Consider the following 461,373-nt stretch of genomic DNA (forward strand, 5'->3'; position numbering starts at 1 on the left):
GGAAGATTATAAAGAAGCTTTAGCGTTTTTAAAGCAGGAAAGGGAATAAAGAATGGAAGAAGAAAAACAGGTTGCAGTTGTCACAGGAGCCGGGCGTGGAATTGGCAGAGCCATCTGCATCGAATTAGCCAGACGTGGATTTCATGTGGTAGTCAATTATGGACACCAGAAAGAAGCGGCAGAAGAGGTCGTACAAAAATGCAGACAGTTTGGCGTGCAGGCAGTGGCTGTAAAAGCAGATATGTCCCAAAAAGCGGACTGTGACTTTTTGATGAAAGAAGCTTTAAAGCTTACCGGAAAGGTTCAGGTCTGGGTGAATAACGCAGGGATTACAAGAGACAATCTGCTGCTTCGTATGTCAGAAGAAGAATTTCAAAAAGTCATTGATTTAAATCTGACCGGAGCATTTTATGGAATGAAGGCAGCGGTATCGGTCATGATCAGACAGCGTTATGGAAGAATCGTTACCATTTCCAGTATTGCAGGGGTCAGAGGAAATGCGGGACAGGTGAATTACAGCGCCAGCAAGGCAGGCGTGATTGGAATGACCAAATCCCTTGCAAAAGAAGTGGCAAGCCGGAACATTACAGTAAATGCGATTGCACCAGGAATGATTGCAACGGAGATGGTAGATGCAATACCGGATAAGACAAGAGAAGAGATGGTGAAGTCAATTCCGATGCGGCGAATGGGGGAACCAAAGGATGTGGCGAATGCGGTTGCCTTTTTGGCAGGCGAGGATGCCGGATACATTACGGGACAGGTGTTATGTGTAGACGGAGGAATGGCAGTATGAGTTTGAAAAAAAGAGTAGTAGTAACCGGAATGGGAATGGTAAGCCCAATCGGAAATAACGTAGAAGAATCCTGGAATGCAGCAAAAAAGGGGGAATGTGGAATCGATGAGATTACACAGTTTGATGCGTCTATGACGGCAGTATCCCTCGCAGCAGAGGTAAAAGATTTTCATCCAGAAGAGCATCTAGAAAAGAAGTCTTTACGAAAAATGGATCGTTTTGTCCAGTTTGCGATGGTAGCGGCAGATGAGGCGCTTGCCCAGGCAGGAGAATTCCCGGATAAGTCCAAGGTGGGAACGATTGTTTCGTCTGGAATTGGCGGACTTCGCGTGATTGAAAAAGAACAGGATCACGGAAGAGAGGCTGGGTTTAAACGAATCTCACCGTACTTTATTCCGATGGCAATTTCCAATATGGCAGCAGGACAGATTGCGATTGCGCATGGTCTGACAGGACTTAGTACCTGTGTCGTGACCGCTTGCGCAAGTGGAACCAACGCAATTGGCGAAGCATTTTTAAAAATTCGGGATGGCTATTTATCCGCATGTGTTTGTGGAGGAACGGAAGCATCTATTACACCGCTTGCGCTTGGTGGGTTTGCTTCCATGAAGGCATTATGTACAGGTACAGACAAAGAGCGTGCCAGCATTCCATTCGACAAAGAACGTCATGGTTTCGTGATGGGAGAAGGTGCAGGAATCCTTGTTTTGGAAGAGTACGAGCATGCAAAGGCACGTGGCGCCCATATTTTAGGAGAAATGGTTGGATATGGCACAAACTGTGACGCTTATCATATTACAGCTCCATTGCCGGATGGAAGCGGTGCGGCAGAATGTATGAAACTTGCAATTTCAGATGCCGGTATCACACCGGAAAACATAGGATATATCAATGCACATGGCACAAGTACACCACTGAATGACCTTGGAGAGACAAAGGCAGTCAAACTGGTGTTCGGTGAAGAGACGAAGGTGCCAATCAGCTCTACCAAATCCATGACCGGACATTTGTTAGGTGCAAGCGGTGCGGTCGAAGCAATCTTCTGTCTAAAAGCGTTGGAGGATCAATATCTTCCTGCAACCATTCATTATAAGGTGCCGGATGAGGAATGTAATCTTGATGTCATTCCAAACCAGGGAAGAGAGGCAGATGTTACGTATGCATTGTCCAATTCCTTAGGATTTGGTGGTCATAATGCAACTTTAATCATGAAACGCTGGGAGGAGGATGGCAATGCAGTTAGATAACGAACAGATTCAAAAAATTTTGCCACACCGCTATCCATTTTTGCTGGTAGATAAAATTACGGAACTAGAAGAAGGTGTCTATGCAAAGGGCATCAAATGTGTCTCCGCAAATGAGATGCAGTTTTTAGGTCATTTTCCGGGGCAGCCGGTTATGCCAGGCGTTTTAATTATTGAAGCCCTGGCACAGTGCGGTGCAATTGCAATTCTTTCCGAGGAAGAAAACAAAGGAAAGCTGGCTTTTTTTGGTGGAATCAAGAATGCAAGATTTAAACAGAAGGTAGTTCCGGGAGATGTTTTGGAATTGGAATGCAAGATTATTGCAAGAAGAGGACCTGTCGGTATGGGAAAAGCCGTTGCAACCGTGGATGGCAAAGTGGCGGCAACCGCAGAAATTTCCTTTGCAATTGGAGCCTGAACTTGCTATACTGTCTCTTGAAGAAAAAAAGGGGAGAGTAAACAAATGAAGCTAGAGGATGCATTTTACGGTGTTTATTCCAAATTTAAGTTACATTTTTATCAGGAAGTGTTTGGACATTTTTCAGCAAGGGAAGCAACATTGACAACGGTAGAATCTTTTTGTATGGAGACCATCTATGCAATGAAGGAACCAACGATTAATGAATTCGCATCCTTTTTGAAGATTTCCTCTCCAAATGCGGCATATAAAGTAAATAACCTGATTAAAAAGGGGTATGTAGAGAAAGTACAGTCCGAGACGGATCGAAGAGAGTACCATCTTCGGGCTACACAAAAATACATTGATTACTATAATATCAGCTATCATTATGTAGAGGAAGTGGTTGCCCGTCTTGAAAATAATTTAGATGAGGCGGATAAAGAAAAGCTAAGAAGCATTTTAGAGACGATGTACAAGGAATTTATGCCAGAAGTACCAAACTACGATTTAGAAGAAAAAGAAGAGTAGTTCATAGAAAAGGTCTGTATTGCCGGTTTTCCGGTATTTACAGACCTTTTCTCTATTTTATAATATAGCGTTCTTAAAGAAACAGACGTAGTTTTTATCGATAAAACCGTTCCAGGGAATCCATTTTTGCGCTCATATTTGCAAACAATGCATCTACAATTGTAATTGCAGCCATGGATTCTACCACAACAACGGCGCGTGGCACGATAATCGGGTCATGACGTCCTTTGATCTGGATTTCAATTTCATCGCCCTGCTTATTTACCGTATGCTGCGTAGCGGATACGGAAGGGGTAGGTTTGATGGCGGCGCGTAAGATAATATCACTTCCATCACTCATTCCACCAAGGATTCCACCGGCATGGTTTGTGCATTTGCCAATTGAGCCATCTTCCATTTTACAAAAGGCATCGTTGTTGGCGCGGCCGGTTGCGCGTGCAGCTTCAAAACCGTCGCCAATCTCAAAGCCTTTGACAGCGCCGATGGACATGATGGCTTTTGCAAGGTTGGCATCTAATTTTTCAAAGACAGGGTCACCAATACCGACCGGCATTCCGGATACGACACATTCTACGATGCCGCCGGAAGAATTCTGCTCTGCCATGCAGGCATCTAAATAGCCGCTTGCATTGTCGGCAGCATCAGCGTCCGGCATATAGAGCGGATTTCTAGAAATCTCGTTTGCATCAAAATGATGTGGGTCAATCTGGATAGGTCCGATGGCTTTGGTGTAAGTCAAAAAGGAGATACCAAGCTGATTTAAAATTTTAACGGCAATGGCACCGGCAGCCACACGTCCGATGGTTTCCCGCCCGGAGGAACGTCCGCCACCGCGGTAATCCCGGAATCCATATTTTAAATCAAAGGTATAATCGGCATGCCCCGGACGATAGTAGGATGCAATTTCACTGTAATCTTTTGATTTTTGATTTTGATTAAAAACGACAAGTGAGATTGGAGTACCGGTTGTTTTTCCTTCGAATACACCGGAAAGAATCTCGACAGAATCGTCCTCTTTTCTTGGAGTGGAATAGTGGGACTGACCTGGTTTTCTGCGGTTTAGAAAAATCTGGATATCCTCCTCACATAAAGAAAGACCAGCCGGGCATCCATCGACGACAACGCCGACGCCTTTTCCGTGGGATTCCCCCCATGTTGTAATTTTAAAAATATTTCCGAATGTGGAACCTGCCATAAGAACCTCCTAAGTATATAAATAAAACTAATAGATAAAAATAAACTTTTTATGTATAATTATAAATAACATATTTTTTCTGGAAAATCCAGAATGGATCTGAAAAATATGGTTGTCTTTTAGTTATTATAGGAGATTTGTCTTTCCGTGACAACAAGTTTATGGTAAGATATTAAAGCAGTTTAAAAAAAGTAAGTTGGAGATGAAAATGGATACAATTTATCGGGTAAAAACCTGTAAGAAGCCAGTCGACTGGGAAGTGGAGGTTCCGGGTTCTAAGAGTATGACAAACCGGGCACTTTTAATGGCGGCAATTGCAAGTGGAAGGACAAAATTAAAGGGAGTCTTGTTTAGCGACGATTCCAGATATTTTTTGAGTTCTCTGCAATCGCTTGGCTTTCAGGTAGAAATAGACGAAGCGGCAAAGACAGTTACGGTGGAAGGATGTGGCGGTGTGCTTCCGGTCACAGAGGGAGAAATCTATGTGGGAAGTGCAGGAACTGCGGCACGTTTCTTAACCGCAATGCTTTCGCTTTCGAAGGGAACATTTGTAATTCAGGCATCCGAGCAGATGAAAAAGCGTCCGATGAAGCCACTGTTTGATGTTTTGACCGGACTGGGTGCTAAGATTTTATATTTAGAGGAAGAAGGATTCCTACCAATCCAGATTACAGGAATTGGGGAACAGATTTCAAAAGAAAAAGAAGTAACGGTAGCGCTTGATATCAGTAAGAGTACACAGTTTTTAAGTGCCTTGCTTTTGACCTCACCGATGATAGCAGCTGGAATCCGTATTTTGATTACGAGTGAGAAAACAGATGGAGCCTACATCCGTATCACAAGAAAAATGATGGAACAGTTTGGCGTAATGGTCTCCTTTGATGGCAGAAATTATGTTGTAAAAGGTGGACAACAGTACCAAATTGCAGAATACCAGATTGAACCGGATGTGTCTGCGGCCTGTTATTTTTATGGAGCGGCAGCAATCACGGGCGGAAGAGCACTTGTGAAAAATGTAACAAAGTCTTGTATGCAGGGAGATTTGAAGTTCCTTACCGCGTTAGAGCAGATTGGCTGTAAAGTTACGGAGGATGCAGATGGTCAGATTGTGGTGCTAGGACCAGCGAATGGAGCAATAGATGGTATTACCGTTGATATGAATGATTTTTCCGATCAGACCATGACACTTGCGGCGATGGCACCTTTTGCAAAAGGAAAGGTTCGAATTGAGCATATTGGTCATATCAGATTACAGGAATCCGACCGGATTCATGCCATTGCAACCGAATTAAACCGGTTGGGAATTGACTGCACGGAGGAAGAGGATGCATTGACCATTTTACCGGGTACGCCAAAGCCAGGCGGGGTTACAACCTATGAGGATCACAGAATGGCAATGGCATTTTCATTGATTGGTCTTAGGACAGAAGGAATTGTCATCAAAGATCCGGATTGTTGCAGAAAAACGTTTGAACAGTATTTTTCCGTGTTAGACCGATTGTGTGAACAGAACAATGAAGGTTAACATAATTGCAAAACCGGAAAGGGAATCTAGTTAGAATGAGGTGGAAATATGTATGAATTATTAAAACAGGAGGGGCGTGCAAAACGAGGTGTGTTACACACTGTCCACGGAGATATCCAGACGCCTGTCTTTATGAATGTAGGAACGGTTGCTGCCATTAAGGGTGCAGTATCGACCGAGGACTTAGAGGAAATCAAATGTCAGGTAGAGTTATCCAATACCTATCATTTGCATGTCCGTACCGGTGATAAATTAATCAAAGAGGTTGGCGGACTTCACAAATTCATGTCCTGGAACCGTCCAATTCTTACAGATTCCGGCGGATTTCAGGTATTCTCACTGGCTGGACTCCGTAAAATCAAAGAGGAGGGTGTTTATTTTCATTCCCACATTGATGGCGCTAAGATTTTCATGGGACCAGAGGAGAGTATGCAGATTCAGTCGAATCTAGGCTCTACCATTGCGATGGCATTTGATGAATGTCCGCCGGCATTGGCAGAACGCAAGTATGTAGAAGATTCTGTGGCACGTACGACACGTTGGTTAGAGCGCTGTAAAAAAGAGATGGACCGCTTAAACTCCTTAGAGGATACCGTAAATAAGAAACAAATGCTGTTTGGTATTAATCAGGGTGCTATCATGCCGGATATCCGTATTGACCATGCGAAAAGAATTTCCGAGATGGATTTGGATGGTTATGCGGTAGGAGGTCTTGCAGTCGGCGAGACACACGAGCAGATGTATCACATTTTAGAGGAGACCGTTCCGTATCTTCCGGTGAATAAGCCAACTTATCTGATGGGGGTTGGAACGCCGGCAAATATTTTAGAAGGTGTGGAACGCGGTATTGATTTCTTTGACTGCGTTTATCCATCCAGAAACGGACGTCACGGTCATGTGTATACGAACCTTGGTAAGATTAATCTGTTCAACCAGAAGTACGAAAAAGATATGCGTCCGATTGAGGAAGGATGTCAGTGTCCTGCATGCCGCCGTTACAGCAGAGCATACATCCGTCATCTGTTAAAGGCAAAAGAGATGCTTGGCATGCGTCTTTGCGTGCTTCACAACCTCTATTTCTACAATACAATGATGGAAGAAATCAGGGATGCCCTCGATGCAGGCAATTTTAAATCCTACAAGGAAGAAAAACTTTACCGTATGGGTCAGATTAACCGTGAAAAGGAAAATAATTTATAAAATTACTATTAATTCAAGGGAAAGACTTGCCGAATCTTCGGCTTTTGTGTAAAATGAGTAATAGTTCATTTTGAATAGAAATTTTAGGAGGACATCAAGATGTTATCAATTTTAGCAACAGCTTCATCTGCAGCAGCAGGCTGGGGTGGAATGATTATCTGGTTAGTGATTTTATTCGCATTCATGTATTTCTTCATGATTCGTCCACAGCAGAAAGAGACAAAGAAGAAGAATCTCATGATGGCAGAATTAGCAGTAGGAGATACAGTATTGACAACAAGTGGTTTCTATGGTACCGTAATCGACATTTCAGATGATACAGTCATTGTTGAATTTGGAAGCAACAAGAACTGCCGTATTCCAATGCAGAAAGCAGCAATTTCCGCAGTTGAGAAGCCAGAAGAAGCAGCAGAATAATCAAACTACAAATGATTTTAAGAAAAGCTTAAGAGAACTGTCAGGAAATGACAGTTCTTTTTTGGTATCAGAATGCTATAATAATAGTACAAGTTTTGGAAAACAAAAGAAGATTTTGGGAAGAGATAGAGGAAGATTATGAGAAGAAATCAACGTTTGAGAGAACAAAGACAAAGATTATGGATTGCCGGAATTGGAATTTTGGCTGCCCTGGCGGCATTGTATCTTGCAGTCGCAGTGTTTTATCGGAACCACTATATGCCAAAAACCTGTATGAATGGCATTTCGATTGGAAATCTAAGCTTAACAAAGGCAGAGAAAAAATTAAGCAGGGAGATTTCCTGCTATACGTTAACGATTACAGACCGGGATGGAAAAACGTATAAGATACTCGGACCGGATTTTGATTATTCGTTTGAGTCAAATGGGGAGGCAGATTCTCTTTTAAAGAAACAGGGAAGCTTTGCATGGATTGCAAAAATTGCAAAGGACAAAGAATACCAGTTATCTGTTTCCATCACTTATGATAAAGACAAATTGCAGCAACTGATAGACGGATTAGACTGTTTTGATACAGAAAATCTGGTGGAACCGGAGGATGCAGCGTTAGAAAAGACTGACGATGGTTATGAGATTGTTCCACAGGTGATGGGAAATAAGTTAAAGCAGGATGAAGTAAAAGCAAAGATTTCGGATGCGGTAGTAAAGGGTGAGACGGAACTTACTTTGATGGATGAGGACTATGAAAACCCGGCTGTCTATGAGGATGATGCTTCTTTGGTGGAGCAGTTAGATGCCGTCAATAAATACCTTTCAACTACCATTTACTATGATGTGGGCGATGATGGGGAGGTATTAGACCGTTCTACCATAAAAGATTTGATACAGGTGAATGAGAACGGACAGGTATCTTTAGATGATGATGCCATTACCAAGTACGTGCAATCCTTGGCAAGCAAATACAATACATATGGGGATGTCCGTAAATTCCAGACTTCCGTAGGCGATACTGTTGAAATTGGAGGTGGAGATTACGGCTGGGTCATTGATAAAAAGGCGGAAAAAGAAGAGTTGATTTCTGACTTAGAACAAGGTGGAACTTTTCAAAGAGAGCCGGTATTTGAACAGACAGCAAAAGTAAAAAGCATTACAAATGATATCGGAGATACCTATATTGAGATTGATTATACCAACCAGCATTTATACTATTATGAAGAAGGACAACTCCTTTATCAGACGGATATTGTATCTGGAAATATCACAAGAGGAAACGGTTCCCCGGATGGAATTTTTAAGATTGTATACAAGCAGAGTCCTGCCACATTAGTGGGTGAGGATTACGAGTCGAACGTACAGTACTTTATGCCATTTGCCTATAACGTAGGAATCCATGATGCGAGCTGGCGAAAAGGTGTGTTTGGTGGTGAAATCTATAAGACCTCCGGCTCCCATGGCTGCATCAATGTGCTGCCAGAGGCGGCAGAAACCCTATATGGAATGATACAAAAAGATACGCCGGTCGTAGCTTATTACCGTGAACCGGTAGAGCTGACTGCGGAAAATGCGAAGATTTCAAATGCCTTTTCCTATGTTGATCCGGATAAAGAAAAAGATGCGGATGCACAGGTGACCGCGACAACAGAAAATACGACAACCGAGTAAAAGGGTGGAGCTTTTAGTGCTCCACCATTTTTATAACTATAATTTATAATAAACATGAAAAACTACAATAGCAAGTTATATTGAATTCTAGGCAAGCTTCCATTATGATAAATAGTAACAATAGAAAGGAAGAGGTAGTGTAGAATGAAATGTCAGATTGGTGTAATTTCAGGGGATGGAATTGGTCCGGAGATTGTAACAGAGGCAAAAAAAGTTTTAGATAAAATTGGGGAAGTATTTGGTCATCAGTTCTGTTATCAGGAGATTCTGATGGGAGGCTGTTCCATTGATGCAACCGGTGTACCATTAACAGATGAGGCAATTGAAGCTGCAAAAGCATCCGATGCCGTTTTGATGGGATCGATTGGAGGAAACACTTCCACATCTCCATGGTACAAACTTGCGCCGGAACTTCGCCCGGAAGCAGGTCTTTTAAAATTAAGAAAGTCCTTAAACCTTTTTGCAAATTTAAGACCGGCATATTTATATGAAGAATTAAAGGAGGCTTGCCCGCTTCGGGAGGACATCATTGGGGACGGATTCGATATGATGATTATGCGAGAGCTGACAGGCGGTCTTTATTTTGGAGAACGTAAGACAGAAGAGGTAAACGGACTTATTCAGGCGACCGATGTTTTGACATACAACGAAGAAGAGATTCGCAGAATTGCAAAACGAGGATTTGACATTGCAAGAAAAAGAAGAAAGAAAGTGACAAGTGTCGATAAGGCAAACGTGCTTGATTCTTCCAGATTATGGAGAAAAATCGTAGAAGAAGTGGCAAAAGACTATGAGGATGTTACCTACGAACATATGTTGGTAGATAACTGTGCGATGCAGTTAGTCAAAGATCCAAAACAGTTCGATGTTATTTTAACTGAGAATATGTTTGGTGATATTTTGTCTGATGAGGCAAGTATGGTGACTGGTTCCATTGGAATGCTTTCTTCTGCGAGCCTGAATGACACCAAATTCGGACTTTACGAGCCAAGCGGCGGTTCAGCACCGGATATTGCAGGAAAAGGAATTGCCAATCCAATTGCAACTATTTTAAGTGCAGCAATGATGCTTCGTTATACGTTTGACTTAGATACAGAGGCAGATGCAGTGGAACGTGCAGTGAAGGAAGTGCTAAAAGCCGGATATCGCACGATTGATATTATGCCGCAGGAAGATGCAAAAAAAGCGCTGGTAAACCAGGTCGGAACCAAGGAGATGGGAGATCTCATCTGTAATTTCCTTGAAAAATAAAAATAAGTTTTGCATTTTAACGTGAAAAAGTATATAGTAGAGATATTATAACTTACATATAGAAAGAGGATTGGATTATGAAGAGTGATAACGTAAAGACAGGAATGCAGCAGGCACCTCATCGAAGCCTGTTCAATGCTTTGGGATTTACTGAGGAAGAGATGAAAAAACCAATGGTCGGAATCGTAAGTTCCTATAACGAGATTGTACCGGGTCATATGAATCTGGATAAAATTGTAAATGCCGTAAAGCTTGGAGTTGCGGAAGCCGGTGGCGTACCGGTTGTATTTCCGGCAATTGCTGTCTGTGACGGTATCGCAATGGGACACATCGGCATGAAGTATTCTCTGGTAACAAGAGATTTGATTGCAGATTCCACAGAATGTATGGCACTCGCACATCAGTTCGATGCACTTGTTATGGTTCCAAACTGTGACAAGAACGTTCCTGGACTTTTGATGGCGGCAGCTCGTATTAATGTACCTACGGTGTTCGTCTCAGGCGGACCAATGCTTGCAGGTCATGTACACGGTAAGAAGAGAAGTCTTTCTTCCATGTTTGAGGCGGTTGGCTCCTATGCAGCCGGAACCATGACAGAGGAAGAGGTAAGAGAATACGAAGAAAAGGTATGTCCTACCTGTGGTTCCTGTTCTGGAATGTATACAGCGAACTCCATGAACTGTTTAACAGAAGCACTTGGTATGGGACTTCGCGGAAACGGTACGATTCCTGCTGTATATTCCGAGCGTATCAAGCTTGCAAAACATGCAGGTATGGCAGTTATGGATATGTATCGCAAGAATATCAGACCAAGAGATATCATGACAAAAGATGCTATTTTAAATGCACTGACCGTAGATATGGCACTTGGATGTTCGACAAACAGTATGCTTCATCTGCCGGCAATCGCACATGAAGTTGGATTTGATTTTGACATTTCATTTGCAAATCCAATCAGTGAGAAGACACCGAACCTTTGCCATCTTGCACCGGCAGGCCCTACTTATATGGAAGATTTGAATGAAGCCGGCGGTGTTTACGCAGTAATGAAAGAGTTAGCAGACATCGGATTGTTACATACAGACTGCATGACCGTTACCGGAAAGACAGTCGGAGAAAACATTGCAAATGCAGTAAACCGCAATCCGGAAGTTATCAGAACGACCGATAACCCATATAGTAAGACAGGAGGCCTTGCTGTATTAAAAGGAAATCTCGCACCGGATGGTGGTGTTGTCAAACGTTCTGCCGTTGTCGATGAGATGATGGTTCATGAGGGACCAGCCAGAGTCTTTGACTGTGAAGAAGATGCGATTGCTGCAATCAAAGGTGGAAAGATTGTTGCCGGTGATGTTGTTGTCATTCGTTATGAAGGACCAAAGGGTGGTCCTGGTATGAGAGAAATGCTAAATCCGACTTCAGCCATCGCAGGAATGGGACTTGGCTCCTCGGTAGCGTTAATCACAGACGGTCGTTTCTCCGGCGCAAGCCGTGGTGCTTCCATCGGACACGTTTCACCGGAGGCAGCAGTTGGTGGTCCGATTGCACTTGTAGAAGAGGGTGACATCATTAAGATTAATATTCCGCAGATGACACTTGACATTGCTGTTTCTGACGAAGAGATGGCAAGAAGAAAAGCAAACTGGCAGCCAAGAAAGCCTAAGGTTACAACGGGATATCTGGCACGTTACGCTTCCATGGTAACATCTGGAAACAGAGGTGCAATTTTACAGATTCCGGGAAAAAAAGAAGAATAGAAAGTGAGGAGTCTGCCATGCAGTTAACGGGTGCGCAGATTGTTATGGAATGTCTGAAAGAACAGGGCGTTGATACTGTTTTCGGATATCCTGGTGGCGCAATCTTAAATGTTTATGATGAATTATATAAAAATAAAGATGCTATCCGTCATGTGTTGACTTCACACGAACAGGGAGCAGCACATGCAGCGGATGGATATGCAAGAAGTACAGGAAAAGTAGGAGTCTGTTTTGCAACCAGTGGTCCTGGAGCAACCAACCTTGTGACGGGAATTGCGACAGCATACATGGATTCGGTTCCAGTTGTGGCAATTACATGTAATGTCACAGTACCTTTGCTTGGAAAAGACAGTTTCCAGGAGATTGATATTGCGGGAATTACAATGCCAATCACAAAACACAATTTCATTGTGAAAGATGTAACAAAGTTGGCAGATACCATCCGCAGAGCCTTTACAATTGCAAAGAAGGGGCGTCCGGGTCCAGTGCTTGTCGATATTCCAAAAGATGTGACAGCATTGAAGACAGAGTATGAGCCGAAGAAACCGGAACCGATTGCAAGAATATCAGAAACAATCACAGACGAAGATTTAGAGGTAGCTCTTGAAATGTTACAAAAGGCAGAGAAACCATACATCTTTGTGGGTGGCGGTGCTGTTATTTCCGGTGCAAGCGAGGAATTAAAAGAATTTGTACATAAAATGGATGCTCCGGTCTGTGATACTCTGATGGGAAAAGGTGCATTTGACGGAACAAACGATTTGTATACAGGCATGCTTGGAATGCATGGAACGAAGACGTCGAACTTGGGCGTGAGCGACTGCGACCTTCTGGTTGCCATCGGAGTGCGGTTCTCGGACCGTGTGCTTGGAAATGCAAGCAAGTTTGCAAAGCAGGCCAAGATTTTACAGTTTGATGTAGATCCGGCTGAGATTAACAAAAATATCAGAGTGGACGCCTGTGTGATTGGGGACGTGAAAGAGATTTTAACCAGAGTGAACGAAAGGTTACCTCAGCAAAATCACAACGCATGGATTTCACATGTATTAGATTACAAAGTAAAATTCCCATTAAAATATGCAGAGCAAGGAATCTCCGGTCCTTATATTATGGAGGAGATTTATCGCAAGACAAACGGGGATGCAGTCATCGTGACAGAAGTCGGGCAGCATCAGATGTGGGCAGCGCAATATTATAAATACAAGAATCCGAGAACATTTTTAACATCCGGAGGTCTTGGTACGATGGGATATGGACTCGGTGCAGCGATTGGTGCGCAGATTGCCAACCCAGACAAACAGGTTATCAATATTGCCGGTGATGGATGTTTTCGAATGAATATGAATGAGCTGGCAACAGCGGTTCGTGAGCAACTGCCACTGATTGAGGTGATTGTCAATAACCACGTATTAGGAATGGTTCGCCAGTGGCAGAATCTTTTCTATGAAAAACGTTATTCCGCTACCGTTTTAGATGACGGAGTTGATTTTGTAAAACTTGCCGAGGCGATGGGCGCAGCCGGATACCGCGCAACATCCAGGGAAGAGTTTGAAACAGTATTCCAAAAAGCATTGGAATCCAAAACACCGGTCTTAATCGATTGTATCATTGATTCAGACGATAAAGTATGGCCAATGGTGGCACCAGGAGAAGCAATCAGTTCTTCATTTACCGATGAGGATATGAAATAAAAGGTTTTAAAAATAGGAGGAAGTTATAAAATGAGCAGAGTTTACAATTTTTCGGCAGGACCAGCAGTTTTGCCAGAAGAGGTCTTAAAAGAGGCTGCAGACGAAATGTTAGACTACAAAGGAAGCGGCATGTCCGTTATGGAGATGAGTCATCGTTCTAAAGTATACGATAACATTATCAAAGAAGCAGAAGCAGATTTAAGAGAATTGATGAACATTCCAGACAATTACAAGGTATTATTCCTGCAGGGAGGAGCTTCCCAGTTTTTCGCTGAGGTTCCAATGAACCTGATGAAAAACCGCAAGGCAGGTTATATCTTAACCGGTCAGTGGGCAAAGAAAGCGTTCCAGGAAGCAAAACTTTTTGGTGAGGCTGTAGAACTTGCATCATCTGCGGATGAGACATTTACCTATATTCCAGATTGCTCTGATTTACCAATTACAGACGATATGGACTATGTTTATATCTGCGAAAACAATACCATTTACGGAACAAAGTACAAAAAGCTTCCAAATACAAAAGGTAAGATTTTAGTATCCGATATTTCCTCCTGCTTTTTATCAGAACCGATTGATGTAACAAAATATGGAGTTGTTTACGGTGGCGTTCAGAAAAACGTAGGACCAGCAGGTGTTGTAATTGCGATTATCCGTGAAGATTTAATTACAGACGAGGTACTTCCGGGAACACCTACCATGTTAAAATGGAAGACACAGGCAGACAACGATTCCTTATACAACACACCTCCATGTTACAATATCTACATTTGCGGTAAAGTCTTTAAATGGTTAAAGAAGATGGGGGGGTTATCCGTCATGAAAGAACGCAATGAAGAGAAAGCGAAGATTTTATATGATTATTTAGATCAGAGCAAGTTATTCAAAGGAACCGTAAGAAAAGAAGACCGTTCTTTGATGAATGTCCCATTTGTAACAGGTGATAAAGACTTAGATGCCAAATTTGTAAAAGAAGCAGAGGCTGCCGGACTTGTGAACTTAAAAGGTCACCGTACCGTTGGTGGAATGAGAGCATCTATCTACAATGCAATGCCAAAAGAAGGTGTTGTGAAGTTAGTAGAATTCATGAAGAAGTTTGAGGAGGAAAATGCGTAATGTATCAGTATCATTGTTTAAATCCGATTGCAGGTGTTGGTTTAAATCTTTTTTCCGAAGATTATAAAAAAGTAGAAGAGTTAAATGACGCAGATGCAGTCTTAGTGCGTAGTGCAGCAATGCATGACATGGACCTCCCGGATAGTCTGCTTGCAGTAGCCCGTGCCGGAGCTGGTGTCAACAACATTCCTTTAGACAAATGTGCAGATCAGGGTATTGTCGTATTTAACACACCAGGTGCGAATGCAAACGGTGTAAAAGAGCTTGTGTTTGCAGGCATGCTTTATGCATCCCGTGATTTGATTGGCGGAATGGAATGGTTAAATGCCAACAAAGGCGAAGAAAACATTGCCAAGATGGCAGAAAAAGAGAAAAAGAATTTTGCCGGTCATGAGATTTCCGGCAAGAAATTAGGTGTCATTGGTCTTGGCGCCATCGGTGTGTTAGTGGCAAATGCTGCAACACATATGGGAATGGATGTCTATGGATATGACCCATATATTTCGGTCAATGCAGCATGGAACTTATCTAGAAGTGTAAAACACATCAGCAATGTAGAGGAAATCTACAAAGAATGTGATTTTATTACCATCCACGTACCACTTTTAGATTCTACTAAGAAAATGATTAGTGCAGAAGCAATTGCAATGATGAAACCAACTACAATTGTACTTAACTTTGCGAGAGACCTTCTGGTAGATGAAGAAGCAATGGTAGACGCACTTGCACAGGGAAAAGTTGCAAAATACGTTTCAGACTTCCCGAACCCAACAACAGTAGGAGCAAAAGGATGTCTTGTAACACCTCATCTTGGAGCCTCCACATCGGAGTCTGAAGATAACTGTGCCATCATGGCAGTTCGTGAGATTCGTGATTACTTAGAGAATGGTAACATTGTTCATTCTGTAAACTTCCCGGATTGTTCCATGGGAGCATGTACGGTTGCAGGCCGTGTCGGTATCTTGCATAAGAACGAAAAAGGTATGATCAGCCAGTATACAACTGTCTTAGGAGATGCTGGAATCAATATCGCAGACATGACCAATAAATCAAAGGGAGATTACGCATATGCATTAATCGATGTAGATGCACCTTTGACAGATGAAGTAATGAAAAAACTGGCAGCAATTCCAGGCGTACTTCGTGCACGGAAAGTAAAATAAAAGTAATTAGAATTAGAGAAAAAGGGAGTAAAATCCCCTGACAGAAAAATCGCCAAGACCGTGAGGTTAATGGGATTAAGTTAAGAATGAGGAAGAGAAGTTAGTATCGTAATTGATAGTAACTTCTCTTTTTTTGATAGATTTTTGCGCCGGAATCCGTAATAATAAGTGTAATTACAAAACATCCCAGATGCATCACGGGAAACCACCGGCATGGACCAACGGTGGAATGTGGTTATCCTCTTGCGAACCCATTTTATTCATAGTATAATTTAGAAAAAAGAGGGGATGGTGTAAAATACGGGGGAACAAAAGTTAAAACCTGATATTATTTTAAAGAATTACTGGCGTAACAATGAGCAGTTCGCTGATTTCTTTAATGCAGTATTATTTGGAGGGGAACAAATTATACATTCGGATGAATTAGAGGATATGGATACGGAAGAATCCTCTGTACTTGAGCACAAACAGTATGCAGAGAGTATTGGTGCATCAGGAGACAATGTCAAGGTAAGAAAAAAGTCGACGGTATATGATGTCGAATTTGTCATGCTAGGACTCGAGGGACAGGAGCGAATCCATTATGCAATGCCGATGAGGGTCATGGGATATGATTATGGTACTTATAAGAAACAGTATGAAGATAATGCTGCCAAATATAAAAATGCAAAAGGTATGACAGAAGATGAATTCTTATCTAAAATGAAGAAAACGGATAAGTTGATACCGGTCATAACCATCGTAGTTTATTATGGTGAAAAACCGTGGGATGGTGCAATTTCGCTTCATGGAATGTTAAATAATCCAATGGAAATGCTACCATTTGTAAATGATTATAAGATGCACTTGGTTGAGGCTAGAAAAAATGATTTGAAGCTTCATAATGTGAATAACAAAGATTTATTTAATCTTCTTGAATCTTCTTGAAATCTTGCTGGATAAAAACAATAAATTAAGCGTGACGCGTGAAAAAGCAATTAATTATGCAAGAGAACATAAGGTAGAAAAGTCGGTTATCATGACAGTTGCAGGAGCGGCAAATTGTAAGATGGACTATAATAGAATGTTGAAGAAGGGAGATGCTGATATGTGCACTGTATTTGAGGAAACAAGAAAAGAAGGAGTGGCTCAGGGAGTAACGCAAGGAAGAGCAGAGGAAATCATTGAAACAGGCTATGAGTTTGGGCTTTCAGAAGATGATATTTTAGCAAGACTTCAGAAAAAATTAAATGTGTCCTTACAGAAAGCACAGGAGTATCTTGCGATGTTTGGAAAAAAGACAGTATAGAAAAATCAGAACAAGAGGAACAGTAATTTATGAATATATTAGCAACAATCGACTCCACAGAAATCGTGGATACCCTGACCAATGCGCAGGAAAATATGCAACAGAATGTAGAAGAGGTGGCAAAAAATCCTGGAATTATCCGGACTTATTTTGAAAATTTGGTTCCAGATTTGATTAGTTTTGGCTTACAGGTTGTCATTGCAATTTTAATCTATGTTGTTGGAGCAAAGATAATCAAGGCAATTTTAAAAATGATGAACCGTTCGATGGAACGCGCAGGTACTGATATCGGTGTCAAACAGTTTTTATCTACGGTGATAAAATATGCACTTTACATCATTTTGATTATGATTATCCTAAATTTGTTCGGTATCGCAACGACGTCCGTAGTTGCATTGATTGGTTCCGCAGGAGTGGCAGTCGGTCTTGCATTGCAGGGAAGCCTTGCAAATATTGCAGGTGGTGTTTTGATTCTGTTTTTAAAACCGTTTCGTGTGGGTGATTATATTATTGAAGATACCAATAAGAATGAAGGAACCGTTGCTGAAATCTCGGTATTTTATACAAAATTATTAACGATTGACAATAAGGTGGTCATGATTCCAAACGGAATTTTAGCGAATGCGAGTCTGACAAATGTATCCCATATGGATAAAAGACGTGTGGATCTTGTTGTCGGCGTTTCTTATGAGGCTGATATCAAGAAGACAAAAGAAGTATTACAAAAAGTAATAGAAGAAGAACCAGCCAGATTAAAAGACGAAGAAATGCAGGTTTTTGTGTCAGAATTGGCAGACAGTTCCGTCAATATGGGTGTCCGCGTCTGGGTGAAGGCAGAGGAATACTGGCCAGCCAAGTGGAGAATCACAGAGAATGTCAAATTAGCATTAGATAAAAATGGAATTTCGATTCCATATCCACAACTTGATGTGCAAATTAGACAATAGAACTACATTTGTCTTGACAAAAAAAGACGAATATGCTAAATTTATACTTGTCAGATAAAACTGATGCATGCAATTTTAACAGAAGAGATTGCAGAATAACAAAGCGACTTAGATAAAAGTTCGCATTTATGTATTAGGAGGATTTAGTGATGCAGCAGGGAACTGTAAAATGGTTTAACGCAAAAAAAGGTTATGGATTTATCTCAGATGAACAGGGAAATGACGTATTTGTTCATTTTTCAGCATTGAATATGGATGGATTCAAAGAATTAAAAGATGGAGAATCTGTTGAATTTGACGTTGTTGACGGAGAGAAAGGACCTCAGGCAGCAAACGTAATTCGCATGAATTAATTCTGATAGAGGAAGTTAGACAGTACGTTGTTGATAGTATGCTGTCATGTTTTTCGAAAATCTTATAAGAATAACCAGGAAGAGGAGTGCTCGAAAAGAGTGCTCCTCTTTTTCTGAAAAAACGATTTCTAGTTTATACTTTTTAATCGTGGGGAAAAATGGTATAATAAGTAACATGAGTTTATTTGGCCTTTGAGAGACCAAGGGAAAGGTATGGTTTAGAAAATGAAACTATCAGATTTAACAGCATATGAAGTGCTTGAGGAAAGACGATTAGAAGATTTAAATGCAATCGGATATATTATAAGACATAAAAAGAGCGGTGCAAGAATTGCCGCAATTTCAAATGATGACGAGAATAAGGTATTTTATATCGGATTTCGTACACCACCGGAAAACTCCACCGGAGTGCCGCACATTATCGAGCATACAGTACTTTGTGGCTCTGACAAATATCCGGTAAAAGATCCCTTCGTGGAATTGGTAAAAGGGTCTCTAAATACGTTTTTAAATGCGATGACTTATCCGGAGAAGACAGTATATCCAATTGCAAGCTGCAATGAGAAGGATTTCCAGAATCTGATGGATGTCTACATGGATGCCGTGTTCCATCCAAATATTTACAAGCATGAAGAGATTTTTAAGCAGGAAGGCTGGCATTATGAGCTAGAGGAAAAAGATGCGCCGGTCACAATCAATGGTGTTGTATACAATGAGATGAAGGGGGCATTTTCCTCCCCGGATGATGTTTTACAAAGAGAGATTTTAAACTCTTTATTTCCAGAGAATGCGTACCATCATGAATCTGGCGGAGACCCGCTTCATATTCCAGAGTTGACTTATGAGGAATACCTTGATTTCCACCGCAAATATTATCATCCATGCAATTCCTATATTTATTTATATGGTGATATGGACCTTGTAGAAAAGTTAAAGTGGATGGACGAAGAATATCTTGGAAAATATGATAAGATTGAACTGGATTCTACCATTGCCCTGCAGAAACCATTTGAAAAACCAATTGAGGTGAACAAGGCATATTCTATTTCATCAACGGAGTCAGAGGAAGATAACACTTATCTTTCCTACAATGTTGCAATTGAAACCGTTTTAGATAAGAAATTATATCAGGCGTTTGATATCTTAGATTATGCGCTTGTCAGTGCACCGGGCGCACCGTTAAAGAAAGCACTTCTAGATGCAGGAATCGGTAAAGATATTTTAGGTTCTTTTGACAATGGAATTTTACAGCCGGTATTTTCAATCGTAGCAAAGAATACGAACAAGTCAGAAAAAGAGCACTTTTTATCGGTGATTCGAGAGACATTAGAGGGTGTTGTCAAAAATGGCTTGAATAAAAAAGCACTTCTCGCTGGAATCAACAGTGCGGAATTCCGTTTCCGTGAAGCGGATTTTGGACAGTTCCCGAAGGGACTTTTATATGGACTTCAGTGCTTAGACAGCTGGATGTTTGATGATATGCAGCCATTTATGCATTTAGAGGCGATTGAGACTTACCAGTTTTTGAAAGAGCAGGTAGAGACCGACTATTTTGAAAAACTGATTGAGCGTTATCTGTTACAGAACACACACGCTTCTGTCGTAGTGATTGAGCCGAAGAAAGGCTTAAATGCAAAGAATGAAGAAGCGTTAGCAGAAAAATTAAAAGCGTACAAGGAGTCCTTAAGTGAGGCGGAGTTAGAACAGCTCATTGCGGATACCAGACACTTAAAACAGTATCAGGAGGAACCATCGCCAAAAGAGGACTTAGAGAAAATTCCAATGTTAAAGCGTTCTGATATGAAAAAAGAGGCAGCACCGCTTTACAATGAAGAACTTACAATGGATAAAACTCCGGTTGTATTTCATGAAATGTTCTCCAATGGAATCGATTATCTGTCCTTCTTGTTTGAGGCAGGAGATGTCAAAGAGGAAGACCTTCCATACCTTGGAATTTTAAGATATGTTTTAGGCTATGTGGATACCAAGAGTTATTCTTATGCAGATTTTGCAAATGAGGTAAACATTCACACCGGTGGCGTTTCTTGTTCCGTTGGAATTTATCCGGATGCCAAAGAGGAAGATATGGTTCAGGTGAAGTTTGCAGTGCAGACAAAGGCTTTGTATGAAAAATTGCCAAATGCCATGCATTTAATCAAGGAGATGGTTGCAACTTCTGATTATTCGGATGAAAAACGTCTCTATGAAGTGATGGCACAGTTGAAATCAAGATTACAGGTAAGCATGAGCAGTTCCGGACATTCCGTTTCTTCCATGCGTGCGATGTCTTATTTTTCCAAGAACGCAGCATACCAGGATTCGACAAGCGGTATTGCGTTCTATGAGAAAGTAAAAGAGATTGAAGAACATTTTGAAGAGAAGAAAGAGGAATTAATTACAAAATTAGTTGCATTGACCAAACAGATTTTCACACCAAACCGTATGTTAGTCAGCGTGACCGCAACCAAAGAGGGAATTGCCGGTTTAGAACAGGAAATCAAAGATTTTAAGAAGGTATTATTTGAGGATAAGGTAATTGGTGAAGCGGCTAAGCTTACATTAGAGAAGAAAAACGAAGGATTTATGGATGCTTCGCAGGTACAGTATGTGGCACGTGCCGGAAACTACCGGAAATTAGGCTATTCCTACACAGGAGCCCTTCGTATTTTAAAAGTCATCATGGGATACGATTATCTTTGGATTAACGTTCGTGTCAAAGGTGGTGCTTACGGATGCATGAACGGATACCTTCGCAATGGAGACACTTATTTTGTATCTTACCGTGATCCAAACCTTGCAAAGACAAATGAGGTTTACAATCAGATACCAGAATATGTAAAGGCATTTGAGGCAGATGAGCGTGATATGACAAAATATGTCATCGGAACGATCAGTGATATGGATACACCGATGAATCCGTACGCAAAGGGAGCACGCTCTATGAGTGCTTATTTACAGCATATCACAATCGACGATTTACAAAGAGAGCGTGACGAGGTAATTCATGCGTCGCAGGAAGATATCCGTAATCTGGAGGGCTTGCTTAGCGCAGTCTTAGAGCAGGATAATCTTTGTGTCATCGGAAATGAAGATGCTATTTTAGAAGAAAAAGATATGTTTTTACAAGTGAAAAATCTAAATGAAACCGGAAAGGATAAAGAATGAACGAAAGCTTTAAATCAGGATTTGTAACCATTATCGGAAGACCAAATGTGGGGAAATCCACATTGATGAACCATTTGATTGGACAAAAAATTGCCATTACATCCAAAAAACCACAGACAACCAGAAATAAAATTCAGACGGTCTATACCGATATGAACCGTGGTCAGATTGTGTTTTTGGATACCCCAGGTATTCACCAGGCAAAAAACAAACTTGGTGAATACATGGTGAATGTTGCAGAGCGTACCTTAAATGAAGTAGACGTCATTTTATGGTTAGTAGAGCCATCTACTTTTATCGGAGCAGGGGAGCAGCACATTGCGGAGCAGTTAAAAAAGACCAATACGCCTGTTATTCTGGTAATCAACAAAGTGGATACCGTGGACAAGGAAAAGATTTTAGAATATATCGATTGTTATCGTAAAATTTACGATTTTGCAGAGATTATTCCAGTGTCTGCACTTCGAAATATCAACTTAAATGATGTCATTGACATGATTTACAAATATCTGCCATACGGACCACAGTTTTATGATGAGGATACGGTGACAGATCAGCCGGAGCGCGCAATCGTGGCAGAAATCATCCGTGAGAAGGCACTTCATGCATTAGACGAGGAGATTCCGCACGGAATTGCAGTTTCCATCGATCAGATGAAGCAAAGAAAAGGGCAGAACTTTTTTGATATTGATGCTACGATTGTTTGTGAGAAAGATTCCCATAAAGGAATCATCATCGGAAAAGGCGGCTCGATGTTAAAAAAAATCGGAAGTAATGCCCGCTATGAGATTGAGCGTATGTTAGACGCGAAAGTGAATTTAAAGTTATGGGTAAAGGTAAAGAAAGACTGGCGTGACAGCGATTTCTTAATGAAGAACTTTGGCTATGACAAAAAGGAAATTTAAATTTGCCTATTTTTTACTGGTATAGAACGTCAATCCATCGGAGATTCTAAAAGTGATAAGGAGGGACTGCGATGGATGAAGCCTGGAGAATGTTTGAGACAACAGGAAAAGTGACAGATTATCTAAATTATTGCAGACAGGAAAAGGGCGAAAACCTGTCTGCTAAGAGAAATACGGATTGTGTGTCTGGCACAGTCAAAGAGAGTAAGGAAAGAGAAGCCGGATGGGACAGACAGTCGTTTTGACCGGAATGGTCTTGAATGTGATGCCAATTGGCGATTATGACAAAAGAATAACAATATTGACCATGGAAAGAGGAAAGATTACAGCTTTTGCGCGTGGCGCCAGAAGACCCAACAGCCAACTGTTAGCTGCAACCAATCCTTTTTCTTTTGGTGAATTTGAACTGTTTGAGGGCAGAAGCTCCTACACGGTCGCAAAAGCAGCCATTAGCAATTATTTCCGGGAACTGACCAATGATTTTGATGTTGCATATTACGGATTCTATTTTCTGGAATTTGCAGACTATTATTGTCAGGAAAATAACGATGAAAAAGAAATGCTAAAGCTTTTGTATCAGTCGCTTCGCGCACTAGAAAGTCCTTCTTTTGACAATCGTTTAGTCCGTCTGATTTTCGAGTTAAAGGCAATGTCAATCAATGGCGAGGGACCAAACGTCTTTTCCTGCCTGGCTTGCCGGAAAAAAGAAAACCTGCACTATTTTTCCATAGAGCGTGGTGGTACGGTGTGCGACGATTGTGCAAGGAAGGAACAGGCAATACATATCGAGGAATCGACCTGCTATACGATGCAATATATTATTTCTGCAAAGATTAGCAAGTTGTACACATTTGCCGTGACAGAGCAGGTTTTAATGCAACTGCAAATGATTATGAAAAAGTATATCAAACGCTATCTTTCTCATACGTTTAAATCCTTAAAAATTATCGAGGAGTCCGAAAGTTTCCTGGAAAAGTAGAGTGCGTTTCCCATAGTTTGAGGTTGAAATCAGAAACGAATAATTGTATAATAGCATGGATTATTATTTTTGAGGAAATGGAAAGGCATGGACATGAGTATGAGAAGAAAAATAGGGATAACACTTTCCATGTTGCTTGGCTTAAGCCTGCTTTGTGGGTGCGGGAACAAGCTTGATGTGGAGGAAAGTACCGTTTATGTACAAAAAAACGGCAGCGTGATTTCGACAGATATAGAAGATTTTAGCGCAGACTATTATGATGAAGATGAATTGAAAGATTATATCGGGGATGAGATTTCATCCTATACATCAGAAAATGGAAAGAAATCGGTCAGTTTAGAAAGCGTTTCTGTAAAAGATTCGGTGGCGAAGCTTACGATGAAATATAAAACAGCAGAGGACTACACCAATTTTAACGGAGTAGAGCTTTATACAGGAACAATTGTAAAGGCAATGGCAGCCGGTTACGACTTTGGAGTGGATTTTGTTTCTGTAAAAGATGGTGCTGTAACAGGTACGGCAACGAAAGATGAGATTGTAGACCACGATGATTATAAGGTAGCAGTCATCAAGGCAAATACGGACGTAAAAGTAGATGGAACAATTGTTTATGTATCCAGCCAGAATGTGAAGGTAACAGGAAAGAATACTGTTTCCATCCGTGAAGGTTATCTTGCAGCGGACACTACAAACGTAGTTGGTTCAACCGAGACTGTGGCTGAAACAGAAGCAGAGGAAGCAAACCAGACAGAAGCTGTTCTTGAAGATGAGTTTGCAAGTGAATCAGATGTTTACACATATGTAATTTTTAAATAAGAAATGTGAGGGTAAAAGAATGGAAAAGACAATGGACAAAATTGTAGCCTTAGCAAAGGCAAGAGGATTCGTATATCCAGGTTCAGAAATTTATGGTGGATTGGCAAACACCTGGGATTACGGTAATTTAGGTGTTGAGTTAAAGAACAACGTAAAAAGAGCATGGTGGCAGAAATTTATTCAGGAAAATCCATACAACGTAGGTGTTGACTGTGCGATTTTGATGAATCCACAGACATGGGTAGCTTCCGGACATCTTGGCGGTTTCTCAGATCCTTTGATGGATTGTAAAGAGTGCCACGAGCGTTTCAGAGCAGATAAAATCATCGAAGATTTTGCGGAGGAAAACGGAATTGAATTAGGCGGTTCCGTAGATGGATGGACACAGGAACAGATGAAAAACTTCATCGAGGAACACAATGTGCCATGTCCTTCTTGTGGAAAACACAATTTTACAGATATCAGACAGTTTAATTTAATGTTTAAGACATTCCAGGGTGTTACAGAAGATGCGAAGAACACTGTTTATTTAAGACCAGAGACTGCGCAGGGTATCTTTGTAAACTTTAAAAATGTACAGAGAACTTCCAGAAAGAAAATCCCATTTGGTATTGGACAGATTGGTAAATCTTTCCGTAACGAGATTACACCAGGTAACTTTACATTCCGTACCAGAGAGTTTGAACAGATGGAATTAGAATTCTTCTGTGAGCCAGGAACAGATATGGAATGGTTCCAGTACTGGAGAGCATTCTGCCGTGACTGGTTACTTGCACTTGGAATTAAAGAGGATGAGATGCGTCTTCGTGATCATTCCGCAGAAGAACTTTGCTTTTATAGTAAAGGTACTACCGATATCGAATACAAGTTCCCATTCGGATGGGGTGAGTTATGGGGCATCGCAGACAGAACAGACTATGACTTGACACAGCATCAGAATACATCCGGACAGGATTTGACTTACTTCGATGATACTAAGAATGAAAAATACATACCATATGTTATCGAGCCATCTCTTGGTGCTGACCGTGTGGTACTGGCATTCTTATGTGCAGCATATGATGAAGAAAACATTGGAACAGAAGAAAAACCGGATATGAGAACAGTTCTTCATTTCCATCCGGCATTGGCACCTGTAAAAATCGGTGTGCTGCCATTGTCTAAGAAATTAAACGAAGGTGCAGAAAAAGTTTATGCACAGTTATCAAAGAAATACAATTGTGAGTTCGATGACAGAGGAAATATCGGAAAACGTTACAGAAGATTAGATGAAATCGGAACACCATTCTGTGTAACTTACGATTTTGAATCTGAGACAGACGGAGCAGTAACTGTTCGTGATCGTGATACGATGGAACAGGAAAGAATTAAAATTGAAGATTTAGACGCTTACTTCGCAAAGAAATTTGAGTGGTAAGAAGAATACAAGTAAATAAAATAGCAGAAGAGACATTTCCCGGAAAAGGGAGATGTCTTTTTGGTTTTAATTAGGAAATTTCTCACATAAAGAAAGAACCTGTACCATAACATGAAATAGAGAATGCGTTTTTTCAAAAAACAAATTCTTGAATACAACTACATATGTTTTTTAAAGGAGAAGGAAAATGGCAAACAAATGGGTTTACATGTTTGGTGAAGGCGACATGACAATGCGTAATCTTCTCGGTGGTAAAGGTGCGAACCTTGCTGAGATGACAAGTATCGGACTTCCGGTACCACAGGGGTTTACAATCACAACAGAGGCTTGTACACAGTATTATGAGGATGGACGCAAGATTAATGATGAGATTATGGCTCAGGTGATGGAAGGCATTCGGAAAATGGAAGAGATGAACGGCAAGAAATTCGGCAATTTGAGGAATCCGCTGTTAGTTTCGGTTCGCTCCGGAGCAAGAGCTTCCATGCCGGGGATGATGGATACCATTTTAAACCTTGGTTTAAACGATGAAGTAGTCGCAGCGATGATTGCAGGTAATCCAGATTCGAAATTTGAACGTTTTGTATATGATTCCTATCGACGATTTATTCAGATGTTCTCAGATGTTGTGATGGGAGTCGGCAAAAAGTATTTCGAGCAGCTTATGGATAAGATGAAAGAGGAGAAAGGTGTTTTGTATGATATTGAACTGACAGCTTCTGATTTAAAGACATTAGCAGAGCAGTTCAAAGCGGAATACAAGAATCAGTTAGGAGAAGAGTTCCCTGCCGACCCGGTTACGCAGCTTAAATCAGCGATTGAAGCAGTATTTTGTTCCTGGGATAACCCACGTGCGAATGTTTATCGAAGAGATCATGATATCCCTTATTCCTGGGGGACTGCAGTTAACGTAATGCCTATGGTATTTGGCAACTTAAATGAGAAATCCGGTACAGGTGTTGCATTTACACGTGACCCTGCAACAGGTGAGAAGAAGCTTATGGGCGAGTTCCTTAAGAATGCACAGGGTGAGGATGTTGTAGCGGGTGTCCGTACTCCAATGCCAATCATAAAGATGAAACAGGAATTCCCGGAAGCTTACAAAGAATTTCTCAAAGTTTGTGAGACTCTTGAGAATCATTACCATGATATGCAGGATATGGAGTTCACAGTTGAGAACAGAAAGCTTTATATGTTACAGTGCCGTAATGGCAAGAGAACTGCCCAGGCTGCCTTACAGATTGCATGTGACCTTGTAGAGGAAGGGCACAAGACAGAGGAAGAAGCTGTTGCCATGATTGACCCTCGTAACCTAGATACTTTATTACATCCACAGTTTGATGCAGCTGCATTAAAAGCTGCAATACCAATCGGAAAAGGACTGGGTGCTTCCCCAGGTGCTGCCTGCGGTAAAATTGTATTTACAGCGGAGGATGCGAAAGAGTGGAGCAAGAGAGGAGAGAATGTTATATTGGTACGTCTTGAGACATCTCCGGAAGATATCACAGGAATGAAAGTATCCCAGGGTATTCTGACCGTTCGTGGTGGTATGACATCCCATGCAGCAGTCGTTGCACGTGGCATGGGTACATGCTGTGTATCTGGATGTGGCGACATTGCGATAGATGAAGACAATAAGAGATTTACATTAGCTGGAAAAGAATTTAAGGAAGGAGATGATATCTCTATCGATGGCACAACCGGTAATATTTATGATGGCGCTATCAAGACCGTGGATGCTACAATTGCCGGAACATTCGGACGTGTTATGGCATGGGCTGATAAATACAGAACGTTAAAAGTCCGCACCAATGCAGATACACCACAAGATGCAAAGAAAGCCTGTGAACTTGGTGCAGAAGGTATCGGACTTTGCCGTACAGAGCATATGTTCTTTGAGGAGGACAGAATCGCTGCATTTCGTGAGATGATTTGTTCTGATACCGTAGAAGAAAGAGAAGCAGCATTAGAGAAGATTCTTCCATATCAGCAGAGGGACTTCGAAGCGTTGTATGAAGCATTGGAGGGTAACCCAGTCACCATTCGTTTCCTGGATCCACCTCTTCATGAGTTTGTTCCTACGGAGGAAGCAGACATTGAGAAGCTTGCAAAAGCACAGGGCAAATCAGTAGAGACCATCAAGACCATCATTGCTTCTTTACATGAGTTTAACCCTATGATGGGACATAGAGGATGCCGTCTTGCTGTTACCTATCCGGAAATTGCCAAGATGCAGACAAGAGCCGTTATCCGTGCTGCCATCAATGTACAGAAGAAACATCCAGACTGGATTGTGAAACCGGAAATTATGATTCCACTTGTATGCGAAGTGAAAGAATTAAAATATGTAAAGAAAGTAGTAGCCAAGACTGCAGATGCTGAAATCACAGCAGCAGGTGTGAAATTAGGGTACGAAGTAGGTACGATGATTGAAATCCCAAGAGCTGCCCTTACTGCAGATGAGATTGCAACGGAAGCTGATTTCTTCTGCTTCGGAACAAACGATTTGACACAGATGACATTTGGCTTCTCACGTGATGATGCCGGTAAATTCTTGAATGCTTACTATGACACCAAGATTTTTGAGAATGATCCATTTGCAAAACTTGACCAGAATGGTGTCGGTAAATTGATGGAGACAGCAATCAAACTTGGCAAATCTGTCAATCCAAAACTTCATGTTGGTATCTGTGGCGAGCACGGTGGAGATCCTTCCTCCGTAGAATTCTGTCATAGAATTGGTTTAGACTACGTTTCCTGTTCGCCGTTTCGTGTTCCTGTTGCAAAACTTGCGGCTGCACAGGCTGCTATCAGCGAGGCACGTTAATTGAGCCAACATGTTTTTTAGGAACATTTGAGATCCCAAAGGATTTCATGAGGAAGAGCGGAAAGCTATATTATGGCGAACACCGTGCCTTCCGGTTCCCGGAAAAGCTTGAATTTAAGCTATTTCTAGTATAGGGAGTCTGTTAAAGACTCCCTATATTTTTTTATCAAAGAATATAAGGCGCTATAAACGGATTAGTATATCTGAATCTGTTGTTTGCATTTTTTTGAAGCGTTCGAGGCAAAAGCGGAAACATGTTTCCGGTTGAAGGAGGTTTAAAAAATGTCGAGTTTTGCAGCAAAAATGATAAAAGAGGCAAGGATTAATGCTAATCTGTCACAAGAAGAAGCAGCAAAAGCGTTAGGTATTACAGACCGAACTTTAAGGTCATTTGAAAACAATCAGCATCCGGTTTCGGTTGATGATTTATTGAATATGGCTAAACTTTATAAAACGGACGTAAGGGAGCTCATCCTAGAAAACTATGTTGAGGAAAAAGAAGAGCAGATTCTATGTAATCGGTATGGTTCTTTCCTAAAATTATTTGATCAGCTATCGGATAGAGACAAGGAAGATGTAGTTTGGGTAATCAAGCAAAGAATCAATGGCACAATATAAATATATGCTAAAAGCATATACCGAAATGTGATAGAATAAGCATATGCATTACGCATATGCTTATTTGTTATATACGAGATTATATGCTGAGTGTATGCTTATATCAAGCAAGTGATATGGAGGTGTCTTACGATGTATAGAACAGAGGAAAGCAGCAAAATAGGTGAATATATTGGAAAGCTGATTGCTAGAAAGTATGGTGCGGATCGTCAGTTTGCAATTGAGTATATAAAGTTAAGAGATGGGATAGATGAAGAGCCAGCCTCGGACGAAATTCAACGTGTAGCAAACAAAATATGTCAGATGAAAAAAATCGGAAAGGGAATACAGATTAATGACTTGCCAATTCTCTCAGAGTTATTAGAGGTATCCGTTGATAGTATCCTCAGTGCCGGAAAGGTAGCCAAGCCAGCACCTACTAGGACGACAAATTATTCTGTAGCTTTTTCCAATGATAAAAAGATTTGGAAGGAATATATTGAGAGACCGGATAAACTAATTCTAAATGAGGATGAGTACGGAAAGACTGTTATTGATTATGCGATTGAGTTTGGTAATTATGGTTTCCTTAAGTATTTGATTGATAATGGTTATATTTATTTAATAGATGAGGATCAGCAGAAGTATTGGGGTTCTTTTGGTTCCGGAACAACAATAGAAGGAAGGCCGCCTTTTGACTATGATTTGCTCGAATATAAGATGAAGCAAAATGATAGTTTGAGAACAAACATAATAGCTTTGGCTTTAGAGAATAAAGATTATAAGATTCTTGATGAAGCAAAGGCAAGAGAAATTCCTTCACTATATGAAGCTTCTTATTTTTATGGCACAGCTTTGGATGTTAAGAAGTATTACAATCAGCAGTTTATGGATCAGGTTGCCAGGGCTTCGGATGAGGTATTGGTATACTTTTCTTCGGAATTTGAGATAGAGACTAATAGGAAAGCTTTGTGTAGATTGACTTTCCCTTATTTAGGAAAGCTGCTTGATATGGCAGTTAAGGCCGATAGAAAAGCTACGGCAACTATGTTAAAGAATGCTTTAAAACATAACCAAGATGTTTTAAAGGAACTAAAAAAGATTGGCAAAGCTGCTGAAGATTCATTTTCTAGTATTCGACAGTATATGGATGAAAAAACTATTATGGAAGGAATAATGCAGGATTTTCATTTTTACGAAGAGAATGATACAGTGTGCTTTCATTCGGGGATAAATTCAGCAGGGAACTTCCAGGGAATATTTTCGACTGTTGTACGAGTAAGTGCTTCATCTAAGGATGAATATATTAAATCTTTGATTGAAGATGTTAACCGTTCATATAACCAGGTTAAGAATTTTGTTTACAAGGAGGTTTGATTTATGTGTAAGAGCTTTATGGATATGGAAGACGGAGATCTTTGTTTTACTACATCTGACAATATGGCAATGGACTCTGAGGGGCATATGATGATGCGTATGGGTGATAACATGGCTATGGACATGGACTCGGGTGAATTACATATGGTTTCTTCATGGGGTGACGATGATGATGAATAGGTGATTCCTTTTGCATTTTCGTTGACGTATACGGAATCCGTGTATATAATAAAGGTGGGTATATACGAAATCCGTATACAGGAGGTGCAAGATGAAAGACTTAGAGTATATAGTAAACGGAATCATTGTTGAAGATGAGAGTAAGGCAGAGCAAGATGAAGCCAGAAAGAAGAGAATGCTTGCATCTGCTTTTGTAATGGTAAGAAACAAGACCGGTATGAATCGAAAAGAGTTCGCTGCATGGCTCGGAATACCTTATCGAACGATGCAGGATTGGGAACTCGGTAATTCTCAGGTCCCTGAATATGTTCTTAGACTCGTTGCCTATAAGGTAATGATTGAAAAGGAAAGGGGGAACATATAATGAGAACACTTAAAGCGATTTTGAGGGCACCGGTAAGAGTAATCGTATTTTTTATCCAGATTGTATTAACGTTGGGTGTAGTTATATTTGGCGCAGCAGGGGGTATTGTCACAAAGGCTGGAGAAATAGTGGGTGGGCTCTTAATCTTAGGAAGCCTTCTTTGTGTTGCAACCGGACAGATTTCTGGAGATATCTTTTTAAAGATGTTCTTGGGCGGCGTTGCATTTGGTGCAGTTCCTGCTGTAATAACTAAGCTTGGGGAGGAAGGAATACTCTTTGTAAAAGGAGCGCTTAGTAGGATATAAGAATAAATATGGATAAGAAAAAGCAAGTTGAAGAGATACTGCTAATGCCAATAAACGTAATTGGTTATAGTGGTATGACTGGTGTAAAGATAAAAAAAGCAGGAAAAGGTATAGAAACCACTCAGAGTTATTATCCTTATAAGAATTAACCTATCGGTCTTGATCCTGATATGTCCGATTTTGCAATTGGCTTTTATGAAATTCTGTATAATGACTTTTTGAGCAATCCAATACTCAACGGAGCAGAAGCTCTTTCTAATAATGAGTTTGCTGGCGATACTATGAATTGTTTTAATACGATTGCTAACAAAGTGCTTGAGGCTGGGAAGAGTAATAAACAACGAACGAAAATATCGGAATGGCCTAATTACTTACAAGAGTATTACTATCAATATCATTGTCTTGCAAATTTTTGGATTTTACCTATGGTTGTTGGCCGGAAGTTGGATGATGAATATTGTAAAGGGTATTGTGATTGGTTTTCATCAGATGGTGGAATGCAGGATTATATGGATCGATTCCTCAAAACAGTCAATGACTCTTTTTCATTATATAAAAAAATGTATGCGACTTATTTTGGAAAGATAGATATTTTTGAAGATTTCCTAAACCTTCACTTTCTTAATGATGTTTATGTTAGAGATCGAAAGCTTAACTGAGTTTATTAAGATGCAGGCCTTTGATCCTAGGGCAAAGATACCCGAGACAATGATTGATGTATTTGTCGATAGGATTGTTTATGATAAAGGAGTTTTCTCCTGGTATCTGAATCCTAAGCTTGGAAATGAGACGTTCAAAGTCGATACTACCGATTGGAAGAAGAGCATGTTGAAATCTCAAAAAAACGTTACCCGCGCATAACAGCGCAGGCAGCTATTGCCCAGAAATGAAAAATGGGAATGAAAAACTTTCGTCCGAACGATTGAATATTCTTCGAAAAGATGGTATAACTATAAGGTGTTTTTTTGAAAAAAATCTACTTATTAGCAGTACTTCTAAATACGATAAGTAGAGGATATGATACAAGAGGAGGAGTATATCGATGAAGAAAATCGAAGAATATGTCAGAACCATTCCAGACTTTCCAGAACCAGGTATTATGTTTCGTGATGTGACAAGCGTAATTCAGGATCCGGACGGATTAAAGCTTGCAATTGATTCTATGATTCGGTTGTTAGATGGAATTGATTTTGATGTTGTAGTTGGAGCAGAATCCAGAGGATTTATCTTTGGAGCACCAATTGCATACGCATTAGGAAAGGCATTTGTACCGATTCGTAAGAAGGGAAAACTTCCTTGCGAGACAATCTCAGCAGATTACGAATTAGAATACGGCCATGCAACCATTGAGATTCACAAAGATGCAATTTTACCGGGACAGAAGGTTGTCGTTGTGGATGATTTGATTGCAACAGGCGGAACCATCGAAGCTGGTTGTAAATTAGTGGAAGAGCTTGGCGGTGAAGTTGTAAAAATACTGTTCTTGATGGAACTTGCAGGATTAAAAGGAAGAGAGAAGCTTGCAAAATATGATGTTGCTTCTGTCATTACCTATGAGGGAAAATAATTCCAAGATAAAACGACAATTGTAGTTATATCACTTTGGAACAATTCGAAAAGAGAGAATAAAATACGAGAGAGTAGGTTTATTGAAATGTTAGAAAAGTTATTTCATTTAAAAGAAAATAATACAACGGTAAAAACCGAAGTATTAGCGGGTATTACCACATTTATGACAATGGCATATATTCTTGCCGTAAATCCAACCATGCTTTCCGCTTCCGGTATGGATGCAACAGCAGTACTGATTGCAACCTGTCTTGCATCTTTTGTAGGAACACTTGCAATGGCACTCATGGCAAATTATCCATTTGCATTAGCACCAGGTATGGGATTGAACGCATATTTTGCATATACCGTATGTCTTGGTATGGGTTATGACTGGCGTGTTGCCTTGATGGCAGTATTTGTAGAAGGTCTGATTTTTATCGTGCTTTCCCTTACCAATGTACGTGAAGCAATCTTCAATGCAATTCCAAGCAACCTGAAAAAAGGTGTCAGTGCCGGAATTGGTATTTTCATTGCATTTATTGGTTTACAGGGAGCTCACCTTGTTGTAAACAATGATTCTACATTGTTAACACATGTTGATTTCGCAGGAAACTGGCATACAGAAGGAATCTGTGCTGTACTGGCTTTGATAGGTCTTGTTATCACTGTCGTATTATATGTAAAAGGATTCAAGGGTGCAATTTTGATTGGTATTCTTGCAACCTGGGTACTTGGTATGATTTGCCAGGCAGCCGGAATTTATCAGATTGATGCCAAGAATGGTTTCTATTCTTTGTATCCAACACTTTCCATGACAGATTTTTCCTCTTTTGGAAAGACATTTGGACAGTGTTTTAAAGCTGATTTTTCCAATGTAAACATTTTCAATTTTATTGCAATCTTATTATCTTTCTTATTTGTGGATATGTTTGATACCATCGGAACTTTGATCGGTGTTGCAACAAAAGCAGATATGTTAGATGAAGAAGAAAAGTTACCAAGAATCAAACCTGCATTGCTTGCAGATGCAGTTGCAACCTCTGTTGGTGCAGTCTTTGGTACCTCAACTACAACTACATTTGTAGAGAGCTCTGCAGGTGTTGGCGCAGGCGCAAGAACAGGACTTTCCTCTGTTGTAACCGGATTTTTATTCCTTCTTGCAATTTTCTTTGCACCAATCTTTACTGCAATTCCAGGATTTGCAACAGCACCGGCATTGATTTTCGTTGGATTCTTAATGGTATCTGCAATCTTAAACATTGATTTTAATGATTTGACAGAGGCAATTCCAGCATATCTTTGTATTCTTGCAATGCCACTGATGTACAGCATTTCAGAAGGTATCGCAATCGGCGTTATCTCTTACGTTGTCATCAATGTAATCTGCGGAAAAGCAAAGAAAATCACACCACTGATGTATGTGTTAGCCGTGATTTTTGTCTGCAAATATATTTTCTTATAGAATGAAATTATATTAGAGTATACGAAAAGAATGCCAGGGATGTTTGATTCCTGGCATTTTTTGTGTACCGGATTCAAAAGATAGCTTACCGCTTTCTTATTGGAAAATGACAAAAAGTTAAGTTTGATGTGAGAAAGGATAAACGCATGCTAGAAAGATTAAGTATAACAGACTTTGAAGAATTTTATCGCATTCTGGAAGAAAGTTTTCCGGTTGATGAGAGAAGAGAGAAAGAAGAACAAAAAGCGCTTTGGGATAAAAAGGAGTACGTTGTTTATGGACTAAAAAAAGAGGAAAGACTTTTAGGATTTCTTGCGGTGTGGAAGCTGGAAAACTGCTGTTTCTTAGAGCATTTTGCAATCGACAAACGTGCCAGAAATGCAGGATATGGTTCTAAGATGCTGAGAGAATTATGTAAACTGGAACAAAACCTTGTACTTGAGGTGGAACTCCCGGAAACGGAGCTGGCAAAGCGTCGAATTGCCTTTTATAAAAGAAATGCGTTCTGCTATCACGAGTACGAATATATGCAGCCGGCGCTTTCAAAAGGAAGAAAACCGATTCCGCTTCATATCATGACTTACCCAAAGGCTTTGTCAAAAGAAGAGTTTGAGAAGATAAAAAGAGAGATTTACAAAGAAGTGTATTGCATAAAAGTACCTGCCATTACATGAATGACAGGTACTCTTTTTTTATCTCTTTTTTTCGTTCGTGCTCTAATTGGGCTTCAAATCCAAGTTCTGCATCAAAACGTTCCTCTGCAACAAAACGTAAGCAGTCACAACAGTAGTTCCCAAAATTGATTCTGGTACCACAGGTTTTACAGTGGCGGTTTTCTGTCGACAGCTTATTTTCTTTGTAATCAACGCGTCCCTGTCGAATCCATTTTTTGACAAGGCGGATTGGAATTCGAAAATAGTTTGCAACCTCAAACTCCGTCACCTCGTTCTCACGGATGTATTTCTTGACCTGGGAGAAAAGAACTTCCTCATAGCAAGAATTGCAGATAGGGCGGGAATGTCTGGAAAGAAAAACAGATCCGCAGTTTTTGCAAATGCGGTCTGGACTTGCCCCGTTGGTGTCTAGTTCTATAATTTTAATATTTTTTTCGCTTTCGCTCATCTTTTTTCCTCTGTTTTTGAAACGAATTTATAGTATCAAATTATTTCTTGTATTATGAATGGTACAATAGTAACACGTATGGAGAGGAAATACAATAGTTTTGCCGAAATAGTCATAAAGTATCCAAAAACGGTTTTAATTATGCAGAAAATGTGAAAAATTATAAATGCTTTTTTGGAAAAACTGTGCTATACTCTTTTTTACGAAACGAAATGAGGAAAAAGATATGAAGAAAAACAAAGCAATTTGGATGGTGGTTATCCTGACAATAGGACTTCTTGTCGCAGTATCAGGATGTAAATCATCAAAATCCCAAAAAGGAGAGGAACAAAACAAGATTACGTCATTGGATGATCTTGCAGGTAAGAAAATCGGGGTTCAGCTTGGAACAACCGGAGATTTATATGTGACCGATTCGTATGGTTCGGATAAAAAGACTGGAATTGAACGCTACAATAAGGGCGCAGATGGAATCCAGGCGCTGCTTCAGGGAAAGATTGACTGTGTCATCATTGATGAACAGCCTGCCAAAGAATTCATAAAGCAAAACCCAGGATTGAAGTTTTTAGAGGAAGATTTTGCGTTAGAGGATTACGCATTTTGTATTGCCAAGGAGAATACAGACCTTCTTGAAAAAGTCAATCAGGCATTGGAAGAGTTAAAGGACGAGGGCGTTTTAGATGAGATTACAAACGCTTATCTGAATGCAGATGAAAATGCACCTGCATACGAGAGCGATAATACGGATTACGAAAACGGTGTGCTTACCGTTGCAACCAATGCCGAATTCCCACCTTATGAATATTATGAAGATGGGGAAATTACCGGTATTGACATTGACATTATGAGGGCCGTTGGTGACAAGCTTGGAATGGAGCTTGCAGTCGAGGATATGTCATTTGATTCGATTATTTCAGCGGTGTCAAGTGGAAAGGCTGATATCGGCGCGTCTGGATTTACCGTGACAGAGGAGCGTAAGAAAAACATCAACTTTACGGATACCTATGCAACATCCAGACAGGTCGTGATTGTAAAAGACAGTGAAAGTGCGAAGAACACAAGTTTTTCGGAAAAGTTATACGATAATTTTGTCAAAGAGGGACGTTATCAGTATCTGCTGAAAGGTTTGGCACATACGCTTGTGATTACCTTCTTTGCTGTTTTGATAGGTATTTTATTTGGATTTTTGATTGCAATTGTAAGAACCAGTCATGACCGCAACGGTGGGCTTCCTATCTTAAATGCAATCTGTCAGGTATATCTTGCAGTTGTGCGTGGAACACCTGTGATGATTCAGCTTTTGATTATTTATTATGTTATTTTTGCAAACATCAATGCAAGCAAAATTTTTGTGGCTGTGATTGCATTTGGATTAAACTCCGCGGCCTATGTGGCTGAAATTGTTCGCTCAGGAATTATGGCGGTCGATGTGGGTCAGTTTGAGGCGGGCAGAAGTCTTGGATTAAATTACAGACAGATCATGGTTGCGATTGTGCTTCCACAGGCAGTGAAAAATATTTTGCCGGCGCTTTGTAACGAATTTATCAGCCTGATGAAGGAGACTTCCATCAGTGGATATATTGGTCTGATGGATTTGACAAAGGGAGGCGATATCATCCGAAGCACAACATACGAGGCATTTTTGCCATTGATTGCGGTTGCACTTATTTATTTTGTGCTTGTGATGCTGCTTAGCAGACTGGTGAACCTGTTAGAAAGGAAACTAAGAAATAATGAACGATAATGTAATTTTAGAGGTAAAAGATCTTCATAAGTCTTATGGAAACCATGAAGTTTTAAAAGGGATTTCCACAACGATTGCAAAAGGGGATGTTGTTGCGTTGATTGGTCCGTCCGGATGCGGAAAGTCTACCTTTTTACGCTCGCTGAATTTGTTGGAGCTGCCGACAAAGGGGCATGTTGTTTTTGAGGGAACGGATTTGACAGATAAATCGGTGGACATCAATCTTGTCAGACAAAAAATCGGAATGGTGTTCCAGCAGTTTAATCTTTTCCCGAATATGACGGTGAAAGAAAATATTATGTTAGCTCCGATAAAATTAGGGAAAATGACAAAGGAAGAGGCGTTCAAAAGGGCAGACGAGCTGCTTGGCCGAATTGGCCTGCTTGACAAGGCAGATATGTATCCATCAAAATTGTCAGGTGGACAGAAACAGCGAATTGCAATTGTCCGCACTCTTGCCATGAACCCGGATATTATTTTGTTTGATGAACCGACGAGTGCACTTGACCCGGAGATGGTCGGGGAGGTATTGTCTCTTATGAAAGACCTTGCAAAAGAAGGGATGACGATGGTGGTAGTCACACACGAGATGGGATTTGCAAGGGAAGTGGCAAACCGTGTGATGTTTATTCATGAGGGTGTGATTGCGGAGGAAAATACACCGGAGGGAATTTTTGAACATCCGAAGAGTCAGCGATTGCAGGATTTTTTGTCAAAAGTGTTATAAAAGCATTTTCCCACAAAAAGTGTTAAATATTTGGAATCAAATTATAAAATGATAGGATTGTACTATAAAATATCATATTTTTACTAGAAAGTAACCTCTTGCCGTATTATAATGCAAATAGAAACAGCATATATGGCAGGAGGTTTTTTCTATGGAATTGGGATTATTAGCGCATCGCGCGGCATTAAATGATTGTTATGCATTAAATGAAACACAGCTTGAAATATCAGTAAAAACAGGATATGAAGTCGATCATGTCTATCTATGTTATGGGGACCCGTTTTCCGCCGGTATCATGGGTGGTAATGAAAAATGGAGTGGGGAACGGATTGAGATTACAGAGTGCAGATATTTGGCATATCAGAAAAGATGGACGGTCATGATTGAGCCGCCATATCGAAGATGCAAATATTATTTTGAGGTACATGCAGGGGACGAGGTGGTCTTCTTTTTCGAGGACGGATGCTATACGAAGGAGCGTATGGCAATTCCGGGAAGAAAAGAACAGTGCTTCTTTTTCCCATGGATGAACCCGTCTGATGTCAATGAGACACCAAAATGGGTAGAGGATACGGTCTGGTATCAGATTTTCCCGGACCGTTTCTGTAACGGGGACCCGTCATTAGACCCTTCTTATGTGAAAGAATGGAAATGCGAAAAAGTAGATTATATGGATGTCTATGGTGGAGATTTAAGGGGAATCCGAAACAAGATTCCATATTTAAAAGATATTGGAATTACAGGACTTTATTTGACCCCGATTTTTGAGTCGAATTCCAATCACAAATATAACACCACAGACTATTATAAGATTGATAAAAGTTTTGGTGATGAGGAAGAGTTAAAGGCGCTTGTAAAAGAGGCGCATGAGGCAGGAATCCGTGTGATGTTAGATGCAGTATTTAATCATTGCGGAAATGAGTTTGCTCCATGGCAGGATGTCTTAAAGAATGGACCAGAGTCACCGTATTACGATTGGTTTTTCATTCAGAAGTGGCCATTTAATAAGTCGGATTACAGTACACGTGACGGAAAATTCTTCTCTTTCGCGTTTTACGGTGAAATGCCAAAGTTAAATACTAACAATCCACAGGTAATCGAGTACTTTACGAAGTTGTGTTCCAAGTGGTTAAGAGACTGGGATATTGATGGTATCCGGTTTGACGTAGGAAATGAGGTTTCCCATACGTTTTTAAAGGAACTTCGAAAAGAAGTAAAGGCAATCAAACCGGATGTATTTTTACTTGGGGAAATCTGGCATGACTCCATCCTCTGGCTTCAGGGAGATGAGTATGATTCGGTGATGAACTATCCGCTGGTAGAAAGCATCAACGATTTTTTCATTGATGAAAACCGGTGCGGATTTGATTTTGAGTGCAGCATGAACCGTTGTTATTCCTTATACACCAAGCAGACGAACCGGGTGCTTTTTAACCTGCTGGATTCCCACGATACCGAACGCTTGTATACAAGAACCGGAAATCTTGGAAAATTTTATCAGCAGCTTGCGATTTTATTTACCATGCAAGGAAGTCCATGTATCTATTATGGAACCGAGATTGCCATGCAGGGTGCCCACGACCCGGATTGCAGAAGATGTATGCCATGGGATGAAATTGAGGCAGGAAAATACAAAGACAGAATCGATGCGATAAAGCAGCTGATTTCCATAAGAAAAGCGTATGCTGCATGTAAAAGCGATCAGATTGTCTGGGATAATCATAAAGACCGCGTCATTCATTACCGGAAGTTAGAAAAAGAGAGTGAGACGATTGGTGTTTTGGTGAACGCATCTGAAAAAGAGATTGCGATTCCGGCACATAAGAAGGTTTTATTCTCTTATGGATGTAAGAAAGACAGCGTTTTAAAAGATGGTGTTTGTATCTATATCAGTGAAAATTAAGAAAAAAGGCAGAGATAATGGAAATCTCTGCCTTTTTAGGTGAAACTTAGGCGAAAACGGAATGCAATTTTGACTTAAATTTGATACAATAAGAAAGAACGTTATAAATTAGGGTACGTGCAATTAAATTTGAGCCTGCAGATGCAGACGGCAGAAAGGCATGGTTGATAAAATGAAGGACACAATAGAGAGACTGAGAGAGTGGGGATGTGACATGGATGGAGCCATGGAGCGTTTTTTAAATGATGAAGATTTATACAGAGACTGTTTAAATGCAGTGATAGAGGACGAGGCATTTGACGGATTAAAGACGGCGTTAGATGCACATAATGCACAGGAAGCGTTTGGCTATGCCCATACGTTAAAGGGTGTGCTTGCCAATATGGGACTTACCCCGATGTTTGATATTATCACATTGCTTGTGGAGCCACTGCGCGCAGGTAATTGCGAAAATCTGATGCCACAGTATGAGAAATTAATTGAGAGCCGTGAAAAATTAAAAAGCCTGATGTAGGAAAGTACGGTTTTATCATGCAAAAACGGGACAGCTTGAAATAGAAGGACAGCGGAAAACATGAGAATTTTTTGTGCAGGAATTGAGGAACTTACCAAAGAAGTCTATGAAGAAAAAAAACATCTTCTGACGAAAGAACGAATCGAGCGGATAGAAAGATTCCGTCATGAGGGAGATAAAAGGAGAAGTTTTGGTGCGGGACTTCTTTTAGAATATGGCCTCCGTCTTTACGGATATACGCAAAGAGAACTTTCCTTAAAGAAAAATGAAGCAGGAAAATATCAGGTGCCGATAGCATTGGGTCTGCATTTTAATCTAAGCCATTCAGGAGACCGCGTTGTGGCTGCATTTGATGAGCAGGAGATTGGAATTGACGTAGAGCGGCAAAGAGAGACAAAACTTCAGGTCGCAAGGCGTTTTTTTACGGAGGAGGAATACCGGTTAATCAGACAGCAGAATTCCAGAGAAGAACAGGAGAAAATGTTTACCAGAATCTGGACAAGAAAAGAAAGTTATGTGAAAGCAATCGGGCTTGGTCTAAGAATCGATTTAAGAAGCTTTGATACGATTGCAGATGAACTTGGACAGACCGGATATTTTTTTCATACTTATGAAGAAAAGGATTCCTACACCATATCAGGGTGCGCTAAGAATCGGAATTTCCCGGAAAAAATTGAATATGTGGACCTTAGGTGTGTTTGACATGAAAAATGAAATTGGCTATAATTTAATTCTATATGAGTAGAATTTTTTATAGCTTTTTTATGTAATAGGAATTTGGTTTTACATCAGAAAGACGGGTGTGAATGTTTGTTTCGCATAAGAAGGAGAAGCTAGAAGGAGAGGAATTTTCATGTACGACGAGTTGACCGAACAGGATATAAGGAAAATGGAAGAAGAGATTGAGTACCGGAAACTGGTAGTCAGAAAACAGGCGCTTGAAGCGGTAAAAGAAGCGAGAGCGCAAGGAGACCTCAGCGAGAATTTTGAGTATCACGCTGCCAAAAAAGATAAGAATCAGAATGAGAGCCGGATTCGCTATCTGGAAAAGATGATTAAGACGGCGCGGGTGATTTCGAGTGATTCCGCCGAAGATGAAGTCGGAATGAACAATACGGTGGAAGTTTACTTTGAGGAAGATGATATGGTGGAGACTTACCGCATCGTCACGACGATAAGAGGAAATTCCTTAAAAAATCTTATCAGCAATGAGTCACCACTTGGCAAAGCTCTGCTGGGTCATAAAGTGGGAGACCGCGTGGAAGTAAAAGTAAATGAGAATTATTCCTATTTTGTTGAAATCCGAAAAATCGAGAATACATCGGATGAACAAAACGATAAGATAAGAAGTTTCTAAAAGAATAGGGATATCGCAAAAATAGATTTTACGCAAGAATGGAGAAAAAGATGAGACTGACAGAATTATTACAAAAAGAAGAAGTGACAATTTCCTGTGAATTGTTCCCACCAAAGTTAGGAACACAGCTGGAAAATTACAAAAACATTGTAAAGCAGATGGCGGAATTAAAGCCTGCATATATGAGTGTCACTTATGGCGCAACAGGTGGAACGTCAGATTATACGGTAGAACTTGCCAATGAAGTTTTGAATGTGAATCATATTCCGGCATTGGCGCACTTAACCTGTGCATCTTCCACGAAGGAGAAAGTTGCTTCTGTGATTGAGGAATTAAAGGAAAAGAAAATTGAGAATATCCTGGCGCTGCGTGGTGACATTCCACAGAATGTAGATTTCCCACTGCCGAATCAGTATAAACATGCCAGTGAACTGATTGCGGATATCAAAGCACAGGGTGATTTTTGTATTGGTGGCGCATGTTATCCGGAAGGACATCCAGAGGCAGATACGATTTACGATGATTTAGCACATTTAAAGGAAAAAGTGGATGCCGGATGTGAATTTTTGACAACACAGATGTTTTTTGATAATAATATCTTATACAATTTCATGTACAAAGCATTGAAGATGGGCATTGATGTTCCGGTTGTAGCAGGTATTATGCCGGTTACCAATGCGAATCAGGTAAAACGTATCATGTCATTATCCGGAAATATGGTTCCGCCTAGATTTCTTGCAATTGTAGATCGTTTTGGCGCAGATCCGGATGCTATGAAACAGGCTGGTATTGCGTATGCAACCGAACAGATTATTGATTTGATTGCAAATGGAGTCAACCATGTACATATTTACACAATGAATAAACCGGATATTGCGGGCGCAATTTTAGATAATCTTTCTTATATTTATAAACGTGATGAAAAATAGTGGGTCAATCAGTTTGAGATAGTGATGGGAAGGTATGATAGATAAGATGGAAGAACAAAAGAAGGGCGTTGTCATGCAAGAGGAACAGGATAAGAAACAGGGAACAGAAAAGAAGAAAAAGAAAAAGAAAAAGCCAGACACCATGACTTTCATTTGTATGGTGGTTGGAATTTTATTGATTGTGTTTGCATTAAGCCAGCTGATACCGGTTTTGTACCATTATATAACAGAGGAAAATGCATATGAGGATATGCGGGAAGAATATGTTTCGGTAGATGACGCTAAGAAAAAGAATGGAGAAACAGAGGCAGATAAGAACTGGTGGTATGAGAATATTTCTGTTGATCTTGAAGCGTTACAAAAAGAGAACAAAGAGGCAGTCGCATGGATTCGTTTTGATTCGATGGATTTAAGTTATCCTGTGATGTATTCCGGCGATAATGAAAAATATCTGCACCGTGATCTGGACGGAAAAGACAGCAAGGCGGGAAGCCTTTTTATCGATGAAAAGAATTCACCGGATTTTTCAGACCGGGATACCATTATCTATGGACATAATATGAAGAATCTGAGCATGTTCGGCCGGTTGAAAAAGTACAAAAAAGATGGATTTTACGACGATAATCAGTATTTTACAATCTATACGACTACAAAAGCTTACCGTTATCATATCTTTTCTTATTTTGATATTGATGAGACAAACGATTTCTTCTTTACAAGTTATGAATCGGATGATGCAATGGCGAGTCTGATTTCGACGATGAAGAAAAAGTCTTATACCAACACCGGTGTTGAGGTATCAAAGGAGGATAAGGTTGTGACATTATCGACCTGTTCCGCGGAAGGATACCGTTTCCTGGTGAATGCGGTATTAGAGGAGGAACATGATATGACAACGCAGGATAAGACGACACAGGAGGAAGAATAAGAATGAGACCGGAAGAGTTAAATCATAAACTGACTGAGATGATACAGGCGACAAAGGAAGGAAAAATTCACTGGAACGTACAGGTACAGTCAACGGAATCCAACGATATTTCAGACAAGCCAAAAGTAGAAGAGGATGGATTGACCTGGACGGTGGATGAGTTTTATGTATCCTACTATTGTAAATATAAAAATCAGGATTTTTTGCTTACCACCTATGAGATGATTAAGAAATCAGATGGTAGGACCAGAACCTCAAACATGATTTTTCTGCCACCACTTGGGAACCGTTTTTTCAATTTGCATACGCTGCTTCCATATAGTGTGGAGGCATCTGCAGTCCTGGTCAGCCAGTGCTGCAATCTTTGGAAACTCCTTTTAGATATGTATAAAATCGACCATTCCAGCGTATATTTAGAGGTAAATCCAGGGAAATTAGAGATTGAAGAAGAATGAAACATACAAAATTTGACAATAACCTTGAAAAATTATAAAAAAAGTGTTAAAATTTTAACATCTGGTAATACCAGAGGAAAACATAATAGTATAAATAATTTTTTCAAGGGAGGAGAATTATTATGTTGTTTCAAATTTATGGAGATAACTCCATGTGGCAGCTTTTAGGCTGGGTATTAGTATTTGCTAGTTTAGTAATTGCTAATGAAATTGCTCGTCGTACAAAAGTCGGTGGACTTCTTTGCTTCGTAGCATTACCACTTGTATTAACCGTTTACTTTATTGCAATTTATGTTTCTGCAGCAGCAGGAGCAGAATGGGCACTCAACAATGACACATATGTACATATGACAAGTTGGTTCCATTATGCAAAATTATATGCAGCAACAGCTGGATGTATCGGCTTCATGATGATCAAATACAAATGGGGAGTTGGTAAAACTCACTGGTTCAAGGCATTCCCATTTGTTATCGTTGCTATCAACATCTTAATCGCTGTATGCAGCGATTTCGAATCTGCAATCAGAGGTGCTCATGCATTAGCTGAAACGGGTTCCAGATGGTGGTTATCTAGCGAGGGCGTATGGCTCTATGGTGGATGGTGGAACGTTGTAAATGGTATCGCCGGAATCCTTAACATCTTCTGTATGACAGGATGGTGGGGAGTTTACTCATCCAAGAAGAAAGACGATATGTTATGGCCAGATATGACTGTATTCTTCATCGTTGCATATGATCTTTGGAACTTTGAGTATACATACAACAACCTGCCTACACATGCTTGGTATTGTGGTCTTGCGTTATTACTTGCCCCTACATTTGCAAATGCATTCTGGAACAAAGGTGGCTGGATTCAGAACCGTGCTAACACACTTGCATTATGGTGTATGTTCGCTCAGGTATTCCCATTATTCCAGGATCAGGGTAAATTCGCAGTTATCACAAGACTTTACTCCGATGGATTCATGGACAAAGCAACACATCCTACAACAGCAGATCCTACTGCACAGGGCGTTGTTTCAATCATCGCACTTGTTGCTAACGTAATCGTTCTTACTATTATCATCAAACGTTCTATCGAACAGAAGAAGAACCCTTACAAAGAAGAAATCTTCAAAGGAACAAAAGACTTTGAACTTGCTATGGCAAGAGTAGAAGACTAATAGCAAATTGCAAAAAAATTCAGACGAAAATTTAGTAAATTTTCGTAGTACCATTTCTCTAATGGGAGGAATGATAAAGGAAGAAACCGTGAAAATATCCAATTTTTCACGGTTTCTTTTTGCGTTATTGCACATTGAGAAACCTTTGAAAAAGAAATATAATTAAATTACGAAAAAATGCGAAAAAATTTGGGGAGGTTTTACAAATCAAAAAAGTCGGAAAATGGGAGAAAAAAGGACTATTTTTGTAGGAGAGGTACCTAAAGAAGTATTTTTTCGAAAAAAGAAGGAGAAGGGTGAAAAAGATGAAAAGGTTTTTCAAGAGAGCAGTCAGTATGGGGCTGATTGCTACACTGGTGGCAACATTACTGCCATCTTCATTTGGATGGTCTCTGACAGCAAAAGCTGCAGAAAATACGGTTGTCGTTTCGGACCTTATGCAGGTTAAAATTGGTGAAACAGTAACCGATATGCAACTTTATCGAAATGGCGTCTATGAGGCAGCATGTAATCTTACCGCAGGTACCTATGAGGCAAATCTGTTGGTAAATGGCGAGACAGTAGGAGATGCGGATAGCGTTACAGTATCCGCAGATGAGACGGTATATTTCCGTTACCGGGATGGGGTGTTCCAGGATTCTGTCAGTGATAACACATTAGTACATAGCGCTGCGATTGTTGGTAATTTTATGGGCATAGAGTTCTTGAGTGATTCAGAGGATGAAACTTCCCGGTATGACATTGCTAGCTGGAATCCGGAAGATACCAATGCCGAGCTTGCATACATTGGCGGTGGACTGTATGAAAGAACATACTATTTCAAAGAGTTAACAGAAGATGTGGAACTTGCAGACGGTGGATATAAGGTAGCATTTGATGATGCATGGGGCAGTGATTTTGGAAATGGAAGCAGCAATATTGCACTGACTATTCCGGCAGGAAGCACATCGCTTACCGTACTTTGTGATGAAATTAACAGAGTTGTTTATGATTCCATCCGTACACCGGATTTTGTCATCAAACAAAACAGTGGTGATGTAAATGCAAATGCTTTTCACACAACCGTTTCCTTAATTGGAACAGCAAGATGTGATGAGGCAGCAAACTGGTCAGCAGGTGCAACTGGATATGAGTTCTCCCAGATATCCGACACGTTATTTCTTTATCAGAAGGTGTTTGCAGCTGGCAATTATGAATACAAATGTGTATTCAATTACAGCAATTGGTATGAGGCAGAGGGTGGAAATAAAAAATTAGCCATTGAAGCGGATAATACCAATGTCATATTTTTATATGATACGACAACAGGACTTTTGAAAGATTCCTTGAACAATGCAAGTGAAGTAGCACAGGCTCTTGGCATGGAGGCTGAACCAGAGGCACCGGCTGAGGCAAAAGTAGAAGATTTAGCAAATGGTAAGACAAGATTTACCATGCCGGTTCCACAGGGTAGTTCCGTAGAGCTTTACTATGCCGCAAAAGCAGACGTAGAAAAAGATGGTGCGTCGGCGTTTGAAAAGCTTGCACTGAATAAAACAAAAACAGAAGAAGAGACAGGAAATGATGTTTACCAGACACAAGATTTATTCTTAGGTGACAACGCAATTGATGCTGTATACTACTACATGGTAGATGGAAATAAGCAGTTGGATTCTTCGAATGATACAGTGACCGTTAATGGGGAAAACTATTCTTCCTATACGAGAGATGCATTTAAAGGACGTCTTGTCAATGTGCCGGGTACATTCCCTGGTCCAAGCTGGGACGCAGCTTCCAATAAGATGACTTATGTTGGAAATGGTATTTACCAATATACATTTAAAGATGTTCCTGCAGCAAATTATCAGTTTAAGATTTCGTTTGGTTCCTGGGACGAGAACTATGGTGTTGCCGGAAAGCCAGGCGGAGACAATTATAGCCTTACCGTACCGGAAAAACAGGATGTAACGGTTTATTATAGTGATTTCAGTCATCTTGCAGTGACAAGCATTGATTATGTATTTGCAGATATTTCCTTATTGGGAACCGGTATTCCTGCAGATACCAAATTGACAGACGAAGGTCTAACCGGTATCTATTCGGTAACGGTTCCAATGAAAAAAGGAACTTATACAGACTTGAAATTACACGATAACAAAGAAAACGTTTCCTATGAATTTGGAACTGTAAAAGTAGACGAGGATAAGGATGTCACCTTCTATTACGATCCAAGTTCTGAGGTATTCTACTGTGATGCCTCCAATGAACCGATTGAAGAGGAACATATTTATTACAACACAAAATCCAGCGACTGCAAGAGCGTGTATGGAGCAGTTGCAACCGGGGAGGATGTTACGTTTACCATTCAGACCGGAACGGATATCAAAAATGTACGTCTTGTGGTAAAGGGTGTTGAAAAGAAAGTATTACCACTCGAAAAAACAGGAGACGTTACAGACGGCGTACAAAAATGGAGCGTTACAACCAACTTTTCCAAAATCGGTGAAGTACAGTATTATTTTGTATTATCAAATGGTTCTGCAGTAAAAATTTATTCAGATGATGACGGATATTATGGAGAGGGAATGGTTACCGATTTAACCAATATCAAACCATACGATTTGGTTGTTTATCAGGATGGATTCAAGACACCGGACTGGATGAAGAATGCGGTAATCTATCAGATTTTCCCAGAACGTTTCTTTGACGGTGATGTCTCAAATGATTTTGCACAGACATCTGCACGTGGCGAGACGGATTATGAATACATTACAGACTGGGATACATTACCGGAGAATCCAGAGCAGGAGACAAAATTAGACGAAGATACTTATAAGTCAACCGGAGCATACTATGGCGATGGCAATTGGAGTAATGAGATTTACGGTGGAGATTTAGCCGGTATCACAGACAAAATTGATTACTTAAAGGCACTTGGTGTCAATGTTATTTACATCAATCCGGTATTTTCTTCTATTTCCAGCCACCGTTATGACACCAGTGATTATGAGATGATTGATCCAATCTTAGGCGATTTAGGTGACTTTAAGGAACTTGTAAAGACAGCAGAAGAAAATGATATGCACATCGTATTAGACGGTGTATTCAACCATGTTTCTGATGATTCAAAATATTTTGACCGTTATTACAAATATTTAGAGGCTGGAACAACAGCAGTCGGTGCATACCCATATTGGGCTTATGTTTATGATAAAATGGCTGCTTCTGGCATTGACCAGGCAACAGCTGAAAAAGACGCAAAAGAATACTTTAAGACAAATTATGGAATTACAGACTTTTCTTATACAGAATGGTTTGCAGTTTCAAATGACAGCTACATTACAGATGACAACAAAGAGGTTGTCAAAGATAACGTTGGACTTCGTGCCGGAAAACCAGTGTACAGCTACGAAGGATGGTGGGGTTATGACAGCATGCCTGTTATTAAGTCTACCAATGGTTCGGAATATCAGTCTGGAAACTGGGGCGAAAAGATTATTGGAAATGAAGATGGCACAAGTGTAACCCAGTACTGGCTGAGCGAAGGCTCTAACGGATGGAGATTGGACGTAGCAAACGAGGTTTCCGATGAAACCTGGCAGAAATTCCGTGAATCGGTAAAAGCATTGGACAGCGATGCAGTGATTATCGGAGAAATCTGGGATGACGCAACCGAGTATCTGTTGGGAGATATGTATGATTCTGTTATGAACTATGTCTTCCGTAATGCAGTTCTCTCTTATGCAAAAGGTGGTTCCAAAGAGGATATGGAAAAGACCTTGGAAAAAATCAGAGAGCGTTATCCAAAAGAAGCATTTTACGCCATGATGAACCTGGTTGGTTCTCATGATACATCACGAGTTCTTTCTTACTTAGATGGAATCGATGACGACAGAAAAGATACCTCAATTGGGGCAGCATTCCCAACTTATGAGAAAACATCCGATCTTGCAAAACAAAGACAGTATCTGGTAGCATTTTTACAGTTTACGTATGCAGGTGCTCCAACCATCTATTATGGAGACGAAATTGGTATGGTTGGTGCAGATGACCCGGATGACAGACGTGCATTTACCTGGGGAGAAGGAAATAAAGAGCTTGTTACCTGGTATGCAACATTAGCAGACATCAGATCGAACTACGCAGCACTTCGTACCGGAGATGTCACAGTCTTTGACGCAAAAGCAGAGGATGGTACAACATGTGACAGCATTGTTTCTTATGTAAGAAGTGATGATAAAGATACTTTGGTCGTTCTTGCAAACAATGCACAGGAAGAAAAGACAGTTGTAGTTGATTTGAATGAATTAGGTGTAAATGAGACAGCTTTGACAGATTTGATTAGTGGAAGCGTAGTAAATGCGGCAGGTGGAAAAGTAACCGTTACGGTACCTGCACTTAGCGGCATGATTTTAACAGCAGATGCAAAACAGACAACTGTTGATGAGGCTGCATTAGCACCAGCTTATGACCCGGCTTACAAAGTAGCACAAAGAGTGGTTGCAACAGATGTAACATTAGCAAAAGACAAGATTACTTTAGACAGCGGTAAGACAGAAAGCTTAAAGGCAGTTGTGACACCAGACAACGCGACACAGGGTGGAGCTGTTGTATGGTCATCCAGCGATGAAAAAGTAGCTTCCGTTGATGCAAACGGCGTGGTAACAGCAGTAGGTGCAGGAAAAGCTGTGATTACGGCAACCGCAAAATACAGTGTAAATCAGGTATCTGCGTCCTGTGATGTTACCGTAAATGTGAAGAAGGATGATTCCGGCAAGGGCGATGATTCCAAGAAAGATGACGATTCTAAGAAAGACGATGATTCCAAGAAGGATGATTCCAAGAAAGATGATGATACGAAGAAGGATGAATCCAAGGCAGAAGGCAAGGTTGTAAGCTATACGATTACAAGCAGTGCAGACTGGACAAAACTTGCGGATGAACTTGGAACCTTATCAGAGGATGCAGTTGTTGAGGTAACAGCAACCAAAGATACAGAGACAATTCCAAGTGGTGTGTTGTCAAAACTTGCAGGAACGAAGATTGTCATGAAAGTGAAACTTGAGAATGGCATTACCTGGAAGATAGATGGAAGCAAACTTACAGCAGGAAAAACATATGCGGATGTCAATTTAGGCGTTACAAAGAATACCGCAAACATTCCAGCAGGTTTGATTCAGGCAATTCCAGATACCAAAGCAACCGTTCAGATTTCACTTGCCCACAGTGGAGAATTCGGTTTTGAAATGACCATGAACGTTCCACTTGGAAGTGAGTACAAGGGCTTGTATGCAAACCTTTATTATTACAATCCAAGCACCGGTAAATTAGAATTCGTGCAGGCAGTAACAATTGGCGAAGATGGCTCTGCAGATTTGAAGTTTACACATGCAAGTGATTATGTAATCGCAATCAGCGAGAAAAATCTGGAACATGCAAATGTAACACCGGCAGTTGATACAGGAGACCATGCGCCAATGGCAATGCTGTTTGTCGTATTGCTTGGCATGGGATGTGTAGGAGCAGGTGTTTACCGAAACAGAAGACAAAAGAGAGCATAGACAGCAAAGGTAAGACATTTTATAGAACTGAAAAAGTAAAAAAAGTCCCCCGAAGGGAATCTCAATATTACATTAGATTTCAAATCTAATAAAAGGAGAAACCTTCAGGGGATTTCTTATTTTATAAAATTTGGGTGCCGACAGGCAACTTATAGTTTTCTTGCGTTAATGTTATAAAAGCTAAGAGTTCCTGATTTCCCGATATACGTCTTCTAGAGAAACGTTATGGGTTTTTGCGGCTTTTTTAACATCGTCATATTCTGGTTTCTGATGCTTGATGTTTGAACCTACACTTTCCTTTATCCGAATGTCGCCGTAAGGCGTCGAAACGGTGGAGGATGAGGAGATTAGTTTGGTGCGCTCATAAGATTGATAGCGCATGCCACGTGTCGTTGTGTGGGTAAAAATCAAATCGGTAAAGCGGTCTTTGTCCTTAGGGCTGCAAAGGCAGACGAAAAGAATGCCAGGCCGGTTCTTTTTCATTTGGATGGGTACGGTATATACGTCAAGAGCGCCCTGTTCCATCAGAAGTTCTGTTGCAAATCCGATTGCCTCTCCGGTCATATCATCCAAATTGCAGGAGATTTCCAGAACCTGATCTTTGTTAGCGGAAGGAGTGTTTTCGCCCCAAAAAGCGCGCACACAGTTGAGGGTTTTAAATTCTTTGTGACCCATACCATATCCAATCGCCTGAATATCAAAAACAGGCATAGAACAAAATTCATGCACGAAATGTTTTAAAATTGCGGCGCCGGTAGGGGTACACAGTTCGGAGACAATCTCTCCGCTGTAAGATGGAATCCCTTTTAAAATCTGTGCGGTTGCAGGAGCCGGAACCGGCAATATGCCATGCGCACACTTGACAAAACCACTTCCGACATGGATAGGAGAACAAAGAATTTGTTCCGGTGCAATCAGGTAAATGAGGTAGGAACAGCCTACGATATCAACGAGTGCATCCAGGGTTCCAACTTCGTGAAAGTGAATCTGTTCTATGGTAGTGCCATGAACCGCTGCCTCTGCATCGCCAATCAGCTGGTAGATGGCGGCTGCATTCTCTTTTACAACAGAAGGAAGGTCGAGCGTTTTTATTTTGGCTAAGATATCCGAATAGCTGGCATGGTGATGATGGTGGTGTTCTTTTGTATGTTTTTTCTCAGGAAAATCATAGACCCCTTCTTCTTCGCCATGGATTAACACCTGCATCTGTGTTCCCATGATACCGTTTTTGGATACCTTAAGAGGAGTCAGCTTTACTTCAGGAGAAAACAACTGATTCATGGTGGTAAGAAAGAGTTCTTTCTTTTCGCAGAGCTCAAAGAGAGACGACATTAACATATCACCTGCGGCACCCATATTGCATTCAAAATATAATGTTTTCATTGAGATTATCCTCCTAAACGAAATGTTGGTTTCATTATACAAAATGAATCCGGGGATTGTAAAATAGTTTTTAGTACATTTTGCCAAAAACAGGAAACTAAATTTGGTAATTTAGTTTCTTGTCAAAGAAAAAAGCAGATGTTACAATATAGGAAACTAGAAAACTAAAAACAGTTTCCAAGTGTCCACCGACATGCGGAACTAAGAAAAAAAGGCGGAGATGAGGAATGGTACTGCGAGAAACGATATTAGATGGAACCATGCAGGTGTTCAATCGAAAAGGGTTAAAATTTACAATGGACGATGTTGCAAGTGAATTAGGGATGAGCAAAAAGACAATTTACACCGTCTTTCGGGACAAAGAAACCCTGTTTTTAGAAATGGTTGATTACTGTTTTGACTCTATCAAAGAGAGTGAAAAAAGGGTGCTGGAGGATGAAAGTTTAGACACGGTAGGAAAGATTCGTGCAATCCTTGGCGTTTTGCCGGAAAGTTATCGCGACATTGATTTTCGTCAGTTATATTCGTTAAAAGATAAGTTTCCGAAGATTTATAAGAAAGTGGAAGAACGTTTAGAGACAGGATGGGAGACGACAATCCGTCTGATTGAGGAAGGAATTGAAGAAGGTTCGGTTCGTCCCATTTGCGTTCCGGTTTTAAAAACGATGTTAGAAGCGACGTTAGAGCAGTTTTTCCAGAGAGATGTTTTGATTCAGAATCAGATTTCTTATGGGGAAGCGTTAGATGAGGTTGTGAAAATCTTAGTTGATGGAATTATCATTCATGAAAAGAAATAAGAGGAACATATATGGAAAAACGAATTTACTTAAATGACCATTGGAGATTTTGCGAAACATTCCGGGAAGAAATGTTAAAAAAAGAGTTTGATGCATCACAGCTAGAAGAGGTGCGTCTGCCACACACATGCAAAGAGGTTCCTTATCACTACTTTGATGAACACATCTATCAGATGGTGAGTGGATATGTGCGTACCATAGAGGCGAAAGAAGAATGGAGGGGAAAAGAAATTCTTCTTACGATTGACGGTGCAGCACATTACAGCGAAGTTTTTCTAAACGGAGAAAAAGTCGGGGAACATCATTGCGGGTACACTGCTTTTACGATTCGTCTGACGGAAAAACTGCTTTATGGACAGAAAAATACGCTCGTCGTAAAAGTGGACAGCAGAGAAAACTTAAATATCCCGCCATTTGGATATGTAATTGACTATATGACCTACGGTGGAATTTACCGTGATGTCTATCTGGATATCAAGAATGAAAGTTATCTGTCAGATGTGTTTGTGAAGCCGGAAGTCTTCCTGACAAAAGAAAAAAAGGCAGCAACCGCTAAGGCAAGACTTGCTTCTGAAATCAGCCTGAATCAGATGAAACCACAGTTGTATGCAAGGCAGAGCTTAAGAAAGCGCGGACTACTTGTGCTAGAGCAGCAGGGAGAAAAGGAACCATTTCAACTGCTCGGGGAAGCAGAACTTTGCGAAGGTGGAAATGAACTTTCTTTTGAACTGGATGAGGTCGAACTTTGGAGTACGGATGTACCGGTTTTATATGAACTAAAGACAGAACTTTTAGAAGACGGAACGGTTATCGATGAAAAGGTTGTAAGATTTGGTTTCCGTAAAGCAGAGTTTCGGACAGATGGTTTTTACCTAAACGGAGAAAAATTTAAAATCCGCGGATTGAACCGTCACCAGAGTTATCCATATGTTGGTTATGCAATGCCAGAATCGATGCAGAAATGGGATGCAGATTTGTTAAAAAGAGAGCTTGGTTTAAATGCAGTCCGAACTTCCCATTACCCGCAGTCCCATTATTTTTTGAACCGGTGTGATGAGATTGGACTCTTGGTATTCACAGAGATTCCGGGATGGCAGCATATCGGAGATGCAGCATGGAAAGACCAGGCGGTTGAGAATGTAAAAGATATGGTGCTGCAATACCGCAACCATACCTCGATTATCCTTTGGGGTGTCCGAATCAATGAGTCGCAGGACGATGATGATTTTTACAAGCGGACCAATGAGATGGCACACAGATTAGACGATACCAGACCAACCGGTGGTGTTAGGGCCCACAAAAAGAGCAGCCTGCTAGAAGATGTATATACTTACAATGACTTTGTGCATGCGGGAAATAATATGGGATGTGAGCCAAAGAAAAATGTGACATCCGATATGAGCAAACCATATCTCATCAGTGAGTATAACGGGCATATGTATCCGACCAAGACATTTGACTGGGAAGAACACCGCGTAGAACATGCAATGCGTCATGCAAATGTCTTAAACGCAGTGATGGGCGAAACAGATATCGCGGGAAGTTTTGGCTGGTGTATGTTTGATTACAATACACACAAAGACTTCGGAAGTGGTGACAGAATCTGTTATCACGGTGTCATGGATATGTTCCGGAATCCAAAGCTTGCGGCAATCATTTATCAGTGCCAGCAGGAAAAAGAATCGGTGTTAGAACTTAGTTCCACGATGGATATTGGCGAACATCCGGGATGTAATCGAGGAAGCACTTACATTTTTACCAATGCAGATTCCGTGCGCATGTATAAAAATGACCGCTTTATTAAGGAATATACCAAAGAACATTCTCCATATCCAAACCTTTTGCATGGTCCGATATTGATTGATGACTTTATTGGAAATGCGATTGAAGAAGGGGAGAAGTTCACGAAGAAACAGGCGGAGACTGTGAAAAAGATTATGAATGCCACCGCAAGATATGGGCTTTCAAATCTTCCAAAATCCATCTATCTGATGGGACTTCATCTGATTTTACGTTATCATATGAAACCGACAGAGGCGGTTGTCTTATACAACAAATACATAGGTGACTGGGGAGGAACCTCCACAACTTATCGTTTTGAGGCAATCAAAGATGGAAAAGTGGTCAAAACCATTGTGAAGGAGCCGATGACTTCTTTACAGATTGTAGCGGAGACAGACCATCAGTTTTTGAAAGAAAAAACTTCTTACGATGTTGCGGCAGTCCGAATCAAGGCAGTGGATGAGAACCAGAACCTTTTGAGCTTCTTTGAAGAGCCGGTATGTTTCAAGACGGAAGGCCCGATTGAACTGATTGGCCCGTCTGTTACCACACTCCGGGGCGGCATGGGTGGTACTTATGTCAAGACAACCGGAGAGAGTGGAAAAGCCCGTTTGTTTATAAAAAATGAACAGGCAGAGGAACTCGTCATAGAATTCAACTGCGAATGTAATTAGAAAGGTAATATAGAAAGATGAAAGATAAGTCAAGTATTATTTTTGGAAATAAAATCAGTGATTCTGCATATAAAAAGGCAGTAAAATCCAAAAAGAAATATGCAAAAAAATTTGGAGATGATTCCAATGTAAAATATCCTGCTGTTGTGCAGAAGAATCCATACATTGGAGATTCTTTGGGGGTACAGAATATTCTGGTTGGAGATTTAAAGCAGAACGTTCACTACAATGAGAAAGAGGGAACAACCGATACTTTTGATGTAGAAAAGGGAATTATCGTTGGAAATATCCGCATGGGATTTGGACATTATAGAATCTCTATGGCAATTGCGTCCGCTGCAAAATCCATGGGATATACCCCATATTGGATGGACTTAAATTCCTACAAAGAGACAACCTGTACCAAAGTAATTGGTGCACAGAATGATTTGTACTCGATGGGGTCAAGACTTTCCGGAAAGAGTAAGTTATTCAACAAATTTGTATGGGAGCCAATGAACTATGAAGGATTCCGCAAATTAACCTACAATGCAGCGGACCAGAAAAATGCAGAACTGATGGCACCTGTTTATGCGAATGTACCAAAGGAGATGCCGGTCGTTGCAACTCATGTATGGCCTGCACAGGCAGCAATCCATGCAGGAATGAAATATGTCGTAAATGCAATTCCGGACAACTGGCCAATGGCACTTCATTTTGCAGAGGGAAGCCTTCATACGATTCAGACCCACAATGCATACCAGGGATACCGCATTTTAAATGGAATGCAGGGAAAAGATGTCTTAAAGGCAATGCCAGAAGCAGACCTTGCATACACAGGCCATTATATCGACCATGAATTGGTAAGCAACATTGAAGCAGACTGTGAAGCCAGAATGAGAAGAAAAGCAGAAGGAAAACCGATGCGTTTCTTATTAACCATCGGTGGAGCCGGAGCACAGAAAGAAATTTTTGCAGCGATTATTAAAAATTTACTCCCGGCAATTAAAAGCAAAAAAGCAGCACTATATGTAAACGTTGGTGATTATAAAAATGTCTGGGATGAACTTTTAACAGAGATTCCAGAGATGAAAGCGTTAGCCGCCGAGCATTTTGACTCCTGGAGTGAGACCGAAAAATTTGCGAATGATGCCTTAACAGGTGACGTAGAAGGAATTCACGGATTCTGGCATCAAAATATTTTTGAAGCAGTTTACTGCACCAATCTTTTGATGAGAAGCTGCGACGTATTAGTTACAAAACCAAGTGAACTTGCATTCTATCCTGTGCCAAAACTCTTTATCAAACGAGTTGGCGGACATGAGCAGTGGGGAGCCATTCATTCCGCTGAAATTGGTGATGGAACATTAGAGTGCAGAGACATTCCACATACCTTACAGATGATAGACTTGTTCTTAGAAGATGCGGGTGTTTTAAATGACATGTGCGGATGCATCATGAGCAACAAAAAAGCGGGTATTTACGATGGCGCCTATAAAGTTGTAGAGTTAGCATTTGGTTTAAAAGAAAAATAAAATGAGAAAGCCGTTTTGAGCGGAGGAGAGAAAGATGGAGACAAAGAAAAAATTAAGTGGCAAAGAAAAATTTGCCTACGGTATTGGGGCAGTCGGAAAAGACATGGTATACATGTTATCCGCATCTTACATTACAATTTATTTTGTAGATGTTATGGGAATCAGCGCAGCAGCAATCGCGGTATTGCTTATGGCTGCACGTGTATTTGATGCTTTTAATGACCCGATTATGGGTGTTTTGGTTGCAAAGACAAAGACAAGATGGGGAAAATTCCGTCCTTGGCTTTTGATTGGTACTGTGACAAACGCAGTGATGTTATATTTGATGTTTTCGATTCCACCAACCATGAATGCAAGTGGCATGCTGCTTTATGCATCTGTTACCTATATTTTATGGGGTGTTACCTATACCATGATGGATATTCCGTATTGGTCTATGGTTCCGGCGTTTACAGAGAGTGGAAAAGAGCGTGAGTCTCTTTCTGCATTTGCCCGTTCCTGCGCAGGTGTTGGTAGTGCCTTGATTTCGATTATCACGGTAAAAGTTGTCATTGCACTTGGAACAAAATTAGGTGGTGATACAGAAACAGAAATCAACCGTATCGGATATAGTAAATTTGCATTGATTATTGCAGTACTTTTCGTTGTATTTACTTTAATTACATGTTTATGCATCAAAGAAAAATCATCGGTTGATATGCAGACAGCCTCTGTAAAAGATATGATTAAGGCCTTGGTTTCAAATAGTCAGGCAATGACAGTTGTAGTTGCAATTGTTATGATTAATACAGCACTTTATATCACTCAGACATTGGTTTACTTTTTCTTAAAATATGATTTTAGTCCTGCAAACTACGCAAATGACTTTACGTTATTTAACATTGTTGGTGGTGGGTTCCAGATTTTATCCATGATGATCTTTTTCCCATTACTTCGTAAGGTGATGGATACGTTAAAGATTTTCTACACCTGTTTTTTCATGGCAGTGATTGGCTATGCGATGATTTTAATCGAATCCGTGGCAGGAGCAAATGATATTAAGTTATTGCTGATTCCGGCAGCTATCATTATGTCCGCTGTTGGTATGTTAAATGTTATCATTACCATTTTCCTTGCAAATACAGTAGACTTTGGTGAGTGGAAGAACCATCGCCGTGATGAATCTGTTATCTTTTCCATGCAGACCTTCGTCGTAAAATTAGCATCCGGATTTGCAGCATTTATTTCCAATATGATTCTTGCTATTTTTGCAATCAGCAGCGACAAGGATGCCGTAGTGGTAGAACCGATTTCGGATGTTGCAAGAATGGGACTTCGTGGAAGTATGACGATTATTCCAATGATTGTGCTTTGTATCGGATTTATTGTATTCAAGAAAAAATATATCTTAACAGACGCAAAATTAGAGGAAATTACTGCAGATTTACACAAAAGAAAAGAAGCAGCCACAAAGTAATTGACAAATGAAAAAGAACAAAATAAGATGAAGAAAAAGGGATAGGGACATGTTTGACATGCCCCTATTTCTGCCAAAGAAAGAGAGGCATTACAGACATGATAAAAGTAGAAAATCAGGTATTTTTGTTATCAACCAAACATACGACTTATGCGTTTCGGGTAACGGAAACAAAACATTTGGAACACCTTTATTATGGAAGAAAGATTACCGTGAAAAATCCAGAGGCATTGATCGAAAAACATGCGTTTGCGCCTGGAAATACGAATACTTATGACCAGGAACATATGAATTTTTCCCTGGAGGATATGAGCCTTGAAATGTCGTCCTACGGAAAAGGGGATATCTGGGAACCATTTGTGGAAGTTGTTCACGCGGATGGAAGTTTTTCGTCTGATTTTCTGTTTGAGAAGGCAGAGGTGCTTGATGGAAAAGAAGAGTTTGAGACGCTTCCGGGTTCTTATGGAATCCCGGCATCTAAGGCAGAAGATGAGAATGCAAAAGGTGTTGTGGAACATTTATGTGTGACGTTAAAAGATAAGAATTACGGCTTGAAATTAGAACTGCATTATTATGTTTATGCTGACTGTGATGTGATTTGCAGAAGCAGCAAACTTTTCAATGAGAGTGAGAAAGAAATCCGCGTAAATCGTCTGATGAGCACGCAGCTTGATTTTGATACGGCAGATTTTACCTTTACTTCTTTTAATGGAGCATGGGCGCGTGAGATGAAGCGTACCGATACAAAAGTCCGTGCCGGAAAAGTGGTGAACGCATCCTATACCGGAACATCTTCGAGCCGTGCAAATCCATTTGTCATGTTAAGTAAAGAAGAGACAACCGAAGACTTTGGCGACTGCTATGGGTTAAATTTAATTTACAGCGGAAATCATTACGAGGCTGCACAGGTGACTACTTACGGAAAGACAAGGGTTGTAACGGGAATTAATCCACAGTCATTTACATATGTAGTTGAACCGGGTGAAGTGTTAGAAGCACCTGAGGCTGTTATGGCATATTCAAACGAAGGTTTTAACGGAATGAGCCAGTGTATGCATGCGTTTGTGCGCAACCACATTGTGCGTGGTGAGTGGCAGTATAAAGAGAGACCGGTGTTGTTGAACAGCTGGGAGGCTGCATACTTTGACATCAATGAAAAGAAGCTGTTAAATCTTGCAAAAGCGGGAAAGGAAGTCGGAATCGAACTTTTCGTGATGGATGACGGCTGGTTTGGAGAGCGAAATGATGACAAACATTCACTTGGTGACTGGTATGTAAACAAAAAGAAACTTCCAAATGGCGTGAAGGGACTTTGTGATAAAATTAACGCACTTGGACTTGATTTTGGTATCTGGGTTGAGCCGGAGATGGTGAATGTGAATAGCGAACTTTACCAAAAACATCCAGAGTGGGTACTTGAGATTCCGGGCGTTGCACATTCCGAGGGAAGAAACCAGCGAATTCTGGACCTGACCAATCCAGAGGTTCAGGATTTTATCATTGCTTCCATGAGCGAGGTGTTTTCCTCTGCCAATATTGCATATGTGAAATGGGATATGAACCGCACTTTCACGGATTATTTTTCCAAGAGTCTGCCGGCAGACAGACAGGGAGAGGTTGCACACCGCTATGTGATTGGGTTATATCGCACCATGAAAGTGTTGACCGAGAAGTTTCCGCACATTTTATTTGAAGGATGCTGTGCAGGAGGAAACCGTTTCGACCTTGGTATCATGAGCTACTTTCCACAGATTTGGGCAAGTGATGATACCGACGCTGTTTGCAGAGCGCTAATACAGACCGGATGCAGTTACGGATATCCGATGTCAGTTGTGGGCGCACATGTTTCTTCCTGCCCAAATCATCAGACACTTCGCACTACACCGATTGAGACAAGATTCCATGTGGCAAGTTTTGGTGTATGTGGCTATGAATGTAATCTTTGCGATATGAAGAGTGAAGATGTTGCTGCGATTAAGGCACAGATTGAACTTTACAAAAAGTGGAGAAGTGTGTTGCAGTTCGGTTCTTTTTATCGTGGAAGAAGTTTTTATACAGGAGATCAGGTCAGCCATATAGATGGTTCTGCCGGCAACATAACAGAGTGGACCTGCGTTGCACCAGATAAGAGTAAGGCAGTTGGAATGCTGATGCAAAAGTTAGTTGAGCCTAACACGATGTATGCGTACTATAAAGCAAAAGGGTTAGATCCAGAGAAAGAATATCATTTCTATAATCGTATTTTAAAATATAGCGTGAAAAACTTTGGTGACCTTGTAAATACCGCAGCACCAATTCACGTGAAACCGGATTCCCTGCTTCACAATGTGATTGCAAAATTTGTTAAAATGGATGGCGAGACAGAAGACTGTGATGTTTACGGAGATACCCTGATGTATCATGGTGTGAAATTAAAACAGGCGTTTGCTGCAACCGGATACAATGAAGAGACCAGATATTTCCCGGATTTCGGCTCAAGAATGTATTTTATGGAAGAAAAATAAAAAATTTATAGGGTGTCGCTTGCGTATGCTTTGCAGTTTTTATATAATGACTGCAAAGCATATTTTCTTTTTTGCAAATCCCCACTATATGCCTTCTAAGAAAATTTTGAAACATGCGGAGGCAGTTTTAAAGTTATTAGAAGTATTTACAGGTGATGAACGGTATCGTGCAATTGAAGAAGAAATAATCGAGCGAGTGGAAGAGGGAGGTGAATCATCAATGTGTGAATTTGCAGAACGTATGGAAAAACGTGGAATAGAGCAGGGAATAGAACAAGGAAAAGAACAAGGAAAAGAACAAGGAATAGAGCGTGGGATAGAGGCATTCATTCTGGATAACCTTGAGGAGCAGAAATCCAGGGAACAAATTCTAGAAAAGTTGAAAAAGAGATTTCAGTTAACAGAGGATCAGGCGAATATGTATTTGGAGCGTTATGCTGGAAAATAAGGCAGGATTCTTTTTTTATAAAATCTTAAAATTTGGAATGTATATTGTTCCTTCCGCATTCGGATGATATAATAATCTTGGGAGAGTGGAAGGAGCCTGAATGGCAAAAAAATATGAGTAGTTGAATTTTACAGACGATTTCATGTTTTGTAAAGTTCTGACGAACAATCCACAGTTGTGTCACGAATTACTGGAACTTATAATCGGAAAGAAGGTTGGAAAGTTTCTAACTTTGGATAAACAAAAACCGATTGAGATTACAGCAGATGGAAAAGGAATTCGATTCGACGTGTATAGCGAGGATGACCAAAATGTTGTTTATGACTGTGAGATGCAGGCGGCAGACAATACGAATCTGCCGAAAAGAACGAGATATTATCAAGGAATGGTAGATTTGAATCTGATTGAGCGTGGGGCGGATTACAGTGAACTAAAAAAGAGCTATCTTATTTTCATTTGTCCATTTGATGCGTTTGGACAGGGATTGCACAAGTACACATTTAAAAATTATTGTGAAGAGTTGCTAAAGCTTGCATTAGGGGATGAATCCATAAAAATTTTTCTGTGTGCAGAAGGAAATACAGATGATGTTTCCTTAGAAATGAGAGAATTTTTGAATTGGATGACAAGTGGACAAACGGGAAGCAGTAATCTTGTTAAGAATCTGGAGCGGGCGGTACAAAAAGCCAGAAATCATGAGGAATGGAGGACTGAGTATATGACATTACTTATGAGAGACAATAAAATGCGGGAAGAAGGTCGAGAGAAAGAAATTTTCCTAAGTGTACAGGAAGGAGACTATGGAACAAAGCGAGGCGCAGAAAAGATGGGAATTACGGAGAAAGAATTCGTTAAACGGATGGAAGCAGCCGGATATAAAATTACAGAGAAGATATAGATAAGAGTTGAAATGTGCTGATACACTCAGACTAAAACAAGTGATTTTTCTTAGAAAAATCACTTGTTTTATGTTACAATAAAATTTGTCTGTGTAACTTCAGACAAAAAATAAGAAAGGTTTTCAACACTAAGATGAATCAGAAAAAATGGAAAAAACAGATTGCATTGCTGCTTTGTGTGACGGCACTTTTTTTCACAGGATGCACAGAAAGCAGCCAGGAGCAGAGCAATCAAAATATATCAGGTACAGAGAAGGATACAGAGGCTGTACAGCAAGCGGATATCATGCAACAGGAAGAGACAAATCAACAGGAGATGTCAAGCCAGCAGGGAACAGAGGTATCAAATCAGACAGAGGGAGATTTGACGGTAACATTTCTTGATGTAGGACAGGGAAATGCGGTATTGGTTCAAAGTGATGGACTTGCCATGCTTATAGATGGCGGAGACAGGGATAAATCATCTTATGTGGTTCGTTATTTAAAGGAACAGGGAATTGACGAGCTTGCCTATGTGATTTCATCGCATTATGATGCAGATCATCTGAATGGTGTGATAGGAGCACTGAATGTCTTTACCTGTGATGAAGTATTGTCCGCAGATTATAAGACGGATACCAAAGTGTATGATTCCTTTTGGAATACAGTATCTGAAAAAGAGATACCTCAGATTTTCCCTAAAATAGGAGAAAATTATGAGTTTGGAGATGCTTATTTTACTATCGTGTGTCCGGATAAATACGGATATTCGGAGGATAATGACAATTCGATTGGAATTCGTCTTGTATATGGAGAAAATAGTTTCCTGATTTTAGGAGATGCAAGCAGTGAGATGGAACAGGTGATGATAAACAGTGGAGAAAATCTTGCTTCGGATGTTTATCTGGCAAGTCATCATGGAAGTGACACGGCTTCGTCATCGGCATTTTTAGAAAAAGTTTCGCCGCAGGTAATTGTCATTAGTTGTGGAGAGGGCAATTCGTATGGACATCCGGCAAAAGAAACAATGGAGCGGATTCAAAATACAGGTGCCAGTTTGTACAGGACGGATATTCAAGGAAACATTATTGTAACAAGCGACGGAACAAACTTAACCTGGAATGTGGAGCCATGCCAGGACTATCGAAGTGGGGATGAAATCCAGGCTGTTGCCTTAAAACAAAATCAAAATCAGGAAGAGACACAACAAGAAGAAACATATGTGCTAAACCAGAACACCAAGAAATTTCATCGACCGGATTGCAAAAGTGTTTCCACAATAAAAGAAGAGAATAAGGCAAACTTTACGGGGAGCAGACAGGAACTTCTTAATGCCGGATATTCGCCGTGTAAGAATTGTAATCCATAAAATTAAAACAAGATTTAATAAAGACACAAAGCACAGCCTTGCACAGAAAAAGTGGGAGGGTGTAGAATAGAAAAAGAAATAGAAAAAGAGGAGAGACGGCCATGATACGTTTTGACAGTGATTATACAGAAGGATGTCATCCTTCTATTTTGAAAAGATTAGAAGAGACAAATATGGTTCAGACACCAGGATATGGAGAAGATGAATACTGCAAGAGGGCAGCTGCATTGATTAAGCAGGCGGCGGGTGCCCCAGAGGCAGATGTGCATTTTCTGGTGGGCGGAACACAGACGAATGTAACGGTCATTTCCGCTGCATTAAAGCACTATCAGGGAGCAATTACAGCGACAACCGGACACATCAATGTGCATGAGACAGGTGCTCTAGAAGCGTGTGGTCATAAGTGCCTGAACCTGGATACTCCAGATGGAAAACTGACCGCAAAGCAGGTAGAAGATTATGTAGAAGCACATTTTGCAGATGAGAGTTTTGAACATATGGTACAGCCAAAACTTGTGTACATTTCAAATCCGACAGAAATTGGTACCATTTATTCCAAGGAAGAATTAAAAGCACTTTACGATGTCTGCAGAAAAAGAAATCTGTATCTTTTCTTAGATGGAGCCAGATTAGGTTATGCTTTGATGTGCAAAGAAAACGACATGACATTATCGGATATCGCAAAATATACAGATGTATTCTACATCGGTGGAACAAAGGTGGGAGCGTTATTTGGAGAGGCTGTCGTCATCACCAATGACGAGTTGAAACAGGATTTCCGTTATAATATCAAACAGCGAGGAGGCATGCTGGCAAAAGGACGTCTTCTTGGAATTCAGTTTGAAATGCTGTTTGAGGAAAATCGATACTTCGAGATTTCCGCACATGCAGCACGCATGGTAGAAAAATTAAAAGAAGATTTAACAAATATGGGCGTAACATTTTACATTGATTCGCCGACCAATCAGCAGTTCCCGATTTTGCCGGATACTGTTTTGGAAGAATTGAAAAAGAAATACAGTTTTTCTTATTGGAATCGCATGGATGAAAAACACAGTGCGGTTCGAATTTGTACATCCTGGGCAACGAAAGAAGAAAATGTGGATGAACTACTTGCAGATGTCCGTAAACTGTTAAAGGCATAAGAAGGATGGATTTGTCAAAAAAATACATACGTGAAAAAGTTTGAAAAAGAAGAAAGAGGACTGATATGAAAAAAGTATTGTTGATTGCAACGGGTGGGACGATTGCATCTAAAAAATCGGACAATGGTTTAAAACCACAGATTACGCCGGAAGAGCTGCTAGAATATATTCCGCAGGTAAAAAATATCTGCGAAGTAAATGCAATCCAGTTACTGAATCTTGACAGCTCCAACATGGAGCCGTCTCATTGGAAAATGATGGTGCATTGTATTCGTGAAAATTATGACAAATACGATGGATTTGTCATTGCACACGGAACCGATACGATGGCATACACTGCGGCAGCACTTTCTTATATGATTCAAAATTCCACAAAGCCGATTGTCATTACCGGAGCACAAAAGCCGATTGATTTGGAAATCACGGATGCAAAATCGAATCTGTTGGACAGTTTTTTGTACGCATCCGATGAAAAGTCACAGGGCGTATCCATTGTATTTGATGGAAAGGTCATTGCAGGAACAAGAGCCAAAAAAGTGCGTTCAAAAAGCTACAATGCATTTTCTTCCATCGATTTTCCATGTCTGGCAGTGATTCAGGATTTAAACATTATGCGTTATATTCCGATGCTTCCGTTTGAAAAGCCGGTTGAGTTTTATGAGAATATGGACGAAAATATTTTCCTGATGAAGTTGATTCCTGGAATTAAACCGCTTGTCTTAGAGGCAATTTTTGAACACTATGACTGCATCATTGTAGAAAGTTTTGGCGTTGGCGGAATCCCGCAGTCACTTGCAAAAGATTTTTATAAGCTATGTCAGGAGCATCCGGAAAAGCTTGTTATTATGGCGACACAGGTTGCGCACGAAGGCAGCGATATGACAGTTTATGAGGTGGGGCATGATATGAAAAAATACTGCCGTTTCTTAGAATCCTACGATATGACATTAGAGTCTGTCATTGCAAAAACAATGTGGCTTCTTGGAAATACAGATGTTACCAAAGAAAACATCGAAGATGTCTTTTACAAAAGTGTCAATTATGACGTTATTTTTGGAAAAAACCGCAAATGTTAACTGTGATAAAATAAAAGGTTGACAATTGAGAGCGAGTTGCTTATGATAAAACTTGTGAGACGTGTGGTTATGAGTGCGCAGCATATCCATAAGGGCAGGATTGCCTGTCTCCTATATTTTACGACAGAAAAAGGATGGGTTTTATCATGAAAGTTTCAACAAAGACAATTGTGACAGTAGGGATGTTTACAGCAGTGTTAGCAGTATTGTCAATTCTGACAATTCCGATGCCAAGTGGTGTTCCGGTAACATTGCAGACTTTTGCAATGGCATTATGCGGCTATGTATTAGGTGCAAAAAAAGGTACGCTTTCCACCGTATTATATGTTGTAATCGGTGCAATCGGTGTTCCGGTTTACGCTGGCATGTCAGGCGGAGTCGGTGCCTTGTTTGGCTACACAGGCGGTTTTATATTTGGATTTATTTTTATGACACTGTTATGCGGATTAGGTCTTAGCATGAAAAATAAGGTGCTCCAGGTGGTATTTGGTCTGTTAGGATTGGTGGTATGCCATTTGTTCGGTGTTATCTGGTTCTCCGTTGTTGCAGCAAGTACATTTGTAAATTCATTTTTGGTGGTATCAGTTCCATATCTGTTAAAAGATGTGACTTCGGTTGTCGCAGCTTATTTTGTTGCAATCGCAATTCGTAAAGCATTATATGCATCAAAATTAATGGAAGCAAAAGCATAAAAAATGCTTCGCAAGGATCGCACTGCGGCGGAGTTGAACAATGTCGCAAATGCGATCCGCCGCAGGCGGAGAATCCCGCAAGCAGGATTCTTTTTGCTTTGATTTTGAATGTGTTGGAAAGGTATGGGTATCAGGATGAATGAATTTCGGGTGCATCACATTTTGTGTACCCCTTTATATGAAGGAAAAGGGTATAGTGGCGCCTTTTGCGAAAACATGACAAGAATCGTAGAAAAGCTACGTGCCTGTCCGAGCCAGCCGGTTTATCTTGTGTCACATCCGGATATGATTTGTAAAAATTGTCCGAATCTGACGCAGGAGGGAAGATGCAGGCAGGATCAGGACCATGTGGTGGCAAAGGATGAGGCACTGCGTGAAGTGTTACAGCTAGAGAGTGGAAAATGTTATACCTATCGGGAATTGCTTGAAAGTGCACAATGTTATGTCACAGAGCAGGAGTTTGAAAAGACCTGCCACAATTGCAAGTGGTATCAGACGGGAATCTGTACTTATGAAAAATTGCAGGAAGGGCTTGAAAGGAGCCTTCTTGGAGTCAAAGAAGCGATTTTATGATTGTGATTCGAAAAGGCAGATATTAAAAAATCCAACTTTGTTTTTATTTCGATTTAAGAAGAAATAAATGCAAGGTTGGATTTTTTGTTGCCCTATATAAAACTACAACTGTAATTAAATACCAAAACGCCTTTAATGAGTCTTGCGGTTAATGTAGTTTGTTTTATATTTCGAATAAATAATTTTCTGGCTGCTGTAAAGTCCATAATATCCCGACAGCATATAGCTAAAGGAGATTGCTAAAAGAAAATAAGGCATTCCGTCATAGCCGAATAATTCAAAGCTGATAAGCAATGAGGTGATCGGACAGTTTGTGACGCCACAGAAAACGGCAGTCATACCGACAGCGGTACAAAGTGTCGGTGAGAAACCAAGCAGATTTCCAAAAAGACAGCCAAAAGCAGCGCCAATAAAGAAAGATGGGACAATTTCGCCACCTTTATATCCGGCACCAAGGGTAAGGGCAGTAAACAGCATTTTTAGGAAAAAAGCTTCCGGCCGGACACTTCCGTCAATGCACTGCGCGATAATGTTGATTCCGGTACCGTTGTAGCTTTGGTTGCCAACAAGCAGTGTCAAAATAATGATAAGGCATCCACCGACAATAACGCGAAGATATGGATTCGGGAAAAACCGTTTGTAAAAATGTTCAGACTGATGGAGCATCATGCAAAAAAGAATGCTGATTACGGCACATAAAATCGCCAAAAAAGAAATTTTTATGGCATTTACCGGATTGAATGCAGGAATGACGTCAATCAAAAAAAGTTCCGGGGAGATGCCAAATGAGGAGGCAATTCCGTGTGCAATCAAAGCGGAGATGACACATGGAACCAAAGCAGCATAATACATAATGCCGACGCTTACCACTTCCATGGAAAAGATGGCGGCTGCCATCGGTGTGCCAAACAGCGCGGAAAACGCTGCACTCATGCCGCACATAATCATGATGTGTTTGTCTTTTTCATCAAAGCGGAACAGCTTTCCAAGGGCATTTCCAATACTTCCACCAAGCTGGAGAGCGGCTCCCTCACGTCCGGCAGAACCACCGAACAGGTGCGTGATTAAGGTTGAGATATAAATCAAAGGTGCCATGCGAAGCGGCAGATTTTCGTCCGAGTGAATCGCGGAGAGAACCAGGTTGGTTCCGGTATCTTTTTCATCATGAAGCAGCCGGTAAAAGGCGACAATCATGATACCTCCGATTGGAAGCAAAAAGATGAGCCACGGATTTTTCTGGCGAAGCAGCGTGACAAAGGACATCGAAAAATAAAAAGATGTTCCAACCGCACCCACGATAAGTCCGGATAAGATGGAAAAAACAACCCATTTGACAGAGGTTTGTAATCGATGCCAGTTATGTTTTAGTTTATGCTTTTGTGTCTCGTTTAACATGAGAAAAGTACCTTTCTTTCTAATAAAAGTTATCGAAGTGATGCCTTGTATACAGTATCTACAAAAATAGTAACATCTTGTTTCTACTTTTACAAGGGATGCTTTGGCAGGAGTTCTCGGTAATTTGCATAAAAACCAAAAGATAAAATTGTGAGAAAGTCCAAAAATACAAGCAGAATCTTGCGAAAATGAAAAAAGGAGAGTAAGATAAAATCATGTCTGGTAACGTTACCGAAAACGTTTTTACCATTTTCAGAGAACATTTTGAAAAATTTACGAAAAAAAACGAAAAAATAGTAGACAGGAAAGAAAAATATGGTTACGATAAAAGACATAGCCAGGGAATCGGGTTATTCCGTAAGTACAGTTTCCCGTGTGCTGAATCACCGGAGTGATGTCAGTCCGGATGCAAAACAAAAAATCGAAGAGATTGTAGAAAAATATCACTTTGTGCCAAACAACAATGCCAAGCATTTGAAACAAAATGCGACGCAGACGATTGCTGTTTTGACAAAGGGAACGTCAAACACGCTGTTTGCCAATATTTTAGAAGAGATTCAAAGAATTATGGAGAAGAGCAGCTATTCAGTTGTGGTTTCTTATCTGGATGAAGAGGCGAACGAAGTGGAACAGGCGGTGCAGATTTTAAAAGAACGAAAACCGATGGGAATTCTGTTTTTAGGTGGAAATCCGGATTTTTTCAAAGAAGGATTTGCAAAGATTGATATTCCATGCGTTCTGGTGACGACCTGTGTCCCTTTTTTACAATTTCCGAATTTATCAAGCGTTGGAATCGACGATGTCGCAGCGGCAAAATGCGCAGTGGATGCATTGATGGAGGCTGGACATGAGAAGGTTGGAATTATCGGTGGTGACATTCATAATTCCTATACGTCACAGCTTCGTTATCAGGGGTGCAGACAAAGCTTTTTGGAACACCATCATACGTTTGAGGAAGCATATTATTCTAAGGCAAGATTTTCGTTTGAGGATGCATACCGTGCGACAAAGCGGTTGATGAAGCAGTCACCGGATCTGACGGCAATTTTTGCAATGTCAGATGTGATGGCGATAGGAGCAATACGGGCATTGATTGACTTGAACTATAAAGTCCCGGGTGATCTATCAGTTATTGGGTTTGATGGAACAGCATTAGCGGAATATTACAATCCGAAGTTAGCAACAATCAAGCAGCAATACCAGACACTTGCGATGAGAAGCGTGGAACTTTTGTTCGGACAGTTAGAATTAAAACGGAGTCCGGTACATGAGATGGTTCCATTTGAATTTGTAAGTGGTGAAAGTATACGAAACATATAGAATAAGAGTAGGAGGAACTTCGTTATGAGAAGTAGTGGTGTTTTAATGCACATTTCATCTTTGCCATCTCCTTATGGAATTGGTACGATGGGAAAAGAAGCAAGAAAATTTGTTGACTTTTTGGAAAAGGGAGGTCAGAAATACTGGCAGATTCTCCCAATCTGTCCGACAAGTTATGGAGATTCTCCATACCAGTCATTTTCCAGTTTCGCAGGAAATCCATATTTTATTGACTTAGAGTATCTTTGCAAGGACAAATTGCTTACCAAGAAAGAATGTGAGTCCTTCGACTGGGGCGGAAGTGTCCGTTATGTAGATTATGGTACCATGTATGAATCCAGATATGCATTATTAAAGAAAGCATATGCAAGATTTTTGAAAAATGAACCGGCAGATTTTGCAGAGTTTTGTAAAAAAGAAGCGGACTGGTTAGAAGATTACGCATTGTTTATGGCACTCAAGGATGCAAACGATGGTGTTGCATGGTTTGAGTGGGATGAGAAGTTAAAACTTCGCGATGCAAAAGCAATCGAAGAAGCAAGAAAAGAATATGCAGAGGATATTAATTTCTATCGCATGCTTCAGTATTTCTTCTTCAAACAGTGGTGGGATTTAAAAGAGTATGCAAATGAGCGCGGAATCGAAATCATCGGTGATGTTCCAATTTACGTTGCCGGAGACAGCGCAGATGTATGGGCAAATCCAAAACAGTTCTATTTAGATGAAGAGTTAAATCCAATCGATGTTGCAGGATGCCCTCCAGATGCATTTTCTGAGGACGGTCAGCTTTGGGGCAACCCATTATTCCGCTGGGATGTCATGAAAAAAGATGGCTATACCTGGTGGACAAAGCGTATCGGCGCAATGTCAAAACTTTACGATATCGTCCGTATCGACCATTTCCGTGGATTTGATTCTTACTATGCAATTCCAGCAAAAGATGATACCGCAAAAAATGGTGAGTGGAGAAAAGGTCCTGGAATGGATTTGTTCAACACCTTAGAGAAAAAACTTGGAAAATTATCCATTATCGTAGAAGACTTGGGATTCTTGACACCATCCGTTATCAAATTAGTAGAAGATTCCGGATTCCCAGGTATGCGTGTGGTACAGTTTGCGTTTGACAGCAGAGATGACAGCAATTATCTGCCACATAACTACTGTGAGCACAGTGTTGTATACACAGGAACACATGATAACGACACCATTATGGGATGGTTTAAGACAGCTCCAAAGGCAAGTGTCAAATTTGCAAAAGAGTACTTAAATCTGACCAAAGAAGAAGGCTACAACTGGGGTATGATGCGTGGCGCATGGTCAAGTGTCAGCGAACTTGCCATCGTTCCAATGCAGGATTTAATTGGAGCTGGCTCTGAGGCGCGTATGAACACACCTTCTACCTTAGGAAATAACTGGAAATGGCGTGCAACATCCGACCAGATTACCAATGCCCTTGCAAAACGTCTCGACAAATATATGCAGATGTATGGCCGTTCTTACCATTTGAAAGACGAAAAAGCAAAAGAAGCTGCCACAAAAGAGGCAGAAACCAAATAAATTGAATTAAGCATACATAATGAGTACCTCATTCTCATATAGATAGAACAAACAGGAATCAGGATGACAGCTGATACATAAAGTTTGATCCATCAGAGAATGAGGTATTTTTATGGAAAAAATAAGTGAAAACAGAGAATTCAATCTCTATCAGGATATGAAAGAGAGAACCAACGGAGAACTCTATATCGGGGTGGTAGGTCCGGTCCGAACCGGAAAATCGACGTTTATCAAAAGGTTTATGGATTTGATGGTGCTCCCTTTTATGGAAGATGAGGCGATGAAGGAGCGAACCATGGATGAACTGCCACAGTCTGCGGCGGGCAAGACGATTATGACAACAGAGCCAAAGTTTATACCACAGGAGGCGGCACAGATTCGCTTAAACGATGAAAATACGATAAAGGTTCGCCTCGTGGACAGTGTTGGTTTTATGGTAAATGGTGCATCCGGTCATATGGAGGGAAATGGAAACCGTATGGTAAAAACGCCTTGGTCAGAGGAGGAAATTCCATTTGTGGAGGCAGCGCAGATTGGAACCGAAAAAGTGATTAAGGACCATGCGACGATTGGCATTGTCATCACAACGGACGGAACGATTGGTGAAATTGAGAGGGAAGCCTATGTGGAGCCGGAACTTAAAGCAGTGTCACAGCTTAGCCAGATTGGAAAACCATTTGTAGTTGTATTGAATTCCAAGAAGCCTTACAGTGATGAGACGATAAAACTGGCACAATCGCTGCAGGAAGAATATGTAACGCCTGTCATTCCGGTAAACTGTGAACAGCTTCGAAAAGAGGATGTCAACCGGATTTTAGAAAGCATGTTATACGAATTCCCAATCAGCCGGGTAGAATTTAAAATCCCAAAATGGACGGAGATGCTGCCACAGGATCACCGCATGAAACAGGCCATGATAGCGAAGGCAAAAGAAATTTTATCTTCCATGCGAAAAGCAAGAGATGTTGCGAAAAAATACGAAAATCCAGAGGAATATATCAGCAATATTATCTTAGAAGAACTTGACCTTTCCAATGGCTGTGTAAAAATCCGGATGGATCTTTTTGAAAAATATTATTACGAGAATATGAGCGAACTTACCGGTGTGCCAATTCAGGGAGAATACCAGTTGATAGCAATGGTAAAAGAGATGGCAGAACGGAAAGAATCCTATGAAAAAATTGCGGACGCCTACGAGGCGGTTCAGATGAAAGGGTATGGCGTGATTCGCCCACAGTTATCGGACATTTCCCTAGAGGAGCCGGTATTGATTCGCCATGGAAACAAATTTGGGGTAAAGATGAAAGCGACATCCCCTTCGGTACATATGATTAAGGCGAATATTGAGACAGAGATTGCGCCGATTGTCGGAAATGAAGAGCAGGCAAACGATTTGATTGCTTATATCAAGCAAGGGGCGCAGAGCGATGAGGGTGTCTGGGAGACGAGTATTTTTGGAAAATCATTAGGAGAACTGATGGAAGACGGCATCCGCAATAAGATTATGTTAATGGATGATGAATGCCAGATGAAGCTGCAGGATACCATGCAAAAAATCGTCAATGACAGCAACGGAGGACTTGTCTGCATTATCATTTAAATATGTGGAAAAAAGCAGGGAAATTTGTTATACTAATAACAGGTAAAATCGAATGAAAAAGAGACAGAGGAGGAGAAAAATGAATCCAGTATACGAAAAATTATTAAAATGTTTTGAAAGTTATCAAAAGAAAATTGATTTTAAGCCAGAGGTGGCATTGATTCTTGGCTCAGGACTTGGCGATTACGCAGATGATATAAAAGTAGTGGATACGTTAGATTATCACGATATCGAGGGATTTCCGGTATCTACCGTTCCAGGCCACAAAGGAAGATTTATTTTTGGATATGTTGGGGATGTTCCGGTTGTCTGTATGCAGGGACGTGTGCATTATTATGAAGGATATGAGATGTCCGACGTTGTGCTTCCAACCAGATTGATGAAGATGATGGGCGCTAAAGTATTGTTTTTGACAAATGCTGCAGGCGGTATCAAACAGGGATTCCAGGCGGGAGATTTCATGCTGATTACCGGTCAGATTTCCAGCTTTGTTCCATCCCCGCTTCGCGGAGCAAACATCGATGAATTAGGAACCAGATTCCCGGATATGAGTCATATTTACGATGAGGATTTGCAGACCATTGTAAAGAAAACAGCGTTAAACCTTAACATTCCATTAAAAGAGGGCGTTTACGTTCAGTTTTCCGGTCCGGCATACGAATCCCCGGAGGAGATTACAATGGCACGCATGATTGGAGCGGATGCAGCCGGCATGAGTACGGCATGTGAGGCAGTTGCTGCAAACCATATGGGAATGAAGATTGTAGGAATTTCCTGTATTTCCAATATGGCATCCGGAATCTCACCGGTTCCTCTGACACATACAGAGATTCAGGAGACCGCAGACCGTGTTGCTCCGATGTTTAAACAGCTTGTGACAGAGGCCATCAAGAACATCAGCAAAAGTCTTGCTTAAATAAAAAGATAAACAGTGTGAAAAATTTCACAATTGTTTCAGACAGAAAGAGAAACGAGGAGAAGATGAAAGTCGAATTTTTACATCATAGCAGTTTCTTGATTGAGGTTGACGATAAGGTTCTTATTTTCGATTATTTCCAGGGAGACAGAGTAAAGAATTATCATTTTACAGGCGTATTGCCGGAATATGAAAGCGATACGCCAATCTACCTGTTTGCCAGCCACAAGCATCAGGATCATTTTGACTTGGACAACCTTAGATTGGCAGAAAAGTATTCGAATATCCATTTTATTTTTTCAAAGGATACCAAAAGCAGTCCGAATTTTTTGAAAAGACATGGAATCAACCCGGACGTCACAAAAAAGATTTGTTATGTCGGACCAAATGCAAAATACAAGGTAGAGGATTTAAACATCGAGACGTATCGCTCCACGGATGCGGGTGTTGCTTTTTATGTGGAGACGAACGGCGCTGCCTTTTTCCATGCAGGGGATTTGAACGACTGGAAGTGGGAAGGTGCAGGAGACCTTGTCAATGGCATGATGGAATCGAATTACAAGGCACAGATTCGCAAGCTTGCGAATAAACCGATCAATCTTGCTTTTGTTCCGATGGATCCGCGCATGGGAAAATACCAGGATGCGGGAATCGATTATTTTTTGCGTCACACGGATGCTGAGTATGTGTTTCCAATGCATATGTGGCAGGACTATTCCGGGATAGAACGGTATTGTAAAAAGCTTTCGAATGCACAGATGGCACAAAGAATTGTTCCAATTGTACATGAAAATCAGATTTTTGATATTTTAGAGAAAAAATGAGAGCAGGTAGTTGTTGAATTCAGGGACTATATGAGCTATAATAAAATGGTGTAGGACTTTGAATAGGCAAAGTCTGCTTTGGTATCAATTACGAAAGGATTGGTAGAGTATATGACATTATTAGGATGGTTTTTGCAGTATTTTATTATTTTTGTGATTTTAGTTGCAATTGCAGTACTTGGTGTGTTCTGTGGTAAGAAATTACGTGAGAACAAAGACAGAAAAGAAGCCGCAGATGCAATGATTCATTCTGATTCACAGGATGTAAAATAAATAAAAACGCACCCTTTGGTGTGGACAAGGGTACCGGAGTCGTTTTGGAACACAAAACGACTCATTAAAATGTGCCCAAATACAGTTTTTGGAGGAAGTTTAAAAGTGAAGAAGTTTTACGGAGAAAACGAACTGCGTAGAATGTACCTTGACTTTTTTGAGAGCAAGGGACATCTTAAGATGAACAGTTTTTCATTAGTACCACATAATGATAACAGTTTATTATTGATCAATGCCGGAATGGCACCATTAAAACCATATTTTACAGGACAGGAGATTCCACCAAGAAGAAGAGTGACAACCTGTCAGAAATGTATTCGTACCGGCGATATTGAAAACGTTGGTAAGACAGCAAGACATCTGACATTCTTCGAAATGTTGGGTAACTTTTCTTTTGGTGATTATTTTAAACATGAAGCAATTGCCTGGAGTTGGGAATTCTTAACCAAAGTATTAGGCTTGGAAGAAGACAGACTTTATCCTTCCATTTACGGAGAGGATGATGAGGCTTTTGATATCTGGACCAAAGAAGTGGGTGTTGCACCGGAACGTATCACAAGATTTTACCGTGATCCGGAGACCGGAGAGTGCGATAACTTCTGGGAACACGGCGCAGGACCATGTGGACCATGTTCTGAGATTTATTATGACCGTGGAGAAAAATACGGTTGTGGCAGCCCTGACTGTAAAGTTGGCTGTGACTGTGACCGTTTCATGGAAGTTTGGAACAACGTATTTACCCAGTTTGAGGGAGATGGCAAGGGCGGTTATACAGAACTTGCCCAGAAGAACATTGATACCGGTATGGGATTAGAGAGACTTGCAGTTGTAATGCAGGATGTAGATTCTGTTTTTGACATTGATACAATGAAAGCAATCCGTGATAAAGTCTGTGAAATCTCCGGCAAGACATATCAGACAGATGCAATGGATGATGTATCCATTCGTCTGATTACAGACCATATCCGTTCTTCAACTTTCATGGTATCCGATGGAATTATGCCTTCCAATGAAGGACGCGGTTATGTGCTCCGCCGTATCATCCGTCGTGCAGCACGTCATGGAAAGATGTTAGGAATTCAAGGCAATTTCTTAGACAAGATCGCAATGGTTGTCATCAACGAAAGTAAAGACGGCTATCCGGAATTAGAAGAGAAGAAAGATTTCATTTTGAAAGTCTTAACGCAGGAAGAAGAAAAATTTGCAAAGACAATCGATCAGGGTCTTGCAATTTTAGATGAGATGGAGAAGAAAATGCAGGAGAAAGGACAGAAGGTACTGTCCGGTGACGATGCATTTAAGCTTTATGATACTTATGGATTCCCAATGGATTTGACACAGGAAATCTTAGAGGAAAAAGGCTTCACCATTGACGAGGAAGGCTTTCAGAAGGCAATGGATGTGCAGAGAGAGACTGCAAGAAAGAATCGTAAGACAACAAACTATATTGGTGCAGATGCAACCGTATATGATGAGATTGATCCAGCCATCACATCTGAATTTGTTGGCTATGACAATCTGAGTGTTACATCAAAAGTATCGGTTCTTACCACAGAGACAGAGCTTGTAGAAGCATTGTCGGAAGGTGAAGTGGGAACTATTATCGTAGAAAAGACACCATTTTATGCTACCATGGGTGGCCAGCAGGGCGATAAAGGTGTGATTCGTACTGCAAACGGTGAATTCAAGGTCGAAGATACCATCAAATTATTAGGTGGAAAAGTAGGTCATATCGGTAAAATGGTAAGCGGTATGATTCAAAATGGCGAGGAAGTGGAGCTTGTTGTTGACGCAGCACTTCGTGCAAAGACATGTAAGAACCATTCTGCAACCCACCTGTTACAGAAAGCACTCCGTGAAGTACTTGGTACACATGTAGAACAGGCAGGTTCTTATCAGGATGCAGACAGAACACGTTTTGACTTTTCACATTTCCAGGCTATGACACCAGAGGAAATTGCAAAAGTAGAACAGATTGTCAACGAGAAGATTGCAGATGCTCTTCCGGTTGTGACAGAAGTAATGTCTGTGGAAGATGCGAAAAAGACAGGTGCAATGGCACTCTTTGGTGAAAAATATGGCGAAAAAGTACGTGTCGTATCCATGGGAGATTTCTCAAAGGAATTCTGTGGTGGTACCCACGTAAAGAATACCGCAGAGATTACAACTTTCAAGATTATATCTGAGAGTGGTGTTGCTGCTGGTGTACGCCGTATTGAGGCAATCACAGGCGAGAATGTTTTTGCATATTATAAAAATATGGAGGATGAGCTTGAGAAGGCTGCAAAAGCTGCAAAAGCAACTCCGGCAACTTTGGTAGAAAAGATTGAACACATGATGACAGAAATCAAGAGCCTTAACAGCGAGTTAGAGTCTTTAAAGAGCAAGGCTGCAAAAGAAGCACTTGGTGATGTTATGGATCAGGTTGTGGATGTAAAAGGCGTTAAACTTCTTGCAACAAGTGTTCAGGGCGTTGATATGAACGGTCTTCGAGATTTAGGAGATCAGTTGAAAGGCAAGCTTGGCGAAGGCGTTGTTGTTTTAGCATCCGAGTCAGACGGTAAAGTGAACTTAGTTGCAATGGCAACAGAGGAAGCAATGAAGAGCGGAGCTCATGCTGGAAATCTGATTAAGGCAATCGCCGGAAAAGTTGGCGGTGGCGGCGGCGGCCGTCCAAACATGGCACAGGCAGGAGGAAAAAATCCTGCTGGTATTCCAGATGCAATTGCAGAGGCAAAGACAGCTTTGGAGAGTCAGGTAAAATAGAAAAGAGGCTGTCACATAGTAAAAGTGTGACAGCTTTTTTACAATAAAAGGATTCTTATGAAATATTATGTATTGAAATATCGGCTACCGATGAGCCACAGCAGTACCATGCAAAAAGAAAACAGTCATCATCATGTCATCGAAATAACGGTGCAGGCGGAATACGACCAGCAGACATTTATTGAATTCCAGGATATGGAAAAGGTGCTAAATCAATGTCTGAACCCATATAAGAATCAATATCTCAATGAGATGGAAGAGTTTCATGAGGATACCAGTATCGAGAATATCACAGAAGTATTTTATGAGAAATTATCACAGGCATTTGCAAATGAGGGGTGGAACCTTACCAAGATAGAAGTTGGCGAGAATCCGCTAAGGGTCTACATCATACAAACCAATCATGTTTAAGGGAGGAAGGAAAAGTGAGTCTGAAAAAATTACTAGGAACGTCGTTGCTATGTTTTTCATTGGTGTTGTCGAATGTGACAGCATTAGCAGCAGATCAAAACAATGTGTCAGACAATAAGGAACTGACATCGGAAACACAGGAACAAACAGATACTATGCAGGAAGTACAGACACAGTCAGAATCTCAAGAAAATGAAGATGGTTCTGCGACTCCAGAACAGAGCGAAGAAAACCCGGATGCACAGGATACAAATGAGAATGGCAGGGGGGAGCAGACCACAGAAGGACAGAACGAAGAAATACAAAATACAGAGTCTGAGGAAGCGGGTGTGGAAACGCAAAGCGCAGATGGAGTTTCCCTGGAACAATATGCAGGGGGCAGAACGATTCAGGTAGATGGAGATCCAAAAGAGTGGGATGGAATTCCTTCTTATACTTCAAATGATGGCAGTGTTGCAAAATGGTCTGTTGCACAGAATGATGAGTATGTGTATTTTTATGTGCAGGAAAATGGCGGAAACAAGTGGGGATTACCAATCACGAATACAAAAGCCGCGATTTCCTACGCATCAGGACTTTCTAACAGTAATTTGAATGGAATCGGATTCGCATTTGAAAACAGCAGTCTTGTTTTAAAAGATGGCTGGTATGGAAACATCAATGGAACACTGTCTGGTTTTTCACCGAGCCAGGAGCAGGATAAATATGAGATTGAGTTTGCAGTGCCACAAAGTTATTTCGCAGAACCTGATTATACACTTACATATTGCGGTACGAGCATTGCATCAGGTGATATTCCCGTACTAAATACATTCCCGGAATACGAAGAAGAAAAACCGGTCTATAACGGAATTACAATCGATGGTAACTTCTCTGACTGGAATGCGGTAGAAAAGACGTCTGTCGACGATGGCAGCATTATCGATGCAGCAATGGTATTTGATGGAGACTGGATTTATATTTACTTAAAGGATACTGGAAACGGTGCGGCATTCCATGCAGGTGAAAGAAGTCATGGTACCTATGAACTTTTAACGGATACCGGAAGAAGAACCAGTTTTGTATTAAGAGAAAATGGGATTGAAGGAGTAAAGGATGCTAAGGTGAAGTATTCAAACGATCAATATGAGATTGCAATCCCGGCTTCAAACCTAAAAAAATACCGCTCTACGATTTCATTTGGATATGCGCAGGCAAAGACACCAATGATAAGCGGTGTATCGAATCTGCAGGGCGGCGGTAACATCGACGGCTCATTTTCGGGAATTACAATTGATGGTAATTTTGATGACTGGGCAGATTATAACCATCAATTGATTGAATATTCTACGAATGGTGATTATGGAGATGATGCGGACGGTGCCTTATATCTGAGTGATCATACCCTATATGGTCATGTGAAAACATATCGTCTGAGAAATAACAATCCATATTATCAGGTGGAACTGCGCTTTAATGAGGTTGACAGTCAAAACATTTACTTTCAGTTTATTACAGTAGACGATAGCGGTAACATCAACTGGAATCCGCAGATGGATTATGACGGAACGACAAAAGAGTACTATATGATTGATATGAGAGGCTGGCATGGGGCATCTACTTTGACAGAACTCGAAGACGAAGGATATGGAAATAAGATTTTAGGTCATGCTTATATTCGAATGGGCAGCAGTGATGATACAGAGTTAGAATATGAGATTGATTTGGAAAAACTGTCTTCTTACATTTCAACAAGCAACAGTACGCCTTATGAAATGTCTGTAACAGATATGAAGACGATTCAGGCAAAATACCAGAATATCGGTGACCAATGGGTAACCATTGCAGGTACTTCATCAGGTCCGGTTGTCGGTGTTGTGTTATGTATCTCCACCGTTGCATGTGTATTGGCATATCGAAGAAGAAAACAAAAAGGAATTGCATAAATGAAGTATCTCATAGGTCTGATTCTTGGAATCATTTGGTTATATGTATTACACGTATTAAAGAAAAGTAAATTGAATTTCTGGCACTTCGCAGTGGGAAGTGCCGGACTTTTCATTTTTATGATGGTATATTTGCGTCCGGTGCTTACACAGCCGTCGGCTAGAATTATTGCGGCGATTGCCGGAATTCCAGGAAATCTGTTTCACTTATATACCGCGTATTTTAAATATGGAATTATCTTTGTACAGTCAAAACAGGGAGCCATTTCTTTGATGATAGACTTTGAGTGTTCTGGAATCATCGAAATCATGGCATTTCTTTCACTGCTTTTGTTTTACAATGTGTATACAAGGGTGGAAAAAGTCATTGTCGGGCTGTCCGGAATCAGTGCGCTTGTGGTTGCAAATGCAATCCGCATTACAATTATCTGCGTCATCATTCATTTTATGGGGGTGTCAGCATATTATGTGGCGCATGCATTTATCGGACGAATCGTTTTTTATGCATTTTCCGTTGCCTTGTATTTCTATGTTTTCACAAAACCACAGATTATCAAGCAAAGGGTAGGTGGCTTCCGCTATGCAAATCATAAATAATTTTGTGAATTCGTTTGTCTTTTGGGCGGCGTGGATTATTATTCCTGTGATTATGGAGATTGTTCCGGCGTTTGGAAGCATTTATGTTTTAATCAAAAAGCATATCAAAAAGAAGGTTTACGAAGACCCGATTATGTACCCGGAGATTACTCTGATTATCCCGGTCTACAATTCGCAGGACTCGTTAGAAGAGTGCATTCGCTCCATTCATGAGAGCGATTATCCGAATGACAAAATCAAAATTTATCTGGTGAACAATCAGGGGCAGGATAATAGTTTTGAGGTTTTCCATGAATGTCAGGAAAAATATCCAAATCTTATGATGCAATGGATGAACGCGATGCAGGGAAAATCCAAAGCATTAAACCTTGCACTGTTTAACAGTGACGGAAAGTACATCATTCACATTGACAGCGATGGACAACTTGAAAAGAATGCCCTAAAAAATATGGTAAAAAAATTTGAGGCGGATTCGTCGGTTGACTGTATGACAGGAGCAATTTTGACAGAGCCTTCCATGATTGAGCAGTATCACGGAATCTTTGCAAAGCTGCTTCGAAAGTTAGAGTTTATGGAGTATGCACAGGCGTTTTTGGCAGGAAGAAACTATGCGTCTGAAACGAACAATATTTATACGTTATCAGGGGCTTTTTCTGCGTTTCGAAAATCAGCCGTGTTAAAATCACAGCTTTATAACACGGACACCATTTGCGAGGATACCCAGATTACGTTCCAGATGCGCTATATCCAGAAGAAAAAGGTACATATCTGTGAAAATGCGATTTTCTTTGTAGACCCGATTGAGGACATGAACAAATTGTATACACAAAGACAACGTTGGCAGCGCGGCAGTCTTGAGGTGTCGCATCAGTTTTTAAAGAAGGAGCTTCATCCATACAAATTATTTACCAATGTAACGGTTCGTACGCTCATGTATGACCATACGTTCGCATTCCCTAGAATGATCTGGTATCTGGCGTTGCTTTGCCTGCTTTGTATGAATTATTCGTTTTCTTTGATTATTTATTCGACGTTGTTTATTTTCTTTTTGTATATTGTGATTGGCTATTTTTACTTTGCCTCGACAATCGGGTTTTTATCTGAGTTTAAAGAACTCCGCAGCTATTATAAAAAACAGTGGTACGTGGTTGCATTATTGCCGCTTTTTAATTTTCTGGTCTTTTTCATCCGTTTTGCAGGGGTAATCAATAGCATTAACACAGACAGTGCATGGAAAACAAGAAATTTAACCGAGGAAAAACAGGCGTTTATGGATACGGTAAAGGATGATGTAAAAGGAATATCCGGTTTTTATCAGAAAATAAAGGACTGGGTAAACGCGCAGTAGCAGGAGAGCGTGAAAATGGCACAGGAATGGAGATTTTATGGACACAAAGCATAAAAAGTATTTTATGAGAGTTACCGTGGTTGTGTTTGTGATTGCGGTGCTGATTGGAGTATTTGGTTACTACGAAGTAAGACAGTATGACGAGAGTATTTTAGAGATATATGCAGAACAGCAGGATTCTTATGTAAAACTGGTATTAGATCAGATTAATCTCCAAAAAGACAGAACAGATGATGAGATGATTGATGATATTTTAAATTCTTTGGTTGCCTCAGATAAAAGATATTGGACGCTTACAAAAGACCAGGATATTTTGTATGTGAAAGATGTTTCCGAGACAAATCGATACAAAGGATTTACCTCGGACAGTTATTATCTTTCAACCGGCGGAAAAGCGTTTGTAGACAGCTTAGAGACAGACCGTATTATTCACGATATGATTGAGATTGATCAGGAGAGATATGTCGCATCCGGCACGAAATTTTCCTACTTAGGCAATGAGTATAAAATCTGTCTTTTGACTTATGAAAAGGTTATTTTAGATAACAATAAGCTGTTACAAACCAGAATTATGATTTGTATCGTATTATTTGAGTTACTTCTTATTTTAATTCTTGCAATAATGGCTGGAACACAGCTGATTGACAAGAAAAACGAGAAGATAGAAAAGCTTAGCCAAAGGGTTGTTACGCTGAACAAAGAAGTAGAAGGCTTGGAAGATAAGCTGGCAATGGAGTTTTCTTATAATGCCGGAAACAGTATTTTCCATGAGAGTGTACTGACGCAATTCCTTGAAAAATTGGAAAAACGCAAAGTTGCACCGCTCACACTGGCGATGTTTCAAAGAGACAAAAAGGCAGATATCAGAGAGTTTTTTAAGAAAGTTGACAAAAGTGCAGGAAAAAAATATCTGAAATTTGAAATCGGGTCAGACCGGCTGCTGTTACTTTTTTTTAGTATGAAAGATGTGGAATTAGAGCCGAAACTTCAAAAGATAGAGCAGGAAGGAATCACGTATCTTTGTGAATTTACGATAGAGGATGATTACCAGACCTATCAGAGCCAATATGAAAAGTTTTTAAAGAAAAATAGTTTGTAAGAAAAGTTTGATAAAAGGATGCAAAAAGAATGATTGAAAAACAGTTATTTCGTGAATACCGTTTTAAATTTTATCTGAATATGAACCATTATATTATTATCAATGGAGCAGAGGGACAGCTTCATCCGCATACCTGGGAGTTTACCTTCCTTGTTATCAAAGAAAAAAGCGATTTTGTGCAGTTTAATGTATTTGAACGGTTGATAGAGGATTACCTTGAAACATACCAGGGAAAGATTTTAAATGAGATGGACCCGTTCCAGACCATTGTTCCTACCTTAGAAAATGTGACGGACTGCTTTAGTGAGGATATTCGAAAGATTTTAAAAGAGCATGGCGGTGAACTGATTTCGACAGAAAGCAGTGAGACACCGACACGAAGCTACATTATCAATTATGAGAAGGAGCCTGACTTTTTAAAACAGATGGAACGGATTAAGCAGGACCGGATGGATGAAATTATTGATGAAGTGTTAGACAGTGTTTTAGAGTCATAAGGAGCAGGAAAATTGCGCAAAAAGTTACAGTTCATAGGTTGTATTGCGATATATGGAATTTTAGCAGCGGGACTTGTATGGTTGCTTTATGAAAAAAATGTTTTCCCGATGGGGGAACATATATGGGAGTCTTTGTACAAGGCTGACTATCTGTTAGATGGAATAAAAAGTGGAAATGGCATTTTATATTATGATTCCTTTAGCGGAAACGGTTCCGAATTCGTTCGTTTCGCAGAGCCGCTTCCGTGTATTCTGCTAACCTTTTTTGCATTCCTTGGAAACCAGAATGCAGTAGTAACGTATGCTTTATTTGTGGGCACCGTTTTTTTCTTGTCTGCAAGCAGTATTTTTTGGATCGGAAGAAAAGAAAACAGAAGTTTTATGGGATTCTTGCTTGGACTGGCATATTTTTTCATGCCGGCAAACCTTCATATGCTCTTTTCTAAGGGAAATGTAGGAGAAAGTATTGTACTGGCATTTTTACCACTGTTCTTCTGGCAGTGCTATCGTTTTGTAGAAGAAAAAAGCTTAAAAGCAGTTGTGGCGGTTTCGATTCTTTCCGTTCTTTTTGTGATGTGCAGCGTTTCTTATACCATAATGGTAGTAACGGCAGCTGTTTGTTACCTGTTATTGGATGGAATCATAAATGGAACCTTTCGAAATGGCTTAAAACTTGTTCCGGCGTTCCTGCTTGCCTTTTTGTGGAATGGCATCTGGTTATGTGCCTATTTAAAAAAATATGGCACAATTCCAAAAACGAGTGCAGAAAAAGCATCTTTTTATCAGGCACTTTTGGATTCATTAAACCCAATGCAGGCAATGAGAGAGGGTACACAGTTTTGGTATCTGGGAGTGTCCGTTTTCGTCTTATTATTGTTTGGAATTTTATTTAGTAAACGGAAAACAAGTTCCTTTTTTGCGGCAGGGATTTTGTTTGTGATTTTTTCGACAACGGCATTATCCGGTGTGATAAAAAGCCTGCCGGGCTTTAAAAATATGGACATGGCTGCATTTTTCCCAATGGTGACAGCTTTCGTTTTGGTGGGATTTTTGTTATGGAAGACACTTAGAAAAGAACTGGTGTTCATCTGTGCAATCGGATTGTTTTTCGATCTTATGGTGGCAGTATCCGGCTATGCGCCAACCCTGTTATCACAGGATATAAACGGTCAGTTACAGAAGGAAGCAGATACGATGTTTATCGAAGAAGCAGGAAGCCTTACGCAGCAAAGAGTTGCAATTTTTGCAGAGCAAAAGGAACGTTCCATTGCAAAATACCTGCTTTCAAAAAGCGGAAAAGAACTTTCGGTGACACAAGGATGTGAGTATGAAGCGGCAAGTATTCCAAATTACCTGGGACAGTTAGAACAGGCATTATCAGATGGAAAATATCTCTATCTGTTTGACCGCTGTCTGGAACTTGGGGATGATACAGTTATTGTTGAAAAAGAGAAACTCTGGAATGGAGACGATGATGTTAAAAAATTAACAAACTGTGCAGAGCAGGTCGGATACGTGAAAAAAGAGGAGAACAATAAATACCTGATGTTCCATATTAAGACAGACGGAACGTTTGGAGTTAAGAGTGAATACCAGGCGATTGGAATCGGAAGCAGCGCCGGTATGATGGCATTGCAATATCCAAACATGCAAGAGACCTCCTCTACGAATCTAAATGACTATACCTATGAACAACTGTCAAAGTATCAGTGTATTTATTTGAATGGATTTACCTATGATGATAAGGCGGCGGCAGAGCAGCTTATTACAAAACTAGGAGAAAACGGTGTAAAGGTCGTAATTGAGGCGAGTGGAATACCGGCTGATATTGTTTCAAAGAATCGGGAATTCTTAGGCGTGACATGCAATGATATTTCTTTTGAAAAAGGTTATCCCATTCTTTATACGGAGTCTGCAACGTATGACTGTAACCTGTTCGCAGATGGCTATGAGGACTGGAGGACGGTCTATGTGATAGGACTTACAAAAGAGCTTGGCTATTTTTATGAGAATCAGGATAAAATTGATTTTATAGGAACCGCTGGAAACGATAATATTATCGTCATCGGGCTAAACTTAGGTTACCATGGAGCGTTGACAGGCGATCCGATGGTGGAAGAAATCTATGACGGATTGTTTGGGGTAGACCAGGATGTGCTGCCAGAGAGGGAACTTGTTCCGGTTCAGATTACTTACCGGGGAAATTCACTCTCCATCAAGGCAGACTCGGCTGTGAATACAACACTTGCTTACCATGATACTTTTACCTGTGACAAGGAAGTGACGGAGCAAAACCAGTTACTTTATGTAAAAAAAGGAACAACGGACATCTCCATAAAGCCAGCCTATATAGGCGCAGGAGCATTTTTGATTTTTGTAGGATTTGCATTTGCAGTTCCGTATTATGATTATCTGATTGAGACCTCAAAGGGAAGGAAACAAAAAAATGAAAGGTGAGAGAAGAAAAAAAGTGTTTTTGATGGGCGCACTGCTTTTTTGTGCGCTTTTGCTTGTGGGTTGTAACGGGAAAAGTGAAAATCCACAGGAACCGGCAGATACCAAGGCAAGCCAGGCACAACAGTCTAAGGAAAAGAAAGAATATTATTTTAAAACAGAGGACAGCTATTTTGCAGTTTATAATGGAAAAACTTATGAAAAAACCTATTTAAACGGCGTAAACTTAGGGTCTGGAAAGCCGGGATGTTTTCCGGGGGAACTTGGAATTACAAAGGAAGAGTACCTTCGCTGGTTTCAAGAGATTTCACAGATGAATTGTAATACCATCCGTGTCTATACAGTAATGATGCCATGTTTTTACGAAGCACTTTATGAGTACAACGAGGCGGCAGAAAATAAACTGTATCTGTTTCAGGGAGTGTGGTATGACGAAGACCAGATTGTGAAGACGGAGGATGCCTACGATATCTATGATGAGGCATTGTCAGATGCTTATGATTTGGTTGATATTATCCATGGCGATGCCGACCTAAAGCAAAAAGCAGGAAAAGCTTATGGAAAATACCAGTATGATGTCTCGGAATATGTGATTGGCTGGATTTTAGGGATTGAGTCGGATGCAGAGTTCGTGGGCGGAACAAATGAAAAGCATGCAGCGGAGTGCAGTTACCAGGGAGATTATCTTGGTACCACGGAGGATGCAAATCCGTTTGAAACTTTTATGTGTAAACTCGGTGACCAGACACTTTCCTATGAGATGAAAAAATATCAGATGCAGCGTCCCATCAGCTGGAGCAACTGGCCGACGGCTGATATGCTTTCTCATCCGAATGAACCGGGGGCAGATCATGAAGATGCGGTGACCATCAATGTAGAACATATAAAAGCGACAGATGCATTTGAGGCAGGTGTTTTTGCATCGTATCACGTTTATCCATATTATCCAGAGTTTATCATGTATGATACGAAATATGCATCTTACCAGAAAGAGGACGGAACACCGGATAATTATAAGGCATACCTGGAGGATTTGATTGCACAGCACACAGTTCCGGTTCTTGTGGCAGAGTATGGCGTTCCATCTTCTAGAGGCTGTACCCATGAGAATCCGCTGACAGGATTTAACCAGGGCAATCTGTCGGAAAAGCAGCAGGGCGAGATGCTTGCGTCCATGGCGACGGATATCTATGACAGTGGTTATTGTGGTGGAATTGCTTTTACTTGGCAGGATGAGTGGTTTAAGAGAACCTGGAACACGATGGATTACTCAGATTCGGAGCGGAGAGCATATTGGAGTGATGTGCAGACCAGCGAGCAAAATTTTGGCTTGCTTGCATTTGATCCTGGAAAAGAGGAAACCGTGGCAAACGTGGATGGAGACTTATCCGAATGGGAAGAAAGTGATGTGGTAGCCGGCGATGATTCCCTATCCATCTCGCTAAAGCAGGATGCGAGATACCTTTACATGCTGGTGCAGGGAAAAGACTTAAATCCGGAAAATCAAAGGATTTTAATTCCGCTCGATATTACACCGCAGTCCGGTTCAACAAAGTATGACACATTCGCATTTTCCCGTGCTGTGGATTTTGTGATAGATTTAAATGGAAAAGAAGACAGTTCCGTAAAAGTGCAGCATTATTACGACCGCTATACGTTTAGCTATCAACAGCTGGATAAGAGCCTGGATTTGACCGGATATGAGGATAAACAGGCGGATTCTTTTGTCCCGGTCTATCTGTGCTTAAACAAAGAGCTGGTTTTCCCGGAAACAAAGCAGGTATTGGAATTTTCCAAATATGATACCGGAAAACTGCAATACGGAAATGGCAATCCGGATGCGGCAGATTATGACTCGTTATCGGACTTTTGTTATGGAGACCATGCAGTGGAACTTCGGATTCCGTGGTCCATGTTAAACTTTAGAGATCCTTCCACAAAAGAAATCGAGGCAGATTTCCATGGAACAGGTGAATTAAGCGGATACCAGATTGATGAGATTTATGCGGGTGTATGCACGGAAAATCAGTCTGTGGAGATGCAATCTTATACTTGGGATAACTGGGACCAGGTGATTTATCATGAGAGATTAAAACAGTCCTATGACATTTTAAAGGATTGCTATGCAAACCTTAAGGTGCATTAAATGTGTGAATTGTCTGAATTTTTCTAAATATAAGAAAAACTATTGACGTATATATTTTTTCTGTTATAATAATATACAGTGCAGTAAAATATATGACCCAAACAGTTGAATATGCACAATACGCAACTGGAGGGAGGTTAGGTGTGAGATAATGTCTAGTGTAATAGTAAAAGAGAACGAGACTTTAGATAGCGCTTTACGTCGTTTCAAGAGAAACTGTGCAAAAGCAGGTATCCAGCAGGAAATTCGTAAAAGAGAACATTACGAAAAACCAAGCGTAAAACGTAAAAAGAAATCTGAAGCTGCAAGAAAAAGAAAATATAACTAATACGCACTTGAAGCTGTCGCATATGCGACAGCTTCTTTTTATGTAATAGGAAATTTCGTTCCTATTACATAAAAAAATGCTCCGCAGGGATCGCACTGCGGTGGAGTTGAACAATGTCGCAAATGCGACCCGCCGCAGGCGGAGAATCCTGCAAGCAGGCTTCTTTTTTATGTAAAACTTCGTTTAGATTAGTAAAATATTCTATCAAAAAAGTGTGCGTGGGGACGCACACTTAATGTTTTAATATCCGAAATCCTGTCCAATCAAGATAACCTTGATTCGTCCGGGCTGACCGCTTCGTTTTGTTATGACAGCCTGGTTACAGATGCAGTTCGGTGACAGACAGCTTGAACAGACGCAGGTGGTAGCACAAGGGGTCTTTATGCCAAGCCGGATGCAGTTCTTTGGAACAGCAATCTGATGGATACGATGGAAAGCATCGTCTACCGTAGCAACAATTTTATTCATACCAGCCATGACAATGACCTGTTTTGGGCCATAGATAAGGGCGGCAACACGATTGCCGGTACCATCGATGTTGACAAGTTCACCAGCCTCGGTGATGGCATTGCTGCTCATAAAAAAGGTATCGCAGGAGAGTGCCTCGTGATACAGTTTATCCCGTTCTTCCTGTGTTTTTGTATTTGCACGATCCAGTAACGTAAAATCAGAATCATAGCGGAGGGCAGTCATCATACCACATTCTTCTAAAGTCATAGAACCGCCATAGGAAACGGTTTCCCCTTTTTGAATGAAAGAGAGGGCTTTTTCCACTGCATCCATTGCAGTTTCACAATAATAACCTTCCATATTTCTTTTTTTTAGATTCTCAATGACCGTCTGGGCAAGATGTTCGTTATAAATTTTTTGTGTACTCATAGTAATCACCATATCCTTCCGTGAATGTGTAAATTTTTACACAATATTATCTTTTTCATCTTCACTATTTCAAGTTAAGTCTAATACTTTTGATTTCAGAATACAATGACTTGTTTCGCAGAAATTAGAATGAAAAATGGATATCTTCTTCTTGCTTTTTTCAACTGGAATGATAGAATAGAAAAATATGGCATTTTAAGGAGGAAAGTGATGAAACAGAATTTGAAAAAAATGTTATCGTACTATAAAAAGCACCAGAAGATGTTTTGGGCAGATATGTTTTTTGCAGCGTTATCAGCGGCGATTGCATTAGCGCTGCCACTTGTCATTCGTTATGTGACATCTACGCTTATCTATGAGGATGTAGCGGTTTTGACTAAACGGATTGCAATCATTGCAGTGGTGCTTCTTGTGATGGTTGCGATAGATTGTTATAGTAAATTTTTTATTTCCTATTATGGGCATATCATGGGAGCAGAGATTGAGTATGAAATGAGAGCGGAGATTTTTGAGCATTATCAAAAACTTTCCTTTTCTTTTTTTGATAATCAAAAAGTAGGGCAGCTAATGTCAAGAATTACGGCTGATTTGTTTGATATCAGTGAGTTGATGCACCATGGACCGGAAAATCTGATTCTTTCTATTTTTAAGATTGTAGGTGCGTTTGTGATTCTAATGAACATCAGTCCTGCACTTGCAGTGGCAGCGTTTGCAATTCTGCCGGTGATGATTTTTTATGCATTCCATTTGAATGTCAGGATGGGAAAAGCATTCAAGCGGAATCGTGTCGAGATTGCTGAGATTAATGCACAGATTGAGGACAATCTTTCGGGTATCCGTGTGGTGAAATCTTTTGCAAATGAGGAAATTGAGAAGAAAAAGTTCCAAAAGGGAAATGATGGCTTTTTAAGTGCAAAACGAAACAGCTATTTTTATATGGGAAGTTTCCATGCAGGCCTCGGTTCCTTTACCACATTGATTCAGATTAATGTTATTGTGGTGGGGGCACTTTTGATTGCAAAGGGAAGTTTAAATGTGACGGATTTGCTTACTTTTTTGCTTTATATCAGTGTCTTTACAGACCCTGTCCGTACTTTGATTGATTTTACGGAGCAGTTTCAAAATGGTTACTCAGGGTTTGAACGTTTTCAGGAAATCATGGCAGTGGAGCCGGATATCAAGGACAAAAAAGATGCCGTGGAACTGACCAATGTAAAAGGCGATATCGAATTTAAAGATGTCTCGTTCCAGTACGAAGAAAATACAGAAAAAGTATTGAATCATATTAATTTAAAAGTGGAGGCAGGGGCTTATATGGCATTGGTTGGTTCATCCGGTGCGGGAAAAAGTACGCTTTGTTCCCTGATTCCACGTTTTTACGATGTGACAGATGGAGCCGTTCTTATCGATGGAAAAGATATCCGTGACCTAAAATTAAAGAGTTTGCGTGACCACATCGGAATTGTACAGCAGGACGTGTATCTGTTCGTCGGTACCGTTTACGATAATATCCGCTATGGAAAGCCGGATGCAACGAGGGAAGAAGTGATAGAGGCAGCAAAAAATGCCAATGCCCACGATTTTATCATGTCGCTGCCAAACGGATATGAGACGGATATCGGACAAAGAGGAATTAAACTTTCCGGTGGACAAAAACAGCGTCTTTCCATCGCACGTGTCTTTTTAAAGAATCCTCCGATTCTGATTTTTGATGAGGCGACATCGGCGCTTGACAATGAGAGTGAGAAGGTGGTGCAGGAATCACTCGAAAAACTGGCAAAAAACAGAACTACATTTGTAATTGCACACCGTTTGTCTACGATTAAAAATGCACAGAAAATTCTTGTATTGTCAGATGTTGGAATTGAAGAGCAGGGAACACATGAAGAATTGATGCAAAAGGGCGGTATTTATGAGAATTTGTATCAAATGCAGTTCTCCAAATAGAAAAATATGATTTTTTTCTAAAACTTTTGCATATTGTTTGCAAAATGGGAAAAAATCGAGTAAAATACAACTGTTTGCAGAAAAAATGAGCAGACAGAAATGTGTGAGAATAATGTAATGGAAAGAAGGAAATAGACATGACAAAAATTGATATTATATCAGGATTTTTGGGAGCTGGAAAGACAACCTTCATCAAAAAGATGATTGATGAAGTATTTCAGGGAGAAAAGATTGCCTTGATTGAAAATGAATTTGGGGAAGTCGGAATCGATGGAGGATTTTTAAAGGATTCCGGTGTTCAGATTACAGAGATGAATTCCGGTTGTATCTGCTGTTCTTTGGTAGGTGATTTTGGAAAGAACTTAAATGAAGTAATTACCAAATATCATCCAGACCGTATTATCATCGAGCCATCCGGTGTAGGAAAGCTTTCCGATGTTATGAAGTCTGTGATTGATGTTGAAAAAGAACAGGATGTCAAATTAAATGGTTTAATTACAGTTGTAAATGCATTAAAAGCCAGCAAACAGATGAAAGCATTTGGCGAATTTTTCAACAACCAGATTGAATACGCAACTACGGTTGTACTTAGCAGAAGTCAGAATGCAACACCGGAGCAGTTAGAGCTTTGTGTAAAACAGATTCAGGGATTGAATCCAAAGGCTGCAATTATTACAACTGCATGGAATCAGATTAAGGGCGAGCAGATTTTAAAAGTAATCGAAGGACAGGATTCTTTGGAAGTGAAACTGATGGCAGAGGAACATGCAAAAGAGGAGCACGAACACCATCATCATGACCATGACGAACATGAGCACCATCACGACCATGAAGAGCATGACCACGACCATCACGATCATGACGAAAACTGCACTTGCGGCTGCCATGACCACGACCATGACGAACATGAACATCACCATGACCATGAGGAGCATCATCATGACCACGAGCACCATCATGACCATGACGAGAATTGTACCTGTGGCTGCCATGACCACGATCATGACCACCATCATGCAGATGATGTATTCACAAGCTGGGGAAAAGAGACACCTCACAAGTTCACAAGAGAAAAGATTGAGGAAGTCTTAAAGACACTTAGTGAGACAGATGCATACGGAACCATCCTTCGTGCAAAAGGTATGGTAGAAGATGTCAATGGTTCCTGGATTTACTTCGATATGGTTCCAGGTGAGTACGAGTTACGTGACGGAGAGCCGGATTATACAGGAAGACTTTGCGTAATCGGTACTGATATTGAAGAGCACAGATTAGAAGAATTATTTGGAATCGCCTAAGAATTTTAGGTATAGAAAGGTATAAAAAGTATGGATGAAGTAGGAGTATATCTGTTTACCGGATTTATGGACAGCGGTAAGACATCCCTGATTAAGGATACGTTGATTGAAAACGGATTTGCAGAGCAGGGAAACAGTCTTATCATCTGTTGTGAGGACGGAGACGTAGAATACGAAAAAGAAGAACTCGATAAAATCAATACACAGATTGTTTATATTGAAAAAGAAGAAGAGTTCACCGAAGAAAAATTAAACGAGTGGAATAACGAATATCATCCAGACCAGGTTTTCATTGAGTACAATGGAACCTGGGGAATGGACACCATCTTAGAGATGAAGCTTCCAAAAGAATGGGTGATTGTGCAGTCTCTTGCAACGGTAGATGCCACCACTTTTGATATGTATCTTGGCAACATGAGAGCTATGATTTTAGAGCAGCTTTTCTCAGCTGATGTCGTGATTTTCAACCGCTGTGATGACAATACAGACAGAGGAAAATACCGTCGTACTGTAAAGGCTAACAATCGGAAAGCCCAGATTGTCTATGAGAGAAAAGATGGTACTATCGATGAAAGACCGGAAGAACTTCCGTTCGATTTAAACCAGGATGTCATTGAAATCACAGATGCCGATTATGCCATCTGGTATATGGATGCATTGGATAATCCAAAGAAATATCAAGGGAAAAAAGTAAAATTCCTTGCACTTGTCTACAATCCGGACAAGCTGAAAAAAGGTATTTTTGTTCCAGGCCGTTTTGCGATGACCTGTTGCATCGAGGATGTTACCTTTATTGGATTTAAGTGTAAATATAAAGAGGAAGATCAGATTCCACATAAATCATGGATTCATATTACCGCAGAAGTGCAGGTAGAATTTGCAAAAGAATACAAAGGAAAAGGACCGGTTCTTTATCCGGTATCCATCGAGCCGGCAGAAAAACCGGAAGATGAACTTGTATATTTTTCTTAAAAAAGAATGGCGTACCAAATGGTTCGCCATTCTTTTTGGATATGGATGCACACCCTGAATTTCAAATCATCTTTCCATAAACAACTTAATTCAAAGAAGCTGCATATTCCCCAATTTTTTTATCCATTTTTAAAATATGTACAATAAGCCAGTTCAGCAAAAAGTCAACCAGTTCTTCTAGGTAAGCCTGCTGATTGTCGTCCATCTCATCCAGATTAATCTCATTTAACTTGTCACAGAAAGAAGTGTGTGCATACTGCTGTGCAACCAATCCCGGATAGCCGATTTTCTTCATATAAGCTTCCTCGTGCTGGAAATGTTTAACGGTGTAATCTTTTAGTTTGGAAAGAACAGCCATAATAGCATCGTATTTATCGTGAAGCAAATCCGCATGAATCAAATCATTGGCTTCCTTGATGATGGCAAACAGCTGTCTGTGTTCTGTATCAATCTGTTCCACTCCGGTCAGATATTCATTGGTAAAGGAAAATGGAGACTGGAATTTCCCAATCATAATATCGCTTCCTAAAATATGACCGAACAGCCAGTGAACCAGGTAGTTTAAAAGGTCAAGCAATGCATAACGGAGCGCAGAATCTGAAAAACCGGATAAGTCGGTCTGGTTGATTCTTGCGACAAAGGCAGCATGTTCCTCTTTCTGGCGTGCTAATTCCGGGTCATGGATGCTTTCCATATAAGCCTCCTCGTTGGAAAAATGTTTGATGGTATAGTCCACTAATTTTTTTAGTACGGATGCGGATAAGGTACGCAGTTGACTGGAATCAGCTTTATCTAAAATATCCTGCAGTTCATTTACCAGTTGGAACAGCTGTCTGTGTTCCTCATCTATTTCTGGAATTCCGATCATACAATCGTCTGTAAATTGATAATGCATAAACAATGCCTCCTGTCTTTTGAAATGATGTAGGCAAATGCATAAATTAAAAAATTGCCTCTCTTTATGATAACACAAAAAGACAACGGGGGAGGGACTGATTCAGGCAAAGTTAGGGTTGAAAATGTATATTTCAAAAATTGTGTTGACAAAAACAATTTAAAGTCGTAAAGTGTTGATATAAGAAAAACCGATGAGAAAGAGTAGTAAGTAGTTCATCGAAGTTACAGAGAGTCGCAGATGGTGGAATTGCGATACGAAGAGGATTACAGAATGGACTTTTGAGGGCGGCCTGAACATACAGTAGGAGTCGCCGGGATCCAAACCCGTTATCAAGTTGGCATGTATAGTTGTACATGATAGAGTGGACATTTTGTCAAGATGAGTGGTACCGCGATAATAAGAATTTATTACCGTCTCAAGCGTTAGCTTGGGGCGGTTTTTGTTTTATAAGAAAGCAGCCTTTCTTATAAAACAAAATGTTTCGCAAAGATATGACCCAGGTTTTTCTAAAGAATAAAATGAGGTATGCCAATAGGCAGGAATGGAGGAAATTATGAAAAAGAAAATGATGGCAGTAATGATGGTATTGGCAATGGCTTCGGTATCCATGATGGGATGTGGAACAGGCGCATCAGGTGATGCAGCGGCATCAGCCAAGACAGCATCAACAGAAAATGGAAGTGCAAAAGAAGGAGACGTATATAAAGTTGGAATTGTGCAGTATGTTGACGATGCATCCTTGAATCAGATTGAAGCAGCAATCGAGGAAGAACTTGCAGCAAAGGGGGCAGAACTTGGGGTTACTTTTGATTTCGCAGATTATAAATATAATGGTCAGGCAGATTCGACTAATCTGAATCAGATTGCAACGGATTTGGTTGCAAAAGATGTGGATGTGATTATTCCAATTGCGACACCTGCAGCAATGATTATGCAAAATGCGACAGAAGATAATCAGATTCCGGTTGTATTTTCCGCAGTTTCAGATCCAGTAGGTGCAGGACTGGTAGAAAGTATGGATGCACCGGGAGCAAATATTACCGGAACATCGGATGCTCTTGACACCAATGCTATTATGGAACTGATGCTTGCAGCAAATCCAGATTTGAAGACATTAGGTTTACTTTATGATAAGAGCCAGGACGGTTCCATCGGTGCGATTGAGGATGCAAAGGCTTTTTGTGACGAACATGACATTGCTTATGTAGAAAAAACAGGAACAAATAACGGAGAGATTTCCTTAGCGGCAGATGCACTTGTGGCAGCCGGAGTAGACGCAGTCTTTACCCCAACCGACAATACCGTTATGACAGCAGAACTTGCAATCTATGAGAAATTTGTGGATGCAAAGATTCCACATTATACAGGAGCAGATTCCTTTGCATTAAACGGAGCATTCTGCGGATACGGTGTCAACTATGCAGAACTTGGAACGGCAACTGCGGATATGGTAGCAGACATTTTGGTAAATGGAGCAAAACCAGAGACAACACCGGTTAAAACCTTGGATAACGGAATTGTGACGGTCAACACAGAGACAGCCAAGGCAATTGGACTGGATTATACCATGTTTGCCGATATGGCAGAAGCACTGGTTGAGACAAAGACAGCAGAGGAATTCCAGTAAGATAAACGGAATAAAATTTAGAAATAAGGGGCGGAGAAGAAGATGGGTTCTATTTTTTCAATTACGATTATACAAAGTGCATTAGAGCTTGGATTTATATATTCCTTAGTAGCGTTAGCACTGTTTATTTCTTTTTCCATTTTAAATATTGCAGATTTATCGACAGACGGCTGTTTTACATTAGGATGTGCGGTCTGCGCAACGGTGACACTGGCAGGTCATCCAATCCTTGGCCTTTTTGCAGCGATGGGAGCGGGCATCTGTTCCGGCTTTATCACAGCCTTTTTACAGACCAAAATGGGAATTGAATCTATTTTAGCTGGTATCATTGTAAACACTGGATTGTATACCATCAATATTGCGGTGATGGGATTTGCGTCCAACATCAATCTGTTTAGCTGTGATTCAGTGTTCAGTTATGCAAAAAATCTGATTGGAGGAACCTGGTATAAGCTGATTGTCGTAGCAATTGTCGTTGTTGTGATAGGAGTTCTTCTCGCATTTTTCTTAAATACAAGGCTTGGTCTTTCGGTAAGGGCAACCGGGGATAATCCGGATATGGTAAGGGCATCGAGCATTAACACAAGTTTTATGATTACCATCGGACTTTGTGTTGCAAATGCCTTGACCGGTCTTTCCGGTGGACTTTTGGCGCAGTATCAGAAATCCTGTGATATTAACCTTGGAACCGGAATGGTAACCATTGCGTTGGCGAGTCTGATTATCGGAGAAACGATTTTTGGAAAAGGCGGCATGGTAAGACGTGTGATTGGTGTTGTGGTCGGCAGCTGCCTGTATCGTTTTATGGTGGCGGTTGCCTTATCGCTTAGTATTCCGGCAGAATGTCTAAAACTGGTTTCAGCCCTGATTGTAGCGGTGGCAATTGCACTTCCATACATAAAAAAGCAGGCGGGATTCTACAAACAGAAACGCTTAGCAAAAGAGCAGAACCATGTCTACTATGAAGAGATTGTGGCAAAACAAAATGAAGAGGGAGGAAACGCATCATGTTAATTATGAAAAATATCAGTAAAACCTTCCATCCGGGCACGGTCAATGAGAAAAAGGCATTACAGAACCTGAATTTAGAATTAAAAGATGGAGATTTTGCAACAATTATAGGAAGTAACGGAGCAGGAAAATCGACACTGTTCAACGCTATTACGGGTTCTTTTTTCGTGGATGAAGGGCTTATTTTATTGGATGGGGAAGATATTACCTACCAGAAAGAACATGTCAGAAGTAAAGTGATTGGCCACCTGTTTCAGGATCCATTAAAGGGAACGGCACCTCATATGACAATAGAAGAAAATATGGCACTTGCGTATCTTCGTTCCAAAACGGCAAAAAATGCTTATTTTAGCAGAATCAGACAAAGCGATAAAAAGATGTTCCGTGAGTATCTCGAACGCTTGCATATGGGCTTAGAGGACCGCATGAAAGAGCCGGTAGGACTGTTATCCGGAGGACAAAGACAGGCACTTACGCTTTTGATGGCGACGATGGTTACTCCAAAAATCTTACTTTTGGATGAGCATACGGCAGCACTTGACCCTGCCACGGCGCAAAAGGTATTAGCGCTGACGAAGGAAATCATATCGGATCGGAACATAAGCTGTCTGATGGTCACACACAACATGCACCAGGCATTGGAACTTGGAAACAGGACCTTAATGATGGATTCTGGAAAAATTGTGTTAGATGTATCGGGAGAAGAGCGTGAACGTATGAATGTGGATGATTTGTTAGAACAATTTTCCATCCATGCCGGGAAAAAACTGGATAATGATCGTATTTTGTTTTCAAAAGTAGAAGAATAAAAAATATTTGTCAATTTTATCAGAAAAGTCGTTGCTATTTTGCGGCTTTTCCTTTATTATGGTAAAGTGTGAGTGTATATACAAAAAGATTTAGGAGGAAGAAAATGTATCCAATCGTTAGAAGAGAAAAACTTGCAGATAAAATTTATCTGATGGATGTAAAAGCACCTCGTGTGGCAAAACATTGCCAGCCAGGTCAGTTCGTTATCGTAAAAATCGATGAGGAAGGAGAACGTATTCCATTAACCATCTGTGATTATGATAGAGAAGCAGGTACGATTACCATCGTGTTCCAGACTGTCGGAGCATCAACAGAGCGTATGGTTTCCTTACAGGAAGGGGATGCATTCCAGGATTTTGTCGGACCGTTAGGCTGTCCGTCTGATTTGATTGAAGAAGATGTGGAAGAGTTAAAGAAGAAAAAGATTGTCTTTGTTGCCGGTGGTGTAGGAACAGCTCCTGTATATCCACAGGTAAAATGGCTTCATGAACATGGCGTTGACTGTGATGTTATCATGGGTTCTAAGACAAAAGATCTTTTGATTTTAGTAGAAGAAATGAGAAAAGTTGCAACAAATTTATATGTTACAACAGATGATGGTACTTATGGATTCCATGGTATGGGAACCAACCAGTTACAGGAACTTTGGGATAAAGGTATCCGTTATGATCATTGTGTTGCAATCGGACCAATGATTATGATGAAATTTGTCTGCAAACTGACAAAAGAATTAGGAATTCCAACCGTTGTTTCCATGAACCCGATTATGGTAGATGGAACTGGTATGTGTGGAGCCTGTCGTCTTGTTGTAGGCGATGAGGTGAAGTTTGCCTGTGTAGACGGACCAGAGTTTGATGGACATAAAGTAGATTTTGATCAGGCCATGAGAAGACAGGCGCAGTATAAGACAGAGGAAGGCCGTGCAATGTTAAAATTACAGGAGGGTGATACCCATCACGGTGGATGTGGAAACTGTCAGTAAAGTTTGCGTTTTTAAATCGAAGAATATGTAAGAAAAAGGAGAATTTTCATGGACGTTTTAAATAGAGTACCAGTTCGCGAGCAGGAACCACTTGTTCGTGCAGAGAATTTTGAAGAGGTATGTTTAGGATATAATGAAGAAGAAGCAATGGCAGAGGCAGCTAGATGTTTAAACTGTAAGAATGCACAGTGTATGAAAGGCTGTCCTGTTTCCATCAATATCCCAGGTTTTATCGCAGAGGTAAAAGAGGGCAATTTTGAGGCTGCATATCAGATTATCAGCGAGTCCTCCGCACTCCCAGCAGTCTGTGGACGTGTTTGCCCACAGGAGAACCAGTGTGAGGGTAAATGTATCCGTGGAATCAAAGGAGAAGCGGTTGCAATCGGAAAATTAGAGCGTTTTGTTGCAGACTGGGCAAGAGAGCATGGAATCAAGCCAAAAAAAGCAGAGAAAATGAATGGACATAAGGTTGCTGTCATTGGTTCTGGCCCTGCCGGACTTACCTGTGCGGGTGATCTTGCAAAACTTGGCTATGATGTTACAATTTTTGAAGCATTACATGAAGCAGGTGGTGTTTTGGTATATGGTATTCCAGAATTCCGTCTTCCAAAAGATAAAGTGGTAGCTGCTGAGGTAGAGAATGTAAGATCCCTTGGTGTTAAGATTGAGACAAACGTTGTCATCGGTAAATCAACAACAATTGATCAGTTGATGGAGGAGGAAGGATTTGAGGCTGTCTTTATCGGTTCCGGTGCAGGACTTCCAAGATTTATGGGAATCCCGGGTGAACAGGCAATGGGTGTATTCTCTGCAAATGAGTTCCTGACCAGAAACAACCTGATGAAAGCATTTAAAGACGGTTATGATACACCAATTAAGGCTGGAAAGAAAGTCATTGTTGTCGGCGGTGGTAACGTTGCCATGGATGCTGCAAGAACCGCAAAGAGATTAGGAGCTGAGGTTCATATTGTATACCGTCGTGGTGAAGAAGAACTTCCGGCACGTAAGGAAGAAGTTCATCATGCAAAAGAAGAGGGTATCATCTTTGATCTTCTTCAGAATCCAACCGAGTTGTTGGTAGATGAGAATGGCTGTGTAAGAGCAGCAAAAGTAATCAAGATGGAATTAGGAGAGCCAGATGCATCCGGAAGAAGAAGTCCGGTTGAAATTCCAGGTTCTGAATATGAGATTGAGGCAGACACTGTTATCATGTCTCTTGGTACCTCTCCAAACCCATTGATTTCCTCTACCACCAAAGGACTTGAGACAAACAGAAGAAAATGTATCGTTGCAGAAGAAGAAAATGGTGCAACTTCAAAACCAGGCGTATTTGCAGGTGGTGATGCCGTAACAGGTGCTGCAACCGTTATCCTTGCAATGGGAGCCGGTAAAGCTGCTGCCAAGGGTATTCATGAATACTTAAGCAATAAATAAGAAAGACGAATGTAGTTAAATTACAAAATAGAAAAAAGATATCCGCATGATACGTGGATATCTTTTTTGTTTTAGAAATGGAAATCATTCTGAAACTTTTCTTAAAATATCATAAAAATGCAGTTACACCTGCCGAAAAAGGTTATACTATGGATAGGATAGGAGTTCAAGAGGAAAGGCGTGATCATTTCGATGGAACAGGAGAAGAAGGAAGAAGAACATCTGGTACAAAGAGTTTTGGCAAACCCGCAGTTTGGCTTAAGTTTTGAGCAGGTCAAAGAGCGTGAGGAAGTAAATGCGACAAATCAGGCGGTAGATTCTGCAACAAAATCGGTGCGTGAGATTATAAAGTCAAATGTATTTACTTACTTTAATCTTATTTTTGCAATTTTAGCGGTTCTGCTGATTGCGGTTGGCGCTTTCCGTGACCTTACTTTTTTGCCGATTATCGTGGCAAATACCTGCATCGGTATTATTCAAGAAGTCCGATCGAAAAAGGTGCTGGACGATTTGTCACTTTTGCATACACCAAAAGCAGTGGTAATCCGGGAGGGACAGAAAAAGGAGATGCCGGCAGAGCAGCTGGTTTTAGATGATATTGTACTTTTAGGGGCCGGGGATCAGATACCGGCGGATGCAACGGTATTAGAAGGTGAGGTTCAGGTAAATGAATCGTTACTGACAGGGGAAGCGGATGAGATTAAAAAGTCAAAGGACGATGGCCTTCTTTCTGGAAGCTTTGTGGTGTCTGGAAATTGCGTCGCCCGATTAGAAAAGGTAGGAGCTGACTCTTATTTATCCCAATTGACACTGCAGGCAACCAAGTCCAAAGAAGGGGAACAGTCGGAAATGATACGTTCCTTGGACAAGCTAGTAAAGGCAGTCGGAATTGTGATTATTCCAATCGGAATTACGTTGTTTGTGCAGCAATATATCTATTCTGGTGCAACGCTAAAGGAGAGTGTAACAAGTATGGTTGCGGCAGTGATTGGCATGATTCCGGAAGGACTCTATTTGCTGGCAAGCGTTGCAATGGTTGTAAGCGCAATGCGTCTGGCAAAGCAAAAGGTGTTGCTGCATGATATGAAATGCATTGAGACACTTGCAAGGGTAGATGTATTGTGCGTCGATAAAACAGGAACCATTACCGTGCCGAAGATGGAAGTGGCAGAGCTTGTCCTTCCAGATGGGCAGGAGACGAATACAGAGCGTATTACAAAAATCAGTCAGCTTATCACAGATTTTGCCGGAAATATGACGGCTGATAATGAGACCATGCGTGCCATCAAGGACTACTTTAATGGAAATGTAAAAAGAAAGGCAGACCAGATTTTTTCTTTTTCATCGGAATACAAATATAGTGCCGTGCAGTTTGAAAAGGAACGGTATGTGTTAGGAGCACCGGAATTTGTGCTGCGTGACGCTTATTTGGAATATGCGAATCAGATTGAAACATATAGCAGCCAGGGCTATCGTGTGCTGGTATTTGCAGAATATGAAGGAAAGCTGACCGGCGAACGGTTGTGTGATGCTGCAAAGCCGCTTTCTTTTCTTTTACTAAACAATGCGATTCGAAAAGGTGCCGTGGAAACGTTTTCTTATTTTGGAAAACGAGGCGTGGAGATAAAGGTTATTTCCGGGGATAATCCAAAGACGGTATCCCAGATTGCAAAAAAGGCAGGAATCGCAAAGGCAGAGCGCTATGTGGATGCGTCAACCTTAAAGTCCAAGGAGGCAATCGAGCGTGCGGCAGGTCTTTATACCGTGTTTGGCCGTGTGACACCACAGCAGAAGAGGATGCTTGTCGGAGCATTAAAGAAAAAAGGAAAAACAGTTGCGATGACGGGAGACGGTGTCAATGATGTTTTGGCATTAAAAGACGCGGACTGCAGTATTGCGATGGCATCTGGAAGTGATGCGGCGTCCCAGGTAGCGCAGCTTGTCCTTTTAGATTCTGATTTTTCCAGAATGCCTTCCGTTGTGATGGAGGGCAGACGTGTTGTAAATAATATTCAAAGAACTGCAAGCCTTTATCTGGTGAAAAATATTTTCTCGATGTTGTTAGCCGTCTTTTCGATGATTCTGATGTTAGATTATCCATTAGAACCGTCACAGGTTTCTTTGATTAGTATGTTTACCATTGGAATTCCGTCCTTTGTACTTGCCTTAGAACCAAACAAAGAGCGGATTCAGGGACATTTTTTAAGCAATGTTCTCCTAAAAGCATTGCCGGCGGGACTTACAGATTTTCTTGTGGTAAGTGGACTTGTTATTTTCTGTAGGGAGTTTGGGGTAGATAAAGATTGTGTTTCTACCTCTTGTACGATTATTGTCGCAATTGTTGGTTTTATGATTTTACACCGGATTGCGCAACCAATGACAAGAGGCCACAAAGTGTTGATGATAGGTGTGATTGCAGGCTGGCTCTTTTGTATGCTTTTCATTCGCCCTCTGTTCGCAATTCAGGGAATCTCAAAACAGTGCGCGATGTTGCTGGTACTGTTTGCAATTATTACAGAGCCACTTTTAAGATACTTATCCCTTTTGGTGGAGTACCTAAGAAAGCTTGTGTTACATGAAAGAAAAGCATTGTCTGCAAAAAAGAATGCTGGTATGTGAAAAACCTTACTTTCTGGTAAGACATTCTAATAATCTGTCATTATCTTCTGGATTCATGATACAGAAACGGATGTATTTGTTGTCTAAAAATGGGAAAGTAGAGCAGTCACGAATCATCATTTTCTCACGGATGGCGCGGTCAAACAATTCAGATGAAGTCAGGTCATCCCGTAAAATGCGGACTAAAATAAAGTTTCCATTTGGCTTGTACACTTTAAAATCTGGATTTTTTGACAGTGCATCGTACATTCTGTCGCGCTCGGAGGAAATGAGCTTTCTTGTCTTGTTGATGTAGTCTTGATCCATAAACATGGTTTCACCGGCAACAACGGCAAGAGAGTTGATGGTCCATGGATTTTTTCTGGTGTTGATGGACTTGATCAAATCACGGTTTCCGGTGATGGCATAGCCAAGACGAAGTCCAGGTGCCGCAAAAAACTTGGAAGTACCGCGCAGGATAACAATGTTATTGTAATAGTTTGTGAGCGGTACGGCAGAGATTTCATCCATGTTGTCTGCAAATTCAACGTATGTCTCATCGACCATGACATAGATGTCGTGCTCTTTACAGGCATCTAAAATCTGTCGCATTTGTTTTCTCTTAATACAGGAGGATGTCGGGTTGTTTGGGTTGCAGATGACAAGAAGGTCAATGCTTTCATTTAAGTGTGTCAGAAAATCATCGACATCAAGCGCAAAGTCATCTTTTTCTTTTAACGGATAGTAAAGTGTCGTTCCACCACCGAGTGCAATTTCACGTTCATATTCCGAATAGGTTGGTCCAATTACCATTGCTTTCTTAGGGTGTTCAATCTGGATGAATAAGGAAATCAATTCTGTGGAACCGTTTCCGACGATTACATTCTCAACGTCAGTGCCACAGTAAGAGGCAATACATTTGCGAAGAGAGACATATTCGCGGTCCGGGTAGCTTGTGATAGCATCGATTTTTTCTGCAAGTGTAGTGCGCAAAAGAGGTGAGACACCTAAGGGATTCACATTAGCAGAAAAACTGACAATCTCTTCCTTTTTAATTCCATAAATTTCTTCTATTTTCTCTAGGTCACTTCCGTGAAAATGGTCTTTGTGTTTTATCATTGATAACTCCTCCAATTTAGTTTATAATCTATTATAGTCATTGTGAATAAAAAAGCAATAATAGTTTGGCAGAAAAGCAGGTGTCATTTTGCGTAAACGGATACAACAGTTAGCGAACGGACAATTCGAATACGCGGAGCCTATTCTTTCACTTTCGACAGACAAGGTTGTAATAGAGGTATTAGAGGGAAGAGATTTTACCGGTGATTTTGTAATCACAAGTCAGAATCATGTTAAAATACGTGGAATGGTCTATTCCTCGAATCCGAGGATGGAGTGCCTGACACCTCAGTTTGAAGGTGAGGAAGTAAGGATTCGTTATCAATTTCATAGTGAAGGTTTGATGGAAGGTGATATTCAAAAAGGTGAATTTTTCATTATTTGCAATCAGGGAGAATATAACCTTTCTTTTGTTGCGTCCATTTCTAAGCTATATGCGACAACCTCGGTGGGTGAGATACGTTCTTTGGACGATTTCGTGATGCTGGCGAAAGAAAGCTGGGACGAAGCATACCGGCTTTTCTATTCGAACTACTTTTGTAATTTGATAAAACCGAAGGAGAGCGCACAGGCACTTCTTTATGAGGGACTTGGAAAAGGTGTGGCATCCAGTCAGAATCTGGAAGAATTTCTGATTGGAATTCACAAGAAGAAAAAAATAAATTTTTCCCTAAACCCTGGCAGAACTTCCTTTTATGAGGTAACAGAATCGAGAAAAGAACGGATTGAGGTTCGGAAAGACCAGTGGGGATATGTTTCCATCAAGGTTTCGAGTGACGCTCCTTTTTTAATTCCGGACAAAGAACATTTATCAAATGACGACTTCTTTGGAAGCGTGTGTCCATTTGAGTATTATATCCGGGAAGAGGCACTACACGATGGTAAAAATTATGGCAGACTTACGTTTGAGAATGCATATCAAAAGGAAAGTGTGGAAATCTGTGTCAGCAGGCAAGAGGAGAAGGAACCGGAATTAAAAAGTGTACACAGACAGGTAAAGGAGGCAAAGCTTGTGCTTATGCAGCTTTATCTTTCCTATCGTTTCAAGCAGATTGTGACCGGTACATGGGCGACAGGGTCGGTGGAACTTTTGAATCATCTGATGGCGTTACAGCCGGAAAATCCAATGTACGAGCTGATGAAGGCACAGGCACTTTTGATTAATAAACAGACACAGGAGGCAAGCTGGATTTTAGAACGGTTCAAAAGAGAGTATGAATTCCGCGATACACCGGTGTATGGCTATTATCTGTACCTTTGCACGCTGGCAGAGAGGGAAGAATCCTATGTGAATCGTCTGACGAATGAGATTGAGTCTATTTTCCGAAAACATCCGAAAAGTGATTTGCTGTTCTGGATTTTGCTGTTTTTAAAGGACGGGTATTACAACAACAATGCGAGGAAACTCCGTGCCATTTCAGAATGGATGGCAGATGGACGGGTATCTCCATATTTTTATATAGAGGCATATTATTTTATCTGGCAGGAGCCATATTTGCTGCACAGTTTAGATGAGTTTGAAATCCGCTTATTAACCTGGGCAAAAAGATATGTAAAGATGACAAAAGATGTGGCTCGCCAGGTGATTGCCTTAGCGGAAAAAAAGCGCGAATATGACGAGAGACTGGTTACACTTTTGATTTCCTGCTATCAGGTTTTAGAGGATGATGAGAGTCTTTTTGCAATATGCAGTTATCTGATAAAAGGGAATTGCTACAAGGAGATGTACCATAAGTGGTACCGTGCCGGTATAGAGGAAAATTTACGCATTACTGGGTTGTATGAGGCGTATTTGATGTCGATGGAACAAAGAGGTGTCACGGAACTGCCATCCATTTTGAAGCGATATTTTCAGTACCGGTGCAATCTTCCTTACCAGTATCAGGCAGTGTTGTATGTGAATATTATTGCCGGAAAAGAAAGACAGCCGGATGTCTACTGGAATTATCGTAAGGTGATGGAACATTTTGCGATGGAACAGATTGAACTGGGACACATCGACGATAATCTGGCAGTTATCTATGAAGAAATGATTGGAACAGGGGTCTTAAACGAAGAATTAGCATCCTGCCTTTCCAAGATTCTTTTTACACATAAAATTACCTGTTTTGACGAACGTGCCAAAAGAGTTATTATCTATCAGAAACCGCTTAAGGAGCCACAGATTGTCACGTTGAATAAAGGCGTTGCATATTTTGCACTTTATTCGAATGAATATGTGATTCTTTTAGAGGACGCCAATCAGAACCGTTATGGAATGAGTTTTTCCTATCAGTTAGAGCGGTTGATGAAGGCGAGTGCCTATATTCGAAAATGTTTTGAATTAGCACCAGGGGAGCTCCCGTATCTGATTTACCATCTTGAAAATCATGCGGTGTACCAGCAGATTTCCAACGAGGACTGGTTGTATTTTGGCTTCCTGCTTGAACATAACGCAGTGCGGGAAGAATATAAGCAAAAAATTGGTTCCAAGATGGTTGCTCTTTGCCAGAACGACGATTGTAGTTATAACGAAGCACTAGAAACTTATATCCAAAGAGCAGATTATGAAAAACTTTTGCCAGAGGAAAGAAATCAGATTTTGTTACTTTTGATTAAGATGCGCCGTTATGGAGAAGTGTATGAACGGATGCAGCAGTATGGCTATGAACAGATGGATGCGTCGGCACGCGTTGCGGTTTGCAGTTATGAGATTACCGAATTAGAATACGAGGAGGATGATTTCCTGCTCACGCTGGTGGCAGATACTTATCAAAAGGGAAAATTCAATGATATCATGATGATTTATCTTTCGAAGTACTACAATGGACCGACGAAGCAGATGGAGCGCCTTTATCTGGATGCCTGCGAATTTGAGATTGACACGTTTGATTTGGAGGAGCGCATTTTAACGCAGATGCTCTACACGGCAGGTTACATAGAAAATGCTGCAAAAATATTTGACGCATATGAGGCGGCAGGCGGTAGTGAACTGGTATGCATGGCATATTTGAGTTATTTTTCCTATCAGTATTTTGTAAAAGGAATGGTAATTCCCGACAATGTTTTCCCGCAGATAGAACAGCGGCTAAGAAGAGAGGATGAGGTGACGGCAGCATGCCGTCTGGCATTGCTGCTGCATTATTCAGAAATTACCTTAACGGGAGAACAATCTGGTTATGCAGAACAACTATTGTCTGAATTTATGAAAAAGAATATGTTGTTTGCATTTTATAAAAAATTCGACCAAAGGGTCATTCAAAAATACCAGTTATATGATAAGGTGATTTTTGAATACCGGAGCAAACCAAAGCGGCGTGTTACGATTCATTTTCGGATGGAGGACAGTAAAAACCAATTTACAACAGAGCCAATAAAAGAAGTCTATGAAGGCATTTATGTAAAGGAATTTATTGTATTCTTTGGGGAGCATCTTCAGTATTATGTGACAGAGGAATGGGATGGAAAAAGCGAAATCACCGAGAGCGGCACGATTGTAAATAAGGATATCATGTCAGAAAAGACGCACGGACGGTATCATATGCTAAATGAAATGATGATGCTAGAGGCGTTTGGCGATGATGAAAAACTTTTGAAACAGATGCAGGAATATCAACAGATGGACAGAATGACGGAAACATTCTTTACATTATTGTAAGACGTCTTGATGTGAAAAGAAAGGAGGATAGGCATGGCAGACAGCAAAAGAGCGTATGATATTGGAATCGATTTCAGCCAGGACGTGGCAATGATTAGTTACTGGAGAGAAGGCGAGGAAGAGCCGGTCACAATGAGTACGGTTGCAGGAAGCGAGGCCTATCAGATTCCAATACTCCTGGCAAAAAAAAGAGGGATTGGACAATGGTTTTTCGGGGATGAAGCAAAAAATGTGGTGGGCTTGGACACCAGTTTGTGCGTGGACAATCTTTTGTTACGGGCAAAACGCAGGGAGAAGGTTTTAATTGAAGACATGGAGTATGATGCGTTGGATTTGTTTGCGCTGTTTGTACAAAAAGTGATGCAGCTTCCAGGAAAACTTGGAAATCCAATGATACCGGACAGGCTTGTGATTGTCTTAAAAGAGGTGGAGGAGGAGACGGTCTCTTTATTTTTATCCATTCTGCCACAGCTTGGAATGAAACAAAGTCAGCTGCTTGTGATTGACCAGAAGGAAAGTTTTTATTATTTTGCCTTTCATCAAAGAAAGGAGTTATGGTTTCATGATGTCTGCCTGTTCGACTGTGAACAGGGAAAAATCAAAACCTATTATGCGACGAGAAACCAAAAGACAGATCCGCAGATGATTGAAATCACAGAGGATGAGATGTTATTTTCAGATTCTGATAAGGATGGACAGTTTTATCATTATGCGCTTGGCCTTTTTCAAAAAAAGATGATATCAAGTGTCTACCTGATAGGGGACGGATTTGATGGAAACTGGATGAAACAGTCACTTGCTTTTTTGTGTAAGGGAAGAAGGGTTTTCCTTGGAAAAAATCTGTACTCAAAGGGCGCCTGTTACGCAGCGATTTGCAAGCAGCAGGAGACAGACTGGCCGTTTGTCTATATGGGCGATAATGAGATGAAGGTGAATGTCAGCCTTAAGGTAAGAGATGGCGGCGAAACTAGATTTTTCACCCTCATTACGGCAGGCGAAAACTGGTATGAGACAAACGGAAGCTGCGAAGTAATTCTGGATGGAACAAAAGAGATTCAGTTTTGGTTACAGCTTCCAAACAGCAGAGAGGCTAAAATAGAGACATTAGAACTTTCCGATTTGCCCAAAAGGCCAAATAAAACGACGAGGCTTCGCATTTTTGCAAAACCGTTATCCGATGAAACAGTGAGCATCCGTATTACAGACCTGGGATTTGGGGACTGGTTTGAAAGCTCACAAAAGACGTGGGGATATACAATGACATTGTAAGATAAAGGGGAAACATATGGGAGAATTATTATTATGTAAAAGCCAGATAGCGGAACATCCTTTTTATATCGAAAGCGGTGCCTGTAACGTTTATTCCATGGAAGAATTGTGCTATTTCATGGAACAATACACGTACCTTTTAGACAATGACTTTATGAGCGCAGCATTGTGTAACTGGATTGAACAGGAACAAGGGTTAGAGGCGCTTGCAAATAAACTGCGCATGATTCGAACAGAAAATGGCAGTTTAGAGGATTTTGTGTTTGCAATTGAACAGGAAGTCTCCTATGCGTCACCGCAGGTTTTAGCAGAGATGAAGCAGGAATTCTTACGGTTTGAGGAAAAGCCGGATTTAGAACGCAAAAAGCTTCGGATTGATCAGATGGTTCAAAAGAAAAAATATTGTGCCGCTATCGAGGCATATCATCAGTTGCTTCTCTCGCAGGAGGAATTAGACGGGATACTCCTTGGAAGTATCTGGCACAACTTAGGAACAGCGTATGCGAGAATGTTTTTGTTTCAGGAAGCATCCCTTTGTTATCGGACTGCGTACGAATGGAATCAGAAGGAAATATCCAAAAAAGAATACCTGCTGTCGGTCTGGTGTATGCAGAGTGAGCCGCGATTTAAGCAGGCAACGCAGGCATACTGTATGAGCCAGGAAGAAGAAAATGAGCTGTTAAGGCAGATTGCAATCGTAAAGCAAGAGGATGAAATCCTAAACTTCAAACAGCAGTTAGAAGCACTATTTCAGCTAAAAAAGCAAGGCAGGATGCAGGCGTTTGAACAGGACTATTCGGAAATGATAGCCAAATGGAAAAGTGAGTACAGAAGAATCTGCAAGAAATAAAAGGGGAAGAACATGTTATTTTTTAAAAAGAGAAGAAAAAAACAAACAGAAGAAACCTTCGAGGAACTTGAAAGCGAAGGCACCGAAAAGAAAGCAACAGCGAAAAAAAGCATCGAACATATTGCCATTGAAAACTGCGAGCAATTGATAGAACTTTCCGGGGAACTTGAGGATGCCAAAAATGAATACCGCGTGATAACGTCTTATTTAGGAGATGTTGAATTGTTGGAAAATCTCCCACCGGATGAGGCGAAGATGGTTGCAGATATTGCGCAGAATGTGGTACAGCTTAATAACGCACGGGATGAGTTTTTGCAGACATCCAAGAAGATTTCAGATGCACATTTCATCCAGATGCAGCAGGAGGAGGCAAATATGCCGGCTGCAATCAAAAGATTACAGTCGAATGAACTTTACCAGATGACGGTAAAACGTGATATGACTTACTTAGAAGGCAAAAAACATCAGTGGGCATATCACAAAGAGGAGATGATCCGCCAGAAGAAAATTATGAAAAATGCGGCATACGCACTTCTTGGTGTCTTTGTGATTGCGGCGATTGTTCTAACTACACTTACAGTTGGATTTGACGCAGATACAAAGGTTGCGTGGACGATTTTGCTGTTTGCTGCAACTGTCTGCGGTATCTACATTTTTTATAAAATGCAGGATGCTGCTTTTGAAATCAAACAGTCGGATGTCAACATCAACGGTGCAATTACACTGTTAAATAAAGTGAAAATCAAATATGTCAATATCACAAACGCCGTAGACTATGCGTGTGAGAAATTTCATGTAAAAAATGCCTACGAATTAAATTACGTGTGGGAACAGTACATGGAAACGGTAAAGGAAAAAGAAAAATATGAAAGAACCAATGAGGATTTGGAATATTTCAACGGAAGACTGATTCGTGTACTAGAACAGTACCATCTGTATGATTCTAAAGTATGGGTGGCACAGGCAAATGCCCTGACGGATAAAAAAGAGATGGTGGAAGTAAAACACGAACTTTTAGTGAGAAGACAAAACGCACGTGACCAGATTGCATTTTACTTAAAAGAAATGAAAAAGGAACGCAGGGACGTGAAACGCATGATGAAAAAAATGGGTTCCCATACGGAAAAAGTACAGGAAATCCTAGATGCGATAGATCGTATGAGCGGGTTAGAAAAGTAGTGTCTTAAGATGCACCTTTTTTGAAATGTTTCATACGTTATGGTGTAGGAACATCAAGGGAGGGAAAGAGCATGAGAAATTGCATGATGCAGGATTCCATGGAAACGTCTTGCCGAGAAAATAGCAGGGAAAACGTTTCCGGTAAATCCGTTGCGATGGCATACGTTCCGTGGCAATATTTTCAGAATGTATATGAACCGGAAAAAGCGCTAGAGGTTGGAACAATTTTTCCAGAGTTAGATAAACCGTTTCTTGGAACAGACCAGGTATTTCGTTCAAGAAGGGGGATGATGCATTGATGAATTACAATTGTCAGACACTCAATCAGGGACAGCTGCTGCATTATATCAATGTGGTAAGCTTCGCTGCGTTAGACGCTGCACTTTATCTGGATACGCATCCAAAGGATGAGGCTGCGCTTTCGTATTTTAACCAGTATGAGGATTTAAGACGCACTGCACTGAAAACTTATGCAGAACATTTTGGACCACTTACCTTAGATACAACAAATCCGGACTGTAACTGGAGCTGGGGAGAACAGCCATTGCCATGGGAAGGAGGTTGTATGTAATGTGGAATTATGAGAAGCGTTTACAGTATCCAATTAATATTACGAGACCGAATGCGAAGATTGCACAGATTGTGATTAGTCAATATGGCGGTCTGTATTGCAATAACAGATAATATAAAAATTCCTACAACACTAGCTTTAAATGAAAATCAAGGCTGGTGTTTTTTCTGTCAAAGACAATGCATTCAACAACGCTTCTAATAGCGTTCGCCTTTTCCTCATTCTCTGCCTTTTCATCCTTCAATACATTTAATGCATCAGTTATGTTTTTAAACATCATTTGGTCGAGTTCGCTAGTGTCATATTTCTTTTTGACATTCAATTTATCAAGTTCTTGCTGTAATTTTTTACGCTCATTTTCGATTCTTTTTTTATTTTCCTTATATTCTTCCAGGGAATCAATTTCGTTAATGTAGGCGTCTTTTGCCCGTTTTTCCTTTGTATCTAGTTTTTTTAATTTTCGCTCAATATCAATAGTTTTCGAGTCGGATAAATCAACGTGATTTATTATCTCATATTGAAGTTTATCTTGGTGAAGCAGATTGTCAAGGCCTTCAATTACGAATTTTTCAATAAGATTTACCCTGATATAATGAGATTCGTCGCACTGTCCTTTTGCATAGCTCCAGCAGTTATAACCAGGCACTCCATTTCGATTTTGAAACGCAAGTGACTTTCCACACCTTGAGCACCTCATGATACTCATTAGCCAATGATTTGCGTAGGCTGAATCACGTTTTGATTTTCTGCCAGTATTTGCGTTTCGAAGCCGTGTTGCTTCAACTTTTGCTGCCATTTTTTTATAATCATCATATGACCATAGTGGTTCCCAATTTCCATCGGAGTAAATGACTTCGGAAGGGTCTTTTAAACGTCTGCCCCTTTCTGAAAGATTCCATCTGTTCTTTCCAGCATAAAATGGATTTACTAAAATATATATAACTCCGCGCGCATCAAATAAATTTCCACGCTTCGTTTTATAACCGCAGGCATTTAAATACTGTGCAATGGACCTAGGAGATTTATTATCCTCAAGGAACATCTTTCGACATGTGAGAGGAATGATTGCGGTCTCCGTGTCGATAACAGGTGGCTGCTTTGAACCTACTGATTTATATCCCACAGGAGCAGGGGCTTGGTAATTTCCACGTAAAGCATTTTCGGACATTCCTCTCATGACTTCGCCGGAAAGACGAATAGAGTAGTACTCATCCATCCACTCAATGATTCTTTCGATGAGCGAACCAAAAGGACCGTCGACAAGTGGCTCTGAAATTGAAATTACATCGACATTATTCTTTTTCAATAGAGATTTATAAACGATTGACTCCTCTTGATTTCTTGCAAAACGTGAAAACTTCCACACAAGGATTACATCGACCGGATGATCCTTGGATTTTGCAAGACCAATCATCTTCTGAAACTCCGGTCTTTTATCCGCATGTCGACCGGAGATACCATTTTCGATAAATATATATTGCATTGGCACGTCAATGTTGTTTGCCTTAGCATAATCAATCAGTAAACGCTTTTGCGCATCAGGAGAGAGTTCCTCCTGTTTATCAGTCGAGACACGAATATAAATTGCGCCAATTTTAGAATTTAATATTAAAGATTCTTTTCCCATACTATCCCTCTATTATCAATTATTTTGCATTGATTTTCTGAATTAAGGCTTCTTGGAGCACTTGTGAGAAGTTTAATCCAAGAGCAATGGCTTCCTCATTCAGCCATTCCGGAATACTAAGAGTTTTTTTCACAGCTTTAGAGTTTGTACGTTTTTTATACGCGAGCATATCAAACTCAATAACAACACAATATTCGTTTTCATTTAAAGTAATCTGGCTTAATTCAGATGCAGTCGGAATTTCTTGTTTTTCCTGTTCACGGCTGGTGAGAGCGAGACCCAAAGCATCGACAGCCATTTTATAAGCTTCCTGCATATCGTCTCCCTGTGTCATACATTCAGGCAAATCCGGAAAAGTAATCCAAAAACCTCCTTCTTCTGCTACATGGAAAATTGCCGGGTAAAATAATTTATTCATAGAAAACCTCCTATTTTTAGGGGCTGGGTTATTTCAACCCAGCCTGTTTCAATATTGCCTGCTCCATACCTTTTTTCAGGTCTTTGCAGTGATAAGGAACGATTACAGTATTCCCAGTCTGTGAATTAAACATTTTTACATGTGAACCATTCTGACTGATGACTTTGAAACCGTTTTTCTTGAGATGTGCAATCATCTCTTTTGACGTCATTGGCATCTTTTGTAGCTCCTTTCCTTATCTGACTTCATTATAATACGTAAGTATACGTATGTCAATGGAAAATATGTATAATTACGTATAAATATATAAAAAGAGTCCTGGAATTTTATCCAAGACTCTTTTCGTATCGTAATTATTTCATTTTTTCAACTTCACCCGTGGAAACCGTAATTTGATATTCGTCGAGTTCAGTTCCAGTAAACAAATTTTTTGCATCCTTTTCTTCATTTGTTACATAGTCATAAACAGTGACGTATAACAAATCATCTGATATAGCATTTATACGTGTGGTCGTATTAAATTTTTTGTTAATAATGGCATGAATTTCAGCATTATCGGAAAAAAGTGTTTGATAATATTCAACCGCATATTCTGTCACATCACAAGCGGTATCGGTCGTGGCTAAACGCCAGTTCCCGGTCACATCATTAGGAACTTCGTCGTTAAATACGAATGTACTGTCGGCAATCTTATAAGTGCCGTTTTTAATTTCTCCGGTTTCATCACTAGAGTTTGAACCGCATCCGGATAGTGCAATGGTCAAAATGGTAACAAATAATAACAAAATCTTTTTCATAACGTCATTTCCTTTCGTAAAAAAATTTTTTATGTGTTTAAATAAAAATTATAACATATAAATTTTTTTAAAACCATATCGTTTGACGTAAGTTGGTGAAAAAAGTGTTTGCCATTCTGAACAATTTTTATGAGATAATATGCACATGGAAAAATTTACCAGTAAAAAAATCCATAACACCATTGTATAATTTGATTTATGAATAACAGGCTGCAAGAAATTAGATGGAAAAAGGGATGGTCATTAGAACGGCTGGCGAGAGAGAGCAGTGTGAGTAAGACGACAATCTGCACGATTGAGAATAAGACAAATTTAAATCCTTCGGTTGAAGTCGCATTTAAACTTGCAGATGCGCTGGAAGTAGATGTGAGGGAACTGTTTTACTGGTGAGGATTCCAACACAAAAGAAGGGGGAGCACCATGTGGAGAAAACAAAAGATAATTGAGATGGTCGAGGGGCTGAATCTCGAACAGTTGAAAATACTGTATCTGTGTTTGATGAAATTGAAGAAGGAGTAACAAAAAGAGAACCGGGGATGAATCCTGGTTCTCTTTTTGAGTTAATGCGCTTTTTTATGTGCGAGCATATCGAACTCAACAATAACACAATATTTTTAATATCTCCTTTCATTTAGCAAGGGCGGGGGCTACAGGAATATAACCGCTACGACCTAGCCTTAATGAGCTGCACCAGTGCGCTAATTTCTTACTTTCTGCGTCATGGAAAGCAGAGCATCTTGAAGAATCTTTGAAAAATTCAGATGATTCTTTTCTCCATAAGCATTCAGCCAGGCGGGAATTGTAATGTTCTTTCGGACAGCCTTAGAGCCGTACTTTTCTGCATAACTTTCCATATCAAGAACAAGAAGATTTACAAAGGAATCTGCTGTGTCCGGTGTAATGTCTTTATATTCGGATGCCGCCGGAATATCATTACCATCTTCTAATTCGCCAAGAATCCATCCGCTGGCAGCATCGACACCCATATCAATGGCATCCGCTAAAGAGTCGCCCTCAGAGACACATCCAGGGAGATCCGGAACAACAACCGTGTAACCTTCTTTTTCTTTACATGGAGTAAAGATTGCTGGATAAACTAATTTCATATCAACACCTCTTTCTTTATTTGAAATCCAGGAGGGCTATTTCAGCCCTGCCTGTTTTAATATGGATTCTGCGGTACCTTTGTCGAGGTCGCCGGAGTGGAAAGGAATTGTGACCTTTCCGGGTTTGGTGGGGTGCTTGTATTGCCGGTGAGAACCAACTTGTTTTACAAAGTACCAACCATCTTTTAAAAGTATTTTTTCTGTTTCTCTGGCTCGCATCTCGTGTACCTCCTTACAATTATATTATACACACTATGCGTATAAATGTCAATGTAAAATACACATAATGCGCATAAAAATATTACAAAAAAAGAACCGGGAATTAATCCTGGTTCCTTTTTTTTGTCCTTTTCTCGATGATGCTGTTACAGATGCCCTCAAGTACCTTCCAGTCGTTTAAATCCAGTTCCGAAAATGCTTCAATGAACTGCTTCCGGAAAGAATCATCTTCGTCCTTTAAAATGTCAGTTAAAAACACAGCGATTTTCTCCGACCGGGACAGCTCTTTAAACATCTCACCTTCGCCGGTGCGCAGCCATTCCTCGCGGACGTCAAACTCACGGCAGATGTCTTTAAACATGCGCTCGGTCAGATTTCTATTTCCGTTTTCAATATTGGATATTGAGGATTTACTGACACCGATAATCTCGCCGAACCGCTCCATTGTTAAGTCGAGGGTTTTTCTCAATTCTTTAATTCTCTCGCCCATGAAATGCCTCCTTCCAGTTTAAAGTAGCACGTTTATTTTGAATCGTCAATAAAAAAGTATTCAAACGAAACAAAAAAGTGTTGACAAAGTTTTCAAAGAGAATTAGAATGTATTCAAACGAAACAATCAACGGCAACACACGAGGAGGTGAGAAGGATGTCAGATGAAACGAATTTAAAAGAGAAAGAAGCAAGCAGTACCAGTGTAACTATTAAAGTAAATGGGTACAAAAAGGCAATAAAAAAAGTTAGGAAGATAAGAAAAGAATTAAAACAGCTCAACAAAGTCATGAAAGAAAATGTTGAGCTGAAGAGAAAATTATTCTGATTCGATTTCAATGTCAATATTGCAATGTGGGCATTTAATTACTTTTCCCATATCACTTAGCGATATTTCCAAAGGGGAATTACATTCAGGACAATCAATATTAAATGTATTTAATTCGTCCAGAAAATCATCGAGGTCAGAAAAATCAATATCAAGTTGCATAAAAATCTCCTTTCTCCAATTACTCGGCTTTGGCAGAAGCCTGTAAGAAAAGAATAACATTGGAGAATTTGGAAAACAAGAAAAATGATGTGGAGGTGAGAGAACATGAGAAGAGAAGATGAGGAGCAGAGAGTGATGGAGAACATCGCAATGGCGATTCCGCTGATGAGCGACTTTGAGAAAGGTTACATTTTGGGAATGGTTGAAGCCAAACGCAGGGAGAAGGAGCAGGAGAAGAAAAAAAGGTGCCAGCCGGCATAGTGCCCGGCTGACACACGAGGAGGTAAAAAAGTGAGCTTTAGAGACATGATTGGAATGTACAGAGTGGCAATCATGAGATGCATCAATGCGATAGCTTTTCAAGAAGATGGGACCTGTATAGAGTCGGTAATTCGAGTAATAGATGGAGTCATCACAACAATGGGCGCTAATGCATCTATTTACGATTCCCCTAATTTATTTACGAAAGAGCAAAAAGAAACTCTTCTAAGATTCCATCAGATTCTTTGTGAAATGCGAGATTTTGTTGTGAAAATTGAAAACTGTGAAATCCCAGAAGAGGAGTTGGAGCAGACAACCGATTTATTTACGTCAGTTGTTTAAGAATCAGCAACTTGGAAAAGCCTGTTGAATAAAATTTAAAGAAAGGAGTGAGGACAGATGCCACGATATCCAGAGAAACCAACATTTTACTATCACATTTTTGATTCTAAAAAGGGTGAATGGGTGGATTTTACGAAACTTCCAGAGGAAGTTCAGACAGAAATCAAGATTAAAAATTATCAGAATTTTTTAAAGGCGCTGGGAGCTGTTCCAGTACAAAAAAATGCATCAACCCCATAGTTTTGACCGACTTAGGTTGATGCAACTTTCAGAGAAAATTCCCTTCTTTCACATTGTAAACGGTTTTTAAGTGAATGTAAAGGAAAAATGATGTTAACACAGGAAGAAATCATCAAAAAATTATATGAACAGCCAAATAAATTCTATAAAGAGTTTTTTCAAAAGCGCTATGGAGCTGCCTCAATGACCGCCTTTGCTGCAAGAATTGTTGCAAGTTTTATAGAATTGGACGAGGAAAGGATGATTGAGTTGTTTGGAACGAGGCAGGCGGACAAGCCTATCGAGGGAATGATAAGAGAAGATGATGCCATCATGGCAGACTGGAAAACTGTGTTGTATCACAAGACTTTGCAGGAGCAGACTTACGAGGAGAAAAGGGAAAGGGAAGAGGCATGGAGAAAGTCAAATCTGAAAAAATGACCGCAAAGAAGTATTTATCACGACTTCGTGAAATGGACGATTTAGTGAACTTGAAAGCTAAGGAACTGCTGGAGCAGCAAATGATGATTACATCGCTCGGTTCCAATAGCGATATCAAGGTTCAAAGTTCGAACACTTCCAACAAGACGCAGGACATGGCGATTAAACTTGCGATGCTGCAACAAGAGGCGGTCGCTCAATGCTTTGAATTGGTTCAGTTTCGAACCAAAGTTATGAAAATGATTTCCAAGATGAAATTTGACTACCAGGTCATTGTTTACGACTACTATATTCAGAATAACACGTTCGAAAAGGTAGCCTGCGACATGAAAATCTCGACCGTTTGGGTTCAAAATCTTCATACTAAAATGCTTGCCGAGTTTCAAAAAATCATGGACGAGCAGGGAATCACGGAATAGGTTTTTGCGGATTTACCGTTAATATATCACGAAAATTGAAAGCCATGATCCCGGTACTATCACAGTGCCGGGGGAAAGGAGTTATCAACGAAGTGTGTAAAATCACGGTATATCTTAATTAATCAGAGTTAATCAGAGTAAATAAAAGTAAATCAGATTTGATAAGAACATATAAAAGTAAATCAGAAAAGGAGTGACACGTCATGAATCGACTAGGTTTTCTAGTCTTATCCATCTTGCAGCACTCCGGTGCAACAAGCAGGACAAACGCAATGACCGTCGGCGAAATCATGGAGGAAGAAGTTCTCCAGTGTGAGAGTAACACGGTTTATAAAAAAATCAGAGAGTTTCAAAAACTTAACTATATAGACACAGGATTAAAAGATGGCAGAGCTTTCACATTTTTCATAACGCAAGCTGGCGAGAAGGCTCTGGAAAGGGAAAAGGAGGAAGAACATGCGAAATAAAATTGCTTTTATCGCAATCGGACAGGCAGGTGGTAACATTGGCCGTGAATTTGAGAAGAAAGGGTTCCAGGTGCTTTACCTGAACACTTCCAAAGAGGATTTAGACACATTAAAGGAGGCGAAGCACAAGTATCACATCAAAGGCGGTGAGGGCTGCAACAAGGTTAGAAAGAAAGCAAAGATGCTTCTTTCCGAAGATTTCGAATCCATTTTTGAAGAAATTCAGCAGAAGTTACACGCAGAAATGTATTTTGTTATATTTTCGTCCGGTGGTGGAACGGGTTCCGGTGCTGGTCCGATGTTAATTGATTTACTGTCTGACGAAGGCAAGACGGTTGGCGCTGTCACAATTCTGCCAAGCAAGAGTGACAGTCTGAAAGCACACATCAACTCTTATGAGTGCTTCAACGAACTGACTGCTATTGAACAGATGGCATCCTGCTTCATCATCGACAACGAAGTGACGGACAAAATGACTTCCAATCGAATCTTTGCAGATTCTTTTGATAGATTCGTGAGCATCCCGGAGAAGTTCCATAGCGAACTTGGAAATATTGACACGGCAGAAATCATGGAGACATTGCGGACACGTGGAGTTGCGAAAGTGATAGCCAGACCGCAGGTCGGCGAAAACTATCTTGACGCTTTAAAAGACAATGTATTTGCACCAAACGAGGAAAGAGCCGTAAAGTACATTGCAGCCGTATTGCCGGAAGCTGCAAAGATGGAAGATATCGTCAAGGAAGTTGGAACGCCAGTTGACATTTTTCAGACACCAGGCAAATCGGAGTTTATCTGCTGTGTCGCAGGTCTTTCCTATCCACAGGCACGCTTAGATGGTATATACAATTTCGTTGAGAAGAACAAAGACGATGTATTAAAAAATCTATCTTCATCCAGTAAGATTCAAATGAAATCAGACGTGAATTTCATTGATGATTTTGAAAAAGATACGGTCAAAAGTACTGATGATAGCAAGCCAAAATCAAAGAGGGACTTGATGAAAAAATACCTGTAAGGAGAGACAGCATGGATAAAAAGGACACATTTGTGCTACACGCAAAGTATCTCACGCAGGTCGAAAAACTAGATATTGGTCAAAGGGGGATGCTTTTCACTGCAATTTTATCTTTTGCATCTGGTAAAGAAATTCCCCAAATGGACCCAGTCACGGAAATGCTTTACTGCGTCATAGAAGAGCAGTTAAAAGAAGATTTTGAGAAATATCAAAAGACCTGTGAGGCTAGAAAAAATGCGGGAAAACGTGGTGGAATTGCTAAAAATGAAAAGCAAAATGTAGCAAAACTAGCAAATGCTAGCAAAGCTAAGCAAAGTTTAGCAAATCTACATGATAGTGATAGTGAATGTGATAATGATATTAATAAAAAAACTATGTGCAAAGCTGACGCTGATGCACTGTTTGAAAAATTGTGGAAACTGTACCCAAATAAACGAGGTAAAGGACAGGTTTCTGATGCTGACAAGAGGCATTTACTTGATATCGGATTCGACGAAATGAACAGAGTAATTGAACGATACAAGGCGGACTTAGCGTTGGAGGATTGGAGAAAACCTCAAAATGGAAGCACCTTTTTTCACAAGGGCTATATCGACTATCTTGACAGCAATTATACACCACCAGAACCGAAGAAGGCGAAGAAAGCGAACACAACGAAGTTCAATAACTTTACACAAAGAGATTATGATTATGACGAACTTGAGCGCCAATTGCTCAATTCAAACCCAGCACATTAGGAGGATTGGAAGATGGAAAACGTAATGGAAAAGAAATTCCCGGTGATTAAGAATTTTGACGATGCCTGGAATGAGGCTTGTGAACCGTTCAGGACAAGAGTTGAGTGGTGCAAGGAAGGTGGAAGAATATTAGGAATGCGAAAGAAGGTGAGGGTAAATGGATCAAAACGGAGCAATTAGAATATTAAACAAATTTGGCTATGAGGCACAAGTGATTGACGGAGTTTTAACAGTTGAAATTCCGAGTGGAAATGCTGCAGCTTTTCAACAAGAGTTTTTACGAGCACGGTTCATTTTGGAAAAAGGCGGATTCAAGGGAAAAGTCGCAGCACAGGAGAAGTAAATGGAGGTAGCATCATGAAAAAAGTATTTGCAGTTGGAATTGTTATATTCTTAACGCTTTTTCTAGGAACAGTAACAGCAAACGCATCTGACCAGTACGGAGCTGTGACGAACGGAGGAAATGCAATTCGGCTGGACGACGGTACAATTGTTCAAACCACCTATACGGTCAAAAATATACCGGATGGTGTCCGGGTGGGTGTCACTTTTAACAGTTTCGGAAAATGCAATGGGGTTTCATATTGTGCATCCTGCGAACAGGCAAAGAGAGATGGTGTCGATATGAGCAACGCTGTCGTGATCCAGGGAAGATTGGAGTAAATGAGAGCCATGTACAAAAAGCTTGGGAAAAAGAAAATGCTTGAAATTTTGAAAAGTAAAATTGAGATTTCAGACAGAAAGTATACAGAGTACATATCCTGTAAGTCGATGGAAAGTCTTTTTTACGGAAGCGTCGGATGGTCAGACAGTGCATTTTGTGCATATGGAGATTGCAAATAGACGACAGTTTTTTTACATCGAGAAAAAGGGAAAGACGATGGTTAAGTGGGAGGAATGAGAACAGGTGATTGTAAAGGAATTAATTGAACTCAATTACAATATCACAGATTTGCAAATTGACGTCAGGGATGATGGAATACTTCTCAAGACGTATCATATTGGACCAGTAGAAGGAAAAGTTGGAAAGTGCCCCCAAAAGTACGATGTTTATATCGAAAAGAGCATAAATGCATGGGATGATGGCGCCGGTTATCATGGCGTAAAACCAAATAGAATACCGAAGAATTTATTAAATTTAGAGGTAAAGTCATTTCAGCGAGGATTAACGTATAGGGATGGTGACCTTAGCGGTTGTGAAAGTCTTATCATAACTGTGTACCCAGATGGATATTGCGAAAAAGAGGTGCAAAAACAAACTGGTTCACAGAAAAGTGAAGAGGATTTAGAAGGGCAGATGAAAATAACAGATTATCCGGAGGTAATGTCATGAGAGTAGCGAATTTAGAGAGTTTTGTTGATGGATTAACAAAGAAAATCAGTGATGCAGGTGGATGTGACGGTGGTTGTGAGTACGACACCGGATGGGATGCTGCAATCACGGAAGCAATTAGATTGTGCAAAGAATTTTTCAGAGAGTACATTGATGGCATCCAGGAGAGCGATGTTAGATGGATAGATATAGAAAGTCAGCTTCCGCGCGACGATAAATATATCTTGATTTCGCTTGAAAACTTCTCAATTCCGATGATTGGCAGATATGAGCAGGACGAAGATGGGAATGGAAGTTTTTACATCGGAGACGAGACGGAGCCATGCAGCAATCAGAATTTATTCGTCAACGCCTGGATGTATTTGCCGGAAAAATACAAAGGTTAATGAAGGGAGGTAAATGTCATGACGGAGAATGAAGCAATCGGCACGCCGGAAGAATGCTTGCAAAATTAGATTTTATGGAGGTAGAGACGATGTGCAATTGTATGAGCGAAAAAACTGAAAAGCTAAAAGAATCAAAAGGATTCGAGTACGTAATTCCACCGATTGAGTTTATATCGGGCAGAGCAATATTGACGTTTACTGTGAAAGAGCCAGGTAAGAAAAGAGAAAGAAAACTTCCAATGCTTTTGTCAAAATGCCCATTTTGCGGAGAGCCTTACGAAGAAAATCAGATGAAAGCTTTGGATTAAATTATAATATTAGAATTTATTTTGCGGTCACAAGATATGATGATCGCATTTATATGACAGAGCAGGAAAAAGAAAAGTCTCAAAGCCGTTTTGCAGATATAGTTGACGATATTGGTGACTTAAAAAATGAGCTTGATTGGAGTGAACTTGATGAAATTCATCAGCCAAAAGAAGTAGGGTGTTATCAAGCAGTTATTGAGTATCGGAAAACAGCAGAAGATGATTATTCGCTTGTTGTTATTTCATGCACTCCAGTATGTTTGATTTAATAATTTAAAATAATAGTTTTTCGTATGGAAATCAAGGAAGGAGATAATTATGGTTAGACCAGATGGAACTAAAAGTGCAAAAGTAATTCAGGTAATTGAAACAAAGGCAAAAAGAGGGCTTGGAACAGAAAAAGACCCAGTACGTGATGTTGTTCAGTACTGGGATCTTGAAGGAAATTTCCTCGCTGAAATGGATACACAACTTTGCCTTTCTACGATTGAACACGAGGCAAAGACGGTAGAAGAATCTATTTTGGCTCCATAGTTGCCGCATCCTCTGTGATAAGAATCATGCTAATGAAGTATACAGTTGCTTGGATAAATGATTTCATATCACTTACATCGCGATCTTCTTGTTTGCGGATATAGTGAGCTTCGTCATTGCCTATCCAAGCAGACCGAGTAGCTAATGTTTTTATATTAGGAGAATCCATAAAGCTTTTGATACAAGCTGCAAGTGGCATAGATTTGATTTTTGCTTCATCATTCGGATTTTCATGTATTGCAAAATCCTTTATTAAAAATTCAAGGGATTTCCTATATCCAAGACCGGCAATTTCGTCAAGACCGGATGTTTCAGCAGCAAGAGCCTGATTATATATTTTGTCAAATAGTGGTGAAAGTTCAATGATTTTTTTATCAAAAACTATTTTGGTAAATTTTACTGGTTCAATATAACGAAATTTAGCCGAGTTGTAGATAATGGAATTGCTGTATTCAGATACATTTGAAGCATAATAATGAGCAAAAAATGGAGAAGTGCAGTGCCTGCAAAAATAAACAACACTAGCACATTTGCTTGAAGCAGATGACTCGTAAACACAAGCAAAAAGTGGAAGCGGAGCAATGGATTTGTGGCACAAAGGACATTCAGTGATATTTTTATCATCAACTTTGATTGTGCAATTTTTCGAATTAATCATATTTTGTGCATTTATAGAATGTAACATAAAACCCCTCCTTTTTGACAATATTTTACATCAATCAAAAAGGAATAACAAGTAAAAGAAAGGATCTGGAACCTCTCCGGATAAAAGACGCGCCGGGTTCCTGTAAGAAAAATGAAGAATGGTGAATTAAAAGAATACATAAACGGTTTTTCAAATGCTGTACCAGTAAGTATCATCTGTGCGAATCCAAGAAAAAGAAAACTGTACAAGCTGGAAGATGTGATGTGGGTGACAGACCAAGGACAGCCATTAATCCTCAAAAATGAGGAGTCGGATTTGGATGCAGAAATGGTAGCAGCTTGCGAAGAAGATGAAAACGGAATGTGAGGAGTGCATTCCGATTGGTTGTTAAATTAAACTTTAGCGGAGGTAAAGATGGAAGAGAAAATTAAAGAAGCAATAGAATTATTAAGAAGTAATGATTATTTTATAACAAAAATTCCAAAGAATTTGTGCGAGACAGCAGAAGAATGTTGTGAAACAGGTACAGGAGAGTGCATGGATTGCAGTTGCTTTGTTTGTATTATTGGGAATGATTATTAAACTGAAATTTATAAAAGACGTAATGGAAGACGCAATGGATGTAATTGTGATAGCCGCAAGCTATTTTCTGATGTTTATTGGCGCGCTAGTATTAGAGATATTTCTAATTATAACTTTTCCACTGTGGATCATACCTTATATGATTCACGGTTGTAGGAAATCAAAATAGTGAGGTAGATTATGAATGAGTGGATTGAGGTAAACAATGGAAAAATGGATGTTGTACCAGATAAGGATTGTGAAATTTGGATTGCAAGGTGCGGTATGGGGGAGGGATGGCTGCAAAAGATTGTTTATTGCACAAAACAAAATGGCTACATCGGCTGGGATGGAACAGTCGCTTATCAAATTGCAGTGCCTGGGGTAAAACCAAAGCCATATATAAAGCATTATGCAAATAAAGAAATTTTTTGCAAAAAAATTTACTAATTGAATTTAATACTTATTAAATTACGGAGACAGAAAATGAAAAGCGATGTAGAAATTTTAAATGAATATGTAGATAAATATGAAAAAGACTTCTATGAACGGTTATCCATTCCAGAACAAATTCTATACAAATGCCAGGTAAGAGATACATATGGCTTTAATGGCTATCTTTTGAAGTATAAAATAACTGAATTTTGCGAGAAATTCATAGATAGTCTGAAAAAAACTATAAAAAAGGTAAGAAAAATCATGGATTCATGGAGGCAGTAATTTCAACCAATCCTGCTATAAAAAATAGCATCTATTTTCTGGGGAGAATATGTCTCCCCAGAATTTAAAGACAAATCTTTAAAGTTCTAAAATTCTTATTTTTCAATCTAAAAAACATATCAAAGGGGATAAAAATGAAGGGTAAAAATGATATCATCAATGAGGTAATCGTGAGCATGCAGGATTATATCAATTCAGAGGCAAGTGAGGTATTGAAAAATGTCCTGATTGTGAAATTACATGGAATAGAATTTACGGCATCTGAAACATTGCCATCAACAGAAGTCTGCGACAATGAATGGGCGATAAAAAGATTCAGTATTGATATGATGGCTGCAGGTAGAAGAAAGTCCACAATTGAGCAGTATATGAGAACTGTGAAAAACTTTTTCGACAAAACCGGATTAAATTACACAAATACAACAGGTCAGGATGTCACGGACTATCTAGCCATTCGCCAGTACAAGGACAAGATTTCAAATAGTTATAAATCCACGCTTATGAAGTATATTGGGGCATTTTTTAAGTGGGCTTACCGGAAGCACTACATTAATGAGGACGTCATGCGTGATGTAGATCGTGTGAATTTTAAACATAAGAAAAAAGAGCGTCTTACAGATGAAGAGATTGAAAAATGTCGGTATATCGTGCATGGGGACGCGGAGAAGACAGCACTCTTGGAGCTCATGCTTAACACCGGAATGAGAGTGGGGGAGATTGAAAAATTGGAAGTTTCAGATATTAATTTTGAAGAAAACACGATTCGAATATACGCAGAAAAGACAGATACTGTTCGATATGGCATTTTAGTGCCAAGATTAAAAGTTGCTTTGAAAGCATATTTAAAAGGTCGCACCAGTGGAGCTGTATTTCAAAGAAGAAACGGAAAAATGAGCAAGAACACGATTGAAGTGATTGCGAAGAAAATTGCGCACGCTGCAGGATGCCACTGTAAGGCAACGGTTCATATTTACCGAAAGACATTTGCAAGCGTATTGTACCGGAAAACAAATGATGTGTTATTAGTCTCAAAAATGCTAGGGCATGCCAGCACAGAGGTGACAATCAAGTACTATCTTGTAGATGATATTGACGATATCAAGTATCGTGTAAAGAAAGCGGCATAATTTGCGTAAAATCGAATGGCAATTTAGAAAAAAATTTGAGATATTAAAAAGGAAATAAATATGGAGGCATATATGGAAATTAGAGACTACGAAAGATTAATCATGATTCACGATAAGATGGATGGAATTGAAAAGGTGGAAAAAACTCTGTTTGGGGAGGCGTGCGCGATTGGATTTGAAGATGGGTTATTTGGTCGGTTGACGTACATCGAAGAAATTTTGAAAGATAATATCGCGGAAAAATTTCGCCATGATGAAAGAAAAGATTTTTTCCAAAGAGAGTGGTACGGCATCTTGTGCGATAAGTCAAAGACTGCGAGAGAAAGAGCAGAGATCCTTTTAGGAATAGAAAAGACTTTATAGAAGTTTATAAACTAGATGTGATATATATTAAATGTAAATATATGAGCAGATTGCAGAGATGCGGTCTGCTCTTTTTATAAGGAGGTGAGAAGAGAGCATGAACACAGTTGAACCTATCAGAGATATCGGTAAGGTGTGGGATATTGCAGATTATTTAAAAGAGCAGAGTGAACGTGATTATGTAATGTTTCTGTTTGGAATTTATGTCGGACTTCGCATATCGGACATTTTAAAATTGCAGGTGCGGGATGTGAAGGACAGAAACCATGTGATTATCCGGGAGCAGAAAACGGGAAAAGAAAAGTCGTTTCCAATTAACGATGAGTTGCGTCCGATTCTAAACCGCTACATAAGAGGAAAGTCGGAATATGAATGGCTGTTTCCGTCCAGGAATGGCAAAGGACACATCACACGCCAACGTGCATATCAGGTATTGAGTGATGCCGGAAAAAAGTTTGGATTAGAGGAAATTGGAACACACACGCTCCGAAAAACATTCGGATATCACTTTTACCAGCAGACAAAGGATATCGCAACATTAAAAGAGATCTTGAATCATTCAGATATATCTGTGACATTTCGGTACATTGGAATCACGCAGGATATAAAGGATGACAAAATGAGAAAGCTATCGTTCAGGCGATAGTTATTTTTTTTAGAGATGGCATTTTACAAAATGAGTTGAATGTTAAACTAACTCCTATAAAAATACGTTTCTTCTATTAAAAGAGAAATAAAAGCGGAATTTAACAAAATTTATAGATATGACAAGTAAAGGAGATGAGAGCAGATGAACAAGGAAAAGTATTCAGACCCAACCGCGGATGAAGCAATAGGTCATGTGATGCGAGAAGAAAGAAAGCATGAAGATGTGCGTATTCATATCGTGATTAAAATCATTAAGCTGGTGTTGGAGCTGGCGGGCATGGAACTAGAGGACCGGGTAAGGATTCGAGATAAGCACACAGGTAAGATATGGATTTGAAAAAAATTTAAAAGACTTTATAGAAGTTTATAAAACATGTGTGATATAGTGTATCCAGTTAAAGCGTAGCCGGATGAGGTTGCGCTTTAATTATACTACCCCTTTTACCCCATTTTTAGGCTGGTTGAAATACACCAGCCAATCCTTGAATAATGACAGACAAAGAAGCAAAAGCGTTTTACAACTCGAAAGCTTGGAAAGACCCAGCCACAGGAAAGAGGATAGAGATATTAAAGCGAGACCATTTTGAGTGCCAGGATTGTAGGAGACGAATCGCAGACGCAAAAGCAAATGGAATCAAGTTGATTGGCGAAGACTTGAAGATAAGAAGAGCCGAGGAGGTTCATCATATCGAAGAGTTGAAGGAACATCCAGAGCTTGCCTTGGATGACAACAACTTGATATCGCTCTGTACGCAGTGTCATAACAAGCGACATGGAAGATATCAGTTTAGATTCATTAAAAAGAAGAAAAGATTAACAGAGGAGCGTTGGTAAATCCCCCCGGTCGATTCTCGTGTGATTTTCTTTTTACGGAGAACGGGTATGTGGCCTTAACTCTGGAGAAAAAATAAAATCTCACATGAAAAAGGCAAGGGGTATCGGAGAAGATGAAAAAAGAAGGTCGATTTTGAAAAATTACTTTAAGTAAAATTTTTTTTCAAAGCCTCATGCAAAAATGAAAAATCACGAAGAAAAATGCTCTATTTCCGTTTGGAAAAAGTGCAAAAAAATATAAATTTTTTGACATTTTGAGAAAGAAAGGTGGTGGGTGTATGACGCAAAAAGAGATAAAAGAGTCTTTAATTAACCAGCTTAAGTTGCAGGGCAAGACAGACCAGTTTTATCTTGATTTGGTTGACGACTACATGGACTATGTGAAGATTCGAAAGCAGTTAAAAGCTGATATCAAAAAAAGAGGATTGAGGTACACGACAATCAATGGGAATGGTGTTTCGACGGAAAAACCAAATGAATCTGTTGTGAATTTGCAGAAAACATCCGTGACCATGTTGAAGATTTTATCGGATTTGAATTTAAAAAATCCAATTCCTCCAAAGGCAGATCCTAAAGATGGTTACTGTTAAGGAGATTGATGCTTATCTCGAATATGTCAAAAAACATCCAAACTGGATAAACAAGAAAAGAAAACTTTTAATCAAAAACATCGTAAAACCGTTATTGAAACGGAACGATGTTTTTTTTGACGAAAAAACTTTCAGAAATTGTATTGCATATTGCGAAGCGAATTTCTATCCGCTTTTCCCATATCAGAAATTTATCTACGCATTTGTGTTTATGTACGATAAATTAGGACTTCCGATTTTTCCAAAAATAATCATCATGATGGGTCGAGGAAATGGAAAAGACGGTTTCATGGTTCCACTGGCGAACTTTTTACAGACACCGCTTTATGGAGTCGACGATTATAATGTCGAACTCGTGGCAAATTCAGAAGCGCAGATAAAAGACACGTTCAAAGTTGCTTATAACGTTTGTATACGTGAAAAGTTCAAAGGAAAGTTTCGGTGTACCAAAGAAGAGATTGAGAATCTCGCGACTCATTCAGTCATGAGATACAACACCTCGAACGCTGGTACAAAGGACGGTAAGCGTCCTGGTTGTATTTTTTTCAACGAACTTCATGCCTATGAAGATTATGAGCAGATTAATGTATTCGAATCTGCTTTAGGTAAAATTAAACATGCGAGGGAATTCATCATCACAACTAATGGATATGTCAGAGATGGCCCACTGGATGAAATCTTGACGGCTTGCAATCAAATCCTTGAGAGTGGAGAAAATCCTCTTGGATATTTTCCATTCCTTTGCGAGATTGATTCAGAAAATGAAGTGGATGTGCCGGAGGCATGGCATAAAGCAAATCCATCTATGGAGTACTTGCCTATATTGGCACACCAAATTGAGGTCGATTATCATGAGATGAAAATGATTTCAAGTAAGAGACCAGAATTTTTGACAAAAAGAATGAATCTTCCATCGAGGTTGGAGGAACAGACGGTGACTTCCTGGAACAATATCTTGCGATGCTGCTATGACGACATTGAAAAAAAGACACCAAGGGAAGTGCCGGACACAAGAAATCAAAATGCAATAATTGGAATTGATTACGCAGACGTTCGAGATTTTGCATCCGCAGGTGTATTGACAAAAAGCGGTGAGGATTACATTTGGATGCAGCACACTTGGATTTGTGCAGATTCGCCATTCATAAATAGTATCAAGTTCCCAATTGCAAATCAGGGAATGGAAGAGTTTAGCGATTTTGAAATTGTTCCAGGACCTGTCATCGATGTAAACATCATAATTGACTGGTGCATGAGAAAAATGGCAGATTATACAGTTAAAAAAATTGCAATGGATACCTACCGATATCTGCTCTTTAAGACAGGATTTTTAGAAAGAGGAATTTCGATTGAAAGTAAAGATGAACCAGACGGAATCGTGCGCCTGGTAAGAAAAATTACATCTGCAACGGGAATCATTGCACCGTTCATACAAAAAGCATTTGCGGAGGGGCATGTCATTTATGGTCCGTCGGCAATCATGAGGTGGTATACAAACAACACATCGGTCATTGAAGACAAGTTCGGGAACAAGACCTTTGGAAAAATTGAACCAAAGCTTCGGAAAAACGATGGATTCATGGCTTTTGATGTGGCAATGTTCTGCAATGATTTATTAAACGAAACCGTCATTTATATTTGACGAGAGAGAGGTACAGGAATGTTTGAATTTTTCACGCAGGGAAGAAATAAAGAGATGCAGTCGCTATTTGATATAGTTACGGCTGACCTTGAAAAAGTAAATCTGTCAAAATTTGCAATAAACAAGGCTGTCGGGATGATTGCAAATGCAATCGCCCGCTCTGAAATTGTCTTAGTGGATAAAAACGGAAAAAGGCAGGACAAATATTACTTTAGATTAAATGTCAGACCGAATGACAATGAGACGGGAACAGACTTTTGGAGAAATGTTGTGGAAAAGATGTTACTTGAGTCAGAATGTTTAATCGTCAGAATTGGAGAAAAATACTATATCGCAAATAGCTATTCGGAATCTGATAATGTCATGACAGGAAGAGTATACACGAACGTCAATATCGTTTGCGCAGGAAAACAGTTTTCACTAAGAAGGTCATTCTTAGAGGATGATGTAATGCGTTTGCGGTATGACAATGCAGATATCACAAGACATTTAAAATCTGTTGTGGAGCAGTACGATAAAACGCTTGATGCGATAAATCAGATGATTCGGATTGCCAATAAGCCCCGTTTTTTACTGAAAATGGATACAAGTATCAAGCTTGTCGAACAATCGAAAGAGGAAGGAAAACCGGATAAAATGGTCACAAAAGACCAGTATGCGGAGAAACTGAAAGGAATTTTAGAATCGGACGATTTATCCATTTTAACACTGGCAAAAGGAATTGATTTTTCTCAATTCAAGATTGAATGCAGTGCAAAATCAGAGGATTTGACAAAAATCAGCAAGGAAGTTTTAAGTGCCTGCGCAATGGCTTTTGATATTCCAGAAGCTGTTTTTTTTGGAAATATCACGGAAAAATCGGATGCGACAAACGAATTAATCACTTATGCAGTAAGCCCGATTGTTGAAATTATAAACGATTCATTAAATGCAAAGCTTGTTGGTGAAGAAAGCTTTGTAAATGGTGAAAAAATCTTCATTTGGGTAAGCAGGTTCAAACACGTTGACGTGATTGACAGTGCTGCAAACTTAGACAAGTTAAGAGGAATCGGATTTAGCTATGACGAAATCCGTGAAATGGTAGGATATCAGGCTCTTAACACGAATTTCAGTACACAAAGAGCTTTAACAAAGAACTATGCAAGTGCAGAGGAGGTAAACAAGGATGAAACATCACAAGACGATTAATGCTGATTAAGAAGGAGGTGATCCACAATCTCGGAGTTATCCGTTAAATAACAAATATTTAGAAGGGAAAAGATGATATGAAGCAGGAAAAAGTAATCTACAGACACCAGCAGATTGAAAATGTGCATAAGATTTATCTTTATGACGAAATTCGAAAGTATGGCGATTTCAACTGGGAAACATGGGATTATGACGATTCAGAAACATCCGCAAAGCATTTTCAAGAGATTCTTTCTGGAATCCCGGAGACAGATAAGATTGAGATTTACTTCAATTCGAACGGTGGAAGCGTAGACCAGGGAACAGCAATTTACAACATGCTTCAGGAGCATGGAGCTTATAAGACCGGAATAGTCATGGGATGCTGTCACTCAATTGCATTCACAATTTTACAAGCATGCGACAAACGAGTCATGGGATATGGCACAACAGCCATCATTCATGATATGTGGGAGACGTTTACAGGAAATGCAAGCGATTTCAGAGCAGAGGCAGACAATCTCGATGTTGCAATGGATAGTTGTGTTGCACTTTTTATGAAAAGAGCAACCATCCCGGAAGAGGAACTTCGAGATATGATGCACAAAGAAACGACGCTTTCACCACAGCTTGCATTGCAGTACGGACTAATTGATGAAATCGGTGTCGAATTCAAATCAGATCAGACGGATGCAGATACATTGCAGGAAGTTTTGAAAGAAAATGAAAAGCTTAGACAGCAGATTGTCAACAGGACAATGCACCAGGAACAGTTAATAAAGTTTTATCAATTAACACATGGTAGTTCCAAACCGGAACAAACCGTTGTTCCAGAACAGAAAAACGAGCCGGAACAAGAAAGCACCGATTGGGGTGTTTTTTTTAATTTAAACAAAACCACGGAGGTATAAGAATGAGAATTGAGAATTTATCACAGGAAGTAAAAGATGAAGTTAAGCAGCTGTTAGAAAGTGCACCTGCAGACCAGAAAGCGGATGCCATCATGCAGTCAATCGAAATGATTAATGAAGCTGTAAATGCAGACCTTATCAATCAGGTTGTTGCTGAAAGTGAAAGAGCATCCAGGGATGCTGATTACAAGAAAACACTCGGTCTTCGCAACCTGTCCGAGAATGAAAAGAAGTTCTATGCAGGATTCAAAGATTTGAAGCAGTCAATCACGGCAGCACAGATTGATATTATTCCAACCGAAATCATCGACCGGACACTGGATGATGTGAGAAAAGCCAGCCCAATTTTAAAACTTGTTAATATGGCACCAGCGAATGTGAAGAAATGGCTTGTTGCAAGTCATTCAGGTGCAGCAGTATGGGGGCAGATTACAGATGCCATTAAGGGCGAGTTGTCCGCAAGCATTTCATCTTTAAACATCGAGCTTCACATGCTGTCCGCTTATCTTGTGATTCCAAAAGCAATCGCTGAATTGTCAATGGAATTTGTCGACAAATACTTCATGGCTATCTTATCAGAGGCAATGCAGGACGGTCTTGTAAAAGGTTTCTTAGACGGAGACGGTAAGACAGGACCAATCGGTATCATGAGACAGATTAATGCCACGAACTCCGACGGCACAAACAAAGCAAAAACTGTCAAAAATGACATTACAAAATTCAGCCCAAAAGGCTTGGCTGCAACAAGAGTCACATTGACTGACAATGGAAAGCGTACCGTCGATAAACTCTATCTGCTTTGCAATCCGGCAGATGAAGCACAGTATGTTGACCCGTGCATGTATGGCGAGGCTTTAACAGGTGGATATGTGAACAAATCATTTGTTGATATTGAAAAAATCCCAGATGCAAACGTTCCACAGGGAAAAGGAATCTTTACAATTGCCGGATATTACACAATGGGAACAACGGGTGTAAGAGTTACACAGTACGACCAGACAAAAGCAATGGAAAACGCTGATCTAATCATTGCAAACTGCTATGCAAACGGCAGAGCCGTTGATGACAATACAGCAGTTGTATTTGATATTACAAAACTGGAAGAATATGTGCTTCCGGTCAACCAGGTGACGACACCGAAGGCATCTGAATAAAACTTTGAAAGGATAGGTGGAATCATGGAGCAAGGTGTATTAAAAAATCTTGTAATCGAAATCAGGGAAGACTTTCAGATTCCACCGTACTTCCCTGATGCATCGCTAGAACGTTTTGCGAAAGAGGGAGAAGCCTATCTTGGCGCTCTAAACGTTGAGTGTGATATTGAGACCGATTTAACATACCGAAGTTTGTTAAAAAATTACACATACTATGCGCTTCACCATCGGATTGATGAATTTGAGCACAATTATTCGAGTATGATTTTGTCGTGGCAGATGAATACAGAGATTCCAGTTCAAGAAGAGGATGGTGTATCAGATGAGTAAGATTAATATTCCAGAGTATGTAGATGGATTCATCGAAATATTCAAAATAAAAACGGAAGAAAAAGCCAGCTTTCCAGAAGAACACATTGAAAGCACAGGGGTGAAAATCTGGTATCGAGAACTTTCGGTGTTCGATAGAACACGGTACGAACTTAGTCAGGGAAACGTGGAGGTCACTTCTAAAATCCGAATTCCACAGTACAAGGGAATTGATAGTCATTGCGTTGTTATTATGAATGGCGAAAATGAACAACATGAGGTTTACAATGCGACACATGTATCAGACAAGAATGGATTTCGGGAGACTGAAATCACATTGAAAAAGCCTGATTCAAAAAGAAAAATCAAGGAGGTTGCGAAGAATGACAAAGCAGGAACTTGACAAACTTCTTCATTCCGTAGTCGACGAGGATGGAGAAAAAATCGCGGTAAATGAGGGTGTGACAAGCATTGATAACGAGGGAGCTTATCCCAGGATAGTTTATTGGGATTATATTTTACAAGACCGCACAGCCTCAGGCAAAGGATATGAGGCTCAAGTCACATATCAGATTAGTCACTTCTCAAAAAGACCGCGAGATTCTTCACTTGAAGATTTGAGAAGAAAACTTCGAGAGCAAGGACTTTTCCCGCAAATATATGGTGAATACGTGAAAGAAGACCGTGTATTCCATTCCTATTTCTCTTTAGAAGTCACAGAGCAGATAGAAGAGGATTAATATGAGTAGACACGATGAAGAAATCTCATTTTTTGACTCTGGATTAGATGATTTTCAAAAAATGATTGAAGAATATTCTAAGACAGTATCAGAAGAAAAAGCGCTTGAGGTAATTCAGACGGGGGCAGAGGAATTTGTACAAGACCTTTTGGCATTGCCAAAGCCTAAAAGCAAGATTCACGCACCTGGATACACACATCTAGTAAGCACTTTTGCATGGAGAAAAAACGGCTCTGAAATTGAAGTTGGTTGGGGCAAGCATTACGGCCCAATGGTGGAACGCGGAACAAAAAACATGTCTGCACATGCTCATTTAGCCCCATTATTCAACACAAATAAAGAGAAGTATTACAAATTAATGATTCATAAATTAAAGTTCGATTAAGGAGGAAAATCATGAGCATTTCAACAAAAAAACCTGCAATCAAAGAAACGGTTGGGGCACAATATGTGTGCTTCAACAAAATGGATGAAAACAACGATTTTACAACCACATTTGAAGATAGTGTGGAAAAAACAGAGGTTGTAAAATCTGTAAAAATCACGGAGAATGCCGAAACTTCAAATACATACGCATCTGGAAAAGTGTATGATTCCGACACCGCAACATCAACCATCGACATCGAGACAGAAGTCATCGCTTTCCCGGATGATACATTGGCAAAAATGCGAGGAGATAATGTCAATGAGGGTGGTTTAATTTTATCAGGTGGAAACCGGGTAAGACCATTTTTCGCATATGGAAAAGTCGTTAAGTTAAAAGGCGGAAAAGTACGGTACGACTGGTACCCAAAATGCAAGCTTTCTGAAAATTCGGATGATACTTCTACTAAGGAAGATAAAGCGTCAGAGCAGACAGATACCATTAAAATCACCGCATATCCATTTAATTCGGATGGGGATATTGTTGCAAAGGTATCTTCTGACGTAAACTTCCCGGAAAATCTTACAGAGGACAAGTTCTTTGGTCAGGTCATCATGACACAGGCAGATTTAACGAAAGTTACAACACCCTAGCAAGACTCCTGTAGAGCAGGAGCCAACAGAAAGCGAGGAATAAGAGAATGGACGAAAAAGCAATACACCTGACAGATGGAACAGTCCTTGATGTTAAGGTAAACTTCGCCACTTTATATTACATGAATAAGATGAAATTACAAAATTTCATTGAAAAAGAGGACATGACAGATGATGAAAACATGGAAGTTGCAGCCAGACTCATCTATGTCATCCTGCGCTCAAACGGCAGAAATGTGACAATGGATGAGGCAATGATCCTCACACCAATGGATATTGACGACATAAAAGAGGTTTTTGATGAATTTGGCGAGAAGGTCAAAACTCTTAAAAAAAAACAGCAAGCCAAACAGGATATGAAGAAGATGATGAAATAGACATTGATTGGGCTTCTTATATGGTTGCTGCTAGAAAAATGGGGATGAGTGAAGAAGAATTTTGGAGCTCATGCCCTGTTTTTTTTAATGAATGTTTAGAAAAATATATGGAAATTGAAAAGAGGGGAGGTATCCGGATTGGCTGACGATGGAATGAAAAGGGTTGGTCTTGTTTTTAAAACAGATGGAACCGTTGACTTTAAAAAGTCTTTATCGGATGTCAACAACTCAATCAATGAGAATAGGACAGCATTTAAATTAGCGCAATCTGAATGGGATAAAAATACGTCTGCGCTAAAAAAGATGCAGGATAGACAAGAGTATCTGACGAACCAGACGGATTCATATTCAGAAAAAGTTAGACAATTAAATGAAATCCTTGCAGCGCAGGAAAGCGCAGAGAATAAAGATGAGGCTGCTATTTCAAAAACAAAACAGGCATTAAACAGTGCGCAGGCGTCGTTAAATTACTATCAAAAAGGCTTGGAGGAAGTTACCAAACAGATTAATAGTGGTGCAGCACAACTAGAGGAGTACTCCAAAAAGCTTGATAAGGTAAGTGAGGTTTCAAAAAAAGTAGGCGGAACACTTTCCAAAACACTTACAGCAGGAATTACTGCAACCGCTGCGGCTGCAGGTGCAGCATGGGTTGAACTCGATAATGCTTATGATGGAATCGCTGCAGGAACTGGAGCAGTTGGTGACGCTCTAAATGATCTGCAAGACAGTTTTGATAATGTTTATGGTAACTTTCCCGAAAGCGCTGCCAATGTATCGACTTCAATTGCGGATATCAATACCAGATTTGGATTCACAGGACAGACACTTGAAGATTGCTCTAAGAAGTTCCTTGAGTTCTCACAAGTAAACAACACGGATGTATCGTCTGCAATTCAAAATGTGTCAAGATACATGGGCGATGCAGGAATAAAGTCATCTGAATACTCGTCAGTTCTTGATTCCTTAACGGCAGCATCACAGGGAAGTGGAATTGCAATTGACAATTTAACAGAGTTGTTGACAAAGTACGGAGCACCAATGCGAGCATTGGGATTTGAAACTCAAGAGAGCATTGCAATGTTTTCACAATGGGAAAAGGCTGGTGTTAATACCGAGATTGCTTTTTCCGGTATGAAAAAGGCTATCTCGAACTGGTCTGCTGCTGGGAAAGATGCGAAAGTCGAATTTAAAAATACTTTGGATGAGATTGCAAAATGTCCTGATATCGCATCAGCGACAACTTTAGCAATTGAAACTTTTGGTGCAAAGGCGGGACCTGACCTAGCGGACGCTATTCAAGGTGGTCGATTCAGCATTGAAGAATTCATGAATGTTGTAGAAAATTCCGGAGGAACTCTTGATGCAACCTGGGGAGCAATGCAAGATGGGCCAGACAAAGTTAAGGCATCTATTAATGAATTGAAAATTGTCGGGTCTGATTTGGCAGATACTGCCTTATCATCGTTAGCACCAATCATCGATGATTTTTGCAGTAGCATTAAATCTTTAAAAGAATGGTTTGATGGGCTTTCAGAGTCACAGAAGGAGATGATTTTAAAAATAGCCTTGTTTATAGCAGCAATAGGACCAGTAATCATGATTGTAGGACAGATTTGTGGCGGAGCATCAAAGATTCTGCTATTAATGTCGCAGCTCCCCGGAATGCTTTTAAAAGTACAATCTGCAATTTCGGTTGCAAAAGGTGCATTTGCTGCATTTAATGGTGTGCTTATGGCAAACCCTATCATTTTAATTATTGCAGCCATCGCAGCATTAGTTGCAGGATTTATTTATTTATGGAACAACTGCGAAGGATTCCGGCAGTTCTGGATAAATTTATGGGAAATAGTTTCCTCCTGGTTTGCCGAAAAAATCGAAAAACTCAAAGAAGGGTTCGAAGTCATTCACGGATTTTTTAACGATTTACCTGGAAATATCGAGGGTGGAATCGAATCTTTTAAAGAAAAAGTTGCATCTGGTGTAGAAAATGTGAAAGAGAATATAGAGGGGAAATTCACTGAAACTTACAACAACGTCGATTCTATCACAAATGGCGGATTATCCGCAGCACTTTCATCCGCAAAGCAAAATCTTTCAAATATGAAATCTGCATACGACGAGGCAGGTGGAGGCATGAAGGGAATCATGGCAGGAGCAATTGAAGGTATTAAGGGTTCTTTTCAAACCGGTTTTACATTCGTTGACACTTTTTCAGGTGGAAAGCTTAGCAATATGGTTTCAAATGTGTCAGGGAAGATGGATGAGGCACACGAAGCTTGCCGCAATGCAATTGAACGTATAAAAAAAATTTTCGATTTCGACTGGCATTTTCCAAAACTCAAGCTGCCACATTTCAGTGCCACAGGTTCGTTTAGTTTAAATCCACTGAAAGTGCCAACGATTGATGTCGACTGGTATGCGAACGGAGGTATCTTGAACAAACCGACTATATTTGGTGCAAATGGCAATTCACTTTTAGGTGGTGGAGAGGCCGGCAAGGAAGTTGTCGCACCATTAACAGACTTGAAAGCCTACATGCGTGAAGTGAATGCGCAATCAAATGTCGAGCTTATACAGGCTCTTAAAGATGGACTTGGGGATGTATTTTACAATGCATTTATAAAAGCCCTAAGAACTGTAAATCCATCCGTAGTCCTTGATGACGAAAAAGTCGGTGAATTTGTCCTTGACCTTTTAAGAAAAGAGGTATTTACATAGTGTTTATTTTCAATGGGAAAAGCAGTGATTCGATGGGTGTCGTTTTAAACGACGAGCTCATTTTTCCAAAATCTGCGATAAATCATGAGAGTGTGGAGATTGATGGAATGGACGGTTCCATCATGACGCCGCTCAATCGAAAAAATATAGAAATGACAGTGAAAGCGACACTTCTTCGGAAGAACAATTTTGACAATGTGAAGGCTTGGCTGGATGGCGAGGGAATCTTTGAGTATGAGGGAAGATACAGAAAGGCTTATATTTTTTCTGACATTGATTTTGAGCGTCACGGTCCATTTAAATATCAATTTGAAATCACGTTCATTTTTGAACCATATTGGCACAGGAAAGATGCTTACATGCAAGTCACAGACACCGTTTTAAATGCCGGAAATGTTGAATCAAAACCATTGATAAAGCTTGTCGGCACGGGAACTGTTGATTTGACTGTTAATGATGTGCGATTTGCTGTCACATTTGATTCTGACGGTGAGATTGAAATTGACTGTGAGAAGATGGAAGAGACAAAGCCGAAGTGTATTTACATTGGGTTTGAATACCCGACACTCCATCCAGGAGTGAATAGCATTACTTTTCACAGTGGAAAGGCAAAAGTCTTTATAAAGAAGAAAGACAGGTGGATTTGATGATTAAAATTTTTGATTCCACAGAAAAAGAATTCAGGACAAACGGTCTCGGTACAATTAGACCGTTGAGCTGTGTTGAGACCAAGAAAATCTCTCTGAACGGATGGTCGGTCAGCATAGAAGTTTCAACGGAATATGCAGATTTAATCGTGAAAGACAGAATCGTGCTTGTTGAGACAAAAGAAAAAGGACCGCAGCCATTTCGTATCGGAGATCCGGAAAAGAAAGACAGGAAAATTTCGTTTACAGCAAATCATGTCTTGTTTGATGCAGAGCGTTACATGCTTGCCGATGTCAGACCTACTGACTTGGGACCTGTCGCATTCGTTCAGTGGTGTAACGACAGGACAGACATAAAAAGCCCTTTTAAAATCAGTGGAACAGCAAAAGGAGTTGCAACTCGTTACTTCATTCGAAAGAATCTTTTAGAAGCTTTTGAAGGAGCGCAGGAAGAATTTGACATTCTATTTGATGTAGAGGGGTTTAATATCAGAGTTTTGTCACCTGAAAAGGTTGGTGGAGACAATGGATTCTCTATTGTATATGGAAAAAATTCGCAGGGCGTCAAAGTGGTTGAATCCTGGTCGGAAGTCTGTACGAAAATCCTTCCGGTTGGAAGTAACGAGTTGCTTCTCCCAGAACTATACTTGACGTCAGATATTTCGTATCCGATTCCATACACCAGGACGGTATCGTTTGATGTGCCGGAGCAGGACGAAAATGATAACGAGTATACGTTGGAACAGAGGCAGGAGACATTGAGAACTCTTGCGAAAAAATATCTGGACGAACACAAATATCCGCAAATTTCATATGAAATCAAAGCGGATGTTCCGCAGGAGCTTTGTATTAATGATGTAATCCGTATAAAGCATCCTCTTTGTTCAATCGATGCGAATGTGCAGTCGTACACATACAATTGCATTTCAAAGAAGGTAAAGACGATAACGTTTGGAAATTATAACACAGATGTGAAAACGATTTTTAAAAGTGCTCTGTCAGCATCCAGGGAAGAGACAAATCGGAACACGGATATTAAGATATCCGCTTACGATGAGTCCGTTCAGAAGATAGCAGGACTCATCGAAAACAGTTTAGGTGTTTTCTACACAAAGAAGGTTTCTGAAAACGGGAGTTATAAGTACTATCTGCATAACAAGCCTAAATTGGAAGAATCCTCTACGGTTTGGACTATCGTCAATGATGCCCTTGCCGTCTCCACGGATGGAGGAAAGACGTGGAATGCCGGAATAGATTCGTCAGGAAATGCGGTTGTGAATGTATTAAATGCAATCGGTATTAATGCAGACTGGATTAATGCCGGAACCATCACAGGAATTCGTTTTAATAATGGAAATGGCAAGTTTATTGTTGATGCGGATGGGAATCTCTACGCGAGCAATGCAGATATCACAGGGGCAATCACATCATCGTCTGCGAAGATTACAGGTGGCAGCATTGTGATAGATCCTGGAACCGACGATGTAACGAAAAACCCATGCAATTTGATGGTGCAGAAGGGCGATGGAACATTTACAAGAGTTGGTGCAGGTGGCATTTTTTACTATCAAAAATCAGGTGATATATATGGTGAGTCGTCAGCTTATTTGACCAGATGTCGAAAAGTATGGGCTGGAAAAGGATATACATCAAAAGTCCTTGGAGAAATTATCGTAGACGGAAAGGAATACTCTGGAAAATTTGGAGAGTATGTTCAAATGCAGAATCTTGAAGTACTAGGCTCGTTAACCTGCACTGGTACAAAATCAAGGCTTGCTGCAACAGAGAATTACAACGACCGCTTGATGTATTGCTATGAACTCCCCTCACCGTTATTTGGTGATGTCGGAGAGGGCGATATGGACGAGAGCGGAGAGTGCATCGTTTATCTCGACAGCATTTTCGCAGAGACTGTAAATACTTCAAAATGTCATTACAGTGTTTTCCTAACCAAATATGGTGAAGGCGATATTTGGGTTGAAAATCGCTCGCCAGAGCATTTTACCGTCAAAGGAACACCTGGTTTGAAATTTTCATGGGAAATCAAGGCAAAGCAGTTGAATTTTGAAGATTTGAGGCTTGAAGAGGACAGGAACATCGGTGTAGAAGATTCGGATATTGAAAATGAAGTTTTTTCATTTTTAGAGAGAGAACAGGAGGATTTAATAGATTATGAGTAAAAAAGTCACGAGCATTGCACTTTTAAATGTGAATGGTATGCAGAAAATCTGTATCACACATTCAGAGATTGACGAAAAGGGCGTCATCACAGAGGATAACAAGCGAACAAGCCGTGTTGTCGTGGATGATGATGTAAACAGTTTAATCACAAAGCTATATGATTTCGCACAGGAAATCGTCGATTCAGAGTAGGAGGTATCATGAGCGATATTAATATTTCAAATACGGATATCGTGCTTGATTTGTACAATAACAACTTCGTAGAGGTCACTTCGAAGCAGTACGATAAGTCAACCAGGACAATATCAGCCCTTATATCAGAGTATGGAAAAGTGATTCAAATTCCAAACGGTGTCACGGCACAGGTTCGAATGAAGAAACCGGATGGAAAAGGAATCATCAAAGATTGTACAATTTCAAACAACAAGATTGTCATTGTGGAAGACGAGCAGATGCTTTTATTCGCTGGAAGGCACAAAGTGGATGTAGTACTTTTTACTGACACACAGAGAGTATCAACACTATCATTTATTTTAGTTGTCGAAAGCGCTGCAGTGTCAGATGAGGATGTTTTATCGTCGAACGAGTACAGTGCATTGGATAAGGCATTGAAAGATTGCAGAGATACAGTCGCAGACATTAACAGAAGACTTGAGGCAGGGGAATTTAATGGAGGTCCGCCAGGAACACGAGGAAGCCAGTGGACGCAGGGAACTTCAATCACAGGAACTGACACTTCACCGACTGTATTTAATGCTTCTGGAATCTCCGATGCACTTGTCAATGATTGCTATTTCAACACGGCGACCGGGAACACTTACAGATGTGTAAGTGCCGGTGATGCCAGCCAAGCGAAATGGGTGTATACGGGATGCCTGAAGAGCATCAGTAACAGTAGTGCGATAACGGAAGAGGGGCAGTATTCAATCGATGCTGTACAGGCAAATCCGAGTATAGAAGGCACACTTGCAAATAAGCAGGAGAGGATAAACGAAAGTTTAACGCAATTAAACACCAATTTAGCATTAAAGCAAGATGCTTCTACCGCTATAAACACAAGTAATATTGGTTCTCAATCTGTTAATTATGCTACATCTGCTGGAAATGCTGGAACTGTTGGTGGATACAGCATTGCAGACATTCAAACAGATGCACAGTCAAGAGCTGACGCTAAACAAGAAAAACTTATAATGGAGCTATACACTGCATCTACTGATGGAAATTACGCTATAGTAAATAAGTCAGGCTATACTTTAATTAGTGCTCACACTGTCCGTGACGATTCAGGCTACTTTGTTAAAGGTATAAATAAGCGTAATGACGGTAGATATACACTCATTATTGATGGACTTACAAGTAGTGCAACAATGAGTTTTTGGCTCACATGGGCTAAAGAATAATCTACATCGTAATAAATGCAGTTACTTGGAATGTCAAATTACCAGACGTAAGCACTGTTCCATCATAATTTCTGATAAAAGCATATATATTCGTTCCGCTTTGCCATTTTCTACAAATCATGTGGTCATTGGAGCTGAATATATCAACTATAGAATCGACATAGTTAGATACTGCAATGTCTTCACTTATTGCAGAAAATGGAATAGTTGCTATACCATTCGATACAGCAACAGTAACATTCTTTGTCCTTGCCTTAACTGCTGATAGAGCTGTTGTATTTGCAGCATTAGCAGCATTTGCCACTTGGGTGACGGATGTTGCAACTTCAGCGATTGAAGCAGCCAACTTGACATCTTCTGCATTACGGTCAACAGCTTCTTGGTTTACAGAAGCAGAAACGTTACTTAAACTTTCGTTTAGCCAAAACGAACACACAAATTATAAAAAGCATCCTCACCATCCGGTGTGGGTGCTTTTTACATAAAAAAATAAAAGAAAGAAGGAAAAAATATGAAAGAAATTGTTTTAATCGCCTCTGACAAGTTAGAGGCAGAAGTTACACCAGATATTAATTCGATATCTGTCACGGTTGAAAATGGCGAGATTTCGACCATGGTTGAAAAATATCGGAATGAGACTTCATTAAAAGTCTCCGAAAAAGAGGATTCAGAGCCCTATGGAATTTATGAAAATTTGACTTTTAAATCTGCAAATGTGGATTCAGAAGGAAACGTCACGCTGCAATTTGCAATTCAGACAGATATTGAACAGCGTATTGTAAAGCTTGAAAAAACACAGTTAGAGCAGGACGATGCCATTTCAGAAATCATGTTCGGAGGTGAAGACGATGAGTAAAGCTGTAAAAAACATCATGATCCGTGTTATTAAGAACCGAATGGAAAACGGGGAGACTTTGGAAGAAATCTTTACAAGTTACCCTCGTTTATCAGAAAAAGAAAAAGAAGAGCTTCGAGAGGCCATTGAGGGCTAGAAGCCGGAAGGAGATTTATGGAAAAACTTTTTAATCACATCAGTATTTATGTAGGAATCGTCGGCGGAGTCATTGCAGGCTTTCTCGGTGGCTGGGACATGCTATTAAAAACCCTTGTGTTTATGGCATGTGCAGACTATTCAACAGGGGTAATCCGTGGAATTTACACGAAAACGTTAAGTTCTGAAATCGGGTTCAAAGGACTGTTGAAAAAAATCGTGATGTTTATCGTGATTGCGGTTGCTTATGAGATTCAGCTTTTGTTAAAAAATACTATTCCATTAAGGGAAGTTGTGAGCACATTTTATATTTGCAATGAGGCATTGAGCATTTTGGAAAATGCTGCAATGTTTATTCCAATTCCACAAAAATTAAAAGATGTCCTTTTACAGTTGCGGGACAGTGGGAGTGTCGAAAATGAGGAGGACGGACAAAATGAATAAATCGATTCAATACGTTAAAGAAAGTGAGGAAAATTAATATGAGAAAAGGAATTGATGTAGCAAAATGGCAGGGTGCGATTGACTGGTTGAAAGTCAAGGCAGCAGGTATTACATTTGCAATTTTAAAAGTGACGAACAAGAGCAACCAGGTAGAGGGTGCATTCGAACAGAACTATGCCGGAGCATCCGCAGCCGGATTAATCATCGGCGTGTATCGTTACGTCTATGCAAAGACCATTGAAGCGGCTGTGGCAGAAGCGAACGCAATCGTAGCTGTACTAAGCGGTCGTAAAGTGCCGTATCGAGTATGGCTTGACATGGAAGATGCTTCGATTCGTGGTGTCGGTCGTGAAATGTTAACGCAGATTATCCGAGCCGAAGCGAATGTACTTATTAATGCCGGGTACTCGGTTGGAATCTATTGTAATAAAGACTGGTACGACAATGTATTAAATGTGGCGGAGCTGCAGGACTTCCCGTTCTGGATTGCTCGGTATGGTTCAAATAATGGTCAGATGCCGGCAGACGAGTACAGCCCAGTTAATCTCAATGGTGTGAAAGCATGGCAGTATACTTCGACTGGTTCCGTAGATGGTGTAAATGGAAATGTGGATTTGGACGTGTCCTTTGAAGATTTGACGGTTGGCGGTGCTGCACCAGATGCATCCGATGTACCGACTTATGAAGTGGGAAAGACATACACGTTACAGGTTGAATTGAAAGTCAGAACCGGCGCTGGGACAAAGTATCCAGCAAAGACACGTAGCCAGATTTCAGCAGATGCGAAAAACCATGATGCGGACAAGGACGGTGCGCCGGACAAAGGAACGGTTGTCACTTGTAAAGAAGTGGCTCGTGTTGGCAATGACATCTGGATTAGAACACCTTCCGGCTGGATGGCTGCATACTACCAGGGAAATGTTTACATAAAATAAGGGAGAAAAGATGAAAGAACCGGAGCATATCGCCCCGGTTCTTTTTTATGTGTAAAAATTTAAAAAATAATATGAAAACGTATTGACATTAATACGAAAACGTATTATTATGTTATCAACAAAGAGATAAGCAATCCACACGGAGGTAGGAACCATGAAAGTTAGAAAAACATTAAAAAACAAGAATACACAGAAAAACGCAGTAGTTTACGAGCACGACAGCAAAGTGATTGTCGATATAAGTGATTATGGAGTTGTTATTGACAACACAGCAATCGAGAAAAAAGAGTTCGATTCAATTTCGGAATACGAAAAGTTTGAAAAAGAGTTCGCCCCTACATCGGTCACAGTGACGGGAGCATTTAAGAAGGTACGAAAATAGGCCAGTGATAAACACTAGCCTTTGAATTAAATATACCAAGCATTAACAGGGACCCAACAACTACTCAGCATAATACGTTCGTTCCAATATTAGCACAAAAATTTAACTATGTAAAGGAGATTAAAAATAAGGTATGGAGAAAAAGATAGACGATGGAATCACTAACGCCGACTTATATGTGACATTGAATGTATTGAAAAAGTACAAAGAGATTTTCGACGGTTGGCAAGCTGAACGAGCCGATGCACTAGCTAAGGCGTATGACATCATCGAGACAGAATTGGAGTATGAGATAGATCAGGAGATTCATTCGGAATTTACGATTGAGCAAGAGACTGGCGAAGTGATTGGAAGAGAGATTCCGTTGTCAGAGTGGGCGCGAAAAAACCACGTCGCCCCTGACAATGCGAGACAAAGAGCAACAAGAGGAACACTCCCGGCGCATAAAGTCGGAAGTATTTGGATGATTAATGAACTTGTTCCAAACGAGGACAAAAGAGTAAAGAAGAAATCATAATGTCCGCAAAATGTCCACGAATTGTGTTCAAGTTCCTATAAATAAAGGAAAGACATCTTGACTTTTAATCAAGTTCTCCGGGAGCGAATTCCCCGATGGAAATAAACAAAGATAGTGCATGTACGCTAATCTTGTTTATTACAATATAGTTGTCTGTATTGTATTAACCTTTCGATTACACTGAAAAAAGTGTAAAAATGTATTGACAATACACTGATAAAGGTGTATTATAATATTAGAAACAAGGAAGGCAATACACAGAAAGCTGAGGTAAAAGATATGAGATATAACAGAGCGGAGATTATGAAAAAAGCATGGGAAGTTTACAAATCACAGAATTTTAACTATAAAAAAAATCTTTGGAGTTTTGCAAAATGTTTAAAAGAAGCTTGGAAAGTAGCAAAAGAAGAAGTTAGAAGAAATTCTTCATCCGTAGAAAAAAAAGAAACTTCAAAAGAGATTAAAGCCGTTGCAGATTGGTTTTTAAAAAAGAACTTCGACCAGAACGAAAGATATGTCATTTCATTAGCAGATATGAAGGCTATAAAAGAAACCGCAAAAGCATACTTTATCAATGCTGTATCAGATTTTGGAACAATCTCATTTTGGTGCCCGAAGAGTGTTTGCTGTTAAGAAAGAGTTAAAGGAGAAAAAAAGCATGATTATTTACAAAGATATTTTGAAAAAACTCTCAAAATCCGGATATAATACAACTCGGTTAAGACGTGAAAAAATCCTCCCAGAATCAGTAATCACGAGGATTAGACACAATGAATCAATTTCAATTGATTCTCTAAACACAATTTGTAAACTCACAAAACTGCCAGTAAAGGATTTGATTGTATATAAGGAGGATGCCACAATGAAAAAATTTGAACTTATAAAGAAAACAGTAGAAATTTCATATAAAAATAGAAAAGAGATTCAACCAGGGTGCGCCGAGGCTGACACTGATCCGGAGCTTCTCCAATCATTCGACAGTTTAAAAGATGCTAAGGCAGCATTAAAAAAATACAAAACAGATATTAAAAAAATGAGCGGATATTATCTCGTGACAGAGTACTCTGTCGAAGAAAATGAGTATGACGAAGATGGTGAATTTGTATCAGGTACAGACATTTGGTGCTATTCGGAAATGGATAGAAGTGATATAGAGAAATAGATGTTTATACAAGAAAAGGCTAGTGAACTTACTAGCTTTTTCTTGTATTATCTGTTACTGCAATTAGGTGGTCCAGATGGAGAAATGGGTGCGTCTATGCGTTACCTGTCGCAGCGGTATAGTATGTCGAACCGGAAAGTGGCAGGGTTGTTGACGGATATTGCCACCGAAGAACTCGGCCACCTCGAAATGGTCGCCACCATCGTACGACAGCTTACCAAGGGTCTTAGCGCGGAAGAGTTAGAGGCAGCCGGATTTGCCCCTTATTATGTGGACCATACGGCTGGCATCTGGCCACAGGCAGCAGGCGGTGTTCCGTTTAATGCATGCGAGTTCCAGTCAAAAGGCGATTCGATTACGGATTTGTTCGAGGATATGGCAGCAGAGCAGAAAGCGAGAACTACCTATGACAATATTTTGCGTCTGGTAAAAGATCCGGAGGTTTGTGACCCGATTCGTTTCTTGCGGGCACGTGAGGTGGTTCATTTTCAGCGTTTTGGTGAAGGACTTCGCATGGTTCAGGATGATTTGGACAGCAGAAACTATTATGTCTGCAATCCTGACTTTGACAGCCCGTGTTTTAACTGCAAATAGCACAATACAATCGAATTTGAGAAAGATTATCAAAAAGATGCCCAATATCAAATTATTGGAGCATCTTTTTTTGTGAAAAAGAACGGTGTTATTTTAATTGACAGAAAAAATTGAGGGCGATATACTACTATTAGTTAGTTGAGAATAACTCTCAATAACAAACAGAAGAAGGAAAGTAAATAGTATGACATTGAATAATTTGCCAATTGGTGATGAGGCTATCATAACAAAAGTCGGAGGCGAAGGCGCACTAAGGTGCCGTCTGCTCGACATGGGAATTATTCCCGAAACAAAGGTAAAGGTGCAGAAAGTGGCTCCGATGGGAGATCCGATTGAGATTCGGTTAAGGGGATATGAGCTTACCATTCGAAAAGAGGATGCCGAGAAAATAGAGGTAGAGGCGGAGGAGACGTTATGATTTTTGCATTAGCAGGAAACCAGAATTGCGGTAAGACAACGCTGTTTAATCAGTTAACCGGATCTAACCAGCATGTAGGAAATTTCCCAGGGGTAACCGTGGATCAGAAAATGGGAGAAATCCGTTCTGTAAAAAATTGTACAGTTGTGGATCTTCCGGGTATTTATTCCATCCGTCCCTACACGAACGAAGAGATTGTGACAAGGGATTTTATCTTAAACGAGAAGCCGGATGGAATCATCAACATTGTGGATGCAACAAATATTGAACGAAATCTTTATCTGACACTTCAGCTGTTAGAGATGCATATCCCAATGGTTTTAGCACTCAATATGATGGATGAGGTGCGAGGAAACGGAGGTTCCATTGATTATGACCAAATGTCGGAGCTGTTAGGAATTCCAGTAATTCCAATCAGTGCGGCAAAAGATGAAGGAATCGAAGATTTGATTCAGGCAATCGTTTCCGTTTCGAAAAAGAAGATTTATCCGAAAGTGCTTGATTTTTGTGAGCAGGGTCCTGTGCACCGTTGTATTCACGCAGTGTCTCATCAGGTGGAAGACCATGCAATCAAAAGCGGAATGTCACCTCGTTTTGCGGCAACCAAAATTGTAGAAAACGACACGCAAATCATTGAAAAACTGGAATTAAGCCAGAACGAGCTTGAGATGATGGAACACAGCATCGAGGAGATGGAAAAGGATCATTGCATGGACCGAAATGCTGCGTTAGCAGATATGCGTTATACCTTTATTGAAAAAGTCTGCTCAAAGACTGTAAAAAAATGTCATGAGAGTAAAGAACATAGACGAAGCGTAAAGATTGACAGTGTTTTAACAAATAAATATCTTGCAATTCCAATGTTTTTAGCAATTATGTTTTTGGTGTTCTTTTTAACCTTTAACGTGATTGGAGCAGGACTTAGCGATTTGCTTGCGCTAGGTATTGATGCATTGACAAGGGTATGTGATAATGCCCTGACGGCATATGGAATGAATCCGGTGGTACATAGTCTTTTGATTGATGGTGTTTTTGCGGGAGTCGGAAGCGTGTTAAGTTTCCTTCCAATTATCGTGGTGCTGTTTTTCTTCCTGTCGATTTTAGAGGATTCCGGTTACATGGCGCGTGTTGCATTTGTGATGGACAAATCCTTGCGAAAAATCGGGTTATCGGGCAGAAGTTTTGTCCCGATGTTAATCGGGTTTGGTTGTACGGTTCCTGCCGTTATGGCAAGCAGAACGTTATCCTCAGAACGTGACCGTAAAATGACCATCATGCTGACTCCGTTTATCAGCTGCTCGGCAAAGATTCCAATTTATGCCGTATTTTCAGCGGCTTTCTTCCCGGGACATGAGGCACTTGTCATGATAGGGCTTTATGTGACAGGAATCGTGGTTGGTATTCTTGCCGCACTGATTTTGAACCGGACAATTTTCCGTGGAAATCCAATTCCATTTGTGATGGAGCTTCCGAATTATCGTTTTCCGTCCCTAAAGAGCGTCGGACAGTTGATGTGGGATAAGGCAAAAGATTTCATTGAACGTGCATTTACTGTTATTTTTGTCGCGACAATTATCATCTGGTTTTTGCAGACGTTCGACACAAGATTAAATGTTGTGTCTGACAGTTCAAAGAGTCTGCTGGCTTTGATTGGGCAGTGGATTGCGCCGGTATTTCGTCCGTTAGGCTTCGCAGACTGGAGAGTTTCCACTGCGCTGATTACCGGATTTACGGCAAAAGAGGCAGTGGTTAGTACCATGAGCGTTTTGACAGGAACTGCGACATCACAGCTTAGTACAACACTTGGTGGCATGTTTACACCGCTTTCTGCGGTCAGTTTCCTGCTGTTTACCTTACTCTATACGCCATGTGTTGCCGCAATTGCTGCAATCAGGCGTGAGATGGGAAAAACATGGCAGGCAGTTTTGATTGTCTGCTTACAATGTACGGTTGCATGGTTTATTGCATTCTTGTTTTATCAAATAGGAGGCTTGTTTTAAAGAATGAAGTGGCTGGACTGGTTTGTGCTTCTTTTTCTGCTTTTTTGGCTGATACTTGTCATCCGATATAGCTGGAAAAAGAGAAAAAATGGGGGATGTATGGACTGTGGTCATTGTAGCGGACAATGCTCCTCTTGCGGACAACATAAAAAATAAAATCAGAAACTGGTATAAAAGAAAAGGCTTTGGGCTTTCTTTCTATCATGGCATAGAGAGAAAGCACCATAGCTTTTTTCGTTGTATTAGTGCAAAATCTGTCAAAAGTATGAAACGAAACTTGTCGAAAGTACTATTTGTAGTTATAATTATAATAAAATTTATCGATAATTTCGAAAGGAAATGGTATAGTATGAAAAAGAAAATTATTTTTTTGACGGCGATGTTATGCTTAGGGTTAACCGCATGCGGGAAGACGGAGAAAACAGAGTCTGTCAATCCACAGGATTCCACAGAGCAGATGTCGCAGGAAAGTGACTCTGGGACAGTTTCTTTAACCGTATGGGGAGCTGAGGAAGACCAAGATCTTTTGAATAAGATGGTACAGAGTTTTGAAGAGGAATACAAAGGAGTGGCAAAATTTGATATTACGGTTGCGGCACAGAGTGAGTCAACCTGTAAGGATAGTTTGCTTGGAGATGTCCAGTCAGGGGCAGATGTATTTACCTTTGCAGATGACCAGTTAAAGACAATGGTTGCGGCAGGTGTGTTACAGCCGGTTGAGGATGATGATACAGTAAAATCTGAGAATCTTGAGGCTGCAGTTGAGGCATCTACCGTAAATGATACGTTATATGCATATCCAATGACGGCGGACAACGGATATTTTATGTATTACAATAAAGATTATTTTACAGATGAAGATGTGCAGACACTTGATCAGATGTTAAATGTTGCAGCAGCAAATGGCAAGAAGGTTGCAATGGACTGGACATCCGGCTGGTATTTGTATTCCTTCTTTGGCAATACTGGTATGGAACTGGGATTAAATGATGATGGAATTTCAAATTACTGTACCTGGAATGCAACAGATGGACAGATTAAGGGTGTGGATGTTGCAAATGCCATGCTTACGATTGCAGCCAATCCGGGATTTGGTAATATGACAGATTCAGATTTCATCGAAGGTGTCAAGAACGGAAGTGTAATCGCAGGCGTGAGCGGTGTCTGGGATGCGAATGGGTTAAAAGAAGTGTGGGGAGACAGTATGGGAGCTACCAAACTTCCAACTTACACCTGCGCAGGACAGCAGGTTCAGATGTCTTCTTTCTCCGGTTATAAGATAGTTGGTGTGAATGCATATTCCAAACATGTAGACTGGGCATCCAAGCTTGCAGAGTGGATTACAAATGAACAGAATCAGACCTTACGTTTCGAAGAGCGTGGACAGGGTCCATCCAATAAAAAAGCTTCTGAATCGGATGCAGTCAAACAGGCACCTGCCATTCAGGCAGTAATGCAGCAGGCAGAGTTCTCCAGTTTGCAGCGTATCGGAGAGGCTTATTGGAATCCGGTAACGGATTTTGGAACGACAATGGCTTCGTTAAATCCATCCGGTATGGATTTACAGGAATACATGGATAAAATGGTAAAAGAAATTACAGCATCATATGCAAAATAAGGGGGTGGCATCATGAAAAAGAAAAGAAGCATTCGCAACATGATTTTAATACCGGTTGCGGTATTGGGGCTCGTTGCGATTTTATCAAATCTGCTTTCGTTGACAAATATTCAAAAAGTAAATAAGAATGCGTCTGCAATTGCAGATGATTACATGGTCAGTATTGCAGAACTTAGCACTATACAAAGACAAGCTCAGGATATTCATAAATTGGCATTGTCTCATATCATTGCAACAGATTTTGATACCATGATTGGGATTGTAGATGATATCAATGAGCAGGAAAAAGTTTTAGACGGTTATCTGGATTCTTATCAGAAACATGTGTCTGGTAAGACGGAAGAGAATTATAACAATCTATTAGATAACTATGAGAACTTTAAATTAACCATCCGACAGCTTATGGCGTACAGTGCTAATAATAAGACGTCGGATGCATATGCCCTTGCAAATAATGACCTTGCAAACTATGGAAAAGCGATTGAGGAGAATATTACGACTATCCAAGAAGAAATCAATGCCGAGGCTGATGAAGGAAGAACATCGTTAGCAATGGTATATCATGCTTCTATTGTGGCAAGCATTCTCAATATTTTGGTTAGTGCTGCATCTGTGGCGGTTGCAGTTCTTATCGTTATTCGAAAAGTAGTGAAACCAATTAAGAAAACAGAAAAAGAACTTACGGATATTATTCATGAAATTGATCAAAGGCAAGGAGATCTTACCAGACGAGTTCCGATTGTATCCAATGACGAGATTGCGGAGCTTGGAACAGGTATCAACTTATTTATTGAGAAATTACAGCATATTTTCCGACTCTTAGGAAGTAATACCACAGAGATGAACACTGTTGTGACGGAAGTTCGTGAGAATGTCAGAACTTCAAACGACAGCGCTTCTGATTTGTCAGCTGCAACAGAGGAGCTTTCTGCAACAATGGAAGAAGTGGCAAGCAATGCAACGGTAATCAATGAGAATACAGAATCCGTCCGTGTTGAAGTAAATCTGATTTCGGACAAATCATCTGAGATGAATGCATATTCCAAAGAGATGCGTGCCCGTGCAGATCAGATGGGCAATGCAGCAAAAGAAAATATGGCTGTGACAAGTGAAAAAGTAAATCAGATTATGTCTGTATTGAATCAGGCGATTGAAGACAGTAAGAGTGTAGACCAGGTTGATAATTTAACAAACGATATTTTAAATATTTCCGGACAGACAAACCTTCTTGCTTTAAATGCGTCCATTGAGGCAGCAAGGGCAGGGGAGGCAGGAAAAGGATTTGCCGTTGTCGCAGAGGAGATTGGAGAACTTGCAAATTCAAGCCGTGAGACTGCAAACCGTATTCAGGAAATCAACAGTGTAGTAACGTCAGCTGTACATAATCTTGCAGACCACGCACAGAGTCTGGTAGCTTACATGAATGAAAGTATTTTGCCAGAGTTTGAGAACTTCGTTACTGCAGGTGGACAGTATAAAGATGACGCAACCCATGTTGAGACGGTCATGAATGAATTTGCGGATAAGACCGATGCCTTAAGAAATTCAATGAATGAAATTGCAGATTCTATTCAGACAATCACAACAGCGATTGACGAAGGTGTTGAAGGTGTAACCGGAGCGGCAAACAGTACGCAGGTATTGGTAACAGACCTTGATAATATCTTAAAGAACATGGATCGCAACCATGAGATTGTAACAACACTTCATGATGAGACCACAATCTTTACCAATTTATAATGGTATGCAAATTGTAAAAAAATTGCATAGAGCAGACAATTGCGAAAGGGGCTGATTTTTCAGCCCCTTTTTCTTCCACATAAAATATTTTAAGTGGGCAAAGGTTTCTGTGGACTTCCTATCTTGTCAGATGATAAGAATTGTTATATAATATCGTAAGGTTTTGTATACAAAGAGGAAGAGGCGTCAGAAAGCTGCGTCCTTTGAAAAAGTTAGGAGAATAGATATGAGTAAAGTAAGAACAAGATTTGCACCAAGTCCAACCGGTAGAATGCATGTAGGAAATTTGCGTTCTGCATTATATGAATATTTAATTGCAAAACATGCAGGCGGAGACTTTATGCTTCGTATTGAAGATACAGATCAGGAGCGTTTCGTGGAAGGTGCGGTTGATATTATTTATCGTACGATGGAGAAAACAGGTTTGGTTCATGATGAGGGACCAGATAAAGATGGTGGAGTAGGCCCTTATGTACAGAGTGAGCGTATGAAAACCGGAATCTACATGAAATACGCAAAAGAGTTAGTAGAAAAAGGCGAAGCGTATTATTGTTTCTGTGATAAAGAGCGTTTAGACTCCTTAAAAACAGAGGTTGTCGATGGAAAAGAGATTATGATTTATGACAAACATTGTCTGTCTTTATCCAAAGAAGAGGTAGAGGCAAACCTTGCAGCCGGAAAGCCTTTTGTCATCAGACAGAATATTCCAAATGAAGGAACCACAACGTTCCATGATGAACTTTATGGAGATATTACAGTAGAAAATTCTGAGTTAGACGATATGATTTTAATCAAATCCGATGGATATCCAACCTATAACTTTGCAAACGTTGTAGATGATCATACCATGAACATTACACACGTGGTAAGAGGAAATGAATACCTTTCTTCCTCTCCAAAATATCAGCGTTTATACGATGCATTTGGATGGGAATCACCGGTATACATTCATTTGCCACTGATTACCGATGAAAATCACAAGAAGCTTTCTAAGAGATGTGGTCATTCTTCTTTTGAAGATTTATTAGATCAGGGATTTTTGACAGAGGCAATTGTAAACTACATCGCACTCTTAGGATGGAGCCCGGAAGATAACCGTGAGATTTTCTCATTAGAAGAGCTTGTAAAAGAATTCGATTATCACAGAATCAGCAAATCACCGGCTGTATTTGATTACACAAAATTAAAATGGATGAATGGTGAGTACATCAAAGCGATGGATTTTGATAAATTCTATGAGATGGCACTTCCATACATCAAAGAAGTCATCACAAAAGATATGGACTTTAAGAAGATTGCAGCAATGGTAAAAACAAGAATCGAGGTATTCCCGGAAATCAAAGATCATATTGATTTCTTAGAGGAACTTCCAGAGTATGATGTTGCTATGTATACACATAAGAAGATGAAGACCAATGCAGAGACTTCTTTACAGGTGTTAACAGAGGTTCTTCCAATCTTAGAGGCACAGGAAGATTACTGCAACGATGCTTTGTATGCAACACTTTGCGACTATGTAAAAGAAAAAGAGGTAAAGAACGGCTATGTAATGTGGCCAATCCGTACTGCTGTTTCCGGTAAACAGATGACACCGGGAGGTGCAACAGAGTTGATGGAATTGCTTGGAAAAGAAGAATCCATTCGCAGAATCAAAAAAGGTATTGAACTTTTAAGCAATGCAAATTAAGTATTTTAAATAGAAAGTGCAGTCTGCACTTTCTATTTCTTTCTTAGAAGGAGAACAATATTCAATGAGTTTTAACAAGTCTCAGGAAGAGGCCATTCATCATAAGGATGGTCCTTGTCTTACATTAGCCGGTCCCGGATCGGGCAAAACTCTTGTCATCACAGAACGAACCAAATATCTGATTACAGAATATGGAATCGACCCTTCCCACATTTTAGTCATCACATTTACGAAAGCGGCTGCACTTGAAATGAAGGCGCGTTTTTTAAAACTGATGGGAACCGATTCTTGTCAGGTCACGTTTGGAACCTTTCACGCAGTGTATTTTAGCGTCCTAAAACACGCCTATCATTATTCTGCGTCCAATATTATAAGGGAAGACCAAAAGTATCAGTTCATGCGTGAAATCATCCAGAGACAGTATTTGGAATATGAGGATGAGACGGAATTTATCACCTCTATTTTGGGAGAAATCAGTACCGTCAAAAATTCTGGGATTGATCTGGCACATTATTATGCAAAAAACTGCGCAGAAGAAGTGTTTCGTAAGATTTACCGTCTCTATGAAGAAAGGCTTCACCAGGGAAGGCTGATTGATTTTGACGATATGCTAGTCTATACCTATGAGTTGTTCAAGGAGCGCAAGGATTATCTGAATGCCTGGCAGAAAAAGTATCAATATATCTTAATTGATGAGTTTCAGGATATCAATAAAATCCAGTTTGATGTCATCAAAATGATTGCCCAGCCGAAGAACAACCTTTTCATTGTGGGAGATGACGACCAGTCCATCTATCGTTTCCGTGGTGCAAAGCCGGAGATTATGCTTCATTTTAAAGACGATTTCCCGGATGCAAAAGAGATTTTACTAGATACCAATTACCGCTCGCAGGCAAATGTGGTAAAACAATCCATCAATCTGATTAGCTATAACAAAGAACGGTATCAGAAAGAAATCCAGGCATTCCAGGAACCGATGGATGAAGTGCGATACGCAGTGTTTAAAAGCCAGAAGGAGGAGAATTCCAAGATTATCTGGGAGATACAAGAACAGATAGAAAAGGGAGCATCATACTCTGATTTTGCGATTCTGTTTCGGACGAACACACAGCCAAGACTTTTGATGGAGCAGTTGATGGAGTATAATATTCCGTTTCGGACGAAGGACAATATCCCAAACCTTTATGAACACTGGATTGCAAAAGATATTTTTGCCTATATCCGCATTGCAAAAGGAAGCAGACTGCGCCGTGATTTTTTGCAGATTATGAACCGCCCGAAACGTTATATCAGCAGAGATTCTTTGGATGAAGAGACGGTTGCATTTGATGTCTGGGAATGGTTTTACGAGGAGCAGCCATGGATTCGGGAACGGATTGAACGGTTGGAATACGATATCAAAATGCTTTCCGGGATGAGTCCGTATGCAGCGATTAACTATATCAGGCGAGGAATTGGGTATGACGATTTCTGCGCAGAATATGCAGATTACCGTCGTATCAACCCAGATGATTTGTACGAAGTGTTAGAAGAACTTTTAGCCGGTGCAAAGGAATACAAGACGTATGATGACTGGTTTAATCACATTGAAGAATATGGAAAAGAATTAGAGCGTCTTAGCAGAATACAAAATCAAAATGAAAACAGTGTTTCCCTTGCAACCTTACATAGTTCAAAAGGGTTAGAATATCCAACGGTTTACATTGTGGACGTCAATGAAGGACTGATGCCATACAAAAAGGCGGTGTTAGACCAGGATATTGAGGAGGAGCGCCGCATGTTTTATGTTGGTATGACCAGAGCAAAAAAAGAACTAAATATTTTTTCTGTGCAGAATCTCAATAACAAGGAGATGGAGATTTCCAGATTTGTAAAAGAGTCGAAGATAGCAAATGCTAAAAAAGTGGAGTAGGAAGCTTTGCATTTTTCAAATCATAATGCAGCAAACAATGTTTTTGCAGCTGATAAAAAAAGATGCCACAAATGGAAAAAAATCCATCCGGCATCTTTTTGTTATAGGAAAAACCTATTCATCATCGTCGGCTAATTTTTCGTAATCAGCCTCGTCTAACAATTCGTCAAAACGATCGGAAACAGCCTCGTATTCCTCATCATCCTGAATGTTTTCTAAGTTCGGATTGCCTTCGGAATCCTCGGAGTAACGGTAGATGAAAACTTCACCTTCCTCGTTTGGTTCTCCCTTCTCATCCAGTGGAAGCAGTGCAATATAATCCTGTTCTCCAACATCAAAAATCGTTAAAATCTCGCATTCTACCTGAGTTCCATCATCCAAATCCAGGGTAACGCAGATATCGGCGTCATCGTCTGTGTTTAAGTTCTTCTGAAGATCTTCTTTACTTGCCATTTGGGCACCTCTCATTCTATCATTTGGAATGTGTTCCATTTTGTAGTTCTATTATAAAAAGCCATCCCCAAAAAGTCAATCACACAAAAAACATTTGCAAAATGATGTACAAAAATGCCCAGAAACGGTATAATAAACAAAGTTTAAGGAAAAAGACGGTTTCGCTGGAAAGGTAAGGCATCTGGTATATATGAATTTTACGATAAAAGAAGGCAATTATAAGGAATTAGGCGCTGTGGCAGAAAAGAAAACTGTGACATTTACGTTTTGTGCGAAAAAAGACGAAGAATGTGCTATTCTTTTATATGAGAAAGAAGAACAAAAACAGCATCGCATTTTAATTCCAAAGGAATACAGGATTGGTTCACTCTGTTCCGTTTGCGTCGAACCGATTGCATGGAAAAATATAGTCTATCAGTATGAAATCAATGGTGTGATACAGGTAGACCCTTATGCAAAAGAAATTATTGGAAGAGAAGCGTGGAATCCGGTTTGTGAAAAAAAGGAAGTGCGTGAGGTTTTTGCTGGCATAACGGGAAACTGCGACTTTACACACAAAGAGAGGAGAGAGCCTGTTACAAAAGACCAGATGATTCTTTATAAACTTCATGTCAGAGGATTTTCCATGGAGGATACGTCGGTCAGAGGACAAAAGAAGGGAACGTTTCCTGCGGTCACGGCAAAAATTCCATACTTAAAAGAACTTGGCATCACAACATTAGAACTGATGCCAGTCTACGAGTTTGAGGAGGCGGACCCAAGGGAAGCGTTAAATTTCTGGGGATATACAAAAGGCAATTATTTTGCAGTAAAATCATCTTATGGGAAAAAGGATGCAAGGAAGGAATTCAGACAGCTTGTGGACACGCTACATGCGCATCACATGGAGGCTGTCATGGAGATTTACTTTGAGGAAAAAGAAAGCCACAGCCTTATTTTAGATGCCCTGCGTTATTGGGTGATGGAGTATCAGGTAGATGGTTTTCATCTTCTTGGAAATCATTTGCCGGTTACTGCGATTGTGCAAGATCCGCTGTTGCAGGAGACGAAGTTTTTCTATACCGGTTTTGCGCCGGAACTTTTAGAAGATGGAGAGACTAATTCGAGACTGTTTGTCTATAACGATAATTATTTATACCCGGTTCGGAAAATGTTAAACCACTTAGGCGGAAATATGGTGGAATTTGCGGGACAGCAGCGAAAACAGGATGTTGCGCAAGGATTTGTCAATTATATTTCAAGCAACAATGGTTTTACATTAGCGGATCTCTTTTCTTATGAGCAAAAACATAATGAAAAAAATGGTGAGGATAACCGGGATGGAAATAACTGGAATTTCAGCTCCAATTGTGGTGCGGAAGGCCCTACCAGAAAAAAACAGATTCGGGAAATGAGAGAACTTAGAATCCGGAATGCATTTGCCTGCCTGCTGCTTGCGCAGGGGGTTCCGCTTTTATGGTCGGGGGACGAGTTCGCCAACTCACAGGATGGAAATAACAACGCTTATTGCCAGGATAATGAGATCGGCTGGATTAACTGGAAACAGGCGAAAAAAGAACAGTGGCTTACGGATTATGTAAAAGAATTAATCCGCTTTCGAAAGGAACATCCGGTTGTCTCAAGCGCTGTGCCAATGAGGCTTTGCGATTATGCGCAAAAAGGAATGCCGGACTTATCTTATCATGAGAAAAGTGCCTGGATGCTGGAATTTTTGCCGGAACAGCAAGATATCGGCATGATGTACTGTGGCGGATATGCAAAAGATACAAATTCACAGGAGGATGTCTACATTGCCTACAATTTTCATGTGGGGAATGGTGCGCTTGCATTGCCAAAATTGCAAGAAAATAAGAAGTGGCACCTTGTCATGGATACCTCACTTGGGAAAACACCGTTTTTGGAAAAGGCAGCATTGTTAAAAAATCAACAAACTTATGCGATAAGTGGACAAACGGTTGCAATTCTGATATCACGAAAAGTGCCAAAGGCAGTGGCAGAAGAAAAAACGCAAAAAAAGACAAAAAATGAAAGTAAGAGATGGGAATAGAACATGAAAGCATGGAAACATTTTTGTACAATCAATCATCATAAAAATCTGGTTATGAAGGGATGCTTTCAGGTAGGCTTATACAAGCAAGGGCTGTTACATGACCTTTCGAAGTATACGCCGACGGAATTTTTGGTTGGCTGTAAGTATTATCAGGGGACGATGAGTCCGAATAATGCAGAGCGGAAGGAACGTGGTTATTCCACAGCCTGGCTGCACCACAAAGGCAGAAATAAGCATCATTTAGAGTACTGGATTGACTATGGAGTGCCGGATCAGGAAGGACCGGAAAAGGGAAAACCAAAGGGTCTTATGGGAATGAAGATGCCAATCCGCTATGTGGTGGAGATGTACATTGACCGTGTGGCAGCGTCAAAAAATTATCAAAAAGAAAAATACCGCAATGACAGTGCGTTAAAATATTATAACAATGGAAAAGAAGTTCACATTCTTCATGATGACACCAGAGCTCTTTTGGAGCTGTTGCTTGAAATGGTGGCATTAAAGGGAGAAAAGGAGACAAATCATTTTATCAAATATGAACTGCTAAAAGGAAAAATTCCTTACGAAAAAGAATGGCTGCAGGAATATCTTCGTAAAATGAAGCAGTAAGCGCAGATTGCGCAAAAGCAAAAATGTTGTCCTAAAAAAGTTTTTTTGGAAAAAAGAAGGGGAAAAGCACGGAAAACATGGCCGAAACATAGAATGTATCAAATAGGCTTTTAAGGTGCGTTTTGAAAACATTTTTGACTCCATTATCACCAGATGAGGAAGCTTCCTGCTTGCAGAAGTTAAAAAAAGGCGACCTTGAGGCGAGAAATGAACTTGTGGAACGAAATATGCGTCTGGTTGCCCATGTCGCAAAAAAATACCAGAACACAGAGGAAGACATGGAAGATTTGATTTCCATCGGAACCATCGGGTTAATCAAGGCGGTTTCTACCTACAAGGAAAATCACGGGAGCAGACTGGCAACTTACGCAGCACGCTGCATTGACAATGAACTTTTGATGTATTTTCGAATGCGTAAGAAAAATGCCAAAGATGTTTCCCTGTATGAACCGATTGGAACAGATAAAGAGGGAAACCAGATTCATCTTTTGGATATCGTCGAATCCGAGCAGGTGGACGTTGTCGAAGAGATGGAAAAAAACAGAAAGATTCAAAGGATGATGCAGATTTTACCCGAGGTTTTAAATGAAAGGGAACAGGAAATCATCATAAACCGGTATGGCCTTTTTCAAAAAAAGACGATGACGCAGCGTGAACTTGCCGCAAGAATGGGAATCTCAAGATCCTATGTTTCAAGGATTGAAAAAAGAGCGCTAGACAAACTAAAGTTAAATTTTTAAAAAATATAGTAATTATTCTTTGAAAAAGATGAAATCTATGCTATGATGATTTCATCTTTTTTATCTATAACGTCAATTGGCATTCAGCCAGAATTTCCAAAATTTAAAAGAAAACAGAATAGGAGTGATTATTTGTATAGTATCGTTTCCACTGCAATTGTGCATGGAATTGAAAGTATTCCAATTACGGTAGAAGCAGACATCAGTGAAGGACTGCCTGTTTTTGAGATGGTAGGATTTTTGTCTGCTGAAGTAAAGGAGGCAAAAGAACGTGTCAGGACGGCACTGAAAAATTCAGGCTTTTTATTGCCGGCCAAGAGGATTACCGTAAATTTTTCTCCGGCAAATATCAGAAAAACGGGGTCTGGATTTGATTTACCGGTTGCGCTTGCAATTCTTTGTGCGCTTGGTATGATTCCAGAAGATTCCCTAAAGGATAGTATTGTAATAGGAGAACTTGGGTTAAACGGGAAAATACAAGGTGTGACAGGCGTTCTTCCGATTGTCGCAATGGCGAAAAAGAATGGAAAGAAGGCATGCCTGATACCGGAATGTAACAGAAAAGAAGCGGGACTTGTATCTGGCATGGCGGTATATGGAATGTCAGATTTGAAAGAGGCGATTTCTTTTTTAAATGGCGGTGCTTATGTCGAAAAAACAGATATTAATATAGAAGAGATTCCGCTCAAGGAACGAACCTATGATTTTGCTGACATAAATGGTCAGAAAATGTTAAAACGGGCCTGTGAGGTGGCAGTTTCCGGGATGCATAATCTTTTGATGATTGGGCCGCCGGGGGCAGGAAAGACCATGACAGCGATGCGGATTCCGTCCATTCTTCCACCGTTAGATGAGGAAGAGCAAATGGAGCTTTCGAAAATATACAGTGTGTGCGGTTTGCTGGAACAAAGTGAGACGCTTTTAAAAGAGCGTCCGTTTCGAAATCCGCATCACACGATTACGCCGCAGGGGTTATCTGGAGGAGGCACTTACCCGAAACCGGGGGAGATATCACTGGCACATAAGGGCGTCCTGTTTTTGGATGAACTTCCCGAATTTCAAAAGACGACACTTGAGATTTTAAGGCAGCCGATGGAAGAAAAGAAGGTTCACCTCGTCCGTGCGTATGGAAACTATGTGTTCCCGGCGGATTTTATCTTAGTGGCGGCGATGAATCCGTGTTCCTGTGGCTACTATCCGGATATGCAAAGATGCAGGTGTTCGCAGACGGCAATCGAGCGCTATCTGAACAAAATCAGCCAGCCGCTTTTAGACCGGATTGACATCAGCATAGAGGCGTCAAAAATCAGTTATGACGAATTAAATGAAGAGATGGAAAATGAGACTTCAGAACAGATTCGACAAAGGGTTGTCCGGGCAATGGAAGTACAAAAAATAAGATATCAAGAAGAAGCATTTTGCTATAACAGCCAGATTCCATCCTCCAAAATAAAAGAGTATTGTGCGCTAACACCAGAGTTAGAAGACTATATGAGACAGATGTTTCAAAAATTAAATTTAACAGCAAGGTCATATCATAAAATCTTAAAGGTGTCGAGAACGCTTGCTGATATGGAGTCCTCCGAAAGGATACGGAAAAAGCATCTGGAGGAAGCAATCTGTTACCGGAGTCTCGAACGGAAATTTTTTCAAAGAGGAGGTGTCAGGTGAAAAAGTATCAATACTGGCTTTCGAACATTCCGGGAATAGGAAATCGCACGATTCATCACCTGATACAGATATATGGTGATGCGAGGGAAGTTTATTTTTCGAAGGAATCTAGACTTCAGGCGGTTCCAAAACTTTCGAAAATACAACAGGAAAGCATTTTAGAGTCTAAAAAGACATGGAATTTAGAAAGACAGGAGGAAAAATTACAGGAAAGCGGAATTTCTTTCTTTTGCATCGAAAATGATGATTTCCCCGAAAAAATACGAAATATTTATGATGCACCATACAGTTTTTATTGCAAGGGGAAACTTCCGGATCCCAAGGAGAAAAGCATTGCCATCGTAGGGGCACGCAGATGCAGCGAATATGGGCGTGCTGTGGCGTTAGAGCTGGGAGAAAAATTTGCAAAAGAAAATGTGAGTGTGATAAGCGGCATGGCACTTGGCATTGATGCGTTTGGACATTGGGGTGCCATCCGTGGAAAAGGAAAGACCTATGCCGTATTAGGATGCGGTGTGGATGTCTGTTATCCGCCCACAAACCGTTCTCTATATGAAAAAATTTTACAGACTGGTGGCATCATTAGTGAATACCCCATTGGAACGCAGCCAGTGGCGAAACTTTTTCCAGCGAGAAACCGTCTGATTTCGGCATTCTCAGATGCCGTGATTGTTGTGGAGGCAAGAAGAAAGAGTGGCTCTTTGATCACGGCTGATTTTGCACTTGAACAGGGAAAGGATATTTATGCGGTTCCGGGCGGAATTTACGATGATTTAAGCCTTGGATGCAACGATTTAATCCGCCAGGGAGCAGGCATTGTAACAGGTACAAATGCCCTTTTAACAGACCTTAATTTCACATCATCCGATGACATGGAACAACTGACCCTTGAAAAAATATTACTTGAAAAACATGAATCGTTGGTGTATAGTTGTGTAGATTTACGACCGAGAAGTATCGATGAACTTTTGAGAAAAACCGGTCTTTCTGTACAAAAGCTGATTCCCGCAGTAACAGCTTTACAGGAAAAGAATCTCATTGAAGAATCATTTAAAAATTATTATATAAGACGAAATTAGGGGATATCAAAGGAGATGGATGAATGGCAAAATATCTTGTGATCGTGGAATCACCGGCAAAGGTAAAAACAATCAAGAAATTTTTAGGCAAGAATTATGAAGTGGTGGCATCAAATGGACATGTGCGTGATTTGCCGAAGAGTACTTTAGGAATTGACATAGAACATGATTATGAGCCAAAGTATATTACAATACGTGGAAAAGGCGATATTCTTGCAAAGCTAAGAAAAGAAGTCAAAAAAGCAGATAAAGTTTATCTCGCAACCGACCCGGACCGTGAGGGAGAAGCAATTTCCTGGCACTTAAGCCAGAGCTTAAAGTTAGCAGATAAAAAAGTTTACCGAATTAGCTTTAACGAAATTACACAGAATGCGGTAAAGACTTCGTTAAAAGAGCCACGGGAGATTGACATGGATCTTGTCAATGCCCAGCAGGCAAGAAGAATGTTGGATCGTATGGTAGGATACCGGATTAGTCCGCTCCTTTGGGCAAAAGTAAAACGTGGATTAAGTGCAGGACGTGTGCAGTCGGTTGCCCTTCGTATTATCTGTGACAGAGAAGAGGAGATTAATGCGTTTATTCCGGAAGAATACTGGACACTTGATGCATCGTTACAGATTCCTGGAGAAAAGAAACCACTGGTAGCGAAGTTCTATGGAGATGAGAAAAGCAAGATGACAATTTCATCTGAAACAGAGATGAAAAAAGTCATGGATGAAATCAGACAGGAAGAATTCCAGGTTTTAGACGTTAAAAAAGGAGAGCGTGTGAAAAAAGCACCGCTTCCGTTTACGACAAGTACCATGCAGCAGGAAGCATCAAAGAACTTGAACTTTGCAATTTCAAAAACGATGCGAATTGCACAGCAGCTTTATGAAGGTGTTGATATTAAAGGACAAGGTACGGTCGGTTTGATTACCTACCTAAGAACAGACTCTGTCCGTATCTCAGAAGAGGCAGATGAGCAGGCGAGAACATTTATTACAGAGCAGTATGGTGAGAATTATGTTGCAACCACATCGACAGAAAAGAAAAATTCTGCCAAAATTCAGGATGCACATGAGGCAATCAGACCTTCCGACATCAACCGTACACCGGCTATGGTAAAGGATTCGTTGTCGAGAGATCAGTTCCGTCTGTATCAGTTAATCTGGAAACGTTTTGCAGCAAGCAGAATGGCTCCGGCTGTTTATGAGACAACAACCGTAAAAATTGGAGCTGGAAAATACCGTTTTAATGTGGCTGCTTCTAAGATTTCCTTTGACGGCTTCATGTCTGTGTATACAAGTGAAGATGATGAGAAGGCACAGGGAAATGTATTGTTAAAATCCATCGACGAATCTACACAGCTCGAATTGATTGATTTTGAGGATAAACAGCATTTCACACAGCCACCGGCACATTACACGGAAGCATCGCTGGTTAAGACGTTAGAGGAACTTGGAATCGGAAGACCAAGTACGTATTCCCCAACCATCACAACCATTCTTGCAAGAAGATATATTGTAAAAGAGGCAAAGAACCTTTATGTGACAGAGCTTGGTGAAGTGGTCAACTCCATTATGAAAGAGTCGTTCCCGTCTATCGTTGACGAACATTTTACCGCAAATATGGAATCACTTCTGGACGGTGTGGAAGAGGGGAAAATTGCCTGGAAGACGGTTGTAGAGAATTTCTATCCGGATTTGGAAGAAGCGGTTGAAAAAGCAGAAAAGGAACTGGAAAAGGTAAAAATTGAGGATGAGGTAACGGATGTAATCTGCGAATCATGTGGACGTAACATGGTTGTAAAATATGGTCCTCACGGAAAATTCTTAGCGTGCCCGGGCTTCCCAGAATGCCGGAATACAAAGCCATACTTAGAAAAAATTGGCGTGAAATGTCCGGTCTGTGGAAAAGATGTAGTGTTAAAGAAGACCAAAAAGGGAAGAAAATATTACGGATGTGAAAATAATCCAGAGTGTGAGTTCATGAGCTGGTCGATGCCGGTGAATGAACCTTGCCCGAAATGTGGAAAGTACATGGTGGTCAAAGGCAACAAAATTGTTTGTTCTGACGAAAAATGTGGTTATGTAACAGAAAAGAAACCAAATAATTAATTAAATTTCAGAAAAATTACAAAATTGTTGCAAAGATGACGAAAAGGTGCTAGAATTATCTTCAACATGGAAAACTAGTTTGAAAATAGGAGGCATGTAAGATGAGTGTTCAGTTATTGGACAAGACGAGGAAGATAAATAAGCTTCTTCATAACAACAATTCGTCCAAAGTCGTGTTCAACGATATCTGTGCGGTTTTAACGGGTATTCTTGATTCTAATATTCTTGTGATTAGTAAGAAGGGAAAAGTATTAGGAACCGGCCTATGCAATGGAGTAGAGGAGATTACAGAGCTGATCGTTGATGAGGTAGGGGGCTTCATCGATCCGTTGTTGAATGAACGTCTGCTTGGAATTTTATCGACAAAAGAAAATGTAAATCTTGAGACACTTGGATTTGTCGGAGAGATAAAGAAATACAAAGCGATTATCACACCGATTGATATCGCAGGGGAACGTTTAGGAACCTTGTTTGTTTACCGCTGTGACAGACAATATGATATTGATGATATTATTTTGACAGAATATGGAACTACGGTAGTCGGACTTGAAATGATGCGTTCTGTGAATGAGGAAAATGCGGAAGAGACAAGAAAAGTTCAGATTGTAAAATCTGCAATCAGCACGTTATCGTTTTCTGAATTGGAGGCGATTACCCATATCTTTGATGAGATGGATGGAAAAGAGGGAATTCTTGTTGCCAGCAAGATTGCAGACCGCGTAGGCATTACAAGATCTGTAATTGTAAATGCACTCCGTAAATTTGAGAGTGCCGGGGTAATCGAATCAAGATCATCCGGAATGAAAGGAACATACATCAAAGTATTAAATGATGTTGTTTTTGATGAATTGGCAAAGATTAAAAACCAAAATTTAAAAGAAGTATAGAGTGAGAGCTTATAGTTTCAGACTATAAGCTCCTTTTTTCGGATAATTTCAGCCTAAAATCGAAAAAAGTATTTTAAAATTTGTGTAAGAAAGTTACATTAATAGTATGGTTTTATGTGGGTTTTTGCATGTTTCATTGTTTTGGACGTGAATCAAAGATGTTGTACCTTTGCTGGAAAAATGCACAATATCATGTAAAATATGGAAAAACTACTTGTGTTTTTGAAAATATGATTTATAATAAAAATGAGAAAAAAGTACTTATTTGTCGGAAGGGAGAAGGCTGTATGATTAACACCGATGCATTCAATTATATCAATGTTTTGGACAAGGCTGCGGATGCAAGCTGGATGAGAGAGAAAGCAATTGCAAATAATATTGCAAATGTAGACACACCGGGGTATAAGCGGATTGATGTGGATTTTGAGACAACACTTCGAAGAGAACTTGGAAATGCACAGTATATTACGCTGGATGAAAAAGTGAAGAATGTCGATTTAGACAAGCTGAATGTTCAGACTTATACAGATTCGGCTGGATATTCCTACCGAATTGATGAAAATAATGTGGATGTTGATACTGAGAACGTGGAACTTGCGTCGGAACAGATTCGTTATGAGGCTCTGACAGGAAGCTGCATCAACTCGGAGTTCCAAAGACTTGCATCAGCATTAGGAAAATAACAGATGGGGGTAAGAAGACATGGGATTATTTCAGGCGTTTGATATCAGTGCGTCCGGTATGACGGCTGAGCGGTTTCGAACCGATATTATTGCACAGAATATCGCAAACGTAAATACAACAAGAACAGAAGATGGGACACCATACCGTCGTAAAATTGTCACATTTAGTGAAAAACAGGTAACACCATTCAGTGATTACTACAATACATCCAGAAATGCAGGAAGAATTGGAAATGGTGTAAAAGTTTCCTCAGTAAAAGAGGACGAGGAGACAGATTTTGTGATGGAGTATGATCCTTCCCATCCGGATGCAGATGAGAATGGCTATGTTTCCTATCCGAATGTGAATACGGTTACAGAGATGACCAACCTTATTGACGCTACAAGGGCATATGAGGCAAATACAACAGCATTTGATGCGAGCAAGAGCATGGCGCAGGCTGGATTACAGATTGGAAAATAAGAGATAAGGAAGGGATAACAGATGGATATTACATCACTTTCGGGCGTTACATCAGATTATATATCACAGGTTGCAGAGAAAAACAAACTGGTTAATACATCAGATAAAAGTTTTAGTGCCACGCTGAATTCTGCAATGGATATGTTAAACGAGACAAATGATTTACAGAATTCAGCGGAATCAGCAGAGATTCAGTTTGCATTAGGATATTCGGAGAATACACATGATTTACAGATTGCGCTTCAGAAAGCAAATGTTGCGTTACAGTACACAGTAGCAGTCCGCGATAAGATGCTTGATGCATATAAAGAGATTATGAATATGTCAATATAAAGACAAATACATGAATAGATATGAGGGATTAATATGCCGGAACAGGTTCAAAAGATTTTAGACAAAATAATGGAATGGTGGAAAAAATTCAACACAAAGCAGCGCATGATTATGATTAGCGCAACAGCATGTGTTCTTTTAGCACTTATCATTTTGGCAGCGGTTTTGTCACAGCCAACCATGGTTCCGTTGATTACCTGTGATTCTACATCACAGGCAGGAGAGGTAAAGGATTTACTAGAAGGAAACGACGTTTCTTATCAGCTGTCAGATGATGGACTGACATTTGAAGTAAATGAGAAAGATAAGGCAAATGCAGCAATCCTGCTTGGAACGAACAATATTCCGGCGGAAGGATATGATATCAGCAGTGTATTCGATGGAGGATTCAGCTCCACAGAAGCGGATAAGACCAAGAAATACAAAGTATATCTGGAAAAGCATTTTGCGGAAAGTTTGGAAACATTCTCGAATGTAGAGAGTGCATCAGTGCGTTTGGATTTACCGGACGATGATGGAACCATTCTTTCTAAAGATGAGCAGGCATCTGCAACTGCAATTTTAACTTTATCCGATGATATGGATGAAGACCAGGCTTATGGAGTTGCACAGTTTATGGCAACTAATCTGGGCAATGACAATACCGATAATATTCTGATTATGGACAGCAACTCGAATGTACTTTATTCAGGTTCTGATTCATCTTCTACAACAGGAACAGCGAACACCCAGTTGTCTTTGAAAGTAAAAGCAGAGAATCAGATTAAGGACAAGGTTAAAAAGGCAATGCAGGATTCCTCTTTGTATGACAGCGTTGAGATTGCAACTAACCTGGATATGAACTTTGATGAAAAGACAGAGGCAACACATGAGTATTACGCACCGGATGGAATGACGACGGGTATGCCGTCATCTGTGGATGACTATTCTTCAACATCAGAGGGGGGAGCAGCAGCAGAACCCGGAACAGGTTCCAATGATGACACCACCTACATGATAGACGACAGTGATTATACAAAGTCTGAGGTTAATGAGAATAAGACAAACTATCAGAACAATGAAAAAGTCACAGAGACAAAATCAGCAGTAGGAACAATAAACTACGATACATCTTCCATTTCGATTGTTGCAACTAATTATGTGATTTATGATGAAGATACGTTGAAAAAATCAGGCGCATTAGATGGGATGACATTTGATGAATATGTAGCAGCGAACAGCAATCGTGTAAAAGCAGATGTAGATGATGATTACTATAACATGGTGGCAACAGCGACTGGATTTTCCCGAGATAATATCACGATCATTGCGTATGATGAGCCAGTGTTCCAGTATTCATCCGGAAACGGACGTACGTTATCTGATTACTTACAGATTGCACTTGCGGTTATCATTTTTGCACTTCTCGGATTTGTGGTATTCCGCAGCACAAGAAAAGAGAAAGAAACAGAACTCGAACCAGAACTTTCCGTAGAAAATCTGTTGGAGGCTACAAAAGAGAATCAGGAATCCTTGGAAGACATTGGATTTAATGAAAAGTCCGAAACGAGGATTTTAATTGAAAAATTTGTAGATGAGAATCCGGAGGCGGTTGCGTCATTACTTCGTAACTGGCTGAATGAGGATTGGGAATAAAAGTAAGAAAGAGATAAAATGAATTTCCGGATTACAAAAGATTGGAGCATATAGTTATGGCAAGCGATGAAATGAATGGTGTTCAAAAAGCGGCAGTCCTGTTAATTGCATTGGGACCGGAAAAATCCGCAGATATTTTTAAACATTTAAAGGAAGACGAGATTGAAGAGCTGACATTGGAGATTGCAAATACGAGAAGTGTGTCGCCTCAGATGAAGGAGGCAGTGCTTGAAGAATTTTACCAGATATGTCTTGCACAGCAGTACATTGCAGAAGGCGGTATTGGTTACGCCAAAGAACTTCTTGAAAAAGCACTCGGAAATGATAAGGCACAGGATGTTATTTCAAAACTTACTGCGTCCTTACAGGTTCGTCCGTTTGAATTTGTACGTAAGACAGATCCGAGTCAGTTACTTAACTTTATTCAGGATGAGCATCCACAGACGATAGCAATGATTTTATCTTATCTGACTTCGCAACAGGCAGCAATGGTAATTGGGGCATTGACTCCGGAGAAACAGGCAGATGTTGCAAAGAGAATTGCAATGATGGATCGCACGTCACCGGATGTCATCAAAGAGGTTGAACGTGTCTTAGAGCGGAAACTTGCTTCTTTGGTAAATCAGGATTATACCATTGTGGGTGGTGTCGACTCTATCGTAAATATCTTGAATACAGTAGACCGTGGGACAGAAAAACATATTATGGAAAATCTCGAAATTGAAGAGCCAGAGCTTGCTGACGAAATCCGTAAGAAGATGTTCGTATTTGAAGATATCCTCCTTCTTGATGACAGAGCAATTCAGAGAGTGCTTCGAGATGTTGATAATGCAGATCTTGGTATTGCACTGAAGGGTGCAAATGAAGAGGTACAGAATGTCATCTTTAAGAATCTGTCAAAACGTCTTGCATCTATGATTAAAGAGGATATGGAATTCATGGGTCCAGTTCGTATGAAAGATGTAGAAGAGGCACAGCAGAAGATTGTAAGTATTATTCGTAAGTTAGAGGATTCTGCGGAAATTGTTATTTCCAGAGGTGGAGGTGACGAGATCGTTGTCTAATCTTTATAAACAGCAATTTGTAATTGCACAAAATGAAGACGCAAGGGTCATTAATTCTAATGCAATTGTAGCAGAACGTTTAGAAGAACTTGCACATGAACTGCATTTGCCAGAACAGACGGGCGAAAATGAGTTCGTGGAAGGAATTCTTTCTGGTTCATCTGAAAATGTAATCAAGCAGGAAGAGGTTGATTGCAGTGAAATTGCAAAGGCAGAGGCCAATCAGATTTTAATGGAAGCCAAAGAAAAGGCAGATGGTTTGCTAGATGAAGCTTATCGCCAGTCGGCGAAAGTTCTTGAGGATGCCAGACAACAGGGGTATCAGGACGGGCTGGAAAGACAGCAGGAAGAGTTAGAACAGAAAAAAGCACAGTTAGACCAGGATTACCAGACAAAAAAGGATAGCCTGGAACAAGACTACAATTGTAAATTCAAGAATATGGAGCAGGAGCTTGTGGATGTAATTGTACAGGTATTCAACAAAGTGTTCCATGTTCAGTTTGATGATAAAAAAGAAATTTTACTTTACCTGATTGAACATGCAATCCGCAACATTGATGGAGAGAAGAAGTTCCAGATTAAGACTTCAAATGAAAATGCGCAGTACTTGCAGGAACACAAAGAAGACATTTTGAATGAAGTTGGAAATGAAATTGAACTGGAAATAACGACAGATATGACAATGAACGGCTCTCAATGTGTACTGGAAACCGAGTCGGGTGTGTTCGATTGTGGTGTGGATGTGCAGCTTGAGAATCTGACAAAAGATATTCGTTCGTTGTGTTCATGAGGATGATAAAGTGACAAATCAATTTGAAAAATATGCAAAGCTTGCGGAAAAAACTTATTTTAAAAGACTTGGAAAAGTAGTAAAGATTGTTGGACTTACAATTGAATCAGTAGGACCGGAAGCAAAACTGAATGATTTATGCCGTATCATAATCGACAAGGAAAAGAATCTTACAGTCATGGCAGAGGTGGTCGGATTCAGAGAAAAAAGACTCCTGCTCATGCCATTTGAAAGTGTGGAAGGGATTGGTGTTGGATGTATCGTTGAAAATACGGGACATCCATTATCTGTTTCTGTGGGGGATGACATTTTAGGGCATACGCTGGATGGAATTGGCAATCCAACGGATGTAGAGAGTCTGACACTGCCTTATGAATATCCGGTTGAAGCTGCACCGCCAGATCCGATGAAAAGAGAGATTATCAGTGAAGTGCTTCCTCTTGGAGTAAAAGCGGTGGATGGTCTGATTACCGTTGGAAAAGGTCAAAGAATTGGTATTTTTGCAGGTTCCGGTGTTGGAAAAAGTACGCTTCTTGGAATGTTTGCAAGAAATACAAAGGCGGATGTCAATGTAATTGCATTGATCGGAGAACGAGGCCGTGAGGTGCGGGAGTTCATTGAGCGAGACCTTGGTGAGGAGGGAATGAAGCGGTCTGTCGTGATTGTAGCAACATCCGATAAACCGGCACTGATTCGAAATAAAGCGGCGAAGACCGCAACGACAATTGCGGAGTACTTCAGAGACCAGGGAAAAGATGTTCTTCTTATGATGGATTCCCTGACCCGATTTTCGATGGCACAAAGAGAGATTGGGCTTGCTTCGGGTGAGCCGCCCGTAACAAGGGGGTATCCGCCGAGCGTTTATTCGGAGATGCCCAAATTATTAGAGCGCGCAGGAACTTCGGATAAAGGTTCTATCACAGGACTTTATACAGTCCTAGTAGATGGAGATGATTTTAATGAACCGATTACAGATACTGCCCGTAGTATCCTGGATGGACATATTATGTTGTCGAGAAAATTAGGGCATAAGAACCATTATCCGGCGATTGATATTTTACAAAGTATCTCCCGTGTTATGAGCGCAATTGCGACAAAAGAACATAAAGAGGTGGCAGGCAAATTAAAAAATGTACTTGCAACTTACAATGAAGCAGAAGATTTGATTAACATTGGTGCTTATAAAACAGGCTCCAATAAAGACATCGATTATGCAATTCGCAAAATTGATGCGGTCAATGCATTTTTGTGCCAGCAGACAGATGAGAAGTTCCAATTTGAAGATGAGATTGAGATGTTGATAAATCTTTTCAATGACTAAAGACAAAGGTTGGCGGTTTTATGGCAAAGTTTCAATACCGGATGCAAAATATCTTAGATGTAAAACTGAAAATAGAAAGTCAGGCAAAGATTGCGTATGGGATTGCCAATGCAAAGCTTGAGGAAGAGCAGATGAAACTTCAAAAGCTCATAATCCGAAGAGCTGGATACGAGCAACAGGCAAAAGAATTGATGATGGGAAATATTGATATACAGGAAGTACGCAATTGCAGAAAAGCGATTGATACGATGAAGTCCCTGATACGAACCCAGATGATGCAGGTGCATGTCGCCGAGAAAAATCTAGAGGCGGCGCGGAAACGGCTAAACGATGTCATGGTTGAGCGAAAGACACATGAAAAATTAAAAGAAAAGGCATTTGAAACATTCAAACAGGAATTACAGTATGCAGAGAACAAGGAAATCGATGAATTAGTCAGCTATACCTACCATGGGAAAGAAAATGCTGATGAATCAAGATAAAAAGAATTAGGGTGGTGTACAAATGGCAGAAGAGAATATGGATGTACAAGATGAGACACTAGATAAGAAGGCTGCGAAGAAAGCCGAAAAAGAGAGACGGAAACAGGAAAAGAAGAAAGCAAAAGAGGAAAAGAAGCTAGAAAGTGATTCTTTGGAAGAGGAAACAGAGACAAGCGGTGGAAATAAGGTGGCGATTTTCTTCGTGACACTTATTATTGTCGTAATCTGGCTTGCAATTTTAACACTGTTAGTAAAATGGGATGTCGGTGGATTTGGTTCAACAGTTTTGACACCTTTATTAAAAGATGTTCCATATATCAATAAAATCCTGCCGGAATCTTCAGAAGAAATGTCAACAGAAGATACGGAGTACGGGTATGCGACACTGGATGACGCAATTGCAAGAATCAAGGAACTTGAGGTAGAACTTGCAGATGCACAAAGCCAAAGCACACAAAGCAGTGATTATGTATCACAGTTAGAAAGCCAGGTCGCTGAACTGCAGCAATATAAGCAGGATGAAGCCGATTTTGAAGCTGAAAAGCAAAAATTCTATGAGGAGGTTGTCTTCTCAGATAATGCTCCCGATATACAAGAATATAAGAACTATTATGAAAGTATAGACCCTGCAAATGCGGAGGTTTTATACAAACAGGTTGTTAGCCAGGTGCAGGCGGATGAACAGTTACAGGACTATGTAAAAACATATTCTTCCATGAAACCCAAAGAAGCCGCTGCAATTTTTGATACTATGACAGATAATCTTCAACTTGTTGCAGACATCTTAATGCAGATGGATGCGAGCGCCAGAGGTGATATTCTAGGGAAAATGAATTCTGATACCGCAGCAAAGGTAACAGAGATCATGCAGCCTTCAGAATAAATATGAAATTGTTTTTACAATGGAAGGAAGGAGGAAAAGAGGATGAGTACGAAAGTTTCGAAATTAAGCCAGCTGTTTTCTGCGAATCAGGTAGATGCTTCAAATCCAACAAAAGGAAATGAGAAAAAAACATCTGTCCAGTTTTCAGAGCTGTTAAATCGAAATGCAACGCTGCCAAATCAGACAAATGTTGGACAAAATTCCAGCAATAAGGTGTCGGCTGCTCCAAAGCAGGACTATAACCAGTTCCAATACAAAGACAATGCGATTCAGCAGCAAAAAACAATACCGATTGAGCAGAAAGCGGTAAGCCTGACAGAAAAAATGGGGAAAACCACAGAACAGATAAAAGATGTTTTGAAGGAAGAACTTCAGGTTTCTGATGAACAGATTGAAGATGCGATGGCAACACTCGGAATGCAGGGGATTGATTTATTGAATCAGAACAACCTTGCGCAGCTTGTTTCAGAACTGACCGGTGAAAATATCACAGATTTAATTTGCAATGAAAGCTTCCAGAATATTATGCAATCCGTCACATCAATTGGCGAAGATTTGTTTTTAGAACTTGGCATCACACAGGAAGATTTTAAAGACATTTGTAGTTTGATTGAACAGACAGGTGGACAGACACAGGATGAAACCGTGGAACTGAATACAGCAGAAACGTTCGACGAGACAGCAAATCAGGGGGTTTTGACAGATGAAACAAATCCTGATGTGGCACACCAGCAGGTGGAAAGTGACAGGGTTCAGAAAAATGTGACAGACTCCCAGACACAGCAGAATGTTGTATCACCAAGGGAAGTGGCTTTGGAGGCGAAACCAGCTGTAGAAGAAGTGGGGACTGAAGAAGAAACTCAGACAGAAGAACCGCTTGTTACGGTTGAAGTTGAGGAAAATTCAGATACTTCAAAGAGTTTTGCGCAAAATCAGCAGGGCAGCCAGTCAGATCTGACACAGAATATGGCAGAGATTCTCATGCCACAGACAACTGCACCAGAGACGGTAGTCCTTAACCAGGCCGAATTTGCAGATACATATCAGCAGGTCATTGACATCCAAAATGTCATGGAACAGATTGTAGAATCTGCAAGAGTCACAATCGGGGCAGATACAACCAAAATGGAAATGCAGCTTAATCCGGAAAATCTTGGTAAAATCTATATGGAGATTACATCAAAAGAGGGAACAATTTCTGCAAAATTTGTAGCGCAGAATGATTCTGTACGGGAGGCATTGCAGGCACAGATGGCAGATTTAAAACAAAATTTAAATCAGGCAGGCATTAAGGTTGATGCTGTTGAAGTGACTGTTTCAAGTCACGAGTTTGAAAAAAACTTAGACGAGAATGCAAAACAGCAGGAACAGCTTGGAGAACAACAGGAACAGAAAGAACAGTCAGGTAGAAGAACAAGAAGAAATATCAATCTTGGTGAGCTTGATGAGTTGTCTGGAGTTATGTCCGAAGAGGAGAGCCTGGTGTCACAAATCATGCAGGACAATGGAAACAGTATGGATTTAAAAGCATAGGAAGGGAGGACAAAAATGGCATTAGTTGCACCCGTAACAAATGGAAAAGTGGAATCTGTTTCGACAGAGGAAACAAAAAAAGAACAAGCAAAGGCAAAAGGTTCTGATCTTGGTTATGACCAGTTCTTACAGATTTTGTGCGCAGAGATGCAGTATCAGGATCCGTTGGAACCGACAAGCAATACAGAATATATCGCACAGCTTGCAACATTCTCGCAGTTAGAGTCTACATTGGACTTGAACGATAAGGTAACGTCATCTATGGCGAATGACCTTGTGGGTAAATATGTAATCATGAAGACAACATCTTCCACGACAGGTGAGACATCTTATAAATATGGTACAGTTGACTATATTTTATATCAGGATGGCGATACACTATTGGCATTGGATGATGGTGGATTTTATTCAATCGATGATTTGGATACGGTATCAACACCGGAATATATGGATGGTGTTACTATGGCAAAAACATTCTCAACGATGATTGCAAAATTGCCATCTGTATCAAAACTTACAATTTCAGATGAGGGAAGTCTAAAGGAAGCAAGAAAATATTACGATGCATTGACCGATTATCAGAAGAAGTTTGTAAGCACCACAGATGTAGAAACTTTAGAGGCATTGGAAAAACAGATGTCAAAACTAAAGGGCGATACTGACGATGGTACAACAGGAACCGATACCGACACAAAGACAGACGACAGCACAACCGATACGGATAATAAGACAGAGGGTACAGAATCCACAGAGTAAATAGGAGATGATATCATGAATAAAATCACGAATCAGTTCACTTCTATTGCACAGGTGACGGATCAATATCTGAATCCAAAAAGCAAATCTGTATCAGCCGACTCTTTAGGGGTATCTTTTGAGGATATCTTAAAACAGAAACAGGATGTTGCTGGAAGTGAAGAGCTGAAGTTTTCGAAACATGCCACAATGCGGTTAGAAGAAAGGAAAATCAGCCTTTCAAAAGACCAGAGTGAACGTTTGGAAAGCGGAGTTTTAAAGGCAAGTGAAAAGGGAATTCACGAGTCTTTGGTGATTGTAGATTCCTTGGCATTCATTGTTAATATACCAAATAAAACGGTTGTGACAGCAATGGATCAGGCAGAATCGGACAATCATGTATATACAAATATAGATGGAGCTGTAATTGCTTAGCTGGACCTTAGGGAAGCTAATATTCCGGACTGATTGAAGGAATAAATTACAGAGAGAATTAGGAGGTCATTTCATTATGATGAGATCATTATATTCTGCTGTGTCAGGTTTGAAGACACATCAGACAAAAATGGACGTTATTGGTAATAATATCTCTAACGTTAACACGGTTGCATTTAAGTCATCATCCGTTACATTTAGTGACGTTATGTATCAGACAACATCAAATGCATCCGGTGCGAATGGAGCAACCGGAACAGGTGGTATCAATCCAAAACAGATTGGTCTTGGCGTAACAGCCGCATCAACAAGAGTCAGCATCACATCCGCTGGTGCAACAGAGTCAACCGGTAATCCGTTCGATATTAAACTTACAGATTCCAACTCAACCAACTTTTTCGTTGTAAATAACGGATCACAGAATGTATTTACAAGAGATGGTTCTTTTTACATTGATGGAGCAGGTAACTTATGTATGTCTGGTACAGGATATACCGTTATGGGATGGCAGGTTGACAAAGCAACAAACACGATTGTAAAAGATACCGTATCTGCCCTTAGAATCATGCAGGAAGGAAATCTGACTTCCAGTGCAGAAAAGACAACAAATGCTACTGTTGGTGGTGTATTTGACTCAAATGACTCTAACTTAAAGAGCGACAATGGACTGGTAAAGAACCTGGTATTCTATGATGATTTAGGTTACTCTTACACAGCAAGATTTATTTACCGTAATGGAGCAAATGATGGAGAATATACCGTTGAATTATCAGATATCTTAGATTCAAATGGAGCAAGTATTATAAAAGATGCGGATGGCAATTTAAATCTTCCGAATGGTATGACATTGTCAAATCTTTTTGGTAATGCAAACAATGAAACCTACACAGCTGCAAATGCAGGCTATACCTACACAAATGTAGATGGATTTGACGGATATCTTGACAGTGACAGTACATATTTTTACACATTAGGAAATGATGGTGCCGGAAATACCGTATGCAGAAGATATCCATACGACAGCACAACAGGCGGATTAAGCAGTACAACTCCAACCGTTGTTAGTTTAACTGCAAATGACTTTTATGGAATTCCAAAGACGGCAACCAATGTTACGGTAAATGGTGCAACTGCAACCGCAACTTTGACAAACTATAATATTAAATTTAGTACAGATGATGGAACATTTACCTCAGTTGGTGGAAACCAGGATGGACAGGTTATGTTAAACATGAATCTTTTAGGCGGTAATTTCTCTAATATCACAATTGACTTTACACAGTGTAAAGATTCTAACAACAACGGAAGCTCCACAATTTCCATGGATAAGGGAACCGCTGCCGACAGTTCTATCGGTGCCGGTAAGAAACTTGGAACCATGACAGGTATTACCATTGATACAAGCGGTAAGATTTATGGTACTTACAACAACGGTAATACAGAGTTATTAGGACAGATTGCTGTTGCACAGTTTTCAAATGCTGCTGGTCTTGAGAAGATGGGTGATAACTGTTATACCACAACTTTAAACTCTGGCGAATTTGATGGAATTGGTGTTGAAATCACCGCCGATGGCAGTAAGATGACAACCGGACAGTTAGAAATGTCTAACGTAGATTTGTCAACAGAATTTACGCAGATGATTATTACACAGCGTGGTTTCCAGGCAAACTCAAGAATTATTACCGTATCTGATACATTATTAGAGGAATTGATTAACCTGAAACGTTAATTTTTAAAATTTATTCGAATTTGGACAGAAAAAGTCGAAAACGGAAGACCTATATAGGGGGAAAGTATTTCCAATCCCCCCCCTATATATGGTATACTAACAATAATGAGACAGTGAAATAAGTCCCATTTTTAGAATTTGTCTCTGAAAATAGGAGACACCAGTCAGAATTCAGAAAGGAGAGAGAAGATGATTGAAGTGACTAGGCTAAATGACACAAAATTACTCATAAATTCTGATTTGATTGAACTGGTGGAAGAGACGCCAGATACCGTGATTACCTTGACTACAGGCAGGAAATTAATTGTAAAAGAAAGTAGACAAGATATCAAAAATTTGGTAAAATCCTATAAAAGGGATATTATGACAACCAAAATGGATTTTGGCTCATAATGTCGGAAAATCGAAAAAAATACAGATAGGATGGTAGGTGGATAATTTGGATATAGCTTCACTTGGAGGACTTTTATTAGGTGTTGCAATGTTTGTGTTCGGTGTATTGTCGAACGGTGGTGTGGCAGCACTTAGTGGTATGTGGGATTTACCTTCTGTAATTATTACATTAGGTGGATCTATTTCCGGTGTTTTAGGAGCAAACAAGTTACCAGATTTCATTGCTGGTTTAAAAGGATTTGGACTTGCTTTTAAAAATGAGACACAGGATGCAGGAAGCATTATTGCGAATATTATTAATTTATCCAACATAGCTAGAAAAGAAGGCCTTCTGGCGTTGGAAGAGGCAGCGAACGGAATCGAAGACCCTTTCCTCAAAAAAGGAATTATGCTTGTCGTTGACGGTACAGACCCTGAACTGGTTCGTGGTATTCTGGAAACAGATTTAACCTGTATTGAGACAAGACATAAGAAAGTAATTGGATTCTGGGAAAAATGGGCAGAGTTAGGACCAGCCTGGGGAATGATTGGTACCCTGATTGGTCTGATTAACATGTTAAAGAACCTGGAAGATTCTTCGACAATCGGACCGAATATGTCGGTAGCCCTGGTAACAACCTTATATGGATCTTTAATTGCTAACTGGCTGTGTAACCCTATTGCATCTAAGTTGGCTGTTAATGATAAACTTGAAATTATGATGAAAGAGATTACTGTGGAAGGCCTCTTGTCTATTCAGGCAGGTGAGAACCCAAGAGTAATTGAAGAGAAGCTGAAATCATTCTTAGCTCCATCTGTTCGTGAGAATCTGGATGCAGAGAATGGCGGCGGAGGTGAAGAGTAATGGCGAAAAAGAAGCAGGAAGAGGCACCAAAAGGATCACCGGCATGGATGGCCACGTTTAGTGATTTGATGAATCTGCTTTTGTGCTTTTTCGTATTGCTGTTTTCTATGTCATCTGTTGATGCAGAGAAGTTTGCACAGGTAGTTGCATCTTTGCAGAGCAGCTTTAGCATACTGCCGTCCGGAGGCTCATCCATCGGAGAGGGACAGATGATTTCCTCTGGTGTGAGCCAGCTTGAAATGCTGGATTCTTATTATCACCAGATGGCAAATTCAGAAAGCGATACAGACTTGGAAGGAACATCTGGGAAATCAGATACTGAAACAGATGTCGCAGAAGAGTACAAACAGGAAGCTTTGAATGAATCAGAGAAGATGGCAGAACAGATTGAAGATGCTGTGAACCAATATGGAATGCAGGACCAGGTGGAAGTCGATTTTAATGCAGAATATGTATTGCTGAATCTGGATGGAACATTATTGTTTGATTCTGGAAAATCAGAACTTAAATCGGAAGCTTATGCAATTATGGATAAGATTGGTGCAATTCTAAGCGGTTATAGCAACAACATGATTGATATTGAGGGTCATACAGATAATGTGCCAATTAGTGCGCATGCCAAATATGAGAGCAACGATGTGCTGTCAATGTACCGTGCTTTAACGGTTGCAGATTATATCAGGAATACAACGCAGCTTGATCCGGCTCACATCAAATCTTCCGGGCGAGGAGAGTATGCTCCGATTGCGGACAACTCAACACCGGAGGGAAGAGCGAGAAACCGTCGCGTTGAAATAAAAATATACAATTCATATAGTTCAGATTTAGGTGAATAGGAAGGTACGAGGGATGAAAAAAAATCTTATTTCAGTTCTTATTTTAGCATTGGTACTTGCAAATTTGATTTTGACAGCAATTCTGATTTTTACAATTGTTCCACAGTCTAAGAAATCAAATGAACTGATTAATCAGGTATGCAATGCAATTGATTTGGAACTCTCTAGTGGAGCAGGGGAGAATGCGAGCACAGTTCCGGTAGACGATATTAATGTTTACAATATTGCAGACAGCTTTACTGTAAACTTAAAAGAAGGAGCAGATGGAAAGAGCCATTATGTTATCTTTTCCGTTGGTCTTTCTATCAATTCAAAGAGTGAAGCTTGTTCAAAATATGGTAAGGCTGGCGAAAACCTGGCAGATAAAGAGACTATCATCAAAAATGATATTAATACCATTGTTTCAAACTACACAATAGATGAATTTAATAACGACCAGCAGACGGTAAAAGACGCCATCTTGGCTGATATGCAAGAAATGTTTGGCTCAGATTACATTGTTGGTATTAACTTCTCAAGCGTTACAACTCAGTAGGTCAAAAACATTTTGCATTAGGTGGTGAGAAAAAGATGAGCGAAGTCTTATCTCAGAATGAGATAGACAGTTTGCTGCAGGCATTGAGCAGTGGCGAGCTGGACGTAGAAGAAATGAAGGACGCAGATGAAAAACAGGTTAAAAACTATGATTTTGCTCGTCCGGCAAAGTTTTCAAAGGAACATCTGAGAACATTGGAGATTATCTTTGAACATTATGGAAGACTGCTTTCTACGAATCTTCCGGTATATTTAAGAAAAAATGTACAGGTTGATGTCATGAACTCAGAGGCGGTTACCTATCAGGAATTCTCGAATGCATTGTCGAATCCGGTGTTGCTTGGAATTATCAACTTTGCACCGTTAAAAGGGAATGTTATTCTGGAAGTTGCTTCTAATCTGGGATATGCGATTGTCGATCGTATGCTTGGAGGAGCAGGAACTCCGCTTGAAAAGGCGAGAGATTTTTCTGAGATTGAATTATTGATTATTGAAAGAGTTCTGACTGTATGTGTCAATTTGCTGCGGGAACCTTGGAGCAATGTAATAGATGCACATCCAAGACTGGAACGTATAGAGACCAATTCACAGTTTGCACAGATTATTTCTCCAAGTGAGATTATTGCATTGGTGACAATCAATGTAAAAATTGGGGATGTGGAAGGACTGATGAATGTCTGCCTGCCTTATATCACACTTGAAGAGGTAATGGATAAACTGAATACAAAATATTGGTATTCGAATCTTCAGGAGAGAGATGAACAGGTATATACAGATACAATTGAGTCTCTGATTTCTAAAGCACCAATGCCTGTAAAAGCTGTTTTGGGAAATAGTGTAATTTCCGTAAATGACTTTATCAATCTGCAGGTTGGCGATATAATCCGACTGGATACGAAAGTGGATGATGAACTGAGTGTTTATGTTGGAAGTATTAAAAAGTTTACTGCCCTGCCGGGAGCTTCTGGCGATGACTATGCAGTAAGAATTACATCAGTAATAAGAGAGGAGCAGTAAGATGGACGGAGCTTTATCACAGAATGAAATTAATGCCTTGCTAAATGATGCGGCTGGTTCTGATGCATCTAAGAATGATGGTTCCTTGACAGAACAAGAGATAGATGCGATTGGTGAAATATCGAATATCAGCATGGGAACAGCTGCGACTACATTATTTTCATTGGTAAACCGAAAGGTAGAGATATCAACACCGGTTGTTTCTTTTGCTACATGGGATGATGTGGTTGAGAATTATGAAAAGCCATGCGTTTTTATCAGAATCGCATACACAGTGGGGCTTGATGGAAGCAACATTTTAGTATTAAAAGAGAATGATGTTAAAATTATCACAGATCTTATGATGGGTGGTGATGGAACAAATACAGATGGTGAAATTGGTGAATTACATCTGAGCGCTATCAGCGAAGCAATGAACCAGATGATGGGGTCAGCTGCAACGTCTCTCTCGTCTATGCTGAATAAGACGATTGATATCAGTCCTCCTTCAGCAGATTTGATTGATTTAACAGAGACGATTGACGAAAGCCAAATCGATGAGTTTTTATCTGGCACATTCGTAAAGATTTCGTTTAAGATGGAAATTGGAGATCTTGTCGACAGCGAGATTATGCAGTTATATCCTTTCTCATTTGCAAAGGAAATGTGCCAAAGCATTACCAATAATATGAAAGCGGATTCAAAATCGACGGCAGAAGAAAATACGAAGAGTCAGCAGCCAAGTGCCGCTACGCAGCCACAGGTATCACAGCCGCAGATGCAACAGCAGGCGCAGCCAATGATGAATCCGATGATGAATCAGCAGATGGGGAATCAACAGATGATGAATCAACAGTTTATGAATCAACAGCAGGTGAATGTTCAACCAGCACAATTCCAAAGCTTTACAGGTGACCTGGGCGGTAATTTCCCGCAGGAGAACATCGATTTAATTATGGATGTACCTCTTGAGGTTACAGTGGAATTAGGAAGAACAAGCAGATCAATTAAAGAAATCCTGGAATTTACACCAGGTACCATTATTGAATTAGATAAGATTGCAGGAGAACCGATCGATGTTCTCGTAAATGGCAAATATGTTGCAAAGGGCGAAGTTGTCGTCATTGAAGAAAGTTTCGGTATCCGAATTACCGAAATTGTGAAATAAAGAAATTTAATTAAAGGAACAGGAGAATAATTATGGCAAAGAATATTTTAATTTGTGATGATGCTGCATTCATGAGAATGATGATCAAAGACATTTTGACAAAGAATGGTTACAACATTGCAGGAGAAGCAGAAAACGGCGCAAAGGCTGTTGAAAAGTACAATGAGACAAAACCAGATTTGGTATTGATGGACATTACTATGCCAGAGATGGATGGAATCCAGGCATTAAAGAAGATTAAAGAGGCAGATCCTAACGCATGTATCATTATGTGCTCTGCAATGGGTCAGCAGGCAATGGTTATCGAGGCAATTCAGTCTGGTGCAAAAGATTTTATTGTAAAACCTTTCCAGGCAGAACGTGTATTAGAAGCTGTTAAAAAAGTAGTGGGTTAATATGATATTATTAAATGCCTCAGCGTTAAACAGTTTTTTACAGTTAATGGGCGCAATTGTTATTTTTGCATTTGTGCTCGTTATTACTTATTTTACGACAAAATGGATAGGAAACTATCAACAGGTACATACGACAAACAAAAACCTGAGAGTAATTGAATCACTTCGTCTGACCAACAATAAGTTTATTCAGATTGTACAGGCAGGCGATGTGTATCTTGTTATTGCTGTTGGCAAAGAAGAAGTTCAACTTTTAACTCAATTGACAAAAGAACAATTGACAGAACTTCCTGATTTTACAAAGACACAAAATACATTATCTCAGGAGAGTTTTCAGGATATTTTAAGCAAAGTAAAGAAACATATCCCGAAAAAATAGGTTGAAGTATATGATGAGTAAATGGAAAAAAACATATTGTATGTTATCATTTTGCTTTGCGATTTTCGTATTCACATTTGCTACATTTACGGTGTGTGATTTAACAACCGTATATGCAACTTCAGCCACGGATGGAACACAAGATGCAAACGTGGGAGATACGACACAGGATGATACGTTCAATCCAGACAGCATAAGTCAGCTAGATGATACAGATACAAAAGACACCTCAACTTCAAATCAGAATGTTGATGGGTTATCAATTTCATATAACAATGATAGTGGTTCTGTTTCAAGCCCGATTAAAATTATCTTATTTTTAACCGTGATTTCTCTAGCACCTTCGATTCTGATTATGATGACATCATTTACCAGAATTATCGTGGTGCTTCATTTTGTGAGAGCAGCGCTTGGAACACAGACAACGCCACCAAACCAGATTTTGGTTGGACTTGCATTATTTTTAACATTTTTTATTATGTGGCCAACATTTACCCAGATTAATGAAACAGCGATTCAACCGCTGGATGCTGGGGAGATTACAATGGAACAGGCTCTTGAGATAGGTCAGAAGCCAATTCGTGAGTTTATGTATGGACAGACACAGACAAAAGATTTAGAGTTGTTTGTTGATATTTCAGGCGAGACGTATGATTCTTACGATGATGTTCCAATGACAACGTTAATTCCGGCATTTATCATCAGTGAATTGCGTGCTGCGTTTATTATTGGATTTTTAATCTATATTCCATTTATTGTAATAGACATGGTTGTGGCATCTGTCTTGATGTCAATGGGTATGATGATGCTTCCACCGACAACGATATCGCTGCCGTTTAAGATATTACTGTTCATTCTTGCAGATGGATGGGATCTTGTGATTGGTGGAGTGGTGAAGACATTCTATTGAGAAATGAAAAACATGAGGTGATGAGATGATTACACAGGGACAGGTATTAGATCTTGCAAGAGAGGCGATTTATACAATCATTATTTGTTCAGCGCCAATGTTAGTGATTTCCTTAGTCGTTGGTTTGATTATCAGTATTTTTCAGACGGTAACTTCCATCCAGGAACAGACATTGACCTTTGTCCCGAAGATTATTGCCGTTTTTGTTGGCATGATGATTTTTGGCTCCTGGATTTTAAACAATTTATCTGGATATATGACCGAATTATGGTCAGATTTCAGTGTATATTTAGGCTAGGATAAAATATGTTTGAGTATAGTTTTTCTTTAGCTGATGTTGAAATTTTATTATTAATCATTGTGAGAATATCCTGCTTTGTGTTTGTTGCACCCTTTTTTGGTACAGCAAACTCACCGGCAAGAGTCAAAATAGGACTTTCAGTGTTTGTCTCTCTTTTAATTTATGGACTTGTAGATAAGACGGGAATTGCGTATACAGGAATTTTTGGGTATTCTATCATAGTTATCAGAGAAGGAATTACAGGGTTGCTGATTGGTTTAGCTGCAAACATATGTAATTCCATTATTTTATTTGCGGGTAATATTATTGATATGGATATTGGACTTGCGATGGCAACGGAGTTTGACCCGACCAATAATACGCAGGTTACAATTACAGGTAATTTATATCAATATTTTATATTATTACTGTTGATTGCAACGGATATGCATCATGTGATTTTACGTGCTGCAGTAGATTCTTTTTCTTTGATTCCAATCAATGGACAGAAGTTTAACTGGGATCATCTGTTGGCATCCATGGCAACCTACATGGGCGATATGTTCGTGATAGCATTTCGCATTATTTTACCAGTGTTTGCCTGTATCATGATTTTGAATTGTATTCTTGGTATCATGGCAAAAGTATCCCCACAGATGAATATGTTTTCCGTAGGTATGCAGATGAAAATAATGGTGGGATTTATGGTATTATTTATCACAATCACTCTTTTGCCAAGTGTGGCAGATTTTATATTCAAAGAGATGAAAACAATGATAGTATCTTTTGTAAAGGGAATGTATTAGCTTGAAACCAAATGAGGAATATAACCTGGAATTAGAATACAATTTGCAGTGGTTTGCAAAAGATGGCGATGGTGGGGAAAAAACAGAACCAGCTACTGCAAAAAAGTTAAAAGAAGCAAGAGACGATGGAAAGGTTGCAAAAAGTAGAGAGCTGAATTCAGCATTAGATTTAATTGTATTATTTTTGGTGCTAAAAATTTTTGTTTCTTATGTTGGAAACAATCTGATCAGTGTTTTTACTTATGTATATAAAATGATTCCGGATTTTCTGAAAAATAATTTGGCAGAGTTAAATTCAAAGTCGATTGTTTCGTTATTCAATGTTATTTTTGGAATCAGTGCAAAAATAGTATTACCTTTTTTTGCGTTTGGATTTATTATCGCAATTTTGGCGAATATTGTGCAGGTTGGCTGGAAGGTAACCACAAAGCCGCTGCAGCCGAAAGCAGACAAATTTAATCCAATCAATGGATTTAAAAGGATGTTTTCGAAAGATTCCTTGTTTGAACTTTTAAAATCAATTGCGAAAATTCTGGTAATCATTTATGTGGCATATACTTCAATCAAGGATAAAGCAGATAATATTTTTCTGTTATATGACATTCCTTTGATGCAGGCAGTCATATTATGTGGTACAATTATTATAGATGCTGGATTTAAAATCAGTATGGTTTATCTTGTGATAGGTCTTTTGGATTTTGCCTATCAGAAACACAAATTTAACGAAGAGATGAAGATGACCAAACAGGAAGTAAAGGATGAGTATAAGAATACAGAAGGTAATCCTGAGATTAAGGGTCGTCAGAAACAAAGAATGAGGGAAGCATCACAACGGCGAATGATGCAGGATGTTCCAAAAGCGGATGTCGTTATTACAAACCCGACGCATCTTGCAGTCGCTATCAAATATGATGCTGAGACTTCAAAAGCACCTGTTGTGTTAGCAAAAGGTGAAGATTATGTGGCAATGAAAATTCGTGAGGCCGCAAAAGAAAATCAGATTGAAATTGTAGAGAATAAGCCGTTGGCACGTATGCTATACGCTAATGTCGAGATAGGACAGGAGATTCCACCGGAACTGTATCAGGCGGTAGCAGAAGTGCTCGCAATGGTCTACAATATGAAAAATCATTAGAAACTAAGGAGGACAGGGCATGAAAAAGACAGATATCGGTATTGCATTATATTTACTTGCCGCAGTAATATTCTTTATCGTCCCGATTAGTTCTACACTGCTCGATGTGATGTTAGCGGTTAACATTTCGTTTGCGTTAATCATTTTGTTTAATACGTTGTTTGTAAAAGAAGTGTTGGATATGTCATTTTTTCCGACATTGCTGTTATTTACAACGATTTTTCGTATTTCTTTAAATGTTTCATCTACACGTTTGATTCTTTTAACCGGAAATCCTGGTAACGTTGTAGAGACATTCGGTAATTTCGTTGGTGGCGGTAACCTTGTGGTTGGTGTTATCGTTTTTATCATTCTTGTAATTATCCAGTTTGTAGTAATCAATAAAGGTTCTGAGCGAGTTGCTGAGGTAACAGCACGTTTTACCTTGGATGCAATGCCTGGTAAACAGATGGCAATCGATGCGGATTTGAATACCGGTGCAATTACAGATAAAGAGGCCAGAGAGCGAAGAAATAAGATTCAGGAAGAATCCGCATTCTTTGGTTCTATGGATGGTGCAACAAAATACGTAAAAGGTGATGCTGCGGCTGGTCTGATTATTACATTTATCAACCTCATCGGAGGAACTGCGATGGGAATGATAAACCAGGGATTGGGATTTCAGGATGCCATTGCGCAGTATGGTATTCTTACAATTGGTGATGGTCTTTGTTCTCAGATCCCATCTCTTTTAATTTCTCTTTCCACTGGTATTTTAGTAACGAAAGCATCGAAAGAAGCAGACTTTAGTTCTGTTTTGATTAAGCAGCTGTTCGGAATTCCGAAAGTACTTTATTTGGTTGGTGCAACTTTGATTTTCCTTGGAATTGCAACACCATTAAAATGGTATCTGTTTGTGGCACTTGGTCTGGTATTCCTTGTTTGTGGCAAGCAGGTTGCAAAGACCATCAGTATTGAAAGCATTGAGGAAGAGGTTGAGACAGCAGAGACAGAGGCAGAAGAAATCCGTAAACCGGAAAATGTTGTCTCCCTGCTACAGGTTGACCCGATTGAGTTAGAGTTTGGTTATGGTATCATTCCACTTGCAGACGTCAATCAGGGTGGTGATTTGTTAGACCGAGTTGTCATGATTCGAAGACAGATTGCGCTGGAATTAGGTACCGTTGTTCCGATTATCCGTTTAAGAGATAATATTCAGTTGAATCCAAATCAGTATATTATCAAGATAAAAGGAATTCAGGTGACAGAGGGTGAAATCCTGTTTGACCACTATATGGCAATGAACCCTGGGTATGTGGAAGAAGAGATTACAGGTATTCCGACTTATGAACCATCGTTCCATCTGCCTGCAATCTGGATTACAGAAGGCCAGAGAGAGAGAGCAGAAAGTCTTGGATATACAGTTGTGGATCCACCGTCTATTATTGCAACGCATCTGACGGAGGTAATACGTTCTCATATTGATGAACTTCTGACAAGACAGGATGTACAGAATCTTGTAAATAATCTGAAAGAGAATAACCCGGCACTTGTGGATGAACTGACACCAAAACTTCTTGGTTTAGGAGAAATCCAGAAAGTATTGCAGAATCTTTTAAGAGAAGGTATCTCAATCCGGGATTTGCTTACTATTTTTGAAACGTTGGCGGATCATGCGGCGACAACGAGAGACACTGATGTTTTGACAGAATATGTGCGACAGGGCTTAAAGAGAGCAATTTCAAATAAATACTTCCCGGCGAATGAGACTACAAGCGTAGTTACACTTGATCCAAAAGTGGAACAGGAAATCATGGCGTCTGTAAAACAGACGGAGCAGGGAGCATATCTGACCTTAGATCCGGAGAGGACAAAGGCGATTATGGCATCGGTTGAGACAGAAATTTCCAAGCTGGAAAATATGGGCAAGAGTGCCATTGTGATTACTTCGCCAATTGTACGAATGTACTTTAAAAAGCTGACAGAAGATTATTTCAAGGATTTAATCGTGGTATCATACAATGAAGTTGACTCAAATATAGAATTACAATCAGTGGGGATGGTGACAGCATAAATGACCATAAAAAAATTTCAGGGAAAAACAAAAGAAGAGGCATTAGAAAAAGCAAAAAATGAATTTGGGCAGGGTACGGTAATTATGAACATCAAAGAGGTGAAACCAAAAGGGATGTTCAAGGCACTGAAAAGTTCTACTTATGAAGTGACAGCTGCAATGGAGGAAAAAGAACCGTACATATCGGCAATTGGAAATCCGGGAGCTGTATCGAAACCAAGAGAGAGCATTAATCTTGCGGCGGATGAAACGTTACAGATTCCACAGCCACAAAGAACAGAGGAAAAAGTAAATCTTGTGGAACCAAGAAGTGCAACAGAGGCAGCAAAAGAGATAGAAGCAAAAATCCTGGAGAAAAAGGAACAGATGCGTCAGGCAAGTTCTTTTGATAATACGAGTAAGGGGTTAGAGGAACGCTTGGAAAACTTATCAAATATTTTGGAAAAACAGTTGAATGCAGAAGAAAAACAGGAAAAGAAAGCGGAACCGGCACCAGCAAAATCAGAAAGCCTTGGTTTTATCAAGATGATTTATACGACATTGCTTGAGAATGAAGTAAATGAGAAATATGCAAATCAGGTGATGGATGAGATTGAAAAAGTCATGCACAATGGAAACAGTGTAGATTACATTCTTTCTACCGTATATCAGAAGATGATCTTAAAACTTGGTCAGCCAAGTCCGATTGAATTCTCACAAAAAGGACCAAAAGTAATCTTTTTCATTGGACCAACAGGCGTGGGAAAGACAACCACAATTGCAAAAATTGCGTCCAAGTATAAAGTTGAGAAGGGCAAAAAAGTGGCGTTCTTATCCGCAGACACTTACCGAATTGCTGCGACGGAGCAGCTGCGTGTTTATGCAAATATTTTAGATGCACCAATGGATATTGTTTATTCTGCAGAGGAACTGAATGATGCAGTAGAAAAATTTGCAGAATATGATTTGGTGTTTATCGACACAGCAGGATTTTCGCATAAAAATGCATCACAGTGTGAGGATATGAAAAACCTGATTGCTGGACTGGATGAGGCGTATGAAAAAGAGGTCTATCTTGTATTAAGTGCAACAACGAAATATCGTGATTTGCTGGATATCGTTGATATCTATAAGCAGATTGCAGATTATAAACTTATTTTTACCAAATTGGATGAAACCGTGTGTTATGGCAATATCTTAAATATCAAGTTATATTCAGATGCGCCACTTTCCTATATGACAAACGGACAGAATGTTCCGGATGACATGGAAATATTTAATACGCAAAAGATTGTAAAACAACTATTAGGCGGAAGATAATTAAGGAATCAAAGCCAGGAAGGCATGTGTATTTTATGGATCAGGCTGAATCATTGCGAAATGTGATCAAAAAACAAAATCAAACAATAAGCCAGATGGCCAGGGTAATTACGGTTACTAGTGGCAAAGGTGGTGTTGGAAAATCGAATATCGCGGTCAACCTTGCAGTGCAATTTCAAAAACAGGGGAAAAAAGTAATCATTTTTGATGCAGATTTTGGACTTGCCAATGTGGAGGTAATGTTCGGAACCGTTCCTAAATATAACATTGCGGATATGATATATCGTGAGATGGAGATGACGGAAATCATTACGGAAGGACCAAACGGAATCGGATTTGTTTCCGGCGGTTCTGGAATTGATGGATTAGGAAACCTGTCTCAGGAACAGATTGTATACCTGGTAAAGTGCTTAAATGAGTTGAATAAATTAGCTGATATTATTATTATAGATACAGGAGCAGGTATTTCAGACAGTGTATTGGAATTTGTAATGGCAAGCCCGGAAGTGTTACTTGTTACAACGCCGGATCCAAGTTCTTTAACTGATGCCTATTCTTTGATTAAGATGTTGTATCACAATCCTAATTTTGTAAAAGATATGACAAAAATCAGTGTTGTCGCCAACAAGACGGTTTCGGTGGAAGAGGGACATATGGTTTACCAGAAACTGAATTCCGTTGTCAACCGGTTTTTGGATGGAAATGTGGAGTATCTTGGAATGATTCCACAGGATATCGAACTGGAAAAGTCAGTCAGACAGCAAAAAACAGTTTCTTTAAATGCACCGGCTTCAAATGCCGCAAGAGCTTTTGAAGTCCTGGCGTCAAATATTTTAAATGGGGAACAAAAGGATGTAAAACTGAACTGGGGAATCACACAATTGTTTTCTAGGATTATAACAAGAAGCAGTTAAGGAGTTGAGGTAAGATGATTGAGGATATTATTAAACCAGGCGACAGAATTGATATAAAGCTCATTCAGCAGCTAGAGCAGTCGCAGGATTCGCCGACGGAGCCAAAAAAGACTCACATCTATAAAAGCAAAGTATATGACGTGAATGAGAATGGAAAACTTCAGATTGCCATGCCGACCGAAAATGGAAAACTCGTTTTGTTGCCGTTAGGAATCCGGTTTGAATTTGTCTTTTACTCGAACGGTGGACTTTACCGTGGAGAAGGACAGGTAAAAGAACGCTATAAACAGGATAATCTTTATATTCTGGATGTTGAGTTACAATCAAGGCTTATGAAGTTCCAGAGACGGGAATTTTTCCGTCATCAATGCACAATTGACATGAGCTATTTTGAGCTGACACCGGAAGAAGCGGAGTTAGAGAGTGCCGAGATTGCATTTGAAAAAATTCGTGACGAAGATTTTTATGAAAAAGAGCGGAAGGGTATTATTGTTGACATCAGTGGTGGTGGTGTCCGGTTTACTTCGACAGAAGAATTACAAAATGACAGTTATATCCTGATTGCAGTTCGACTTTCAAGTGGTAAGGCTGATAAACAATATTATCTCATCGGAAAGATTATCGCATGCACAAAGATAGAAAATGTGGCATCTAGGTATGAAAACCGTGTACAATTTATGTTAAAGGATGATAAGACAAGAGAAGAGATTATTAAGTTTATTTTTGAGGAAGAACGAAAAAATAGAAGCAGATATTAATGGAATTGTACGAAAATTTATTTGAGCCCATAAAACTTGCAGTTATTAGGAGGTACGAAGTTTCATTATGAAAAAAAATATTTTGGTAGTTGATGACTCTGCACTCATGAGGAGGGTACTGTGTGATATAATCAACACAGATAGTACATTTGAGGCAAAAGATGTATGCAGAGATGGATTAGAAGCATATGAGAAATTAAAGACGACAAAGTATGACGGAGTTGTACTTGATGTCAATATGCCGAAAATGGATGGTCTGGAATTACTTGACAGGTTGCAAAAGGATGGAATCAAGGCAACGGTTATCATGGTTAGTACCGAGACAACCAAGGATGCGGAAGTTACCATTTTAGCAATGGAACGTGGCGCAATTGATTTCGTAACAAAGCCAACCAACATTATCGAGGCGAAAGGAGAGTCTTTCCGGAATCGTTTGCTGCAGGTATTGTCCGCAGTCTTAAAGACAGAACGATATACAAGAGAAAGCCGCCTGGACTCATCAAAATCTGCACAGGCAAAAAAAATTGCATTAAGACAGAACAAAAATGAGGTGAAAAATGGCAATAAGATTGTCGCAATCGCGTGTTCTACCGGTGGACCAAAAGCGTTGCAAAGTGTTATCCCATTTTTGCCAAAGAATCTGAATGCACCGGTTGTACTGGTACAGCATATGCCTGCAGGATTTACAAAGTCCATGGCAGAACGATTGAATGAAATCAGTCCGATTAAGGTCAAAGAAGCGGCGGATGGTGATGTCTTACAAAAAGGCAATGTCTACGTTGCACCGGGTGGAAAACACATGGAAATAGCCAAAGCAGCCGATGGAAGACACAAAGTTGTGTTAAATGACATGCCGGCAATCGGAGGTTTAAAACCATGTGCAAACATTACATATGATTCTTTGATTAAGTCATCGTACGATGAAGTGGTATGTGTGGTTTTGACCGGAATGGGTGCGGATGGTACCAACGGCATTATCTCCTTGAACCAGAAGAAACCGACTTATGTTATTGCACAGAACGCAGAGACTTGTGTTGTGTATGGAATGCCAAAGGCGATTGTAGAGTCGGGATTAGTAAATGAAGTAGTTCCGTTAACAGAAGTTGCAAAATCAATAACAAAGAATGTGGGGGTACAGTAATATGGACGTAAGCCAATATCTTGAAATCTTTATTGATGAAACATCAGAACATTTACAGACATTAAGTGACTGCATCATGTCATTGGAAAAAGAACCTGAGAATAAAGACACCATTAACGAAGTTTTCCGTGCAGCGCACTCATTAAAAGGGATGGCTGGAACAATGGGATTCAAACGTATGCAGCATCTGACTCATGATATGGAAAATGTTTTCCAGGAAGTCAGAAGCGACAAGATTAAAGTCGACAGCTCAATGATTGACCTTTTGTTCAAATGCTTAGATGCAATTGACAGCTATCTTGAAAATGTAAAGGCGACCTCTGATGAAGGTACAGAAGACAATGAATTAATCATCAAGGAATTGAATGATTTTATCGCAACCGCAAATGGTGAGGTAAAAGAAAAACCAGCAGAGGAAGCACCACAGCAGACACAGGAAGCTGCTGAAGAGTCCGATGATAAAAGAAAATTCCTTCATGTAGAATTGACAGAACATGAAAAAGAAGCGTTTAAGAGCGCAGAAGAATCCGGTCAGAAAGTTTATGGGATTACCGTATATATCCAGAAAGAATGTCTGTTGAAAGCAGCACGTGCTTTTCTGGTATTTAAAGCAGTAGAAGAATTTGGACAGATTATCATTTATCGTCCAAGCTCACAGGATATTGAAGATGAACGTTTTGAGAATGACTTCAGTTTCTATCTGACATCCGAGGAAGAATTAGATAAGATTCTTGCCGCTGCAAAGGCAGTATCTGAAATCGATGATGTTATAGGTGAAGTTGTAAAACTTGATACACTTCTTCAGGCAGAAGAAAAAGAAGCTGAGGCGAAAGCAAAAGAGGAACAGCAGAAGAAAGAAGAAGCAGCTGCGGCACCTGCAGAGGCTCCGGCAAAGGAGAAAAAGGCACCGGCATCCAACAATAAGAAACAGACAGTTGCAAAACCTGTTACAAACAGAACTGTCCGTGTGGATATCGAGAAACTCGATGCTTTGATGAATCAGGTATCCGAGCTTATCATCGCAAAGAACAGTTTGGCTTCCATCAGTGCGAGCGAATCCGGAAACTTTGAAAATCAGACTTTCCATGAACAGATTGAATATCTGGAGAGAATCACAACAAACTTACATGAGTCTGTCATGAAAGTTCGAATGGTTCCAATTGAGAGCGTCGTTGCAAAATTCCCTCGAATGATTCGAGACCTTGCAAGAAAACTGGATAAGAAAATGGAACTGGTTATGACCGGTGAGGATACAGAGTTAGACCGTACCGTTGTTGACCAGATTGGAGATCCATTGCAGCATTTACTTCGTAACTCTGCTGACCATGGACTTGAAGATAATGAGACACGTATCTCGAGAGGTAAACCAGAAGTTGGTACCATCTTCCTAAATGCATTCCAGGAAGGTAATAACGTTATCATTGAAGTTGGAGATGACGGTAACGGAATCGATACCGAAAGCGTTCGTGCAAAAGCAGTAGAACGTGGCATTGTCACAGAAGAACAGGCAGAAAACATGACACAGAAAGAGATTGTAAATCTTCTGTTTTTACCAAGCTTTTCTATGGCAAAGAAGATTACCGATATCTCTGGACGAGGTGTTGGTCTTGACGTTGTAAAATCCAATATCGAGGCATTAGGCGGAGATGTTGAAGTTAAGACAAAATTAGGAGAAGGAACAACCTTTACGGTTCGTCTGCCACTTACACTTGCAATTATCCAGGCATTGATGGTAGAAATCCGTGATGAAAAATATGCAATTGCATTAGGTTCTATCTCTAATATTGAAGATATTCCTGCAAATGAGATTAAGTATGTACAGGCACAGGAAGTAATTCACCTTCGTGGAAACGTAATTCCATTGATTCGTCTGGATAAGGTATTGGATATCGAGCCAAAAGAGGAAGAGGATGAACGTTTAATAGTTGTAATTGTGAAGAAAGGTGACAACCTTGCAGGTCTCGTTGTAGACAACCTGATTGGCCAGCAGGAAATTGTTATTAAATCTCTTGGTAAATATATTAATAACAATAAGATCATCAGTGGTGCAACCATTCTTGGTGATGGTGAAGTTGCTTTAATCTTAGATGTTAACACATTAATGTAATGGAGGTGTCCGAAGATGGCTTATGAAGTTGATGTAGCAGAAAAAGACGTAAAACAGTATATTGTTGTAAAAATTGGAAGCGAACAGTATGGTATTGATATCAGTTATGTAGATACTATTGTGCGCATGCAGAAAATTACAAGAGTTCCAAAAGCACAGTCATACTTTAAAGGAATTATCAATCTTCGAGGTGAGATTGTAGCCGTTATGAGTATCCGTAATAAAATGGGACTTGAAGATGATGTGTTTACAAATGCTTCAAGAATTATCATTTTAAAACTGGAAGAAAAAGGTGCAATTGGTATCATTGTAGATGAAGTAAAAGAAGTTATGACATTAAGTGAAGATGAGATTGATAAGGCTGTGAACAGTCCAAAAGATGGACGTGGCAACTTCATCAATGGAATCGGAAAAAATGGTGACGAATTAGTTTCTTTATTTGAAATTAACTCCATTGTAGAAGAAAAAGAAAGCTTATAAAAATGACACAGTGAGACTATGCAAATAGTCTCACTGTGTTCATAAGAACAAAATTTGGAGGAACAGATGGGTAAGTTTACTTTAGAGGACGTCAACAACATGTACGTAGACGTCTTGAAAGAAATTGGTAATATCGGAGCAGGAAATGCAACAACTGCAATTGCGAATATGTTAGGATTGCGTATTGATATGGAAGTCCCAAACGTACAGTTGTTAGAGGTGTCAAAGTTAGGGTCTGCAATCTGCGCAGAAGATGAGACGATTGTTGGAATTTTCCTTGAAGTTCAGAATGACATTGAAGGCAGTATGATGTTTCTTCTGAAGATGGATTCTGCTCATTATTTGGTTAACAGCCTTATGATGCGGGATCAGAGCTATCAGGAGCCGTTTGATGAAATGGATCTTTCTGCGATGAAGGAAATTGGAAATATCATTGCCGGATCTTATTTGTCTGCATTATCTACCATGACCAATCTGGTGATAGCACCGTCTGTACCTTATATAGCAGTTGATATGGCGGCATCGATTTTGAGTGTGCCGGCAATTCAGTTTGGTCAGTATGGAGACTATGCTCTGCTGATTGAAACAGAGTTTGAAGCAGATATGGCAATTAACGGATACTTTATTTTAATGCCTGAGCAAGATTCTTATGATAAGATTCTTACTTCATTGGGAATTTCAATTTAAGGAGTCGGATAGTATGAGTGAAGTAATTAAAGTGGGGATGGCGGATTTAAATGTCTGCAAGTCTCCAGATGTTATTACAACGTTGGGTCTTGGCTCCTGTATTGGTCTGGTATTTTATGATCCGGTTACGAAAATAGGTGGAATGGTTCACTATATGCTGCCGGATAGTACGAAAGTAAAAAACAATTCCAATATTGCAAAATTCGCGGATACGGGTATTGAGGAACTCTTAAAGCGCGTGGTTGCGGCTGGAGCAAATAAATCAAGGCTGGTTGCCAAGATTGCAGGTGGAGCAAGAATGTTCGAGGTGAGCGGATTGTCCGACATCGGTAACATTGGAGCAAGAAATACACAGGCTGCAAAAGACAAATTGAAAGAACTGGGAATTCGCCTGGTGGCGGAGGATACAGGTCTTAATTATGGACGAACCGTTGAGCTGCACTGCGAAACAGGTGAGTTTTACATCAAGGCTGTAGGAAAATCAGTTAAGATTATATAAGAGAGGTAATGGAATGAATACAAAACCAATACCTGCAATTGTTATGTTGTTAGCGGGATTTATCACATGCATTTTTGGCATAAAGAATCATCTTGAGATTATGAATTTTATCTGGACCTTGCTGATTGCAATGATTGTATTTTTCATAATCGGAAGTGTGGTAAGATTTGTGGCTGACCGTTGGATGGAAAAAATGGCGGATAAGGAAGAAGTTCCAGAAGAGGAACCGATAGAATCTGAAGGGGCAGAGGAAGAGGAAAAAGAAGAGGAACCAAAAAAAGACGACGTGGAGAAATAAAAACTTGATTTTGGGGGCTTTAGATGAAAGCAGAAGAAAAAGAAAAATTGTGGCAAACATATCAGGAAAATCCGTCGCCAGAGCTAAGAGAAAAGATTATTTTAGAATATGCGCAGCTTGTGAAAGTGGTAGCAGGAAGGCTAAGCATGTATCTGGGGTATAATGTAGAATATGATGACCTTGTAGGTTATGGTATTTTCGGACTCATAGATGCAATTGACAAATTTGATTTGAACAAGGATGTAAAATTCGAAACTTATGCAAGTTTGCGAATCAGAGGCGCGATTCTAGACCAGATTCGAAAAATGGATTGGATTCCAAGAACAGTACGTCAAAAACAAAAAAGAATTGACGAGGCAATCAAACAGATTGAAATGCGTACCGGAAAAAACGCATTGGATGAGGAAATTGCACAGGAACTTGGCGTGTCAGAGGATGAACTGAGCAATTGGCAGTCTCAGTTAAAAGTGACGAATATCGTTTCACTAAATGAATTTCTCGAGCAGGGAAGTGAGCCTGTCATGGACGCAAGACAGAACTCACATTTCATTCAGCCGGAAGATCTTGTGGAAGAAAATGAATTAAAGCAGGTGTTAGAAGAGTCGATGAATCTTCTGACCGAAAAAGAGAAGAAAGTTATTTTACTATACTATTATGAAGATATGACACTGAAAGAAATCAGTCAGATTTTGGAAGTGTCAGAATCAAGAGTGTCACAGTTACATACCAAAGCACTCTTAAAAATGCGTAACAAAATGGGGAAATATATGAACATATTAGTGGAATAAAAAGGGGATTACTATGGCTGCCAGAAATAGTTATTTTCAATTACAATTCAAAGAGAACAAGGTTTATTTGCACGTTTATCCACCGGTGGAAGGCGGAGAAGAATTACAGATTAATGAGGTAATCCGCTATCTGGATGGAAAACGTCTGTCCTCCTATAATTTAAAAGAGCTTAACCGGGCTGTGACAGATTTGGAAAAAGAATCGGATGTCCTGGTGGGCGACTGGGATGGCATTGAAGTAAATGAGATGATGGACTGGAATGTATCGCAGGATAAAATGGAGGTTATCTGCCGTTTTTATCCGCCGTCAAAAGGCGGGAAGAAGGTTGATGCACAGGAAATCATAAATGATCTTGTGTCCGCAAGGATTAAATATGGCATAGATCAGAATGCAATTTTTGATTTTTTGTCCAATCCAAAGTATTGTACAGACTATATTATGGCAAAAGGAAAAAAAGCAGTTCATGGCACGGATGCCAGAATTGAATATTACTTCAATACGGATATCAATCTTTCTCCGAAACATAATGAAGACGGAACTGTAGATTATCATGAGTTAAATACGATAAGTGCGGTGAACAAGGGTGATTTGATTGCCAAACTGATCAAAGAAGATCCGGGTGAAGTCGGATACGATGTTTTTGGGGCTGAGATTAAGCCACGACTTGTAAAAACAACAAAGCTTTCCTATGGAAATAACATTGAGATTTCAGAAGATGAGACAGAACTTCACTCTTTAGTTACCGGTCATGCACAGTTAGTGGGTGGAAAGGTTTTTGTGTCAGATGTGTACGAAGTTCCTGCAGATGTCGACAATTCGACGGGAAATATCGACTATGCAGGAAGTGTCGAAGTGAAAGGAAATGTAAAGGGAGGCTTTACGGTAAAGGCACATGGTGATATTATTGTAGAGGGTGTTGTAGAGGATGCAACACTGATTGCAGATGGGCAGATTATTGTCAAACGTGGAATTCACGGAATGACAAAAGGTTACATGAAAGCCGGAAAGAGTATTGTTTCTAAGTTCATCGAGAATGCTACGGTGGTTTCGAACGGATATGTGGAGACCGAGATTATCATGCACAGCAAAGTGGATGCTAAAAGCTATGTAAAGGTGCATGGTAAAAAAGGTCTGATTAACGGAGGCGTTGTCCGTGCCGGAAATCTGATTGAGGCGGATAATATCGGATCTGAGATGGGTGGTCATACACAGCTTGAGGTAGGAATTGACCCGGATCGGAAAATCCGTTATGGAGAGCTGCAAAAACAGATTGCACAGATGAATGAAGAATTGTCAAAATCCAAAACCATTATCATGACCTACGGCGAGAAAATGGCACAGGGAGTCAAACTTTCTCCGGATAAGCTGATGTTTATTCAGAAACTTACGTTAGATTATAAGGAGCGTAAGAAACTTTTAGAACCGCTTACAGAGGAGTTTGAACAGCTTCACGATGAGATGTTGATTGAGAACAGTGCAAGTATCCGCGTGAATAAACGCATTTATTCCGGTACTGTAATCTGTATTTCGGATTTGAGTATTCCAATCAACAAAGACGATAATTATTGCCAGTATGTAAAAGGTTCAGGTGAGATTGAACGAAAATCTTTATAAAAGTCTGGAGTGTTTGCCATGTCGATTAGACCGATTGATTTAAATGGAATGATACAACGAACGCAGGATGTTGGAAATGTAAAATTACAGGAGGATAATAAACCTGCGGTTGACCAGCAAAATATCCAACAGCAGGTCGTAAAAGAGGAACAGCGCCTGACAAAACAGGTACAGCATGCGGATGACAGTAACCAGCCGGAGTATCGCTATGATGCAAAAGAAAAAGGAAATGGACAGTATCAGCAGAAGCAGAAAAAGAGAGATACAAAGGATAAGAAGAAACAGGACAAGGTAATTGTTAAAAATTTAACTGGAAGTATAGACATCAAAATATAAGGAGTTTACAAGATGACAGGATTACAAATTGTCTTACTGTTTATTGGTGTTGTCTTCATGGTCGGAAGTTTTTTGGTGACAGAACGACTTTCTTCAAATGAGATTAACCGGATCAGTGAGCTAAGCGAGAATGAAATTGACAAAATTGTGGGAAGGTCTTTGGATAAGGCATCCACACAGATTGAGAATTCGATTGATCAACAGATTGAGAATTCCATTGAGAAGGTAGACCGTGCCATTGAAAAAGAGACCAATGAAAAAATTATGGCAATCAGCGAATACTCAGATACCGTTGTGGAATCTATGAATAAAACACACAATGAGATTATGTTCCTTTACAGCATGTTAAATGACAAACATACGGAAGTGACAAATTTTTCTGCAAAGCTTGAAAAACTGATTGAGGAAGCACAAAAGGTTGAGACCAGACAGGAAGCATACAATTCCAGGATGGAGACGGAAATGCGTTATGCCGAACAGGCATCGCAAAACATTCCTGATATGCCAGTGCAATCCCTTGAGATACCAGGAGCAGAGGGAGCAACAAATTCTTCACAACAGGAAACAAAAAGCCCGCAGGATTCTATTATGGACGAATTCGGAAATCATAACAAAGATGTTCTAAGACTTCATAAAGAAGGATATAGTGATGTTGCAATCGCACAGGAACTAAACATAGGGCTTGGTGAGGTACGACTGATAATAGGACTTTTTAAAGGGGATAGATAAACGTGAAGCTAAAATATTATTTAAGAGGTCTTGGAATTGGAATCATAGTGACAACACTGATTCTGATGATTGCTGGTGCAGGGCAGAAAGAAGAGCTGACAGATGCTCAGATTATCGAACGTGCAAAGGAGCTTGGAATGGTAATGGAGAACTCCGGAAGTACGTTGAGCGACGAGATGGATAGTGAAAGTGAGCAGGCAGACGAGAGTGAGACGGCTTTAGAATCTAAAGAGAATGAGCCGTCCGCTGATGATGGACAGACTGTGGATGGCGAGCAGACAGCTGCGCCGGATGAAGCAGCGAGTGTCGGACAGGAAGGAAAGACACCGGAGGATGATGCAATACCAGAGCAGACAGACAATGTCCAGAAGGAACCATACAAGCTGGCAATAAATGCAGGCGAGGTCTGCAGACAGGTCTGTGATGAATTACAGGAAAATGGATTGATTGATAACTCCGAAAATTTCCGAAAATACTTAAGCCAGGCTGGCTATGCGAATCAGATTCAGCCAGGAAATTTTGAAATTGCATACGGATTGTCTTACGAAGAAATTGCCCAGATTTTAATTACAAGACAACAATAAAAAATATCGTACCCCAATGGAAAAAAGTGCTTGCATTCCATTGGGGTATTGTGCTATAATCTACAAGGTTCTAACGGATAAAAGTCCGTAACAAACACATATGTTGACGAAGAGGCAGGTGCCAATGCTCGTTGGTCGTCTCTTAGAATGAGACATATGGAAGCAAAATGAAAACCATGGAGGTAAGAAAAATGAGCGTTATTTCAATGAAACAGTTATTAGAAGCAGGTGTTCACTTTGGACATCAGACAAGAAGATGGAATCCTAAAATGGCTCCATACATTTACACAGAGAGAAATGGTATCTACATCATCGACTTACAGAAATCTGTAGGTAAAGTAGACGAAGCTTACAAAGCAGTTTCTGACATCGCAGCAGAAGGTGGTACAATCCTTTTCGTTGGTACAAAGAAACAGGCTCAGGACGCTATCAAAACAGAAGCAGAGCGTTGCGGAATGTTCTATGTAAATGAGAGATGGTTAGGTGGAATGTTAACAAACTTCAAAACAATCCAGAGCCGTATTGCAAGATTAAAAGAAATCGAAGCAATGTCTGAAGATGGAACATTTGATGTTTTACCTAAAAAAGAAGTTATCAACCTGAAAAAAGAATGGGATAAATTAGAGAAGAACCTTGGCGGTATCAAAGATATGAAGAAAATCCCAGATGCAATTTTCGTAGTAGATCCTAAGAAGGAAAGAATTTGTATCCAGGAAGCTCATACATTAGGAATCAAATTAATCGGTATTGCTGATACAAACTGTGACCCAGAAGAATTAGATTATGTAATTCCTGGTAACGATGATGCAATCAGAGCAGTAAAATTAATCGTTTCTAAGATGGCAGATGCTGTTATCGAAGCAAATCAGGGTGCTGAAGAAGCATACGAAGAAGCTGAAGTAGAAGCAGCTGAAGCAACAGAAGAATAAGATGAATTTTTACAATAGAAAGCACGCATAGCGTACTTTCTATTGTTATAAAGGACGGAAAACGAGCAGAGAATCGTTTTTACGACAAGATATCAAGATGATTAATTGGAGGAAAAGAAAATGGCAATTACAGCAGCTATGGTAAAAGAACTGCGTGAAACAACAGGCGCAGGTATGATGGATTGCAAGAAAGCATTAAATGAAACAAACGGAAACATGGAAGAAGCAATTGAGTTCTTAAGAAAGAACGGACAGGCTAAAGCAGAGAAAAAAGCTGGAAGAATTGCTGCAGAAGGTCTTTGTACAATCGCTCTTGCAGATGACAAGACAGCAGCTGTTGTTGAAGTTAACTCTGAGACAGACTTCGTTGCTAAGAATGCAACATTCCAGGAATTCTGTGAAGCAGTAGCAAAACAGGCTGTTACATCTAACGCAGCAGATATGGATGCTTTCATGGCTGAGACATGGAATGCAGATTCTTCTAAGACTGTACAGGAAGCATTAGTAGAAAAAGTTGCCGTAATCGGTGAAAACTTAAAAATCCGTAGATTTGAAAAAGTTGTTGCTGAAAACGGATGCGTTGTAACATATACACACGGTGGCGGTAGAATCGGTGTTATCGTAGAAGCTGATACTACAGTTGTAAACGACACTGTAAAAGAAGCATTAACAAACATTGCAATGCAGATTGCAGCTTTAAATCCAAAATATGTATCCAGAAACGAAGTAAGTGCTGAATACATTGCACACGAGAAAGAAATCCTTCTTGCTCAGATTATGAACGATCCAAAAGAATCCCAGAAACCAGAAAAGGTTATCAACGGAATGATCGAAGGTCGTGTAAGCAAAGAATTAAAAGAAGTATGTTTATTAGATCAGGTTTATGTAAAAGCTGCAGATGGTAAACAGAATGTTGCAAAATACTTAGAAGAAGTATCAAAAGAAGTTGGAGCAACTGTTACTGTTAAGAGATTCGTTCGTTTTGAAACAGGCGAAGGAATTGAGAAGAAACAGGAAGACTTCGCAGCAGAAGTTGCAGCTCAGCTCAACTAATTCAACCATTTACAGGCAACCCTGGGTCGCTGAATGTTGATAGTTGATTTTACAAGCGATTATCATTGAATAAGAAAAGCCCCTGCGAATACGTCAAACATGTTTGCAAGGGCTTTTTTCTATGAAGGAGACAGTATGAATCCATTAAAATTAGAGTTGAAATTATATTTAGAGGCTGAGGACATTTCACAGTCAAGAATTATGTCCTGCCGTTCTTTTATGAGTCAGCAGATTAAGTCTTCTGTAAACTCATATATCCGTAAACTCAATATGGAAGATGAGTGTGACATGGATGATTTTATTGTCCGCCTGTATTTTGACGAGACAATTGAAGAAGAAGCGTGTACATCCGAGGAAAGTGCAAAAGGATTTATCGATGATGTGGTAGATTTATTATCAGAAATTGCACATATGCAGTCTTTTCTTGAGATGGAAGGAAGCTTTATGGTGGAATACCAGGATTTGAAAAAGTCTTACAAATTCCATTCAGAAAGCGGTGATTCTTATTGCGATTTTGATGAAATGTGATACAATATAATCTGTGAATATAAGATTCTGGAGGATTTACATGGAAGAGAAAGATGCAGCCGCATTAAGAAGCGAGAGGCAACGGCGGAAGCGGGTAAGCAAAATTCGAAATGGAATTGTAGCAACCGTCGCAATCTGGATGCTGGTATCCGCTATTTTGATTGTCACTTTGCTTGTCAAGGTAATTTCATTGGAGCACCGGTTGAATACACTGACGATGAATCCGGCATACTCGAGCCAGATTGAGACGAAACAGAATCCCGGTACAGACGATGGAAAAGACCCCTCAGAAAGCATCCCAGATACACAGAGCAATTCGGATGAATCCAAAGTTTCTCTTGTATCTGGGCTGGATGAGCCGGACAACCTTGCAAAAGAAGGGGATGTACATAAGGTTTATCTGACATTCGAAGATGGACCGTCTGAGAATACCGCAGCCATTTTGGATACACTGAATCAATATCAGGTGAAAGCCACTTTTTTTGTGGTCGGGAAAGAGGATGATGAATCCAAGGCACTTTACAAGCGGATTGTGGATGAGGGTCACACGTTAGGAATGCATTCCTATTCGAACAAATACAGTACCATCTATGAATCTAAGGAAGCGTTTGAAGCAGATTTTAAGGAATTGCAGGATTATTTATGTGAGCTGACCGGCGTGGAATCCAGTTATTACAGGTTCCCGGGAGGAAGCAATAATCAGATTAGCAATGTAGATATGTCTGAGTTTATCCAATACCTCAATTCACAGGGCGTGACCTACTATGATTGGAATGTTTCGGCGGGCGATGCAACATCTATGGCATATACATCAGAAGATATAGTTGCAAATGTAACCGAAAATATAGTAAAATATAAGACGTCAGTTGTGTTACTTCACGACGCGGATGATAAGTCAGCAACGGTAGATGCATTAGGACCTTTGATTGAAGCATTACAAAATATGGGGGCTGAGATTTTGCCGATTGATGAAGATACAACCGTTATTCAGTCTGTGAAAATTGCAGAAGAATAATGAAAATAGTATAAACGGAGGATGCAGTATGGGATTTTTTAAAGATTTTAAAGATGATTTCTCACAGGCGATGAATGAAATTATCCCAGGGGAAGAACCTTTAGAAGAGGAAGATACATTAAGCGATGATTTGGTTGTCAATACGCTTGAAGAAGAAGTTGACGTAGAATCTGAGTTATCAAAGCTTGATGGATTACTTGAGCAGGTTACAAAACAGGAAGAAGCAAAGGCAGCAACAAGACAGCCGGTTGAGCCGGTTGCAGCCAGAGAGAATGTATCTGCAGCACAAAGTGTTTTATCAGAGAAGTTAGAAAAAGAATTAAGAGAAATGCGAATGAATACAATGCAAGAGGAGAATAGAACAATGAATGAGACACCAGTAAATGTACCAGTTAACAACGCAACACCAGTAAGCGCACCAGCAAAAGCACCAGTATCAGATGAAGCCTCTGTTATCACAGCAGGTACCGTTATCCGTGGAGATATCTCTTCTACAGGTTCTCTTGACATTCAGGGAACAATCAATGGTAACGTAGAATGTAATGGTAAATTAGTTGTAACAGGAACTGTAAATGGAAACAGCAATTCTTCTGAATTCTTTGCAGATGCAGCAAAAATTGAAGGTGAAGTTGTAAGCACAGGAACAGTTAAAATTGGTCTTGGTTCCGTTATCATTGGTAATGTAACATCTTCTTCTGCTGTTATTGCAGGCGCAATCAAAGGTGATATCGATGTACAGGGACCAGTTGTTGTTGATACATCAGCAGTTGTTATGGGTAACATCAAATCCCGTTCTGTACAGATTAACAACGGTGCGGTTATCGAAGGTTTCTGTTCTCAGTGCTACTCTGACGTAGATGTCAATGAACTTTTCGAGTCCAAGAAAGGAACAATGTAAGAATGAAGCGAGTTTTCTTAAAACTGAGTGGCGAAGCACTTGCAGGTGAAAAGCATACAGGCTTCGACGAGCCAACTGTAACTGAGGTGGCAAAACAGGTAAAAGAAATTGTGGATAGAGGAATACAGGTTGGTATCGTAATTGGCGGTGGCAATTTCTGGAGAGGAAGAACCAGTGAGACAATCGATCGAACCAAAGCAGACCAGATCGGAATGCTTGCAACAGTCATGAACTGTATTTATGTGTCTGAGATTTTCCGCTCTGTTGGAATGATGACACAGATTTTAACACCATTTGAATGTGGAACTATGACAAAACCTTTTTCCAAAGACCGTGCAAACAAATATTTTGAAAAAGGAATGGTAGTTTTTTTCGCAGGTGGAACAGGTCATCCTTATTTCTCAACTGATACCGGAATTGTACTTCGTGCAATTGAGATGGAGGCAGAAGGAATCTTCCTTGCAAAAGCGATTGATGGAGTTTATGACAGCGATCCTAAGACGAATCCAAATGCAAAGAAATATGATGAGGTTTCCATTCAGGAAGTAATCGACAAGAAACTTGCCGTTGTAGATTTGACAGCATCCATCATGTGTATGGAGAACAAAATGCCGATGTATATCTTCGGCCTGAATGAAAAAAATAGTATCGTAAATGCCATGAGTGGTAATTTTAGTGGCACAAAAGTTACGGTATAATGATAAGATGGAGGATATCGTATGGACGAGAGATTAGTACAGTTTGATGAGAAAATGCAGAAATCATTAAACAATTTATATGAAGAGTTCGGTTCAATTCGTGCCGGACGTGCTAACCCACATGTTTTAGATAAAATCAGAGTTGATTATTATGGAACACCAACTGCACTTCAGCAGGTTGCCAATGTCAGTGTTCCAGAACCAAGAATGATTCAGATTGCACCTTGGGAAGCATCCCTTGTAAAAGAGATTGAAAAGGCAATTATGATGTCTGATCTTGGAATCAATCCAACCAATGATGGAAAAGTCATTCGTCTTTTATTCCCAGAGTTAACAGAGGAAAGACGAAAAGAATTAGCGAAAGACGTTAAGAAAAAGGGCGAGAATACAAAAGTTGCAATTCGTAACATCCGCCGTGATGCAAATGATTCTTTCAAAAAATTAGCAAAATCTTCTGAGGTATCGGAAGATGAGATTAAAGAATTAGAAGATGGAGCTCAGAAACTGACAGATCAGTATATTGCAAAGATTGATAAGGCAGTTGATGAAAAATCAAAAGAAATTCTTACAGTTTAATGATACAATTAAGCGATAGAAAAATCATCATGTGTTTTCTATTGTGCAAAATAGGAATGGGGACATGGCAGACACGTGCGTGTCCTCATTTTTTCAGTAAGAAAGAAAAAGGAGTGGGCATATGAAGATTCCACAGCATGTTGCAATTATTTTAGATGGAAATGGAAGATGGGCAAAGAAAAAGGGAATGCCAAGAAACTATGGTCATACCATGGGTGCGAAGAATGTTGAGGTTGTTTGTAAGGCAGCACATGATATGGGAATTAAATACCTGACGATGTATGCATTCTCGACTGAGAACTGGAACCGTCCTAAGAACGAAGTGGATGCATTGATGAAGCTGCTGGAAAGTTATTTGAAAAACTGTGACAGAACAGCAGACAAAAATAATATGCGTGTCCGGGTAATCGGCGATACATCAAAGTTAAGTGAAAAATTCCAAAAACAGATTGCAGAGCTAGAAGAACACTCCAAACACAATGATGGTCTTAACCTGCAGATTGCAATCAATTATGGAAGCAGAGATGAGATGATTCGTGCCATGCGCGCCATGACAAAAGATGTTGTGAATGGAAATATGAAGGAAGAGGACATCTCAGAGGAAGTCTTTTCGAATTATTTAGATACGAAGGATATTCCAGACCCGGATTTGTTAATCAGAACCAGTGGAGAACAGCGTCTGTCGAATTATCTTTTGTGGCAGCTTGCATACAGTGAATTTTATTTTACCGATGTGCCATGGCCTGATTTCCATAAAGAGGAATTAGAAGAAGCTATACTTGCGTATAATAAGCGTGATAGAAGGTTTGGCGGTCTGACAGAAAAATAAAAGAAGGAGAAAAAGGGAGAAATCCCTTTGAATCAGGAGGATTTAGATGTTTAAAACAAGATTATTAAGTGGGATTGTGTTAGTGCTTTTGGCACTGCTTTTGATTTGCACCGGAGGAAATCTCCTGTTAGTATCTACATTGGTGCTCTCTTATATTGGAATGATGGAATTGTATCGTATTTTCCATATTCACAAACAGATTGCAGGAATTTTAGGGTATCTTGTCATTACAGTGTTCTATTTGAATTTATTATTTTCCTTTATTCCAGATACATTTATGTTTGTAATTGGATTTTTGGTTTTGCTGATGTTTGTCTATGTATTTTCTTATCCAAAATACAAGACCGAACAGATTCTGGCTGCGTTCTTTGGCGTCTTTTATGTGGGAGTTATGCTTTCTTACGTATACCAGACCAGAATGTTGGAAAATGGTGCATATTTAGTGTGGCTGATTTTCCTTTGCTCCTGGGGCTGTGACACCTGTGCATATTGTGTTGGAAAATTGATTGGAAAACATAAAATGTCTCCAAAGCTTAGCCCGCATAAATCGGTAGAGGGTGCTATCGGCGGTGTTGTCGGCGCAGCACTTCTTACAGCGCTTTATAGCTTTATTTTCAAAGATGCGATGGGATTAACGGGAAACGAAATCTGGCTGTTAGCAGGAATCTCTGCCATTGGAGCATTGATTTCCATGGTAGGCGATTTGACAGCGTCCGCGATTAAGAGAAATTATGACATTAAAGATTATGGTAAATTGATTCCGGGACATGGTGGAATCTTAGACCGGTTTGACAGTGTGATTTTTACAGCACCAATCATCTATTATCTTGCTGCAAATTTCATGAAGTAAAAGGAAAGGTACGATAGAAAGATGAAAAAGATTGCAATACTCGGTTCTACGGGGTCGATTGGAACACAGACCTTAGAGATTGTCAGAGAGCAGGGAGATATTCAGGTAGTTGCAATGGCGGCTGGAAATAACATTGCGTTATTGGAAAAACAGATGCGTGAATTTAAACCGGAGCTTGTGAGCGTATGGGATGAAAAAAGAGCAGAGGAGCTTCGAATCCAGACAGCAGATTTGTCTATTCGAGTGGTGTCTGGTATGGAGGGCCTGTTAGAGGTTGCCACCTATGAAAGCAGTGAAATCCTTGTGACGGCGATTGTTGGCATGCTTGGAATCAAGCCGACGATTGCCGCCATTAAAGCAGGCAAAAAGATTGCACTTGCCAATAAAGAGACGCTTGTGACAGCGGGACATATTATTATGCCGCTTGCAAAAGAATGTGGTGTTCCGATTCTCCCGGTTGACAGTGAACACAGTGCGATTTTTCAGTCACTGCAGGGAGCCGGGGATAATAAAATTTCTAAAATTTTATTGACGGCATCCGGTGGACCGTTCCGTGGAAGAAAAAAGGAAGATCTTTTGAACATTCAGGTGGAAGATGCCTTAAAACATCCAAATTGGGAGATGGGACGAAAAATCACAATCGATTCCTCCACACTTGTCAACAAAGGACTGGAGGTTATGGAGGCAAAGTGGCTCTTTGGCGTTGAGCTGAACCAGATTCAGGTTGTGGTTCATCCACAGAGTGTCATTCATTCTGCGGTAGAATACCAGGATGGTGCGGTGATTGCACAGCTTGGAACACCGGACATGAGACTTCCGATTCAATATGCGCTCTATTATCCAGAGCGAAGAAACTTATCTGGAAAGCGTCTTGATTTGTTTGAGATTGCAAACTTAAGCTTTGAAAGACCGGATACAGACACGTTCCGTGGATTAGCGTTAGCCTATGAGGTAATGAAACGTGGAGGAAATGTTCCGACCGCATTTAATGCCGCAAACGAGCGTGCAGTCGCATTGTTTTTAGACCGCAAGATTTCTTATCCAATGATAACGGAAATCATTGAAATGTGTATGGGTGAGTGCGAATACATCGAACATCCGGATGTGGATGAAATTTTACAGACCGAAGCGTTAACATATGAATTGATTGAAAGAAAGGTATTGGGACATTAATTGAAAATTATAATTGCTTTACTAATCTTTAGTATTATTATTTTATTTCATGAATTAGGACACTTTTTACTGGCGAAGGCAAACGGCATTCGTGTCAATGAATTTTCCCTTGGCCTTGGTCCTACCATTGTTGGTTTTACCAAAGGGGAGACAAAGTATTCTTTAAAACTTCTGCCATTTGGCGGTGCATGCATGATGGAAGGGGAAGATGCAGAAAGTAAGGATGACAGGGCTTTTAACAACAAGTCCGTATGGGCAAGAATCAGTGTCGTTGCGGCAGGACCTGTTTTTAACTTTATCATGGCATTTGTATTTTCTTTTATCCTGATTTCCTGTATTGGATATGACACACCACAGATAGCAGGGGTATTGGAAGGATATGCTGCGGAAGATGCCGGCATGCAGGCAGGTGACGTGATTGTAAAAATGAATGGCAAACATATTCACTTTTACCGGGAAGTCAGTGCTTATTCGATGTTTCACTCCGGGGAAGATGTGACCGTTACCTATCTTCGGGACGGTGAAAAATATAAGACAACTTTAGATCCAAAATATGATGAGGAATCGGGTCGCTACTTATACGGATTTCAAGGTGGCACCCAAAACGAAAAAGGAAATGTATTTCAAAATATAAAGTATAGCGCCTATGAGGTAGAGTACTGGATTTACACAACAATCCAAGGTCTTCGTATGATGATTACCGGCGGATATGGAATCAATGAGATGAGTGGTCCGGTCGGGATTGTAAGTACCATAGGGGAAAGTTATGAGCAGAGTGTGAGTGTCAGCTATTTTGCAGCATTTTTACAGATGCTTTATATCTGTATCTTGCTATCCGCAAACCTTGGCGTGATGAATCTTCTGCCAATTCCGGCGTTAGACGGCGGCAGACTTGTCTTTTTAATTGTGGAGGCAATTCGTGGAAAGCGGGTGGACCCGGATAAAGAAGGCATGGTTCATTTTATCGGTCTTATGCTATTGCTTGCCTTGATGGTGATTGTCATGTTTAATGATATCCGAAAATTATTTGTCTGATAGAGAGGTAATTCTGTTATGATGGAACGAAAAAATACGAAAATTGTAAAAATTGGAGACAGAGTCATCGGTGGAGGCAATCCAATCCTGATTCAGTCTATGACAAATACAAAGACAGAAGATGTAGCAGCTACGGTTGCACAGATTAAACAGCTTACGGCGGCAGGATGTGATATTATCCGCTGTGCAGTTCCAACGATGGAGGCTGCAAAGGCTTTGGGTGAAATCAAAAAGCAGATATCCATTCCTTTGGTGGCGGATATTCATTTTGATTACCGTCTTGCGATTGCGGCCATGGAAAATGGGGCGGACAAGATTCGTATCAATCCTGGCAATATCGGCAGCACAGAACGTGTCAAAGCGGTGGTAGACGTCGCAAAAGAGCGCAACATTCCAATCCGTGTCGGAGTCAACAGTGGTTCTTTAGAAAAAGACCTTGTGGAAAAATACCATGGTGTGACCGCAGAAGGGATTGTGGAGAGCGCCTTAGATAAGGTGAAATTAATCGAAGATATGGGATACGATAATCTTGTGATTAGTATCAAATCTTCGGATGTTTTGATGTGCGTGAAGGCACACGAACTGATTTCGGAAAAGACAACGCATCCACTTCATGTTGGAATTACAGAGTCCGGTACCATCATCAGCGGCAATATCAAATCCTCCATCGGATTAGGTCTGATTTTAAGTCAGGGCATTGGAGATACCATCCGTGTTTCTTTGACGGGAGATCCGTTAGAGGAGATTAAGTCTGCAAAACTGATTTTAAGAACATTAGGTTTAAGAAAAGGCGGGGTTGAAGTTGTTTCCTGCCCAACCTGTGGACGAACCAGAATCGATTTGATTCGTCTTGCAAACCAGGTGGAGAACATGGTGGCAGATATTCCGCTCGATATAAAAGTGGCTGTTATGGGCTGCGTGGTAAACGGTCCGGGAGAAGCAAAAGAGGCAGATATTGGCATCGCCGGAGGAATTGGCGAAGGACTTATCATCAAGCATGGAGAGGTCTATAAGAAGGTTCCGGAGGATCAGTTGTTAGAAGCACTCAGATATGAACTGCTTCACTGGAATGAGGCGTAGTGTAGGATAATAAAACTGCGTAAAAACGAGGAATGATATGTCAAAATTCTTTTTTGAAGTATTTCCGACGTTATCGATACAAGGAGATACAAAGAAATTATTAGAGGAAACACAGGTCGTTAAAATAGGCATGAATCCGGAAAAAACAAGGATTCGTGTCTATTTAAACGGCCCACGTTTGATTTATAAAAAGAATATTTATCAGATTGAAAAATCCATCAAAGACCAGCTTTTCCCAAAGAGAGAGATGCAGGTAAAGGTGATCGAAAAGTATCAGCTATCGGGGCAGTATACGCCACAGAAACTGATGGATGTCTATCTGGACAGTATTTTAGATGAGTTAAAAGATTATAGCCTGATGGAATACAATCTGCTCCGTTCTGCCAAAATGGAGTTCCCACAGACAAACCAGATGCGCCTTACCTTAGAGAATACCATTATTGCGCAGACGAAGTCACATGAGATTGTGGAATTTTTAGAGAAGGTTGTCTGTGAAAGATGCGGTCTTGATTTAGCGGTTCTCCTTGAGTATGAGGAACCACAGGAGAGCAAATACCGCAAAAACAGTGACCTCCAGATTCAGATGGAAGTTTCGAATGTCTTAAAAAGAACCAATTTCGACCAAAAACACACGCAGGAAGAATCCGGGGAGATGCAGACACCTGTTGCAAATTCAAACACAACATCTGGTGGAAGTGTACCAAAAACCGACACAATTTCCGAAAATAATGCAAAAAGCACTTCAAATTCGAAAAATGATGCAGGAAAACCTGCAGCAAAAAAAGCAGATTTTACCAAAAAAGAATTCAAGAAAAAGTACGATGGCGGTTACGGTGGAGGATACAAAAAATCCGACAACCCAGATGTTATCTATGGACGTGATTTTGAGGACGAGCCAATCGAAATCGAAAAAATTGTCGGTGAGATGGGTGAGGTTGTCATCCGCTGTCAGGTTATGACACTTGAGACGCGTGAGATCCGAAACGAAAAGACCATCGTCATTATGTCTGTGACGGATTTTACAGATTCGATTGTATTAAAAATCTTTACAAGAAATGACCAGCTGCCAGATTTATTAGATGGTCTGAAAAAAGGTGCATTCCTTAAAATCAAGGGTGTCACCACAATTGATAAATTTGACAGTGAGCTTACGATTGGGTCAATTGTCGGAATCAAGAAGATACCGGATTTTACCACATCACGAATGGATACGAGTGCACAAAAACGTGTGGAATTGCACTGCCATACCAAGATGAGCGATATGGATGGTGTATCTGATGTAAAAGATATTGTAAAAAGAGCCATGAAATGGGGACACAAAGCAATTGCAATTACCGACCACGGAGATGTACAGGCTTTCCCGGATGCCAATCATACGGTGTCACCGGACGATGATTTTAAGGTTATCTACGGTGTGGAAGCATACCTGGTAGATGACTTGAAGGATATCATTACGAATTCCAGAGGACAGGGTTTAAACGATACCTATGTCGTGTTTGACATAGAGACGACGGGCTTCAGCCCTGACCTAAATAAGATTATCGAGATTGGTGCGGTAAAAGTAGAGAATGGTTCCATCACGGAGCGCTTTTCTACGTTTGTAAACCCGGAGGTCCCAATTCCGTTTAACATCGAGGAATTAACCTCAATTCGGGATGATATGGTGATGGATGCACCGAAGATTGAAACCATTTTGCCGGAGTTTATGGAGTTTTGCAAAGGTGCCATCATGGTTGCGCACAATGCGGACTTTGATATGAGTTTTATCCATAAAAACTGTGAGAGACAGGGATTGCCATGCGATTATACGATTATTGATACGGTGGCACTTGCAAGAATTCTTCTGCCGAACCTAAACCGTTTTAAACTGGATACGGTTGCAAAAGCACTTGGTGTCTCTTTGGACAATCATCATCGTGCGGTGGACGATGCGGGCTGTACGGCGGAGATTTTTGTAAAATTTATCGAGATGCTAAAAGAGCGTGGAGCCGAAAACTTAGACGACGTCAATAAAATGGGTTCGACTTCCGTTGAGACGATAAAGAAGCTTCCAACGTATCATGCCATCATGCTTGCCACAAACGATACGGGACGAATCAACCTGTACAAACTTGTCTCGATGTCGCATTTAACCTATTACAACAAAAGACCGCGAATTCCAAAGAGTGAGTTTGTAAAATACCGGGAGGGAATTTTGCTTGGTTCTGCCTGTGAGGCAGGTGAATTGTATCGTTCGCTGGTGGGAGGAAGACCGCCGGAAGAGATTGCAAGAATCGTAGATTTCTATGATTATTTAGAGATTCAGCCGCTTGGCAACAATGCATTTATGCTGCGAAGTGAAAAGGAACCAATCAACACGATAGAGGAACTGCAGGATGTCAATCGTAAGATTGTGAAGTTAGGAGAACAGTTCCATAAGTTAGTTGTGGCTACCTGTGATGTTCATTTCTTGGACCCGCAGGATGAAGTGTACCGTAGAATTATTATGGCTGGAAAAGGATTTAAGGATGCAGATGACCAGGCACCGCTATACCTTCGTACCACGGAGGAGATGCTCGCAGAATTCGAGTATCTTGGAAGTGCAAAAGCGGAGGAGGTTGTCATCACTAATCCGAACAAGATTGCGGATATGTGTGAAAAGATTGCTCCGGTCCGCCCGGATAAATGTCCGCCGGTCATTGAAAATTCCGACCAGATGCTCCGTGACATCTGTTACACCAAAGCACATCATATGTATGGGGATGAGCTACCGGCAATTGTAAAAGAGCGGTTGGACCGAGAACTGAACTCCATTATATCCAACGGATATGCCGTAATGTACATCATTGCGCAGAAGCTGGTGTGGAAATCCAATGAGGACGGTTACCTGGTAGGTTCGCGAGGATCGGTAGGTTCTTCCTTTGCAGCAACGACATCCGGTATCACGGAGGTAAATCCGCTTCCGGCACATTACCGGTGTGAATATTGTAAGTACAGTGACTTTGACTCGCCGGAGGTAAAGGCATTTTCCGGCCGAAGCGGTTGTGATATGCCAGACAAAATCTGTCCGGTCTGTGGCAAAAAGTTAGTAAAAGACGGATTTGATATCCCGTTTGAGACCTTCCTTGGATTTAAGGGGAACAAAGAGCCGGATATCGATCTAAACTTCTCCGGTGAATATCAGAGTAAGGCGCATGCATACTGTGAGGTTATTTTTGGATATGGTCAGACCTTCCGTGCAGGAACCATCGGTACACTAGCAGACAAGACAGCGTTTGGCTATATCAAAAACTATTACGAGGAACGTGGTGTTCGAAAGAGAAACTGTGAGATTGACCGAATTGTACAAGGATGTGTCGGGGTACGACGTACAACCGGACAGCATCCTGGTGGTATTGTGGTATTACCAGTGGGAGAAGAAATCAACACCTTTACGCCGGTGCAGCATCCTGCAAACGATATGACAACGGCGACAGTTACCACGCACTTTGATTACCATTCGATTGACCACAACCTGTTAAAACTTGATATTCTCGGACACGATGATCCTACGATGATTCGTATGTTACAGGATTTGACCGGAATTGACCCTCAGACGATACCGCTTGATGATAAAGCTGTCATGAATCTGTTTAAAAATACAAAATCACTTGGACTAGAACCGGAGGATATCAAGGGCTGTCCGCTTGGATGTCTTGGTATCCCGGAGTTTGGAACAGATTTTGCGATGCAGATGGTTATCGATGCAAAACCACAGGAGTTTTCCGATTTGATTCGAATATCCGGTCTGTCACATGGAACGGACGTTTGGCTTGGAAATGCCCAGACCTTGATTGAAAGTGGAATTGCAACAATTTCAACTGCCATCTGTACACGAGATGACATCATGATTTATCTGATTCAAAAAGGCTTAGAGAGTGAACTTTCGTTTACCATCATGGAGTCGGTTCGAAAGGGAAAGGGATTAAAGGAGGAGTGGAAAGAGGAAATGCTTGCCCACGATGTGCCGCAGTGGTACATTGATTCCTGCTTGAAGATTAAGTACATGTTCCCGAAAGCGCATGCGGCGGCTTACGTTATGATGGCGTGGAGAATCGCTTACTGTAAAGTATTTTACCCGCTTGCATATTATGCGGCATTCTTTTCCATTCGTGCAACCGGATTCACGTATGAACTGATGTGTCAGGGAGAGGAACGTCTGCTTTACTTCATGTCCGATTATGAGAAAAGAAAAGACTCGCTGTCCAAAAAGGAGCAGGATACCTATAAAGATATGAAAATCGTGCAGGAGATGTATGCGAGAGGATTTGACTTCACACCGATTGATATTTACCGTGCCAAACCGGACCGTTTCCAGATTATTGATGGAAAATTAATGCCAGCATTAAACACCATCGAGGGAATGGGCGATAACGCTGCGGTTGCGGTAGCAGAGGCGGCAAAGGATGGAAAATTCCTATCCAAAGACGATTTCCGCCAGAGAACAAAGGTGTCAAAATCCACCATCGACTTAATGAGTGACCTTGGACTTCTTGGAGATATGCCAGAGTCCAATCAGCTTTCACTTTTTGATTTTACATAACACAAAAGCTTTCTGTGTAACTACAAATGTAGTACATAGAAAGCTTTTTGTTTATGCGAAGATGTGTGAAGTTTTTATCCCAATAGAGGAACGTATCCGGGTGCAGTATCGGTACTGTTACTCTGAAACTTCTGGTGAGAATGTTTTAATCTTATCTGGATTACTTGTGGAAGTATAAAACATCGTTCCGTTCTGGAAATCTTCAAAGAAGATATAGTTTGAGGTTACATTGATATGTGTGTAGTTTCCATCAAAGAGCGCCTGATTTTCGCTGCCGTCGGTTTTTACTCTGCAAAGCTGTGTTGTCGTGTTATCCTGATAATAAAGGTAATCGCCGGAGAGATTAAAACAATCGACACGGTCTGTTGTGAGCGTCGTCTTCTCCTTGGTCGATAAATCTACTTTTGCAAGCTTATAATCATCGTCGCAATCCATAAAGTAAAGGTTGTTGTCGACAAGAATCGGCATCCAGCAGTTTCCCTCATAGATGGTCGATTTGGAACCGGTTACGGTATCATACTGGTGAATGTTGTGATCCTCTGTGATTCCGTTGTAATAAATGTATTGTCCCTTAGAAGAACATGGATAATAAGGTGTCTGGCTGATTTGTCCCTGTTCCGTACCATCGATTTTTACCTTATAAAGTGTGGTGGCAGTCTCTTTTTCATAATGCATGTAGTACAGGTAATTTCCAACCAGAGCAGGGTACATGCAAGGAGATTTATCCAGAATGGTAATCTTGCCATTTTTCTTGGTCAGTCTGCAAAGACTGTTGGTGTCAAGGTTAAAAAGAGGATACTCGCTCGCTTTTTCCAGATTTGTTCTGGCATAGTAAACATAATTGTCATCTGCATTCAGGTAAGAAACAACATCATCGCAGACCTTTTGTACATTCCCGCCATTCATATCCATGGAATAAAGCTTGTCCTGATCCAATGGATTTGCAAAATAAATCGTACCGTCTGATTCACAAAACAGGCCATTGTTAAAAAGGTTGCCGGCGGTATTGCCGTTGACAAAACCATCATTCAAAATAGTCTTGTTTGCACGTTTGTGAAAAAATTGAAACCCCACAATACAAACAATCAAAATGAGCAGTACAATAAAAGGTATTTTCTTCTTCATAAAAATCACCATCCCCGTATCTTTTTGTTAAGAAAATTATATCATTTGTAGGTATAAAGTTTCAAGGGCATCTTGTCATCATCCACCAAATGTACTATATTATATAGTAGGGGTATTTTAGGGCGGTAACGTGCGAAAATACCAGGTGAAATCGAAGAAAGATAAGGTGACAGAATGAGAGACTTATTAGAGTTAAGAGATGAAATTGACCGCATTGACGAGCAGATTGTGCAGTTGTACGAAGATAGAATGAAGATATCCGAACAGGTTGCAGAATATAAGATATCAACCGGGAAAAAGGTGTTTGACAAGGAACGAGAGGTTTCGAAATTAAAAACCTTGTCAGGGCTTGCACATACTACATTTACCAAACACGGAGTCCGGGAATTGTTTGAACAGATTATGGCGATGAGCCGGAAAAAGCAATATCAGCTTCTGACGCAGCATGGACTTACGGAGCAGCTTGATTTTAAGGTGGTAGACGGAATTGATTATTCCAATGCCAGAATTGTATTTCAGGGTGTGGATGGTGCCAACAGCCAGATGGCGATGAAAGAATATTTTGGTGAGAACGCCAACAGTTTTCATGTAGATACTTTCCGCGATGCGATGGAAGCAATTCAGAATGGAAGTGCAAACTATGCAGTGCTTCCGATTGAAAATTCTTCCGCCGGATTTGTCACCCAAAGCTTTGATCTTTTGGTGGAATATGATGCCTGCATTGTCGGTGAGCAGATTATCAAGATTGACCATGCCCTGCTTGGAGTAAAAGGTGCCACAAAGGAGGATATTTCAATCGTTTATTCTCATCCACAGGCATTGATGCAGTGCTCCGATTATTTGGAAAGCCATCCGAACTGGAGCCAGAAAAGCTTTGTCAACACGGCAACTGCTGCAAAGAAGGTAATGGAGGATGGTTTGAAGAATCGGGCCGCCATTGCAAACATCAAAACCGCAGATATTTATGGGCTTAATGTTTTAGAAGATACCATTCAGGACAACAAGGACAACTATACCAGATTTATCATTGTGACGTCACAGAAGATTTTTGAAAAGAAAGCCGGAAAAGTCAGCATCTGTTTCGAAATTCCGCATGAGAGCGGTTCCTTGTATCACATGCTGTCACATTTTATTTACAACGACTTAAACATGGTAAAAATCGAATCCAGACCAATCAAGGAAAAAGCCTGGGAATATCGTTTCTTCATCGATTTTGAAGGAAACTTAAACGACGGAGCGGTTACAAACGCATTAAGAGGACTTTCAGAAGAATGTAATAACTTAAAAATACTTGGAAATTATTAGGTGGGAGAAAAATGGAACGTACAAAGAGTTTAATACTATACAAAGAATTTGAAAATGGAACTTTATTTTATAATTTTGCATGGATAATGGATCATTATAAGAGTGAATACTATAACAAAGAAGACATTGAGGCATTATTCTATGAATCCTTGCACCAGCTGATGGAGCTTGCCGTCAGTCATGGCTTTGAAGGAAATCTGTGGCATAATTTTGTGACCTTTCTTCTTGTCAACAACGAGAATGCGTACAGCACTGCGTGTGAAATCCGCGGTGAGGTGGGAGGTTCCATCAACCAGATTGCGCTTCATGATTTCGCCATCATGAAAGAAGTGTTTGATTTTGATTTTCATGCGTTATCCGAATATTTTGGATTCGACTGTGAGGCAGCACTGATAAGCTATGAGAGCATCAACGGAAGCAGTAAGATTTTCAATCAGCGGATTCGCGACCGCATCTGTGATCTTTGCAAACGATTGGAAGAAACTACAAGCGTAGTTGAATTTAAAAGGGAAGTGACACAGTTCTACAAGGATTTCGGTGTCGGAAAATTAGGCCTTCACAAGGCATTTCGAATTGAGCATACGGATAACGGTGCCAAGATTGTGCCAATTACCAATATTGCACATGTACGTTTGGATGACCTGGTCGGATATGAGATTGCAAAACAAAAGTTAATCGATAACACAGAAAGCTTTGTCAACGGAAAAGAGGCAAATAACTGTCTGTTGTTCGGTGATGCGGGAACCGGTAAGTCTACCAGTATAAAGGCAATCGCAAACCAGTATTACGACAGAGGGCTTCGCCTGATTGAGGTTTACAAACACCAGTTCTGTGATTTAAACGATGTGATTGCACAGATTAAAAACCGTAATTACAAGTTTATTATCTACATGGATGATTTGTCTTTTGAGGAATTTGAGATTGAATACAAGTATTTAAAAGCGGTTATTGAGGGCGGACTTGAAAAGAAACCGGACAATGTCTTAATCTATGCAACCTCGAACCGAAGACATCTGATTCGGGAAAAATTCTCAGACAAAGAGGAAGTCCGGGAAGATATGCATACATCCGATACCGTTCAGGAAAAATTATCCTTGTATGCAAGATTTGGTGTATCCATTTACTTTGGAGCACCGGACAAAAAGCAGTTCCAGAACATTGTGAAAGTTTTGGCAGAAAAATATCATGTCCAGATGGAAGAGGAAGAACTCTTATTAGAGGCAAATAAATGGGAATTATCCCACGGTGGTCTGTCTGGACGAACCGCCCAGCAGTTTATTAATTATCTGCTTGGAAGGCAATAAGAAGAAAGAGGGATGAAACATGAGCGTTCACACATTTGCGGCAATCTATATTGGTTCCTATGAAGTTAGCTTAAAGGTGTTTGAATTTTCATCAAAAAAGAAAATAAAAGAAATCGATCACGTGAGAAGCCGTCTGGAGTTAGGAAAGGATGCTTACTCAAAAGGAAGCATCGGCTATGAGTTAGTGGAAGCACTTTGCGAACGTCTTGGCGAATTCTCAGATATCATGAAGTCGTACCGCGTTGACAGCTACGAAGCGTATGCTGCAGCGGCACTTCGCGATGTGAGCAATCAGATTTTTATCTTAGACCAGATTAAAATCCGTACCGGGTTACACGTGCACGTGCTCAGTAACTCCGAACACCGCTTTATCAGTTACAAATCGGTTGCGATGAGAGACGATTTTGAAAAAATGGTACAGCAGGGAAGTGCTGTTGTGGATGTCGGCGGTGGCGGTTTACAGATTACAATTTTCTCAAAAGGAAACGTAATTACCACACAGCATCTTGCACTTGGCACGATGAAAATGAGACAGCAGCTTGCAGGAAAAAGCAACAACCTTGCACAGTATGAACTTCAGATTGAAGAGCTTGTCACAAAGGAATTGGAAGTTTTTAAGGCAATGTACTTAGAGGAAATCGAGATTCGTAACCTGATTATTATGGGAGATTATATTTCAGAGGTAGGACAGCGTGTCGGCTCGAATCAGGGGAAGAATACGATTGAAGTTTCAAAGTTTGTAAAATATATCGAAAAACTAAGCAAAAAGAATCTGGAAGAGATTTCAGAAGAGTTAAATCTTATGAATGAAAGGGACGCACTGATTGTGCCGTACATTATGATTTTTAAATGCATGGCAAAAAATCTCGGCGCAAAAAGCATCTGGATTCCAGGTGTGAACGTCAATGACGGTATGGCATTTGAATATGCGGAGAAAAATAATTTAATTGCGGCAGGACATGACTTTGAGGAGGATGTTTTGTCGGCAGCGAAAAATCTCTCGGAGCGTTACATGAGTTATTCGCCACACATTGATGCCTTAACACAGATGACAATGCTCATTTTTGATGCGATGAAAAAGGTGCATGGACTTGGGAAAAGAGAGCGTCTGCTCCTAAAAGTTGCAGCACTTTTGCATGACTGCGGAAAGTACATTAGTCTCGCGAATGGCCCGCAATGCTCGTATGACATTATTATGGCATCTGAGATTATCGGCTTATCGCATTTAGAGCGTGAGATTGTGGCATGTTCGGTGCTTTATAATACAAGACCGCTTCCGCCTTACGAAGAAGTGGCAGACAAACTGGATGAGAAAAGTTTTCTGGTTGTGGCAAAACTTTCTGCGATTCTGCGTGTTTCGAATGCGATGGACCGAAGCCATAAACAGAAATTTAAAAATGTAAAGGTTGCCGTCAAGGGCAGAGAGCTAGTGATTACCATAGAGACATTAGATGATATTGCATTGGAAAAAACACTGTTTGCAAGTAAGACCGCATATTTCGAACATATATTCAGTATCAAACCGGTTGTAAAAGAAAAACGTGTATAATTTGGGAAAGATGGGAGGACCTGATGCATATGGAGAAAAAAATAAACTTTAAGGATACATCTTTTTACGAAAACAGAGAGTTAAGCTGGTTGAAATTTGACCTAAGAGTCTTAAATGAGGCAAGAGACAAGAATATTCCGTTGCTAGAACGTCTCAAATTTGTAAGCATCACATCCTCAAATTTAGACGAATTTTATATGGTGCGTGTGGCATCCCTAAAGGATATGGTGCATGCAAATTACAAGAAACGCGATATTGCAGGAATGACAGCGACAGAGCAGCTTGCCGCAATCAATCAAAAGACAAGAGAGTTAGTCGATTTGCAATATTCCACTTACAACAGATCTTTGATACCGCTGTTACATGCACACAAGATTTCGATTGTATCGGAACATGAAAAGCTGACAAAAGAGCAGGCAGATTTTGTTGACAATTATTTTGAAAACAATGTCTATCCGGTACTGACCCCGATGGCTGTGGACGCGTCGCGCCCATTCCCGTTGATTCGGAACAAGACACTAAATATCGCGGCACTTCTTTCTAAGAAAAAGGAAGCTGGTGAGAAAAACAAAAGCGAACTGGAGTTCGCCACCGTGCAGGTGCCAAGTGTACTGCCAAGACTGATTGAGATACCATCTGCAAGCGAAGAAGAAGGGGAAAGAACCTTTATTCTGTTAGAGCAGATGATGGAGCGTAATATTGACAAACTGTTCTTAAACTACGAGGTGCTTTGTGCCTATCCGTACCGTATCATGCGTAATGCAGACTTATCCATCGACGAGGATGAGGCATCTGATTTGTTAAAAGAGATTCAAAAACAGCTTAAGATGCGTCAGTGGGGTGAGGTAATCCGGTTAGAAGTAGAAGAAAACGTCGACAAACGGCTTTTGAATTTCTTAAAGACAGAGCTTAAAGTGGCGAGCGAAGATATTTTCCAGATTCAGGGACCAATCGATTTGACCTTTTTGATGAAAATGTACGGATTAGAAGGCTATGACGAACTTCGCTATCAGCCATACACACCGCAAAGAGTACCGGAAATCGAACCGGGTGAAAATATTTTTGATGCCATCAAAAAAGGCGATATTTTGTTGCATCATCCATACCAGACGTTTGATCCGGTGGTTGATTTTATCCGTCAGGCAGCAAAAGACCCGAATGTTCTTGCTATCAAGCAGACCTTGTATCGTGTCAGCGGAAATTCCCCGATTATTGCATCCTTAGCGCAGGCTGCGGAGAACGGAAAACAGGTATCCGTTTTGGTTGAGTTAAAGGCGCGTTTTGATGAGGAAAACAACATTGTCTGGGCGAAAAAACTGGAGCAGGCGGGCTGTCACGTTATCTATGGACTGGTCGGCTTAAAGACACACAGTAAGATTGCACTTGTCGTAAGAAAAGAGGAAGATGGCATTTGCCGTTACGTTCACCTTGGAACCGGAAATTACAACGATTCCACGGCAAAACTTTATACGGACTGCGGTATTTTTACCTGCGCAGAATCCATCGGTGAGGATGCGACTGCGGTATTTAATATGTTATCCGGATATTCCGAACCGCTTTCCTGGAACGAACTTGTTGTAGCGCCAATCTGGCTTCGAAAAAAGTTTATGAAGTTAATCGAGCGCGAGATGAAACACGCTAAAGAGGGAAGAACAGCAAAAATCATTGCAAAAATGAATTCCCTTTGTGATGCCGGAATCATAGAGGCATTGTATAAGGCTGCCGCTGCAGGAGTGAAGATTGAACTGATTGTAAGGGGAATCTGCTGCCTTCGGGTTGGAATTCCAGGCGTGAGTGAGAATATTACCGTGCGTTCGATTGTTGGAAATTTCTTAGAGCACAGCCGAATTTTTTACTTTTACAATGATGGCGAGGAAGAAATCTATATGGGAAGTGCCGACTGGATGCCGCGTAACCTAGACCGACGTGTGGAAATTCTCTTCCCGGTTTTGGATGAATCTTTAAAAAAGAGAGTTTATCACATTTTGCAGGTTGAACTGGATGACAATACAAAGGCACATGTCTTACAAAAGAACGGGGAATACGAAAAAATTGACAAGAGGGGAAAAACACTTGTCAATTCCCAAAAACAGTTTTGTGAGGAGGCGGTTGCGGCTGCACCAAAGCAGGGACATGTATACCGGGAGCGCATTTTTAAACCGGCAGAGCCTGTGGAATAAGAAACGTTTTGGCTGATGATAGAATACGGGAGGATGAGAAATGAAAGAGAAGATGATGTTATGTTCGGATTTAGACGGAACTTTGCTGACAGACGATAAGGAAATCTCAGAAAAGAACATTGATGCAATTAATCGGATGCTTTCTGAGGGGCACTATTTTGTCATCTCAACAGGAAGACCGGTTGCAAGCGGAAGAGAAATCGTAAAACAACTAGGATTGACAAAGCCAGGCTGCTATATGATTGCATTTAATGGTGCCGTCATCTACGATTGCGCAGCGGACCGCATCTTATCCAAGCGTTCTCTTCCGATCGAGCACGTTCAGGAACTTTTTGAAAGTGCCAAAAAGAAAAATCTCTACGTACAGACATATACAAGTACAGATGTAGTTACTTACAGACACACGAAGGAACTTGATTTTTATTTGAAAAATTCCAGTATCAAGAATTATAAACTTTCCTCTAAGATTTATGACGTTTTAGAGGAGGAGCCACAGAAGGTGCTGCTGATTGATTTAGAGCATGAGGAGCGTTTGAAGGAATTCCAGAAGGAAAAATCAGACTGGGAGAGAGGAAAGTGCAACAGTTTCTTCTCCTGTAAAGAATATCTGGAATATTGTCCGCTTGGAGTCAGCAAGGGATATGGTGTGGAATACCTGACACAGCTTTTAAATCTTTCCATTGACCAGATTGTCGCGGTCGGGGATGAACGAAATGATATTCCGATGATTCAGACGGCAAAGATTGGAATTGCGATGGCGAATGCCGTAGACGAGGTAAAAGCTGCGGCAGATTGCGTCACAAAAAATGATAATAACCATGACGCAATTGCCGAGATTATTGATACATACATTTTAAAATAAAATTACAAATGTAGTTTTAATTCCTCTAAAACGGAGTAAGGGACATAAAGATGGCCGCAGCCGGTGCCAAGCTGAATGGTAGGTTTGTTCTCACCGTGGAAATCAGACCCACCGCTGATACAAAGGTCGTATTCTTTTGCAATCCGCTTGATGAAATGCTCATCGCTGGTGGAGTACGTCGAATAGATGGCTTCGATTCCCGTCAGTCCGACGTCCTTTAAATATTTGACAAGCTCATTTAGCCGGGTGTTGCTCATGTGATACAGCACAGGATGGGCAAGAATGGCGATGCCGCCGGCTTTTCGTATCATGGAAACGGCTTCCATCGGAGTGACTTTAAATCTTCCGACATAGCATTTCCCGTGGTCGCCAATGTATCGGTCGAAAGCTTCCTTGATGCTTCGAATCTGGCGATGCTCATATAAAAAGCGGGCGATATTGGCTCTGGTAATAACGCAGTCTTGATTTTCTGCGAGCAGTTCTTTCATGGTAATGGCAAGTCCTTCTTTTTGCAGGGCTTCCACCATTTTTTCATTGCGGCTGTCACGGCAGGCACGGAATTCGGCTAACTTTTGACAAAGGAACTCGTTGTTCTCGTCGATGAAAAGTCCGACAATATGAACTTCGCAGCCTTCGTATGTGGTAGAAAGTTCTACGCCGGGAATCAGTTCAATGCCAAGTGATTTTGCAACTGGTCTTGCCTTTGCGATGCCGCCTGTTGTGTCGTGGTCGGTAAGTGCGATGGCAGAAAGCCCAACGCGGGCAGCTTCCCTCATCAGTTCTTCCGGTGTAAAGGTACCGTCAGATTCCGTGGAATGTGTATGTAAATCAATGATTGATCGTTCCATAATGATATCCTCCTTTTTATGATTCGTTTTTTACGATTGCAAATAGGGTAATATGAAATCTATGTTTTATCATACAATAGGAAAAATTGTAAAAAAAGGCTTGACGTGTAAGGAGAAAACATGTTATATTATATGAGTTGTTAGAAAACAAAGTAGAGTATCCACTCTCACCGGAGCGCACAGCAAGCTAGGTTGCGACTCATGGTTCATATTTCAAACATTGCATTTCGCATTTTGAATGATTGTGGATAGTCTGCCTATCCACTTTTTTTATTGGAAATTTATTTTGGAGGTGCAAAACCATTAACGAGTTAATGATTAATGAACAGATCAGAGATAAAGAAGTACGTCTGGTCGGAGAAAACGGAGAACAGCTTGGCATTATGTCAGCAAGAGAAGCAATGAAACTTGCCGAGGAAGCAGAACTTGATTTAGTTAAAATTGCTCCAACTGCAAAACCACCTGTTTGTAAGATTATTGATTACGGAAAGTATCGATATGAATTAGCAAGAAAAGACAAAGAGGCTAAGAAAAAGCAGAAGACAGTAGAACTAAAAGAGATTCGTTTATCACCAAATATTGAATCAAATGATTTAAATACCAAAATGAATGCCGCCAAGAAATTCATCGCCAAGGGAGATAAGGTAAAAGTTACATTACGATTCCGTGGTCGTGAAATGGCTCATATGAATGCAAGCAAACACATTTTAGATGATTTTGCGGAAAGCATGTCTGATGTAGCAGTAGTGGAGAAGGCACCAAAGGTTGAAGGCAGAAGTATCAGTATGGTGCTGGCAGAAAGAAAATAACTTTTATTAAGGAGGAAACACATCATGCCAAAAATGAAAACAAACAGAGCAGCTGCAAAACGTTTCAAAGTTACAGGAACAGGAAAGTTAAAAAGAAACAAAGCGTATAAGAGACATATCTTAACAAAGAAAACAACAAAGACTAAGAGAAATCTTAGAAAAGCTGCTATCGTAGATGCAACAAACGTTAAGAACATGAAGAAAATTTTACCATACGTATAAAGAATCAGGTTAAGGAGGAATAAAAAATGGCAAGAGTTAAAGGCGGTATCGGCGCTAAAAAAAGACATAATAGAACTTTAAAATTAGCAAAAGGATATAGAGGCGCAAGATCCAAACAGTATAGAGTAGCAAAACAGTCAGTTATGAGAGCCTTAACAAGTTCTTACGCTGGTAGAAAAGAAAGAAAGAGACAGTTCCGTCAGTTATGGATTGCACGTATCAACGCTGCAGCAAGAATGAACGGACTTTCTTACAGCCAGATGATGCACGGCTTAAAAGTAGCTGGTGTTGACATCAACCGTAAAATGTTAGCAGAGATGGCTGTAAACGATGCAACAGGATTTGCTGCATTAGTAGAAGTTGCTAAAAAAGCAATTGCTTAATCATCTAAAATAAGATATTAAAATCCCAGTGACTAGATTCACTGGGATTTTTTTGTCGGAAAAGCTTTTGGAATATTATCTTTTGGAAGTTTAGACATTGATAGAATTGCAATTAATGACGTTTTATAATATTATGAATTATAACGGTGTTTCGAATGGCAGTATATAGTGAACACGAAAGGGAAAAGATATGAGAAAGTCTGTCAGAAAGTCCTCACTAATATATCAGCTCTGATAAGCAACATGAATCAGAAGTTTTTATCGGTATATCAAGCGACGCTTGCATGTCGGAAATTCATATTGGACAATTAGATACAGCTTTTAATAAATTGTCCGATTTCGAGGTGTTTTGATGGAAAACAGTTTACATAAAAGCACCTTATGGACAATAGGAAACAGATTGAAAAAAAGTTATCCAAAAACCCCTGTTTTTTCGAGGAATTCTGTATAAATTTTATAGAATTCCTTTTATTTTTATCCAAAACAGGAGATTCGGTTTACATAATACAGGCGATTTCAGGCATTTTTGGGTAATTTTTTAATGGAGGTGCTTTATTTGTAACAGAAATGCTTCTGCCGGTAATCTTTTGGTGACATCCCTTTCCGCTTGTGGAACGTCTTGGAAAAATAAAGGCTGTTGTCAAAGCCGATGGAGTTCGCAATGGCAGTGATGGACAAGTCAGAGTGCTCTAAGAGGTAACAGGCCTGTTTCATACGAAAGGCTGTCAGATATTCCTTTGGGGATTCTCCAAGAATCGATTCGAAAGAGCGGAACAGGTGGCTTCTGCTGACGCCGACATAGTCTGCGATGTCTTCTACCGTGATGTTGTAGGAATAATGGGAGGAGATAAATTCAATCCCTTTTTGGACATAGCTGTTTGCAGAATTTTGCATATTCTCATGGGTTGCGGTATGCATAAAGAGTGCAAGTGTGGTGTAGAGCCGTCCTGTCATTTCGACGGCATGCTCAAATTCGTTTCCTCTTGCGTCATAGATATGCAGAATCTGGCGATGAACGGATTCTCCCATAGGGGTATCCAGGATAACCGGTTTTTCTTTGGAAAAATCGGTGGCACTTAAAATCATGGAAGCGTCACTTCCGGTAAAGCCAACCCAGGCATATTCCCAAGGGTCTGTTTCATCGGCGCAGTAAGTAACCTCGGTATCTGGATAAACCAAAAAAGTGTCGCCTGCTTTTAAGGAGAAGGTTTTATGATTGACATGGTAGGAGCCTTTTCCGGAGATAATGTAATGAATCAGATAGTGGTCCCTGACGCCGGGCCCCCACTGGTAGAGCGGGTTACATTTTTGAAATCCGACGTTATAGACAGAGAGGGAAACCAGTTCTTTTTCTGTGACTTTATAGGAATTTTTATAATTTTTTTGCATGGAAGGGAATCCTTTCTTTTTACGGCATTCTATGATATGATTTAAGGTAGGCCGTAATTCTTTTTTGATTATAGAAGAAAAAAAGAGATTGTGCAACATTTTTACATATTTTACGCACATTTATAGCTATACATTTTAGAGGGACTGCGGTAATATAAAATCGTCAAAGGTAGTTAAAACAGACACGTAAGAAAATCCTATGATGTTTTTGGTCGAAAACATTAGGAAGACATCATGAAACATTTTTCTGAAATGGTATCACAGAAAGGAGATTTTAACATGGCAATTTTAGTAACAGGTGGAGCAGGTTATATCGGAAGCCACACATGTGTAGAACTGTTGGATGCAGGATACGAGGTTGTTGTTTTGGATAACTTAAGCAATGCATCTGAAAAATCATTAGACAGAGTAAAAGCATTGACTGGAAAGACTGTTAAATTTTATAAAGGCGATATCTTAGATCGTACAATTTTAAATGAGATTTTTGAGAAAGAATCCATTGACAGCTGTATTCATTTTGCAGGACTCAAAGCGGTTGGAGAATCCGTTGCAAAGCCTTGGGAATATTACAATAACAACATCACAGGTACCTTGACACTTGTTGATGTGATGAGACAGCATGGATGCAAGAATATCATCTTTTCTTCTTCCGCAACCGTATATGGTGACCCGGCGCAGATTCCAATTACAGAGGAGTGCCCGAAGGGACAGTGTACCAACCCTTATGGCTGGACAAAATCTATGTTAGAGCAGGTACTTATGGATATGCAAAAAGCAGATCCGGAATGGAATGTTATCCTGCTTCGTTACTTTAACCCAATCGGAGCTCATCCAAGCGGAACCATGGGAGAGAATCCGAATGGTATTCCAAACAACTTAATGCCTTATATTACACAGGTTGCTGTTGGAAAATTAAAAGAACTCGGTGTCTTTGGGGATGATTATGATACACCGGACGGAACTGGTGTTCGTGATTATATCCACGTTGTGGATCTTGCAGTCGGCCATGTAAAAGCATTGAAGAAGATTGAAGAAAAAGCAGGATTATGCATCTACAACCTTGGTACAGGTCACGGATACAGTGTACTTGATATCGTAAAGAACTTTGAGGAAGCAAATGATATCAAGATTCCATATCAGATCAAACCAAGAAGAGCAGGTGACATTGCAACCTGTTATTGCGACCCATCCAAGGCAGAAAGAGAACTTGGCTGGAAAGCAAAATATGGTATCAAAGAGATGTGTGCCGACTCTTGGAGATGGCAGAAGAACAATCCAAACGGATACGAAGATTAAACATCAAATACGAATAGCGATGTAAGCATACAAAAATCCCCTTTGCCGGTGGCAGTGAAAACTGTCAGATGGCGAAGGGGATTTTTGCTTTTTAAATTAGCTGCGCTCATAGATGGTGTAATGATGTTTGCTTAAAAGCTTTCTGGCTCCATCTAATGCCTGCTCATCGTATAACTCAAGGCGGAGTACACCCTGCTCAAATTCACGGTTGTGAATGATGCCGATATTTTTGATACTGATGTTGTTACTTGCGAGGATGGTCGCAACGGTAGCGATTCCACCTGCCTCGTCTAACAAATCCAAATAAAGCTCGTACACTTTTTTGATGGCTCCTGATTTTGTAATCGTAATGGAATCGCGGTAGTCCTTGGCAGATTCAAAGAAGCGGTAGAGCTGCTTTTCATTTGCATTTTGGATATTCTGTTTCATCTGCTCTAAGATGTTTGTGTAGGAATCTAGCACCTTTAAAATCTGCTCCCGGTTTGACAAACAGATGTTCTGCCACATAACAGGGGAGGAGGAAGCGATTCTTGTAATATCCTTAAATCCGCCTGCTGCAATGGTTTTCATCGTAGCATCCTCGTCATCGGTCTGCTTGATTAAATTGACAAGTGAAGATGCAATGATGTGTGGCAGATGGCTGATGGAAGCCGTCGCAAAATCATGTTTTTCATAATCAAGAATCAGTGGAATTGCGCCAAGGGAAGACACGAACTGACGGAATTCCATTAATTTTTCCGATTTTGTTTTTGCAGTCGGTGTCAGAATGTAGTATGCATTCTCCATTAGATAAGGGGTGGCGTTTTCCAGTCCGGTTTTCTCAGAACCGGTCATCGGATGTCCGCCGATAAAATTCTCCTCTAAGCCAAGACGGATGACTTCACGGTGAATATCTGTTTTGACACTTCCGACATCGGTAATCAGACAGTCTTTTTTGATGATATTCTTTAAGGCATTCAGGTACTCCAGATTTTTCTGGACAGGACAGCATAAAAAGATATAGTCGCAGTCCTTAAAATCTTCCATCTCGCAGAATGTGTTGTTCTCAATCAGATTTTGCTCATAAGCTTCAGTAATTGTCTCTATGTGATGTGCGTGTGCAATCATTTTTATTTCAGGGTTGTCCGCTTTGATTTTTTTGGCGATGGAACCGCCGATTAAACCAAGTCCGATAAACCCAATTTTTCTTATTGACATGATAGTCCTCCAATAGTTTGTATTCCTTCTTATCATAACTATATTTTAAAATAAAATCAACACTTTAAAGCATAAAAGTCAATTTTTTATGACAAATATGTCTAAATTGTAACACTTGTGTAAATCTTTTGCCTATCCGCACAATTTTTGTACAAAATAGGTTATAATATCCATAAAGAGAAAAAGAAATGGGAAAAACAGTGTGAAAAGTGCATAAAAATATTGTAAAAGAACTAGACAAATAGTACAATATAAATATATCAAAAATGTATTGGAGGATTTGCTATGAATGTTTACACAACAGATAAGATTCGAAATGTAGTTTTATTAGGTCACGGTGGATGCGGTAAGACGAGTCTTGTGGAAGCAATGGCTTACCTGTCCGGCATGACAACGAGAATGGGAAAGATTTCCGATGGAAATACAATCAGTGATTATGACAAGGAAGAAATCAAACGTCAGTTCTCCATCACCACATCGATGGTGCCGATTATCTGGGGAGAACATAAAATCAACATCTTAGATACACCGGGATATTTTGATTTTGTAGGAGAAGTTGAGGAAGCAGTAAGTGTTGCGGACGCTGCAATCATTGTGGTATCCGGCAAGGCAGGAATCCAGGTTGGAACGAAAAAAGCATGGGAAATCTGTGAAAAATACAAACTGCCTCGTATGGTATTTGTGACAGATATGGATATTGATGAGGCAAGTTACCGTCAGGTGGTTGCGGATTTACAGGAACTATACGGAAAGAAAATTGCACCATTCCATCTGCCAGTCAGAGAGAATGGACAGTTTGTCGGATATGTCAATGTACTTCAGCAGAGAGCCAAACGATGGAAGGAAGATGGAACGGTAGAGAAATTTGAGGTGCCGGAATACTCCAAAGAGAATCTGAATCTGTGCCGTGATGCGTTGATGGAGGCGGTTGCTGAGACAAGTGAAGAACTGATGGAGCGTTATTTTAACGGAGAAGAGTTCTCAGAAGATGAAATCCGTCAGGCACTTCGTGTCAATGTATCAGACGGAAGCATCGTTCCGGTTCTGATGGGTTCAAACATACTCGCACGCGGTGTCTATACTTTGCTTGTGGACATTGTGAAATATTTACCAAGCCCGGAGAAGAGAAGCTGCACCGGAATCAATGCAAAGACCAATGAGGTGTTCGCTGCTGACTATGACTTTGCAAAAGCAAAATCAGCTTATGTATTTAAAACCATCGTAGATCCTTTTATCGGAAAATATTCTTTGATTAAGGTAAATTCCGGGGTGTTAAAATCAGACGATGTTCTTTACAACTACCATAAGGATGTTGAAGAAAAAATTGGAAAATTATATGTGATGCGTGGAAATAAAGCAGAGGAAGTAAAAGAACTTCATGCCGGAGATTTAGGAGCACTTGCAAAATTAGGCTCCGTCATGACAACCGACTCTTTGTCGACAAAAAATAATCCGATTGTGTATATTCGGACTTCCATCTCCACACCATATACTTACATGAGATATAAAGCAGTGAAAAAAGGCGATGAAGATAAGATTTCCCAGGCATTGCAGAAAATGATGCAGGAAGATCTGACCTTAAAACATGTCAACGACAGTGAAAACGGTCAGACACTCTTATATGGAATGGGAGATCAGCATCTTGAGATTGTGGTAAGCAAACTCTTAGAAAAATATAAAGTGGAAGTGGAGTTAAAACGTCCAAAGATTGCATTCCGCGAGACCATAAGAAAAAAAGCGGATGTGGAATCCAAATACAAGAAACAGTCCGGTGGTCATGGTCAGTATGGTCATGTAAAAATGACATTTGAACCATCCGGCAACTTAGAAGAGGCATACGAATTTGACCAGGTTGTGGTTGGCGGAGCAGTTCCAAAGAATTTCTTCCCGGCAGTGGAAAAAGGAATTCAGGAATCTGTATTAAGCGGACCACTTGCAGCATATCCGGTTGTCGGTGTGAAAGCGGTACTCTATGATGGTTCTTATCATCCGGTAGATTCCTCAGAGCTTGCATTTAAGATGGCAACCAGACAGGCGTTTAAGAAAGGATTTCTTGAAGCATCCCCGGTATTGTTAGAGCCGATTGCAAATCTGAAAGTAACGGTTCCGGATTCGTACACCGGAGATATCATGGGAGATTTGAACAAACGCCGGGGCAGAGTGCTTGGCATGAATCCAGACAACAACGGATATCAGGTGATTGAGGCAGATATCCCAATGATGGAGCTGTTTGGTTACAATACCAACTTACGTTCCATGACAGGCGGAAGCGGTGTTTATAGTTACGAATTTGTACGTTATGAGCAGGCACCGGAAGATGTCGCAAAGAAAGAGATAGAAGCGAGAGCAAGTAAACTGACAACAGAAGAAGACAGTTAAATTTTTAACAAAGCTAGATTTTGGCAGGAAAGGAGGAATGCAATATGCGGATTCGAAGAGAATTTGTTGCGATATTTTGTGTTATTGCATTTCTGATTAGCGACCCGGAAGTGGCAAGAGCGTGTATGATAGGGGAAAATGCGTATATGACCTGGGATACCAGTTCCAAGATTGATCTTTTTGCAGGAATGGATGCGTCAAAGGTGCATGTGATTTATGAATTGAATGGCGGCATGAATAACCGCAAAAATGTTTCCTCCTTTCAAGCCGAAGATTTACCGTTTACGTTTGCAGTACCAGTCAAGGAAGGTTACAATTTCGCAGGCTGGTATTCTGACATCAGTTATCACCATAAAGTGACAGAATTAAATGAAAAGAATGCACAGAATATGGTGCTGTTTGCAAAATGGACCAAAGTGATTGACAGCAATTATAATGTGGAGATGTATTCCTATCAGACCAGCAGTCTTTCCAAAGGAAGCTGCAAGGAATTAAAAGACTGCTCCTATGGATTCCTGCAGGATGTAGCAATCCCTGGAATGCCGTCCACAAGAGAAAATGATTACAGGGAACAGTTAATCAGCAGTGGTAGCCAGTGTCCGCAGGGAATCTGTTTTACACCGGATTATCTGTTGGTGACCTCCTACACAGAAAAGGATGATGTGTTAGGCTCTTTGCTGGTATTTGATGTAAAAACCGGGGAATATCTTGTAACACTTGGGATGAAGAGTAAAAGCCATCTGGGCGGCATTACATTTGACGGAGAAAATGTCTGGGTCTGTCACTCGAATTCGAACACCTTAGAGCGTATCTCGTATGAGTTTATTCAAAGAATCGCACAGTCAAAGCCGGGATGCCTGATTGATGCATCTGCGTTAAGCGATGAATATAAGATTGCAAACACTCCATCCTGCATTACGTTTTATGGAGACCGTCTTTGGGTGGCAACGCATACAAAATACTTAAATTCCAAAATGGTTTCTTACAGCTATGACAAAGAGACGGATTCGCTTACCTCCTTAAGTACGTATAAGATTCCAAGCAAGGTTCAGGGGGTTGCATTTGACTCAAACGGTACCGTTTATCTTAGTACCTCATATGGAAGAGAAAAATCATCTTATTTGAAAGTCTATGATTCCCTCCTTCAGATGTCAAAGAAGCCAAACAATCCAGAGCAGAAAGTAGAAATGCCGCCTTGTTCCGAGGAACTGGCGCTTGTAGATGGAAATCTTTACGTGTTGTTTGAATCGGCTGGAGAGAAGTATTTAGAGGGAACAGATGGCAATGGCAAAAGTATTTCGCCGATTGATAAAGTTTTAACAGTGACTGTGGCATCTATTTTTTAAGGTAGAAGGAACGGGATTTAGAAGAAAAGATGGCAGCTCCTAAGTAGAGCTGCCATCTTTTTTTGGTGCGCTTAAGAGTGCGCTGTTCATAAGACGAATGATTTTATCTGCTTTTTTTGCATCCTCCTCGGACATATTCTGTTTTAGCAGACCGATTAAGAGGCTGGATTCTGCCTCAGAAAACTGGATGTTTTTAGAACGCGCCGAACTAAGCGCAGATAGTAGAAACGGTGTCATTTCTTTCATGTCAGTAGGTTTCTTTGCAGAGGCAAAGCTTTTTAAAAACTGTAACTTTTCAGGTGACATTCCCTGTAACAGTGGGTTCTGGTAAAAGTCCTCCATATTTGGCATAGATCCTCACATAGGCACACATTAGGAAAAAATGGTTTCATAGGTTTCAAACATGGATAACATATTTGTTAGCATGTCAATGGTTTCCCGTTCTTTTTCTGTACAAAATCCGCGAAGCTCATTGAGCATGGCGAGAGTCCGGTCTTCGTTATCCGGGACAGAACACATCGATAAGACCTGGTCGGTGTGCGAAAAAACGGTTGCCGTATTCTTTAATTCCATGTATTTGACAAGCACAGCAAGATTTTTTTGCCAGCTTCCCTGCATGTAAGGAATCATCACTTTTAGCATTTGCAGCTGCCTTGTCTGTGTCATGGTATCAAAGGGCGTAGATGGTACTTCGTTTTCCATAGAATAATTGCCTTTTCTTTCAATCTATGAAAAAAATCATGGATTTATGCTTGGCACATCCAAGTTGCTAAAAAATAAAACGTGCATATGATAAAGAAAACAGAGTGTAAAAATATGTTTTTACGTTTTGGGAAAGGCAGGATGAGGTAATACCGTGATTATTATTGATGACAAATCCGTTTATGAAATAGATGAAGAATGTGTCAGGAGACGGAAAGTTCCGCTAGAATGTAAACTTCCGATTCAGCGAAAGGAAAAAGAAAAGCAAAATATAACCGAAAAAAATGGATGGAAAAATAAGGGGAGACAATAAAAGCATATTTTTTCATCATGCATGGAAAAGAAAAAAGGCTGCCAAACCAGGCAGCCTTTTTCGGTTTGTGATTAGAAACAGCCGATTCCGTTACCGTTTCCGTTACAGCAGCAGAGTAAAAGAATGACGATCCATAAGTTGTCACCACAACCACATCCATTGCCGGAGTTTCCACATCCTCCATTTCCATTACAGCAGCAAAGCAAAAGGATAATCCATAAAATGGAATTGCATCCTCCTTCATTACAACCACCACATCCACAGTTTGTTGCAGCTAAATCACTCATGTAAATACCTCCAAATTTTTCTTACAGTGTATCTTATGATGAGGGGCAAAATGTGTGACAGAAAATCGTGTGAAAAATTTTTACATCGCTGGTTTCCATTTTGGATACAAGATGGCATAGTAAAAATTAGGAAAAAGGTACGGTGGAACATGAATGTTTAAAAATGATAAGAATATTAGCTATAAGAAAAAGATATGGAAAGAACTGGTTAAAATTCCTTGAATTCTCTTGACAAAACGAACCATAAGTGCAAAAATATTTCAAACGGTATTATTGTATACAATTATGCATGTAAGAATATACATTGAATAGTGCATATTCTTACATGCATACCAAAAGCAGAATAAGTAAGCGAGGAGTAATAGTGATGAGAGAAGTAGTAATGAACAACAAGACCAATCTTCTTCAGTTAGAAGAGCACTTTTATCAGTTAGCAGATGTAAAAGAGCCAAATGTTTTCCATAATCTGTTCCCGTATGAAGAGATTCCGAAAATTGCGTTCAACGACAGAATTGTGCCTCATAACATGCCGGAGGAAATCTGGATTACCGATACCACATTCCGTGATGGTCAGCAGTCAAGAGCTCCATACACGACAGACCAGATTGTGACAATCTATGATTATCTTCATAAATTAGGCGGCCCAAAGGGACTGGTTCGTCAGAGCGAATTCTTTTTATATAGTAAAAAAGACCGTGATGCCGTGTACAAATGTCTGGAGCGCGGCTATAAGTTCCCAGAGGTAACAAGCTGGATTCGTGCAAGCAAACAGGATTTCCAGTTAGTAAAAGACATCGGACTTCGTGAGACCGGTATTTTAGTAAGCTGTTCCGATTATCACATTTTCTATAAGATGAAAATGACGCGTAGAGAGGTTATGAACCTTTACTTAAGTGTCATTCGTGAGTGTCTGGAGACCGGAATCAGTCCAAGATGTCATTTGGAGGATATCACAAGATCCGATATTTACGGATTTGTTATCCCATTCTGTGTAGAACTTATGAAACTGATGGACGAATACAAGATTCCAATCAAGATTCGTGCCTGCGATACCATGGGTTATGGTGTAAACTTCCCTGGTGCCGTGATCCCACGAAGTGTTCCAGGAATCATCTATGGCCTTACCACACATGCAGGTGTTCCATCGGAATTGATTGAATGGCATGGACATAACGATTTCTACAAGGCAGTCAACAACTCTACGACAGCATGGCTTTACGGTGCAAGCGGCGTCAACTGTTCCTTATTTGGAATTGGAGAGCGAACCGGTAACACACCGCTGGAGGCTATGGTATTTGAGTATGCGCAGTTAAAAGGTACGCTTGATGGAATGGATACCACAGTCATCACAGAGCTTGCAGAATACTTTGAAAAAGAATTGGGTTATGTACAGCCAAGCAGAACACCGTTTGTCGGAAGCAACTTTAATGTGACAAGAGCCGGAATTCATGCCGACGGTCTTTTGAAAAATGAAGAGATTTACAATATTTTTGATACCGGAAAATTCTTAAACCGTCCACCACTTGTATCCGTATCCAATACTTCTGGATTAGCTGGAATTGCACATTGGATTAATACCTATTATCATCTTCCAAAAGAAAAATGGGTTGACAAGAATTCAGAATTGGTTAAATTAGTAAAGGTATGGGTTGACAAGCAGTATGATGACGGACGAGTTACGGTACTTACCGATCAAGAGCTTGTAGAAGAGATTCAAAAATGTTGCAAGAAATTAGATATTACGTTATAAATAAGGGGAGGTCTTAACATGGGTGAAGACAACTATTCTCTGAGTGCTCGTGTTTTTCATACCTTACGTGAAGATATTTTATCTGGAAAATATCATATGGATGAAGAACTGAAAGAGAAATCGATTGGGGAGGAACTTGGTGTAAGCAGAACACCAGTTCGAGAAGCGCTTCGCCAACTGGAATTAGAAGGTCTTGTCACAATTATTCCGAATAAAGGAGCTTATGTCGTTGGAATTTCTAAAAAAGATATTCAGGATATCTATGAAATCCGTTCCAGACTGGAAGGACTTTGTGCAAGATGGGCGGCTGCAAACCTCACCAAAGAGCAGTTAGATGACTTAGAAGAGAATATTTACCTTGCAGAGTTTCACGCTGCAAAGGGCAATTATGAACAGGTTGTAGAACTTGACAACAAGTTTCACGATATTTTATATACGGCATGTGGAAGCCGTGAGTTAAGACACGTATTGACTGATTTTCACCATTACGTGCAGCGGGTAAGAAAAATCACATTGGCGGAACCGCAGCGTGCGGTAGAATCCAATGAGGAACACCGTAAGATTGTGGATGCTTTAAAGAAAAAAGATGCGGATATGGCAGAAAAGCTTGCCAACCAGCATATGGGAAACACGGTTCGCAATATGGATCATTACGGATGGGACAACTTATTAAAGTAAAAAAACAGAATGGAGCGAAATCACATGGAAAAAATTAAAATGACAACCCCATTAGTAGAGATGGACGGAGATGAAATGACAAGAATTCTTTGGAAAATGATCAAAGATGAATTGCTCACTCCATTTATTGACTTGAAGACAGAATATTATGATTTAGGTCTTGAGTATCGAAACGAAACAAATGATCAGGTTACGATTGATTCTGCCAACGCAACAAAGAAATATGGTGTTGCTGTAAAATGTGCGACCATCACACCAAATGCAGCCAGAATGACAGAATATAATTTGAAAGAAATGTGGAAGAGTCCAAACGGAACCATCCGTGCCATGTTAGACGGAACCGTATTCCGTGCACCTATCGTTGTAAAAGGAATCGAGCCAAACGTAAAGACATGGAAGAAACCAATCACTATCGCGCGTCATGCATACGGTGATGTATACAAGGCAAGTGAGATGAAGATTCCGGGACCAGGAAAATGTGAACTTGTCTATACCGATGAGAACGGAAATGAGACTCGTGAATTAATTCACAATTTCACGGGCGCAGGTGTTGTTCAGGGACAGCATAACTTATGCAATTCCATCGAAAGTTTTGCAAAGAGCTGTTTCAACTATGCACTCGATACCAAACAGGATTTATGGTTTGCAACAAAAGATACCATTTCCAAAAAATATGACCATACGTTTAAAGATATTTTCCAGGAAATCTTTGATGCAGAATACAAAGAAAAATTCGAAAAAGCCGGCATTACGTACTTCTATACTTTGATTGATGATGCAGTGGCACGTGTCATGAAATCCGAAGGCGGCTATATCTGGGCATGTAAAAACTATGACGGTGATGTAATGAGCGACATGATTTCCAGCGCATTCGGTTCTCTTGCGATGATGACATCCGTATTGGTATCTCCAGATGGATATTACGAGTACGAAGCTGCACATGGTACCGTTCAGCGTCATTACTACAAACATTTAAAAGGAGAAGAGACTTCTACCAACTCCGTAGCAACGATTTTTGCATGGACAGGAGCACTTCGAAAACGTGGTGAACTCGATGGCAATCAGGCACTTTCCGATTTTGCAGATGCATTGGAAAAAGCTTGTATTCAGACAATCGAGTCCGGAAAGATGACCAAGGACTTAGCACTTATTACAACGATTGAACATCCAACTGTGTTAAACAGCGAAGGATTTATCAAAGCAATCCGCGAAACATTGACAGGAATTCTTGAAGCCTAGACAATATCGTGGTACAATACATACCTAGTGAAAGTGACATCATGTCTTTTTAAGGCATGATGTTTCTTTGTGAAAAAGAGAAAGTAACAGGAGGAAGAGATGGTATTATCCTGTCAAAATATTTCAAAGTCCTATGGGACGGATGAAATCCTAAAAAAAGTAAGCTTTGGAATTGAAGCAAATGAAAAAGCGGCAATCGTTGGCATTAACGGTGCCGGAAAATCGACACTTCTTAAAATCATGATGCAGGAAATTCAAGCAGATGAGGGAGAAGTGATTCTTGCAAAAGATAAGACAATCGGTTACCTTGCACAGTATCAGGACGTATCCGGACACCGCACAATCAAAGAGGAAGTTCTTGAAGCAAAGAAGGAACTGATTGAGATGGAGGAGCAGCTTCGCAAGATGGAGTCTTTGATGAACGAACTCTCCGGTGAAGAATTAGAATATCACTTAAATGCGTACCATAAGCTCAACGAAGAATTTGAACTTGCAGGCGGTTATGCCTATAAAAGCGAAGTAACCGGAATTTTAAAGGGACTTGGTTTTTTAGAGGAAGAGTTTGATAAAAAGATGGAATCTTTATCAGGTGGACAAAAGACGAGGGTTTCCCTTGGTAAACTGCTTGTGACAAAGCCGGATGTCCTTTTGTTAGACGAGCCGACCAACCACCTGGATATTGAATCCATCCGCTGGTTAGAAGGATTTTTGATGAATTACAAAGGAGCGGTTGTCATTGTCTCCCATGACCGTTACTTTTTAGACCGTGTGGTTACAAAAGTAGTTGAATTGTTCCAGCATAAGGCGACCGTTTTCCTTGGAAATTACAGCGAATATGCGAAGAAAAAGGCAAAAGTCCGCGAGGATTTGTTAAAGCAGTATTACAACCAGCAGCGTGAAATCAAGCACCAGGAGGAAGTGATTACAAAACTTCGCTCTTTTAACCGCGAGAAGTCGATTCGCCGTGCAGAAAGCCGCGAAAAGATGCTAGATAAGATAGAATGGATTGAGAAGCCGACGGAAGAAAATGCCGATATCAAGATTGTGTTAGAGCCCAATGTTGTGAGTGGAAACGATGTGTTGACCGTCGAACATCTTTCAAAATCCTACCCGTCAAGACACCTGTTCTCCGATTTATCTTTTGAAATCAAGCGTGGGGAACGGGTAGCACTGATTGGAAATAACGGAACCGGAAAGACGACGATACTAAAGATTATCAACCAGTTAATCGAGGCAGATGCTGGAAGTGTTACACTAGGCTCAAATGTTTCCATCGGCTATTACGACCAGGAACATCAGGTCTTATCGCATGAGAAAACCATTTTTGAAGAGATATCAGACGATTATCCAAACCTTACCCAGACACAGATTCGAAATGTCTTAGCGGCATTTTTGTTTACGGAAGATGACGTGTTTAAGCGGATTGCGGATTTAAGTGGTGGTGAGCGAGGACGTGTCTCTTTGGCAAAATTAATGCTCTCGGATGCAAACTTTTTGATTTTGGATGAGCCGACTAACCATTTGGATATTACCTCAAAAGAAATTTTAGAGTCCGCATTAAATCAATATACCGGAACGGTATTTTTCGTCTCCCATGATCGTTATTTTATTAACAAAACAGCGACAAGAATCATCGAATTAACCGGGGAAACACTGGTCAATTACATTGGAAATTATGATTATTATCTGGAAAAAAGAGACGAGCTGACTGAGAAATTTGTAAAGAAACCAGAGGAAGCAGCGCAGACAGTTGAAAAAGACAGCGAGCAAAAAACGGACTGGAAGGCACAAAAGGCAAAGCAGGCACAAATCCGAAAAATTGAGAATGCGCTAAAGAAGGCGGAGGATGAGATTGCGTTCTTAGAGGGCGAGATTGAACAGATTGATACGGAGTGTGCAAAACCGGAAAATGCGACAAACTCTGCAAAGCTAGGAGAACTTACCACAAAGCAAAATCAGTACAGGGAACGTCTGGAAACCTTATATGAAGAATGGGAAAACCTGTCAATGCAATTATAAATGATAGATAGTTAAATTTTTGACACATTGACATCTTTTTCAGAAATCAGTATAATAATGTTATTCGTATAATCGTGTGAGAGGGTTATGGCACACGAATTTGCAGTTTAGAGAAAGGCATGTTTATATATATGGAAGAAAAAGAGATTTCACAGGCAGTTATTCGAAGAATGCCAAGATATTACCGTTACCTTGGTGAATTGTTAGATGATGGAGTGGAGCGTATTTCATCAAATGATTTGAGCAAAAGAATGAATGTGACAGCGTCACAGATCAGACAGGATTTAAATAACTTTGGTGGTTTTGGTCAGCAGGGTTATGGATACAATGTAAAGTACCTATACGAAGAGATTGGAAAGATTTTAGGACTGAACCAGCAGCATAATATCATTGTGATTGGTGCCGGTAATTTAGGTCAGGCGCTTGCTAATTACACCAAATTTTCCAAACTTGGGTTTATCATTACCGCATTATTTGATGTAAATCCAGCATTGGACGGTGTTACCGTTCGCGGAATTAAGGTTCACATGTTAAATGAACTGGAAGAGTTTTGCAAGAACAATAAAGTTGATATTGCAGCACTTACCATGCCAAAAGAAAAGGCAGATGCCATTGCAAATCGTCTTGTGGATTTGGGAATTCATGCAATCTGGAATTTCGCACATGTTGATCTTGAATTAATCGATAAAGATGTAGTTGTAGAGAACGTTCATTTATCAGACAGCTTAATGCAGTTATCCTACAATATTGTAAAGAACAAAAAAGAAAAGGAATAACCGACTTAGCGCTTTGCCATTGGTAAAGCGCTATTTTTGCTCTGGAATGGAGATGGAAGATGGAATATCTTGTAAATGCAGATGAAATGAAACAAATAGACCTTGCCACGACAGAACATTTTAAGGTGCCATCGATTGTTTTGATGGAACGTGCTGCACTTGAGACGGTGCGCGTCATGGAAGAGGAGGGGCTTGATACCAAAAGAACCCTTGTATTTTGTGGAACCGGAAATAACGGCGGTGACGGAGCAGCGGTTGCGAGACTGCTTTTTCAAAAGAAAAGGAAGGTCTGTGTGGTGCTGTTACAGGGAAAGCACGGTTATAGCGAATCCATGCAATTACAGCTTGAAATCCTAAAAGCGTATGGAATCCCGGTTTGCGAGAAAATACCGGATGATTTTTCACCGACCCTTATCGTGGATGCTTTGTTTGGTGTGGGATTGACAAGAGAGATTACCGGAGAAGCTGCGCACTTTATCGCTCAGATGAATCAGATGGAAGCAGTAAAGCTTTCGATTGATATTCCGTCCGGTGTGCAGGCAACAAATGGAAAAATATTAGGAACCTGTGTGCAGGCAGATGTAACGGTTACTTATGCCTATGCCAAGGTCGGAATGTATCTGTGGCCGGGAAGTGCTGCTTGTGGCAGGATTTTTGTACGGGAAATTGGAATCGATGCAAAAAGCTGGCGAAAGGTTCGTCCGTCGGTGGTTTCTTTGACGAAAGAAGACCTTTCGCTGCTGCCGGAAAGAAAGAAGCACTCGAACAAAGGCACTTACGGAAAAGTGCTTGTCATTGCCGGACAAAAGGACATGGCAGGTGCGGCTGTATTTGCAGTGACAGCGGCATACCGCATGGGATGTGGCCTGGTAAAAGTGATGACACCGGAAGCAAACCGGATGATTTTACAGGAAAAAGTGCCGGAAGCAGTGCTAAAAACTTACCCGGAGACAGGTTTTGATGAAACTACATTTGTAAATGAATTGCAGACGGTCGATGCAATTGTCTGTGGACCAGGACTTGGAACATCACAGGTGGCACAAAGAATCGTAGAACTTGTGTTAGCGAATGCGGCTGTGCCGGTTGTGCTCGATGCAGATGCCCTAAATATCCTCGTAGCAAAGCAGGAACTTTTAAAGCAGCACAAAGCGGAAGTGATTGTAACGCCACATCCGGGTGAGATGGGCAGACTCTGTCAGCAAAAAACGGCATTTGTAGAAGCAGACCGCCTTAAGACAGCTAGGCAGTTTGCAGAGGATTACCAGGTGATTTGCGTGTTAAAAGGAGAACATACCTTAACGGCAGTCCCGGAGGGTGCGATTTATTTAAACCGCAGTGGGAATCACGGAATGGCAACGGCTGGAAGCGGGGATGTCTTATCCGGTGTGATAGGTTCACTCCTTGCACAAAAAGTTCCGCCTTATCTTGCAGCACCACTTGGCGTATATCTTCACGGACTGGCAGGTGATGCCATGATAAAAGAAACAGGCTATGGCGGATTAATGGCATCTGATTTAGTAACCGGATTACAAAAAATCCAAGCAGAGCTTTTATAAAAAACTAGAAAGAAACATGCCGAAAGGGCAGATGGGAGACAACATGAAGCAGTATAAACGTGTTTGTGCAAAGATAGATTTGGATGCCGTTTTGTTTAATATGGAATCCATGCATCAGAATATCAATCCAGAAACGAAGATGATGGCAGTCATTAAAACAGATGCATACGGTCACGGAGCCGTACAGATTGCCCATACCATCGAAAAACTGGATTATTTGTTTGGGTTTGCAGTTGCAACCGTCGAAGAAGGAGTCGAGCTGCGAAAGAGCGGAATCCAAAAGCCGATTTTGATTCTGGGTTATGTTTTCCCGGAGCAATATGAGACAATTGTAACGCATCAGATAAGAACAAGTGTTTGCACTTATGAAATGGCAAAAGAATTATCCGATACCGCTGAAACATTAAATATGGATTATCCGATTCATATCATATTAGATACCGGAATGAGCCGTCTTGGCTTTCAGATTACAGAAGAATCTGCGCAGACAATAGCGCAGATTGCAAAGCTTCCGCATATTATAATGGAGGGAATCTTTACACATTTTGCCAAGGCGGATGAAAAAGAGAAAGACAATACCTTTTTACAGATTGCAAAGTTTGAAAAGATGTTGTCGTGGCTTGAGAAAAAACAGGTGACGTTCCAGTATCGTCACTGCTCAAACAGTGCAGGCATTGTCGAAATTCCAAAGGCAAACTTTGACATGGTGCGTGCCGGCATTACACTTTACGGTCTGTGGCCTTCGAGTGAGGTAAGACAGGATATTGTTGCATTAAAACCTGTATTATCACTAAAAAGCCATGTCGCATTTTTAAAAAAGCTTGAGTCAGGCAGAAGCATCAGTTACGGCGGAACCTATACAACACCAAAAGAAGAAATCATTGCAACGATTCCGGTAGGATACGGGGACGGCTATGCAAGGGGACTTTCCAACAAGGGTTATGTTTTGATTCACGGGAAAAAAGCTCCGATTCGCGGAAGAATCTGCATGGATCAGTTTATGGTTGATGTGACAGGAATTGAACATGTATCCGTAGGAGATGAAGTCACCCTGATTGGTGCAGACGGTGATTTATCCATTACGTTAGAAGAATTAGGAGAACTTTCCGGTAGGTTTAATTATGAGTTTGCCTGTCTGCTTGGAAGAAGGATTCCAAGAGTTTTCTATCAGAATGGAGTAGAAACCGGAGTCGAGGATTATTTTATAAAATAATCTGCAAAGAGAAAGAATACACCCGTAAAAATTGGAAATACTATCCGTAAATAAAAGTTTCATGGAGTGAGTAAGATGATAATTCGACGTGGTGATATTTTTTATGCAGATTTAAGACCCGTGGTAGGTTCTGAACAAGGAGGAATACGACCGGTTCTTATCATACAAAATGATGTTGGGAACAGACACAGCCCGACCGTTATCTGTGCGGCGATTACCTCGCAGATGAATAAGGCAAAGCTTCCGACGCATGTGGAGCTTGACAGCCACAAGTATGATTTGGTAAAAGATTCAGTTGTCCTTTTAGAACAGCTTCGTACCATCGACAAGAAAAGATTAAAAGACAAGGTATGTCATTTGGATACCCAGATTCTTGGAAAAGTGGATAAAGCGCTTGAAATCAGTCTGGAACTTTATACATAACTTGACGAATATACTGGAAAATGGTATGATTTCAAATGTTTTCATGATAAAATAACAGGAAACAAAAGAATGGATATTACAAAAGGAGAATATGTTTTATGGACGATGGTGGGAGTCCCTCTATTGGGATCATCATATTTTTAGTACTTTTATTTTTCAATGCAGTGGTCTGTGGATTTTTAGCTGCAATGGAGAATATCAATCAGGCTGCTTTGGCAAAAGATGCACAGGAAGGAAAGAAAAAGGCGCTGCTGATTCAAAAATATGCAGATGAGCCGGTTCGTTTCCAGCAGATTTGTCAGCTTTTGTGGCTGTTGCTTACCATGATGGCAGGTTTTACACAAATTAATCTTTGGAGAGGTTACTTTTTTGCTCCGACGGATGTAACATTGGTTTTTGTGCTGGAGGATGCGCTGGTTTTTGCCGTTATCGTATTGCTGACGCTATGGATTGGTGTGTTTACACCTCAGAAAATCGCAGCGCGCAAAGCGTTAAAATGGGCATACCGCCTGGTGGCACCGATGCACGCCATGGAGGTCATTTTTACCCCGGTGCTGGTGAGTGTTAATTTTTTGTCAAACCTATTGGCGAGAGTCGGTGGTGTTGACCCGCTTGCCGACGTTGACGATGTGACAGAAGAAGAGATTATCTCGATGGTCAACGAAGGGCACGAACAGGGTGTTTTGCTTGCGAGTGAGGCGGAGATGATTCACAACATCTTTGAGTTTGGCGATAAGGAAGCAAAAGATATTATGACACATCGCAAGAATATCATTGCGATGGATGGAAATATGACCTTTTTAGATGCACTCCAGTTTTTAAAAGAAAACAATTATTCCAGATTCCCGGTTTATGAGGAAGACTTAGATAATATCATTGGTGTGTTACATATTAAGGAAGCATTAGGGCTTAGTCAGGAACAAGCATTATTTTCCACACCAATCAAAGAAATTCCCGGACTGATTCGTAAAACCGATTTCATTCCGGAAACAAGAAATATCAATACACTGTTTACGATGATGCAGTCAAAGAAGAACCACATGGTGATTGTCGTAGACGAATATGGTCAGACCTCCGGTATTGTAGCGATGGAAGATATTCTTGAGGAGATTGTCGGAAATATTGAAGACGAACATGATGCCGAAGAGCATATGATTGAGCTTCAGGTGGACGGCAGTTATCTGATGAAGGGAATGGCGCCGCTCGACGAGGTTGCAGAAGTTCTTGGAATAGAACTTGAAGAAAACGATATGGATACGTTAAATGGATTCTTAATTTCTTTAATTGACAAGATTCCGAATGAAGATGAACATCTGTCTGCAGATGCCTATGGCTATCATTTTGAAATCTTAACTGTTGAGAACAAGATGATAAAAAATGTGCGTGTGACACGCTTAAAGGAAGAAGCAAAAAGTCCAGATGAGGATAAAACTTGTCAGAATAAGGAAATGATGATAGAATAAAACACGAAAACTATTGAGAAAAGAGGAATTATTATGTCAGGACATTCCAAATTTGCGAACATCAAACATAAGAAAGAGAAGAATGATGCGGCAAAAGGAAAAATCTTTACCATTATCGGAAGGGAAATTGCCATTGCAGTAAAAGAAGGTGGTCCAGACCCTGCGAATAATAGTAAATTAAGAGATGTAATTGCAAAAGCAAAATCAAATAACATGCCAAACGATACCATCGACAGAGGTATCAAGAAGGCTGCCGGAGATGCAAACTCCGTGAATTACGAATCTGTTACTTACGAAGGATACGGTCCATGTGGAACCGCTATCATTGTGAAAGCTTTAACAGATAATAAAAACAGAACTGCTGCAAACGTAAGAAACTGCTTTACAAAAGGTCATGGAAGCATTGGTACACAGGGCTGTGTATCTTATATGTTCGATGAGAAAGGACAGATTATCATTGACAAAGAAGACTGCGATATGGATGCTGACGATTTGATGATGATGGCATTAGATGCCGGAGCAGAAGATTTCGCAGATGAAGAAGACAGCTTCGAGATTATTACAGCACCAGAAGATTTCTCTGCTGTCCGCGAAGCATTAGAAGCAGAAGGAATCAAGATGGTAGAAGCAGAAGTTACCATGATTCCACAGAACTATGTAGAATTATCAGATGAGACTGATATTGCAAACTTCACAAGAATCATTGATCTTTTAGACGAAGATGATGACGTTCAGGAAGTTTACCATAACTGGGATGAATAATTGTGATAACCTTAAGGGAGATGCATGAATTTGCATCTCCTTTTTGTGTAATAGAAAATTTCATTCCTATTACGCAAAAAAGGATTTGCGAGGATTGCACGGATTCTTTCTTAAAAAAATATGGAATTCTTGGGACAAATAGTATATCATGAAAAGGGTAGAAGAATTGGGAGGTGGTTATTTATGAATAAAATACTTTTTGCAGCGTCAGAATGTGTTCCGTTTATTAAGACCGGAGGACTTGCTGATGTCTGTGGAGCTTTACCGAAGGAATTTGATAAACGTTACTGGGATATCCGTGTGGTAATTCCAAATTATAGCTGTATTCCGGAAAAATTCCGCAGTCAGTTTGAATATGTGACACATTTTTATATGGGGAATGGAAAGTATATCCAGAATAAATATGTCGGAGTCTTAAAGTATGAATATGAGGGAATTCTTTATTATCTGATTGATAATGAAGAGTACTTTAACTGTGCGTCACCGTATGGGGATATCCGTTACGACATCGAGAAGTTCAGCTTTTTTGACAAAGCGGTATTGTCGATGCTGCCACTTGTTGGTTTCCAGCCGGATATCATTCATTGTCACGACTGGGAGACCGGATTGATTCCGGTTTATTTGAAAAATGAATTTCAGGCAGATGCCTTTTTCTGGGGAATGAAATCCATTTTAACAATACATAACCTGAAATTCCAGGGAGTCTGGGATGCAAAGACATTGCAGGGACTGACTGGATTCCCGTCCTCACTTTTTACGCCGGATAAATTAGAGTTTCACAAAGATGCCAATATGTTAAAGGGCGGACTTGTGTATGCAGACTATATTACAACCGTAAGCGATACGTATGCGATGGAGATTCAGACAGACGAGTACGGAGAAGGCTTAAACGGACTGCTTGCAGCGCGTCATTTTGATATGCAGGGAATTGTTAACGGAATTGATTATTCGGTTTACAATCCAAAAACTGACCCTAAGATATACACCAATTATTCCGCAGAGGATTTCAGAAAAAAGAAGATTCAGAACAAGCTGAAATTGCAGGAAGAATTAGGACTTGCGGTTGACAAGAAGAAATTCATGATAGGAATCATTTCAAGACTGACCGACCAGAAGGGCTTAGATTTGATTAATTATGCCATGGATCAGCTTGTGGACGAGTTCACGCAGATTGTTGTCATCGGAACAGGTGCCCCACAGTACGAAAATATGTTCCGCCATTATGCATGGAAATATCAGGACCGTGTATCTGCAAACATCTGTTATTCCGATGATCTTGCACATAAGCTCTATGCAGCTGCGGACGCCTTTTTGATGCCGTCCAGATTCGAGCCATGTGGACTGACACAGTTAATCTCGTTCCGCTATGGAACCGTTCCGATTGTGCGTGAGACCGGTGGATTAAAGGATACGGTAACACCTTACAACGAATTTGAAAATACAGGGGATGGTTTTTCCTTTACGAACTATAACGGGGATGATATGTTAAATGTCGTAAATTACGCAAAACATATCTATTTTGACCGCAAAAAACAGTGGAATCAGATGATTGACCGCGGTATGGCAAACGATTATTCCTGGAATGTCTCCAAAGGAAAATATGAGAATCTGTACCATTATTTAATTGGTGATTTATAAAAGAATAAGTTTATTCATTCTGTCCCATACTAAGAAACAGGATACCTGCGGGAATCCTGTTTCTTAGTTTTTGCGCAAAAATATATTGGCGCATGATTGTATCGGATAGAAAGGGGAAAAGATGTCAGAGGATACCAAACAAAAAAACGAACAGTTGAAAGAATTCGGTCAGATGGAGCTAAATGAGAATCGTGAGCAGCATAAGATTTCCATGATTTGCATCATTGGGGAAATTGAAGGGCATGACTGCCTTCCGTCAACGACAAAGACAACCAAGTATGAGCATGTTTTGCCAAAACTTGCAGAAATTGAGGATTCGAATGAAATCGATGGCTTGCTGCTTCTTTTAAATACAGTAGGAGGAGATGTTGAGAGCGGTCTTGCGATTGCAGAGATGGTTGCATCCATCAGCAAGCCAACCGTTTCCCTTGTATTAGGAGGAAGTCATTCCATCGGCGTGCCACTTGCGGTTTCCACCGATTATTCGTTTATCGTGCCAACCGGAACCATGGTGATTCATCCGGTCAGAATGAGCGGCACTGTGATTGGGGCAAAACAGACCTATGATTATTTCAAACAGATGCAGGATCGGATTTTAGGGTTTATCTCCTCACACTGTGGAGCAAAGGAAGAACGCATCGAACAGCTGATGATGAATACTACCATGTTGTCAAAAGATTTGGGAAGTATTCTGGTAGGAAAACAGGCGGTGGAAGAGCATCTTATTGATGAGGTCGGCGGAATTGACAAAGCATTCCTGAAACTGCACGAAATCATCAAAAACCAATAATGACATTTCGAGGCAAATATGATAAAATAAATTCATATGTGTAGTTGAATAGAACGTATGTGCGAATAAAAACACATCAGACAAAGGAGGAAAAAATGTCATTATTGCAGGCAATTTTTATGGGTATCATCCAGGGATTGACAGAATTTTTGCCAGTCAGCAGTTCGGGACATCTGGCTCTTTTTAAGAATCTGTTTGGAGTTAAGACAGAAACAGGATTGTTATTTGACGTGTTGTTACATTTAGGAACCTTGATAGCAATCTTTGTAGTCTATTATAAAGATCTTTTCCGCATGATTGTAGAAGGATGCGGAATTCTATATGATGCAGCGCTAAATGTTGGTACATTTTTTAAAAACAGGCTGCATCATGAGGAGCTTCCTTATCGAAGAGTGATTCACAACAGTTATCGCAAATTTGTGATGCTTGTGATTGTTTCCACGATTCCGACCGGAATTATTGGAATTGTCGGATCTGATTTGGTGGAGATGTCCGAACAGATTCTGATTGTTCCGGGAATCTGTCTGATTATCACCGGAGTGTTATTGTTGATTGCACAACATCACCCGGATGGAAAAAAGACACCCAAGACCGTTACATATTCGAATGCATTTGGAATTGGAATTGCACAGGGAATCGCAACCATGCCGGGTCTCTCAAGGTCTGGAACCACAATTGCAGCATGCATGATGAGCGGATTCAGCCGTAATTTTGCGGTGAAATATTCTTTTATCATGTCCATACCTGCAATTCTTGGCGCGGTTGTAAAGGAATTGATTGGTGCGTCCGGTATCGCAGTATCCCATACAGAGATGCTTTATTATCTCATCGGAACCGTGATTGCCGGAGTCGTTGGATATATTTGTATGAAAACAATGCTGGTTGTCGTAAGAAAGAAAAAATTTACGGGATTTTCCATCTATTGTTTTATCATCGGTGCGTTTTCCATCGGCGGATATTTTTATTTAAATTAGTTTTTGGAGGTAGTAGTAATTGGCAGCAACGGGAAGTCGCAAGAGTTCTTCTGGAAAGAAAAAATCAACCAGAGCAAAATCAAATACCAGTCGAAAAGGTACAAGAGGAAAAAATAAGACACCGGAGGTATCTTTTGAGCGGGAGGTTATTCTGTGGATTGTGGTGGCAATTTCACTTCTTCTTTTCATCAGTAACTTTGGATTTGGTGGAAAAATCGGAAATGCATTCAGCCGGTTTTTCTTTGGTATCTTTGGTTTAATTGCATATATTTTTCCAATTGTTTTATTAGTTGGAACATTTTTTGCAGTTTCAAACAAAGGAAATCGTCTTGCAACAGTAAAAATCATAGCAACAGTGTTATTTGTGTCCTTTTTATGCATGTTTATTGAACTTGTGTTAAATGGCTCAGACGTTGTGTCGGCGATAGAAGCGTATCGATACAGCTTTGAAAATAAAAATGGCGGTGGTCTCATTGGTGGATTCCTTGCCAAAATATTATGCCCAAATTTTGGACTCATTGGTTCGTATGTAATTGATGTGATTGTGCTTATTATTTCACTGGTGCTTATCACGGAAAAGTCAGCACTTCTTGGAATGAAACGGGGCGGACAAAAAGTTTATCAGTCAGCAAAAGAGAGTAACGAGCGCCATCGCGAGATTCAGGAGTTAAGACGCGAGGAGCGAAAACGCCGCAGAATGGATCAAAAAGTAGCCGGCGTCGCTGCTGATACAAGAATTCTTTCCAAGGAAGAACTTTTATCAAAAGAGGCATTGCCATCGGATGAATTAAATGAAATCAATCCGGAAATGATGGAAGATTTGCCGGAAATAAAAGAGGAAAGTCATGTGACTTTAACATCTGTGAACGATTCGGATGAGCATGAGCCTTCTTATGGGGGACAGTCCTTCTATCAGGAACCGGAATTTTCTATGGAACCGAAGGTTACTATGGAACCGGAGGTTACTATGGAGCCAAAGGTTACTATGGAACCAAAGGCTACTATGGAACCAACCGGCTTTGAGGCAGCCACAGCTTATGAGGAGGAACCTCCTTATGAAGAAACCCCGGCTTTTGAAACGGCGCTATCCTATGATACAGTACCTCTGCACGAGGAAGAACCTGTTCAGGAAGCTCCCCCTGTCTTTGAAAATAATCTTGATAAGGAGCCAAAGGCAGAATATGACGAGGATTCCCTATACGGTGAAGATGTACCGCTTGATGATACCGCCTGCGCACCTGCGCCAGAGCCAAAACAGGAATATGTATATCCTCCGGTTTCGCTTTTGACCAAAGGCAATCAGACAATGTCGTTAGATTCCAAGCGTCATTTACAGGAAACTGCCGCAAAACTGCAGACAACCCTTAAGAACTTTGGCGTGAATGTCACGATTACCAATGTAAGCTGTGGTCCTGCGGTAACACGTTATGAATTGCAGCCTGAGATGGGCGTTAAGGTCAGCAAAATTGTCAATCTTGCCGATGACATCAAGCTAAATCTTGCCGCTGCAGACATTCGAATTGAAGCACCGATTCCGGGAAAAGCCGCAGTCGGAATTGAAGTTCCAAACAAAGAAAATGTTACGGTAATGTTCCGGGATCTAGTGGAATCTGAAGAATTTGAAAAGCATCCATCCAAACTGGCGTTCTGTGTCGGAAAAGACATCGGTGGAAAAGTTACCGTTGCAGATATTGCCAAAATGCCACATTTATTAATTGCTGGTGCGACCGGTTCTGGTAAATCGGTTTGTATCAATACCATTATCATGAGTATCTTGTACAAAGCGGATCCGAAAGAGGTAAAGCTAATCATGATAGATCCAAAAGTAGTAGAATTGAGCGTCTACAACGGAATTCCACACCTGATGATTCCGGTTGTAACAGACCCGAAGAAAGCTGCTGGAGCATTGCATTGGGCAGTGGCAGAGATGACAGAGCGTTATCAGAAATTTGCGGATTACAATGTGCGTGATTTAAAAGGATACAATGCAAAAGTTGATGCGATAAAAGATATTGATGATCCGAACAAACCGGAGAAAATGCCACAGATTGTCATTATTGTGGACGAGTTAGCAGATCTTATGATGGTGGCACCAGGGGATGTGGAAGAAGCGATTTGCCGTCTGGCACAGCTTGCAAGAGCAGCCGGAATCCACTTGATTATCGCAACCCAAAGACCGTCTGTTAATGTTATCACCGGTCTGATTAAGGCAAATATGCCAAGCCGTATTGCGTTTGCTGTGACATCCGGTATTGATTCTCGCACCATTTTGGATATGAACGGTGCAGAAAAATTGCTTGGAAAAGGAGATATGCTGTTTAATCCGCAAGGCGTCCCGAAACCGCTTCGTGTCCAGGGAGCACTGGTAACCGATAAAGAGGTTTCCGATGTTGTGGAATTCTTAAAAGAACACAACGGTCATGCAGCATATAATCCGTCGATTGAAGAAAAAATGAAGTCCGTCGAGAACACAACCACAAGCATCGGAGGAGATTCCGGTGCAGACGATGGAAGGGATGCTTACTTTGCGGACGCTGCAAAGCTTCTAATCGAAAAAGAAAAAGGTTCCATTGGAATGCTCCAGCGTTATTTTAAGGTTGGATTCAATCGTGCCGCAAGAATTATGGATCAGTTAGAGGAGGCCGGAATTGTCGGACCGGAAGAGGGAACAAAGCCAAGAAAAGTACTCATGTCGCCAGAACAATTTCAAGAATTTGTTGACGAATATCTATAAACGTGGTACATACTAAGGGTAGTCTTTTATAAGCTTATCACATACAAGATATTGATTGATAAGCTATACTAATAAAGAGGAGAAATGAAAGGAACGGTAGTTAGTATGAAAAGTGATATCGAAATCGCACAGGAAGCAGTCATGAAACCAATCACAGAGGTAGCAAAAGCGTTAGAGATTCCAGAGGATGATTTAGAGCTTTATGGCAAATATAAAGCAAAACTTTCCGATGAATTGATGAATCGTGTGAAAGACAATCCAGATGGAAAATTAATTCTTGTTACAGCAATCAATCCAACTCCTGCAGGAGAAGGAAAAACAACTACAAGTGTAGGTTTGGGAGAAGCGTTTGGACGTCTTGGAAAAAAGGCTGTCATTGCACTTCGTGAGCCATCACTTGGACCATGTTTTGGAATCAAAGGTGGAGCTGCAGGCGGCGGTTATGCCCAGGTTGTTCCAATGGAGGACTTAAATCTTCATTTTACCGGAGATTTTCATGCCATTACCTCCGCAAACAATTTGCTGGCAGCTTTGTTAGACAACCATATCCAGCAGGGCAATGTTTTGGGAATTGATCCAAGACAGATTGTATGGAAACGTTGTATGGATATGAACGACCGTGTCCTTCGAAATATTGTGGTTGGATTAGGAAGCAAGATGGACGGAATGGTCAGAGAAGATCATTTTGTAATCACAGTTGCATCTGAAATCATGGCGGTTCTTTGCCTTGCAGATGACATGCATGACTTAAAGAGACGCCTTGGCAGAATTATTGTTGCTTATACCTTTGACGGAAAACCTGTGACAGCAGACGATTTACAGGCAACCGGAGCGATGGCAGCACTTTTAAAAGATGCGTTAAAACCAAATCTGATTCAGACCTTAGAGCACACACCTGCCATTGTACACGGCGGACCATTTGCAAACATTGCACACGGATGTAACAGTGTCCGTGCCACAAAGACAGCATTAAAATTAGCAGATTATGTGATTACAGAGGCTGGTTTTGGTGCAGACTTAGGAGCAGAGAAGTTCTTCGATATCAAGTGCAGAAAAGCAGGTTTAAAACCAGATGCAGTTGTTTTAGTTGCAACTGTGCGTGCTTTGAAATATAATGGTGGAGTGGCAAAAGAAGATCTTGCAACAGAAAATATGGAAGCTTTAAAGAAAGGTATCGTAAATTTAGAGAAACATATCGAAAACCTTCAGAAATATGGCGTACCGGTTGTTGTAACCTTAAATTCTTTTGTGACAGATACCAAAGCAGAAACCGATTACATTGAGAACTTCTGTAAAGAGCGTGACTGCGAGTTCGCCTTATCCGAAGTATGGGAAAAAGGCGGCGAAGGCGGTATCGCACTTGCAAATAAAGTATTAGAAACAATTGAGACAAAGAAGAGCAGCTTCAAAGTCTTATACGAAGATGATTTATCGTTAGAAGAAAAGATTGAAAAAGTTGCAACAGAAATTTATGGAGCAGATGGTGTGACATACTCATCGGCAGCAAAGAAAGAACTGAAACGTATCACAGACTTAGGACTTAGCAAATTCCCGGTCTGCATGGCAAAGACACAGTACTCCTTATCCGATGACGCCAAAAAATTAGGCCGTCCAACCGGATTTAAAATAAATGTCAGAGAGGTTTACGTTTCAGCCGGAGCTGGATTTGTAGTTGCCGTTACAGGAGCCATCATGACAATGCCTGGCCTTTCCAAACAGCCAGCTGCATATGGCATCGATGTAAATGATGACGGAGTCATCACCGGATTGTTCTAAAACAGAAAGGTATGGGAAATACATGACACAGATAATCGACGGAAAAAGAATATCACTTGAAATCAAGGATGAATTAAAAGAAAAAGTTGCAAGGTTAAAAGAAGAGGGAAAGGAATGTTGTCTGGCCGTTATTCAGGTTGGAAATGATCCTGCTTCCAGTGTTTACGTGCGAAACAAGAAAAAAGCATGTGAGTACATTGGAATCCGCTCCCTTTCCTATGAATTGCCAGAAGAGACAACCGAGGAAGAACTGTTAGCATTAATCCAGAAATTAAATCAGGATGCTTCTGTACATGGAATCTTAGTGCAGCTTCCGGTACCAAAACACATCGTAGAAGATCATATCATCAAAGCGATTGACCCAAGAAAAGATGTGGACGGTTTTCATCCGATGAACGTTGGTGCGCTCACAATTGGAGAGCGTGGTTTTGTGTCATGTACACCTGCCGGAATTATCCAGTTATTAAAACGTTCTGACATAGACATCGAAGGCAAAAACTGTGTTGTTATCGGAAGAAGCAATATTGTCGGAAAACCAATGGCACTTCTGATGCTTCGTGAGAATGCGACAGTAACCATCGCACATTCCAGAACAAAGAATTTAAAAGAGCTTTGTAAGACTGCGGATATTTTAATTGTCGCAATCGGAAAGCCAAAATTTATTACAGCAGAATACGTAAAAGAAGGTGCCGTTGTCATTGATGTCGGAATTCACCGCAATGCAGAAAACAAATTGTGTGGTGATGTCGATTATGAGGATGTCGCACCACATACAGCAGCGATCACACCGGTTCCTGGTGGAGTTGGTCCGATGACCATTGCCATGTTAATGCATAACTGTGTGGAGGCAATGGAAGCAGTTACGTTATCTTAGATTTTCACAGAAACTACATACGAAGGAAAGATAGAAAGGATTCTCTATGAAGTGTGCAAAATGTGGAGCTGAATTAAAAGTCGGCTGTATCTATTGTTCGGTCTGTGGACAGGAAGCTCAGATTGTCCCGGATTACAGTATTTTAGAAGATGATTATTTAAGAGCGTTGTTAGAAGAGGAAAATAAGCCAAAGGAAGAGAAAAAGCCTTTGCCAAAACAACCGGTGAAAAAGAAGAAGAAAAAATGGCCATGGATTCTGTTACTTGTTGTCATTATCGTCTTAACGATAGGGGCTATTGTCGGACTTAAGATGTACCGCAATTATATGAATGAAAATTCGTATGATTATCAAATGAAAATGGCAGAATCAGAGCTTACCGACCGCAATTATGAAAATGCGCTTGGCTATTACAAGAATGCGTTAAAACTTTCACCAAATGATGTAAAAGTACGAATTGCCATGGCAAAAATTTACATGGAACAGCGCGATTACGATTCTGCTATGGTATTGTTGATGGATGTCATCCAGTTGGATGATGATAATGTAGATGCTTACAAGCTCTTGATTGAAATCTACGAAAAGAAAAATGACTATGATAGTATCATTGCATTAAAAGAAGATGTGAAAGATGAAAAGATACTTGCTTTATTCCAGGATTATACGGTAGAACAACCGGAATTTTCCGAAGAGGAGGGCGAGTATGACGAATTTATCACCGTAGAACTTACCTCACCGGATGACGATACGATTTATTATACCTTAGACGGTTCGGATCCAATCGAAAAAGGGAAAAAATACGAAAAACCGATTGAGTTTGAAGAAGCCGGAACTTATGAACTGCGTGCGGTATGCTGTAATGACAAGGACATTTACAGTGACGTGGCAGAGGCAACGTATGTGATTAAACCAAAACAGCCGGATACACCGGTTGTCACACCGGACGGCGGTGATTTTTCCCAGGAGACTCTCATCACCATTGAAGTGCCGGAGGGATGCAGCGCATACTACACATTCGACAACACCAAACCGACAACCGAATCGACCAGATATGAAGGACCGTTTGCAGCTCCTGCCGGAAAAAATATTCTTCGTGTGATTGTTGTGGATGAGACAACAGGACTTGTAAGCGATGAGTACAGCAGACAGTTTACCTATCGTCCTTAGATAAAAACAGAACTTTTCGTATTGTTACAACAAAAAAGCTATCGCCGCAGGATTATCTAAAATTCTTGCAGCGATAGCTTTTCTTTAACATATGTATTTTATTCTTCCTCAAACACGATGGAGTCTTTTTTCATCTGTTTGATTCTTGCAAGGGCATAAACTTCAATTCCCTGTGCATTTAACTTTTCACGTCCCGGCTGGAAGGATTTCTCAATTAAAACGCCGATACCGGCAACTGTGGCGTGGGCTTTTCGAAGAAGACGGATTGCTCCGGTTGCAGCCTCACCGTTTGCGAGGAAGTCATCGACAATCAAAACATGGTCATTTTCTGAAATATACTTCTGGGAAAGTGTCAGCTCATAGCTGGTTCCCTTGGTAAAAGAAGTGACAATGGTCTGGAATAAATGGTCATTTAAAACCTTGGACGGCTGTTTCTTTAAGATAATAAGCGGTACGCCAAGAGAGTTTGCTACCATTAAGGCAGGTGCAATGCCAGAACTTTCGATTGTAACTACTTTTGTAATTCCACGACCCTTAAAATGGTCTGCAATGTCGGCACCAATCTGCTGCATAAAAGCCGGATCAATCTGATGATTGATAAATCCATCGACTCTTAAAATGTCCTCATCTACCGCAATCCCCTCATTTAAAATTTTCTCTTCGAGTAATTTCATAAAATCCTCCATTCCGGTGTGTGAAATTTTTCACAATTACACCTCGTATGTTATATTTAACAGAAAATCTGTTATAGACGACAAAAATTTTGTGCGTAAATCCACTCTTTTCTTCAATTATAGGAGATTTTCTAGACGGATGCAACCGCAATATGCTATACTGTGCAAGGTTATTTTTGGAAAAGAAATCGAAAGGTCAGTCAAATATGAAGATTACGATATTATGCGTTGGTAAAATAAAAGAGAAATTTTTTACGATGGCAATCGAGGAATATGCAAAGCGCTTAAGCCGTTACTGCAAATTAGAAATCATTGAGGTTGCCGATGAAAAAACGGACGAAAACGCCTCAGAGGCAGAAGAGAAAATGGTAAAGCAAAAAGAAGGCGAGCGTCTTTTGAAACAAATCAAAGACGGTGCTTATGTAATTGCGCTTGCCATCAATGGGAAACAGTTAGACTCGGTTGAATTGTCACAAAAAATCGAAAAATGTGGTGTGATGGGATGCAGTCACATTACGTTTGTCATTGGAGGTTCCTTAGGACTTGATGAGCGCATTCTAAATCGGGCAGATTATAAGCTTAGTTTTTCTAATATGACATTTCCACACCAGCTGATGCGGGTGATTTTACTCGAACAGATTTACCGTAGTTACCGGATTATGAATGGAGAACCCTACCATAAATAAAAGTATAAAGTCATAAAAAAATACGAAAAAAAGTAAGGTTTTGACATTTTCTGACGATATATAATAGTGCAAATTGTCAAATTTTTATGCTATAATAAAAAAAACATCACAAACATGGAGGTAAAAGGATGAAAAAAAACAAATCATCGGTTCTGTTAAAACTTGTTGTGCCGGTTGCAATTCTTGGTCTGATTGCGATTCTGGTTGCAGTTGAGAGTATCTATTCAATGGAATCGATTCAAAAGAAAAGTACGCGCATATCCCAGGAAGGAATTCGTGCGACAATTTGTCTGGATGAGATTAATTTAAGAGTTGCCAATACACAGAAGCTGGCATTGTCCCTTTGTGCAGAGCCAACCCAGGATAATTATGAATATGTTGCAAAAGAATTGACATCATATAAAGAAGATGTGGAAACCTATGAAGAAGAACTTCTTGGCATGACAGATTATTTTTCAAAAGAGGACATTGATTTGCTAAATGATACCTTTGAATACATCAAAGGAGGACAGGATACTGCAAGCCAGTTAATGGAGCTTGCCTTAACCGGCGACTCTCAAAAAGCGGTTTCACAGGCAAACATAGCTATGAAAGACTGGCAGACTACCATTGTTGCCAATATGGATACGTTAATCACAAATAATGATAGTTATGTCAAGGCCAATGTCAAAGACCAGAAAGCACTATACAACCGTAATTTAACAATTTCAGGCGTGCTGGTAGCTATTTCTTTGATTGCCTTTGCAGCAGTTATTCTTGTTATTGTTAAAACAGTTGTAAAGCCATTAAAGGCACAGACAGAAGAATTGTCCGCTCTGATTGATGAGATTGAATCCGGTCAGGGTGACTTGACAAGAAGAGTTACAGTTAAATCAAATGATGAGATTGGACAGTCCGCCCAGGGTATCAACCATTTTATCGAGACACTTCAGAAAATTATGTCCAATATCATTTCCAATTCCAACACCTTAGACGGCATTGTTGGAAACGTTGCCGGAAGTGTTTCTGCTTCTAATGACAGTGCAAATGACATTTCAGCCATCATGGAGGAACTTTCTGCTACCATGGAAGAAGTATCTGCCACCACAAGCAGTGTAAGTGCAAATACTTCCTCTGCAGAGACAAAAGTCCAGAATATGGCAGATGAGACCAAAGTCATTTCCAAGTATGCACAGGAAATGAAAGTACGTGCTACTGAATTAGAGCACACTGCAACGGAAAACAAGAGCAACACAACCAATATTATCGGTAAGATTACAACCGAGATGAACGAAGCGTTAGAGAATTCCAAGAGCGTAGAAAAAGTTGCCCAGTTGACAGAGGATATCTTAAGCATTTCCAGCCAGACAAACCTTCTTGCATTGAATGCTTCCATCGAAGCTGCCCGTGCCGGTGAAGCTGGTAAAGGTTTTGCGGTTGTTGCAGATGAAATCAGACAGCTTGCAGATTCCTCCCGTGAGACAGCAAACAACATCCAGTCCATCAACGAACAGGTTATCGAGGCGGTACATGGTCTTGTTGCTTCCTCTGAGAAGATTATCCAGTACATCAATCAGAATATCCTGCCAGACTATGAAGCATTCGTACAAGGCGGTAAACAGTACAGTGATGATGCAAATCACATTGATGAGACAATGGCTGAGTACTCCAAAGAGGCTCAGGAGATTCTTGCAACGATGACTGAGATTACAGACGCAATCGAAGGAATTAACCATGCAGTGGAAGAGTCTGCAAACGGTGTTACAGATGCAGCTACCAATGTAGATTCCTTAGTACAGTCTATTTCCACCGTAAACAACCAGATGGAAGAAAACAGCGAAGTTGCAAAGAACTTAAAAGAAGAGTCCGCAGCATTCGTAAATGTATAATGGATACAAATAAACTATTGGTTTTCACGTGAATGATAAGAAAGACAGGTAAGAAGACGTATGTTTTCATACCTGTCTTTTTATGATATAATGAGTGAAGCGAATGTGATAGCATATAAGGGAGGAACTTACAATGAGAATGTACGATTTAATCGAGAAGAAAAAACAGGGGTTAGAACTTAGTACAGATGAAATTCGTTTTATGATAGATGGTTTTACCGACGGCAGCATTCCAGATTATCAGATGTCTGCGATGACAATGGCAATCTGCTTCCAGGGGATGAGTAAGCGGGAGACCGTCGATTTGACACTTGCAATGCGTGACAGCGGTGATGTGTTAGACTTATCTGCAATTGAAGGAATTAAGGTAGATAAGCACAGCACCGGTGGTGTGGGGGATAAAACATCCCTGGCGCTGACTCCGATTATTGCAGCTCTTGGCGTTCCGGTTGCAAAGATGTCCGGGCGTGGACTTGGCCATACGGGTGGAACAATTGATAAATTAGAGTGTTTCCCTGGATTTACAACTGAGATTTCAGAGGAGACTTTTTGTAAGAATGTAAACAATATTAAGATTGCGATTGCAGGACAGACCGCAAATCTTGCTCCGGCGGACAAGAAGTTATACGCGCTTCGCGATGTGACGGATACCGTAGATCAGATGTCACTGATTGCAAGTTCTATCATGAGCAAGAAATTAGCTTCCGGAAGCGATGCAATTGTCCTTGATGTAAAGACCGGAAACGGTGCCTTCATGAAGAATCTGGAAGATTCCCGCGCACTTGCCAAAGCGATGGTTTCCATTGGAACAATGGCCGGCAAAAAGACCGCAGCAGTGATTACCGACATGGACCAGCCACTCGGCTATGCAGTTGGAAATTCCCTTGAAGTCATCGAAGCAATTGAAACTTTAAAAGGGGGCGGACCAGAAGATTTTAAAGAGGTTGTATTTGCACTTGGCTCTTTGATGCTGGAGTTTGCGGGACGCGCCAAAAATCAGGAGGAAGCAAGAGGCTTGATGCAACAGGTGATTGACGATGGTTCGGCCTTACAGAAATTAGCAGAATTTGTTTCGGCACAGGGTGGAGATGCCTCTTATGTGTTTGATACAGACCGGTTCCCGAAAGCAAAGAAAGTGACGGAAGTAAAAGCAGTAAAAGAGGGCTTTGTACACCGCATCTTAGCCGAAGAGATTGGAATTGCATGTATGACACTCGGTGGTGGACGTGAGACAAAAGACAGTGTCATTGACTTGTCGGTTGGCATTATTTTGAAAAAGAAAAATGGGGACGCCGTCAAAAAAGGAGATGTCCTTGCACTCGTTTACAGCAACGATGACCAAAAGTTAGAACCGGCAATGGATAAGATTTTACATGCCTATGAGATTGAAGATGAGAAACCGGAAGTAGGTTCTGTGATAAAAGAATTCATTTTCGAATAATGACAGGTTCTTTTTCATATAGTGAAGTATGAAAAAGAAGAAAACGAATCAGTTTCGGGAAAATATCGTAGAACAATTAGAATTACCAAAAGATTTGATGCTAGGCGCTGTTCTTTTGTCTGTCACAGGCCAGAAAGAAGTATTAATTGAAAACTATAAGGGCATCTTAGAATATGAGGACAATATGATCTGCATTCAGACCAAAGACTGCCGCATCAAAATTTTTGGCATGCATTTAATGGTTGCATATTATACCAACGAAGAGATGAAGATTACCGGATTTATCGAAACGATTCAGTATGAGGCATGACGCATGTTCTTATCTTTGCTGAAATATCTTTTTGGTTATTTAGAAGTTTCCTTAACGGGATATGCCCCCGAACGTTTCTTAAATCTTTGCAGCAACCACAATATTTTGATTTGGAATCTGGCTCCAACCCAGGATGGATACCATTTTTATATCAGTATTGCAGGATTCAAAAAGCTTCATCCCATTCTTAGGAAAACAAAGACAAAGGTGCGAATCCAAAAACGTGTCGGAATTCCGTTCTTTTTGTTCCGTTATCGGAAAAGAAAACTTTTTGTAGTTGGAATTATTGTCTTTGCGGGTCTAATTTACTGGCTTTCCGGTTTTGTCTGGAAGATTGAGGTAAATGGTAATTCCTATCTTTCGGAGAATACGATTCTTGATTTTTTGCAGGAACAGGATTGCACATTTGGCTGCAGGAAAAGCCATATAAACTGCGAGGCATTGGAAGCAGAGCTGCGAAGCCAGTATGAGGATGTCATCTGGGCCTCCGTTCAGATTTATGGAACCAAGATGACCGTATCCATTCAGGAGAATCTTCTTCCAAAGGAAAGCTATGAGGAGGACGAAACCGAAGTGCGCGACATTGTTGCCACAAAAGACGGTCTTATCACCTCTATGGTGACAAGAACAGGAACGCCTCTTGTTTCCCCCGGAGTAGAAGTTGCAAAAGGAGATGTCCTGGTAAGTGGAAGAATCGAACTTTTTCAGGACGACGGAAGTCTTTTAGACTATGAGTACAGCGCGGCGGATGCCGATATCTATGCAGATGTCTGGTACGAATATACGGAACAGATTCCGCTTTCCTATGAGAAAAAGATTCCTACCGGTGAGAAAAAGACTTCTTACGGGCTTCGAATCGGTTCCATTCAAATTGAAAATCCCTTTTTTTATACCGGTTTTAAACAGGAAAATTTGATTTGCGATTCGAAGCAGCTTGCATTGTCGAGAAACTTTTATCTTCCGGTGTATTTTGAAAAAACGCTACACGAAGAAATCCGTGTAACAAAGGAAACATATACCAAAGAGGAGGCAAAAGAGCTTGCCAAAAGGCATTTTCAGTCGTATCTTTCAAATTTGGAAGAAAAAGGGGTTCAAATAATAGAAAAAAATGTTATTATAGAAAAGGAACGCAATTCCTACGCGGTAAAAGGAAGCATAAAGGCAAATGAATCCATTACAGAATATGCTCCTACCGAAATACTAGAAATTACGAGAGAAGAAAGGCAGCAAAGCGATGAGTCTGACTGAATTATCACTGAATATTCCTTCTGAGCACATGGCGAATGTGTTTGGACAGTTTGATTGTTATATTAAGAAAATTGAACGTACTTTGAATGTTACGGTTGTGGTACGCGAAGACCAGTTAAAAATCATTGGAAATGAGACACAGATTAAGAGTGCTTCCAGTGTCTTTTTACAATTGGTTGAATTGTCCAAAAGAGGCAATGTCATAACCGAACAAAATGTGAATTACGCTTTGTCACTTCTGGCAGAGCAAAAAGAATCTGCCATTGTCGAAATCGACAAAGAATGTATTTGTCATACGATAAATGGAAAGCCGGTAAAGCCCAAAACACTTGGACAGAAGGCTTATGTCGATGCAATCCGCAATAAAATGATTGTGTTCGGTACAGGTCCTGCCGGTACCGGAAAAACATACCTTGCAATGGCGATGGCAATCACAGCCTTTAAAAATGAGGAGGTCAACCGTATCATTTTGACAAGACCTGCCATTGAGGCCGGAGAAAAGCTTGGTTTCCTGCCGGGGGATTTACAGAGCAAGATTGACCCGTATCTACGTCCGTTATATGATGCTCTGTATCAGATTATGGGAGCAGAGAGTTTCCAGAAGAATATGGAAAAGGGACTGATTGAGGTTGCGCCTCTTGCCTATATGCGAGGACGTACGTTAGACAATGCGTTTATTATCTTAGATGAAGCACAGAATACGACACCGGCACAGATGAAAATGTTTTTAACACGTATCGGATTTGGTTCAAAAGCCGTGATTACCGGTGATGCAACCCAAAAGGACCTTGCGCCGGGAACAAAATCCGGACTTGATATTGCCCTAAAAGTCCTTCGCAAAGTGGATGATATTGGTTTTTGTGAACTGACCTCAAACGATGTCATCCGTCATCCTCTTGTGCAAAAGATTGTAAAAGCATACGAAGATTATGAGGCAAGCACAAACAAACGAAAGAAGCAGGAGAGACGGAAAGCATGACAGAACGTATTGTGCCAAAGCGCTTGCTAAATGTGGTACTGATGTTTGTGCTGACTATTGCATTTACATTTGTAGTTTGCAAGTCAAAGGGATTTCTGATTGACCAGATGGGATGCATCCTGTTTTTGAATCTGGTGTTTTTTATGCTTTTTTACTTTTCACTGGAAAACAGCCGCATGCATGGCCTGATTGGTGAAAATCCCGCAACATCTTACCGGAATCTGACAATTTCATATGGCATATCCTGCGTGATTGCGCTGTTATGTATGCTGTTCCCTGCCTTTGCAAAACCGGTTCTTTTCATCTCCTTATTGATGTCGATGTTTGGAACACAGGCACTTGCCCTTACGGTAGGAATCTATTTTAGCTGCATCCTATCTCTTGTCACAAATGCGACGATTCACGAACTGATCTGTGAGTGTCTGCTGTGTATGTGCGGATGTCTGCTTTCGTCCACTGTAAAACGCAAAGTATATCGCGTCTGGGTTAGTGTGATTGCAGCCTGCATCAGCATTGTGATACCGTGTGTTATTTTTTACCTTTATAATATGGAGCTGACCAGAACGATTTTAACGGGTGCTTTGATAAGTGCCTTGTTAAGTATCGGGTTTGTACAGCTTTTATACCGTATTCCTGCGATTCACGATGGGTCGGATGTGCCACGTTTGTTAGAAGAAATGATACAGGATGATTACCCGATGGTGCAGGAAATCAAGCAGTTTTCCCTTGCAGAGTACAATCATGCAATCCGTGTTTCAAATGTCTCTTACCGCTGTGCCCTTGTGATTGGCGCAGACGAAAAGTTAGCAGCGGCAGCCGGTTTTTATTACCGCCTTGGGAAGTTGGAAGGGGAACCGTTTGTAGAAAATGGAGTAAAACTTGCAAGAAACCACTTTTTCCCGGAATCCGTTGTAAAAATTTTAAGCGAATACGGAGGCGAGGCAGCCCTCCCATCCACAGTAGAATCTGCAATTGTACATATGGTGGATGCATTGGTTAAGAAATTAGAAGTCATGGACAAGCAGACCATGCAAAGCGAGTGGAACCAGGACATGCTGGTTTATCAGACGCTCAATGAACTTTCATCAAAAGGGATTTACGATAAATCTGGAATGAGTATGAATTTATTCTTAAAAATCAGAGAACATTTAGTAAAGGAGGAGGGCTTGTTATGAGTTTAACAATCGAAGAAGAGACAACCGTCGATTTTGACTTTCCCTATCAGGAACTGGCCAATCAGGTAATTGATTTTACGATAGAACATGAGAACTTTCCTTATGAGGCAGAAGTGAACTTAACACTTACCGACAATGAGGGAATCCACGAAATCAATCAGATGTACCGTGACATTGACAGACCTACCGATGTACTTTCCTTCCCAATGCTTTCTTACGAGACGGCAGGGGACTTTTCCGGGTTAGAGGACGCTTACGACGATAATTTCAACCCGGATACCGGAGAGATTATGTTAGGAGACATTATTATCTCTGTTCCGAAAGTCCATGAACAGGCAAAAGAATATGGGCACAGCGATAAGAGAGAGTACGCCTTTTTGATTGTACACAGTATGCTGCATTTGTTCGGCTATGACCATATGACGCTGGAAGAAGCTGCATTTATGGAACAAAAGCAGCGGGATATATTAGAAGAATTAAATATATTAAGATAACTAAAGGAGAAGACAAAATGAAAAAGAAAATTGTAATGTCACTTGTAGTTGCAGCCTCTTTAGGGCTCTTAGTAACTGGATGTGGAAAAAAGAAAACAGAAGAGCCAAAATCTTCCGAAAAAGAAGCGGTTGAGACACAGACTGAGACAGAAAAAGTGGCTGGACCAACTGACAGAAGTTATTTGACCGGAGAACAGATTGATGAATCCATCGCTTCCCAGCGCCCGATTGCAATCATGATTGAAAATACCAAAATGGCAATTCCACAGTATGGAATCAACCGCGCTGACGTTGTATACGAATCACCGGTAGAAGGCTCTTACACACGTCTGATGGGAATTTACCAGGATTATTCTGATTTTGACCGCCTTGGAAATGTCAGAAGCTGTCGTCCTTACTATGCATACTTTGCAATGGAATTTGATGCCATCTATGTACATTATGGAGAATGTATGTACGCTGCAGATATCTTAAACAGCGGCAAAGTCGATAATTTAGACGGTATTGAAGGAAAGGTAGACAGTCTTGTATTCTACCGTACTTCCGACAAGAAACAGCCACACAATGCGTATGTTACAACCGATGGTATCAAAGCAGGTATTGAGTATAAGGGATATGACACCACTTATAGTGATGATTATACCGGACATTACCAGTTCGCCGAGGATGATGCACCTGTTACCTTAGCAGATGGTGAAGATGCAGTCGTTGTAAAACCATATTATTTCTATAATCACCCATGGTTTGAATATAATGCGGAAGATGGTTTATACTATCGTTATCAGTTTGGTGACAAACAGGTGGATGCTTTGACAGACGAACAGACTGCTGTAAAAAATATTATTTATCAGGATTGCGACAGCAGCGTCATTGATGAAAAATATGGTTACCTGGATATCAATTTAACTTCCGGCGGAAAAGGAAAATACTTTACAAACGGTAAGATGATTGATATTACCTGGAGCAAAGAATCTGAGACAGCTCCAACAAGATATTTTGATGCAGCCGGAAATGAAATCACATTGAATCAGGGAAAAACCTGGGTGTGTATTATTCAGAACGACTATGCAGATAAATGCGAGACTTACAGCAGTATTGAGGATTTTGAAGCCGCAAAGTAAATAAGACATTTGAGGAATTACGATGAAGAAAAAAGAAGGAAGTAGTTCGAATTTTCTAGTACAAGGATCCATTCTGGCAATGGCATCCATTATAAGCCGTATCATAGGATTGGTATATCGTATCCCACTCACCAAGATTATTGGTGATGTGGGAAATGATTATTATGGATGCGCCTTTGAAATATACAATATTCTGCTGATTATTTCGTCTTACAGTCTGCCTTTGGCAGTATCGAAACTTGTATCCGCGGAACTTGCAAAAGGAAGACGCAACAACGTTTATCGGACGTTAAAATGTGCGTTTTTGTTTGCAACAATATCCGGTGTGATTGCAGGTTTCGTTCTGTTTTTTGGCGCAGAATTTATTACATCAAGAATTATGAAAACACCTTACAGTGTATTTGCTGTTAAGATTTTAGCACCAACCCTGCTTGTGGTTGCTATCTTAGGTGTCCTGCGTGGCTTTTTCCAAGGACTTGGAACCATGATGCCAAGTGCAATTTCCCAGATTTTGGAACAGGTTGCGAATGCCGTTGTGAGTGTATGGGCTGCCTATGTTCTCGTTTCCTATGGAAGCAAAGTAGGTGCGATTCTTGGAAATGAAACCGAATACCGGGCAGCTTATGGTGCTGCAGGCGGTACCCTTGGAACGAATGTTGGTGCTCTTGTTGCGCTGCTTTTTGTCCTCCTTGTGTTTCTCCTTTACCAAAAGGCATACAAACGTCAGATGAGGCGTGCCAGGAACCGCGATGTCAGTTCCTATCAGGAGACGTTTCGGATTTTAATCATAACGGTGATTCCAGTGCTGCTTAGCACAGCAATTTACAATTGTAGTTCTATTATCGATCAGGCTTTGTTTAAAAACATTGCCACTGCACAAGGATACTCTGCCGATGAGATTAGTATCTGGTGGGGAAAATACAGCGGAAAATACAAAACGTTAATCAATGTGCCAATTTCGATTGCGTCTGCACTTGCGGCGTCGTCTGTTCCAATGTTGACGGCAGCGTACACAAGCGGGAAAAGAGAACTGGTGAAAACGCAGATTTATACCGCGATTCGTTTTATTATGATAGTTGCATTTCCGTGTACCGTTGGAATGGCAGTGTTGGCGTCACCGATTTTACAGCTTCTGTTTCGTGATGATTCGATGCTTGCGGCAAGCATGTTATGGTCTGGAGCAGTCTCGATTCTGTTCTTTTCCGTATCGACCTTATCGAACGGCTTATTACAGGGAATCAATCGTATGAAAGAACCTGTAAAAAATGCAATTATTGCGTTAGTGCTTCATATTATTTTGCTCTGTGCAATGATGTACTGGCTGAAATGGAACATCTATGCGGTTATTTTTTCAAATGCAGCATTTGGTCTTTTCATGTGCATCTTAAACGACCACTCCGTAAAAAAATACAGCGGATATCGTTCTAAGATAAAGAAAACGATTTTGCTTCCGGCAGTTTCTTCACTCATTATGGGTGGAGCAGTATGGCTTGTTTATTTTCTGCTTCAAAAAGCATTTGCAAACAACACGGTTTCCACTTTGTCTGCAATCGTTGTGGGAATCATCGTCTATCTGGTTGTCATGCTCTTGTTACGGGGCATGGATGAGGAAGACTTAGAACGTCTGCCAAAGGGCGGGAAAATCATTGCACTTGCCAAAAAATTGCATCTGATTCGCCTTTAAATAGAATAAAATCCAAAAAAATGCAAATACTATCTGTGGTGATGTAAATGAAAAAAACAGTAGTGATTTGCATTTTTTGCGTTCTGATTCTAGGCGGCATTTTATTTGCCGGGTATCAAATCCAGAACGAAAAGGATGAAAAATTTTATCAAACAAAAGACGCCGTGCAAAACGAAGAAGCGAAAAAACAAGAAGAAAAAATGACCGAGAGCATGCAGATACAAGAACCATACCAGTATATTATGTTTGAACGGGATGGATACCTCGTCGTCTATGAAAAAGACGGAAAAACCGTTTATTTTGAGAGTCATATCCCTTATGATGTCCTCTCAAAAGAACAACAGGAAGAGGTTTGCTCCGGCAAGAAATTTTCTTCGATAGAAGCCGTATATGATTTTCTGGAAAACTATTCAAGCTAACGGAAAAAGGGCAATTCAACATTGAATGTTTTCTTTTGGTGTGCTAAAATTGACCATGGTATTTAAGGAGAATAGAAGATTGAACCAAAAGAAACAAAAAGATTATGACGTTTTAATCATTGGTGGAGGCGCTTCGGGTCTTGTCGCTGCAATCAGTGCTGCAAGATGTGGAGCAAAGACCGTGATTTTAGAACACATGGATCGTGTTGGAAAAAAGATTTTAGCGACCGGAAACGGTAAATGTAATTATACAAATAGTAAGCAGGGGATTGCAAAGTATCGTGGCGATGACCCTGCATTTGTACTGCCTGTTTTTGAGCAGTTTGGCTTTGAGGAGACCGTAACATTTTTTGAGGAGCTTGGTATTTCCCCGAAAATTAAGAATGGTTATTATTATCCGGCAAGCGAACAGGCTGCATCTGTGCTAGACGTTTTACGCATGGAATTATCCTATCAAAAGGTTGCGATTGAGACAGACTGTACGATAACTTCCATTTCCAAAAAGAAGGATGGATTCGAAGTTTCAACCAATCTTGGTTGTTTTTGCGCAAAAAAGATATTATTTTCGACCGGATTAAAGGCTTCTCCAAAATCAGGAAGTGACGGAAGCGCAATTCCATATATTGAAAAATTAGGACATCATTTTGCAGATATTGTGCCAGCACTCGTGCAATTGCAGGGAAAACAGCCATTTTTCAAGGCTCTTGCAGGAATTCGTGCAGAAATTCAGGCAAATTTATACATAGATGGCGCTTTTTCGACAAGTGAATCCGGGGAACTTCAATTAACGGATTTTGGTGTGTCCGGAATCCCTATTTTTCAGTTGAGCCGATTTGCATCCAAAGCATTAAAGCAGAAAAAAGAGGTCTACATACTTTTAGATTTTCAGCCAAGTCTTGGAAAGAAAGCCTTAAAACAACTGCTATCCGAGCGGATGCATTTGTTTGGGAAAAACAAGACGGCGGAGGAAAGTCTGATTGGTCTTTTTCACAAAAAATTAATTCCGGTTTTGTTAAAAGAAAGCCAGATTGCACTGCATGTTCCGGCAAAAGATGTGACAGAATCACAGCTTGATTTGCTTTCGAACACCATAAAAAAACTGCGTGTAGATGTAATTGGAACGAAATCGTTTGAGCAGGCACAGGTTTGCGCCGGCGGTGTCAAAACCGCAGAAATTGATTCAAAAACATTGGAATCGAAAGTGTTTCCCGGTGTTTACTTTGCAGGGGAAGTCATTGATATCGATGGAACCTGTGGCGGATATAACTTGCAGTGGGCATGGTCAAGCGGTTACGTTGCCGGAAAACATATGGCAGAAGCAGTGTCTGCAAATGAAAAAGCGGGCTTAGGAAAGGCATAGTTACAAATATGATACGAATCAACCAAATCAAATTGCCAATCGAACACGAAAAAAGTGCATTACCTGGCAAGATTGCAAAGGCTCTTAAAATTTCAAAAGAGCAGATAAAAGAGTATGAGATTGTAAAAAAATCGATTGATGCGCGAAAAAAGCCGGAACTATCTTTGGTTTACTCCGTCAATGTAAGCGTAGAGCACGAAGAGAAAGTTCTAAAGCATCTTCACGACCGGAATATTACCCCTATCATTCCAAAAGAATATCATATTCTCAAAATTAATTATGAGACAAGTGAACCGGTAAGACCCGTTATCATTGGTGCCGGTCCTGCGGGACTGTTCTGTGCCTATGCGCTTGTGTTAGCTGGTTTAAAACCGCTTGTTCTTGAGCGTGGGAAAAAGGTAGAAGATCGTACAACGGATGTCTTAAAGTTCTGGGAGACGGGTGTTTTAGACCCATCTTCGAATGTACAGTTTGGGGAGGGCGGTGCCGGAACTTTTTCGGATGGAAAATTAAATACACTGGTCAAAGATCCCATTGGGCGCAATCGTTTTGTATTAGAGACATTTGTAAAATTCGGTGCGCCGGAAAAGATTTTGTATGAGAATAAGCCACACATTGGAACGGATATTTTATCTGTTGTGATTGCAAATATGCGAAATTTCATGACAGAGCATGGAGCGATGTTTCGCTTTGAAACCTGTGTGACGGATTTTCGTTTTGAACAAGGATGCCTGTGTGCCCTGGAGCTAAACCACGCCGAATGGATTGATGCAACTACATGCGTACTTGCAATCGGTCACAGTGCCAGAGACACATTTAAAGTATTGTATAAACACCAGTTTGAGATGGAGGCAAAATCATTTGCCGTTGGATTCCGTGTGGAACATCCGCAGGAGATGATGAACAAGACCCAGTATGGCGATTTGTACTGGGATAAGCTTCCAGCAGCGCCTTATAAGGTGACCGCAAACTTAGAGAATGGCAGAGGTGTTTATTCCTTTTGTATGTGTCCGGGTGGATATGTCGTCAATGCCTCCTCGATGGAAGGACATCTTGCGGTAAATGGCATGAGTTACTCTGACCGAAACAGTAAGAATGCAAACAGTGCAATTATCGTATCGGTGACACCAGACGATTTCCCGGGAGTTGGACCTCTTAGCGGGGTTGCCTTCCAGATGGAATTAGAAAAGAAAGCCCACGAGCTTTGCAATGGAAAAATTCCACAGCAGTTGTTTGGCGATTACTGCAAAAACCAGGCATCCACTTCTTATGGGACATTTTCTTCCATGACAAAGGGAGCGCGCGCCTTTTGCAATTTAAGAGGATTGCTTTCGGATGAGATGGAAGCATCCTTTATCGAGGGGATGCACCATTTTTCAAAAGCAATCAAAGATTTTGACAGAGAAGATGCGATTCTTAGCGGCATAGAAAGCAGAACTTCCTCACCGGTAAGAATTACAAGAGATGCAAATTTTATGGCAAATTACAAAGGTGTCTATCCTTGCGGAGAGGGCGCCGGTTACGCAGGCGGTATCACATCCGCTGCGATGGACGGATTAAAAGTAGCAGAAGCAATTAGAAAGAACGAACAGGAAAGGCAATAGAAAATGGCAGAATATACACCGATGATGCAGCATTATCTGCAGACAAAGGAAGAATATAAGGATTGTATCCTATTTTACCGCTTGGGCGATTTTTACGAAATGTTTTTTGAGGATGCCATTACCGTATCGAAAGAATTAGAGCTTACGTTAACCGGAAAAAGCTGTGGAATGGAAGAACGTGCACCGATGTGCGGGGTTCCGTTCCACGCCGTAGAAGGTTATTTGAATAAACTGGTGCAAAAAGGTTACAAGGTTGCCATCTGTGAGCAGGTCGAAGACCCTAAACTTGCAAAAGGAATGGTAAAAAGAGAAGTGGTGCGTATTGTGACACCTGGAACCAACCTGGATATGCAGGCACTCGATGAATCCAAAAACAATTACATCATGTGCATCACTTATATTGCAGATAAATACGGAATTTCCATCGCAGATGTTTCGACCGGAGATTATTACGTGACCGAAGTGGATTCCGAGCGGAAATTAATCGATGAAATCAATAAATTTTCTCCGTCTGAGATTGTCTGCAACGAAGCTTTTTACATGAGTGGTGTAGACATCGACGATATGAAAAACCGTCTTGGAATCACCATTTATTCTCTCGAATCCTGGTATTTCAGTGACGAGTTAGCAGAGACTACCTTAAAAGAACATTTTAAAGTCAATAGCTTAGAGGGTCTTGGACTTCATGACTACGAATGTGGTTTGATTGCGGCCGGAGCTTTGCTAAAATACCTCTATGAGACTCAGAAGAGAAGCCTAGACCATATCTCTGCGATTCATCCCTATTCAACCGGAAAATATATGATTATCGACAGTTCTACCAGACGAAATCTAGAACTGGTAGAGACACTTCGTGAAAAACAAAAACGTGGTTCCCTGCTTTGGGTTTTGGATAAGACCAAGACTGCAATGGGGGCAAGAATGCTTCGCTCCTATGTCGAACAGCCTTTGATTGATATCGACGAAATCAAAAAACGTCAGGATGCAATTGAAGAAATCAATCAGAATATGATTAACCGTGAGGAACTTCGCGAATACTTAAATCCAATCTATGACTTAGAGCGTCTGATTACTAGAGTGACTTATCAGACGGCAAATCCAAGAGATTTGATTGCATTCAAAAATTCCATCGGTATGATTCCACCAATCAAAACCTTGCTTGGCGATTTTAAGGGAGAATTGCTTCAGGAGATTCAAGCTGATATGGATTCCCTGGAGGACATCTATACCCTGATAGATGCCTCGATTCAGGAAGAACCTCCGATTACCATCCGTGAGGGCGGCATTTTAAAAGAAAATTACAGCGAAGAGATTGACCGTTTCCGAAATGCCAAGACCGAGGGTAAGACCTGGCTTGCAGAGCTAGAGCAAAAGGAGCGGGAGAAAACCGGAATCAAGAACTTAAAAATCAAATATAACAAAGTTTTTGGCTACTACTTAGAGGTTACCAATTCCTACAAAGAACTTGTACCGGATTACTTTACCAGAAAGCAGACGCTTGCTAACGCAGAGCGCTATATCACGCCGGAGTTAAAAGAATTAGAGGATATGATTCTTGGTGCGGAGGATAAATTAGTGTCCTTAGAATATGACCTGTTTTGTGAAATCCGTAACAAAGTCGCCGCAGAGGTGGTCCGTATCCAAAAGACCGCAAAAGCAATTGCAAATCTAGACGTCTTTGTCTCCCTTGCACTTGTGGCAGACCAGAACAATTACTGCCGGCCAAAGATGAGTGAAAACGGTGTCATTGACATCAAAAACGGACGCCACCCGGTCGTGGAAAAAATGATTACCAATGATATGTTTATCGATAACGATACTTATCTTGACAATGGCAACAATCGGATTGCCATCATCACAGGGCCGAACATGGCAGGAAAGTCCACTTACATGAGACAGACTGCTCTGATTGTCCTGATGGCTCAGATTGGAAGCTTTGTGCCTGCAGCCTCCGCAAAAATCGGAATTGTTGACCGCATCTTTACCCGTGTCGGTGCATCCGATGACCTTGCAAGCGGTCAGAGTACCTTCATGGTCGAAATGACAGAGGTTGCCAATATTCTTCGAAATGCAACCAGCAATTCGCTTTTGATTTTAGATGAAATCGGACGCGGAACAAGCACATTCGACGGACTCAGCATTGCGTGGGCAGTGGTCGAGCATATCAGCAATCCAAAGCTGTTAGGCGCCAAAACACTTTTTGCAACACATTATCATGAGCTGACCGAGCTAGAAGGCAAACTGAACAATGTACATAATTATTGCATCGCAGTAAAAGAAAAAGGCGATGATATTGTTTTCCTTCGTAAGATTGTAAAAGGCGGTGCAGATAAGAGTTATGGTATCCAGGTTGCCAAGCTTGCCGGCGTGCCGGAATCTGTTTTAAACCGTGCCAAAGAGATTGTCGATGAATTAAGTGCAAACGATATCACAGAGATTGCCAAAAATATTACGGTCGACAACGGCCACACACCGAAAAAGAAAAAAGAGCGGCTCGATGAAGTAGATTTGACCCAGATGTCCCTTTTTGACACGGTAAGAGACGATGACATCATCAAGGAATTAGAAGAAATCAATCTTGGAAATTTAACACCAATCGAAGCGTTAAATAAGCTCTATGAGCTTCAGAACAAACTAAAAAACCGTTGGTAACATCAGACGGTAACCGGAAAAGGAGGAAAGAGAATGCCAGAAATTACATTGCTTAGTCAGGAAACCATTGATAAAATTGCAGCCGGTGAAGTGATTGAACGACCATCCTCTGTTGTAAAAGAGCTTGTCGAAAATGCAATTGATGCAAAAGCGACCGCAGTCACCATCGAGATTAAAGAAGGTGGCATCTCTTTTGTCCGTATTACCGACAACGGATGTGGCATCGAAAAAAATCAGGTGCCACTTGCATTTTTGCGTCATTCCACAAGCAAAATCAAATCCGTAGAAGACTTAATGTGTGTCCACTCCTTAGGCTTCCGTGGTGAGGCACTTTCGAGTATCGCTGCAGTCGCACAGGTAGAACTTATCACAAAGCCACTCGAAGCCATGACCGGAACACGTTATGTGATTGAAGGTTCCAAAGAAAAAGAGTTAGAGGAGATTGGTGCACCGGATGGAACTACATTTTTAGTTCGAAATCTGTTTTACAACACACCGGCGCGTAAAAAGTTTTTAAAATCAGCCCCGACGGAGGCAAATTACATCAGTGATCTGGTGGAACGGCTTGCATTGTCCCACCCGGATATTTCGTTTAAATATATCCAAAACGGGCAGACCAAAATGCACACGTCTGGAAATTCCAACCAAAAGGATTTGATTTATCACATCTACGGTCGTGATATTGCGGCATCTTTACTGCCGGTTTCGATTGAAACGCCATACTTTAAGGCAGAGGGATTTATTGGAAAACCAAATGTATTTCGTGGGAACCGCACGTTTGAAAATTATTTTATCAATGGAAGATATATCAAAAGTTCGTTGATTGCACGTGCCATCGAGGAAGCATACAAAGGATATCTGATGCAGCACCAGTATCCATTTTGCGTGCTTCATTTTACGATGGAACAGGATGAATTAGATGTCAACGTACATCCAACCAAAATGGAACTTCGTTTTGGCAATCAGGAGGCCATCTATAAAGCGCTCTATGAAGGAATTCGAAACCTTTTGGCGCATAAGGACTTCATCGCGGATGTCCCTGTTGATGAAAAAGAGGAAAAGGCTAAGAACAAGCCCGCAATCCCGCATGTTCCAGAACCATTTGAAGTACGAAGAATCAATGATATTCGAAAATCAGTAGCCATCGACAGTCCCTACGAAAGAAAGTACCCAACGCGCCCGGACCCGGTTTACCGCAATCATAAGCCAGTCGATACGGTAGCGGAGAATAGTACCTATCAGACTGCGGCAAAGGCACCGGAGGATGTGGCAAAGCCACTGGAAATAGATACAACTTTGCCAATTCAAAAATCAGTTTCAACAAAATCGTTGTCTGTCTCTGAGTTTCTCGCAAAAAAAGCAGAGGAAACGAAAAGTATGGACTTACAAAATCAGCCCACAAATTTTGAAACCACATCAAGTGCCTTAGATGAAACAACATACGAACAGCAGGAACTGGCAGGTCTTAGCAGTCAGTTTTTGACAAAAGATGCAAGGAAAAAGCATAAAATAATAGGGCAGCTGTTTGATACCTACTGGCTGATTGAATATGAGGACAAGTTGTTTATCATCGACCAGCATGCAGCACATGAAAAGGTATTATATGAAAAAACCATGGCAAAAATCAAAGAAAAATCATTTGATTCCCAGGTTTTAAGTCCACCCATTATTTTAACTTTACAGCCGCAGGAAGTAGAGATGCTGCAAAAATACAAGGATACGATTGCAACGTTCGGCTATTCTGTCGAGCATTTCGGTGGAAAAGAATACGCGGTCAATGGAATCCCGGCAGACTTTTCCGGGATTGATGTAAGAACCATGTTTCTTGAAATGCTAGACGATTTTACAACGCTTAGCGGAAAAGATGGCCCAACTGTCATTTTAGAAAAAGTAGCTTCGATGTCTTGTAAAGCTGCGGTGAAAGGGAATAACCACCTAAGCCGTCCTGAGATTGAGACATTGATTGATGAACTTTTGCAATTGGAAAATCCCTACCATTGTCCGCACGGAAGGCCAACGATTATTTCCATGACCAAATACGAGATTGAAAAGAAATTTAAACGAATTGTATAAACAATCACAATTATTTCAAAAATAATGACAATAGCAGGAAGAAAGGTTTCTACAATGTGTAAAAAACCGATGATTATTTTGACAGGACCGACTGCGGTCGGGAAAACAGCACTTTCCATTGACCTTGCAAAAGCCATAAACGGCGCGATTATTTCCGCAGATTCCATGCAGGTTTACCGTCACATGGATATTGGTTCCGCAAAAATTACAAAAGAAGAGATGCAGGGCATTCCTCACTATCTGATTGATGTGTTAGAGCCACAGGAGGAATTCCATGTTGTAAAATTTGTGGAATTGGCAAAGGCTGCATTGAATGAAATTTACGCCAACGGCCAGATTCCGATTGTGACAGGCGGAACCGGCTTTTACATACAGGCACTTTTATATGACATTGATTTTACAGACCAGGAATGTGACGAAGCATACCGTGAATCCTTAGCACAGATTGCAAAAGAAAAAGGAGCTGATGTCCTCCATGAGATGCTTCGTGAGGTTGATCCGAAATCAGCCGAGGCCATCCATGCAAACAATGTAAAACGTGTGATACGGGCCTTGGAGTTTTATCATTTGTCCGGGCAGAAAATATCCGAACACAACGAGACAGAGCGGGAAAAGACATCTCCGTACCAGTTTGCCTACTTTGTACTAACAGACGACCGCACGCACCTTTATGAACGGATTGAAAAACGTGTCGATCTAATGATGGAGCAGGGACTTTTAGATGAAGTAAAAAATTTAAAAGCGATGGGCTATCACAGGGATATGGTTTCCATGCAAGGCTTGGGCTACAAAGAGATTCTAGATGCCCTCGATGGAAAGATAACCTTAGATGAGGCTGTTTTAAAAATCAAAAAAGAAACCAGACATTTTGCAAAACGCCAGTTGACATGGTTTAAAAGAGAGCGGGATGTCATCTGGTTTGATAAAGAAAAATATGATTATCGCGATGACGTTATTTTGTGCGATATGATTCAGATACTGAAAGAAAAGGAGATTTACCGGTAACATGAGTAAGTTAATGGAGGCTCAGTACGAGCAATTAGGAATTTGCAAAGAAGTTTATGAATTTGGAGAAAAGATTGAAGAATCTTTAAAAGAGCGTTTTAAAGAAATCGATGAGCGTGCAGAATTTAATCAGATGAAAGTCATCAAGGCAATGCAGGATAACCGTGTCAGTGCCGAGTGTTTTAACAGCACAAGCGGTTATGGATACAATGATTTAGGACGTGACACGCTAGAACAGGTGTACGCATCATGCTTTAAGGGTGAGGACGCGCTGGTTCGCCCACAGATTACCTGTGGTACCCATGCCTTAGCCTTGGCTTTGATGTCAAATCTTCGCCCTGGTGACGAATTATTATCCCCTGTTGGAAAACCATACGACACCTTAGAGGAAGTGATTGGAATCCGTCCATCCAAAGGCTCCTTGGCAGAGTACGGCGTCTCTTACCGTCAGGTTGACCTGTTAGAAGACGGCGAATTTGACTACGAGGGAATCAAAAAGGCCATCAATGAAAAGACAAAATTGGTGACCATCCAGCGTTCCAAAGGATACGCTCCAAGAAAAACACTTTCCGTCAAAAGAATCGGGGAATTGATTTCCTTTATTAAAAATATCAAACCGGACGTCATCTGCATGGTGGATAACTGTTACGGCGAATTCGTAGAAGAAAGAGAGCCGCTTGAAGTCGGGGCAGACATGATTGTCGGTTCCTTAATCAAAAATCCAGGTGGCGGATTGTCCCCAATCGGCGGTTATATCGTAGGAAAAAAAGAATGCGTGGAAAATGCAGCGTATCGTTTGACATCACCAGGACTTGGAAAAGAAGTCGGAGCATCCCTTGGTGTTATCCAGTCCTTCTACCAGGGATTTTTCCTTGCACCAACCGTTGTAAGCGGAGCCTTAAAGGGCGCTATCTTTGCTGCAAATATCTATGAAAAATTAGGTTTTTCGGTTGTCCCAAATGCAACAGAATCCAGACATGATATCATTCAGGCCATTACATTTGGAAATCCAGATGCCATGTGTGCTTTCTGTGAGGGAATCCAGGCTGCAGCACCGGTTGACAGCTATGTAACCCCAGAGCCATGGGCAATGCCAGGGTATGACAGCGACGTTATCATGGCGGCAGGTGCATTTGTACAAGGCTCCTCCATTGAATTAAGCGCAGACGGTCCAATCAAGCCACCGTATGCCGTATATTTCCAGGGCGGACTTACCTGGTATCATGCAAAATTAGGAATTCTGATGTCTTTGCAAAAACTTTATGAACGAAAACTTGTGAACCTCGACTTGTTGTGCTAGAATATTATGTGAGTTTTTGAGTAGATACTGGTTGACATAAATGACTGTTGGGAGAGTAGACAGGAGAATGTATGAATCAGTACCCAAAAGTGAAAGATTTACCAATGTCTGAGCGTCCTTATGAGAAATTCGAACACTACGGACCAGCCGCATTAAGTGATGCAGAATTACTTGCTGTCATCCTTCGTTTTGGAGGAGCAAGCGGAAGTTCCATCCAGCTTGCACAGTCAATTTTGATGGAACGCAATCAAAATCTTTTGAATCTGTTTGACTTATCGTTAGAAGAGTTACAAAGCCTTCCGGGTATTGGAAAAGTAAAGTCGATACAGTTAAAATGTGTTGCAGAGCTTACCAAACGGATTGTGAAATCAAAGCGCAAAGATCCACTTTGTATGACAGATGCAGCCACGGTTGCAGCATACTATATGGAGCAGTTAAGACATGAACAGCAGGAGCAATTGATTGTTGCAATGTTTAACACCAAATGTGACTGGATAGGCGATGCCATAATCAGCGTTGGCAGCGTCAATACATCCTTTGTATCGCCGCGCGAAATCTTTTTAAAAGCTTTTGAGAAAAAAGCCGTTTATCTGATTCTGCTGCACAACCATCCAAGTGGGAATCCGACGCCTTCGAAAGAAGACATGATTGCAACCGAGAAAATTGCAAAAGGCGGCGAACTTCTTGGAATTGATTTGGCAGATCATATCATTATAGGTGATAATCAATACTTTAGTTTTAGAGAAAGAGGACTTCTTACATAAGATACGTCCGAAGGGAGAAAAGAATGACAAACAACATTTACGGAATTGATCTTGGAACATGCAATATGAAGATTTATTGCAAATCCAGTGGCAAGATCTTAAACGAGAAAAATACAATCGCACTGGTGCAGAAAGACCAGATTTATTCCTATGGAGATGCTGCATACGCGATGTATGAAAAAGCACCGGAAACCATTCAGGTAACATTTCCGGTTGTCAGTGGTGTAATCGCAGATTTCAATAATTTACAGAATATGATTTTTGATTTCTTGGAAAAACATATGAAGGGAAAAGTAAAAGGTGCTGACTTTATTGTAGCAGTGCCAACCGATATTACAGACGTTGAAAAGCGTGCCTTTTTTGAGATGTTTTTCAAGAGCAGAATGAAACCAAAGAATGTACTCCTTTGTGAAAAACCAATTGCAGATGCGGTTGGACTCGGACTTGATGTCAACGAACCAACCGGTATCATGGTAGTTGATATGGGAGCAGACACTACCGAGATTTCTGTTATCTCATTGGGTGGCCTCGTATTAAGTGATTTGCTTCACTTTGGCGGTAACCGTTTGGACGAATCCATCATCAATTACATTAAGAGAACCTACAACCTGGTAATTGGACAAAAAACCGCAAAGTCTTTGAAGGAGATTTTAGGTTCCGGAATCGCTGGAAGAACAGATTCTATGGTTGTGGTAGGACGTGATGTGGTAAGCGGTCTTCCAATTGAGATGGAAGTGACAGCAGATGTTATCTATGAGGCAATCAAGGACAACCTTGCTTCCATCTGTAACTCCATCAAAATGATTTTAGAGAAAACTCCACCAGAACTTGCAAAAGATATCATCCACTCTGGAATTTACATTACCGGTGGCGGATCTTTGATTCACGATGTAGATACCTTATTCCAGGAGATTACCGGTATTCAGATTAACACCTGTGAGAATCCGGAAGAATGTGTCGTAAGAGGACTTGTAAAGATTGTTTCCGACGAGAAATTCAAACATCTTTCCTTTAGTCTTAAGAATAAAATTTTGAAATAGGAGCAAATATGAGACGGAAATCAAAATTTAATTTTCCAGCAAAATACCTTTTGATTGGGTTGACCGGAATCTGTGTTGTTGGTATGTTGGTCAGTTTTACACTCAACATATCCGGTGGCCCTTTAAACACCGCAGCTGGCGTTGTCTTTGTCCCAATGCAAAAAGGAATTAATTCTGTTGGAGAATGGATTTCAAACAAGGCATCTGCACTAAAAAGCTTAAATGATGTTATGGCAGAGAACAAAGAGTTGCAAAGCCAGGTTGATAAGCTGACTTCCGAACTGAATACAACAAAGTTAGAGCAATACGAATTAGAAAATTTAAGAGAACTGTACGACCTGGATCAGAAATATCCAAGTTACAAAAAAGTTGCTGCAAATGTTATTGGCAAAAGCAGTGGCAACTGGTTCTCTACCTTTACGATTGATAAAGGTTCCGATGATGGTATTGAAAAAGATATGAATGTAATCGCCGGCAGCGGTCTGGTTGGAATTGTCACTGACGTCGGACCAAACTATGCGAAAATATGTTCGATTATCGATGATACCAGAAAAGTAAGTGGTATGGTTTCTACAACCTCTGATAATCTGATTGTCTCCGGTAATTTAGAGAGCATGAATGAAGATATGGTCATTAATTTTTCGAATCTTCGCGATTCTGATGATCAGGTTCAGGTTGGAGATCCGGTTGTGACCTCCTATGTCTCCACCGAATACCAGCAAGGCATTTTAATTGGTTATATCAGTTCCATCAAGACAGATTCTAATAATCTGACAAAATCTGGAACCATCACACCTGCCGTAGATTTTGAGCATATGGAAGAAGTTTTAGTCATTTTGGATAAGAAACAGACAGTAGAGGATTAAGATGAGAAGAAAAATCACAGTTTTTATCATAATAGCCGTCTGTTTCTTACTGCAGACGACACTTTTTCAGGCATTATCATTCGCATCTATCTCACCCAACCTGCTGATTATTGTGACAGCATCGTTTGGTTTTATGCGAGGGAAAAAAGAAGGGTTATGGATTGGCTTTTTTAGCGGCTTACTGCTAGATATTTTTAGCGGAAGTATATTAGGCTTTTATGCGTTGCTTTATATGTACATTGGTTATATCAACGGATGTTTCCGCAAAATGTTTTTCCCGGAGGATATTAAACTTCCATTGGCGTTGATTGCAGGAAGTGATTTGACCTGCAACTTTGTCATTTATATTTTAAGATTCTTCTTCCGCGGGAAATTCCAGATTGGATACTATCTGTTCCACATTATTTTACCGGAACTGGTATATACCATGCTGATTACGATATTTTTATATTTTGTAATCCTCAAAATAAATCAACGTCTTGAAGTGATAGAAAAAAGGAGCGCAAGTAAGTTTGTTTGAGCATATAAAAGATTTTTTGAAAGACATACTAAAATCCAGACTTCTCGTGGCTGCCATTGTCATGATTGTGTTGTTTGGCATTATGATTTTACGCGTTTTTGTCTTACAGGTCGTAAATGGAAAAAGCTATCAGGAGAATTATAAACTCAAAATTGTAAAAGAGCGTACTATCAATGGTACACGTGGTAATATTTATGATTCTGAGGGAAATTTACTGGCATACAATGAACTCGCCTATTCCATTACAATTGAAGATAATGGTAACTACGATTCTACAAAAGAAAAAAACATTTCCTTAAACGCTGAGATTGCAACCATTATCTCTGCTTTAGAGAAAAACGGAGACAGCATTGACAATGATTTTGAAGTTTCCTTAAATGATGATGGAACTTATGCATTTAACGTAAGCGGAACCGCTTTAAAACGTTTTCTTGCGGATGTTTATGGTTCTACTTCTTATGATAACCTGACGTTAGCTTATGGGAAAAAGCTTCATCTTAACTATAATCCGGCAGAAGCAACACCGGATCAGGTAATCGAATATCTTTCCAGTAAAGAACAATTTCGAATTAATGTTGGGGATGAAAATGTTCCAACCTATTCCCAGAAAGAGCTTTACGAAATCGTAGTAGTCCGATATGGAATGTATGAAAACAGTTACAAGAAATACATTTCGACTACCATTGCATCAAACGTATCCGAAAATACCGTTGCCTACATCAGTGAGCACTCGAATGAGATTCAGGGTGTAGAGGTAGTAGAGGATACGATTCGAAAATACAACGACAGCAAATATTTTGCGTCCATCATCGGATACACGGGTAAGATTTCCCAGGAGGAATACGACACCCTGTCAAAAGATGATGACAGTTATACTTTAAATGATATCGTCGGAAAAGCCGGTATCGAACAATATATGGATACACAGCTGCAAGGAAAAAAAGGATACGAAAAACTCTATGTAGACTACCTTGGAAAAGCGGTTGAAGTTATTGACCGGAAGGAATCCAGTTCCGGAAATGATGTCTATCTTTCTATCCGGGCAGATTTACAAAAAGCGGTTTATGACCTGTTAGAGCAGGAGATTGCGGGAATTGTTTATAGCAAGATTGAAAATATCAAAAACTACGACTCCTCTAGCGCTGCAAGTGCATCCGACATTAAGATTCCAATTGATGATGTCTACTTTGCATTGATTAACAACAATGTCATTGACACCGATCATTTTGAGGCAGACGATGCAAGCGCAACCGAGCGCGCTGTTTATCAGGCATTCGCCTCCCGTCAGTCAACCTCACTTTCTATGGTAGAGGCTGAATTAAACGGCAGTACAAATACACCGTTTGCAAGTATGTCATCCGAAATGCAGGATTACATCACCTATGTCATTTCCTTTTTGAAATCAAACAAAGTACTTCTTACCGATAAGATTGATACCTCGGACGAGGTTTATCAGGCATGGAAAGAGGGTACGATTGGTCCGTCTGAATATTTAAACCATGCGATTTCAAAAGGCTGGATTGACATTACCACATTTGCCGTAGACGAAAAATATGCGGATTCCGCAGAAATCTATCAGGCTTTGTGCGATTATATTTTAGGGGATTTATCGACAGATTTATCCTTTTCCAAACTTGTTTATCAGTATATGATTAAAGAGGATGCGATATCCGGTCAGCAGCTTTGCCTGATTTTGTATGATCAGGGCGTTCTTACCTATGATGATGAGGAAATTGCCGCATTGACAAATGGTAATATCAGTGCCTATGATTTTATGAAAGAAAAAATCAAAAATTTAGAGATTACACCGGCTCAGCTTGCGCTAGATCCATGTTCCGGCTCCTGTGTTATCTCAGACCCGAATACCGGAAATATTTTAGCGCTTGTGTCTTATCCGGGATATGACAATAACAAGCTTGCCAATACGGTTGATGCCGACTACTTTAATTCCTTGAATTCAGATTTGTCCCTGCCGCTTTATAACTATGCGACACAGCAGCGAACTGCACCTGGATCTACCTTTAAGATGGTATCTGCAACTGCAGGTCTTGCGGAGCATGTGATTACAACAACAGAACAAATCAATGACTTAGGTAAGTACATGAACGTCAGCAATGAACCGGAATGTTGGGCGTATCCAGGATTTACCCATGGAAATATCAATGTTTCCGAGGCAATCCGTGATTCCTGTAACTACTTTTTCTATGAAGTGGGTTACAGACTTGCCACAAACAACTATACAACGGCATATGACGATGCACTTGGTATCTCAAAGATTCAAAAATACGCATCACTTTATGGATTAAATGATACAACCGGTATCGAGATTCAGGAAAATGACCCGAATGAGGCAGACAGTTATCCTGTCATGGCAGCAATCGGACAGAGTAATAATAACTACACCACGGTTCAGTTATCCCGCTATGTCACAGCGATTGCAAACAGCGGAACGGTATATAATTACAGCCTTTTAAGCAAGGTGACAAGTTCCGACGGTACGGTGCTTGAGACTTATGGACCAACGGTAAAAAATACCGTGGATGTTTTAGATGCTTTCTCCTGGGATGCCATCCACAGCGGTATGCGCATGGTGGTAACCGACAGTCTTTCTGAATATTTTGCAAACTTCCCGGTTGAGGTTGCCGGAAAAACCGGTACGGCACAGCAGACACCGACACGTCCGAACCACGCGCTGTTTGTTGGGTATGCACCTTATAACAACCCGGAAATTACAATTGCAACACGTATTGCATACGGATATTCTTCCCACAATGCGGCAGAAGTATCCCGCAATATTATGGCATATTATTTCAACATTGAAAGTGAAGATGAACTATTGAATGGTCAGGCAGAAAATCTGAATGCGACCTCAAATGGATTTACGGACTAGGAGGTGACAAAACATGGAACAGGCAGTCATCCTGAAAAGTGAAAAGAACGGGCTTCATCTACATTTGAATCCGTCCCTTCCTTTTCCAACATTGCTAGAAGAAATTGTAAAGAAATTTAAAGAATCGGAAAACTTTTTTAAAAACGCCAAGGTTGCGATTTCCTTTGGTGGGCGTGAATTGTCAGAAGAAGAGGAAAACCAGATTGTAGATGCCATTTCCTCAAACACCCGAATTCAGATTCTTTGTATTTTAAACCATGATGCAGTGACAGAAGAAGTCATTCGTCAAAAAACAAAAGCGCTGGTAGAGCTAGAACCGGAACCTGTACCGGTCGCAAAAAAAGCCTCCAGCAGTTCCATTTACAGGGGTTCCCTAAAAGATGGACAAGTTTTAGAGTCTACGGAGAGCCTCCTTATTATGGGGGATGTGCCTCCGACTGCAACCGTTATTTCGGTTGGAAATGTAATTGTATTAGGCTTGTTACAAGGTAAAGTACAAGCCGGTGCCAAAGGCGATGATACTTCTGTCATCGCAGCAACCCAGTTTGACCCGAACCGTTTTATGATTGGATCAAACTGCTATCAAAGAGAAGAAAAACGCAACCGCTTTTCTTTTAAATCCAAAAATAAGACTCCGGAGGCAAAGATAGCTTCTGTCTCCGAGGGGATTATTCATATTGTACCGTTAGAAGAATTTTCCTTTTAACCGGTACCAAATCATAACAGGAGGTCATTCTTGATGAGTGAAGTAATCACTTTCACATCAGGTAAAGGCGGCGTTGGGAAAACAACTACAACAGCCAACGTTGGCGCAGGACTTTCACAGTTAGATAAAAAAGTCGTATTGGTGGATGCTGATATCGGCTTACGAAATCTGGATGTAGTTATGGGACTTGAGAATCGGATTCTTTATACGATTGCAGATGTTTTAAATGGAAAATGCCGCTTGAAACAGGCATTGATCAAAGACAAACGCTTTCCGAATCTCTATGTCATTCCATCCGCACAGGCAAGGGCTGGATGCCAGATTACGCCCACGCGGATGAAAACTTTTTTTCAGGATTTAAAGGAACAGTTTGACTATATTCTAGTTGACTGTCCAGCCGGAATTGAGCAGGGATTTTTCAATGCAATTTCTGGAATTGACCGGGCAATCGTTGTGACAACTCCGCAGATTGCCTCCCTTCATGATGCAGATTGCGTCTTACAGCTTTTAGAGCATCAAAAGATACCAAAAATTGATGTCTTACTAAACGGTTATGACAAAAAAATGGTAAAACGCGGTCATATGTTATCCAATACCGATGTTGAGGAAGTTTTAGAACGTCCGCTGCTTGGCACGATTCCAAAAGACAATGCCGTAATTATCAGTCAAAACCAGGGCGAAACGATTTTTAACATTCATTCCAACCTGAAAATGGATTATGAGAAAATCTGTAACGCAATCATCTATGGAGCATCTGACGAGAGGTATCCTATAAAACGGACACCTGTCTTTTCCTTTTTCAGACGTGAGGAACGGAAGAAGGTGACTGTATGAAGACAGCACACAGATATCCTTTTTCCAACAGATTTGCAAAAGAACGCCTTCGCCTTCTCTTAGAGCAAAATCACAGAGAAATTGACGAGGAAACGGTCGAAAAGATTCAGGCAGAAGTCGGTACGCTTGTCACAAAATATCTGGATATTCCGCCTGAAAATATTGAAGTGAAAATTATACTAAAGGATGATCAGAAGAGGTCTTTTCGAGGGGACTTTTCTGAGAAGAAAGAGGCCTAGAACAAAAAAATGTTTAAACAGTACAAGATAAAAAATTATCGTTTTCAATTAATTTTATATGTCGTGATTCTTACCTTTATCGGTGTTCTTTTAGTAGGGAGTGCAAAACCATCCTTACAAAACAAGCAGTTTTTGGGAATGATAGGTGGAATTATTATTATGATTATCGTTTCACTTATCGACTATGGAATGCTTTTAAAGCTTTCCTGGCTGATTTATGCCGGTATGGTAGGACTTTTGGTGCTGGTAGAATTGATTGGTGATAACACAGGCGGTTCCCAGCGCTGGATTGATATGGGTGGATTCCGTTTCCAGCCATCTGAGCTTGCCAAGATTTTGATTGTGTTATTCTTTGCATATTTTTTCATGAAGCATGAAGACAATATTAACACACCAAAAACTTTAGTTAGCGCCTTTGTACTGGTTGGTATCCCGCTGCTTTTGATTTTAAAGCAGCCGGATTTATCTACCACCATCGTTACAACATTAATTTTTATTACCCTCTTGTTTGTATCCGGTTTGAGTTATAAAATAGTAGGGTGGGTACTGGCAATCTGTGTTCCGTCCGGAATACTTGGATTGGCCTTGATTATAAAGGGCAAACTTCCGTTTATACAACCATATCAGTTAAAACGTATCATGGCATGGCTGTACCCGGATGATTACCCAGACATAGCTTACCAGCAGCAAAATTCCATTATGGCAATCGGTTCCGGACAGTTGTGGGGCAAAGGTTTAAACAATTCCGCCGCCACTTCTGTTAAGAATGGAAAGTTTATTTTGGAGCCGCAGACAGACTTTATTTTTGCGGTGGCAGGAGAGGAACTTGGCTTTATTGGCACAGTTATTATCATAATTTTGTTGCTTTTCATCACAATTGAGTGTATATTAATTGCTAGAAAAGCAAAAGATTTGAGCGGAAAACTAATTTGCTGTGGCATCGCCGCACTGATTGGATTTCAAAGTACCGTTAACATCTTTGTTGCTACAGGGCTTTTCCCAAACACCGGTATTCCATTACCATTTGTAAGCTATGGATTGACATCTTTAATGTCTTTATATATTGGTATAGGCCTGGTCTTAAATGTCGGGCTTCAGCCCAAAAAATTTTAACAGGGGGTAACTTGAATGAACATAGGATTAATTGCTCACGATTCTAAGAAAAAACTTATGCAAAATTTCTGTATTGCATATAGAGGAATCCTTTGCAAAAATGAATTATTTGCAACAGGAACAACAGGACGACTGATTGAGGAAGTTGCGAACTTGAATATTCACAAATATTTAGCAGGTCATCTTGGCGGTGCACAGCAGCTTGGTGCGCAGATTGAACACAATGAAATTGACCTTGTCATCTTCCTTCGTGATCCACTTACACCAAAGTCTCATGAACCGGATGTTGACAGCGTGGTACGTCTTTGCGATACCCACAACATTCCACTTGCAACAAACCTTGCAACAGCAGAATTGCTGATTAAATCATTAGACAGAGGAGATTTAGAGTGGCGTGAAATGTACAAATAAATTTCGTTTTCTAAATATACATCGTATTGGAAAAATACGGTGTATATTTTGTGTTGTCTGTGTCATGTCGCTTTTCTTATGCAGCTGTGGTTCATCCACAAAAGAACTTGCACAGCCTTATGATGTCTTTGGAACACAGTTTTCTTCTGGACAGAATTCTGCCACAGATACCACATCGACTTATTTTGCCAAAAATCTGTGTGTGACAGACGGAACCGACATTGGAACCGATACCACAAACTCTGAGGTGGCAGATGGTGCAGGTGTTTTTAACCTTGCAACCAATACCGTAACGTACTCTAAAAACATCTATAAGAAATTATATCCGGCTAGTACAACCAAGATTTTGACCGCTTATATTGCGCTGCAAAAATGCGATTTAAATGAAATGGTTACCATCAGTGAAAATGCAGTAAACCAGACAACCGATTCTTCCATCTGTAACTTAAAAGCCGGTGACGTCATCTCTATGAGAGATTTGTTATATGGTTTACTGTTAAGAAGTGGAAACGACGCTGCAATCGCAATTGCGGAGCATATTTCCGGTGACATTGACCAGTTTGCCGCTTTGATGAACGAAGAAGCAAAAGAGCTTGGTGCGACCAATTCTAATTTTGTGAATCCAAACGGTCTTCCTGATGTGAATCACTATACAAGTGTATATGATATGTATCTGTTTTTCCAGGCGGCTTTATCGAATGAGACGTTTGTCGATATCATCAGCACCAAATCGATTGATGTCAGTTATAGCAATGCATCCGGTGAGACGACAACACAGACCTGGAACAATACAAACCAATACCTGCTTGGAAAGCAGACTGCTCCAGATGGAATTACAGTTGTAGGTGGAAAGACCGGAACTACCGGAGATGCCGGTTACTGCCTGGTTCTTTATTCTTACAATCAGAAGAATGAGCCTATTATCTCCATCGTATTTAAAGCAGACTGTAAGTCAAATCTTTACCTTTTGATGAACCAGATGCTCTCTGGATATGCAAATGAATCATAAAAAGAGTCAAAAACGGACATCTGAATGTTTCAAATGTCCGTTTTTTCCTTTTGTCTACGAAATATCTGACTTGAATAATGTCCTTAAGTCTCGTCCATGGAACGGATTCTGCCGTATGCGCTAAGCAGATAAAGCCCGCCGATTCCAACCAACGCATAAATAATACGTGACAGCCAGGACATATTTCCAAAAATAAAAGCAACCAGATCAAAGCGAAAAAATCCGATTAATCCCCAGTTGATTGCCCCGATAATGACAAGTGTCAGCAGCGTATAATCTAACCATTTGGTATTCATAGATGATCATCCTCCTTTTGGAATATAAAAAATATCTCTTTTCGTTAGTATGACATCTTTTTCCTGTCTTTATACAATCCTTGTTACTATTTTTGCAGAAATAATTTGGAACAAAAGTTGTGTTATACGCTTAAAAATGGTAGAATAGATATGTTGAATTTTTTTTGAAAAGGCGGTTTTAGTTCCTTGGCTAAAAATAAAAAAATCGTAAAATATCGAAAACCAATCCATATTAATATCGGTGTCATCATCTTTAGCATCATTCTTTTGTATGTGATTTTTAATATTTTTGTCTATCTGACGAAAGATCACATTTCCGTTTATGAAGTACAGCAGGGCACCATTGCAGAAAATAACGTATACAGCGGACTCGTTTTAAGAAGTGAAGTTCCGTATTATTCGGATTATACAGGCTCCTTGAATTACTATGTCAAAGATGCCTCCAAAGTCGCAGCCAACCAGATGGTTTATTCGGTGGACGAGGAGGGCAGCATTGCAAGCGCCATCAATGACGCCAACCAGGACGGCAGTAAGATGGACAGTGACAGTCTCTCGGAGGTCGAAGACTCCATCGATAACTTTAAAAACAGTTATAGCCGTGAGGAGTTTTATAACACCTATACTTTCCGGGATGATGTCAATTCCATGCTAAATGAGGCATTAAGCCAGAATGCATTAGACACGCTTTCCCAGGATGTTTCCACGGCAATCAATAATAATACCTTTCATCCGGTAAATGCGGCAGAATCCGGTGTTATCACCTATTACGTGGACGGATTTGAGGGTGTCACCGTGGATTCTTTTACCAAGGAGATGTTCCAGCAGTCCAATTACCAGAAGACCAATCTAAAAGCGAATGTCTCGGTTTCTGCCGGTGATCCCGTTTATAAGATGATAAACAGTGAAATCTGGAATATTATCGTGCCGATTGATGAGACAATGGCAACACGGCTTGCAGATCATACCGTTGTCGAGATTAAATTTTTAAAAGACAACAAGACCATGTATGCCTATTACGAAATCCGCGAGCAGGATGGTCAGAACTATCTGATTTTGACCTTGAAAAGTGCGATGATCCGCTATGCAAAAGAACGTTACCTTGAGATTGAACTTTTATTATCCGAGGAATCCGGACTTAAAATTCCAAACTCTGCGATTACGAAAAAAGAATTTTTCACAGTTCCGATTGCATACTTTTTGCAGGGAGATGATTCTAGTAATTTAGGCTGTCTGGTAAAGAAAGATTCTGGAACGGAATTTGTTTTACCAACCATTTATTACTCGGACGATACCTATTATTACATCGACAGCGAGGACGTGCAAAAGGGCGATATCCTGCAAAAGCCTGATTCCAATGAGCAATACACCATTGGTACCGATGTTGCAAGCTTAAACGGCGTTTACAACGTCAACAAGGGCTACGCCGTATTTAAACAGATTGATGTCATTTATCAGAATGAAGAATATAGTATTTTAAAAACGGGGACAACCTATGGTCTTTCCCTGTATGATCATATTGCACTTGACGGTTCCAAAGTAACCGAAAATCAGTTGATTAATTAAAACGTTTCAAATAGTAGGAGGATAGATAGTGTGAAAGAAAGTAGAGGACAGCCATAAATGGGCGCACTTTACTAAGCTGTCTAAATCAGGCAACTTTTTAGAGTGTTATAGATATAGTGAATTAGATTAAGAAGCTAATGGTTCATCAGGAGGAAGTATTCCCTCCCGTTGCAATAGTTTCTTGGCTTGCTTGATAGCTTTTGCCTTTTGTTTTTCAACAAGAGCTACAGGCATATCGATTTTGTAAAGATCGCTCGGATTCCACTGCTCACCAGTAGACAGCATCTGGTAGATGGCAGTAAGAATCATACGGGCAATAGCGATAATGGCTCTTTTCTTGCCACGACGTTTAACAAGTGATTCATATTTCTTTTTGTAGTAAGGAGATTTGTCAGATTTTACGGCTGCATGAGCACACTGTACTAATGCAGGTTTGAGGTAGACACCGGCACGTGTAATCCGAACAGATTTCTTCTTACCAGCAGATTCATTGCTGCCTGGTGTAAGACCAGCCCAGCAACATAAACGTTTGGAACTTGAGAACTGAGACATATCAGTACCGATTTCGGAGATGATAGTGATTGCACTATCACGTTTGACACCCGGAATGGTACAGAGGAACTGGACAGCATTTTCAAAATCAGGATTAGAAGAAATCATATTTTCTATCATTTTATCAACATCGTTGATTTCTGCTGTGATATAATCCATATGTGTGCGGACGAGGCGCACACGGTATTTTTGGGCATCAGTCATCTGATATCCTTCGACGGATTCTATAACAGCATCTTCTTTGGATTTGAGGCTCCGAAGAAGCTTAGATGCGATTTCTTCGTGGTTAATGGATGTACCCGATTGTTCAAGCAGATAGTCGATAATGGACATGGATGACTTCCCAAAGATATCGGAAACAACAGAATCTAATGCAACATTACAGACAGTAAGAGCATTCTGATATCGATTCTTTTCACTTGAACGGCAGGAAACAAGCTTGTAACGATAGCGAGTGTATTCCCTGAGAATACGGACTATCTTACAAGGGATATAGCTGCCTTTGACAAGTCCGAGACGGAATAAATCCCCAATCCATTTAGAATCTTTGGTATCATCTTTGTTGCCTTTCACAGCCTTTACCCACTTGGGATTGGCAATGACAACATTGATCTCATCTTCCAGAAGATTAAAGACAGGAACCCAGTATTTACCTGTGGATTCCATACAGACATCATGGCAATCATTGTCGAGAAGCCATTGCTTGAATTCAAGAATTGAATTGTTAAAGGTGGAAAAGCGCTTCTTTTGGTAAGAAGGCTCAATGCCACCAGTGGTTTTTACAATTGTGGCAACGAGAAAAGATTTGTGAACATCGATACCACAACAGGTTTGATAAGTAACTTTCATAGTCAGACTCCTTTCGTGAATGATAAGAAGCCATTGACTGAACTGCCACACAATTAAACTAAGGTGCTTAAACAATTCTTAGTGTACGGATTCATGATGCCACTTATTTGTGCTTGAAAAGGCAGAACTTACACTGATTATTATGCTGTCTAAAACGAAGAAAGTTATTACAACTCCTCCTCCCGTGCTTTGTAGTGTAGCTTCTTGCAAACTATTTTACAGCACAGTGTAGAGAGTTGGAACACTTTCATTACTATTTGTGCCGCCAGCCGAAGGCGGCGGAATGGAGATTATTATGTTAAAAGAGAACCTTGCACAGGTAGAAAAAAATATTGAACTTGCCTGCAAAAAAGCAGGACGTGACAGAAGTGAAGTCACATTGATTGCGGTAAGCAAAACAAAACCGGTTGAAATGCTTCAGGAAATTTACAATGAGGGAATCCGCGATTTCGGAGAAAATAAAGTACAGGAATTAGACCAGAAAATGCCGGTAATGCCAGAGGATATCAAGTGGCATATGATTGGTCACTTACAGCGCAATAAAGTCAAATATATTGCTGGAAAAGTGGCATTGATTCATTCCGTTGATACATATCGTCTTGCAGAAGAGATTAATATCCAGGCGAAAAAGAAAAATGTAATCATTCCAATTTTGATTGAGGTGAACATCGCACAGGAAGAATCCAAGTTTGGAACCTCCAAAGAAGATGCTATCCTGCTTGTAGAGGAAATCTCGAAATTAGAAAATGTGCGCATCAAAGGATTGATGACAATTGCGCCAAATGTATCCGATCCAGAAGAAAACCGTCTTTATTTTCGTGGAATCAAGCAATTATCTGTTGACATAAGAAATAAAAACATAGATAATGTATCTATGGATATTTTGTCCATGGGCATGACAGGAGATTATATGGTTGCAATTGAAGAGGGTGCCACCATGGTTCGTGTTGGAACCGGAATTTTCGGTGAACGCAATTACAACAAATAAAATTCTCGCTAAAATGTAGGAGAAAAGTAATAGGAGATTATCAATGAGTGTTTTAGATAAATTTTTGAACGTAATGAAATTAAATCCGGATGACGATGATGATGAATTTTACAACGAGGATTATGATTATGACGATGATGATTTCGAAGATGAACCGGTAAAGAAGAAATCTGCGTTCCATAAAGAGCCAGTAGAAGATGATTACGAAGACGAGAATGTCAGATCCAGAGAAAGAGCTGTGAAAACAACTCCAAAGATTACACCAATTCGTGGTTCAAAGAAACAGGGGGCTAATATGGGAGTTTGTGTCATTAAACCAACATCTGTCGAAGATGCAAGAGAGATTACAGAGACACTGTTATCAAATCGTACAGTTATTTTAAATATGGAAGGATTGAATGTTGATATCGCACAAAGAATCATTGATTTCACATCAGGTTCCTGCTTTGCCATCAGCGGTAATTTACAGAAGATTTCCAATTATATCTTCATTATTACACCGTCTTCCGTCGATGTATCCGGTGATTTACAGAGCATTATTGATTCTTTTGATATTCCAGGCACTTCAACAGAATTTTAATTATGAACGAACAGGATTTATGTAAAAAAAGACTAATTGACCTGTCCAAACAGGCAAATCGAAAGGGAATCGTTTTATTTAGCGATTTCCTTAATTTAAATGAGCAGACTATCTACCATCAATGTCAGAATTTATTGGAAACCAAGACCCAATCCTTTGGTGGAAGAGATTTTTGTGAGCGTCAGATGATAGCGTTTATCCCTGATGCTCTTTATTATGAATGGGATTATCCGATTGCGTGCCTGAAAGCAACGCCGAATTATCCCAAATTTGCCGATAAACTGACACATCGCGATGTCTTAGGAGCATTGATGAATCTTGGAATCGACCGCTCCAAACTAGGCGACATTTTTGTGAGTGAACAGGCGTATTACTTTTTCTGTGAGGAAAGTCTGGTTCCGTTTTTTACAGAGAACTTAGGAATGATTCGGCACACCGTGGTATCGGTAGCGCCGGTAGATGCCGCTGATATCGATTTTTTGCAAAAGTTCGAGGAGAAGAGTGGGATTGTGACTTCCAACCGTCTAGACAGCATTCTAGCCAGTGTTTATAAATTATCGCGCTCTAAGGCCAGCGATTTGATTCAGGCAGAGAAAGTGTTTGTAAACGGAAGAAATATTGTATCAAATACCTATTTTTGTAAAGAAGGGGATATTGTCTCGGTAAGAGGCATGGGTCGTTTTGTCTATGTCAAAGCATCTGGTGAAACACAAAAAGGCCGCATCCGTTTTCAGTATAAACAATACTTATAAAAGGAGACTTATCTTATGGCAAAAACATTACCTGTTACCTTAAATGGTTTCTGGATTTATGACATTATGTTAGAACATGATTTTCATTCCTTTGCTGCGCAATGGGAAAAGTTGTACGGCAATACAACCACACGAAAAGTATGCATTGTATCTGACACCAATGTAGCACCTCTTTATTTAGAGGAGTTGAAACAAACTTTAAAAGACTGCAATGTCACCGTTTTCTCCCATGTATTTGAAGCCGGAGAACAGAGTAAAAATCTGGATACCGTTCAAAAGTTATATGAAGATTTAATTTTAAATCACTTTGACCGTCACGACGTTTTAATTGCACTTGGCGGTGGTGTAGTTGGCGATTTGACTGGTTTTAGTGCGGCAACCTATTTAAGAGGAATTGATTTCATTCAGGTTCCGACCTCCCTGCTTTCCCAGGTGGACAGCAGCATCGGTGGTAAGACCGGTGTGGACTTTAAACAGTACAAAAATATGGTGGGTGCTTTTTATATGCCAAAACTTGTCTACATGAACCTTTCAATGCTAAACACACTTCCGAAAAAGCAGTTAATATCAGGGATGGGCGAAATATTAAAACATGGTTTAATAAAAGACGAGTCTTATTTTTCCTGGTTAAAAGACCACAAATCAGAAATCAAAGACCTTTCCGATGACGTGATTGAAAAGATGGTCGAAAGATCCTGTGAAATTAAGCGTGCTGTGGTCGAACGCGACGCAAAAGAGCAGGGAGAGCGTGCCTTATTAAACTTTGGACACACCATCGGTCATGCAATTGAAAAACTATCAGATTTTTCCCTTTATCATGGAGAGTGTGTTGGTGTTGGCTGTATCGCAGCCTCTTATTTGTCAATGAAATGCGGTTACATTAACGAACATGATTTCCAATCCATTGAACAGGCTTTCCGCGATTTTGGTTTTGCAACAAGAGTGCATGGTTATGATGCAAAAGAGATACTTGCCACTACCAAATCAGACAAAAAGATGGTGGGTTCCAAAATCAATTTTGTTCTCTTACAGAAAATCGGAAATGCTTTTCTTACCAAAGAATTGACGGATGAACAGATTCTATCCGCCATTGAATACGTGATAGAATAGGTTGAAATTTCAAATGTTTTTGCAAAAATTATATTATGATTTAACTTTTGGAGGTGATTAGAATGTCAGAATCCATACAGACATACAACTGGAAAAAAAGAGCACTTCTTGGTTCCCTTAGTTGTGTTTTTCTTGTTTTTTTAGACCAGCTTACAAAATTTTTTGCACAGAAATCACTCATGGGAAAGGAACCTTTTGTTCTTATTAAGGATGTTTTTGAGCTGCAATATTTAGAAAACCAGGGTGCAGCATTTGGCGTCATGCAAGGGAAAAAGACATTTTTTGTAATCTTTACCGTTATTGTGTTGCTTCTTTTGGCTGCTCTTTATTTTAAAATACCTGCCCAGAAAAGGTTTCGACCGGTTTTATGGATTTTAGTGTTATTTTATGCAGGTGCAATCGGTAATTTTATCGACCGCGTCCGTTTGAATTATGTCGTTGATTTCTTCTATTTTAAATTAATCAATTTCCCAATTTTTAATGTGGCGGATATCTATGTAACCGTTGCGGCATTTTTTGTTATTGTACTTGGTCTTTTTTACTATAAGGAAGAAGATTACGAAGCAATTTTTCCAGCTAAGAAAAAAGCAGATTAAATTTAAAGAATTACAGACGATAGAAGAAAACAGATAGAGTTTAAAGAATTACAGACGATAGAAAAAAGCAGATTTAATTTAAAGGATATACAGACGATAGAAGAAAGCAGATTTAATTTAAAGGATATACTGATATATGAAAAAAGAAGTTTTTGAGGTAGACAGTTCTTGCGAAGAGGAACGCCTGGATAAATATTTAAGTCTTATTTTTCCGGAACAGTCCCGTTCTTTTTTTCAAAAGTTAATCAAGGACGGGCAGATTCGTGTCAATGAGAAGACGGAAAAAGCAAACTACCGGCTAAAGACACAGGACTTGATTGAAGTTTCAATTCCAGAGGCTGTTGAAACTCCTATTTTACCAGAAAATATTCCGTTGGATATTTTATACGAGGATGACGATTTATTGATTGTGAACAAGCCAAAGGGCATGGTCGTACATCCATCTGCAGGGCATTATACCGGCACGCTTGTGAATGCCATTATGTATCACTGCAAAGACAGCTTGTCCGGCATCAACGGTGAAATTCGCCCGGGAATTGTACATCGAATTGACATGGATACCACCGGCTCTTTGATTGTGTGTAAAAATGATGAGAGCCATGTTTTTGTGGCGGAACAGATAAAGGAACATTCTGTGGTGCGCAAGTATCGTGGCATTGTATGCGGTCATGTAAAAGAAGAGGAAGGCACCATTCATGCTCCGATAGGCAGACACTCGGTTGAGCGCAAGAAAATGGCAATCAATGAAAAAAATGGAAAAGATGCCATTACCCACTACCGTGTGTTAGAGCATTTTGCAAATTATACCTACATGGAATTCCAGCTTGAGACCGGACGAACGCACCAGATTCGCGTCCATATGGCAAGCATCGGACACCCTTTGTTGGGTGACACCTTATATTCGAGTGGCAAAAGTCCATATAAATTGCAAGGGCAGACGCTGCATGCGATGACGATTGGTTTTATCCATCCACGTACCAAGGAGTATTTAGAAGTATCCGCACCGTTACCGGAATATTTTGAAAAAATTTTGCGCGATTTACGCTCTTAATAGAAAGACAAGAGAGGAATTATTTGAAAATTTTCAAATAATTCCTTTTTATTTTCGGGAAAATATATTATAATAAAGGTAGAAAAGTTAAATAAATTAGATTTTTATTTAACGAAACAGGAAAGGCGGGATTTATATGGGCAACAAAATTTATACCATTGGTCGTGAATTTGGAAGTGGAGGAAAAGAAGTAGGAGAAAAATTAGCTGCAAGGCTTGGAATTAAATTATATGATAAAGAATTGCTTCAGCAGGCTGCAAAAGACAGCGGTTTTTGCGAAGAAATTTTTGAAAATCATGACGAACGTCCAACAAACAGTTTCCTTTATTCTTTGGTAATGGATACATATTCTGTAAGTGGTTATTCTTCAGCACCATTTTTAGATATGCCACTCAATCATAAAGTATTTTTGGCACAGTTCGATACCATCAAGAAAATTGCAGAAAGAGAATCCTGCGTTATCGTCGGAAGATGTGCTGACTATGCATTAGCTGAGAATCCAGATTGTATCAATATCTTTATCCATGCTGATATGGATTTTCGAATCAAACGTGTCACCAAGGATTTAGATATTACAGAAAATAAAGCCAAAGATTATATCCAGAAACAGGATAAACAGCGTGCAAGCTATTATAACTACTATACAAGCAAGAAATGGGGAGATTCTAAGAGTTATCATCTAACCTTAGATAACAGCAAACTCGGTTCCGATAACTGTGTCGAAATGATTCTTCGTTTCCGTGAGCTGATGGATGCATCCAAATAACGAATATATCGGAATTGATAAACAAATCTGGAATTAGAGATTACGGAACTGTTTATTGAAAATTACATTAGACACCGCATTCTGGCAATGACATTGGGAATTGCTGGGTGCGGTGTCTATATATTTATATATTTGTTTGTTTCATTTGTTATGTCATCGGGTCATAGGTGTTGTCTGTTTGTCTGTTGCAATGCAACTATTCGTTAAACTTGTGTTTTGCGAATAAGTATATATCTAGCACAACCACTCTGATACCCTCTGTAACTTAACATTTTTCAACTTAATAAAATCTAAAATATATAATTAAGTACAACATTCTAACACTAAATGCCAAAAAATTTGGATGTTGCATTTACTTGGATTATATTATTTTTAAAGTATATTCGGATTGATATGTGTCAAATAATTCAGAAGGGAGAAATCTGTATGAAACATATGACATTAAATGACCGTATCTCAATCCAAGAAGGTCTTGATAACGGATACGCAATCAGAACTATTACGCCAGAGCCTAGACTTTAAATATTCCATAATTTAGATTCTTATTCAAAGAAAAGGGCGTACAAAGCTCGAAGTGTCATCATACGCCCTTTTTTCAAGAAAATCAGGCACCAAAAAAGACGAAATGGGCGTGGAGATTAATGAGGCATCCCCTACGCCCCAGGTTTCGCGAAACCTGGGGCGTAGGAGGGATATTTTGTATCTGTACTATCCAATGTAAGCAAATCTGAAAGGAAAAAGAGACGAAAATGGGCGTCAGGAATGAAATATATTCTCAGACGCCCATTTCATATGAATTTCTATAAGGAACCTATTTACATAATCTCATCCGAATCCAACAATATGGTAAACGGACCGTCATTCAAAAGCTGTATTTTCATATCAGCGCCAAAAATTCCGGTCTGTACATTGGAAATCTCATTTTTGCAAAGGTCAATCATGTATTCATATAATTCATTTGCATGATCTGGTTTGCCGGCTTTGGTAAAAGAAGGACGATTTCCTTTTTTGCAGTCCGCATAAAGTGTGAATTGTGAAATTAATAACAAACTCCCGTTCACATCTTTTAAGGAAAGATTTGTCTTGCCATTCTCATCCTCAAAAATACGCATTCCCAATAATTTTTTGGTCATTTTATCTGCGATTTCTTTGGTATCGGTATCAGATACCCCAATAAAAACAAGAAAACCTTTTTCAATTTCTCCTGTTACCCTTCCATCCACTGTGCAGGACGCATTTGTTACTCTCTGAATTACATATCTCATGTTAATCTCCTCTTCTTATTATAACGTAATAGTAAAGATTATAGACCTTCTCCAAGGTCTGTCTGTTTACTGCTCGACATTTTTGGATTGCTTATTTTTCCAATCACCTGTCAAATGGTTCTACATAATAGCAATTTGTCTCAAAATTAAAAATGAGACAGATTGCTATTGTTCACAAAACATTTTATCGAATATAATACCCTTCATACTCTCCCCGAAAAAGCTTTCCAAGCGGCAAAAATCCAGCTTCTTCCAGACATTCCGTACGCTCCAGTGCATCTGGAAAAGTTTTGGTTAAAATATGTGATACCTTAAAATTCAGATAAAAATTGTCAACTGCGATGGACAGAATCTCTCTTAAATAAGGCTTCTTTTCATAATTGCTTGCCAGGTCAATCCTTAGAATACCACATGCTTCACCGTTTTCTTTATCCTCACTCTGAAACATTTCTACCGTTCCAATTGCTGCATTCGTCTTCTTTTCCACGACTGTCCACCGGACAAAATAGCGATTGTCGTAAGACTCACACCAAAATGTGATTGCCTCCTTCATACGTGACATTGTCGTATAATGAAAATCATCCCCATGGCAATTATCAGAGTTAAAGAAACGGACTGCTCTCTCATCCGAATAACAGGCCAGCAATTCTCTCACATCTTCCATCTCAACAAAACGCATTTTTACCTGTTCTCTTTCATAAACAGGACAATGCAGGTAAACATCTGTTTCTAAGTTCTCATTTGTCGAATCTGCCTCCGAGGAAATGCGGTCCCACTCTTCCATATCTTCCAGAATGTCAGACTCTAATTGATTGATTTGTTCCTGCAATTCATTCAATTTTACATAATCAGATTGATAATCCGGATTCATCATCTCCATCTTCAGATTCTCCATCTGTTCCTCTTCCTGTTTTAATTTTTCTTCGATTTTCTTCAGCTTCCGCTCTCTCTTTGCCAGCTCTTTTCCAGGATTATAGTAAGATTTCTTCTTCCCAGGTTCGGACACGTTTCCATCGTTTGGTGAAGCCGGCTTTCCTGTCACGCCTGCTTGTTCTTTGGCTTCTTCCCGTTTTTCTAATTCTTCTTTGTATTGCCCATATCCGTATGGATATTCTTTGGTGGTTCCATTTTCAAATACAAGCAGACGGTTTGCAATCTGTTTTACAAAATAACGGTCATGGGAAACAAAAATCAGCGTTCCGTTAAACTCTTTTAGCATGGACTCTAACGTCTCTTTTCCGACAATATCCATATGGTTCGTCGGCTCATCTAAAATCAGGACATTGGGTCTTCTTTTTAAAATCTTGCAAAGCGCCAGACGCACTTTTTCACCACCGGAAAGCATGTTAACATTCTTAAATACGTCATCCCCGGAAAAAAGGAACGCACCTAACATGTTTCGTGCCTCCGTCTGCGTCAGTTCCGGAAACTCATCCCAGAAATCATCCAAAACGGTCTTATTGCTGGTATACATCGCCATCTGCTGGTCAAAATATCCAATCTGAACGTTTGTTCCGTACTGGTAGGTTCCTCCAAGTGGTGAAATCTGACCGACGATTGTCTTTAAAAAAGTTGATTTGCCAAGCCCGTTTCCACCCAAAATTCCAATCTTATCGCCCTTTTTAATGTCAATTTCTACCGTTGAAAGTACCTTTTCATATCCAATGGCTAAATCCTGCACCAAAAGTACATCTTTTCCGGTTTCAACCAATGGTTGAAAATGTGCATGAAAAGCTTTCGTATCGTACTCTTCCGGTGCTTCTACTTTTACCATGTGTTCGATTGCTTTTAACTTGGAGCGTGTCATTGCGACCTTCGTCGGCTTGTTCTTAAAACGTTCCACTAAAGCTTGCAGTCTTGCGATTTCTTTTTGCTGCGCAAGGTAATCTTTCTTTTGTTTTTCATAATTTTCACGTTTTACTTTGACGAAATTGGTGTAATTGCCTGGATAACGTTTGGCTGTGTGATGTTCAATCTCATAGACAACATCCACCACATGATCCAAGAACATACGGTCATGCGATACAACTACAACTGCTTTTGGATAGTTTTTGATGTATGACTCCAACCATTCGATTGTAGAGACATCCAAATGGTTGGTCGGCTCATCTAACAACAAAATATCCGGCTTGCTAAGCAACAGTTTGATAAAGGCAATCTTTGTCTGCTGTCCACCGGAAAATTCACAGAGCGGCTTCTTCTTATCTTCATCGGAAAAACCAAATTTTCGAATCATGGTTTCATATTCTTTTTCATAATAATAACCGCCAATCGACGTAAAATACTCCTGACGGTTTGTATACTCTTTTACTTTTTGCTCGGAATAGTTTTCTTCCAAGGCTTTTGCCATGTCATCGAGTTCCTGCTTCATTTTTTCCATTGGTGCAAACACTTTTCGCACTTCTTTTTCCATGGAAATAGATGGGTCATCAAATGCTATCTGCTTTAGATAACCGATTTGCGGATTCCCCGCCTTGGCGATAAAAATATCTTCGTCGCTGTCTTTTTTTGCCAAATCCACTTCCCCTAAAATAAGACGAAGCAGCGTGGTCTTTCCACAGCCATTTCTTCCGACCACCGCTATTTTCTCTGTATTTCGAATTTCAAAATTTATATGTTCTAACACGACATCATCCGCAAATGACACGGCGCCGTTACAAATCTGATATAACACGATCATTCCCCCTGTAACTAAAACATTTCGACACACTTTACTGTGACAAAGTGTTCTTTTTTGCACTATGCCCATTTTATCATGATTTGCTACTTTTCTCAATTCATTGTATAATTATTAAGAAAAAATGAGCAAATTGTTTGATACGAATTTGAATATAAAGGATGAAAACCATGAAATTACAGCAGCTATATAGTTACACCAGACAGGCAATTGATGATTATCATATGATTGAGGAGGGAGACAAAATTGCCGTCGGTATCTCCGGCGGGAAGGATTCCTTAACACTTTTCTATGCATTAAGCGGGTTAAGACGCTTTTACCCGAAAAAGTTTGAGCTGATTGCCATCTCTGTTGATTTAGGATATGATAACTTTGATTTAGGCGGTGTTAAAAAACTTTGTGAAGAACTTAACGTTCCCTACTATATCGTTCCGACCAAAATATCGGAAATTTTATCCAAAGAATGTAAAAAATCTTCGCCTTGTTCGCTTTGCGCCAAGCTAAGAAAAGGTGCATTTAACGATAAGGCGCTGGAACTTGGATGTAATAAGATTGCCTATGCGCACCATCTGGATGATGTTGTCGAGACCATGTTGTTATCTTTGATTTTTGAGGGACGTTTTTCCTGTTTTTCTCCAAAAACTTTTCTCGATAAGACGAATCTTACGGTTATCCGTCCCTTGATTTATGTCACGGAGGCAAATGTCATTGGATTTCGAAATAAATACCAGCTTCCCGTTGTGAATAATCCATGCGCATTCGATGGATATACCCAGCGTGAATATGCCAAAAATCTTGTAAGACAGATTCATAAAGAACACCCGGGTGCCAAACAGCGCATGTTCCACGCCATTCAAACCGGCAGCATTCCTGGCTGGTCCACTTTGAAAGGAGACAACGCAGATGAATGAAAAAGCTTACTACGAGGACGTAAACCTCAAAAATGAGTTGAAGCTCCGTGAGATGCTAAAGAAAATGCCCGCATTTTGTAAACAGTTTTTTATCGGAATTGAACCAAGAACATCCTCCCGTACCCGCCTGGCTTACGCCTATGATTTGGATACCTTTTTTGATTATTTAAAACAGAATAATCCATTATTAAAAACAGTGGATGTCACCAGTCTTCCACTTAGTATTTTAAATCAAATTACACCACAGGATATTGAAGAATACCTTTTTTACTTAAAATATTATGAAAAAGATGGCGTTGCGCATGCAAATGACGAACGCGGAATCAAACGAAAGCTTGCTTCCCTTCGCACCTTTTACCGCTATCTTTATAAAAATGAAATGATTGAAAATGACCCTGCTATCAAAGTAGATATGCCAAAAATCCATGATAAAACCATCGTGCGGCTAGATGCCGACGAAGTAGCCCTCCTGCTCGATGTCGTGGAATCTGGTGAGAATTTAACCGCAAGACAGCAGATTTACCATGAGAAGACAAAGAAACGTGATTTGGCCATTCTAACGCTTTTACTGGGCACTGGAATCCGTGTATCCGAATGTGTTGGTCTTGATCTTGATGATGTCGATTTTAAAAATAATGGAATCAAAATTCACCGGAAAGGTGGTGCCGAGGTTATCGTGTATTTTGGTGATGAGGTTAGACAGGCATTACTTGGCTATATGGAAGAACGAAACCAGATTGAAGCACTCGACGGCAGTACCAATGCGCTTTTTCTCTCCTTAAAGAAATCCCGCATCAACGTACGCTCCGTTGAAAATCTGGTCAAAAAATATGCAAAACTTGTGACCAGCTTAAAAAATATTACCCCACACAAATTACGAAGTACGTATGGTACCGCGCTCTATCGGGAAACCGGGGACATTTATCTTGTCGCTGATGTCTTAGGACATAAGGATGTCAATACGACAAAGAAACATTATGCCGCTATTGAGGATGACCGTAGACGAAGTGCAGCGAAATTCGTGCATCTTCGGGAAGATAATTAATAAGCCAAAAAAATTTTTCAATAAATAGGCCAAAAATGAACTTTATTTTATAGCAAAAAGCAACTACATCTGTATTTATTTTACATCTTGTAGTTGCTTTTGTCATACATCAATAAATGACTCTTCTTTGCATTGTCATCTCCGATTCGATTTCTTCAATTCCTTTTAGAAGCATCAGGTACTGCTCTGGTGTAATTTCCCTTTTTCCATGCTCAATATCATTGTAATCCATGGCACTGACTCCAATGAAACTTCCGGCTTTACTCAATGGAATATTAAAGCTCTTTCTCTTCTTAAATAAAAGTTCCATGTTCTCTTTGGTAAATTCTTTCAGACTCATACGCATTCCTCTTTATCCTTGTTTTTGTGATTCCAATACGCTGCTAATCTTTTCGCTAATTCTGTCCTTTACCATTGCTGCGATCTCCTGGGTCTTCATTCCTTTGTATTCTTCGTATGTGATTGGTTTCAAATAATGAACCTGGGTTGTTACCGGTCCTAACCATGCACTGTTAAAAACACGATAGGAATCTATTAAAGCAACCGGCACGATAGGTGCCTTTGTCTTTAATGCAATTTTAAAACTTCCCGCCTTGAAATCATATACTTTATTCCGATTGTTAAATTCATAACCACCTTCTGGGAATAAAATATAAATCTTGCCATTCTTCACTTCTTCTGACACTTCATTAATAACAGTAAGTGCCTGTCTGACATCCTTTTTATCCAAACGCTTTCCCTCTAAGAGATCAACAAATTCCCTTACCAGTATTGTATTGGACTTTGCCTTATCCATAACAAGGGAACACGGCTTCTTGTGTGTATAGATAATACCAAGCGCATCATATTTGCCCTGGTGATTCGGATACATCATGTAACCGCCCTCTTTCGGAAGGTTCTCAATACCATACGCCTTCGTCTTGATTGCGCCTGTCATCTTCATAAGACGAACACAGTGCTTTGCAAGCTGATAACGCTCCTCTATGGTATATCGTTCTGGATGATCTGCCTCTTTCCTCATCTTCGGAATCATATATGGTGCACGAAACAGGTTCATCAAAATTACATAAATAAATTTAATCATTCTTTTCTAATCTCCCATCATTCACACTGGTATTATAACGTAAAATGATGGAATTGACAATATTCTACAAGGATTCAACTGATACCGTATTCATCCATATCATACAAATTTTCTCAATCTTATTTATAATCCTCAGAATAATATGGTATTGTCAGATATTGACCGGAATGAATCGGATCTGTGTTGCTGATATGGTTCAGTTTGCAAATCTCTGCCACATACGCATCCATATCTCCACATTCCTCGGTCTTATATTCCTTGGCAATCTTCCAGATACTATCCCCTGGCTCAATTGCGACACTGGTGTAATATTTATAAGTAATATCTGAAGAAGCTGCCTGCGCACGAATGGAGCCAAACACAATCGAACAAATCAAAACAGAAACAAGTAAACCTGCGAAAACGAACAACATCATCTTTCTCTCTCTTACAATTTGACTTCTACTCTTCATCTTATCTTCCTCCATTTATCGAACAAATATTCCGAACAACTGTTTGCATATATACCATATCACTCGAACATTCGTTTGTCAATATAAAAATCGAACAAATTTTCGGAATATATGTTTGCATTTTAGAAGTTCCTGTGTTAGACTATTTTTAAGAAAACATTATATGAGTGCAAGGAGGAATGATATGGCTTACGGAAAAATCAGTACTAAGCAAAGAGAAATTTTAGAATATATCAAGCAGGAAATTTTAAACAAGGGATATCCTCCTGCCGTTCGTGAAATCTGCGAGGCAGTTGATTTGAAATCAACTTCTTCTGTTCATTCACATCTTGAGACCTTAGAGAAGAACGGTTATATCAGAAGAGACCCGACCAAGCCAAGAGCAATCGAGATTATCGATGATAATTTTAATCTCACAAGACGTGAGGTTGTCAATGTTCCTATGATTGGCGAAGTCGCAGCCGGCCAGCCATTACTCGCTGTTGAGAACATCGATAATTATTTCCCGATTCCGGCAGAGTTTCTGCCAAACCAGGAGACTTTCATGTTAAAGGTAAAAGGGGAAAGTATGATTAACGCCGGTATTTTCGACGGAGACAGTATTTTGGTTGAAAAGCAAAGCGATGCTTCCAATGGAGATATGGTTGTCGCTTTAGTTGAAGATTCTGCCACTGTTAAGACTTTTTTCAAGGAAAACGGTCACTATCGCTTACAGCCGGAAAATGATACCATGGATCCAATCATCGTTCCAGAATGTCAGGTTCTTGGCAAAGTAATCGGCGTATTCCGTTTCTTTAGCTAAAAGACTGCTCCCTGGAAAGGAGAATCGCGCTTTATTCTAACAAGGATACATAACGTAAAAGGCTCTGTCTGCTTGAAAATCAAGGATTTGATTCAAGCAGACAGAGCCTTTCTTACTTTAATTTTTTTCCCAGATATCACAAAGCATTTCCTGCTTTGCTTTTGTTTCTAGGCTATTTTTATAAATCATTCTTGTCAATGATTTTACCATCTTTCCAGATTCGTTCCAAATCATAGAACAGACGGTCTTCCTTGGAAAAGATATGAATGACGACATCGCCATAATCCATCAAAATCCAGGTAGAATTCTGATTTCCCTCTACGTGTTTCTGGTGTACACCGTGTGTATACATTACCTCATCAGCTGCATCACACATTGCCTGTAACTGGTTCTGGTTATTTCCGTTTGCAACGATAAAAAAGTCTGCAATCGGGGAGATTTCACGAAGATCAATTACGGTTACATCTTCTGCTTTTCTGTCCTCTAATGCCTCTACTGCAAGCTTTGTCAATTCATTTGAAGTCATAATACTGTTTCCTTTCTGTTATCTTTGTAAAATTTATAAGTCATTTCTGTCATTGGATCAATGGCACCCTTTTTCCCGGAAAGGTATTTTAAAGTGTCATATAAAATCTGTGCCACACAGGCGTCTAAGTCCCCAAACGCAAGTTCTCTGATTACTTCAAGGTTTGGCGCCTCGTTTCTTCCCGGCTCCATATAATCTGCGACAAACAGAATTTTATCCAAAAGGCTCATATCCGGCATACCTGTCGTATGCACCTTGATTGCATGTAAAATCTCAGGGTCTGTGACCTCATAAAGGTGCTCTGCTAATGCAGCGCCTAATTTGGCATGAATCAGACTTGGATTTTTCACTTCACTTTCAGATAAAATCACATGATATTTCTCACATAATTCAAACTTTGTCTCTGTTGGAATACACTTGGCACAATCATGTAAAAGACCGGCAAGCATTGCCTTTTTATAGTCATAACCATGTGCCATTGCAATACATCCGGCTGTATACATCACACCTTTTGTATGTTCATAACGGTTTTTATCAAGCTCTTTTTTCAGCTTTTTTTTCATTTCTGTTATTTCCATCATTTTGATATAATCCTTTTTCCTTGATGTATTTTTCAACGGCATCCGGAATCCTGTCACTTACCGGAATTCCATTTGCAATATCACTTCGAATCTCATGCGATGAGACGTCCATCTTCTTAACGGATAAAAGTGAAATTTCTGCTTGGAACAATTTCTTAATTGCTGCAATTTTTTCTTTTACCTTTGTGCAGTCCCAGTCATCCCGGACTGCCACTAAAATATTGGCACAGGCACAGATTCTATCTGGATATCTCCATTTTTCAAAGTAATCAAGTGAATCCGCCCCCATAATAAAATAAAATGTATCAAGCGGATTGCTTTTCTTTAGCTTCTCTAGGGTAAGATAGGTAAAACTTGTTTCTGCTGCCTCTATTTCGATTTTGGATAACTGAAAATACGGAATAGACGCAATGGCAAGTTCCGTCATCTTCGCGCGCTGTCCTGCAGGCGTCATGTTGCTTTCCCTTTTGTTTGGTGAATGACCTGCCGGAATAAACCATACCTCATCTAAAGCAAAATCCTGATATGCACTTTTGGCAATGGCAAGATGTCCATTGTGAATTGGATCAAAGGATCCGCCGAAAATTCCAATTTTACGATTTTTCATAGCTTTAAAAGCCCCGTTTTACTTTGGCAAATCAAATTTCGAATTCTTCTTTGCCTGACGGAATAAAATAATCTTTTTACCGATTACCTTTACAACCTCAGAACGGGTACGTTCTGCAATTACCGTTGCGATTTCTTTCGGATCATCGATACAGTTTTTTAAAACTGCAATTTTAATTAATTCTCTTTTTTCAATTGCCTCATCTAATGCGGTAATAATTTCCGGAGTCAGACTTGCTTTTCCAATCTGAAAAATCGGATCCATGCTGTTTGCCTGACTGCTTAAATAAGCACGCTGTTTACTTGTCATTTTTCTTCTCCATTCTATCGATATCTTTTTACTTGTAGTAATCAAATTCATGACCGTACATTCTTACGGTGTCTCCATCAACAATACCACGTTCCTCTAATTCTGCTAAAATTCCCTGTTCCTTTAAGAAACGCTGGAAGAAAAGGAATCCTTTTTCGGAATCAATGTTCGTGTATCCTAACATCTTTTCAATCTTTGGTCCTTCAACCACAAACGCTGCATCATCATCTCTTGTGATGGTATATGCCTCATCCTTAAAGAAGGCAAGTGCCGGGTCAAATTCCTGCTCGTAAATAACAGGTTCTTTGCTGCATGTTGCAAGCAGATTATTGACATGGTATAATAATTCTTTTAGCCCCTGTCCGCTGACGGCAGAAATTGCAAAAACTTTGATACCATCTGTCTCAAATTCATCTCTTAACTTTGCAATGACCTCATTCTCATCGCCATAAATGGCATCAATCTTATTTGCTGCAATCACCTGAGGTTTCTTTAAAATTTCAGGATCGTATGCCTCTAATTCGTGGTTGATTGCCTTAATGTCTGCGATTGGGTCTCTTCCCTCTGTACCTGCAGCATCTACCATATGAATAATAACCTTTGTACGTTCAATGTGGCGCAAAAATTCATGACCAAGTCCGATACCGTCCGAAGCGCCCTCGATAAGTCCCGGAATATCCGCAATGACAAATCCGGCTGCACCATCTAAATCAACAACACCAAGATTTGGCTGCAAAGTTGTAAAATGATAATTCGCAATCTTTGGCTGTGCATTGGTGACGCGGGAAAGAAGGGTTGATTTTCCTACATTCGGAAATCCAACAAGTCCGACATCTGCAATGACTTTTAATTCCAGTTTTACCTCAATCTCGATGGATTCTCCACCCGGCTGTGCGTATTTTGGAGCCTGCATCGTAGCAGTTGCAAAATTCTGGTTTCCAAGACCACCACGGCCACCCTTTAAGATGACCTGACGCTTGTTATCCCCAGACATATCTGCAATGACTTTGTCAGAAGCGGCATCCTTAATGACAGTTCCTGCAGGAACCTTTAAAATCAAGTCTGCACCATTTTTCCCATGACAGTTTTTCTTTCCGCCTTCCTGTCCTGGCTCAGCAGCAAATTTTCTTCTATGACGGAAATCGGTAAGCGTATTTAACCCGTCATCCACAACAAAGATGACATCGCCGCCTTTTCCTCCGTCTCCACCATCCGGTCCTCCGTTTGGCACATATTTTTCACGGCGGAAGCTCACATGTCCATCGCCGCCTTTTCCTGATTTTATAATAATTGTTGCTCTATCTGCAAACATTTTTTTCTACCTCATAATCGAATCACAAAAAAGCCGTAACACACTTTTTTGCACCAGTTGTCAGTTACTAATTTGTGGGATTTTATTATTTTATATCAATTTATGTCTGTTTATTCTCTCAAGGAAACTATAAGGTAATTTCCCGTTTACTAAAAATAAGACCCGGCTATCACATAGTCGGGTCTACAAGGTTGTATTATTCGTTGCTAGCTACTGGATAAACGGAAGCCTGTTTCTTATCTCTTCCTTTTCTCTCAAATCTTAATACACCATCTGTTAAAGCGAATAAAGTATCATCTCCACCGATACCTACGTTAGTACCTGGATGAATCTTTGTTCCACGCTGTCTGTATAAAATGTTACCAGCTTTTACGAACTGTCCGTCTGCTCTCTTTGCTCCTAATCTTTTAGATTCGGAATCACGGCCGTTCTTTGTAGAACCAACTCCCTTTTTATGAGCAAAAAACTGAAGGTTCATATTCAACATGTCTTACACCTCCTTGAAATCTAGAATGATAAATTCATTCCCATAGTTGTGTTGTATTTCCTGTAAGCCTAAAACCATTGACTTCATCAGCAACTCGGCATCATGTCCCGCAGGTTTTTCGAACCGGAAGGAAATAAGTCCTGTCTCTTGATCCTGATTTGTCGCATGCGCTTCCTTCGTAAATTGATCGATGGAATTGATGGTGTTAATCACCAGTGCTGATATTCCAGCACAGACAATATCTTCACCCGCATCCGCATATCCGGCATGTCCAAGGCAGCTAAAACCAAGATACTCATGAGCCTGGTTTTGAAAAATCGTTATCTTTGTCATAACAATTTCCTTATCGATTACGCGTTGATCTTTTCAATCTTAACCTGTGTGAACGCCTGTCTATGACCGTTCTTTTTGTGATAGCCAGTCTTTCTCTTGTACTTGTAAACGATAACTTTTTTACCTCTGCCTTCTTTTACTACAGAAGCTTCTACAGATGCGTTAGCTACGTCTGCTCCAACTTTGATTCCGTTATCAGATACAGCTAAAACCTGATCAAAAGTTACTTTCTCACCAGCTTCAACACCAAGTTTTTCAATGGTAATGATATCGCCTTCGGATACTTTGTACTGTTTACCACCTGTTGCTATAATTGCGTACATATGGCACCTCCTATTATCATTACTCGCCAGTTGTGGTTTCTGCAAAAGCGCAGAATTTGAGACCTCACTGTGCGGCATACTTCGTTAGTTTAACATATAAAGTTACTTACGTCAACCACTATCTCTTTTTTTGTCGAAAAAAATTTGCGGCCTGTTTGCAGAAATCCCTCCATCCAACAGATTTAAACCGCCTCGCTTCTTCGCTCTAGGATACGTTTTACCTCAGAGCGCACAAAAGTCGGCTGGTACGGTTTTAAAATATAACCTGCCATATCCATTTTCCGGCAGCGTAACAGGGTCTCCATGTCATTTTTTACCGTTACATACAAGACCGGAATCTTTCCATAACGCTTTCGGATTCTGTCTACCGTCTCAATGCCGTCTAACTCCGGCATCATAATGTCCATCAAAATCAAGTCGGGCTTCTTCTTTTTCTCAAGGTAAGAAAGCGCCTGTCTGCCGGATTTTACCAAGGTAATTTCATAATTTTCCGCTAAGATATCACGAAGCATATTCAGATTCGAAATCATATCATCCACAATCAAAAGCCGTTTCCGCTCTGCCTTTGAAACCATCTCTGTGCGCTCCATCTCCGACTTCACAATCATTGCGTCCCCTTCCGGTTCTAATGATAGAATGGTAATGTCAAGATTTTCCGATAGCAAAAGGTCTAACGTTGTGTGATCCATCAGGCGTAACACCGGGCGAAGATTATGCTCGTCTGCATTTTCGGAAACGATTCCTCTTCTTCCATCCGAAAGCTGCACAAAGGAACCTTTGGGGAATAATGGCACATAGGTCAAAAAAGTAGACACTACCTTTGGCTCAAACATAAGACTGCTCGCTCCCATAAGATACTCCGCAGCCTCCACCGGTGAGTAACAGGGTTTGTACGGTCTTCTTGAAATCAGCGCATCATATACGTCTGCAAGGTGTAAAATTTTGGTATATTCGGACTGCTCAGAGCCCATCAAATGATCCGGGTAGCCGCTTCCATCTTCGTTTTCATGATGATGCAAAACAGCATCCTTAATCTGATCCGAAATATCGGTCCTGTTTTCGATGAACTGATAAGATTTTAAGGCATGTGACTGAATCAGCCGGTATTCCTCCGCCGATAATCGTCCTGTTTTGTTTAAGATTTCTTTTGGAATAAATAATTTTCCAATATCGTGCAAAAGCCCTGCTAACACCAAATCGGTTAGTGCCTGCTTGTCATAGCCCATGTCCATGCCTAAAATGCAAGAATATACCGCTACGTTTACCGAATGGGAATAGGTCACATCATCCATTTCCCGAAGATCAATCAAATCCAAACTGATAAATCCTCTGTCTAAAATATCGGAAACAATTTTTTTCGAAATTCTCTTACAACCGTCAATATCCTTATTTCGAATGTAAAAACTGCTCTCATAACGAACCCGTTCCGAAATCATATCTTCAATTTCAATCTCACTTGAAAGTTCGTCTTCTACATAAAGCCCCTGAAAGCCAAGACTTTTTAATTTGGTTATCATGGCATTGGTCAATGTAGAATTCTCACTTACTAAAACGGTTCCTTTGGCATTTCGAAGTGTTCTTGCAACACACATTCCCTCTTTGACTAAACCAATCGGCATAAAACGCATTTTCTCACTCTCCCTGTAGAGCTTCTGTCAAAGATTTTCTCACTTTCTTTCGTGTCACTTCAACTAGTCCAAGCATTGTCATGTCCCATACATCCGTAGGAACAGGATCTGATTTTAAAAAGGTTCGAAAATGTTCTAAAAGCTCAAAATCATCCTCTTTTGACTTTAAATTGATAAAATCGACTACTATCATCCCTGAAATATTGCGGATTCGAAGTTGATGTGCAATCTCCCTCGCCGCCTCGATATTAATTCTTTTAAAATTTTCCCATTTATCTTTTTTGGCAACATTTTTTCCACTGTTGACATCAATGACGGTCAGTGCCTCTGTCGGCTGGATTACAAGATAGGCGCCTGATTTTAGCCAGACACGCTCTCCTAATGCCTCATCAATCGCAGAACGCATTCCATATAATGCCGACAAAGATATGGCATCATCCTCGTAAAATTCCAATGGAATCTGATTCTGATGCTGCTTTTGGTACTCCTTCATCTGCAAATAAAGCTCTTTTTCATCCGTCACAATTTTTTCCACTGAATCAAGGTAAAGACTCGACAGCTGCCTTAAATATGGCGCTTCCTCCTCATAAAGGCAGCTGTAAGCAGTCCGGTGAATGGCTGTCTCTTTTAACTTTTCATACTTTTGAATCAAGGAATCAGCCTCTAAAAGAACCTCTTCATCGGTGACATCTTTCGCATTCGTGCGAACAATAAATCCATATCCTTTTTGCAGTTTTCCCTCGAACAGGTTTTGGAAACGTTTCCGTTCCGTCGCGTCCAATTTCGATGAAATGCCAAGTTTTCGATTGCCTGTTGTTAAAACCACATATTTGCCCGAAAAATTCAAATTCGTTGTAACACCAGGATCTTTGGTTTTTAAAGCCTCCTTGCAGACCTGTACAACAATTTCATCGCCTTCGCACAAATTCTTCGTCTTAGACTGCTTTTTCACGTAAATTGGATGTTTTAGCTCCTTTAACGACAAATAACAGGTCTGATTGGCATCAATTCTTACAAAGGCTGCATCCAGATTTTTTACTATATTTTTGACTCTTGCGACATAAATATTTCCAAGCAGACTGACCTGTGTCACCGGTTCAAGGGCAAGATCTATCATGTGCCGGTTTTCATCATACAAGGACGACACGATGACATGCTTGCCCGAAATCTGTTGTTTTGTCACTAAATAGCGGTACATACTATATTACTTCCCATCTCTCCAAGAGAAATATATCGTTTTTCATCTTCTAAATAGGCATAGACATCCAAGCGGTGTATCTGAATGGCATTGGCATCATAGGTGAAACCTAATTTTTCAAACAAAGCTTCTAATACCATTTCCGGTTTCAAGTTGTTTGTACTTCCGGTACAGACATTAAGGTAAAAAGCAGGTTGTCCATCTTTGGTTATCATGTGAATATCATAGACAAGCTCTTTTAAATCCATAACTTTTTCGCTTTTTTTCGTTTTTTTGGTCACCAAAAACTCAGCTGCATCGGTGAAGTATTCCTTGATTCCCTGTTCAAATGCCGCAAAATCAGCCGGCGCCTGATAGCCTTCTTTAAAACTTAGCTCATAATCAGCCGCAGCCACAATGGACATCGCCGTTTTTGCATTGTCTTTAAGCTGCACATAACCGGTAATCTCGATTCCTTCCACCATGGTATCATTCAAAGCCTTTAACGCCTGTTCTGTGGAAGTTGAAGAATGGACTTCAATGTCTAAATATTCCCCATCACTGGTAATGCCCACACCAAGTGGTGCCGCAAAAGACATAATCTGATGTGGTGAAAATCCTTCCGAATAGCAGATGTCGATGTTTGCTCTTCGCATCGCCTTCTGAAAATAACGCATCATATCAAGATGTCCGATGAATTTCATAACTCCATATTTTCGAAACTTAATTCTAATTTTCATAACAGACACCTCCTCCAAATTTTTTCGCACCACAGCCAGAGCAGCGCATTCTACAGTTTGGTGTCACTTTCTCGCCATGCGCAGTCTGCCACTCACGTTTCAAGAACTCTTTTGTAACACCGACGTCAATGAAATCCCATGGGAAAATTTCGTCTAGCGGACGTTCTCTCATCGTATAAAAATCAGGGTCAATGCCACATTCCTCAAAAGCATCCAGCCATCTTTGGTTATCGTAATATTCGCTCCAGGCATCAAAAACAGCACCATTCTCATAAGCTTTTAAGATTGCTTTTGCAATTTTACGGTCTCCTCTTGCAAGAATTCCCTCTAAAACGGTTACATCTGCCTCGTGCCAGTTATATTTGATACTCTTGTGATTCAACTGTTCTTTGACCGTATCGTTTACCACTTTTGCACGTGCAAGATAATCATCCGGTGTATACATTCTTGCCCACTGGAATGGTGTAAATGGCTTTGGAACAAAGAACGAAGTACTGATGGTAATCTGACATTTTCCGTTTCGTTTTTCCTTCGGAACGGTATCGTAATACAAAGCCGCAATCTCATTTGCAAGCTCTGGAATCGCCTTCATGTCTTCCTCTGTCTCAGTTGGAAGTCCAAGCATAAAGTAAAGTTTTACCTTATTCCATCCTCCCTCAAACGCAAGTCCTGCACCGTGAAGAATCACGTCCTTTGTCAAACCTTTGTTAATCACATCACGAAGTCTCTGGGAACCGGCTTCAGGTGCGAACGTTAAGCTGCTCTTTTTGATATCCTGCACCTTACTCATGACATCCAAAGAAAAGGCGTCAATTCGAAGGGATGGCAGAGAAATATTAACCCCCTTGTCCTTAAATTCATCAATCAAAAAGGTTACCAGTTCTCCTAAGCTAGAATAATCGGAGGAACTTAACGAACTAAGTGAAATCTCTTCGTGACCGGTTGACGCAATCATTTTTCTTGCTAAATCTTTTAGCCGCTCTACATTTTTTTCACGTGTTGGACGATACACCATTCCCGCCTGACAGAAACGGCATCCTCGGATACATCCACGCTGGATTTCAAGCACAACACGGTCCTGTGTCGCACGGATAAACGGAACAACCGGCTTTTCCGGATAAACAGCCTCCGTCATCTCCATCACAAGCTGTTTTTCCACTTTTTGGGGAACATCGTCATAAATTGGCGTAAACGCTTCAATTGTGCCATCTTCTTTATAAGTTACATCATACAAAGATGGAACATAAATTCCCGGGATTTTTGCAGCTTCATGCAAGAATTCACTTCGGGATGCACCTGCATCTTTCATTTTTAAATATAAATCGAACAGTGCATCGTACTGCACTTCACCTTCACCCATATAGAACAAATCAAAAAAGTCTGCGATTGGTTCTGGATTATAGGTACAAGGACCTCCACCGATTACGATCGGGTCATCCTTTGTCCGATCCTTTGCAAGAAGTGGAATCTGTCCTAAATCAAGCACCTGCAAAATGTTGGTATAACACATTTCATACTGTAACGTGATTCCAAGGAAATCAAAGTCCTTGATTGGCTCCTGGGATTCTAGGGCAAACAATGGTATCTTTTCTTCCTTCATAATAGTAGAAAGATCTGTCCATGGAGAGTAAACACGCTCACACCAGACATCCTCTCTTTTATTGAACATATCATATAGAATCTGTATTCCAAGATGAGACATTCCAATCTCATACACGTCCGGGAAACACATTGCAAAACGAATTTTTACATCCTCTTTCTTTTTTTTGATGCTGTTTAATTCATTTCCAATATATCTTGCCGGTTTATCAATTTTCATCAGTATTTCATCTGATAACGCTAATTTTGTCATAAAAAAATGTATCCTTTCCTATGTTTCAAATTGAAACTGGCTGTCTTTCGATTATACAAGAAAACGGCAGTGTCCGTCAATCTTGCATTTCTATCATAACATAATCCTTAACCTTTGTGTATAAATCATTTTCTTCTACCAACGTCACCACATCCTTCGCCGAATAGGAAAAAAAGCGCACTCCCGTCAGGTTTGCATACAAAAACAGCGTAAACAGGATAATTGCTGCCAAAAACCTGCCTTTTCCCCAAAAAGAAACTGCACTCTCCTCCCCAAATGCATCCTCCTGTCCCATTTTTGGTACACTTCTATTTTGTTCCGTTCCAACGTACTCAAACGATTTTCTAACTTCTGAAATATAACGTCTTCTATCATCAATCTCCTGATTGGTCATTTTTCTGCTGCTCCAAAGCTTTTACAGTAATTTATGAGGGATTGTGTTGGAATAGAACTTGCGTCTTTGCAGCTTTTTATGTGGCACGCTTTTTCCCATTCTTCTCATCTATTCTGGCGCCGGGCGTGCCTCATGCACTTTTTTTAGCTTTCGGCACGCGCACGCTTCCCCCTTTTTCAAAACTTTTGCATGCCTACCGGCCGATATCCGGTCATAGGCACGCCTTTTTCCTCTGTCCCATGACACAAATGCGGTGCTTTAAACTCTAAATTGACCTCTAGGCACGCAAATTTCAAAACTGATTGCTGTGCCTTATACTAAATAAAAAACGATAGGCACGCCCGAAGTCCTGTTTTTAAAGGAAAATATGCATGCCATATTATCAAAAAGCGTCAATAGGCATGTCGCAGAGCAAGAACTGGCTTAAAAGCGCACCCGCCTGTTTCCACAAAATTGGCATCCGGCACAGCAAATGTAAAAAAATCATGTCCGCGCGAAACCGCTTAACAGACATGATTTTTTATAAAATTTATTATATTGTATATATTTCCCGTTAAAAGCTCTACCTCTGCGAAAGCTCCTGTGTAATATCTTCCCAGGTAACCCCTTTTTCTGCCATCAATACCATACAATGATATAAGAAATCGGAAATTTCGTATTTGATTTCCTCCGGGTCAGGATTCTTTGCCGCAATGACAATCTCGGTACATTCCTCGCCAACCTTCTTTAAGATTTTGTCAATTCCCTTGTCAAACAAGTAATTCGTGTAAGAACCTTCCTTTGGATGCTCTTTACGGTCAAGAATGACATTGTAAACATCTTCTAAAATCTTAAGCGGGTTCTTCTCGACATATTCTTTTTTAACAATATCATTGAAAAAGCAGCTTGGAGCACCCGTATGGCAGGCAACTCCAACCTGTGATACTTTTGCTAAAATAGTGTCAAAATCACAATCGGCTGTTAAAGATTTCACATACTGAATGTGGCCGGAAGTCATTCCTTTTATCCATAACTCATTTCTGCTTCTGCTAAAGTAAGTCATTTTTCCGCTGTTGATGGTGGTATCAAAGGCTTCCTCATTCATGTAGGCAACCATAAGTACTTCATTGGTGCGGTAGTCCTGCACGACAACCGGAACCAGACCATCACTGTTTACTTTTAAATCTGACCAGGATAAGGCAGGCTCAAAGTTATCCATCTTAATTCCAAATGCAGAAAGCTGTGCCTTTAATTCCATGATATCGGTTGTTGGCTCATTGATAAAGTTTCCGGCGATTCCTCGGATGTTGTTACGCTTCAAATCGGAAACGATTGCCTCGTAATCGCAGTCATCAAACCATACCACATAAGGCAAATCTGTGATATTTTCAATCGGATCAAGCATTTTCTTATTTAAGACAAGCAGTTCATGGAAATACTCGTTCATCACTTCCTGATGTTTGAATACAAAATCAATGTTTTGTACAGACACAAGGACACGGTCTTTTCCAAACCGTTTGCTTGCCTCCTCAGCCAGCTCAATACTGATTGGCTTTGCACCGTTTAAGATAACCTGAAGACAACCTGCATAAATTAATTTCTTCACATCTTCAAAACGCTTGATGTTACCGCCGGCGCATACTTTAATCTCAACATTACGGTTAATATTTTTAATGGTATGAATATTTTTCTCATGTTCTTCATCATCATCCGATAAATCGAATACGATGATTTTATCAATTCCACTGTCATTGTATAATTTTGCAAGATGAATGACATCATCAATTACAGTTAAATCTTCTGCTGATTTTACAGCCTTCCCATTCTTTAAGAATATGGTAGCTACGATATTTTTGTGTTCCATATTTACTCCAGTTTCCTGACTGTGTGTCTTTACACAATCCATATTTTCCAATTTTACAGACATACTATTCGAGACTTCCTTTTGTTGATAAGACATCTTTGATTCTAGGGTCAAACGAGACCGCTTCATCCAGGGCTCTTGCAAATGCCTTAAACATCGCCTCAATCATATGATGCTGGTTGCCACCCTCTAAAACCTTGATATGTAAATTCATTCCGGCTGTATAAGATACCGCATAAAAGAATTCTTTTACCATCTCTGTGTCCATATCCCCGACACGCTCCGATGTAAAATCTGCGTCAAATACCAGATACGGACGGCCGGATAAATCAATCGCACAAAGGACCAATGTTTCGTCCATTGGCAAAATACAGCTTCCAAAGCGTCTGATTCCCTTTTTATCTCCCAACGCCTTTTTGATTACGGTGCCCAGTACAATTCCGACATCCTCGATGGTATGATGGCAATCCACTTCTAAATCCCCAGTCACCTTCACATCCAAATCAAAAAAACCATGTCTTGCAAACCCTTTTAACATATGATTGAAAAAGCCAACGCCGGTATCAATTTCAGCGTCCCCTTTTCCATCTAAATTCAAAGAAAGGGTAATATCTGTTTCCTTTGTCTTTCGAACAAAATCCGCTCTTCGTTCCATGTCTGCTCTCCTAATCTATTATAGTACTTTCCTTGGTAAAAAGGAACACCCAAAGTCATTCCCCGTGCGACTACTCTTCAAATCTGACACGAATCGAATTTGCATGTGCTGTCAGCTGTTCGCACTCTGCAAACTGTACAATATCTTTATAAATTGGCTGCAATGCCTCTTTAGAATAAGAAATAATACTCGATTTCTTAATGAAGTCGTCCACACTAAGCGGGGAGAAGAATTTTGCGGTTCCATTGGTCGGCAGCACGTGGTTTGGTCCTGCAAAATAGTCTCCAAGCGGCTCGCTGGAATATTCGCCGATAAAAATTGCTCCCGCATTCTTAATCTTTGTCATCACTTCAAATGGATTCTTTGTAACAAGCTCTAAGTGCTCGGATGCAATCTCATTGACAGTAGCAATCGCATCCTCCATGTTTTCTGCCACAAGAAGATAGCCATAATTGTCTAAAGATTTCTGTATAATTTCTTTTCTTGATAATTTTGCAACAAATCGATCAATTTCAACCGATACCTGCTCGGCAAGTTCTTGGCTTGTGGTAATCAAAATCGCAGATGCCATCTCATCGTGTTCTGCCTGTGACAAAAGGTCGGCTGCAACAAATTTTGGATTTGCCGTTTCGTCTGCCAATACCAAAATCTCACTTGGTCCGGCGATAGAATCAATGCTGACGTATCCAAAGACTGCCTTTTTGGCAAGGGCAACATAGATGTTACCTGGTCCAACGATTTTATCTACTTTTGGCACACTCTCGGTTCCAAATGCCAATGCGGCAATCGCCTGAGCTCCACCCACTTTATAGACGCGGTCTACACCGGCTTCTTTTGCAGCGACTAATGTGGAAGCACAAACTTTTCCATCTTTTCCCGGCGGTGTTGTCATGACAATTTCTTTGACTCCTGCTACTTTTGCCGGAACGACATTCATCAAAACAGAGGATGGATAAACTGCCTTTCCACCCGGAACATAGACACCAACCCTCTCTAACGCTGTCACCTTCTGTCCTAAGATAATGCCGGAATCCTCCGAATCAAACCAGGAATACTGGCGTTGTTTTTCATGATAAGTACGGATGTTGACCAGTGCTTTTCGGATAACCTCCAAAAGTTTTTCGTCAACCTTTTCATAAGCCTCTTTGATTTCATCCTCGGTAACTAAGATATTAGCTGCGTTGATGTCTGCACCATCAAATTTTTTGGTGTAATCAAAAATTGCAGCATCTTTTTTGGCACGCACCTGCTCAATAATATCATTGACGCGGGATTCAAATTCTCCATAAGAATTTGGGCTTCTTTTTAAAAAATTCTCCAAAATATTGGTTCTGGCTTCTGCCGTTAAATTCATGATTCTCATATGCAATCTTCCCTTCTATTCACTGTCTATATCTGGTTTAAAACTGATTTTAAGTCGGAAATCAGTTTTGTAATCCGTTCATTTTCCATCTTCATGCTGACCTGGTTTACCACCATTCTTGCAGAAAGCGGGCAAACCTCTTCTAACACAACAAGTCCATTTTCGCGCAAGGTAGAACCGGTCTCTACAATATCGCAGATGACCTCGGACAATCCTACAATCGGTGCAAGTTCGATGGAACCGTTTAACTTAATAATCTCAACTGTCTGATGTTTTTTATTATAAAAATAATCCTTTGCAATATGCGGGTATTTTGTTGCAACACGAATCAGTTCATGGTGCTGCAGCAAATCCTTTGCGCTTTCCGGTCCACAGATGCACATTTTACATTTTCCAAACCCAAGGTCAAGCACTTCATAAATGTTGCGGCCTTCTTCTAAAATAGTATCTTTTCCTACAATTCCGATGTCCGCAGCTCCATACTCCACATAGGTTGGAACATCCGGTCCTTTTGCAAGGAAAAAGCGAAGCTTTAATTCTTCATTTACGAAAATTAATTTTCTAGTATCTTTATCCTTCATCTCCTCGCAGGTGATTCCAATCTGTTCGAACAATTCTAAGGTTTTCTTTGCAAGGCGTCCTTTTCCAAGTGCAAAGGTTAAATATCTTTTTTCTTCCATCTCTAATCTCCATTCTTACGACACTGTTACATCACGGTTTTTGACTTTGTGAAAATTTTAACCAATATCAGTTTTTCACTTTAGTCCAGGTATGTCACTTTCTTCATATGATTACGCTTTGCATAAGCTTCATAATCATTCTTAGACTTTGTGTCATCCATTAAGATTAACTCAACGTTAACCCCTTCCTTACGTCTTTCCTTCGCCGCTAAAATAGCCTCTTTCCGATGGGCTGCATCATATAACAGCAGCTCGTTTTCATGTTTTACCGGAAGGTCAATTCCCTGTCTTTGCAGTGCCGCCATCAGCTGGTCTACCACAATGGCAAATCCAATGGAGGCTGCATCTTTTCCAAAATAGGATAACAGTGCATCGTACCGGCCACCTTTGACGATTGCCTCCCCGGTTCCAAACGTATATCCGGAAAAAATAATACCGGTATAATATTGATAAGTACTTAACATTCCCGGTTCAAAGGAAATATATTTCTCAATTCCATAAAGTGTAAGAACCTGATTTAACGCTTCAAGATGTTCTACCGCGCGGTAAATCTTAGGGTAAGCTTTTGCCGCTTCCTTTGCTCTTTTTAATTCTTCAACCGAACAGGTAATGCCACCTGTCATGGAAAAAAGAATACGAAGATTCTCGTCTAACGAAAGCGTTTCCACAAATTCTTCGACGCCAAAAAAGTTCTTGTTGGCAATCAGATTCTTAAGTTCTTCTGCCTGTTCTTCCGATAATCCAGCCGCTTCCACAAGACCTTCGAAAAAATCTGCATGACCGACACTAAGCTGGAATTCCTTTAAGCCTGCTGTAAGAAGACACTGCACTGCCATCGAAAGAATCTCTGCATCCGCATCTACGGTGTTATCACCAATCAGCTCGGCTCCTAACTGCGTGTTCTCTTTCAGTTTTCCCTGATAGCTGTTGTTGTTGATAAATGTATTTCCGAGGTAGCAAAGACGAATCGGCATATCCTCTTCCATAAAATATTTTGCCACGGATCTTGCAATCGAAGGCGTGATATCCGGTCTTAATACCAGCGTATTTCCTTCGCGGTCAAAAAACTTATATAAATCCTTCGACGGTGTGGTTCCAATCTCTTTTCCAAAAATATCAAAAAATTCAAACGTCGGTGTCTGTATGGTATGGTAACCGTATTTTTTCAATGCATGATGGAGATTATCCTGCAGCATCATCTTCTTTTCACATTCATCATTGTAAATATCCCGGACACCCTCCGGTGTATGCAGTAATTGTTTTCTCATGATAATCCTCCATCTCTATGTGTGAACGCCTTCACACGACAACTCATTCTTATTTTTTCTCTGTTTTCGATGATTAACACTTTATCGTGCTACCATGCTACTACATTGAAACTTTGATTTATTATATGTGAAAGAAGAACAATTGTCAATCCCTTAAGTTCAAATCCTTTTGAAGCATATCAAGATAGGGAACCAAAACACTGCCTGATTTTTTAAAAAAGAAGTCCTCTTCTAGTTCTTCCATACGAAAACTCTTACGTCCGCCCTCCTTGGCACGGTTCCAGAATTCCATTAATTTTTCTAACCTTAAATAATAAAACTGGTCATTTTTTGTAAAAAATAAAAGCAAAAATGCAATACCACCCTGACGTTCAAAATCAAGCATGAACTGTACCTGATGTTCATGAATATTCTGAAGTGGAAATGTCTGTGCATGACATTCTTTTGCATCAAAGCAGACCGGAATTCCCTGCACTGCACCAATGTAATCGACCGTACTCTTTTGGTCAAAGTAAGCTAACGTGATATGTCTTGTCTGTTTGTCGATATTAATCGGGGTAATCGGAGTTGGAATTTTTTGAATCAATGCAAGGTGATTCTCTAAATATTTTTCGTTTGTCCGGTTGATAAACTCCTCTAATGTAGAACCTCTAAGTCCCCTTGAATTCCAGGTTGCCATTTTTCTACCAAGCCTTTCTATCCAAAATGTGAGAAACTTTCTCACATCGCATCTTTTTCTTTCTGATTCCATCATATCGGATTCACTTTTTGAATTCAATACTAAATATAGAAACGATTTTTCATTTATGACAATATTTAGGGGATTTTCATTTGTAAATAAATTCCGGTTATGTTATACTGGATATATTAGGGAAACTTGTTTCTGGGAGGTGACAAAATGAGTTCAAACAATGAATCCTTAGAGAATTATCTGGAAACAATATATGTATTAAAACACAGATTAGGAAATGTACGTTCCATCGACATTGCAAATGAGCTGAACTTTAAAAAGCCAAGCGTCAGTGTTGCAATGAAGAATCTTCGTGAAAAAGAATTTATTACGGTTAGTTCCGAAGGTTATATTCTTTTAACAGAAAAAGGACAGGAAATTGCAGAACGTATTTACGAAAGACATACCATTCTTTCAAACTGGCTTATTATGTTAGGTGTAGATCCCCGCATTGCTGCGGAGGATGCATGTAGAATTGAGCATGATTTGAGCATTGAAAGTTTTGAAGCAATCAAAAAGCACATTAACATGAATACCAAGTAATGTCATCGATTGCCATGGAAAAAGGAGTTGCTACACAGCCGTTCATCCGCTGTATAGCAGCTCCTTTGTTCGCTTTTACTTTCTTTTATTTTCCGTTAGAAAAGTTCGAACCTCTTGGAATTTTGCCGGAACCTCCGCTATGAGCACCCTTCCATCTTCTAGTTCCATACGATATGCATGTAAAAGCTGAAAGCGAAGCTTTTGCTGGTCGCGGAAATAGCGGTTCACAGACGTATCGCCATATTTGGTATCTCCGATAACCGGACAGCCCACAGACGCTAAATGCGCACGAATCTGATGGGAACGACCTGTAATCAGATGCACTTCCAGTTCTGTGTATCCCTTCCAGTTTGTCACCGGACGATACTCCGTCTCAATCTCTTTACTCTCATCAGATATCTTCGTATCCGTAATCGTAACACGGTTTGGCGCTTCATCCTTTGTCAGGTAGCCTTTTAAATAGGTTGTTTCTTTCCATTCACCTGCCACAATACAGCGGTAATATTTTTTTACCGTCCGCTCCTGCAAAACCTTCGCCATCTCCTGTAACCCTTTCAGGCTTTTTCCTGCAATCAAAAGACCTGAGGTATTGCGGTCAAGCCGGTTACAAATCGATGGCCGGAATGTCATAAAATCTTCAAAACTTAATTTCCCGGTCTGAATCAGATATGCCAGAATCCATTCGTTTGCAGAAATATCGTTTGGGTTGGCTTTTTGCGATAACAGGCCTGACGGTTTATTGATGACTAAAATATCATCATCTTCGAAAACAACCTGAAGGTCTTTTACCGGAAGGTTTCGAAGGGCTTCATATTCTTTCTGAACCACTTCAGAATTGACCGTGAACTTTAAGTAAGTCTCATCCGATAAAAAAAGTTTTACAAAATCACCACTTTTTAGTTTTTCCGAGCCATCTGCTTTTTTTCCATTTAATACGATGTTCTTTTTTCGAAGCATCTTGTAGATAAAACTGCTACTTGCATTGCAAAGCAGCTTTTTTAAATATTTATCAAAACGCTGTCCGGCATCATTTTGTTTGATTTCAATCTCACGCATCTTTTATTTTCCTGACTTCTTTTTATGAACATTACGGATTGCTTTTTTCTTTGGTGGACGTGTCCTCTTTGTGTGGTGTGCGTCCGGACCTTTTTGCATTCCTTTTGTATGTTTTGCATCAAAATGTCTTGGGCGAATCAGACAATGCTTGTCAAAACCAATCAAATCGGTTCTGCCAGCCTTTGTCAGTGCCTCATAGACAAGATCATAGTTCTTCGGATTCCGATACTGTATCAAGGCACGCTGCATCGCCTTTTCATGCGGATTTGTCGCAACATACACCGGCTGCATGGTTCTTGGGTCTAACCCGGTATAGTACATGCAGGTCGAAATTGTCGAAGGTGTAGGATAGAAATCCTGCACCTGTTCCGGCATATAGCCAAGGTCACGCAAGAATTCTGCAAGCTCGATAGCCTCTTTTAACGTAGAGCCCGGATGTGAGGACATCAGATACGGAACCAGGTACTGTTTCTTTCCCAGCTTCTCATTCATGTCCTTATATGCCTTCACAAAGCGCTCATAGACTTCCACGCTTGGTTTTCCCATTTTTTCAAGTACGGCATTTGAAATGTGCTCCGGTGCAACCTTAAGCTGCCCACTGACATGATGTTCACACAATTCCCGTAAAAAAGTACGGTCGTTGTCATAAATCAGATAATCAAAACGAATTCCGGAACGGATAAACACTTTCTTAACATTTGGAAGTTCTCTTAGTTTTCGAAGCAGCTTCAGGTAATCCTTGTGATCCACCTTTAGGTTCTGGCAAGGTTTCGGGAACAGACATTGCTTATTCGGACAGACGCCCTTTGTCATCTGCTTGTCACAGGCCGGCGCCCTAAAGTTTGCCGTCGGACCTCCGACATCATGAATGTATCCTTTAAAGTCAGGCTCCCAGACCATCTGGTTTGCTTCTGCTAAAATGGATTCGTGACTTCTGGTCTGGATGATTCGTCCCTGATGGAACGTTAATGCGCAGAAGCTACAACCGCCGTAACAGCCACGATTGCTGACCAGACTGAATTTAATCTCAGAAATCGCCGGCACACCACCGTCTTTTTCATAGGACGGATGATAATTTCTCATATATGGAAGTGCATATACCTGATCCATCTCCCGCTGCGTTAACGGTTTTGCCGGCGGATTTTGTACCACAAATAATTTTTCATCATAGGTTTCGAACAAACGTTTTGCTACAAATGGGTCTGTGTTGCAGTACTGGGTATAAAAACTTTTTGCATACTCTCTCTTGTCTGCTTTTACCGCCTCGAAATGAGGAAGTTCAATGGCGTCATAGATGTCTTCCCGGTTTCTTGTCTTATAGACCGTGCCATCGATAAACGTAATATCCTTGATATCAATTCCACTTGCCAGCGCATCTGCAATCTCAATGATGCTGTGTTCTCCCATACCATAGGAAATAATATCGGCACCGGAATCTAATAAAATAGAACGTTTCATCTTGTTCGACCAATAATCATAGTGTGCAAGACGACGTAAGCTCGCCTCGATTCCACCAATGATAATCGGGTTATGCTTATAGGTCTGTCGAATCAGATTACAATAAACAATCGTCGCATAATCCGGTCGCTTTCCCATCACGCCGCCCGGTGTAAAAGCATCTGTTTTTCTTCTTTTCTTGGAAACGGAATAATGATTGACCATGGAATCCATATTTCCGGCGGAAACCATAAATCCAAGTCTTGGCTCCCCTAATATGCTGATAGACGCCGGGTCTTTCCAGTCCGGCTGTGCAATGATTCCGACGGTATATCCATGTGCCTGTAATAATCTTGTAATAATTGCATGTCCAAAAGAAGGATGGTCTACATAAGCGTCTCCACAGACATAGACAAAATCAAGCTGCTCGATTCCTTCCTCTAACATATCCTCTTTACTGATTGGTAAAAAACCGTTACTCATTCCTTATTCCCTTTCCTTTGAGCCTTCTGCTAACGCAGATAACACGTCACGATAATCGTTTATATAGTAATCTGCGGCCTGTCTTTTTTCTTCTGTCTGGTCTTTGGAGTAGTCGTCATAGATGGCACACACCTCCATGCCAGCATTCTTTCCCGCCTGAATTCCTTTTACAATATCTTCAAACACAAGACAATCCGCCGGTTCTACCCCAAGCTGTCTTGCTGCCTCCAAATAAACATCTGGGAATGGCTTTCCTTTATTTACCGAGCAGGAGGTTACAATGCAGGAAAAGTACCGGTCAAAGTGGTAGGTACTTCCCACTGCAGAAATTAACTCCATGGAATTCGACGATGCAATTCCCATTTTGTAACCATTCTCTAATAAATATTCCAAAAATTCGTATGCGCCTTCTTTCAATGGCACCTCGTGCAAGTATTTCTCTCTTGCCATCTCATTCCAGATTTCTTTCATCTCGGAAACCGATTGCGCCAGGCCGAACTCTTTCTTAAAATATTCTGCCGTCTCCGTAAAGCTCATGCCTTCAATCTTTTCCTGCAAGTCTTCCGGCAGGGCAATTCCATTTTTCCCTAAAAATTCAATATCAATATCTCTCCACATCCACATAGAATCCACAAGTGTGCCGTCGAGGTCAAAAATAACTGCTTTTTTCTGTTGTAACATGTCTTGTATTCCTATCTATCTCTTTTTCTATGGATTAACTGACTTCCTTTAAAGCCACTGTCTTTAAGGAAGCTAATTCTTCCTCTGTCAATTTGCGGTATGCGCCTGGCTCTAAATCAGCTGGCAAGGTAAGTGGTCCCATCGAAATCCGTTTCAAATAGGTAACCTCTTTTCCAACTGCATGAAACATCCGCTTTACCTGGTGGAATTTACCCTCTGTGATGGTCAGTAAAACTTCAGATTCTTCCCCGGAAGATAAAATTTCAAGTTCCGCCGGCTTTGTGAACTTCTCTTCTCCAATGTCAACCCCTTCTTTAAAAAGGTTGACATCTTCTTTTGTCACGGTGCCTTCGATTTTGGCGTAATAAGTCTTTTTCACATGTTTTGCTGGACTGAGCAGCTCATGTGCAAGAACGCCGTCGTTTGTAATCAATAAAAGTCCTTCGGTGTCAAGGTCTAATCTTCCGACCGGGAACAAGTCTTTTCTTATCGTATCGGTCAGATAGTCCATCACGGTCTGGTGAATCAAATCCTCTGTCGCTGACACGCAGCCGGACGGCTTATGAAACAGATAATATTCAAATGCCTGATACTGCAATGTTTTTCCTTTGTATGTAACTACGTCTGTATTTTCATTAATCTTACATTCCGGCTTATTTGCCACTGTTCCATTCACCGTCACAAGCTTTGCCTTTATGTACTTTTTCACCTCAGTACGTGTTCCAATACCAAGTTCTGTCAAAAATTTGTCTAATCTCATTGCCATATCTCATCACCCCTATTTCAGTTCCACGAAATCCATTCCGTCTGCAAGTTCCGCTAAAACAGGATAAGCGTTTACGCTAACTTCCTCTCCCTCTATTGTAACATAAATTCCTACATGAAGGTGCACATCAAAATTGCCGGTTGTGCCCTCAATTTCGCTATAACCGGTGTCTCCCATCAGACCAAGCAGGCCTCCTGCCTCCACTTTTTCTCCGATTGCAAATTCTTTCGCATATTCTGCTAAATGTGCATAATAAAAATATCCGCCCGACGGACTTCTTACACCAATCCGGTAACCGCCCTTTGGCAGCCAGCCGATTTTTTCAATCACGCCATCTGTCATGCTGTAAACAGGGTATATGCCACGCTCGTTCACACTCGCCATAATGTCGCAGCCTTCATGCCCCCGCTTTCCTCCGTAGGTTCGGCTTTGCATCCAGCTATTACAGAAAAAGACAGATGCATCTGGATTTGATTCCACCTCTCCTACCGGAAAAACAGATACATCTGCCCATACAGATTCAACCGCCTGCTCTAACTTCAAAAACGAGGCACTTTGATATTTTTTTTCAAATAAAACCTGTTCTTTTAACTTTTCTGGTGCTTCCAAATTGTTATCTTTTGCATAATACATGGTTAACAATTCATAAAAGTCCACTTTTCCCGTCTCGCTTTCCTCGCGAAGACACGTTAAGTCATCCTGTGTAATCTCCTGATTTCGAAAATTGGTAAATGCTTTTTCATAGGAAAAAGCGTCTCTTTGTAAGACGTACTGGTTCATGCAGTCCAACAAAATAACCGTTGCTAGAACCAGTACGAAAAACAAAAGAATCTTACTGAATGGATGAAGTTTTAAATGCATATTGTTCAATTCATTTCTTTTTTATTTTGCTCTTTTTAAGAACTCAACAACAAGATTCCACACACGTTCTGTGGATGCGATATCTAATCTCTCCTGTGGTGTATGAATATCTAAGTTGGTCGGGCCAAAGGATACACAATCTAAATCTGCAATTTTTCCAGAAAGGATTCCGCATTCCAGTCCGGCATGAATTGCTTCAAATACAGGCTCTTTGTGGTAAAGATCCTGGTATACCTCTGAAATCAGATCACGCATGGATGATTTTGCACGGTATTCCCAAGCCGGATAATCTCCACTGACTTCTAGTTCTCCGCCCAGGAAAGATACCAGATACTCTAATTTTTCTTTTAATTCCTCTTTTCTGGTAGAAACACTGCTTCGGATGGAATGTGTCACGGTAAATACATCGCCTTTTAATTCCATAATTCCGGCATTTAAAGAAGTCTCAACAAGTCCCGGCATTGCCATGCTCATGTGCTGGATTCCATTTGGCATATTTCTTAAGTAGAAAATCACTTTTGACATAGAGGTAAACGATAACATTTCTACCTCCTGATTTCCGGCATCGCTGCATTCAAGGACAAGTCCAGCGTCTGTCATGCTGTATTCTTTCTGAAGAATTGTTGTAATTGTTGCAATTGTATCTTCAAATGCTTTTTTATCGTCCTCACTGACTAAAACGTCCATCTGCACTTCACGTGGAATGGCATTGTCCTTTAAACCGCCTGCAAGGGATACTAACCCTACATTCATACGGTCCGAAATGTATTTTAAGACACGGCCGGCTAAAACAACGGCGTTGGCACGTTCTTTATCGATTTCACTTCCGGAATGTCCACCGACAAGTCCTGTAAGTTTCAAATGGAACAGGCATCCTTCCTGCTTCTGATAGGTTACCGGAATCTCTGCCTTTGCAGTCATTCCTCCTGCACAGCTAGTTAAGAAAGAACCTTCTACATCCGAGTCAATGTTTAATAACTTATGACCCTTTAACATAGATAAATCAATCACTTCTGCTCCAAGCATGCCAATCTCTTCATCAACAGTAATCACAACCTCAAGTCTTGGATGTGAAATTTCCGGGCTGTCTAAGATAGCAAGTGCATAAGCAACTGCGATTCCGTCATCACCGCCAAGTGTGGTTCCTCTTGCTTTTAAGAAACCATCCTCTACATAAAGGTCTAAGCCGTCTTTTTCGAAATCGATTTCGACACCGCTTTCTTTTTCGCAGACCATATCCATATGTCCCTGGATAATAATTGGCTCAGCGTCTTCGTATCCCTTTGTTGCTTCCTGAATCATTACCACATTATTCGAATCATCCTGGTAATATTCCAGATTGTGATCTTTTGCAAAGGAAACAAGGTAATCACTGATTGCCTTTGTATTTCTAGATCCATGTGGAATGGAACAAATCTTTTCAAAAAAATAAAATACTTTTTGTGGTTTTAAATTCTCTAATTTACTCATAGCGACCTCCAAATCATCATAGGATTTAACATGCGAAAAAATATCATGCTATTTCCAATTCTCTTATTTATCCTCTATATCTTAGTATGCCCAAAGGATGCTGTCAATTCCGCATCCTTTGGTTTAATGCTCTGGTATCAGAAAGTATTGCCCTCCCTCTTACCATTTGCAATTTTGTCCAATATTTTAATTGATTCCGGATATCTGCCGTATTTCACAAAATATCTTTACCCTGTCACAAAACTTTTTCTTCCAACCAGCGAGGCTGGTTCTTATGCAGTGCTTTCCGGCTTCCTGTTCGGCTTTCCCATGGGAGCAAAAAACAGCGCCAGACTCTGCCAGAATCATCTGATTTCAAAAACTGAAGCTGAAATTTTAACCATTGTCTGCAACAACATCAGTCCTGTTTTTATCTGTGGTTATATCATGTCCCAACAGCTTCATCTTCCAGAGCTTTGCCCTTACGCCATCCTTTTAGTCTATGCGCCTCCACTTTTACTAGGAGCCATTCTTTTGCGAAAAAACAAGACAAATATCGAATCCAAGAAAATACCGGCATCCAGACCTCAAATGAACTTTAAAATCATAGATACCGGCATTATGAATGGATTTGAAACACTGACCAAACTTGGCGGTTATATTATGCTGTTTTCCATACTTTCCTCTGCCTTACTCAAGATTCCTCTTTCCATAAAACTGCAATGTATTCTGATTGGCATCACAGAAATCACAAACGGAATTGCTCATATTCCGGTGTCGGAATCTGCAAACTGTTTGCAAATTCTATTTGCCCTTGGAATCACGGCCTGGGGAGGTCTTAGTGGTCTTGCACAAACCTGCTCTGTCACAAAAGAGTGTCCTTTTTCCATAAAAAGATACGTCCGATATCGCATTCTGTTTGCCTGTCTGACCATGGCAATGACGTATCTGTTTTTCTTTTTTACAAATACTAGATAAGCTCCGGCGCCTTTTCACTCTCAGGAGCTTCTTTTTCTGCCGGCTCATCCTCTGGCTTTGCAGTCTCAGGTTCTGGCTGCTGTGGTTCCTCAACCGGATTCATCTCTGCACGGTTTGATTTTACAATCTCAAGGTAACTGTCAAGAGAACCAATCAAATTGTCATAACGTGCTTTTGATGTATCAATCGCATTGACAAGAACACCTTCGAATTTTGCAAGCATATCATCGGTATACGCCATCGCATTCATCTTAATGCTGTTTGCCTCTAAGGTTGCATTATCCAAAATCTCCTGCGCCTGCTTGGTTGCTACCATGACAACCTCGTTTGCCTGCGCATAAGCCTGTTGCATAATCTGATGTTCACTTACCATCTCGGTATTCTGTAACTCAGCCGCCGCAATAATCTGTGCCGCACGTTCATTCGCATCGGCAATGATTGCCTGCTCCTGGCTGATAATCTTCTGATAACGTTTGATTTCGCCTGGTGTCTTTGCACGAAGTTCATGTAAAAGTTCTTCCATCTCATCCTTATTCACCAGAATCTTTGTAGAAGACAATGGCTGATACTTACAGTTATCAATGTATTCTTCAATTTCTTCAATAATCTGTTCAATTCTACTGCTCATAGAGAACACTCCTTATTTGATGATATTATACTTTGCGTAAATTCTTTCAATAAACTGTTCTGGAACGAATTTGGAAATATCGCCCCCATAAGATGCAAACTCTCGGACAACACTAGAACTCAAATAAGAATATTTCAGATTGGTTGTCAAGAATATCGTCTCAACATCCGGATTCTCTACATGATTCGTCTGTGCAATCTGTAACTCATATTCAAAATCCGTAACTGCCCGCAATCCTCTTACAATAATCGTTGCATCAATCTCTTTCATATAATCGACTAAAAGTCCGTCAAAAGACGCAACTGTAACATTTGGAATGGAACTTGTCATCTCTTTTATCATACTAACACGTTCATCCAGAGAAAACAATGAATTTTTTGCGCTGTTATTTAAGACTCCAACGACAAGCTCATCCACAATTTTAGAAGAACGTTCAATCATATCGATATGACCAAACGTCATAGGATCAAAGCTGCCCGGATAAATTGCTCTTTTCATAAAGGTACCGTGCCTTTCTCTTCGTGCTTTTACTGTTCTTTCTTTTGAATAAAAGCATGCATATTTGTTTTATATTTTTTTAATTTGATTAAATCATATCCCAACTCGTCCAGATAGGAAAAATCGGTTCGTAAAGACGCCTCCACGATAATCTGGGTATTCTCTTTTAAAAGAGAGGATTCTGCCAGATAAGAAAGGACATCCTTTTCCAGCAGGTTATCATACGGCGGGTCCATAAAGATAACATCGAATCGGTAGTTTCCTTCTAAGGAACGCAACGCCGCCATGACATCCATCGAAACAAGTTTGCATTGTCTGTCAAATTTGGTGAAGTGGATGTTGTCCTCAATACAGGCAGCTGCCTTTTTCCCATTTTCCACAAAAACCGCATAACTTGCGCCACGGCTGACTGCCTCTAACCCAATCTGCCCGCTTCCTGCAAAAAGGTCTAAAAAATAGCAGCCTGGGATATCATTTTGAAGCACATTAAACAGTGTCTCCTTGATTCTGTCTGTTGTTGGTCTCGTATCTCTTCCTTCGATTGTTTTTAAAGGAAGACTTCTTGCCGTACCAGCTATAATTCTCATCTGTTATCCTTTCCGTCTGTTGTCACAGACCTGCCAATCACAATGTCTTTGCTCTTTTTATTCTTCATATTTTGCCAAAATCGTCTTTTGCAAAAGCTTTAACGCATATTCTACGGCGCTTTCTCTGACCGTTTGTCTGTCTCCAAGAAACAGATGGCGTTCTGTCACTACCGTTCCGTCCAGATAACATCCAAGATAAACCGTCCCAACCGGGCAATCCTTTGTGCCGCCGTCCGGTCCTGCCACTCCGGTTGCCGATAACGCTGCCTTTACATCTGCTGTCTTTGCCACGCAGCGTGCCATCTCTGCAGCCGTCTCGGCGCTTACAACGCCGTAGGTATCAATCGTATCACGGCTTACGCCAATCATTTTTACTTTGGCATCATTGGAGTAGGTGATATAGCCTTCTGTCAAAAATTCCGATATGCCAGGAACATTGATTAACGTTGCCGCAATCAATCCTCCGGTGCAGGACTCCGCCGTTGTCATCGTTAATTGATATTTTTTTAACAATTTATAAATAGAAGATTCCAGTGACTCCTTTTGGATGTCACTGGATGTTTTTATGTCTTTTCTCATGTTCTCTTTGCTCTTTTCTAGTTCTGCTCTTTCAAGACATCTTTATTCTTAATAATGTAATCAAGCAATGAAATCACGGTCAATGCCAATGCGATGTAAGTAAGAACAACACCTGGTATTTTTAAAACAGGAATGCTGGCACTTAAAATCAAATCGATTACCATTAACATCTGAAATGTTGTCTTGAATTTGCCCCAGTAACTTGCTGCTATGACAACACCATTGTCCGAAGCTACCAGACGGAAACCACTGATAATAAACTCTCTTGCAATGATAATCACTACAATCCATGCCGGAAGCAGGTTCATCTGAATCAGACAAATCATAGCAGAACAAACCAAAAGTTTATCTGCAAGCGGGTCCATAAATTTTCCAAAGTTTGTTACAAGGTTGTATTTTCTTGCGATTTTGCCATCTAAAAAATCGGTAAGGCTGGCTACAATAAAAATTGCAACTGCAATGTAGTTATTATAGCCAGAAGTATTTGGCATCAAAAGCAAACATACAAAAAATGGAATTAATATTACACGAAAAATAGTAAGTTTATTTGGTAAATTCATCTTATCCTCTTTTCCGAAATCTGTCTACTGACAAATCTCTCCAATCAAATCGTATTCATAAGCGCCTGTTACTTCTACCTTTACGATATCACCTGTCATCAGTTCCTCGTCGGTATTGATGAAAATGTATCCGTCAATATCCGGTGCATCGCGGTAGGTTCTGCCGATGTAAGCGTTTTCATCTGCCACTTTTCCTTCAATGAAAGCGTACAGCTTGCGCCCTTTCATCTCTTCATTTTTATCAAAAATAATCTCTTCCTGAAGTTCCATCACTTCTTGCTGCCAGAGTGTTTTTTGTTCTTCGTCAATCTGATCTTCAAACGTTGCAGCAGGTGTTCCCTCCTCTGGAGAATACGTAAATGCTCCAAGACGGTCAAATTCCATCTCGTCGATGAATTCCATCAGTTCTTCATGCATTTCCTGTGTCTCACCCGGGAAACCACAAATCAGGGTGGTACGAAGCGTAATATCTGGAATACGCTCCCTTACATGTGTCACGATACGAACCAAATCATCATGGCTGGTTTTTCTGCCCATACGTTTTAAGATTGCATCCGATGAGTGCTGGATTGGCATATCTAAGTAATGGCAGACTTTTTCGTTTTGAATCATAGATTCTAGCAATTCTTCATAGATTTCTTCTGGGTAGCAGTACATAATCCGAATCCAGAAAAGTCCTGGAATCTTATTTAGTTCGTCTAACAATTTGTGGAGAGATTTTTCACCGTAAAGGTCAACACCATAAAGTGTGGTCTCCTGCGCCACTAAAATCAGTTCTTTTACGCCGCCCTCCACCAGATCTTTCGCCTGTGCAAGCAAATCTTCCATCGGCACACTTCTATAATTTCCTCGTATAGAAGGAATGATGCAGTACGTACAGTGTTTGTTGCATCCTTCTGCAATTTTTAAATAGGCAAAATGGCCACCGGTTGTCACGGTTCTTTTTGTCTTAACAGAAGGTAAATCTTCTAAAGTGTGGTAATTTTCATAAAATTTGCCTTCTAAAGTCTGATGAACTGCATTCACAATATCTTCATATGAATTTGTTCCAAGGATTGCATCCACCTCAGGAATTTCTTTTTTGATTTCATCCTGATAGCGCTGTGCAAGACATCCGGTCACAATCAAGGCTTTTAAGTTTGCGTCTTTTTTGTGTTCCGCCATCTCTAAAATCGTGTTGATGCTCTCTTCTTTTGCGTCATTGATAAAACAACAGCTGTTGATGACTATGATGTCTGCTTCATATTCATCATCCGTCATCTCAATTCCGTCGTCACGAAGCATTCCAAGCATAAACTCGGTATCGACACGGTTCTTATCGCATCCTAATGATATAAATAATAACTTCATTCAAAATCTCCAATTTCTTTTTTCCATTCCATTCGTAAAAAAGGATGACATAACGATTTCGTTCCTGTCATCCCCTTCTATTTAACTACATTAGTCGTTAGGATTCTCGTCTGGAATAATCTTAACTTTTCCTTCGTACAATTCCTGAACAGCGATGGATAATGGTTTATCACATGGGCTGTTGCAAGTCATTGGTTCGTCACCGGCAATAATCTGTCTTGCTCTTTTTGCAGTTGCAATTACGATGGAATAACGGCTGTTTACAACTGGTTCTTCCCCGATTTCTACGTCATTGTTTACGACTTTCATTAATTCTACATAAGATGGATGTATCATACTTTTATTCTCCTTTCGAAAAGCTCTGAAGCTCTTTGCGCATACTGTTGATAAATTCTATATTGCGTGATACTTTGACATGTTCATTTTCTATAATGGAATGTACCTGTTCCACACATTCTTCTAACTTGTCATTTATCACTAAATAATCGTAATTTTCGATTCCTTCTGCCTCTTCTACTGCACGGTGCAGACGGGATTCAATCACGCTCATTTTCTCAGTTCCTCTGCCCACTAGACGCTCCTTTAATTCATTCGCGCTCGGCGGCATCACAAATAAGAGCAAGGTATCCGGGAACTTTTCTTTTATCTTTAAGGCTCCCTGAATCTCAATCTCTAAAATTACATCTTTCCCAGCTTCTAACTGTTCTGTAACATATGCTTTTGGCGTGCCATAATAATGTTCCACGTACTGTGCATATTCGATGAGTTCCTCATTTTTTATCATCTCTTCAAACTGCTCTTTTGTCTTGAAGAAATACTCGATTCCATCTGTTTCCCCCACTCTTGGAGCTCTTGTGGTCGCCGAGATGGAAAGTGCATAAACATCGGAATGTTTTTTCATGAGTTCTTTCATAATTGTTCCTTTTCCAGAACCGGAAAATCCTGAAAGGACAATTAAGATTCCTTTTCTATTCTGTGCCATGTTCTACCTCTGTATCATTTAGATTGCCATTGAAACGGTTTGATAATGTCTCCGGTTGCAATGCAGACACAATAATCGTATCATTCTCCATGAAAATAACACTCTTGGTTCTGCGTCCCTGTGTTGCATCAATCAGGTTTTGCTGTTCTTTTGCCCTTTGCACCATTCTCTTTGCCGGTGCCGACTCAAACGAAATAATGGTAATAATCTTATCCGTATTTACAACATTTCCAAATCCAATATTCATCAATCTAGCCATAATTTTTCCATTCTTGTGTATACACACTATTCGATATTCTGAATCTGTTCTCTGACTTTTTCAATATCTGTCTTTAAGTTGATTCCAATATCTGAAATCTCAAGGTCATTCGCTTTTGATAAAATCGTATTTGCTTCACGATTCATCTCCTGCGCAATAAAGTCAAGCTTTCGGCCAACACTGCCGCCAGCCATAAGCGTCTCTTTCGTGCTCTTGATGTGGCTCTTTAAACGAACCGTCTCCTCATCCACACAGACCTTGTCTGCAAAAATTGTAACCTCAGTTGCGATTCGTGCATCATCAATCTGTTTGTCACCTAACAGCTCTTTTACTTTTTCCTCAAGACGTTCTTTGTATTCTTTCAAAAGAATCGGGGAACGTTCCTCGATAAAATCAACGTAGGTAAGCATTCCGTCTAACTTGTCACACAAATCGGCTCTTAAATGCTCGCCCTCTTTGATACGGCTTGCCACGAACTGCTCACAGGCACCGCGGATTGCTTTTTCTAAAACAGACCACAATTCCTTTTCATCTATTGTCTGCTCTTCCATCGTGAAAACTTCCGGATAGCGAGACAATGTGCTGACACGAATGTCATTCTCCAACTTAAAATGCTCTGCCATCTCGTTCAGATACGCAAGATACTGTCCTGCAATATCCTCATTGTATTTGAGCGCACCGTTCTTCTCAGAATAATCTTCATAGGAAATAAAAAGGTCAACCTTTCCTCTTTCCATATATTCTTTCAAAAGACTGCGGATGGAACTCTCAAAAAAGTTCAATTTCTTCGGCATCTTGATGTTCACATCCAGATAGCGATGATTCACAGACTTAATCTCCACCGTAAATTTACGGTTTCCCTCTGTTACTTCCTGCCGGCCAAAACCGGTCATACTCTTAATCATGCGTTCCTCCTGACCTGATTTCCATCAGTACTTATTCACGTAATCACACGCATTTTACGCGTTAGGGTATAGTTATCCCTAACGCATAATTGTATTAATTATAAAACGATTCCTACCGGAAGTCAATATTGCAATTTTCATGAGGAAACAGGTTTTTTGTTCCATTTTTTAAACCAACGTTTCCATCTCTGTCAAAATATCGCCAAATACATTTAAGGCATCCTGAATTGCAGTCGGCTCCTCTAAGTTCACGCCGGCTATCTTTAACAATTCAACCGGTGCCATGGAGCATCCGCCGGATAAGAACTTCTTGTACTGTTCCACTGCAGGCGCACCGTTCTTTAAAATGTTGTGTGCAATTGCAACTGCGGATGAAAATCCGGTTGCATACTGATATACATAGAAATTGTAATAGAAGTGAGGAATTCTTGCCCACTCTAATGCGATTTCATCATCGGACACCATGTCTGGTCCATAATATTTTTTATTCAAATCAAGATATGCCTGATTCAATGTCTCTGCCGTTAAGCTTTCTCCATCTTCTGCCATTTTGTTTGTCAGCATTTCATACTCTGCAAACTGTGTCTGACGGTAAACCGTTCCTTTAAAGCTGTCTAAGTAGTGATTCAGCAGGTAGGCACGCTCTTTTTTGTCTGTTGTATTCTTTAATAAATATTCCATCAGAAGCACTTCGTTACAGGTGGATGCAACCTCAGCCACAAAAATTTTGTACTGGGAATAGATGTATGGCTGTGCCTCATTGGAGTAATAGGAATGCATTGCATGACCCATCTCATGTGCTAAGGTAAACATATCATCCAAAGACTCGTTGTAATTTAACAATACAAATGGATGTGTGCCATAAGCGCCGGCAGAATAAGCACCGCTTCTCTTTCCTTCGTTTTCATAAACATCAATCCAACGATTTTCAAATCCTTCTTTTACCTTATTGACATAATCTTCCCCAAGAGGTGCCAGTGCTTTTAAGACGGTTTCCTTTGCTTCCTCAAAGCTGATTTTCTTAGCGGCATCTGGAATCATTGGTGTATAAATATCATACATATGAAGTTCATCGACACCCAGGCATTTTTTACGAAGACTCACATAACGATGCATCTTGTCCATGTTTGCATTGACTGTTTTTACAAGATTTTCGTAAACTTTCGGAGAAACATTGTTTGCATCTACGGCAGCCTCTAATGTGGAGTTGTATTTTCTTGCTCTGGCACGGAAAATCTGCTGTTTTACCTGACCACTGTAAATACTTGCCACCGTATTGATAAACTGAGCATAAGTCTTATAGTACTGTTCAAAGGTATCTTTTCTGACACGGCGGTCTGCGGACTCTAACAGACGGACAAAACGTCCATGGGAAATGCGGACTTTTTCTCCGTTCTCATCTAAAATCTCAGGGAACTGGATGTCTGCATTGTTAAACATGGAAAATGTCTGTTCCGGATTCTGGCATACCTCAGAGGCAAGTGCTAATAATTTCTCCTGGTCTGCTGATAATCTGTGTGGTTTTAAACGCTGAATTTCTTCTACCCATTTGCGGTAAAACTCTAACTGATTTTCTTCTTTATAATAGCCCTCTAACACTTCTTCTTTTGTCTCTAAAATTTCCGGGTCAATAAAGGCAAGACGGCTTGAGATACCTGCATAAAGCATCATGATTTTCTGTACCATTGCCTGATGTGTGGTATCTTTTGTATCCTGGTCGCTTAAGCGTTCTGCATAATTGTATGCAAGTTCAATCTTTTGATCCATCTTTGCCATGGTGTCGCAGACTTTTAACAGATTTTTTGCGGAAGCGGTAACCGTTCCTTCCATCTGCTCTAACTCGGATGCTAATTCATCAATCTTTTTTAAATCTGCTTCCCATGCCTCATTTGTCTCATACATATCGGAAAGTTTCCATGTATTTTCTTCTTTTACTTCACTTCTTTTCAATAATTCTTTTGCCATCTTTTTTCGTCCTCCTAAATGCTGATTGTATATTGCTGTTCAAACTGTTCATTTGCCTCAAGGCAATTTCCATATTCACGCTGCGTCAAATCTCCGTTAAATCCCTCTTTGTCGCATCTGCCATACCAAGGTTCGATGCAGACAAACGGTGCATTCTTTTTCGCCGGTGACCAGATTCCAAAAAGCGGTGCTGTAAAACTTACGGTTAAATAAGCTTTTCCAGACGGATCACACAGAGAAACTTTCTGTACCTGATGATGCTCTACAATCAAAGCGTCCTCATCAAACAAGTCGTTCGTGATTGCCAAATAACCATTTTCAAGCGGATATGTTTTCTGTTTTTCCGACAAAGTACCATGACTGCTTAAAATGCCCGCTGTAATTTCTTTTGCATCTTCAAAATAAATTTTATAATCGGTCTGCTTTTCTCCTGCATGAACCGGGCATAAAAATGCCGGATGTCCACCGATACTAAAATACATTTTTTCATCCTGCTTATTCGATACCTTCCAGGAGACAGTCACATTTCTGCCCTCTATGCGGTAACCAATCTCCAAACGGAACGCAAATGGATATTTTTCTCTTGTCTCCTTCGTATCCTCCAACGCGAACAAAAGTTCGTTCTCTGTCTTTTCTACAAGTGCAAACTCCATATCTCTTGCAAATCCATGCTGTGACATTGCATAGGTTTTTCCAGCGAAGGAATATGCTCCATCCTGCAGACTTCCAACAATCGGAAACAGAACCGGTGAAGTTCTCTTCCAATAATCGGGATTTGCATCCCACATGTATTCCTGATTTGTCTTTGTATCTTTGAGTGATTTTAGTTCTGCTCCAAAAGAGCTTACACCAATCTTGATTTCGTCGTTTGAAAGTTCATACATTTCCATTTCTCGTTCTCCTTTTCCGTCATACAATACGATTTCTATTATACTCGGATTTTACATTCCCGCAATGCTTCTGGCAAATTTTAAATTGTGTTTTTCTCTCATTTCTTCTATAATAAACAGGTGCCTGTTGGCACATTTAGATTCACAAAAATTGGAAAATTAGAAAGTTCAGGTGATTTTTATGGCATTAGACGGATTCGTCATTTCAAATATAGTAGCAGAATTAAACAATACCATTCTTAACGCAAGAATCAGCAAAATTGCGCAGCCGGAAAACGATGAGCTGCTTTTTACTTTAAAAGGGCAAAACGGTCAGTACCGCCTTGCAGTTTCCGCAAGTGCTTCTCTCCCGTTTCTTTATCTGACAGCAAACAACAAACCAAGTCCTCTTACTGCGCCAAATTTTTGCATGCTGCTTCGCAAACACATTGCAAACGGACGCATTGTCAAAATCTATCAGCCACATATGGAACGTATCATTCATTTTGACATTGAGCATCTTGACGAGCTTGGTGACCTTTGTCAGAAAACTTTGATTGTCGAACTGATGGGAAAACACAGTAACATTATCTTTTGCAACTCAGACGGCATGATTCTTGACAGCATCAAACATGTGTCCGCCATGATGAGTTCCGTCCGCGAGGTGCTTCCCGGACGAACCTACGTCATTCCGGCGACACAGGAAGATAAATTAAATCCATTGGAAGTTACCGAGGAAGCCTTTATGAATACTGTAATGACAAAACCAGTTTCCATCACAAAAGCGCTCTACACTTCTTTTACCGGAACAAGCCCTGTCATTGCAAACGAAATCTGCCACCGTGCCTCCATCGACGGTGATATGCCAATCGATTCCTTGGACGAAGATGGCAAAAAACACCTTTTTAACAATTTCAAATGGATGATGGAGGATGTAAAAAACGGCGCCTACCAGCCGAATATCATCTATAACGGAAAAGAACCGATTGACTTTTCCTGCTTCCACTTAAGCGAATACGCAGATTATAGCACGCAGGATTACGCCTCCATCAGCGAAGTGCTAGAACAATATTATGCCAAGAAGAACACGTATACCCGTATCCGCCAGAAATCCGTAGATTTGCGTAAGATTGTGACAACCGCACTAGAACGTAACCGCAAGAAATACCAGCTCCAGGAAAAGCAGCTCCGTGATACCGAAAAACGTGAAAAATATAAGGTTTACGGCGAGCTGATTCACACTTACGGATATGGTCTTGCAGAGGGTGCAAAAGAGTTAGAGGCACTAAACTACTACACAAATGAAATGATAAAAATTCCTCTGGACCCGACGAAAAACGCAATGGAAAATGCGCAAAAATATTTTGATAAATACAATAAATTAAAGCGTACCTATGAAGCATTAACCGAACTGATTTTAGAGACCAAGGCTGAGATTGAGCACTTAGAAAGCATCGCAACCTCGCTCGATATCGCTTTATCCGAAGACGATTTTGTGCAGATTAAAGAAGAATTAACCGAATACGGCTATATCAAACGCAAAAGAACGGATAAGAAAGTGAAAAGCAAAAGTAAACCGTTCCACTATCGTTCCAGCGATGGCTACGATATTTATGTTGGGAAAAACAACTACCAGAACGATGAACTGACTTTTAAATTTGCAACCGGAAACGACTGGTGGTTTCATGCAAAAGGAATGGCAGGTTCCCATGTCATCGTAAAATCCAACAACGAAGAGCTGCCCGACCGCGTTTTCGAGGAAGCCGGGAAACTTGCCGGATATTACTCAAAAGGACGTGACAACGAAAAAATTGAGATTGATTATCTGCAAAAGAAAAATGTCAAAAAGCCAAACGGAAGTGCACCTGGATTTGTCGTGTATTACACCAACTACTCTCTTACGATTCATCCAGATATCTCAGGTCTTACATTAGTAGAATAACGTATTGTTTTTATATCACAGAGCATTTTTTATGTAATTAGGAACGAAATTTCTTCTTACAACATAAGAAAACGTCATTTTAAAGTGAAATCACACCTTAAAATGACGTTTTCTTTTACATTCTTATCGAACATAACCATATTCTGGATTTTCAAAGGATAGTGGATAAATCTGATCCGCAATTTTCCGAAGTATCTTAGCAAGAACTTTACGACCGCCTTTTCCCGTATAAACTTTTCCTGTCTTCTGGAAAAACGCCTCGCAATTATAAACCTGCTCTCTCCTTGCCCACTCCGGCAGCGTGTCTACCCTATGTTGCTTAAAATACTGCTGTGTTAAAAAAAACTGACTTTCATTGTTCCAATTCATACTTTTTCCTCATTTCTGTTACACAAACAAAATCAGATGCACTGACTTTGGCTGGCTGCTGTCTTCGAGTATGAATTGCCCGGTAATTTCGTGACGTTTCTTTTGGCATGCCACAGCATTTTAAATAATTTTAACCATTTCAGCTCTTACCGGTTAAATAGAAAAAGCCGCAGCAGACCGCCACGGCTCATAAATTCATCCTATCAAAAGATTATTTACAAATTACCGAGGTAATCTCGCTCGAATATGTTGTCTTGTTGCTGTTGTAGATTGTAATCATATTTATTACCTCGCTTTCTTTATTCTACTTTTGAACCTACAAATTCAAAAGTGACTCTGTTGATATTCATCAACCTTATTAAACATAGCACATTTATAAGTAGAACGCAAGTAGTTTTTCTGCAAAAAATTCTTAAGATTTTTTTACAAAAATTGTCTGTTTAGAAATGAATTCTCTACATACACTATGATTGAACAACAACAGTGAGTTACTTCTAATTCCTGCTTTGTTCAAAACAAACCATTTACAAAAGGAGGAAACAGATATGTCAGGACGTTCATCTAACAGAGCTGCAGTGCCAGAAGCAAAAAGTGCCTTAGACCGTTTTAAGTATGAGGTTGCAAATGAAATTGGGGTTCCATTAAGTGATGGATACAACGGTAATCTTACTTCCAAACAGAATGGTTCCGTTGGTGGTTATATGGTCAAAAAAATGATCGAAGCCCAGGAAAGACAGATGTCTGAGAAATAAACAACAGACAAAAAGAAGTTCCCTGTCACGAATTTTTGTTCGTAACAGGGAACTTTCTTCTAATTTACTTTATTGTTTTGATTCCTTCGTTCAAGTACTCAAGCAGCCGGTTCAGTAAAATCTCATATAAACCTTTTGCTGTCTCAAGTTGTTTAACTGTGGCAAAGAAAGATTCCTTGTATCTACTGCTGGCCTCCCAGCCTGTTATTGTACCAGACATAAGTTCAAGCATCTCAATCTCATCCCAGCCGACAGAAACATACTGTGAATAAAGCGTAATAATTGAATGTGTAAACTCATAGGTAACCCCTTTGAGTTCAATAGAACATTTGAGTAACTTTTCTATTGCCTGCTGTGTATGATAACAACAAATGTCAAGATACATTTCATCATTAATTTTCTGCATGGTGTTAACAACATCCATATCTTTTTTCGCTTTTTCTATTAACAAGCACATTATTTCACCTCCTGAAGTACTAGTCCTTTTGTTTTTATCTCTCTGAGAACCTTATCAGATTCTTCTAGGTCATTATAGTATAAAACATCGCAAGGGTGTTTACTTCGCAATTGGATTTTTCGCTGTACTTCATAGAATAGATTCAAATCATATTCTGCTGTTTCAATACAAATATCAATATCACTTGCAACATTACACATCATTGTAATAGAGCTGCCAAATAAAATAACACCAATATTATACTTCGCACATTCTTCTAAAATATTTTGTACATCTAATTGCATAAGAGGATATACATGGGATAATCTAGTGTCAGTTACACCTAAAACCAATGGGAACTGTGTCAAGTCTCGTAAGCTGAGTATTTTATTCCAATCAGAAACCATTTGTATCACCTCAATTCATTGTGTGGCATGATAACTTTTATCTTCCAATTCAAGCCTTTTTTATATTATAACTTCAAATAATTATAATGTCTATTGCTATTCCCCAGTCGCCTCGCAGTACTCCTCACTTCCCCGCTCTGCCCACGAAGTCTTATTTGCCGGAATCACCTCCAGCGTATCCCTTTTCACCGCATAAAAATTAAAGATACTCGAATTATCTAACGGGTTTCCGGCGTCATCATAATGGTCTTCATAGCAGACAAACTCCTCGCAGGCACCATTTTCTGACTCCCTGTCGTAGACCAGACGCATCTGCGCCATTACCGTTTCTCCATTCACTTCTGTCTCATATTGGTTACCCAGAAGTGCATACAATTCACCTTTTGCGGAATATGCATAGGTAATATCATCATAACCGGATGCAAAATAAGACTCATAGATTTTCTGATACATTTCTTTAATCGTAGGTTCCTCATTACCCTGATTTAAATCCGTCTCCTGCTCCAACTCTGTCTCTTGCTTTGATTCCACCTCAGAAGTGTCCTCCTCACTTTTCCTTGGAGCATATAATTTCTCCTGTAAGTGATTTCCATTTTCATCCGATTCATACATGTATTTACGGAAAAAGATATGGTACGGTTCATAAACTGCGTATTCGCTTGGATCCAAGAAGTATTCCTTTCGAACCAGAATCTTATCATCTGTCATTTTTTTCTCACTATCAAGCGTCAAAAACAGCAAAAGACCATAAACAAGCAAAAACATCCCCGCCAAAATAATTGCAATCGTTCCAAGAACCGTTGTTCCGGTAGTCTTCCATTCTGCCATCTGCCTTATCTTGACACGATATACGACCAAAAGAAGCAGCAAGACGAAAAAAGCAATTGCATACAGAGAATATACGATTAAAACCAAATTTGTACGAAAGAAAATCCCCGCCGGCAAATTCTGCTCGATCACATAGAAAGCAATATAGGTACTCAGCAGGAAAAAGATGCCGGTCAAAGTTCTTAACACTTTTTTATTAAAGGAAAAAGCTTCCTCGAAATCCATCAGATGGATCAGCTCATATTCGTTTCCAGATGCAATCGCCTGCAGACGCTTTGTGCGATACGGCAGAGCTCTTTTGGTCCGAACTTCTGTCATTTGACGATACGTTTGCAAATTTTTCTCGGCTTCCTCTTCTTTTCCGGTCAGATGGTCAATGATATACCACATCAAATAATAGACCGCCTGACTATCCTGATGCAATTCGTAGCAGTTGAGCGTGCGAAGGGTCTGTGCTGCACGCTCGTACTGATTGGTCACAATATCACACTTTGCCATCAGAATCATCATATTGTTCTTTGCCTTTTGTTTTTTTACATGTGGCAGTCGAAACGCAAGATAATCATGAAAGAGTTCGTATGATTTTTGAACCATTCTGCATTGTACACTTGCCTGTCCTGCCTTGACTCCAAAAATAAACATCAGTATGGCAAAGAAATAGGCCATAAAGACTCCCTTCGTATTCGTTGCATAAAAATTGCCCAACAGGAAAAGAACAAACGCAATCACGATACCTATCATCGCAAAAATCCGCCCTAAAATCATTCTCTGATAAAATTTTCTTGCTTCCTGTTCCATGTTTTCCTCCGTCATTTCATCCAGCCACCTTTACAAATTCAATTTCTTGCTTTTTTCCCGCATGACTTCATCCATATAATACTTCAAATTCTTTGATTCTTCCTGTTCCAAAAGCGGATCTTCCTCTAAAAGTCCTGCTACTTCCTCGGAAGTCTGTTGTAAAATTGCCGCATCCTGATAGATATCACCTAATGCAAACTGCATCTCACCACTTTGGCGGATACCAAAAAAATCACCCGGCCCACGCAGTTTTAAATCTTCGCTTGCGATTTTAAATCCATCGTTCGACTGATTTAAGATATTTAAACGTTCCTTGGCATGCTTGCTCTTAGAACAGTTCACCATAATACAATAAGACTGCGCATCGCCTCGTCCGACACGTCCTCTTAGCTGGTGCAGCTGGGCAAGACCGAAACGTTCTGCATTTTCAATCATCATCACGGTTGCATTTGGCACATTGACGCCAACTTCTACAACTGTAGTTGAAACAAGTACCTGAATCTTATTTGCTGCAAACTCTTCCATGATTCGATTTTTCAAATCCGGCTTCATTTTTCCATGCAGCACTCCTAGCTGAATGTCCTCCGGCAAAATCTCACGGAGCTTCTTCGTATAATCCATGACATTTTCGCCTTCCATATTCTCGCTTTCCTCTACAAGCGGACAAATTACGTATGCCTGATGGCCGGCACGCACCTCTTTTTCTATAAATTCATATGCTTTTGGGCGATACCTTGTATCAACCACACAGTTTTTAATCGGCAGACGTTTTGCAGGCACCTCATCGACAACTGAAATATCCAAATCTCCATAAAGAATAATTGCTAATGTTCTTGGAATCGGCGTCGCACTCATGACAAGGATATTCGGGTGAACTCCTTTTTCTGCAAATGTCTCTCTCTGGCGGACACCAAAACGGTGCTGCTCATCGGTGATTACAAGTGACAGATTCGCATAAACTGCCTTTTCCTGAATGAGGGCATGTGTTCCGATAATCATCGCATTCGGATACAAATCCATCGCCTCGTATGCCATACGTTTTTGTTTTGCCGTCAGAGAACCCGTCAAAAGAATCAGTGGAATATGAAGTCCAAACGAATCGCAAAGTTTCTGATACGTCTCATAATGCTGCCTTGCAAGGACTTCCGTCGGTGCCATAATTGCAGACTGATAACCGTGATGGGAGGCATCCGCCATCGCAAGGAACGCAATGATTGTCTTACCGGAACCAACATCTCCCTGAATCAGCCGCTGCATCACATAAGGACTTCTTAAATCCTTTTGCACATCAAGCAGTGCGCGTTTCTGTGCACCCGTCAGCTCATACGGAAGTTTTTCCATCAACCCTTCTACAAAGCCATCCTCGGAAAAAGAAAAACAGTTTTCCTCTTTTTGCTTCTTTTCTTTTTGAAACTGCATTCCCAGAATAAAAAGGAAAAATTCATCAAACACCAGGCGGCGTCTTGCCTCAATCAACGTATCCATGTCATCCGGGAAATGAATCTGTTTGATTGCGTAATTATATTCACATAACTGGTACTTGTCTCGAATCCGCTCTGGAAGATAGTCCAAAAACAGTGTCTCGTCCTCTAATGCTGCCCGGACTGCCTTCGTCACCATGTTGTTGGAAAGTCCTGTTGTAAGCGAATACACAGGCATAAAAATATCTTCTAACTGTCTGTACTGTTCCTCAGAATAAATCGCAGGCTGCTCCATCGTAAGACGTCCATTTTTCTTCACCACTTTTCCATAGAAAATGTAAAGATTGCCTGGTTTTAAATTGTTCTTTATGTAAGGCATCCGGTACCAGACTAATTGGATAGATACACCCATCGCCCCGATGGAAGTCACCGTGATTGCCATACTTCTTGCCTTTCTGACAACAGGGCTTTGCAAAATACGACCAAAAACGGCAGCAGTTTCCCCTTCTTCTACCTCGTCCGGCTGTTTTACTTCGGGGTACTGTAAATAAGTTCTTGGATACCGAAGTAAAAGTTCTCCTACCGTATCAATTTCAATTTTATGGAACAATTCCGCTGTCTTAGCACCAATCCCTTTGATTTCCTGTAAGGATGAGTTTCGGTTCATTGCATTTTTTCCTTTCAAAACCATAAGAACCACACTTTATAGTTGCGCAAATTAAAATCACCCAGGAAAGCGGACTTCCCCAGGTGTTTCTTCACACTCTATAAAAAAGTGGTATTATTCAACTGAAATAACGTAGTAGTAAATTGGCTGTCCACCAAACTGAACTTCCACCTCTACGTCTGGATTATCTGCTTCAATTTTGGATGCAATCTCATTTGCAGCTTCCTCGGTTGCTTCCTCTCCGTAATAAATACTTACGATTGCAGAATCTTCATCAATCATCTGGGAAACCATATCCAGTACGGTAGCTTCTAAATCCTGTCCAACTGATAAGATTTTCTTATCACCGATTCCCATGAAATCGTTCTCTTTGATTTCTTTATCATCGATAACGGTATCACGCACAGCATAAGTAACCTGACCGGTTTTCACATACTCAATCTCAGATGTCATTCTTGCAGCATTCTCTTCTGCAGAGTTATCTGGAATATAGTTAATCAATGCTGTAATTCCCTGTGGAACTGTCTTGGTTGGGATAACAAAAATCTTCTTATCTTCCACCAAAGATGCAGCCTGGTTTGCAGCAAGGATAATATTCTTGTTATTTGGTAAAATGAAGATGTTCTTTGCAGGGACTTTCTCAATTGCATTTAACATATCTTCGGTACTTGGGTTCATGGTCTGACCACCCTCAATAATGTAATCTACGCCAAGTCCAGTAAAGATTTCGTTAATGCCTTCCCCGATGCTGACAGAAATAAATCCCATCTCTTTTTCTTCAACAGGTTCTTCCTTCGCTTCAGGTAAAGTCTGTGTATCCTGTGCGGCCATTCCAGCCTGCATTTCTTTCTCTTTCATCGCAGAAATCTTCTCATCACGTTCTAACTTCATGTTTTCAATGATGATTGTAGTTAAACTACCATAGGTAAGACCTTTTTGCATTGCATTACCTGGATCGTTGGTATGTACATGTACCTTTACGATCTCATCATCTGCTACGACTACAATAGAGTCACCAATCGTCTCTAAATAGCTTTTGAACTCATTCTCCTGCTTGCTGGTAAATGGTTTCTCAAGCATAATCAAAAACTGAGTACAGTATGCAAACTTAATCTCCTGAGAAGCCTGTGCATCGATATAGGAACTTGTAGAAGAATCCCCAGATGCGCTCTCTGATACGGTTGTCTCAAAAGAATAATCAATCTCTTTGCCTAATAAACAGTCCAATGCACCCTTTAATACCTGCATCAATCCCTGTCCGCCGGAGTCAACAACGCCAGCCTGTTTTAAAACAGGAAGCATATCCGGTGTCTTGCTTAAGACATGATCACCTTCTTTGATGACTTCTTCACAAAAAGTAATCAAATCCTCCGTCTCGTCTGCGAGTTCTACTGCCTTGGTAGACATTCCCTTTGCAACGGTAAGAATGGTTCCCTCTTTTGGCTTCATAACAGCTTTGTATGCTGTCTCACATGCTTTTTCAAATGCATCTGCCATAATCTGTACATTAATCTCATCATATTCTGCGATTACCTTTGTAAAACCACGGAATAACTGGGATAAAATAACACCTGAGTTACCTCTTGCACCTCTTAAGGAACCGGAAGAAATTGCCTTTGCTACGGATTTCATCTCTTTTTGTTCTAAGTTCATGACTTCCTTCGCTGCAGACATGATTGTCATTGACATATTGGTTCCTGTATCACCATCCGGTACCGGGAATACATTCAACTCATTGATCCATTCTTTTTTTGCCTCTAAATTCTTTGCTCCTGCTAAAAACATCTTCGCAAGAACTTCAGCATTTATCGTAGTGATTTCCAACTTTCTAAATCCTCCCTTAATCAATCACACGTACGCCTTCAACGTAAATGTTCATTTTCTCGATTTCCATTCCAGTAAACTCTTCTACTTTGTATTTTACTGTCTCGATTAAGTTGTCGGAAACCGTGTGAATACTTACACCATAGGATACAATCACGTGAAAATCGATTGTAATCTTATTGTCCTCATTCACAACAACATTTATACCATGTGTTAAATAATCTCTCTTTAATAACTTTACAAGACCATCCTTCATATTTACTGCGGCCATTCCCACAATACCAAAACATTCAACGGCAACTGAACCTGCATAGGTTGCAATTACTTCCGGGTCTATCGTAACTTTCCCTAACTGGGTTTCCATCTGTCCTTTCATACATAGCCTCCATCCATTTTTTCATATATTGACGCTAGTTTGCTACTATTATAACCGTTTTTTATGAAAATGCATAGTCTCAATTTACGTTTTTTACATTTTTTTTATTTTCCACTTGCATTATGCTATATTATTTGATAGAATATCAGTGTTATGGGTCTGTGTGGACTACACAGGCTAGGAAAATGCAAGGAGGTGCAAGTCATGGCAAAATGTGCAGTTTGTGGAAAGGGCGCTCATTTCGGAAACAATGTCAGCCATTCTCATAGAAGATCAAATAGAATGTGGAAATCAAACATCAAACGTGTTAGCTGTAAAGTTAACGGAACACCTATGAAATTATATGTATGTGCTTCTTGTTTGAAATCCGGAAAAGTTGAAAGAGCTTAGTTTTTAGTTTGAAAGAGAATTGATTGTTATCAATTCTCTTTTTTATTTACACAAATTAACAGCAAAAGATAAAATACCCTGCCAACAGGCAAAAACAAATAATAAGAAAACCTAGAAACTCATTTGACAGAATGAGCATAACAAGCATTCCCATTGCAAACCAGAACAGAGCAAATCCAATGATACGTTTCATTCTGACACCAAAAAAGACATATACTTATTCTAGTATATGTCTTTTTTCTTACACTATTTCACGACTTAATCAAGATTTTTTCATCTTAGTCTTCTTTTTTGTCTGCGACTGCATCGGATAAGATATCGCTCATCTGCTCTGCAGCTTCTTTTTTTGCAGCTTCATCCTTGTCATTTACCGGAGTCTCTGCCTTATCTTTGGATGTGAACTTATCTACAAATTCTGGAACCATATCCAAAATTTTGGTCACACTATCCTGGTTTTTAATGTTTACAAGCTTTGTTGTGCCATTCTGAATGACCAAAACAGCGCTTGGCATAATTTTTCCACCCATACCGCCGGCCCCGTTATTCTTCTTTTCCTGGCTGAATGCGCCTGCAGCAACCCCAAAAGAGACATCGACAAGAGGTAAAATAATCGTATCTCCAATATGAATTGCATCTCCAACTACAGTTTTCGTTGTAATAAAACTATCCATTCCTTTAAATAAAGATTCTACCGTATTATGAAACGTATTATCTGACATATGACTTCCTCCTACCCTTTTCTAAATCTTTTTATAAGCCTTCTTAAGTTTTTATCTTTCCAAAGCCGAATAGCGGAACAAACAAAATGAATTCCTCTTGCATGTCCTTCGACTTTAAAATTTCCTTTTACATACCATTTCTCAGCTTCAAAATCCGGATAAATTCCAACACCTTTTTGGTATAGAAACGGTACGAGACACAACCCGCCTAACACTTGTCCTGTCAGTGCCGGATCCCCGGCTGAAAACGAAAGATCCGTCGCGATTTTCCGCACCCTTAGATGCTTTAACAGATACCGCAGTTCTCCAAAAATTCCTTTCACCGTCTTTTTGTTCGCCTCATCCGATAAAAGTGACATCACTTCCTGCTTTTTGTCATTGAAGTCCTTAAGTGTATCCATAAACTTTTGGAAAAATTGTCGGATGGACTCAAATGCGTCCGCTAACTTTTCTTTTAGGCGGACCCATATCGGCTTGTCCTTATGTCCTAGCTTGCCCTTATGTCTCTGTCTCTTCTTTTCGCTTCGAACAGCCTTCTCCCTTTGGATATCTTTCTTATATCTAATAGCATCTTGTTCCAAAGGCGTCATATCTGTAGAGCCTGTATCTTTTAGATTATTTTCTTTTGAAGAATCAGCCTCTTCCAAAAGATACTCTTCTTCTTGGGAACTTTCTCCACCTGAGCAGCTATCATTCTCTGTGACATCATCTTCTTCATCCCGAAAATCATTCTCTAGAAAAATATCGTCCTCCTGGATGTCTTCATCCCCCTCCTTTTTCTTATGCTTTCTTCCAAACAGATAAAAATCGGAAGTAAACTCTTTTCCATCCCACGAAAAACGCCAGGATAAAATCCGGAACAGCCAGCTGATTTTGCCATGAACATATGTTTGTTCTTCTATTTCTCCGCCTGCCTGATAGGAAACAGGATGAAAAAGTACCAGCGCAATCGCCAGAAGCAGGATTCCAAGTATGAGCAGCAGGGTAATACCAATTATTTTTAAGATAAAAAGCAAAACCGTCATACCGTTTCTCTTTCGCGCTTCTTTTTCATCAGATAATCCGTCACTGCGAAAGTTCCTGTATTCTGGTAGACTTCATTCACAATCGACGCTGCCAATTCGATTGCCTCATCATACCCTTTTGCAAGTCCAATCACATAAAGCTTTTTCTTCGGATATGCCTTTTGCATTAATTCCCATGCCGGGATGATATCTAACAGGTTCTCCCTATTCGAAGGAAATGTAATCACATAAATATCAATCTGACCTGCATTGTGACAGATTTTCCATTTTACTTTTTTTGTCTTATGTATCATACTTTCCCCAACATATAACTTGTCATACCATATCATGCAAAATCCTCACATTAAAAATATTTATGATTTCCCCATAAATTATTCTTTTTTAATTCTAAATACTCATTATATGCCTTTTCCAGAATCTGCTTCTCATTTGCAAACTTTAACAAATGATACGCCTCATGAAATTTATAAAATCCGGAATCAACAAAATATTCTTCCCGTTGTGGTTTGCTGTAATAACTGTCTGCCATCATAAGATACCAGTGTACTTCTTTCTCTACGGTATCTTCCGGTACCGTAAAACTATACTGGCTTTTTCCGACATATTTGATGATGGATGCCTTAGAGCCGGTCTCTTCTAGCACTTCCCTTAGGGCTGTGTCTTTATACTCTTCGCCCTGCTCTACGGTTCCTTTTGGGAGAACCCATCCTTCATACTTGTTCTTATAATTCTTATATAAGAGCAAAATCTTACCACGGAATATTACCACACCACCACAACTCGTTGCTTCTATCATTGCAATACCTCCTGATGTGGTTCATTAAAACTTAGTTCAAGTATAATACTTTTTAAAAATGCATGCAACCATATCTTCCATCCCAATTTGGATTGCACACTTTCTTTTAATTTGCAAAATAAGTGTCAAAAATTTTCTTTGCTGCCGGCACTGCATACTCACTGCCTGAGCCGGAATCCTCAACAATAACTGCAAGCGCAATGTCCTCTTTTCCATCCTGATGTGCATAGCCAACAAACCAGGAATGGGTACCATTTTCTTTTTCTGTGGCAAACTCCGCAGAACCTGTTTTTCCGGCTGCTGTGTAACTTTGCCCGCTTAATTTGGTTCCGGTTCCCTCGTTTACTACATTTTCCATGTATTCCTGTAATAAAGAGGCATCATCCTCACTCATCAGTGTTCCATAAACACTCGGACTATATTCTTTGACTGCGATTCCCTTGTAATTTTCCGTATGGTCTACCACATAAGGTTTCATCAAGACACCGTCATTTGCAATCGCTGACGTGATAAGCGCCATATGAAAAGGTGTTACAAGTGTCTGTCCCTGACCGATTGAAGTCTCCATGACAAGCGAATCTTTTGCATCTTCTGTCAATGAAAACTGGCTCTTTGAGGATTCAAATGTCGTCGGCAGATTCTTGTTAAACAGCATACTATCGCAAAGTTTCGTAAATTGCTCCGGGTCCAATGTCAATCCTAAAGACGCATAAGACGAATTGCAGGAATGTGCAAAAGAATCCTCTAAATCTTCGGTTCCATGACGTTTTGAATTATAGCAATGGATGGTTGCTCCATCCGATGTAAAACTGCCATCACAGTCAAATTGATAATTTTCATAATCCGGATTCTCATGAACATACTCTAACGTTGTCAATATCTTAAACGTAGAACCAGGCGGATAAAGCCCCTGCGTTGCACGATTTAACAAAACAGAATCGTCCGATGAAATCAAATCATCCCAATTGGCTGCAACTGTCTCCGGGTCAAAATCCGGCTTTGACACCATGGCAAGAATTTTTCCGGTGGAAGGCTCAATTGCCACCACAGCACCATCATAATTTCCAAGTGCCTCATACGCAGCCAGCTGTACGGATGTATTTAAAGTTGTCACCACATTATCCCCCGGACTTTTCACATCCAGGAACTCGTTCACAATTTTTTCTAAGAAAAAAGCGTGGGAACGAAGCAGGTTAAAGTTCATCTGTGATTCAATTCCCGATTTCCCATTGACCGAATATCCAACTACATGTGCAAATGCATTTCCATACGGATACGTTCTGGTATCCTCTCCGTTTGCATCCGTTGTCGTCTTTGCGAGTACATCCCCCTCGGAAGACAAGATTTCGCCTCGCGTGATACGTTTTGCAAAAGAATCCTGTCTTGTATTATATGGGCTGTTGATAAAATCTTCACTCAATGCGAACTGGAAGTAAGCAAAATAAATCATCATTCCTACAAAAATTGCAAGAAACAAGTAGGTAATTACTGCAAACTCCCTGTTTTTATGAGAGGTCTTCGATTTCGGCATCGAACCCCGTCTTTTTCTTTTTGAATGATTTTGATTCTTTTTTTCCTTTGACATCTAATTCTCCTTCGTTCTGTCTCAGTAGATATAATCCCTGAATTATTCCAAACAAAATCATGGTGCTAAGTAGGGAACTTCCGCCGTAACTGACAAGTGGCAAGGTTACACCGGTGGAAGGAATAAACTTTGTCACACCTCCGATAGTTAAAAGCACCTGCACTCCGTAAACACTGCCAAGTCCAAGTGCAACCAGTTTATAAAAGGTATTTTTCATCTGCATTGCAATGTTAAAAAACATCAAAAGGCAGCTCACGCAAACCATAATCAGGCAAAGTGCAAAGATTCCGCCAAGTTCTTCCGAGATGGCTGAAAAAATAAAGTCCTGCTCCACAACCGGAATTTTTTTTGGCATCCCCTGGCAAATCCCCATACCAAACCAGCCGCCGGTTCCAATAGCAAACAAGGACTGGCTCACCTGATATCCTTCTTTATCGATAACACTAAGCGGGTCTTTCCACGCCACAACACGCGTTCTGACATGAGAAAACAGGCGATATGCAATCATGGCTGCAACCGAACCTGCTCCGATTCCACTCACCAGATAAAGCGGTTGTCTAGTTGCCACATAAAGCATAAACAAATAAGCCATGAAATAAATTAGGGCTCCTCCTAAATCCTTAGATGCTACCAAAATTAAAACATGTGTACCTGCAACTACACTTGTAATTACAACTGTTTTAAAATCCGTTGATATGCTAAGCATGGATGCCACAAAAAAGACAAACAAAATCTTTACAAACTCAGAGGGCTGGATGGAAACTCCACCAAGTGAAATCGAAATCTTAGCCCCATAGCTGACAGAACCTACCACTGCCACCAAAAGGAGTGCCAGGATGCCAATTGCCGCATACACCCAGGTCAGTCTATGGAAAAAATGCAGCCGCTCCATCAAAAACGGAATCAACATTGTAAGCACCGTTGCCACAGCACAAATCACGTACTGCTTGATGGCTTTGCTTATCGACAATCGTGTCAAAATCAAAAAACTGATGCTAAGCAGCATACACATATTGTTTACCAAAAGCCTGGACGCTTTTTTGTAAAAAATCTTATAACAGATTAAAATTGCCGAGATTAAAATGACCTGCATCAAATAAAATCCAATGATTTGTACATCCTTCGTCGCAAGATAAAGAACTAAAAATCCTGCAAAATGAATCAGATACATCATCGTATTTTGTCTGTTATAAATCCATTTTCTTTTCTTCTCACTGACATTTTTTCGAAATACCGCAAAACATTCATATGTATAATAAGCAAACATAAAAATCATCAAATATTTTGCTGACTCTGTAATGAGATTTACCATATTTTACTCTACTCCTCGTTTGTAGTGCCCATTGGTGTATTCGCCTTCAAATACCTTTGACAGGTCCACTTTTTTCTGTAAAAACGTATTTTCGTAAAGAGAAAAAATTTCCTTCATGCGTCTGGCATCCTCGATGGTGAAGGATAATCTATATTTCCAAATTCCTCTTTCCTCTAATTCACTTTGGTAACCAAACAGTACAAGTGGTGTACTGTTATAGATTGTATTATAACATTCTATGCACTGATTTTTCACAGGGAAATTTTTTCCATATCGGTCTTTCAGATATGTAACCTGTGGTTTCTTGTCGCATCCATGTGTGTTCGCATGTACACACTGTGCACTCGTCATCAATGGAAGATAACCATAAATTACCATTTCACTGTGTTCATTCTCCCGCTGTTTTAATTCATGGCGGTTTAATTCGAATGGAATCGTATTCTTCTGATACGGAATCTGTGCAAGTGCAGCCTGCGTCCGGTTGTTAAACGTATAAAGACTCTGGTCTAACACAATCTGTTTTTCAAGAAAGTTTTGTTCCATGGCAAACGAAACTTCATCGATATTCTTTAACACAAAACCATCCAGAGATGATGCTTTTAACTCTTCTGCGATTGTTTCATAAAATGCTGCCGTTTTCATTCGAAATACTGCCGGCAAAATAAGATACGCTTCCTTTTTGGCTCCATGAATCCTTGCAATATCTTCGACTAATTCTAAGATAAAGTTTTTCTTTTGGTAACAGGTGCTGTCCAAATAGATTGCCCAGACATAATCTTTTCCTAAGCATACATCTAGCTGAGCTCTGTTCTCAATTGAAACTACAAGTGTATTTGAATTTGTTTCTTTCCCATCTTTTAGAGTCTCCTGCAAGAAATCTCTGGTCTTTTGCCTGGTTGTCTCTTCCGGCCGCTTAAACTCTTCTCTTCGAAGAGAAGAAACTTTTTTCGTTAAAAGCTGCTCTAACGCCTCTCTGCGCAGCTGGTTTAACGCCTGAACCGGCATAAAAACATCGTCTTCCATCTCGACCTCTAAGTTTTCAAACACAAACGGTGTTCCACCTGTTTTTTTCATCTGGTCCGTCACCTTTTCCAGTCGAAGCGGCTGTTTCATCGCTGCCTGAACCACATCTCCCTCTACCGAAACTGTCACATCCTGTAAGGACACCTCTAGTATAGCAGGAAATTCTTTTTTTAATCTTAATTTTCCCTTGATTTTTTCTTTCATTTCAGATTCTACATAGGTATCGTGAATCTGCTTTTGCAAAGTTTCATTGGATTTTGCATGATTTGGCTTTTCAAACGTAATCATGTTCTTTCCATTGTGCTGGTCATAATATCCTTTGGTAAATCCGCTTCGGTTCCCAAAGTCGTAAAGCTTTTGCATGTCCTCCTTGCTTACCTTATAACCCTTCGCTCCGTCCGAAAGATAACGATCCATGTATTCACGGTAAACAGACACCACACCGGCTGCGTACTCTGCCTGTTTCATTCTTCCCTCAATCTTATAGGAATACACACCGCTCTGTGCTAGCTGTGGCAAAAATTCAATCGTACATAAGTCCTTCGGGCTTAACACATAACTTTCACCCTTTGTCAGTCTTTGATGTCTCTCATCCAAAACCTCGTAAGGAAGTCTGCAAGGCTGCGCACATCTTCCGCGGTTTCCGCTTCTTCCGCCTAACATACTGCTAAGCAGGCACTGACCGGAGTAACAATAGCAAAGTGCACCATGCACAAAGCTTTCAATCTCCACATCAACCTTGTCATAGATATCGCGAATTTCCGCAAAAGAAAGCTCACGTGCCGTCACCACGCGGTTTGCGCCAAGCTCCTTCATCCTCTTTGCACCGTATGCATTTGTGATGGTCATCTGTGTGCTCGTATGAATCGCCAGATCCGGGAATGCCTTCCTTATAAAAGAAAATGCACCGATGTCCTGCACAATTACGGCATCCAATCCCTGTTTGTAATATGGCAGCAGATAATCGTATAATTCCTTTTCTAATTCTGCCTCCTTAAACAAGGTATTGACCGTCAAAAAGACCTTGCGGTCATGCAAATGCGCAAAATCAATCGCACGACATAACTCATCCTCGGAAAAATTATTTGCATAAGCCCTTGCACCAAACTGGCTGCCGCCTAAATACACAGCATCTGCTCCTGCATGGATGACCGCCTGAAACGTCTCAAACGATCCTGCCGGTGCAAGCAGCTCTAATTCTTTCAATTCTTCTTTTCCCTGTATTTTCTCCATACGCTTACCTTTCTGTCATTTCTTTTTCCAAAATTATATATTCCAAAACAAATCTATCAGGAAAAAGTAAAAGAAGGGAACGAAATCATCCGTCCCCTCTGCCTTCTATTCTTCTGTTTTCTCCTGCCCGGAAACTTTTCCAAGCAATGCATCCTCCAAAGATGCCTCTAATTTCGCTTTATTTCGTAATAGCTCCTGATTTTGTTTCTTAAGCTCTTGTAATTCTTTTTCGTTCGACTCGGTTTTCACCTGATTTGAGACCAAATCATGCTTTAACTCGTAGATTTCTTTTTCTTTCTGCTCTAACTCCTGTTCCAGCTTTTCCACCTGGGACTTGGCTTTAAAGTAGTCATCTGCAATATTAATTTCAACTAAAGTTGCCTTCATATCAAGCGGAGCATGCTTGAAATCCTCTAACTCCTTGAATTCATCCAGCTTTCCATTGATATAGCTTGCAACCTTCTGAAGATATTCTTCGCCTTCATAGCCACTTAGTGTGTATATCTTTTCACCAATCAATACTTTGGTGCAAGTCTTCGCTGACATAACGTTTCCTCCCTGGTGTTTCTTCCAATCTCCGGTGTACGCTTTTTTCTTTTTCTATTATAACTAGATTTTGTGGTAAAAGCAATAACCACTTCCCTATTTTGTGATTCCAAAATGCTGGTACGCAAAATCAGTCACCACACGCCCCTTCGGGGTACGGTTAAGAAAGCCGTTTTTCACCAAATAAGGTTCGTAGACATCCTCAATCGTTCCGGCATCCTCTCCGATTGCTGCCGCTAAAGTGTCAAGTCCGACTGGTCCGCCTGCGAATTTTTCAATAATCATCATCAGGATATTACGGTCATTCTGATCTAATCCAAGCTTGTCTACTTCTAACAAATCAAGTGCAAACGATGCTACCTCTTTGGTAATTTTTCCATCGTATTTTACTTCTGCAAAATCACGCACACGCTTTAACAGACGATTGGCAAGTCGTGGGGTTCCTCTTGATCTTCTCGCAAGCTCAAATGCTCCCTCTTCCTCAATCTCAACACCGAGCGTTGCTGCCGAGTGCTCGATAATCGTCTTTAGTTCCTCGACGGTATAAAATTCCAGGTGATGAACCACCCCAAAACGGTCGCGGAGCGGTGCAGAGAGCAATCCTGCTCTTGTCGTGGCTCCCACCAACGTAAATTTCGGCAAATTCAGACGGATTGCGCGGGCAGATGCCCCTTTTCCAATCATGATGTCAATCACGTAATCCTCCATTGCCGGGTATAAAACCTCTTCTACCTGGCGGTTAAGACGATGAATCTCATCGACAAAAAGGACATCCCCCTCTTGCAGATTGCTTAAAATAGCCGCCATCTCACCCGGCTTTCCAATTGCAGGACCAGACGTCACTTTCATGTGCGTTCCCATCTCGTTTGCAATAATTCCGGCGAGTGTTGTCTTTCCGAGTCCAGGCGGTCCATAAAACAGAACATGATCCAATGCTTCGTTTCGCTGTTTTGCAGCCTCAATATATATTTTTAAATTCTGTTTTGCCTTTTGCTGGCCGACGTAATCATCTAACAGCTGCGGGCGAAGACTTTTTTCAATCTTTAAATCTTCCTCCTGCACCTGCGTGGAAATTACACGTTTTTCCATGTTATATCAATGCCTCTCTTTTTACAAAAATGCCATATTCTTAAGTGCTGCCTTAAGCAAATCCTCTACTTCCATGTCAGGTGTCAGTTCGATACCATTCATCGCCTTTAACGCCTCACTGGAGGAATAGCCAAGTGCAACCAGCGCCTGGACTGCCTCATTTTTAACGCCATTTACATTTGTAGTTGTTTCTGCCTGTACATGGGATAACTTCTGTTCAAATGCATCTTCCAATTTCAATTTATCCTTTAATTCCAGAATCAGGCGCTGCGCTGTTTTTGCTCCGACACCCGGTGCCTTTGCAATCGCTTTCGCATCATCCCCTAATACTGCAAAACGTAAATCATCCGTTGTCATAACAGAAAGAATGGCAAGTGCTCCTTTCGGGCCAATTCCATTTACGCCAAGTAAAAGCTTGAACACCTTTAGCTCATCTTTTGACAGGAAACCATATAGCATCATGATATCTTCCCTCAAATGAAGATAGGTGTATACTTTTACATCCTCTCCAACAGGTGGCAGGTATTGAAACGTCTGTCCTGTCGTATAGATATTGTAGCCGATTCCTCCGGTCTCAACCACAATCTTATCCTCTTCAATTTCGGCCAGCTGGCCTTTGATATATGAATACATGTTTTCACTCCCTTAGTTTTTCTTTCCGATTCGAAATAAAATCTCCTGCGAAACGATACCAATCAAAAATCCGGTAAGTGTTCCTGCCACGAGAAGAACCGGTATATAGTAAAGAATCTGGTAGTTTTCTACAATCAGGGCTGCCACAAAAATCTGCCCGATGTTATGTGTAATTCCACCACAGACGCTAATCGGAATGATTCCTAATTTGTTCGTCTTTTTTACCAGATACATCACAAGGAAACTAAGAAGTCCCCCTGCCAAGCTATATAAGATGCTAAACATGTTTCCAAACAAAAAGCCTGCTAACACAATCCGAAGCATGGAAATTCCAAACGCTTCTTTTGTACCAATGGAATATAACATCAACACAACGACAATATTCGTCAATCCTAATTTTACACCTGGGATTCCAAAATAAAATGGAATCAGGGATTCGACATAGCTGCAGATAAGCGCCAATGCCAAAAAGACACCCATAAATGCAATCTTTTTATTTCGCAACGGAATCAAACTCACTTTCTGTATCACCTATCACCTGTACCACAACCTTATTCGGCAGGCAGACAATGGTCTCTTTATCCTTCGAAATCGCTTTCTGGTGGACGCAAAGCTTATCTGGGCAGTCTGCCTCCACCATGTCTGCTTTTCCGTCTTTGATTTCAAGTACATTTGTAGTTTTATTTGAAATTTTGATTGGAATCGTCTGTTCCTCTTGCAGCGAATAGATTCCATATGACGCTCCGTCAATCAAAATCTCTACCGATTCTCCCTTTTTGGTTCCACCAAAGGAAAAAAGGACATATACAACTGCAAGAATCACAATTACAACCGCAAGAAAAATGATATCATTCTTTTTTAAGCGTTTTTGCATGCTAAATCATCTCTCCAATGTAGTAGAAACCTCTACATTCCACTAATTTTACATCTACAATCTTTCCAATCAAATCTTCGGTTCCAGGGAAATGTACCACCGAATTGTTGCTTAATCGGCCTGTCACCAAAGATGCATCCTGCTCATTCTTTTCTTCCACAAGAACCGGAAGTGTCTGTCCGGTGTAAGCACCTGCTTTTTCAGATGCAATCGTCTGGACTTCTTTTAATAAACGGTCAAAGCGTTCCTTTACCACATCCTCTGGCACCTGTTCTTCCTTCGCTGCCGCCGGTGTGCCGGTACGTTTGGAGTAAATGAATGTGAATGCACTGTCGTAGCGCACTTTTCTTACAACATCCATCGTCTCTTCGAAATCTTCTTCCGTCTCTCCCGGGAATCCAACGATAATATCGGTTGTCAGTGCAATGTCCGGTACTGCCGCACGGATTTTATCAACCAACTCTAAGTAGTGTTCTTTGTCATAACGACGGTTCATCTCTTTTAAGATACGGCTGCTTCCAGACTGTAATGGCAAATGTAGATGTTTACAGATTTTTTTCGAATGTTTCATCACTTCAATCAATTCATCGGATAAATCCTTTGGATGAGAGGTCATGAAACGGATTCTCTCTAAGCCTTCAATCTTCTCAATTTCCTGTAAAAGTTCTGCAAATGTCATCGGATTTTCCAGGTTTTTGCCATAGGAATTGACGTTCTGTCCTAACAGCATAACCTCTACTACACCGTCTGCTACAAGGCGCTCAATCTCACGGATAATCTCTTTTGGCTCTCTGCTTCGCTCTCTTCCCCGCACATAAGGAACGATACAGTAACTACAAAAGTTGTTGCATCCAAACATAATGTTGACGCCGGATTTAAAAGAGTATTTACGCTCTACCGGAAGGTCTTCTACAATCTTATCGGTATCCTTCCAGATGTCGATGGTCATAGAGTTTGCCTCCAAGGAATTTACAATCAGCTCTGCAAATTTGTAGATATTATGGGTTCCAAAAATCAAATCCACAAAACGATAGCTGGTTCTGATTTTTTCAACAACTTCCGGTTCCTGCATCATGCAGCCGCAAAGACCAATCATCATAAATGGATTCTTACGTTTAAAACCATTCAGATAGCCAAGTCTTCCATATACCTTGTTGTTCGCATTTTCACGAACGGTACATGTATTGTAGATAACAAAATCTGCTTCCTCGCTGTCTACTTCTACATATCCGATTTTTTCTAAGATTCCAACTAATTTTTCGGAGTCCCTCGCATTCATCTGGCAGCCAAATGTGCTCACGTGGAACGTCATTGGACTTCCTTTTTGTGCTGCAAGCTGTGCCACGTAATCTTTTGCAATATCCATAAAATAATACTGGCGTGCCGGTTCCTCCTGTGGAACGTTTTTATGTTCAATTAATTTCAAATTCTTTGTTTCTTTCATTTGTTTCCTCAATTATTTCTATATTTTTTATTCACGAATCTGTCCATTTCCGCGAATCACATATTTCGTGCTGGTTAATGCCTCTAAGCCCATTGGGCCTCTTGCATGAAGTTTTTGCGTGCTGATTCCAATCTCTGCACCAAATCCAAACTCAAATCCATCTGTAAAACGGGTCGATGCATTCACATAAACACAGGCTGCATCTACCTCATTCAAAAACTGTTCCGCATTCTGATAATTGTTTGTCACAATCGTCTCAGAATGACCTGTATTATAACGATTGATATGCGCAATTGCTTCGTCAACAGATGCCACTGTCTTTACTGATAATTTGTAATCCAGATATTCTGTTCCAAAATCTGCCTCGCTTGCCTTTGTCAAAAGTTCCTTCTTAATGCCATTTTCTTTCTGGCTTAAGGTTGCTTCATAAGAAGCTTCATCTGCACGGACTTCGACATTCTTTTCCTGTAAGGCCGCTACAAGCTGTGGCATGAAGGCATCTACAATCTTTTCGTGGATCACTAAGGACTCACAGGCGTTACAGACACCGATTCTTTGTGTCTTGGCATTTAAAATAATCTTGATTGCCATCTCAAAATCCGCGCTCTCGTCCACAAAGACGTGGCAGTTTCCGGTTCCGGTTTCAATCACCGGAATGGTTGCCTGGTTCACCACTGCGCGAATCAGTCCTGCACCACCTCTTGGAATCAAAACATCCACGTACTCATTCATCTTCATAAATGCCGCAGCAGTCTCTCTGGAAGTATCTTCAATCAGGCTGACCACCTGTTCTGGAAGATTACAAATTTTCAAAGATTTTCGAATAGAAGAAACAATTGCAATATTAGATGAAATTGCATCACTTCCACCTTTTAAAATTACAACATTTCCCGTCTTAAAACAAAGCGCAAACGCATCTGCGGTCACATTTGGTCTTGCTTCATAAATGATGCCTACCACACCAAGAGGAACTCTCTTTTTGCCAATCATAAGACCGTTTGGTCTTTTCTTTTCAAACAGGACTTCTCCGATTAGATCATCGAGTGCTGCCACCTGACGGATTCCTTCCGCCATCTGCTCAATACGCGCCTGATTTAACATCAGACGATCCAAAAGACCTTCCGGCATTCCATTTTTCTTTCCACGCAAAACATCTTCCTGGTTCGCAGCCAAAATTGTCTCTGCATCTTTTACCAGTCCGTCCGCAACCTGTAACAATGCCTGATTTTTTGTGTTTGTGTCCAATGTTCCCATTTTTCCTGTCAGTTCTTTTGCATTCTGGCAAATTTCAAGTAATTCCATCTTTTTCCCTCATTTCTGTGTGCTGCGGCATTTTTCATTCCATCAAAACACACCTTGCTGCTTTGTTTCTAGTTCTATTCGTACTGCTTTTTCTGTATAAATCCGTGCCATCGGCACGTCAGTTGCAAGAACCTTAAGCTCCGGTTCTATCTGGTGTTCAAACGCAATTGCATATCTTTTTTCTATTGAAGGATATTTCGAAAAATAGCGGTCGTAAAATCCTTTGCCATATCCATATCGGTTGCCTTTTTCATCAAATACAAGCCCTGGCACAAAAACAACCGGGGAAAGTTCCTCTAACCGTTCGCAGTGTGCCTTTGGCTCCATCACATGGAAATGACCTTCTTCTAGTTCTGACAGTTCTTCTACCTTATAAAAATCCATCGTATCCTTCTTTACTCTAGGAAAACCGATTGTCTTCCCATCCTTTTTTGCCTGTTTGAAAAAAGGAACCAATGACACCTCATTTCCAAGGGGATAAAACAAATAGAATACCGTCTCATTTTGGTACCAATCGGATGCCAGCAGGCTTTGACAAATTTGTAAACTTTTGTCCTCCACCTCGTCTTTTGACATCTGATTGCGTAATTCTAAATGAACTTTACGAACGTTTTGTCTTCTTTCCATATTTTTCTCCCAGATTTTCGATGCTTCCATCGGGATTTACCATGTCAATATTATTAAGCTGTGCCACTAAGTTTCCTCTGACATTTGCAATGAATTCTTTTCGTAAAAGATCCTGTTCTTTTTTCTCTTCTTCGGTCAATCCCTCCGCTCTTGACTTGCGGGCGAGCACATTGATCCGGTCAATTTTTGCCTGTTCCATTGATTTCCTACCTTTCTATCCGATGGTTTCCATAATGAAGTCAGCAATGTGAAAGCTTTCACTTTTATTTGCTTTAAAAATAGTTCCTGTAAAGGAATCATCAAAAATATGATGAATGATACAGACATCTTTTCCATTTGCAATGACCATATCTGCACCGGAAAGCGTTGCAATCTTAGCAGCAGTAAGTTTCGTTGCCATACCACCTGTTCCAACATCACTTCCTGTGGAACCTTTTGCCATCTCATAAACCTTCGCGTCCATCTTCTCAACGACAGTAATGAGTTTTGCATCTGGATTCTTGTGTGGATCATCCGTAAACAATCCATCAATATCGGATAATAAAATTAAAATATCCGCGCCCACCAAGGAGGCAACAATTGCAGATAATGTATCATTGTCACCAAACTGCATTTCATAAGTAGAAACGGTATCATTTTCATTGACAATCGGAATTACTCCAAGACGGAACAGTTCCTCAAATGTATTTTTCGCATTTTCTCTTGATACCGGGTTCACCATCGTATTTTTGGTCATCAGAACCTGACCCGCTATCTGATTATATTCTGCAAATAGTTTCTGATAAGTCATCATAAGTCTGGCCTGTCCCACCGCAGCGCATGCCTGTTTGGTAGAAATGTCCTTCGGACGCTCCGAAAGCCCAATCGACTGACGTCCCACCGCAATCGCACCGGAACTTACCAGACATACATCCATGCCCCGGTTTCTTAAGTCACACAATTCTCTTACCAGATGTTCCAACTTTGTAAAATTAAGATTTCCTGTCTCCTCATGATTCAAAGAGGAAGAACCTATCTTTACAACTACTCTTTTTTTCTTGCCAAATTCAAAATCTGTCTGCTTCATTTGTTATTCGCCTCATTATAGAATTTTATTCCGTTAAACCATACCAATCTATACTCTACCATAAAACTTGTAAAATAACAAAATTTTTTTTCGAACATCCGAACTCTTCTTGTCTCTTAATCCTTCTTATGTTAAAGTGATAGAGGTTTTATTGTTAAAAAGATTTGGGTGACAAAAGGTTGTTCACAATTTAGTTGCTGGCAAATTACACAAAGACAAGACTTTTTTGTGACTTTGAGGAAACATTAGAAAATCTTAGTATGCCTTTCTGTTCTCAGTGATGTTCTGCCACCCATACCTTTAAAAGAAAGACGAGGAATGATGATTTGATGCATTTGAATATATTTTGCAAAAGAAAAAGAGCACTTTGTATTGCTCTTTCTATTATATTAAGTACATCCGTAGTTGGATGCTCTCTTCCAAGAAAAAATGACAGTATTTCAAAAACAGGCTTTTATTTTAATACCGTGATAACCGTAACGCTCTATGATTCCAGCAAGGAAGATTTGTTAGAAGATTGTTTTTCTATGGCAGACACTTACGAGCACTATTTTTCCAATACCATTTCAGACAGCGACATCTCTAAAATCAACGATGCCGATGGTGATTATGTAACTGTTCATGACGAAACCATTGAATTGCTGCAAAAGGGAATCTATTATGGCGACCTTAGCAACGGGAAATTCGACATTACAATCGGAACTTTATCGAATCTTTGGGATTTTTCGGACAAAGCACTGGAAAAAGAGAATACCTCTTCTACCTCCCTTGTTCCGTCTGATACAGACATTAAAAATGCGCTTGCAACCGTAAACTATAAAAATGTGAAAATCGATGGCAATGAGGTTGCCCTTACAAATGCCGATGCAACACTCGATTTAGGCGGTATCGCAAAGGGATACATCGCAGATAAAATGAAAGATTATCTAAATGAAAATGGTGTCACTAGCGGCATCATTAATTTGGGTGGAAATGTTTTGGTTCTTGGTCCAAAAGACGATGGAAACGCTTACCGAATCGGCATTCAAAAACCGTTTGATGAAGATGGAAATTCGATTGCGTCCGTATCCATCACAGACCAGACAGTTGTCTCATCCGGCGTTTATGAAAGATATTTTAAGGAAAATGGTGTTCTCTATCACCACATTTTAGACACCTCAACCGGTTATCCTTATGATAATCACTTATTAGGTGTCACCATCATCACGGAAAAATCAGTGGACGGCGATGGGCTTAGCACCACCTGTTTTGCCCTTGGCTTAGAGGACGGAATGGCATTGATTGAAAGCCTCCCTGATACAGAGGCTATCTTTATCACAGACAATTACGAATTGCATACAAGTTCCGGGATTGGAAAGACCATTCCGTTTGAAAAGTTATAATCACCTGTTATTTCTTTTTTTATAATGCCTTTTGTTTCCTTAATTATGATAGAAACGGTACCATATACACCGGTATATAATGAACCCCATTCTTTCATTTGTAATAAACAATCATTTAGAAAAAGCAACCTTCCGGTCAATGTCATTCGATTGACATTAACCAGAGGCTGCTTCTTAACATTCTATAAAATTGACGGTTCCTAAAGAATAATCTTCTTTGGACATTTCTCAGCACAAAGACCACATTTGGTACATTTGCTCTGATCAATGTATGCAATGTTATCTACAACATGAACTGCATCAGCAGGACAGTTCTTCTCACACAAGTGACAAGCGATACATCCAACTGAACATGCTTTCATAACATCTTTACCTTTATCCTTAGAACTGCACTGTACAATGTGCTTGGAAGAATAAGGAATTAATTCGATTAAGTGTTTTGGACATGCTGCAACACATTTTCCACAAGCCTTACAAACTTCTTTGTCGACTTTTGCAATTCCATCTACAATATGAATGGCATCAAATGGACATGCTTTCACACAGCTTCCAAAACCAAGACATCCATAGTTACAGGATTTTGGTCCACCATTTGGCACAAATGCCATTGCGGCACAGTCTTCATTTCCTGTGTACTCGTAATCCTGATGTGCTTTTTCACAAGTTCCTGCACATTTTACAAAGGCAACCTGTTTCTCACCTTCTTCTGCAGCAACACCCATGATTTCGCCGACTTTTGCAGCAACAGGTGCACCACCGACAGGGCACTGGTTTACCGGTGCTTCGCCTTTTACGATTGCAGCAGCAAGACCGGAGCATCCTGCATATCCACAACCACCACAGTTGTTTCCTGGAAGAACGTCTAAGATTGCGGTCTCTCTCTCATCTACTTCTACTTTGAATTTTTCACCAGATACTCCAAGGAAAAATCCAATCAAAATACCAACACCGCCGACAACAACGGCTGCAAAGATAATTGCTGTAATATTCATCTTCTTTTTCCTCCTAAATCATTCCTGAGAATCCCATGAACGCGATTGACATCAGACAAGCTGTAATCAATACAATTGCAGTTCCCTGGAAAGGCTTTGGAATATCGTTATACTCAATCTTCTCACGAAGACCAGCCATAATGACAATTGCAATCAAAAATCCGACTGCTGTTGCAAAACCATTCACAACACTCTCTAAAATAGAATACTCTTTTGTTACGTTTGTAAGTGCAACACCTAATACGGCACAGTTTGTTGTAATCAAAGGAAGGTAAACACCAAGGCTCTTATAAAGAGCTGGTATTGATTTCTTTAAGAACATTTCTACGAACTGTACTAATGCTGCGATAACTAAAATATAAACGATTGTCTTTAAGTATGTTAAATCAATTCCCTTGCTCATCAGGTAACTGTTTGCAAGGATAAATTTGTAAATCAATGCGGTTACGAAAGAAGAAATCGTAATAACGAATACGACTGCTCCACCCATACCTGCAGCTGTTTCTGTTTTCTTTGATACGCCTAAGAATGGACAGATACCAAGGAACTGACTCAAAACAACGTTATTTACAATGGCAGAACCAATTGCAACTAAAAGTAATTCTTTCATCTGTATCTATCCTCCTATTCTGCTTTCTCTGTTACTGTTTCTACATTTGTAGTTGATTTTCCTGTACAAGAAGCGCTCATTCCACAGCTTGCGCAATCACCGGAGATACATCCGGATGGCTCTGCAAGTGGTTTGCCTTTTGCTTCCATTTTTGCACGGACAATGTTCATGATGGCAACTAAGCAAGCTAAAACCAAGAATGCTCCAGGAGCCATAACAAAGATTGTGATTGGTGTAAACCAGCTTAAAGATAATACCTGGAATCCAAAAATCTGTCCTGCACCTAAAAGTTCACGGAACAAACCAATCAAGGTAAGACCCATTGTAAATCCAAGTCCCATACCAATACCATCGAAGATAGATGGGATAACCGGATTCTTAGATGCATAACTTTCTGCACGGCCTAAAATGATACAGTTTACAACAATCAAAGGAATGTAAACACCCAATGATTTGGAAAGTGCTGGTGTATATGCCTGCATCATGAACTGTACAACTGTTACTAAGGATGCAACAATTACGATAAACGCCGGCATACGAACTCCATTTGGAATTACCTTACGGAAAGCTGAAATTAAAAGGTTAGAGAAAATCAAAACGACTGTTGTCGATAATCCCATTCCCAGTCCATTGATAGCGGATGAAGTTACCGCTAAAGTAGGACACATACCTAACATCAAAACGAAGGTAGGATTTTCTTTGATAATACCGTTATACAAACGTTCTAAATTTTTATTCATTAGTTTGCACCTCCTGCTAAAACATTCTGGAAGTAAACAAGACATGCATTCACACCGTTTGCCATTGCCTTTGAAGTAATGGTTGCACCGGAAATGGATTCAATCTCGTTATCAGCTGTTGGAGCTGATTTTACAACTGTGAAAGAATCAACATTTTTGCCTTCAAACTGGCTGTAAAACTCTTCATCCTCTGCTTTCATACCAAGACCTGGTGTCTCAGCAATATCTGTGATAGAATATCCGTTTACAGTTCCGTCTGATGCAATACCGACAGAAAATGTGATGGTTGACTGGCTGGCATCTTTTGCAGTCACTGTCATAACATATCCGATTGGATTGCCACTGGCATCCAATGCTGTTACAACATTGTCAATTTCATCCGAGTAACCATTCTCTGCAACGAGCTCATTTGCTGCATCTTTATCAAAATCAGCATAATCTTCGAACTGATCTGCATCTTCAAATACAGTCTTGTATGCAGCCTGTGTATTTTCATAATTTACCTTGTCGATTGGAGCCTTTGTGATGCCGTATACAACACCAAGAATCAATCCAAGTACAACTGTAAATGCAAATAAAATCAATGCGTCATGTACAATTTTCTTATTCATATCTTAGGCCTCCTTCTTCTGAGGTTTAGCCTCTTTTACCTGTCCAAATGCTCTTGGAACTGTGTATTTTTCAATCATAGGAACCAAAAGGTTGCTTAAGATGATTGCAAAAGATACGCCCTCTGCATTTGCACCGAAGATTCGGAACAATCCGGTAAAGATACCGCAGCAGATACCGAAAATAATTTTACCCATTGGTGTAATCGGAGATGTTACATAATCGGTTGCCATGAAGAATGCTCCAAGCATTAATCCACCACCGCAAAGTTCTGCAACAATGTAATTCCAGTCAAATCCATGACCGCTGAATAAAATTAAGAATACAACAAATGTTACAATGTAACTTCCAGGGATTCTAAGATCAATGACTCCCATTAAGATAAGGAAGATTGCACCGATTAAAATTGCGATTACGGATGTCTCACCGATGGTTCCGGCAGTCTTTCCGATTAACATATCCATGGAGTTTACTGCCTCTCCGTTACGAAGTGCAGCAAGTGGTGTTGCTCCTGAATAAGCATCTGTTGTAAAGTTTGTCATATCTGCAGCAAATGCAATCAAAAGGAAACATCTTGCTCCAAGTGCCGGGTTCATAAAGTTCTGACCAAGTCCGCCGAATAACATTTTTACCACTACAATTGCGAACACACCACCGATGACTGCTTCCCACCAAGGAAGTGTTGCCGGAAGGTTCAATGCTAAAAGTAAACCTGTTACAACAGCGCTCATGTCGCCGATAGAACTCTTTTTATGTACAATCTTGTCAAACACCCATTCAGATGCAAGACAGCTTGCAATTGTTACTAAAATTAAAATTAAAGCTTTGTAACCAAAGTTATAAATACCAAACAAACTTGTTGGAAGCAATGCAATCACAACATACAGCATAATTCTGCTTGTGGTATCTTTGGCACGAACGTGTGGTGATGATGATACATGATATAAATCACTCACAGTAATCCACCTCTTTCTCTGTATTTTTTGTTTTTCAAACTATGATTATTTTTTTGCAGCTGCCGCTCTCTTGGCTGCTAACACCTGTTTCTTCATGGTCTTAATGGACTGTGCGAGCTGTCTCTTTGCAGGACAGGCGTAACTGCAGCTTCCGCATTCTACACACTCTAATCCATTCCATTTTTCAAAAGTCTCGGCATCTCCATGATCTGAGAATTTTGCCAGTCTGGATGGAATCAGCTGTTCCGGACATGCCTCTACACAGCGTCCACAATTGATACATGCAGATGGCTCTACTGCCGCAACTTCATCCGTTGCAAAACAAAGCAGTGAGGATGATGTCTTTGTTGTCGGGATGTCAAGTGAGAACATTGCAAATCCCATCATAGGACCACCGGAAATAATCTTCTCCGGAGTTACCTTAAATCCGCCGGCTGCTTCTACAAGCTCTGCATAATTGGTACCGATGCTGTATAAGAAGTTGCCAGGTTTTGTAATTGCATCACCGGTAATTGTTGATACACGCTGCATGACAGGTTTGCCAAGTTTTACTGCATTGTAGATTGCAATAATGGTCTCGACGTTGTCTACGATACAGCCTGCGTCTGCCGGGAGCATCTTGGAATTGATGCTTCTTCCAGTCGTTGCAAAAATCAACTGACGCTCACCACCCTGTGGATATTTGGTCTCTAAAGCACAAACTTCCATTCTTGGTTCGTCTTTTGTTAATTCCTGTAATTTTTCAATACAATCTGGTTTGTTATTCTCGATACCGAAAATACCTTTTGCATTGTCAAACAGCTGAAGGATGATTCTCATACCTTCTACTAATTCTTCCGGATTCTCCATCATACGACGGTAATCAGCGGTAAGATATGGTTCACATTCTGCACAGTTTGCAATAATGTACTCAATCTTTTCCGGTTCCTTTGGAGACAACTTGACATGTGTCGGGAAACCTGCGCCTCCCATACCAACAACGCCTGCCTCCTGTACCTTATGAATAATCTCTTCTTTGGAAAGAGATTTCACATCTTCACAAGGTGTGTACTCCACTTCCTTAAATTCCCCATCATTGTCAATCACGATGGAATTCACCATATCTCCAACTGTAACACGGCGTTTTTCAATTGCCTTTACTGTACCGGAAACAGATGCATAAATAGGCGAAGATACAAATCCACCTGCTTCCGCAATCTTCTGTCCTTTTAATACAGTATCTCCTACAGCTACAATTGGGCTGGCTGGCGCTCCGATATGCTGTGATAACGGATATACCAGTTCACCTTTGGGTAGAACTTCCACGATTGGCTGGTCTTTTGCTAGTTCCTTTCCTTCAAAAGGATGGATGCCACCTTTAAATGTTTTAGTACCCATTTTACGTGCCCCACTTTCTCTTTTTTTGTATTGCATTGATCTATGTTTCACCATAGATTGCTATCATAATAATTATAACATAATTGTTTTTTTTATACATAAAAATATAACAAGTTTTTGTATTTTTTTTAGAACTTATTGACAATTTTTTAACAATTATATACAAATTCATTAGATAGTTTTTATAAGTATACAATTTTTACCAATTGTCATTTTCTTCACAAAGTTGCGTCCGTAAATGAGTGATTTTCTCTTCTTTTGTGAGGGCATATTTGCTATAATAGAAGGCAGACATCACATAACTTTTATCGAATATACATTCATTTTAAAACGAAAGGAGCTTCCCGATGAAAACATGGCATAACGAATTACCCTTTTCTCCTTCTAACCAGATTTCAGACGAAATATTTACAGAATCCTCTCTGTTTTTCGATATTGAGACAACCGGATTTTCTCCTGCCCATACCTCGCTCTATCTGATTGGATGCGCAAGAAGAATCGGAAATACCTTACATATCGATCAATTTTTTGCGGAAGAACCGAAGGAGGAAGCGGACGTTCTTTTGGCATTTTTAGAGCTCATCTCCTCTTATTCTGTCATCATCAGCTTTAACGGTGTTGGATTTGACCTTCCTTATCTAAAAGCAAAATGCGAACAATATCAGCTTACCGACCCTTTTGCAAATTTTGAATATCTGGACATTTTTAAAATTGTTTCACAATATAAATTTCTTTTTCAGCTTCCAAATTATAAGCAAAAAACCGTCGAACACTTTCTCGGAATCCGCCGTGAGGATACCTTTGACGGCGGCCAGCTGATTCCCATTTACCGTGATTATGTAAAAAAGAAATCATCTGACACTCTGTCTTTTTTGAAATTGCATAATTACGAGGATGTCATCGACATGGTGGACTTACTGCCTGTTTTGACTTACCCAAGGCTTTTTACCGGGAACTATTCGATTCTTTCCCTGGAATGTGTCCCTTTTTCCTCTTTTGACGGCAGCAGCAATGGAACGGATTTGATTTTTACGCTGCAATATGACTTTTTTGTCCCACAGCGCGTGTCCTGCCGCTTTCAGGACATCCATCTGACCGCTTATCAGAACGTTTTAAAACTGGCAGTCCGAATCTATGAAGGCGAATTGAAATTCTTCTATCCAAACCCGAAGGATTATTTTTATCTGCCAAACGAGGACCGTGCCATCCATAAGAGTGTCGCTTCCTACGTTGAAAAAGAATTCCGGCAAAAAGCTAAGCCTGCAACCTGTTATAACCGGAAATGCGGCGTTTTCCTTCCACAGTTTTCCGATATTATGCACCCTGCTTTTCGCAAAGAATATAAAGATAAGATTTCTTATTTTGAACTGACCGATGATTTTTCCAACTCCGACGAATTACTCCATCGTTATATCAGCCACTTGCTTTTACAATTCACGAAGAAAAAATAATGCATGCTATCTTCTTTTTCATACAAAAAACCCCTTTTACCGGATTTTGTCCAGTAAAAGGGGTACTTATCATTTATCTGACGTTTGAAGGTCGATTCCTTTTTACGCTTTTTCAAAGAAAAATGATTTATTTCTGATAAATCCCAATTCCTTGTAATTCATAATCTGCTCTGTACTTCCGATAAACAGAACTCCGCCCTGTGCCAATGACTGGTAAAAGTTCTCGTAAATCTTATCTTTTGCTTCCTCGGTAAAATAAATTACCACATTACGGCATACAATCAGATGACAGCCACTTGGATATGGGTCTTTCAAAAGGTTGTGTTCTTTGAACTCTACTCTCTTTTTAATCTCATCGGAAATCTGATAGGAGGCGCCAACCTTTGTAAAATATTTTTTCTTTAAATCCTCCGGTACCGAAGCAATGCTTTTCTCGTTATAGAGTCCCATACGTGCAGTATCTAACACCTGTTTGTCAATGTCGGTTGCAATTACTTTAATATTGGACAATGGCAGATGTTTTGAAAGTGCCATAACAAGGGAATACGGCTCGTCCCCTGTGGAACATGCGGCACTCCAGATTTTAATATTTTTTCCAAATTTCTTTATCAAAGCCGGAAAAACTTCTGTATCAAGAATTTTCCACTGATCTGGATTTCGATAAAACTCTGAAACATTAATTGTTAAGAAATTCACAAACTGTTCGAACTTTTCTTTATCCTTTTTAATGAGAGCAACATAATCCGTATAGGATGTGATTTTATTCTTTCCAATCAAAGTGTCAATTCTTCTGCGCATCTGTTTCTCTTTGTACGCATTCAAGTCAATTTTGGTCAGTGCAAATACATCCTTTTTAAACTTTTCGTAATCGCCTAACATGGTCTCTTACCTCGCTTTCGTATCTTTTGTATCCTCATGGAGAAGATGTTCCTGGATGATTCCCGCAAAAAAATCCCGAGATACGAAAATAGACTCACACGTGGTGCAAGCCTATTTTCAATGTCTGCATTCACACACAGAACTTGTTTTATTCTTCTGTTACTTCTTCCTCTTCTTCTGGAGCAAGTAAAGCTTTCATAGATAAGCTGATTTTCTTTTCTTCTTCGTTGAAATCAACAACCTTAGCTTCGATTTCCTGTCCAACTTTTAATACGTCAGATGGTTTTTCTACATGCTCTTTTGCAATCTGGGAAACATGAAGTAATGCGTCAACACCTGGTGCAAGTTCAACAAACGCACCAAAATCTGTCATTCTTGCAACAACGCCTTTTACAACATTACCTACTGCATATTTCTCAGCAGCACCATTCCATGGATTCTCTTCTGGGAATTTCATGCTGAGTGCAATCTTTGTCTCGTTGATGTCTTTGATGAATACTTTTACAACATCACCAACGTTGAATACTTTCTTAGGATTCTCAACTCTTCCCCAAGACATTTCAGAGATGTGAAGTAATCCGTCTGCTCCACCTAAATCGATGAATGCACCGAAGTCTGTTACATTCTTAACAGTTCCTTCCATAACATCGCCAACTTTAATTTTTGCAAATAATTCTTTCTGCATTTCTGCTCTCTTTGCAACTAATAACTGTTTTCTGTCACCGATGATTCTTCTGCGTCTTGGATTGAACTCGCTGATTACAAATTCGATATCCTGATCTTTGTATTTGCTCAAGTCTTTCTCGTAAGAGTCAGATACAAGGCTGGCTGGGATAAATACACGTGTCTCATCTACGATAACACATAATCCACCGTCTAATACCTGTGCAACTTTTGCTGTTAAAACTTCTTTGTTCTCGAATGCTTCTTCTAATCTCTTGCTTCCTTTTTCTGCTGCAAGACGTTTGTAAGTCAATAATACCTGGCCTTCACCATCGTTTACTTTCAAAACTTTGGCTTCCATTGTGTCGCCTACAGATACCATTGTTGTAAGGTCAACATTAGACTCGTTTGTATATTCATTACGAGTGATAATACCATCTGACTTGTATCCGATATTTAAAACGATTTCGTCTGGTTTTACATCGATAACGGTACCTTCTACTACCTCTCCATTTCTTATTGTTTTAAATGATTCTTCCAGCATTTGTTCAAAGCTCATTTCTGACATTCTTTTGAACCTCCTCAATAATATTGTTTGGGGTAGATGCCCCTGCGGTAATACCTACGTTATCTACGGACTTAATTCGTTCCAAATCCAAGTCATTTACGGTTTGTATATAGTAAGTATTTTCACATTCATTTTTACATATTTCAAATAACTTCTGCGTATTCGAGCTTGTCTTTCCGCCAATGACAATCATGGCGTCTACTTCTTTGGCAATCTTTCTTGCTTCGGTCTGTCTTTCTTCCGTTGCATTGCAGATGGTATTTAAAACAATTATATCATAACCTTTTTTATTTATAATTTCAACTAAATCTTGAAATTTATTGTAATTAAATGTCGTTTGTGATACAATACAGACTTTTTTTTCGGCAGGAAGGGAAAATTTTTCTGCTTCTTCCTTGTCCGCAATCACGGTAATTTCATCGTTGCTTGCCCATCCTTTGATGCCTTCCACCTCAGGATGTATGCTGTTTCCAATAATTACAACGTGATAGCCTTTACTCCCATATTCCTGCACGAGTCTGTGAATCTTTAACACGAAAGGACAGGTTGCATCCACAATTTTGTGTCCCTGCTTTTCGATTTCGTCATAAATTCTTTTCCCGACACCATGGGAACGGATAATCACAATCCCTTTTTCCTTTTCTTTTAGCTCTTTTGTGCTTTCCACCACCTGGACGCCTTTGTTCTCAAGGTCTTTTACAACCTCTTCATTGTGAATAATCGGTCCAAATGTATAGATTGGCAGTTCACTTTTTGCAATCTCCTGATATACCGTATCGACAGCACGCTTCACACCAAAACAAAATCCTGCACTTTTCGCAAGTGTCACACTCATTCTTTTTCCATCTTTCCTTCATAAATTTTCATAATTGCATCTACAACTTCGTCAATATTCAAATCTGAACTGTCCAAAAGGACAGCATCCTCGGCCTGTTTTAACGGAGATGTCTCACGGTGCATGTCACGGTAATCACGGTCTATGATGTCTTTTTCAATAACATCAAGTTCGCAGTCTTCCCCTTTTGCTTTTAATTCTTCATAACGTCTTAATGCACGGGTTCTTGAACTTGCCGTTAAATAAATCTTCACGTTTGCATCCGGAAGTACACAGGTTCCGATATCCCTGCCGTCCATGATGACATTTTCCTTTTTGGCAAGCTGTCTTTGCAATTCAACTAATTTTGTACGCACAACCGGGTAAACGCTTGTGGCGGACGCCATATTTCCAACCTGCTCCGTACGGATAAAACCGGTAATGTTCTCTCCGTTTAAAATTACCTGCTGTTCATTTCCTTCATACGCAATTGTAACATCAACGTCTTTGCATGCATTTGCAATTGCTGCCTCATCGCTGCTTTCAATGCCTTTTTGTAAAAAATAATATGCCATTGCACGGTACATCGCACCTGTATCCACATAAATATATCCTAATTTTTTTGCAAGACGTTTTGCAATCGTACTTTTTCCAGCACCTGCCGGTCCGTCAATTGCAATATTTATCGTATTTGTATTCATAGTATCATCCTTTCTGCTTCTTTTATTCAACACTGATTCCGGCGAGATATCCGGTTGACCATGCAATCTGAAGGTTATATCCTCCTGTCAGAGCATCCAAGTCCATGACCTCTCCGCAAAAATACAGATTTTTGACAAGTTTTGACTCCATCGTCGATGGGTTTACTTCCTTAACCGAGACACCGCCCTTTGTAATAATTGCTTCCTTAAAATCGCGAAGTCCGCATAATGTAAGCGGGAATGCCTTGATTAGCCTGACAAAAGAAAGACGTTCCTCCTTCGTAATCTCATTGACCTTTTTGTCCGGGTCAATACCACAAAGTTCTATCATAACCGGAATCATTTTGGTCGGGAAAAGTTTTCCGATTGAATTTTTGAACTGTTTGTTCTTTGCCTCCTCAAATTCACGAAGCACACGCTTGTCTAACTGTTCCTCGGAAATTGCCGGCTTTAAATCAATCTCCATCCGAAGTTCCTGGCTGGTTAAAGATGGTTTAATCCGCGCACTTGCACTCAGTAAAAGAGGACCGCTGACGCCAAAATGGGTAAATAACATCTCTCCAAATTCATCGTACAAAAGCTTCTTTTGGTGATAGATTTTTACCTGCACATTTTTTAAAGAAAGTCCCTGCATTCTGCTGACATACTCTTCTTTTGCCACAAACGGAACCAGCGACGGTGTAATCTGTGTCACCGTATGACCACATTCTTTTGCAAAACGGTAGCCATCCCCGGTCGAGCCTGTCGTCTGGTAAGAAAAACCTCCGGTTGCAACAATGACGTCATCTGCGAAAAGTTTTGTTCCATCCGAAAGCAAAACGCCTGTCACTTTCTGTTCCTGTTCTTCCGTTGGTTTACATAATAATTCTTTCACCTCAGTATGAAGCTTGACCTCAACCTTTTTCTGACGAAGCACTTTTGTCAGTGTTGCGATGACATCCGAAGAGTGATCCGATACCGGGAACACACGATTCCCGCGTTCAATCTTCGTTGCCAGTCCATTTTCCTCAAAAAAATCAATGACTCTTTGGTTGTCATACGCATAAAATGCACTATATAAAAACTTGGCATTCGTCATCACGTTTGAAAACAGTACTTCCATATCACTCGCATTTGTAATGTTGCAGCGTCCTTTTCCTGTAATATACAATTTCTTTCCAAGCTTTTCATTCTTTTCTAAAATGGTGACGTCATGCCCGATTTCTGCCGCTGCGATTGCCGCAAACATTCCAGCCGGGCCACCGCCAATTACGATTACCTTACTCATTAAAATCTGTATCTCCTATTTTTGCATAACGCATCTTGATGGAATCATCAATATAATTGATTTCATCATTTTCATAAACCTGATATTCATCCCAGATATCTTCTAACATCTCAAGTGTCTTGGCAACCTCGCTCTGCTTTTTCATGCAAAGTGCCACAATCAACGCATTAATCACACTAAGCGGCGCAACCAAAGAATCCACGATGGATGCCATATCACTGTCTGCAATCAGGTTGCACGAAGAATAAAGATTCATCGGGGAGTGAATACTGTCTGTAAGCGTAATTACTTTCGCACTGCGGTTATTGGCAAATTCCATCGCTTTTAACGTTCTCATGGAATACCTTGGGAAACTGATTCCGATAATCACATCGTCCCCGCTGATTCTTGCCATCTGTTCAAAAATCTCACTTGAACTGCTCGTAGAAAGCAGGCGCACATTGTCAAAAATCAGATTAAAATAAAATGCCATAAAAGATGCAAGCGGCGCACAGCTGCGGATTCCAATGATATAAATATTTTTTGCATTTAAAATGGTATCGACTGCCATCTCAAATGCTGACTGGTCAATCTTTTCCAGAGTAGACTGAATCTTTTCCGCATCCGATTTTAAAACCGATTCTAAAATTTTAGACTGACTGATTCGTCCGTATGTTACTTCCATTCTCTGAATGGAATTTAACTTGTTGCGCACCAGTTCCTCTAGCGCATTCTGGAATTCCGGGTATCCTTTGTAACCTAAATGCGTCGCGAAGCGCACTACGGTCGATTCACTTACCCCTACTACCTCTCCAAGCTTTGCAGCCGTCAGAAAAACTGCTTTATCATAATTGTCTGTAATGTAGGTTGCTAATAACTTCTGCCCCTTACTCAATCTTCCATACGCATCATTAATTCGATTACTCAGGTCATTTTTATTGCTCATGGTTCTCCCTTACATATCGTTCGTATTTTTAATACCAATACATTTTATTATATCAAAATGCCCTCATTTTGCAAGAACCGAAAAAAGAGATGCCAAAAATGTTTTCGCATCTTTTGGCATCTCTTTCACCTTATGATTATACTGGATAAGCACCATTCTTCGTATCTGCTACGGTTGCATCTACTTTTTTCTGCTGTGCCTCTCTGTATTTGAAAAATTCAGTTGCTACCTGTGGGAATAAGGCATAACTTAAAACATCTTCATCCTGCTGTTTCCACTGTTTCATCTCAGCTTCAATCTTATCCAATTCCGGCTCTAATAAATCTGCTGGACGGCAGGTGATTGCATTCTTTTTCTCATCTCCAAGAACTTTATCGACCACTTCTGGATTAAACGGTTTTACCGTCTGACCATATTTTCCAAGGAGAATATCTTTTGTCTCTTTGGTTGCTACTTTATAACGCTCTCCCATCAATACGTTAAATACAGCCTGTGTACCGACAATCTGGGAAGAAGGAGTTACAAGTGGTGGCTCCCCAAGGTCTTTTCGAACTCTTGGAACCTCTGCAAGTACTTCCTCATATTTATCTTCTTTTCCCTGCTCTTTCAACTGGGAAATCAGGTTGGAAAGCATACCACCCGGAACCTGGTAACGAAGTGTATTGATGTTAACTCCCAATACCTTTGGATTCATCAGGCCGCTTGCTAATGCTTCTTCACGCATTGGTCTGAAGTAGTCTGCAATCTCTGCAAGAAGATTCTGGTCTAAACCTGTATCAAATTCGGTTCCCTTGAACGCTTCCACCATGACCTCTGTTGCCGGCTGGGAAGTTCCCATAGAAAATGGTGACATTGCAGTATCAATGATATCGCATCCTGCCTCTACTGCCTTCATGTAAGTCATAGAAGCAACACCGGATGTATAATGTGTGTGTAACTCGATTGGAAGGCTTGTAGAATCTTTTAATGCCTGAACCAATTCCGTTGCTTTCGTTGGAACCAAAAGACCTGCCATATCCTTGATACACAAGGAATCTGCTCCCATGTCCTCGACTCTTTTTGCCATATCCATCCAGTAATCTAAAGTATAGGCATCGCCTAAGGTATAAGACAGTGCAACCTGTGCGTGTCCTTTTTCTTTATTGCATGCCGTAACTGCTGTCTGCAGGTTGCGGATATCGTTTAAGCAGTCAAAAATACGAATGATATCAATACCGTTTGCAATGGATTTCTGTACAAAATACTCTACTACATCATCCGCATAAGGACGGTATCCTAAGATGTTCTGTCCACGGAATAACATCTGTAACTTTGTATGTTTAAATCCATCTCTTAATTTACGAAGACGATCCCATGGATCTTCTTTTAAGAAACGAAGGGATGCGTCGAAGGTTGCACCGCCCCAGCATTCTACTGCATGATATCCAACCTGATCCATTTTATCTACGATTGGAAGCATCTGTTCTGTTGTCATTCGTGTTGCAATCAAAGACTGATGTGCATCACGCAAAACAGTTTCTGTTATTTTTAATGGTTTTTTCACAACTTCTGCCATGATTTCTATTCCTCCTAATTAAATACCAAAGATTGCCATGAAGACACCGGCAGCAACAGCTGTTCCGATAACACCGGCAACGTTTGGTCCCATTGCGTGCATAAGTAAGAAGTTTGTAGGATCTTCCTCCGCACCAACCTTCTGTGAAACACGAGCCGCCATTGGCACTGCAGATACACCTGCGGAACCAATCAGTGGATTGATTTTTCCTTTTGTAAGGAAGCATAACAGTTTTCCGAATAAAACACCCGCAGCGGTTCCGACCATAAATGCAATCAGACCAAGTGCTACGATTTTAAGTGTGCTTACATTTAAGAATGCCTCTGCACTTGTAGATGCACCAACAGAGGTACCAAGCAAGATAACAACAATGTACATCAATGCATTGGAAGCTGTATCAGATAACTGACGAACCACGCCACTCTCACGGAAGAGGTTACCAAGCATCAACATACCAACAAGTGGTGCTGTTGTCGGTAAAATCGTACAAACTACAATCGTAACAACAATTGGGAATAAAATCTTTTCTAACTTGGAAACCGGACGAAGGTTCTGCATCTTAATGGCACGTTCCTTCTTGGTGGTAAATAACTTCATAATTGGTGGCTGAATAATTGGAACCAGTGACATATAAGAATATGCTGCCACGGCGATTGGTCCCATCAGGGCAGTCTGTCCTAATTTTCCGGCAAGGAAAATAGAAGTTGGTCCATCTGCTCCACCGATAATGGATACGGCTGCGGCTGCCTTATCGTTGAATCCCATCAGGATTGCAAGGATATAAGCTGAGAAAATACCAAACTGTGCCGCTGCACCTAACAGGAAGCTGATTGGGTTTGCAATCAACGGTCCAAAGTCTGTCATTGCACCAACCCCAAGGAAAATAAGGGATGGTAAAATTGACCATTCATCTAACGTATAAAAATAGTAGAGTAAACCACCTACACCATTACTTGTCTCCTCCGGGCTTGCAATAATATCCGGATAGATATTTACAAGAAGCATACCAAATGCGATTGGTACTAAAAGTAACGGTTCATAGCCTTTTTTAATCGCAAGAAACAGGAACACACATGCAACTGCAATCATCACATAATTGCCCCAGGTCAGATTGAAAAAGGCTGTCTGGTGAAGGAGGTTTCCCATTGTCTCCATAAAATAACTCATAGTTATCCTCCTAAAATTACTCGTTTAATGTTGCAAGTAAAGCACCTGCTTCTACCTGATCTCCAACTGTAACATCAATACTTGCCACGGTTCCATCCACCGGTGCAACAACTGGTGTTTCCATTTTCATAATCTCTAAGATAACAACCGGATCACCTTTCTTTACGGCTGTTCCTGGCTGTGCTTCTACTTTAAATACTTTTCCGGCTGCTCCGGCTTCAATCTTGATAGAACCTGCTCCTGTTGCTGCGGCTTTTGGTGCTGCAGCAGGTGCGCTTGCAACGGCTCTTCTTGGTGCTGTGGCAGCTGGTGCGCTTACAGCTCCGTTCTCTTCTACTGTCACATCATAAACATTTCCATTTACGGTAATTGTATAACTTTTCATTTTAATTCCTCCTGATTTCTATGAACTAATCTTTTACTGTCTCGTATCAATCTGATTTTGATTATCTACGATGAATGGAACGTACTACAAATGAGTCCGTAGAAGTTCCTGTACTTGCAGCAATTGCTGCAGAAATGACTGCCACAAGTTCTAAATCGTCTGTAAGATTTTCGACCGGTGCAGCCGATGGCATTACGGCTGGCTGCTCTGTATCTGCAACCGCATTCTTCTGTGTTTTCTTCTTCTGAAGATATGGGATGATATTAAAGCAATAGATAATCAGACTGATTAAAATCAGTACCACGAAAACAGTTCCCATTCCCATTAAGGTATTCAATCCTGCTTTCGCCATCTTCTCGCCGGTTGTATACACTTTGTCGACCGTATAGCTGGTTGGCCCCGCTTTCATATCGTTGTAGGAAAATACCATTGTAAATACAACATCGCGGTTTTCATACTTGATAACCTGCTCTGTCGAGAGTGTCTTGCCTGATTTGGTTACGGTAAACTCACCAAGTCCCTGATAAGCTCCGACGTCCTCTACCGATGTATCCCAGCCATCCACAAGTGCCACAATCGTGTCATCACCGTTTTCCCGGTAATAATTTTTCTCTTCATCAGAAAGCTGCATCAGCGCCTGAACCATTCCCTGTGATGTCTGTTCCAAATCAGAATAACTATATCCATTATAATCCACAGTTGTAGGATCCGTTCCACATGCTGAAAGTGCTAGCATAAAGAAGCACATTATCAGCACGAGCGATAATTTTTTCTTCATAAACTTCACCTTTCTATTTTGTTCCATGTTTCTTGTCTGGTCCGCTTACACATTTTGTATAAAGCATCTCAAATGCTGCGACAAGGTATTTTCTGGTATCAGCAGGCTCGATTATCAGGTCCACATAACCTCTTCTGGCTGCTGTTACAACATTTGACTGTAATTCTTCATATTCTTTTGCTTTCTCGTCAATCACATCCGCAGATGCATCTGCATACATGATTTTAGCTGCAAGCTTTGCATCCATCATGCCAACCTTTGTGTCTGCCCATGCATAAACCAGGTCAGATCCGATTGATTTTGAATTCATCATGACATAAGCACTTCCAAATGCATCCCCGATAATCAGATTTACCTTCGGACAGGTTGCTGCGGAAAATGCAGTTGTCATTCTTGCCAATGCCTTTGGCAATGTTTTTTCACTGCTCATGCATGCCTTGAATCCAACTATGTTTGTAAGTGAAAGAACCGGGATGTCAAATGCATCACAGAACTGAATAAACTCAGCCGCTTTGTTACATCCTTTTGCAGTAAGAACTGCTTTGAATTCTTCTGTCTTCTTTCCTTCTTCGTCGTAAACCTCTGTGCAGTTTGCAACGGCTCCAACGGTCATACCATTTAATTTCACAAAACCAGTTACCATGTTTTTCGCATAATCTGCTTTTGTCTCAAAGAAAGCATGTCCATCTGAAATCTCACTAAGGAGATATCTTGGGTCACCTTTCATCGCCTCCATGCTCTCGCATGCACGGTTCAAATCATCCACGCACTCATCTGTGTACACATCTCCTTCGTTGTTGCCAGGAAGAATACTTACCAGTTCCCGAATCTGTGCAATGATTTCATCCTCGGAACCGATTCCATCCAGGCATCCGGTATTCTCGCTCTGGAACGCTGCTGCGGATGAATCGCAGGTCTCGATTCTATTACCATCGATTGCATTTGGAGAATTGATAAACATTTTTGCTTTTGACTCCTCCATAAATGCAAAATCACACAATGCCGGAACGACTGCAAGTCCACCGCCACAGCTGCCAAATACAGCTGCAATCTGTGGCACAACCCCTTGTGCTGCAATCTCCTTGGCATAAATCTGTCCAAATCCGTCTAATGCATCGACGGATTCCTGCAGACGCATTCCTGCGCAGTCAATAAACCCAATCACAGGTGCCCCCATCTTCATTGCCATATCATAAACAGAGGCAATTTTCTTGGCATGCATTTCGCCAATGGTTCCGTTTAACACAGATGCATCCTGACTATAAAGGAAAACAAGATTTCCATCTACAAGTCCATGACCGATAATAACACCATCTGACGGTGTCTGTGTGTTTGCAAGGTTGAAATCTGTATTTCTTGCCGTAACAAGAGAACCGATTTCCATAAAGCTGTTCTCGTCGACTAACTTGGTAATACGCTGCATCGCCAAGCTATCTTTCATAGTACTCATTTTTTAGCCCTCCATCTATAAAAATTAATAAATTTCGCTATGTTAAATTGTATTACTTTTTGCTACATTTTTCAAGAATAATTGTTAATTTTTTCACGTATTTTACAAAAATTCTTAATTTCATTGTCAGTTCTATACAATTTACTTATTTTTCCAGATTTTTTAATGCCGCCTCTTTCAAAACCTGTTTGAAATACCACGCATAGTCCATCTTTCCTACATCCTTTGCAATTACAATCTCATCCTTTCGAAGGATTTCATCTCCAAGATGATAGGTGACTGTCCCGACAACGGTTCCTTTTTTAACGGGTGCCTGCAGCGATTTTTCCATCACGACTTCCCGCTCAACTGTTTCCCCCTTTTTTAATAAAAACGATTCCTGACCGTTTCCTTTTTGTATCATAAAATCTGCATATACACGCTCCCCTATCTTATCGCCCTTCCCGTCTGTGACCTCCATCTGCTCTAGCATATCGGCGGTTAACTCCTGTTCCTTTATCGATTGCTTTTCAAATGAATCCAGGCCGTACTGCATCAGCTTTTTCGTATCAGACCACTTGTATCCTTTGTTGTTTGGCCAGCCACATGCCAGCAAAGCAACAATCAGAGTCTTATCCCCCTGGCGCAGGGCACCTACATAACAATACCCGGCATTCCCGGTAAAACCAGTTTTCCCGGAAAGTGCCCCCTCCATCATCGTCAAAAACGCATTGTGATTGTTGCAGCAGTAATTCGCACGATTTTCAAGGTCACAAAACGTATGCTGCAGTGTCTGTGTAATATTTAAAAAATCTTCCGCTTTTGGGGACTGTGTGATACAATAGCGCATAATTTTGGCAAGGTCTTTTGCCGTCGTATGGTGGAACCCCTTTTCGTCCTTTGCATCCAGACCATTCGGTGTAATGAAGTATGAATTTTCGCATCCGATTTCCTGTGCTTTGTGGTTCATCATCTCTGCAAACCCTTCCACATTTCCCGCCGCATACTCCGCTAAAGCAACGGCGCAGTCATTAAAAGATTCCAACATTAATCCGTACAGTAAATCTTTCACCAAAAACTGCTGTCCCTTCTGCATCCCTAACCGCACCTTCGGCTGGGCGCACGCATAGTCCGATGCCATTGCGACACCATTCTGGTCGCAGTTTTCCAAAATGACAATACAGGTTAAAATCTTGGTTGTACTCGCATTCGCCATCTTATCCCCTGCATTTTTTTCATATAAAATTCTCCCGGAATCCGCATCCATGAGTACTGCAGACTTCGCATACAATTCCTGCTCCTTTGGTTCTTCCTGTGCCTTTACAATCATTGGATTTGAGAAAAAAAGTGCCAATATCAAAACAATTGCTGTGATTTTTTTCAACATACCCACACCTAACTGTGTTTTCCTTTATGTATATGTTTTTCTTTTTCCCATCATTCCATAGAAAAAAGCCGGATATTAAATATCCAGCTTTACGTTCATTTCTTCTTCTGCTTCCTGCTTAAATTCTTCTACCTGTACCGGGTTTAATACCGGCAGTTCCTCTATGGACTGTACCCCAAAGCTGCGCAGGAACTCTTCTGTCGTTCCAAACAAAAGCGGGCGTCCCGGTGCATCGAGTCTTCCAAGCTCGCAGATTAAATTATATTCTAAGAGTTTGTTTACTGCATGATCACAGGAAACACCCCTGATTTTTTCAATCTCAATTTTGGTAATCGGCTGTTTGTACGCAATGATGGAGAGCGTCTCAAGCAAAACATCCGTCAACACATGACGTTTTGGCTGTTTTGCAACCTTAATCAGATACTCGTACATCTCGGTATTCGTGCACATCTGGTAAGCTCCCTCTAACTCCATAATCTGTATGCCGCGTTTTTCTTCCTGATATTTTTTCATCAGATTTTCCACGATTGTCTTTGTCTCTTTTTGATTTAATTCAAGTGCGGCCGCAATTTTTTCAAGCGGCACCGACTCTCCCATCGTAAAAAGAATTGCCTCTACAATCGCCTCATAATTCATTTGTTCCATGTCTGCTCCCTTAAGCTACAATCTTTGACTCAATCCATATATCATCAAACGTATGTTCTTGTGAAATAAAAATCTTACCTGTCTTCATAAGTTCTAATATCGCAAGAAATGTTACAATCACTTCCATTTTTCCGGCCTGTTTTTCCAACAGATTGCGAAAACTGAAGCTCTGATGTGATTTACAGTATTCCTCTAAATAAAGCATCTTATCCGATAACGATACTTCCTCTTTCTCAATCTTGCCAAACTTCGAACGAATCGGGTCGACTTTATCTACCTGTTTTCGCATAATCGACTTAAAAATGTCATTTAACTTTGCAAGTGTCATATCGGACACCAGTTCTGTCAAATCCACCGGCTGTTCATACGCTAACACTTCCTTTGGAATCGTCGGCTCTTTAAACATGACCCTCTGGGCGTCCAGCTGCCTGTCACGCAATTCGTATGCCATACATTTGTACATCTTGTACTCTAGCAGCTGCTGAACCAGCTCTGCCCTTGGATCTTCTTCCTCTTCCTCCACCGTCTCCTGTTTTGGCAAAAGCATCTTGGATTTGATGTCAAGAAGCGTTGCCGCCATCACCAGAAATTCACTCATGACGTTTAAATCCTGCCGCTTCATCTCCGCAATATATTCCATGTACTGATTGGTAATCTCTACAATCGGAATATCATAAATATTCACTTTATTCTTCTCTAACAGATGCAGCAAAAGATCCAGCGGGCCCTCAAACACCTGCAATTTGACCGTCATGTCCATTGATATTGTCTTCCCTTCCGGTTTTGTCAATGAATTTATTCTACATGGAAACGGTAAAAATTTCAAGTACTATGCATATCGGACATCCTTTTCTGCTATCTTGTAATATAGCACAGTGGAATCTTTCTCTTCCATTTACCGAACTTTAGGAGGACTCTTATTTTGAAATGCTTTCTATCCATTCTTCTTAGCATGAACCTACTTTTTTCTTCCTTTACGGGATTTCTTCACACAGAAGCCCAGACAGAACTCGCTGTCTCGGCGCCAAGCGTTATTTTATTAGAAGCCTCAACCGGAACTATTTTATATGAAAAAAATGCACACGAAGTCCGCCACCCTGCCAGTATCACGAAAATCATGACACTGCTTCTTATTTTTGATGCGTTAGAAAGCGGACAGATTACACTTGATGACACTGTAACCGTTTCCGAATATGCCGCAAGCATGGGTGGTTCCCAGGTCTTTTTAGAGCCAGGCGAAACCCAGACGGTCAACGATATGATTAAATGTATCAGTGTCGCAAGTGCAAATGATGCCTGCGTTGCAATGGCAGAACATATCTGTGGCTCCGAGGAGGCATTTGTTGCCCGCATGAATGAACGTGCCAAAAATCTTGGCATGAATGATACCACCTTCGTCAATTGTTGCGGTTTAGACACCGAGGGGCACATGACTAGCGCTTACGATGTCGCCCTGATGTCCAGGGAACTTACCACCAAATACCCACAGATTCACGATTACTCCACCATCTGGATGGATACCATCACACACGTGACTGCAAGAGGAAGCAGTGAGTTTGGACTAACCAACACAAACAAACTCATCCGGCAATATGAATTTGCAACCGGTTTAAAAACAGGTTCTACAAACCTCGCAAAATATTGTGTTTCCGCTACCGCCGTCAAAGATGGCATGGAACTGATTGCCGTTGTGATGGGCGCTCCTGACCATTCGGTCCGTTTTTCGGATGCCGCATCCCTTCTTAATTACGGTTTTAGTGTATGCCGCATTTATACAGACCAAAACGAAGACTCCCTCTCACCCCTTTTGGTAAAAAAAGGAACTTCTGATACGGTAAGCGTCCACTACGAATGCCCTTTTCAATATGTGGATACCACCGGCAGTGATTTATCTGGAATCCAAAAACAATTAAAACTCCCGGAAACGGTCACCGCTCCCATTCAAAAAGGGGACATTGCAGGTCAGGCCGTCTATCTTTTAAACAATGAGGAAATCGGCAGCGTCAATTTGCTCTTTGATGAAACGGTTCCCGCTGCAACCTTCCGTGACTCTTTTCTAAAAATCTTATCGTTCTATCTTCCAACATAAAAACGGCAGAGGAAATCTGGTGTCTGCAAATTTCCTCTGCCCTCTCTTTTTTCCTTACAAAAGAGGCGCAAATAACCGCAAAATACTTTGCACGAAACGCACAATCAGATTGCGCTCTGTGCAAAACTGCAGCGATACCTCCTCTGATTTTTCAAAGGTGTCAAGTGCATCCTCTTTTACCTGCATCACAGCACTTGACTGGTACAAAAATATACCACATTCAAAATGCAGATACAGACTTCTAAAGTCAAGATTGATGCTGCCGACTGTCGCAATCTCATCATCGCAGACAAAACATTTTGCATGGATAAATCCTGGTGTGTATTGGTAGATTTTCACACCACTTCGAATCAACGGCTCATAATAAGACTGGGTCAGCAAAAATACCAGTTTTTTGTCTGGAATTCCCGGTGTGACAATTCGAACATCCACACCACTTTTCGCCGCATTGCAAAGACAGGTCAACATCTCGTTGTCTGTAATCAGATACGGTGTAAAAATGTAGACATAATGTTTTGCATGGCTGATGATATTTAAGTAAACATTCTCTCCGACATTCTCGTGATCGAGTGGCGAATCTCCATATGGCTGGACAAAACCATCCTGCACAAATGGCTGCCTTCTGAATTTGGATGGATGGTATTTTTCGTAATCCTCTGTGGTACGGTTAATGTAATTCCACATTTCTAAGAACATGAGCGTAAAACTCCAGACCGCCTCACCCTCAATCCGGATTCCGGTATCCTTCCAATAACCGAATCGTTCTACCTTGTTAATGTATTCATCCGAAAGGTTGATTCCGCCGGTAAATCCGACTGTGCCATCCACGACTAAAATTTTCCTGTGATCACGGTTGTTCATAATAATCGAAAGGATGGGACGGAACGGATTAAATGCCGCACATTTGATGCCTTTTTCCTGCAAAATCTTATAATAGCGAGGTGGTAACGTGCTGATACAGCCTACGTCGTCATAAATCAGGCGCACCTCAACGCCCTCTTTTACCTTACGCGCCAGAATCTCTACCATCTGGTCAAACATTTCCCCCGGCTGGATAATAAAGTATTCCAGAAAAATAAAATGTTTTGCACTCTCTAGCGCACGCAGCATCTCCGGGAACATCTCTTCCCCACAACGATAATAGGATGTCGATGTGTTCTCATACACCGGATACTTCGCCCAGTCATTGATATATTTTGACTGGCAATATACGGATTCGTCTTTTTTTCTTACTTCCTCTAGCACATCCTGATTGATTGCCAGATGTGGCACAACCTCCTGGTTCACACGCCGCAAGCGTTCCCTGGTGCGTTTCGTCAATTTTGATCTTCCAAACACGTAGTAAGTCAAAATACCAAGTACAGGGGATAACAGCAGCAAAAAGGTCCACGACACCTTGTAACTTGGGTTTATCCATTTATATACCATACTAAGAACCACTAACACCGCGATAATACGAATCAAAAGGTTCATATAGGTAAACTTAATGCTAAACTGATACAACACCAAAAACATCCACGCAAACTGTAACAGCATCGCAAATATCCCAATGACAAGTCTTCCCAAAAGCATGTGACTTAATTTCTTCATCTGTATTCCCCCTATTCCTAGCCTATTGTACCTCATTTTTACAGGGGAAGTCAAATTTGCTTCCTTTTTCACCATTTTCCCTCTCGGATTAAATTTTCTACATGCACAATTCCCCAGCATTTTTTTCCAATCTGTCTGCCCCTTGGATATGCACGCTCATACAAACGTAGTTTGATTTCCTGAGGTGTAAAATCGGGATGCAGTTCTGTCAAAAGTGCAATGGAACCGCTGACAACGGGTGCCGCCATCGATGTTCCGCTCTTTACGGTATACCCTTTCATATTCTTATTGCAGCTGATAATATTGGTTCCCGGCGCCAAAATCTCCGGTTTTACAATGCAGCACGCGGTCGGTCCACTTCCACTGTATCCTGACTCAAGACCATTTTTCAATGTGACCTGTTCCGTATCATCACAGCTTCCAACGGTGACAATTTTCCTGGATATTCCCGGAACGGTAACCGTATTTTCTTTTGGCCCGTTATTGCCTGCCGCCGCCACGACCACAATTCCTGCGTCCCACAGTCTTTCCACAGCCTCAAGAAGCGCAAGCTGCTCTTTTTTCCCGGCATCCGGCAGCATGCCAACGGAAATATTTAAAATTCGAATGTGGAAACGTTCCCGGATACGAAGCAGATAATCGACTGCCTCTAACATATTTTGTGTACTTCCATTTCCTTTCGCATCTAATACTTTTAGTGAAATCAGCCTTGCCTTTGGTGCGATTCCCATATAATTTCCTTTTTTATTTAAAATGGATTGCATGCCATTTCCAGCCAGAATGCCGGCAATGTGTGTGCCATGTCCATTATCATCATATAAGCCAATCCGGTTCTGGCAGAAATCGCGAAACAGCACAATTCGATCCTTCAAATCCGGATGTGGCACAATCCCGGTGTCCATAACCGCTATTGTAACATTTTTCCCGCTCAACCCCATTTTATATGCATAATCAGCATGAATATATCTTCGTACTCGTTCCATCGCAGTCTCCATTTTTGCATGAAAAAATTCTTCACACGGTTCCATCTTAGCAGAGTTTTCTTTCTAAATTATATGAAAAAAAGGAAAACATGTGCCTGCCGGCTTAAGTACCTACGATTTTTGCAATAAAAAAAGACGATGCATTGTCAGATTTTCTTCCACAAATACATCGTCTTTCTATACTTACGCTCTTATGCAATTTATACTTGTACAAATTTCGCGTTTAAAACATCTGTTTTGCAAACTATGCCTCTTCTTTTACATCTTTCATGGAGAAGCTGATACGTCCCATCTTGTCTTTTCCAAGGCAAACAACTCTTACAGTCTCACCTAATGTAAGAACGTCTTCTACATGGTTGATTCTTTCTTTGGAAATCTTGGAAATATGAACCATTCCTTCTTTTCCCGGTGCAAACTCGATGAAGGCACCGAATTCTTTGATGCTGACAACTTTTCCAGTGAATACCTGTCCTTCTTCAAAGTCAGTTGTGATAATCTTAATCATCTCAACTGCCTGATCCATCTTCTCTGCATCTGTACCGCATACGGAAACTGCTCCGTCATCTGTGATATCAATCTTCACACCGGTACGGTCGATAATCTCGTTGATGGTCTTTCCTCTCTGTCCGACAACATCGCCAATCTTAGCAGGGTCAATCTGAATCTGAACAATCTTTGGAGCATATTTTCCAACTTCTTTTCTTGGCTCTGCGATTGCTTTTGACATGACTTCATCCATGATATAAAGTCTTGCTTCTCTTGTTCTTCGGATTGCTTCCTCTACGATAGGTCTTGTTAATCCGTGAATCTTGATATCCATCTGGATTGCAGTAATACCTTTATGAGTACCGGTTACCTTAAAGTCCATATCTCCAAAGAAATCCTCTAATCCCTGGATATCCGTTAAAACGATGTAATCATCGTCTGTCTCGCCTGTTACAAGACCACAGGAAATACCTGCAACCATCGCTTTGATTGGAACACCGGCAGCCATAAGTGACATACAGGATGCACAGGTAGATGCCATGGAAGTAGAGCCGTTGGACTCAAATGTCTCAGATACTGCACGGATGGTGTATGGGAATTCTTCCACTGATGGAAGGACTGCCATAAGCGCTTTCTCAGCCAAAGCACCATGTCCAATTTCACGACGTCCCGGTCCACGGGATACTTTTGTCTCACCAACAGAGTATGCTGGGAAGTTGTACTGATGCATGTATCTTTTTGTTGTAATATTTTCATCTAATCCGTCGATTTTCTGTACTTCAGATAATGGAGCAAGTGTAACAACGTCACAAATCTGAGTCTGTCCACGTGTAAACATTGCGGAACCATGCACTCTAGGAATCAAATCAACCTCAGCTGCAAGTGGACGAATCTGATCGATGGCACGACCATCTGGACGTTTGTGATCTTTTAAAATCATCTTACGGACAGTCTTCTTCTGGTACTGATATACTGCCTCGCCTAATACTGCAAGCCATTCTTCGTTCTCTGCAAATGCCTCTGCAAATTTATCTGTAATGTTACGGATATTCTCTTCACGAACCTGTTTTTCATCTGTGAAAACAGCCTCTTCCATCTGTTCCGGTGTTACGATTTCTCTCATCGCAGCAAACATCTCTTCTGGAATGGCACAGCTTGTATATTCGTGTTTCTTCTTGCCAACCTCGGCAACAATCTGGTTCATAAATGCAATGATGGTCTGGTTTACTTCATGGCATTTGTAGATTGCTTCAATCATTTTATCTTCTGGAACTTCGTTTGCTCCAGCTTCAATCATGATTACTTTTGTGGAAGTAGATGCAACGGTAAGCTGTAAATCACCGTTATCCCAATCTTTCTGGGATGGGTTTACGATAAACTCTCCATCTACCAATCCCATCTGTGTCATTGCACATGGACCGTCAAATGGAATATCAGAAATTGTAGTTGCAAGTGCTGCACCAAGCATTGCGACAACCTCAGGTCTGCACTCTGTATCTACGGACATTACCATATTATTTAAGGTTACATCATTTCTGTAATCTTTGGGGAATAATGGTCTCATAGGGCGGTCAATAACACGGGAAGTAAGCACTGCATTTTCGGATGCTTTTCCTTCTCTTTTGTTAAATCCACCTGGGATTTTTCCTACGGCATACATTTTCTCTTCATATTCCACACTCAATGGGAAGAAATCAATCCCATCTCTTGGTTTGTCAGATGCAGTTGCTGTGGATAATACCGTAGTATCTCCATATCTTAATAAAGCTGCACCATTTGCCTGCGCACATACTCTTCCGATATCAACGGTAAGCGTTCTGCCTGCAAGTTCCATTGAAAAACTTTTATACATTCTTTCTCTCCTTTTTCGAATTCTTCGTATTTTATAAAAAACAGAAGTCCGAAACTACTGAACAATACACGTTTGTACCATGCACTTTTCAGTGGTCTCGGTATAAACTTCTGTATTTCATCAATATAACTACTTTTGTACTTATACGCACTGTCATTAGTTATGAAAATAGAGCGGTATCTCTCCGCTCTATTCCAAATAACACAATTATTTTCTAAGACCTAAACGCTCAATTAAAGAACGATATCTTTCGATATCTGTTTTCTTTAAGTATGCTAATAAACCACGTCTCTGACCTACCATTTTAAGAAGTCCTCTTCTGGAATGATGATCTTTCTGGTTAACTTTTAAATGCTCTGTTAACTCTTCGATACGTGCTGTTAAGATAGCGATCTGTACTTCTGGTGAACCTGTATCTCCAGGTGTTCTACCATATTCTGCAATAATTGCCTGTTTCTTTTCTTTTGCGATCATGTTCTGATCCTCCTTTTATTTTTTCATCGCCCATTTAAGTATGATACTCAGCAGAAGGTCGGAGTGTCCATCAACCGAATACGGGTTAAATCATACTTGTATAGTATATCATATCCATTTTGCCTTGTAAACATGAAAATTCAAATTTAAGGCAACCCACAAATGTGTAAGCCACAAGCATTAATCGCCTAACACTCTTACCACACAGATTGGGGAACGGTAAAATGCATTGGAAATCTTAATACCGGTCTTCTTATTACTTGCATGTACAATCTGACCGTTTCCGATATAAATTGCAACATGGTTAATACTCTTGCCACTTCCGTAGAAGAACAAATCACCCGGCTGTGCTTCCGATGCGGAGACTCTGGTTCCGCAATTTGCCTGCGCTTTTGAAGAATGTGGCAGGTAAACGCCATAGTTTGCCATGACACTCATGGTAAATCCAGAACAGTCGGCTCCTTTTGTCAAGCTTGTACCACCCCAGACATATGGGTTTCCAACAAACTGTGTCGCATAGGAAACAACCGATACCCTCACATCTGAGATTCCCTGACCATATTTTAACTCTGTTATCGTCTGTGCCTTTGGAAGCTGTTCGGATACTTCAACATAATCTGCTGAAATATAGCCTTCCTCATCATCCACAGATACTTTATACCAGCCGTCTAATGCTTCTAATACTTCCAATTCCTCACCGGTACCCACCAATGCGACAATTCTGCAATCGGTATTGGTTGCTTCACGCACGTAAAGGGTTGTCGTATTTACTTTTGCAACTGTTGTCTCAATCTCAGCTGCCCTTGCTCTTGCTGCATCTCCAGTCAGTAAAAATTCCGATGACACATAACCGGTTACATTTCCGGATGAAATCTTCGTCCATTCACCGTCTACCTCTAAGATCTCACAAGCTGCATCTCCCTGCATCTTACCCACGATGTCAGAATCTGTGGTTGCCTGTTCTCTTACATTTAAATTGCCTTCCACGCTGGCTATTCCAAGATTGGTATATCCACAAATAGTCGTATCCTGTGTGTTCTCCGTATTTTCTGCACTTTCTGCATTCTCTTCCTGTCCGGCTGCTGTTACCACAGTATCAGTCTCGGATACTGTTGCGGTCAGTGGAAGATTCTCTATATTGGATGCAAGGCTAAGGGCAACTCCTGATGCAACGTTCTGATTCAAAGAAACGTTTGCAAACTCGGATGAAACACCTGCTGTTACGGATGCATCCTGATTTTTATTTCTGTCTTTCTCCTGATTGCTGATACATGCTGCTGAAACAACAAGCGCTCCAATTACCACGGCACTTATTGCTTTTGAATAATTCGATTTCATTCCTGATCTCCATTCCTCAGATTTTTCAGCGTAATCACTAAAATTATAATTTCATTTCATTATAACAATCACTTATGACAATGTCAACATATATTTGTAACAATTCCGTAATATTTGATTTCCCACTTTCTGGCAAATCTCGGAACATATTCCTTTTATTTTTGAAAAAATCTTTCTGCCGTCGCGACGTCCTGTTGCATCTGATTCTTTAAACTCTCCACCGAATCAAACTTTTGTTCCGGGCGGACAAACTTTAAGAATTCCACTTTCACTTCTTTTCCATAGAGGTCTTGCGCTACATCCAGAATATGGGTCTCGACGCCAACCGGATTCTCACCTGCAATTGTAGGCTTTCTTCCGACATTCGTCACACCATGGTATTCTTTTCCGTCTATCAGCACCTTGGAAACATAGACCCCAAACGGTGGCAGCAGTTTTTCTTTTGGTGGAAGTAAATTGATGGTTGGAATTCCAATCGTTCGTCCGATTTCTTTTCCATGTTCTACTTTTCCACATACAAAATATGGATAACCCAAAAGATGATTTGCCTTCTCGATATGTCCAAGTTCCACTTCTTCTCTTACAAATGTGCTGCTGATGTCTCTTTCGTCTTCTTTAATTTTCTTGACGACAATGACCTCATAGCCGAGTTCTTCTGCCATATCACGAAGCATGTGATAGTCTCCGCACCTGTTATGTCCGAAGTGAAAATCATCCCCCACAACAAAACATTTCACATGCAGTTCCTTTACAATTTTTCGCACAAAGTCCTGCGCCTCCATGCACATAATTTCCCTGGTAAACGGACACTCAATCAGATAATCCACACCAAGCTGTTCTAGAAGATGCATTTTTTCTTCATTTGTCGTCAAAACATGCTGCATGGCATGTTCTACATTCTGACGCGGCGGAATGTTAAACGTAAAAATTGCCGCACTTAATCCTTCCTTCTTTTTTTGAAACAAATTTTCCAAAAGAAGGTCATGTCCACGGTGAACACCATCAAATTTTCCAAGTGAAAGCACCGTGTTTTCTTCAATATTAAAATCTACCGTATCTTTGATATATTTCATGTCTCTATAAACATCTTTGCCGGCTTGTAATTCTTTTGAACTGGTTTGTATTCATATAAGCCGATAAAGCAATCCTTTTCATCATAAATACGAATCGGTGTCTCTTCCCATTCGCTTTGATAATTCTGGAAAAATTCTTTTTCCAGACGATTTCCATTGTATAACACTTTGTCATAGTTCTGCAAAACCACTGCCTTAGGATACTGCACAAAAACAGAATCTACCGGTTGTATAAAAGAAAACGTTTTGGCGCTCCACTCTGCCGGCTCCATTCCCGCTCCCTCTTTTGCAACAAGTTCTTCAATCTGTCCTAATGTCAGTGCATCTTCTACGAAAAATTTCGAAACTTTTGTGCGGAGCAGACTCTCCATGCAGGCTCCACAACCTAATTTTTCTCCGATATCCTGACAAAGCGTTCTGATATAGGTTCCTTTGGAACACTCCACTTTCATTGTGACCCTTGGGAGTTCTATTTTTTCAATCTCAATCGAAAGAATCCGAACCGGTCTCGCCTTACGCTCTACCGTCTTTCCTTCCCTTGCGAGATCACAAAGCTTTTTCCCATTCACTTTTAACGCGGAATACATCGGCGGAACCTGCTCATAATCGCCCACAAAAGACAGTACTGCATCGCGAACTTCCTGCTCACTCACACAGACTTCCCGCTCCTGTAACACGGTGCCGGACATATCCTGGGTATCCGTCACTTTTCCAAGAAGCATCACCGCTTTGTACTCTTTGTTCTTATCCGTCAAAAGGTCACAGACTTTTGTCGCTTTTCCAAGGCACACCGGAAGCACCCCCTGTGCATCCGGGTCAAGTGTACCGGTGTGTCCAATCTTTTTTTGTTTCAGGATTCCTCTTAACTTTGCAACAACATCAAACGAGGTATATCCTTTTTCTTTATAAACGTTAATGATTCCGTTAACCATATGATTCCTTTTTACTGTTCTAACTGTTTTGCCACGTCCGCTACAATCGTCTTTATAATCTCATCTGCACTGCCGTTCATTGTGATTCCGGCTGCTCTTGCATGACCACCGCCACCGTATTTAACAGCAATTTTTGACACATCCACATTGCCGCTTGACCTGGTGCTTACCTTGAAGCTTCCACCTTCATTTTCATACAAAAAGATAGCCGCCTCCACATCTTTTGTCACACGTAACTGTGCCACAATTCCTTCTAAATGTTTCGGAAGCACGTCAAAACGCTTCATTTCTTCCTGTGTAATCACAGAAACAATGCATTTTCCATCGAGATAAAGTTCACTTTTCACCAAAGCCTGTCCCATAATACGGTTTTGATTATAGGTTTTTGTAAAAAAGGTTTCATCCACAATCTTTGAAAAGTTGATGCCACATTCCATCAGAACACCGGCTGCCTGCATGGTTTTTGCCGATGTACAGGAATACTGGAACACACCCGTATCATGAATGATTCCGGTATAGATGCATTCTGCAATCTCTTTGGTGAGACGTTCCTTTGGAAGCAATTCAAAAATCAATTCCGATGTAGAGCTTGCCAGCGGAAAGATGTAATTGTCATCCGCAAAACTTTGGTTGCTGACATGATGATCAATGCAGGCTGTTCTTTTTGCACATTCAAAGTAATGCGCCGCATCGCCTAATCTTCCAACATCTCCGCAGTCCTGTGCAATAAACAAATCGTAAACTTTTTGCTCTTTCTGCGGTAATTTGATTTGCTCTGCTCCCGCCATAAATTTAAAAATGTTTGGGATTGGCTCTAAATAGACACAGACTTCTATCTCTTTGTGATATGTCTTAATATAGTTATATGTAGCAAGGCAGGAGCCTACGCAGTCGCCATCCGGTCTGACATGACCTGCAATTGCAACTGTTTTTGCTCCTGTTAATAAAGAATCTAAATCTTTCATCCAACATTCCTGCCTTTCCGGACACAAGGATTATTCTTCGATATCCTTTGTCACATCATCAATCATTTTTGACATCTTTACACCGTACTCAATCGACTGGTCTAAGATAAATTTAATCTCCGGTGTTTTTCTTAAATTGATGGTTTTTGCAAGTTTGCTTCGAATAAATCCTTCTGCACTCTTTAAGCCGGCAAGTGTAGCCTGCTGTGACTCTTCATCCCCGAGAACACTGATATATGCCTTACAGGTTTTTAAATCTGGAGCCACTTCAACCGTAACTACGCTTGTCATTGGATTGATGCGTGGATCTTTGATTTCTCCACGAATAATATTGCTTAACTCACGTAATACTTCCCCATTAATTCTGGTGTTTTTGATACTATTTTTTCTCATTGATTTCTCCATTCAAAGATGTATTGCCACATAAGGGGCAATACATCAAAAAACTTCACACAATTCTACGTTTTAGCGAGGAACCTCTACCATAATATATGATTCAACCTGATCAAGTTCCTGAATGTCATTGAATCCGTCAAATACAAGACCACATTCGTATCCTGCTTTTACTTCTTTCACATCATCTTTAAATCTCTTTAAGGATGCAAGATCTCCTTCAAAAATCTGCTCGCCTTCACGTGTAATACGGACTTTACATCCTCTCTGGAATGCTCCGTCAAGCACATAAGAACCTGCAATATTACCGATTCCGGATGCCTTAAAGATCTGGCGGATTTCTGCGTGTCCAATGACTTTTTCTTCATAAACAGGGTCTAACATTCCCTTCATGGCTGCAGCGACATCTTCGATTGCGCTATAAATAACTTTGTACAATCTCACATCCACGTTTTCACGCTCTGCTGTCACTTTTGCAGTTGGGTCCGGACGAACATTAAATCCAATGATGATGGCATTGGATGCGGATGCTAAGATAACATCAGATTCGTTGATGGCACCAACACCGCCGTGAATAACTTTTACCACAACTTCTTCGTTTGATAATTTTACAAGTGACTGTTTCACTGCTTCCACAGAACCCTGAACATCTGCTTTTACAATGATATTAAGCTCTTTTACATTTCCAGACTGAATCTGTGAGAACAAGTCATCTAAGGACATCTTCGCTTTTGTATCCTCAATCAGCTTATTCTTGCCTTCTGAAATATAAGTCTCGGCAAATGCTCTTGCCTCTTTCTCAGAATCACAGCAAACAAATGTTTCCCCTGCATCCGGTACATTGGAAAGACCAAGAATCTCTACTGGTGTAGATGGTCCTGCTTCTTTTACTCTGCATCCCTTATCATCAATCATAGCACGCACTTTACCAAAGCTGCTTCCGCATGCGATTGGATCTCCAACGTGAAGGGTACCTTTCTGTACCAAAACAGTTGCAACAGCACCACGACCTTTATCAAGCTGTGCTTCAATAACAAGACCACGTGCATTACGTTTTGGATTTGCTTTTAACTCTAAAACTTCTGCTGTTAAAAGAATCATTTCAAGCAGGTTCTCGATACCTTCGTGTGTACGGGCAGATACCGGACAAAAGATTGTGCTTCCGCCCCAGTCTTCCGGAATTAACTCGTATTCGGATAATTCCTGTTTTACACGCTCAATGTTTGCACTTGGCTTATCAATCTTGTTGACAGCAACAATGATTTCAACACCAGCTGCTTTTGCATGGTTGATTGCTTCGATTGTCTGAGGCATAACACCATCATCTGCAGCGACAACAAGGATTGCGATATCGGTAGAATTTGCACCACGCATACGCATTGCAGTAAATGCTTCATGACCTGGTGTATCTAAGAATGTAATATTCTGGTTGTTAATAGATACAACGGATGCACCGATGTGCTGTGTGATACCACCAGCCTCGCGGTCTGTTACTCTTGTAGAACGGATTGCATCCAATAAGGATGTTTTACCGTGGTCAACGTGACCCATAACACAAACTACCGGTGGACGTGGAACTAATGTTTCTTCTGCTTCCTCATCCTCTTTTAATAACTCTGCAATAACATCAATCTTCTCTTCCGGCTCACAGATACAGTTGAATTCCAATGCGATTTCTTCTGCTGTATCGTAATCTACTTCCTGGTTTACGGTTACCATGGTTCCCTTTAAGAATAACTTTTTCACAATGACAGATGGCTGAACTTTCATCTTGTCTGCAAGTTCACGGATGGTAAGTTTCTCTGGAAGTGTTAATGTCTTGATTACATCTTCTTCCTGTTTTGGCTGTGGCTGCTGAGGTTTCTTCTTTCCACCGTTTTTCTCAAGGTTTACATAACGTTCCTGTTTCTTACCTAATGCATCATGATCGTTACGCTTATTATTACGGTTTTTATCGTTCATACGATCTCTGGATTCTTTTCCTCTTAATTCTTCAGCAGGTGCTGCATCTTTCTTGAAACGATCAATTTCGCGATCCAGTCTTCCACCGCCATTATTTCCACGGTAATTGCCATTGCGGTTATCACCGCCTCTGCCACCCTGGCCATATCCACCACCGTTTGGTCTCTGACCCTGGTAGTTTCCTCTCTGTCCATTTCCGGATGGTCTTCCATTACGGTCTGCGTATGGACGGTCTCCCTGTGGACGGTTTCCATTGTTACGGTTGTACTGTGGGCGATCCCCCTGTGGACGGTCTCCGTTGTTACGATTGTACTGTGGACGGTCTCCGTTATTGCGGTTGTACTGTGGGCGGTCCCCATTGTTACGGTTGTACTGTGGGCGGTCTCCCTGTGGACGGTCTCCGTTGTTACGGTTGTACTGTGGGCGGTCTCCATTGTTACGATCTGTCTGTGGACGATCCCCCTGTGGACGTCTGTCTGTCTGAGGTCTTGTTCCCTGATTCTGTAGGCGGGTACCTTCTTTTGCAGCACCAGTTGCATCACTCTTTTGTCTGTTTCCGTCATTTTGAGGTCTTGCCCCCTGTGTACGATCTGAATTTCTCTGCTGTCCTGGTCTTCTGGTTGTACCATTCTTACTGTTCTGTGGATTAAAGACTGCTGTTATACTGGATTTTTTCTTTGGTCTGTCACCATTTTTTTCCTCAACAGCTTTTTCTTCCTTCTTTTCTGCCACAGGCGCAGCTTTTACTTCTTCTTTCTTGGAACCACCCTTATGAAATTTCTTACGGATAATCTCCTGTGCAGCATCATCTACACTACTGCTGTGTGACTTTACTGCATATTCTGTTGTGCTTAACGCATCTATAATCTCTTTTGAATTGATATCTAATTCTTTTGCTAGCTCATGAACTCTCATTTTTGCCATATATCTTAACTCCTCCGTTATTCAGTTGTTGTTGTCAGTTTCAATTTATCTTCTACCGATTTTGCAAGACCTTCGTTTATCACTGCAAGTGATGCCCGGAATTCTCTTCCAATACAATGACCTAATGTTTCTTTGTCCGCATACTCGTACATTGGGACCTCATAAAAATCTGTCATATTTCGAAACATCTTTTTTGTATTCTCAGAGGAATCCCCCGCAACAATCACAAGATAAGCTTTGCCGTCTTTGACTGCTTTCTCTGTAGAAAATTCGCCACTTACGACACTGCCGGATTTTGCTGCAATCCCCAGCATGGATAATACTTTATCTGGTTTCAAGCTCTTCCATCTCCTTTGTCAGCATCTCATACACTTCTTTTGGAATCGGCATCTTAAACGAGCGCTCTAACCCTTTTCCCTTGATTGCCTTTTGCAGACATTCCATGGATGGACAAAGATAAGCTCCTCTGCCATTTTTTCTTCCGGTTGCATCTAAGACGATTTCTTCTGAAGTTTCCGATGATGAAGTTTTTAAAACACGAATCAAATCTTTTTTGGCTTTCATTTCACCACAGCCGATGCACTGGCGCATCGGGATTTTCTTATTTGTCATCTTTTATTCTTCGCCGTCCTCTGAAAACTCTTCCTCTGTGTATTCTTTTTCTTCGTATTCACCATCTTCATAATATTCATCGTCTTCATAATCATTCTCATAATCCATGAAGTCACCGGATTCTCTTGCCTGAGTCTCGCTCTTGATGTCAATCTTAAATCCGGTCAGACGTGCTGCGAGACGCGCATTCTGTCCTTCTTTACCGATTGCAAGCGATAACTGGTAATCTGGAACAACCACTTTTGCAGTTTTTTCTTCTGCATCTGCAATAACGGAAATAACTTTTGCAGGACTTAATGCATTTTCAATCATCATAGCTGGGTTTTCATTCCAGGTAATGATGTCAATTTTTTCTCCGCGAAGTTCGTTTACGATTGCATTTACTCTGGCACCGTTCATACCAACACATGCTCCTACTGGATCTACATCCGGATCATTTGACCATACTGCAATCTTTGTTCTGCTTCCTGCTTCTCTTGCAATTGCTTTGATTTCAACGATACCATCACGTACCTCTGTCACCTCAGATTCGAACAAACGTTTTACTAATTCTGGATGTGTTCTGGAAACAAGAATCTTTGGTCCTTTTGAAGTAGCTTTTACTTCTAAAATGTAAACTTTGATTCTTTCTGTTGGTTTGAATACTTCACCTTTTACCTGCTCATTCTCTGTTAAAATGGCATCTACTTTACCAAGGTTGATGCTAACATTTTTTCCAACGTAACGCTGAACAATACCTGTTACAACATCTTTTTCCATGCTGTAATACTGATCATAAAGAACTTTACGCTCTTCTTCTCTGATTTTCTGTAAAATCACGTTCTTTGCATTCTGTGTTGCAATACGACCAAACTCTTTGGATTTTACTTCTACTTTTACGATATCTCCTAAATCAAATTTGGAATCAATCATTTTTGCATTTGCAAGACTGATTTCCATGATTGGATCTTCTACGGTCTCAACAACTGTTTTCTCCTGGTACACATTGAACTCGCATGTCTCCGGATCAATATAGACCTTAACATTCTCAGATTTTCCAAAATGGTTTTTGCAGGCTGTGACAAGGGAATTCTCAATTGCCTCAAGCAAAGTGTCTTTGCTGATATTTTTCTCCTGCTCTAAAATATTTAACGCTTCTAACAATTCGTGGTTACCACTCATTTTTTTATCCTCCTATTCTATCCTACGACACCAAAATATCTTCTTATTAAAAATCAAATGCTAGACGAATGATTGCAATCTCTGACTTTTGAAATGTAAGTTCTTCTCCATCTTCTGTTTCAATGGTTACCGTTGCATCGTCATACGATTTTAGAATTCCATAAAACTCTTTCTCATGATTAATGGCACGGTATGTTCTGATTTCCAATTCTTTTCCAACACTGCGCTTGTAGTCCTTCTCTTTCTTTAACGGCCTTCCAAGACCCGGAGAGCTGACCTCAAACGTGTAGGAACCTTCCACATAATCCTCACGGTCTAATATCTCATTCATTTCACGTGACACATCTGCACAATCATTTGATGTGATACCACCTTCTTTATCAATATAGACACGCAAATACCAGGTGCTTCCTTCTTTTACATACTCCACATCCACAAGTTCAAAATTTCTTTTCTCTAAGATTGGAGTAATCCATTTTTCTGTCGTTGCTTCATATTCTTCTCTCTTCGACATTTTTACACCTCTTTCCTATATTCAATTTTCTTTGGCTTTTCGCCTTTAAACGTGAATTGAGAGAGGACCTTTGCCCTCTCTCAATCTAATCACCGTGTTATCACATAATAGGATATCACGTCTTTGTTTAAAATGCAAGTGTTTCTGTTATTTTATCTTAAAAAAAACAAAGCGCTTCGTCCGACAGTTTATAATCTATCTCAATCCAACTCTTAATCTGGTATTTTTCCTTCTCTGATATGTTTCCTCCATATGTCTCCACTCATTATAAATGCCTTCATCATTTTCGTTAAGCATTTCGTAATATTTCTTTTTTACTTTAAATACCCTTGTCTAACCAACTCCTGTAGAATTTTTTCTTTCTTTTCATTATGTCCTAATTTTACCCATGAACTGTGTTTTACGTCAAACATCTCTATTTCCTCTAAATGTTCTCCAAAATCATTGTCTTCAACCATTTTTTCAAGGCAATATGGACATTTTGCATTTAGAACATTTTGCATGTGTAACAATTAATTTCATTTTTTCTACCCATAATCAATCTCCTATTGGTCAAACCCAAATAATGGATTAGCTTCACCAGTTCTTAATCATGTCCCAGCCTCTAGATTTACATCACAAATATATTTAGGTGTATTTGGCAATGCAAATTTATTCTGTATTTTCTTGACCGTTGTTTCTTTTTCTTGTTAATGAAATGGCAGATATCACTTTATAGTTCTCTTCGACTACTTAATCAATATAATCTTCAAATTTATAGGAAAACAAAAGCGATTTCTCTTTATTTAGCATCATAATCAATTTAGAAAAATACCATTCAAAATTAGTCAATGAATTTTTCTCTTCCCCTATTGTATTTCGATTAATATCAATTGAAATAACCACTTTTTGCACATTTCTTGCCAAAAGTGATACACCATGAGACGTACCCTCATAAAACAAATGAATTCCAACTAATTCACCCTTTTGTTGTTTCACCACTAATATTTTTTTAAGTTCCTCATAAGAAATATTATCTTCCTGCCAGCAAAAATCCTCATCATCTCCAATAGGTAAATATTCTATATTACCCTTCTCATTGTGTACAGTCCACCCCCCATTACACAACAAATCTACTAAAAGAGTAATGTCTCTTTGTTCACATATACAATTTAGTTCTATCATTGCTTCTCTCGCCATAAGTCGTCTCTCCTAATCTAAAATTTCAGTAAAAGGAATTCCCTTTTTTGTAAGCCACGTTTTTATTGAATCTGGAATAGGTGTATTAGAAAATATTTCGTATGATGCCTCATTTTGGGTGGCAATTCGCAATCTATCTCCCATATCAGACTTAAATTTAGCTAACTTATTGGGATTATTCTCTAACATATCCCAATATTGTCCTGATTTAGCCTCCCACCATCGATTACCAATACCACCATCAAAGTCACGTCCACAAACAGTGAACGAACCATTTCCACCAATTTCGTTTGTTAGATAATCCTCAAAATCGTGTCCTATTAAACCTTTTGCAGAATTACTGCCGCCCCCTGCAGCCAGACCTTCTTCTAACCCTTTTACCGTTTCAGCTGTTTCGGCTCTTTCTAGCCCTTCAGCTGACTTAGCTATCTCTGCCCCTTCTCCAGATTCAAACAATCCATTGATTGCTGCTGTCTGTGCTGCTAACGATGCCGCATACCCACTTCCATATGCAACCGGATTCTGACATCTTGCATTTTCCATGATACCGCTTAATGTTGCATTCTTCACAGTCTGTTTTTCTTCCATCTCACAGGCCATGCTGTCACTCCAGTCTATCACGTCTGTCAGAAACGGAATTGCATCTGTTGCGCCAAGCCAGAATCCATTCCACTTGCTTGTCTTATTATACAAGGCTGCCATCATCTGGTATTCCTTGAATTCTTCCACGGACATCTGATTTCTTATGGTTGCCGCTGCTGTCGCTGTTTTACTGTTCAAAAGTTGATTTGCCTGTTTATTTTCTTTAAAATACTTATCTATGTATTCTTTTGCAACTTCAAGCTCTTCGTCCGACAGTTTATAATCTGTCTCAATCCAGCTCTTAATCTGGTATTTTTCCTTTTCTGATATGTTTCCCTTGTCAAAAGTATCCTCATATATGGTACAGATACCTTGTAAGGTATTTCTGCATACACTGCTCATCGGTGTGCTGCTGTTATCAATGGACAGTTGTTTCAGTTCCTGCAATGCCGATTCTGCCATTGTACGAACCTGATTGCCTCTGATGAAATAATTTGCTGATGCCGCATCTATTTCATCATAAGTTTCTTCCATACGCCTCCACTCATTGTAAATGTCTTCATCATTTTCGGCAAGCATTTCATAATATTTTTTCTGACATTCGTAATACCATTTTAAAGGTTTGCTGGTATGCTAGACCATGACGCATTCTTATCTGCTAATGCATCATGGTCTAGCATATCCTGCTTTGCAGCCTCTTTTCCATCCAGAACATCACTTCCTATGATATTTCCGCCTACGGCTTCCATCAGCCTTGAAAAGTTCCTGCAGTCCTCCATATCCATCTCATTTGCAATTTTCATGGATTGTAAAACGGTAAGGTAATCGCTCACACGCTGTTTTAGTGCATGGAATGCTTCGCTTTCTATTTCGGAATCCTCGATAAACTGATGAAATGCATTCCAGACTGTTTGGATACTGTCATTATCCTGTTCAAACATCAGCAGCATTTCATTACACTGGCTTATCATTGCATCCGGTTTTATTACTGAATTATAATTCATGTCACGCTCCTTTTAATTGTTGAGAGGACGTAATGTTGGTCTGCTGTCCATGTTCTCCTCCAACAGTTCAGCCTGCATTTCATCCAGCTCCTTGAAGCGTAACCCCAGATTTTTAATTGTTCTATCCTCCGCCTCCACTGCATCTCCTAGTAAATCAATCAGATTTTGCGATACATCAAACGCTGTTTTTGAATATCCTGCGCCTTGAATCGTGCTTTCCGTATCAGAATGTGATAAGTATCTCGGTTCAAGATCTCTCGCTATTGTAAAGCTCTGTTCTGCGTTCTGCTCCACTGCCTCCATATTCACTTGTATCTGTGCCATTTTCAGTCTCCTCTTGCTTTTTCTGCTCTTCCTTTTCCTCTTGTCTCCTTTTTTCTTTACCAAGATTAGGCGCTTGCGAAACGCCAAAAGCCGCATAAATACGGCTTTTTTTGTTGTTAAAATAAAATATCTCCTCAAGGTTTATGGTAAAATAGAGTTGTGAGAAACTATCAACCAATCCACCTAAAGGAGATATACCTACATGATAACACATAAACAGCTCTCTTTGGCAGAAGTTTTTGAAGATTGCCAAAATAAATTCGACAACGACAAATACCAGTTCCTTTCTCTTCTTGATGAAGCCATTAACCTTGATGAAATTGTTCCTGTTTCTTTTGTTACTCATTTTCATGCTTCAACCGGAAGACCTCGTAAGCACCAGCTTTATCCAATGCTTAAAGCTTTTCTGATTCAGCGTATATTCTCAATCCCGACTGATATGCTCCTAATCGTTTTCTTGAAATACTCTCAGGAATTACGTGATTTCTGTGGCTTTGATGTTGTTCCTGATGCCTCAAAATTTACCCGTTTTAAACAGGATTTCCTGATGGACTTACAATCTATGTTCGTTCACATGGTTGATATGACCGAACCGATATGCCAAAAACTTGATCCTCATCTGGCGGCTATGACCATCTTCGATACCTCTGGCATTGAAGCCTGGGTGACTGAAAATAATCCAAAATACGCAAACCGTATTATCAAGCAGTTAAAGGCTTTCAAGAAATCCCATAACCTTGATGATTCCTATGATCCTTATAAGGCTGCTTATGGTTCCATGCCTACGCATGCTGCTTCCAATCAGGCAATCCAGCAGATGTACATTAATGGACATTTCTGTTACGCCTATAAGTTTGGCATTGTAACCAACGGACTTGGTATTGTCCGTGATATCACTTTCTATAACAAAGAGTTCCTAAAGGCTCATCCGGATATCGTTGTGGAAAAGAAATCTGACTCTCCTGATGAGGATAAATCTCTTGCCGATTCAAAAGCCCTGCTTCCTGTCCTGGTTGATTTCTTTCAGAAGCATCCGCTTATCGCCCCTAAGACTTTTCTTGGTGATGCTGCTTTTGACACGATTGAAATCTACAAATCTCTTTTCGGTGAAATTGGATTTGAAAAAGCATTTATTCCTCTCCGCGTTAAACTTTCTATGGAAGATAACGGTTATACCATCAACGAAAATGGTGTTCCCTGTTGTCCTCATGATCCTTCGCTTCCTATGAAAAGAGAAGGTAGTAAATCACACTTAAAAAGCAAAATTCCCACGATGAAATTTGTCTGCCCGAAAATGAAATGGGAATACAATAAAGCAGATAAAACAAAACGCCGTGTATGCCATTGTGATAATCCCTGCACAACATCTTCCTGTGGAAGAATGATTTACGTTTATCCCGAAAAGAATCTTCGTGCCTATCCCGGAGTGGAACGGGGGTCAGACGAATGGGAAGAAACATATAAAATCCGTGTAAACGTTGAAAAATCTATTAACCACTTTAAAGACAGCTTTTGCGTAGCTAATCGTAAAACCCAGAACGAAAAAACGCTTCATGCCGATTTACTTTTGGCTGGCATAGCTCAACTTGTTACAGTAATCGTTGCTGATAAAATTCATCAACATCAATACATCCGAAGTCTTAAGCCTTTGATTGCTTAAAATTGAGATTTTATAAATTTTTCTGCTTCATACTAACTATGAAGCCTTTTTGTCATGCCCTAAATGAATGACTGCCACCTTCCATTCCAAGAATCCTGCATTGCAGGATTCTATCCTTGTTTTCAATCAAGATTGCGAACTTGTTTCGCAATTACCTATTACCAAGATGCACTTTGATTTCATCATGCCAGGATTCCTTTTCCCGTTGGAAAGATGATAAAATAGAATCTCTTCTGTCAATCAATTCCTGCATCCTTTGATTTACTCCCGCTCTTTCTCTTAACAATCCGGTCTGCCTGCGCATTTGTCTCATATCGTAGTCTGATTCTTCCATCACTTGTGACAACAGGCGCATCTGATCTGCAATCTCATCTAACTCCATTTCTTAACCTTTGCGTTTATATTTTCCTGCTTTTTATAATCAATTTATCATTTTAATCTACTACCATAATGGGATAGGTCGAATCTCGTCGATACCTGTTCCATGCTTTTATCTTTTTGTTTTTCTTTGAATATGAACAACTATTGCAATCAGGCAGATTACGAGTATCACCAACAAACGTCCTGCCTCACTTGTAAACATATCTTGTTGTGCATTCAAAAGAATACTCCATTGTCCTATCATAGTAATCCGCCTTTTCTAGAATTTTTTATTATTGTAGCATACTCTTCGTTCCATTTCAACGCATCATTGTGGTAACGTGGTATTTTGGCATATTTTTCTTTTTTATAAAAAAATTTATTTTTTTGCAAAAAGTACTTGCAATTTTATTTTTGCTGTGCTATACTAAGTCATGTGTTACGGCTCGTTGGTCAAGCGGTTAAGACGTCGCCCTCTCACGGCGAAAACAGGGGTTCGATTCCCCTACGAGCTGCTACTGTTAATTTAACAGCCCAACCCAAAGAGATGCTTATTTACCATGTGGTAGATAAGTATTTTTTTATTATCAAGATTCGGGTGTCAAAAAAAGAAGCAGATATGTTCTTTTATAACATACCCACTTCTTTTCTTTTTATAAATCATTAAAAATCTGGTAAATATCAATCTTTAATGCATCTGTATCCGTCATTCCAATGAAAGTCGCTCCGTAATGATACCCATCTTCTCTTTTCTCGCTGCGAACAATCTCAATCACAGCGTCCACGACTTCTTTTGTCCAAATCTGAATCTTGGTATCGTAATAACTTCCAATCTCAAGTTCCTTTTTTGCAGAAAATCCCAAACCACTTCTTGAAATGTCCGTCACATCCACATGAATATACTTTAAGGTTGTGACACCATCTTCATTTAACTTCTCCAGCTGGATGTTCACATCAAGCTCTAATCGTTTGTGCCTTCTCTTTTCTTCCATGCCCTCTCCTTTTTCCATCTTTTGCAAATGGAATCCATTTTCTCGTTTTGTAATATGAAATCATTCTATACCAAGCGAAAGTGAAAAACAAGCATTACTTATCGATAATCAGCATCGCATCCCCGAAACTAAAGAAACGATAACGTTCTTGTACCGCAATTTCGTATGCATGTAACACATGCTCTCTTCCTGCAAGTGCTGATACCAGCATGACAAGCGTGGATTCTGGCAAATGAAAATTTGTAATCAACGCATCAATCACCTTAAACTGATAACCTGGGTAAATAAAAATCTCGGTCCAGCCACTCTTTTCCTCTAGGAATCCATCCTCTCTTGCAGCGGACTCTAGCGTTCTTGTACTTGTCGTACCAACCGCAATAACACGATGTCCCTCTGCTTTTGCCTTGTTAATCTTATCTGCCTCGGATTGCTCAATCCGGTAAAATTCTGAGTGCATATGATGTTTTAACACATCTGTCTCCTTAACCGGGCGGAAAGTTCCAAGTCCAACATGAAGGGTAACCTCAGCGATTTCAACTCCCATATCACGTACCTGCTGTAACAGTTCCGGTGTGAAGTGAAGTCCTGCTGTCGGCGCAGCGGCAGAGCCATCATATTTTGCATAAACAGTCTGATAACGGTTCTTATCCTGAAGCTGATGTGTAATATAAGGTGGAAGCGGCATCTGTCCAAGCTGATCTAAAATTTCTTCAAAAATTCCTTCATAATGGAACTGAATCAGACGATTTCCTTCCTCTACAATATCAATGATTTCACCCGTCAAAAGTCCATCTCCAAACACCAGTTTGGTTCCGATTTTACATTTCTTTCCAGGTTTTACCAAAGTCTCCCAGATATCGTTTTCCCTTCTTTTCAAAAGGAGAATCTCTATCTTACCGGTTTTTCCTTCTCTGGTACCATATAATCTTGCCGGAATTACTTTTGTGTTATTGATAACAAGACAGTCACCCGGCTGCAAATATTCTACAATATCCTTAAAAACCTTGTGTTCAACCTCTCCGGTTGTTTTATCTAATACCATTAATCTGGAACTGGAACGATCCTCTAAAGGGTCCTGCGCAATCAGTTCCTGTGGCAAATCATAATCAAAATCTTTTACATCCATTTGTGTTTCCTCCATATAAAAAGTGTGCACCCGGCGCACACCAAACTGCAACTAAGCTAAAAATGCCCTATACTTTCAGACACCTCTGATAGTATAGGGCATTCTGTCAATTTTCGCAAGAAAATTTAGTTTCGCAAGAAAATTTGTTTTCGCAAGAAAATTTATTTACGGAGTTCTGCTCCCATTTCTTCTAATGCTTTTACAATCTTATTCATTGCGCCTGTAATATCGGCTTCCTCTAAGTTACGGTCTTTTGCACGGAAAGAAAGGGAATAAGCAATTGATTTATATCCTAACTTAATCTGAGCTCCTTCATAGATATCGAACAACGTATAGCTCTCTAAAAGCTTTCCGCCTTTTTCCTCGAATACTTTTTCAATATCTCCGGCAAGAATATTCTTTGGAACCACCATGGAAATATCTCTCGTTGCAGCAGGGAATTTTGCAATTCCTTCGTATTTGCGGTCAAAGCTTGCTCTTGCAACGATTTCCGGCATATCAATGACAGCGATATAAACACGTTCTTTGATTGCATAATTTGCAGCAACAACCGGATGAACCTCACCTAAATATCCGATTACCGTTCCATCGTAAATGATATTTGCCTGACGTCCCGGATGAAGGAAGGATTTTCCTGCATTTGGATCATACTCTGGTTTTGCTCTCATTCCTACTTTGTATAAGAATTCTTCTACCACACCTTTCATGGTATAGAAATCGCCCTCACCGTACATACCAAGTGTAAACTGCATTCTTTCTTCTGGAAGTTCTGTGACCGGAAGCTGTTTTGGAAGATAAATATTTCCTAATTCATACAGACGAACATCTTTATTTCTACGGTTAAAGTTAGTAGAAAGGGATGTCAGCATTCCGTTTAAAGATGTCGTTCTCATGATAGAGAAATCTTCACCCAATGGGTTGCTGATGACAACTGCCTCTCTTAATTTTGAATCTGCAGGAATTAACAACTTGTCATATACCTTTGGACTTTCAAAAGAATAAGTCATACCCTGGGAGAATCCACAGAACTCAGCAATATCTCTTGCAATTCCTTCCACTCTCATTTTAAATGGAATGAATCCTGTTGTTGCTTCTCCACTTGGAAGAGAAGTTGGAATCTTATCATATCCGTAGAATCTTGCAACTTCTTCTGCGATATCTGCATCACACTCTAAGTCCTGTCTCCAGGATGGAACTACAATCTCGTTGTTCTCTTCATCATAACCAAGGTCAATTTTCTTAAAGTACTCTAACATAGTTGCATCGTCGATATCGGTTCCAAGTAAGTGGTTATACTTATCTGGCTCAAATGGAATTCTTGTTCCTTCTTTTTTCACTGGATAAATATCTACAACACCACCAACTACCTCACCGGCACCAAGTTCTTCGACTAACTGGCAGGCACGGTTCATCGCTTCAATGGCATTGTTTGGATCTAAGCCTTTTTCAAATTTAGAAGACGCATCTGTACGAAGACCAATCTTTTTGCTGGAAAGACGAATGTTGGTTCCATCAAAGCATGCTGCTTCAAAAAGCATTGTGGTAACATCGTCTGTAATCATGGAATTTTCACCACCCATGATACCTGCAATACCAACTGCTTTTGCGCCATCACAAATCATAAGTACAGAGTCATCCATCACTCTTTCCTGACCATCTAATGTCACGAATTTTTCGTCTTTTTTCGCTCTTCTTACAACAATCTCTCTTCCCTCAATGGTGTCAAGATCATAAGCATGCATTGGCTGGCCATACTCTTCCATCACATAGTTTGTGATATCAACGATATTGTTGATTGGACGGATTCCCTGGGAACGGAGTCTTTTCTGCATCCATTCCGGTGATGGTGCAATTTTAATATTTTTTACAACTCTTGCTGTATAGCGGGAGCATAAATCTGCAGCTTTTACGCTTACTTTGATGTAATCATTGACATCCTCGTTATTTCCTGTCTCGGTTACAACTGGCGGAACAAATTCTTTTCCAAAAGTTGCTGCAGCTTCTCTTGCAATTCCAAGTACTGCGAAACAGTCTACACGGTTTGATGTGATTTCATATTCTACAACCGCATCATCCAGACCAAGATAAGTAATTGCGCTTTCTCCTACCGGAGCATCTTCCGGCAAAATATAAAGACCATTTTCCGGTGCAAGTGGGAACATGTCTCTTGTTGAACCAAGCTCTTCGATGGAGCACATCATTCCGTTTGACTCAATTCCACGCAATTTTCCTTTTTTGATTTTAATGCCACCGGCAACTTTTTCTCCATCATGACCACCGGCAACTCTTCCGCCATCTAAAACAACCGGAACTTTTGCACCTTCTGTCACATTTGGAGCACCTGTTACAATCTGAATGGTCTCATTTCCAACGTTTACCTGACAAATGACAAGTTTATCTGCATCCGGATGTTTCTCAATCTTTTCTACCTGACCGATTACAATCTTCTCCAAATCAGCATCCAGGCATTCATAGCCTTCTACTTTGGAACCTGACAATGTCATGGCATCCATATATTCCTGTGGCGTACATGTAAGCCCAGGCACTAAATCTTTTATCCAATTTAATGATGTATTCATAATATTCTCCTTTATTAGAACTGTTTCAAAAATCTGTCGTCATTTTCGTATAACAAACGCATATCATCAATTTCATATTTCAACAATGTAATACGCTCTAATCCGATACCGAATGCAAATCCTGAATATTCTTCCGGATCAATTCCACTCATACGAAGTACTTTTGGATGAACCATTCCACATCCTAAGATTTCAATCCAGCCCTCTCCTTTACAGAAACGGCATCCTTTTCCACCACATTTAAAGCAGGTAACGTCCATCTCAGCACTTGGTTCTGTAAATGGGAAATGATGTGGTCTGAATTTAACTTTGGTATCTTTTCCAAATAACTGTTTTGCAAATTCTGCTAAAGTTCCCTTTAAATCTGCAAATGTGATATGTTTGTCGATAACCATACCTTCAATCTGATGGAAAGAAGGAGAATGTGTTGCATCTACCTCATCAGAACGGAATACTCTACCTGGTGCAAGCATTCTGATTGGAAGTTTTCCTTTTTCCATGGTACGAACCTGTACCGGTGATGTCTGGGTACGAAGCACAATCTTGTCGTTGATATAGAAGGTATCCTGTTCGTCTTTTGCAGGATGGTTCGCCGGAATATTAAGTGCCTCAAAGTTGTAGTAATCATATTCTACTTCAGGTCCTTCTACGACTTCATAGCCCATTCCAGTAAAGATTCGTTCTACTTCATCCAGAACGATGGTATTTGGATGGCGATGACCTACCAAGTTCTTTTTCGCTGGTAAAGTAACATCAATCACTTCATGTTTTAATCTTGCCTCTAACTCTGCTGCCTCTAATTTTGCTTTTGTCTCTTCTAAAATTTTCTCGATGCTTTCTCTTGTCTCATTTACAAGCTGTCCCACCAATGGACGCTCCTCCGGGCTTACATCTTTCATTCCCTTTAAAACTGCGGTTAACTCACCTTTTTTTCCAAGAACAGCAACACGCACATCGTTAAGCTTTGACAGGTCTTTTGACTGTTCAATCTGACGAATTGCTTCTTCTTTAATTTTCTGCAATTTCTCTTTCATAAGATATCTCCTTTAAAAATATAGCAATATTGACATAAAAAAATCGCGGCAATAATTCCTCCATAGGGACGAACTATTCCGCGGTACCACCCTGATTCTTCTGCCATCCTAACTACTCTGGCAAAAACACTTCATTATACGTAACGTGTATTCCGTCTTAAAATACTGATTCCAAGAATATAAATTCTCTTCCTGTTCCTCTAAGAAGCTCCTGTGCGAAATTCGATTCCTACCTTACCTTAAGCAAGCTTTCAGCCGGTGACTCGCTCTCTCTGAAAAAAGTATAGTGCACTACTTAACACATTCACAGCCTTTACTTTATTGCGTTAATTTTAAACTAAATGTATTCTAGCACAAGCTTTTTAAAACATCAAGCCTTTTTTTTGCTCTTATCACGCTTTAACCATTTGGAAAAACTGTCATTAAATACCACATTCACCTCTGCGCACATCATCATGATATACATACAAAAATAAAGCCATAACATAATAAGTGCGATTGTCGTTAAACTTCCATACATGGAAAATCCATTGAAATAATCGACGTAAATAGATACTCCAAAGGAAAAAACATACCATGCCACTGCACAGATAACAGCCCCCGGAAGCTGGCTTTTAAAAGTCAGTTTCTTGTTCGGAAGTTTGGTGAAAATCACATCGAAAAACAGGATTAAGATTGCAAGCATGATAAGTCCTCGAAATGTGGAAATCAGCTTCGCAAGATGCGTTAAAATTGGCAGATATTCCGTTGCAAGCTGTTTTAATGAATTACCAAAGACTAAGACAACCAGAATGAAAATAATGGCAATCAAAAAGATAACCGTGTATACAACTGCCCACAAACGCAAAATGACCCAGTTTCTCGTCTCATCTAAATCATTGCAGGAATTCAGTCCATCCGTCATATACTGAACGCCCTTTGCCGCCGACCAGATGGCGATGATTGCCGTCACAGAAATGATACCAAACGACCTGTTGTACACCTCATCCAAGATGGATACCACAAACGGTGCCACATATTCTGGCATCAGACGGTTGACCATCTCTAAAATATACGACTCTGATATCGACGTATAACGCAATAAAGATGAAAACACCATCAAAAACGGAATTGCCGACAACAAAATGAAAAATGCAGACTGCGCAGAATATGCATTTATTTTATCTCTCTTACATTTATCCAAAAAGGACACAACATTTCCTATAATTTTCCAAATCATAAACGTTTCCTACTTTATCTTATTCCGTATCGTAAATATTCGCCAGTTCTATATTTTGATAGAAAAAGTTCAAAATCTCCTGATACGTTTTTCCCTCTTTTGCAAGACCATTCGCACCGTTCTGGCTCATGCCAAGACCGTGTCCATAGCCTCCCCCGTAAATGACATAACTTCCGTCTTCCACCGGAATCACAGCGCAAAATGCACTTGGCAGAATCGTCATCTGACTTTCACTTTCATCCGCAAATGCAATTTTGTTAAGACCGACTCCAAGAATTCTTCGAATGTTATACTCTGTTTTAACATCCACAATACCATGTTCAAACGTAAGACGCAAGCATAGAATGGAACCGGAACTGCTTCTTTGCGTTGTGACAACGGATTGCAGGGAACCGATTTCATCCAGGTTTTCCCGTTCCGTCACACCATCCGAATTATAATAGAGAATATTCTCAGGTGCAACACTTTTTCTTGTTTTTAGCACAGAAAAAAGCTCTGCCTCTTTTCCTGAAAAAGAGGCTTCCGCCCTCCAACGGAAAAATTTTATCTCACTGTCATATCCGGTAGCAGAACTACGAATGTAGTTGCGGAATGTTTCTTCCTCCGATAAATCTCCCACATCATTCGTCTTATTCAAACAATTTTTTCTAAGATACCCATAAGTTCCATCATCCTCGCGATTCCATACCAGAATATCATCGGTATAACCGCACGAGGTTGAAAAATAGTATGCCTCCGCCACATTTCCCTGATACAGAATCACCTGTCCTGTGGTTGCATCTACCGCCTCCACCGATTGTTCGGTTTTCGGTGATTTGTTGTAAACCTGATAGGACGTACTGTCATCTATATGGGCACCATAAGACGCATAATCAGCTCTCATAAGCTGCATATAGGCATAGCTTCTTGCACAGACTGCCTGGGCGCAAAGTGCCTGTTTTTCAAAGCTGGATGGCATTTCACTTGGAACAACTGCATATAGATACTGCTCTAACGGCAATTCATTTACAATTGTAAATCCATTCTCGGTACCACGAACCTCAATTCTGCCCTGATATGGGTTGGAAATCTCGTTCCCATTTGCATCGCAAAGTGAAATCGTTGTATTTTGGTCCAGTGGTTCTATGCAAAGTGTTGCACCACTCTCCCTTAACTTCCAGTCCTCTGCCGATACAACTGTTCCGGCAGCAAGATTTTCCTTTGTACTCTGGCAGGTAACGCTGCAATCCGAAGATGCTTTTAAGAAAACCGAAGGGCGGTTTGGCGTACTATCCTCCGCCAACAACAGGACTCGAATCTTTTCAATCTGGGCCGGCGCACTTAAAAGTACCGCACAGATTTCATCCCCCGACACCACATACTCTGCCTTCATATTGCCAAGAATAATATCGGAAAGTGATTTTTCTTCCACCTCTCCATACACCTTATAGACCGGAAGCTTTCCATCGTGTGAAATCCTGCCATAATCTTTGATTTCAATCTCGTTCTCATCATAAGATAAAAGTTCTCCCTCGATGGTATCTTCCTTTTTCGAAATCTTTGACAGGGTTCCTCCCTTCCACTCCAAATCACAGACTCCTGGCGTTTCTTCTTCCATCTTTGGCACCGTGACCTCATAGTCAGAACCACCATACAAAAAAGAAAGTTTCTGATTTTTATAGCTTTTTACATATACATTTTTTATGTAAGATGCCTCATCAGATTTTGAGGCAATTCCAATGCATTTTCCATCCAGAAAGAAACCTGTGTAAGCATTCCAGCAATTTAAAAAATCTTTTTTCTGTGCAAATTCATAATCCCCTTCATTGGTCATTAGGATGCATCCATCCTTACTGTCCATCGTCTCAAGCAGGAAAAAATTTTGTTCCAAAACCGTTTTATCAGTATCTAAAAAATCCAGAATCTGCCGGTAAACCTCATTCCATTCCGCTCTTTCCACTGCCTTTTTGGAATTTTCATGCTTTATATCAATATAAGAAGACACTCCCAGATGTTCGAGCAATCTTGCAAGTGTATCGTATGTCAGGACGTCCTTTTTCTCCGCTTGAAAAAAAGTATCCCATTCTTCCCCGGTATACATTGCAAACGTCAGTTCGTTTGACACTTCTTTTATAGAAACGATCGTATCATCATAAGATGCTAGGTGATAGGTCTTTTTTTGCAAATGTAACATAAGTAAAATCACACTACATACCAGAAATATTCCCACTACAATTATATAAATTCTCTTCTTCATTCATTATGTCTCATTTCTTTTGGTTTTGATGCACTTCTTTTTCAATTTGAAAAAGAAGCTGCTTTCTTCGAAAGCAGCTTCTACTCATTCGTATCTTTCTTCTTTTATCATACGTCGCTTTGAACTCTTTGGTACCTCAAAGCAATCTGCATTGCTTCTACTCTTTCGGTATCTTATTGTTCTTTCGTATGGACCCAAAATGCCGTTTCCTACGATTTTGACTCCTAGCGAATGCTAGGTGGGTGTCCGCAGTCAACCTTCTGCCTTCCACTGCTCGCGTACGCCGAGGTACTGGTGGCCTGACATCCAATTGCTCATAATAGGAATCCCATAAAAGTAAATGTAGGTTCAAAATTGTAGGGGTATCGCACATCCCAGGCTTTTTCTTTAAAATTATTATACTTTAATATGTGCAGATTTACAATGAAAAAATCGTGGGAATTTCTGCTTATTTTTCTATCATTTTGCTATCTTGACATTTCCAGATTTTTGTGAAACTTTTTTACTGCAAACAGGATTTTTTCTTACTGCGCATACAGTTCATCCATTTCCTGCTGGTACTGGCTTAAGACCGTATCAAGGTCTGCACCTCCCACATAGTCAATCAGATAAATACTCGCTCTGTCATAAACCGTTGCATTTTTATTATCTACCTCAATCGATGGAACATGCCCGGTAAATTCTGAGATTTTGGCATAAATTGGTTCATTTCCAAAAAATTCCTGTGGCTGCTGATATGCATCGCTCTGACTTGCCGGCAGATAGGTTGCAAGCGCACCGGAAGTTGGTAAAATCTCACTGTAAAAATCTACATTGCTTCCAAATGTTGATTTCATAAAATCAATCGCAACATCTTTGTTTTTGGAAGAATCAATAATCAGCCAGCTTGAGCCGCCGCTGTTACTGTAATTCACTGCATTTTCAACCTGGTCGAGTCTTGGAATATTCGTCATTCTCCATAAGCCTGACTGATCTTCCGCTGCCATAATGGTGGAGGTAATCCAGCAGCCATTCATGGCACCTGCAACTTCTCCGTCATTGATAGAACCTGTGTATGCATCCCAGTTATTTTCCTCTACCAAAACACCGGAATCCAACAACTGTTTATAGGTCACCATTGCCTCACGGAGCGCCTGATTGTCGTAGATATAGGCTCTTCCGTCCTTAGAAAGCCAGGAGCCTGCACTCTGTACCATCAACATTAAGAAATCAGATGAACCACTCTGACAGCTTAACATCGGATATCCGGTCTTTGCCTTTACATCCATTCCAATCTCAATAAAACGGGACCATGTAATATCGGTAAAATCGTCTACGGTATATCCGGCTTTTTCTATAATATCCTGTCTTAAGCAAAGAATTGCAGCACCGCTGTCAAACGGAACGGTATAATGCTTTCCCTGATAGATACCCATATTTGCCTTATAAGAAGCAAACTGGGAATAATCAATTCCACTATCCGTCAAATCCGCAAATACACCGTCGTAATAATCTAAATTTTCACTTAAATTACTGTCTTTCATCAAAAGAATATCCGGCAAATCCTCTTCTTTTCCAGATTTAATTGCGGTAGACATCTTCTGGATAATGTCAGATGCCTCCACCTGTACGACATTCAACGAAACATCCGGGTGGTCTTTTGCATAGATTTCTCCTGCTGTATTCATTGCGGAGATATTAAATGCCGGGTCCCAGCACCAGACAGTAAGTGTAGTCCCGGTATTCTGCGTATCATCCTCCACACTTTCTTCTGCCTCATTTCTGGTTGTTTTTATCTCATAACTACTGCTTTTCGCACATCCCGCTGCTGACACCATCATCATAGCTGTTAACGCGATTCCTGTTATTCTGCTGATTGTTTTCCTTCTCATTTTCTGTCCCTCCTAAGCCTTATATCTTAAACTGGTTAATGGACTGATCCATCTGATCCATGTCCTCTTTTACTTCCTGGGAGAGCTTACTCATGTCGACCGCCATATCGGTCTGTTTGTTGATTCTTTCTATCATTTCTTTCATCGAATCAACGTTATCATTTACCATAAGAGCAATCTCTTCTATGCTCTCTACGGATGCATTTTTCTCATTTTCCATGTCGTTTACTTTTTCTGAAATGGTCGTAAACTTCTCCATCAGCACTTCCATATCCTGCTTCATGGAATTAAATCCTTCTGCGGTATTTGCCAACGCTTCTTCCTGCAAAGCAATCACATCTTTGGTCTTTGCAGACTGATTCACTGCATCTAAAATTTTACCTTTAATCTGCGCTACAATCTCGTTGATATCCGCTGTTGATTTGGTAGACTGTTCCGCTAATGTTCCAACCTCTTCTGCAACAACTGCGAAACCTTTTCCCATCTCTCCTGCTCTTGCAGCTTCAATGGATGCATTTAATGCCAGCAGTTTGGTCTGTCCTGCAATCTCATTGACAACGCCGATGATATTTTCAATATCGGTAATGCTCTTATTTAAGTCATTGATGATTCTTACAACTTCCATATTCATGTTGATACTTTCCGTTGAACGATGCTGTAATGCCCTAAGCTGTTCCTGGCTCTCACCGATGGAATTCTGTGTCTGTTCTGCCACCTGGTTGATGACATCCGTGTAGTCTTTCACCATCTGAATCTCCTCAGAAAGATTACTCATGACGCCGGAGCAGCGTTCTGTACCGGCAACCTGTTTGTTAAACCGTTCTCCCATTTCATTCACGGAATCTCTGATTTCCAATGAGGTATCTGCCATATTTGTCGTTGCACTGTTGATGTGATCCATCGATTCTACGACCTTATCCTCCACAACATCCACATTGCCAATCAGTTTACGGACACTTTCAATCATATTTCCAACATGACGGTTTAAGGTGCCTAGCTCGTCGTTTGACATTTTCTCAATCTGGGCGGTAAAGTCACCGGTTGAAAGTTTTTCAAACGTGCCTACCAGCTTGCGGATGGATTTGTTTACGCCATTTACAATAATCCAGCCAATCAGTGCCGATAATACTGCTGCAATCACAACAAATCCGGCAATCAGATAACGGATGGATGCCACTCTTGAAAAGATTACTTTATTTGGCACAAGCACACAAAGTAGGGCATCCGCCTGCTGCACTTTTGCATAGAGGAACATATAGTCTGAACCGTTATAGGAAACGTTTTCAATGTATCCACTGTCCAAATCGCTTTCCTTTGCCATCTGATAAAACTTTGTTCCGGTAAAAACAGCGTCCTCCGAGCCATCTTTTCCAATTTCCCTGTCATCCTTTGTCACAAAGGAAACAAGGCTTCCGTCCCCTAAATCAAGTCCTTGTAAAATATCGACAATTGCGGTTTTGTCAATATCCATAACCAGCATGATATCGTTTTTGTAGTATTTTTTTGCCATTCTAAGAATGTAGGAATCGGATGATACCTCTAACATATCGTCTAACTCGCTGCTGTTTCCGCACCAGCTATATCCGCCTTCTACCGCTTCTTTTCCCTGTGTGGTCTTCGCGAACTCCCCATAAAGTCCCTTGCTGGACTTCTGTGAGGTTGAAATTGAGTAGCCGTCGTCTCCTAAAATATAGATTCCACTGATAAAGGAATCCGTATCGGTCTTTGACACAAAATCGTTTTGTAAATCCGACTGATAGGTTGTCGCTTCTGAGTTACCCATCTTATTAGTAAAATACTTTTCGATATCCTCATTTACCAGATAATCAACAGCAGTATCGGTTACCTTATCTAATCCAAAATTCATATAATCTGACGTCATACTCACCGACTGCTCTGCCGACTCTGTGAATGTTTTCACAATGCTCGAATATGCCATATCATACGCAATGACTCCTAGCACAATCATCAGACATACCGGGAGTAACAATGCAAGCAGCATTTTTGCCCTGATGCTTTGGAAATTGATGTTTCGTTTCATATACCCTCCTTCGAAAAAAACATTTGCAATGCTCTCTTCTCCTATGTTTGCTTGATACCTCTATTATACCAAGTCCATTTTTTCTTCTCAATCGATGGGCACCTGTTTTTCAGACATATTCAGCCTTATTTCTCCTATTTTCACCCTAATTTTGGAAAAGTAAGGACACTGACACATTCTCAATCTTTTTTCTTACTTATATCTAGTACTTTTGTCATACATTTTATAAATTAAATCTAAAAATTATGAATTTTTCCTTTCATTCTCTACAATTTTCTTGTGCTAAAGTGTAAAATTATGATATGATATAAAAACGTTGAGTAAAAGGAGGGTTATGAGTGACTACAAATCCATTTTCAGAGGTGACACCTGAGTTACTACATCTATCTGAATTCTGCAAAAGCTGTGCCGTGATTGATCCTGACCTCTACACAAAATATGACGTAAAGCGCGGGCTTCGTGACTTAAACGGAAAGGGTGTTCTTGTCGGTCTGACTGAGATTTCAGACGTCTGTGCATCCAAGGTTGTAGATGGTAAGACGGTTCCAATGCATGGTGAACTGTATTACAGAGGGTATAACGTAAAAGATATCATCAACGGAATTTCAGAGGATAATCATTTTGGTTTTGAAGAATGTACCTATTTATTATTATTTGGGAAACTCCCTACCCAGGAAGAGTTATCGGAATTCACAAAAATGCTTAGCCAATATCGTACCCTTCCAACAAGTTTTGTTCGGGATATTATTATGAAGGCTCCAAGCAAAGATATGATGAATACACTCGCAAGAAGTGTGTTAACACTTTATTCTTACGATGACAAAGCGGACGATATTTCTGTTCCAAATGTATTAAGACAGTGTTTACAGCTTATCAGTCTGTTCCCACTTCTTTCGGTCTATGGCTATCAGGCTTACAAGCATTATCATGACGGTGCAAGTCTTTTTATCCATTCTCCAAAGCCGGAATATTCGACCGCAGAAAACATTTTGCATATTCTGCGTGCTGACAGCCAGTTTAGTCCTTTGGAGGCGAAATTATTAGACATCGCACTGATTCTACATATGGAACACGGTGGTGGTAACAACTCGACTTTCACCACACACTTAGTCTCCTCTTCCGGAACCGATACTTATTCTGCAATCGCAGCATCCTTAGGTTCCCTGAAAGGTCCAAAACACGGTGGTGCCAATATCAAAGTCGTAAAAATGTTTGAAGACATGAAAGCCAACATCAGTGACTGGTCGGACGAGGACGAAATTGCACGTTACCTGACTGCTCTTTTGCACAAGGAAGCATTTGACCATGCCGGTCTTATCTATGGTATGGGGCATGCTGTTTATTCCCTGTCAGATCCACGAGCAGAAATCTTCCGTTCCTTTGTGCAGAAACTTTCCGCTGAAAAAGGCTATGAAAAAGAATTTGCACTTTATTCCTGTGTGGAACGCCTTGCTCCGGAAATTATTGCAAAAGAACGTAAAATCTATAAGGGTGTTAGTCCAAACGTCGATTTTTACAGCGGATTTGCTTACAGCATGTTAGGTCTTCCGGTGGAATTATACACTCCAATCTTTGCAATTGCACGTATCTCCGGCTGGAGTGCCCATCGTCTGGAAGAAGTTGCCCATAATGGCAAAATTATGCGTCCTGCCTACAAGAATGTTGGCGAGCACAAGACATACATTCCAATGCAGGATCGTTAAAAATTGAACAAAAAATGATTATTGCACGAAAAAAAGATTTGTCACATTACGGACAAATCTTTTTTTCTGTTACAGGAAGGGAAAACCAGAACGTAGAGCCCTCTCCAACTTCACTCTCCACTCCGTATTCCGCCTGATGCAGCTCCAATATGTTTTTTACAATGGACAATCCAAGTCCGGTTCCCATCACGGAACGTTTGTGTGTCTTATCAACCTTATAATAACGATCCCACACATATGGCAGGGCATCTTTTGCGATTCCCTCTCCGCTGTCTGATACTTCGATTCTTACCTTTCCATCCGAGACCTTTTGAATCACCCGCACTGTCTTATCTGCACCGGTATAGTTGATTGCATTGTTTACGAGGTTATAAATTACCTGGAAAATCTTGAATTCATCCGCCTCGACAAACACCTCTTCCTGGTACTCGAAATCGATTACGTATCCATCCTGTTCTTTTAATTTGTTGTAGCGCTCTAACACGGCATGAATACTCTCGGTCAGATTATACTCCGTTGCATTTTTCTCCATGACTCCGGCCTGCAATTTAGAAATATCGAGCATATCATTGACTAAATTGGTAAGCCGTTTTGACTCATCAATAACGACCTGGACATTTTCCGGTGTGTTCTCACCCGGCAAATCCCGCATCACCTCCGCGTAAGCGATAATCATGGTAAGCGGTGTCCGCAAATCGTGTGAGACATTTGCAATCAGTTCTCTTCGAAGGTTTTCATTTTTGTCAAGTTCTTTTGCAGTCTGCGTCAGTGTAGTGGAAAGCTCCGCAATCTCTTTGTAATCTTTCTCATCAAAGACAACATCAAACTTTCCTTTTGCCATCTCCTTTGCTGTATCATTGATGCGAATCATCGATTTTGATATTTTTCTTGAAATCAGCAATGCAATCAGAAGCGATAAAACAATCATAATCACCGTAATGCAGACAAGTTCTACACGAAGCGTATGTACAGTCGCATCCACAGGTGTCAGCTGTGTATTGACAAATACAACAAGGTCTCTTGTGCCGTCGTTAATAATGTTCACATAAATCACGCTCTCCATCATATCCTGACCGTGATTTTGCATGAACTGCGGATTATCTGGCGACACAGCTGGCTTTTGCATCTTTTCCATATCTGCCATGTTTTTATCGCCCTTGAACTCAATCTTTGCCGAGCCCTGATTCTCTTTTGCATTCTCGTAATAATTCCAGAAATCTTCCGACGGCATTGTACCTAATCTTGTAGTTGAAATATATTCCGCAGAATAAACTTCATTTCCCTGGGTATCCGTGACATAAATTGCCATGTTATTTTCTGCGGCAAGCATATCAATCTGTGACTGGACATCTTCCTCGTCCGACTGTAACAGTGCAATCGTCTCTGAGATTACCTGCTCTGCCTCTCCAGTCTTAATCATCTTATAAAAAAAGTCCAGATAACAAATCTGAAGTAACCACATCACCAGCAGTAAAATTGCGGTAAACCCTAACAAATATAAAAAAATCTTCCACTTAATACTTATCTTTTCATGCTTCAAAACGGTATCCTACTCCTCGAAGTGTCACTAAAAATTTACGGTATTCTCCCAGACTGCTGCGCAGTAATTTGATATGGGTATCTAGCGTTCTGTCGTCTCCGTAATAATCATATCCCCAGACCTCTGTGATTAATTTTTCACGCTGTAAGGCAATGTTACGGTTTCTGACCAGATAAAACAGCAAGTCGTACTCCTTTGGTGACATATCCACCCGTTTTCCGTCTACGGTCACGGTACGTCCGGTAAAATCAACCTGCAGTCCTTCTTTCTGGAACACCTCATGCTGCTTTGTGTCCTCTTCCCGTTTGTTTCTGCTGATAACTACTTTCACGCGCATCATCAGTTCTCTTGGAGAAAAAGGCTTTACCACATAATCGTCAATTCCAAGTTCAAAACCATGAATCTTGTCATATTCCTCACCTCTTGCCGATAACATAATGACCGGGATTTTCTTGTATTTACGAATCTCTTTGCAGGTGGAAAATCCATCCAGTTCCGGCATCATGACATCTAAAATGATGACATCGAAATCCTCTTTTTTACAGATTTCGACCGCTTCCATGCCATCGTGTGCCTCCTTGACCTCATATCCTTCAAATTCTGCATATTTACGGATAATTGCGCAGATTTTTTCTTCATCATCTACAACTAAAATTCTCTCCATAACTCATCTTCTCCTGTTCTCTTTCTTCGGATTCTAGGATAAAAAATGAATGTGACAGGTATGTGAATGCCTTCTGATATTTAGAAGAATTTCTCTCTTGCCTTGCGAAGCTCTCTGGTGAACCAGATAAACGTACCAAGGAAAACAAGCATCTCCATCAGATTTGCAATTCCAAGTGTCACAACAAGTTCATCGAGTAAACTTAGCACACCCACAATCATGATAACCGTACCAAAAATTGCTTCTTTCCAGTACATAAACTGGATAAACTCTTCTGGCTTTTTACAATTCATAATCTCTTGTTTTGATACAACTGTTGAACTGATTACCCCTGTCTTTTTCATTTTAAAAGATGAGATTACCATATATAGCCCAAATAAGGTAATCACCACATCAAATACCACCATAACGCTCATTTTCTCTATCCTCCATTTCCACACTGCCATAACGCAGCAAATGCTTCTTTTTATCCTAAATTATATACGTTACAGCGCAATCATGCAAGAAATGGTTTCTTTCGCACAATTTCGTGTAATATTGAGCATTTTTTGGAATAATTATTGAACAATTGATTTGTATATTGTACAATATTCTTTATCAAAAGAGATATTTTTCACATGAAGGAGACAACATTATGAGATTAGACGATGCGAAAATTTTAATTAGCGACGACTCCATTCTCGCTAGAAAACAACTAATGGATATGATTTCATGTTTCGGTGCTCCTGACTTTCTGGAAGCTTCAAATGGTCAGGAAACCATTGATATATACAAAACTGAGAAACCAGACCTCGTTTTTCTTGACATTGTAATGCCGGTCAAGGACGGAAACGAAGCCATCCAGGAAATTATCCGGGAGGATTCTTCTGCAGAATTGATTATCGTTTCCTCGATTGGAACACAGTCCCAGTTGAAAACTGCCTTAGAATCTGGTGCTAAGGATTTTATTCAAAAACCACTCGACCGTGAACAGGTCAAGAAAATATTAAAAACAAGATTCGAAGGGAGATAATCTATGTTCTCACAATTTTTCGGAAGCTATCTTTTATCCCATAATATTGTTACCAACGAACAATTGGTTTCTGCTATCAGACGTCTGCCTTCCGCCCACATGAAGCTGAGTACCCTTGCACTCTACTACGGACTTTTAACCTTAGATGATATCCAGACTATCTTATCCTTTCAGGAAAATAGTGAAAGTCGTTTTGGCGAACTTGCAGTAGAACATGGCTACCTGTCTGAAACCGATGTCTTACATCTTTTAAGGACACCGCATCCTGACTTTTTGCTTTTGGGGCAGATTCTAGTCGATGATGGCATTCTTTCAAATCAGGAATTACAGGATTTGCTTCTTGATTATCAATCCAACCATGAAGTAATGGAACTTGAAACCTCAGATGTTTCGGATGAGCAGAAAGAAGAAATCAGTCAGTTTCTTCATCGGTATTTTTCATCGGATGCCTATATCGCCTCCTCTGTTGCTGTCGAATACATGTCTTTGTTTTTTAACAACCTGATTCGTTTCATCGGTGATGACTTTACGATGTTAGAACCGATTCCGATAACGGAATATCCGATTCTTCACTGTGTTTCCCAGCACATCAGCGGTGCCTACTCGATTACAATGTATCTCGACTTAGACGAAGAGACCGCAACCGGATTTGCCTCCCGCTACGGAAACGATTCCTATACCGAATATAATGAATTTGTGGAGTCTTCCCTCGGTGATTTTGTCAATCTGCACAATGGACTGTTCAATGTAAACCAGTCTAACAGCAAATCCATTGAGTTGACCTTAGACCCTCCTGTTATGGAAGAAGAAGATATTCTGTTTTTCGAAAAAAATACGTTCTTAATTCCAATTGTTTATCCATTTGGAATGATGCACTTTTTGGTATCTTTTGAATCACTTTAACACATCAGGTCAGATAACACGTTGCAATGTAATCTATAACTCCAAAAGGCTGCCGCATTCATTTGCGGCAGCCTTTTTCTTTTCTATTCCGTTTCTATTTGATATTTAAAAACTTTTTCACAACATCCTGCATTTCATTTACTTCGCAAACTGTATCGTGTAATACCGGTGCTGTGCGGATTTCTTCGATTGCTTTTGGAACTTTTACATTTGCAATTTTGCTTAATTCATCCACCAGTTCAAAGTCTGACATGCTGTCATACTTTTCGTCGATGGCATCCATCACGCTTCTTGTAAACTTAAATGGGCTTGCGGTAGATGCAATGACCGTCTTAGTCTTCGTGTCATTTGTATCCTTTTTGTATTTTGCATATACACCGGATGCCACTGCTGTGTGTGTGTCAATCACATATCCGGTCTTATCGTATAAGTCCTTAATCACCTTGGCAGTCTCTTCTTCACTGGTGTAATTACCGTAGAAATCTGCAAGCTTCTCTTTCATCTCTGCTGTGATTTCGTATTTTCCAGTGGTGGTTAATTCTTTCATAAAGTCTGCGTTTTTCTTCGCATCATTTCCGGCAATACGATAAATCAGACGCTCTAAGTTACTGGAAATTAAAATATCCATAGAAGGAGAATTAGTCAGGATAAATTCACGGTTTCTGTCATATGTTCCAGTTGTAAAGAAATCATAAAGAACCTTGTTTTCGTTGGATGCGCAGATTAATTTTGCAATCGGGATTCCCATATTTTTTGCGTAAAATGCTGCTAAAATATTACCGAAATTACCGGTTGGAACTACAACATTAATCTTCTCATCTTTTGCAATCACACCATTTGCATATAACTTTGCATAAGCATATACATAATAAACAATCTGAGGTACAAGGCGTCCGATATTGATGGAGTTTGCAGAAGAAAACTGATAGCCGGCCGCATTCATCGTTTCTGCTAAATCAGCATCTGAGAACATCTGTTTTACACCGGTCTGTGCCTGGTCAAAGTTTCCATTGATTCCAACTACAAATGTATTATCTCCCTTCTGGGTTACCATCTGTTTTTCCTGAATCGGGCTGACACCGTTCTTTGGATAAAAGACAATAATTTTGGTTCCTTTTACATCAGCGAATCCTGCCAAAGCAGCTTTTCCGGTATCTCCTGATGTTGCTGTTAAAATCACGATATCATTTTTCACCTGATTCTTTCTTGCTGCTGTAATCAAAAGGTGTGGCAAAATAGATAATGCCATATCTTTAAATGCAATGGTTGAGCCATGGAATAATTCAAGATAATAAGCACCATCTGCGCTTACCAAAGGGGCAATCTCCTCAGTATCAAACTTGCTGTCGTATGCAGCATTGATACAGTTTTTCAATTCCTCTTCTGTGAAATCTGTTAAAAACTGTTTCATCACCACATAAGCGGTCTCCTGATAGCTCATTTTTGCTAATTCTTCTACACTGACATCTAACTTTGGAAGCTCTGTCGGTACAAATAATCCTCCATCATTTGCCAATCCCTTTAAAATAGCCTGTGAAGCTGTTACTTTCTCATTCGCATCTCTTGTGCTTGCATACATTAATTCCATGTCTTTAACCTCTTATCTCTTTTATTCATCCTACTACAACCGTAGTATCTACTTCCGTAGTATCTGCCAAGTAAAACTACCTTGGCCTTCTTAATACCCGAAGTATTACACTCTGCTGTGCTACCGCAGAAAACACTTTTCCCCATTATATAAGAAAAGACTTCCTTATGTCAATGCGCCTTGCCTTATTTTTGCATAATTTTACAGTTGTAGTTCTTTTTTTCTCCTCTTTTCCCCCGAATTCGACGATTTGTTGTCTGTGTCAGACGAATATGATACACTAAATCTAACACAAGCATGCAAAATCACCATTCTAAGGAGAAACTTTATGTTACCTGGCGTTTACTTGGCTACGAAGAAAGACGGAACACTCTACTATCGTTCCAACATCACGTTTCGTGGAAAACATATCAGCCTCGGAAGCTATGATTCCGAAGAAAAAGCTGGCAATATCTATGAAATTGCGAACCGCATTTTAACCGATTCCAATCTTTTGTTCACAGATTATCATGCCTACACCCATTTATTTCCGTTTGAAAAATGGGTCACACTTTTTAATTTTAGGGATCATAATATCTATGTGCGTAACCCAATCTATCTTCGCAACGGATATTTTTCATATTACCTAAGCGAATCCGAGGAACTAAAATTCGATATCGACGATTTGTTTTACTATTCCAGCCATAAAATTATCCGGCGGCAGGGACATCTTTTTGTCAACGATTACGGGATGCAGGTATCGGTACCTTCCCGCTACGGAATCCGTAATTATGCCGTTGTCGGCCGTGATTATGATTTCGTCAATGGTGATTCAAGTGATTTCCGCTATGCCAACATCAAGATTCACAATCCGTTTCATGGTGTCATGAAAATAGAAAAAAACGGACTGACCAAATACAAAACCTACATTCATATCAATGGGAATTACAAAGTCGGCATCTACACCTCCGAAGCAAAAGCTGCGGTCGCCTATAACAAAGCCGTTGACCTTGCAAAATCTTTTGGCATCACGAAAAACTTTCCGGAAAACTATGTCGATGAACTTACTGCAAAACAGTATGCGGATTTATATACCAAGATTAAAATTTCTGCAAAATATTTAACTTACCTAAAGCAATATCAGGACTCGTGTTCTCTTTCTTAAAAAATTCTCCCGGAAAACTGTGCGTCATCTCGTCAGTTTTTCGGGAGTTATGTTTCTATTTCTGGTTGATATAATTCACCAAACCTTCGCAATCAATAATCTTTTGCATGAATGGTGGGAACGCCTGACCCTGGTATGAAGTACCTTTTGTCTTATCGGTAATCACACCTGTATCAAAGTCCACTTCCACTTCATCTCCTGCCTCGATGTCCTTTGCGGCTTTTGGGCACTCAATAATCGGAAGACCAATGTTAATGGCATTACGGTAAAAGATTCTTGCGAATGTTTCCGCAATGACACAACTGACTCCGGCTGCCTTAATTGCAATCGGTGCATGTTCCCTGGAAGAACCACAACCAAAGTTTTTCGTTGCAACAATGATGTCGCCTTCGTTCACTTTTTTCACAAAATCGGCATCAATATCTTCCATACAATGTGCTGCAAGTTCTTTTGGATCTGAAGAATTCAGATATCTTGCAGGAATGATGACATCAGTATCGACATTGTCACCAAATTTAAATACTTGACCACTTGCTGCTTTCATACTATTATCACCTTTCTGTCTTAATCTAATTCTTCCGGTCCTGAGATTTTTCCGGTAATGGCACTTGCTGCTGCTACTGCCGGGCTTGCAAGGTAAATCTCAGAATCGACATGACCCATACGACCTACGAAGTTACGGTTTGTCGTAGAAACGCATCTTTCATTTTCTGCAAGAATACCCATATAACCACCAAGACATGGCCCACAGGTCGGAGTACTTACCACTGCTCCTGCTTCCACAAAAATCTTAAGCAGTCCTTCCTCCATGGCATCTAAGTAAATCTGCTGTGTTGCCGGAATCACAATGACACGGAGACCTTTTTTTACCTTTCTTCCTTTTAAAATGGAAGCGGCAACCCTCAAGTCGTCCATACGGCCATTCGTACAGGAACCAATGACAACCTGATCGATTGCGATATCACCGACCTCATCGATTGTCTTTGTATTCTCCGGTAAATGCGGAAATGCTACCGTCGGTCTTAAGGTGCTAAGATCTATGGTGTATTCTTTTTCATAAACTGCATCCTCGTCCGCCTCATAAACGGTATATGGACGTTTTGAATGTTCTTTCATGTAGGCGATTGCCTTCTCATCCACTGGGAAAATACCATTTTTTCCACCAGCTTCGATTGCCATATTGGCGATTGTAAAACGATCGTCCATGGATAAGTACTGAATGCCATCCCCGACAAACTCCATCGACTGATACAATGCTCCATCAACACCAATCATTCCAATAATGTGCAAAATAATATCTTTTCCGCTAATCCATTTTGCCGGTTTTCCAACCAGGTTAAATTTGATTGCGGAAGGAACCTTAAACCATGCTTTTCCGGCTGCCATGCCAGCAGCCATATCGGTGCTTCCGACTCCCGTTGAGAATGCTCCAAGTGCCCCGTATGTACAGGTGTGTGAATCCGCACCGATAATGACATCTCCAGCCACTGTAAGACCCTTCTCCGGTAGCAATGCATGTTCAATTCCCATTTCTCCAACATCGAAATAATTTGTAATGTCATGCTTACATGCAAATTCTCTTACACATTTACAATGCTGGGCAGACTTAATATCTTTATTTGGTACGAAATGATCTAGTACAAGTGCGATTTTATCCTTATGAAAAACTCCATCCACCTTCATTTTTTCCATTTCATGAATGGCCACCGGAGATGTAATATCATTACCAAGTACTAAATCTAAATCAGCTTCAATCAGCTGACCTGCACTTACTTCTGGGAGCCCTGCATGTGCTGCAAGGATCTTTTGTGTCATAGTCATTCCCATGCGTATATCCTCCTAGTTATGCGATTTCTTTTTTGCAGCTGTGTGCTGCGTCGTGTGAGTGAGTGTATATAAGTTTTACGGCTTTACATCCGTTCCACTTATCTTGAACTCATTCTATCATAGCAAATATTATAAAACAAATACATAATAAACATATTTACCATAATAAGAAGTTATGTTATACTTTAATCAATAACAGTGTAAAAGTATCAACTTCACAATAAATTGGAAAGGACGTGTAGCACAATGAATCAGAATCTATCCTCATACCGTATCTTTTATACGGTTGCGAACGCAGGCAATATTTCAAAGGCTGCAAAAGAACTTTACATCAGCCAGCCTGCCATCAGTAAATCCATTCAGAAATTAGAAGAAAGTGTCGGATGCAAACTTTTTTCCAGAAGCTCAAGGGGGGTTGTGTTAACCGAAGAGGGAAAACTGCTTTATGAGCACGTCAGCGATGCCTTTGAGACCTTAACGCTTGGAGAAGAGAAGCTGCGCCGCTCCATCGAGCTTGGTGTGGGACATTTGAAAATCGGAGTCAGTTCTACCCTTTGTAAATATTTACTGCTTCCCTATCTGAAAGAATTTATCCGTCAAAACCCGCATATTTCCATCTCCATCACCTGTCAGTCCACAAATGATACCTTAAAACTTCTTGAGGATAACAAAATTGACATCGGACTGATTGGAAAGCCGGGCAGCCTGAAAAATATTCACTTCGACTTTCTAGAAGAAATCGAGGATATCTTCGTTGCAACCAAGGATTATCTTCGCAACCTAAAAGCACGTGGTGTTACAAAAAATCAGATTTTACAGAGTTCTACCCTGATGCTTCTTGATAAAAACAACATGACACGCCAATACATCGATGACTATCTTCAGGAAAACCAGATTCAGGTCCGTGATTCCATCGATATCTCCAACATGGACCTTTTGATTGATTTTGCAAGAATCAGCGTCGGCGTTGCCTGTGTCATCAAAAATTTTGTAAAAGAAGATTTAGAAAGCGGCGCCTTAATCGAAATCCCGCTTGGAATTCCAATCCACAAACGTGAAGTCGGCTTTGCCTACAAGACAAACATTCACCCTTCAAAATCACTTTCGGATTTTATCGAATTTTATCAGAATTACAACAAATAACTCCGGTGTATCTAAGCGACACGTTTCACATTTATCACCACATCAAAAAACAGGCAGGTAACTCTTTTGAGCTGCTTGCCTGTTTTTATTCCTATTTCATTACAATGTTTACAATTCTTCCAGGAACATAGATTTCTTTTACGATGTTACCGGTTAATTTATCTGCAATTACTTCTTTTGCTTTTGCAATGACCTCATCTTTTGGATCATCTTTTCCAATTGCAAGAGTTCCTTTTGTCTTTCCGTTAATCTGAACGGCAATCTCAACAGTACTTTCTACTGTTTTTGCCTCATCAAATTCCGGCCATGACTGCTGGTATAATCTTCCCTCTTCTCCGATTGTCTGCCATAATTCCTCTGTGATATGAGGCGCAACCGGATTTAACAGTGTGATTAAGGTCTTGAATTCCCCTTTTGTGATGGAATTCTTTTTATAGAAGTCATTGATTAATGCCATCATTGCTGCAATTGCTGTATTGTATTTGAGGTTCTCAAAATCGTTTGAAACCTTCTTGATGGTCTGGTGCATCTTTGTCTCAAGGTCAGCAGAATATCCTTCCTCCTGTGTCATGATATCCTGTAACTTCCATACACGGTCTAAGAAACGACGGCATCCTTTTACACCATCCTCGGACCAGGAAGCAGCCAAATCAAAGGCTCCGATAAACATTTCGTAAGTTCTAAGGGTATCTGCACCGTATTCTCTTACGATATCATCTGGATTTACAACGTTTCCTCTGGATTTTGACATCTTCTCGCCGTTCTCTCCAAGAATCATACCATGGGAAGTTCTCTTCTGGTAAGGCTCTTTGGTTGGAACAATATGCTGGTCATAAAGGAATTTATGCCAGAATCTGGAATAAAGAAGATGTAAGGTTGTATGTTCCATACCACCATTGTACCAGTCAACTGGAAGCCAGTATTTTAAAGCCTCCGGACTTGCCAATGCTTCTTTGTTGTGTGGATCTGTATATCTTAAGAAATACCAGGAAGAACCTGCCCACTGAGGCATTGTGTCAGTCTCTCTCTTAGCCGGGCCACCGCAGCATGGACAGGTCGTATTTACCCAGTCTGTCATGGCTGCAAGTGGTGATTCTCCATTGTCTGTTGGCATGTAGCTGTCAACTTCTGGAAGAAGCAATGGAAGTTCGCTCTCGTCAACCGGAACAAAGCCACACTTGTCACAATGAACAATCGGAATTGGCTCTCCCCAATATCTCTGACGTGAGAATACCCAGTCTCTTAATTTATAATTTGTCTTAGCCTTTCCGATTTTATTTTCCTCTAAATATGAAATCATCTTCTCTTTTGCAGCTTTTACTTCTAAGCCATTTAAGAAATCAGAGTTGATTAATACACCTGTTGCAACATCTGTAAATGCTTCTTTTGAAATATCAACTTCCTCGCCGTCTTTTGCGACAACCTGTACCATTGGAAGATTGAATTTCTTAGCAAATTCCCAGTCTCTTTCGTCGTGTGCAGGTACCGCCATGATAGCACCTGTTCCGTATGTCATCAATACATAATCCGATACCCAGATTGGAATCTCTTTTCCAGAAACAGGGTTGATTGCAGTAAGACCATCAATTGCAACACCTGTCTTTTCTTTTGCAAGCTCAGCTCTCTCAAAGTCTGATTTTCTTGCAGCAGCTTCACGGTATGCTATGATTTCATCCCAGTTCTTGATGTCGCTCTGATATTTATCAAGGTATGGATGTTCCGGGGAAACAACCATGTAAGTAACACCGAATAAGGTATCACAACGTGTGGTATAAATACGGAGTTTATCTTCTTTTCCTTTGATTGCAAAATCAACTTCTGCACCGTTGGAACGTCCAATCCAGTTCTTCTGGGATACTTTGACACGCTCGATGTAATCAACGTCATCCAATCCCTCAATCAATTTATCTGCGTATTCTGTAATCTTCAACATCCACTCGCTCTTTACTTTCTGAACGACCGGTGCGCCACAACGCTCGCAGACACCATTTACAACCTCTTCATTTGCAAGACCGACTTTACAGGAGGTACACCAGTTGATTGGCATTTCTTTCTTGTAAGCCAAACCTGCTTTGAAAAGTTTTAAGAAAATCCACTGTGTCCATTTGTAGTATTCTGGATCTGTGGTATTGATTTCTCTATCCCAGTCGAAAGAATAACCAAGAGAATGAAGCTGTTCTTTAAAATGAGCAACGTTCTTTTCTGTTACAATCTTAGGATGAACCTTATTCTTGATTGCATAGTTCTCGGTTGGAAGACCAAATGCATCCCAGCCCATTGGATAAAGGACATTGTATCCTTGCATTCTTCTCTTTCTTGCCACAATATCAAGTGCTGTATAAGGTCTTGGGTGACCTACATGTAATCCCTGTCCGGATGGATATGGGAATTCTACCAATGCATAATATTTTGGTTTGGAATAATCGTCTGTTGCTGCGAAAGCCTTCTCATCATCCCAGACTTTCTGCCATTTTTTTTCGACCACTTTATGATTATAAAGTTCTGCCATTTTCTTTTCCTCTCTTTCCTGTCCTATGAAAAACACACTTGGCGTGTTTCCTAAATTGTTGCGACATTGTTCCACTCCGCCGCAGTGCGATTCTCGCGAAACATTTTTATGTAACAGAAACAAAATCTCCTATTACAAAAAAATCCTCCGTCTCATAAAGAGACGAAGGAAATTGCTCCGTGGTACCACTCTCATTCGTATTCGAAAGAATACGCACTCAGACATTCTTAACGCGAATGAAACGCCCTGACCTACTATTGTAACTACATCTGTACTTCACTCAAGGGACTCAAAGGCGAGTTGGGAACTTCCATACATCATCTTACACCAACCGATGACTCTCTTTGCTATCTCCGTTCTTAATACTCCTTATCCTTGTCTTTTTTTATTCAAATGATATGATTTATTTTAACATAACGTTTCTTTTTGTCAACCTTAGATTTGAAAAAAAGATGGAACAGATTGCTCCGTCCATCTTTTTTCGTATGTAAATTCTGTTCGAATTAGTTGTTGATGAGTTTGTCGTTCTCGTTGTTCCAGCTGTAAAGTTTACGAATCTCTGCACCAACCTTCTCTGATGGATGCTCAGATGCAAGCTTTCTCATAGCTTTGAAGTGAACCTGGCGACCTGCTGGTGACATATCAAGTAAGAAGTCTTTTGCAAATGTACCATCCTGGATATCTGTCAGAATCTGTTTCATTGCTTTCTTGGTATCTTCTGTCACAATCTTAGGTCCTGTGATGTAATCACCATATTCAGCTGTGTTAGAGATAGAATATCTCATTCCTGCAAAACCTGACTGGTAGATTAAGTCTACGATTAATTTCATCTCATGGATACATTCGAAGTATGCGTTTCTTGGATCATATCCAGCTTCGCAAAGTGTTTCGAAACCTGCCTGCATCAATGCACAAACACCACCACAAAGTACTGCCTGCTCACCGAAGAGGTCTGTCTCTGTCTCTGTACGGAATGTTGTCTCAAGAAGACCAGCTCTTGCTCCACCGATTCCAAGACCATAAGCAAGTGCTAAATCAAGTGCTTTTCCTGTTGCATCCTGCTCTACTGCTACAAGACAAGGTGTTCCTTTTCCTGCCTGATATTCAGAACGAACTGTATGACCTGGAGCTTTTGGTGCAATCATTGTTACATCGACATCCTTTGGTGGTTTGATACATCCGTAATGAATGTTGAAACCATGTGCAAACATTAACATGTTACCTGGCTCAAGGTTTGGCTCAATGTCTTTCTTGTACATATCTGCCTGAAGTTCATCGTTGATTAAGATCATGATGATATCAGCCTGTTTTGCTGCTTCTGCTGCTGTATAAACTTTAAATCCCTGTTCTTCTGCTCTCTTCCAGGATTTGCTTCCTTCATAAAGTCCAATGATGACATTACATCCGGATTCCTTTAAGTTTAATGCATGTGCATGTCCCTGGCTACCATAACCGATAACTGCGATTGTCTTTCCGTCTAAAAGTGAAAGGTTACAATCTTCCTGATAATAAATTTTTGCTGCCATATCTATTTCCTCCAAAATAATTTAATCTAAAATTTTAACATCGGCTGAACCTCTTGTCAGTCCTGTAATTCCTGTACGGGCCAATTCCAGTATCTCATATCCCTGCAACAAATCAAGAAAAGCCTCTAACTTATCCTGATGTCCGGTAAGTTCAATCACCATGGAATCGCGCGTCACGTCTACAACTTTGCCATGAAAAATCTCAGTTACATTCATAATCGGCTGACGTTCCGTGTCCTTTGCCCGGATTTTAACTAAAATCAGTTCTCTTGTCACAGAAGAACCGGATTCTAACTTCTTAATATCTAATACATCCTCAAGCTTTGCAAGCTGCTTCTCAATCTGCTCTAAAATCTGTTCATCACCGCTGGCAACAATCGTGATTCTTGTGTATCTTGGATCCGCTGTCACTCCGGATGAAAAACTGTCAATGTTATAGCCTCTGCGGCTAAACAGACCTGAGATATGACTTGTCACTCCCGGATTATTCTCAACTAATAATGATAAAACCTGTCTTCTCATTTCAAAAACCTTCCTGTGTCAAATTACTCTTTCACAATTCAACACTTTAAAGCTCACTCACGCTAAAATCATATTAGCATATTTTTTTTTTTTGTCAATAGCTGAAATTAAAAAAAGACATTCTTCCCAATGAATTCATGGAAAAGAATGTCTTTCCTTTTAAGATTCCATTTTACCTAAAATCAGATTAATCTTTTAATGGATTTCCTTTGGCATCGGTGTTGATTGCACCTGTTAAAATCATAATACCTTCTACTAATCCCCAGATTGCGCCAATTCCACATGTAACAATTGTTACAATAATCTGGATAATACCTCTTGTTGTATTTCCAAGATAGAAGTTATGAATTCCCCATCCTCCTAAAAAGATACCAAGCAATCCGGCTGCCATCTTTGACTTCTGTGGCTGCATGCCATAATTCTGTAAAGAAACACCACAGTTTAAGCATACTACGCTGTTTGGAGGTGTTGGCTGACCACACTGTGGACAGAAATTATTTCCTGTACCTTTCTGTACGCCACATTTTACACACATCACAGCTTCATCGGTTGCATACTGCTGACCACAATTTCTACAATACATAACTAAATCCTCCTAATCGGTTCTTATCGTCAAAGGCTATTATAGCATACATGTATGGCAGAATAAATAGAAAATCCATATTTTTTTGATAATCAAAGTATCTTTCCTCTAAACCATACGTTACCCTAGCGCACCATTTATCCTAAAGCATAACATCTGATTTTTCTTTACTGCGCTCAATCATGTGGTTTAACTTACGGAATGGGATTTCCAATCCAAGACCAATCACAAGTGATAACACAATCACGAAGATATAGGAACTGATATACTTCCAGTAATCCGCCGCATAAAGTCCACCAATCGTCTCTTTCATTGCATTCATACCAAACTGGAACGGAAGGTACTTATAGATGCTTTTAAAGACGCCAGGAAGCACTTCAATCGGGAACGTACAGCCGGCACCCGCCACCTGGATTACCATGACGATAACCGCAATGGCCTCACCTACATTTCCAAATGCAACGGTTAAGGAATAAATAAACAATGTAAATGCAAAACTGCTTATCGCAGCGGCAAGCCAGAATAATACCGGCTCTTTACACTGAATTCTCGCATAGAACAAGTCTCCCAGAACAGTAATCAAAGCCTGCGCCTGCCCTACCAAGAAGAAAGTAATGTATCTTCCAAAATAACGCTGATACTGTTTCACATTCGTAATGCCCTCTTCCGGCTCTACTTTTACGTGAATTAAGGCAACCAGAATCAAGGCTCCTACCCACAATGCTAAAATGGTATAGAATGGTGCCATTGCAGAACCATAGTTATCGATGTGGTATGCCTCAACGGTGTCTAGGTTGACCGGAGATGAGATGAATTCACCCATAAGTGCCGGGTCACTCTTTACCATTTCAAGAATCTTTTGATACTGCTCACTATTTTGTAACTCTGTAATTTCTGTAATAATGCCTTTTAACCCAGTCAAAAGTTCCTGCGCCATTTCTGCAGAACTTGCGATAGATTCATTGCCCTGGCTGATGGTTGCAGCGTACCCATCCAATGCCTCTGAGACATCTGAGAAGTCTGTATCGACACCATTTAAAATTGCCTGTGCTGAGACAAGGGAACTTTGTACACTTCTTACTGTCGAATCCAGCTGTGGTTTCACATTATAATTAAATGTGGAACGCAATCCCTCAATCTGGTTCTTACATGTTGTAATCTCACCGGAGATTTTCTGTTGAAGTTCCTTTAAATGTTCCACTCCCTGACCGGATGTATCTTTTAACTGATCTAAATCCGCTGAAATCGTATCTAACTGCGCTCTGATTTCTTCCACCTGCGCAGAATTTGAATCATCTGTCCACTCATTTACGGCACCATCAAAAATCTGTTTTAAATATGGCATAATCGCCTGGGCACCCGTAATTCCATTGTTTGCACCATTCTGCCAGTCTTCAATATTGGATGTACCGGAGTTAACCAGACTATCCAAATCGTTCAAGCTTGCATTCAGCAAATCAAAACTGTAAGAAACCATATCTGCAATGCTGTCTGCGCTGCCCGATGCTGCAAGTAACGCACTCTCCATGGAATTGACAGTTCCCTGCCCATTTTTCACAACTCCTTCCACATTCGGTAATACGGTCTGTGTTGTCTCAACCAGACTGTTCGCAGAAGATGTGATACTGACAAACGAATTCAAGATGTTTACATAGGTCTGCAAATCACCACTCAAATCATTTAGATTGGATATAACTACATCTGTAAGCGAACTGCCATCCACTTCTACTCCGGAAACAGAACCACTTACTTTCATTAAGGTTTCTGCGATTGTACTGATGAAAGTCGCATTAACCTGTTCTCCAACCGTCTTTTGCGCTTTACTTGTAATCTTTGGTGCAATTGCATTCTTCTTTTCATTCTCATAATAAATAATCTCAGGATGCTTTAACTCGCCATCCAAAAAGCTCATCAATGTGCTTGTAAAATCTGACGGAATCACAAGTGCAGCATAATATTCTCCAGAATATACACCATCTGTTGCCTCCTTTGCAGTATCTACAAACACCCATCCAATCGTTGTATTGGTTTCAAGCGCAGATATAACGCTGTCACCTACATTGATTGACAATCCTTCCAAAGAATATCCCTCATCCTCAGATGCAACTGCAATCTTTAGATTCGAAGTTGAAGATTCCCCATACGGATCCCAGTTTGAAAAAATATTAAACCAGGCATAAAGGCATGGAATAATCGTTAATCCCATAATCACTACAACCGCTACTACATTGCGGCTTAACCGTTTGAAATCTGAAAGGAATATTTTAAATATGTTCTTCAAGTTCTTTTCCCTCCTGTTCTTCTTTCTCAGGTTTTTCTTCGATAAGTTCCACTTTTTCTCTCTTAGGCTCTAACTCCTCCGGCGCATTCAATCCTGCATCGATTCGTTCCATAACGGTACGCAGTTTTCCTTCCATCCCACTTAAATCCGGTGCAAGAAGGGTCTCCACTTCTTTGTCCTTTTGGCCGCTGATTTCACCTAATTTTTTCTGTAATTTATAATCTGAATACTCTACAAGAATTAAATATATTGCAATTCCAAATAAAGAGGCAATCCACAAAATAAGAAATACCACCTTTGAACTGTCTGTCCAGAATAAAAGGCACAAAAATACCAAAGGAATCAGCCAGATACATCTTAATCCAATACGAATGCGTCTCTGATTTTTCTCATGCATCTCATTTTCATATTGTGCAAGGATATCATACATTCTCTCGTAATCTTTTTCCATTTTTCCATATCCTTTCTACATCATCTTTGTGTCTTCCATACGTTCTTCCATATAGTGGTTAATGCCCACGAACGGAATACGGATTACCAAACCAACAATTAACGCTCCCACTGCAAAAATCAACAACTCTGACAATGATTTCACATAGGTATCTGCATACATTCCTCCGATTGTCTCACGAATCGCATTGATTGCATACGGGAATGGGAAGAAAATATAAATTTTCTGATATACCGTTGGAAGCAACTCGATTGGGAAGGTTCCGCTTGAACCTGCAATCTGAATTACCATGACAACAACTGCTAATGCTTTTCCGATATCACCAAAGGATAACGTCAATGCATAAATCAACAAACTAAAGGTCAGACTTGTCAGTGCAGCTGCTAAGAAAAACAGTCCCGGATACATCACCTGACAATGCAGGATATAAATATCACCTAACACAATTATGACTGCCTGTACCTCATTCAACAGCAAAAATAATAAATATCTTCCAAAGAAAAGCTGGTAAGACTTCACATTTGTAAGTCCCTTTGGCTCTGCCTTTACTTTCAAAATAGAAACCAGAATCGTCATTCCCACCCAGATTGCCAGAACCGAATAGAATGGTGTCATTGCGGAGCCATAATTGGCAATCGGATAGACTGGCTCTGTGGTCATTGTAACCGGCGCTGAGAAGTATTCTCCATAACTTTCCGGGTCACCTTCCATTACATCTAGGATAACCTGAACCTTCTCATCCTCCTCGGCATTCTGCAATTTATTCAACAGTTCTTCAATTTTTGCATTTACATTATCAATTACTTCTTTAATCTGTTCTAGGCTGTCATTTGTACCAGATATTGTTGTCTCAATTCCATCAAAAATATTGGTCATATCTCCAACTGTTGTGCTCAGACCATTCAAAACATTCGTCACATTATTTAACACTTTTGACATGCTGTCCACCATCGTGTTCATCTCTGGCACAAGGCTGTTTGTGTAAAGGCTCTTCATATTTTCAATTGATTTGCTGCAATTGTTTAATGAATTTTTAATGCTGTCAGTCGCTGTATTTACACTGTCACCAACAAGTTTTTCGACCTCAGACTGAATCTGGTCTTTGTCAACGTCTACATTGACATCCGGAAGCTCAATTCCACTGTTTCCCAGTAAATTATCCAATTGTCCTTGAATATCATCTGCTCCGTTCAAAAGGGAATCAATGGTATCAATAACAGACTGGATTGCATCTTCGGCTTCCTGCTGATCCTGGCTTCCATTTGCAGTATCCTGTAATGTCTGTTTCAAATCGTTCAACTGTTTGATTAATTCTGCCGTATCACTGGCTGCCTGCTGCGCACTCTTTGCTGTTGCTGCAGCATCCTCTGCAATTCCGGCATTTTCAATATCTGTTGCAACTGCATTCAATGAATTGTTAATGGTTGATAATGTATTCGTAATATTCTGTTTAAAGTTTTCCAAAGATGCCTGTGTATTCTGTAAATCCGTATTTGCCTTTGAAATGCTGTTTGCACCATTCTTAATGGAAGAACTGATTGCTGGCATCTCGTCACTCGCATCATCAACTGCCTTAGTTAGGGATTCATTGCTTTCCATAAAAGTTGTAACCAGGTTGCTATAAGAAGTCAGATTTGTATTTAACTGCTGAAGCTTTGCCTCTAATGTTGCCATACTGTCATCCTGTTTGATATCCTCAGCCAGAATATTTGTCTTTTCAAAGATGGCACTTGTAACAACTTCAATAAATTTTTCATTGGTACTTTGTGTCAGGGAAGAAACTGCGGAGTCCGTAATTTTGGTTGCAATCGCATTTTTCTTCTCATTTTCATAATATGTGATAGTCGGATTTGCATCAAAGTCTGTTTCAAGTGCATGATACATACTCTTTGTAAAATCTTTACTGATTACAACCGCAGCATAATACTTTCCACTGTAAACACCGTCCGTTGCTTCTTCGGCTGTATCTACGACAGTCCATGTTATTGTTGTCTTAGCTTCCATCTCCTCCACGACTTCATCACCCATGTTAACGTAGGTTCCATCATCTTCCGTATATCCTTCATCCTCCGAAATAATCGCAATCTGAATATTTGAAGTATTTCCATACGGATTCCAGTTCGAGTAAACATTAAACCACGCATACAAAGATGGTAGCACGCAAAGCCCCACTGCAATGATAAATGCAAGCGGATTCTTTATCAGTCCTTTGAGGTCTGTTATAAAAATTTTCCAAATATTATTCATGTCCATTTCTCCTACTATTTCTTTTCTGACAAATCCTTCTTGTCTTACCTTTTTTATATTTGTAGTTAGATTTTCTTTTTTACTACGCACTTCACTATTTTACAACATTTTTTTTCAAATGAAAACATACAGATTCCGCTTGTTGTATATTATTTTCTCCAAAACAATAAGAAAAAGGCTTTCTATGTTCTACATTTGTAGTTACATAGAAAGCCTTCTCTAATCCTATTCTACTGTGCAAGCACATAATGGAACGGACTGTTATCTTTTCCATAAATTACTTTTGAACCACAGATTCCATATGGTTCCAAAATACTTCCGTAACCATAATTTCCGTCTAAATAAAAATATACTTCCGCAATACCATTTTGTCCGGATTCTTTTTGCGCACTTGCGATAAAGCCGCTGTTCACATCTGCATTCATCACATTGTATGTTCCATACGCTAACAATGTAATCTCAAACTCCGCTCCGACTTTTCCATCTGCGGATGCGCCATAATCAAGGACTTCCGGCTGGTATCTGTTCCATCGTAGGTAACACCACATATACCGCTCATCTCATAGGATAAAAAGACTTCTCCCTGCGCAGAATATACCAGATTCAGTGTAATAAATGCGCTAAACATTCCATCTGCAAATGTATATGGAAGTGTTGCAATTGGAATACTTCCGGCTTTACCACCGGTAACAGAAACATCCGTTACTTTCATTCTGGTGTTGATTGCTGCTGTCATCTCTTTTACTCCTGTCAAATCAAATACCAGATGATACTCCAAAGATGGATCAATTACAAAATCACCTGTCAGACTTGCATTTGTGCCAAGCTGTTTGTCAAGATGGAAATTTAAACCTGTCATGGTTGTCGTCCCATTTGATGTAAAAGTAAACCATTCTCTCCAGCTTCCAGACCTTGCCGTATCCATTGCATCTGCTGCACTTGTCACGCTCACTCCATCTGCCGGAATCACTGCATCTGTATCCACTTCTGCTGTTCCTTGCGTATCAACGCTCTCTACCACATCAAAAATGCTGTCCGGTTCTTCCCCTTCAATCACGTAGCCCTCTTCTGTCTTTGTCACATTTGTCACTTCAGTGGCTCGTTCTACGCCATCCTCCTGTGCCGGTACTACGATAATATTTCCGGTTTCCAATTCTTCTGCCGATGTATCCTCGGTCACAACTTCATAGTTGCCGTCCGGCTGCTCCTTAATTGAAGCATCCAAATCAAAATCCGTCATAACATCTTCGGTATAGACAATCTCGTCCGACGTCTGATTTTCATTGCTTTCCTTTGCAAATGCCACTACTGTACCAAGATTTGTCACCGTAAGCAGTGCCACAAGGCTTAAACTTATTTTCTTTTTTATGTTTCGCATAGGCAGTCTCCCCTCTGTTGCTGCCGCAACTTTTTCTAGTACTTATATACTACCATAAAAAGGCAATTTCAGCAATATTTTGGGCGATTTTATACTTATACAATTTAATGATTTTGTATATGAAAAAAGGACTTCCGGAACACTTCCAGAAGTCCTTAAACCCTTATAAAATCAAGGTTTTATCTTAGAATTTACCAGCTTTGTGAGCCTCTTCGATGCTTACAGCTACGGCAACAGTAGCACCTACCATAGGGTTATTACCCATTCCGATAAGTCCCATCATTTCTACGTGAGCTGGTACAGAAGAAGAACCTGCAAACTGCGCGTCAGAGTGCATACGTCCCATAGTATCTGTCATACCATAGGAAGCAGGACCTGCAGCCATGTTATCTGGGTGAAGTGTACGTCCTGTACCACCACCGGATGCTACGGAGAAGTATTTCTTACCCTGCTCGATACATTCTTTCTTGTATGTACCTGCAACTGGATGCTGGAAACGTGTTGGGTTTGTAGAGTTACCTGTGATAGATACACCTACATTCTCATGATGCATGATTGCAACACCTTCCTGAACATCATCAGCACCGTAACATTTTACAGTTGCACGAAGTCCATCAGAGTATGCTTTCTCGTATACTACGTTTAATTTAGCTTCTTTGTAGTCGTATTTTGTCTCTACAAATGTAAATCCATTGATACGGGAGATAATCTGTGCAGCATCTTTTCCTAAACCGTTTAAGATAACTCTTAATGGTTTCTGACGTACTTTGTTAGCTTTTTCAGCGATACCGATAGCACCTTCAGCAGCTGCGAAAGACTCATGTCCAGCTAAGAAACAGAAACATTCTGTCTCTTCCTCTAATAACATTTTACCAAGGTTACCATGTCCTAAACCTACTTTTCTGTGGTCAGCAACAGAACCTGGGATACAGAATGCCTGAAGACCTTCACCGATTGCTGCGGCAGCATCAGCAGCTCTTGTACATCCTTTTTTGATTGCGATTGCAGCACCTACTGTGTAAGCCCAGCAAGCGTTCTCGAAACAGATAGGCTGGATTTTCTTTACCTGATTGTAAACGTCAAGTCCAGCATCTTTTGTAATTTTTTCAGCTTCTTCGATAGAGCTGATACCATAGCTGTTTAATACAGCGTTAATCTGGTCAATTCTTCTTTCATATGATTCAAATAAAGCCATTTTCGTTCTCCTTTCCTATTCCTGTCTTGGATCGATGATCTTAACAGCACCCTGCTCTGGAGTTACACGACCATAAGATCCTGCAGCCTTCTCCCAAGCTGTGTTAGCATCATCACCCTTTTTGATGAAGTCAGTCATTTTTCCAAGAGAAACGAACTGATATCCGATAACTTCGTTGTTCTCATCAAGAGCAATACCTGTTACGTATCCTTCAGCCATCTCTAAGTAACGAACACCTTTTTCTTTTGTTGCGTACATTGTACCAACCTGAGAACGAAGTCCCTTACCTAAATCTTCAAGACCAGCACCTACTGCTAATCCGTCATCAGAGAATGCACTCTGTGTACGACCGTAAACGATCTGTAAGAATAATTCTCTCATAGCTGTGTTGATAGCATCACAAACTAAGTCTGTATTTAAAGCTTCCAGGATTGTTTTACCCTGTAAAATTTCTGCTGCCATAGCTGCAGAATGAGTCATACCGGAACATCCGATTGTCTCAACTAAAGCTTCTTCAATCACACCGTTTTTCACGTTTAATGAAAGCTTGCAGGCACCCTGCTGTGGTGCACACCAGCCAACACCGTGTGTAAAACCTGAGATATCTTCAATTTTTTTAGAATGAACCCATTTTCCTTCTTCTGGAATTGGAGCTGGTTCATGTTTTGCGCCCTTTGCTACAGGACACATGTTTTCGACTTCCTTAGTGTAAATCATTATAAGACTCCTTTCACATAAATAAATATGTATGTATCTGTTAAACTTTGTTATTCATTTAACATACTGCAACCATTTTCGCATATTTTTTGGGATTAGTAAACCCCCAATTCGACGATTTTTTCAGTTTCCTTTTCTACTTTTTCGTCGTTAATCAAAATAATTCAAGTCTGAGAAAACATTATTGGCTGATTTTCCAAGCTCTACCACTTTTCCATTCTTGACCTGCATATAGCCTTTTGTGCCATCTTTTCCTTTTACAAGAATCCATTCCTTTAAATCAGATTTTAAGAAATATACTTCTGCCTGTTTTTGCATGACAACCTCAGGTGCATTTTCATCCATCGTCACACGAACCGGCAATTTCTCATAGAGCTGATGTGCGGTTGTTGAGATGTAATCATACTCTTCCTGTTCCTGATATTCTAACGCATGCGTCTCTTCATTTAACAGCCAGTAACCGTTTAAATATGCTGTTTCTAATAAATCGGTACGGATTCTTCCAATAACCTGGCCATCATTTACGAAACCATTGATTCCATCATTCTGGTCTTTGAACGGAAAACCATCCACACTTCCAACAAACTCCATGTCACCATCAAAACGGAAAAAGTATGTTTCCGGGTCACAGCTTGGGCCGTAGTCCAAAAATGCAAGTTCTAATTCTCCGTCTGCGGCGGTAATATCGGTCACATAAAAGCAGTCTGTAACCGGAGAAACCAGCTGACAGTCCTTGCTGATATCAAATGCTCTTCCATTGATGGTCACAATCGGCACATAACTGCCATCTTTTTGTTCCATCAGGCTGCAAAAAATCTGCTCGACATTGCCGTCTGCGTTTAAATCTTCTTCTATCACCGTTCCATATTCGTATTTTTTCGGATATGGATGTCCGCTCTCGTATGCCTCTTCTTTTGCTTCCAGCATGGACAGGTTATCTTTTTCCATGGCAGAAAAAACAGATTCATCGAATTCTTCCGGCATTGTGGTGCCCTGATACCAGCTGCATTTATTGAAATAACTTTGCAAATACTCATTCTGGAACGTTCTTCCATGTCTGGCGTAAATCTCATTGCGGGCAATCATCAGCTCATTGTCATTTAAGTTGTCTAACATTTCACTCGTCAGTGGTTTTTTATCACTGAGTGGAAGCACATACTCGTCTGCATTGGTATGTACCCCGTCGCCACTGATTTTTACTGTTGCCACAATCTGAGGTACCATTTCTGCCATCTCTTCATATTCTTTCTGGCTGGATGCATCATTTTCATCATAGGCAAGGTCTGTTGGCTCTATCCAGTAATAACAGCTTCCGTCATCTGCATACGCAATCAGTGTCTCACCTAGCGCGCCATTTCTGAATTCCCCGATATGGGTGAACCCACACAAGAAACCGAGTCCCTGATTTTCGTCGTAAGAACTTTTCTGGTAAATTGAAAAACCATCGTCCTCTTCTACGATTTCATAGCCGTCCTCCCACTCCTGTGGCAGTGTTACCGTAATATCCTGCCATGTGTAGGAGATTCCTTCTTCCCCGGTATCCGCCTGTTCTTCCAACACCGTCTGATCTGTTACCGTCTCTGTGTCTTGTAGCGTCTCATTATCAGGCGTTGCATTCTGTTTCTTTCCACATCCATTTAATAATGTAGTTGTAAACGTACACATCAGTATTGTTAAAACCAAAAATTTCTTTTTCATACTTTCATACATCTGGCAAATGCAGTCTGCCAGTTTCACTTTCCTCTCTGTCAGTCGTCTATTCGCTCTTTTCTACAATTTCATTTTTATTCTTATAAATAGAGTTTGCAGGGACAACACCACGCACCATGGATAACGGATACACGTTGGTGTTTCGCCCGATTACGGTACCTGGATTCAAAACGGAGTTACATCCAACCTCCACGTGGTCTCCTAACATTGCGCCGAATTTTTTCAGTCCTGTCTCAATCTGTTCTTTTTCCTCTTTTACCACAACCAGTGTCTTGTCGGATTTTACATTGGATGTGATAGAGCCGGCTCCCATGTGTGATTTGTATCCTAAAATAGAATCCCCGACGTAATTATAATGTGGAACCTGAACACTGTTAAATATCACAACGTTTTTCAGTTCGGTTGAATTTCCGACAACGGAGCCTTTTCCTACAATTGCGTTACCACGGATAAATGCGCAATGACGGATTTCAGCCTCCTCATCAATAATCAAAGGTCCATTCAAAAAAGCGGTTGGCGCAACGGTTGCGCTCTTTGCCACCCAGATGTTCTCTCCGCGTTTTTCGTATTTCGACGGGTCTAATTTTTCTCCTAACTCGACAATAAATGCTCCAATCTTTGGCAGCGCTTCCCAAGGATAGGTAAGCCCCTCGAGTAACTCCTTTGCGATTGTCTCATTTAAATCATATAAATTCTTTATCTTTGCCTGTTCCATTTTTCTATCCTCATTTCATTTATCTTGCAATTACAGATGCTATCATATCATAATTTGTTGTGAAATACTAACCTAATTCTCATCTTTTCCTGACGCATCTTCTGACACTTCCGACATCTTTGTCTGTTCTGTCGGAATTTCAATTGGATTTTCTTCTAATTCTTCATAAAAAGGAGCATCATCCTGCTGTTTTGCGGTATCTTCGCCCGGATTATCGAAATCAAACTTTATCTGGTCATCTTCGAGTTTTAAACATGCATCAAACTGATTTCCAGATTTTGCGGTGAATCCAACTACTTTTGTCTTTGTTTTGCCGGTTTCTAGCAATTCTTTTACCGTTTCTTCCGGAAGTTCTACCTTTGCTATCGTATGATACAGCTTAAAGCCACATTCGCACTCATAGTACCACTGTGATTTCTTTAACTGCTTCTTGCACTTTGGACAAATGAGTGTCGTCTCCACCGGCTTTGGTTTTTCCGGGAAATCAAACGTTACCCTTCCATCCTCTGTTAATTTTAGCGGAGCGTCAAACATCATTCCTGTCTTTGCAATAAAACCGGATATCACATCCGTCTTTTTGCGCAGCAGTAATTCTTTCACCTGTGCTTCTTTTAAGGTAACACCCGCAATCTTTCCGATGGAAAAACGGCAGGAATTTTCATCGTCCTTCGAATAATTGGCGCATCCATAGCCAAACGGCGTCTTTACAATCTTACCGCCACAGAGCGGACAAACCACATCTTTAACCGACGGCTGTTCCAAATCCTCAAAATCAAATTTTAATCCTGTCACCTTTCCGGTTTCATCTTTGTTTAACGCAATACGTGCATCAAATTTTTTTCCGGTTTTTGACTTAAATCCTCTTATCGTCGAGGTTCTGCCCTCTGTCAAAAGTTCTTTTACCTGTGCTTCCGTCAGTGATTTTTCCGCCATCTTTCCAATGGAAAAGCGGCAGGAATTTTCATCGTCTTTCACATAATTTGCACATCCAAACCCAAACGGCGTCTGCACAATCTCGCCTCCGCAAAGCGGGCAGACCACATCCTTTACCTTTTTGGCTTCCACATGGTCAAAGTCGAACTTTAAGCTCTTTTTTCCATTTTCATCGGTATCTAACATAATGCAGGCATCAAACCGTTTCCCGGATTTTGACTTAAACCTTCTTATGGTTGATGTTCTTCCCGCTGTCAAAAGTTCCTTCACCTGTGCCACCGTCAAATCTTTTCCCGCAATCTGACCGATTGCAAATTTACAGCTTGCCTCGTTTTGTGGGTCATAATTGGCACATCCATAGCCGAAAGATTTTACGACAATCTCACCGCCACACATCGGACAGGTGACGCCTTCTACAATCTCTGCCTCGTTCTGTGAAAAATCAAAATTCACGGATTTTCTTCCATCTTCGGCAGTCTCTAATACCAGGCTCGCGTTGAATTTCTTTTTGTTTTTCGATACAAATCCTTTTAATACGTCTGTTCTTCCATTTATTAAAAGTTGTTTTAACTCTTCCTGTCTGATTGCACGACCGGCAATCTTTCCCATTGAAAAGTAGCAGCCATCCCCTTCGCTGCGGTGATTTTCACAGCAATAGCCATAAGGCGTTACTTCCACTCTTCCACCACAGACCGGGCAGGTAACTCCCTCGACATAAGCAGGCTGGTTCTCGGAAAAATCAAACTGAATGGAACTCTTTCCATCTTCCTCTTTTTTCAAAACCAAACATGCACTGAACTTCTTCTTGCTTTTCGATACAAAGCCATTCAATACACCCGTTTTCCCATTTGTTAAAAGTTGTTTTAACTCTTTTTCTTCCAAATCCCGGCCGGCAATCGTTCCGATTGCAAACTTGCAGCCGGAGCCATCTTTTTGATAATTGCTGCATCCATAACCAAATGGCGTTGTCTCGACTTCGCCACCACAGAGTGGGCATGGCACGCCTAATTTTTTCTTTGCTGCAATTCCTCTCCCACCTTTTCCTACCAGTGGTCTGATCCGCTCGGTCAACGGTTCCATCAGATTTCGTTCGATCATGGATTCCGTCTCACGGCGAATGAAGTCCTCTAACTTGGTGCGATACTCCTCCATTGCAACCGTACCGGCTGTAATGCCATCTAGCCCCTTTTCCCAGGACGCTGTCATCTTCGGATTCAAAAGAGCCGGAACTGTCATGCTGACAACCTCAAACACCATCTCACCAAGTGTCTCCGGTGTTAAGACCTGCGTTCTTTTATTTAATGCAAGATAATGAATTCGTACCAATTTTCGTATGATTTCCGCTCTCGTTGCAGAGGTTCCGATTCCAGAACCCTTAATCTGCGCACGAAGTTCTTCATCTTCAATAAGCTGTCCCGCATTTTCCATCGCAAGAATCATGGAACCGGAGGTATAGCGCTTTGGCGGAGATGTCTTACCTTCTTTGATGGAAAGACCATCCACCAAAATCTCATCTCCATTTTTTAAGTTTGCAGCAATGGCAAGAAGACCTCGCCCTGATTTTTCATCCTCTTCTTTGTCCTCGTCCTGCTGTTTTCCCATAATTTCTAAAAATCCAGGGTCTTTTAACTCTTTTGCAGACGCAAAGAAACATTCTTTGCCCATTCCAACCTGCAATTTTACATTCTGATAGGTCGCTGCCGGGTAAAAAATGCTAAGGAAACGTCTTACAATCAAATCAAATACGCTTCTTTGTAAGGATGTTAGGGAATCCAATTCCGTGAGCTGACCGGTTGGAATAATCGCATAGTGGTCGGTGATTTTGGAATCGTCCGTATATTGTGTTCTCGCCACATTCGCATAAAGGCGTTCCTTCATAATTTTATCGACATAGTCTGCCACCGGCTGATATACCTTAAGACGGCTGATATTTCTTCCGATTTCCTTGGCAACCGCAGTAGAAAGCACTCTCGCATCGGTTCTTGGATAAGTTGTCAGCTTCTTTTCGTACAAATCCTGTGCGACCTGAAGTGTCTCATCCGGGCTTATCTTAAAACGCTTTGCACACTCCGCCTGAAGCTCCGCCAGGTTAAAAAGAAGCGGAGCCTTTTTTCTTGAAGTTCCAAGTTCAATGGATTTTACAATCGCCTTTTCATCCTGCAAAGAATCTATCAGGTTTTGTGCGCTCTCTCTTTCCTTAAATCCATTTTCTTTATACAAAAGAGGCGACTCAAAATATTGTGAACCATCGATTGCCTTCCATTCGCCCTCTACATCTGCCTCTGTGAAAGAGCCGACAATTCTGTAAAAAGGTGTCTCCACAAAGTTTCGTATCTCACGCTCTCTGATGACAACCATTCCAAGCACACAGGTCATAACACGTCCAACCGCAATTGCTGTGTAGGAATTGGTTCCGGCGGCGTCATTTAACAGTCTTCCATACTTGACTGACATAACACGTGAAAAATTGATTCCCATTGCATAATCTTCAATGGTTCTCATAATCCCGGAATTACCAAGATTGTCATACTCCTCCATCGGCTTTGCCTCACGGATTCCTCTCGTAATCTCTTCTTCTGTCTGTGAGTCAATCCAGACACGAAGCTCTTTCATGCCCTCTCTCACACCGCCAAAGCGTCTGATATTTTCCTCAATCGTCTGACCTTCTTTTCCCGCATCACCTGCCCAGTAGACGGTATCAATATCCTCCCTCCAAAGCTGTCTATGTACAATCTCATACTGCTTGCTCACAGCAGGAATGACATGATATTTATAATCGCGCGGCAAAAAAGGAAGATCCTCCAGCTTCCAGCGCTTATATTTTTCATCATATTCTTCCGGATACACCATCTCAACCAGATGACCCACACACCAGGTGATGACATACTCACTGTTTTCAATATATCCATCATTTCTACCGGAGACCCGCAGTATTCTTGCAAACTCCTGTGCCACACTCGGTTTCTCCGTAATAATCAACGATTTTGGCAAACTCTAATCCTCCCGTATCTTTACAATTCATTCATGTCAACAAGGATGAACCGCTCATCCTCCTTTGCCATTTTCTTTACTTCTTCCGCAAAAGTTGTGGCAGAAAACAAGAAAATAAATCTTGGTTTAATTTTTGCCTGCTCCAAACTTTCAAACATCTTCTGACACATTTTTTTGTCAAATTCCGGCTCCGACCAGTTACAGACACCGACCATCATCTCGCGTATCTCATTTTGCATCACGACATCGATGGTGCCTTCTTTTCCAACCCAGGTTCCTATTTTTGTTACCTTCATAGGCAGCCTTCCCACTTTTCCAAGCAGCGACAGGTATTCTTCACATACTTTTGAAAAGTACTGGTTTAAATAACCGTCCAAATCAGGTGCAATGTGTTTCTCATAGAACTCTTCCGCTCCTAAAAAATGAAAATCGGACAGGTTCGGATACACAAAGTAAAACCAAAAATGCACAAATGGATTGTGAATCCGGTAAACGCCCTTTTTCGCATTTTCCCATCCACCCGTCTCAAAAGAATGGACTTTTTCAAGGATTCCAACCTCGCTTAATTTTTTCATATAGACACTAATTTTTGCTCTGGAGATGCCTGTCCTTAGATAAATATCATTCAGTTTCTGCGTTCCAGAGGTAAAGCAGCTTAAAATGGTATGATAAACTGACCTCTCCCGCAATTGTCCTGCAAGCAGATCATCCACCGCATGATGGAGTGCTCCGTTTTCCGAAAGAATGGTACGGCATATATTTTCCTTTATGCTCCTCTTGGCATGAAAACGGTTGATATAAAGCGGCGTACCGCCAAGTATGCCATATACCTTAATACATTCGCTTACCGGGTACTCCGGGAAAGCACGCACGACCTCCAGGAAGTCTAAATCGCCCACTTTTATCTTCTTATCCACAAAGCGGTCATAGTCTGATTTTTTCTCCGCCTCCATCTCATGTTCTACCCAGTTTTCGTTTGAGGTACTTAAAATAATCTGAACCGGTCCCGGATATAGCTTTTTCTCCTTTAAAAGAACGACCGCCTTCCAAAACGAATCATCCTTTTTCACAATGCGGTCGAATTCATCGATTACAAGGACAAGCTTTTCCGGTCCACCGCTTTTTACACGTTTAAAATACTCCTCGTAATTTTGTTTCGAAACCGCAACCTGGAAACGGGATTGTATCTCCTTTTCCATATAGATAAGCTGCTGCCTCGCTTCGGTCTCTCTGGCTCTATAATAAAAATACTTTTTATTCTGGCAATATACGTTCAGGAGCTGTTCTTTTTCACATTCCTTTCTTCCATATAAAATAAGAACGGAATTTCCTTGCTCTTTAAAAAGCGCTTCTAGTTGTTTTAATACTGCTGTTTTTACAACCATATTTCCCCCTCCGGTATCTTTTTCATTCGTCTATGGACGCATAGAGAAATTATATCATTTTTTAATATAACCAGCAACCCATACCGCTTTTCGACACTCATACAATATTTTGATTATTTTCTCTCTTTTTTCTCCTGTTTTTGCCCTTTTCCTGGAAAATAGGTAGTTTTTCCCATGCGCAAATGTTATAATGATATATAATTTTAGTTATAATTCAGAAAGAAAAAAGATGCCTTACGCATCCAAGATACGAAAATGGAACAGAAAAATTTTAAGTATTCCGATCAAAAAGAACAATTCCAGCGTGCAAACAGTTTTCTCTTATCCGGCTACATTGCATACTATGTTATTTTGCTCGCACTGATCTGGTTCTCAGCAGCCATCGGACTGCGCTCCACAGGATTTTCTACCATGTTTTCCTGTGTTATTGTTGTTGCAATCCTTCTTCTTCTCTTGTTACGGACAAGAATGAAGGATTCCAAAAAATACCGCTATGTATCCCTGCCATTTCAGATTTTCATTACCATGTTTATGGGATTTGCTTTCAGCGAGGGATTCGTGCAGCTGATTGCTGTGATACCACTTGCCTGCGGTATTTTGTTTTTCGACAAAAAATATACGCTCATTACCGGCGGATTTCTTGCCGCAAATGAAATTTTAATTACACTTATGAAATTTGCCACACATGAAAACTTCGAAAATGGTTCCACCATTTCCCAGCTTTTTAATGTTTGCAGTGTGTTCTTCCTTATCATTGTCATCTACCGCATTACCTGTGTTGCAGGCGAATTTATCGCACACACGCTTGGTCAGATTGAAGCTGAGAAGGCAAATGTGGAACGTATGATGGATGATGTTGTCCAGGTAGCCGGTGAAGTAAGAAAAGGCACCGAATCTGCGATGGACATTGTCAACACCTTGAATTCTTCTACCGAATTTGTAAACGGTGCCATGAAGGATATTTCAGACAGTACACTTTCCACTGCAGAAAACATCCAGACTCAGACCGATATGACCGCTCATATCCAGGAATCCATTGAGCATACACTTGAGAGCTCCAAAACCATGGTTGAGGTTGCCAGACAGTCCAATGAACTGACAGACAAGAGTATGGCCGTCATGAACGAATTAAAGCAGCAATCCCATGTGATTACCGATACCAACTCTAACGTAGCTGCGGCAATGAAATCCTTAAAAGAGCGCACCGATGCTGTAAAATCGATCGCAGATACTATTTTTGCAATTTCAAGCCAGACCAACCTGCTCGCACTAAATGCTTCCATTGAAAGTGCCAGAGCCGGAGAAGCCGGACGTGGATTTGCAGTTGTTGCAGATGAGATTCGTCAGTTGGCAGAGCGAACACGTTTAGAAACGGAAAACATTGCCTCTATCCTTGAGGAATTATCCTTGAATGCCGATACCGCATCGGAAGCCGTAGAACGCTCTCTGGTCGCTACAAATGAGCAGGAAGGCATGATTGCAGATGCGTTGAAACGTTTCGAGGATATGAATCAGAACGTCGCACACTTGACCGATGAGATTTCCAACATTGATGCAATGTTACAGAACTTATCCGATGCAAACAACCAGATTGTAGATAACATCACAACCTTGTCTGCTACAACAGAGGAAGTAACCTCCTCCTCAAGCCAGGCTGCAACCTCTTCTTACAAGAACCTTGAGAATGCAAAAGATGCGCAGAAACAATTAGAAGCGATTTTAAATGTTTCTCATGAATTAGATAAATATATGAAGGATTAGACAGTAGAAAATACTTTATAACTCAAAAAGCTTCCTATGTTCTACATTCGTAGTTACATAGGAAGCTTTTTTCTTAACATTTTAACTTTCTAAGTCAAAAGATTCTGCTTTCTCACCAGGCAATGCATCCGGTAAAGATAGGACTCTTTTCCCCTAGAATCTAACTTATTTCTTTGTAATATATCCCTGAGCCTTTAATAACTCTGCACAAAGCACTGCACCACCTGCAGCTCCACGAACTGTATTGTGGGATAAGCCTACAAATTTCCAGTCGTAAACTGTATCTTCTCTTAAACGTCCGACGGAAACACCCATACCATGCTCAAAGTTTACATCCAATGATACCTGTGGACGATTGTCTTCTTCTAAGTACTGGATGAACTGTTTTGGAGCACTTGGAAGTTCTAATTCCTGTGGAACTCCACGGTAATTTCTTAATGCTTCTACTAACTGTTCTTTGGTTGGTTTCTTTTTAAACTTCACAAATACAGCTGCTGTGTGACCGTTTAATACTGGCACACGGATACACTGACAGGTAATCACCGGTGATGTTGCAGGAACAATTTCCTTTTTCTCATCATCAATATGTCCCCAGATACGAAGTGGCTCTTTTTCTGATTTTTCTTCTTCTCCACCAATGTAAGGAATGATATTTCCAACCATTTCCGGCCAGTCCTTAAATGTCTTACCAGCTCCGGAAATTGCCTGATAAGTTGTTGCTACAACTTCATATGGCTCAAATTCTTTCCATGCAGTAAGAACCGGCGCATAAGACTGAATGGAACAGTTTGGCTTTACAGCTACAAAACCACGTTTTGTACCAAGTCTTTCTCTCTGATATTTGATGACTTCCATATGTTCTGGATTGATTTCCGGTACAACCATAGGAACATCCGGTGTCCATCTGTGGGCACTGTTATTTGAGACAACCGGTGTCTCTGTCTTTGCATAATCCTCTTCGATTTTTTTGATTTCTTCTTTTGTCATATCAACTGCGGAGAAAACAAAATCAACTTCAGATGCAACCTTTTCAACCTCGTTAACATTCATAACAACAATATTTTTTACAGCTTCCGGCATTGGTGTATCCATTTTCCATCTTCCACCAACAGCCTCTTCATAAGTCTTGCCAGCACTTCTTGGACTTGCCGCAATTGTAGTTACCTCAAACCAAGGATGATTCTCTAACAGAGAAATAAATCTCTGTCCTACCATTCCAGTTCCGCCCAAAATACCAACTTTCAGTTTTTCACTCATTTCTTCTAATCTCCTCTTTTTCGTTCCAAATTCTGTTATAGTCTCCGTATGAAACATTCGCCATGTCCGTGTGTGGCGAACATTTGTCGCTATAGTAAATATATTATGTGATTTTGCATTAAAATGCAAGCATATATTCGTAAAAAATCCCATTATATTTTTACTTTTCTTGTGCATTATGCATAATCCCATGCTGGAAATGCATACTTTTGCACTTTTTAGTTCTGCCAGTCGCCTTCCCCATTCAAATATTCTTTTTCGAGAGCGATTACTTTCTCCATCGCTTCTTTGCCTGGCGCACCAATGGTCAGACGTTTGTTGACGCAGGTCTCCATGGAAATCGCATCATAAATATCCTCCTCAAAAACAGGGCTGATTTTCTTTAACTCCTCTAATGACATATCATCGATTGCTATGCCTTTATCGATACAATAAAGCACAATCTGTCCCACAATTCCATGTGCATCACGGAATGGCACACCATGATTTACCAGATAATCAGCGGCGTCTGTTGCATTGGTAAATCCTTTGTTTGCTGATTTTCTCATGACATCTTTATTGAACTTTAACGTTGCAAGCATTCCATTGAAAAGTGCGATACAGCCTTTTACGGTATCCATCGCATCAAAGGAAAGTTCCTTATCCTCCTGCATATCCTTAT

455 protein-coding genes, 1 tRNA gene, 1 other RNA gene, 3 pseudogenes and 3 other annotated features (2 of these 463 cut by a window edge) are annotated in these 461,373 nt (G+C 40.4%); of the genes and pseudogenes, 293 read left to right on the forward strand and 167 right to left on the reverse strand.

All coding sequences use genetic code 11. The annotated features are described in order from the left end of the window. The 5 genes in view from fabD to BIV16_RS03905 are tightly spaced (at most 45 nt apart) and all read left to right on the forward strand, a layout consistent with a single transcriptional unit that may run on beyond the window. Positions 1-49 carry the end of an ACP S-malonyltransferase gene (gene fabD / locus BIV16_RS03885; RefSeq protein WP_075679258.1) on the forward strand. Its footprint begins 881 nt before the window's first position, so 49 of the gene's 930 nt are visible here — the last part of the coding sequence; its start codon lies off the left edge, out of view; the stop codon is at positions 47-49. Positions 50-52: 3 nt separating this feature from the next. After that, entirely contained in the window at positions 53-796 is a 744-nt protein-coding gene (gene fabG, locus BIV16_RS03890) for a 3-oxoacyl-[acyl-carrier-protein] reductase (RefSeq protein WP_075679257.1), read from the forward strand. Further along, on the forward strand, positions 793-2,043 hold the full coding sequence (fabF, locus tag BIV16_RS03895) for a beta-ketoacyl-ACP synthase II (RefSeq protein WP_075679256.1): 1,251 nt from the start codon (positions 793-795) through the stop codon (positions 2,041-2,043). The genes fabG and fabF overlap by 4 nt, the downstream gene beginning before the upstream one ends. After that, positions 2,030-2,458 (forward strand): 3-hydroxyacyl-ACP dehydratase FabZ, encoded by a 429-nt coding sequence (fabZ, locus tag BIV16_RS03900; RefSeq protein ID WP_075679255.1) that lies wholly within the window; start codon positions 2,030-2,032, stop codon positions 2,456-2,458. The genes fabF and fabZ overlap by 14 nt, the downstream gene beginning before the upstream one ends. A 45-nt stretch (positions 2,459-2,503) precedes the next feature. Then, entirely contained in the window at positions 2,504-2,968 is a 465-nt protein-coding gene (locus BIV16_RS03905) for a MarR family winged helix-turn-helix transcriptional regulator (RefSeq protein ID WP_075679254.1), read from the forward strand. A gap of 94 nt (positions 2,969-3,062) precedes the next feature. Here BIV16_RS03905 and aroC read toward each other — a convergent pair whose 3' ends face one another. Continuing rightward, positions 3,063-4,163, reverse strand: a complete 1,101-nt coding sequence (gene aroC / locus BIV16_RS03910) for a chorismate synthase (protein ID WP_075679253.1) — start codon at positions 4,161-4,163, stop codon at positions 3,063-3,065. Positions 4,164-4,371: 208 nt separating this feature from the next. On the opposite strand from aroC, the gene aroA reads away from it, so the two are divergent. From aroA to BIV16_RS04060, 30 genes are all read left to right on the forward strand, one after another. Continuing rightward, positions 4,372-5,688 (forward strand): 3-phosphoshikimate 1-carboxyvinyltransferase, encoded by a 1,317-nt coding sequence (gene aroA / locus BIV16_RS03915; protein WP_075679252.1) that lies wholly within the window; start codon positions 4,372-4,374, stop codon positions 5,686-5,688. A gap of 48 nt (positions 5,689-5,736) precedes the next feature. After that, complete coding sequence (gene tgt, locus BIV16_RS03920; RefSeq protein ID WP_075679251.1) at positions 5,737-6,888, forward strand: tRNA guanosine(34) transglycosylase Tgt; 1,152 nt, start codon at positions 5,737-5,739, stop codon at positions 6,886-6,888. A gap of 99 nt (positions 6,889-6,987) precedes the next feature. After that, the gene (gene yajC, locus BIV16_RS03925) at positions 6,988-7,305 is read left to right on the forward strand and encodes a preprotein translocase subunit YajC (protein ID WP_075679250.1); all 318 of its coding nucleotides are present in this window, start codon (positions 6,988-6,990) and stop codon (positions 7,303-7,305) included. A gap of 138 nt (positions 7,306-7,443) precedes the next feature. Further along, the gene (locus tag BIV16_RS03930) at positions 7,444-8,967 is read left to right on the forward strand and encodes a L,D-transpeptidase family protein (RefSeq protein WP_075679249.1); all 1,524 of its coding nucleotides are present in this window, start codon (positions 7,444-7,446) and stop codon (positions 8,965-8,967) included. Positions 8,968-9,111: 144 nt separating this feature from the next. Further along, the gene (gene leuB / locus BIV16_RS03935; RefSeq protein WP_075679248.1) at positions 9,112-10,218 is read left to right on the forward strand and encodes a 3-isopropylmalate dehydrogenase; all 1,107 of its coding nucleotides are present in this window, start codon (positions 9,112-9,114) and stop codon (positions 10,216-10,218) included. A 77-nt stretch (positions 10,219-10,295) separates the two neighbouring features. Then, positions 10,296-11,975: a dihydroxy-acid dehydratase gene (ilvD, locus tag BIV16_RS03940; protein ID WP_075679247.1), complete on the forward strand. Its 1,680-nt coding sequence runs from the start codon at positions 10,296-10,298 to the stop codon at positions 11,973-11,975. 17 nt (positions 11,976-11,992) lie between these two features. Beyond that, positions 11,993-13,666, forward strand: a complete 1,674-nt coding sequence (gene ilvB, locus BIV16_RS03945) for a biosynthetic-type acetolactate synthase large subunit (protein WP_075679246.1) — start codon at positions 11,993-11,995, stop codon at positions 13,664-13,666. Positions 13,667-13,696: 30 nt separating this feature from the next. Continuing rightward, on the forward strand, positions 13,697-14,779 hold the full coding sequence (gene serC, locus BIV16_RS03950; RefSeq protein ID WP_075679245.1) for a 3-phosphoserine/phosphohydroxythreonine transaminase: 1,083 nt from the start codon (positions 13,697-13,699) through the stop codon (positions 14,777-14,779). Then, the gene (locus BIV16_RS03955; RefSeq protein ID WP_075679244.1) at positions 14,779-15,942 is read left to right on the forward strand and encodes a phosphoglycerate dehydrogenase; all 1,164 of its coding nucleotides are present in this window, start codon (positions 14,779-14,781) and stop codon (positions 15,940-15,942) included. The genes serC and BIV16_RS03955 overlap by 1 nt, the downstream gene beginning before the upstream one ends. A 432-nt stretch (positions 15,943-16,374) precedes the next feature. Beyond that, a complete protein-coding gene (locus BIV16_RS03960) occupies positions 16,375-16,869 on the forward strand; it encodes a hypothetical protein (protein ID WP_330546420.1) in 495 nt (164 codons plus the stop codon). Then, positions 16,856-17,230, forward strand: coding sequence for a hypothetical protein (locus tag BIV16_RS03965; protein ID WP_242940310.1), 375 nt, complete (start codon positions 16,856-16,858; stop codon positions 17,228-17,230). The genes BIV16_RS03960 and BIV16_RS03965 overlap by 14 nt, the downstream gene beginning before the upstream one ends. 29 nt (positions 17,231-17,259) lie before the next feature. Then, positions 17,260-18,177 carry a mechanosensitive ion channel family protein gene (locus BIV16_RS03970; RefSeq protein WP_075679243.1) on the forward strand — a complete coding sequence of 306 codons (918 nt, stop codon included), beginning with the start codon at positions 17,260-17,262 and terminating at the stop codon, positions 18,175-18,177. Between the two features lie 149 nt (positions 18,178-18,326). Continuing rightward, the gene (locus BIV16_RS03975; RefSeq protein ID WP_075679242.1) at positions 18,327-18,530 is read left to right on the forward strand and encodes a cold-shock protein; all 204 of its coding nucleotides are present in this window, start codon (positions 18,327-18,329) and stop codon (positions 18,528-18,530) included. Between the two features lie 225 nt (positions 18,531-18,755). Beyond that, the gene (locus tag BIV16_RS03980; RefSeq protein WP_075679241.1) at positions 18,756-21,695 is read left to right on the forward strand and encodes an insulinase family protein; all 2,940 of its coding nucleotides are present in this window, start codon (positions 18,756-18,758) and stop codon (positions 21,693-21,695) included. Continuing rightward, on the forward strand, positions 21,692-22,600 hold the full coding sequence (gene era / locus BIV16_RS03985; RefSeq protein WP_075679240.1) for a GTPase Era: 909 nt from the start codon (positions 21,692-21,694) through the stop codon (positions 22,598-22,600). The genes BIV16_RS03980 and era overlap by 4 nt, the downstream gene beginning before the upstream one ends. 71 nt (positions 22,601-22,671) lie before the next feature. Beyond that, positions 22,672-22,845 carry a hypothetical protein gene (locus BIV16_RS03990; RefSeq protein ID WP_159435913.1) on the forward strand — a complete coding sequence of 58 codons (174 nt, stop codon included), beginning with the start codon at positions 22,672-22,674 and terminating at the stop codon, positions 22,843-22,845. Next, positions 22,824-23,579 (forward strand): DNA repair protein RecO, encoded by a 756-nt coding sequence (gene recO, locus BIV16_RS03995; protein WP_075679239.1) that lies wholly within the window; start codon positions 22,824-22,826, stop codon positions 23,577-23,579. Before BIV16_RS03990 ends, recO begins: the two co-directional genes overlap by 22 nt. 93 nt (positions 23,580-23,672) lie before the next feature. Continuing rightward, positions 23,673-24,395 carry a hypothetical protein gene (locus BIV16_RS04000; RefSeq protein WP_242940309.1) on the forward strand — a complete coding sequence of 241 codons (723 nt, stop codon included), beginning with the start codon at positions 23,673-23,675 and terminating at the stop codon, positions 24,393-24,395. Positions 24,396-24,414: 19 nt separating this feature from the next. Beyond that, on the forward strand, positions 24,415-25,812 hold the full coding sequence (locus tag BIV16_RS04005) for a glycine--tRNA ligase (protein ID WP_075679238.1): 1,398 nt from the start codon (positions 24,415-24,417) through the stop codon (positions 25,810-25,812). A 187-nt stretch (positions 25,813-25,999) separates the two neighbouring features. Beyond that, positions 26,000-28,639, forward strand: coding sequence for a pyruvate, phosphate dikinase (ppdK, locus tag BIV16_RS04010; protein WP_075679237.1), 2,640 nt, complete (start codon positions 26,000-26,002; stop codon positions 28,637-28,639). A gap of 282 nt (positions 28,640-28,921) precedes the next feature. Next, a complete protein-coding gene (locus tag BIV16_RS04015; protein WP_075679236.1) occupies positions 28,922-29,257 on the forward strand; it encodes a helix-turn-helix transcriptional regulator in 336 nt (111 codons plus the stop codon). A gap of 132 nt (positions 29,258-29,389) precedes the next feature. After that, the gene (locus BIV16_RS04020) at positions 29,390-30,613 is read left to right on the forward strand and encodes a hypothetical protein (protein WP_075679235.1); all 1,224 of its coding nucleotides are present in this window, start codon (positions 29,390-29,392) and stop codon (positions 30,611-30,613) included. A 3-nt stretch (positions 30,614-30,616) separates the two neighbouring features. Continuing rightward, positions 30,617-30,793: a hypothetical protein gene (locus tag BIV16_RS04025; RefSeq protein ID WP_173664527.1), complete on the forward strand. Its 177-nt coding sequence runs from the start codon at positions 30,617-30,619 to the stop codon at positions 30,791-30,793. 91 nt (positions 30,794-30,884) lie between these two features. Further along, complete coding sequence (locus BIV16_RS04030) at positions 30,885-31,157, forward strand: helix-turn-helix domain-containing protein (RefSeq protein WP_242940308.1); 273 nt, start codon at positions 30,885-30,887, stop codon at positions 31,155-31,157. Continuing rightward, positions 31,157-31,462 carry a hypothetical protein gene (locus BIV16_RS04035; RefSeq protein WP_075679234.1) on the forward strand — a complete coding sequence of 102 codons (306 nt, stop codon included), beginning with the start codon at positions 31,157-31,159 and terminating at the stop codon, positions 31,460-31,462. Before BIV16_RS04030 ends, BIV16_RS04035 begins: the two co-directional genes overlap by 1 nt. A gap of 8 nt (positions 31,463-31,470) precedes the next feature. Continuing rightward, complete coding sequence (locus tag BIV16_RS04040) at positions 31,471-31,611, forward strand: hypothetical protein (protein WP_159435912.1); 141 nt, start codon at positions 31,471-31,473, stop codon at positions 31,609-31,611. Positions 31,612-31,632: 21 nt separating this feature from the next. Further along, positions 31,633-32,121 carry a hypothetical protein gene (locus tag BIV16_RS04045; protein WP_075679233.1) on the forward strand — a complete coding sequence of 163 codons (489 nt, stop codon included), beginning with the start codon at positions 31,633-31,635 and terminating at the stop codon, positions 32,119-32,121. Positions 32,122-32,504: 383 nt separating this feature from the next. Beyond that, the gene (locus tag BIV16_RS04050) at positions 32,505-33,029 is read left to right on the forward strand and encodes an adenine phosphoribosyltransferase (protein ID WP_075679231.1); all 525 of its coding nucleotides are present in this window, start codon (positions 32,505-32,507) and stop codon (positions 33,027-33,029) included. 87 nt (positions 33,030-33,116) lie between these two features. After that, a complete protein-coding gene (locus tag BIV16_RS04055; RefSeq protein ID WP_075679230.1) occupies positions 33,117-34,475 on the forward strand; it encodes an NCS2 family permease in 1,359 nt (452 codons plus the stop codon). A gap of 146 nt (positions 34,476-34,621) precedes the next feature. Further along, entirely contained in the window at positions 34,622-35,149 is a 528-nt protein-coding gene (locus BIV16_RS04060) for a GNAT family N-acetyltransferase (RefSeq protein ID WP_075679229.1), read from the forward strand. On the opposite strand, the gene BIV16_RS04065 is transcribed toward BIV16_RS04060, so the two are convergent. Further along, a complete protein-coding gene (locus BIV16_RS04065; RefSeq protein WP_075679228.1) occupies positions 35,142-35,597 on the reverse strand; it encodes a hypothetical protein in 456 nt (151 codons plus the stop codon). The genes BIV16_RS04060 and BIV16_RS04065 overlap by 8 nt on opposite strands. A gap of 226 nt (positions 35,598-35,823) precedes the next feature. On the opposite strand from BIV16_RS04065, the gene BIV16_RS04070 reads away from it, so the two are divergent. The 11 genes from BIV16_RS04070 to BIV16_RS04120 all read left to right on the forward strand — a co-directional run bounded on the left by BIV16_RS04070 (position 35,824) and on the right by BIV16_RS04120 (position 50,857). Then, positions 35,824-37,341 carry an ABC transporter substrate-binding protein/permease gene (locus BIV16_RS04070; protein ID WP_075679227.1) on the forward strand — a complete coding sequence of 506 codons (1,518 nt, stop codon included), beginning with the start codon at positions 35,824-35,826 and terminating at the stop codon, positions 37,339-37,341. Then, positions 37,331-38,068, forward strand: a complete 738-nt coding sequence (locus BIV16_RS04075; RefSeq protein ID WP_075679226.1) for an amino acid ABC transporter ATP-binding protein — start codon at positions 37,331-37,333, stop codon at positions 38,066-38,068. Before BIV16_RS04070 ends, BIV16_RS04075 begins: the two co-directional genes overlap by 11 nt. Before the next feature lie 151 nt (positions 38,069-38,219). Next, positions 38,220-39,971, forward strand: coding sequence for a glycoside hydrolase family 13 protein (locus BIV16_RS04080; protein ID WP_075679225.1), 1,752 nt, complete (start codon positions 38,220-38,222; stop codon positions 39,969-39,971). 160 nt (positions 39,972-40,131) lie between these two features. Then, positions 40,132-40,485, forward strand: a complete 354-nt coding sequence (locus BIV16_RS04085) for an Hpt domain-containing protein (protein ID WP_242940307.1) — start codon at positions 40,132-40,134, stop codon at positions 40,483-40,485. Positions 40,486-40,545: 60 nt separating this feature from the next. Further along, the gene (locus BIV16_RS04090) at positions 40,546-41,187 is read left to right on the forward strand and encodes a 4'-phosphopantetheinyl transferase family protein (RefSeq protein WP_075679224.1); all 642 of its coding nucleotides are present in this window, start codon (positions 40,546-40,548) and stop codon (positions 41,185-41,187) included. A gap of 151 nt (positions 41,188-41,338) precedes the next feature. After that, the gene (gene greA / locus BIV16_RS04095; RefSeq protein ID WP_075679223.1) at positions 41,339-41,842 is read left to right on the forward strand and encodes a transcription elongation factor GreA; all 504 of its coding nucleotides are present in this window, start codon (positions 41,339-41,341) and stop codon (positions 41,840-41,842) included. Positions 41,843-41,892: 50 nt separating this feature from the next. Next, entirely contained in the window at positions 41,893-42,771 is an 879-nt protein-coding gene (metF, locus tag BIV16_RS04100; RefSeq protein ID WP_075679222.1) for a methylenetetrahydrofolate reductase [NAD(P)H], read from the forward strand. 34 nt (positions 42,772-42,805) lie between these two features. After that, complete coding sequence (gene srtB / locus BIV16_RS04105; protein WP_242940306.1) at positions 42,806-43,699, forward strand: class B sortase; 894 nt, start codon at positions 42,806-42,808, stop codon at positions 43,697-43,699. A gap of 2 nt (positions 43,700-43,701) precedes the next feature. Then, the gene (locus tag BIV16_RS04110; RefSeq protein WP_075679221.1) at positions 43,702-44,154 is read left to right on the forward strand and encodes a hypothetical protein; all 453 of its coding nucleotides are present in this window, start codon (positions 43,702-43,704) and stop codon (positions 44,152-44,154) included. Positions 44,155-44,276: 122 nt separating this feature from the next. After that, positions 44,277-45,317 (forward strand): DUF5692 family protein, encoded by a 1,041-nt coding sequence (locus BIV16_RS04115; protein ID WP_075679220.1) that lies wholly within the window; start codon positions 44,277-44,279, stop codon positions 45,315-45,317. Between the two features lie 305 nt (positions 45,318-45,622). Beyond that, a complete protein-coding gene (locus BIV16_RS04120) occupies positions 45,623-50,857 on the forward strand; it encodes an alpha-amylase family glycosyl hydrolase (protein ID WP_075679219.1) in 5,235 nt (1,744 codons plus the stop codon). A 180-nt stretch (positions 50,858-51,037) separates the two neighbouring features. Here BIV16_RS04120 and larC read toward each other — a convergent pair whose 3' ends face one another. Continuing rightward, positions 51,038-52,240 carry a nickel pincer cofactor biosynthesis protein LarC gene (gene larC / locus BIV16_RS04125; protein WP_075679218.1) on the reverse strand — a complete coding sequence of 401 codons (1,203 nt, stop codon included), beginning with the start codon at positions 52,238-52,240 and terminating at the stop codon, positions 51,038-51,040. Positions 52,241-52,467: 227 nt separating this feature from the next. Here larC and BIV16_RS04130 point away from each other — a divergent pair, with 227 nt between their 5' ends. The 12 genes from BIV16_RS04130 (at position 52,468) to BIV16_RS04185 (ending at position 67,148) form a co-directional block, all read left to right on the forward strand. Next, positions 52,468-53,037: a TetR/AcrR family transcriptional regulator gene (locus tag BIV16_RS04130; RefSeq protein ID WP_075679217.1), complete on the forward strand. Its 570-nt coding sequence runs from the start codon at positions 52,468-52,470 to the stop codon at positions 53,035-53,037. A gap of 11 nt (positions 53,038-53,048) precedes the next feature. Further along, positions 53,049-55,493, forward strand: coding sequence for a glycoside hydrolase family 2 protein (locus tag BIV16_RS04135; RefSeq protein WP_075679216.1), 2,445 nt, complete (start codon positions 53,049-53,051; stop codon positions 55,491-55,493). Positions 55,494-55,510: 17 nt separating this feature from the next. Next, positions 55,511-57,007, forward strand: a complete 1,497-nt coding sequence (locus BIV16_RS04140; RefSeq protein ID WP_075679215.1) for a DUF6937 domain-containing protein — start codon at positions 55,511-55,513, stop codon at positions 57,005-57,007. 34 nt (positions 57,008-57,041) lie between these two features. After that, the gene (locus BIV16_RS04145; RefSeq protein WP_075679214.1) at positions 57,042-58,463 is read left to right on the forward strand and encodes an MFS transporter; all 1,422 of its coding nucleotides are present in this window, start codon (positions 57,042-57,044) and stop codon (positions 58,461-58,463) included. A 98-nt stretch (positions 58,464-58,561) separates the two neighbouring features. Beyond that, positions 58,562-60,967 (forward strand): alpha-galactosidase, encoded by a 2,406-nt coding sequence (locus BIV16_RS04150; RefSeq protein WP_075679213.1) that lies wholly within the window; start codon positions 58,562-58,564, stop codon positions 60,965-60,967. Between the two features lie 46 nt (positions 60,968-61,013). Next, entirely contained in the window at positions 61,014-61,415 is a 402-nt protein-coding gene (locus BIV16_RS04155; protein ID WP_143524691.1) for a hypothetical protein, read from the forward strand. Between the two features lie 142 nt (positions 61,416-61,557). Next, positions 61,558-62,313 carry an Rpn family recombination-promoting nuclease/putative transposase gene (locus BIV16_RS04160; protein WP_143524690.1) on the forward strand — a complete coding sequence of 252 codons (756 nt, stop codon included), beginning with the start codon at positions 61,558-61,560 and terminating at the stop codon, positions 62,311-62,313. A 134-nt stretch (positions 62,314-62,447) separates the two neighbouring features. After that, entirely contained in the window at positions 62,448-63,662 is a 1,215-nt protein-coding gene (locus tag BIV16_RS04165) for an MBL fold metallo-hydrolase (RefSeq protein WP_075679211.1), read from the forward strand. A gap of 101 nt (positions 63,663-63,763) precedes the next feature. Next, the gene (locus BIV16_RS04170) at positions 63,764-64,807 is read left to right on the forward strand and encodes a threonine aldolase family protein (protein WP_075679210.1); all 1,044 of its coding nucleotides are present in this window, start codon (positions 63,764-63,766) and stop codon (positions 64,805-64,807) included. A 65-nt stretch (positions 64,808-64,872) separates the two neighbouring features. Continuing rightward, positions 64,873-65,883 carry an asparaginase gene (locus BIV16_RS04175; protein ID WP_075679209.1) on the forward strand — a complete coding sequence of 337 codons (1,011 nt, stop codon included), beginning with the start codon at positions 64,873-64,875 and terminating at the stop codon, positions 65,881-65,883. 146 nt (positions 65,884-66,029) lie between these two features. Beyond that, the gene (locus BIV16_RS04180; RefSeq protein ID WP_075679208.1) at positions 66,030-66,575 is read left to right on the forward strand and encodes a biotin transporter BioY; all 546 of its coding nucleotides are present in this window, start codon (positions 66,030-66,032) and stop codon (positions 66,573-66,575) included. Positions 66,576-66,698: 123 nt separating this feature from the next. Continuing rightward, a complete protein-coding gene (locus BIV16_RS04185) occupies positions 66,699-67,148 on the forward strand; it encodes a DUF1284 domain-containing protein (RefSeq protein WP_242940305.1) in 450 nt (149 codons plus the stop codon). 132 nt (positions 67,149-67,280) lie between these two features. Here BIV16_RS04185 and BIV16_RS04190 read toward each other — a convergent pair whose 3' ends face one another. Further along, on the reverse strand, positions 67,281-68,543 hold the full coding sequence (locus tag BIV16_RS04190) for a chloride channel protein (protein ID WP_075679206.1): 1,263 nt from the start codon (positions 68,541-68,543) through the stop codon (positions 67,281-67,283). Positions 68,544-68,858: 315 nt separating this feature from the next. Here BIV16_RS04190 and BIV16_RS04195 point away from each other — a divergent pair, with 315 nt between their 5' ends. The 16 genes from BIV16_RS04195 to rpsU all read left to right on the forward strand — a co-directional run bounded on the left by BIV16_RS04195 (position 68,859) and on the right by rpsU (position 88,604). Continuing rightward, the gene (locus tag BIV16_RS04195; protein ID WP_075679205.1) at positions 68,859-69,863 is read left to right on the forward strand and encodes a LacI family DNA-binding transcriptional regulator; all 1,005 of its coding nucleotides are present in this window, start codon (positions 68,859-68,861) and stop codon (positions 69,861-69,863) included. Positions 69,864-69,887: 24 nt separating this feature from the next. Continuing rightward, positions 69,888-71,420, forward strand: a complete 1,533-nt coding sequence (malQ, locus tag BIV16_RS04200) for a 4-alpha-glucanotransferase (RefSeq protein ID WP_075679204.1) — start codon at positions 69,888-69,890, stop codon at positions 71,418-71,420. Positions 71,421-71,532: 112 nt separating this feature from the next. Then, positions 71,533-73,020, forward strand: coding sequence for a stage IV sporulation protein A (gene spoIVA, locus BIV16_RS04205; protein ID WP_075679203.1), 1,488 nt, complete (start codon positions 71,533-71,535; stop codon positions 73,018-73,020). Positions 73,021-73,099: 79 nt separating this feature from the next. Then, positions 73,100-73,936, forward strand: a complete 837-nt coding sequence (locus tag BIV16_RS04210) for a purine-nucleoside phosphorylase (RefSeq protein WP_075679202.1) — start codon at positions 73,100-73,102, stop codon at positions 73,934-73,936. Between the two features lie 65 nt (positions 73,937-74,001). Beyond that, positions 74,002-74,760 carry an MBL fold metallo-hydrolase gene (locus tag BIV16_RS04215; protein ID WP_075679729.1) on the forward strand — a complete coding sequence of 253 codons (759 nt, stop codon included), beginning with the start codon at positions 74,002-74,004 and terminating at the stop codon, positions 74,758-74,760. A gap of 111 nt (positions 74,761-74,871) precedes the next feature. Further along, the gene (locus tag BIV16_RS04220; RefSeq protein ID WP_143524689.1) at positions 74,872-75,033 is read left to right on the forward strand and encodes a vanadium nitrogenase; all 162 of its coding nucleotides are present in this window, start codon (positions 74,872-74,874) and stop codon (positions 75,031-75,033) included. Positions 75,034-75,102: 69 nt separating this feature from the next. Next, positions 75,103-77,799 (forward strand): alanine--tRNA ligase, encoded by a 2,697-nt coding sequence (gene alaS / locus BIV16_RS04225; protein ID WP_442971723.1) that lies wholly within the window; start codon positions 75,103-75,105, stop codon positions 77,797-77,799. A gap of 57 nt (positions 77,800-77,856) precedes the next feature. Beyond that, positions 77,857-78,210, forward strand: a complete 354-nt coding sequence (locus BIV16_RS04230) for a 6-carboxytetrahydropterin synthase (RefSeq protein WP_075679200.1) — start codon at positions 77,857-77,859, stop codon at positions 78,208-78,210. A gap of 14 nt (positions 78,211-78,224) precedes the next feature. Next, positions 78,225-80,135, forward strand: coding sequence for a Firmicu-CTERM sorting domain-containing protein (locus BIV16_RS04235; RefSeq protein WP_075679199.1), 1,911 nt, complete (start codon positions 78,225-78,227; stop codon positions 80,133-80,135). Beyond that, a complete protein-coding gene (gene xrtG / locus BIV16_RS04240) occupies positions 80,136-80,732 on the forward strand; it encodes an exosortase family protein XrtG (protein ID WP_075679198.1) in 597 nt (198 codons plus the stop codon). It abuts the gene before it with no gap. After that, the gene (locus BIV16_RS04245) at positions 80,716-82,080 is read left to right on the forward strand and encodes a TIGR03111 family XrtG-associated glycosyltransferase (protein ID WP_075679197.1); all 1,365 of its coding nucleotides are present in this window, start codon (positions 80,716-80,718) and stop codon (positions 82,078-82,080) included. The genes xrtG and BIV16_RS04245 overlap by 17 nt, the downstream gene beginning before the upstream one ends. A gap of 37 nt (positions 82,081-82,117) precedes the next feature. Beyond that, positions 82,118-83,179: a hypothetical protein gene (locus BIV16_RS04250; protein ID WP_075679196.1), complete on the forward strand. Its 1,062-nt coding sequence runs from the start codon at positions 82,118-82,120 to the stop codon at positions 83,177-83,179. 29 nt (positions 83,180-83,208) lie between these two features. Beyond that, a complete protein-coding gene (locus tag BIV16_RS04255) occupies positions 83,209-83,676 on the forward strand; it encodes a 6-carboxytetrahydropterin synthase (protein ID WP_075679195.1) in 468 nt (155 codons plus the stop codon). A 12-nt stretch (positions 83,677-83,688) separates the two neighbouring features. Further along, on the forward strand, positions 83,689-86,133 hold the full coding sequence (locus tag BIV16_RS04260; RefSeq protein ID WP_075679194.1) for a 6-pyruvoyl-tetrahydropterin synthase-related protein: 2,445 nt from the start codon (positions 83,689-83,691) through the stop codon (positions 86,131-86,133). Next, on the forward strand, positions 86,123-88,276 hold the full coding sequence (locus tag BIV16_RS04265) for a hypothetical protein (RefSeq protein ID WP_075679193.1): 2,154 nt from the start codon (positions 86,123-86,125) through the stop codon (positions 88,274-88,276). Before BIV16_RS04260 ends, BIV16_RS04265 begins: the two co-directional genes overlap by 11 nt. Before the next feature lie 151 nt (positions 88,277-88,427). Next, on the forward strand, positions 88,428-88,604 hold the full coding sequence (gene rpsU, locus BIV16_RS04270; protein WP_006856185.1) for a 30S ribosomal protein S21: 177 nt from the start codon (positions 88,428-88,430) through the stop codon (positions 88,602-88,604). A 240-nt stretch (positions 88,605-88,844) separates the two neighbouring features. On the opposite strand, the gene BIV16_RS04275 is transcribed toward rpsU, so the two are convergent. Beyond that, on the reverse strand, positions 88,845-89,483 hold the full coding sequence (locus BIV16_RS04275; RefSeq protein WP_075679192.1) for a lactate utilization protein: 639 nt from the start codon (positions 89,481-89,483) through the stop codon (positions 88,845-88,847). 210 nt (positions 89,484-89,693) lie between these two features. On the opposite strand from BIV16_RS04275, the gene BIV16_RS04280 reads away from it, so the two are divergent. The 3 genes from BIV16_RS04280 (at position 89,694) to BIV16_RS04290 (ending at position 93,700) form a co-directional block, all read left to right on the forward strand. Continuing rightward, a complete protein-coding gene (locus tag BIV16_RS04280; protein ID WP_075679191.1) occupies positions 89,694-91,430 on the forward strand; it encodes an ABC transporter ATP-binding protein in 1,737 nt (578 codons plus the stop codon). A 137-nt stretch (positions 91,431-91,567) separates the two neighbouring features. After that, the gene (locus BIV16_RS04285) at positions 91,568-92,728 is read left to right on the forward strand and encodes a CobW family GTP-binding protein (protein WP_075679190.1); all 1,161 of its coding nucleotides are present in this window, start codon (positions 91,568-91,570) and stop codon (positions 92,726-92,728) included. A 30-nt stretch (positions 92,729-92,758) separates the two neighbouring features. Next, positions 92,759-93,700, forward strand: coding sequence for a TIGR03943 family putative permease subunit (locus BIV16_RS04290; RefSeq protein ID WP_075679189.1), 942 nt, complete (start codon positions 92,759-92,761; stop codon positions 93,698-93,700). Positions 93,701-93,785: 85 nt separating this feature from the next. Here BIV16_RS04290 and BIV16_RS04295 read toward each other — a convergent pair whose 3' ends face one another. Then, positions 93,786-94,595, reverse strand: coding sequence for a bacteriohemerythrin (locus BIV16_RS04295; protein ID WP_075679188.1), 810 nt, complete (start codon positions 94,593-94,595; stop codon positions 93,786-93,788). A gap of 184 nt (positions 94,596-94,779) precedes the next feature. Then, positions 94,780-95,019, forward strand: a binding site (T-box leader). Positions 95,020-95,151: 132 nt separating this feature from the next. Between BIV16_RS04295 and BIV16_RS04300 the strand changes: the two genes are divergently transcribed. The 6 genes from BIV16_RS04300 to BIV16_RS04325 all read left to right on the forward strand — a co-directional run bounded on the left by BIV16_RS04300 (position 95,152) and on the right by BIV16_RS04325 (position 103,081). Then, entirely contained in the window at positions 95,152-96,225 is a 1,074-nt protein-coding gene (locus BIV16_RS04300) for an ABC transporter substrate-binding protein (RefSeq protein WP_075679187.1), read from the forward strand. A gap of 42 nt (positions 96,226-96,267) precedes the next feature. Then, positions 96,268-97,239, forward strand: a complete 972-nt coding sequence (locus tag BIV16_RS04305) for an ABC transporter permease (RefSeq protein WP_075679186.1) — start codon at positions 96,268-96,270, stop codon at positions 97,237-97,239. Next, complete coding sequence (locus BIV16_RS04310) at positions 97,233-98,045, forward strand: ABC transporter ATP-binding protein (protein ID WP_075679185.1); 813 nt, start codon at positions 97,233-97,235, stop codon at positions 98,043-98,045. Before BIV16_RS04305 ends, BIV16_RS04310 begins: the two co-directional genes overlap by 7 nt. Positions 98,046-98,149: 104 nt before the next feature. Beyond that, entirely contained in the window at positions 98,150-99,028 is an 879-nt protein-coding gene (locus tag BIV16_RS04315; RefSeq protein WP_075679184.1) for a sulfide/dihydroorotate dehydrogenase-like FAD/NAD-binding protein, read from the forward strand. A gap of 48 nt (positions 99,029-99,076) precedes the next feature. Next, on the forward strand, positions 99,077-100,462 hold the full coding sequence (gene gltA, locus BIV16_RS04320) for an NADPH-dependent glutamate synthase (protein WP_075679183.1): 1,386 nt from the start codon (positions 99,077-99,079) through the stop codon (positions 100,460-100,462). A gap of 192 nt (positions 100,463-100,654) precedes the next feature. Continuing rightward, complete coding sequence (locus BIV16_RS04325) at positions 100,655-103,081, forward strand: cation-translocating P-type ATPase (protein WP_075679728.1); 2,427 nt, start codon at positions 100,655-100,657, stop codon at positions 103,079-103,081. Between the two features lie 6 nt (positions 103,082-103,087). Here BIV16_RS04325 and BIV16_RS04330 read toward each other — a convergent pair whose 3' ends face one another. Beyond that, positions 103,088-104,179, reverse strand: coding sequence for a pyridoxal phosphate-dependent aminotransferase (locus BIV16_RS04330; protein ID WP_075679182.1), 1,092 nt, complete (start codon positions 104,177-104,179; stop codon positions 103,088-103,090). 88 nt (positions 104,180-104,267) lie between these two features. Between BIV16_RS04330 and BIV16_RS04335 the strand changes: the two genes are divergently transcribed. The 7 genes and pseudogenes from BIV16_RS04335 to BIV16_RS04365 all read left to right on the forward strand — a co-directional run. Next, the gene (locus BIV16_RS04335) at positions 104,268-107,816 is read left to right on the forward strand and encodes a DUF5717 family protein (protein ID WP_083625023.1); all 3,549 of its coding nucleotides are present in this window, start codon (positions 104,268-104,270) and stop codon (positions 107,814-107,816) included. A gap of 33 nt (positions 107,817-107,849) precedes the next feature. Next, on the forward strand, positions 107,850-109,085 hold the full coding sequence (locus BIV16_RS04340; RefSeq protein ID WP_075679181.1) for a DUF5716 family protein: 1,236 nt from the start codon (positions 107,850-107,852) through the stop codon (positions 109,083-109,085). Positions 109,086-109,101: 16 nt separating this feature from the next. Further along, on the forward strand, positions 109,102-109,935 hold the full coding sequence (locus BIV16_RS04345) for a hypothetical protein (protein ID WP_075679180.1): 834 nt from the start codon (positions 109,102-109,104) through the stop codon (positions 109,933-109,935). A 12-nt stretch (positions 109,936-109,947) separates the two neighbouring features. Further along, positions 109,948-111,114: a hypothetical protein gene (locus tag BIV16_RS04350; protein WP_075679179.1), complete on the forward strand. Its 1,167-nt coding sequence runs from the start codon at positions 109,948-109,950 to the stop codon at positions 111,112-111,114. 71 nt (positions 111,115-111,185) lie between these two features. Further along, the gene (locus BIV16_RS04355) at positions 111,186-111,413 is read left to right on the forward strand and encodes a spore coat associated protein CotJA (RefSeq protein ID WP_075679178.1); all 228 of its coding nucleotides are present in this window, start codon (positions 111,186-111,188) and stop codon (positions 111,411-111,413) included. Beyond that, the gene (locus BIV16_RS04360; protein ID WP_075679177.1) at positions 111,413-111,685 is read left to right on the forward strand and encodes a spore coat protein CotJB; all 273 of its coding nucleotides are present in this window, start codon (positions 111,413-111,415) and stop codon (positions 111,683-111,685) included. Before BIV16_RS04355 ends, BIV16_RS04360 begins: the two co-directional genes overlap by 1 nt. Further along, positions 111,685-111,777 (forward strand): annotated as a pseudogene (locus tag BIV16_RS04365) (manganese catalase family protein); the annotation flags it as partial. The gene BIV16_RS04360 and the pseudogene BIV16_RS04365, both read left to right, overlap by 1 nt. Positions 111,778-111,809: 32 nt before the next feature. On the opposite strand, the gene BIV16_RS04370 reads toward BIV16_RS04365, so the two are convergent. The 4 genes from BIV16_RS04370 to BIV16_RS04385 all read right to left on the reverse strand — a co-directional run bounded on the left by BIV16_RS04370 (position 111,810) and on the right by BIV16_RS04385 (position 114,527). After that, positions 111,810-113,312: a recombinase family protein gene (locus tag BIV16_RS04370; RefSeq protein ID WP_075679175.1), complete on the reverse strand. Its 1,503-nt coding sequence runs from the start codon at positions 113,310-113,312 to the stop codon at positions 111,810-111,812. A 19-nt stretch (positions 113,313-113,331) separates the two neighbouring features. After that, positions 113,332-113,730 (reverse strand): type II toxin-antitoxin system HicB family antitoxin, encoded by a 399-nt coding sequence (locus BIV16_RS04375; RefSeq protein WP_075679174.1) that lies wholly within the window; start codon positions 113,728-113,730, stop codon positions 113,332-113,334. Between the two features lie 28 nt (positions 113,731-113,758). Continuing rightward, positions 113,759-113,947, reverse strand: a complete 189-nt coding sequence (locus BIV16_RS04380; RefSeq protein WP_075679173.1) for a type II toxin-antitoxin system HicA family toxin — start codon at positions 113,945-113,947, stop codon at positions 113,759-113,761. 136 nt (positions 113,948-114,083) lie between these two features. After that, positions 114,084-114,527 (reverse strand): hypothetical protein, encoded by a 444-nt coding sequence (locus BIV16_RS04385; RefSeq protein ID WP_075679172.1) that lies wholly within the window; start codon positions 114,525-114,527, stop codon positions 114,084-114,086. A 198-nt stretch (positions 114,528-114,725) separates the two neighbouring features. On the opposite strand from BIV16_RS04385, the gene BIV16_RS04390 reads away from it, so the two are divergent. Further along, the gene (locus tag BIV16_RS04390; RefSeq protein WP_075679171.1) at positions 114,726-114,917 is read left to right on the forward strand and encodes a helix-turn-helix transcriptional regulator; all 192 of its coding nucleotides are present in this window, start codon (positions 114,726-114,728) and stop codon (positions 114,915-114,917) included. A gap of 308 nt (positions 114,918-115,225) precedes the next feature. Here the strand turns inward: BIV16_RS04390 and BIV16_RS04395 are convergent, their stop codons facing one another. The 3 genes from BIV16_RS04395 to BIV16_RS04405 form a co-directional block, all read right to left on the reverse strand. Continuing rightward, complete coding sequence (locus tag BIV16_RS04395) at positions 115,226-115,633, reverse strand: type II toxin-antitoxin system HicB family antitoxin (protein WP_075679170.1); 408 nt, start codon at positions 115,631-115,633, stop codon at positions 115,226-115,228. A gap of 36 nt (positions 115,634-115,669) precedes the next feature. Further along, positions 115,670-115,852: a type II toxin-antitoxin system HicA family toxin gene (locus BIV16_RS04400; RefSeq protein WP_075679169.1), complete on the reverse strand. Its 183-nt coding sequence runs from the start codon at positions 115,850-115,852 to the stop codon at positions 115,670-115,672. 103 nt (positions 115,853-115,955) lie between these two features. Beyond that, entirely contained in the window at positions 115,956-116,342 is a 387-nt protein-coding gene (locus BIV16_RS04405) for a helix-turn-helix domain-containing protein (RefSeq protein WP_075679168.1), read from the reverse strand. A 156-nt stretch (positions 116,343-116,498) separates the two neighbouring features. Here BIV16_RS04405 and BIV16_RS04410 point away from each other — a divergent pair, with 156 nt between their 5' ends. Then, the gene (locus BIV16_RS04410) at positions 116,499-116,669 is read left to right on the forward strand and encodes a hypothetical protein (protein ID WP_159435911.1); all 171 of its coding nucleotides are present in this window, start codon (positions 116,499-116,501) and stop codon (positions 116,667-116,669) included. Here BIV16_RS04410 and BIV16_RS04415 read toward each other — a convergent pair. Continuing rightward, positions 116,661-116,831 carry a hypothetical protein gene (locus BIV16_RS04415; RefSeq protein WP_159435910.1) on the reverse strand — a complete coding sequence of 57 codons (171 nt, stop codon included), beginning with the start codon at positions 116,829-116,831 and terminating at the stop codon, positions 116,661-116,663. The two genes, BIV16_RS04410 and BIV16_RS04415, sit on opposite strands and share 9 nt — an antisense overlap. Before the next feature lie 105 nt (positions 116,832-116,936). On the opposite strand from BIV16_RS04415, the gene BIV16_RS04420 reads away from it, so the two are divergent. The 16 genes from BIV16_RS04420 (at position 116,937) to BIV16_RS04495 (ending at position 123,296) form a co-directional block, all read left to right on the forward strand. Next, positions 116,937-117,092 carry a hypothetical protein gene (locus BIV16_RS04420; RefSeq protein WP_159435909.1) on the forward strand — a complete coding sequence of 52 codons (156 nt, stop codon included), beginning with the start codon at positions 116,937-116,939 and terminating at the stop codon, positions 117,090-117,092. Between the two features lie 30 nt (positions 117,093-117,122). Then, the gene (locus BIV16_RS04425; protein ID WP_075679167.1) at positions 117,123-117,434 is read left to right on the forward strand and encodes a hypothetical protein; all 312 of its coding nucleotides are present in this window, start codon (positions 117,123-117,125) and stop codon (positions 117,432-117,434) included. 57 nt (positions 117,435-117,491) lie between these two features. Next, positions 117,492-117,674, forward strand: a complete 183-nt coding sequence (locus BIV16_RS04430; protein WP_075679166.1) for a hypothetical protein — start codon at positions 117,492-117,494, stop codon at positions 117,672-117,674. An 87-nt stretch (positions 117,675-117,761) separates the two neighbouring features. Next, positions 117,762-118,094 carry a hypothetical protein gene (locus tag BIV16_RS04435; RefSeq protein WP_143524688.1) on the forward strand — a complete coding sequence of 111 codons (333 nt, stop codon included), beginning with the start codon at positions 117,762-117,764 and terminating at the stop codon, positions 118,092-118,094. Continuing rightward, positions 118,067-118,513 (forward strand): hypothetical protein, encoded by a 447-nt coding sequence (locus BIV16_RS04440; protein ID WP_075679164.1) that lies wholly within the window; start codon positions 118,067-118,069, stop codon positions 118,511-118,513. The genes BIV16_RS04435 and BIV16_RS04440 overlap by 28 nt, the downstream gene beginning before the upstream one ends. Before the next feature lie 203 nt (positions 118,514-118,716). Beyond that, positions 118,717-118,980, forward strand: a complete 264-nt coding sequence (locus tag BIV16_RS04445) for a hypothetical protein (protein ID WP_075679163.1) — start codon at positions 118,717-118,719, stop codon at positions 118,978-118,980. Continuing rightward, complete coding sequence (locus BIV16_RS04450; protein WP_075679162.1) at positions 118,970-119,998, forward strand: hypothetical protein; 1,029 nt, start codon at positions 118,970-118,972, stop codon at positions 119,996-119,998. Before BIV16_RS04445 ends, BIV16_RS04450 begins: the two co-directional genes overlap by 11 nt. An 11-nt stretch (positions 119,999-120,009) precedes the next feature. Next, positions 120,010-120,735: a DUF6291 domain-containing protein gene (locus BIV16_RS04455; protein ID WP_075679161.1), complete on the forward strand. Its 726-nt coding sequence runs from the start codon at positions 120,010-120,012 to the stop codon at positions 120,733-120,735. A 12-nt stretch (positions 120,736-120,747) separates the two neighbouring features. Further along, a complete protein-coding gene (locus tag BIV16_RS04460; RefSeq protein WP_159435908.1) occupies positions 120,748-120,915 on the forward strand; it encodes a hypothetical protein in 168 nt (55 codons plus the stop codon). Beyond that, complete coding sequence (locus tag BIV16_RS04465; RefSeq protein WP_075679160.1) at positions 120,893-121,078, forward strand: hypothetical protein; 186 nt, start codon at positions 120,893-120,895, stop codon at positions 121,076-121,078. Before BIV16_RS04460 ends, BIV16_RS04465 begins: the two co-directional genes overlap by 23 nt. 14 nt (positions 121,079-121,092) lie before the next feature. After that, positions 121,093-121,398 (forward strand): hypothetical protein, encoded by a 306-nt coding sequence (locus BIV16_RS04470; protein ID WP_075679159.1) that lies wholly within the window; start codon positions 121,093-121,095, stop codon positions 121,396-121,398. A gap of 244 nt (positions 121,399-121,642) precedes the next feature. Further along, positions 121,643-122,068 carry a hypothetical protein gene (locus BIV16_RS04475; protein ID WP_075679157.1) on the forward strand — a complete coding sequence of 142 codons (426 nt, stop codon included), beginning with the start codon at positions 121,643-121,645 and terminating at the stop codon, positions 122,066-122,068. After that, complete coding sequence (locus tag BIV16_RS04480) at positions 122,065-122,454, forward strand: hypothetical protein (protein WP_075679156.1); 390 nt, start codon at positions 122,065-122,067, stop codon at positions 122,452-122,454. The genes BIV16_RS04475 and BIV16_RS04480 overlap by 4 nt, the downstream gene beginning before the upstream one ends. 101 nt (positions 122,455-122,555) lie before the next feature. After that, on the forward strand, positions 122,556-122,762 hold the full coding sequence (locus tag BIV16_RS04485) for a hypothetical protein (protein WP_330546438.1): 207 nt from the start codon (positions 122,556-122,558) through the stop codon (positions 122,760-122,762). A gap of 53 nt (positions 122,763-122,815) precedes the next feature. Then, positions 122,816-123,031: a hypothetical protein gene (locus tag BIV16_RS04490; RefSeq protein WP_075679154.1), complete on the forward strand. Its 216-nt coding sequence runs from the start codon at positions 122,816-122,818 to the stop codon at positions 123,029-123,031. A gap of 49 nt (positions 123,032-123,080) precedes the next feature. Continuing rightward, the gene (locus BIV16_RS04495) at positions 123,081-123,296 is read left to right on the forward strand and encodes a hypothetical protein (RefSeq protein ID WP_202969650.1); all 216 of its coding nucleotides are present in this window, start codon (positions 123,081-123,083) and stop codon (positions 123,294-123,296) included. On the opposite strand, the gene BIV16_RS04500 is transcribed toward BIV16_RS04495, so the two are convergent. Then, positions 123,280-123,981, reverse strand: coding sequence for a DUF4145 domain-containing protein (locus BIV16_RS04500; protein ID WP_075679153.1), 702 nt, complete (start codon positions 123,979-123,981; stop codon positions 123,280-123,282). The two genes, BIV16_RS04495 and BIV16_RS04500, sit on opposite strands and share 17 nt — an antisense overlap. Positions 123,982-124,092: 111 nt before the next feature. Here BIV16_RS04500 and BIV16_RS04505 point away from each other — a divergent pair, with 111 nt between their 5' ends. The 25 genes from BIV16_RS04505 (at position 124,093) to BIV16_RS04625 (ending at position 143,048) form a co-directional block, all read left to right on the forward strand. Continuing rightward, complete coding sequence (locus BIV16_RS04505; protein ID WP_075679152.1) at positions 124,093-124,308, forward strand: hypothetical protein; 216 nt, start codon at positions 124,093-124,095, stop codon at positions 124,306-124,308. A 48-nt stretch (positions 124,309-124,356) separates the two neighbouring features. Beyond that, complete coding sequence (locus BIV16_RS04510) at positions 124,357-124,524, forward strand: hypothetical protein (RefSeq protein WP_159435907.1); 168 nt, start codon at positions 124,357-124,359, stop codon at positions 124,522-124,524. A gap of 180 nt (positions 124,525-124,704) precedes the next feature. Next, positions 124,705-124,953 carry a hypothetical protein gene (locus BIV16_RS04515; protein WP_075679150.1) on the forward strand — a complete coding sequence of 83 codons (249 nt, stop codon included), beginning with the start codon at positions 124,705-124,707 and terminating at the stop codon, positions 124,951-124,953. A 36-nt stretch (positions 124,954-124,989) separates the two neighbouring features. Then, positions 124,990-125,223 (forward strand): hypothetical protein, encoded by a 234-nt coding sequence (locus tag BIV16_RS04520; protein WP_075679149.1) that lies wholly within the window; start codon positions 124,990-124,992, stop codon positions 125,221-125,223. 134 nt (positions 125,224-125,357) lie between these two features. Beyond that, on the forward strand, positions 125,358-126,350 hold the full coding sequence (locus tag BIV16_RS04525; RefSeq protein WP_075679148.1) for a tyrosine-type recombinase/integrase: 993 nt from the start codon (positions 125,358-125,360) through the stop codon (positions 126,348-126,350). 72 nt (positions 126,351-126,422) lie between these two features. Next, positions 126,423-126,713, forward strand: coding sequence for a hypothetical protein (locus tag BIV16_RS04530; protein WP_143524687.1), 291 nt, complete (start codon positions 126,423-126,425; stop codon positions 126,711-126,713). A 97-nt stretch (positions 126,714-126,810) separates the two neighbouring features. Then, a complete protein-coding gene (locus BIV16_RS04535; RefSeq protein ID WP_075679146.1) occupies positions 126,811-127,359 on the forward strand; it encodes a site-specific integrase in 549 nt (182 codons plus the stop codon). A gap of 144 nt (positions 127,360-127,503) precedes the next feature. Next, positions 127,504-127,698, forward strand: coding sequence for a hypothetical protein (locus BIV16_RS04540; RefSeq protein WP_075679145.1), 195 nt, complete (start codon positions 127,504-127,506; stop codon positions 127,696-127,698). Between the two features lie 152 nt (positions 127,699-127,850). Further along, on the forward strand, positions 127,851-128,195 hold the full coding sequence (locus tag BIV16_RS04545) for an HNH endonuclease (protein ID WP_075679144.1): 345 nt from the start codon (positions 127,851-127,853) through the stop codon (positions 128,193-128,195). 278 nt (positions 128,196-128,473) lie between these two features. After that, positions 128,474-128,785, forward strand: a complete 312-nt coding sequence (locus BIV16_RS04550; protein WP_075679143.1) for a P27 family phage terminase small subunit — start codon at positions 128,474-128,476, stop codon at positions 128,783-128,785. Next, positions 128,772-130,427, forward strand: coding sequence for a terminase large subunit domain-containing protein (locus BIV16_RS04555; RefSeq protein WP_075679142.1), 1,656 nt, complete (start codon positions 128,772-128,774; stop codon positions 130,425-130,427). The genes BIV16_RS04550 and BIV16_RS04555 overlap by 14 nt, the downstream gene beginning before the upstream one ends. Positions 130,428-130,445: 18 nt before the next feature. Beyond that, positions 130,446-131,615: a phage portal protein gene (locus BIV16_RS04560; RefSeq protein WP_075679141.1), complete on the forward strand. Its 1,170-nt coding sequence runs from the start codon at positions 130,446-130,448 to the stop codon at positions 131,613-131,615. A 77-nt stretch (positions 131,616-131,692) separates the two neighbouring features. Continuing rightward, the gene (locus tag BIV16_RS04565; RefSeq protein WP_075679140.1) at positions 131,693-132,505 is read left to right on the forward strand and encodes a head maturation protease, ClpP-related; all 813 of its coding nucleotides are present in this window, start codon (positions 131,693-131,695) and stop codon (positions 132,503-132,505) included. Between the two features lie 2 nt (positions 132,506-132,507). Beyond that, positions 132,508-133,659 (forward strand): phage major capsid protein, encoded by a 1,152-nt coding sequence (locus BIV16_RS04570; protein ID WP_075679139.1) that lies wholly within the window; start codon positions 132,508-132,510, stop codon positions 133,657-133,659. Between the two features lie 24 nt (positions 133,660-133,683). Then, positions 133,684-133,989 (forward strand): hypothetical protein, encoded by a 306-nt coding sequence (locus tag BIV16_RS04575; protein ID WP_075679138.1) that lies wholly within the window; start codon positions 133,684-133,686, stop codon positions 133,987-133,989. Continuing rightward, complete coding sequence (locus tag BIV16_RS04580; RefSeq protein ID WP_075679137.1) at positions 133,982-134,371, forward strand: hypothetical protein; 390 nt, start codon at positions 133,982-133,984, stop codon at positions 134,369-134,371. The genes BIV16_RS04575 and BIV16_RS04580 overlap by 8 nt, the downstream gene beginning before the upstream one ends. Further along, the gene (locus BIV16_RS04585; protein ID WP_075679136.1) at positions 134,352-134,708 is read left to right on the forward strand and encodes a hypothetical protein; all 357 of its coding nucleotides are present in this window, start codon (positions 134,352-134,354) and stop codon (positions 134,706-134,708) included. Before BIV16_RS04580 ends, BIV16_RS04585 begins: the two co-directional genes overlap by 20 nt. 1 nt (position 134,709) lies before the next feature. Continuing rightward, complete coding sequence (locus BIV16_RS04590) at positions 134,710-135,093, forward strand: HK97-gp10 family putative phage morphogenesis protein (protein WP_075679135.1); 384 nt, start codon at positions 134,710-134,712, stop codon at positions 135,091-135,093. An 11-nt stretch (positions 135,094-135,104) separates the two neighbouring features. Next, a complete protein-coding gene (locus BIV16_RS04595) occupies positions 135,105-135,725 on the forward strand; it encodes a major tail protein (RefSeq protein ID WP_075679134.1) in 621 nt (206 codons plus the stop codon). Positions 135,726-135,772: 47 nt separating this feature from the next. Continuing rightward, the gene (locus tag BIV16_RS04600) at positions 135,773-136,102 is read left to right on the forward strand and encodes a hypothetical protein (RefSeq protein ID WP_075679133.1); all 330 of its coding nucleotides are present in this window, start codon (positions 135,773-135,775) and stop codon (positions 136,100-136,102) included. 138 nt (positions 136,103-136,240) lie between these two features. Beyond that, positions 136,241-138,820: a phage tail tape measure protein gene (locus BIV16_RS04605; protein ID WP_075679132.1), complete on the forward strand. Its 2,580-nt coding sequence runs from the start codon at positions 136,241-136,243 to the stop codon at positions 138,818-138,820. Then, positions 138,820-139,467 carry a phage tail domain-containing protein gene (locus BIV16_RS04610; protein ID WP_075679131.1) on the forward strand — a complete coding sequence of 216 codons (648 nt, stop codon included), beginning with the start codon at positions 138,820-138,822 and terminating at the stop codon, positions 139,465-139,467. Before BIV16_RS04605 ends, BIV16_RS04610 begins: the two co-directional genes overlap by 1 nt. Beyond that, entirely contained in the window at positions 139,467-141,647 is a 2,181-nt protein-coding gene (locus BIV16_RS04615; protein ID WP_075679130.1) for a phage tail spike protein, read from the forward strand. Before BIV16_RS04610 ends, BIV16_RS04615 begins: the two co-directional genes overlap by 1 nt. Then, on the forward strand, positions 141,640-141,840 hold the full coding sequence (locus BIV16_RS04620) for a hypothetical protein (protein WP_075679129.1): 201 nt from the start codon (positions 141,640-141,642) through the stop codon (positions 141,838-141,840). The genes BIV16_RS04615 and BIV16_RS04620 overlap by 8 nt, the downstream gene beginning before the upstream one ends. 8 nt (positions 141,841-141,848) lie before the next feature. Next, complete coding sequence (locus BIV16_RS04625; protein ID WP_075679128.1) at positions 141,849-143,048, forward strand: BppU family phage baseplate upper protein; 1,200 nt, start codon at positions 141,849-141,851, stop codon at positions 143,046-143,048. Between the two features lies 1 nt (position 143,049). Here the strand turns inward: BIV16_RS04625 and BIV16_RS04630 are convergent, their stop codons facing one another. Beyond that, positions 143,050-143,484: a hypothetical protein gene (locus BIV16_RS04630; RefSeq protein ID WP_075679127.1), complete on the reverse strand. Its 435-nt coding sequence runs from the start codon at positions 143,482-143,484 to the stop codon at positions 143,050-143,052. Positions 143,485-143,559: 75 nt separating this feature from the next. On the opposite strand from BIV16_RS04630, the gene BIV16_RS04635 reads away from it, so the two are divergent. From BIV16_RS04635 to BIV16_RS04705, 15 genes and pseudogenes are all read left to right on the forward strand, one after another. Then, positions 143,560-143,904: a hypothetical protein gene (locus BIV16_RS04635; RefSeq protein ID WP_075679126.1), complete on the forward strand. Its 345-nt coding sequence runs from the start codon at positions 143,560-143,562 to the stop codon at positions 143,902-143,904. Then, a complete protein-coding gene (locus tag BIV16_RS04640) occupies positions 143,897-144,040 on the forward strand; it encodes a hypothetical protein (protein WP_159435906.1) in 144 nt (47 codons plus the stop codon). The genes BIV16_RS04635 and BIV16_RS04640 overlap by 8 nt, the downstream gene beginning before the upstream one ends. A gap of 17 nt (positions 144,041-144,057) precedes the next feature. Then, entirely contained in the window at positions 144,058-144,483 is a 426-nt protein-coding gene (locus BIV16_RS04645; protein WP_075679125.1) for a phage holin family protein, read from the forward strand. 38 nt (positions 144,484-144,521) lie between these two features. Further along, complete coding sequence (locus BIV16_RS04650) at positions 144,522-145,418, forward strand: GH25 family lysozyme (protein WP_075679124.1); 897 nt, start codon at positions 144,522-144,524, stop codon at positions 145,416-145,418. A gap of 154 nt (positions 145,419-145,572) precedes the next feature. Further along, positions 145,573-145,800, forward strand: a complete 228-nt coding sequence (locus BIV16_RS04655) for a hypothetical protein (RefSeq protein ID WP_075679123.1) — start codon at positions 145,573-145,575, stop codon at positions 145,798-145,800. A 133-nt stretch (positions 145,801-145,933) separates the two neighbouring features. Then, positions 145,934-146,317 carry a hypothetical protein gene (locus BIV16_RS04660; RefSeq protein ID WP_075679122.1) on the forward strand — a complete coding sequence of 128 codons (384 nt, stop codon included), beginning with the start codon at positions 145,934-145,936 and terminating at the stop codon, positions 146,315-146,317. A 279-nt stretch (positions 146,318-146,596) separates the two neighbouring features. Next, positions 146,597-146,950, forward strand: coding sequence for a hypothetical protein (locus tag BIV16_RS04665; RefSeq protein WP_075679121.1), 354 nt, complete (start codon positions 146,597-146,599; stop codon positions 146,948-146,950). A gap of 25 nt (positions 146,951-146,975) precedes the next feature. Next, a complete protein-coding gene (locus BIV16_RS04670; RefSeq protein ID WP_075679120.1) occupies positions 146,976-147,479 on the forward strand; it encodes a helix-turn-helix domain-containing protein in 504 nt (167 codons plus the stop codon). Then, entirely contained in the window at positions 147,480-148,073 is a 594-nt protein-coding gene (locus tag BIV16_RS04675) for a manganese catalase family protein (RefSeq protein WP_075679119.1), read from the forward strand. 184 nt (positions 148,074-148,257) lie between these two features. Continuing rightward, positions 148,258-150,491, forward strand: a pseudogene (feoB, locus tag BIV16_RS04685) (ferrous iron transport protein B). A 3-nt stretch (positions 150,492-150,494) separates the two neighbouring features. Then, positions 150,495-150,647, forward strand: a complete 153-nt coding sequence (locus BIV16_RS15800) for a FeoB-associated Cys-rich membrane protein (protein WP_083625017.1) — start codon at positions 150,495-150,497, stop codon at positions 150,645-150,647. 193 nt (positions 150,648-150,840) lie between these two features. After that, on the forward strand, positions 150,841-152,109 hold the full coding sequence (locus BIV16_RS04690) for an extracellular solute-binding protein (protein WP_075679116.1): 1,269 nt from the start codon (positions 150,841-150,843) through the stop codon (positions 152,107-152,109). 12 nt (positions 152,110-152,121) lie between these two features. Beyond that, complete coding sequence (locus BIV16_RS04695; protein WP_075679115.1) at positions 152,122-153,849, forward strand: methyl-accepting chemotaxis protein; 1,728 nt, start codon at positions 152,122-152,124, stop codon at positions 153,847-153,849. A gap of 226 nt (positions 153,850-154,075) precedes the next feature. Next, positions 154,076-155,536 carry a glutamate--tRNA ligase gene (gene gltX, locus BIV16_RS04700; protein WP_075679114.1) on the forward strand — a complete coding sequence of 487 codons (1,461 nt, stop codon included), beginning with the start codon at positions 154,076-154,078 and terminating at the stop codon, positions 155,534-155,536. A gap of 64 nt (positions 155,537-155,600) precedes the next feature. Continuing rightward, a complete protein-coding gene (locus tag BIV16_RS04705) occupies positions 155,601-157,448 on the forward strand; it encodes an ATP-dependent helicase (RefSeq protein WP_075679113.1) in 1,848 nt (615 codons plus the stop codon). Between the two features lie 114 nt (positions 157,449-157,562). On the opposite strand, the gene BIV16_RS04710 is transcribed toward BIV16_RS04705, so the two are convergent. Next, positions 157,563-157,901, reverse strand: coding sequence for a DUF1292 domain-containing protein (locus BIV16_RS04710; RefSeq protein ID WP_075679112.1), 339 nt, complete (start codon positions 157,899-157,901; stop codon positions 157,563-157,565). Positions 157,902-158,091: 190 nt separating this feature from the next. Here BIV16_RS04710 and BIV16_RS04715 point away from each other — a divergent pair, with 190 nt between their 5' ends. The 60 genes from BIV16_RS04715 to BIV16_RS05010 all read left to right on the forward strand — a co-directional run bounded on the left by BIV16_RS04715 (position 158,092) and on the right by BIV16_RS05010 (position 217,314). Then, on the forward strand, positions 158,092-159,948 hold the full coding sequence (locus BIV16_RS04715; RefSeq protein ID WP_075679111.1) for an alpha-amylase family glycosyl hydrolase: 1,857 nt from the start codon (positions 158,092-158,094) through the stop codon (positions 159,946-159,948). A 3-nt stretch (positions 159,949-159,951) separates the two neighbouring features. Further along, positions 159,952-160,560, forward strand: a complete 609-nt coding sequence (locus tag BIV16_RS04720; RefSeq protein ID WP_075679110.1) for a DUF5662 family protein — start codon at positions 159,952-159,954, stop codon at positions 160,558-160,560. Positions 160,561-160,682: 122 nt separating this feature from the next. After that, entirely contained in the window at positions 160,683-161,300 is a 618-nt protein-coding gene (gene sigK / locus BIV16_RS04725; RefSeq protein ID WP_075679109.1) for an RNA polymerase sporulation sigma factor SigK, read from the forward strand. A gap of 132 nt (positions 161,301-161,432) precedes the next feature. After that, positions 161,433-162,971 (forward strand): YifB family Mg chelatase-like AAA ATPase, encoded by a 1,539-nt coding sequence (locus tag BIV16_RS04730; RefSeq protein ID WP_075679726.1) that lies wholly within the window; start codon positions 161,433-161,435, stop codon positions 162,969-162,971. Beyond that, positions 162,968-164,050, forward strand: coding sequence for a DNA-processing protein DprA (gene dprA / locus BIV16_RS04735; protein WP_075679108.1), 1,083 nt, complete (start codon positions 162,968-162,970; stop codon positions 164,048-164,050). Before BIV16_RS04730 ends, dprA begins: the two co-directional genes overlap by 4 nt. 23 nt (positions 164,051-164,073) lie before the next feature. Next, a complete protein-coding gene (topA, locus tag BIV16_RS04740; RefSeq protein WP_075679107.1) occupies positions 164,074-166,149 on the forward strand; it encodes a type I DNA topoisomerase in 2,076 nt (691 codons plus the stop codon). Positions 166,150-166,250: 101 nt separating this feature from the next. Further along, positions 166,251-167,036 (forward strand): GTP-sensing pleiotropic transcriptional regulator CodY, encoded by a 786-nt coding sequence (gene codY / locus BIV16_RS04745; protein WP_075679106.1) that lies wholly within the window; start codon positions 166,251-166,253, stop codon positions 167,034-167,036. A 287-nt stretch (positions 167,037-167,323) separates the two neighbouring features. Beyond that, the gene (gene flgB, locus BIV16_RS04750; RefSeq protein WP_075679725.1) at positions 167,324-167,719 is read left to right on the forward strand and encodes a flagellar basal body rod protein FlgB; all 396 of its coding nucleotides are present in this window, start codon (positions 167,324-167,326) and stop codon (positions 167,717-167,719) included. 19 nt (positions 167,720-167,738) lie between these two features. Then, positions 167,739-168,182 (forward strand): flagellar basal body rod protein FlgC, encoded by a 444-nt coding sequence (flgC, locus tag BIV16_RS04755; RefSeq protein WP_075679105.1) that lies wholly within the window; start codon positions 167,739-167,741, stop codon positions 168,180-168,182. Between the two features lie 21 nt (positions 168,183-168,203). Then, positions 168,204-168,515 (forward strand): flagellar hook-basal body complex protein FliE, encoded by a 312-nt coding sequence (gene fliE / locus BIV16_RS04760; RefSeq protein ID WP_075679104.1) that lies wholly within the window; start codon positions 168,204-168,206, stop codon positions 168,513-168,515. Between the two features lie 33 nt (positions 168,516-168,548). Beyond that, on the forward strand, positions 168,549-170,150 hold the full coding sequence (gene fliF / locus BIV16_RS04765; RefSeq protein WP_075679103.1) for a flagellar basal-body MS-ring/collar protein FliF: 1,602 nt from the start codon (positions 168,549-168,551) through the stop codon (positions 170,148-170,150). Positions 170,151-170,206: 56 nt separating this feature from the next. After that, the gene (fliG, locus tag BIV16_RS04770; RefSeq protein ID WP_075679102.1) at positions 170,207-171,214 is read left to right on the forward strand and encodes a flagellar motor switch protein FliG; all 1,008 of its coding nucleotides are present in this window, start codon (positions 170,207-170,209) and stop codon (positions 171,212-171,214) included. Beyond that, a complete protein-coding gene (locus BIV16_RS04775; protein WP_242940304.1) occupies positions 171,207-172,004 on the forward strand; it encodes a FliH/SctL family protein in 798 nt (265 codons plus the stop codon). The genes fliG and BIV16_RS04775 overlap by 8 nt, the downstream gene beginning before the upstream one ends. Before the next feature lie 10 nt (positions 172,005-172,014). Continuing rightward, positions 172,015-173,325 carry a flagellar protein export ATPase FliI gene (fliI, locus tag BIV16_RS04780; RefSeq protein ID WP_075679101.1) on the forward strand — a complete coding sequence of 437 codons (1,311 nt, stop codon included), beginning with the start codon at positions 172,015-172,017 and terminating at the stop codon, positions 173,323-173,325. 20 nt (positions 173,326-173,345) lie between these two features. Further along, positions 173,346-173,807: a flagellar export protein FliJ gene (gene fliJ / locus BIV16_RS04785; RefSeq protein ID WP_075679100.1), complete on the forward strand. Its 462-nt coding sequence runs from the start codon at positions 173,346-173,348 to the stop codon at positions 173,805-173,807. Positions 173,808-173,829: 22 nt separating this feature from the next. Continuing rightward, a complete protein-coding gene (locus BIV16_RS04790; RefSeq protein WP_075679099.1) occupies positions 173,830-174,690 on the forward strand; it encodes a MotE family protein in 861 nt (286 codons plus the stop codon). 42 nt (positions 174,691-174,732) lie between these two features. Next, positions 174,733-176,223 carry a flagellar hook-length control protein FliK gene (locus BIV16_RS04795; protein ID WP_075679098.1) on the forward strand — a complete coding sequence of 497 codons (1,491 nt, stop codon included), beginning with the start codon at positions 174,733-174,735 and terminating at the stop codon, positions 176,221-176,223. A 15-nt stretch (positions 176,224-176,238) separates the two neighbouring features. After that, the gene (locus BIV16_RS04800) at positions 176,239-176,979 is read left to right on the forward strand and encodes a flagellar hook capping FlgD N-terminal domain-containing protein (protein WP_075679097.1); all 741 of its coding nucleotides are present in this window, start codon (positions 176,239-176,241) and stop codon (positions 176,977-176,979) included. A 15-nt stretch (positions 176,980-176,994) separates the two neighbouring features. Continuing rightward, positions 176,995-177,393: a TIGR02530 family flagellar biosynthesis protein gene (locus BIV16_RS04805; RefSeq protein WP_075679096.1), complete on the forward strand. Its 399-nt coding sequence runs from the start codon at positions 176,995-176,997 to the stop codon at positions 177,391-177,393. A 76-nt stretch (positions 177,394-177,469) separates the two neighbouring features. Further along, positions 177,470-179,125: a flagellar hook protein FlgE gene (locus BIV16_RS04810; protein WP_075679095.1), complete on the forward strand. Its 1,656-nt coding sequence runs from the start codon at positions 177,470-177,472 to the stop codon at positions 179,123-179,125. A 189-nt stretch (positions 179,126-179,314) separates the two neighbouring features. Further along, the gene (locus tag BIV16_RS04815) at positions 179,315-179,518 is read left to right on the forward strand and encodes a flagellar FlbD family protein (protein ID WP_075679094.1); all 204 of its coding nucleotides are present in this window, start codon (positions 179,315-179,317) and stop codon (positions 179,516-179,518) included. Positions 179,519-179,564: 46 nt separating this feature from the next. Beyond that, complete coding sequence (locus BIV16_RS04820; RefSeq protein WP_075679723.1) at positions 179,565-180,362, forward strand: motility protein A; 798 nt, start codon at positions 179,565-179,567, stop codon at positions 180,360-180,362. Next, entirely contained in the window at positions 180,362-181,198 is an 837-nt protein-coding gene (locus BIV16_RS04825; RefSeq protein WP_075679093.1) for an OmpA/MotB family protein, read from the forward strand. Before BIV16_RS04820 ends, BIV16_RS04825 begins: the two co-directional genes overlap by 1 nt. Positions 181,199-181,211: 13 nt before the next feature. Then, positions 181,212-181,733 carry a flagellar basal body-associated FliL family protein gene (locus tag BIV16_RS04830; protein WP_075679092.1) on the forward strand — a complete coding sequence of 174 codons (522 nt, stop codon included), beginning with the start codon at positions 181,212-181,214 and terminating at the stop codon, positions 181,731-181,733. Positions 181,734-181,768: 35 nt separating this feature from the next. Further along, positions 181,769-182,749, forward strand: a complete 981-nt coding sequence (gene fliM, locus BIV16_RS04835) for a flagellar motor switch protein FliM (RefSeq protein ID WP_075679091.1) — start codon at positions 181,769-181,771, stop codon at positions 182,747-182,749. Position 182,750: 1 nt separating this feature from the next. Continuing rightward, the gene (fliY, locus tag BIV16_RS04840; protein WP_075679090.1) at positions 182,751-183,896 is read left to right on the forward strand and encodes a flagellar motor switch phosphatase FliY; all 1,146 of its coding nucleotides are present in this window, start codon (positions 182,751-182,753) and stop codon (positions 183,894-183,896) included. 32 nt (positions 183,897-183,928) lie between these two features. Beyond that, positions 183,929-184,291, forward strand: a complete 363-nt coding sequence (locus BIV16_RS04845; protein ID WP_075679089.1) for a response regulator — start codon at positions 183,929-183,931, stop codon at positions 184,289-184,291. A gap of 1 nt (position 184,292) precedes the next feature. Next, positions 184,293-184,670, forward strand: a complete 378-nt coding sequence (locus tag BIV16_RS04850) for a flagellar biosynthetic protein FliO (protein ID WP_083625015.1) — start codon at positions 184,293-184,295, stop codon at positions 184,668-184,670. Positions 184,671-184,683: 13 nt separating this feature from the next. Further along, on the forward strand, positions 184,684-185,580 hold the full coding sequence (fliP, locus tag BIV16_RS04855) for a flagellar type III secretion system pore protein FliP (RefSeq protein ID WP_075679088.1): 897 nt from the start codon (positions 184,684-184,686) through the stop codon (positions 185,578-185,580). A 25-nt stretch (positions 185,581-185,605) separates the two neighbouring features. Next, on the forward strand, positions 185,606-185,878 hold the full coding sequence (fliQ, locus tag BIV16_RS04860) for a flagellar biosynthesis protein FliQ (RefSeq protein ID WP_075679087.1): 273 nt from the start codon (positions 185,606-185,608) through the stop codon (positions 185,876-185,878). Between the two features lie 8 nt (positions 185,879-185,886). Next, entirely contained in the window at positions 185,887-186,666 is a 780-nt protein-coding gene (gene fliR, locus BIV16_RS04865; protein WP_075679086.1) for a flagellar biosynthetic protein FliR, read from the forward strand. A 1-nt stretch (position 186,667) separates the two neighbouring features. Then, the gene (flhB, locus tag BIV16_RS04870; protein ID WP_075679085.1) at positions 186,668-187,801 is read left to right on the forward strand and encodes a flagellar biosynthesis protein FlhB; all 1,134 of its coding nucleotides are present in this window, start codon (positions 186,668-186,670) and stop codon (positions 187,799-187,801) included. A 19-nt stretch (positions 187,802-187,820) separates the two neighbouring features. Further along, positions 187,821-189,854, forward strand: a complete 2,034-nt coding sequence (flhA, locus tag BIV16_RS04875) for a flagellar biosynthesis protein FlhA (protein ID WP_075679084.1) — start codon at positions 187,821-187,823, stop codon at positions 189,852-189,854. Then, positions 189,855-191,153, forward strand: a complete 1,299-nt coding sequence (gene flhF / locus BIV16_RS04880; RefSeq protein ID WP_075679083.1) for a flagellar biosynthesis protein FlhF — start codon at positions 189,855-189,857, stop codon at positions 191,151-191,153. A 35-nt stretch (positions 191,154-191,188) separates the two neighbouring features. Then, the gene (locus tag BIV16_RS04885; protein ID WP_075679082.1) at positions 191,189-192,067 is read left to right on the forward strand and encodes a MinD/ParA family protein; all 879 of its coding nucleotides are present in this window, start codon (positions 191,189-191,191) and stop codon (positions 192,065-192,067) included. Positions 192,068-192,081: 14 nt separating this feature from the next. Further along, positions 192,082-192,825: a flagellar brake protein gene (locus tag BIV16_RS04890; protein WP_075679081.1), complete on the forward strand. Its 744-nt coding sequence runs from the start codon at positions 192,082-192,084 to the stop codon at positions 192,823-192,825. 67 nt (positions 192,826-192,892) lie between these two features. Next, on the forward strand, positions 192,893-193,966 hold the full coding sequence (gene cheB, locus BIV16_RS04895) for a chemotaxis-specific protein-glutamate methyltransferase CheB (protein WP_075679080.1): 1,074 nt from the start codon (positions 192,893-192,895) through the stop codon (positions 193,964-193,966). A gap of 1 nt (position 193,967) precedes the next feature. Then, on the forward strand, positions 193,968-196,073 hold the full coding sequence (locus tag BIV16_RS04900; protein ID WP_075679079.1) for a chemotaxis protein CheA: 2,106 nt from the start codon (positions 193,968-193,970) through the stop codon (positions 196,071-196,073). 15 nt (positions 196,074-196,088) lie between these two features. Next, complete coding sequence (locus BIV16_RS04905) at positions 196,089-196,553, forward strand: chemotaxis protein CheW (protein WP_075679078.1); 465 nt, start codon at positions 196,089-196,091, stop codon at positions 196,551-196,553. Positions 196,554-196,619: 66 nt separating this feature from the next. Continuing rightward, entirely contained in the window at positions 196,620-197,240 is a 621-nt protein-coding gene (locus BIV16_RS04910) for a chemotaxis protein CheC (RefSeq protein WP_075679077.1), read from the forward strand. Between the two features lie 13 nt (positions 197,241-197,253). Further along, a complete protein-coding gene (locus tag BIV16_RS04915) occupies positions 197,254-197,739 on the forward strand; it encodes a chemotaxis protein CheD (protein ID WP_075679076.1) in 486 nt (161 codons plus the stop codon). A 13-nt stretch (positions 197,740-197,752) separates the two neighbouring features. Next, entirely contained in the window at positions 197,753-198,037 is a 285-nt protein-coding gene (locus BIV16_RS04920) for a hypothetical protein (protein WP_075679075.1), read from the forward strand. Between the two features lie 23 nt (positions 198,038-198,060). Then, positions 198,061-198,825: a FliA/WhiG family RNA polymerase sigma factor gene (locus tag BIV16_RS04925; protein ID WP_075679074.1), complete on the forward strand. Its 765-nt coding sequence runs from the start codon at positions 198,061-198,063 to the stop codon at positions 198,823-198,825. A gap of 13 nt (positions 198,826-198,838) precedes the next feature. Continuing rightward, positions 198,839-200,440 carry a DUF342 domain-containing protein gene (locus BIV16_RS04930; RefSeq protein ID WP_075679073.1) on the forward strand — a complete coding sequence of 534 codons (1,602 nt, stop codon included), beginning with the start codon at positions 198,839-198,841 and terminating at the stop codon, positions 200,438-200,440. Positions 200,441-200,458: 18 nt separating this feature from the next. Further along, positions 200,459-200,776, forward strand: a complete 318-nt coding sequence (locus BIV16_RS04935) for a hypothetical protein (protein WP_075679072.1) — start codon at positions 200,459-200,461, stop codon at positions 200,774-200,776. Positions 200,777-200,788: 12 nt separating this feature from the next. Then, the gene (locus tag BIV16_RS04940) at positions 200,789-201,505 is read left to right on the forward strand and encodes a DUF6115 domain-containing protein (protein WP_075679071.1); all 717 of its coding nucleotides are present in this window, start codon (positions 200,789-200,791) and stop codon (positions 201,503-201,505) included. Positions 201,506-201,507: 2 nt separating this feature from the next. Beyond that, positions 201,508-202,089 (forward strand): endolytic transglycosylase MltG, encoded by a 582-nt coding sequence (locus BIV16_RS04945; RefSeq protein ID WP_075679070.1) that lies wholly within the window; start codon positions 201,508-201,510, stop codon positions 202,087-202,089. 191 nt (positions 202,090-202,280) lie between these two features. Next, positions 202,281-203,018 carry a 30S ribosomal protein S2 gene (gene rpsB, locus BIV16_RS04950; RefSeq protein ID WP_075679721.1) on the forward strand — a complete coding sequence of 246 codons (738 nt, stop codon included), beginning with the start codon at positions 202,281-202,283 and terminating at the stop codon, positions 203,016-203,018. A 120-nt stretch (positions 203,019-203,138) separates the two neighbouring features. Next, positions 203,139-204,071 (forward strand): translation elongation factor Ts, encoded by a 933-nt coding sequence (gene tsf, locus BIV16_RS04955; protein WP_075679069.1) that lies wholly within the window; start codon positions 203,139-203,141, stop codon positions 204,069-204,071. Between the two features lie 135 nt (positions 204,072-204,206). Continuing rightward, positions 204,207-204,599 carry a hypothetical protein gene (locus tag BIV16_RS04960; protein ID WP_193788647.1) on the forward strand — a complete coding sequence of 131 codons (393 nt, stop codon included), beginning with the start codon at positions 204,207-204,209 and terminating at the stop codon, positions 204,597-204,599. Between the two features lie 40 nt (positions 204,600-204,639). Continuing rightward, positions 204,640-205,614 carry a polysaccharide deacetylase family protein gene (locus tag BIV16_RS04965; RefSeq protein WP_075679067.1) on the forward strand — a complete coding sequence of 325 codons (975 nt, stop codon included), beginning with the start codon at positions 204,640-204,642 and terminating at the stop codon, positions 205,612-205,614. Positions 205,615-205,642: 28 nt separating this feature from the next. Beyond that, positions 205,643-206,512, forward strand: a complete 870-nt coding sequence (locus BIV16_RS04970) for a polymer-forming cytoskeletal protein (protein WP_075679066.1) — start codon at positions 205,643-205,645, stop codon at positions 206,510-206,512. 2 nt (positions 206,513-206,514) lie between these two features. Further along, complete coding sequence (gene pyrH, locus BIV16_RS04975) at positions 206,515-207,210, forward strand: UMP kinase (RefSeq protein WP_075679065.1); 696 nt, start codon at positions 206,515-206,517, stop codon at positions 207,208-207,210. 21 nt (positions 207,211-207,231) lie between these two features. Continuing rightward, on the forward strand, positions 207,232-207,786 hold the full coding sequence (gene frr / locus BIV16_RS04980; protein WP_075679064.1) for a ribosome recycling factor: 555 nt from the start codon (positions 207,232-207,234) through the stop codon (positions 207,784-207,786). Positions 207,787-207,907: 121 nt separating this feature from the next. Beyond that, positions 207,908-208,615 (forward strand): isoprenyl transferase, encoded by a 708-nt coding sequence (locus BIV16_RS04985; protein WP_075679063.1) that lies wholly within the window; start codon positions 207,908-207,910, stop codon positions 208,613-208,615. Between the two features lie 46 nt (positions 208,616-208,661). After that, positions 208,662-209,465, forward strand: a complete 804-nt coding sequence (locus tag BIV16_RS04990) for a phosphatidate cytidylyltransferase (protein ID WP_075679062.1) — start codon at positions 208,662-208,664, stop codon at positions 209,463-209,465. 21 nt (positions 209,466-209,486) lie between these two features. Continuing rightward, positions 209,487-210,638, forward strand: coding sequence for a 1-deoxy-D-xylulose-5-phosphate reductoisomerase (gene dxr / locus BIV16_RS04995; RefSeq protein ID WP_075679061.1), 1,152 nt, complete (start codon positions 209,487-209,489; stop codon positions 210,636-210,638). Then, positions 210,639-211,673 (forward strand): RIP metalloprotease RseP, encoded by a 1,035-nt coding sequence (rseP, locus tag BIV16_RS05000; protein WP_075679060.1) that lies wholly within the window; start codon positions 210,639-210,641, stop codon positions 211,671-211,673. A gap of 21 nt (positions 211,674-211,694) precedes the next feature. Next, the gene (gene ispG / locus BIV16_RS05005) at positions 211,695-212,753 is read left to right on the forward strand and encodes a flavodoxin-dependent (E)-4-hydroxy-3-methylbut-2-enyl-diphosphate synthase (RefSeq protein WP_075679720.1); all 1,059 of its coding nucleotides are present in this window, start codon (positions 211,695-211,697) and stop codon (positions 212,751-212,753) included. 37 nt (positions 212,754-212,790) lie between these two features. Next, positions 212,791-217,314, forward strand: coding sequence for a PolC-type DNA polymerase III (locus BIV16_RS05010; RefSeq protein WP_075679059.1), 4,524 nt, complete (start codon positions 212,791-212,793; stop codon positions 217,312-217,314). Positions 217,315-217,431: 117 nt separating this feature from the next. Here the strand turns inward: BIV16_RS05010 and BIV16_RS05015 are convergent, their stop codons facing one another. Further along, positions 217,432-218,439, reverse strand: coding sequence for a DUF5050 domain-containing protein (locus BIV16_RS05015; RefSeq protein WP_075679719.1), 1,008 nt, complete (start codon positions 218,437-218,439; stop codon positions 217,432-217,434). Between the two features lie 174 nt (positions 218,440-218,613). Here BIV16_RS05015 and pheA point away from each other — a divergent pair, with 174 nt between their 5' ends. Genes pheA through BIV16_RS05040 form a run of 5 tightly spaced genes read left to right on the forward strand, consistent with a single transcriptional unit; the run spans position 218,614 to position 225,639 of the window. Further along, positions 218,614-219,744 (forward strand): prephenate dehydratase, encoded by a 1,131-nt coding sequence (gene pheA / locus BIV16_RS05020; protein WP_075679058.1) that lies wholly within the window; start codon positions 218,614-218,616, stop codon positions 219,742-219,744. A gap of 11 nt (positions 219,745-219,755) precedes the next feature. Beyond that, positions 219,756-221,048, forward strand: a complete 1,293-nt coding sequence (locus BIV16_RS05025) for an ATP-binding protein (RefSeq protein ID WP_075679057.1) — start codon at positions 219,756-219,758, stop codon at positions 221,046-221,048. A gap of 19 nt (positions 221,049-221,067) precedes the next feature. After that, the gene (locus tag BIV16_RS05030) at positions 221,068-222,597 is read left to right on the forward strand and encodes a Ppx/GppA phosphatase family protein (RefSeq protein WP_075679056.1); all 1,530 of its coding nucleotides are present in this window, start codon (positions 221,068-221,070) and stop codon (positions 222,595-222,597) included. A 23-nt stretch (positions 222,598-222,620) separates the two neighbouring features. Beyond that, positions 222,621-224,777, forward strand: a complete 2,157-nt coding sequence (locus BIV16_RS05035; RefSeq protein WP_075679055.1) for an RNA degradosome polyphosphate kinase — start codon at positions 222,621-222,623, stop codon at positions 224,775-224,777. A 40-nt stretch (positions 224,778-224,817) separates the two neighbouring features. Further along, positions 224,818-225,639 (forward strand): Cof-type HAD-IIB family hydrolase, encoded by an 822-nt coding sequence (locus BIV16_RS05040; protein ID WP_075679054.1) that lies wholly within the window; start codon positions 224,818-224,820, stop codon positions 225,637-225,639. A 2-nt stretch (positions 225,640-225,641) separates the two neighbouring features. Here BIV16_RS05040 and BIV16_RS05045 read toward each other — a convergent pair whose 3' ends face one another. After that, positions 225,642-226,487: a PHP domain-containing protein gene (locus BIV16_RS05045; RefSeq protein WP_075679053.1), complete on the reverse strand. Its 846-nt coding sequence runs from the start codon at positions 226,485-226,487 to the stop codon at positions 225,642-225,644. Positions 226,488-226,801: 314 nt separating this feature from the next. Here BIV16_RS05045 and infC point away from each other — a divergent pair, with 314 nt between their 5' ends. The 3 genes from infC to rplT are packed head-to-tail and all read left to right on the forward strand — an operon-like array spanning position 226,802 to position 227,901. Beyond that, entirely contained in the window at positions 226,802-227,296 is a 495-nt protein-coding gene (gene infC, locus BIV16_RS05050; protein WP_075679052.1) for a translation initiation factor IF-3, read from the forward strand. A gap of 24 nt (positions 227,297-227,320) precedes the next feature. After that, on the forward strand, positions 227,321-227,518 hold the full coding sequence (rpmI, locus tag BIV16_RS05055) for a 50S ribosomal protein L35 (RefSeq protein ID WP_075679051.1): 198 nt from the start codon (positions 227,321-227,323) through the stop codon (positions 227,516-227,518). Between the two features lie 26 nt (positions 227,519-227,544). Then, positions 227,545-227,901 (forward strand): 50S ribosomal protein L20, encoded by a 357-nt coding sequence (rplT, locus tag BIV16_RS05060; protein ID WP_075679050.1) that lies wholly within the window; start codon positions 227,545-227,547, stop codon positions 227,899-227,901. Between the two features lie 552 nt (positions 227,902-228,453). On the opposite strand, the gene BIV16_RS05065 is transcribed toward rplT, so the two are convergent. Next, on the reverse strand, positions 228,454-229,290 hold the full coding sequence (locus tag BIV16_RS05065) for an AraC family transcriptional regulator (protein ID WP_075679049.1): 837 nt from the start codon (positions 229,288-229,290) through the stop codon (positions 228,454-228,456). Positions 229,291-229,569: 279 nt separating this feature from the next. Here BIV16_RS05065 and galE point away from each other — a divergent pair, with 279 nt between their 5' ends. Then, complete coding sequence (galE, locus tag BIV16_RS05070) at positions 229,570-230,586, forward strand: UDP-glucose 4-epimerase GalE (RefSeq protein ID WP_075679718.1); 1,017 nt, start codon at positions 229,570-229,572, stop codon at positions 230,584-230,586. Positions 230,587-230,682: 96 nt separating this feature from the next. On the opposite strand, the gene BIV16_RS05075 is transcribed toward galE, so the two are convergent. Then, positions 230,683-231,783, reverse strand: a complete 1,101-nt coding sequence (locus BIV16_RS05075) for a prephenate dehydrogenase (protein WP_075679048.1) — start codon at positions 231,781-231,783, stop codon at positions 230,683-230,685. Between the two features lie 285 nt (positions 231,784-232,068). Here BIV16_RS05075 and BIV16_RS05080 point away from each other — a divergent pair, with 285 nt between their 5' ends. Both BIV16_RS05080 and BIV16_RS05085 read left to right on the forward strand, forming a co-directional pair. Then, complete coding sequence (locus BIV16_RS05080; protein WP_075679047.1) at positions 232,069-234,162, forward strand: elongation factor G; 2,094 nt, start codon at positions 232,069-232,071, stop codon at positions 234,160-234,162. Positions 234,163-234,206: 44 nt separating this feature from the next. Continuing rightward, the gene (locus tag BIV16_RS05085; protein ID WP_075679046.1) at positions 234,207-235,508 is read left to right on the forward strand and encodes an InlB B-repeat-containing protein; all 1,302 of its coding nucleotides are present in this window, start codon (positions 234,207-234,209) and stop codon (positions 235,506-235,508) included. Positions 235,509-235,547: 39 nt separating this feature from the next. Here the strand turns inward: BIV16_RS05085 and BIV16_RS05090 are convergent, their stop codons facing one another. Together BIV16_RS05090 and BIV16_RS05095 are read right to left on the reverse strand one after the other, a co-directional pair. Beyond that, entirely contained in the window at positions 235,548-235,859 is a 312-nt protein-coding gene (locus tag BIV16_RS05090; protein ID WP_242940303.1) for a hypothetical protein, read from the reverse strand. 21 nt (positions 235,860-235,880) lie between these two features. Then, the gene (locus BIV16_RS05095; RefSeq protein ID WP_075679045.1) at positions 235,881-236,210 is read right to left on the reverse strand and encodes a hypothetical protein; all 330 of its coding nucleotides are present in this window, start codon (positions 236,208-236,210) and stop codon (positions 235,881-235,883) included. A gap of 154 nt (positions 236,211-236,364) precedes the next feature. On the opposite strand from BIV16_RS05095, the gene BIV16_RS05100 reads away from it, so the two are divergent. Continuing rightward, positions 236,365-236,523: a hypothetical protein gene (locus BIV16_RS05100; RefSeq protein ID WP_159435905.1), complete on the forward strand. Its 159-nt coding sequence runs from the start codon at positions 236,365-236,367 to the stop codon at positions 236,521-236,523. A 71-nt stretch (positions 236,524-236,594) separates the two neighbouring features. Here BIV16_RS05100 and BIV16_RS05105 read toward each other — a convergent pair whose 3' ends face one another. After that, positions 236,595-236,810 carry a chorion class high-cysteine HCB protein 13 gene (locus tag BIV16_RS05105; RefSeq protein WP_075679044.1) on the reverse strand — a complete coding sequence of 72 codons (216 nt, stop codon included), beginning with the start codon at positions 236,808-236,810 and terminating at the stop codon, positions 236,595-236,597. A gap of 367 nt (positions 236,811-237,177) precedes the next feature. Here BIV16_RS05105 and BIV16_RS05110 point away from each other — a divergent pair, with 367 nt between their 5' ends. The 17 genes from BIV16_RS05110 (at position 237,178) to BIV16_RS05190 (ending at position 258,640) form a co-directional block, all read left to right on the forward strand. Beyond that, positions 237,178-238,560, forward strand: coding sequence for a 2-isopropylmalate synthase (locus BIV16_RS05110; RefSeq protein WP_075679043.1), 1,383 nt, complete (start codon positions 237,178-237,180; stop codon positions 238,558-238,560). An 18-nt stretch (positions 238,561-238,578) separates the two neighbouring features. After that, on the forward strand, positions 238,579-239,238 hold the full coding sequence (locus BIV16_RS05115) for a GntR family transcriptional regulator (protein ID WP_075679042.1): 660 nt from the start codon (positions 238,579-238,581) through the stop codon (positions 239,236-239,238). Positions 239,239-239,262: 24 nt separating this feature from the next. Next, positions 239,263-240,477: an NADP-dependent isocitrate dehydrogenase gene (locus tag BIV16_RS05120; RefSeq protein ID WP_075679041.1), complete on the forward strand. Its 1,215-nt coding sequence runs from the start codon at positions 239,263-239,265 to the stop codon at positions 240,475-240,477. Between the two features lie 99 nt (positions 240,478-240,576). After that, positions 240,577-242,496 carry an ABC transporter ATP-binding protein gene (locus BIV16_RS05125; RefSeq protein WP_075679039.1) on the forward strand — a complete coding sequence of 640 codons (1,920 nt, stop codon included), beginning with the start codon at positions 240,577-240,579 and terminating at the stop codon, positions 242,494-242,496. Between the two features lie 131 nt (positions 242,497-242,627). Then, complete coding sequence (locus BIV16_RS05130; RefSeq protein WP_075679716.1) at positions 242,628-243,272, forward strand: redox-sensing transcriptional repressor Rex; 645 nt, start codon at positions 242,628-242,630, stop codon at positions 243,270-243,272. Positions 243,273-243,331: 59 nt separating this feature from the next. Then, positions 243,332-244,828 carry a bifunctional ADP-dependent NAD(P)H-hydrate dehydratase/NAD(P)H-hydrate epimerase gene (locus BIV16_RS05135; protein ID WP_075679037.1) on the forward strand — a complete coding sequence of 499 codons (1,497 nt, stop codon included), beginning with the start codon at positions 243,332-243,334 and terminating at the stop codon, positions 244,826-244,828. Positions 244,829-244,871: 43 nt separating this feature from the next. After that, positions 244,872-246,041: an alanine racemase gene (gene alr / locus BIV16_RS05140; RefSeq protein WP_075679715.1), complete on the forward strand. Its 1,170-nt coding sequence runs from the start codon at positions 244,872-244,874 to the stop codon at positions 246,039-246,041. Between the two features lie 75 nt (positions 246,042-246,116). Continuing rightward, entirely contained in the window at positions 246,117-246,464 is a 348-nt protein-coding gene (locus BIV16_RS05145; protein ID WP_075679035.1) for a type II toxin-antitoxin system PemK/MazF family toxin, read from the forward strand. A 98-nt stretch (positions 246,465-246,562) separates the two neighbouring features. Continuing rightward, on the forward strand, positions 246,563-247,927 hold the full coding sequence (locus BIV16_RS05150; RefSeq protein WP_075679033.1) for a hemolysin family protein: 1,365 nt from the start codon (positions 246,563-246,565) through the stop codon (positions 247,925-247,927). Between the two features lie 33 nt (positions 247,928-247,960). Further along, a complete protein-coding gene (locus BIV16_RS05155; RefSeq protein WP_075679032.1) occupies positions 247,961-248,689 on the forward strand; it encodes a YebC/PmpR family DNA-binding transcriptional regulator in 729 nt (242 codons plus the stop codon). A 183-nt stretch (positions 248,690-248,872) separates the two neighbouring features. Continuing rightward, entirely contained in the window at positions 248,873-250,327 is a 1,455-nt protein-coding gene (glgA, locus tag BIV16_RS05160; protein ID WP_075679030.1) for a glycogen synthase GlgA, read from the forward strand. A 121-nt stretch (positions 250,328-250,448) separates the two neighbouring features. Next, on the forward strand, positions 250,449-251,117 hold the full coding sequence (locus BIV16_RS05165) for a ClpP family protease (protein ID WP_075679028.1): 669 nt from the start codon (positions 250,449-250,451) through the stop codon (positions 251,115-251,117). 95 nt (positions 251,118-251,212) lie between these two features. Next, the gene (locus BIV16_RS05170; protein WP_075679026.1) at positions 251,213-252,091 is read left to right on the forward strand and encodes an undecaprenyl-diphosphate phosphatase; all 879 of its coding nucleotides are present in this window, start codon (positions 251,213-251,215) and stop codon (positions 252,089-252,091) included. Between the two features lie 19 nt (positions 252,092-252,110). Continuing rightward, positions 252,111-254,825: an FtsK/SpoIIIE family DNA translocase gene (locus BIV16_RS05175; RefSeq protein ID WP_075679024.1), complete on the forward strand. Its 2,715-nt coding sequence runs from the start codon at positions 252,111-252,113 to the stop codon at positions 254,823-254,825. 105 nt (positions 254,826-254,930) lie between these two features. Further along, a complete protein-coding gene (locus BIV16_RS05180; protein ID WP_334309950.1) occupies positions 254,931-256,601 on the forward strand; it encodes a formate--tetrahydrofolate ligase in 1,671 nt (556 codons plus the stop codon). A 22-nt stretch (positions 256,602-256,623) separates the two neighbouring features. Beyond that, positions 256,624-257,475, forward strand: coding sequence for a bifunctional methylenetetrahydrofolate dehydrogenase/methenyltetrahydrofolate cyclohydrolase FolD (gene folD, locus BIV16_RS05185; RefSeq protein WP_075678937.1), 852 nt, complete (start codon positions 256,624-256,626; stop codon positions 257,473-257,475). A 46-nt stretch (positions 257,476-257,521) separates the two neighbouring features. Then, the gene (locus tag BIV16_RS05190; RefSeq protein ID WP_075678935.1) at positions 257,522-258,640 is read left to right on the forward strand and encodes a chitobiase/beta-hexosaminidase C-terminal domain-containing protein; all 1,119 of its coding nucleotides are present in this window, start codon (positions 257,522-257,524) and stop codon (positions 258,638-258,640) included. Between the two features lie 98 nt (positions 258,641-258,738). Here BIV16_RS05190 and BIV16_RS05195 read toward each other — a convergent pair whose 3' ends face one another. Next, positions 258,739-259,314, reverse strand: a complete 576-nt coding sequence (locus tag BIV16_RS05195) for a xanthine phosphoribosyltransferase (protein ID WP_075678933.1) — start codon at positions 259,312-259,314, stop codon at positions 258,739-258,741. A 206-nt stretch (positions 259,315-259,520) separates the two neighbouring features. On the opposite strand from BIV16_RS05195, the gene rlmH reads away from it, so the two are divergent. The 28 genes from rlmH (at position 259,521) to BIV16_RS05335 (ending at position 291,125) form a co-directional block, all read left to right on the forward strand. Further along, a complete protein-coding gene (gene rlmH, locus BIV16_RS05200; protein ID WP_075679020.1) occupies positions 259,521-260,000 on the forward strand; it encodes a 23S rRNA (pseudouridine(1915)-N(3))-methyltransferase RlmH in 480 nt (159 codons plus the stop codon). Between the two features lie 128 nt (positions 260,001-260,128). Continuing rightward, positions 260,129-261,868, forward strand: coding sequence for a methyl-accepting chemotaxis protein (locus BIV16_RS05205; protein WP_075678931.1), 1,740 nt, complete (start codon positions 260,129-260,131; stop codon positions 261,866-261,868). Between the two features lie 133 nt (positions 261,869-262,001). Beyond that, complete coding sequence (locus tag BIV16_RS05210) at positions 262,002-263,309, forward strand: pyrimidine-nucleoside phosphorylase (RefSeq protein ID WP_173664524.1); 1,308 nt, start codon at positions 262,002-262,004, stop codon at positions 263,307-263,309. A 28-nt stretch (positions 263,310-263,337) separates the two neighbouring features. Continuing rightward, positions 263,338-263,619, forward strand: a complete 282-nt coding sequence (locus tag BIV16_RS05215; RefSeq protein WP_075678929.1) for a YabP/YqfC family sporulation protein — start codon at positions 263,338-263,340, stop codon at positions 263,617-263,619. A 3-nt stretch (positions 263,620-263,622) separates the two neighbouring features. Continuing rightward, a complete protein-coding gene (gene yqfD, locus BIV16_RS05220) occupies positions 263,623-264,867 on the forward strand; it encodes a sporulation protein YqfD (protein ID WP_075678927.1) in 1,245 nt (414 codons plus the stop codon). Beyond that, positions 264,854-265,846 (forward strand): PhoH family protein, encoded by a 993-nt coding sequence (locus BIV16_RS05225; protein WP_075678925.1) that lies wholly within the window; start codon positions 264,854-264,856, stop codon positions 265,844-265,846. The genes yqfD and BIV16_RS05225 overlap by 14 nt, the downstream gene beginning before the upstream one ends. Next, on the forward strand, positions 265,843-267,021 hold the full coding sequence (locus BIV16_RS05230; protein WP_075678923.1) for a hypothetical protein: 1,179 nt from the start codon (positions 265,843-265,845) through the stop codon (positions 267,019-267,021). Before BIV16_RS05225 ends, BIV16_RS05230 begins: the two co-directional genes overlap by 4 nt. Continuing rightward, complete coding sequence (gene ybeY, locus BIV16_RS05235; RefSeq protein ID WP_075678921.1) at positions 267,018-267,515, forward strand: rRNA maturation RNase YbeY; 498 nt, start codon at positions 267,018-267,020, stop codon at positions 267,513-267,515. The genes BIV16_RS05230 and ybeY overlap by 4 nt, the downstream gene beginning before the upstream one ends. A 17-nt stretch (positions 267,516-267,532) precedes the next feature. Then, positions 267,533-268,636 carry a DUF3048 domain-containing protein gene (locus BIV16_RS05240; protein WP_075678920.1) on the forward strand — a complete coding sequence of 368 codons (1,104 nt, stop codon included), beginning with the start codon at positions 267,533-267,535 and terminating at the stop codon, positions 268,634-268,636. 22 nt (positions 268,637-268,658) lie between these two features. Further along, the gene (locus BIV16_RS05245) at positions 268,659-270,320 is read left to right on the forward strand and encodes a putative polysaccharide biosynthesis protein (RefSeq protein WP_075678918.1); all 1,662 of its coding nucleotides are present in this window, start codon (positions 268,659-268,661) and stop codon (positions 270,318-270,320) included. 47 nt (positions 270,321-270,367) lie between these two features. Then, positions 270,368-270,739, forward strand: a complete 372-nt coding sequence (locus BIV16_RS05250) for a hypothetical protein (RefSeq protein ID WP_075678916.1) — start codon at positions 270,368-270,370, stop codon at positions 270,737-270,739. Positions 270,740-270,818: 79 nt separating this feature from the next. Next, positions 270,819-272,099 carry an NAD(P)/FAD-dependent oxidoreductase gene (locus BIV16_RS05255; RefSeq protein WP_242940299.1) on the forward strand — a complete coding sequence of 427 codons (1,281 nt, stop codon included), beginning with the start codon at positions 270,819-270,821 and terminating at the stop codon, positions 272,097-272,099. 8 nt (positions 272,100-272,107) lie between these two features. Beyond that, on the forward strand, positions 272,108-273,703 hold the full coding sequence (locus BIV16_RS05260) for an NAD(P)/FAD-dependent oxidoreductase (RefSeq protein WP_075678914.1): 1,596 nt from the start codon (positions 272,108-272,110) through the stop codon (positions 273,701-273,703). Positions 273,704-273,706: 3 nt separating this feature from the next. Then, on the forward strand, positions 273,707-276,355 hold the full coding sequence (gene mutS, locus BIV16_RS05265; RefSeq protein WP_083624998.1) for a DNA mismatch repair protein MutS: 2,649 nt from the start codon (positions 273,707-273,709) through the stop codon (positions 276,353-276,355). Positions 276,356-276,388: 33 nt separating this feature from the next. Beyond that, positions 276,389-278,428 carry a DNA mismatch repair endonuclease MutL gene (gene mutL, locus BIV16_RS05270; RefSeq protein ID WP_075678912.1) on the forward strand — a complete coding sequence of 680 codons (2,040 nt, stop codon included), beginning with the start codon at positions 276,389-276,391 and terminating at the stop codon, positions 278,426-278,428. Between the two features lie 54 nt (positions 278,429-278,482). Continuing rightward, the gene (gene miaA, locus BIV16_RS05275) at positions 278,483-279,433 is read left to right on the forward strand and encodes a tRNA (adenosine(37)-N6)-dimethylallyltransferase MiaA (protein ID WP_075678910.1); all 951 of its coding nucleotides are present in this window, start codon (positions 278,483-278,485) and stop codon (positions 279,431-279,433) included. A 1-nt stretch (position 279,434) separates the two neighbouring features. After that, positions 279,435-280,733: a methionine gamma-lyase family protein gene (locus tag BIV16_RS05280; protein ID WP_075678908.1), complete on the forward strand. Its 1,299-nt coding sequence runs from the start codon at positions 279,435-279,437 to the stop codon at positions 280,731-280,733. A gap of 71 nt (positions 280,734-280,804) precedes the next feature. Further along, the gene (gene radC, locus BIV16_RS05285; protein WP_075678906.1) at positions 280,805-281,497 is read left to right on the forward strand and encodes a RadC family protein; all 693 of its coding nucleotides are present in this window, start codon (positions 280,805-280,807) and stop codon (positions 281,495-281,497) included. Between the two features lie 23 nt (positions 281,498-281,520). After that, positions 281,521-282,537: a rod shape-determining protein gene (locus tag BIV16_RS05290; protein WP_075678904.1), complete on the forward strand. Its 1,017-nt coding sequence runs from the start codon at positions 281,521-281,523 to the stop codon at positions 282,535-282,537. An 8-nt stretch (positions 282,538-282,545) separates the two neighbouring features. Next, positions 282,546-283,403: a rod shape-determining protein MreC gene (gene mreC / locus BIV16_RS05295; RefSeq protein ID WP_075678902.1), complete on the forward strand. Its 858-nt coding sequence runs from the start codon at positions 282,546-282,548 to the stop codon at positions 283,401-283,403. 1 nt (position 283,404) lies between these two features. Further along, entirely contained in the window at positions 283,405-283,923 is a 519-nt protein-coding gene (gene mreD, locus BIV16_RS05300; protein ID WP_075678900.1) for a rod shape-determining protein MreD, read from the forward strand. Between the two features lie 16 nt (positions 283,924-283,939). Then, positions 283,940-286,813: a penicillin-binding transpeptidase domain-containing protein gene (locus BIV16_RS05305; RefSeq protein ID WP_330546456.1), complete on the forward strand. Its 2,874-nt coding sequence runs from the start codon at positions 283,940-283,942 to the stop codon at positions 286,811-286,813. 13 nt (positions 286,814-286,826) lie between these two features. Continuing rightward, complete coding sequence (locus BIV16_RS05310; protein ID WP_075678896.1) at positions 286,827-287,519, forward strand: septum site-determining protein MinC; 693 nt, start codon at positions 286,827-286,829, stop codon at positions 287,517-287,519. Positions 287,520-287,552: 33 nt separating this feature from the next. Beyond that, entirely contained in the window at positions 287,553-288,353 is an 801-nt protein-coding gene (gene minD, locus BIV16_RS05315; protein WP_075678894.1) for a septum site-determining protein MinD, read from the forward strand. Then, complete coding sequence (locus tag BIV16_RS05320; RefSeq protein ID WP_075678892.1) at positions 288,350-288,592, forward strand: cell division topological specificity factor MinE; 243 nt, start codon at positions 288,350-288,352, stop codon at positions 288,590-288,592. Before minD ends, BIV16_RS05320 begins: the two co-directional genes overlap by 4 nt. A gap of 9 nt (positions 288,593-288,601) precedes the next feature. Then, the gene (locus tag BIV16_RS05325; protein ID WP_075678890.1) at positions 288,602-289,705 is read left to right on the forward strand and encodes an FtsW/RodA/SpoVE family cell cycle protein; all 1,104 of its coding nucleotides are present in this window, start codon (positions 288,602-288,604) and stop codon (positions 289,703-289,705) included. Positions 289,706-289,720: 15 nt separating this feature from the next. Further along, positions 289,721-290,116 carry a methylglyoxal synthase gene (locus tag BIV16_RS05330; protein WP_075678888.1) on the forward strand — a complete coding sequence of 132 codons (396 nt, stop codon included), beginning with the start codon at positions 289,721-289,723 and terminating at the stop codon, positions 290,114-290,116. Positions 290,117-290,180: 64 nt separating this feature from the next. Continuing rightward, positions 290,181-291,125, forward strand: coding sequence for a D-alanyl-D-alanine carboxypeptidase family protein (locus BIV16_RS05335; RefSeq protein ID WP_143524682.1), 945 nt, complete (start codon positions 290,181-290,183; stop codon positions 291,123-291,125). An 83-nt stretch (positions 291,126-291,208) separates the two neighbouring features. On the opposite strand, the gene BIV16_RS05340 is transcribed toward BIV16_RS05335, so the two are convergent. Further along, positions 291,209-291,421, reverse strand: coding sequence for a DUF378 domain-containing protein (locus tag BIV16_RS05340; protein ID WP_075678886.1), 213 nt, complete (start codon positions 291,419-291,421; stop codon positions 291,209-291,211). Between the two features lie 186 nt (positions 291,422-291,607). On the opposite strand from BIV16_RS05340, the gene BIV16_RS05345 reads away from it, so the two are divergent. Next, positions 291,608-292,984, forward strand: coding sequence for an HlyD family efflux transporter periplasmic adaptor subunit (locus tag BIV16_RS05345; protein WP_075678884.1), 1,377 nt, complete (start codon positions 291,608-291,610; stop codon positions 292,982-292,984). A 126-nt stretch (positions 292,985-293,110) separates the two neighbouring features. Here the strand turns inward: BIV16_RS05345 and BIV16_RS05350 are convergent, their stop codons facing one another. Continuing rightward, on the reverse strand, positions 293,111-294,385 hold the full coding sequence (locus tag BIV16_RS05350; protein ID WP_075680211.1) for an IS110 family transposase: 1,275 nt from the start codon (positions 294,383-294,385) through the stop codon (positions 293,111-293,113). 295 nt (positions 294,386-294,680) lie between these two features. On the opposite strand from BIV16_RS05350, the gene BIV16_RS05355 reads away from it, so the two are divergent. From BIV16_RS05355 to BIV16_RS05390, 8 genes are all read left to right on the forward strand, one after another. Beyond that, complete coding sequence (locus tag BIV16_RS05355) at positions 294,681-295,373, forward strand: YggS family pyridoxal phosphate-dependent enzyme (protein ID WP_075678880.1); 693 nt, start codon at positions 294,681-294,683, stop codon at positions 295,371-295,373. A gap of 43 nt (positions 295,374-295,416) precedes the next feature. Then, positions 295,417-295,953, forward strand: coding sequence for a cell division protein SepF (locus BIV16_RS05360; protein WP_075678878.1), 537 nt, complete (start codon positions 295,417-295,419; stop codon positions 295,951-295,953). Positions 295,954-295,955: 2 nt separating this feature from the next. Further along, positions 295,956-296,705: a YlmH family RNA-binding protein gene (locus BIV16_RS05365; RefSeq protein WP_075678876.1), complete on the forward strand. Its 750-nt coding sequence runs from the start codon at positions 295,956-295,958 to the stop codon at positions 296,703-296,705. Between the two features lie 15 nt (positions 296,706-296,720). Next, positions 296,721-297,815, forward strand: a complete 1,095-nt coding sequence (aroB, locus tag BIV16_RS05370) for a 3-dehydroquinate synthase (protein ID WP_075678874.1) — start codon at positions 296,721-296,723, stop codon at positions 297,813-297,815. A 62-nt stretch (positions 297,816-297,877) separates the two neighbouring features. Further along, positions 297,878-298,411, forward strand: coding sequence for a signal peptidase II (gene lspA / locus BIV16_RS05375; RefSeq protein ID WP_075678872.1), 534 nt, complete (start codon positions 297,878-297,880; stop codon positions 298,409-298,411). Between the two features lie 136 nt (positions 298,412-298,547). Continuing rightward, positions 298,548-299,462 carry an RluA family pseudouridine synthase gene (locus BIV16_RS05380; protein ID WP_075678870.1) on the forward strand — a complete coding sequence of 305 codons (915 nt, stop codon included), beginning with the start codon at positions 298,548-298,550 and terminating at the stop codon, positions 299,460-299,462. Between the two features lie 136 nt (positions 299,463-299,598). After that, a complete protein-coding gene (locus BIV16_RS05385; RefSeq protein WP_075678868.1) occupies positions 299,599-300,228 on the forward strand; it encodes a cytidylate kinase-like family protein in 630 nt (209 codons plus the stop codon). Between the two features lie 426 nt (positions 300,229-300,654). Continuing rightward, complete coding sequence (locus BIV16_RS05390) at positions 300,655-300,750, forward strand: helix-turn-helix domain-containing protein (RefSeq protein WP_143524681.1); 96 nt, start codon at positions 300,655-300,657, stop codon at positions 300,748-300,750. A 293-nt stretch (positions 300,751-301,043) separates the two neighbouring features. On the opposite strand, the gene dtd is transcribed toward BIV16_RS05390, so the two are convergent. Together dtd and abc-f are read right to left on the reverse strand one after the other, a co-directional pair. Then, on the reverse strand, positions 301,044-301,493 hold the full coding sequence (gene dtd / locus BIV16_RS05395; RefSeq protein ID WP_075678867.1) for a D-aminoacyl-tRNA deacylase: 450 nt from the start codon (positions 301,491-301,493) through the stop codon (positions 301,044-301,046). A gap of 184 nt (positions 301,494-301,677) precedes the next feature. Beyond that, a complete protein-coding gene (gene abc-f, locus BIV16_RS05400) occupies positions 301,678-304,167 on the reverse strand; it encodes a ribosomal protection-like ABC-F family protein (protein WP_075678865.1) in 2,490 nt (829 codons plus the stop codon). Between the two features lie 173 nt (positions 304,168-304,340). On the opposite strand from abc-f, the gene BIV16_RS05405 reads away from it, so the two are divergent. Both BIV16_RS05405 and BIV16_RS05410 read left to right on the forward strand, forming a co-directional pair. Then, a complete protein-coding gene (locus BIV16_RS05405) occupies positions 304,341-305,081 on the forward strand; it encodes a tRNA lysidine(34) synthetase (protein ID WP_075678863.1) in 741 nt (246 codons plus the stop codon). After that, positions 305,074-306,126: a tyrosine-type recombinase/integrase gene (locus BIV16_RS05410; RefSeq protein WP_075678861.1), complete on the forward strand. Its 1,053-nt coding sequence runs from the start codon at positions 305,074-305,076 to the stop codon at positions 306,124-306,126. Before BIV16_RS05405 ends, BIV16_RS05410 begins: the two co-directional genes overlap by 8 nt. A gap of 109 nt (positions 306,127-306,235) precedes the next feature. On the opposite strand, the gene BIV16_RS05415 is transcribed toward BIV16_RS05410, so the two are convergent. From BIV16_RS05415 to BIV16_RS05425, 3 genes are all read right to left on the reverse strand, one after another. After that, entirely contained in the window at positions 306,236-306,466 is a 231-nt protein-coding gene (locus tag BIV16_RS05415; protein ID WP_075678859.1) for a hypothetical protein, read from the reverse strand. 12 nt (positions 306,467-306,478) lie between these two features. Next, a complete protein-coding gene (locus tag BIV16_RS05420; RefSeq protein ID WP_075678857.1) occupies positions 306,479-307,210 on the reverse strand; it encodes a lysophospholipid acyltransferase family protein in 732 nt (243 codons plus the stop codon). Between the two features lie 119 nt (positions 307,211-307,329). Then, complete coding sequence (locus BIV16_RS05425; protein WP_075678855.1) at positions 307,330-307,662, reverse strand: LysM peptidoglycan-binding domain-containing protein; 333 nt, start codon at positions 307,660-307,662, stop codon at positions 307,330-307,332. A 184-nt stretch (positions 307,663-307,846) separates the two neighbouring features. Here BIV16_RS05425 and lexA point away from each other — a divergent pair, with 184 nt between their 5' ends. Beyond that, positions 307,847-308,464, forward strand: a complete 618-nt coding sequence (gene lexA / locus BIV16_RS05430; RefSeq protein WP_075678853.1) for a transcriptional repressor LexA — start codon at positions 307,847-307,849, stop codon at positions 308,462-308,464. 178 nt (positions 308,465-308,642) lie between these two features. On the opposite strand, the gene rsfS is transcribed toward lexA, so the two are convergent. The 19 genes from rsfS to BIV16_RS05525 all read right to left on the reverse strand — a co-directional run bounded on the left by rsfS (position 308,643) and on the right by BIV16_RS05525 (position 325,221). Further along, positions 308,643-308,990 carry a ribosome silencing factor gene (gene rsfS / locus BIV16_RS05435; protein ID WP_075678851.1) on the reverse strand — a complete coding sequence of 116 codons (348 nt, stop codon included), beginning with the start codon at positions 308,988-308,990 and terminating at the stop codon, positions 308,643-308,645. Continuing rightward, positions 308,987-309,568, reverse strand: a complete 582-nt coding sequence (gene yqeK / locus BIV16_RS05440) for a bis(5'-nucleosyl)-tetraphosphatase (symmetrical) YqeK (RefSeq protein ID WP_075679011.1) — start codon at positions 309,566-309,568, stop codon at positions 308,987-308,989. The genes rsfS and yqeK overlap by 4 nt, the downstream gene beginning before the upstream one ends. Next, complete coding sequence (gene nadD / locus BIV16_RS05445; RefSeq protein WP_075678849.1) at positions 309,525-310,178, reverse strand: nicotinate-nucleotide adenylyltransferase; 654 nt, start codon at positions 310,176-310,178, stop codon at positions 309,525-309,527. Before nadD ends, yqeK begins: the two co-directional genes overlap by 44 nt. An 18-nt stretch (positions 310,179-310,196) precedes the next feature. Continuing rightward, the gene (gene yhbY / locus BIV16_RS05450; RefSeq protein WP_075678847.1) at positions 310,197-310,487 is read right to left on the reverse strand and encodes a ribosome assembly RNA-binding protein YhbY; all 291 of its coding nucleotides are present in this window, start codon (positions 310,485-310,487) and stop codon (positions 310,197-310,199) included. Between the two features lie 28 nt (positions 310,488-310,515). Then, positions 310,516-311,799: a GTPase ObgE gene (gene obgE, locus BIV16_RS05455; RefSeq protein ID WP_075678845.1), complete on the reverse strand. Its 1,284-nt coding sequence runs from the start codon at positions 311,797-311,799 to the stop codon at positions 310,516-310,518. Between the two features lie 196 nt (positions 311,800-311,995). After that, positions 311,996-312,286, reverse strand: coding sequence for a 50S ribosomal protein L27 (gene rpmA / locus BIV16_RS05460; protein ID WP_075678843.1), 291 nt, complete (start codon positions 312,284-312,286; stop codon positions 311,996-311,998). Between the two features lie 3 nt (positions 312,287-312,289). Next, positions 312,290-312,619: a ribosomal-processing cysteine protease Prp gene (locus BIV16_RS05465; RefSeq protein ID WP_075678841.1), complete on the reverse strand. Its 330-nt coding sequence runs from the start codon at positions 312,617-312,619 to the stop codon at positions 312,290-312,292. Positions 312,620-312,636: 17 nt separating this feature from the next. After that, positions 312,637-312,942, reverse strand: a complete 306-nt coding sequence (gene rplU, locus BIV16_RS05470) for a 50S ribosomal protein L21 (RefSeq protein WP_075678839.1) — start codon at positions 312,940-312,942, stop codon at positions 312,637-312,639. 182 nt (positions 312,943-313,124) lie between these two features. Next, positions 313,125-314,570 (reverse strand): HD domain-containing phosphohydrolase, encoded by a 1,446-nt coding sequence (locus BIV16_RS05475; protein WP_075678837.1) that lies wholly within the window; start codon positions 314,568-314,570, stop codon positions 313,125-313,127. Between the two features lie 4 nt (positions 314,571-314,574). Beyond that, positions 314,575-315,768 (reverse strand): ribonuclease E/G, encoded by a 1,194-nt coding sequence (locus BIV16_RS05480; RefSeq protein WP_075678835.1) that lies wholly within the window; start codon positions 315,766-315,768, stop codon positions 314,575-314,577. Further along, positions 315,753-316,487: a TIGR03936 family radical SAM-associated protein gene (locus tag BIV16_RS05485; protein ID WP_075678833.1), complete on the reverse strand. Its 735-nt coding sequence runs from the start codon at positions 316,485-316,487 to the stop codon at positions 315,753-315,755. The genes BIV16_RS05480 and BIV16_RS05485 overlap by 16 nt, the downstream gene beginning before the upstream one ends. Then, positions 316,477-318,339 carry a TIGR03960 family B12-binding radical SAM protein gene (locus tag BIV16_RS05490; protein ID WP_075678831.1) on the reverse strand — a complete coding sequence of 621 codons (1,863 nt, stop codon included), beginning with the start codon at positions 318,337-318,339 and terminating at the stop codon, positions 316,477-316,479. Before BIV16_RS05490 ends, BIV16_RS05485 begins: the two co-directional genes overlap by 11 nt. A 76-nt stretch (positions 318,340-318,415) precedes the next feature. Continuing rightward, positions 318,416-318,733 carry a hypothetical protein gene (locus tag BIV16_RS05495; RefSeq protein ID WP_075678829.1) on the reverse strand — a complete coding sequence of 106 codons (318 nt, stop codon included), beginning with the start codon at positions 318,731-318,733 and terminating at the stop codon, positions 318,416-318,418. Between the two features lie 562 nt (positions 318,734-319,295). Then, on the reverse strand, positions 319,296-320,576 hold the full coding sequence (hisIE, locus tag BIV16_RS05500) for a bifunctional phosphoribosyl-AMP cyclohydrolase/phosphoribosyl-ATP diphosphatase HisIE (protein WP_075679009.1): 1,281 nt from the start codon (positions 320,574-320,576) through the stop codon (positions 319,296-319,298). Positions 320,577-320,640: 64 nt separating this feature from the next. Next, positions 320,641-321,231, reverse strand: coding sequence for an imidazoleglycerol-phosphate dehydratase HisB (gene hisB / locus BIV16_RS05505; RefSeq protein ID WP_075678825.1), 591 nt, complete (start codon positions 321,229-321,231; stop codon positions 320,641-320,643). A 70-nt stretch (positions 321,232-321,301) separates the two neighbouring features. After that, positions 321,302-322,594: a histidinol dehydrogenase gene (hisD, locus tag BIV16_RS05510; RefSeq protein ID WP_075678823.1), complete on the reverse strand. Its 1,293-nt coding sequence runs from the start codon at positions 322,592-322,594 to the stop codon at positions 321,302-321,304. 26 nt (positions 322,595-322,620) lie between these two features. Beyond that, positions 322,621-323,274: an ATP phosphoribosyltransferase gene (hisG, locus tag BIV16_RS05515; RefSeq protein ID WP_075678821.1), complete on the reverse strand. Its 654-nt coding sequence runs from the start codon at positions 323,272-323,274 to the stop codon at positions 322,621-322,623. Between the two features lie 80 nt (positions 323,275-323,354). Next, positions 323,355-324,542, reverse strand: a complete 1,188-nt coding sequence (gene hisZ / locus BIV16_RS05520; protein ID WP_075678819.1) for an ATP phosphoribosyltransferase regulatory subunit — start codon at positions 324,540-324,542, stop codon at positions 323,355-323,357. A gap of 145 nt (positions 324,543-324,687) precedes the next feature. Beyond that, entirely contained in the window at positions 324,688-325,221 is a 534-nt protein-coding gene (locus tag BIV16_RS05525; protein WP_075679007.1) for a Holliday junction resolvase RecU, read from the reverse strand. Positions 325,222-325,440: 219 nt separating this feature from the next. Between BIV16_RS05525 and BIV16_RS05530 the strand changes: the two genes are divergently transcribed. After that, a complete protein-coding gene (locus tag BIV16_RS05530; RefSeq protein ID WP_075678817.1) occupies positions 325,441-325,815 on the forward strand; it encodes a metal-dependent transcriptional regulator in 375 nt (124 codons plus the stop codon). A 75-nt stretch (positions 325,816-325,890) separates the two neighbouring features. On the opposite strand, the gene BIV16_RS05535 is transcribed toward BIV16_RS05530, so the two are convergent. From BIV16_RS05535 to BIV16_RS05560, 6 genes are read right to left on the reverse strand one after another with little or no spacing between them, the layout of a single operon-like run. After that, complete coding sequence (locus BIV16_RS05535; RefSeq protein ID WP_075678815.1) at positions 325,891-326,871, reverse strand: RluA family pseudouridine synthase; 981 nt, start codon at positions 326,869-326,871, stop codon at positions 325,891-325,893. 3 nt (positions 326,872-326,874) lie between these two features. Then, a complete protein-coding gene (locus BIV16_RS05540) occupies positions 326,875-328,791 on the reverse strand; it encodes a YgiQ family radical SAM protein (protein ID WP_075678813.1) in 1,917 nt (638 codons plus the stop codon). 3 nt (positions 328,792-328,794) lie between these two features. Beyond that, the gene (locus tag BIV16_RS05545) at positions 328,795-329,472 is read right to left on the reverse strand and encodes an HAD family hydrolase (RefSeq protein WP_075678811.1); all 678 of its coding nucleotides are present in this window, start codon (positions 329,470-329,472) and stop codon (positions 328,795-328,797) included. A gap of 34 nt (positions 329,473-329,506) precedes the next feature. Next, positions 329,507-330,238 carry a pseudouridine synthase gene (locus BIV16_RS05550; protein ID WP_075678810.1) on the reverse strand — a complete coding sequence of 244 codons (732 nt, stop codon included), beginning with the start codon at positions 330,236-330,238 and terminating at the stop codon, positions 329,507-329,509. 12 nt (positions 330,239-330,250) lie between these two features. Next, positions 330,251-331,099 (reverse strand): M23 family metallopeptidase, encoded by an 849-nt coding sequence (locus tag BIV16_RS05555; RefSeq protein ID WP_075678808.1) that lies wholly within the window; start codon positions 331,097-331,099, stop codon positions 330,251-330,253. Between the two features lie 21 nt (positions 331,100-331,120). Beyond that, positions 331,121-332,569: an aminoacyl-histidine dipeptidase gene (locus BIV16_RS05560; protein WP_075678806.1), complete on the reverse strand. Its 1,449-nt coding sequence runs from the start codon at positions 332,567-332,569 to the stop codon at positions 331,121-331,123. Between the two features lie 30 nt (positions 332,570-332,599). Between BIV16_RS05560 and BIV16_RS05565 the strand changes: the two genes are divergently transcribed. Further along, a complete protein-coding gene (locus tag BIV16_RS05565) occupies positions 332,600-333,526 on the forward strand; it encodes a nucleoside recognition domain-containing protein (RefSeq protein WP_075678804.1) in 927 nt (308 codons plus the stop codon). Here BIV16_RS05565 and BIV16_RS05570 read toward each other — a convergent pair. The 12 genes from BIV16_RS05570 to BIV16_RS05625 form a co-directional block, all read right to left on the reverse strand. Beyond that, a complete protein-coding gene (locus BIV16_RS05570; RefSeq protein WP_075678802.1) occupies positions 333,519-334,154 on the reverse strand; it encodes an ATPase in 636 nt (211 codons plus the stop codon). The genes BIV16_RS05565 and BIV16_RS05570 overlap by 8 nt on opposite strands. 12 nt (positions 334,155-334,166) lie before the next feature. Beyond that, positions 334,167-334,652: a pantetheine-phosphate adenylyltransferase gene (gene coaD / locus BIV16_RS05575; RefSeq protein WP_075678800.1), complete on the reverse strand. Its 486-nt coding sequence runs from the start codon at positions 334,650-334,652 to the stop codon at positions 334,167-334,169. A 29-nt stretch (positions 334,653-334,681) separates the two neighbouring features. Further along, positions 334,682-335,239, reverse strand: a complete 558-nt coding sequence (gene rsmD, locus BIV16_RS05580; protein WP_075678798.1) for a 16S rRNA (guanine(966)-N(2))-methyltransferase RsmD — start codon at positions 335,237-335,239, stop codon at positions 334,682-334,684. 57 nt (positions 335,240-335,296) lie between these two features. Next, positions 335,297-335,818, reverse strand: coding sequence for a CinA family protein (locus BIV16_RS05585; RefSeq protein WP_075678796.1), 522 nt, complete (start codon positions 335,816-335,818; stop codon positions 335,297-335,299). A 17-nt stretch (positions 335,819-335,835) separates the two neighbouring features. Further along, complete coding sequence (gene pgsA / locus BIV16_RS05590; RefSeq protein WP_075678794.1) at positions 335,836-336,378, reverse strand: CDP-diacylglycerol--glycerol-3-phosphate 3-phosphatidyltransferase; 543 nt, start codon at positions 336,376-336,378, stop codon at positions 335,836-335,838. 24 nt (positions 336,379-336,402) lie between these two features. Continuing rightward, a complete protein-coding gene (rimO, locus tag BIV16_RS05595; RefSeq protein WP_075678792.1) occupies positions 336,403-337,728 on the reverse strand; it encodes a 30S ribosomal protein S12 methylthiotransferase RimO in 1,326 nt (441 codons plus the stop codon). A gap of 90 nt (positions 337,729-337,818) precedes the next feature. Then, positions 337,819-338,064: a DNA-directed RNA polymerase subunit omega gene (rpoZ, locus tag BIV16_RS05600; RefSeq protein WP_075678790.1), complete on the reverse strand. Its 246-nt coding sequence runs from the start codon at positions 338,062-338,064 to the stop codon at positions 337,819-337,821. 4 nt (positions 338,065-338,068) lie between these two features. Next, positions 338,069-338,710, reverse strand: a complete 642-nt coding sequence (gene gmk / locus BIV16_RS05605) for a guanylate kinase (RefSeq protein WP_075678789.1) — start codon at positions 338,708-338,710, stop codon at positions 338,069-338,071. Continuing rightward, a complete protein-coding gene (locus BIV16_RS05610; RefSeq protein WP_075678787.1) occupies positions 338,697-338,969 on the reverse strand; it encodes a DUF370 domain-containing protein in 273 nt (90 codons plus the stop codon). Before BIV16_RS05610 ends, gmk begins: the two co-directional genes overlap by 14 nt. 26 nt (positions 338,970-338,995) lie before the next feature. Next, positions 338,996-339,874 (reverse strand): YicC/YloC family endoribonuclease, encoded by an 879-nt coding sequence (locus BIV16_RS05615; protein WP_075678785.1) that lies wholly within the window; start codon positions 339,872-339,874, stop codon positions 338,996-338,998. Positions 339,875-340,042: 168 nt separating this feature from the next. After that, positions 340,043-341,839, reverse strand: a complete 1,797-nt coding sequence (pepF, locus tag BIV16_RS05620) for an oligoendopeptidase F (protein WP_075678783.1) — start codon at positions 341,837-341,839, stop codon at positions 340,043-340,045. A 14-nt stretch (positions 341,840-341,853) separates the two neighbouring features. Further along, complete coding sequence (locus tag BIV16_RS05625) at positions 341,854-342,729, reverse strand: aldose 1-epimerase family protein (RefSeq protein ID WP_075678781.1); 876 nt, start codon at positions 342,727-342,729, stop codon at positions 341,854-341,856. A 181-nt stretch (positions 342,730-342,910) separates the two neighbouring features. Between BIV16_RS05625 and BIV16_RS05630 the strand changes: the two genes are divergently transcribed. Next, positions 342,911-344,650: an Rqc2 family fibronectin-binding protein gene (locus BIV16_RS05630; protein ID WP_075678779.1), complete on the forward strand. Its 1,740-nt coding sequence runs from the start codon at positions 342,911-342,913 to the stop codon at positions 344,648-344,650. 123 nt (positions 344,651-344,773) lie between these two features. Here BIV16_RS05630 and BIV16_RS05635 read toward each other — a convergent pair whose 3' ends face one another. After that, the gene (locus tag BIV16_RS05635; protein ID WP_075678777.1) at positions 344,774-345,019 is read right to left on the reverse strand and encodes a hypothetical protein; all 246 of its coding nucleotides are present in this window, start codon (positions 345,017-345,019) and stop codon (positions 344,774-344,776) included. A 545-nt stretch (positions 345,020-345,564) separates the two neighbouring features. Here BIV16_RS05635 and BIV16_RS05640 point away from each other — a divergent pair. Then, positions 345,565-345,771, forward strand: a complete 207-nt coding sequence (locus BIV16_RS05640) for an alpha/beta-type small acid-soluble spore protein (protein ID WP_075678775.1) — start codon at positions 345,565-345,567, stop codon at positions 345,769-345,771. 64 nt (positions 345,772-345,835) lie between these two features. Here the strand turns inward: BIV16_RS05640 and BIV16_RS05645 are convergent, their stop codons facing one another. The 6 genes from BIV16_RS05645 to BIV16_RS05670 form a co-directional block, all read right to left on the reverse strand. Further along, on the reverse strand, positions 345,836-346,222 hold the full coding sequence (locus BIV16_RS05645) for a HEPN domain-containing protein (RefSeq protein ID WP_330546461.1): 387 nt from the start codon (positions 346,220-346,222) through the stop codon (positions 345,836-345,838). 5 nt (positions 346,223-346,227) lie between these two features. Further along, entirely contained in the window at positions 346,228-346,614 is a 387-nt protein-coding gene (locus tag BIV16_RS05650) for a nucleotidyltransferase domain-containing protein (RefSeq protein WP_075678772.1), read from the reverse strand. A 96-nt stretch (positions 346,615-346,710) separates the two neighbouring features. Next, a complete protein-coding gene (locus BIV16_RS05655; protein ID WP_143524680.1) occupies positions 346,711-348,240 on the reverse strand; it encodes a hypothetical protein in 1,530 nt (509 codons plus the stop codon). Between the two features lie 30 nt (positions 348,241-348,270). Beyond that, a complete protein-coding gene (recG, locus tag BIV16_RS05660) occupies positions 348,271-350,328 on the reverse strand; it encodes an ATP-dependent DNA helicase RecG (RefSeq protein WP_075678768.1) in 2,058 nt (685 codons plus the stop codon). A gap of 114 nt (positions 350,329-350,442) precedes the next feature. Further along, the gene (locus BIV16_RS05665; RefSeq protein ID WP_075678766.1) at positions 350,443-352,152 is read right to left on the reverse strand and encodes a DAK2 domain-containing protein; all 1,710 of its coding nucleotides are present in this window, start codon (positions 352,150-352,152) and stop codon (positions 350,443-350,445) included. A 16-nt stretch (positions 352,153-352,168) separates the two neighbouring features. Further along, on the reverse strand, positions 352,169-352,528 hold the full coding sequence (locus tag BIV16_RS05670; protein ID WP_075678765.1) for an Asp23/Gls24 family envelope stress response protein: 360 nt from the start codon (positions 352,526-352,528) through the stop codon (positions 352,169-352,171). A 204-nt stretch (positions 352,529-352,732) separates the two neighbouring features. Here BIV16_RS05670 and rpmB point away from each other — a divergent pair, with 204 nt between their 5' ends. Further along, positions 352,733-352,918 carry a 50S ribosomal protein L28 gene (gene rpmB, locus BIV16_RS05675; RefSeq protein ID WP_075678763.1) on the forward strand — a complete coding sequence of 62 codons (186 nt, stop codon included), beginning with the start codon at positions 352,733-352,735 and terminating at the stop codon, positions 352,916-352,918. Positions 352,919-353,196: 278 nt separating this feature from the next. On the opposite strand, the gene BIV16_RS05680 is transcribed toward rpmB, so the two are convergent. The 17 genes from BIV16_RS05680 to proB form a co-directional block, all read right to left on the reverse strand. Then, positions 353,197-353,637, reverse strand: a complete 441-nt coding sequence (locus BIV16_RS05680) for a GerW family sporulation protein (RefSeq protein ID WP_075678761.1) — start codon at positions 353,635-353,637, stop codon at positions 353,197-353,199. Positions 353,638-353,648: 11 nt separating this feature from the next. Next, on the reverse strand, positions 353,649-354,662 hold the full coding sequence (locus BIV16_RS05685; protein ID WP_075678759.1) for a hypothetical protein: 1,014 nt from the start codon (positions 354,660-354,662) through the stop codon (positions 353,649-353,651). Then, entirely contained in the window at positions 354,659-354,991 is a 333-nt protein-coding gene (locus BIV16_RS05690; RefSeq protein WP_075678757.1) for a hypothetical protein, read from the reverse strand. Before BIV16_RS05690 ends, BIV16_RS05685 begins: the two co-directional genes overlap by 4 nt. 14 nt (positions 354,992-355,005) lie before the next feature. Beyond that, entirely contained in the window at positions 355,006-355,458 is a 453-nt protein-coding gene (locus tag BIV16_RS05695) for an NUDIX hydrolase (RefSeq protein ID WP_075678755.1), read from the reverse strand. 106 nt (positions 355,459-355,564) lie between these two features. Beyond that, positions 355,565-357,043, reverse strand: coding sequence for a peptidoglycan D,D-transpeptidase FtsI family protein (locus BIV16_RS05700; RefSeq protein ID WP_242940298.1), 1,479 nt, complete (start codon positions 357,041-357,043; stop codon positions 355,565-355,567). Beyond that, positions 356,964-358,355 (reverse strand): FtsW/RodA/SpoVE family cell cycle protein, encoded by a 1,392-nt coding sequence (locus BIV16_RS05705; RefSeq protein ID WP_075678753.1) that lies wholly within the window; start codon positions 358,353-358,355, stop codon positions 356,964-356,966. Before BIV16_RS05705 ends, BIV16_RS05700 begins: the two co-directional genes overlap by 80 nt. A gap of 3 nt (positions 358,356-358,358) precedes the next feature. Continuing rightward, positions 358,359-360,611: a peptidase U32 family protein gene (locus tag BIV16_RS05710; protein ID WP_075678751.1), complete on the reverse strand. Its 2,253-nt coding sequence runs from the start codon at positions 360,609-360,611 to the stop codon at positions 358,359-358,361. 105 nt (positions 360,612-360,716) lie between these two features. Further along, entirely contained in the window at positions 360,717-361,157 is a 441-nt protein-coding gene (locus BIV16_RS05715; protein WP_075678749.1) for a cell division protein ZapA, read from the reverse strand. Between the two features lie 96 nt (positions 361,158-361,253). Beyond that, entirely contained in the window at positions 361,254-362,246 is a 993-nt protein-coding gene (gene ruvB, locus BIV16_RS05720; RefSeq protein ID WP_075678747.1) for a Holliday junction branch migration DNA helicase RuvB, read from the reverse strand. A gap of 21 nt (positions 362,247-362,267) precedes the next feature. Continuing rightward, positions 362,268-362,879: a Holliday junction branch migration protein RuvA gene (gene ruvA / locus BIV16_RS05725; RefSeq protein WP_075678745.1), complete on the reverse strand. Its 612-nt coding sequence runs from the start codon at positions 362,877-362,879 to the stop codon at positions 362,268-362,270. 12 nt (positions 362,880-362,891) lie between these two features. Next, a complete protein-coding gene (locus tag BIV16_RS05730; protein ID WP_173664525.1) occupies positions 362,892-363,359 on the reverse strand; it encodes a Gx transporter family protein in 468 nt (155 codons plus the stop codon). Between the two features lie 13 nt (positions 363,360-363,372). After that, positions 363,373-363,753 (reverse strand): NusG domain II-containing protein, encoded by a 381-nt coding sequence (locus tag BIV16_RS05735; RefSeq protein WP_075678744.1) that lies wholly within the window; start codon positions 363,751-363,753, stop codon positions 363,373-363,375. Position 363,754: 1 nt separating this feature from the next. Then, positions 363,755-365,197: a tRNA (N6-isopentenyl adenosine(37)-C2)-methylthiotransferase MiaB gene (miaB, locus tag BIV16_RS05740; RefSeq protein WP_075678742.1), complete on the reverse strand. Its 1,443-nt coding sequence runs from the start codon at positions 365,195-365,197 to the stop codon at positions 363,755-363,757. Between the two features lie 27 nt (positions 365,198-365,224). After that, positions 365,225-366,499, reverse strand: a complete 1,275-nt coding sequence (locus BIV16_RS05745) for a glutamate-5-semialdehyde dehydrogenase (RefSeq protein WP_075678740.1) — start codon at positions 366,497-366,499, stop codon at positions 365,225-365,227. Between the two features lie 42 nt (positions 366,500-366,541). Further along, a complete protein-coding gene (locus BIV16_RS05750) occupies positions 366,542-367,126 on the reverse strand; it encodes a 5-formyltetrahydrofolate cyclo-ligase (RefSeq protein ID WP_143524679.1) in 585 nt (194 codons plus the stop codon). Next, complete coding sequence (locus BIV16_RS05755; protein WP_075678737.1) at positions 367,101-367,325, reverse strand: DUF896 domain-containing protein; 225 nt, start codon at positions 367,323-367,325, stop codon at positions 367,101-367,103. Before BIV16_RS05755 ends, BIV16_RS05750 begins: the two co-directional genes overlap by 26 nt. 15 nt (positions 367,326-367,340) lie before the next feature. Beyond that, on the reverse strand, positions 367,341-368,192 hold the full coding sequence (gene proB, locus BIV16_RS05760) for a glutamate 5-kinase (protein WP_075678736.1): 852 nt from the start codon (positions 368,190-368,192) through the stop codon (positions 367,341-367,343). 329 nt (positions 368,193-368,521) lie between these two features. Here proB and BIV16_RS05765 point away from each other — a divergent pair, with 329 nt between their 5' ends. Beyond that, the gene (locus BIV16_RS05765; RefSeq protein WP_075678735.1) at positions 368,522-369,574 is read left to right on the forward strand and encodes an FAD:protein FMN transferase; all 1,053 of its coding nucleotides are present in this window, start codon (positions 368,522-368,524) and stop codon (positions 369,572-369,574) included. A 200-nt stretch (positions 369,575-369,774) separates the two neighbouring features. Here BIV16_RS05765 and rnfB read toward each other — a convergent pair whose 3' ends face one another. Genes rnfB through rsxC form a run of 6 tightly spaced genes read right to left on the reverse strand, consistent with a single transcriptional unit; the run spans position 369,775 to position 374,858 of the window. Further along, positions 369,775-370,566 (reverse strand): RnfABCDGE type electron transport complex subunit B, encoded by a 792-nt coding sequence (rnfB, locus tag BIV16_RS05770; RefSeq protein WP_075678734.1) that lies wholly within the window; start codon positions 370,564-370,566, stop codon positions 369,775-369,777. 13 nt (positions 370,567-370,579) lie between these two features. Beyond that, positions 370,580-371,176, reverse strand: coding sequence for an electron transport complex protein RnfA (locus tag BIV16_RS05775; protein WP_075678733.1), 597 nt, complete (start codon positions 371,174-371,176; stop codon positions 370,580-370,582). Between the two features lie 14 nt (positions 371,177-371,190). Next, on the reverse strand, positions 371,191-371,916 hold the full coding sequence (gene rsxE, locus BIV16_RS05780; protein WP_075678732.1) for an electron transport complex subunit RsxE: 726 nt from the start codon (positions 371,914-371,916) through the stop codon (positions 371,191-371,193). Beyond that, the gene (locus tag BIV16_RS05785) at positions 371,916-372,527 is read right to left on the reverse strand and encodes an RnfABCDGE type electron transport complex subunit G (protein ID WP_075678731.1); all 612 of its coding nucleotides are present in this window, start codon (positions 372,525-372,527) and stop codon (positions 371,916-371,918) included. Before BIV16_RS05785 ends, rsxE begins: the two co-directional genes overlap by 1 nt. A 3-nt stretch (positions 372,528-372,530) precedes the next feature. Then, the gene (locus BIV16_RS05790) at positions 372,531-373,481 is read right to left on the reverse strand and encodes an RnfABCDGE type electron transport complex subunit D (RefSeq protein ID WP_075678730.1); all 951 of its coding nucleotides are present in this window, start codon (positions 373,479-373,481) and stop codon (positions 372,531-372,533) included. A 45-nt stretch (positions 373,482-373,526) separates the two neighbouring features. Continuing rightward, positions 373,527-374,858 carry an electron transport complex subunit RsxC gene (gene rsxC / locus BIV16_RS05795; RefSeq protein ID WP_075678729.1) on the reverse strand — a complete coding sequence of 444 codons (1,332 nt, stop codon included), beginning with the start codon at positions 374,856-374,858 and terminating at the stop codon, positions 373,527-373,529. Positions 374,859-375,205: 347 nt separating this feature from the next. Here rsxC and BIV16_RS05800 point away from each other — a divergent pair, with 347 nt between their 5' ends. Then, positions 375,206-376,309, forward strand: a complete 1,104-nt coding sequence (locus BIV16_RS05800) for a ribonuclease H-like domain-containing protein (RefSeq protein ID WP_075678728.1) — start codon at positions 375,206-375,208, stop codon at positions 376,307-376,309. A gap of 102 nt (positions 376,310-376,411) precedes the next feature. Here BIV16_RS05800 and BIV16_RS05805 read toward each other — a convergent pair whose 3' ends face one another. From BIV16_RS05805 to BIV16_RS05870, 14 genes are all read right to left on the reverse strand, one after another. Next, positions 376,412-377,188, reverse strand: a complete 777-nt coding sequence (locus tag BIV16_RS05805) for a CheR family methyltransferase (RefSeq protein ID WP_075678727.1) — start codon at positions 377,186-377,188, stop codon at positions 376,412-376,414. 148 nt (positions 377,189-377,336) lie between these two features. Further along, positions 377,337-378,419 (reverse strand): 30S ribosomal protein S1, encoded by a 1,083-nt coding sequence (rpsA, locus tag BIV16_RS05810; protein WP_075678726.1) that lies wholly within the window; start codon positions 378,417-378,419, stop codon positions 377,337-377,339. Then, positions 378,400-379,254 (reverse strand): 4-hydroxy-3-methylbut-2-enyl diphosphate reductase, encoded by an 855-nt coding sequence (gene ispH / locus BIV16_RS05815; RefSeq protein ID WP_075678725.1) that lies wholly within the window; start codon positions 379,252-379,254, stop codon positions 378,400-378,402. The genes rpsA and ispH overlap by 20 nt, the downstream gene beginning before the upstream one ends. Then, on the reverse strand, positions 379,251-379,934 hold the full coding sequence (gene cmk / locus BIV16_RS05820) for a (d)CMP kinase (protein ID WP_075678724.1): 684 nt from the start codon (positions 379,932-379,934) through the stop codon (positions 379,251-379,253). The genes ispH and cmk overlap by 4 nt, the downstream gene beginning before the upstream one ends. Before the next feature lie 22 nt (positions 379,935-379,956). Next, entirely contained in the window at positions 379,957-381,201 is a 1,245-nt protein-coding gene (locus tag BIV16_RS05825; RefSeq protein WP_075678723.1) for an NAD(P)/FAD-dependent oxidoreductase, read from the reverse strand. Next, positions 381,194-382,126 (reverse strand): MurR/RpiR family transcriptional regulator, encoded by a 933-nt coding sequence (locus BIV16_RS05830; RefSeq protein WP_075678722.1) that lies wholly within the window; start codon positions 382,124-382,126, stop codon positions 381,194-381,196. The genes BIV16_RS05825 and BIV16_RS05830 overlap by 8 nt, the downstream gene beginning before the upstream one ends. Before the next feature lie 136 nt (positions 382,127-382,262). Then, entirely contained in the window at positions 382,263-383,681 is a 1,419-nt protein-coding gene (locus tag BIV16_RS05835; RefSeq protein ID WP_075678721.1) for an oxaloacetate decarboxylase subunit alpha, read from the reverse strand. An 18-nt stretch (positions 383,682-383,699) separates the two neighbouring features. Further along, positions 383,700-384,848 (reverse strand): sodium ion-translocating decarboxylase subunit beta, encoded by a 1,149-nt coding sequence (locus BIV16_RS05840; RefSeq protein ID WP_075678720.1) that lies wholly within the window; start codon positions 384,846-384,848, stop codon positions 383,700-383,702. Positions 384,849-384,864: 16 nt separating this feature from the next. Then, the gene (locus BIV16_RS05845) at positions 384,865-385,233 is read right to left on the reverse strand and encodes a biotin/lipoyl-containing protein (RefSeq protein ID WP_075678719.1); all 369 of its coding nucleotides are present in this window, start codon (positions 385,231-385,233) and stop codon (positions 384,865-384,867) included. Between the two features lie 61 nt (positions 385,234-385,294). Continuing rightward, positions 385,295-386,011: an OadG family transporter subunit gene (locus BIV16_RS05850; RefSeq protein WP_075678718.1), complete on the reverse strand. Its 717-nt coding sequence runs from the start codon at positions 386,009-386,011 to the stop codon at positions 385,295-385,297. 13 nt (positions 386,012-386,024) lie between these two features. Beyond that, positions 386,025-387,461, reverse strand: coding sequence for an acyl-CoA carboxylase subunit beta (locus BIV16_RS05855; protein ID WP_075678717.1), 1,437 nt, complete (start codon positions 387,459-387,461; stop codon positions 386,025-386,027). 145 nt (positions 387,462-387,606) lie between these two features. Next, positions 387,607-388,827: a D-alanyl-D-alanine carboxypeptidase family protein gene (locus BIV16_RS05860; RefSeq protein WP_075678716.1), complete on the reverse strand. Its 1,221-nt coding sequence runs from the start codon at positions 388,825-388,827 to the stop codon at positions 387,607-387,609. Between the two features lie 75 nt (positions 388,828-388,902). After that, entirely contained in the window at positions 388,903-389,463 is a 561-nt protein-coding gene (gene scpB, locus BIV16_RS05865; protein ID WP_075679001.1) for an SMC-Scp complex subunit ScpB, read from the reverse strand. Between the two features lie 19 nt (positions 389,464-389,482). Further along, positions 389,483-390,232, reverse strand: coding sequence for a segregation and condensation protein A (locus BIV16_RS05870; protein ID WP_075678715.1), 750 nt, complete (start codon positions 390,230-390,232; stop codon positions 389,483-389,485). 162 nt (positions 390,233-390,394) lie between these two features. On the opposite strand from BIV16_RS05870, the gene BIV16_RS05875 reads away from it, so the two are divergent. Next, positions 390,395-391,561, forward strand: coding sequence for a D-alanyl-D-alanine carboxypeptidase family protein (locus BIV16_RS05875; protein ID WP_242940297.1), 1,167 nt, complete (start codon positions 390,395-390,397; stop codon positions 391,559-391,561). A gap of 54 nt (positions 391,562-391,615) precedes the next feature. On the opposite strand, the gene cls is transcribed toward BIV16_RS05875, so the two are convergent. The 19 genes from cls to BIV16_RS05970 all read right to left on the reverse strand — a co-directional run bounded on the left by cls (position 391,616) and on the right by BIV16_RS05970 (position 410,123). Beyond that, the gene (gene cls / locus BIV16_RS05880; protein ID WP_075678714.1) at positions 391,616-393,151 is read right to left on the reverse strand and encodes a cardiolipin synthase; all 1,536 of its coding nucleotides are present in this window, start codon (positions 393,149-393,151) and stop codon (positions 391,616-391,618) included. Between the two features lie 68 nt (positions 393,152-393,219). Then, positions 393,220-394,134 carry a S8 family peptidase gene (locus tag BIV16_RS05885; protein ID WP_075678997.1) on the reverse strand — a complete coding sequence of 305 codons (915 nt, stop codon included), beginning with the start codon at positions 394,132-394,134 and terminating at the stop codon, positions 393,220-393,222. A 244-nt stretch (positions 394,135-394,378) separates the two neighbouring features. Next, complete coding sequence (locus tag BIV16_RS05890; protein ID WP_075678713.1) at positions 394,379-396,472, reverse strand: polyribonucleotide nucleotidyltransferase; 2,094 nt, start codon at positions 396,470-396,472, stop codon at positions 394,379-394,381. Positions 396,473-396,679: 207 nt separating this feature from the next. Then, a complete protein-coding gene (rpsO, locus tag BIV16_RS05895; RefSeq protein ID WP_075678712.1) occupies positions 396,680-396,946 on the reverse strand; it encodes a 30S ribosomal protein S15 in 267 nt (88 codons plus the stop codon). Between the two features lie 180 nt (positions 396,947-397,126). Continuing rightward, positions 397,127-398,284 carry a C40 family peptidase gene (locus BIV16_RS05900; RefSeq protein ID WP_075678711.1) on the reverse strand — a complete coding sequence of 386 codons (1,158 nt, stop codon included), beginning with the start codon at positions 398,282-398,284 and terminating at the stop codon, positions 397,127-397,129. A 155-nt stretch (positions 398,285-398,439) separates the two neighbouring features. Continuing rightward, positions 398,440-399,357 carry a bifunctional riboflavin kinase/FAD synthetase gene (locus tag BIV16_RS05905; protein WP_075678710.1) on the reverse strand — a complete coding sequence of 306 codons (918 nt, stop codon included), beginning with the start codon at positions 399,355-399,357 and terminating at the stop codon, positions 398,440-398,442. Beyond that, entirely contained in the window at positions 399,354-400,289 is a 936-nt protein-coding gene (gene truB, locus BIV16_RS05910; protein ID WP_075678709.1) for a tRNA pseudouridine(55) synthase TruB, read from the reverse strand. Before truB ends, BIV16_RS05905 begins: the two co-directional genes overlap by 4 nt. Before the next feature lie 11 nt (positions 400,290-400,300). Next, positions 400,301-401,254: a DHH family phosphoesterase gene (locus BIV16_RS05915; RefSeq protein ID WP_075678708.1), complete on the reverse strand. Its 954-nt coding sequence runs from the start codon at positions 401,252-401,254 to the stop codon at positions 400,301-400,303. A gap of 30 nt (positions 401,255-401,284) precedes the next feature. Then, on the reverse strand, positions 401,285-401,647 hold the full coding sequence (rbfA, locus tag BIV16_RS05920) for a 30S ribosome-binding factor RbfA (RefSeq protein ID WP_075678707.1): 363 nt from the start codon (positions 401,645-401,647) through the stop codon (positions 401,285-401,287). Positions 401,648-401,719: 72 nt separating this feature from the next. Then, on the reverse strand, positions 401,720-404,533 hold the full coding sequence (infB, locus tag BIV16_RS05925) for a translation initiation factor IF-2 (RefSeq protein ID WP_075678706.1): 2,814 nt from the start codon (positions 404,531-404,533) through the stop codon (positions 401,720-401,722). 17 nt (positions 404,534-404,550) lie between these two features. Beyond that, the gene (locus BIV16_RS05930; protein ID WP_242940296.1) at positions 404,551-404,871 is read right to left on the reverse strand and encodes a L7Ae/L30e/S12e/Gadd45 family ribosomal protein; all 321 of its coding nucleotides are present in this window, start codon (positions 404,869-404,871) and stop codon (positions 404,551-404,553) included. Beyond that, positions 404,858-405,145, reverse strand: a complete 288-nt coding sequence (gene rnpM, locus BIV16_RS05935; protein ID WP_075678705.1) for an RNase P modulator RnpM — start codon at positions 405,143-405,145, stop codon at positions 404,858-404,860. The genes BIV16_RS05930 and rnpM overlap by 14 nt, the downstream gene beginning before the upstream one ends. A gap of 3 nt (positions 405,146-405,148) precedes the next feature. Then, complete coding sequence (gene nusA, locus BIV16_RS05940; protein WP_075678704.1) at positions 405,149-406,306, reverse strand: transcription termination factor NusA; 1,158 nt, start codon at positions 406,304-406,306, stop codon at positions 405,149-405,151. Between the two features lie 46 nt (positions 406,307-406,352). Beyond that, the gene (gene rimP / locus BIV16_RS05945; protein ID WP_075678703.1) at positions 406,353-406,820 is read right to left on the reverse strand and encodes a ribosome maturation factor RimP; all 468 of its coding nucleotides are present in this window, start codon (positions 406,818-406,820) and stop codon (positions 406,353-406,355) included. 732 nt (positions 406,821-407,552) lie between these two features. Next, positions 407,553-407,999 (reverse strand): hypothetical protein, encoded by a 447-nt coding sequence (locus BIV16_RS05950; RefSeq protein ID WP_075678701.1) that lies wholly within the window; start codon positions 407,997-407,999, stop codon positions 407,553-407,555. Between the two features lie 12 nt (positions 408,000-408,011). Beyond that, positions 408,012-409,115, reverse strand: a complete 1,104-nt coding sequence (locus tag BIV16_RS05955) for a hypothetical protein (protein ID WP_143524678.1) — start codon at positions 409,113-409,115, stop codon at positions 408,012-408,014. Between the two features lie 80 nt (positions 409,116-409,195). Beyond that, positions 409,196-409,585 (reverse strand): hypothetical protein, encoded by a 390-nt coding sequence (locus BIV16_RS05960; protein ID WP_075678699.1) that lies wholly within the window; start codon positions 409,583-409,585, stop codon positions 409,196-409,198. Between the two features lie 12 nt (positions 409,586-409,597). Beyond that, entirely contained in the window at positions 409,598-409,909 is a 312-nt protein-coding gene (locus tag BIV16_RS05965) for a TIGR04197 family type VII secretion effector (RefSeq protein WP_075678698.1), read from the reverse strand. Then, the gene (locus BIV16_RS05970; RefSeq protein ID WP_159435904.1) at positions 409,833-410,123 is read right to left on the reverse strand and encodes a hypothetical protein; all 291 of its coding nucleotides are present in this window, start codon (positions 410,121-410,123) and stop codon (positions 409,833-409,835) included. Before BIV16_RS05970 ends, BIV16_RS05965 begins: the two co-directional genes overlap by 77 nt. On the opposite strand from BIV16_RS05970, the pseudogene BIV16_RS05975 reads away from it, so the two are divergent. Continuing rightward, positions 410,112-411,489, forward strand: a pseudogene (locus tag BIV16_RS05975) (transposase). The gene BIV16_RS05970 and the pseudogene BIV16_RS05975 sit on opposite strands and share 12 nt — an antisense overlap. Before the next feature lie 231 nt (positions 411,490-411,720). Here the strand turns inward: BIV16_RS05975 and BIV16_RS05980 are convergent. Continuing rightward, a complete protein-coding gene (locus BIV16_RS05980) occupies positions 411,721-411,951 on the reverse strand; it encodes a hypothetical protein (RefSeq protein WP_075678696.1) in 231 nt (76 codons plus the stop codon). A gap of 108 nt (positions 411,952-412,059) precedes the next feature. Continuing rightward, positions 412,060-412,194 (reverse strand): hypothetical protein, encoded by a 135-nt coding sequence (locus BIV16_RS05985; RefSeq protein WP_278335596.1) that lies wholly within the window; start codon positions 412,192-412,194, stop codon positions 412,060-412,062. 178 nt (positions 412,195-412,372) lie between these two features. On the opposite strand from BIV16_RS05985, the gene BIV16_RS05990 reads away from it, so the two are divergent. Continuing rightward, positions 412,373-412,444 (forward strand) — tRNA-Glu (locus BIV16_RS05990). A 138-nt stretch (positions 412,445-412,582) separates the two neighbouring features. On the opposite strand, the gene BIV16_RS05995 is transcribed toward BIV16_RS05990, so the two are convergent. From BIV16_RS05995 to BIV16_RS06035, 9 genes are all read right to left on the reverse strand, one after another. Then, positions 412,583-412,921 (reverse strand): PilZ domain-containing protein, encoded by a 339-nt coding sequence (locus BIV16_RS05995; protein ID WP_075678695.1) that lies wholly within the window; start codon positions 412,919-412,921, stop codon positions 412,583-412,585. 94 nt (positions 412,922-413,015) lie between these two features. Beyond that, on the reverse strand, positions 413,016-414,047 hold the full coding sequence (gene queA, locus BIV16_RS06000) for a tRNA preQ1(34) S-adenosylmethionine ribosyltransferase-isomerase QueA (protein ID WP_075678694.1): 1,032 nt from the start codon (positions 414,045-414,047) through the stop codon (positions 413,016-413,018). Positions 414,048-414,208: 161 nt separating this feature from the next. After that, positions 414,209-416,626, reverse strand: coding sequence for a phenylalanine--tRNA ligase subunit beta (pheT, locus tag BIV16_RS06005; RefSeq protein ID WP_075678693.1), 2,418 nt, complete (start codon positions 416,624-416,626; stop codon positions 414,209-414,211). Between the two features lie 14 nt (positions 416,627-416,640). Next, positions 416,641-417,660: a phenylalanine--tRNA ligase subunit alpha gene (gene pheS / locus BIV16_RS06010; RefSeq protein WP_075678692.1), complete on the reverse strand. Its 1,020-nt coding sequence runs from the start codon at positions 417,658-417,660 to the stop codon at positions 416,641-416,643. Positions 417,661-417,721: 61 nt separating this feature from the next. Continuing rightward, positions 417,722-417,977 (reverse strand) — a binding site (T-box leader). A 53-nt stretch (positions 417,978-418,030) separates the two neighbouring features. Continuing rightward, entirely contained in the window at positions 418,031-418,879 is an 849-nt protein-coding gene (locus BIV16_RS06015) for a YihY/virulence factor BrkB family protein (RefSeq protein ID WP_075678691.1), read from the reverse strand. 19 nt (positions 418,880-418,898) lie between these two features. Further along, complete coding sequence (locus tag BIV16_RS06020) at positions 418,899-421,115, reverse strand: SpoIID/LytB domain-containing protein (RefSeq protein WP_075678690.1); 2,217 nt, start codon at positions 421,113-421,115, stop codon at positions 418,899-418,901. A 187-nt stretch (positions 421,116-421,302) separates the two neighbouring features. Further along, positions 421,303-421,499, reverse strand: a non-coding RNA gene (gene ssrS, locus BIV16_RS06025) — 6S RNA. Positions 421,500-421,639: 140 nt separating this feature from the next. Further along, positions 421,640-422,986: an ABC transporter substrate-binding protein gene (locus BIV16_RS06030; RefSeq protein ID WP_075678689.1), complete on the reverse strand. Its 1,347-nt coding sequence runs from the start codon at positions 422,984-422,986 to the stop codon at positions 421,640-421,642. A 19-nt stretch (positions 422,987-423,005) separates the two neighbouring features. Further along, the gene (locus tag BIV16_RS06035; protein WP_075678688.1) at positions 423,006-425,027 is read right to left on the reverse strand and encodes a methyl-accepting chemotaxis protein; all 2,022 of its coding nucleotides are present in this window, start codon (positions 425,025-425,027) and stop codon (positions 423,006-423,008) included. Positions 425,028-425,365: 338 nt separating this feature from the next. Here BIV16_RS06035 and BIV16_RS06040 point away from each other — a divergent pair, with 338 nt between their 5' ends. Further along, a complete protein-coding gene (locus BIV16_RS06040) occupies positions 425,366-426,730 on the forward strand; it encodes a citrate/2-methylcitrate synthase (protein WP_075678687.1) in 1,365 nt (454 codons plus the stop codon). A 46-nt stretch (positions 426,731-426,776) separates the two neighbouring features. Here BIV16_RS06040 and BIV16_RS06045 read toward each other — a convergent pair whose 3' ends face one another. The 3 genes from BIV16_RS06045 to BIV16_RS06055 form a co-directional block, all read right to left on the reverse strand. Next, a complete protein-coding gene (locus BIV16_RS06045; RefSeq protein WP_075678686.1) occupies positions 426,777-428,270 on the reverse strand; it encodes a sensor histidine kinase in 1,494 nt (497 codons plus the stop codon). Beyond that, complete coding sequence (locus tag BIV16_RS06050; RefSeq protein ID WP_075678685.1) at positions 428,260-428,934, reverse strand: response regulator transcription factor; 675 nt, start codon at positions 428,932-428,934, stop codon at positions 428,260-428,262. Before BIV16_RS06050 ends, BIV16_RS06045 begins: the two co-directional genes overlap by 11 nt. 80 nt (positions 428,935-429,014) lie before the next feature. Then, positions 429,015-429,350 (reverse strand): hypothetical protein, encoded by a 336-nt coding sequence (locus BIV16_RS06055; protein ID WP_075678684.1) that lies wholly within the window; start codon positions 429,348-429,350, stop codon positions 429,015-429,017. Positions 429,351-429,568: 218 nt separating this feature from the next. Here BIV16_RS06055 and BIV16_RS06060 point away from each other — a divergent pair, with 218 nt between their 5' ends. Both BIV16_RS06060 and BIV16_RS06065 read left to right on the forward strand, forming a co-directional pair. Continuing rightward, a complete protein-coding gene (locus BIV16_RS06060) occupies positions 429,569-429,946 on the forward strand; it encodes a response regulator (RefSeq protein WP_075678683.1) in 378 nt (125 codons plus the stop codon). 3 nt (positions 429,947-429,949) lie between these two features. After that, positions 429,950-430,849: a chemotaxis protein CheX gene (locus tag BIV16_RS06065; RefSeq protein ID WP_075678682.1), complete on the forward strand. Its 900-nt coding sequence runs from the start codon at positions 429,950-429,952 to the stop codon at positions 430,847-430,849. Between the two features lie 94 nt (positions 430,850-430,943). Here BIV16_RS06065 and thrC read toward each other — a convergent pair whose 3' ends face one another. Beyond that, complete coding sequence (gene thrC, locus BIV16_RS06070) at positions 430,944-432,437, reverse strand: threonine synthase (protein WP_075678681.1); 1,494 nt, start codon at positions 432,435-432,437, stop codon at positions 430,944-430,946. Positions 432,438-432,765: 328 nt separating this feature from the next. Here thrC and BIV16_RS06075 point away from each other — a divergent pair, with 328 nt between their 5' ends. Next, positions 432,766-433,581, forward strand: coding sequence for a hypothetical protein (locus tag BIV16_RS06075; RefSeq protein WP_075678680.1), 816 nt, complete (start codon positions 432,766-432,768; stop codon positions 433,579-433,581). A 55-nt stretch (positions 433,582-433,636) separates the two neighbouring features. Here BIV16_RS06075 and leuD read toward each other — a convergent pair whose 3' ends face one another. Both leuD and leuC read right to left on the reverse strand, forming a co-directional pair. Continuing rightward, a complete protein-coding gene (gene leuD, locus BIV16_RS06080) occupies positions 433,637-434,125 on the reverse strand; it encodes a 3-isopropylmalate dehydratase small subunit (RefSeq protein WP_075678679.1) in 489 nt (162 codons plus the stop codon). 20 nt (positions 434,126-434,145) lie between these two features. Next, the gene (gene leuC / locus BIV16_RS06085; protein WP_075678678.1) at positions 434,146-435,408 is read right to left on the reverse strand and encodes a 3-isopropylmalate dehydratase large subunit; all 1,263 of its coding nucleotides are present in this window, start codon (positions 435,406-435,408) and stop codon (positions 434,146-434,148) included. 246 nt (positions 435,409-435,654) lie between these two features. Here leuC and BIV16_RS06090 point away from each other — a divergent pair, with 246 nt between their 5' ends. After that, positions 435,655-436,551: a LysR family transcriptional regulator gene (locus tag BIV16_RS06090; protein WP_075678677.1), complete on the forward strand. Its 897-nt coding sequence runs from the start codon at positions 435,655-435,657 to the stop codon at positions 436,549-436,551. Positions 436,552-436,642: 91 nt separating this feature from the next. Here BIV16_RS06090 and leuS read toward each other — a convergent pair whose 3' ends face one another. The 15 genes from leuS to BIV16_RS06165 all read right to left on the reverse strand — a co-directional run bounded on the left by leuS (position 436,643) and on the right by BIV16_RS06165 (position 457,694). Beyond that, positions 436,643-439,060 (reverse strand): leucine--tRNA ligase, encoded by a 2,418-nt coding sequence (gene leuS, locus BIV16_RS06095; RefSeq protein WP_075678993.1) that lies wholly within the window; start codon positions 439,058-439,060, stop codon positions 436,643-436,645. A gap of 155 nt (positions 439,061-439,215) precedes the next feature. Continuing rightward, positions 439,216-439,445: a binding site (T-box leader), on the reverse strand. Positions 439,446-439,563: 118 nt separating this feature from the next. Next, positions 439,564-440,586: a ketol-acid reductoisomerase gene (gene ilvC, locus BIV16_RS06100; RefSeq protein WP_075678676.1), complete on the reverse strand. Its 1,023-nt coding sequence runs from the start codon at positions 440,584-440,586 to the stop codon at positions 439,564-439,566. Positions 440,587-440,607: 21 nt separating this feature from the next. Further along, a complete protein-coding gene (gene ilvN, locus BIV16_RS06105; protein WP_075678675.1) occupies positions 440,608-441,108 on the reverse strand; it encodes an acetolactate synthase small subunit in 501 nt (166 codons plus the stop codon). A 187-nt stretch (positions 441,109-441,295) separates the two neighbouring features. Then, entirely contained in the window at positions 441,296-441,691 is a 396-nt protein-coding gene (locus BIV16_RS06110) for a TM2 domain-containing protein (protein WP_075678674.1), read from the reverse strand. A 142-nt stretch (positions 441,692-441,833) separates the two neighbouring features. Continuing rightward, the gene (locus BIV16_RS06115; RefSeq protein WP_075678673.1) at positions 441,834-443,972 is read right to left on the reverse strand and encodes a YhgE/Pip domain-containing protein; all 2,139 of its coding nucleotides are present in this window, start codon (positions 443,970-443,972) and stop codon (positions 441,834-441,836) included. After that, the gene (locus tag BIV16_RS06120) at positions 443,956-444,423 is read right to left on the reverse strand and encodes a hypothetical protein (protein ID WP_075678672.1); all 468 of its coding nucleotides are present in this window, start codon (positions 444,421-444,423) and stop codon (positions 443,956-443,958) included. The genes BIV16_RS06115 and BIV16_RS06120 overlap by 17 nt, the downstream gene beginning before the upstream one ends. Before the next feature lie 15 nt (positions 444,424-444,438). Beyond that, a complete protein-coding gene (locus tag BIV16_RS06125) occupies positions 444,439-446,670 on the reverse strand; it encodes a YhgE/Pip domain-containing protein (RefSeq protein WP_075678671.1) in 2,232 nt (743 codons plus the stop codon). A 230-nt stretch (positions 446,671-446,900) separates the two neighbouring features. Next, the gene (locus BIV16_RS06130) at positions 446,901-447,122 is read right to left on the reverse strand and encodes a hypothetical protein (protein ID WP_075678670.1); all 222 of its coding nucleotides are present in this window, start codon (positions 447,120-447,122) and stop codon (positions 446,901-446,903) included. Next, positions 447,116-448,048: a hypothetical protein gene (locus BIV16_RS06135; RefSeq protein WP_075678669.1), complete on the reverse strand. Its 933-nt coding sequence runs from the start codon at positions 448,046-448,048 to the stop codon at positions 447,116-447,118. The genes BIV16_RS06130 and BIV16_RS06135 overlap by 7 nt, the downstream gene beginning before the upstream one ends. Before the next feature lie 184 nt (positions 448,049-448,232). Then, complete coding sequence (locus tag BIV16_RS06140) at positions 448,233-449,243, reverse strand: GGGtGRT protein (RefSeq protein ID WP_075678668.1); 1,011 nt, start codon at positions 449,241-449,243, stop codon at positions 448,233-448,235. Positions 449,244-449,258: 15 nt separating this feature from the next. Beyond that, positions 449,259-449,960, reverse strand: coding sequence for an iron-sulfur cluster assembly scaffold protein (locus tag BIV16_RS06145; protein ID WP_075678667.1), 702 nt, complete (start codon positions 449,958-449,960; stop codon positions 449,259-449,261). Positions 449,961-450,110: 150 nt separating this feature from the next. Continuing rightward, positions 450,111-451,658, reverse strand: coding sequence for a YARHG domain-containing protein (locus tag BIV16_RS06150; RefSeq protein WP_075678991.1), 1,548 nt, complete (start codon positions 451,656-451,658; stop codon positions 450,111-450,113). 58 nt (positions 451,659-451,716) lie between these two features. Continuing rightward, a complete protein-coding gene (locus tag BIV16_RS06155; protein WP_075678666.1) occupies positions 451,717-452,385 on the reverse strand; it encodes an acyltransferase in 669 nt (222 codons plus the stop codon). A gap of 72 nt (positions 452,386-452,457) precedes the next feature. Next, a complete protein-coding gene (locus tag BIV16_RS06160; protein ID WP_083624992.1) occupies positions 452,458-456,309 on the reverse strand; it encodes a DNA topoisomerase III in 3,852 nt (1,283 codons plus the stop codon). Between the two features lie 20 nt (positions 456,310-456,329). Continuing rightward, positions 456,330-457,694, reverse strand: coding sequence for an ATP-binding protein (locus BIV16_RS06165; RefSeq protein WP_075678665.1), 1,365 nt, complete (start codon positions 457,692-457,694; stop codon positions 456,330-456,332). Between the two features lie 255 nt (positions 457,695-457,949). Between BIV16_RS06165 and BIV16_RS06170 the strand changes: the two genes are divergently transcribed. Beyond that, on the forward strand, positions 457,950-459,455 hold the full coding sequence (locus BIV16_RS06170; protein ID WP_075678664.1) for a methyl-accepting chemotaxis protein: 1,506 nt from the start codon (positions 457,950-457,952) through the stop codon (positions 459,453-459,455). A gap of 165 nt (positions 459,456-459,620) precedes the next feature. Here BIV16_RS06170 and asd read toward each other — a convergent pair whose 3' ends face one another. Together asd and argH are read right to left on the reverse strand one after the other, a co-directional pair. Next, the gene (gene asd / locus BIV16_RS06175; RefSeq protein ID WP_075678663.1) at positions 459,621-460,712 is read right to left on the reverse strand and encodes an aspartate-semialdehyde dehydrogenase; all 1,092 of its coding nucleotides are present in this window, start codon (positions 460,710-460,712) and stop codon (positions 459,621-459,623) included. 218 nt (positions 460,713-460,930) lie between these two features. After that, a protein-coding gene (gene argH, locus BIV16_RS06180; RefSeq protein WP_075678662.1) for an argininosuccinate lyase crosses the window boundary here: on the reverse strand, positions 460,931-461,373 show its 3' end. It continues 952 nt past the right edge of the window; 443 of the gene's 1,395 nt are visible here — the last part of the coding sequence; its start codon lies beyond the right edge, outside the window; the stop codon is at positions 460,931-460,933.

It is taken from the genome of Roseburia sp. 831b (assembly GCF_001940165.2).
Lineage (GTDB): Bacteria > Bacillota > Clostridia > Lachnospirales > Lachnospiraceae > Roseburia.

Coding starts and splice junctions, on each gene's coding strand:
- fabG (WP_075679257.1), top strand. CDS start 53: ATGGAAGAAGAAAAACAGGTTGCAGTTGTCACAGGAGCCGGGCGTGGA.
- fabF (WP_075679256.1), top strand. CDS start 793: ATGAGTTTGAAAAAAAGAGTAGTAGTAACCGGAATGGGAATGGTAAGC.
- fabZ (WP_075679255.1), top strand. CDS start 2,030: ATGCAGTTAGATAACGAACAGATTCAAAAAATTTTGCCACACCGCTAT.
- BIV16_RS03905 (WP_075679254.1), top strand. CDS start 2,504: ATGAAGCTAGAGGATGCATTTTACGGTGTTTATTCCAAATTTAAGTTA.
- aroC (WP_075679253.1), bottom strand. CDS start 4,163: ATGGCAGGTTCCACATTCGGAAATATTTTTAAAATTACAACATGGGGG.
- aroA (WP_075679252.1), top strand. CDS start 4,372: ATGGATACAATTTATCGGGTAAAAACCTGTAAGAAGCCAGTCGACTGG.
- tgt (WP_075679251.1), top strand. CDS start 5,737: ATGTATGAATTATTAAAACAGGAGGGGCGTGCAAAACGAGGTGTGTTA.
- yajC (WP_075679250.1), top strand. CDS start 6,988: ATGTTATCAATTTTAGCAACAGCTTCATCTGCAGCAGCAGGCTGGGGT.
- BIV16_RS03930 (WP_075679249.1), top strand. CDS start 7,444: ATGAGAAGAAATCAACGTTTGAGAGAACAAAGACAAAGATTATGGATT.
- leuB (WP_075679248.1), top strand. CDS start 9,112: ATGAAATGTCAGATTGGTGTAATTTCAGGGGATGGAATTGGTCCGGAG.
- ilvD (WP_075679247.1), top strand. CDS start 10,296: ATGAAGAGTGATAACGTAAAGACAGGAATGCAGCAGGCACCTCATCGA.
- ilvB (WP_075679246.1), top strand. CDS start 11,993: ATGCAGTTAACGGGTGCGCAGATTGTTATGGAATGTCTGAAAGAACAG.
- serC (WP_075679245.1), top strand. CDS start 13,697: ATGAGCAGAGTTTACAATTTTTCGGCAGGACCAGCAGTTTTGCCAGAA.
- BIV16_RS03955 (WP_075679244.1), top strand. CDS start 14,779: ATGTATCAGTATCATTGTTTAAATCCGATTGCAGGTGTTGGTTTAAAT.
- BIV16_RS03960 (WP_330546420.1), top strand. CDS start 16,375: ATGGATACGGAAGAATCCTCTGTACTTGAGCACAAACAGTATGCAGAG.
- BIV16_RS03970 (WP_075679243.1), top strand. CDS start 17,260: ATGAATATATTAGCAACAATCGACTCCACAGAAATCGTGGATACCCTG.
- BIV16_RS03975 (WP_075679242.1), top strand. CDS start 18,327: ATGCAGCAGGGAACTGTAAAATGGTTTAACGCAAAAAAAGGTTATGGA.
- BIV16_RS03980 (WP_075679241.1), top strand. CDS start 18,756: ATGAAACTATCAGATTTAACAGCATATGAAGTGCTTGAGGAAAGACGA.
- era (WP_075679240.1), top strand. CDS start 21,692: ATGAACGAAAGCTTTAAATCAGGATTTGTAACCATTATCGGAAGACCA.
- BIV16_RS03990 (WP_159435913.1), top strand. CDS start 22,672: ATGGATGAAGCCTGGAGAATGTTTGAGACAACAGGAAAAGTGACAGAT.
- recO (WP_075679239.1), top strand. CDS start 22,824: ATGGGACAGACAGTCGTTTTGACCGGAATGGTCTTGAATGTGATGCCA.
- BIV16_RS04000 (WP_242940309.1), top strand. CDS start 23,673: ATGAGTATGAGAAGAAAAATAGGGATAACACTTTCCATGTTGCTTGGC.
- BIV16_RS04005 (WP_075679238.1), top strand. CDS start 24,415: ATGGAAAAGACAATGGACAAAATTGTAGCCTTAGCAAAGGCAAGAGGA.
- ppdK (WP_075679237.1), top strand. CDS start 26,000: ATGGCAAACAAATGGGTTTACATGTTTGGTGAAGGCGACATGACAATG.
- BIV16_RS04015 (WP_075679236.1), top strand. CDS start 28,922: ATGTCGAGTTTTGCAGCAAAAATGATAAAAGAGGCAAGGATTAATGCT.
- BIV16_RS04020 (WP_075679235.1), top strand. CDS start 29,390: ATGTATAGAACAGAGGAAAGCAGCAAAATAGGTGAATATATTGGAAAG.
- BIV16_RS04025 (WP_173664527.1), top strand. CDS start 30,617: ATGTGTAAGAGCTTTATGGATATGGAAGACGGAGATCTTTGTTTTACT.
- BIV16_RS04030 (WP_242940308.1), top strand. CDS start 30,885: ATGAAAGACTTAGAGTATATAGTAAACGGAATCATTGTTGAAGATGAG.
- BIV16_RS04035 (WP_075679234.1), top strand. CDS start 31,157: ATGAGAACACTTAAAGCGATTTTGAGGGCACCGGTAAGAGTAATCGTA.
- BIV16_RS04040 (WP_159435912.1), top strand. CDS start 31,471: ATGGATAAGAAAAAGCAAGTTGAAGAGATACTGCTAATGCCAATAAAC.
- BIV16_RS04045 (WP_075679233.1), top strand. CDS start 31,633: ATGTCCGATTTTGCAATTGGCTTTTATGAAATTCTGTATAATGACTTT.
- BIV16_RS04050 (WP_075679231.1), top strand. CDS start 32,505: ATGAAGAAAATCGAAGAATATGTCAGAACCATTCCAGACTTTCCAGAA.
- BIV16_RS04055 (WP_075679230.1), top strand. CDS start 33,117: ATGTTAGAAAAGTTATTTCATTTAAAAGAAAATAATACAACGGTAAAA.
- BIV16_RS04060 (WP_075679229.1), top strand. CDS start 34,622: ATGCTAGAAAGATTAAGTATAACAGACTTTGAAGAATTTTATCGCATT.
- BIV16_RS04065 (WP_075679228.1), bottom strand. CDS start 35,597: ATGAGCGAAAGCGAAAAAAATATTAAAATTATAGAACTAGACACCAAC.
- BIV16_RS04070 (WP_075679227.1), top strand. CDS start 35,824: ATGAAGAAAAACAAAGCAATTTGGATGGTGGTTATCCTGACAATAGGA.
- BIV16_RS04075 (WP_075679226.1), top strand. CDS start 37,331: ATGAACGATAATGTAATTTTAGAGGTAAAAGATCTTCATAAGTCTTAT.
- BIV16_RS04080 (WP_075679225.1), top strand. CDS start 38,220: ATGGAATTGGGATTATTAGCGCATCGCGCGGCATTAAATGATTGTTAT.
- BIV16_RS04085 (WP_242940307.1), top strand. CDS start 40,132: ATGGTTGATAAAATGAAGGACACAATAGAGAGACTGAGAGAGTGGGGA.
- BIV16_RS04090 (WP_075679224.1), top strand. CDS start 40,546: ATGAGAATTTTTTGTGCAGGAATTGAGGAACTTACCAAAGAAGTCTAT.
- greA (WP_075679223.1), top strand. CDS start 41,339: ATGTACGACGAGTTGACCGAACAGGATATAAGGAAAATGGAAGAAGAG.
- metF (WP_075679222.1), top strand. CDS start 41,893: ATGAGACTGACAGAATTATTACAAAAAGAAGAAGTGACAATTTCCTGT.
- srtB (WP_242940306.1), top strand. CDS start 42,806: ATGATAGATAAGATGGAAGAACAAAAGAAGGGCGTTGTCATGCAAGAG.
- BIV16_RS04110 (WP_075679221.1), top strand. CDS start 43,702: ATGAGACCGGAAGAGTTAAATCATAAACTGACTGAGATGATACAGGCG.
- BIV16_RS04115 (WP_075679220.1), top strand. CDS start 44,277: ATGTTGTTTCAAATTTATGGAGATAACTCCATGTGGCAGCTTTTAGGC.
- BIV16_RS04120 (WP_075679219.1), top strand. CDS start 45,623: ATGAAAAGGTTTTTCAAGAGAGCAGTCAGTATGGGGCTGATTGCTACA.
- larC (WP_075679218.1), bottom strand. CDS start 52,240: ATGAAAACATTATATTTTGAATGCAATATGGGTGCCGCAGGTGATATG.
- BIV16_RS04130 (WP_075679217.1), top strand. CDS start 52,468: ATGGTACTGCGAGAAACGATATTAGATGGAACCATGCAGGTGTTCAAT.
- BIV16_RS04135 (WP_075679216.1), top strand. CDS start 53,049: ATGGAAAAACGAATTTACTTAAATGACCATTGGAGATTTTGCGAAACA.
- BIV16_RS04140 (WP_075679215.1), top strand. CDS start 55,511: ATGAAAGATAAGTCAAGTATTATTTTTGGAAATAAAATCAGTGATTCT.
- BIV16_RS04145 (WP_075679214.1), top strand. CDS start 57,042: ATGGAGACAAAGAAAAAATTAAGTGGCAAAGAAAAATTTGCCTACGGT.
- BIV16_RS04150 (WP_075679213.1), top strand. CDS start 58,562: ATGATAAAAGTAGAAAATCAGGTATTTTTGTTATCAACCAAACATACG.
- BIV16_RS04155 (WP_143524691.1), top strand. CDS start 61,014: ATGACTGCAAAGCATATTTTCTTTTTTGCAAATCCCCACTATATGCCT.
- BIV16_RS04160 (WP_143524690.1), top strand. CDS start 61,558: ATGTTTTGTAAAGTTCTGACGAACAATCCACAGTTGTGTCACGAATTA.
- BIV16_RS04165 (WP_075679211.1), top strand. CDS start 62,448: ATGAATCAGAAAAAATGGAAAAAACAGATTGCATTGCTGCTTTGTGTG.
- BIV16_RS04170 (WP_075679210.1), top strand. CDS start 63,764: ATGATACGTTTTGACAGTGATTATACAGAAGGATGTCATCCTTCTATT.
- BIV16_RS04175 (WP_075679209.1), top strand. CDS start 64,873: ATGAAAAAAGTATTGTTGATTGCAACGGGTGGGACGATTGCATCTAAA.
- BIV16_RS04180 (WP_075679208.1), top strand. CDS start 66,030: ATGAAAGTTTCAACAAAGACAATTGTGACAGTAGGGATGTTTACAGCA.
- BIV16_RS04185 (WP_242940305.1), top strand. CDS start 66,699: ATGGGTATCAGGATGAATGAATTTCGGGTGCATCACATTTTGTGTACC.
- BIV16_RS04190 (WP_075679206.1), bottom strand. CDS start 68,543: ATGTTAAACGAGACACAAAAGCATAAACTAAAACATAACTGGCATCGA.
- BIV16_RS04195 (WP_075679205.1), top strand. CDS start 68,859: ATGGTTACGATAAAAGACATAGCCAGGGAATCGGGTTATTCCGTAAGT.
- malQ (WP_075679204.1), top strand. CDS start 69,888: ATGAGAAGTAGTGGTGTTTTAATGCACATTTCATCTTTGCCATCTCCT.
- spoIVA (WP_075679203.1), top strand. CDS start 71,533: ATGGAAAAAATAAGTGAAAACAGAGAATTCAATCTCTATCAGGATATG.
- BIV16_RS04210 (WP_075679202.1), top strand. CDS start 73,100: ATGAATCCAGTATACGAAAAATTATTAAAATGTTTTGAAAGTTATCAA.
- BIV16_RS04215 (WP_075679729.1), top strand. CDS start 74,002: ATGAAAGTCGAATTTTTACATCATAGCAGTTTCTTGATTGAGGTTGAC.
- BIV16_RS04220 (WP_143524689.1), top strand. CDS start 74,872: ATGACATTATTAGGATGGTTTTTGCAGTATTTTATTATTTTTGTGATT.
- alaS (WP_442971723.1), top strand. CDS start 75,103: ATGTGCCCAAATACAGTTTTTGGAGGAAGTTTAAAAGTGAAGAAGTTT.
- BIV16_RS04230 (WP_075679200.1), top strand. CDS start 77,857: ATGAAATATTATGTATTGAAATATCGGCTACCGATGAGCCACAGCAGT.
- xrtG (WP_075679198.1), top strand. CDS start 80,136: ATGAAGTATCTCATAGGTCTGATTCTTGGAATCATTTGGTTATATGTA.
- BIV16_RS04245 (WP_075679197.1), top strand. CDS start 80,716: ATGCAAATCATAAATAATTTTGTGAATTCGTTTGTCTTTTGGGCGGCG.
- BIV16_RS04250 (WP_075679196.1), top strand. CDS start 82,118: ATGGACACAAAGCATAAAAAGTATTTTATGAGAGTTACCGTGGTTGTG.
- BIV16_RS04255 (WP_075679195.1), top strand. CDS start 83,209: ATGATTGAAAAACAGTTATTTCGTGAATACCGTTTTAAATTTTATCTG.
- BIV16_RS04265 (WP_075679193.1), top strand. CDS start 86,123: ATGAAAGGTGAGAGAAGAAAAAAAGTGTTTTTGATGGGCGCACTGCTT.
- rpsU (WP_006856185.1), top strand. CDS start 88,428: ATGTCTAGTGTAATAGTAAAAGAGAACGAGACTTTAGATAGCGCTTTA.
- BIV16_RS04275 (WP_075679192.1), bottom strand. CDS start 89,483: ATGAGTACACAAAAAATTTATAACGAACATCTTGCCCAGACGGTCATT.
- BIV16_RS04280 (WP_075679191.1), top strand. CDS start 89,694: ATGAAACAGAATTTGAAAAAAATGTTATCGTACTATAAAAAGCACCAG.
- BIV16_RS04285 (WP_075679190.1), top strand. CDS start 91,568: ATGACAAAAATTGATATTATATCAGGATTTTTGGGAGCTGGAAAGACA.
- BIV16_RS04290 (WP_075679189.1), top strand. CDS start 92,759: ATGGATGAAGTAGGAGTATATCTGTTTACCGGATTTATGGACAGCGGT.
- BIV16_RS04295 (WP_075679188.1), bottom strand. CDS start 94,595: ATGCATTATCAATTTACAGACGATTGTATGATCGGAATTCCAGAAATA.
- BIV16_RS04300 (WP_075679187.1), top strand. CDS start 95,152: ATGAAAAAGAAAATGATGGCAGTAATGATGGTATTGGCAATGGCTTCG.
- BIV16_RS04305 (WP_075679186.1), top strand. CDS start 96,268: ATGGGTTCTATTTTTTCAATTACGATTATACAAAGTGCATTAGAGCTT.
- BIV16_RS04310 (WP_075679185.1), top strand. CDS start 97,233: ATGTTAATTATGAAAAATATCAGTAAAACCTTCCATCCGGGCACGGTC.
- BIV16_RS04315 (WP_075679184.1), top strand. CDS start 98,150: ATGTATCCAATCGTTAGAAGAGAAAAACTTGCAGATAAAATTTATCTG.
- gltA (WP_075679183.1), top strand. CDS start 99,077: ATGGACGTTTTAAATAGAGTACCAGTTCGCGAGCAGGAACCACTTGTT.
- BIV16_RS04325 (WP_075679728.1), top strand. CDS start 100,655: ATGGAACAGGAGAAGAAGGAAGAAGAACATCTGGTACAAAGAGTTTTG.
- BIV16_RS04330 (WP_075679182.1), bottom strand. CDS start 104,179: ATGATAAAACACAAAGACCATTTTCACGGAAGTGACCTAGAGAAAATA.
- BIV16_RS04340 (WP_075679181.1), top strand. CDS start 107,850: ATGGCAGACAGCAAAAGAGCGTATGATATTGGAATCGATTTCAGCCAG.
- BIV16_RS04345 (WP_075679180.1), top strand. CDS start 109,102: ATGGGAGAATTATTATTATGTAAAAGCCAGATAGCGGAACATCCTTTT.
- BIV16_RS04350 (WP_075679179.1), top strand. CDS start 109,948: ATGTTATTTTTTAAAAAGAGAAGAAAAAAACAAACAGAAGAAACCTTC.
- BIV16_RS04355 (WP_075679178.1), top strand. CDS start 111,186: ATGAGAAATTGCATGATGCAGGATTCCATGGAAACGTCTTGCCGAGAA.
- BIV16_RS04360 (WP_075679177.1), top strand. CDS start 111,413: ATGAATTACAATTGTCAGACACTCAATCAGGGACAGCTGCTGCATTAT.
- BIV16_RS04370 (WP_075679175.1), bottom strand. CDS start 113,312: ATGGGAAAAGAATCTTTAATATTAAATTCTAAAATTGGCGCAATTTAT.
- BIV16_RS04375 (WP_075679174.1), bottom strand. CDS start 113,730: ATGAATAAATTATTTTACCCGGCAATTTTCCATGTAGCAGAAGAAGGA.
- BIV16_RS04380 (WP_075679173.1), bottom strand. CDS start 113,947: ATGCCAATGACGTCAAAAGAGATGATTGCACATCTCAAGAAAAACGGT.
- BIV16_RS04385 (WP_075679172.1), bottom strand. CDS start 114,527: ATGAAAAAGATTTTGTTATTATTTGTTACCATTTTGACCATTGCACTA.
- BIV16_RS04390 (WP_075679171.1), top strand. CDS start 114,726: ATGAATAACAGGCTGCAAGAAATTAGATGGAAAAAGGGATGGTCATTA.
- BIV16_RS04395 (WP_075679170.1), bottom strand. CDS start 115,633: ATGAAATTAGTTTATCCAGCAATCTTTACTCCATGTAAAGAAAAAGAA.
- BIV16_RS04400 (WP_075679169.1), bottom strand. CDS start 115,852: ATGCGAGCCAGAGAAACAGAAAAAATACTTTTAAAAGATGGTTGGTAC.
- BIV16_RS04405 (WP_075679168.1), bottom strand. CDS start 116,342: ATGGGCGAGAGAATTAAAGAATTGAGAAAAACCCTCGACTTAACAATG.
- BIV16_RS04410 (WP_159435911.1), top strand. CDS start 116,499: ATGTCAGATGAAACGAATTTAAAAGAGAAAGAAGCAAGCAGTACCAGT.
- BIV16_RS04415 (WP_159435910.1), bottom strand. CDS start 116,831: ATGCAACTTGATATTGATTTTTCTGACCTCGATGATTTTCTGGACGAA.
- BIV16_RS04420 (WP_159435909.1), top strand. CDS start 116,937: ATGAGAAGAGAAGATGAGGAGCAGAGAGTGATGGAGAACATCGCAATG.
- BIV16_RS04430 (WP_075679166.1), top strand. CDS start 117,492: ATGCCACGATATCCAGAGAAACCAACATTTTACTATCACATTTTTGAT.
- BIV16_RS04435 (WP_143524688.1), top strand. CDS start 117,762: ATGATGTTAACACAGGAAGAAATCATCAAAAAATTATATGAACAGCCA.
- BIV16_RS04440 (WP_075679164.1), top strand. CDS start 118,067: ATGGAGAAAGTCAAATCTGAAAAAATGACCGCAAAGAAGTATTTATCA.
- BIV16_RS04445 (WP_075679163.1), top strand. CDS start 118,717: ATGAATCGACTAGGTTTTCTAGTCTTATCCATCTTGCAGCACTCCGGT.
- BIV16_RS04450 (WP_075679162.1), top strand. CDS start 118,970: ATGCGAAATAAAATTGCTTTTATCGCAATCGGACAGGCAGGTGGTAAC.
- BIV16_RS04455 (WP_075679161.1), top strand. CDS start 120,010: ATGGATAAAAAGGACACATTTGTGCTACACGCAAAGTATCTCACGCAG.
- BIV16_RS04460 (WP_159435908.1), top strand. CDS start 120,748: ATGGAAAACGTAATGGAAAAGAAATTCCCGGTGATTAAGAATTTTGAC.
- BIV16_RS04465 (WP_075679160.1), top strand. CDS start 120,893: ATGGATCAAAACGGAGCAATTAGAATATTAAACAAATTTGGCTATGAG.
- BIV16_RS04470 (WP_075679159.1), top strand. CDS start 121,093: ATGAAAAAAGTATTTGCAGTTGGAATTGTTATATTCTTAACGCTTTTT.
- BIV16_RS04480 (WP_075679156.1), top strand. CDS start 122,065: ATGAGAGTAGCGAATTTAGAGAGTTTTGTTGATGGATTAACAAAGAAA.
- BIV16_RS04485 (WP_330546438.1), top strand. CDS start 122,556: ATGAGCGAAAAAACTGAAAAGCTAAAAGAATCAAAAGGATTCGAGTAC.
- BIV16_RS04490 (WP_075679154.1), top strand. CDS start 122,816: ATGACAGAGCAGGAAAAAGAAAAGTCTCAAAGCCGTTTTGCAGATATA.
- BIV16_RS04495 (WP_202969650.1), top strand. CDS start 123,081: ATGGTTAGACCAGATGGAACTAAAAGTGCAAAAGTAATTCAGGTAATT.
- BIV16_RS04500 (WP_075679153.1), bottom strand. CDS start 123,981: ATGTTACATTCTATAAATGCACAAAATATGATTAATTCGAAAAATTGC.
- BIV16_RS04505 (WP_075679152.1), top strand. CDS start 124,093: ATGAAGAATGGTGAATTAAAAGAATACATAAACGGTTTTTCAAATGCT.
- BIV16_RS04510 (WP_159435907.1), top strand. CDS start 124,357: ATGGAAGAGAAAATTAAAGAAGCAATAGAATTATTAAGAAGTAATGAT.
- BIV16_RS04515 (WP_075679150.1), top strand. CDS start 124,705: ATGAATGAGTGGATTGAGGTAAACAATGGAAAAATGGATGTTGTACCA.
- BIV16_RS04520 (WP_075679149.1), top strand. CDS start 124,990: ATGAAAAGCGATGTAGAAATTTTAAATGAATATGTAGATAAATATGAA.
- BIV16_RS04525 (WP_075679148.1), top strand. CDS start 125,358: ATGAAGGGTAAAAATGATATCATCAATGAGGTAATCGTGAGCATGCAG.
- BIV16_RS04530 (WP_143524687.1), top strand. CDS start 126,423: ATGGAAATTAGAGACTACGAAAGATTAATCATGATTCACGATAAGATG.
- BIV16_RS04535 (WP_075679146.1), top strand. CDS start 126,811: ATGAACACAGTTGAACCTATCAGAGATATCGGTAAGGTGTGGGATATT.
- BIV16_RS04540 (WP_075679145.1), top strand. CDS start 127,504: ATGAACAAGGAAAAGTATTCAGACCCAACCGCGGATGAAGCAATAGGT.
- BIV16_RS04545 (WP_075679144.1), top strand. CDS start 127,851: ATGACAGACAAAGAAGCAAAAGCGTTTTACAACTCGAAAGCTTGGAAA.
- BIV16_RS04550 (WP_075679143.1), top strand. CDS start 128,474: ATGACGCAAAAAGAGATAAAAGAGTCTTTAATTAACCAGCTTAAGTTG.
- BIV16_RS04555 (WP_075679142.1), top strand. CDS start 128,772: ATGGTTACTGTTAAGGAGATTGATGCTTATCTCGAATATGTCAAAAAA.
- BIV16_RS04560 (WP_075679141.1), top strand. CDS start 130,446: ATGTTTGAATTTTTCACGCAGGGAAGAAATAAAGAGATGCAGTCGCTA.
- BIV16_RS04565 (WP_075679140.1), top strand. CDS start 131,693: ATGAAGCAGGAAAAAGTAATCTACAGACACCAGCAGATTGAAAATGTG.
- BIV16_RS04570 (WP_075679139.1), top strand. CDS start 132,508: ATGAGAATTGAGAATTTATCACAGGAAGTAAAAGATGAAGTTAAGCAG.
- BIV16_RS04575 (WP_075679138.1), top strand. CDS start 133,684: ATGGAGCAAGGTGTATTAAAAAATCTTGTAATCGAAATCAGGGAAGAC.
- BIV16_RS04580 (WP_075679137.1), top strand. CDS start 133,982: ATGAGTAAGATTAATATTCCAGAGTATGTAGATGGATTCATCGAAATA.
- BIV16_RS04585 (WP_075679136.1), top strand. CDS start 134,352: ATGACAAAGCAGGAACTTGACAAACTTCTTCATTCCGTAGTCGACGAG.
- BIV16_RS04590 (WP_075679135.1), top strand. CDS start 134,710: ATGAGTAGACACGATGAAGAAATCTCATTTTTTGACTCTGGATTAGAT.
- BIV16_RS04595 (WP_075679134.1), top strand. CDS start 135,105: ATGAGCATTTCAACAAAAAAACCTGCAATCAAAGAAACGGTTGGGGCA.
- BIV16_RS04600 (WP_075679133.1), top strand. CDS start 135,773: ATGGACGAAAAAGCAATACACCTGACAGATGGAACAGTCCTTGATGTT.
- BIV16_RS04615 (WP_075679130.1), top strand. CDS start 139,467: ATGATTAAAATTTTTGATTCCACAGAAAAAGAATTCAGGACAAACGGT.
- BIV16_RS04620 (WP_075679129.1), top strand. CDS start 141,640: ATGAGTAAAAAAGTCACGAGCATTGCACTTTTAAATGTGAATGGTATG.
- BIV16_RS04625 (WP_075679128.1), top strand. CDS start 141,849: ATGAGCGATATTAATATTTCAAATACGGATATCGTGCTTGATTTGTAC.
- BIV16_RS04635 (WP_075679126.1), top strand. CDS start 143,560: ATGAAAGAAATTGTTTTAATCGCCTCTGACAAGTTAGAGGCAGAAGTT.
- BIV16_RS04640 (WP_159435906.1), top strand. CDS start 143,897: ATGAGTAAAGCTGTAAAAAACATCATGATCCGTGTTATTAAGAACCGA.
- BIV16_RS04645 (WP_075679125.1), top strand. CDS start 144,058: ATGGAAAAACTTTTTAATCACATCAGTATTTATGTAGGAATCGTCGGC.
- BIV16_RS04650 (WP_075679124.1), top strand. CDS start 144,522: ATGAGAAAAGGAATTGATGTAGCAAAATGGCAGGGTGCGATTGACTGG.
- BIV16_RS04655 (WP_075679123.1), top strand. CDS start 145,573: ATGAAAGTTAGAAAAACATTAAAAAACAAGAATACACAGAAAAACGCA.
- BIV16_RS04660 (WP_075679122.1), top strand. CDS start 145,934: ATGGAGAAAAAGATAGACGATGGAATCACTAACGCCGACTTATATGTG.
- BIV16_RS04665 (WP_075679121.1), top strand. CDS start 146,597: ATGAGATATAACAGAGCGGAGATTATGAAAAAAGCATGGGAAGTTTAC.
- BIV16_RS04670 (WP_075679120.1), top strand. CDS start 146,976: ATGATTATTTACAAAGATATTTTGAAAAAACTCTCAAAATCCGGATAT.
- BIV16_RS04675 (WP_075679119.1), top strand. CDS start 147,480: ATGTTTATACAAGAAAAGGCTAGTGAACTTACTAGCTTTTTCTTGTAT.
- BIV16_RS15800 (WP_083625017.1), top strand. CDS start 150,495: ATGAAGTGGCTGGACTGGTTTGTGCTTCTTTTTCTGCTTTTTTGGCTG.
- BIV16_RS04690 (WP_075679116.1), top strand. CDS start 150,841: ATGAAAAAGAAAATTATTTTTTTGACGGCGATGTTATGCTTAGGGTTA.
- BIV16_RS04695 (WP_075679115.1), top strand. CDS start 152,122: ATGAAAAAGAAAAGAAGCATTCGCAACATGATTTTAATACCGGTTGCG.
- gltX (WP_075679114.1), top strand. CDS start 154,076: ATGAGTAAAGTAAGAACAAGATTTGCACCAAGTCCAACCGGTAGAATG.
- BIV16_RS04705 (WP_075679113.1), top strand. CDS start 155,601: ATGAGTTTTAACAAGTCTCAGGAAGAGGCCATTCATCATAAGGATGGT.
- BIV16_RS04710 (WP_075679112.1), bottom strand. CDS start 157,901: ATGGCAAGTAAAGAAGATCTTCAGAAGAACTTAAACACAGACGATGAC.
- BIV16_RS04715 (WP_075679111.1), top strand. CDS start 158,092: ATGAATTTTACGATAAAAGAAGGCAATTATAAGGAATTAGGCGCTGTG.
- BIV16_RS04720 (WP_075679110.1), top strand. CDS start 159,952: ATGAAAGCATGGAAACATTTTTGTACAATCAATCATCATAAAAATCTG.
- topA (WP_075679107.1), top strand. CDS start 164,074: ATGGCAAAATATCTTGTGATCGTGGAATCACCGGCAAAGGTAAAAACA.
- codY (WP_075679106.1), top strand. CDS start 166,251: ATGAGTGTTCAGTTATTGGACAAGACGAGGAAGATAAATAAGCTTCTT.
- flgB (WP_075679725.1), top strand. CDS start 167,324: ATGATTAACACCGATGCATTCAATTATATCAATGTTTTGGACAAGGCT.
- flgC (WP_075679105.1), top strand. CDS start 167,739: ATGGGATTATTTCAGGCGTTTGATATCAGTGCGTCCGGTATGACGGCT.
- fliE (WP_075679104.1), top strand. CDS start 168,204: ATGGATATTACATCACTTTCGGGCGTTACATCAGATTATATATCACAG.
- fliF (WP_075679103.1), top strand. CDS start 168,549: ATGCCGGAACAGGTTCAAAAGATTTTAGACAAAATAATGGAATGGTGG.
- fliG (WP_075679102.1), top strand. CDS start 170,207: ATGGCAAGCGATGAAATGAATGGTGTTCAAAAAGCGGCAGTCCTGTTA.
- fliJ (WP_075679100.1), top strand. CDS start 173,346: ATGGCAAAGTTTCAATACCGGATGCAAAATATCTTAGATGTAAAACTG.
- BIV16_RS04790 (WP_075679099.1), top strand. CDS start 173,830: ATGGCAGAAGAGAATATGGATGTACAAGATGAGACACTAGATAAGAAG.
- BIV16_RS04795 (WP_075679098.1), top strand. CDS start 174,733: ATGAGTACGAAAGTTTCGAAATTAAGCCAGCTGTTTTCTGCGAATCAG.
- BIV16_RS04800 (WP_075679097.1), top strand. CDS start 176,239: ATGGCATTAGTTGCACCCGTAACAAATGGAAAAGTGGAATCTGTTTCG.
- BIV16_RS04805 (WP_075679096.1), top strand. CDS start 176,995: ATGAATAAAATCACGAATCAGTTCACTTCTATTGCACAGGTGACGGAT.
- BIV16_RS04810 (WP_075679095.1), top strand. CDS start 177,470: ATGATGAGATCATTATATTCTGCTGTGTCAGGTTTGAAGACACATCAG.
- BIV16_RS04815 (WP_075679094.1), top strand. CDS start 179,315: ATGATTGAAGTGACTAGGCTAAATGACACAAAATTACTCATAAATTCT.
- BIV16_RS04825 (WP_075679093.1), top strand. CDS start 180,362: ATGGCGAAAAAGAAGCAGGAAGAGGCACCAAAAGGATCACCGGCATGG.
- BIV16_RS04830 (WP_075679092.1), top strand. CDS start 181,212: ATGAAAAAAAATCTTATTTCAGTTCTTATTTTAGCATTGGTACTTGCA.
- fliM (WP_075679091.1), top strand. CDS start 181,769: ATGAGCGAAGTCTTATCTCAGAATGAGATAGACAGTTTGCTGCAGGCA.
- fliY (WP_075679090.1), top strand. CDS start 182,751: ATGGACGGAGCTTTATCACAGAATGAAATTAATGCCTTGCTAAATGAT.
- BIV16_RS04845 (WP_075679089.1), top strand. CDS start 183,929: ATGGCAAAGAATATTTTAATTTGTGATGATGCTGCATTCATGAGAATG.
- BIV16_RS04850 (WP_083625015.1), top strand. CDS start 184,293: ATGATATTATTAAATGCCTCAGCGTTAAACAGTTTTTTACAGTTAATG.
- fliP (WP_075679088.1), top strand. CDS start 184,684: ATGAGTAAATGGAAAAAAACATATTGTATGTTATCATTTTGCTTTGCG.
- fliQ (WP_075679087.1), top strand. CDS start 185,606: ATGATTACACAGGGACAGGTATTAGATCTTGCAAGAGAGGCGATTTAT.
- fliR (WP_075679086.1), top strand. CDS start 185,887: ATGTTTGAGTATAGTTTTTCTTTAGCTGATGTTGAAATTTTATTATTA.
- flhA (WP_075679084.1), top strand. CDS start 187,821: ATGAAAAAGACAGATATCGGTATTGCATTATATTTACTTGCCGCAGTA.
- flhF (WP_075679083.1), top strand. CDS start 189,855: ATGACCATAAAAAAATTTCAGGGAAAAACAAAAGAAGAGGCATTAGAA.
- BIV16_RS04885 (WP_075679082.1), top strand. CDS start 191,189: ATGGATCAGGCTGAATCATTGCGAAATGTGATCAAAAAACAAAATCAA.
- BIV16_RS04890 (WP_075679081.1), top strand. CDS start 192,082: ATGATTGAGGATATTATTAAACCAGGCGACAGAATTGATATAAAGCTC.
- cheB (WP_075679080.1), top strand. CDS start 192,893: ATGAAAAAAAATATTTTGGTAGTTGATGACTCTGCACTCATGAGGAGG.
- BIV16_RS04900 (WP_075679079.1), top strand. CDS start 193,968: ATGGACGTAAGCCAATATCTTGAAATCTTTATTGATGAAACATCAGAA.
- BIV16_RS04905 (WP_075679078.1), top strand. CDS start 196,089: ATGGCTTATGAAGTTGATGTAGCAGAAAAAGACGTAAAACAGTATATT.
- BIV16_RS04910 (WP_075679077.1), top strand. CDS start 196,620: ATGGGTAAGTTTACTTTAGAGGACGTCAACAACATGTACGTAGACGTC.
- BIV16_RS04915 (WP_075679076.1), top strand. CDS start 197,254: ATGAGTGAAGTAATTAAAGTGGGGATGGCGGATTTAAATGTCTGCAAG.
- BIV16_RS04920 (WP_075679075.1), top strand. CDS start 197,753: ATGAATACAAAACCAATACCTGCAATTGTTATGTTGTTAGCGGGATTT.
- BIV16_RS04925 (WP_075679074.1), top strand. CDS start 198,061: ATGAAAGCAGAAGAAAAAGAAAAATTGTGGCAAACATATCAGGAAAAT.
- BIV16_RS04930 (WP_075679073.1), top strand. CDS start 198,839: ATGGCTGCCAGAAATAGTTATTTTCAATTACAATTCAAAGAGAACAAG.
- BIV16_RS04935 (WP_075679072.1), top strand. CDS start 200,459: ATGTCGATTAGACCGATTGATTTAAATGGAATGATACAACGAACGCAG.
- BIV16_RS04940 (WP_075679071.1), top strand. CDS start 200,789: ATGACAGGATTACAAATTGTCTTACTGTTTATTGGTGTTGTCTTCATG.
- rpsB (WP_075679721.1), top strand. CDS start 202,281: ATGAGCGTTATTTCAATGAAACAGTTATTAGAAGCAGGTGTTCACTTT.
- tsf (WP_075679069.1), top strand. CDS start 203,139: ATGGCAATTACAGCAGCTATGGTAAAAGAACTGCGTGAAACAACAGGC.
- BIV16_RS04960 (WP_193788647.1), top strand. CDS start 204,207: ATGAATCCATTAAAATTAGAGTTGAAATTATATTTAGAGGCTGAGGAC.
- BIV16_RS04965 (WP_075679067.1), top strand. CDS start 204,640: ATGGAAGAGAAAGATGCAGCCGCATTAAGAAGCGAGAGGCAACGGCGG.
- BIV16_RS04970 (WP_075679066.1), top strand. CDS start 205,643: ATGGGATTTTTTAAAGATTTTAAAGATGATTTCTCACAGGCGATGAAT.
- pyrH (WP_075679065.1), top strand. CDS start 206,515: ATGAAGCGAGTTTTCTTAAAACTGAGTGGCGAAGCACTTGCAGGTGAA.
- frr (WP_075679064.1), top strand. CDS start 207,232: ATGGACGAGAGATTAGTACAGTTTGATGAGAAAATGCAGAAATCATTA.
- BIV16_RS04985 (WP_075679063.1), top strand. CDS start 207,908: ATGAAGATTCCACAGCATGTTGCAATTATTTTAGATGGAAATGGAAGA.
- BIV16_RS04990 (WP_075679062.1), top strand. CDS start 208,662: ATGTTTAAAACAAGATTATTAAGTGGGATTGTGTTAGTGCTTTTGGCA.
- dxr (WP_075679061.1), top strand. CDS start 209,487: ATGAAAAAGATTGCAATACTCGGTTCTACGGGGTCGATTGGAACACAG.
- ispG (WP_075679720.1), top strand. CDS start 211,695: ATGGAACGAAAAAATACGAAAATTGTAAAAATTGGAGACAGAGTCATC.
- BIV16_RS05010 (WP_075679059.1), top strand. CDS start 212,791: ATGTCAAAATTCTTTTTTGAAGTATTTCCGACGTTATCGATACAAGGA.
- BIV16_RS05015 (WP_075679719.1), bottom strand. CDS start 218,439: ATGAAGAAGAAAATACCTTTTATTGTACTGCTCATTTTGATTGTTTGT.
- pheA (WP_075679058.1), top strand. CDS start 218,614: ATGAGAGACTTATTAGAGTTAAGAGATGAAATTGACCGCATTGACGAG.
- BIV16_RS05025 (WP_075679057.1), top strand. CDS start 219,756: ATGGAACGTACAAAGAGTTTAATACTATACAAAGAATTTGAAAATGGA.
- BIV16_RS05030 (WP_075679056.1), top strand. CDS start 221,068: ATGAGCGTTCACACATTTGCGGCAATCTATATTGGTTCCTATGAAGTT.
- BIV16_RS05035 (WP_075679055.1), top strand. CDS start 222,621: ATGCATATGGAGAAAAAAATAAACTTTAAGGATACATCTTTTTACGAA.
- BIV16_RS05040 (WP_075679054.1), top strand. CDS start 224,818: ATGAAAGAGAAGATGATGTTATGTTCGGATTTAGACGGAACTTTGCTG.
- BIV16_RS05045 (WP_075679053.1), bottom strand. CDS start 226,487: ATGGAACGATCAATCATTGATTTACATACACATTCCACGGAATCTGAC.
- infC (WP_075679052.1), top strand. CDS start 226,802: ATGATTAATGAACAGATCAGAGATAAAGAAGTACGTCTGGTCGGAGAA.
- rpmI (WP_075679051.1), top strand. CDS start 227,321: ATGCCAAAAATGAAAACAAACAGAGCAGCTGCAAAACGTTTCAAAGTT.
- rplT (WP_075679050.1), top strand. CDS start 227,545: ATGGCAAGAGTTAAAGGCGGTATCGGCGCTAAAAAAAGACATAATAGA.
- BIV16_RS05065 (WP_075679049.1), bottom strand. CDS start 229,290: ATGCAAAAAAATTATAAAAATTCCTATAAAGTCACAGAAAAAGAACTG.
- galE (WP_075679718.1), top strand. CDS start 229,570: ATGGCAATTTTAGTAACAGGTGGAGCAGGTTATATCGGAAGCCACACA.
- BIV16_RS05075 (WP_075679048.1), bottom strand. CDS start 231,783: ATGTCAATAAGAAAAATTGGGTTTATCGGACTTGGTTTAATCGGCGGT.
- BIV16_RS05080 (WP_075679047.1), top strand. CDS start 232,069: ATGAATGTTTACACAACAGATAAGATTCGAAATGTAGTTTTATTAGGT.
- BIV16_RS05085 (WP_075679046.1), top strand. CDS start 234,207: ATGCGGATTCGAAGAGAATTTGTTGCGATATTTTGTGTTATTGCATTT.
- BIV16_RS05090 (WP_242940303.1), bottom strand. CDS start 235,859: ATGCCAAATATGGAGGACTTTTACCAGAACCCACTGTTACAGGGAATG.
- BIV16_RS05095 (WP_075679045.1), bottom strand. CDS start 236,210: ATGGAAAACGAAGTACCATCTACGCCCTTTGATACCATGACACAGACA.
- BIV16_RS05105 (WP_075679044.1), bottom strand. CDS start 236,810: ATGAGTGATTTAGCTGCAACAAACTGTGGATGTGGTGGTTGTAATGAA.
- BIV16_RS05110 (WP_075679043.1), top strand. CDS start 237,178: ATGAGAGAAGTAGTAATGAACAACAAGACCAATCTTCTTCAGTTAGAA.
- BIV16_RS05115 (WP_075679042.1), top strand. CDS start 238,579: ATGGGTGAAGACAACTATTCTCTGAGTGCTCGTGTTTTTCATACCTTA.
- BIV16_RS05120 (WP_075679041.1), top strand. CDS start 239,263: ATGGAAAAAATTAAAATGACAACCCCATTAGTAGAGATGGACGGAGAT.
- BIV16_RS05125 (WP_075679039.1), top strand. CDS start 240,577: ATGGTATTATCCTGTCAAAATATTTCAAAGTCCTATGGGACGGATGAA.
- BIV16_RS05130 (WP_075679716.1), top strand. CDS start 242,628: ATGGAAGAAAAAGAGATTTCACAGGCAGTTATTCGAAGAATGCCAAGA.
- BIV16_RS05135 (WP_075679037.1), top strand. CDS start 243,332: ATGGAATATCTTGTAAATGCAGATGAAATGAAACAAATAGACCTTGCC.
- alr (WP_075679715.1), top strand. CDS start 244,872: ATGAAGCAGTATAAACGTGTTTGTGCAAAGATAGATTTGGATGCCGTT.
- BIV16_RS05145 (WP_075679035.1), top strand. CDS start 246,117: ATGATAATTCGACGTGGTGATATTTTTTATGCAGATTTAAGACCCGTG.
- BIV16_RS05150 (WP_075679033.1), top strand. CDS start 246,563: ATGGACGATGGTGGGAGTCCCTCTATTGGGATCATCATATTTTTAGTA.
- BIV16_RS05155 (WP_075679032.1), top strand. CDS start 247,961: ATGTCAGGACATTCCAAATTTGCGAACATCAAACATAAGAAAGAGAAG.
- glgA (WP_075679030.1), top strand. CDS start 248,873: ATGAATAAAATACTTTTTGCAGCGTCAGAATGTGTTCCGTTTATTAAG.
- BIV16_RS05165 (WP_075679028.1), top strand. CDS start 250,449: ATGTCAGAGGATACCAAACAAAAAAACGAACAGTTGAAAGAATTCGGT.
- BIV16_RS05170 (WP_075679026.1), top strand. CDS start 251,213: ATGTCATTATTGCAGGCAATTTTTATGGGTATCATCCAGGGATTGACA.
- BIV16_RS05180 (WP_334309950.1), top strand. CDS start 254,931: ATGAAAAGTGATATCGAAATCGCACAGGAAGCAGTCATGAAACCAATC.
- folD (WP_075678937.1), top strand. CDS start 256,624: ATGACACAGATAATCGACGGAAAAAGAATATCACTTGAAATCAAGGAT.
- BIV16_RS05190 (WP_075678935.1), top strand. CDS start 257,522: ATGAAGTGTGCAAAATGTGGAGCTGAATTAAAAGTCGGCTGTATCTAT.
- BIV16_RS05195 (WP_075678933.1), bottom strand. CDS start 259,314: ATGAAATTACTCGAAGAGAAAATTTTAAATGAGGGGATTGCGGTAGAT.
- rlmH (WP_075679020.1), top strand. CDS start 259,521: ATGAAGATTACGATATTATGCGTTGGTAAAATAAAAGAGAAATTTTTT.
- BIV16_RS05205 (WP_075678931.1), top strand. CDS start 260,129: ATGAAAAAAAACAAATCATCGGTTCTGTTAAAACTTGTTGTGCCGGTT.
- BIV16_RS05210 (WP_173664524.1), top strand. CDS start 262,002: ATGAGAATGTACGATTTAATCGAGAAGAAAAAACAGGGGTTAGAACTT.
- BIV16_RS05215 (WP_075678929.1), top strand. CDS start 263,338: ATGAAAAAGAAGAAAACGAATCAGTTTCGGGAAAATATCGTAGAACAA.
- yqfD (WP_075678927.1), top strand. CDS start 263,623: ATGTTCTTATCTTTGCTGAAATATCTTTTTGGTTATTTAGAAGTTTCC.
- BIV16_RS05225 (WP_075678925.1), top strand. CDS start 264,854: ATGAGTCTGACTGAATTATCACTGAATATTCCTTCTGAGCACATGGCG.
- BIV16_RS05230 (WP_075678923.1), top strand. CDS start 265,843: ATGACAGAACGTATTGTGCCAAAGCGCTTGCTAAATGTGGTACTGATG.
- ybeY (WP_075678921.1), top strand. CDS start 267,018: ATGAGTTTAACAATCGAAGAAGAGACAACCGTCGATTTTGACTTTCCC.
- BIV16_RS05240 (WP_075678920.1), top strand. CDS start 267,533: ATGAAAAAGAAAATTGTAATGTCACTTGTAGTTGCAGCCTCTTTAGGG.
- BIV16_RS05245 (WP_075678918.1), top strand. CDS start 268,659: ATGAAGAAAAAAGAAGGAAGTAGTTCGAATTTTCTAGTACAAGGATCC.
- BIV16_RS05250 (WP_075678916.1), top strand. CDS start 270,368: ATGAAAAAAACAGTAGTGATTTGCATTTTTTGCGTTCTGATTCTAGGC.
- BIV16_RS05260 (WP_075678914.1), top strand. CDS start 272,108: ATGATACGAATCAACCAAATCAAATTGCCAATCGAACACGAAAAAAGT.
- mutS (WP_083624998.1), top strand. CDS start 273,707: ATGGCAGAATATACACCGATGATGCAGCATTATCTGCAGACAAAGGAA.
- mutL (WP_075678912.1), top strand. CDS start 276,389: ATGCCAGAAATTACATTGCTTAGTCAGGAAACCATTGATAAAATTGCA.
- miaA (WP_075678910.1), top strand. CDS start 278,483: ATGTGTAAAAAACCGATGATTATTTTGACAGGACCGACTGCGGTCGGG.
- BIV16_RS05280 (WP_075678908.1), top strand. CDS start 279,435: ATGAGTAAGTTAATGGAGGCTCAGTACGAGCAATTAGGAATTTGCAAA.
- radC (WP_075678906.1), top strand. CDS start 280,805: ATGAATCAGTACCCAAAAGTGAAAGATTTACCAATGTCTGAGCGTCCT.
- BIV16_RS05290 (WP_075678904.1), top strand. CDS start 281,521: ATGACAAACAACATTTACGGAATTGATCTTGGAACATGCAATATGAAG.
- mreC (WP_075678902.1), top strand. CDS start 282,546: ATGAGACGGAAATCAAAATTTAATTTTCCAGCAAAATACCTTTTGATT.
- mreD (WP_075678900.1), top strand. CDS start 283,405: ATGAGAAGAAAAATCACAGTTTTTATCATAATAGCCGTCTGTTTCTTA.
- BIV16_RS05310 (WP_075678896.1), top strand. CDS start 286,827: ATGGAACAGGCAGTCATCCTGAAAAGTGAAAAGAACGGGCTTCATCTA.
- minD (WP_075678894.1), top strand. CDS start 287,553: ATGAGTGAAGTAATCACTTTCACATCAGGTAAAGGCGGCGTTGGGAAA.
- BIV16_RS05320 (WP_075678892.1), top strand. CDS start 288,350: ATGAAGACAGCACACAGATATCCTTTTTCCAACAGATTTGCAAAAGAA.
- BIV16_RS05325 (WP_075678890.1), top strand. CDS start 288,602: ATGTTTAAACAGTACAAGATAAAAAATTATCGTTTTCAATTAATTTTA.
- BIV16_RS05330 (WP_075678888.1), top strand. CDS start 289,721: ATGAACATAGGATTAATTGCTCACGATTCTAAGAAAAAACTTATGCAA.
- BIV16_RS05335 (WP_143524682.1), top strand. CDS start 290,181: ATGTCGCTTTTCTTATGCAGCTGTGGTTCATCCACAAAAGAACTTGCA.
- BIV16_RS05340 (WP_075678886.1), bottom strand. CDS start 291,421: ATGAATACCAAATGGTTAGATTATACGCTGCTGACACTTGTCATTATC.
- BIV16_RS05350 (WP_075680211.1), bottom strand. CDS start 294,385: ATGAAAGTTACTTATCAAACCTGTTGTGGTATCGATGTTCACAAATCT.
- BIV16_RS05355 (WP_075678880.1), top strand. CDS start 294,681: ATGTTAAAAGAGAACCTTGCACAGGTAGAAAAAAATATTGAACTTGCC.
- BIV16_RS05360 (WP_075678878.1), top strand. CDS start 295,417: ATGAGTGTTTTAGATAAATTTTTGAACGTAATGAAATTAAATCCGGAT.
- BIV16_RS05365 (WP_075678876.1), top strand. CDS start 295,956: ATGAACGAACAGGATTTATGTAAAAAAAGACTAATTGACCTGTCCAAA.
- aroB (WP_075678874.1), top strand. CDS start 296,721: ATGGCAAAAACATTACCTGTTACCTTAAATGGTTTCTGGATTTATGAC.
- lspA (WP_075678872.1), top strand. CDS start 297,878: ATGTCAGAATCCATACAGACATACAACTGGAAAAAAAGAGCACTTCTT.
- BIV16_RS05380 (WP_075678870.1), top strand. CDS start 298,548: ATGAAAAAAGAAGTTTTTGAGGTAGACAGTTCTTGCGAAGAGGAACGC.
- BIV16_RS05385 (WP_075678868.1), top strand. CDS start 299,599: ATGGGCAACAAAATTTATACCATTGGTCGTGAATTTGGAAGTGGAGGA.
- BIV16_RS05390 (WP_143524681.1), top strand. CDS start 300,655: ATGAAACATATGACATTAAATGACCGTATCTCAATCCAAGAAGGTCTT.
- dtd (WP_075678867.1), bottom strand. CDS start 301,493: ATGAGATATGTAATTCAGAGAGTAACAAATGCGTCCTGCACAGTGGAT.
- BIV16_RS05405 (WP_075678863.1), top strand. CDS start 304,341: ATGAAATTACAGCAGCTATATAGTTACACCAGACAGGCAATTGATGAT.
- BIV16_RS05410 (WP_075678861.1), top strand. CDS start 305,074: ATGAATGAAAAAGCTTACTACGAGGACGTAAACCTCAAAAATGAGTTG.
- BIV16_RS05415 (WP_075678859.1), bottom strand. CDS start 306,466: ATGAGTCTGAAAGAATTTACCAAAGAGAACATGGAACTTTTATTTAAG.
- BIV16_RS05420 (WP_075678857.1), bottom strand. CDS start 307,210: ATGATTAAATTTATTTATGTAATTTTGATGAACCTGTTTCGTGCACCA.
- BIV16_RS05425 (WP_075678855.1), bottom strand. CDS start 307,662: ATGAAGAGTAGAAGTCAAATTGTAAGAGAGAGAAAGATGATGTTGTTC.
- lexA (WP_075678853.1), top strand. CDS start 307,847: ATGGCTTACGGAAAAATCAGTACTAAGCAAAGAGAAATTTTAGAATAT.
- rsfS (WP_075678851.1), bottom strand. CDS start 308,990: ATGACTTCAAATGAATTGACAAAGCTTGCAGTAGAGGCATTAGAGGAC.
- yqeK (WP_075679011.1), bottom strand. CDS start 309,568: ATGGAAATAACAGAAATGAAAAAAAAGCTGAAAAAAGAGCTTGATAAA.
- nadD (WP_075678849.1), bottom strand. CDS start 310,178: ATGAAAAATCGTAAAATTGGAATTTTCGGCGGATCCTTTGATCCAATT.
- yhbY (WP_075678847.1), bottom strand. CDS start 310,487: ATGACAAGTAAACAGCGTGCTTATTTAAGCAGTCAGGCAAACAGCATG.
- obgE (WP_075678845.1), bottom strand. CDS start 311,799: ATGTTTGCAGATAGAGCAACAATTATTATAAAATCAGGAAAAGGCGGC.
- rpmA (WP_075678843.1), bottom strand. CDS start 312,286: ATGTTGAATATGAACCTTCAGTTTTTTGCTCATAAAAAGGGAGTTGGT.
- BIV16_RS05465 (WP_075678841.1), bottom strand. CDS start 312,619: ATGACAAAGATAACGATTTTTCAAAACCAGGCTCATGAGTATCTTGGT.
- rplU (WP_075678839.1), bottom strand. CDS start 312,942: ATGTACGCAATTATAGCAACAGGTGGTAAACAGTACAAAGTATCCGAA.
- BIV16_RS05475 (WP_075678837.1), bottom strand. CDS start 314,570: ATGCGTTTTATGCCGATTGGTTTAGTCAAAGAGGGAATGTGTGTTGCA.
- BIV16_RS05480 (WP_075678835.1), bottom strand. CDS start 315,768: ATGTACCGCTATTTAGTGACAAAACAACAGATTTCGGGCAAGCATGTC.
- BIV16_RS05485 (WP_075678833.1), bottom strand. CDS start 316,487: ATGAAAATTAGAATTAAGTTTCGAAAATATGGAGTTATGAAATTCATC.
- BIV16_RS05490 (WP_075678831.1), bottom strand. CDS start 318,339: ATGACAAAATTAGCGTTATCAGATGAAATACTGATGAAAATTGATAAA.
- BIV16_RS05495 (WP_075678829.1), bottom strand. CDS start 318,733: ATGACCAATCAGGAGATTGATGATAGAAGACGTTATATTTCAGAAGTT.
- hisIE (WP_075679009.1), bottom strand. CDS start 320,576: ATGGAACACAAAAATATCGTAGCTACCATATTCTTAAAGAATGGGAAG.
- hisB (WP_075678825.1), bottom strand. CDS start 321,231: ATGGAACGAAGAGCGGATTTTGTTCGAAAGACAAAGGAAACAGATATT.
- hisD (WP_075678823.1), bottom strand. CDS start 322,594: ATGAGAATCATGAATTTAACGGCAGAAGCCAGAACCAATATTTTGGAG.
- hisG (WP_075678821.1), bottom strand. CDS start 323,274: ATGGAAGAAAAAAGATATTTAACCTTTGCACTTGGAAAAGGACGCCTT.
- hisZ (WP_075678819.1), bottom strand. CDS start 324,542: ATGAGAAAACAATTACTGCATACACCGGAGGGTGTCCGGGATATTTAC.
- BIV16_RS05525 (WP_075679007.1), bottom strand. CDS start 325,221: ATGGCAACCTGGAATTCAAGGGGACTTAGAGGTTCTACATTAGAGGAG.
- BIV16_RS05530 (WP_075678817.1), top strand. CDS start 325,441: ATGAGTTCAAACAATGAATCCTTAGAGAATTATCTGGAAACAATATAT.
- BIV16_RS05535 (WP_075678815.1), bottom strand. CDS start 326,871: ATGCGTGAGATTGAAATCAAACAAAATGATGCCGGACAGCGTTTTGAT.
- BIV16_RS05540 (WP_075678813.1), bottom strand. CDS start 328,791: ATGAGTAACGGTTTTTTACCAATCAGTAAAGAGGATATGTTAGAGGAA.
- BIV16_RS05545 (WP_075678811.1), bottom strand. CDS start 329,472: ATGTTACAACAGAAAAAAGCAGTTATTTTTGACCTCGACGGCACACTT.
- BIV16_RS05550 (WP_075678810.1), bottom strand. CDS start 330,238: ATGGCAATGAGATTAGACAAATTTTTGACAGAACTTGGTATTGGAACA.
- BIV16_RS05555 (WP_075678808.1), bottom strand. CDS start 331,099: ATGCATTTAAAACTTCATCCATTCAGTAAGATTCTTTTGTTTTTCGTA.
- BIV16_RS05560 (WP_075678806.1), bottom strand. CDS start 332,569: ATGAGTAAATTAGAGAATTTAAAACCACAAAAAGTATTTTATTTTTTT.
- BIV16_RS05565 (WP_075678804.1), top strand. CDS start 332,600: ATGCGAAAAAATATCATGCTATTTCCAATTCTCTTATTTATCCTCTAT.
- BIV16_RS05570 (WP_075678802.1), bottom strand. CDS start 334,154: ATGAGCAGTAGAATTGAACAGATTATTGAAGAAATTGAAGAATACATT.
- coaD (WP_075678800.1), bottom strand. CDS start 334,652: ATGAAAAGAGCAATTTATCCGGGCAGCTTTGATCCTATGACGTTTGGT.
- rsmD (WP_075678798.1), bottom strand. CDS start 335,239: ATGAGAATTATAGCTGGTACGGCAAGAAGTCTTCCTTTAAAAACAATC.
- BIV16_RS05585 (WP_075678796.1), bottom strand. CDS start 335,818: ATGAGAAAAGACATAAAAACATCCAGTGACATCCAAAAGGAGTCACTG.
- pgsA (WP_075678794.1), bottom strand. CDS start 336,378: ATGAATTTACCAAATAAACTTACTATTTTTCGTGTAATATTAATTCCA.
- rimO (WP_075678792.1), bottom strand. CDS start 337,728: ATGAAGTTATTATTTATATCATTAGGATGCGATAAGAACCGTGTCGAT.
- rpoZ (WP_075678790.1), bottom strand. CDS start 338,064: ATGATACATCCATCTTATGTAGAATTAATGAAAGTCGTAAACAATGAC.
- gmk (WP_075678789.1), bottom strand. CDS start 338,710: ATGGCACAGAATAGAAAAGGAATCTTAATTGTCCTTTCAGGATTTTCC.
- BIV16_RS05610 (WP_075678787.1), bottom strand. CDS start 338,969: ATGGCTAGATTGATGAATATTGGATTTGGAAATGTTGTAAATACGGAT.
- BIV16_RS05615 (WP_075678785.1), bottom strand. CDS start 339,874: ATGATTAAGAGTATGACCGGTTTTGGCCGGCAGGAAGTAACAGAGGGA.
- pepF (WP_075678783.1), bottom strand. CDS start 341,839: ATGGCAAAAGAATTATTGAAAAGAAGTGAAGTAAAAGAAGAAAATACA.
- BIV16_RS05625 (WP_075678781.1), bottom strand. CDS start 342,729: ATGGAAATGTATGAACTTTCAAACGACGAAATCAAGATTGGTGTAAGC.
- BIV16_RS05630 (WP_075678779.1), top strand. CDS start 342,911: ATGGCATTAGACGGATTCGTCATTTCAAATATAGTAGCAGAATTAAAC.
- BIV16_RS05635 (WP_075678777.1), bottom strand. CDS start 345,019: ATGAATTGGAACAATGAAAGTCAGTTTTTTTTAACACAGCAGTATTTT.
- BIV16_RS05640 (WP_075678775.1), top strand. CDS start 345,565: ATGTCAGGACGTTCATCTAACAGAGCTGCAGTGCCAGAAGCAAAAAGT.
- BIV16_RS05650 (WP_075678772.1), bottom strand. CDS start 346,614: ATGGTTTCTGATTGGAATAAAATACTCAGCTTACGAGACTTGACACAG.
- BIV16_RS05655 (WP_143524680.1), bottom strand. CDS start 348,240: ATGGAACAGGAAGCAAGAAAATTTTATCAGAGAATGATTTTAGGGCGG.
- recG (WP_075678768.1), bottom strand. CDS start 350,328: ATGAACCGAAACTCATCCTTACAGGAAATCAAAGGGATTGGTGCTAAG.
- BIV16_RS05670 (WP_075678765.1), bottom strand. CDS start 352,528: ATGAAAGGACAGATGGAAACCCAGTTAGGGAAAGTTACGATAGACCCG.
- rpmB (WP_075678763.1), top strand. CDS start 352,733: ATGGCAAAATGTGCAGTTTGTGGAAAGGGCGCTCATTTCGGAAACAAT.
- BIV16_RS05680 (WP_075678761.1), bottom strand. CDS start 353,637: ATGTCAGATAATACGTTTCATAATACGGTAGAATCTTTATTTAAAGGA.
- BIV16_RS05685 (WP_075678759.1), bottom strand. CDS start 354,662: ATGACGGTTTTGCTTTTTATCTTAAAAATAATTGGTATTACCCTGCTG.
- BIV16_RS05690 (WP_075678757.1), bottom strand. CDS start 354,991: ATGATATGGTATGACAAGTTATATGTTGGGGAAAGTATGATACATAAG.
- BIV16_RS05695 (WP_075678755.1), bottom strand. CDS start 355,458: ATGATAGAAGCAACGAGTTGTGGTGGTGTGGTAATATTCCGTGGTAAG.
- BIV16_RS05700 (WP_242940298.1), bottom strand. CDS start 357,043: ATGTCAAAGGAAAAAAAGAATCAAAATCATTCAAAAAGAAAAAGACGG.
- BIV16_RS05705 (WP_075678753.1), bottom strand. CDS start 358,355: ATGGTAAATCTCATTACAGAGTCAGCAAAATATTTGATGATTTTTATG.
- BIV16_RS05710 (WP_075678751.1), bottom strand. CDS start 360,611: ATGGAGAAAATACAGGGAAAAGAAGAATTGAAAGAATTAGAGCTGCTT.
- BIV16_RS05715 (WP_075678749.1), bottom strand. CDS start 361,157: ATGTCAGCGAAGACTTGCACCAAAGTATTGATTGGTGAAAAGATATAC.
- ruvB (WP_075678747.1), bottom strand. CDS start 362,246: ATGGAAAAACGTGTAATTTCCACGCAGGTGCAGGAGGAAGATTTAAAG.
- ruvA (WP_075678745.1), bottom strand. CDS start 362,879: ATGTATTCATATATCAAAGGCCAGCTGGCCGAAATTGAAGAGGATAAG.
- BIV16_RS05730 (WP_173664525.1), bottom strand. CDS start 363,359: ATGGGTGTCTTTTTGGCATTGGCGCTTATCTGCAGCTATGTCGAATCC.
- BIV16_RS05735 (WP_075678744.1), bottom strand. CDS start 363,753: ATGCAAAAACGCTTAAAAAAGAATGATATCATTTTTCTTGCGGTTGTA.
- miaB (WP_075678742.1), bottom strand. CDS start 365,197: ATGAAAGAAACAAAGAATTTGAAATTAATTGAACATAAAAACGTTCCA.
- BIV16_RS05745 (WP_075678740.1), bottom strand. CDS start 366,499: ATGGAATTACTTGAAATTTGCCAGAATGCAAAAGAACTGACAGGAAAA.
- BIV16_RS05750 (WP_143524679.1), bottom strand. CDS start 367,126: ATGGAAAGAAGACAAAACGTTCGTAAAGTTCATTTAGAATTACGCAAT.
- BIV16_RS05755 (WP_075678737.1), bottom strand. CDS start 367,325: ATGGAACAGGCAAAAATTGACCGGATCAATGTGCTCGCCCGCAAGTCA.
- proB (WP_075678736.1), bottom strand. CDS start 368,192: ATGAAGCAGACAGATTTTGAATTTGGCAAGAAAAAAAGAGTAGTTGTA.
- BIV16_RS05765 (WP_075678735.1), top strand. CDS start 368,522: ATGCATTTGAATATATTTTGCAAAAGAAAAAGAGCACTTTGTATTGCT.
- rnfB (WP_075678734.1), bottom strand. CDS start 370,566: ATGAATATTACAGCAATTATCTTTGCAGCCGTTGTTGTCGGCGGTGTT.
- BIV16_RS05775 (WP_075678733.1), bottom strand. CDS start 371,176: ATGAAAGAATTACTTTTAGTTGCAATTGGTTCTGCCATTGTAAATAAC.
- rsxE (WP_075678732.1), bottom strand. CDS start 371,916: ATGAATAAAAATTTAGAACGTTTGTATAACGGTATTATCAAAGAAAAT.
- BIV16_RS05785 (WP_075678731.1), bottom strand. CDS start 372,527: ATGAATAAGAAAATTGTACATGACGCATTGATTTTATTTGCATTTACA.
- rsxC (WP_075678729.1), bottom strand. CDS start 374,858: ATGGGTACTAAAACATTTAAAGGTGGCATCCATCCTTTTGAAGGAAAG.
- BIV16_RS05800 (WP_075678728.1), top strand. CDS start 375,206: ATGAAAACATGGCATAACGAATTACCCTTTTCTCCTTCTAACCAGATT.
- BIV16_RS05805 (WP_075678727.1), bottom strand. CDS start 377,188: ATGTTAGGCGATTACGAAAAGTTTAAAAAGGATGTATTTGCACTGACC.
- rpsA (WP_075678726.1), bottom strand. CDS start 378,419: ATGTCAGAAATGAGCTTTGAACAAATGCTGGAAGAATCATTTAAAACA.
- ispH (WP_075678725.1), bottom strand. CDS start 379,254: ATGAGTGTGACACTTGCGAAAAGTGCAGGATTTTGTTTTGGTGTGAAG.
- cmk (WP_075678724.1), bottom strand. CDS start 379,934: ATGAATACAAATACGATAAATATTGCAATTGACGGACCGGCAGGTGCT.
- BIV16_RS05825 (WP_075678723.1), bottom strand. CDS start 381,201: ATGAGTAAGGTAATCGTAATTGGCGGTGGCCCGGCTGGAATGTTTGCG.
- BIV16_RS05830 (WP_075678722.1), bottom strand. CDS start 382,126: ATGAGCAATAAAAATGACCTGAGTAATCGAATTAATGATGCGTATGGA.
- BIV16_RS05835 (WP_075678721.1), bottom strand. CDS start 383,681: ATGGCAGAAGTTGTGAAAAAACCATTAAAAATAACAGAAACTGTTTTG.
- BIV16_RS05840 (WP_075678720.1), bottom strand. CDS start 384,848: ATGAGTTATTTTATGGAGACAATGGGAAACCTCCTTCACCAGACAGCC.
- BIV16_RS05845 (WP_075678719.1), bottom strand. CDS start 385,233: ATGAAAAGTTATACAATTACCGTAAATGGAAATGTTTATGATGTGACA.
- BIV16_RS05850 (WP_075678718.1), bottom strand. CDS start 386,011: ATGAAGAAAAAATTATCGCTCGTGCTGATAATGTGCTTCTTTATGCTA.
- BIV16_RS05855 (WP_075678717.1), bottom strand. CDS start 387,461: ATGAGTACTATGAAAGATAGCTTGGCGATGCAGCGTATTACCAAGTTA.
- BIV16_RS05860 (WP_075678716.1), bottom strand. CDS start 388,827: ATGTTGAAAAAAATCACAGCAATTGTTTTGATATTGGCACTTTTTTTC.
- scpB (WP_075679001.1), bottom strand. CDS start 389,463: ATGAATTATGAGGCGATTGTAGAGGCAATTCTTTTTACGATGGGAGAG.
- BIV16_RS05870 (WP_075678715.1), bottom strand. CDS start 390,232: ATGGACATGACGGTCAAATTGCAGGTGTTTGAGGGCCCGCTGGATCTT.
- cls (WP_075678714.1), bottom strand. CDS start 393,151: ATGAAGAAATTAAGTCACATGCTTTTGGGAAGACTTGTCATTGGGATA.
- BIV16_RS05885 (WP_075678997.1), bottom strand. CDS start 394,134: ATGGAACGAGTACGAAGATATATTCATGCTGATTATGCATATAAAATG.
- BIV16_RS05890 (WP_075678713.1), bottom strand. CDS start 396,472: ATGTATAAAAGTTTTTCAATGGAACTTGCAGGCAGAACGCTTACCGTT.
- rpsO (WP_075678712.1), bottom strand. CDS start 396,946: ATGATCGCAAAAGAAAAGAAACAGGCAATTATTGCAGAATATGGTAGA.
- BIV16_RS05900 (WP_075678711.1), bottom strand. CDS start 398,284: ATGAAATCGAATTATTCAAAAGCAATAAGTGCCGTGGTAATTGGAGCG.
- BIV16_RS05905 (WP_075678710.1), bottom strand. CDS start 399,357: ATGAAATATATCAAAGATACGGTAGATTTTAATATTGAAGAAAACACG.
- truB (WP_075678709.1), bottom strand. CDS start 400,289: ATGGTTAACGGAATCATTAACGTTTATAAAGAAAAAGGATATACCTCG.
- BIV16_RS05915 (WP_075678708.1), bottom strand. CDS start 401,254: ATGAAAGATTTAGATTCTTTATTAACAGGAGCAAAAACAGTTGCAATT.
- rbfA (WP_075678707.1), bottom strand. CDS start 401,647: ATGAGAAAAAATAGTATCAAAAACACCAGAATTAATGGGGAAGTATTA.
- infB (WP_075678706.1), bottom strand. CDS start 404,533: ATGGCAAAAATGAGAGTTCATGAGCTAGCAAAAGAATTAGATATCAAT.
- rnpM (WP_075678705.1), bottom strand. CDS start 405,145: ATGACAAATAAGAAAATCCCGATGCGCCAGTGCATCGGCTGTGGTGAA.
- nusA (WP_075678704.1), bottom strand. CDS start 406,306: ATGAGTGGTAACCACGAATTGTTAGAAGCGTTAAATATTTTAGAGCAG.
- rimP (WP_075678703.1), bottom strand. CDS start 406,820: ATGTCGAAGAGAGAAGAATATGAAGCAACGACAGAAAAATGGATTACT.
- BIV16_RS05950 (WP_075678701.1), bottom strand. CDS start 407,999: ATGGCGAGAGAAGCAATGATAGAACTAAATTGTATATGTGAACAAAGA.
- BIV16_RS05955 (WP_143524678.1), bottom strand. CDS start 409,115: ATGGAAGAAACTTATGATGAAATAGATGCGGCATCAGCAAATTATTTC.
- BIV16_RS05960 (WP_075678699.1), bottom strand. CDS start 409,585: ATGAATTATAATTCAGTAATAAAACCGGATGCAATGATAAGCCAGTGT.
- BIV16_RS05965 (WP_075678698.1), bottom strand. CDS start 409,909: ATGGCACAGATACAAGTGAATATGGAGGCAGTGGAGCAGAACGCAGAA.
- BIV16_RS05970 (WP_159435904.1), bottom strand. CDS start 410,123: ATGTGTTATCATGTAGGTATATCTCCTTTAGGTGGATTGGTTGATAGT.
- BIV16_RS05980 (WP_075678696.1), bottom strand. CDS start 411,951: ATGGAGTTAGATGAGATTGCAGATCAGATGCGCCTGTTGTCACAAGTG.
- BIV16_RS05985 (WP_278335596.1), bottom strand. CDS start 412,194: ATGATAGGACAATGGAGTATTCTTTTGAATGCACAACAAGATATGTTT.
- BIV16_RS05995 (WP_075678695.1), bottom strand. CDS start 412,921: ATGGAAGAAAAGAGAAGGCACAAACGATTAGAGCTTGATGTGAACATC.
- queA (WP_075678694.1), bottom strand. CDS start 414,047: ATGGATGTAAAAGATTTTGATTATGATTTGCCACAGGAACTGATTGCG.
- pheT (WP_075678693.1), bottom strand. CDS start 416,626: ATGAATACATCATTAAATTGGATAAAAGATTTAGTGCCTGGGCTTACA.
- pheS (WP_075678692.1), bottom strand. CDS start 417,660: ATGAAAGAGAAATTGCAGAAAATTAAAGAAGAAGCAATTCGTCAGATT.
- BIV16_RS06015 (WP_075678691.1), bottom strand. CDS start 418,879: ATGATTTGGAAAATTATAGGAAATGTTGTGTCCTTTTTGGATAAATGT.
- BIV16_RS06020 (WP_075678690.1), bottom strand. CDS start 421,115: ATGAAGAAGAGAATTTATATAATTGTAGTGGGAATATTTCTGGTATGT.
- BIV16_RS06030 (WP_075678689.1), bottom strand. CDS start 422,986: ATGAGAAGGAAAACAATCAGCAGAATAACAGGAATCGCGTTAACAGCT.
- BIV16_RS06035 (WP_075678688.1), bottom strand. CDS start 425,027: ATGAAACGAAACATCAATTTCCAAAGCATCAGGGCAAAAATGCTGCTT.
- BIV16_RS06050 (WP_075678685.1), bottom strand. CDS start 428,934: ATGGAGAGAATTTTAGTTGTAGATGATGAAGAAAAAATCTGCGCAATT.
- BIV16_RS06055 (WP_075678684.1), bottom strand. CDS start 429,350: ATGAGCGTTATGGTGGTATTTGATGTGGTGATTACCTTATTTGGGCTA.
- BIV16_RS06060 (WP_075678683.1), top strand. CDS start 429,569: ATGAGATTAGACGATGCGAAAATTTTAATTAGCGACGACTCCATTCTC.
- BIV16_RS06065 (WP_075678682.1), top strand. CDS start 429,950: ATGTTCTCACAATTTTTCGGAAGCTATCTTTTATCCCATAATATTGTT.
- thrC (WP_075678681.1), bottom strand. CDS start 432,437: ATGGAATTAATGTATGCAAGCACAAGAGATGCGAATGAGAAAGTAACA.
- BIV16_RS06075 (WP_075678680.1), top strand. CDS start 432,766: ATGTTACCTGGCGTTTACTTGGCTACGAAGAAAGACGGAACACTCTAC.
- leuD (WP_075678679.1), bottom strand. CDS start 434,125: ATGAAAGCAGCAAGTGGTCAAGTATTTAAATTTGGTGACAATGTCGAT.
- leuC (WP_075678678.1), bottom strand. CDS start 435,408: ATGGGAATGACTATGACACAAAAGATCCTTGCAGCACATGCAGGGCTC.
- BIV16_RS06090 (WP_075678677.1), top strand. CDS start 435,655: ATGAATCAGAATCTATCCTCATACCGTATCTTTTATACGGTTGCGAAC.
- leuS (WP_075678993.1), bottom strand. CDS start 439,060: ATGGCAGAACTTTATAATCATAAAGTGGTCGAAAAAAAATGGCAGAAA.
- ilvC (WP_075678676.1), bottom strand. CDS start 440,586: ATGGCAGCAAAAATTTATTATCAGGAAGATTGTAACCTTTCACTTTTA.
- ilvN (WP_075678675.1), bottom strand. CDS start 441,108: ATGAGAAGACAGGTTTTATCATTATTAGTTGAGAATAATCCGGGAGTG.
- BIV16_RS06110 (WP_075678674.1), bottom strand. CDS start 441,691: ATGTATTGTAGAAATTGTGGTCAGCAGTATGCAACCGATGAAGCTGTG.
- BIV16_RS06120 (WP_075678672.1), bottom strand. CDS start 444,423: ATGGAAAAAGATTACGAGAGAATGTATGATATCCTTGCACAATATGAA.
- BIV16_RS06125 (WP_075678671.1), bottom strand. CDS start 446,670: ATGAATAATATTTGGAAAATTTTTATAACAGACCTCAAAGGACTGATA.
- BIV16_RS06135 (WP_075678669.1), bottom strand. CDS start 448,048: ATGCGAAACATAAAAAAGAAAATAAGTTTAAGCCTTGTGGCACTGCTT.
- BIV16_RS06140 (WP_075678668.1), bottom strand. CDS start 449,243: ATGGCTTTATTTGAATCATATGAAAGAAGAATTGACCAGATTAACGCT.
- BIV16_RS06145 (WP_075678667.1), bottom strand. CDS start 449,960: ATGATTTACACTAAGGAAGTCGAAAACATGTGTCCTGTAGCAAAGGGC.
- BIV16_RS06150 (WP_075678991.1), bottom strand. CDS start 451,658: ATGAAAAAGAAATTTTTGGTTTTAACAATACTGATGTGTACGTTTACA.
- BIV16_RS06155 (WP_075678666.1), bottom strand. CDS start 452,385: ATGGAACAGGCAAAGATAAAGAATTTATATGATTTAAATGAGACAATC.
- BIV16_RS06165 (WP_075678665.1), bottom strand. CDS start 457,694: ATGGTTGTAAAAACAGCAGTATTAAAACAACTAGAAGCGCTTTTTAAA.
- BIV16_RS06170 (WP_075678664.1), top strand. CDS start 457,950: ATGGAACAGAAAAATTTTAAGTATTCCGATCAAAAAGAACAATTCCAG.
- asd (WP_075678663.1), bottom strand. CDS start 460,712: ATGAGTGAAAAACTGAAAGTTGGTATTTTGGGCGGAACTGGAATGGTA.